This is a genomic window from Erwinia sp. TECH1 (genome assembly GCF_054057575.1).
The window spans coordinates 744,869-1,206,241 of sequence record NZ_JBSRZK010000001.1 but is presented as its reverse complement, the minus strand read 5'-3'; the positions used below and the strand labels follow the sequence as shown (position 1 = coordinate 1,206,241).

The following is a 461,373-nucleotide window of genomic DNA, read 5'->3' as shown; positions in this document are numbered from 1 at the left end:
ACGGCCGGCGTCGGCACCGCGCTGGGCGTGATTGCGCGCGGCTGGCAGGAAGGCCGGGTGGAAAAGGTCTGGGTAGATGAGACGCGTCCGCTATTACAGGGCGGCCGCCTGACGGCCTGGGAGCTGGGCGAACTGGGCGTGCCCTATCGGCTGATCTGCGACAGCATGGCGGCCAGCCTGATGGCGAAAAAACAGGTCGATGCCATCTGGGTTGGCGCGGATCGTATTGCCGCCAACGGCGACGTGGCGAACAAGATTGGCACCTACAGCCTGGCGGTGCTGGCGCACTACCATAATGTTCCGTTCTACGTGGCTGCACCGCACACCACGCTTGATGCGCACTGCCCGAATGGGGACGCCATCCCGATTGAACAGCGAGCCGCCAGCGAAGTCACGGGCGTGGCGGGCAGTTTCGGCCAGGTGCAATGGGCGCCGGAAGATGCGCAGGTCTATAATCCGGCCTTTGACGTCACGCCAGCGGCGCTGATAAGCGGCTGGGTGCTGGATACGGGCGTAGTCACGCCAGCCCAGGTTGAGGCAGGGGTTTTTCAGGCGGTGGATTGAGAGGCATAAACAAGAGCCTGTACGATGAAAAGTGGCTGGATTGCAAAATCTGTCGTTTCCAGGTTGTGCAACTCAAAGCGCTTTTATTAAAGCGAGGCTCTTTTCTTTTACGAACCTTGCCCTTAACACAAAGGGCTTTATTACCCAAATACAGCCCCAGCTTCACATACAGGAAAATAATACAACATTGAAGCCGTTAATCGCTCAGCGCTGAAGCTTTTCAACCTGTACCGTTAACTTTTAATTATCTGCGGCTTACTCCTCGCAGGAAAAAAACGGATTTTCGCCCCAATCTGAAGCGAGGAAAGGTATGTGCCTCCTTGAATAGCCAATAATAGTTATTTGTGTATCGCTTTTTTTTATATAGTGAATGCATTCATCGGAAGCCATGCCGTTTGGATTAAATCTTAAATCGACAGTCAGCCCTTTGAAGGTTTCTTCATACCACGTTGGGCCACAGTGATAGTGCCAATAATTTTGCTCTTCATAGCCATCTGAACCAGCGATTTTTTCATAATTATCGTTGACCCATGATGGTTTATTCTTTCCTTTCAGAGCGCGGCCTTCACCAATATCTATTGCAAACCTGGCGATTGTCCTTTGTTCGTCAGGAGTCAGATATATCCAGTCAGTTGAAAAAGGCTCATCTAAACTGCCAGGATTGAACTCATCGGAAAGAGTGGCCTGGATTTTCACAAGTCGTCCTTACTTGTTATCGATATAGTGACTACCGCTGCTTGCGATTAGCCGCAGACAGAAAATCCTCTACCGTCATGCCTGGTTTATAGCTGACGCTCTTGCCAGGCGTAGTTTTACCACGGTTAAGAATGGCCTTACCTATTTTATCCCAACACTGATGCGCTTCTTCCTCACGCGCCATACGCTTTAGTTCCTGAACATGCATACTATGCTCCACTCCACCAGATTGCTTTGCGATGGTGTTTTTTAACGACATCGCCAGTGTACGTCTTTTAACCACTTCCGGGCAAAGAGAAACTGTCAGCAATAATGCTAGGCGCCTTCCAAAACTTTAACGTTTTCCCGAGCCAGGTTAATCAGTCCAGATTACGAGCATTCGGGGGATGAGCTCAATTCGTACGGCCCTGAACCAGTTTTGTACCCGCTGTTACGGCAATGCCATCCCGTAATCTGTTAATCTCGCTGGCCCTTTGCTGCGTCCAATAAAAAAGCGGGCCCTGAACGCTCCGCTGCCTTAACTCAGACAACGCATTGTTCAGAACCCGCTCTTTCCGCGATCGGACAGCTATCAGGCGTAGCCGTAGCTCATCAGACGCTGATAGCGACGATCCAGCAGCTCTTCTTTGCTTAGCTCGTCCAGCTCGGCCAAATCGGCCAGCAGCTGTGCCTTCATCGAAGCGCCAATCGCCAGCGGATCGCGGTGCGCGCCGCCCAGCGGCTCCGGGATCACCGAATCGATCAGCTTCAGCTCTTTCAAACGCGGAGCGATAATGCCCATAGCTTCTGCGGCCAGCGGCGCTTTATCCGCGCTTTTCCACAGAATTGACGCACAGCCTTCCGGCGAAATCACCGAGTAGGTGCTGTACTGCAGCATATTCACTTTGTCGCCAACGCCAATCGCCAGCGCGCCGCCGGAGCCGCCCTCACCGATAACGGTACAGATAACCGGAACGGTCAGGCCAGACATCTCACGCAGGTTACGCGCGATAGCCTCAGACTGCCCGCGCTCTTCCGCGCCCACGCCCGGATAAGCGCCCGGCGTATCGATAAAGGTCACGATCGGCATATTAAAACGCTCGGCCATTTCCATCAGGCGCAGCGCCTTACGGTAACCTTCCGGCGCCGGCATGCCAAAGTTACGACGGATCTTCTCTTTGGTCTCACGGCCTTTCTGATGACCGATGATCATCACCGGACGGCCTTCCAGGCGAGCAATGCCGCCGACGATAGCTTTGTCGTCCGCGTAAGCGCGATCGCCAGCCAGCTCGTCGAAATCGGTAAAGACATTACGGACATAGTCCAGCGTATAAGGACGCAAAGGATGACGCGCCAGCTGCGCGATCTGCCATGCACCTAAATCGGAGAAGATTTTCCGGGTCAGCTCGACGCTTTTTTCGCGCAGACGCTGGATCTCTTCATCCAGGTTAATATCCAGTTTTTCATCCTGACGGCCAACCGACTTCAGCGAGTCAATTTTCGCTTCAAGTTCTGCGATTGGCTGTTCGAAATCCAGGTAATTAAGACTCATAATATTCCTGTTTTAGTCAAACTCCAGTTCCACCTGCTCCGACCCGATCAGCGATCGCAGGTCGTTTAATAAACGATCGCTGGGCGATACGCGCCACGCTGCGCCGAAGCGCAACCTCGCCCGCGCATCCTCTCTCTGATAGTAGAGATGAACCGGAATAGTCCCCGAACGATAAGGTTCCAGGGATTGGCGGAGACGGTTTAAAAGCTGGTCATCAATTTGCCTGTCCGTCAGCGAGATAGCAAGCCCGCGAGCATATTTTTCACGGGCTTCATCAATGTCCATCACATCGCGAGCGGTCATTTTAAGCCCGCCGCTGAAGTCATCGAAGCTGACCTGTCCGCTGACGATCAGGATACGGTCTTTTTCCAGCAAATGCTGGAACTTATCAAGTGCATCGGTGAATAACATCACTTCCAGACGACCGGATCGGTCGTCCAGCGTACAAATACCGATACGGTTTCCGCGTTTTGTTACCATTACGCGAGCCGCCACCACCAGACCGACGGCCATGGTCATTTTGCCACGTTCGGTCGGGTGCATGTCTTTCAGGCGCATTCCTCCCACGTAGCGCTCGATCTCTTTCAGATACTGATTAATCGGGTGCCCGGTTAAGTAAAGCCCTAAGGTTTCTCTTTCGCCATCCAGCCTGACCTGTTCTGGCCACGGCGTCACGTCGGCGTAGGATTTTTCAATCTGTTCCGGCTCATCGGCCAGCACGCCGAACATATCCGCCTGGCCAATGGCCTCGGCTTTGGCGTGTTGATCCGCCGCTTTCAGCGCATCGTTCAGCGCGCTCATCAGGGCCGCACGGTGTGGCCCAAGCCGGTCGAACGCGCCGGACATAATCAGCTTTTCCAGCACGCGCCGGTTAAGCTTTTTGGTATCGGTCCGCGCGCAAAGATCGAACAGTTCCCGGAAGTAGCCGTCTTTATTACGCGCTTCCAGAATCGCTTCGATCGGGCCTTCGCCCACGCCTTTGATTGCGCCGATACCATAAACGATTTCGCCATCATCATTCACGTGGAACGGATACAGCCCGGCGTTGATATCCGGCGGCAGGACTTTCAGCCCCATCCGCCAGCATTCGTCCACCAGGCCAACCACCTTCTCGGTGTTATCCATATCGGCCGTCATTACCGCCGCCATAAACTCGGCCGGATAGTGCGCCTTCAGCCACAGCGTCTGGTAGGAAACCAGCGCGTAAGCGGCGGAGTGCGACTTGTTAAAGCCGTAACCGGCGAACTTCTCCACCAGGTCGAAGATTTTTATCGCCAGCTCGCCGTCGATGCCGCGCGCTTTCGCGCCGTCTTCAAAGCCGCCGCGCTGTTTGGCCATTTCGACCGGGTTCTTTTTACCCATCGCACGACGCAGCATATCCGCGCCGCCGAGGCTGTAGCCCGCCAGCACCTGCGCAATCTGCATCACCTGTTCCTGATACAGGATAATGCCATAGGTCGGTTCCAGCACCGGCTTCAGCGACTCATGCTGCCACTGAATGTCAGGATAGGAAATCGCTTCGCGCCCGTGCTTACGGTCGATAAAGTTATCTACCATGCCCGACTGAAGGGGGCCAGGGCGGAACAGCGCCACCAGTGCGATCATATCTTCAAAGCAGTCCGGCTTCAGACGCTTGATCAGATCCTTCATGCCGCGCGATTCAAGCTGGAACACCGCCGTGGTTTCCGAGCGCTGTAGCATATCGAAACTTTTCTTGTCATCAAGCGGAATCGCCGCGATATCGACAGGCGGCTCGCCGTGCTTCTTGCGACGGGCGTTAATCATCGCCAGCGCCCAGTCGATAATGGTCAGCGTACGCAGCCCCAGGAAGTCAAACTTCACCAGACCGGCGTATTCCACGTCGTTCTTGTCGAACTGGGTAACCGGATGGTTGCCGTTTTCGTCGCAGTAGAGCGGCGCAAAGTCGGTGATTTGCGTAGGCGCAATCACCACGCCACCCGCATGTTTACCGGCGTTACGCGTGACGCCTTCCAGCTTGCGCGCCATATCGATCAGCGCTTTGACTTCCTCGTCCGCCTCGTAAATTTCCGGCAGCTGCGGCTCGGCCGCAAAAGCTTTTTCCAGCGTCATGCCCGGATCGGGCGGCACCAGTTTAGAGATACGATCGACGAAGCCGTAAGGATGCCCCAGCACGCGGCCCACGTCGCGGATCACCGCTTTCGCCGCCATCGTACCAAAGGTGATAATCTGCGAAACCGCCTTGCGGCCGTACATTTCGGCCACGTGCTCAATGACCAGATCGCGTTTTTCCATGCAGAAGTCGACGTCAAAGTCGGGCATGGAAACACGTTCCGGGTTAAGGAAGCGTTCGAACAGCAGGTCGAATTCCAGCGGATCGAGGTCGGTGATTTTCAGCGCATAGGCCACCAGCGAACCGGCGCCGGAACCACGGCCCGGCCCGACCGGCACGTTGTTATCCTTCGACCACTGGATAAACTCCATCACGATCAGGAAGTAGCCGGGGAAACCCATCTGGTTGATAACGTTCAGCTCGATTTCGAGGCGCTCGTCATATGCCGGCCTTTTTTGCGCGCGCACTTCCGGGTCCGGGAACAGAAACTCCAGCCGCTCTTCCAGCCCCTCTTTCGATTTCATCACCAGGAAATCTTCGGTGGACATATCGCCGGTCGGGAACTGCGGCAGGAAGTATTCGCCCAGGCGAATAGTCACGTTACAACGCTTAGCAATTTCCACGCTGTTCGCCAGCGCTTCCGGGATGTCCGAGAACAGCTCGCACATCTCATCAACGCTGCGCAAATATTGCTGAGGACTGTAGAGGCGTGGCCGTTTGGGATCGTCCAGCGTGAAGCCGTCGTGGATGGCTACGCGGATTTCATGCGCGTCAAAATCGTCCTCTTCCAGGAAGCAGACTTCATTGGTCGCCACAACCGGAATACCTTCGGCCGTGGCCAGCTCAACGGCGGCGTGCAGCCAGGACTCTTCGTCAGGCCGACCGGTGCGGATCAGCTCCAGATAGTAACGATTGGGGAAATATTGCTTGTAGAACGCCAGGCATTCGGCCACCTGCGTCTGGTTGCCGCGCAGCTGCATTTTGCCAACGTCGCCCCGACGACCGCCGGAAAGCAGGATCAGGCCTTCGTTCAGCTCAATCAGCCAGTCGCGATCGATGGTCGGGCCGGCCGCGCCATAGCCGCGCTGATAGGCGCGTGAAATCAGCAGGGTAAGATTCTGGTAGCCGGTATTGGTCGCGGCCAGCACGGTCAGCTGCGACAGCTCTTCGCCCATCGCCTCGCTGGCAACGTTAAAGTCCGCGCCGATAATCGGCTTCATGCCCTGACCGTGTGCCGTGCCATAAAACTTCACCAGCCCGCAAAGGTTGGTGAAGTCCGTAATGGCTATGGCGGGCATACCCATCGCCGCCGCTTTTTTCACCAGCGGGGCAGTCTTGGCTAATCCATCCACCATGGAGTAGTCGCTGTGTACGCGTAAATGAACAAAACGAGGTTCGGCCATCTTTAATCCTGCTGAAAACTTATTATCGGGCCGCAGCGAGCACTTCGGCATCCAGCAGCGCATTGCGCACCGGCGCGAAGCTGCGGCGATGATGTGGCGTAGCGCCGTGCAGCGCCAGCCGCTCCATATGCAGCGCCGTTGGGTAGCCCTTATGCTGGGCGAAGCCATACTGCGGGAACAGGAGATCCAGCTCGGCCATTTCTTTATCGCGCGTCACTTTGGCGATAATCGACGCGGCGCTGATTTCCGCCACCAGGCTGTCGCCTTTGACCACCGCCTGCGCGGGCATCGGCAGCGCCGGACAGCGGTTGCCGTCGATCAGCACGAAATCCGGCACGATCGCCAGGCCCGCCACGGCGCGCTGCATCGCCAGCATGGTGGCGTGCAGAATATTCAGCTGGTCGATTTCTTCCGGTTCCGCGCGGCCCAGGCTCCAGCTTAACGCCTTCTCTTTGATCTCATCGAACAGCGCCAGACGGCGTTTTTCCGACAGCTTCTTCGAGTCGGCCAGGCCAACGATCGGTTTTGCCGGGTCAAGGATAACCGCAGCGGTCACGACCGCGCCGACTAACGGGCCGCGGCCTACTTCATCCACGCCAGCAATCAGGCTGGCCTGGGGATAGATAAAACTCATTAACACAGCTCCAGTACGGCGGCGGCGGCCTGCTCGTCGGCATTCCAGCGAATTTGGTGATGCAGTTCGGTAAAGGTCGCCAGCAGGCGATCGCGGGTTTCGCCCTGCGCCAGCAGCGGTTCCAGCGCGGCCGCCAGCTGTGCCGGCTGGCACTCATCCTGCAACAGCTCTTTCACCAGCTCGCGGCCGGCTAACAGATTTGGCAGCGAGACGTAGTCGGTTTTCACCAGGCGCTTCGCCAGCCAGAAGGTAAAAGGCTTCATGCGGTAGCCTACCACCATCGGGCATTTCGCCAGCATACACTCCAGCGCGGCCGTGCCGGAAGCGAGCAGCGCCGCATCGCTGGCGATCATCGCCTGACGGCCTTTGCCATCCAGCAGATGCATTGGCAAATCGGGCGCGACTTCCGCTTTTATCTTTTCGAACTGCTCGCGACGCCGTGGATTCACTAGCGGCACCACGATTTCAAGATTGGGCCATTTGGCGCGCAGCAGCTCTGCAGTGCGCAAAAAATCGGCGCTGAGCATTTCTACTTCCGCATTGCGGCTGCCCGGCAGCAGCGCCAGGCAGGGCACCCCTTCCGCAATACCCAGCTCCAGCCGCGCGGCGCGCTTGTCCGGCTCGATCGGCATCGCATCGGCCATTGTATGACCAATAAAGCGACAGGGAACGTTATAGCGATCGTAAAAGGCTTTTTCAAACGGTAAAAACGCCAGCACCAGATCGGTCGAGCGACCAATTTTGAAGACGCGCTTCTGTCGCCACGCCCATACGGACGGACTAACGTAGTGGATGGTGCGGATCCCGCGCTGCTTCAGGCGCCCTTCCAGCGTAATGTTAAAGTCCGGCGCATCGATGCCGACAAAAACGTCTGGTTTAAGCTCGCTGAAGCGCTGCGTCAGATCGCGGCGGATCTTCAGCAGGCGCGGCAGGCGTTCCAGCACTTCCACGACGCCCATCACCGCCAGCTCTTCCATCTCGTACCAGGCTTCGCAGCCTTCAGCCTGCATCAGCGGCCCGGCTACGCCGACAAAGCGCGTATCCGGGTGCTTGCTCTTCAGGGCACGGATCAGACCGGCACCAAGAATATCGCCGGAGGTTTCTCCGGCGACGAGGGCTATCGTTAATGGCTGAGGCATGGCTTAACGGATCAAACCCCGGGTAGAACGGGCGAAGAAATCGAAGAACGGCTGCACTTCAGGATGCTCGCGAGCGATGTCGGCGATTTCCGGCTTCGCTTCGTCCAGCGTTTTACCGCTGCGGTAAAGTACCTTATAGGCGTTGCGGATCGCGTGCAGTGCTTCTTTACTGAAGCCGCGACGCTGCAGGCCTACCAGGTTGATGCCGAACGGCGTGGCGTGGTTGCCCTGCGCGATCACGAAAGGCGGAACGTCCTGGGCAACGCCGGAACAGCCGCCGACCATCACGTGCGCGCCGATGATGCAGAATTGATGAACGGCTGTCATCCCGCCAATAATGGCAAAGTCATCCACGGTGACGTGACCGCCAAGCGTAGCGTTATTAGCGAGAATGCAGCGATCGCCAATTACGCAGTCGTGCGCAACGTGCACGTTAACCATCAGCAGGTTATCGCTGCCGACTTTGGTCAGGCCGTCCGCCTGCGAGGTGCCGCGATGGATGGTGACGCTTTCGCGGATGCTGTTGCGATCGCCAACTTCCACGCGGGTCGGTTCGCCAGCATACTTCAGATCCTGGTTGACCTCGCCGATGGACGCAAACTGGTAAATCGTGTTGTCTTTACCAATCTTCGTATGCCCATTGACCACCACGTGCGATTTCAGCACGGTGCCTTCGCCAATCTCAACGTTAGCGCCGATAAAGCAAAACGGGCCAATATGCACGCGAGCGCCAATGACGGCGCCCTCTTCAATCACTGAACTGGGGTGGATAACAGCAGTTTCATCAATCACGAATTACGCCTCCCGGCTGCGCGCACACATCATGGTTGCTTCGCAGACAATTTTACCGTCAACGGTCGCCACGCCTTTAAAGCGGGTCAGACCACGGCGGGTTTTCTCGAAGGTGACTTCCATAATCATCTGATCGCCTGGTACGACCGGACGCTTGAAGCGAGCTTCATCGATGCCGGCAAAATAGTACAGCTCGCCCGGCTCAAGTTTGCCCACGCTTTTAAACGCCAGAATACCGGTCGCCTGCGCCATGGCTTCTAAAATCAGCACGCCTGGAAAAATCGGTTTACCAGGGAAATGGCCCTGGAAAAACGGTTCGTTGACCGATACGTTTTTTACCGCACGCAGAAACTTATGTTCCTCAAATTCCAATACGCGATCGACCAGCAGAAACGGATAGCGGTGCGGCAGCAGTTCAATAATCTCTTCAATTTTCAGAGTATGAGTTTCAGTAGTCAAAATACTCTTCCTGTCCTAAAAATTCTGATGGCATCAATAACACGGCCTGCAACGAGAGCATCGTCCGCAGGCCGCAAATCAGTTTCCGTGCACCAGCCTTCCATGCTTAGCATTCTTTTTATATTCCACAAGGTGCAGCGGAATAGTGAAGGCGGTTCAACAACCAGACGCTCATTCCGCGCTGACTTTACGCTCAACAGCTTTTAAGCGCTTGCTCATCTCATCGATGTTCATGACCAGCGCGGCGGTTTTACGCCAGTTTTTATTCGGTTGCAGCGGGATCCCGGACGAGTATACCCCAGGTTGGGTGATTGGTCGCATAACCATTCCCATCCCCGTGACCGTCACTTTGTCACAAATTTCCATGTGGCCGTTGATCACGCTGGCGCCGCCAATCATGCAGTAGCGGCCGATTTTCAGGCTGCCCGCCATGATTACGCCGCCTGCTACCGCGGTATTGTCGCCAATCACCACGTTGTGTGCAATCTGGCACTGGTTGTCAATGATAACACCATTCCCAATCTGAGTGTTATCCAACGCGCCGCGATCGATAGTGGTACAGGCGCCGATTTCAACGCGATCGCCAATAATGACCGTACCCAGCTGCGGGATTTTCACCCAGTTGCCGCGATCGTTCGCGTAACCAAAGCCGTCCGCGCCAATAACGGTGCCGGACTGGATCAGGCAATTTTCGCCGATCTGTACTTCGTGATAGACGGAAACGTTGGCCCACAGGCGCGTACCCGCGCCAATACGGGTGTTTTTACCGATAAAGCAGCCGGCGCCAATCACCACGTTATCGCCCAGCTCTACGCCGGATTCGATAACGGCGTTCGCGCCGACGGAAACATTTTTACCCAGCTTCGCCGTAGCGTCGATAACTGCGCCTGGCGCAATATTCGTCGCTGGCTGCGGCGTGGTGTCCAGAATCTGCGCCATACGCGCATAGGTCAGGTAGGGGTCTTTCACCACCAGAGCGGCGCTCTGGCAAAATTCTACGTCCGCCGCCTGCAGCACCACGGCGGAAGCCTTACAGGCTGCCAGCTGTTCGCGATAGCGGCTGTTGGCAAGAAAGGTGATTTGACCGGATTGGGCGGATTGCATAGAAGCAATGCCGGAGATGACGATATCGCCATCTCCGTGCAAATCTGCATCCAACTGCTGGGCTAAATCAGCCAGTCGAATTGAAGACATTGATTATTTAACCTGTTTCAGAACATCAGCAGTGATGTCTTTGGATGAGCTGGCGTAAGCCACGGCGTTGGCATCGACCACGACGTCGTAACCTTCGTCAGCCGCGACTTTTTTCACTGCATCCTGAATACGGCTCAGGATTTTGTTACGCTCTTCTGCCTGACGGCGACGGTTATCCTGCTCGAAAGCCTGGGCTTTGCTGGAGAAGGTTTCACGCTGCGCCATCACGTCTTTTTCCAGACGGCTGCGCTCGCTTGCTTTCATGGTAGAACCGTCACGCTGCAGACGCTGCATTTTGGTTTGCAGATCGCGTTCCATTCCCTGCAGTTCAGTCGCACGGCCTTTAAACTCATTTTCAAGCTGTTTCGCAACTGTCGCACGCGCCGGTAACTGTTGGAAAATGCTGGAAACGTTTACCACTGCAATCTTGTCAGCGGCCTGAGCGCCGGCGGAAACCGCCAGAGCGAGAGAGAGGCCTGCGGCACACAACAACTTTTTCACTATAAACTCCTTACCATCAACGTTTGTGTCCAGGACACATGTGTTGCGCGTTAAGGCAGCGCGAGGCTGCCAGTGAACGGCGCGATACTCGCGGTATGACACCGCGAGCGTTGAGAAAAGTCAGACAGCGCTTTTCTCAAAGTTTGCAAAGCGTAGCAGCTTACCAGGTTTTACCGATATTAAACTGGAACTGTTCGGCTTTATCACCATCATATTTCTTGAACGGCTGAGCGTATGAGAACACCAGCGGCCCCAGTGGTGACATCCACTGCAGCGCCAGACCGGCCGACATACGAATATTGCTCGGCTCGCTGTAGTCCGGAATGCCTGCCGCGCGCGTTTCTGCGGTGTTTTCCCATGCGGTATCCCACACGGTACCGGCATCGACGAACAGCGAGGTACGCACGGAATTCGCATATTTCTCGCTAAGGAACGGCGTTGGCGTGATCAGCTCGGCGCTGGCTGTTGCCATCGCATTACCGCCGACCGCATCGTTGGAATCACACAGCGTTCCCGTTGAGCAGGTGCTGGAGTTGTTATTGTAGTAAGCCGCCTTCGGACCAATGGTGTTGGAGCGGAAACCACGTACGGTGCTTGAGCCACCCGCATAGAAGTTTTCGTAGAACGGCAGTTCTTTGCCGCTCAGTCCATCACCATAGCCTACACGACCACGACCCAACAGCACCCAGGTACGATCCTGATTCAGCGGCAGATACTGCTGCGTATCCAGCGTCGCTTTATAGAAGGCGTTGTCCGAGCCTGGAATGGTGATTTTGCCATTCAGGTTGGTACGGTTACCCGAGGTTGGGAAGAAGCCGCGGTCCAGCGTGTTGTACGTCCAGCCGTAGTTGAACGTGAAGTCGTCTGCGGAATAGTCAGCGTCTTTGTTCAGATCCGGGTTCTGATCCACGGAGCGCAGATAACGGAACATGGCGATCTGCGGCTGCATGTTGGACAGGTCGTTATGGACATAGCCCAGACCCACGCGCAGCGTGTTGTTCTCGTTAACCGGGAAGCCCAGCGTGCCGTCCAGACCATAGCTTCTGTTGGTATAGTCAGACAGATCCGCGTCATCCGCTTTAAAGTCGTTATAGAAGACACGACCGCCCAGGCTGACGCCGTCGACCGTAAAGTACGGATCGGTCAGCGAGAATTCAGCATAGGTCTGATAATCGTTTTTGGTGCCGCTGATGCCGACGGTATTACCCGTGCCCAGCCAGTTTTCCTGCGTAACGCCGACCTGGAAGCTGACGCCGCTTTCCGTACCGTAACCCACACCGAAGTTAAAGGTACCGGTGTTGCGCTCTTTGACCTTGTAGACCACGTCTACCTGATCGGGTGCGCCAGGCACGCGCTGCGTATCGGTTTCCACCGTTTCAAAGTAGCCGGTACGATTCAGACGCTCTTTGCCCTGCTCGACCAGATCGCTACCCAGCCACGCGCCTTCCATCTGACGCATTTCGCGACGCAGTACGGAATCTTTCGAGGTATCGTTGCCTTCAAAACGCACTTTACGCACGTAGTAACGGTTGCCCGCATCCACGTTGACGTGCAGCTTCACGGTTTTATCCGCGTCGTTGATTTCCGGCTGCGTCATCACGCGCGGATAGGCATAGCCGTAGCGACCGAACATCTTCTTGATGTCGTCTTCCATTTTGGTGACTTTGGCACCGTTATAGAGTTCGCCCGGCTGAATTTTGGACAGGGATTCAACTTCCGCCGAGTGTCCTGCCATGCTGCCATTCACCACTACGCCGGAAAGCTTGTACTGATCGCCTTCGTTAATATTGATGGTGATATAAATGCCTTTTTTATCCGGCGTCAGGCTGACCTGGGTGGAGTCGATATTAAAGCGCGCATAGCCGCGATCCAGATAGAAGCTGCGCAGGGTTTCCAGGTCGCCCGCCAGTTTCTGCTTCTGATATTTACGGTCGCCGACCAGGTTCCACCACGGCACTTCATCACGCAGCTGGAAGCGCGAGATCAGCTCGTCCGAGCTGAAGGCTTTATTGCCGACCACGTTGATCTGCTGAATTTTCGCAGACACGCCTTCGGTAAAGACCAGCTTCAGATCGACACGGTTACGCGGCAGCGGCGTAACAACGGCCTTAACGCTGGCGCTGTATTTACCGACGCTGTAGTAGAAATCCTCCAGCCCTTTCTCGATAGTCGAGATAGTGGTGCGGTCCAGGGCTTCGCCCACGCGCACGCCGGACGCTTCCAGGTTCTGCTTGAGCATGTCATCCTTCACCGCTTTGTTACCGGAGAAGGTGATGCTGGCAATGGTCGGACGCTCTTTCACCTGAACGATCAGCGTATTGCCGTCGCGCAGAACCTGAACATCTTCGAAGTTCCCGGTCGCAAAAAGGGCGCGGATGGTATTACTGAGATCATCATCGGAGACGGTATCTCCTACGCGGACAGGCATACTGAGCAATGCCGCCCCGACGGCGACTCGCTGCAGGCCTTCGAAATGGATATCCTTCACCACGAAGCCGTCTGCCGCGTATACGGTGGCGCTGCTAAACAGCAGCGACGCTATGAGCAACTTTTTCATCGCCATCGTTGTTATGCATTCTTCCTAACTGGTTCTCGCATCAGGCAGGTTTGACCCTGTCAGAGACGCGAGAAATCATTGAATAGTGCAAGCCCCATTAACAGCACCAGCAAAACCGAGCCAATGCGATAACTGAAGTCCTGAACTCGCTCAGACACCGGCCCACCTTTGATCTTTTCGATCGCCAGAAACAGCAAATGTCCACCATCTAATACCGGCAAGGGGAACAGATTGATAATCCCGAGATTCACGCTGATTAGCGCAAGAAACATCAGGTAATAAATCAAGCCATATTCCGCCGACATCCCAGCACCCTGGGCGATAGAAATCGGCCCGCTGAGATTGTTCAACTTCACTTCGCCAACTATCAGCTTGCCCAGCATCGTCACCGTCAGCTTCATCAGCTGCCAGGTTTTGACGCTGGCCTCGCCAACGGCCGCAAACGGCCCATACTGGCGAACCGTTTTGTATTCGTCCGGCAGCGGAACGATGCGTGGGATCACGCCCGCAAACCCTTCCGCTTTGTTGCCCGGCTTAACATCCGGCGTCAGCGTCAGGGCCACTGATGCACCCTGTCGCTCAACTTCAACCGCCAGCGGCCTGCCGGGATTATCGCGAACCTCGGCGACAAACTGCTGCCACTGCGCCAACGGCTGACCCCCGACTTTAACGATCCTGTCGCCTGCTTGCAAACCTGCTCTGGCCGCAGCGGAGCCGGACTGGATTTCTGCCAGCACGGTTTCGACCTGCGGACCGCGAGGATGAATGCCCAGCGACGCGACCGGATCCTCTCTGTCAGGCGCGAAATGCCAGTTACGCAAATCAAGCCGGACATCCTGAACCTGGCTGGTGCCGAAAGGCGCCACGCTGAGCGTAGTCTGCTGGTCGCCAATTTTCGCTACCAGCGCCATCCGCACAGCTTCCCAGTCAGGCGTTTCGATACCGTCAACGGCCTTAAGTTCCATTCCAGGCGCAATTTGCGCCTCGGCAGCCTGCGAACCGCTCACTATTTCACCAACAACCGGCCGTACGCCAGGCACGCCGATGATAAAAACCAGCCAGTAAGCAAAGATGGCAAACAGGAAATTAGCCAGCGGGCCGGCGCTGATAATAGCGGCGCGCTGCGCGACGGTTTTATTATTAAAGGAGAGATGGCGAAGCTCCGGCGGCACGCTTTCGACGCGTTCGTCGAGCATTTTAACATAGCCGCCCAGCGGGATCAGCGCGATAACATACTCGGTGCCCTGGCTGTCGCGACGTCGCCACAGCGCCTTGCCAAAGCCGACAGAAAAGCGTTCGACTTTGACACCGCAGCGGCGCGCCACCCAGAAATGGCCAAATTCATGCACGGTGATCAGAATGCCCAGCGCAACGATAAAGGCCCCAAGGCTCCAGAGTATACTCAACATAACGTCCCTTATAGCGTGCCGAAAGCCAGCAACAGCAGGCAGGCGAATACCGGCACCGCCGCCGTCAGGCTATCGATACGATCCAGAATACCACCATGACCTGGAATAAGCTGTCCGCTGTCTTTAATGCCCGCTTCGCGCTTGAACATGCTCTCGGTCAAATCGCCCAATACGGAAGCCAGCGTGGCGACAATGGAGCAGGTCAGCAGCGTCACAGGCGATACGCTCAGCGGCGCCCACAGCCCGAACAGCCAGGCGATAATGCCCGTAGTGACCAGGCCGCCAAAAAACCCTTCCCAGGTTTTCCCCGGCGAAACTTTTGGCGCCAGCTTGTGTTTGCCGAACAGACGACCAAACATGTAGGCCCCGGAATCCGCGCCCCATACCAGAAACAGCACATAGAGCAGCCACCAGGCGCCGGCAAAATGGTCGCTGTCGTAATGATACTGGCGCAGCGCCACCATGCCCCAGAAGAAGGGCACAATGGTCAGAATACCAAACAACAGGCGTAAAGCACGAGACGAGCGCCACAGCGCGGCGGATACGGGATAGGTCAACACCAGCAGCAGCGCAACTATCCACCAGCCCAGCGCCGCCCAAAGCGAGCCCGCAATAAGGGGAAGATGCACAGGATGGTAAGCAGGCAGCGTAAACGTCATGAACGCCAGTAGCAGCCCGCACAGAACCGCGAGCCAGACGCGCTGGGAGCTGGAGGCCAGGCCAGCGAACTGACCCCACTCCCACGCCGCCAGCATACAGATAGCCAGCGTGACGATAGCAAAACCGGCAGGCGGCAGCAGAAACAGCGCCGCAATCACAATCGGGATAAGTATCAATGCGGTAATCAGGCGTGACTTCAGCAAGGATTACCCCCAGTGCGCTCAGGCGCCGCCGGGTGCTGCGCCGCCAAAGCGACGCTCTCGTTGTGCAAACGCATTCAGTGCACCTTCAAAAACTTGTTCATCAAAATCAGGCCAAAGAACATCGGTAAAAAAGAACTCCGCATAGGCAACCTGCCACAGCAAGAAATTACTGATTCGATGCTCTCCCCCTGTCCTTATTACCAGATCCACAGGTGCCAGATCGTTGAGACAAAGATGCTGTGCGAGGGTTTCTTCCTCGATCTGATCCGGACGAACCAGACCTTCCTGCACCTGTTCTGCAATTTTCCTGACGCTATGAATAATATCCCAACGTCCGCCATAATTCGCGGCAATGTTCAGGGTAAGTCCATTATTTTGCTGAGTCAGTTCCTCGGCGCGCCGGATACGCTCCTGCAAACGAGCGTTAAATCGGCCCGTATCGCCAATAATTCGCAGGCGTACGTTATGTTTATGGAGGCTTTTCACCTCGCTGTCCAGAGCCCAGACAAACAGCTCCATCAGCGCCATCACTTCCTGCGGAGGACGGTTCCAGTTTTCGCTGCTGAAGGCATACAGGGTCAGCGCATCCAGCTTATTGCTGACGGCAAAGCTTACCGCGCGGCGCACGGACTTTACGCCCGCCTTATGGCCGGTAATGCGCATTTTCCCCTGGTTTTTGGCCCAGCGGCCATTGCCATCCATAATGATGGCCACGTGGCGGGGATTTTCTCCCGACTGGTCATCGGTTTTTATTTGATTTTCGGACGACATAACGCGTAATTATTTCCTTTAATCAGAAATACGACGGTTTCTGAAATAGTTTGCCCGCTTGACGTAAAAAAGCCGTGTCGGCCACGGCAGCTGTCGCTGTATCGCTACGTCGCTTTAAGGACGGGCGCAGATTGTAACACCTCCACCCCTGCCCCACAAACGCACGCTGGTTAGCGTGCGGTTGGAAAACGCGACAAACAGGTTTTCGCCGTAGCGCGCGCGCGCCTGTCGATATCCAGTACCGCCTCCACGCTTTCCGGCTCGCGGCAGGAAAGCGTTTCCAGAACGCTCATATTCACTCGCGCAATATCGGTAAATCGGATTTGCGCATCCAGAAAAGCGGCAACGGCAATCTCATTAGCGGCGTTCAGCGCGGTAGTCGCGGCCTGCCCGGTTTTACAGGCGTCGATAGCCAGCTTGAGGCAGGGATAACGCGCGTAGTCCGGCTCGGCGAACGTCAGGGCGCTCATGCGGGCAAAATCCAACGGTTTTGCGCCGGACTGCACTCGCTGCGGCCAGGCCATTACGTGAGCGATAGGCGTACGCATATCCGGCGACCCCATTTGCGCCAGCACGCTGCCGTCACGGTAGCGCACCATGGAATGGATCACCGATTGCGGATGCAGCACCACTTCCATCTGCGCGTCGGTCGCGTTAAAAAGCCAGCGGGCTTCAATATATTCCAAACCTTTATTCATCATGGTGGCCGAATCAACGGAGATTTTTCGCCCCATTGTCCAGTTCGGATGCGCGCAGGCCTGATCCGGCGTCATCTGCGCCAGGTCCGCCAGCGGCGTTTCACGGAAAGGGCCACCCGACCCCGTAAGAATAATGCTGTCAATGCCATTATCTTGTAGAGAAGCGTATCCTAACTGGCGCTGGAGGGAAGCGGGCAAACTCTGAAAAATGGCATTATGCTCGCTATCGACCGGCAGCAGCTGCGCTTTAAATTCGCTTACCGCCTCCAGAAACAGCTGGCCGCAGGTGACCAGCGACTCTTTGTTGGCCAACAGCACGGCCTTACCGGCGCGTATGGCCGCCAGCGTCGGCAGCAGGCCTGCCGCGCCAACGATCGCCGCCATAACCTGATCCACGTCGTCCAGCGCGGCCAGATCGCAGGCAGCCTGTTCGCCGCTCAGCACCTCGGTCGCCACGTTCAGCTCTTTCAACCGCAGCCGTAAGGCGCTGGCGGACTTCTCGTCGGCCATGGCCGCATAAGCCGGCCGGAAAGCGAGACACTGTTCCGCCATCAGCCCGACGTTATGCCCGGCCACCAGCGCCTTAACGGCGAACAGATCGGGATTCGCTTTAATGACGGCCAGCGTGCTGGTACCGATTGAACCGGTGGAACCGAGAATGGTCAGTTGCTTCATGAAGGTGCTCTGTGTAGTGACCTGCGACGATAAGTCGCCAGCCAGGGGATTAAATGCAAAACGCCGTAAGACTACCCTCCGAAAAAGGCACCCTGTACGGCGTTAAGTCACGGCGCGGATCGACTCAGAAGTCCATCAGCTCCGCTTCTTTTTCTGCCAGCGCGGCATCGACTTTCTTGATGAACACGTCGGTCATTTTCTGGATATCATCCTGAGAACGACGCTCTTCATCTTCGCTGATTTCTTTATCTTTCAGCAGCGCTTTAACCTTATCGTTGGCATCGCGACGCACGTTACGTACGGAAACGCGACCCTGCTCGGCTTCGCCGCGCACGATTTTAATCAGGTCTTTTCGACGCTCTTCCGTCAGCGCCGGAAGCGGCACGCGAATGTCGCTGCCCGCTGAGCTTGGGTTCAGGCCCAGGTCAGAAGCCATGATCGCTTTTTCAACGGCCGCGCTGATCGAGCGGTCAAATACGTTGATTTTCAGCGTACGGGAATCCTCCACGGTTACGCTGGCCAGCTGACGCAGCGGCGTGGCGGAGCCGTAATAATCGACCATGATGCCGTCAAGAATGCTTGGCGACGCGCGGCCGGTGCGGATTTTGCTGATGTGGTTTTTAAATGCTTCCAGGCACTTGTCCATGCGCGTTTCAGCATCTTTTCTGATTTCGTTAATCACGTTGTAACCCTTGAATTCTGGTTAACCTGACAGGCTCAGAAGAGCCTGTTAGCTATCTGTTAGCGTGCGTAACGCACTACAAAGGCAGAATATACCTTATTTTATGTGCTAACGGACATTATTGCGTAATCAGGGTGCCTTCTTTTTCACCCATCACTACGCGGCGCAGCGCGCCCGGCTTGTTCATATTGAAGACGCGGATCGGCAGTTTATGGTCGCGGGCCAGCGTAAAGGCGGCCAGATCCATCACTTTCAATTCACGTTCCAACACTTCGGTGTAGCTCAGCTGATCGTACATCGTGGCGTCCGGATTTTTTACCGGATCGTCAGAGTAAACGCCGTCAACCTTGGTCGCTTTCAGCACGACGTCCGCTTCGATTTCGATACCGCGCAGGCAGGCCGCCGAATCCGTAGTAAAGAACGGGTTGCCGGTGCCGGCGGAGAAGATCACCACGCGGTTGTTGCGCAGCAGGCTGATCGCTTCTGCCCAGCTGTAGTTGTCACATACGCCGTTCAGCGGAATAGCCGACATCAGACGAGCATTAACGTAGGCGCGGTGCAGCGCGTCACGCATCGCCAGACCGTTCATTACGGTTGCCAGCATACCCATGTGGTCGCCCACAACGCGATTCATGCCGGCCTGTGCCAGGCCCGCACCGCGGAACAGGTTGCCGCCACCGATAACCACACCTACCTGAATACCCAGCTCAACCAGTTCCTTCACTTCCTGAGCCATACGATCCAGCACGCTGGCGTCGATACCGAAGCCTTCCGCGCCTTGCAGAGCTTCGCCGCTCAGTTTCAGCAGGATACGTTGATAAACAGGTTTTGCATTGGTCGCCATGGTTTTTTTCCTGGAAGCAGTATTGAGGAGTTAAATCTGCGCTATCATCCCGCGAGTAGTGAGAAAATGCTATTGGGATGAGACTGAAAATTGCCGGATACGGCAGATAAAAAAGAACCGCCGGATGGCGGTTCTGGTCAAACGATTAAGACTGCTTAGACATCGCCGCAACTTCTGCTGCGAAATCGGTTTCAGCTTTCTCAATGCCTTCGCCCACTTCAAAGCGGATGAAGTTAACCACGTCAGCGTTCTGCTCTTTCAGCAGCTGGCCAACGGTTTTAGACGGGTCGATCACGAAAGGCTGACCGGTCAGAGAAACTTCGCCGGTGAATTTCTTCATGCGGCCTTCAACCATTTTCTCTGCGATTTCTTTCGGCTTACCGGACTGCATCGCGATATCCAGCTGAACCTGGTATTCTTTCTCTACCACGTCTGCAGACACGTCTTCTGGCTTAACGAACTCTGGCTTGCTTGCCGCAACGTGCATGGCCAGCTGCTTAACCAGCTCTTCGTCAGCGTTGGTTGCAGAGATCAGTACGCCGATACGTGCGCCATGCAGGTAGCTGCCCAGCACGTCGCCTTCCAGGGTCGCGACGCGACGAATGTTGATGTTTTCGCCGATTTTAGCAACCAGCGCAACGCGCTCTTCTTCGAACTGCGCTTTCAGCACTTCAACATCGGTGATTTTGCCGGCAACAGCCGCATCCAGCACCTTGTCAGCGAACGCCTGGAAACCGCCGTCTTTAGCAACGAAGTCGGTCTGGCAGTTAACTTCCAGGATCACGCCGTAGTTGCCGTCGATTTTGGTTTTGATCACGCCGTCAGCAGCCACGTTGCCTGCTTTTTTCGCCGCTTTGATCGCGCCAGATTTACGCATGTTCTCGATCGCCAGCTCGATGTCGCCGCTAGCTTCGGTCAGCGCTTTTTTACAATCCATCATGCCAGCGCCAGTGCGCTCGCGCAGTTCTTTTACCAGAGCAGCAGTAATTTCAGCCATTCTCGAATCCTCGGTTAGCTCAGCACCTGCCCGGTTCGCCTGATGGCGCCACAACAGATGCCTGTTTCTCGGGAGAAATATTGCCCCGCCGATGGGTCACCAGCGGCAAAGCGAATTCAAAATAAAGGGGCCAATTAAGGCCCCTTACAGATTAACATCTGATTTTACCCTGACGGGTATAAGGGCTCTCTGTGGAGCAAACCTTATTACTCAGCTTCAGCGAAGCTTTCTTCTGCCTGCTGAGCCAGGTCCTGAGAGCGACCTTCACGTACGGTGGTAGCCACAGCGGTCAGGTACAGGCTTACAGCACGGATTGCATCGTCGTTGCCTGGGATGATGTAGTCAACGCCGTCTGGATCAGAGTTGGTATCAACGATAGCGAAAACCGGGATGCCCAGGTTGTTTGCTTCTTTGATAGCGATGTGTTCGTGGTCAGCATCGACAACGAACAGCGCGTCTGGCAGGCCGCCCATGTCTTTGATCCCGCCCAGGCTGTTTTCCAGCTTGGCCAGTTCACGAGCACGCATCAGCGCTTCTTTTTTGGTCAGTTTGTCAAAGGTGCCATCCTGAGACTGAGTTTCCAGATCTTTCAGACGCTTGATGGACTGACGAACGGTTTTCCAGTTGGTCAGCATACCGCCTAACCAGCGATGGTTTACGAAGAACTGGTCGCAGCTCAGCGCAGACTCTTTTACCGCTTCGCTTGCAGCGCGCTTGGTACCAACGATCAGAATCTTGCCTTTACGGGCAGCGATCTTGTTCAGTTCAGCCAGCGCTTCGTTGAACATTGGTACAGTTTTTTCAAGGTTGATGATGTGAACTTTGTTACGAGCGCCGAAAATGAATGGCTTCATTTTTGGGTTCCAGTAACGGGTCTGGTGACCGAAGTGTACACCAGCCTTGAGCATGTCGCGCATGGAAACAGTTGCCATGATTACCTCTGTAAATTGATTGGGGTTAAGCCTCCATGTATCCCATACGACCGACCTCTCGGGCCGCTTGCGCAGCGCTTTAAGGCACCCCGGCGTACGTGTCGATACATGTGTGTTATTTACACATAGTGAGAGTTATGCGTTTCTCTGCAATCTTGCCCACAGAGAATCGTCGGCGCGCTTTATACCATAAAGACGCAGGTGAAGCCAATGATTGTTCGCTTTACCTGCCGCGCCGTAAACGGGAATTGGCAGCGGCCAGGTGGGCTGCTAACATTGCTGCACTTCCTTTATTATTGTCGAAAATAGCGACAGCTGCGGACTAAATTAATGGCAATTACAATCAAAACCCCTGAAGAAATCGCGAAAATGCGCGTAGCCGGTCGCCTGGCGGCAGAAGTGCTGGAAATGATCGAAGAGCACGTCAAGCCCGGCGTCAGCACCGGCGAACTCGATCGCCTGTGCCATGACTATATCGTTAACACCCAGCAAGCCGTTTCGGCCAGCCTGGGCTATCACGGCTTCCCTAAATCCGTTTGCATCTCGGTCAACGAAGTGGTGTGCCACGGTATTCCAAGCGATGATAAAATCCTGAAGGATGGCGATATCGTCAATATCGACGTAACCGTCATTAAAGACGAATATCACGGCGATACCTCTAAAATGTATATCGTCGGCAAACCGACTATCCAGGGCGAACGCCTTTGCCGCGTAACTCAGGAGAGCCTCTATCTGGCGCTGCGTATGGTGAAGCCAGGGATTCGCCTGCGCACTATCGGTCGCGAAATCCAGAAATTTGTTGAAGCACAGGATTTTTCCGTAGTACGCGAATATTGCGGTCACGGCATCGGCAAAGGCTTTCATGAAGAACCGCAGGTGCTGCACTATGACGCGGACGACGGCGGCGTGGTGCTGCAGGCCGGTATGGCCTTTACCATCGAGCCGATGGTTAACGCAGGCGATTATCGCATTCGCAGCATGAAAGACGGCTGGACGGTGAAAACCAAAGACCGCAGTCTTTCCGCCCAGTATGAACACACCATCGTGGTGACGGAAACAGGCTGCGAGATTATGACGCTGCGTAAAGACGATACCATCCCGGCAATCCTGACCGCCGACGCGTAATCTTTGTCAAATAACCCGGCAGGCAGCTTTGCTGCCGGGTCAAAAGCATTGCTCTCTCACCCCGGATCTTTCTTTACCGCTCTCGCTGCCTGCCTTCCATCCAGCCTGACGGGCTTTCTATTCAGCCCAGGGTTTACGAACACTTTTTTTCATTGGACCTGATTAACCTTGTGGTTGTAAATTGCTCAAGGCATGAAAAGTGTAGGGGCATTACCCCGTAGCCTTTCTGCAGGAAGCAGCTAATTTACACAGGGAGATCAAGCAAATGGAAAAGCCATTCCTTTTAGCGCAAACAATTAATAACGAGTTGGGACGCCGTGCCGATTGTGGAGGCCTGTGCCTCTGCTCTGTGGCCGCACGCTGGCCAGAGGAGGAAACGAATCAAGGAGGCAGCTATGGGTTACGCGCTCAGGGATGCACTTTTGAATGACGCCGATCATAAACCCGGACTGCCTGCGCTGCGCTCTTCAGGCGGCGATAGAGGAGGAGGCATGACAGAGAATATCGAACCGCGAGTAAGGAAGCTTGAAAACGATGTCGCCGTAATCAGCCACAATCTGGCTGTGCTTACCGTACGCTCCGAGAGTTTCGCCACCCACGCCGATGTCGCGAATGTTCGCACTGAAATGGCGACAATGCGCGGCGAGCTTACAGAGCGAATGACATTTATGGGCGGCGAATTTAAAGGCGAATTCATTTCGTTACGAGGCGAGATGGCGCTTATGCGCGGCGAGCTCAAGGAGGAAATGGCCTCGTTAAGGGGCGAGCTGAAAGAGGATATAGCTTCCTTAAAAGGCGAGCTGAAAGAGGATATGGCTTCCTTAAAAGGCGAGCTGAAAGAGGATATGGCTTCCTTAAAAGGCGAGCTGAAAGGTGACATTGTCTCCCTGCGGGGCGAAATTCATGAGACGTTACAGAAAGCTATCAACAAGCAAACCGTTCTGTTGCTGACGATTATCCCCGCCACGCTTGCCGCTATTGCTACCGTCGCGGCCTGGTTTAAATAGCGCTCCGTTCGTTCTCTGACCGCCGACAGTGAGGCAGGCCACTCACCCATTTGGCCCTCCCTCTTTTTTTACCGCTCTGCCAGCCAGCACGGCGGTAAAAATTCCATCTGCTATCTGCCAGTTTCTTTTGATCTCGGGTGCCGGTAAACGCTATTGTCACTGCTTGTCTTTGTGCGGCAGAGAATGCGGGAGCGCTGGCGTGAACACGATAATTAGAGATTACGGGCAGGCATATTCTCCTGCTGAATGGACAGATGCGGAGCTGACGCGCGATACGCTGAAGCAGCACCTTGATGACTTCCAGCAGCGGCTGGGCCAGGCCTTTGACGCCGGAGAAGCCGTTGAGCAGCTTATCGCCGCCCGCACGCTGTTTATCGATCGTCTGCTGCGTCGCCTGTGGCGCTTTTACGGTTTCCCGGAGCAGGAGGATATCGCGCTGGTTGCCGTGGGCGGCTACGGGCGGGCCGAGCTGCATCCTCTATCCGATATTGATGTGTTGATTCTGAGCCGACGGCCGCTTTCCGAAGAGGATGCCCAGCGCACCAGCGAGCTGCTGACGCTGATGTGGGATTTGAAGCTGGAAGTGGGCCACAGCGTGAGAACGCTGGAAGAGTGCCTGTTGGAAGGCCTGTCAGATCTTACCGTCGCGACCAACCTGATTGAATCACGCCTGCTGGTCGGCGACGTCGCGCTGTTTCTCGAACTGCAGAAAAACGTTTTCAGCGAAGGATTCTGGCCTTCCGATCGCTTTTTCGCCGCCAAAATTGCCGAGCAGCAGGAGCGCCACCAGCGCTATCACGGTACCAGTTATAACCTGGAGCCGGATATCAAAAGCAGTCCCGGCGGCCTGCGCGATATCCATACGCTGCTGTGGGTGGCGCGCCGCCACTTTGGCGCCACGTCCCTGGATGAAATGGTCGGTTTTGGCTTTCTGACGCAGGCCGAGCGCAACGAGCTGAACGAGTGTCAGTCCCTGCTGTGGCGTATACGTTTCGCCCTGCATCTGACGCTCAGCCGCTACGATAACCGGCTGCTGTTCGATCGCCAGCTGAACGTGGCGCAGCGTCTGAACTATCAGGGCGAAGGCAACGAGCCGGTCGAGCGCATGATGAAAGATTTTTATCGCGTTACCGGCCGTATCGGCGAGCTGAACCAGATGCTGCTACAGCTGTTCGACGAGGCTATCCTGGCGCTGGGCGAGGATGAAAAACCGCGCGCCATTGACGATGAATTTCAGCTGCGCGGCACCTTAATCGATTTGATTGACGAAACGCTGTTCGCTCGCGACCCGGTTGCTATCATGCGCATGTTTTACACGATGGTGCGCACGCCGAATATTACCGGCATCTATTCCACCACGCTGCGCCAGCTGCGCTTTGCCCGTCGTCAGCTTCAGCAGCCGCTGTGCACGCTTCCCAAAGCGCGGGAGCTGTTTCTGTCCATCCTGCGACATCCGGGCGCGGTAAGCCGGGCGCTGGTACCTATGCATCGTCACAGCGTGCTGTGGGCCTATATGCCGCAGTGGGGCAATATTGTCGGCCAGATGCAGTTTGACCTGTTTCACGCCTATACCGTGGATGAGCATACTATTCGCGTCCTGCAAAAGCTGGAAAGCTTCGCCAATGAAGCGACTCGTCCACGCCATCCGCTCTGCGTAGAGATTTGGCCGCGTCTGCCGCAGCCGGAGCTGCTGCTGATGGCCGGACTGTTTCACGATATCGCCAAAGGCCGCGGCGGCGATCACTCCGTGCTGGGCGCGCAGGACGCGCTGGAATTTGCCGAGCTGCATGGGCTGAACTCGCGGGAAACGCAGCTGGTCGCCTGGCTGGTACGTCACCATCTGCTGATGTCGGTGACGGCGCAGCGGCGCGATATTCAGGATCCCACCGAGATCCAGCATTTCGCGGAGGTGATGCAGAACGAAAACCGGCTGCGCTATCTGGTTTGTCTGACCGTAGCGGATATCTGCGCCACCAACGAAACACTGTGGAATAGCTGGAAGCAGAGCCTGCTGCGCGAGCTGTTTTTCGCTACCGAGAAACAGCTGCGGCGCGGAATGGAACACAGCCCTGATCTGCGAGAACGCGTCCGCCATCACCGTTTGCAGGCGTTGGCGCTGCTGCGTATGGACAATCTGGATGAGCAGGCGCTGCGCGATATCTGGGCGCGTTGCAGAGCGGACTATTTCCTGCGCCACACGCCAAACCAGCTGGCCTGGCACGCTCGTCATTTGATGGAACACGATCTGTCGAAGCCGCTGGTGCTGCTCAGCCCTCAGGCGACACGCGGCGGCACGGAAATTTTTATCTGGAGCCCGGACCGTCCTTATCTGTTCGCCACCGTGGCGGGCGAGCTGGACAGACGCAACCTTAGCGTGCACGACGCGCAGATCTTTACCAGCCGCGACGGCATGGCGATGGATACCTTTATCGTGCTGGAGCCGGACGGCAGCCCGCTGGCACCGGATCGACACGAGGCCATCCGCCAGGCGCTGGATCAGGCTATCGGGCAAACCAGCTTCCAGCCAGCGAGAGTCCGCCGCCAGTCGGCCAGGCTAAAACATTTTAGCGTGGATACCGAAGTGAAATTCTTACCGAGCCATACCGACAGACGCACCTATATGGAACTGATCGCCCTGGATCAGCCGGGTCTGCTGGCGCGCGTTGGGGAGATCTTCGCCGATCTGAACGTATCGCTGCACGGCGCGCGCATCAGCACCATCGGCGAGCGCGTCGAGGATCTGTTTATCCTGGCCAACAGCGATCGCCGCGCGCTCAGCCGCGAATTACGCCACGAGTTGCGACAACGGTTGACAGAGGCCCTTAATCCAAACGATAAAGTGTGACCAGGATTTACTTTTACCCCGCTTTCGGGCGCGCGGCCGATTAGCTGCAGGCGCGTCCCGAAACATGATTTGACACAGGAAAGCTTAATTAATGCAACAGTTACAGAGTGTTATTGAGAGCGCCTTTGAGCGCCGCGCCGAGATTACCCCAGCCAATGCCGATACCGTTACGCGAGAAGCGGTTAACCAGGTTATCGCGCTGCTGGATAGCGGCGCGCTGCGCGTAGCTGAGAAGATCGACGGCCAGTGGGTGACGCATCAGTGGCTGAAAAAGGCCGTGCTGCTCTCTTTCCGCATCAATGACAATCAGGTGATTGATGGCGCAGAAAGCCGTTATTACGACAAAGTTCCGATGAAATTTGCCGATTACGACGACGCTCGCTTTAAGAAAGAAGGTTTCCGCGTGGTGCCGCCGGCTGCCGTTCGTCAGGGCGCTTTTATCGCACGCAATACCGTGCTGATGCCTTCTTATGTCAATATTGGCGCTTATGTTGATGAAGGCTCAATGGTGGACACCTGGGCGACCGTTGGCTCCTGTGCGCAGATTGGTAAAAACGTGCACCTGTCCGGCGGCGTCGGTATCGGCGGCGTGCTGGAACCGCTGCAGGCTAACCCGACCATCATCGAAGACAATTGCTTTATCGGCGCGCGCTCTGAAATCGTGGAAGGCGTGATCGTTGAAGAAGGCGCGGTGATTTCTATGGGCGTCTACATTGGCCAGAGCACCAAAATCTACGACCGCGAAACCGGCGAAGTGCACTACGGCCGCGTGCCTGCCGGCTCCGTAGTGGTTTCCGGCAACCTGCCTTCCAAAGACGGCAGCTACAGCCTGTACTGCGCGGTTATCGTGAAAAAAGTAGATGCGAAAACCCGCGGCAAAGTCGGCATCAACGAACTGCTGCGTACCATCGACTAATTCTCCTTCGGGCCGCGCTTTGCGGCCCGTCAGTTTTTCTTTACACGCCCGCCTTAAAAAGATGTTTTCCATAAAAAAATAAGTAATGCTATTGCGCAATAACCAGGCGATAATCCGCGCCAACAAGCGTACAGGTTACCCGCCCCTTTTCAGATTTTCACATATACTCAGCTGAGCACGGGACGAGCAGGCCTGGCAAAAACAGGGAGCAACGTGCCGCCGCAGCGCGGCCGGTAAAAACCGCACCTTGCACCACAGAGTATTTGTAAAGCGCAGCCGAATGACTATTCTCCCGCACAGGAAAAAATCTTATGTATGACAATCTGAAAGGTTTAGGTATCGCCAATCCCGACGACATCGATCGCTACAGCCTGCGTCAGGAAGCCAGCAACGACATTCTGAAAATCTACTTTCGCAAAGACAAGGGTGAGTTTTTCGCTAAAAGCGTGAAGTTTAAATATCCGCGCCAGCGCAAAACCGTGGTGGCCGATAACGTCAGCCAGGGATTCAAAGAGATCCAGGAGATCAGCCCTAACCTGCGTTACGTGATTGACGAGCTGGATCAGATCTGCCAGCGCGATCAGGTGGAAGTCGATCTGAAACGCAAAATCCTGGACGATCTGCGTCATCTGGAAGGCGTGGTAACCAACAAGATCGCCGAAATTGAGGCCGATCTGGAAAAACTGACGCGCAATAGCCGCTAAGCGCGCCGTTACTCCCTGCTCTGTTTCCGTTCTTCAATGCGTCAGGGCCTGGCGCATTGGTCACTCTTTTCTAAGCTTCTGCGGCCAACGCTTTAAGGCTCATCATCCAGCTGCAACGCTACGTAAAGCAGCAGCCTGTCGTCAAAACTACTCAGATTCAGCCCTGTCAGCTCGGAAATGCGGTTAAGCCGGTATTCCAGCGTATTACGATGAATATAAAGCGCTTTCGCGGTAGCTGAAGGCTGCACGTTGTGGCTGAACCAGGCGATTAGCGTTCTTCTCAGCAGGCCATTATTGTCCATGGCCTTCAGCTTTGCCAGCGGTCGGGACAGCTCTCCGGCCTGCCAGCCGCCGCGCAGGCTGTCCAGCAGCACGGGCAACACCAGATCCTGATAGAAATAGCTGCGTTCTTCCGGCATACGCTGTTTGCCTACCAGCATGGTAGTGCGCGCGGTGCGATAAGAGCGGGCGATGCTGCCCGGCCCGGTAAAAAAGTTGCCCAAGGCAATACGCATTCGCAGATGGCCGTTTTCTTTCATTCTGGACTGCAAAAGCGCCACCCGTTTACGGTGGTCTTCCGCGTCAAAGCGACCATGTGAGTTAAAAGCAGGTTTCAACACCACCATCTCGGTCAGCGACACGATGGCGATTAAATTATCCCGCTCTGGCGTGGTAAGCAGCGTTTGCAGCTGCTGCAGTTCCGACATGGCGCTGTCCACGCCAAGCTGGCCGCTGTCGACCTCGACCACTGCCACCACGCGCGGCTGGTTAAGATCGATGCGTAACCGCTGCGCCCATTCGTTCAGCGCCGGAGAAAGCGTGTCGCTGCGAATAAGATTCAGCACCAGCTCTTCGCGCAGACGGCTGTCCTGCGCCAGCATATGTAGCAGTCGCGCCTGTTCCAGCATCATTTCTGCCGTCATGCAAACCAGCTCGCCATAGTGCCGCAGCGATTCCGGCTCGCCGGTCAGGCCGATAACGCCGACGATCTCGCCATCGATACGCATAGGCAGATTGATGCCGGGCCGCACGCCGTGCAGATGTCTTGCTACCGCTTCATCAATATCCACGATCCGTGCCTGAGACAGCGCCAACAGCGCGCCTTCGTGCATTTCTCCAATACGTTCCCGGTCGCCGCTGCCGATGATCCGGCCACGTGCGTCCATCACGTTGACATTGCTGTCAATTATTTTCATGGTGCGGGCAACGATTTCCTGCGCAAGGCGGGCATCAAGATGATAGGTGGCCATCCGTCACTCCTGAAATGTCTCGTCGGGCCAGCATACCTGCAGGCTGGCGTCGCGACATCATGCAAATGCACCAGGCGTGATCCAGAGTGTAAAAATAAGCGGAAAGATGAAAAGGCGTTGTTAAGGGGGATGCTGGCCTTATGGGCCAGCATCCGGCAGGAAGTTACTGCATTAACAAATAGATAGAGGCGTCGCCGCGCAGAATGTTCAGCGCCAGCACGGAAGGTTTGCCGTCGAGGATTTTGCGCAGCTCGCCCAGGTTAGCAACCGCCTGCTGGTTAACGCCCAAAATCACGTCGTCTTTCTTCAGGCCAATACGCGCCGCGGCGGAGCCCGCCTTAACGTCATCGACCTTCACGCCCTTCATGCCTTTTGCATCGTAGTTGCTGAGATCGGCGCCCTCAATACCGACATAGATATTGCCGGAATCGACTTTCGCCTGCGAGCTTTGCTGCAGCTCAACGTTGACCGTCATCGGTTTGCCGTCGCGGATCAGCCCCAACGCCATTTTAGTGCCGACCGGCAGCGATCCGACCTGCGCGCGCAGCGCTGCAAAGCTGGAAATCTGCTTGCCGTTGATGGAAATCACCACGTCGCCCGCTTTTACGCCCGCCTTCGCCGCCGAAGAATTCGGCAGTACCTGGCTGACAAAGGCGCCGCGCTGCGCGTCCACCTTCATTGCTTTCGCCAGCTCGGAGTTCAGCTCGGTGCCCATGATCCCCAACTCGCCGCGTTTCACCTGACCATATTCCACCATTTGCGCCGTCAGGTTTTTCACCATATCGCTTGGGATGGCGAAGCCGATGCCGATATTGCCGCCGTCCGGTGCCAGAATGGCGGTGTTAATGCCGATCAGCTCGCCGTTGAGGTTCACCAGCGCGCCGCCGGAGTTGCCCCGGTTGATAGCCGCATCCGTCTGAATAAAGTTTTCATAGTTTTCCACGTTCAGGCCGCTGCGGCCCAGCGCGGAAACGATGCCGGAGGTAACCGTTTCGCCCAGCCCATAGGGGTTGCCAATCGCCACGGTGTAGTCGCCGACGCGAAGGTTATCGGAATCCGCAATCTTAATCGCCGTAAGGTTCTTCGCATCTTTAAGCTGGATCAGCGCAATATCGGAGCGCGGATCTTTGCCGATCACCTTAGCTTCGTATTTGCGGCCATCGCTCAGCTGCACCTGAATTTTCGTCGCGTTATCGACCACGTGATTATTGGTAACGACATAGCCTTTCTCTGCGTTGATGACTACGCCTGAACCCAGCGCGCGGAATTTCTCCTGTTGGGTATCGGCTCCGCCCTGCGGCCCGCCGCCCTGACACATTGGCGAGCCCTGGAAAGGCGAACCATCCTGACAGAAAGGCGAGTTGCCGCCGAAGAACTGCTGGAACTGCTGAGGTAAACGCGGCGTACGTACCGTTGTGCTTCCTTCAACGTTGATACTCACTACTGAAGGCATCACTTTTTCTAACATCGGCGCCAGGCTTGGCAGCTGCTGGCTGGAAGAGGAAGCCGTTTCTGCGGCCGTAGCGGTCAGCGGGCCCATGGCCATTCCCAGGCTCAGGGCCAGCGCGCTGGCTAAAAGTGTTTTTTTCATGCGTCTGATTCTCTTCTGTTCTGATAGGCGAAACGTGCAGCGGACGTGCTGGTAAGAGTCATTTTTTAACGCTAAGTTCATGTATAAGTTTCAGCGAAAAGTAAAAAAATATTCTCTGCCTTTACAAACCCGCCGGAAAAAACGCTTATTCCACTGCCATCAAACGACGATATTCGTCCCAGGCATAAAGATCGGTCATGCCGCTGACATAATCCTGCAGCAAACGCGCCCGATAATAACGCTCCCAGAGCAGACGTTCAAATCGCTGTTCGATCTTCAGGTTTTTCATATGCACCGAATAAGCCTTCCGGTGCTTGCCGGATAATTTATGAAACAGACGTGTTTCAATTGGGTAGTCCGGATGGAAATCCTCATTTATCAGCATGTTAAAATCCTGATAAGAAAGCTGTAATAATGGCTTATAAATATCCAGCAGGCCTTTTATAACCCGATAACCCTGCAGCTCCAGCTGTTCGACTTCCGGATGATTAAATACGTGCTTTCTGGCGACTTTTTTAAACAGATTCAGCAGCTGGTTTTCATCGCCGTCATCTTCAAGCAGCGAATGATTAAAACTTCCCTGCCAGATTGGCCCGATATTATCGACAAAGCGTTTAACGGCGTGCTCGACCAATGCGGACTGTACTTTAACGCGAAGCTTCATAAAAAAGGTATCGCTCCGGCTGCGATAACGCTCTTTACTTTGCGCCTCGGTGTAAGCAAAGCCGACAATCTTTACAAAGAGTTCGTCAGAAGTGACCTTTTTGTTTTTTCGCAGCAGCGTCCACTCATCTTCTAAAAACTGATAAAGCTGGTCGACGCTGAAAATCGCTTTTTCTACGGCGTCGTCCAGGTCGGCAATACAATAAGAGATATCGTCGGCGGCTTCCATAATATAGGTCAGCGGAAAACGATGATATTGCTGTGTGTTGGTTGCCCTGAGCAGATCGGCCACGTACTTCTCTTCGGAAAGATAATAGCCTGGCTTTTTCATCAGCGTACTAAACTGCGGCGGTTTTTCGCCCTGAAACCAGGCCGGCGCCGTGTATTTTAAAATGCAGGCAACCTGTACATAGGAAAGATTAAGCTGAAGCAGCGTATGCACCAGGCGAATAGCCTGCGCGTTGCCCTCAAAATGGCAAAGATCCTGACGAAGACGGGCATTCATGGCGAGAAATTTTTCATTCTGCTCGCTGTCATCAACCCCGGCCTCCTGCGGCTCGGTCAGCAGCCCGGGCAAATTCACGCGGAACCAGTCGTTGATCGCCGCCTCGCCAAAATGGCCGAACGGTGGATTACCGACGTCATGCAGCAGGCAGGCCATTTCCACCAGGCTTTCAAAGGCGCCGGTTAAATCGGCCAGGCCGTACTTTTCCAGCCCGCCAGGCTGCTTTCGCAATGCCTGAAGCACCTCTTTCACGATATAGCGGCCGGTCTGTTGCACCTCCAGCGAATGCGTCAGCCGCGAGCGCACGGCGGCGTTTCGCTCCAGAGGAAAGACCTGCGTTTTTTGCTGAAGTCGCCGAATAGCCGCCGAATTAATAATACGTCCGCGATCGCTTTCAAAATGGCGGGTAATATAATATTCGCCTTCGGGCTTTTCGCGGTTATTAAAGGGCCGCTCGAAACTGAATTTCGTCCTGAAATCTGTCGCTGTCATACTAGCCCGCCCTGATGAGTTAAACCTGCTAATCATGATAAACTATGCACTACATTGAACAACTTCCACAACAATAGCGAGCATTCCTATGAAAGCAGGCATTATTGGCGCGATGGAGCAGGAAGTAACCCTGCTGCGCGATAAAATTGAAAACCGTCAGACTATCGCGCTGGCCGGTTGCGAGATCTATACCGGCACGCTGAACGGCGTTGAGGTTGCCCTGCTGAAATCGGGTATCGGCAAAGTTTCTGCGGCGATGGGCACCACGCTGCTGCTGGAGCTGTGCAAACCGGATTTTGTGATCAATACCGGTTCCGCAGGCGGTTTGGCCTCCACGCTGAAGGTCGGCGATATCGTGGTATCCGACGAGGTGCGCTATCACGATGCCGACGTCACCGCTTTCGGCTACGAGCCAGGCCAGATGGCAGGCTGTCCGGCAGCCTTTACGGCCGATGATAAACTGATTGCCGCGGCGGAAAGCTGCATCGCTAAGCTTGGCCTGAACGCCGTACGCGGCCTGGTCGTGAGCGGCGATGCCTTTATTAACGGTGCCGAACCGCTGGCGCGCATTCGTACGACTTTCCCGCAGGCCGTAGGCGTAGAGATGGAAGCGACCGCTATCGCTCACGTTTGCCACCAGTTCGGCACGCCGTTCGTAGTGGTGCGAGCCATTTCCGACGTGGCCGACCAGGAGTCGCATCTGAGCTTTGACGAGTTCCTGACCGTTGCCGCTAAGCAGTCCTCACTGCTGGTGGAAACGCTGCTGACCCACCTTCGTGGCTAAGCTTTTCGCCCTGTTGCTGCTGCTCTGTTACGGAGCGGCAGCCGCCACGCCCCGCGTTATCACCCTTGCGCCAAACCTGACCGAACTGGCTTTTGCCGCAGGCATCACGCCTGTCGCCGTCAGCGCTTATTCCGACTATCCCCCCGCTGCCGCCGCTATCGAACAGGTGGCGAACTGGCAGGGAATTAACGTTGAACGCATCATCAACCTGAAACCGGACGTGGTGCTTGCCTGGCGCGAGGGAAATCCGCAGCGACAGGTCGATCAGCTGGCAGCCTTCGGCATTAAGGTGGTGTGGCTGGCGCCAGCCACGATTGGCGAGATGATTGCCGCCGTGCGCGATCTTAAAGCCTTCAGTCCACACCCGGAACAGGCTGACAGGCAGGCGGCGGCGCTACAGCAGCAGTGGGATGATCTGCAGAGGCGCTATCAGCACGCACGCAAAGTGTCGGTGTTTTTACAGTTTGGTCAGCGGCCGCTTTTCACCGCCTCGCGTAATACGCTGCAAAACGAAATCGTACAGCTGTGCGGCGGCGAAAACATCTTTGCCGACAGCCGCGTCGCCTGGCCTCAGGTCAGCCGCGAGCAGGTTTTAATGCGGCATCCGCAGGCCATCGTGACGGGAGGTGACGCCGCCGCCGTCAGCGCCTTCTGGCGGCCACAGCTCAACGCGCAGGTAATTGTAATAAATGATGACTGGCTCAGCCGGCCCGGCCCGCGCATTCTTCAGGCAGCACGGGCATTGTGCAGTCAGTTGCAGCCCTGAGACGGCAGACACTGTACTAAAGTCGGTTAAAGTTTCAACGAAGATGGTCGTTAACCTAATTACGAGGCGGCAAGGCTGTTATAAGCGCCGCCCGGCATTTCAGGGCTTTTGCCCTTTTACACCAGGAAACTACAGCAATGAAAGCCGTTTATATGGCCTTAGGCCTGATGATGGCAGGTCAGGCGGCTGCTGCTTCCATTACCGGCAGCATTGGCGTCAGGCTGACCATTTACTCCCAATGTCACATTGACGGGCAGAGTACTATCACAGCAAGAACACCTGCAGTGGACTGCGGCCAACAAAGAGCCGCACAGCCGAAAGTCACGCAGACGGCGATTTCGTCTAACCGCGAAACGCGCCAGACGTCGAAACTGGTCACTGTAGAATGGTAAGCGAAAACCCCGGCGGCAACGTCGGGGTTTTTTATTCAGATACTGAAAGAAGAACCGCAGCCGCAGGTGGTTTTGGCGTTCGGGTTAGTCACGATAAAACGCGAGCCTTCCAGCCCTTCGGTATAGTCCACCGAGCCGCCAACCAGATATTGCAGGCTCATAGGATCCACCACCAGCGCCACGCCCGATTTTTCAATCGTCATATCGCCATCGTTGACCTTATCGTCAAAGGTGAAGCCGTACTGGAAACCGCTGCAACCGCCGCCGGTAATATAGACACGCAGTTTCAGATCGGGATTCTCTTCATCTGAGATCAGGTTTTTAACTTTACTGGCCGCTGCTTCGGTAAACTGCAGGGGCAGAGCTACATCTTCACTCATTTCATACTCCATCAGGCACTCGGGCCGGTCAGAATTCGACCATTAATCGCACCATTATCTTACACACCAGTATAGCAATCAAGTATGCGCCTGTTTGTCGGTTGTGGTGTTAGCAGCCGCTGCTACCGCGTCATCGGCCTGCTGCTGTTTTTCCAGCGTGCGCGCCAGCAGCGAGGAGTAAAGCGGTTTGCCGCCGAGAAACTGCGCCAGTAAGGTTGCCCCAAGGCAGGTGATAATCATCGGCAGAATAAGCTGATAATTATCGGTCATTTCCAGTACCAGCACGATGCCGGTGAGCGGCGCCCTGACCGAAGCGGCGAACAGCGCGCCCATGCCCGCAATGGCAAAAGTACCGACTTCCAGCTGATAAGCAGGAAACAGCGAGGCGCTGGCCATGCCGAACGCGGTGCCCAGCAGCGTGCCCAGCGTCAGCATCGGCGCGAAAATACCGCCCGGCGCGCCGGAGCCAAAACAGAGCAGCGTTGTCGCCATGCGGGCGATAAAAATAAACAGCAGCGTGCCCACGGTATAATGACCGGCCGCCGCAATGGGGATCAGCTCAAAGCCGCCGCCTGCAGCCTCCGGCTCGATGACGCCCAGCACGCCGCAAACGCCCCCCAGCACGGCACCGATAATCAGAATTTTTTTCAGGTTGCCGCCGTGGAGGCGCTGAAACATATCCTGCGTTTTAAAAATCAGCGCGTTAAACGCTACGCCAACGATGCCGAAAATCATGCCCAGCAGCAGATAGAGCCAGAGCGTGTTGACCGGCGAGTTGGAAAGTTTACCGACGGCGATCACCGCGTGTTCGCCGTTGAAAATGCGGAACACGATGCTGGACATAATGACGCCGATAAACACGGCCTTGATAGAGATAACGCTGTAGCGAAACTGCAAACGCATCTCTTCGATGATAAACAGAATGCCCGCCAGCGGCGCGTTAAACGCGGCTGAAAGCCCGGCAGCCGCACCGGTAGCCAGCAAAGAGTGGCGGGCCTCGGCGCTTTTCAGGCGGAAAATATCCAGCACCATGCGGCCGATGTTGCCGCCCAGCTGCACCGTCGGCCCTTCGCGTCCCAGCACCATGCCCGCGCCCAGCGTTCCCATGCCGCCGATAAATTTAACGGGGATTACCCGCCACCAGCGCACCGGCCGCAGCTCTTCCAGCGCGCCTTCGATTTCCGGAATACCGGAGCCTGAGGCTTCCGGCGCAAAGCGGCGCACCAGATAGTACCCCACGACGGCCAGCAGTGCGGAAAGGATAAACGCCAGCGGAAACAGCAGGATCCAGTGTTGTTCAACGTCTGCCAGCATTGCCAACCGCCAGTGGCTGACCCCGTGCACCGCTTTTTCGAAGGCGACGCCTACCAGTCCGGCCAGCAGGCCGACAATGCCTGCCATAATTAACACCACGACCGGCGTTTTATCGCGTCTCAATAGAAGGCGGAGAAAGTCGCCGCGTCGGGCTGGCACCACGTGTAACTGGTCGGACGAAGAGGTTGTCTGCTGCATAGTCCATTCGTATCAGTTCAGGCGAAGCTGATATTTTACTCATCCCGTCGCGGCTGTCGCCAGGAAAAGCTGATCCTTTCGTGTCAAAAGCGCCAGCGGCCTTTCAACCCGACCGTCTGTTCCCTTAGAATGGCGGGGTTTTTCTTAATGCATCCTCAGGAGCGGAACCATGAGTAAGTCTGAAAATCTGTATGCTCAGGCACAGCAAGTTATTCCCGGCGGCGTCAACTCGCCGGTACGCGCCTTCACCGGCGTTGGCGGCGTACCGCTCTTTATTGAACGCGCTAACGGCGCTTATCTTTACGACGCCGACGGCAAAGCCTATATCGATTACGTCGGCTCCTGGGGACCGATGGTGTTGGGCCATAACCATCCTGCCATCCGTAACGCGGTTATCGAAGCCGTAGAGCGCGGCCTGAGCTTTGGCGCGCCAACCGAGATGGAAGTCAAAATGGCCGAGCTGGTGACCGAACTGGTACCGACAATGGACATGGTGCGGATGGTGAACTCCGGCACCGAAGCAACAATGAGCGCCATTCGCCTGGCTCGCGGTTTTACCCATCGCGACAAAATTATCAAATTTGAAGGCTGCTACCACGGCCACGCCGATCACCTGCTGGTGAAAGCCGGTTCAGGCGCGTTGACCCTCGGCCAGCCGAATTCACCGGGCGTTCCGGCCGATTTCGCCAAGCACACGCTGACCTGCACCTACAACGATCTGGATTCCGTGCGCGCCGCTTTTGAGCAGTATCCGCATGAAATCGCGTGCATCATCGTCGAGCCGGTCGCGGGCAATATGAACTGCATCCCGCCGCTGCCGGAATTTTTGCCAGGCCTGCGCGCGCTCTGCGACGAATTTGGCGCGCTGCTGATTATCGACGAAGTGATGACTGGCTTCCGCGTGGCGCTGGCTGGCGCGCAGGCGCATTACGGCGTGGTGCCGGATTTAACCTGCCTGGGCAAAATCATCGGCGGCGGAATGCCGGTCGGCGCGTTTGGCGGCCGTCGCGAAGTAATGGAAGCGCTGGCGCCGACGGGGCCGGTTTATCAGGCGGGCACCCTTTCCGGCAACCCGATTGCGATGGCAGCCGGTTTTGCCTGCCTGAGCGAGATCGCGAAGCCCGGCACGCACGCCACGCTGACCGACCTCACCACCCGCCTGGCGGAAGGCCTGCTGCAGGCGGCAGAAGAAACCAACATTCCGCTGGTGGTTAACCACGTTGGCGGCATGTTCGGGCTGTTCTTTACCGCAGCCGACCAGGTCACCAGCTATCAGGACGTGACCCAGTGCGACGTGGAGCGCTTTAAGAAGTTCTTCCACCTGATGCTGGAAGAAGGCGTTTACCTCGCCCCTTCCGCTTTTGAAGCGGGCTTTATGTCGCTGGCGCACAGCCAGGAAGATATTCAGCGCACGGTGGACGCCGCACGCCGCAGCTTCGCTAAGCTGGCGTAACGGTAGTCGGGCAGCGCACCAGGCGCTGCCCTTTCCTTCACACCTTCCGCAGCAGATAAACGAAGTAAGGCGCGCCGATAAAGGTCGCCAGCAGTCCCGCCGGCACCTGCGCCGGAAAGGCCACCATCCGTCCGCACCAGTCCGCTATCATCATCAGACCGCCGCCAAGCAGACTGGCGATAAGCAGCTGCGGCAGCGCCCGCCGGAAACCCAGCATCCTTGCGATATGCGGCGCCATCAGCCCGACAAAGCTCAGCGGCCCGATGGTCAGCGTGGCCGCCGCCGTCAGCGCCGCCGCCAGCAGCAGCAGCGCCATCCGCGAGGTTTTCAGCGCCACGCCCAGCGAGCGGGCCGTTTCGCCGCCTAACGGCAACAGCGTCAGCCAGCGACGGCACAGCGGCGTCAGCGCCAGCAGCACGGCCGCCACGATTATCGTCCTGATCGCCTGCTCGCCGCTCACGCTATAGGTCGAGCCGGAGATCCACGTCATCAGCCCGGCCATACGCGGATCGCCGCTGGCCATCAGCAGCAGCAGCAGGGTGGCAAAGGCGGTACTCAGCGCCATGCCCGCCAGCAGCATACGTTCGGGCGAAAAGCCGCCGCGACCGCCCACAAAGGTAATAATCAGCAGCGTGATTGCCGCGCCCAGGCTGCCCGCAGGCAGCAGCCAGCCGAAGGCGTCGCCGGGCACCAGAAACAGCATAATCACCACGCCAAAGGCGGCGCCGGAGCTGATGCCCAGCACTTCCGGGCTGGCCATCGGATTGCCGGTCAGGCGCTGCACCAGGCAGCCAGCCGCGCCCAGCATCATGCCCGTCGCCAGCGCCGCCACCAGTCTCGGCATTCGCCAGGGCAACAATTGCTGCCACAGTTCGCCGCTTGCCCACGTCCAGCCGTCAGCGCCGCGCCCGAAGCTGAGCGCCACCGCGCCCAGCGCCAACAGCAGCGCCACGCCGCCCAGACACCACAACAGCAGGCCGTGGCGCTCGACCGGCACGCGATCGCCCCGATCCAGCGCGGGCGGCGCGGAAGCGGTACGCAGGCGCGGCAGTAACCACAGCAGCAGCGGTGCGCCAATAATCGCGGTTGCCGTACCGGTCGAAATTTCCTGCCAGCGATCGGTCAGCCAGATCACGCTCTGATCGGCCAGCCACAGCAGCAACATGCCGATAAACGGCGCCAGCAGCATCCGGCTGAGCAGCCGTCTTGCACCCAGCATTTTTGCCAGCAGCGGCGCAAAAAGGCCGATAAAGCCGATCACGCCCGCCGCGTTTACCAGCTGCGCGCTGAGCACGATAGCCAGCGCCAGCACGCTTAAGCGGGCCAGCGACAGCCCCAGCCCCAGATTCTTCGCCACGCCGTCGTCCAGCCCCATCAGCGTCATCGGCCTGCGCAACAGCAGCGCCAGCACAAAGCCCGTCAGCAGCTTCGGCCACAGGAATTCGACGTTGCCCCAGTCCATCTGGTTCAGCGAGCCGGTTCCCCATAAAAAGATATTCTGCAGCCTGTCGTGATTAAACAGGCCGATAAGCTGATTGACCGCGCCACAATAGAGCGACATCACCAGGCCGGCCAGGATCAGCGTGACCGGAGAAAGCCGCTTCCCCCAGGCGATGCCAAACACAATCAGCCCGATGGCCAGCGCGCCGAGCATAGCGGCAAACTGCTGGCCAAATAGCGGCAGGCTCCAGAGCGCGGCAATGGTCAGGCCAAGCTGCGCGCCGGTGGCGACCCCAAGCGTGGTTGGCTCTGCTAATGGATTGCGCAGCACCTGCTGGAAGAGCAGGCCCACCAGCCCCAGCCCGGCGCCCACCAGCAGCGACAGCGCCAGCCTCGGCAGCAGGCTGTAGTGAAACACCATCTGGCTGACGCTTTCGGGACTGGCGGCTTTTATCGCGCTGAACCACAGCGACGGCGCAAGATGCTGGCTGAAGTTATAGCCGGTCAGGCCCAGCGCCAGCGCGAACAGCAGCGTTAATAAGAACACGGGAAAACGCGCGGAATTTTTCATAGCGGCTCCAGCGCCCGATCCAGCGACTGGCAAAAACGCATCGCAGAAAGCGTTGCGCCATAGAACCAGACCTGCGGCACGCGGCGAAAGCGCTGCTGCCGGACAAAATCCATCGCCTGCCAGAGCGGCGTCGCGCTGACCTGCTGCATTAAATTATCGTCGCCATGCGCAAAACAGATCGCCTCGACGTCTTTTAGCGTCGCCAGTCTTTCCAGCCCGATCACCGCGCTTCCCCAGAAATTGGTTTCGCCCTGCCAGGCGTTTTCCAGCCCCAGCTCGTTCATCACTTCCAGAAACAGGCTGCCCTTGCCGAAAACCAGCGCATGACGCGCATCCAGCAGCGACATCAGCAGCACCGGACGCCGCTTTCGACCGGCAACGCGCTTTCTGGCGGCGGCGATAAAGGCGTCGAACTGTGCCAGATGGCGCTGCGCCTGCGGCACGCGATCGAGACGGTCGGCCAGCTGCATCAGCGACTGCCGCGCCACGGTCAGCGGTTTGCCGCTGGCGTCGTTGAAGGCGAAGCCCATCGCGGGCGCGATTTTCTCAAATTTGTCGTTGGATGGCCCATAGCCGGAAGAGTAAAGAATGAGCGAAGGCCGCATCTGCATCATCAGCTCAAGATTGGGTTCGGTGCGCAGGCCCAGATCCACCGTTGAGGCAGGCAGCTTTGGCTCGCCGACCCAAAGCTGGTAGTTATACATTTCGGCTACGCCCATCGGCGCGACGCCAAGCGCCAGCAGCAGTTCCGTCGGCAGCCACTCCAGCGACACAATGCGCGCTGCGTCAATGCCCGACGCGGCACGGCTGCCGAAGGCGGGCAGCAAAGGCGCAAGCGCCATCGCCATCAGCAGGCGGCGGCGATAAAAATCCGGCATGGAAATTCCTTTAGTAAACAAAACTTACCGGCGTGCCGCCGTCCGGGTGCGGCAGAATGCCCATTGGGATACCGTAAATGGCCTGGAGCACCTCCGGCTGCATGATCGCGCCGGCATCGCCCTGCGCGATCATCCCGCCGTTGCGTAAGGCGACCAGGTGGTCACAGTAGCGGGCGGCCATATTGATATCGTGCAGCACGGCGATCACGGTCAGCCCCCGCTCATGGCTGAGCCGCTGGATAAGCGCCAGCACCTCGACCTGATGAGCGATATCCAGCGCGGAAGTCGGTTCATCCAGCAGCAGGCAGCGGCTGTTCTGCGCCACCAGCATCGCAATCCAGGCGCGCTGCCGCTCGCCGCCGGAGAGGCTGTCCACCAGACGCGAGGCGAAAGGTTTCAGGCCCACCAGCGCAATGGCTTCATCGACGCGATCGCGATCTTCGCTGCCGAAGCGGCCCAGCGCGCCGTGCCAGGGATAGCGCCCCATCGAGACCAGCTCCCGCACCGTCATGCCCTCGGCGGCGGGAAGCTGCTGCGGCAGATAGGCGACCTCACGGGCAAAGCGCTTAGCGGGCCACTGCGCCAGCGCTTTATCATTGAGCCGCACTTCGCCGCCGGTCGCGGCGTGATGGCGCCCCAACAGCTTTAACAGCGTGGATTTGCCGGAGCCATTATGCCCAATCAGCCCGCAGACTTTTCCGGCGGGAAAGGTCAGCGACAGCGGCTGGAGCAGGATGCGGCCCGGAACGGCAAATGAAGTTTGATGCAGCGAGAAGGTGCTGTCGGTCAGGTGCGGAGAATGCATAACAATTTTCTGCCTGACGGGCGCGGCGAATCGCGCCCGGTTTGGTTAGAAACGGAAAGTGGCGGTGCCGACGATCTGACGTTCGGCGCCCCAGTAGCAGGCGTAGTCGCGATAGCAGCTGGCGACATAATCCCGATCGAAGAGGTTGTTGACGTTGACGCCAATCGACGAGCCTGGCAGACCGAAACGCCCCAGATCGTACTTCACCACGGCATCGACGGTGGTGTACGCCGCCACGTTGAAGTTCTGATTAGTATCAGGGCCGGTGCTGTACAGGCCTTTGCTCTCACCGACATAGCGTACGCCGCTTCCCACGGTCAGGCCGGAAAGCGCCGTTTCGTGGAAGGTATAATCGGCCCACAGCGACGCCATATGTTTCGGCACCTGCACCGGCGTTCTGCCTTTCAGCTGCGTATCGTGCGTGTATTCCGCGTCGGTATAGGTGTAAGAGGCGATAACGTTAACGTTGGCATTGACCGCCGCCTTCGCTTCCAGCTCGACGCCGCGCGAACGGATTTCGCCGCTTTGCACGCTGAAATTGGCGAACTCAGAATCGGGATTCGCCGTCAGATTTTTCGTTTTAGTCAGCTGATAGAGCGCGCCTGTGATCACAATCGGGCGGTCTTTCGGCACGTATTTTACGCCAGCCTCGTACTGCTTAGCGCGTGACGGATCGAACGGCTGCCCTTCAGCGGAGGTTCCGGCAGTCGGAATAAAGGATTCGCTGTAGCTGAAATAAGGCGCCACGCCGTTATCAAACACGTAGTTCAGGCCGCCGCGCCAGGTAAAGGCCTGGTCGTGGTTTTTCGCCAGCGCATTAGCGTCGCGGTTAAACGCCGAGGTCATCGCGTAATCGTAGCGCGCGCCCAGCGTCATGACCCAGCGGTCCCACTCCATCTGATCCTGCGCGTACAGGCCGGTCTGCTCCTGCTTGTTCAGATAGTGATACGGGAAGGTGATCGTGGTGCTGTCGTTGCCGTACTGCGGATCCAGCGCGCTCAGCGGGGAAGCGGTACCGAATCCGGCGTTGATATCGTTGCGGGTACGTTGATAGTCGACGCCCAGCAGCAGCGTATGATCCAGCGCGCCCGTAGCGAATTTCGCCTGCGCCTGGCTATCGACGGCAAACTGGTTCAGCTCTTCTTCAGAACCGGCGTAAGCGCGGGTAATGGCACTGCTGGCGCTGTCGAAACCGTTGCCGTAAATGCTGCGATAGTCGGTGCGCAGATCGGCGTAGCGCAGGTTTTGCCGCACGGTCCAGGTATCGTTAAAGCTGTGCGAGAAGTTATAGCCCACCATTTTGGTGTTGCGGGAGATCTTGTTGCTCGCCTCGCCTTCGTCAAAATCGGTGCCCAACTTGTGCTGCCGGCCGTTGGCATCGACGATCGGCACCACGGTGCCCTGACGCGGCAGCCAGCCGTAGTAGCCCGTTTCCGGCTCGTTCTGGAAATAGGTTAACAGCGTGAAGTTGGTGTTGGCGTCGGGCTGCCAGCTGAAGGACGGCGCCACGGTATAGCGCTTCTCTTTCTGCATATCCTGCTGCGCGTCCTGACTGCGCGCCAGGCCGGTCAGGCGCCAGGAGTAAACGCCGCCGTCATCCAGCGCGCCGCCGAAATCAAAGCCGGTGGAAAACAGGTTATCCGACCCCATCTGAAACTGCACTTCGCGCAGCGTTTCCGTGGTCGGACGCTTGCTGACCAGCGCCACTACGCCGCCCGGGTTGCTCTTGCCGTAAAGCACGGATGCCGGCCCGCGCAGCAGCTCCGCGCGCTCCAGAAAATAAGGATCGATAGCGAATTCGGAGTAGTTATCGCCCTGGAGCTTCAGGCCGTCCAGATACTGATTGGTGTTGGTTTCGCTGAAGCCGCGGATGGACAGCGCGTCGATAACCTGCGAGCTGCCGCGGTTGCCGGTCATTACGCCGGGCGCATAGTTAAAGGCTTCCTTAACCGTGCTGACGTTGCGCATCTCGATTTCGTCGCTGGTCACCACCGAAACGGACTGCGGATTTTTTTCAATCGGCGTATCGGTTTTGGTACCGGTGGCGCTGCGTTTAGCGGCGATGGTCGGTGCCGGGCCCCAGGCGTTTTCGCTGGCGGCATCGGCGTTGGCGCTGATGGTAATAGTCTGTTCGCTGGCGGCGAAAGCAGAGGAGGAAAGCGCGACGGCAACAAGGCAGGCCAGTCGGCTTACCGGCAAAGCGGATGATTTCAAAGATGAAATAGCCATTTAGCGTTCTCTGATGAAAAGTAGAATGTAAACGAGAATTATTATTATAACGACAGGATAATAGGCGAATTACCGGCGCTTTCGCAAGAAAAAATCGGGCGCTTTTAGCGCGAATCCGGCGGAGTTCAGGCCAGCATAAAGCAGGGAAAATAAAGCCGTTGTCATGCAGTCGCGCTGAAAAGCCTCTTTTTGCCGGTTTAGTTTTTCTGCTGCCGCCGCCAAAAAGGCAAAAAAAAGCCGGCTCGTTAAGAACCGGCTTTACACCTGTTTTCAGTTATTTACCGAACATATCCTTGATCCAACCCGCCACGCCGTCCGCATCCTTCTGCTCGTTTTGCGGCTGTTGAGCAGGCTGCTGCTCCTGCTGCTGCATTTGCTGCTGTTGCATTTGCTGCTGCTGGATTTGCTGCTGCTGCTGCTGACAGAGTGCGTCGGCATCGGTGGTCCAGACCGGCAGCGTCCGCCAGCTGCTGCTGCCCGTGCCGCAGACAAAGTTACCGGCTGAATCCACGTTCATCGGCGCGATATCTTCCGGCGGCGTCGGCATCAGCGGCATCGGCGCCTGGTTGTCCAGATAGCGACGGTAGATCTGCATCGCGCCGCTGGCACCGTACAGTTTGGTGCTCTGGTTATTGTCGCGGCCAATCCAGGTGATCGCCACTTCTTTGCCGTCCACGCCCGCGAACCAGCTGTCGATCAGGTTGTTGGTGGTGCCGGTTTTCGCCGCCAGGTGCGCCTTCGGATAGCGCGAACCTAACGCACGGGCCGTACCCTCTTGCGCGACCTGCTGCATCGCGTAAAGCGTCAGGTAGGCGGCCTGAGCCGGAATGGTGCGCTCCGCCTGCGGGAAGCTCTGATAAAGCACGGTGCCGTCTTCGGCAATGACCGAACGCAGCGCGGAAAGCTGCGCGCGATCGCCGCCGCTGGCGATAGTCTGGAACGCCTGCGCCACTTCGACCGGCGTCAGGTTCAGCGCGCCCAGCAGCATGGCCGGCACCGGCTGGAGTTCAGCCTTCGGCACGCCGAGTTTGCTCCAGGTATCCACCACCTGCGGCAGGCCCAGCGTCATGCCCAGGTTCACCGTCGGCACGTTCATGGAGTGCGCCAGCGCATCTACCAGCATCACCTGACCGCTGAAGCGGCGGTCATCATTCTGCGGCTTCCAGACCTGACCGTTTGGTTGCTTCAGCGCGATCGGATTATCGGCAATCCAGGTATTCAGGCGATAGCTATCCGGCTGGCTCAGCGCGGTCAGATAGGTGGCTGGCTTAGCCAGAGAACCAATCGACCGGCGCGCCTGTAGCGCACGGTTATAGCCCGCAAACTGCGGATCGGCGCCGCCAACCATGGCGCGAACTTCGCCGCTGAAGCGATCGACGATCACCATCGCGGTTTCCAGATCCTTCAGGTTGCGCTGTTTACGCAGCGTCGGCATCCCTTCTTCCACAGCTTTTTCTGCCGCATCCTGCGAAACAGAATCCAGCGTGGTGAAAATTTTCACGCCGGAAAGATCTTTGATCTTATCGCCCAGCTTCGCCTGTAGCTCGTTGCGCACCATCTGCATAAACGCAGGCTGTGGCGTGATCACGCCGCCTTTCGGCTGTACGCCAAGCGGACGGGCGCTGAGCATGTCGTACAGCTCCTGGTCGATCACTTTCTGCTGCTGCAGCAGACGCAGCACCAGGTTGCGGCGCTCCAGCGCCAGCTTCGGATTGCGCCACGGGTTATAGAGCGACGCGCCCTTCACCATGCCCACCAGCAGCGCCTGCTGATCCAGGCTCAGCTCGTCCACCGGACGGCCAAAGTAGTAGAGGCTCGCCAGCGGGAAGCCGCGGATCTGATCGTTGCCCGCCTGGCCCAGATAAACCTCATTCAGGTAAAGCTCCAGAATGCGATCTTTGCTGTAGCGCGCGTCCATAATCAGCGCCATATAGGCTTCGTTAGCCTTGCGCCACAGCGAACGTTTGTTGGTCAGGAAGAGGTTTTTCACCAGCTGCTGGGTCAGCGTACTGCCGCCCTGCACCGCTTTTCCTGCCGTGATATTCGCCAGGAAGGCGCGGCCGATAGAGTACAGGCTGATGCCGTCGTGCTCGTAGAAATGGCGGTCTTCGGTAGCCACCAGCGTATCGACCAGCAGATCCGGGAAGCCCGCACGCGGCACAAACAGGCGCTGCTCGCCGTTTGGTGATTGCAGCATAGTGATCAAACGAGGGTCGAGACGGAAGAAGCCGAAGTCGCGGCCGCTGTCGAGGTTTTTGATCTCGGTCAGCGAGTCGTTGTCAAAGCTCAGCCGCGCGCGGATTTGCCCTTCCTTGCTGTCCGGGAAGTCAAACGGGCGGCGGATCATCTCAATGCTGTTGCCCTGCACGGTAAACTCGCCAGGCCGCGTCATGCGCGTCACCTCGCGGTACTGCGTGCCTTCGAGCAGCGCGATCATCTCTTTTTTATTGTAGGCCATGCCCGGCTCAAGATTGACCATGCGGCCATACACCGTGGCGGGCAGCTGCCAGACTTTGCCGTCGATACGGCTGCGGATCTGCGAATCCAGGTACACCCCGTAGACCGCCATCAGTACAATAAATACCAGCAGCAGCTTAATCATTAAGCTCAGCCAGCCTCTTTTACGCGGCGGCCGTCCTTTTCCTTTACGTGGCACGGGTACTTTCTCCTCGTTATTATGGTCATCATCCTGAAAATCAATATTATCGACTTCCCTGCGGCGACCCCGGCCCGCCTTTTTGCGCGGGGGGTTGGGCTGTTTACCTTTACGCCCAATAGGTTCGCGATCGTCTGACATTCGTTTCTTTTCTCCAGAGCCGCCGTCGGCGGGCCGACTATGCACTGACATCAACTACGGTGGAACGGGAACCTTCTGAAACCCGATCAGGAAGGTGCGGAATACTTTTTGGTGCGCCGCGTCGGCAGCGCGCTGGCCGGATCGTCGGGCCAGAGATGTTTGGGATAGCGCCCTTTCATCTCTTTTTGCACCTCACGCCAGGCTCCCTGCCAGAAGCCCGCCAGATCGCGCGTGATCTGCAGCGGCCTTTGCGCAGGCGAGAGCAGCTCCAGCACCAGCGGAATGCGCCCTTCGGCCACGCTGGGATTTTGCGCTTCGCCGAACATCTCCTGTAGCCGCACGGCCAGCGCGGGCGGCTTCTCTTCATCGTAGCGGATCGGCAGCCGGCTTCCGGTGGGCACAGTGTAATGAGTTGGCAGCACAGTATCCAGCTGCTGGCGCTGTGACCATGTGAGCAATTGTAATAGCGCGTTGACGCAGTCGATCTGTTTTAACCCTTTTGCATCGCGCACGCCGCTCATCATCGGCAGCAGCCACTTTTCCAGCGTGGCGAGCAGATCGGCCTCGCTGGCGGCGGGCCATGCCTGTTCCGGCAGCCACTGCGCGGCGCAGACCAGCCGCACACGCAGCTGCTCGGCGGCGGGCGTCCAGTTCAGCACCGACAGCCCTTTGCTGCGGATCCAGCGCAGCATCGCCGGGTGCAGCACCGCTTCGTCAGGCTTGCTCAGCGGCTGGGATTTCAGCACCAGCTCGCCAATCTGTTCGCGACGCCAGGCGGAAAGCGTGCCGCGCTCGTCGTGCCATTCAACCTCTACCCGCTGCCCGACAAGCTGCGGCCGCTCGGCGATCAGCGTTTCTATCGTCAGCGGCAGCGCCTGGAGAATGCGCGCGTCCGGCTGCGCGCTGCCCTGTAATAGCGCGGGCGCAAGCAGCCATTCATAGCGGATTAACGCCTCTTCGCGATCGAGCATCGCGCCCATGCCGTTAGCCAGCTGATAGCGCCCTTCCATGCCGCGACGGCGAGCGATACGATCGGGAAAAGCGCTCGCCAGCAGCGGCGCGGCCAACGCCGCATCGATCGCGCCGCCGGTCAGGCGCAGCCGCTGCTGCAGCTGTTTCGCTCGTTTCTGCCAGTGGGGCTGGGGACGATGCAGCGCGTCCCGCAGATCGACGCTGCCGCGCGGCGGCTCCTCCAGGATCGCCGCCAGCATCGCCGCCGTGGCGGCGCTGTCCGCATCGTTGCCCGCCTCGACCAGCATCGCGGCCAGGCGCGGCTCGCTGCCGAAAGCGGCCATGCGTCGACCTTTGGCCGTCAGCTGTCCGGCATCGGTGGTGGCACCAAGCTGCGACAGCAGCCGCTGCGCCTGGGCCAGGCTGGCGGCGGGCGGTTTATCCAGCCAGGTGAGCTGCGCTGCGTCGTGGCAGCCCCACTGCAGCAGATCCAGCCACAGCGAGCTTAAATCGCTTTGCAGTATTTCCGCGTCGCTGTGGGCCGCCGCCCGTTCCGCCTGCTCTTTAGGGATCAGATGCAGGCAGATCCCCGGCGCCAGACGACCCGCGCGTCCGGCGCGCTGGATCATCGAAGCCTGGCTGACGCGCTGCGTTTGCAGGCGAGTCAGGCCGGTGCGCGTATCGAACAGCGCCGTCCGCTCCAGCGCGCTGTCCACCACCAGCCGGATGCCTTCGATAGTCAGGCTGGTTTCCGCAATATTGGTCGCCAGCACCACTTTTCGGCGGCCGACAGGCGCAGGAAGGATAGCTTTACGCTGCTCCACCAGCGGCAGCGCGCCATATAAAGGACAAAGATCGACATCGCTGGCGACCAGTGGCGCCAGCTGCGTCTGCACCCGCTGGATTTCGCCCACGCCGGGCAGAAACAGCAGCAGCGAACCAGGCTCGTCGCGCAGCAGCTCGCTGACCTGCCGCGCCACCGCCTCTTCAAACCGCTGGCTGGTGGACAGGGTTGCGTAGCGCCGCTCAACGGGAAAAGAGCGGCCTTCGGAGCGGACAGATGGCGCATCCGGCAGCAGTGCCTGCAGGCGAGCGTTGTCCAGCGTGGCCGACATCAGCAGAATTTTCAGATCTTCACGCAGCCCCTGCTGCACGTCCAGCAGCAGCGCCAGCGCCAGATCGGCCTGCAGGCTGCGCTCGTGAAACTCATCCAGGATCACCAGCGAAACGCCTTCCAGCATCGGATCCTGCTGTAGCATCCGCGTCAGGATGCCTTCCGTAATCACCTCCAGCCGCGTGGACGGCCCGCTGCGGCTTTCCGCCCGCATCCGGTAGCCCACGGTCTGTCCTGGCGCTTCGCCAAGCTGCTCCGCCAGCCGCTGCGCCACGTTGCGCGCCGCCAGCCTGCGCGGCTCAAGCAGCAAAATACGCCCGCTGACCTGCTGCAAAAGCTGCAGCGGCAGCCATGTCGATTTTCCCGCGCCGGTCGGCGCCGCCAGCAGCACCTGCGGCGCATCCCGCAGGGCCGCCAACAGCTCGGGTAATACAGCGCTGACTGGTAATGAACTCACGTCTCTGCTCCTGGCCTTAAGTTGCCGGGCATTGTAGCATTCCTGCTTCTGGAATACCGGAGGGCACCATGAACGAGCAAAAAAGACTGTTTTTCGGTATCGCGCTACCGGCCAGCAGCAGTCAGGAGGTTATTGCGTGGCGCGCCGCCACCTTTGCCGAAGAGACCGGCCGTCCGATAGCGGCAGCTAACCTGCATCTTACGCTGGCCTTTTTAGGCGATGTCGGCGCGGAAAAGCAGCGTGCGCTCCAACAAATGGCCGGACGTATCAGGCAGTCGCCGTTTACCCTGACGCTGGACGACGCCGGTCACTGGCCGCGTTCCGGCGTGGTCTGGCTGGGGCCGAAGCAGGCGCCGCGCGGACTGCTGCAGCTGGCCGGACTGTTACGCTCGCAGGCCGCGCGCAGCGGCTGTTATCAAAGTCCTCTGCCCTTTCATCCGCATGTCACATTATTCCGCAATGCTCTCCAGCCGGTCGCGCTGCCGCCGCGTAATTTCAGCTGGCAGTTTCGCGTGGAGCGTTTTGCGCTCTTCGAGTCGCTGTTCAGCCAGGGCCGCACGCGCTATCGGGCGCTGGCAAGCTGGGAACTGCAACAGGAAAGTTTATGAATTTTACGCCGCCGCTGCGCCAGGCCACGCTGGTCAAACGTTATAAGCGCTTTCTGGCCGATGTCATTACGCCAGACGGCACCGAACTGACGCTGCATTGCGCCAATACCGGCGCAATGACCGGCTGTGCGACGCCAGGTGATACGGTGTGGTACTCCACGTCGGACAGCCTGACCAGAAAGTATCCGCACAGCTGGGAACTGACACAAACCCAGCAGGGACACTGGATCTGCGTAAATACGCTGCGCGCCAATATGCTGGTAAAAGAAGCGCTGCTGGCCGGGCAGATTCCGGAATTATCCGGTTATGCGGATTTACAAAGTGAAGTGAAATATGGCGCTGAAAAAAGCCGTATTGATTTCCTGTTAAAGGCAGAGGATCGCGTCAACTGCTATATTGAAGTCAAATCCGTGACGCTCTTACAACAGGGTAAGGGTTACTTTCCGGATGCGGTTACCGAGCGTGGCCAGAAGCATCTGCGCGAACTGGCGAAGATTGCGGAAAACGGCGAGCGCGCGGTGCTTTTATTTGCCGTTCTGCATTCGGGGATTGAGGACGTCACCCCGGCGCGTCACATTGATGCACGCTACGCAGAACTCATGGTTCAGGCGCGCGCAAGCGGGGTCGAGGTGCTTGCCTGTAAAGCGAGCCTCTCGCCTGAAGGTCTGGTCGTAGAGAGGAAACTGATTGTGAATGCGTAATTCAGACGCAATTAACTGTTATATGAAGGGTCTTATGTCGCGTCAGATACGCTTTTCCTCACAGCCTTGTCAAGGGATGTTCAGGAATAATTGCCAACCTTGATCGCTTCTGCTATTTATAGCGACCTGTTTTTATCCCCTCTGGGGATCGATAGTGCGTGTTATCCAGGAGAAACAACATGCAAGAAGGGCAAACCCGTAAAACCTCGTCCCTGAGTATTCTCGCCATCGCTGGTGTGGAACCCTATCAGGAGAAGCCGGGCGAAGAGTACATGAATGAAGCCCAGCTGGCGCATTTCAAGAAGATCCTTGAAGCCTGGCGTAACCAGCTTCGGGATGAAGTTGATCGCACCGTCACGCATATGCAAGATGAAGCCGCCAACTTCCCCGATCCGGTTGACCGGGCAGCACAGGAAGAAGAATTCAGTCTTGAACTGCGTAACCGTGACCGCGAGCGCAAACTGATCAAAAAGATCGAGAAGACGCTGAAGAAAGTAGAAGATGACGATTTCGGCTACTGCGATTCCTGCGGCGTTGAAATCGGTATCCGTCGCCTTGAAGCACGTCCTACCGCCGATCTTTGCATCGACTGTAAAACGCTGGCGGAAATCCGCGAAAAACAAATGGCCGGTTAATGGCTAATGGATTGTGCAGTGAGGCATCTGCTTCACTGCCTGTCTCTTCTCCGATGTCATCCTGTATCGGGCGCTTCGCCCCATCCCCTTCCGGTGAACTCCACTTCGGCTCGCTGATAGCCGCGCTTGGCAGCTATTTGCAGGCACGCGCGCAGCAGGGAAAATGGCTGGTGCGCATTGAGGATATCGATCCGCCTCGTGAAGTGCCCGGCGCGGCGCGGCGCATTCTTCAGCAGCTGGAGCAGTATGGCCTGCACTGGGATGGCGAGGTGCTCTGGCAGTCGCAGCGTCATGACGCCTATCGGGAAGCGCTGGCCTGGCTGAACCAGCAGGGCCACAGCTATTACTGTACCTGCACGCGCAGCCGCATTCGGCAAATCGGCGGCCTTTACGACGGCTACTGCCGCACGCGACAACGCGGCCCGGATAATGCGGCACTGCGTCTGCGCGTCGATCGCCCCGTGGCGCAGTTTACCGATACGCTGCGCGGCGAGGTGATGGCCGACGCCGCGCTGGCGCAGGAAGATTTTATTATTCACCGCCGCGACGGGCTGTTTGCCTATAATCTTGCGGTAGTGGTGGACGATCATTTTCAGGGCGTGACGGAAGTGGTCAGAGGCGCCGACCTGATCGAGCCGACGGTACGGCAGATAACGCTGTACCAGCGCTTTGGCTGGCCGGTGCCGGGCTACCTGCATTTGCCGCTGGCGGTCAACGCCGATGGCAACAAGCTTTCCAAGCAGAATCATGCGCCGTCGCTGCCGGCAGGCGATCCGCGGCCCGTGCTGGTGCAGGCGCTGCGTTTTTTAGGCCAGCCGGTCAGCGAAGGATGGCGCGACGAAATGCCGTCTGTTTTACTGGAAAAAGCGGTCGCCGCATGGGATCTGACCCGCGTGCCGCGCCAGAATATACTGTTGCAGAATGGTTAGTAGAAAGTGAATACGCGCGCCCGCTCTGGCCTGAAAACGAGAGCGAAGCGAGATGAGCATTCTCAAACGCGCCACACTGAGCTATGATTAGCCGCTGTTTTTTATCGCCCAGCTTTAACGTCACTATCGAGGTGTCCCATTTTTACCCGAGTTGCTAATTTTTGCCGAAAAGTTTTGAACCGCGAAGGCGAGGCGCCAGCCGAGGTGCAGGTTGCGCCTAAGATAACCGTGATCCCGCGTGACGGGCACGCTATCTCGCGTAAAGACATCAGTGAAAATGCCCTCAAGGTATTGTACCGACTGAATAAAGCGGGCTATGAGGCTTACCTTGTCGGTGGCGGCGTCCGCGATTTACTGCTGGGCAAAAAACCGAAAGATTTCGACGTGACTACCAACGCCACGCCGGAGCAGATGCGTAAGCTGTTCCGCAACTGCCGTCTGGTCGGCCGCCGTTTTCGCCTCGCTCACGTTATGTTCGGGCCGGAAATCATTGAGGTCGCCACCTTCCGTGGCCATCACGAAGCGGAACAGCCGGAGTCCGATCGCAACAGCTCGCAGCGCGGCCAGAACGGTATGCTGCTGCGCGACAACATTTTCGGCACCATTGAAGATGACGCCCAGCGCCGCGATCTGACTATCAACAGCCTGTATTACAGCGTGGCCGACTTCAGCGTACGCGACTATGTCGGCGGCCTGAACGACCTGCATCAGGGCATTATCCGCCTGATTGGCGATCCGGAAACGCGCTACCGTGAAGATCCCGTGCGAATGCTGCGCGTAATCCGCTTCGCCGCCAAACTGGATATGAGCATCGCCGCCGAAACGGCAGAGCCGATCCCTCGACTGGCAACGCTGCTGCACGATATCCCGCCCGCGCGCCTGTTTGAAGAGACGCTGAAGCTGTTGCAGGCCGGTTATGGCTACACGACCTATTTGCAGCTGCGTGAATATCAGCTGTTCCAGCCGCTCTTCCCGCTGATCACCCGCTACTTTACGGATCAGGGCGACAGCAATATGGAACGCATGGTGGTGCAGGTGCTGAAAAACACCGATAACCGCATTCATAACGATATGCGCGTTAACCCGGCGTTCCTGTTCTCGGCGATGTTCTGGTATCCGCAGCTGGAAGCGGCGCAGAAAATCGCGCAGGAAAGCGGCCTGGCCTACTATGACGCTTTCGCGCTGGCGATGAACGACGTGCTGGATGAAGCGTGCCGCTCGCTGGCTATTCCGAAACGCATTACCACGCTGGTGCGCGATATCTGGCAGCTGCAGCTGCGCCTTTCCCGCCGCCATGGCAAGCGCGCCTGGAAGCTGATGGAGCATCCTAAGTTCCGCGCCGCTTACGACCTGCTGGCGCTGCGCGCCGAAGTAGAGAATAACCAGGAGCTGCTGCGCCTCTCCGCCTGGTGGGGCGAGTTCCAGGTTGCCGCGCCGCCGCAGCAGAAAACGATGCTGAATACGCTTGGCGACGATCCGGTGCCGCGTCGCCGCACCCGCCGTCCGCGCAAGCGCGTGCCTGGCCCTCGTCGCGACGGTAACAGCAGCAACGTATGAGGGCGTATCTCGCCTTAGGCAGCAATCTGGCCGATCCTTTGCATCAGGTGCAGTCCGCGCTTGATGCACTGGCCGGGCTGCCGCAAACCACCCTGCTGGCCACCTCCCCCTTCTACCGCACGCCGCCCTACGGCCCGCCGGATCAGCCCGACTATCTTAATGCCGCCGTGCTGCTGGAAACGGCGCTGCCGCCGGAAACGTTGCTTGATCATACCCAGCGTATTGAGCAGGAACAGGGACGCGTACGTAAGGATGAACGCTGGGGCCCGCGCACGCTGGATCTGGACATCATGCTGTTCGGCGATCTGACGATTAACACGCCGCGTCTGACCGTACCGCACTACGATATGCACAACCGCGCGTTTATGCTGGTGCCGCTGCTCGCCATCGCGCCGGAACTGATTTTGCCGGACGGCACACCGCTTAAAAAGCTGGTCGCCACGCTGGACTGCCGGGCCATTAAGTCCTGGTAGCCAGGCTACCGCCCTTCCATTAAGATACGCCCACCAGAACACTTTCTCAGAGGTTGTGATGAAACCGACAACGGTCTCCACCCTTCGCCAATGGAAAAAAAGCGGCCGCAAATTCGCTTCTGTTACCGCTTATGACTACAGCTTCGCTCGCCTGTTTGCCGACGAAGGCATCCAGGTCATGCTGGTCGGCGATTCGCTTGGTATGGTCGTTCAGGGCCATGATTCCACGCTGCCCGTCACGCTGGCGGATATCGCCTATCATACCCGTGCGGTGCGCCGCGGCGCGCCTGCCGCGCTGCTGATGGCCGATCTGCCTTTTATGACCTTCGCCACGCCGGAACAGGCTTTTGCCAGCTCGGCGGAGCTGATGCGCGCGGGCGCGAACATGGTGAAAATCGAAGGCGGCGCCTGGCTGAGCGACACCGTGCGCCAGCTGGCCGAACGTGCCGTGCCGGTCTGTGGGCATCTGGGCTTAACGCCGCAGTCGGTCAATATTTTCGGCGGCTATAAAGTGCAGGGTCGCGATAGCGAGGCGGCGGAGACGCTGCTGGCCGACGCGCTGGCGCTGGAAGCGGCCGGCGCGCAAATGCTGGTGCTGGAGTGCGTGCCCGTCGCGCTGGCGCAGCGCGTAACCGAGGCGCTGGCTATTCCGGTGATCGGCATCGGCGCGGGCAACGTGACCGACGGTCAGATCCTGGTGATGCACGACGCCTTCGGCATCACCGGCGGGCATATTCCTAAATTCGTCAAAAATTTCCTGTTGGAAACAGGCGAGATGCGCGCTGCCGTCAGGCAGTATGTAGCGGAAGTCGAAGCGGGAACGTATCCTGCTGAAGAACACAGTTTTTACTGAGACGGGAGCGGCAAGTGCTGATTATTGAAACCTTACCCATGCTGCGGCGTGAGATCCGCCGCTGGCGGCAAGAAGGCAAGCGTATCGCGCTGGTGCCCACGATGGGCAATCTGCACGACGGCCATATGACGCTGGTCGACGAAGCCCGCGCGCGCGCCGATATTGTGGTTACCACTATTTTCGTTAACCCGATGCAGTTTGAGCGCGCTGACGACCTGGCGCGCTATCCGCGCACGCTCCAGGAAGACTGTGAAAAGCTGAACCGCCGCAAGGTGGATCTGGTTTTTGCGCCCGCGCCCGATGATATCTATCCAAAAGGGCTTGGCGAGCAGACATTTGTCGAGGTGCCGGGCCTCTCTTCGCTGCTGGAAGGCGCCAGCCGTCCGGGGCATTTTCGCGGCGTATCGACCATCGTCAGCAAACTGTTTAACCTCGTGCAGCCCGATTTGGCCTGCTTTGGCGAGAAGGATTTCCAGCAGCTGGCGCTGATCCGCAAGATGGTCGCGGACATGGGCTACGATATCGAGATTGTCGGCGTGCCGACGGTGCGCGCGAAAGACGGCCTGGCGCTCAGCTCGCGTAACGGTTATCTGACGCCCGACGAGCGAAAAATCGCGCCCGCGCTGAGCCGCGTCATGAACAGCATGGCGGAAAGGTTGTCCAATGGAGAGCGTCATGTCGATGTGATTATTGCCGATGCGGACGCCGCGCTGGCCATCCACGGCCTGCGCGCCGACGGACTGGCGATAGTCGATGCTGAAACGCTGCTGCCGCTAACGGTAGAAAGCAAAAGCGCGGTCATCTTGATGGCGGCCTGGCTGGGCAAGGCGCGTCTGATTGATAATCAGCAGGTCGATTTAACGGCATAGCGTGCCGATTATTGCTTATTCACCAGAGGTAAATGATGAACCGTACCATGCTGCAGGGCAAACTCCACCGCGTCAAAGTCACGCAGGCAGATCTGAACTATGAAGGCTCCTGCGCCATTGACCAGGACTTTCTGGATGCTTCCGGCATCCTGCAATATGAAGCGATCGATATCTATAACGTGACTAACGGTCAGCGCTTCTCTACCTATGCTATCGCGGCCGAACGCGGCTCGAAAATTATCTCCGTCAACGGCGCGGCCGCCCGCTGCGCTTGCGAAGGCGATATTCTGATCATTTGCTCTTACGTGACGATGTCGGATGCCGAAGCCCGCGAATGGCAGCCGAAAGTCGCCTACTTTGAAGGCGATAATGTAATGAAGCGTTTGGCGAAAGCGGTGCCGGTGCAGGTCGCTTAATCTACTGGCGGGGGATGACTCCCCCGCTCTTCTTACCGCCATCGTTCAGACCCCGCCCTTTCCTTTTACTCCCGTTTTCCGGCCCGGCCCTGCTTACTGTTACCCGGCGGCGGCATCTCTGCCTCCCCGGCTGCGGGGCTAGAGGAGGCTGGCGCAGCTGGAGACACCGCCGTTTACCTGGCAGGGTTTGACGCTTCCAGCCCCAGGCCCCCCCCTCAGGCTACGCCTGCTTACTTTTGCCCAACGGCTGCATCTCAATTTCTTCGCTCGCTGGCTGCGCGACGGGCCGGGATCCGCCAGGCGTGGCTGAAGGCGGCGTCGTCTGAGCGGCAGGCTTTGAGGTCGAAGCCTGTGGCGCCGTTTGCGCGGCAGGTCGGGTCGGTGCCGTAGTTTGTGACGTCGAGGCCTGGGGTGCCGCCGGAGCGACAGGTCGTGCCGGTGGCGGCGCAGTTTGTGGCGCGGTGGTCTGTCCTGACGCCTGCGCGGCAGGCCGTGACGAAGAAGCCTGAGGGGCTGACGACGGCATCGCCTGCGCGGCTGGCTGTGGCGGAGAAGCAAACTGCTTTTTGATTTGTTCGCCCGCCCACTGATGGGCATTGCTCATGGCGTCAGAAACGTTATTTTTCGCCGTTTTCAGACCGCTGCCAACCGCGTTGCCCGTTTTGACCGCTCCATCGGCTAATGAGATGGCGCCTTCCTTGACCGAGTTTTTGGTTTTCACCGCGGCATCGACGGTCATCTGTCCCACATCTCTTGCCCCTTGCTGTACCACCTCAATAGCCTTATCCCGCACTTCACCGGTTTTCTCCCCAATTACGCTGTTCACGACTTTATCCGCCAAAAAATCTACGGCTTCGTCATTGCGGGTTGGTGCCGGCCCGGCTAATGCGCCTGCGACGCCCTGAAAAGCATAGGCCAGCGCGGCACCGACAAGGTTAATCGCCTGATCTTTAGCAATTTCTGATGGCGAGGTCAGCTGGCCTGCGCCGAGGCGTCCAAGCGCGTCATCAATCGCGGCGGAGGGGGCAGAACTCACGGCTTCGCTCACGCCTTTATTACGCACAACATTGCGTAAGGCATTGTTTCCGGCCAGCGTCACGGCTAAGGCGCCAATTTCCGACACCATATTTCCTGAAGTAATATTCAGCGTTCCCTTAGCATAATTACGGGGCGTTAGTAAGCTAAGCAGCAGCGTTTTCAGCCTTTCCGCGCCTCCGGACGCCATCTGCTGCTTGACGCTGGTAGACTTCAACGCGGTGTATTGCGCTTTCCAGTCGGTGCGTCCCAGCAGGAATTCAGGGCCGTGGGAAGCGCTGAACTTGTTGGTGAGGACGCCGCCCGCCGCGCCTGCTGCCAGACTCAGCACATTGCTGGTATGCGACACCGCCTGAGGATTATTATGCGTCGCCGCGGCTACAGCGCCGACCACGGCATTACGGCCATTGAATCCCTGGCCGCCCAGCGGAGCCAGCTTCAGGCTTTCTCCCAGGCCCTGGCGCTTTTTCAGCACCTCCTGCATTTCCGGCTCCAGCTTTGCGGAATCGGCTGCCAGCCACAGCGTATCCTTTACCGTATCAGCAAATACCTTATCGCCTACGGATTTCATCACCATCGCCGTGGCCCCATCAATCGCCCCCGCCAGCGCTTCCGAACCCGGCGTGGAACCGGCCACGCCTGCGCCTAATTTGAGGGCGCCTGAGGCGTAGCCCGAGATGGCAAAAGGAAACGCTTTTACCGCGTTGCCTGCGGCCTCGCTGATGTAATCCATTTTCTGCGCTTTGGCCATATTTTCGGCAACGCTTTGAGGCGTCTCTCCCATATCATGAAGCTCAGCGGCACGATCCTGTACCAGCGTGTGCAATGCGGTACTGCCGGGAAAATAGTGATTGAGCTGGGTAACTATGTTGTTAATGGCCCGATCGCGCGCAGCGTCTGCCGGTGTGGTAACCGCCGTAGAAGGGCCTGCTCCCCCGGTGGCCCGGGCGCGAGCCTCCTGACTGGAGGTTGCCTGGCCTGAAGAGTGAGTGGCGGTAGTTAAGGTAGAAGGTAATGCATTTACGCCTGCCATAAGTTTGATCCAGAGTTGAGTCAAAGATAACAGGCTTGTGGCCTGCTGATTTATCGTGACAACACCGGCCATACTCACTACCAGTACAACGTGCTCGCGATAGGACTGAGTGGCAACAGGGAGGAAAAAGTTTGCAGCTAAATAAGGTTTTCTTATATTGAGTGATGGACGTCAAATAATGCGGGGATGGAGATCGTGCTATTTGCGGTTACGCTTTCTTCGTTCAGCAACCTTCTCCATGCAGAGAGAAGGCGGTTCAGCCTCCCTTCCCCTTGCGGGAAGAGAGGCTTTTAAGCATTTAGGTACGCAGCCCTCTTCCGCGCTGGATCAGCCACCAGACCAGAATGTAAAACACCGCGATAAAGCCTACCAGCACCGCCAGCGTAAACACCAGCGGCACGTCGGAGATGCCCAAAAAGCCGAAGCGGAAACCGCTGATCATATAGACGATCGGGTTCAGCTTCGACACCATCTGCCAGAACGGCGGCAGCAGCGTCAGCGAATAGAACACGCCGCCCAGGTAGGTTAACGGCGTCAGCACAAAGGTCGGGATCAGGCTGATATCATCAAAGGTTTTAGCGAAGACCGCGTTCAGCAGGCCCGCCAGCGAAAACAGGATCGCCGTCAGCAGCAGCGTTACCGCCACCATCAGCCAGGAGTGCACGTGAAACGGCACAAAGAACAGCGACACCGCGGTCACCAGGATCCCGACGCAGACGCCGCGCGCCACGCCGCCGCCGACATAGCCAGCGATAATGACGTGCGTCGGCACCGGCGCCACCAGCAGCTCTTCAATGTTGCGCTGGAATTTAGAGCTGAAAAAAGAGGACGCTACGTTGGCATAGGCATTGGTGATCACCGCCATCATAATCAGCCCCGGCACGATAAACTGCATATAGCTGAAGCCATGCATATCGCCAATGCGGGAGCCAATCAGGTTGCCGAAGATAATAAAATAGAGCGTCATGGTGATAACCGGCGGCACCAGCGTCTGGATCCAGATGCGGGCAAAACGGTTAATCTCTTTTCCCCAGAGACTTTTCAGGGCAACCCAGTACAGATGTGTCATGCTTTCTCTCCTTTGCGACCGTTTACCAGGTCTACAAACAGCTCCTCAAGGCGGTTAGCCTTGTTGCGCATACTTAATACCTTGACGCCCTGCTGGCTGAGCTGGCTGAAGACGCTGTTCAGCCCCTGCTCGCGCATGACTTCCACCTCCAGCGTTGAGGTATCCACCAGCCGGTACTGGAAGCCTTCCAGCGCCGGCAGTGGGCTTTTTGCCGCCAGATCGAAAATAAAGGTTTCCGATTTCAGCTTCGCCAGCAGCCCTTTCATGGTGGTGTTTTCCACCAGTCGGCCGTGCTGAATAATGCCGATATTGCGGCAAAGCATCTCGGCTTCTTCAAGATAGTGGGTGGTCAGGATGATGGTGGTGCCTTTGGCGTTCAGATCCTGCAAAAAGCTCCACATCGAGCGGCGCAGCTCAATATCCACGCCTGCGGTCGGCTCATCCAGGATCAGCAGCTTTGGCTCGTGCATCAGCGCGCGGGCGATCATCAAGCGGCGTTTCATGCCGCCGGAAAGCATCCGCGCCCGCTCGTTGCGCTTGTCCCACAGATCGAGCTGCTTTAAATATTTTTCCGCCCTTTGCAGCGCTTCTTTTTTCTCTACGCCGTAAAGGCCCGCCTGGCTGACCACGATTTGCAGCACGGTTTCAAACTGGTTGAAGTTAAACTCCTGCGGCACCAGGCCCAGCTGGCGCTTGGCGTTGACCACATCCTGCTGCAGGTCATAGCCAAACACCCGCACCTTGCCGGCAGTTTTATTCACCAGCGAGCTGATAATACCGATAGTGGTGGATTTGCCCGCGCCGTTGGGGCCAAGCAGCGCATAAAAGTCGCCCGCTTCCACGTTAAGATCGATTCCTTTCAAGGCCTGAACGCCACCCGCATAGGTTTTGGTCAGCTTTTCGAGTTCCAGTGCATAAGTCATAGGTAAAGGATTGCCCTGTTTTGTATGGTTTTCTTGTTTAGCGTTTTCAATCACAGTTTGATGGCCTATATTACTGCCACGCATATCAAGTTATGGCGCTATAAAAATGAAAGATATTGATACTCTCATTAGTAACAACCGCGAGTGGTCTCGCCTGCTGAAAGAAGAGAACCCGGCTTTTTTTGAACGCCTGTCGCTGGCGCAGAAGCCTCGTTTTCTCTGGATTGGCTGTTCCGACAGCCGTGTACCAGCCGAACGTCTGACCGGCCTGGAGCCGGGCGAACTGTTCGTTCATCGCAACGTAGCTAACCTGGTTATTCACACCGATCTGAACTGCCTTTCCGTTGTGCAGTACGCGGTGGAGGTTCTGCAGGTGGAGCACATCATTATCTGCGGCCACTACGGCTGCGGCGGCGTGCAGGCGGCGGTCGAGAACCCGGAACTGGGTCTGATCAACAACTGGCTGCTGCACATCCGCGATCTGTGGTACAAGCATAGTTCGTCATTGAAACAGCTGCCGACGCCGGAGCAGCGTTTTAACAAACTTTGTGAAATCAACGTGATCGAGCAGGTTTATAACCTGGGCCACTCAACCATCATGCAGTCGGCATGGAAACGCGGTCAGAATGTCAAAATTCACGGCTGGGTTTACGGTATTCAGGATGGCCACCTGCACGACCTGGAAGTCGGCGCTTCCAGCATGGACGTGCTTGAAGAGCGTCACCATAAAGGTATCGCTAACGCGCTGAAAGGCTTGCAAAACCCGAGCTGATCTCCGGCCAGATCATATATCAGGCCGGGAAATCCGGCCTTAGTCGATCGTGCGGTGAGCGTTACTCTTCCAGCATTACCACGTGGCCTACGTAAGGCAGATGGCGATAGCGCTGGGCGTAGTCGATGCCGTAGCCCACCACGAATTTATCAGGAATAGTGAAGCCCACGTATTCCACCGGCACTTCCACTTCCCGCCGTTCAGGCTTATCCAGCAGCGTACAAATTGCCAGCGACTTTGGCTCGCGCAGGCGCAGGATTTCCCGCACTTTGCTCAGCGTATTGCCGGAGTCGATAATGTCTTCCACGATCAGCACGTCCTTGCCACGGATATCTTCATCCAGATCCTTAAGGATTTTCACATCGCGCGTGGTGGACATACCGCTGCCGTAGCTGGAAGCCGTCATAAAATCGACCTCGTGCGATACCTCAATCCTGCGGCAGAGATCCGCCATAAACATAAAGGAACCGCGCAGCAGGCCGACCAGCACCATTTCGCTACCGCTGTCGCGGTAGTTTTCGGTGATCTGCTGGCCCAGTTCAGCGATGCGTTTGGCGATCTCTTGCTCGGAGATCATGACTTCTACAGTGTGTTTCATAAATTAGCTTATCTCACTGATTTTATTCAGTTAAACATCATGTAAAGCGTGTATGAAAAGTCGATATTGACACACCGATTGCTGTACGGAGTACCACACAATCCAATACAACGGCGATAGCATGAGAACCTCTTAAGGAGGGGGATTATATCAGGGATGGTTGCCGGATGAACTGAAAGCATGCGAACAAATCGCCGCTTTTGGCCGGCGGCAAAAGCTCAGGGGTTAGATTACCCCTTGTCTTGCATTGCCGATCTCCGAAAAAGGGGGCAATAACTTCCCTGAAGGCCGGTGATGAATGTTTTTAGCTGTGTCCGTTATCAGCGTATCTCAGTACCCGGCTGAAACATGATAAGAAATCAGCAGGGGAAGGAAGATTTTCCCCTGGGCACTACGCAATAAATAAAGCTTTAATTATGGTCAATTTTTATTACTTCCCCATTTTCTTCCAGTCGGTAGTCATCGCCATCATACACAACGAAAATAGTCCCCTTATTCTTGCTCTTATCTATTGAAAACACTCTGTTTTTATCAATGCAGTTCTTATCAGTTTGCATATCCTTAAAACATAACCTGTCATACTTGCCCTCTTCTTTATAGCCATCACCAAATAACCAAAAGCTAATGGTGTAATTTCCATATAATGCTGGTTTAGGGATGCCGTAACGGTTTTTTAGCTTATCTTTATTTTTAAGCCACCAGGCTATTTTACCCCGTTCGGTAAACGGAACATTTTTTACTATGACATCACTGAAGTTCCCGTCCTCGTGAACGGCAACTATTACCACAGGGCGAAAAAACAACCAAAAAACATAGACCAGTGACGCGCTACCAACCAGTAACAACGTACTCAATAATTTTTTATTAGTTTTCATCACGTCTCCCGGTAATTTCCACAGTGGTTTCCATATCGGTCATAAAGGGTTTAAAGCCAAACAGGTTGTATCGTTGAAGCAAAAACCAGATGCGAAAAAAACGGAACTGATTAAATTTTAACGCTGAAATATCTTCACTATCCAGGCCAAAATGATCCTGTATTTTGTAATTCACAAGCGCGCGGTACCGCTCATTTTCAATATGCAGTGATTTTATAGCGATATGTGTAGCCCATACATCATGTACTGTAATCCCCATTCCGTTAAAACTATCCTGCAACCGATCAAACTTAGGTAACTTCCCTCTAAGGATCGCTTTTGTTAACTCTTTTTTTTGCGCTAAAGGAAAGTAACCCTTTCCCCAGTCTATGTTTTTACCAACGACTTTAGTTAACAAAAGACGCGTATTGTTTTTAGAATTATCATTTAGAATATGCTTTTTTAACGCACTATCCAAAGATGTATCCTGAAAAGGCATGCCGTTGCCTTTCTGCATATGGGTTATCATTTTTTCAATCAGATGGCTGTAAGGTCCGTAAATGGAAAATGTCCGCGAAAGGTGTCGGAATTCATCAAAGAGGATTTTGGCACATTCTTGCCGGGAAATTTTCTCACCTTCGCTACGGGAGCCATAGAATCTCGATTGAGGTTGATTAAATGGGGTGATTTTGGTCAATGTGTAAGGATTGACTCTGGTGGATACATCGACCAGATGAAACGCTCTTTTCAGCTGAAATTCTGATAAATCGCCACAATGCATATCACTGGCGCTGTAATCTTCCATCTTTTTTTGTGTTTTGAAAATTGTACAGGGGAATTGTAATGCAGACATGGTATCGCTTCCTTGTGGGTTACTCCTGAAAATTTTCAGCTAGATGTAAATCTAGCGCCGCTCAAATCGCCTGTAAACGCCCGACATTTAAATGAAAAAAAATTAAGAATTTTGCCCGCTTGAGCGGAGTGTATCCGTTTCATACCTTTCCAGCCCGCAAAATCGGAAAAGCAAGATAGCCAAAGATCTGGGGAATATAGCGCTAATGGAAAGGTCAGCGGCATAGCCAACAGCGTTCCGTTAATTAAAACCAATGAATAGCTTTTCCATTGCTTAATGGACGCTGTCAAAAAAATTTTTTTTGTAAAACCTTTTGCTGGAAAAAATCCTGTCGTCGTTATATTTCATCCCGATCAATCCGTTCATCACGCCGCTTTTTTTGCTGCTTTTCCTTCAGCGAAGAATAACAGCAACTGAATTTCATGCTAACAGACATATAGCCTTCCGGAAGGCCTGAATATTTTCAGTAAAAGCTTAACGATAGTCCAATAAATTATTTAATAACGTTAAGGCGGTAAGGCTAAGATGCGATCGCTTATTTACCCTCGCTGGTCAGGAGAACCCATGGCGACGCAACACGCAAAAAAAACGCATCTCGGCAATCGTGAACTACAGCCTGAAACGCAAATGCTTAACTACGGTTACGATCCTGCGCTGTCCGAAGGCGCAGTGAAACCGCCCGTGTTCCTGACTTCGACCTTTATTTTTACCAGCGCCGAAGAAGGCCGTGACTTTTTCGATTACGTTTCCGGTCGTCGCGAGCCGCCGGAAGGCGAAGGCAACGGCCTGGTTTACTCACGCTTTAATCATCCCAACAGCGAAATCGTCGAGGATCGGCTGGCGATTTATGAGCGCACCGAAAGCGCGGCGCTGTTCTCTTCCGGCATGTCGGCTATTTCTACCGCCCTGCTGGCCTTTGTCGAGCCAGGCGACGCCATTCTGCATTCGCAGCCTTTATATGGCGGCACCGAAACCCTGCTGACCAAAACTTTTCGTCGGCTGGGCGTGGCGTCGGTCGGGTTTGCCGACGGCGTGGATGAGGCCTCCGTACGGGCAGCGGCAAAAGAGGCAATGAAACAGGGACGCGTATCAATGATCCTCATTGAATCGCCCGCTAACCCTACCAACAGCCTGGTGGATATCGCGCTGATTAAACGCGTGGCTGATGAAATAGCACAGCAGCAGCAGCATCGTCCGATTATTGCCTGTGATAACACGCTGCTCGGGCCGGTCTTTCAGCGTCCAACCGAACACGGCGCGGATCTGTCGCTGTATTCGCTGACTAAATATGTCGGCGGCCATTCCGATTTGATTGCCGGTGCGGTGATGGGCAGCAAGGCGCTGATTAAACAGATTAAAGCGCTGCGCAGCGCGATTGGTACCCAGCTCGATCCGCACTCCTGCTGGATGATCGGCCGCTCGCTGGAAACGCTGTCGCTGCGTATGGAGCGCGCCAACGACAATGCCGCCGCCGTCGCCGCGTTTCTGCAATCGCATCAAAAAATTGAAAAACTGCACTATCTGCCGTTTCTGGAAGCCGGTTCGCCAGCCGCAGAGGTTTATCAACAACAGTGTAGCGGCGCGGGATCGACGTTCTCGTTCGACGTGGTCGGCGGCCAGGCGGCTGCCTTTAAGCTGCTGAATGCGCTCCAGCTGTTTAAGCTGGCGGTAAGTCTTGGCGGCACCGAATCACTCGCCAGCCATCCTGCCAGCACCACGCATTCCGGCGTCCCGGCGGAGGTGCGCACGCGTATCGGCATCAATGAGGCTACCGTTCGCGTCTCTATCGGCATCGAAAACAAAGACGATCTGATTGAGGATCTACGCCTGGCGCTGGAAAAGGTGTGACCGTTTTCTTGTAGCAGGTTGTACGCGGCCCCGGCAAAACCGTCAGCCGGGGCCATATATCAGACTGGACTCAGCACTTATGTGCGGCTTTCAGCAATGCGTTGCACGAGGCAGAACCCGCTGCCGTTGGCAGAGAAGAGCCATCCGTCGGAGAGCAAATAGCATCGCTGCTGATGCCAGCCGTAGAGTAATAGCACTGGAAGACTTTGCCCTGAGTAGAGGCATGGAATCTGACCGAGTCTATATCGCTGGTACGTTGCGTGATGATGACTTTATCCGCCGTAGTGCCCAGCGCGAAAGCTGCTTTTTCTTTAATGCTTTCGTCGGTGCGTACCGCATTATCAACCATGCCACAGCCGCTGAGCAGCAGGCTTCCCGCCAATACCGCGCCTAATAATGCTTTCATTTTCATCTTTTTATCCTGGCTTTTTTTAAGAGCGGGGATTGTAACAGGAAATGTTTTTACGTCCAGACCGGGCACCACGCCGTCCGCTCCAATAAAATTTTCTGAAGGAATAACGGACAAATCGCGAGGCAACGACATCTTCCGGCTGGTTTTACCTGCGGTCAGGAGTCCAGGAAAACGCCTACACTTATTGATTCCGCTATGAACCGATCCTGCTGGAGGAGAATCCGTGAAGGTTATTCATCTTAACTGTGGCTGTATGTGTCCCGTTGGCGGCGCGCTTTATGACGGTTTCAGCAAAGGCATCCGGGCGCATCTTGCCTGCCATTGCCTGCTTATCGAAACGGAAAACAGCGGGCTGGTGCTGGTTGATACCGGATTCGGTACGGAAGATATGCGCGCGCCCGGCAGCCGCTTAGCCACTTTTTTCCGCGTGATGAACAATATTCAGCGCAAACCCTCTCTGACAGCGCTGTCGCAAATCCTGGCGCTGGGCTACCAGGCCTCGGACGTTCGCCATATCGTGCTGACCCATCTGGACTTTGACCATGCCGGTGGGCTGACCGATTTTCCGCAGGCGCAAATCCATCTGATGCAGCGGGAAATCGATACTTCCCGGCAGCGCGACAGCTGGCTGGCCCGTTCCCGTTATCGGCCTGGCCAGTGGAGCGGCGTTTCAGGCTGGACGGGTTATCACGCATCCGGTGAAAAGTGGTTTGGCTTTAATGCCGTCACCGGTTTAAAAGGCCTGCCGCCGGAAATATTGCTGATCCCTTTGCCTGGTCATACGCAAGGCCATGCGGGAATAGCGGTGCAGACCGATACCGGCTGGCTGCTGCACGGCGGCGATGCGTGGTTTTATCAGCGCGAGCTTGAGCATCCGCGCCACTGTACGCCGGGATTGCGGTTTTATCAGTGGTTTATGGCCGCCGATAACGACGTCAGACGCGTTAATCAGCAGCGCCTGCGCGAGCTGGCCCGCCATCACTCTGCGGAAATCAGTTTGTTTTGCAGCCATGATTTCCGCGAGCTGGAGCGGATGATCGCCGGAGGCTCGCCGCCTGACCAAAACCGATAAGCTTTCCGGGCTTTCCCCTGCAAGGGGCTACCTTATGCACTTTTCACCAGGCCACCGCTGATGGAAGCCGTTATTTTCCTGTAATCCCCATTTTTTTCATTCTGGAAAGCAAGGTAGTCCGTTTCAGCCCCAGACGAACCGCCGCACCGCGCGGCCCGGCGACGACGCCGTTGGTTTCTTTTAATACCTGAATAATGCGCTCGCGTTCATCTTCCCCGCTTAGCGGTGGGGCCGAGGCTTCCGCCGCCAGGCTGGGCACATCGGCGATCGGCAGCGGATAATTCAGCTCAGGAAGCTGTAAATCCAGCACGCTGCCGCGCGTCAGCAGCACCGCACGCTCAATCACGTTTTCCAGCTCACGCACGTTGCCCGGCCACGGCATACGGCTGAGCAACCTCAACGTTTCTGCCGGAATGCTGTCGATAGTCCGCTTCATACGGCGGGAAATTTTATAGGTCAGGAACTTCACCAGCTGCGGAATATCCTCCGGACGTTCGCGCAGCGGCGGGATCACAATGGGGAAGACGTTTAACCGATAATAGAGATCGCTACGGAAAGCCCTGTCGGCCACCATCTGGCTCAGATCGCGGTTAGTCGCCGCGATTATCCGCACGTTTACGGAAATTTGCTTGCTTCCGCCGACCCGTTCAAATTCCTGCTCCTGGAGGATCCGCAACAGCTTGGGCTGCAGTTCTAAAGGAATTTCACCCACCTCGTCCAGAAACAGCGTCCCCTGATCGGCCAGCTCAAAACGGCCCATACGCTGAGCCGTCGCGCCGGTGAACGCGCCTTTCTCATGGCCAAACAGCTCGCTTTCCATCAGGCCGGCGGGCATTGCCGCACAGTTCATCTTTACCATGCGTTTGTCACGCCGATCGCCCAGGTTATGTATCGCCCTGGCAATCAGCTCTTTGCCCGTGCCGGTTTCACCAAGGATCAATACAGAACAGTCACTTTTCGCCACAATTTCGACCTGTTTCAGCACTTTTGACATACTGGCGCTTCGCCCAACGATATCGCTGAAATCGGGATTGTGGCTGTTGATCTGCTCGGTCAGATAAAGATTTTCATGCTGTAGCTTCTCCTTCAGGCTCTTGATCTCCTGATAGGCCAGCGCGTTATCTACCGCGATGCCGATACGCTCGGCAATCTGCTGCAACACCCTCAGGTTGGCGGGCGTAAAGTTGTCGGGCTGCGTCTTGGCCAGTTTCAGCACGCCCAGCGTTTTGTCTTTAAAACGCAGCGGCAGAATACATAACGTTTTGACCTGATTAGGCCACAGCTGCTGAAACAGGGCGTTTTGTACCTTCTCCTGCCCTTTTGCGGGCGGCACGTTGATCAGCAGGCTTTCACCGCTTTTCATCACCTGCTCTTCCAGCGTGCCGACCAGCGTGATGCGGGACTGTTCACGCTCCGCGACGTGCGCCTCTATATAGTGAGTGGTGTAGACATTCGCCTGCTCGCTCGTTTTATCCACGTCGCACAGTACGATGCTGATGGCGTTGATATGAAAAAAGTGGTGGATCGTTTTGGCAATTTCACCGGTCAGTTCATCAAGATCCAGGCGGGAAATGACGGCGTTAGTAATATCGACCAAAAGACGAAAATCATCCCGTTCATGACGCAACAGCGACTGCTGTAGCTGGGCATTCTCATGCAGCTGGATCTGTTCAACCGCCACGGCAGCCAGCAGGCACAGCTCATTCAGCGCCTTTTTATCTTCAACAGTAAACGCCTGGCCGTTCTGACGCATAAATTCGCAGCCGCCCAGCACGCCGGACGGCCCTGTTAGCGGCACCAGGCAGTAGTCGGTAAACGGCGGATAAAGATCCAGCGCGGCCAGCTGCGGATAATGCCGATGCAGCGCTTCACCACGCCAGACCTGCGTGCTTGCCGTTTTACGCAGTGAATGCACCGGGCCGCTTGCCAGCAGCGTCTCATCCTCATACACAATCGGCTGATGCATCGCATCGGTGCCGTAAAAATGGACGCGGGCATTGTTGCCGAACAGCAGCAGCGTGACGGCTTCTGCCATATTCACGCGCTGTACCACCTGCGTCAGGGCTTGCAACAGCGAGCTCATGGTTTGCTGCCGCAGCAGGGTTCGCGTCAGCGTCAACAATCCTTCTTGTTTGGTGTTGCTTAGAGTGGCAGTTTGCATAGCTTTACCCTGGATAACCTCTGATAAGAAAGAGAATTGCGCAAAGAAAGTCAGATCCGATACGCTTTTATTAAGGTCAACAAATGCGCGGCAAAGGCTCTGCATGGGGTAACATCAGCTGGCGCGAAACCCCCAGCGCGCCGCGTAAGCAGACCTGCGGATTTGCCGTCATCTCGCCGATAGTGACCGCATCCGCGCCCAGTGGATGATTGCGCAACACGCTCAGCACCTGCTGCTCTGCCCGGGCGGAAACCGCCAGCACCAGCTTGCCTTCGTTAGCGAAATTCAGCGCCTCCAGCCCCAGCAGCTCACAAATCCCTCTTACCGCAGGCTTTACCGGCAGGGCATTTTCCTCTATTGAGACACCCAGCCCGCTGGCCCCGGCGAACTCATGCAGGACTGCATTGACGCCGCCGCGCGTGGCGTCGCGCAGCGCGTGCACGCCGGGCAGCAAACGCAGCGGCGCAATCAGGGGAGCTAACACCGCACAGTCGCTCTGCACGTCCAAATCCATTCCCAACTGCTCGCGCAGATTCAGAATAGTGGCGCCATGGTCGCCAAGCGTACCGCTCACCAGGATCTTGTCTCCTGGCTGAACGGTGCTGGCCGCCCATTTCACCGCCGTTGGGATCGCACCGATCCCTGCCGTGTTAATAAAGATCTTATCGGCTGCGCCACGCTGAACTACCTTGGTATCACCGGTAACGATAGCGATGCCAGCCTGCTGCGCGGTCTGCGCCATGGCACTGACGATGCTCTGCAAATCGTCAAGCGGCAGGCCCTCTTCCAGGATAAAACCACAGGAGAGGTAAGTGGGTATGGCGCCGCAGACCGCCAGATCGTTCGCTGTACCGCAGACCGCCAGCTTGCCGATATTGCCGCCAGGAAAGAAAATGGGATCGATAACATAGCTGTCGGTGGAAAAAGCCAGCCGGTCGCCCTGACGGGTAAAATCGGCCAGCGACAGCCGGGCGCCGTCTTCCCGCTCGTTAAGCCAGGGATTATCAAACGCCTGCAGAAACATCCGTTCAATCATCTGCTGCATGGCGCGGCCGCCGCTGCCGTGCGCCATCGTTACGGTTTGTGCCGTCATTCGGTTACCCTCGTAGCTGCCCCTGGCGGAACTTCCGCCGGGGTTTCCTGGTGCCGATACTGGTACCAGGCGGCGCAGGCGCCTTCGGAAGAAACCATCAGCGCACCAAAGGCGTTATGCGGCGTGCAGGCGGTACCGAACAGCGGGCACTGGTGCGGTTTACAACGTCCTGTGAGCACATCGCCACAGCGCGCCTGGGGATGATCGGCGACGGCGTATGTGCCCGGTGTAAAGCGCCGTTCGGCGTCAAAACCGGCATAGGCTTCGGTCAGCGAAATAGCGGATGCCTCAATCAGCCCCAGTCCGCGCCACTCGCTGCTGCCGGCAAGCTGAAAGACTTCCCGTATCGCCCGCTGCGCCAGCAGGTTCCCCTCTTCCGGCACCACGCGTCGATATTGGTTTTCTGTTTTACAGCCTGACTCGCACACCTGCTCCACCAGCATCAGGACGCTTTGCAGTATATCCAGCGGCTCAAACCCACTGACCACCAGCGGCTTGCCAAATTGCTGATGGATAAACCGGTATGGTGCGGTTCCGGTGATCATGGTGACGTGGCCGGGCGCCAGAAACGCGTCAATTCGTACATCTTCCTGCTGCAGCAGGCTGCGTAAGGTGGGCATCAGGCTGATATGCTGACAAAACACGCTGAAATTGCCGAGCCGCTGCCGCTTTGCCTGTTGCAGCGTAACGGCAGTAACCGGCATGGTGGTTTCAAAGCCCAGCGCAAAAAAGACCACCTGCCGCCGGGGATTTTCCCGCGCCAGCTTAAGCGCATCGAGCGGCGAGTAAACCACGCGGACGTCCGCGCCGCGCTCGCGGGCCTGTAACAGCGAGCCTTGCTTGCCCGGCACGCGCAGCGCATCGCCAAAGGTACAAAAAATGACGTCTGGCCGGGCGGCAATCTCACAGCAGGCATCGATTCTGCCCATAGGCAGCACGCAGACCGGACAGCCCGGCCCGTGGATAAACTCCAGCGGTGGCGGCAGCAGCTTATCCAGGCCGAATTTAAAAATGGCATGGGTATGCCCGCCGCACACCTCCATTATCCGCATCGGTTTTTCTGCGGTAAAAGGCAGCCGCGTCGCCTGCTGGTTAAGCCGTTCAAGCAGCTTCTTCGCCAGCGCCGGATCGCGAAACTCATCAACAAAACGCATATTTTACCTCTCACCCGCCAGGAACAGCGCCACGTCGGCTTCCAGCTCTTCCATGGCATGAAGGGCGGCCAGCGTCTCCTGCGCTTCCTGCTCGTTCAGCCGGGCCAGCGCAAAACCCACGTGGATCAGCACCCAGCTTCCGAGCAAGGCCTCGCGGTTATCGCCACAGACCAGGGCGATATTGACTTCGCGACGCAGGCCGCAGACCTCAGCCCAGGCATGATCGCTGTGCTGTTCATGCAGCGCGACAATCTGCCCCGGAATGCCTATGCACATTGCTGTTGCTCCAGCCATGCCAGCCAGCGCGCCATACCTTCTCCGGTGGTGGCCGACAGCTGAATGACGTCAATCTGTGGATTGACCAGCCGCGCGTTAGCGATACAGGCTTCAACGTCAAAATTCAGGTAAGGCAGCAGGTCGATTTTATTCAGGATCATCAGGCGCGACGCTGCGAACATATGGGGATATTTCAGCGGCTTGTCTTCCCCTTCCGTGACCGACAGTACCGCCACTTTGCAATGCTCCCCAAGATCGAAACTGGCCGGGCACACCAGATTGCCGACGTTTTCGATAAACAGCAGGCTGTGGTTTTCAGGAGCCAGCTGATGTACCGCCTGATGCACCATTTGCGCATCCAGGTGACAGCCTTTGCCGGTGTTGACCTGAATTGCCGGGACGCCGGTCGCGCGGATGCGCTCGGCATCGTTAGCGGTTTGCTGATCGCCCTCGATAACGGCGCACGCTTGCAGCGGCGCAAGGCGCAGCAGAGTGTTCGTCAGCAGGGTTGTTTTACCCGAACCGGGGCTGGAAACCAGATTCAGCGCCAGAATGGACGCGGCGGCAAAATGCTCGCGATTATGCGCGGCGATGTGGTTATTTTTTGCCAGGACTTCGGTTTCTATATCGACCAGACGGCGCGGCGCATAAGGCAGCCCATGGGCGCGCTCCTGATGGCTGTGAGCATGGCCGCCGTGGTGATGGCTATGGCCGCCGCCATCGTGAGAATGCAAGGCGTCGCCGCTCACGCCTTCAATATGAAGCTCGCCGCTGGCACAGCCGCAGGTACTGCACATAATTTTCTCCCCGGGCGCTGGCCCGCTATTCAATTTCGATACGTTTAATTTTCATGCCGTCATCCGCAATCACCCGCAGGCGACGTCCGCCACAGTCCGGGCAGAGCAGCACGCCCGCCATCAATAAGGTGATATCGCGCTGGCAGTCGTGACACCAGCTGACCGCCGCTGGCGTATCAAGATGCAGATCGCAGCCTTCCGCCAGCGTTTGCCGACAGGCCAGGTCGAAACAGAAGCGCAGCGCTTCGGGCTCGACACAGGAAAACGCGCCGACTTCCAACCATACGGAGGTAATGCGTCGGGCATGATGACGCAGGGCAAACTGCTGCATTATTTCTACGGCGTTTTGACACAAAGTAATTTCGTGCATTGCCTTTCTCCTCGGATGCTGAGGAGTAATTTGCAATATCAATGCCAGCTTTTTTCGACACGGCGTTTATGCCTTATCGATATGGCCAGAGCCGGAAAGAAACGCGTATTTAACTGACCGTCAGATATGACGAAATGACATGTCTTTGACATCGACAGCGCTAAATAATCGGGCAAAGAGATTACCGCCAATCGCCTTTAAATTGATGAACTACAAAGTGTTTTAGAATATTTTCATGACCTGGCACACTTTATGCCATTAGGTTCTCAGCAATCCTGTTTCGTTGGCGTAATAGCAATGTCGAAACGGTATCCTGTTCACCTTAACCCGTGGTAATGCTTATGAGCTCCCTTAGCGAACTGGCCGACCAGGCTGAGTATATCGCCAGTAAAAACAACCAGTTGAAAGCGCACTGGCGTACCTATCAGAACGCGCTGACGCAGGCCGTAGCCCTTTCCAGTCACAACATTAATCATGAATTCACCTGCAGCAACGAGCGCGGCATCCATTTTGTCTTATTTAACCATTTTATTATCAGCATCCATTTGCAGGCTGACTTTTACAGTCAGCAAATCGTCTACAGCCTTAATATGGCGCAGCCAGGCGAGCCGGAAGATTTTCAGGCCTTTTCCCGGGCGACATTAACCGAAGACGGCCGTATTGATAACGCTGTTGATATTCACGACAGGCAGGCCGTGCTTGATCACTACCTGAATAAAATAGCCGCTATTTATCAGTGTATTTATGACGCTATTCATAGCAGCACCCCAATCCATCCGCAGTTGGAAAAGTTAATTAAAGCCTTTTAACAGGCCAGCCATTATCCCCTGGAATAGATCTGATGGCCTGCACAGGGGCAGTAATGACGACATAAATGACGAAACTCTGTTTTCAACGTCAATTTCGTCACTTTTGACGAAATCCCAAGGAGATTTCATGAGCCGCCCGACCGCCATGAATCATTATGTGATAGCCGATGCCAGACGCTGTATCGGTTGTAATACCTGTGTAGCCAGCTGCTCACAGGAACATCAGCGTTATGGTCTGCAGTCCGCGCCGCGCCTGGAGGTAATGCGCAACCTTCAGGATTCCGCGCCGGTCATGTGTCGCCAGTGCGAGGATGCGCCCTGCGCCAAAGTTTGTCCGGTTAATGCTATTACCTTGCGGGATCGCGCTGTTCAGCTGAATGAGAATCTGTGCGTCAGCTGCAAGCTATGCGGCATCGCCTGCCCGTTTGGCGCCATCACTTTTTCCGGCAGCACGCCGGTAGCAACACCCCGTGACTGCAATACGCCGAAAGCCTTGCCCGCCCCGCTGCCGCCGCGTCCACTCAGCCCTTTCCTTGATTGCGTGCCGGGCGTGCGGGCGGTGGCCGTGAAATGTGATTTGTGCAGTTTCAGCGAGGATGGCCCCGCCTGCATCAGAACCTGTCCGACCCAGGCCATCAAGCTGGTTACCGTCGATTTGTCCCTGCACGCCAGTCAACGGAAGCGCCTGAATGCGGCCAGCTCGCTCCCTGTCGATCTGTTTATCTCTGGCAAGGAGAACCCATCATGACCTCCCTTTTTTCGCCCGCGCCGCTGTTGACGTTTGCGCTGCTGCTCCTGCTGCTGAGCGGCGGCATCGGCTGGCTGCTCGCCGGGGCTGCCCGTGTCAGCGCGGCTGTTTTTAGCAGCGGCGGCCTGGTGGCTTCTCTGGCGACGATAGCGGCAGCGATGCAAATCCTGCCCGGTGACGCGCTGACCGTCGCCCTGCCGCCGTTCTCTTTTCAGGCAGGCTTCAGCCCGCTGAACGCGCTGCTGCTGCTGGCTATTTGGCTACCCGCGCTATTTTGCAACCTGTACGCCTGGGTCTGGCTGCGCAGCGTCGGTCGGCCTGTTCGCGCGCGGGCTGGCCTGCTGTGCCATTTGCTGATGGCGACGCTGACGACAGCCGTGCTGGCCGTCAACGCGGTGCAACTGATCCTGTCGATGGAGCTGGCCGCGCTCTGCGCCGGACTGCTGATTGTGCAGAATGACGACGTGAAAAGCCGCCGCGCCGGCTTAAATCAGTTTTTGTCCGCGCGGCTTGGCACGCTCTGCCTGGCGCTGGCTTTTGGCCTGCTTTATCACGCCAGCGGCAGCCTGAACTTTGACGTGCTGCGGCACAGCGAGCTTTCTATGGGCGTCAGGTCGACGGCCTTTCTGCTGTCGCTGACCGGCTTCGGGCTTTACGCCGGGATTATTCCTCTGCATGGCTGGGTGCCGCAGTCGCACACCAGCGCCCCCGCTCATGCCGCCGCGCTGTTCTCTTCGGCATTAATGAAAGTCGGCATTTTAGGGGTAATCAAAGTCGGGCTGGATCTGCTGGGCGCACCGCCGCTGTGGTGGGGCGTGCTGGTCATCCTGCTGGCGATGCTGACCGCCTTTATCGGTGGGCTTTACGCGCTAATGGAACATGATATCCGCCGCCTGCTGGCTTACCACACGCTGGAAAATGTCGGGATCGTTCTGCTGGGCGTGGGCGGCGCGATGATTGGCGTCACGCTGCGTTTGCCGCTGCTGGCAGCGCTGGCGCTGCTGGCCGGTCTGTTCCATCTCTTTAACCACGGCCTGTTTAAAACCACGCTGTTTTTAGGCGCGGGCGAAATAGAGAGGCAGACCGGGACGAAAGATATTGAGCGGCTCGGCGGGCTGGCGCGTCTGATGCCGTGGACGGCGGGCGCAATGCTGATTGCGCTGATGGCGATGGCCGCTCTGCCGCCGCTAAACGGCTTTGCCAGCGAATGGCTGCTTTACCAGTCTTTTTTCCAGCTTGGCAGCAGCCCGTTCTGGCTGACTCGCCTGCTCGGCCCGCTGCTTGCCGTCGGGCTGGCGCTGACTGGCGCGCTGGCGCTGATGTGTATCGCCAAAGTTTTTGGCGTTGCCTTTCTGGGCAGCCCACGCGGCGGCACCGCCGGGGCCAGGCCTGCTCCTCTGGCGGTCACGCTCAGCGTGGTTATCCCGGCGCTGCTGTGCGTGGTGTCTGGCGTCGCGTCTCCCTGGATCGTTCCCCTGTTTTCCCTCGTTGCCGCCGACGTGCTGCATATGACCGCGCCTGTCGTTACGCAGCATGGCGCCGTCTTCTCGGCTACGTCGGCGGTTTCCGCTCCGATGGTGGCGATTTTACTGCTGGCGATGCCGCTGCTGCCCTGGCTTATTGCCGTTGCGCTGCGCGGCAGCCGCCTGCCGAACCGGCAACGCGGCGATGCCTGGGCCTGTGGCTACGGTCATTCCGCCGGGATGGTGGTGACCGCCACCGGTTTCGCTCAGCCGCTGCGCGTGATGTTTGCGCCGCTGTATCGTCTGCGCCAGCGTCTGCTGCCTGCCGCTCTGGCGACGGCCCTGCATCAGGGCAGGCTGGCTGCGCTGTGCCGCCGCCTGGCGTTTATTGAACTGGCCGTGCTGCTGGTCGCGGCGCTGGCCTGAGGAACTGACGATGACTTTTCCCTTTGTTCTTACCGGTTCGCTGTGGCCGCTGGCGCTTATCCAGGCGGCAGGGCTGCTGGCCATCGCGCCGCTGTTTACCGGCATCAGCCGCGTGCTGCGCGCCCGTATGCATAATCGCCAGGGGCCTGGCGTACTGCAGGAGTATCGCGATATCGCCAAACTGTTACAGCGGCAGAGCGTGGCGCCGGCGGCTTCTGGCCCGGCTTTTCGCACTATGCCCTGGCTCCTCACCGGCATCTTGCTGGTCATTGCCAGCGCGCTGCCCGTGGTAACGCTTGCTTCGCCAGCGGCTGGCGCAGGCGATCTCATCACCCTTATTTATCTGTTCGCCCTGGCGCGCTTTGTCTTTGTTATCGCCGGGTTGGATACCGGCAGCCCTTTTACCGGCATCGGAGCCAGCCGGGAAGCCGTGCTGGGCGTGTTGGTCGAACCCATCCTGCTGCTGGGCCTGTGGATAGCCGCGCTGGTGGCCGGTTCGACCGCGCTTAGCGCCATTAGCGCGCAGGTGCTGCACTGGCCGCTTTCGTCCTCGCTGACCCTGCTGCTGGCCGGGCTGGCCTGCGCCTTCGCCACCTATATCGAAATGGGCAAGCTGCCGTTCGATATGGCCGAAGCCGAGCAGGAGCTGCAGGAAGGCCCGTTGACCGAATATTCCGGCGCGACGCTGGGCGTGCTGAAACTCGGCCTCAGCCTGAAGCAGCTGGTGGTGCTTCAGCTGTTTCTCGGCCTGTTTCTCCCCTTTGGCCTGGCGGCGGAGCCAACGCCGTTCGGCCTGCTGATCGCCACCGCGCTCTGTCTGGCAAAACTGCTGGTTGCCGTGCTGCTGGTGGCGCTCATTGAAAACAGCGTGGCGCGTTTGCGCTTTTTAAACACTTCCCGCACCACCTGGGCGGGATTCGGCCTGGCGTTTCTGGCGCTGGTTTCCTGGCTGATAGCGGGCTGACATTTTTCTTGTCCCGCCACGGCGGGAAGAGGTTTGATAATGAGTGAAGTCACAACGGCATTAAATCAACATCCGGTCGGCCTGCACTATCTGGCGGCGCTGGAAAAACAGTTTCCTGCGGCGCTGCTCTACAGCGAATGGCAGACCGATACGCAGGCCACCGTCACCGTCAGGCTGAACGCGCTGCCGGAGGTCGTGGAGTGGCTCTACTATCAGCAGGGCGGCTGGCTTTCCGTGCTGTTTGGCAATGATGAGCGCACGCTGTGCGGCAACTACGCGCTGTATTATGTTCTGTCAATGGAGCAAGGCGTAAAGTGCTGGATCACCGTGCGCACCGAAGTGGATCCCGTCTCGCTGGAGTTCCCGTCGGTCACGCCGCGCGTCCCGGCGGCCGTCTGGGGCGAGCGCGAAGTGCGGGATATGTATGGCCTGCGCCCGGTCGGCCTGCCGGATGAACGCCGCCTGGTGCTGCCGGATGACTGGCCAGACGATTTGTATCCGCTGCGTAAAGACGCGATGGATTACCGCCAACGCCCGGCCCCAACGACCGATAACGAAACCTATCCCTTTATCTCTGAAACAAAGGAAGCGAGCACGATTGTGCCAATCGGCCCGCTTCACGTCACTTCTGACGAACCCGGACACTTTCGCCTTTTCGTCGACGGCGAAGACATTATTGACGCCGACTACCGGCTGTTTTACGTGCATCGCGGCATGGAAAAACTGGCCGAAACCCGCATGGGCTACAACGAAGTCACCTTTCTTTCCGATCGCGTCTGCGGCATCTGTGGCTTTACCCACAGCGTGGCGTATACCACCTCGGTTGAAAACGCGATGGGCATTGTGGTGCCGGCGCGCGCCCAGACTATCCGTTCCATTTTGCTGGAGGTTGAACGTCTGCACAGCCATCTGCTGAATCTGGGCCTGGCCTGCCACTTCGTCGGCTTCGATTCCGGCTTTATGCAGTTTTTCCGCGTGCGCGAGCAGTCGATGAAAATGGCGGAAATTCTGACCGGCGCCCGTAAAACCTACGGGATGAACCTGATTGGCGGCCTGCGTCGCGACATTCTGAAAGAGGACATGATCCAGACTATCGCGCTGTCAGCAGGGATGCGCGGCGAGCTGAACGACCTGGTGGATATTCTGCTCAGTACGCCGAATACCGAACAGCGCAGCGTCGGCGTCGGCCTGTTAGACCCGCAGATAGCGCGCGATTTCAGTAACGTCGGCCCGATGATACGCGGCAGCGGCCACCGCCGCGATATGCGGGCGGATCATCCCTATGCCGGCTATGCCAGCCTGCCGTTTACGCTTCACAGCGAAACCGGCAACGACGTCTATTCCCGCCTGAAGGTGCGCATCCACGAAGTGTTTAACTCGCTGAATATGATCGAGTTCGGCCTGCAAAATCTGCCGCAGGGGCCGCTGATGAGCGAAGGCTTTACCTATATTCCCCACCGTTTCGCGCTGGGCTTTGCCGAAGCGCCGCGCGGCGATGACGTGCACTGGAGCATGACCGGCGACAACCAGAAGCTGTTTCGCTGGCGCTGCCGCGCGGCGACCTACGCCAACTGGCCAACGCTGCGCTACATGCTGCGGGGCAATACCGTTTCGGACGCGCCGCTGATTATCGGCAGCCTTGACCCCTGCTATTCCTGCACCGACAGGATGACGGTGGTCGACGTACGTAAGAAAACCACCGTCGTCGTGCCTTACAAAGAGATCGAACGTTACGGCATTGAACGCAAAAACTCGCCGCTTTAGGGAGGGACAACATGTTAAAGCTGATTAAAAAAGTGCTGAAAACCGGTACCGCAACGGTGGCCTATCCGGCAAAACCGCTGGAGATGGCGGCCAACTTTCGCGGCAAACCTCAGTACAACGCGCAGCAGTGTATCGGCTGCGGTGCCTGCGCCAATGCCTGTCCGTCCAACGCGCTGACCATGACGCCGCCAGAAGAAGGCGAGGCGATCCGCTGGTCGCTGTTTTTGGGCCGCTGTATTTTCTGCGCGCGCTGCGAGGAAGTCTGCCCGACGGCCGCCATCAGGCTGTCGCAAGAATTTGAACTGGCGGTATGGCGTAAAGAGGATCTGTTTGAAACCGCTGATTTCCCGGTTTGCCGCTGCCGGGAATGCGGCCATCCCTATGCCGTGCAGAAAGAGATCGACTTCGCGCTTTCTCTGTTACAGGAAAGCGCAGCGCTGAGTGAACGGCAGATTGCTGAACGTCGCGAGCAGTATGAAACCTGTCCGTCCTGCAAGAAAAAGCATCAGCTGCCCGCATCCAGCCGGATAGATATTGGCCGCCATCTGACCCCCGAGGCACAGCTATGAGCCAGATCCTGCACGGGCCACGCGACGAAAACGGGTTGCCGGTGCCCGTTACGCTCGACGAGAGCATCGCCAGCCTGAAAAGCACGCTGTTGAACAACATTCGCCGTTCCGCCTACGTTTATCGGGTTGACTGCGGCGGCTGCAACGGCTGCGAAATAGAGATTTTTGCCGCTATTTCACCGCTGTTCGACGCCGAACGCTTTGGCATCAAGGTAGTTCCTTCCCCGCGTCATGCCGATATTCTGCTGTTTACCGGTGCCGTCACCCGCGCCATGCGCGTGCCTGCGCTGCGGGCCTGGGACGCGGCGCCAGACCCGAAAATCTGTATCTCTTATGGCGCCTGCGGCAACAGCGGCGGCATTTTTCACGACCTTTATTGCGTCTGGGGCGGCACGGACAAGATTGTGCCGGTGGATGTTTATATTCCCGGCTGCCCGCCCACGCCCGCCGCCACTATTTATGGTTTTGCCATGGCGCTTGGCCTGCTCGATCAAAAAATTAAAGGTCAGCAGCACCCTGAGGCGGCTGAACCGGCGGCGTTGCTGCACCCTACGCTGCCGCAGCCGCTGCGGGTATTGCTGGATCGCGAAGCGCGACGCATGGCCGGCTATCGCTATGGTCGCCAGATTGCCGATCGCTTTATGCAGGCGCTGGCCGCGCCCGGCGTGCAGTCCGTAGAACAGCGCGTGGCGGACTGGCTGGATGAGCAGGGCGATCTCCGCCTGGCGGAGATCGTGGGGCATTTACAGCAAATTTATCAGCAGGTTCTGCGCGGGGAGGTTCGCCTGTGAGCACCGAGGTTAACCAACAGCGTTACGCCCGGCATCAGCCGTCGGCCCGCGTCCTGCACGACAAAGTGGTGTTTTACGCTTTGGGCAGCAAATTCGTCGATGAAAAATGCGCGCAGCAGCGTAGCTCGAAGAAAGCCCAGGAGGTGGTTTACTACAGCCTGGCGATTGGTCACCACGTTGGCGTTATCGACTGTCTGCAACCGCAGCTCACCTGCCCGCTTCAAGGCTATCTGCAATGGATTGCCTGCCTGGCGGAAAACAGCGAAGCCCAGCGGAAAATGGCAGGCGTGCGCCGCTTTGGCGAAATCACTATCGACAGCAGTCACACCCATCTGCTGGCCCTGGCGCTGCGCGACGCCCGTGAGCGGATGAGTGCAGAGCAGCAAGCGTGGAGCGATCGCCTGATCGCCCTGCTCCAGCAAATTGAAAACGACCCCGCCATGTACCTGATGGTCAGGAGATACGATGCTTAATTCCTCTTCCCGCTACGCGCTGTTATGCGTGGGCAACAGCATGATGGGCGACGACGGCGCCGGGCCACGCCTGGCCGAACTTTGCGCCGCCGCCCCTTTGCCCGGCTGGACGGTGGTGGATGGCGGAGCCGCGCCGGAAAACGATATTGGCTACCTGCGCGAGCAGCGGCCCGATCGTTTGGTGATTGTGGACGCCACCGACATGGGGCTGGCTCCCGGCGAAATGCGCCTTATCGACGAAAGCGATATCGCCGAAATGTTCGTGATGACCACCCACACGCTGCCGCTCAGCTTTTTAATTCAGCAGCTACGGGAAGCTATTCCGCAGATTACCTTTGTCGGCATCCAGCCCGATGTGGTGGCTTTTTACTATCCCCTTAGCCCAGCGGTCGAGCGGGCGGTTGGCGAGCTTTATCAGCGGCTTCCTCTGCTGGAGACGGGCCTGGGCATCGCGCCTTTTCGCCCGAGGCCAACATGACATAAGTGTCGGGAAAATGACGATACGGCCGACAGACCACAGTCACTCCCCACGAACCCTTATTAACGCATTGAAAATAAATAAGAAAAAATAAACCCTCTGGCTGGAACGCTTTATGCATTACCTCCGCCATAAGGCCGGGATCCGTCGGCCGCTTATTTAATGGAATCAGGAGATTCAGATGAACCGGTTCATCATTGCCGATCCCCAAAAATGTATCGGCTGCCGTACCTGTGAAATCGCCTGCGTGATGGCTCACAGCTTGTCGCAGGATATCTCGCAGCTCAATACCACCACCTTCACGCCGCGTTTGCATGTGATCAAAAGCGTCAACCTCAGTACGCCGGTGCTGTGCCGCCAGTGTGAAGATGCCCCCTGCGCCAACGTCTGTCCGAACGGCGCAATCGTGCGCAGCGGCGACGCAATCCAGGTAATGCAGGAGCACTGCATTGGCTGCAAAACCTGCGTCGTCGCCTGCCCTTATGGCGCGATGGAGGTCGTGGTCAAACCCCTTTTTCGTCAGAACGCGGCGGCGATGACCGCCGTCGCAGATAAAGCCGAAGCGCATAAATGCGATCTGTGTCAGGGCCGTGCAGAAGGCCCAGCCTGTCAGGAAGTCTGTCCGACCAAGGCCTTGCTGACCGTTGACCGCGATCGGCTCAAGGAAATGAACGTAGAAAAACGCCGCCGTGCGGCGCTTGCCAGCACTTCCGGCCTGCTGTTTTAACCCCGGAAAGAGGAAAAATAAGATGAAAAAAGTCACCACCGTCTGTCCTTACTGTGGGGCCGGATGCAAGCTGAACCTGGTCGTGGAAAACAATAAAATTCTCCGTGCCGAAGCCGCCGATGGCGTAACCAATCAGGGTGAGCTGTGCCTGAAAGGCTACTATGGCTGGGATTTTCTCAACGACACTAAACTGCTGACGCCGCGCCTGACGCAGCCGATGATCCGCCGTCAGAAGGGCGGGAAATTCGAAGTAGTCAGCTGGGATGAAGCTATCCGCTATACCGCTAAGCGCCTGAAAGAAATCAAAGAGAAGCACGGCCCGCGCGCGATTATGCATACCGGCTCCTCTCGCGGTACCGGCAACGAAACCAACTATGTCATGCAGAAGTTTGCCCGCGCGGTGATCGGCACCAATAATGTCGACTGCTGCGCCCGCGTTTGTCATGGCCCGTCGGTGGCCGGTTTACAGGCCACGCTCGGCAACGGCGCCATGAGCAATTCCATCAACGATATTGAAAATTCCAAATGCCTGTTGGTGATCGGCTATAACTGTGCGGATTCCCACCCTATCGTGGCTCGCCGCGTAATAAAAGCCAAAGAAAAAGGCGCGCAGATCATTGTCTGCGATCCCCGCCGCATCGAAACCGCCCGTATCGCCGACCAGCATCTGCAAATCAAAAACGGCTGCAATATGGCGCTGGTTAACGCCTTTGCCTACGTGCTGATCGAAGAAGATCTCTACGATCGTGACTACGTGGCGAAATATACGGAAGGATTTGACGAGTACCGTCGCCAGCTGGCCGACTATTCGCCGGAAGCGGTTGCCGAACAGACCGGCGTGTCCGCTCAGCAAATCCGTCAGGCTATGCGCACCTTTGCTGCTGCGCCCTCCGCGACCATTATGTGGGGGATGGGCGTGACGCAGTTTGGTCAGGCTGTCGACGTGGTGAAAGGCCTCGCTGGCCTGGCGCTGCTGACCGGCAATCTGGGCCGGCCTGGCGTCGGCGTCGGCCCGGTGCGCGGGCAAAACAACGTGCAGGGCGCCTGCGATATGGGCGTGCTGCCGAATGAGTTCCCTGGCTATCAGTCGGTGACCGATCCGCAGGTCCGGGCAAAATTTGCCGCAGCCTGGGGTATTGACGTCGAGCGGATGGATGCGGAAATCGGCCATCGCATTACCGAGATCCCGCACCTGGCGCTGGAAGGGCAAGTCAAAGCCTACTACATCATGGGGGAAGATCCGCTACAGACCGAAGCCGATTTAAGCCTGGTGCGCAAGGGGTTTGAGGCGCTGGATTTTGTGGTGGTGCAGGATATCTTTATGACCAAAACCGCCGAGCAGGCTGACGTCATTTTACCCGCCACCTCCTGGGGCGAACACGGCGGCGTATTCTCCTGCGCCGATCGCGGCTTTCAGCGCTTTGAAAAAGCTATCGAACCCAAAGATAACGTTAAGCGTGACTGGGAAATTATCAGCCTGCTGGCAACGGAACTCGGCTATCCGATGCATTACAACGATAACCAGCAAATCTGGGATGAAATGCGCGAACTCTGTCCGCTGTTCTACGGCGCTACCTATGAAAAAATGGGCACGCTGGGACACGTGCAGTGGCCCTGCACCACGCTGGACAGCCCCGGTACGCCTTATCTCTATCAGGACAATCGTTTCACCACGCCAACCGGCAAAGGCCAGCTTTTTGCCGCGCCATGGCGCGCGCCGGCCGAGGTGCCGGACGCAGATTATCCGCTGGTGCTCTGTACCGTGCGCGAGGTCGGCCACTACTCCTGCCGCTCAATGACCGGCAACTGTTCCGCGCTGCAAACGCTGGCGGATGAGCCGGGTTTTGTGCAGATCAATCCGCAGGATGCGCAGGCGCTGGGCATACGCGATGGGCAACTGGTTTGGGTCGCCTCGCGCCGCGGTAAAGTGATTTCACGCGCTAATCACAACGAGCGTATTAACGTTGGCGCAGTCTATATGACCTATCAATGGTGGATTGGCGCCTGCAACGAACTGACTCAGGAGAACCTTGACCCCATTTCTAAAACGCCGGAAACCAAATACTGTGCGGTGAAGGTGGAGCGGATTGCCGATCAGTCGTGGGCGGAGAACTATGCGCGTCAAACCTACAGCGAGATGAAAGCGCGCCTGCGCAGCGCCGTGGACGATGCGATCCCGATTGCCGTAACCGCTTAAGTTCTGCGCCAACGCGGAACGGGAGCCAGGTGGATATGACATCCCGCATTCCTTCCGCAAGGGTTCAGGCTAATCCGATCCAGGACCGGGCAGCCCGGTCCTTCAGGAGCTGACTATGTCCGATTCAGGAGTGTCCGTGCGCGTCAGCGGCAAAGTGCAGGGCGTCGGCTTTCGGCCTTTTGTCTGGCAGTTAGCCAGGCGGCTACGGCTACGCGGCGAAGTCTGCAACGACAGCGCGGGCGTGGAAATACGCCTGCTTCAGTCTGCCGCCATTCCGCTCTTTATCGAACGGCTACGGCACGAGCCGCCGCCGCTGGCGCGTATCGACAGCCTCAGCGTCCAGCCTTATGCCTGGCCGTCTCCGCCGCAGGATTTTATCATTGCGGAAACCCGTCAGGGCCGGATGATGACCCAGGTTGCCCCCGATGCGGCAACCTGCCCCGACTGTCTGGAGGAGGTGCTGCACGCGGGCAACCGTCGTTCAGGCTATGCCTTTACTAACTGTACCCACTGCGGCCCGCGCTTTACGCTCATCCGCACCATGCCCTATGACCGCTCAGGCACCAGCATGGCGGCATTTCGCCTTTGTCCCGCCTGTCGCCGGGAGTATCAGGATCCGGCCGACCGCCGCTTTCATGCCCAGCCTGTCGCCTGCCCGCACTGTGGGCCGCAGCTCTTTGCCACCGGGCAGGATGGCACCACGCTGGCACGGGAAAGCGCCGCGATTGACTATGCCACAGCAGCGCTACTTGCGGGCAAAATTGTGGCGATCAAAGGGCTGGGCGGCTTTCATCTTGCCTGCGATGCTACCCAGCAGCAGGCCGTTATGCGTCTGCGCCAGCGCAAACGGCGACCGGCCAAACCGCTGGCGGTGATGCTGCCGGGCATCGGCTGGCTGGCGCGCTGCGGCAAGAGCGATCGGGCGCGACAGGCGCTGATGCTGTCTGCCGCCGCGCCCATTGTGCTCACGGAAAAAAACGCGACGTCGCCGCTGTGCGCAGCCGTTGCGCCGGGGCTGGATGAAACGGGGCTGATGCTGCCGTTTACGCCGCTGCACCATCTGCTGATGCAGGCCTGCCGGGTGCCGCTGGTGATGACTTCCGGCAACGGCGCCGACCGCGCGCCGGCGCTGACCAACGAAGAGGCGCTGAGCCAGCTTGCTGGCATTGCCGATATCTGGCTGCTGCACGACCGCGATATCATCCAGCGCGCCGATGACTCTCTGGTTCGTCTGGGGCCGCAGGGATTGGAAATACTGCGCCGCGCCCGAGGCTATGTGCCGGATGCCGTCACGCTTCCTCCCGGCCTGACGGCCCGCTCGCCGCTGCTGGCGATGGGCGGCGACCTGAAAAACACCTTCTGCCTGGTGCAGGGCGATCGGGCTATGCTCAGCACGCATTTCGGATCGCTGGCAAACAGCGATATTGCGTGCCAGCGGCAGCAGGCCGTTACCCATTTTCAGCAGCTGTATAACTGCACGCCTACAACGATCGTGCAGGATGCGCATCCTGCTTACGTCGGCAGCCAGCAGAGCGAACGGCCGGTGCTGGAGGTGCTTCATCATCATGCGCATATCGCCGCCTGCCTGGCGGAACATCGCCGGCCGCTGGCGCACGGCCCGGTCATCGGCCTGGCGCTGGACGGGCTGGGCTACGGCGAAAACGGCGCGCTCTGGGGCGGTGAATGCCTGCTGGCAGACTATCACCGCTGTCAGCATCTGGGAGGGTTGCCCGCCGTCGCGCTGCCGGGCGGCGACCGTGCCGCGCGGGAACCCTGGCGCAACCTGTTGGCGCACTGGCTGGCCTTTGTCCCGGACTGGCAGCAGCGGCCAGAGTCTAAGGCGCTGCTGGGCAAGCCCTGGCAGCCGCTTGCGCGCGCGGTGGCCGCTGGCGTTAACTCCCCTTTGGCTTCTTCCTGCGGCCGGTTGTTTGACGCGATAGCCGCCGTGCTCGGCTGCGCGCCTGCCGTGCTTAGTTGGGAAGGAGAAGCCGCCTGCCGCCTGGAGGTTCTGGCCAGGCAGGCAGCAGACATAGCGCATCCCGTTACGCTGCCGCTGCGCCATACGGCAACGGGCACGCGGCTGGACCTGGCGGTGTTCTGGCAGCAATGGCTGGACTGGCAGGCAGCCCCTGCGGCGCGCGCGTTTGCCTTCCATGACGCGCTGGCGCGGGGATTTGCCGCCCTCGCCCATTATCATGCCGGACAAACGGGTCTGGATACCGTCGCGGCTGGCGGCGGCGTCCTGCAATCGCGCCTGCTGCGCCAGCTTTTACAACGCTATTTATCGCCTCTTCATGTGCTGATGCCGCAGCATATTCCCGCTGGCGACGGCGGGCTGGCGCTGGGCCAGGCCGTTATTGCCTGCGCCCGCTTGCACAACGCGGCTCCTCATACTGTTACCAGGGATTGTTATGACTAACTCTGCTTTTTTTCGTACTCATCGCCGGGCTTTCTGGCTGTTAAGCGCCCTGCTGATGGCCAATCTGCTGGCCTGGGGCTGGGCGCTGGTGCTTTTCCGCCACCATGCCACGCTGATTGCGGCGGCCGTGCTTGCCTATGGTTACGGCCTGCGCCATGCGGTAGACGCTGACCACATCGCCGCCATTGATAACGTCACCCGTAAACTGATGCAGCAAAATCAGCGGCCTGTGGCGGTCGGCGCGTTTTTCTCTCTCGGCCATTCCAGTATCGTGGTGTTGGCGTGCGTGGCGATTGCCGCCGCCGCTCTGCTCTCCGGCAGCGAAATCAGCTGGTTGCATCACTATGGCAGCGTTATCGGCACGCTGGTTTCCGCGCTGTTTTTGTTGCTGATGGCGCTGCTGAATACGCTGATCCTGCGTGATGTTTATCACCGTTTTCAGCAGGCGAAACAGAGAAAAACTTTCAGCGATCGGCCTCCCCTGCCGGGCGGTGTAATGAGCAGGCTGTTTGGCCGCGCCTTTACCCTGGTTAATAAAAGCTGGCAGATGTATCTGGTGGGTTTTTTGTTCGGTCTGGGCTTTGATACGGCTACGGAGATCGGCCTGCTGGGCCTCTCTGCGGCAGGCGCTTCCAGCGGAATGTCGGTCTGGAGCATTCTGGTGTTCCCGGCGCTGTTCGCCAGCGGCATGGCGCTGGTGGATTCCCTGGACAATTTTATGATGGTGGGCGCCTATGGCTGGGCGTTTAAGCAGCCGGTACGCAAGCTCTACTACAACATGATGATTACGGCGACCAGCGTGCTGATTGCCTTGCTGATCGGCGGACTGGAAGCGCTGGGATTACTGGCGGATAAGCTCGATTTACACGGCGGGATATGGACTATCGTCAACAATCTGAACGGTAATATGGGCAGCGTTGGCTACCTCTGCGTGGCAATTTTCGTCGCTGCCTGGGGCTTCTCGGTGCTGAACTATCGCCGTAAAAATTATGATGCGCTAAATATTCCCCAGCCGTAAACGGGAGCGGCATTGCCGACAGCGGCCGAAAGGCTCGCGCGATCGGCAATGCTGTGAAAACAACGGCCTCCGCCTTACCGCTACACGCTGACCGTAAAGCCAGGCATCATGCCGGTATCTTCATGCTCCAGCAGATGACAGTGCGCCATACAGGCCCGGTCCCTGTCCGCAAGATTTTCTAAGCTGCCTGTACGGCAGTGAACGCCAATAAACGCCGATAACTCATCTTTCGGTATTTCTAAGCTGCCTGTACGGCAGTGAACTGTTTTCTGACATCCCGGAAGCGGTGACGGGTTTTCTAAGCTGCCTGTACGGCAGTGAACGGCGGGAATATAGATGCCCGCTTTTCGGTCACTTTCTAAGCTGCCTGTACGGCAGTGAACCTGAACGAACAGGATACCGTTTACGATGGCGTTTTCTAAGCTGCCTGTACGGCAGTGAACCCCTTTCCTGTTACCTTCCGGCAAACGCCGGATTTCTAAGCTGCCTGTACGGCAGTGAACCAGAAATGGCAACCCTAGCGCATGGGCTACGCTTTCTAAGCTGCCTGTACGGCAGTGAACTGTTGCCTCTTTAGCTTAACCTAATATTTTTTCAGCGAAATTGACCTTAGCCCTGTAAAAACCCTTTTTTCAGCCACGTGATTCAGTGCATTAAAAATCAATCACCTAAGCAAGCCACCAAAAAAAGGGTGCCGTCCGTCAGCCGCTACGCGCTGACCGTAAAGCCAAGCATCATGCCGGTATCTTCATGCTCCAGCAGATGACAGTGCGCCATATAGGCCCGCTCTTTGTCCGCCAGATGGTCAAAGCGCACCAGCACTTCGCTGCGCCAGCCTTCCACCCGAACCGTGTCTTTCCAGCCGCTGCGGTGCGGCGCGGGCGGCTTGCCGTTTTCAGAGATAATACGAAACTGCGTGCCGTGAATATGGAATGGATGCAGCATCTCGTCGCCCTCGCCGGAAATCGTCCACTTTTCCGTCACGCCCTGCTTTACATCGAAAGCGGGTTTGGTCATATCGAAAGCGACCCCGTTGATCTTATTGCCGTTATGAAAATCGTACTGCTCAGGCTGCTGATGCGCCATCGAGTGGTCTGCGCCGCCGTCCATAGCGTGGCCCTGCATTCCCGGCATTGCCGCGTGGTCTCCGCCCATGTCCTGCATTGATTCGCCGTCGTGCGCATCGCCGCTCATACCGGCCATCGCCGCGTGGCCGTATCTTTGCATCAATGCCACCATGCCGCGACGATCCAGCTCGGGATCCATCGACAGCTGTAGCCAGCGAGTTTTCAGGTCGGCCTGGGCGGGCAGCGGCGGCACGTCCACCAGCTTATCCGGCAGCGACCCGCTGGCCATCACCCGGAGTGGCTGAATGCTCAGCAGCGGCAGCGGCTGGTTGAACGGCGCCAGCGACATGCCCATCTGCCGCACCGGCAGCGTCTGCAAATCAAACGGCTTGCCGTCCAGCGTGTCGACCAGCACCTCAAAGCGCTCGCCCGGCATCATCGACAGCTCGGTCACTTTTACCGGCTCGCTCAGCAGGCCGCCGTCGCCGCCAATCACATAAAGCGGGCGCCGATCGCTGGCGGCAATATTCAGCGAGCGGGCGTTACAGCCGTTGAGCAGCCGCAGCCGCAGCCAGCCGCGCGGCACGGCGTGTTGCGGATAAATCGCGCCGTTGGTCAGCATCGTATTGCCAAACCAGCCTACGGCAGCGCTCATCACGTCCAGCTCGTAGTCAATTTTGCTGCCGTCCGCCGACAGTTTTTTATCCTGGAGGATCACCGGAATATCGTCGATGCCCCAGATTTTCGGCAACAGCAGTTTCTCCGTTGCGTCGTCTTTCAGGATAACCAGACCGGCCAGGCCCTGGGCGACCTGATAGCCGGAGCGGCCATGCTGATGAGGATGGAACCAGCAGGTCGCGCCGGGCTGATCGGGGGTAAAGCTGACGGAGCGCGTGGCGCCGGGGGCAATCTGCGCCTGCGGGCCGCCGTCTACGCCGCCAGGCAGCTCCAGCCCGTGCCAGTGAACCGTGGTGGCTTCCGGCAGCTGATTGCGCAGGTTGATGGTGACCGGCTTGCCGCGCTCCAGCTGGATCGCCGGGCCGAGCAGGCTGCCGTTATAGCCCCAGGTCGGCACCGCTTTATCCAGCCAGCGGGTGCTGCCCTGCTGCGCCGTTACGGTCATCTCGCCACGCGCATCCGGCGTTAATAAGGCCGGAATGGGCAGCGCGGGACGCGGCTGCGCGGCCATCAGCGATCGGCTCCACAGGGGTAGTGCGCTGGCCGCGCCCAGCGCGGTGCTCAGCTTTATAAAATCACGACGTTGCATCAGTCTTCCTCGACCCGGCTCTTATTTATTGCCTGCAGCATAAACCCTTCCCCCAAGGGAAGGTCAAGTTTCGCCGCGCCCTGCTGGAAAATTGCGTTTTACGGACATTTCTCTGCTGAAATTGACTGTCGGCCGACGGTAACTGTGCTAACGTCAGAGTATTGACACCCTTTGAGTACAGTTATGAAGAAAAGCATCAAGGCTCTGTTGTTACTGGGCCTGTTTGGCTTCTCATCGACAAGTTTTGCGCTGAGCGAGTCGGAAGCGGAAGATCTGGCGGATCTGACCGCTGTTTTTGTTTACCTGAAAAATGACTGCGGCTATCAGGATCTTCCGGATGGACAGATCCGTCGCGCGCTGGTCTTTTTCGCCCGGCAGAACCGCTGGGATCTGAGCAACTACAGCAGCTTTAATATGAAATCGCTGGGCGCGGACAGCTATCGCGATTTAAGCGGCATCGCCGTGCCCAACGACACCAAATGCAAATCACTGGCCCGCGATTCGCTCAGCCTGCTTGCCTACGTGAAGTAACCCCCGCCGTTTTCCGCCGCCAGTTTGACCGTGCAAGCACGGTCAGAGTTGGCTATCATATCGCGCCCATTTTTCGTGGCTGCTACAACCAGGAGAGCCGTACCATGGCCGAAAAAGAGATGTGGTATGAAACGCTTCATACCGGTTTTGGGCAGTATTTTGCTGTCGATAAAATTTTATACCGCGAACAAACCGGACATCAGGATCTGGTTATCTTTGAAAACGCCGAGCTGGGTCGGGTGATGGCGCTGGACGGCGTGGTGCAAACCACCGAGCGCGATGAATTTATCTATCACGAGATGATGACCCACGTGCCGCTGCTGGCGCACGGCGCGGCGAAGCGCGTGCTGATTATCGGCGGCGGCGACGGCGCGATGCTGCGTGAAGTCAGCCGTCATCAAAACATTGAACAGATTACGATGGTAGAAATCGACGCGGGCGTGGTGACGTTCTGCAAAGCGTATCTGCCTAATCATAATGCGGGCGCTTATGAAGATCCGCGCTTCAGGCTGGTGATCGACGACGGCGTTAACTTTGTGCGCCAGTGCAATGAAAAATTCGACGTTATTATTTCTGACTGTACCGATCCGATTGGACCGGGCGAAAGTCTGTTTACCTCGGAATTTTAATGAGGGATGCCGGCGCTGCCTCAATGAAAACGGCATTTTTGTGGCGCAGAATGGCGTCTGCTTCCTGCAGCAGGACGAAGCGGTCAACAGCCATCGCAAGCTGAGCCACTATTTCCGCGACGTCAGCTTTTACCAGGCGGCCGTACCGACCTATTACGGCGGCATCATGACCTTTGCCTGGGCAAGCGACAACCCGGCGCTGCGCCAGCTGGATACGGCCACGCTTGCGGCGCGTTACCAGCAGGCCGGCCTGACCTGTCGCTATTACAATCCGGCGATCCACACCGGCAGCTTTGCCCTGCCGCAATATCTGTTGAATGCGCTGGCTGACCAGCCGGGCATTTTAAGGGGGTGAACGAAATTGCAAAAGCTTAAACTACATGGCTTCAACAACCTGACGAAAAGCCTGAGTTTTTGTATCTACGATATCTGTTACGCGAATACCGATGCGGAGCGTGACGGCTACATTGCGTACATTGATGAGCAGTACAATGCCAACCGTCTGACGGAGATCCTTAGCGAAACCTGCTCGATTATCGGCGCTAACGTGCTGAATATTGCACGCCAGGACTATGAGCCACAGGGCGCCAGCGTCACCATTCTGGTGAGCGAAGAGCCGATCGATCCGAAAGATATCGATAAGTCGGAGCATCCTGGCCCGCTGCCGGGTTCGGTGGTCGCGCATCTGGATAAAAGCCATATCTGCGTGCATACCTACCCGGAAAGCCACCCGGAAGGCGGACTCTGCACCTTCCGCGCGGATATTGAGGTGTCGACCTGCGGCGTGATTTCGCCACTGAAAGCGCTGAACTATCTGATCCACCAGCTGGAGTCGGATATCGTCACCATCGACTATCGCGTGCGCGGCTTTACCCGCGACGTGAACGGCGTAAAGCACTTTATCGATCACGAGATCAACTCGATTCAGAATTTTATGTCGGAAGATATGAAGTCGATGTACGACATGATGGACGTCAACGTCTATCAGGAGAACATCTTCCATACCAAGATGCTGCTGAAAGAGTTTGATTTAAAACATTATCTTTTCAATACCCGCCCGGAAGATCTGACACCGCAGGAGCACAAGCGCATTACCGACCTGCTGTGGAAAGAGATGCGGGAAATTTACTACGGCCGCAATATTCCTTCTGTAGGCTTTAAAACGCTGTAAGAAGCTGGTCTCTACTACGGGCGGCCTGTAGGCGGCCCGTTTTGCTCAGGGTTTCGCCAGCGTCAGCGTAAACGGCTGCCCGCTCAGCGCCTTCACTTCCTGCTCGCCCAGCAGCTCGTCGGTAATGATATCGGTCAGGCTTTGCAGCGGCGTGGCGCAGAACAGCGACCAGGAACCATATTTGCTGCTGTCCGCTAACAGCACCCTGCGTCGCGCGTTGATCAGCAAATCCTCTTTCAGCCCCGCTTTTTCTTCGGTCGGCGTGGTAATGCCCTTCTCCAGGCTCCACGAGTTACAGCTGACAAACGCGACGTCCGGGTAGATATTCCGCAGCAGCCTGCGCCCGTGCTCGCCAATGCAGGACTGGCTGGAGTCGTCGATGCGCCCGCCGATAATCGTCACCTCAATCTGCCTGAACTCCGACAGAAACAGCGCGATATGCAGGTCGGCGGTGATCACCCGCAGCGGCAGATGCGTCAGCTGACGCGCCAGTTCCAGCATGGTGGTGCCGGCATCCAGCACCACCGCGTCGTTGGCTTTCACCAGGCTGGCCGCCGCCAGGGCGATAGCCTGTTTTTCCGTGAGATGACGCTGCATCTTTTCCAGCGTGGTGGGCTGAGCGGGAATAAAGCGGTTAAGGGTAACGCCGCCGTGCGTCCGGCTGATTACCCCTTCCCGATCCAGTTTGATCAGATCCCGTCGGATCGTAGCCGGCGACGCGGAAATCGCCGCCACCAGCTGATCGACAGTCACCAGATTATGGCTTTTCAGATAGTCCATGATCTGGTCCAGGCGACTTTGTCCCTTCATAGGTCCTTATGCAAGCTGCATCGCTAGCTGAATGGAAATCGCCATGCTCTCAGACTTCGCTTTACCTGTCCAGGCAATATCAAACGCCGTGCCGTGGTCGGCCGAGGTGCGGATAAACGGCAGGCCAGCGGTAATATTCACGCCGTCGTAAAAGCCCAGCAGCTTAAGCGGAATATGCCCCTGGTCGTGGTACATCGCCACCACGATGTCGTACTGGCCTTCATAACACTGCAAAAACACCGTATCCGGCGGGCACGGGCCGAAGGCGTTGACGCCCTGCGCTTTCATGGCTTCTATGGCCGGGCCGACGATGGCGATCTCTTCGTCGCCGAACAGCCCGTTTTCGCCCGCGTGCGGATTAACGCCCGCCACCGCGATGCGCGGCTTATCATAGCCGACGCGCCTGAGGAAGGTTTCCGCCATGCCGATTACCGTCTCCACCCGCTCGCGGTTGAGCGTATCCAGGAACTTACGCAGCGCGATATGCGTGGTGACGTGGATCACCTTCAGGCGATCGGTATAAAGCACCATCGCGTAGTTTTTGCTGTCGGTCAGCTTCGCCAGCAGCTCGGTATGGCCGGGATAGAGATGGCCCGCCGAATGCAGCGCCTCTTTGTTCAGCGGCGCGGTGGCGATAGCCTGCACTTCGCCCGCCAGCGCCAGTTCGGTTGCGCGTTTCACACAGCGGTAGGCCAAATCGCCTGCGGCTACCTGCACCACGCCGGGCTTTAACGCATCAGGATCGGCCAGCGGCTCGTCGATAACGTTAATAATGCCCGGCGCAAAGCGCGCTTCGGCCACGCTGTTAACTATCCGCAGCTCCGCCTGCGGCGTAATGCCCATCGTCATAATCCGCCGCAGCGTGCTGGCGCAGCCCACTACCACCGCAGGCGCGCCGGAAAGCTCGCCCTCCGCCAGGGATTTGATGATTATTTCCGGGCCAATACCCGCCGGATCGCCCATGGTAACCGCAATAATTTTACTCACTCGCCTTCTCCTCAATAAAACGAAAAACTTCTACCAGGGTGTTTTCATCACCAAAACCGCCAGCCTTGGTAAGCACCAGCAGGTTGTCGTTACCTTGCAGCAGATGGCCGTAAGGCACGCAGCCCGCCACCTGCCCTGAAATCTGAAAGCCCTGCGCGCCCAGCCCGCGCGCCACCGCTATCGCCACGTCGCCGCCGGAGAGATAAAGCGCTGAAGGCGTAACGTCGCGCAGCACGTCGGCGGTCAGTTCCGCCAGATAAGCGCAAATCTGTTCGCCAAGCTGCTGGCGGCTGAGATCGAGCCGTTCGCACAGCGAGGCGATAGCCTGACGCTGCTCCGCCTGCTGGCAGGTGCGGATCACGCAGTGTCGGCCCTGCTGTAGCGCCTCCGTCACCGCCTGTCGCCAGCGCTGTCCCGGCGCGCCGCCGCTAAAAAGCTGACTGATATCCACATCGATCAGCCGGATTGCCTTTTGCTGCATCAGCTGCGTTATCTGCCGCTGCGCGACTTCACTCATCGAGCCTATAACCGCCAGCCCGGCGTTTACCGGAGCGGGCGAGCCTGCCGTCCCGCCCGGCGCCAGCCTCGTCAGCCGCCTGCCCAGCGCGTCGCTCAGCCCGGCGGCACCCACCAGCAAAGGGCGCTCGTCCAGCTCGTCCGCCGCCTGCATGATGCGTTGCAGATCGGCGTCCGTTTGCGCATCCAGCACGATCAGCCGCTTGCCGTCAGCAATAGCCGCTTCGATCCGCTCTCGCAGATCCGCCTGCGCCGACAGCGGGATCAGGCCAACCGGCAGCGTGGTTTGCTCGCCAAGGCGCGCAGCTATGCTGGCACTGCTTACCGGCGTTTTAGGATCGCTGGCATATTCCGTTTCCGTCAGCAGGCGGCCATCGATATAGCAGCAGCCTTCTACGGTGGTACGGCCCAGCGCGGGCACCGCTGGCGCTATCAGCGCCACGCGTTTATCGCCTGCCAGCAAAGCCGCTTCGATTTCCGCGCCGGGATTGCCGCGCAGCGTCGAGTCGATTTTTTTAAACAGCCAGCCGTCGCGGGCCACATCCCTTCTGCCCGCTATTGCCGCAGCGGTACGCCGGGCGGCCTGTTCCGCGCTGGTCGCCCGGCTGTCGGTATTGACGACCCAGGCATCGGCCTGTTCCACGGTGGGCGTGGCCGCATCAAACAGCACATGAACCCGCGCGCCGACGTTGGCAAGCCCGACCCCGGCATCGTTCGCGCCGGTAAAGTCATCCGCAATCACCAGCACAGGCATCTTCCATTTTGTGCGCATCTTCATCACTCCCTAAGTTCGACAAGCCGGTTTTCATTGGGAGTGATTATATTCAATCACAATTGATTATATGTGAGCACGGTCAAATTAATCAAAATCAATTTGCCCTATAAATTCCTCCTGCCTGCCGCGAATGAGCAGGTTAATGACCAAATGTAATCAATTCACCCTCAGCCAGGACAGGACTTATGACCATTAACAGCACCGTGATTGCTGGTTACCAGGCGCTTAGCGACATCGGCTATCTGTTGCAAAACCATCGGCACGTGCTGCTGGTGACGGATAAAAACATTGTCGGCATTCCGGCGGTGCAAACGCTGATCCAACAGATTGGCAGCAGAGCGGCGCTGAGCATTGTGGACAGCGTGCCGCCAGAGCCGAGCCAGCATGACGTGGCGGCGATAGTGGCGTCGCTGCCGGGGAAAAAGGTGGATATGGTGGCTGGCGTCGGCGGCGGCAGCGTGCTGGACGTCGCCAAACTGCTTTCCGTGCTCTGCGTTGAGGACGCGCCTTCGCTGGAAGCGCTGCTGGCCGGTGAAAAACCGCTGCGCCGCACGGCCTCGCTGTTGATCCCAACGACCGCAGGCACGGGTTCCGAAGCCACGCCAAACGCGATCCTCGCTATCCCGGAGAAAGAAACCAAGGTCGGCATTATCTCGCCGGTGATGCTGCCGGATTACGTGGTGCTGGCGCCCGAGCTGACCACCAGTATGCCCGCGCATATCGCCTCTTCCACCGGCATCGATGCGCTTTGCCATCTGATTGAGTGCTTCACCGCCACCGTCGCCAATCCGGTCAGCGACAACTACGCGCTGATCGGCATGAAAAAGCTGTTCGCCAGCCTGGAAAAGACGATTGCGGAGCCGGATAACCTGGCGGCGCGTCTGGATATGCTCTGGGCATCGTATTACGGCGGCGCGGCCATCGCCCATGCCGGTACGCACCTGGTGCACGCCATGTCCTATCCGCTGGGCGGCAAATATCACCTGCCGCACGGCGTGGCGAACGCCATTTTGCTGGCACCGTGTATGCGTTTTGTCCGTCCTGCGGCGGTCAGCAAGTTCGCCCAGGCTTACGACCTGCTGCCGGACGCCGACGCCTCGCTGAGCGAAGAAGCGAAGTCCGTGGCGCTGGTTGACTATTTCGCCGCGCTGGTGAAGCGCCTGAAGCTGCCTGCCAGCCTGGACGAGCTGGGCATCAACGCTGAGCATCTGCCTTATCTGGTCGAGGCCGCGCTGGACGTGCAGCGCCTGATGAAAAACGTGCCGTGTGCGGTCAGCGCCGACGACGTCCGCGAGGTCTATCTGACCCTGTTTCCGACCCTGAATCACTAAACGAATAATGAGGCCATGATGAACACAATCACCGGCGTACTGACCGCCATCGTCACCCCTTTTACCGCTGACGGCGACTACTGCGAGCAGGCGATGCGCCAGCAGATCCAGCGCCAGCTTGCCGCTGGCAACGGTATTTTTTGCGGCGGCACCAACGGCGAGTTTTTTGTGCTTAACGAGCAGGAAAAGCTGGCGGTCACCGCCACCTGCGTGGAGGAAGTCGCGGGCAAAGCGCCGCTGGTGGCGCACGTGGGCGAAATCTCCACCCGCGAAACCATTCGCCTGGGCAAGCAGGTCGCCAGACTGGGCGTGGATGCCGTTTCGGTTATCACGCCTTACTTCGTGCCGCTAAAACAGGAGGAGCTGATCGCCCATTACGAGGCGGTCGCCGACGCGCTGGAGGTGCCGGTCTTTCTGTATAACATTCCGGCCCGCACCGGCAACACGCTCCAGCCGCAGACGGTGCGCAAACTGGCCGCGCATCCCAATATCGTTGGCATCAAAGACAGCGCGGGCAGTTATGAGAGCCTGAGCGGCTTTTTGCAGGCGGCGCAGGGCACGGAAAATTTCAGCGTGCTGAACGGCCCGGACTCGCTGATCCATCAGGGCTTTGTTGACGGCTGCGCCGCCTGCATCTCCGGGCTGGCCAACGTCGCGCCGAAAGAGATCAACGCCATCTGGGCGCGTTTTAACGACGGCGATATCGAGGGGTCGCGCCGCGCGCAGGAAAACGTGACCGGTCTGCGCACCGACCTTTACAGCGTCGCCTTCTCGCCAGCGGCGGTGAAAAAAGCCGTGGCGCTGATGGGCTATGACGTAGGCGAAAGCCGCTATGCCGTGCGCTTCAGCGCCGAAGAAGAGCAGCGTATTCGCCAGATTGTTAATCAGTACACCCGGTAACCCGACCGTGGCGACGCGGCAAAAATGACCGCGCCCCGCTTCGTCGACCCTTTATTTTGCGGCGCGCCCGCTCTTCGACCAGGACAAGCAAAATGAAAGTGATCTGTACCTCGCCCTCGTTTGCCAAATATGACGCGCAGCCCATCGCCACGCTGAAGGCGCAGGGCTTTGAGCTGATAACGCTGCCCGCCGACGCGTCGCTGGACGCGCTGATGCCGCATCTGGCCAAGACGGTGGCGATGATCGTGGCCTTTACCGAGGTCGACGACGCGCTGCTGGCGCTGGCGCCGCAGCTGAAAATTGTCTGCAAGCACGGCGTCGGCGTGGACAACATCGATCTCGATGCGGCTAAGGCGCGCGGCGTGACCGTTACCAACGTGCCGGACGCCAACAAGCATGCCGTGGCGGACTTCGCCTTTGCGCTGATCCTCAACGCTGCCCGTCAGGTGACGCAGGCGGTGACGGAAACGCGCGCCGGGAACTGGCCGCGTATTTTCGCCACCGACGTCTATGGCAAAACGCTGGGCATTGTCGGCCTGGGCAATATCGGCAAGCAGGTCGCGCTGCGCGCCAGCGGCTTTAATATGCGCGTGCTGGCTTTTGACTACTATCCCGACGAGAAATTTGCCGCCGAACATAATATCCGGTTCGTCTCTCTGGATGAGCTGACCGAACAAAGCGACTTTATTACGCTGCACACGCCGCTGACCGCAGAGACGCACAGCCTGTTTGATGCCACGCGCATCCGCAGCATGAAGCAGTCCGCTTTTTTAATTAACGTCTCACGCGGCGGCGTGGTGAACGAAAACGATCTGTACCACGCGCTGGCCGACAACCTGATTGCTGGTGCCGCCGCAGACGTATTCGATCACGAGCCGCTGGAGCGCCATCCGCTGTTTTCACTGCCTAATTTTATGCCCACCTCGCATATTGCTGGCTATACCGACGGCGCTATCAGCGCCATCGGCGAGCGCTGCGTTCAGCAAATTATTCAGTGCGTTAAACAACAGCAGCGGCCGGTAAATGCCCTGTAGTCAAACGCGGGACGCCGTTTCCGTCCCGACTTAAAAAGCCGACCGTCGAGTCGGCCACTAACCTCTGACCGAGCCAGGACGATGAAAACTGCAAACCCAACCCGTATCCGCTGGTGGATCGCTGGCCTGATGTGGCTGGCTATCGCCATTAACTATATTGACCGCACCGTGCTGTCGGCCGCCGCGCCGCACCTGATCGACGAGCTGAAGCTCAGCCCCGAACTGATGGGCTTTATTATGGCGGCGTTCTTCTGGTCCTATTCGCTGTTGCAGATCCCGGCGGGCTGGTTTGCCGACCGCTTCGGACAGAAAAAAGGGCTGGGGCTGGCCGTTGCCTGGTGGTCCATCGCTACCTCCATGATGGGGCTGGCGACCGGCTTTAAATCGCTACTGGCGCTGCGCCTGGCGTTAGGCGTCGGCGAAGCGGCCGCCTATCCCAGCAATGCGGGCATTACGGCGCGCTGGTTCCCGGATAAAGAGCGCGCCACCGTCTCTGGTCTGTTCGACAGCGCCTCTAAATTCGGCGGCGCCGTGGCGATGCCGCTGATCGTCTGGATGATCTATCTGTTCGACTGGCGCCTGACCTTTCTGATTATCGGCGCGGTCGGGCTGCTGTGGGTGATCGCCTGGTATTTTATCTATGCGGAGAACCCGGAAGAGCACAAAGCTATCAGCGCTCAGGAAATCAGCCTGATCCGCGACGGCCAGGCCCGTAAGCACGGCGATAAAAACGTTCGCCCGATGAAGTGGTACAAGCTGCTGCGCTACCGCAACATCTGGGCCATGTGCATCGGTTTTTTCACCATCAACTACACCTCCTATTTCTTTATCACCTGGCTGCCCACTTATCTGGTGAAAGAGAAAGGCATGGATTTTATCAAGATGGGGATGATCGCCGCCCTGCCGCTGCTGTGCGGCATGATTATCGAAGTGGCAGCAGGCTGGGCTTCCGATCGGCTGGTGCATAAGAAGGTGCTGTCTCTGACCGCCACCCGCAAGCTTTTCCTGACTGTCGGCCTGCTGATGGCGCTCTGCATCGGCTTTGCGCCCTTTACCGATTCCGTGTTTATGACCGTGTTTCTGCTCTGCGTGGCGAAGTCCGGCACCACGGTAGCCGCCTCGCAGGTTTGGGCGCTGCCCGGCGACGTCGCGCCGAAAAACAGCGTCTCTATCGTGGCCGGCTTGCAGAACACCGTTTCCAATATGGGCGGCGCTATCGGGCCAATTGTGACCGGCGCTATCGTCGCCGCGACCGGATCTTTTACCTGGGCGCTGGTGTTCTCCGCCGCGCTGGTGATGATTGGCATCATTAACTACCTGTTTTTGATGGGTAAAGTTGAACCAATTAACGAAGAAGAGCACGCCTCGTCGCCCCAGGCGGTAGCGAGTCGGACATAATTTTCAGCCCGTGCGGCAGTATGCAGGCCGTACGGGGATCTACCTCCAGCGCTTTCGGCGCTTAACCCTACAAAGGCGTGAAAAGAGCCGCAAGGCCGCCGCGTCTGCTCATAGTGAGGCATCACAATGAAAGCGTTTTCTACTGAAGGCACGTTGATTATTATCTGTATGGTGGTCGCCTATATTTTATTTACCACCTGGCTGACTTACCGCTTAAGAAGTAAAAGCTCCGGCGACTTTATGGAAGGGTCGCGCGCTATGCCCGCTTTTATCGTGGGTATTATGCTGATGTCAGAATATATCGGCGCCAAATCCACCATCGGCACGGCGCAGGCCGCCTTTGAGGATGGTTTTGCCGCTTCCTGGTCGGTCATCGGCGCGGCAATTGGCTTTCCCATTTTCGGGCTGCTGCTGGTCAAGCGTATCTATAATACCGGCAAGATTACTATTTCCGGCGCGATAGCGGAAAAGTACGGCAGCACCACCAAGAATATTATCTCTATTATTATGATTTATGCGCTGCTGCTGGTGAACGTAGGGAATTACGTCAGCGGCGCGGCGGCTATTTCCACCGTATTAAAAGTTAATCTGCCCGTTGCGGCCTTTATTACCGCTATCGTCAGCACCTTCTATTTCGCCTTTGGCGGCATGAAAGGTATGGCGTGGGTCACCATGCTGCACAGCGCGCTGAAATATGTCGGCATCCTGATTATTCTTGGCGTGGCGCTGAAAATGACCGGCGGCATCACGCCGATGGTCGAGAAAATGCCGTCTTTTTACTGGACGTGGGACGGCCACGTCGGCGCCAGCACCATCGTCGCCTGGCTGATTGGCACCATCGGTTCGATCTTCTGCACCCAGTTTGTGATTCAGGCGATCTCTTCCACTAAAAGCCCGGCGGCGGCCAGACGCGCCACCTGGGTCGCCTTTTTCTTCTGCCTGCCTATCGGTATCGCTATCGCCATGATCGGCGTGGCGGCGAAATATCTGCACCCTGAGATCAACAGCCTCTATGCGCTGCCGGTGTTTTTGCAGGATATGAGCCCGTGGCTGGCCGGTATCGTCACCACGTCGCTGGTCGCGTCGATCTTCGTCAGCGTCGGCACCGTGGCGCTGGCTATCGCGTCGCTGATTGTAAAAGATTTCTATGTGCCGTACCGCAACCCTACGCCGGAGCGCGAATTCAAAATGACCCGCTGGCTGTCGCTGGCAATCGGCTTTGCGCCGCTGGTCTTTGTGCTGTTCGTGCCGGAAGTGCTTAAGCTTTCATTCTTTACCCGCGCCATTCGCCTGTCGATTTCCGTGGTGGCGATCATCGCCTTCTATCTGCCGATGTTTAAAAGCGCGCGCGGCGCAAACTGGGGGCTGATTGGCGCCTGCGTGATGACCTCCGTCTGGTTTGTGCTGGGCGATCCTTTCGGCATCAACAACATGTATATCGCGCTGATTACGCCAGCGGTGATTATGGCTATCGACTATATGATCCCGAGCCGTCAGAGCGTGAAGAAAACCGACAACCGTATGCAAAAAAGTGGAGCCTGAGATGAGTGAAACCCTGACCGTAGAACGCAGCGGCCTTGTGCAGCCCGCGGATAACGCCTCGCGACTGCGCAGCGCCATGCTGCCCTCGCCCTGCCCGCAAAATCACGCGGCTAATCTGCTGCCTTTGCCGGATGGCGATCTGCTTTGCGTTTGGTTTGGCGGCACTCAAGAAGGCATTGCCGATATCTCCATCTGGTGCTCGCGGCTGGCGAAAAACAGCGAGCGCTGGAGCGAACCACAAAAACTTTCCGACGACAGCAGCCGTTCCGAGCAAAATCCGGTGCTGTTTTTAGCGCCCGACAACGTGCTGTGGCTGCTGTGGACGGCGCAGAAATCCGGCAATCAGGACACCGCCATCGTGCGTTTTCGTCAGTCGCAGGATTTCGGCAAAAGCTGGGGGCCGATCGCCACGCTGCTGGACAAGCCCGGCACCTTTATTCGTCAGCCGATTGTGGTGTTAGCCAACGGCAACTGGCTGCTGCCGGTGTTCTACTGCACCACGCGGTCCGGCGAAAAATGGGTCGGCAACGAGGATACCAGCGCGGTGAAAATCTCCGCTGACCACGGTAAAACCTGGCGCGACGTGGCGGTGCCGGAAAGCACCGGCTGCGTGCATATGAATATTACCCTGCTGAAAGATGGCTCGCTGCTGGCGCTGTTTCGCAGCCGCTGGGCGGATAATATTTACGCCAGCCGTTCCGTTGATAACGGCGAAAGCTGGTCGGCGCCGCAGCCGACGGAACTGCCGAATAATAATTCGTCAATCCAGGTCACGACGCTGACCAACGGCGATCTGGCGCTGGTATTTAACGCCATGAGCGCCGAGGGCGCCAGCGAGCGGCGTCTTTCCCTCTACGATGAAATTGAGGATGAGGAAGGCGATACGGCCGTTGCGCCCGTGACGCACGCCGGAAAAACGGCGTTCTGGGGGGCGCCGCGCGCGCCGATGACGCTGGCGATTTCAGCCGACGGCGGCCGCAGCTGGCCGTGGCAACGCAACCTGGATGAAGGCGACGGTTACTGCATGACCAATAACTCGCAGCAGAAGCTGAACCGCGAGTTCTCCTATCCCAGCATCAAACAGGGCATCAATGGCGAACTGCATATTGCCTACACCTATTTCCGCCAGGCGATTAAATACGTCTGCGTGGACGAGGCCTGGGCTAAGGAGGCCCCATGATTACCGGTAATCTGTCGACGCTGAAAATGGCAACGCTGCCGCCCGTGCTTGCCGCGCTGCTTGCCAGGCCGGAACATCATCTGGCGGCGCTACAGGCGCGGGATGACGGCCGCATCCAGCCGGAAGGGGAAAGCTGGTTCTGCACGCTGAGTCCGACGCGCACCGCACCGGCGGCAACGCGGCATACCGAATTTCACCGGCAGTATCTGGATATTCAGATCCTGCTGGCGGGCGAAGAGATCGTCCATTTTTCCTGTGCCGATGCCCGTCACCAGCAGGCGGAAGAGCGCAAGCCAGATCTGTTTATCGTTGATCGCCCCTGGCTGCCGCATTCGGTGCGTTTGCAGCCCGGCGATTTCGTGATTTTCTATCCTGGCGAAGCGCATCAGGCGCTTTGCGCGGTCGGCGAACCGGCAGCGGTACGCAAGGCGGTATTTAAGATCCCGCTGGCGATGCTGGAGGCGCGCGCATGAGCCGTCACGCGTTGATCACGGGCGTCAGCTCCGGCATTGGCGCCGCCACCGCCGATAAGCTGTTGGAAGAAGGCTGGCGCGTAACCGGGCTGAGCCGCACGCTGGTTAAGCGCGACAGCGACGCTTTCGTCTCGCTTTCGGTGGATCTGTTTGACACCGCCGCGCTGAAGCGGGCGCTGGTTAGCTTGCCGCCGGTCGATGCGGTTATTCACGCCGCTGGCATGATGAAGGCCGCGCCGCTGGGCGATCTGGATGAGGAGACAAGCGAAAAGCTCTGGCAACTGCATATTCGGGTAGCAGAGGTGCTGGCGAATCAGCTGGCGCCGCAGCTACCCACGGGCGGGCGCATTGTACTGATCGGCAGCCGCACTTCAACCGGCGCGGCGGGACGTAGCCAGTATGTCAGTACCAAATCGGCGATGAAAGGCATGGTAAGAAGCTGGGCGGCGGAGCTGGCGCCGCGCGGCATTACCGCCAATATTGTCGCGCCGGGCGCAACGGCGACGCCGATGTTAAGCCAGCCCGGACGGGAAAGTTCGCCGCCGAAAATGCCGCCGATCGGGCGTTATATCCAGCCGGAAGAGGTCGCCGCGCTGGTCGGCTATCTGCTCTCCCCCGCCGCCGATGCTATCACCGGCCAGGAGCTGGTGATCTGCGGCGGCGGATCGCTGTAGCCGAGGTTTTAAGGGCAAGCAGCTGCCACCAACGGCAGCTCCTTTGATCTCAGGAAATATGGCAACGGTCAGAAATGCTATAGTGCCTGCCTGTTTTTTATTCAGCATGGAAAGGAAAAAACATGGCGATCCTGAATATTCTGGATTTCGGTGCGGTACCTGATGGAACAACCTTATCAACCGGCGCGATACAAAGCGCCATCAACCAGGCGGCGGCGGGCGACCGCGTCCTTATCCCTGCCGGACGCTATCTTACCGGCTCGCTGTTTTTAAAAAGCGAGATGACGCTGGAACTGGCTGAAGGCACGGTTTTGCTCGGCAGCCAGCGCCTGGAGGATTACCCTAAAATCGCCACCCGCGTTGCCGGTATTGATATGCTCTGGCCGGCGGGGATCGTTAATATCAACCGGTGTCAGGCGGTGAAAATCACGGGCGCGGGCACGATTGACGGCCAGGGCGCGGTCTGGTGGCATAAATTCTGGGGCGAGGATGAAAACGGCGGCATGCTGGCGGAATACAGTCGGCAGGGCTTGCGCTGGGTAGTGGATTACGAATGCGAGCGCCCGCGCAACGTGGTGGTTTACCAGAGCGAAGCGGTAGAGCTGAACGGTTTTCATTCACGCGAATCCGGCTTCTGGAATATTCATCTTTGCTATTCGCATCGGGTCTTTTTACAGGATCTGCGGGTGAGTAACGCGACCGGTCCCAGTACCGACGGCATTGATATCGATTCGTGCGAGCATGTTCGCGTGGAACGATGCGTGGTTTCCTGCAATGACGATAATATCTGCGTCAAATCGGGACGCGGCGCGGAAGCGCAGCGACTGGCAAAAACGACGAGCGATATTGTTATTCGCGACTGTGAACTGCATAAAGGCTCCGGCATTACGCTGGGCAGCGAAACGTCCGGCGGGATCGAAAATGTGCTGATTGAACATAACCGCTTTTTTGGCACCGGCGTCGGTTTTCGCATCAAATCTGCGCGTAATCGCGGCGGCTGGATCAGGAATATTACCGTGCGCCATCTGCGGCTGGAAGACGTCAGCTATCCCTTTATGATGCAGCTTAACTGGTTTCCGCAGTACAGCTACGGCCAGCAGGTGGGTGAGGATAGCCCCCCGCACTGGCGCAAACTCAGCGAAGGCGTGGAAGGGACAGACGGCCTGACGCGGGTTGAAAATATCACTATTTCTCACGTTACCGGCCGCTTAACCGCGCCGCACCATTTCTCTCGCGCATTTTTTATCGAAGGCGCAGAGGAACGTCCGATCGAACGGCTGCACTTCAGCCATATTACCTTGCAGGCGCAGGAGTTCGGCAAAATCGCTGGCGTGAATAAGCTGAGCTTTGAACAGGTTAGCGTGGATGCCCCCGCCGTTACGCTGGAAAAAAACGACGCTTACGAACGGTAAGCCTGATGGGGATGCACATCATCCCCGCATCTTATCCGGCCTGCTGCAATAATCCTCGGGCGCACCGGATTTGCGTTGCGGCCGCAAAAACTTAACGGCAAAACGTGCGCCTGCCCTGCATCCCTCAGCCTGTCTATTGCTCGACCTTTTGGGCGGCAACGCTTTGCCGGACGTTGCGCCTGGCTATCCATGAGGTAAATAACGGGGTAAGGATGGCCGTGGTGATCACAGAAGCGGCAATCAGCGGCGTAGCGGCGGAAGCCACGTGCAGAAGAGAAGGATCGGCTTGCGCAATTGCCAACGGGGTGGCAACCGCGTTCCCCGCCGTACTGGAGGCCGCGGCGCCTGCTATTCCCGTTCCGCCAACGAGGCGATCGATACGAACGTTAAAAAAGCCGCCGAAAAAAGTAGTCAGCAGGCCCAACGCGACGCCAGCCAGGCCGCCTTCAATCAGCATCGCCAGATCGATCCCCGTGCCCAGCGCAAAAGCGAAGAAGGGGATCAGCAGCGGCCCGCCAGCGGTAAGAAACTGCCGCATATCGGCATCAAGATTCCCCAGCATCATGCCGACCAGTAGCGGCACGATCACGGCAACCAGCGCCATCAGCGGGACGGAAGCCATACCGGCCGCGCCCAACGCAATCAGCGTGAAAAAGGGGCCATCGCTTAACGTCATCAGCGGGATCGCGCCGATATCGCTTTCGCTGCCGAACTCCCCGACCAGCGCCGCATAGAGACCGCCGTTGGCATTGCTCATCGCGGCAATAATCGCTACGCTGCTCAGCCCCCAAACGCCTTCCGCCCCCATGAACTTATCGACAGCAAACCCAAGCGCCACCGCGACGAGCAGCTTAACCAGCGTAATGCTGCCGCCCTGAAGAATGGCGCGAGGTGCCGCGCCGAAACCGATGCCGGCCCCCATGCAGATTAAAAAAGCGCCAATAAGCGGCGCGGCGCCCTGTTTAAACAAGGCCGTGGTGAAGCCGCCGATTTCCAGCAGCTGTGGCGCGAAGGTATTGAGGGTGGTTCCGGCAACCAGCGGCACGACCATCATGCCGCCGGGAATTTTCTCAATCATCCTTTTCAGTTTCATCAGCATCCTGCCTCGTTTTAAGGTTATCCCCCCGTTTGATTCTAATGAATCAAAAGTGAATAAAAACGATCACGATCGCAGATAAAAGCATCCAGATTGATTAAAAAATGTCAAAGAAGACGGTTCAACACCCCTGAAGAAAACCGCGATAGGCGACAATCACCGCCAGAAAATCCTCGACGCCGCAGAAGCACAGGCTCTCTTCATCGTAGTAGCTCATGCCCTCTTCCATCTCGTCGCCTTCAATACTGAGCAGATTGGCGCGCACGATCACCTCTTCTTCATCCAGCCAGATCGTATATTCGCGGCCCACGCGCTGCCACTGGCGCTCGCTGCCTTTCACTTCGGCGACGGCGGCCTCTACCTCATCCAGCAGCGCTAAATTGTCCGCTGCCTCTTCATTAAACCAGTGGCCGATAGCTTCATGCCCCATCGACATGCGTACTTTTACCGTGCCGGTAACGTCGCGTAAAAATTCATATTCCATACTGCTTTCCTCTGACCTTACCGGGCTGCGGCCTCAATCTGCCGCCTGCGCCGGCCCGCTCCTGTGAACGGGTTAACCTTTCTATTATCGCAGCATAAGGGCCAAAGAAAAGGAAAGAGAGAAGAAATGAAACAACGATCTCGCAAAAACGGCAGACGTATGATCAACCGCTCGGGCGGCTCTGTCCGGGAACGTAAGATAAACTCGCTATAATGCATATACACTAAACTTCGGGCCGTTCGGCATACAGAAAAGGGCTAAAAACATTGGATTAATTAGCTTCAGTAAAGTAGATCGAGCTGCGAAGGTGGAGAAAGCACCACCAGCTTGCCTGAATTTTCTTTTCGGAAAACGATTTCATATCTGGCATGGCCTATTCCCATAACGTCATTATCCAGATCGGTATAGGCCACTCTGACGGCTTTGTTTTTAGCCCATGCGGGTAAAGCGGTTATCTGGTAGGTAAAATCAACGGTCACCGTGCCATCGTTATGATGATTGAGATCGGTTATCTTACTAACCTTAAAATTACCGTAGCAAAAGTCACCGGACTGGTTGAAAGCTTTTTGGCCGTATGTGGTCAGCCGCCAGTCTATTTTTCCGCCTGTAGTTTTTTTAGTAATCAGACCGGCCTCTTTTAACGCCTCCATTTTTGCATTTATCCAGCTATAGCCCTGCGTATTTGTAACGGCTGGCCAGGTTTTCTCGCCAAGACAAAGTGGCGGCTGGTTATCTAATGCCTGCTGTATCGCCGCTTTATAGTTATTATCATTCACGCCAGCGTTACTGGCATGACAAGATACAGTAAATAACGCTGCCGCCAGCATGATAATTGCTTTCATTTAAACTCATCCATATTAATATTTTTAAGCGCTTCGTCCACGTCGTTGAATTTTTCTTTGGTGATGTAGCTTCCCGCCAGGCTCCATTGAAACGCAGGGACGCCCGGATCGTTTTCCCCTTCCGTTATAACATAGCGATTTATCCTGACCAGGCCTGAGTTCAATACGTCGCTGCCATCATTATCAGTAGCGAATTTTTCAGCGCTAACTACAGAATATCCGTTGTGGTAAACGAGCAATCTGTAATCATATATTTTAACGCCAGAGGCGGAAAGCCTGATATCGGCCCATGTAAAACCGCTGGCCTGCGGGCAGGGAACGCTGTTGTAACCACCCTGCTTATTTTTTATAAAAACATTCATCGTCTGGCTGGGATGAGACGTGTTATTGTCATAATCCGCGATAAACAAAATATCTTTCAGACCATCGGCATTAATATCAATAACGTTCTGCCCGCTGTGTAAAGAAACGTATTCAGCCTGAGCGCTGGCGAATCCTGAAAAAAGCAGACCCATCAGTAAAAATTTATTTTTCACTGACGGCATTCCTGACCAGGCGAAAACCGATATCAGACATGACGAATTTTGCACTATGCGAGTCACAGCTTGCCAGGGAAGCAGAATGGGCAATATAGCTTCCTCCGCAAAAATAGTGCATGGCAACGCCTGCCGTCTCACTTTTGTCGTTTATCCATTCATAGACGTTACCGCTCATATCATAAATATCCGCATCATTTGGTTTTAACGAACTTACTTTGGCCGTGCCAAATTGCTGACTGTTAAACGGTGGATACCAGGCAACGCTGTCGGCTCTGTCACTGCCAGAAAAACGATTGCCATAGCGACCTTTGGCTACTGCTTTTTCTCCGCCTCGCGCGGCTACCTGCCATTCATTAATATCAGGTAAGCGATAACCGTCTGCGTGGCTGTCCTCATGCAGGTTGTCAGTCTCTTCAACATTATAGACAATAGCTCCTTTGTTCGTCAGATAGACGGGCTGCAAATGCTGTAACACGCTTAACGCATTGGCAAAGACAACGGCATCGCCCCATTCGATATTAGTTACCGGATGCTTTCCCTGTTCGTAATCAGGCTCGCGACAATCTTCATAAATAGCGCCATTGCAGCCGGGGTTAAACAAATAGTTATTATTCTGCCCCCACGCATAGATCTGTTGATAAAGCGCGTAGCTAACCTCGGTTTGCATGATGTAAAAGCTTTTTATTTTTGCATTGGCATGCTGTGCATAGTCGTGTTTGCCAAAAGCGTCGCCTACGTAATAATCACCGCCCTTTATTAAAACTTCAGAGATATCGGGTTGAGCAAAAACCTTATAAGAAAAGAAGCATAGAAAGATGATGAGATTTCTTGCCAGGATGTTCATTGAGCCTCGACATATCAGAAGATAGTTACAGGATGTTTTTAAAATCAGTATAGGGACATTCCCACAATAACCGAACTGGTCTTTAAAAGGAAGGTTATGCGCTTACCTGCCCTTCCTGAAAAATAATGAGACGCTGTATCATTTTTTTTGCGTAGTGATTTATCATGCGCTAATTTATAAACAGGCAATGCGTGGTTTGTCGGCATAAGTCAGCTTTAGTTTTCAGCCCACATCTATATTATCTTTTCTTGTTGGACTGCGCTTTTATCCGACGTTATTTTTCCTGAGCGTTTGCCGCTACACTATTTTCCTTTTTAAATGGACGGCAAGGTAGCGGCTTATCTGAAGGGGCACAGAAATGTCTCCTGGCGTTCACTTTTGCCATAGGAGGGTAAGAGTGGTGCTTAGGGATAAAAATGGCGGATGCGTATCATTCCCTGATTTTAAACTGCCTGTACGGCAGTGAACACTGAGCGCTTTAAAAGCTGCGTAACCGAAATTTTCTAAGCTGCCTGTGCGGCAGTGAACTGCGGCATCGCGCTGCACGACTGGCGCTACGTTTTCTAAGCTGCCTGTGCGGCAGTGAACCCCCAGCTCCATCAGTACCGCAATAACCTGGCTTTCTAAGCTGCCTGTACGGCAGTGAACCTGGCTACTTCCTCTTTTTCGCCCTCGTTTGATTTCTAAGCTGCCTGTACGGCAGTGAACGCTCATGATTTCAGCATCCAGGCCCTGCGGCATTTCTAAGCTGCCTGTGCGGCAGTGAACAACGACCTGTTTTTCAGCCGCGTTTCGCAATGTTTCTAAGCTGCCTGTACGGCAGTGAACACCATAGAAAATGTGCCAGGCGTGCTGCGTGTGTTTCTAAGCTGCCTGTACGGCAGTGAACCCCAGCGGCGCGAACACTTCCGGCGTGCTGCTTTTCTAAGCTGCCTGTGCGGCAGTGAACTCATGCGGCTGCCGCTCGTTAAAAAATGGCTTTTTCTAAGCTGCCTGTGCGGCAGTGAACTATTTAACTGAACACCCTGTTAGTTGCGCTCATTTCTAAGCTGCCTGTGCGGCAGTGAACATTGCTACTAACGACACGTTTTATGCTCGCCTTTTCTAAGCTGCCTGTACGGCAGTGAACACCACGGATGCGCCAGTGGCAACCGGTACGCATTTCTAAGCTGCCTGTGCGGCAGTGAACAGTAACGCTTTCAGTTTAACATCATGTATTGCAGGGAAAATTGACCTATCTCGGGTAAAAACCCTTTTTTTAGCCCTTCATTAAAACCACTTAAAATCAATAGATTAAATAACCACTCTAAAAAAGGGTTTCAAAGAACCTGCCTGATTCCTTCATACGATCCTCTGATTTACGCCCATAAAAAATCCGGGACTGAAAACAGCCCCGGACTTTTATTTACCGCGAAAGCGCTATTCGGCTCTGAATAACGCTTATTGAGGATTTAAACCGCAGTCTGGAAAATCACGCCGTCGGCTTTCTCCGTATACTGGCTCAGCTGATCGAAGTTCAGATAGCGATAAGTATCCACCGCCGTCTTATCAACCTGCGCCATAAACTGCTGATATTCGTCCGGCGTTGGCAGTTTGCCCAACAGCGAAGCGACCGCAGCCAGCTCTGCTGAAGCCAGATAAACGTTCGCGCCGGTGCCCAGGCGGTTCGGGAAGTTACGGGTTGAGGTGGAAACCACCGTCGCACCGTCCGCCACGCGTGCCTGGTTACCCATGCACAGTGAACAGCCAGGGATTTCGATACGCGCGCCGCTCTTGCCAAAGACGCTGTAGTAACCCTCTTCCGTCAGCTGCGCCGCATCCATCTTGGTTGGCGGAGCCACCCACAGGCGCGTTGGCAGCTGGCCTTTATGACTGTCCAGCAGCTTACCGGCGGCACGGAAGTGACCGATGTTGGTCATACAGGAACCGATAAAGACCTCGTCAATCTTCTCGCCCTGCACGTCCGACAGCAGGCGAGCATCATCCGGATCGTTTGGCGCGCACAGGATTGGCTCTTTGATTTCAGCCAGATCGATTTCGATAACCGCCGCGTATTCCGCATCCGCATCGCCTTCCAGCAGCTGCGGATCCGCCAGCCATTTTTCCATTCCCTGAATACGACGTTCCAGCGTGCGGCGATCGCCGTAGCCTTCCGCAATCATCCACTTCAGCAGCACGATATTGGAGTTGAGGTATTCAATAATAGGATCTTTGCCCAGCTTGATCGTACAGCCAGCCGCAGAACGCTCGGCGGACGCATCGGACAGCTCAAACGCCTGTTCGACTTTCAGATCCGGCAGGCCTTCGATTTCCAGGATGCGGCCGGAGAAGATGTTTTTCTTGCCCTTCTTCTCAACGGTCAGCAGGCCCTGCTTGATGGCATACAGCGGAATGGCGTGAACCAAATCGCGCAGCGTAATGCCCGGCTCCATTTTGCCCTTGAAGCGCACCAGCACGGACTCTGGCATATCCAGAGGCATCACGCCGGTTGCCGCCGCAAACGCCACCAGCCCGGAACCGGCCGGGAAAGAGATGCCGATTGGGAAACGGGTGTGCGAATCGCCGCCTGTTCCTACGGTATCCGGCAGCAGCATACGGTTCAGCCAGCTGTGGATAATGCCGTCGCCCGGACGCAGCGATACGCCGCCACGGTTCATAATAAAGTCCGGCAGCGTGTGGTGCGTAGAGACGTCAACCGGCTTAGGATAGGCTGCCGTGTGGCAGAAAGACTGCATCACCAGATCGGCAGAGAAGCCCAGGCAGGCCAGGTCTTTCAGCTCGTCACGGGTCATTGGGCCGGTGGTGTCCTGCGAACCCACGGAAGTCATTTTTGGTTCGCAGTATGCGCCCGGACGCACGCCTTCCGTACCACAGGCGCGGCCAACCATTTTCTGCGCCAGCGAGTAGCCGCGCGTGCTTGCCGCCACGTCTTTCGCCTGACGGAACACGTCGCTTTGCGGCAGGCCCAGCGCTTCACGAGCTTTAGTCGTCAGACCGCGACCGATGATCAGCGGGATACGACCACCCGCACGAACTTCATCGAGTAGAACGTCAGTTTTCAGCGCAAAGTTAGCTAACACTTCGCCCGTCTCGTGGTTACGGACTTCGCCTTTATAAGGATAGATGTCGATAACATCGCCCATATGCAGGTTTTGCACATCCACTTCAATTGGCAGCGCGCCAGCATCTTCCATCGTGTTGAAGAAGATTGGCGCAATGTTGTTACCCAGCACCACGCCGCCGCCTTTTTTGTTCGGCACGTAAGGGATGTCGTCGCCCATAAACCACAGCACCGAGTTGGTGGCGGATTTACGGGAAGAACCGGTGCCGACTACGTCGCCGACATAAGCCAGCGGGAAGCCTTTGGCCTGAAGCGCCTCGATCTGTTTGATCGGGCCAACGGCACCAGGCTGATCCGGCTCGATGCCTTCGCGGGCATTCTTCAACATCGCCAGCGCGTGCAGAGGGATATCCGGGCGTGACCAGGCATCAGGTGCAGGAGAAAGATCGTCGGTATTGGTTTCGCCGGTGACCTTAAACACGGTGACGGTGATTTTTTCCGCCAGCTCCGGACGGGAAAGATACCATTCGGCATCTGCCCAGGATTGCAGGATCTGTTTTGCGTGTGGGTTGCCGGCTTTGGCTTTTTCTTCTACGTCGTAGAAGCTGTCGAACATCAGCAGCGTGTGGGACAAGGCTTTAGCGGCAATCGGCGCCAGCTTTTCGTCATCCAGCGCGTCAATCAGCGGATGGATGTTGTAGCCGCCCTGCATGGTGCCCAGCAGTTCAATCGCTTTTTCAGGAGTAACCAGAGGAGAGGTCGCTTCGCCTTTGGCGACAGCAGCCAGGAATCCGGCTTTTACATAGGCCGCTTCGTCAACGCCCGGCGGAACTCGATTAATCAACAGATCGGACAGGAATTCTTCTTCACCCGCTGGCGGGTTTTTCAGCAGTTCAACCAGCGCGGCCATTTGGGAAGCATCTAATGGTTTAGGAACGATCCCTTCGGCAGCACGCTCGGCAACGTGCTTACGGTATTCTTCTAGCACGACGTTCTCCTCGCTCACAGTGTAATGACCGGGCGCCTTCAGGCTTATCGCAAATGCTTTGCGCTCTTTTCTGTAGGGTAAGGTGCCCGGTTTCGCGAGGGCCAGCATAGCAGGATTTTGATGCGGTGTTAATCTGTTTACAAAAAAGCAACATCATTAACAGAGTGGATCAGGCACGGATTACTCGACCGGAAAGGCCTTTTAAGCGGCTTGCGGGGACGGCAACTGCACCGTGTTGCCTGGTTATCCGCACTTTTTGTATTGCGAGCGTGGCGGTGGATTAACTAGCCGTTATAGGGATAGCAGGACGGGATATTAATTGGGACGGCCGAGCTGCCTATACGGCAGTGAATAATAAAGGGAACGCCTGCGGCCCCTTGAGCCTACATTTCTAAGCTGTCTGTGCGGCAGTGAACGATCCAAATCAGCGGCGCGTGGTCGAATGTATTTTCTAAGCTGCCTGTGCGGCAGTGAACGAGATTGAATTGAACATTTTGAAACCCTCGTTTTTCTAAGCTGCCTGTGCGGCAGTGAACCCACTGAGCGGGCCGGTATGGCCTTGTCTTGATTTCTAAGCTGCCTGTGCGGCAGTGAACCTGTTCGCACTCTCTCCAGATCGAATTCCAGCTTTCTAAGCTGCCTGTGCGGCAGTGAACAGCCTGGTTACTGAAATCCAGGCACTGCTATCTTTCTAAGCTGCCTGTGCGGCAGTGAACTTGGAGCATGCCAGGCTGCGTACAGAACTGTTTTTCTAAGCTGCCTGTGCGGCAGTGAACGGCTCTTTCTATTGCGGTGAAGATGCAATTAATTTCTAAGCTGCCTGTACGGCAGTGAACAATAATATCCGGCGGGGTTCCCCGCCGGTTAATTTCTAAGCTGCCTGTACGGCAGTGAACGTGCTGCTGATGCCGTTAGCGGCGTGGTAGACTTTCTAAGCTGCCTGTACGGCAGTGAACACAGGTTTTTCTCTGCTGCAATAGATCTGTCATTTCTAAGCTGCCTGTACGGCAGTGAACAAGTCCTTTTTCTGGCATAGCCGTCTCCTTGATTTCTAAGCTGCCTGTACGGCAGTGAACAGTTGGCGATACAACATAACGCACTTATGTTAAAAGAATTTTGACCAAAACCCGATAAAACCCCTCTTTTTCATCCATTACTTAATCTCCTTATAAAACAGTCCGTTGAAATACCCCTCAAAAAAAGGGTTTCAGCGCCCTGCTTTAAACTCATCCGCGGCCTGCTACCCACTTTCGTGGCAAAAAACGCAGTTATAATCGGATAACCCTGCACACTATAAGTCTTGCATTTTTCATCAAAGGAATGGCGCTGCGCTGTTTTATTGAGTATTTGCAGGCGTTTAATCAGAAAAATGACGCGGAAAGGAGATAAAAAAACGGCCCCTTTCGGAGCCGCTTCGAATGCTTTTAGCGCTTACTTCTTCTTCGCTTTCGCATTTGGCAGATCGGTGATGCTGCCTTCGAAGATTTCCGCCGCCAGGCCTACCGACTCGTGCAGCGTCGGGTGAGCATGGATAGTCAGCGCGATATCTTCGGCGTCGCAGCCCATTTCGATAGCCAGACCGATTTCGCCCAGCAGCTCGCCGCCGTTGGTGCCGACAACGGCCCCGCCGATCACGCGATGCGTCTCTTTATCGAAAATCAGCTTGGTCATGCCGTCTGCGCAATCGGAAGCGATAGCACGGCCTGATGCCGCCCACGGGAAGGTCGCCGTCTCGTAGCTGATGCCCTTCTCTTTCGCTTCTTTCTCGGTCAGGCCAACCCAGGCAACTTCCGGCTCGGTATAGGCGATAGATGGGATCACTTTTGGATCGAAGTAGTGCTTCTTGCCGGAGATCACTTCCGCCGCTACGTGGCCTTCGTGCACGCCTTTATGCGCCAGCATTGGCTGACCAACGATGTCGCCGATAGCGAAAATGTGCGGCACGTTGGTACGCATCTGCTTATCGACACGGATAAAGCCGCGATCGTCCACTTCCACGCCCGCTTTACCGGCATCCAGACCTTTACCGTTCGGCACGCGGCCAATCGCCACCAGCACCGCGTCGTAACGCTGTGGTTCAGCAGGCGCTTTTTTGCCTTCCATCGTGACGTAGATACCATCTTCTTTGGCTTCTACCGCGGTCACTTTGGTTTCCAGCATCAGGTTGAACTGCTTCTCGATGCGCCTGGTGAAGACTTTCACCACGTCTTTATCGGCCGCAGGGATCACCTGATCGAACATCTCAACCACGTCAATCTGAGAACCCAGCGCGTGATAAACGGTACCCATTTCCAGGCCGATGATGCCGCCGCCCATGACCAGCATACGCTCAGGCACTTCTTTCAGCTCCAGCGCGGCGGTGGAATCCCACACACGTGGATCTTCATGCGGAATAAACGGCAGCTGAATAGGACGAGAACCGGCAGCGATAATCGCGTTATCGAAGTTGATAGTGGTGCCGCCGTTTTCGCCGTCAACGAACATAGTGTTCGCGCCGGTGAACTTAGCTTCGCCGGTGACCACTTTCACTTTACGGCCTTTCGCCATACCGGCCAGACCGCCGGTCAGCTGATTAATGACCTTCTCTTTCCAGGTACGGATTTTGTTGATGTCGGTTTGCGGCTTGCCGAACACCACGCCGTGTTCTTCCAGCGCTTTGGCTTCTTCAATGACTTTCGCCACGTGCAGCAGCGCTTTGGAAGGAATACAGCCCACGTTCAGGCAAACGCCGCCCAGGGTACTGTAACGCTCAACAATCACGGTCTCCAGACCTAAATCAGCAGCGCGAAATGCCGCAGAGTAACCTGCCGGACCTGCCCCAAGTACCACGACCTGAGTTTTAATTTCTGTACTCATCATGACCTCTTAGTTAACTGGCGGATATCCATCCACCGGTTCGTATTCAGGGCAAGAGTTTACAGAATTGTTAACAGAGTGCAAACAACCTGCCCCAAACCATCACAACTTGTCGACTAAAACAGCGAGAGTCGGCTATAAGAAGGCCGGCATAAGCCGGCCAGAGTACTTTTACATCACCAGTCGGCGAATATCGGCTAACAGATTGCCGACGATGGTGATAAAGCGGGCACCGTCAGCCCCGTCGATAACGCGGTGGTCGAAGGAAAGAGAGATTGGCATCATCAGACGCGGCACAAACTCTTTACCGTTCCAGACCGGCTCCATCGCGGATTTAGAGACGCCCAGGATAGCTACTTCCGGCGCGTTGACGATCGGCGCAAAGTGCGTGGTGCCAAGACCGCCAAGGCTGGAGATAGTGAAGCAGCCGCCCTGCATGTCGCTGGCCGTCAGCTTGCCGTCGCGCGCTTTTTTCGAGGTTGCCATCAGCTCGCGGGAAAGCTCGGTGATGCCTTTTTTATTCACGTCCTTAAAGACCGGAACCACCAGGCCGTTAGGCGTATCGACCGCCACGCCGATGTTGATATATTTTTTCAACGTCAGCTTCTGCGCGTCTTCAGAAAGCGAGCTGTTAAAGCGCGGCATCTGCTCCAGCGCGGCGGCAACGGCTTTCATAATGAACACAACCGGCGTGTATTTCACGTCCAGCTTGCGCTTCTCGGCTTCGGCGTTCTGCTGTTTACGGAACGCTTCCAGATCGGTGATATCGGTTTTGTCGAAGTGCGTAACGTGCGGGATCATCACCCAGTTACGGCTCAGGTTCGCGCCAGAGATTTTCTGGATGCGGCCCAGCTCGACTTCTTCGATTTCGCCGAACTTGCTGAAGTCCACTTTCGGCCACGGCAGCATGCCTGGCAGACCACCGCCGCTGGCGGCAGCCGCTGGCGCGGTCTCGGCGCGTTTCACCGCGTCTTTCACGTACGCCTGCACGTCTTCTTTCAGAATACGGCCTTTACGTCCCGTACCTTTTACCTTCGCCAGGTTAACGCCGAACTCGCGCGCCAGACGACGGATAACCGGCGTGGCGTGGACGTAGGCGTCGTTCTCGGAGAAGTCGCCTTTTGCTTCCGCTTTCGCTGGAGCCGGTGCCGCAGCAGGCGCCGCTTTGGCTTCCTGCGGAGCCGGAGCCGCTTCCTGTTTCGCTGCCGGAGCAGGCGCCGCGCCTTCCACTTCAAAGATCATAATCAGCGAGCCGGTGCTGACTTTGTCACCGGTCGCGATTTTGATCTCTTTTACCGTGCCGGCAAACGGCGCAGGCACTTCCATCGAGGCCTTGTCGCCTTCGACGGTGATCAGTGACTGCTCGGCTTCGACTTTGTCGCCAACCTTAACCATCACCTCGGTGACTTCAACTTCGTCGCCGCCGATGTCCGGCACCTGCACTTCTTTCGCGCCGCTGGTCGCCGCAGGCGCCGCTGCCGCTTCTTCTTTCATTGCTGGCTTCGGCGCTTCGGCCGGTGCTGCGCCTTCCGCTTCGAAGATCATAATCAGCGAGCCGGTGCTGACTTTGTCGCCGGTCGCGATTTTGATCTCTTTTACCGTGCCGGCAAACGGCGCAGGCACTTCCATTGAGGCCTTGTCGCCTTCGACGGTAATCAGCGACTGCTCGGCTTCGACTTTATCGCCAACCTTGACCAGGATCTCGGTGACTTCAACTTCATCACCACCGATGTCCGGCACGTTGACCTCTTTGCTTTCCGCTTTGGCAGCCGGCGCCGCTTCTTTCTTCTCTTCTTTTGCTTCCGCTTTGGCTGGCGCTGGCGCAGCCGCGTCGGCAGATTCAAAGATCATAATCAGCGAGCCGGTTTCCACTTTGTCGCCGGTAGAAATTTTAATTTCTTTGACCACGCCCGCTTCTGGCGAAGGCACTTCCATTGAGGCTTTGTCGCCTTCAACGACGATCAACGACTGCTCTGCTTCCACTTTGTCGCCGACCTTGACCAGGATCTCGGTGACTTCCACTTCGTCGGAACCGATGTCCGGTACTTTAATTTCGATAGCCATTACTCTTTACCTCTTATGCCAGACGCGGGTTGACTTTATCGGCATCGATATTGAATTTGGTGATGGCTTCCGCCACCACTTTCTTATCGATCTCGCCGCGTTTAGCCAGTTCGCCCAGCGCTGCAACCACCACGTAAGACGCGTCCACTTCGAAGTGGTGACGCAGATTTTCGCGGCTGTCGGAACGACCGAAACCATCCGTGCCCAGCACGCGATAGTCGCTGGCTGGAATATAGGTACGGATCTGCTCGGCGAACAGTTTCATATAGTCGGTTGAAGCCACGGCCGGTGCGTCGTGCATGATCTGCGCAACGTAAGGCACGCGAGGCGCTTCAGTTGGGTGCAGCATGTTCCAGCGCTCGCAGTCCTGACCGTCACGAGCCAGTTCGGTGAAGGAGGTCACGCTGTAAACATCGGAGCCAACGCCGTAGTCTTTCGCCAGGATCTGTGCCGCTTCACGAACGTGACGCAGGATAGAGCCTGAACCCAACAGCTGGACTTTACCTTTGCTGCCTTCTACCGTTTCCAGCTTGTAGATACCTTTACGGATACCTTCTTCTGCGCCCTGCGGCATCGCCGGCATGTGGTAGTTTTCGTTCAGCGTGGTGATGTAGTAGTAGATGTTTTCCTGCGCTTCGCCGTACATACGCACCAGACCGTCATGCATGATAACGGCGACTTCGTAAGCGTAAGCCGGATCGTAAGAGATGCAGTTAGGGATAGTCAGCGACTGAATGTGGCTGTGACCATCTTCATGCTGCAAGCCTTCGCCATTCAGCGTGGTACGACCGGAGGTGCCGCCAACCAGGAAGCCGCGCGCCTGCTGGTCGCCCGCCGCCCAGCACAGATCGCCGATACGCTGGAAGCCAAACATCGAGTAGTAGATGTAGAACGGGATCATCGGCAGGTTGTTGGTGCTGTAGGACGTTGCCGCCGCCAGCCAGGATGCGCCTGCGCCCAGTTCGTTGATGCCTTCCTGCAGGATCTGACCTTTCTCATCTTCTTTGTAGTAGGCAACCTGCTCACGGTCCTGCGGCGTGTACTGCTGGCCGTTCGGGCTGTAGATGCCGATCTGACGGAACAGGCCTTCCATACCAAAGGTACGCGCTTCGTCGGCGATGATCGGCACCAGACGATCTTTGATCGACTTGTTCTTCAGCATCACGTTCAGGGCACGCACAAAGGCGATGGTGGTGGAAATCTCTTTGTTCTGCTCATCCAGCAGCTGACGGAAGTCTTCCAGCGCAGGCATCTCCAGCTTCTCGCTGAAGTTAGGCTGACGCGTCGGCAGATAGCCGCCCAGCTTCTCGCGCTGGCCATGCAGATATTTGTACTCTTCCGACTCTTTGTCGAAGGTGACGTACGGCAGGCTTTCGATTTTGTCATCTTCTACCGGCACGTTGAAACGATCGCGGATGTAGCGTACGCCATCCATGTTCATTTTCTTCACCTGGTGAGCGATGTTCTTGCCTTCTGCCGTGTCGCCCATACCATAGCCTTTAATGGTATGCGCCAGGATCACCACAGGTTTGCCTTTGGTGTCCTGCGCTTTTTTCAGCGCCGCGTAGATTTTCTTCGGATCGTGGCCGCCACGGTTCAGCGCCCAAATCTCGTCATCGGTCATATCTTTGACCAGCTCGGCGGTCTCCGGATATTTACCAAAGAAGTGCTCGCGCACGTAGGCGCCATCGCGGGATTTAAAGGTCTGATAGTCGCCGTCAACGGTTTCATTCATCAGCTGGATCAGCTTGCCGCTGGTATCTTTGCGCAGCAGCTCGTCCCAGCGTCCGCCCCAGATAACCTTGATCACTTCCCAGCCTGCGCCGCCAAAGATGCCGCTCAGCTCGTTGATGATTTTGCCGTTGCCGGTTACCGGGCCGTCCAGGCGCTGCAGGTTACAGTTGATGATGAACACCAGGTTGTCCAGCTTCTCGCGGGTGGCGATGGTGATCGCGCCTTTGGATTCCGGCTCGTCCATCTCGCCATCGCCCAGGAAGGCGTAAACGGTCTGCTGTGAGGTATCTTTCAGGCCACGGTGCTCAAGATACTTGAGGAATTTCGCCTGGTAGATCGCGCCGATTGGGCCAAGACCCATCGAAACGGTCGGGAACTGCCAGAAATCCGGCATCAGTTTTGGATGCGGATAAGAAGAGAGGCCTTTGCCGTGCACTTCCTGACGGAAGTTGTTCATCTGCTCTTCGGTCAGGCGGCCTTCCAGGAAAGCACGCGCGTAAACGCCCGGCGAAATGTGGCCCTGGAAGTACACCAGGTCGCCGCCGTCTTTTTCGCTGCGCGCGCGGAAGAAGTGGTTAAAGCACACTTCATAAATGGTCGCCGAGGACTGGAAGGAAGACATATGGCCGCCCAGCTCCAGATCTTTCTTCGATGCACGCAGAACGGTCATGATGGCGTTCCAGCGGATGGCGGAACGGATACGACGTTCCAGCGAGGTATTACCCGGATAGTCAGGTTCGTCCTCAACGGCGATAGAGTTAATGTAGCTGCCGGCCCCAGTGCCCGCCGCTACCTTTACGCCGCCTTTGCGTGCTTCGCTCAATACCTGATCGATCAGGAACTGCGCGCGCTCCACGCCCTCTTCACGGATGACCGATTCGATCGCCTGTAGCCAGTCGCGAGTTTCAATCGGATCCACGTCATTGTGTAAACGTTCTGACATGGGGGTATTCCTTATCTGTGTCTAATACGTTGAATTGTCTGGAGCCTGTCTCTCTGTCCTCTGGCTCAGTGCAAAACACAGAGAGACAGGCCCTTCGTGGTTGTCGCGTTATGATTACGCGTTAATCCTTACGCTGCTGTAATCGGCGCAGGGAGCGCTCTCTTCGGCTCTGTTCCCGGCTTCTGTCCAGCAATATTTCCTCGATAAACGCCAGATGGCGGTGTGAGGCCTCGCGTGCCTTTTCGGGTTCGCGCGCCACAATCGCCTCGAAAATACTGGCGCGGTGACCGCTCACTTTCGCCAGCATTTCGCGGCGCGAGTAGAGCAATTCAAAATTCTGTCGGACGTTCTGTTGCAGCATCGGCCCCATTGAGCGTAGCAAATGCAGCAGCACCACATTATGAGCCGCCTCTGTGACAGCTATCTGATACTGCATGACCGCGTTGGCTTCGGCATCAAGGTCGCCGCTCTCCTGCGCGGTCTGGATTTGCAGATGGCAATCCCGGATACGTGCCAGATCTTCTTCCGTTCCTCGTAGCGCCGCATAGTAGGCCGCTATCCCTTCCAGCGCGTGGCGCGTTTCCAGCAGATCGAACTGCGATTCAGGGTGATCGGCCAGCAGTTCCACCAGCGGATCGCTCAGGCTTTGCCAGAGGTTAGTCTTTACAAAAGTGCCACCGCCCTGACGGCGCAGCAGCAGGCCTTTTGCTTCCAGACGCTGGATAGCTTCACGCAAAGAGGGACGGGAGACGTCGAACTGTTTAGCCAGCTCGCGTTCAGGGAGGAGCTTTTCACCGGGACGCAGCGTCCCTTCCATAATCAAGGACTCAAGCTGCTGCTCGATAGCATCGGATAGCTTTGGTTGGCGGATTTTGCTGTAGGCCATCATCCCTTCTTCGTGCCGTTTGCCCGAGTAAATTGGTCATACCAATTGCAAAAAGGAGCCCGTAAAGTAACAAAGTATTCACCTGATGTCTATATGGCAACGGCGCAAAACCAGACGCATGTCTCGTTTTACGGGCGCGAATTAATGCCTTATAACAGGTTAAACGCGTCAGAAAGAATGTTAAAAAAATTAACTTTTCTGAAGGAGACCAGGCAGTTAATGGCGCCCGATTAACGGCGTCATAAGTAAAATCGATTCGTCTTCAGGCATCCTTTATGACAAAAACAAACGTTGCCGAAACCTGTTTTTTTTGCAGCCGTCCCGGCTTAAACAGAAAGCGAGTGCATTACCCGGCGCTTATCATTATTCTTATCGCGAAAGTAGAGGCAGCCCCGCTTTTGCGGGGTTTCTTATGTAAACATTTAAGTACACCTATCGTAATAAAATGATGACAAAGGCTCGCCCTTAGTACAATAACGAGACCAAGAGGATCACTATGGAACAACAGCAGGGCGATATGCTGAAGCGCGGCCTGAAAAACCGCCATATTCAGCTAATTGCATTAGGCGGCGCCGTCGGCACCGGCCTTTTTCTGGGGATCGCACAAACCATTAAAATGGCGGGCCCGTCCGTCTTACTGGGCTACGCCATCGGCGGCTTTATCGCCTTTTTAATTATGCGCCAGCTGGGCGAAATGATCGTGGAAGAGCCGGTTGCCGGTTCTTTCAGCCATTTTGCCTATAAATACTGGGGCAACTTTGCCGGTTTCGCTTCCGGCTGGAACTACTGGGTGCTCTATATCCTGGTCGCGATGGCGGAACTGACCGCCGTCGGGCAGTATATTCAGGTCTGGTGGCCCGCGTTTCCTTCCTGGGCCGCCGCCGCCATCTTCTTTGTGCTGATTAACGCTATCAACCTGACCAGCGTAAAAATCTTTGGCGAAATGGAGTTCTGGCTAGCGATTGTGAAAGTGGTCGCCGTGGTGGCGATGATTGTGTTCGGCTGCTGGCTGCTGTTCAGCGGTCATGGCGGCCCGGATGCGAAGATCAGCAATATCTGGGCGATCGGCGGCTTTTTCCCGCACGGCGTGGGCGGACTGGTGATGGCGATGGCGATCATTATGTTCTCTTTCGGCGGCCTGGAGCTGGTAGGCATCACGGCGGCCGAAGCGGATGACCCGCAAAAAAGCATTCCGCAGGCCACCAACCAGGTGATCTGGCGTATCCTGATCTTTTATGTCGGCTCGATTATCGTGCTGCTTTCGCTTTATCCCTGGACAAAAGTTACCGCCAACAGCAGCCCGTTTGTGATGATTTTCCACGACCTGGGCGAAAGCCTGGCGGCGAACGTGCTGAACCTGGTGTTTTTAACGGCGGCGCTCTCCGTTTATAACAGCTGCGTCTATTCCAACAGCCGGATGCTTTACGGCCTGGCCCGTCAGGGCAACGGCCCGAAGGCGCTGCTGAAGGTTGACCGTCGCGGCGTGCCTTACGTGGCGCTGGCGCTCTCAGCCGCTACCACGGCGATTTGCGTGCTGGTGAACTATCTGATGCCGGGCGAGGCGCTGGGCCTGTTTATGGCGCTGGTGGTCTCCGCGCTGGTGATCAACTGGGCGATGATCAGCTACGCCCATCTGAAGTTCCGCCAGGCGAAAGCGCGCGAAGGCGTGCAGACTCGCTTCAAGGCGCTGCTCTATCCCGCCGGCAACTGGATTTGCCTGCTGTTTATGATCGGCATTCTGGTCATTATGGCGATGACGCCGGGCATGGCGATTTCCGTATGGCTTATTCCGCCGTGGATTATCGTGCTGGCCATTGGCTACGCGGTAAAAAACCGGCTGCAAAAAGCCTGATGGCCCGGGGCGCTTCGGCGCCCTTTTTACTGCGCGCTAATCCTCCAGCCTGCCTTACCTTTTATGGCCCTCACCGCGCGAATTGCCAGCTTACTCACACTTTTCCGGTTACAGCCGTTTTGTCCATCTCTGCAACCTTTTGCGCCAGCGCAAGATACTATTAAGCCAGTGATAATCTCTGCTTCATCCTGTGGGAGAGATTATCCATGAAGAGCGCGGCGCTTTCGGTAAAAGAGAAGATTGGCTATGGCATGGGAGACGCGGGCTGCAATATGATCGGCGGCGCGATCATGCTTTTCCTTAACTATTTTTATACGGATGTCTTTGGCCTTGCGCCCGCGCTGGTCGGCGTCCTGCTGCTTTCCGTGCGCGTGCTGGATGCGATTACCGACCCCATTATGGGCGCGCTGGCCGACAGAACGCAGAGCCGCTGGGGACGTTTTCGCCCCTGGCTGCTATGGATTTCCCTGCCCTATGTGCTGTTCAGCGTGCTGATGTTTACCACGCCGGACTGGAGCTATGACAATAAGGTTATCTATGCGTTTGCCACCTACTTTCTGATGTCGTTAACCTATACCGCTATCAATATTCCTTACTGCTCGCTTGGCGGCGTGATTACCAACGATCCCGGCGAACGCGTCTCCTGCCAGTCTTACCGCTTTGTGATGGTCGGCATCGCCACGCTGATCCTGTCGCTCTCCCTGCTGCCGATGGCGGAATGGTTCGGCGGCGACGACAAAGCGCGCGGCTACCAGATGGCGATGAGCGTGCTGGCCTTTATCGGCCTCTGCATGTTCCTTTTTTGCTTCGCCACGGTGCGTGAACGCATTCATCCTGCCGTACCGAGCAACAGCGATCTGAAATCCGATTTACGGGACGTGTGGAAAAACGACCAGTGGGTGCGCATCCTGCTGCTGACCTTTTGTAACGTCTGTCCCGGCTTTATCCGCATGGCGGCTACCATGTACTACGTCACCTGGGTCATGGGGCAAACGACCCATTTCGCCACGCTGTTTATCAGCCTGGGCGTAATAGGCATGATGCTGGGCAGCACGTTGGCCAAAGTGTTGACCGATCGCTGGTGCAAACTGAAAGTCTTCTTCTGGACCAATATCGTGCTGGCGCTATTCTCCTGCGGCTTCTATTTCCTGGATCCGCACGCTACGGTACTGATTGTGGTGATGTACTTCCTGCTGAATATTCTGCATCAGATCCCTTCGCCGCTGCACTGGTCGCTGATGGCGGACGTGGACGATTACGGCGAGTGGAAAACCGGCAAGCGCATTACCGGCATCAGCTTTTCAGGCAATCTGTTTTTCCTCAAGGTTGGCCTGGCCGTAGCAGGCGCGATGGTTGGCTTCCTGCTCTCTTTTTACGGCTACGACGCGGGCGCGAAAGCCCAGTCGCCGCTGGCCGTCAACGGCATCACGCTGCTGTTTACCATTATTCCGGGCGTCGGTTATCTGATTACCGCTGGCGTGGTCAGGCTGCTGAAGGTTGACCGACCAACGATGCAAAAAATCCAGCTGGATTTGGAACAGCGTCGCCATAATTTCCGCGAACTTAACGATTATCATCACGGCAAAGCGCCGGTTAAACCAGAAGGAACAGGAGCATGAGCAGTCACTGGCCCGTCCCCCTTATTGCACAGCGCGCCGATCCCTTTATTCTGCGCCATCGGCAGCATTACTATTTTATCGCCTCCGTACCTGAATACGATCGGCTTGAGCTGCGCCGCGCCGCGACCTTAGCCGATCTGGCGGCAGCCGAAGCCGTCGTGGTCTGGAAAAAACACGCCAGCGGCGAAATGAGCGAGCTGATTTGGGCGCCTGAACTGCATCTTATTGATAACGTCTGGGTCATCTATTTTGCCGCCGCGCCGTCCAGAGAAATCAAAGATGGGCTGTTCCAGCACCGCATGTTCGCTATCGCCTGTCATGACGACGATCCGCTTACCGGCGCCTGGCATGAATGCGGTCAGGTCGTGACGCCCATCGACAGTTTTGCGCTGGACGCGACCCACTTCGTGCATCAGGACAGAAACTGGTATCTGTGGGCGCAAAAAGATCCGGCGATCCCCGGCAACTCCAATCTCTATCTGGCCGAACTGGAAACGCCCTGGTCGCTGAAAAGCGCGCCGGTGATGCTGAGTCGGCCTGAGTTCGACTGGGAATGCGTGGGCTTCAGCGTCAACGAAGGGCCTGCGGTTATTCGTCACGGCAACCGCCTGTTCGTCAGCTATTCGGCCAGCGCGACGGATGAAAACTACTGTATGGGCCTGCTGTGGATCGACGTTGCTGCCGATCCGATGAAAGCGGAAAACTGGCAAAAATCCCCTCAGCCGGTCTTTAAAACCAGTTGGGAAAACCGCCAGTTCGGGCCGGGGCATAACAGCTTTACGGTAACGGAAAAGGGTGAGGACGTACTGGTTTATCATGCGAGAGACTACACGGAAATCGAAGGCGATCCGCTTTACGATCCCAACCGGCACACCTGCATTAAAACCTTTACCTGGGATAGCGACGGCATGCCGGTCTTTGGCGAACCGCCGGCGGCCGTGGATTAACAAAGCCGTTAATTTGATGCCGGGCGGGCGAGTTTATTGGCGCTGCGATCGGCAACCTGACGACTATCCCGGTTATTTCCCCTTTGGTATCCAAAGCAACCGGCTATATTGGAAAACGGATCGGTAGCTGGATTGGCAGCAGCGTGGGTAGTTTTATCGAGGGAGGGTTTGGCACCAACGACAGCGCGGCTGCCTGAGCAATAACCTGACAGCCAATAATCCGGCCTGCGGGCCGGATTACTCCTGCTATACCAGCGCGCCGTAAATAGTCAGCAGCGCCACCACTACCACGATCACCAGCGACACTTTCTTGGCCAGCGCAACGGCAATTCGCGGCGTTTGCACCTTGTCCGTATGCAGATCGCGCGCCAGCGAAAACTGCGCCAGTCGGGTCAGCACCTGATATTGCGAGGTATGCCGGTCGCCCAATGAGGCAAACCAGGCCGGCAGCGCGCGTTCGCCATGTCCCAATAAGGCATAGGCAACTCCCGCCAGTCTTACCGGGATCCAGTCAACGCAGTGCAGAATAGCATCCACGCCGGATTGCGACCGTTCCAGTGGCGTATAACGACGCGCCAGCCAGCTCTGCCACGCGCGCAGAAAAGCATATCCCACCAGCAGAACCGGTCCCCATGGGCCGCCCACGACAAACCAGAACAGCGGTGCCAGATAAAAGCGGTAGTTAATCCACAGCAGCGCATTTTGCAGTTCGCAGAGATATTCGCGCTCGTTACACTCCATCGGCAGGCCGTGGATTAGCGTCAGCTCTTCTGCCATGGCGCTGTGCGCGTCCGTATCGTTATGGCTGGCCGCTTTCAGATAGGCATGATAATGCAGCCTTACCGACCCCGCACCGATGCACAACAGCCCAACGGCAATCCAGAACAGCAGCTGTAAAACGCCGAAAAAAAGGCCCTTCAGCGCCAGTAAACAGAGTGCGACCACCGCCATCGCCGCCAGCGTCATCGCCAGCGTGCGCAGCAGCGAAAAGCGCCGCTGACGACGGAACAACCGGGCCAGATGGTGATCCAACTGCCAGTGCTCGCCCATTTTAAACAAGCGTTCCCAACCCAGAACCAATAACAAACTAAAAAGCGTCATGCCTGTTACTCCTGCTGTACAGCGGAGGGATCGTGCTCCAGCCCGCTCCGAAATCTTTCCCAGTCAAACGCCGGTCCGGGATCGGTTTTTCTTTCCGGCGCGATATCACTATGCCCGGTAATATTTTCGACTATTTGCGGATAGTGCTTTGCCAGTAAACGGGTCACCGCCTGCAAAGCCTGGTATTGCGCATCGGTATAGGGCAGCACATCGGTGCCTTCCAGCTCAATGCCAACAGAAAAATCATTGCAGGCCTCCCGTCCCTGATAGCAGGAAACGCCCGCATGCCAGGCGCGTAAATCAAAAGGCACGTACTGGATGATTTCACCATCGCGACGGATCAGGCAATGCGCGGAAACCCGCAGATGCGCGATATCCGCAAAGTAAGGATGGGCCCCGGCATCCAGCTGGCCGGTAAATAGCGCATCGATCCACGGGCCGCCGAACTCGCCCGGCGGCAGGCTGATATTATGAATAACCAGAAGCGTGGGCGTTTCGTTTTGCGGGCGCTGATTAAAATGCGGCGACGGCACCCGCTTCACGCCGGTCAGCCAGCCTGACTGCAACTGCATGGCCTGCTCTCCTTTTCTATAGATAACATCAGAGTAACATGAATCCCTGACGCGGGAAGCCCCGCCGCCGCAGAAACAGCTCGGGGAAGTTTCGTCGCTTTTTGCCCTGTCAGGCGGCAAAAAATCGGCTGCCCTGGCGCAGTAACCGACTCGCCAGCCGCAGGTAAAAAAGCTAGCATGGTTCTCTCTTCAATCCGCCCTTTTGGAGTTTGACCATGACAACCCGTCGCTACGATGCGGACAGCCGCCGTGCCGCGCTGTTGGAACGTATTAAGGATGATATTCCTCCTGCCGTCGCCCTGGCGATGCGAGAAGACCTGGGCGGCGAGATCGACGCCAGCCGGGATATTACCGCCAGCCTGTTACCAGAAGATGCCCGCTCTCATGCCGTAGTGATTACCCGTGAACCGGGTATTTTCTGCGGGAAACGCTGGGTCGAAGAAGTTTTTATCCAGCTTGGTAATAAGACGCAGATGATTTGGCACGTGGAGGATGGTGACGCGATCGTCGCCAACCAGCCGCTGTTTGAAGTAACCGGCCCTTCCTCGCTGATACTGACAGCGGAACGCACCGCGCTGAATTTTGTCCAGACGTTATCCGGCGTGGCGACCGAGGTCAGCCGCTATGTGGCTATGCTTGAAGGCACCAAAACGCAGCTGCTGGATACGAGAAAAACGCTGCCGGGACTGCGCACCGCGCTGAAGTATGCCGTGCTGTGCGGCGGCGGCGCTAACCACCGACTGGGCCTTTCCGACGCTTTCCTGATCAAGGAAAACCATATTATCGCCACCGGTTCAGTACGCCAGGCCGTGGAAAAGGCGTTTTGGCTGCATCCGGACGTGCCGGTGGAAGTTGAGGTTGAATCGCTGGACGAGCTTAGTCAGGCGATCGAGGCCGGGGCGGATATCATCATGCTGGATAACTTCAGCGTTGAGCAGATGCGGGAAGCGGTGCGCCTGACCAACGGCCGCGCGCTGCTGGAGGTTTCCGGCAACGTCACCGACGAGACGTTACGGACTTTCGCCGAAACGGGCGTGGATTACATCTCGGTCGGCGCGCTAACCAAGCACGTGCGGGCGTTGGATCTCTCCATGCGCTTTCGCCCCGCTGCCGCCCATTAATTTTACCTGTCATTTTAACGCCGTCTCCGGATGGCGTTTTCGCTCCCATCACTGAATTTTGCGAGCCGTCTTCCCGCCTTTTTGTCTGCTGATGTAATAGCGAAAGAATTCCTGCTGCCCTTCTTCGGAAACGTTTTTTTGCCGCTGGTTTGTGCTTTTTTTCAGCGGTACGTTGCTGACTCCTTAAACACATGGAAGTCAACATCATGAAAAATCAGCAGGGATTTACCCTGGTCGAACTAATGATAGTTATCGCTATCATCGCCATTCTCAGCGCTATCGGCCTGCCGGCTTACCAGAACTATCTGCAAAAAGCCGCGCTGACCGATATGCTGCAAACGGCGATGCCTTTTAAAACCGCCGTGGAACTGTGCGCCATCGAGCACGGCGGCGCGGAAAGCTGTAGCGCAGGCAGCAACGGCGTGCCGTCCGGGAAAGGGTCGCGCTATGTTGCCACTGTGGCCGTGCAGGGCGGCGCGCTGACGCTGACGGGCCAGGAAAGCCTGAACGGCCTGACGGTAACGATGAAACCGCAGTGGGACGGTGCCGAAGGCCAAATCGGCTGGCAGCGCACCTGCGCTACCCAGCAAACGGGACTGAAAGAAGCCTGTGAAAATATCTTCCGCTTTGACGATGACAGCGAGGTGGCGGAATGACAGCGTCTTCCTCTCTGCAGGCCGTCGAGGCCCTTTGTCAACGTCATCACGCCGTGGTGCTTTCGCTTACGCCGCAGCGGCTGCACATCGCGATGGCGACGCCGCCCTCGGCCGATATGATGGCGGCGCTGCGTTTTACCGCTCAGGGCGCGATTGAGATTGAGTACTGGCCACCGGCGCGACTGGAACAGTATCGACAGGATCGTCCGGCCGCATCGGAACCTGCGGCGGCACATAGCGAAACCACCATCCAGCGTATCGACAATCTGTTGGCGCTGGCGATACAGCAGCGCGCGTCCGATATCCACATCGAACCTCAGGCCGACGCGTTACGCATCCGTTTTCGGGTGGATGGCGTGCTGCAAAACGTGCCGACTTCGCCAGCCGACAACGCCGCGGCGCTGCTGGCAAGGCTGAAAATAGTCGCTAACCTGGATATCGCCGAACGCCGGATCCCGCAGGATGGCCAGTTCACGCTGGCACTGTTGGGAAAACCCGCTTCCTTTCGCCTCTCGACGCTGCCCACGCGCTGCGGTGAAAAAGCGGTTATCCGACTGCTGCAAACTGACACCCAGTCCGTGTCGCTGGAGAATCTCGGCATGTCGCCAGCGGCGCTGCGCTGCTTTCGCGAGGCGCTGGCGAGGCCGCAGGGGCTGATTCTGGTTACCGGCCCTACCGGCAGCGGGAAAACCTTTACCCTTTACAGCGGGCTGAGCTCGCTTAACACGCCGGGCCGCAACCTGTGCAGCGTGGAAGATCCCGTGGAAATCCCGCTGCCGGGCGTTAATCAAACCCAGGTACATCCTAAAACCGGACTTGATTTCAACCGCGTGCTACGCGCTCTTCTGCGTCAGGATCCCGACGTAATTATGATTGGCGAAATCCGCGATGCGGAAACGGCGGAAATCGCCATCAAGGCGGCGCAGACCGGCCATCTGGTTCTGTCGACTTTGCATACCAACTCCACGGCGGAAACGCTGACCCGGCTAAGGCAAATCGGCATTCCCGGCTACCAGCTTGCCTCCGCGCTAAAGCTGGTTATCGCCCAGCGTCTGGTACGCCGTCTCTGCCCGCACTGTCGCGAACCCGCCGAAGCGCTGGCCCATTTCCCTCAGGATCTCTGGCCGGGTACGGTGCAAAACTGGCGCGCCGTCGGCTGCGAACGCTGCTATTCCGGCTTTTATGGCAGGCTGGCGCTGTTCGAGCTGCTTCCCGTTAATGTGCGGCTGCAAAATGCTATCGCGACCGACAGCGCTCAGGAGGCGCTGCTGAAAATTACCCGGCAGCAAAATATAAACTCGCTGTTTGTAGAAGGACTACATAGCGTGAATAAAGGCGAAACCACGCTGGCAGAGCTGAATCGAATTGTCGGTAATGACGATGACTGATCCGCTGTTAGTGGAATGGCAGGCCATGGACAAAGAAGGCGCTTTTCATCAGGGAGCCTGTTTTTGCCGTGGCCGCCAGGAAGCAACAGAACGGCTCATGGCGCTCGACCTGCTGCCGCTAAAGGTTAGCAAAGGACGCCGCTATCACGCCGGCGACTGGAAATGGCAGCACAAGATTACCTTTTTCCGCGAGCTGGCTACGCTTTTGCAGGCAGGCATGACGCTTTCTGCCAGCCTGCGGCTGACGGCTGAAGGCCATGCCGATCCCGGCTGGCAGGTTTTACTCACGCAGATAGAGCAAAGCGTGTCGGAAGGCATACCCTTTTCACAGGCGCTGGCCGACTGGCCTGTAGTTTTCCCACCGCTCTACCCTGCCCTGATCGCGGTTGGCGAACTGACCGGCAGAATGGACGAATGCTGTCTGCGGCTGGCCGGTCAGCAGGAAAGAGAACAACAGCTGCAAAAGAAAGTAATGAAAGCGCTGCGCTACCCGCTGTTTGTGGTCGCCGTCGCGCTGCTGGTCAGCATCGGAATGCTGGTGTTCGTTTTGCCGGAGTTTGTAGCTATCTATCATTCCTTTAACGCGCCGCTACCGGCCTTTACCGCAGCCATAATCGCCCTTTCAGAGGGGCTACAGCGTTATGGCATGCTTATTTTGCCGCTGGCCTTCGGCGGCCTCGCTTACTGGCGCTGGCAAAGCCGCCGCCTGCCCGTCTGGCAGCGTAACGAGCAGCGATGTCTGTTACAGCTGCCGCTTATCGGCAGGCTTTATCGCGGCGGCCAGCTCAGCCGTATCTTTCTGACCCTGACGCTGACGCAGCAGGCTGGTCTGACGCTGTTGCAGGGGCTGCAGGCGGTAGAGAAAACGCTCGATCATCTGCTGTGGCGGGAGGCGATAGTCGCCCTGCAGCAGCATATCGCCGCCGGTAACCCGCTGTATCGGGCGCTGGCACAGCACGAGCTTTTCACGCCGCTGTGCTACCAGCTGATAAAAGTGGGCGAAGAGGCTGGCGCGCTGGACAGCCTGCTGCTGCGGCTGGGGGAATGGCATGAGGCCAGCACGCATGAGCTGGCGGATAATCTGGCCGCCGCGCTGGAACCGTTAATGATGATCGTTACCGGCGTGCTGGTCGGCACGCTGGTAGTCGCGATGTACTTGCCCATCTTTAACCTGGGCGATGCTTTGGGATAGTGACGGTTTTGACCAGGCGATGTATTCACACAGAGGACGTATTAAGACAGACAACGCTTTGAGACAGGAGACGCCTTGAGACAGACAACGCTTTAAGGCAGGCAATGTTTTGAAGCAGGTAACATTTTGGGACAGGCGACGCTTTAAGGCAGGCAAAGTGATGCCGTTCTACCAGGCAGGGTGTGAAAGCGACAGCGTAAAAACCTGCCGCTCAGCGCAAGCGGCAGGCCAGTTGCCGACTTTAACGGTTGAACACCCGGTTTTCCTGCTCCGCCACGCGGATAAAGGTCGTGCGCTTGGTCAGCTCTTTCAGCCGCTCAGCGCCAACGTAGGTACAGGCAGAGCGCAGGCCGCCAAGAATGTCTCGCGCCGTGTTGTCTACCGGGCCGCGAACGGGAAGCTTAACGGTTTTGCCTTCTGCCGCCCGATAGCCCGCCACGCCGCCAACGTGCCGGTTCATCGCAGATTCAGAACTCATGCCGTAAAACAGCATAAACTGCTCGCCGTCCTCTTCCACCAGCGTGCCTTCGCATTCATCATGCGCGGCCAGCATCCCGCCGAGCATCACAAAATCGGCGCCGCCGCCGAAGGCTTTCGCCACGTCGCCCGGTACCGAACAGCCGCCGTCGCTGACAATTTGACCGCCCAGCCCATGCGCCGCATCCGCACATTCAATTACGGCGGAAAGCTGCGGATAGCCTACGCCAGTTTTCACCCTTGTAGTACAGACGGATCCGGGGCCGATGCCCACCTTCACGATATCGGCACCGGAAAGGATAAGCTCCTCCACCATTTCGCCCGTCACTACGTTACCCGCACAGATAGTTTTATCCGGGCAGGCCTCGCGAGCGCGCTGTAAAAACTCGACAAAGTGTTCGGAGTAGCCGTTAGCAACGTCAATACAAATGAAATTTAACGCGGGCGACAGCGCGAGGATCTGCTGCATTTTAACGAAATCGGCATCGGAAGTGCCGGTAGAAACCATCACGTATTGCAGTACGCTTTCAGGTACGCGATCGATAAAGGCCTGCCATTGTGCCACGCTATAATGCTTGTGAACGGCGGTAAGGACCTGGAATGAGGCCAGCGCTTCCGCCATGCTGAAGGTGCCGACGGTATCCATATTGGCGGCAATGATCGGCACGCCTGACCAGGCGACGCCGGAGTGTTTGAAGGTGAACTGACGGTTCAGGTCAACCTGTGAACGACTCTTCAACGTGGAACGCTTGGGGCGGATCAGGACATCTTTAAAACCTAGCTTAATATCTTCTTCAATACGCATAAATCACTTCCTGGTTGATGGCGCAATCTGATGATTGGGTGCTGCTGCCAGCTCCAGTAGCCTTATCATACGCGCTAAAAACGCACGGACAAGACTGCGAAAACAGGTTTATTTAGGCTACAATCCCATAAATTTATCTGTGATTCTCTTATGTGATCTGCACCCCACTTTTAGCGGCCGCGTCAATGCTGGCCTGAGCGGATGCGGCCACATCGGAGCCGTGAGAATCGGGACTATGAGCTATACTGTTGCGCTGACCGGCGGTATCGGCAGCGGGAAAACCACTATCGCTAACGCCTTCGCGGCCAGAGGCGTGGATATCGTTGACGCCGATATTATTGCCCGTCAGGTCGTGGAGCCCGGTCAACCCGCGCTGAAAGCGATACAAGAGCGGTTCGGTGCGGCGGTCATTCGCCCGGACGGCTCGTTAGATCGCGCCTCGCTGCGTCATCGGATTTTCAGTTCCGCGCAGGAAAAAGCCTGGTTGAACGCCCTTCTGCATCCGCTGATCCATAGTGAGACCCGTCGCCAGCTGGCGTTAACCCGCTCCGTCTGGTGCCTGTGGGTCGTTCCTTTGCTGGTTGAAAACAATCTGCAACAGCTGGCCGATCGGGTGCTGGTTGTGGATGTCGATCGCGAAACGCAGCTGGCGCGTACCATGAGCAGAGACCACATCAGCCGTGAACAGGCTGAACATATTTTGGCTGCGCAGGCCACGCGTGAAGCGCGACTTGCCGTAGCCGACGACATTATCGATAACGGCGGCACACCTGATGATGTGGCCGCCAAAGTTGCCCGGCTGGATCAGCGCTATCGCCAGCTTGCCGGAGCAACAGATCAGGATTAAAGCATGAGCACAACGGTTTTATTTGAGTACCCATTAAATGAAAAAATGCGGACCTGGCTGCGCATTGAATTTTTGATGAATCAGCTGGACAGCAGCCGCACCATCGTCGATTCAGTCAGCGCGCTAACTTTTTTCCGCAATGCGGCCGAGCTGCTGGATGTATTTGAACGCGGCGAACTGCGTACCGAAATTGTCAAAGAGCTGGATAAGCAGCAGCAGAAGCTGCGCTCCTGGGCGGAAGTGCCGGGCGTGGATATGGATCTGGTGCATAAGCTGCACGACAGTCTGAAAACGCGTTCGACTGCGCTGATGGCCGCTCCGCGTATGGGACAGATGATGCGTGAAGATCGGTTGATCGGACTGGTGCGTCAGCGCTTAAGTATTCCCGGCGGCTGCTGCAGTTTCGACCTGCCTACGCTGCATATCTGGCTGCATATAGAACAGGAGAAACGGGACAGTCAGGTTGCGCTGTGGATGAACTCGCTGGCGCCTATCCGCGACGCGCTGACGCTGATTTTGGACTTAATTCGCCAGTCGGGCGCTTTTCGCCATCAGACCAGCCTGAACGGATTTTATCAGGACAATGCGGAAGGCGCCGATCTGCTGCGCCTGCAGCTGATGCTGGAGGACTCGCTTTATCCGCAGGTTTCCGGCCATAAAAGCCGCTATGCTATCCGCTTTCTGCCGCTCGACAGCGAGCACGGCGAGGTGCCGGCGCGCCTCGATTTTCAACTTGCCTGCTGCTGAGGTAATGATCAATGAATGAAGTCATCACCGTAAACTGTCCAACCTGTGATAAAGAGGTTATCTGGGATGAGCTGAGCCCCTGGCGGCCCTTCTGCAGCAAGCGCTGCCAGCTGATCGATTTGGGCGAATGGGCTAACGAAGAGAAACGTATTCCCAGCGAGGGCGATCTTTCCGACAGCGATGAATGGAGCGAAGAACCGAAAGATCGCTACTGAAAGCCTACTACCAGGAAGATGACCGCTGGCTGAATATGGCCCTTTTCAGCCAGCAGCGAGGCAATATCGTCTACGTTGACCCGCTCTGAAGACGAACAATATCGCCTGTATCAGCCCCGGCCTGCAGATGAGAAATATCGCTCAAATTAGCCTGTGTCTGCAGGCAACGATATTGCCTGAATCAGCACGGCCTGCACACGAGAAATATCGCTCAAATTAGCCCGGTTTGCAGGCAACGATATCGTCTGAATTAGCACGGCCTGCGAGCGATATCGCCTGAATCCACCCAAGCCTACGGGCAACGATCGCGTCTAAATCAGTCCGGCCTGCAGGCGAGCGATCAGTTCTGCATTGGCGGGAGGAAATTCTTGCGCCACCAGCGCCTGCTGCGCGACCCAACGTTGCGGCTGCCCTTCACGTCCCCACGGTTCGCCCTGCCAGGCCTCTACCAGAAAGAAATGCAGCGTGACCTGTAGCTCGCTGTCCGTATGGCTGGCCATACCGCAGGCCGATGCGCTCAGCGGAGTGATGCCCGTTTCTTCCTGTAGCTCGCGCTTCAGCGCCTGTTCCGGCGTTTCGCCTGCTTCGATTTTCCCGCCGGGAAATTCCCATCGGTTAGCCATATGGGATTTAGCGGAGCGCTGGGTTAGAAATATTCTTTTCTGCCCGTCACGAATGATGCCTACTGCCACCTGCAAATGCTTCATAACTGTTCTCTGGATTGCCTGAAGTACGCCGCCACTATTCCAGCGTTGCGGCACAATCGCAAGCCCGATTGTAAACTGCGATCCGTTACGAAAATCAGCTATGTAACAGCATGAAAATGGCCGAAGGCCGGTACGGCAGTAAAAACAAAGCGTAGAATTTCGTTCCAGGGAAGCCCGTCTTAAGCAAAGCAGACAGGCACGGCGACGTCTGCCGACTCACGGATAAGAGGAGAGAAATATGCGCCGCATCTTTAGCCTTCAGGTAAACATGCTCATGCTGCCAGCGCTACTGGCAGTGACAACAATCGTTATAGCGCAGCTGCCTCTGAGGCTGTGGCTGCCGGCGCTGCTGCTAAGCTGGACGTTATTAGCACTGGCAGTCGTGGATTATCGCCTGTTTCTGCTGCCGGATATGCTGACGCTGCCGCTGCTCTGGCTTGGACTGCTTGCCAGCACGATCGGATTGCTGCCGGGCCTGACGCCGGAGCAGGCCGTTTATGGCGCAGCGGCGGGTTACAGCACGCTTTGGCTGCTCTCGCGCGGCTATTGGCTGCTGAGAAACAAAGAGGGGCTGGGGCTGGGCGATGCCAAATTACTGGCGGCGCTGGGCGCCTGGACGGGCCTGGAGCGGCTGCCCTGGATCGTGCTGCTGGCGACGCTTATCACCTCAGCCGCACTGTTTGCCGCGTGGCTGATGTTCAGGCATCCGCTTAATGCGCCTTTCCCTTTTGGGCCTGCGCTGGCCTTTGCAGGCTGGACGATATTTCTCTGGCTCTATGGATAACGGCCAGGAGGCCGGCCCTGACGTGGCAAAGACTATAACTGGCATAACACGGCCTCGCTTTGGCAAAGACTATAACTGACGCAAGGCGAGCTGGCTTTAGTAAAAATTATGTGGCTGTGGCTGTGGCTGTGGCTGTGGCTGTGGCTGTGGCTGTGGCTGTGGCTGTGGCTGTGGCTGTGGCTGTGGCTGTGGCTGTGGCTGTGGCTGTGGCTGTGGCTGTGGCTGTGGCTGTGGCTGTGGCTGTGGCTGTGGCTGTGGCTGTGGCTGTGGCTGTGGCTGTGGCTGTGGCTGTGCAAGAGCGTACTGGTTTGTCCTGTCTCTCCGCCATAAAAAAACCGGGGAATTCCCCGGTTTTTTAAAGCGTGGTCAGCAATACCCGTCAGGCCAGGCGGCCGTGACACTGCTTATATTTTTTTCCTGAGCCGCAAGGGCAAGGGTCGTTACGTCCGACTTTGCGCTCGCCGGTCTGCTCAGCCAGCGCCATTGCCGCTTCCGTTTCGGTATCCACATGGCTCAGCTGCTGCTGCTGCGCCAGACGCTCGGCTTCTTCACGACGCTGCTCTTCCATCGCTTCGACTTCTTCCGGCATCCGGACCTGCACCTTGCTCAGCGTGCTGATCACTTCATACTTCAGCGACTCCAGCATTGCGGCGAACATGGCGAAAGACTCGCGCTTGTACTCCTGCTTAGGATCCTTCTGCGCATAGCCACGCAGATGGATGCCCTGACGCAGATAGTCCATTGCAGCCAGATGCTCTTTCCACAGCGAATCCAGCGTTTGCAGCATCACGCCTTTTTCAAAGTTACGCATCATCTCAATGCCGACCACTTCTTCTTTACGCTGATACTGCTCTTTGGCCTGCGTCATAATACGTTCGCGCAGCGTCTCTTCATGCAGGTCAGGCTCTTTGTCCAGCCACTCTGCAATTGGCAGCTCCAGGTCGAAATCGTTTTTCAGACGTTCCTGCAGGCCTGGCACATCCCACATCTCTTCCAGCGACTGCGGTGGAATGTAGGTATCGATCGTGGTTTTAAACACGTCTTCACGGATGCTGGTGATAGTTTCCGATACGTCGGAAACGTCCAACAGCTCGTTACGCTGGGTGTAGATAGCGCGACGCTGATCGTTAGCCACGTCATCATATTCCAGCAGCTGCTTACGAATATCAAAGTTACGGCTTTCCACTTTGCGCTGTGCATTGGCAATAGCTTTGGTCACCCACGGATGCTCAATCGCTTCGCCCGGCTTCATGCCCAGTTTACGCATCATATTAGAGACGCGATCGGAGGCGAAAATACGCATCAGCGCATCTTCCATCGACAGATAGAAGCGTGAGGAGCCGTTATCGCCCTGACGACCGGAGCGGCCGCGCAGCTGGTTATCGATACGGCGTGATTCATGACGCTCGGTGCCGATGATATGCAGACCGCCGGAAGCCAGTACCGCATCGTGACGCACTTTCCAGGCGCTCTTGATCGCTTCGATCTGCTCAGGGGTTGGATCGGTCAGCGCGGCGATTTCCGCCTGCCAGCTGCCGCCCAGCACGATATCCGTACCGCGACCCGCCATGTTGGTTGCGATGGTAACCGCACCCGGCTGACCAGCCTGCGCCACGATATCCGCTTCACGGGCGTGGAACTTGGCGTTCAGCACCTCGTGTTTGATCCCGGCGCGAGTCAGCTCGGCTGACACCACTTCCGATTTCTCAATAGAGATCGTTCCCACCAGCACCGGCTGGCCGTTAGCGGTACGCTCGCGGATATCTTCAATGATCGCGTCGATCTTCTCTTTCTCGGTCATATAGACCAGATCCGGCAGATCTTTACGCACCATTGGGCGGTTGGTCGGCACGACAATCGTTTCCAGCTTGTAGATAGAGCTGAACTCAAAAGCCTCGGTATCTGCCGTACCGGTCATACCGGCCAGCTTGTCGTAAAGGCGGAAATAGTTCTGGAAGGTAATAGAAGCCAGCGTCTGGTTTTCGTTCTGGATCTCCACGCCTTCTTTCGCTTCTACCGCCTGATGCAGACCATCCGACCAGCGACGGCCCTGCATGGTACGACCAGTATGTTCATCGACGATAATCACTTCGCCGTCTTTCACGATATAGTCCACGTCGCGGGTAAAGAGCGCATGGGCGCGCAGCGCCGCCGTGACGTGGTGCATCATCATGATGTTGCCTGGCGAATAAAGCGACTCGCCCTCTTCCATGATGCCTTCGCTGACCAGCAGCTCTTCCACCTTCATCAGGCCGCGCTCGGTCAGATGCACCTGACGCCCTTTTTCATCCACGGAGAAGTCGCCTTCGCCCTGGAAGGTGTCGGAGTCTTCTTTGTCCTGACGGATCAGGTGAGGGATGATTTTGTTAACTTTGATATAGAGTTCGGAGCTGTCTTCCGCCGGGCCGGAGATAATCAGCGGCGTACGCGCTTCATCGATCAGGATGGAGTCGACCTCATCTACCAGCGCATAGTTGAGCTTGCGCTGTACGCGATCCTCAGGGCTGAACGCCATGTTATCGCGCAGATAGTCAAAGCCATATTCGTTGTTGGTGCCGTAGGTAATATCGGCAGCGTAGGCTTCACGTTTGGCCGGAGCAGGCATTCCCGGCAGGTTGATGCCGATGCTTAGTCCCAGGAACTCGAACAGCGCGCGGTTGTTTTCCGCATCACGCTGCGCCAGATAGTCGTTGACCGTGACGACGTGCACGCCTTTGCCGCTAAGGGCGTTCAGGTAAGCAGGCAGCGTAGCGGTCAGGGTTTTACCTTCACCGGTACGCATTTCCGCGATGCAGCGATCGTTCAGTACCATGCCGCCCAGCAGCTGCACGTCAAAGTGACGCATGTTAAAGACGCGCTTGCTGGCCTCACGTACGGTCGCAAAGGCTTCCGGGATCAGGTTTTCCAGCACTTCGCCTTTTTCCAGACGCGCGCGGAACTCGGCGGTCTTCGCCTTCAGCTCATCATCGGACAGCTTCTCAAAGTCCGGTTCCATCTTGTTGATCTGCTCAACCACTTTGCGCATACGGCGCAGCGTACGGTCGTTACTGCTACCAAAAACCTTGGTTAATAATTTGATTAACATAAACAATATTCTCTCAGCCACTGCTTCTACAGCGCATCACTAAACTTTTAATGGGGGAACTATAGTCGATTTATGCGAGAGAGACAGGCCCGGCGCGAATGCCCTGCACGCTGGCCAGCCACAGGCCGGTCTGATAGCGAGGCGCGTCGGTTGTTTGCTGCGGCGTGGTCTGGCGAACAATCGCGGGCGGTCTGGCTTCATGCGTGAGTAGCGCATTCAGCGTGTCCAGCAGCGCCAGCCGATGCACCTCAAGCGGCGTGGCCTGCTCAATAACGGCAGCGGGCGTCAGCGTAAAAGAGAGATGGCGAATAACGGTGCGGATGGCGTGTTGATGCCAGTAATCCACATTAAAGCTGGCGCGACGCGCGTTCAACAACGCAAGGCTGTCGAAGCGCACGCTATTATTGATATTCAGGCTTCTGGAAGCAGTTTCTGGTAAGGTATCACCTGAGGCGTGAGGCAGACCAAAGCTCGCCGCGACCATCCCCAACAGGAGATGCGGCCAGAAGTAACGTCTGCCAAATTGTCGCCAACAATTAAGAATACCCACTGTTTTCCGCCGGAGCCTGCTATGCGCGATAGTCGCCCGCAATCAATTGAAAGTTTTTTCGAAGCTGCCGAAGGCCAGAGTATGCTGCAATCCATTCAGCAACGCGCTATTGCGCTGAATAAGCTGAACCGTGCGTTGCAGGGTATTATCCCGGCTCAGCTGCATCCCTGGTGCCGCGTGGCGAATTTTCGCCAGGGCGTTCTGGTGCTTGAAACCGCTAATGCCAGCTGGATGATGCGCTTACGCTATGAACAATCCAGCCTGCTGTCAGCTTTACGAGCGCAAATATTACCATCATTGACGTCAATCGACATCAGGATAAATCCAACGATGGCGGCAAAAGCTCAGGAAAACGCGCAGGAAAACAGCGTTCGGCCAGCAAAAGAGAATAATCTGGGGCGTCAGCTTAGCGAAGAGAGTGCGGAAATTTTACGGGGAGTCGCGAGCCGTAGCCCGGAAAAACTAAAGAAAACATTAGAACGACTGGCCTTGCTGGCCGGAGAGAGTACCCGCTCAACCAGTCGTCATAAATAGTGCTTAAGCCAGCACCAGGTTTGGCGCACGGAAGGTCACCGGCAGCTCGGCTTCGTCTTCAAACGTTGCCCATTCCCAGGCTTCCTGCTTCGCCAGCACGGCCTGCAGCAGCTTGTTGTTCAGCGCGTGACCACCTTTGAACGCGGTAAACGCGCCAATGATGTTGTGTCCGCACATAAACAGGTCGCCGATCGCATCCAGCATTTTGTGACGCACGAACTCGTCCTCAAAACGCAGGCCGTCTTCGTTCAGCACGCGATAGTCGTCCACCACGATGGCGCAGTCGAAGCTGCCGCCCAGGCAAAGACCGCGAGACTGTAACGCCTCGATGTCGCGCATAAAGCCGAACGTACGGGCACGGCTGATTTGACGCGCAAAGGCTTCAGCGGAAAAATCCATGCTGTAGCGCTGTGAGCTGGCGTCGATAGCCGGGTGCTTAAAGTCGATGGTGAAATCGAGCTTAAAGCCGTTGTGCGGGACCAGTTCGGCCCATTTGTCGCCGTCTTCAACCCGGACAGGCTGTTTGATGCGCACAAATTTTTTCGCGCAGTTCAGCTCCTGAATACCCGCGTCCATCAGCAGATAAATAAAGGGCGCCGCGCTGCCATCCATAATAGGGATTTCAGGCGCGTTAACTTCCACCACGATATTATCAATGCCGAGGCCGGCAAGGGCCGCATTCAGGTGCTCGACCGTGGAAATACGCACGTCATGCTCGTTGACCAGACAGGTACAGAGCATGGTATCACGCACGGATTTGGCATCAGCCGGGAAATCAACCGGTGGATTCAAGTCAGTGCGACGATAGATGACCCCGGTGTTAGCCGGCGCAGGGCGTAGCGTCAGAGTGACTTTCTTGCCGGTATGCAAACCGACGCCAGTCGCCTGAACAATACGTTTTAATGTCCGTTGTTTGATCATCGCATTATCTCGCAAAATTACTCATCCGACCGCCAGTATAAATCACTGACGGGCGAACACTTTAACACAAAGAGCGGAGAACCCCAACCTTCAGGGAATTCTTAGTCCGCCTGCTTACGCAGGAAGGCCGGAATATCCAGATAGTCAGGCTCTTTGTTAGTTTGCGTGCCGGGCTCGTTGACCACCTTCGCCGCAGGCTTTTGTTCCTGAGGCAGCGGCGCCATACCGTGCTGCTGATAACGATGATCCATAACAGGCTGAGTCTGTGCCTGCTTGTTGGTCACCAGCGTGATTTCCGGACGTTTGTCCATGCCGATGCCGGTTGCGACCACGGTCACACGCAGCTCGTCGTTCATTTCCGGATCCAGCGAGGTCCCGATAACCACGGTCGCGTTGTCGGAAGCGAAGGCGCGGATAGTGTTACCCACGGTTTCAAATTCATCCAGACGCAGGTCGAAACCAGCCGTGATGTTGACCAGTACGCCGCGCGCGCCGGAAAGGTCGATATCTTCCAGCAGCGGGCTGGAGATCGCCATTTCGGCCGCTTCTTCCGCACGGTCTTCGCCGCACGCCACGCCGGAGCCCATCATCGCATAGCCCATTTCGGACATCACGGTGCGCACGTCGGCAAAGTCGACGTTCATCAGACCCGGACGGGTAATCAGTTCGGCAATGCCCTGCACCGCGCCTTTCAGCACGTCGTTAGCCGCGCCGAACGCGTCCAGCAGAGAAATACCGCGACCCAGCACTTTCAGCAGCTTGTCGTTTGGAATAGTAATCAGAGAATCGACATGCTTGGAGAGCTCGGCAATACCCTGCTCCGCGAAAGCCATACGCTTCTTGCCTTCAAAATTGAAAGGCTTGGTCACGACGGCCACGGTCAGGATACCTAAATCTTTGGCTACTTCGGCCACGACCGGCGCCGCGCCGGTACCGGTGCCGCCGCCCATACCTGCGGCGATAAACACCATGTCCGCGCCTTCCAGCGCCTGACGTAATGCTTCACGATCTTCTTCCGCTGAATTGCGTCCTACTTCCGGGTTTGCCCCGGCACCCAGACCCTTGGTAATCCCGTTACCGATTTGGATGGTCTGGCCTACTGCCGTTTTGCGCAACGCCTGAGCGTCGGTGTTAACGGCAAAGAATTCTACGCCTTCGATGCGCTCACGCACCATATGCTCTACGGCGTTACCGCCGCCGCCGCCGACGCCGATGACTTTAATCACCGCGTCATTGGTTAATTCCATAGGTTCAAACATAATTTCTCTCCGTTATGTGCCTGTCGCCTGGAGATCATAAAATAAGCCTAGCATGATCTCCTTTTCTCTAAATTAAAACTCTTTTTTCAGCCAGCTGTTGATTCGCTTGAACCAGTTGCCCACTGACGCTCTTTTTTCCACATCCGCCTCACCGTTAAGATGAGACTCTTTTCCGTAGTGCAGCAGCCCGACAGCCGTCGAGTAGTAAGGCTCCTGCGCATAATCTGTTAAGCCGGTGATATTCAGCGGCTGGCCGATGCGTACCTGCGTATGAAACACGCGCTGCGCGCAGGCCGCCAGGCCTTCAATCTGCGCTGCGCCGCCGGTCAGGACGATGCCTGCGGCCAGGTGATGCTTGACGCCCTGCTGACGCAGCTGCTCCTGCAGCTGTAAAATCTCGTCGTTGACCAGGTTCAGCAGCTCGGTATAGCGCGGCTCAATGACCTCTGCCAGCGTCTGGCGCTGCAGGCTGCGCGGCGGCCGACCGCCCACGCTCGGCACCTCGACGTTTTCGTCTTTGCCGACGATGGAGCCGAGCGCGCAGCCGTGACGCACTTTAATGGCTTCCGCATCGGTCGGCGGCGTGCCGAACGCATAGGCGATGTCGCTGGTGACCACGTTGCCCGCATACGGGATAACCTTGGTGTGGCGCAGCGCCCCGCCAGTATAGACCGCGATATCCATTGTGCCGCCGCCGACGTCCACAACGCAAACGCCCAGCTCGCGTTCATCTTCGGTCAGCACGGCGAAACTGGAGGCCAGACCGGCGAAAATCAGTTGGTCAACTTTCAGGCCGCATCGTTCAACCGCTTTAACGATGTTTTTCGCCATATCGTTATGGCAGGTGATCAAATGGACTTTCGCCTGCATACGCACGCCCGATAAGCCTACCGGATTTTTGATCCCTTCCTGATAATCGATCGCATATTCTTGCGGAATAACGTGCAAAATCCGGTGTTCGTCACGAACACGCACGGATTTCGCGGTGTGCACCACGTTTTCCACATCTTCCTGGGTCACTTCCTCTTCTGAAATAGGAACCATCCCTATTTCGTTCTGACAGCTGATGTGTTTTCCGGACAGCGCCAGATAAACCGACGAAATCTGGCAGTCCGCCATCAGTTCGGCCTGGTCAATTGCACGCTGTACGCACTTGACGACCGACTCCAGGTCGTTGACGCCGCCTTTATCCATGCCGCGAGAAGGACAGCTACCCACCCCGATGATATTGACCATACCATCGGGCAAAACTTCCCCTACCAAAGCGGCGACCTTCGCGGTGCCGATTTCCAGTCCAACTACCAGTTTTCTGTCCGTCGCCTTGATCATTGTTGTTTAACCTGTGCCTGATTCTGTTGCTTATTACCGTCAGTGGTCTGAATAAGTGGCGGTGCCCAGCCTACTGCCGCGCCAGAGTCGTATCGCAGGTCCACATAACCGATCCGCTTATTTTCCGCTTGCGCCTGCTGCTGGAGCGTCGGCCAGAGCTGAATGAAGCGTTTCAGCCGCTTCATATCCTCGTTGCGTCCCAGTTCCAGACGCGTATCGTCATCCAGCACCAGCTGCCATGAACGCCGCGCCGTCATTGACGCCGCCTTCAGCTTAAATTTTCCGGCGGCCAGCATAGCGTCCATCTGATGGTAGCCTGCCAGCACTTCGGATTCGCTGCCTTCCGGCCCGTAAAGCATCACCATCTTCTCTTTGCCGAGGTGATTAGCCGGCACGCTGAACGATTTTCCCGTTGCATCAACCAGATGCAGGTCATTCCAGCGGGCAACGGGCACATATTCAACCAGATGAATCTTTAATTCGTCCGGCCACTGCTTACGCACGCTGACCTGTTGGATCCAGGGCAGCCGTTCGATCTGCTGCTGGATAACATCCACGTCCTGCGACATAAAAGTGCCAGGCTCGCCCAGCGACAGGATAGCCTGACGAATATCGTCGTTGGTGGTGTAGTGCATTTGCCCCGTCACCACCAGCCTCGACAGCGGCAGCCGGGACGCGTCGTTCATCCAGCGTACCACTACGTAACCGCCTGCCGACATCACGCCAAGCACTATCAACAGGAAAAGAATGCCGGCCAGCCGCGAGCCGTTGCTGCGGCCGGTGCGCGCTTTTTCCTGCGCCTCGCGATTGCGAACATTCAGAGCAGCCTGGGACATATCAGTCCGCCAGTTCCAGAATGCGGGCTACCAGCTGCGAAAAGCTCATGCCGGCCTGCTTAGCGGCCATCGGCACCAGGCTGTGGCTGGTCATGCCGGGCGAGGTATTCACCTCCAGCAGGTAAAACTGGCCGTCGCCGCCCATCATCAGATCGACGCGTCCCCAGCCGCTACAGCCCAGCGCGCGCCACGCTTTAATCACGATCTCGCTCAGTTCCGCTTCCCGCTCGGCCGATAAACCGCTTGGACAGAAGTACTGCGTTTCGTCAGAAAAGTATTTTGCTTCATAGTCATAGAACTCCGAAGCCACCTGAATACGAATGGAAGGCAGAATATCGTCGCCGATCACCGCTACGGTGTATTCCGGGCCGCTCAGAAACGCCTCTACCAGCACGTCGTCGTCGTGACGGAAAGCCTCGGTCAGCGCAGCCTGAAGCGAGTCAGCGTCGTTAACGCGGCTGATGCCGACGCTGGAGCCTTCGCTGCTGGGCTTAACGAAAACCGGCAGGCCCAGCGCTGCGATACGGGCGCGGATCTCGTCGTTAAGCCCGGCGTCCATCTCTTTACGGGTAATCGCCACGTAAGGCGATACCGGCAGGCCGCACCCCTGCCACAGGCATTTGGTGCGCAGCTTGTCCATGGTAATGGCGGAAGCCATCACGCCGCTGCCGGTATAGGGAATAGCCAGAAACTCCAGCAGCCCCTGCAGGGTGCCGTCTTCGCCGCCGCGACCGTGCAGCGCGATAAAAGCTTTATCGAAGCCTTCTTCTTTCAGGCGCGTTACCGGAAAATCACGGATATCGACGGCATGCGCGTCGATGCCCGCCTCAAGCAGTCCGCTCACCACGGCGTTGCCCGACATCAGGGAAACGTCGCGTTCCGCAGAAGTGCCACCCAGCAATACCGCTACTTTCTCAGCCATGATGTTTACCTTCTTTCTGCGGTTGTAACTTATTTTCAGCAAGCGTGCGGGCAATACGGCCAACGTTGCCCGCGCCCTGCACCAGAATTAAATCGTTGCCGGACAGCTTCGGCGCCAGCATTTCCAGCACGGCGTCATGGTCCGACACCAGAATAGGATCGACTTTGCCGCGCCCACGGATGGTGCGGCACAGCGAGCGACTGTCGGCACCGGGGATCGGCGTTTCGCCAGCGGAGTAAACGTCCAGCATCAGCAGCACATCCACCTGAGACAGCACGTTCGCGAAATCGTCATAGAGATCGCGGGTGCGCGTATAGCGATGCGGCTGGAAGATCATCACCAGCTGCTTGTCCGGCCAGCCCGCACGGGCCGCTTTGATCGTGGCGTCAACTTCCGTGGGATGATGGCCATAATCGTCAACCAGCATCGCGGTGCCCTGCACGCCGTTCACTTCCTGTAGCGGATACTCGCCCAGGAAATCGAAGCGACGACCGGTGCCCTGGAAGCTTTCCAGCGCGCTCAGGATTTCTGCATCGTCAATGCCCTCTTCCGTCGCGACGGCTACCGCGGCGGCGGCGTTCAGCGCATTGTGGCGGCCAGGCGCGTTCAGCGTCACCTGCATCAGCGGCTTATCGTGGCGGGCCAGCGTGAAGTGGCCCTGCGCGCCGTGCTGCTCGTAGCTGGCGATACGCACGTCGGCATCTTCGCTAAAGCCGTAAGTGGTGATCTGGCGGCCTACGCGCGGGATCAGATCGCGGATCACCGCGTCATCCACGCAGAGCACCGCGCGGCCATAGAACGGCAGGTTGTGCAGGAAATTGATAAAGGTCTGCTTCAGGTTCTCAAAATCGCCCTGATAGGTATCCATGTGGTCAGCTTCGATATTAGTGACGATAGCCACCATCGGCTGAAGGTGCAGGAAGGACGCATCGCTTTCATCCGCTTCCGCAATCAGATAGCGGCTGCTGCCCAGACGCGCATGGGTGCCGGCCGCTTTGACCAGGCCACCGTTAACGAAGGTCGGATCCAGGCCGCCTTCCGCATAAATGCTGGATACCATGGCCGTGGTCGTGGTTTTTCCGTGCGTCCCGGCGACGGCGATGCCGTGACGGAAGCGCATCAGCTCGGCCAGCATTTCCGCCCGACGGATCACCGGAATGCGGGCTTCACGCGCCGCGATAAGTTCCGGGTTATCCTGCGACACCGCGGTGGATACCACCACCACGCTGGCATCGCTGACATTTTCAGGACGATGGTTAAAATAGATGGCCGCTCCCAGCGCGCTCAAATGCTGCGTGACCGCATTCGGCGCCAGATCGGAACCGCTGATTTCATAGCCTTCGTTGGCCAACACTTCGGCAATACCGCCCATGCCGGCACCACCGATGCCAACAAAGTGAATGTGCCGGACGCGACGCATCTCGGGCACGATAGAACGCAGTTTTGCCAGTTGTTGTGTATTCATCTCTTTCTGCCTGTCGGTACCTGCTGGCACCCTGTTCCGGGACAAGTCTCGTCCTGTGCTATAGCGCCGCTTTGCTGACTTCGGCTGCGACACGCTCGGTCGCATCCGGGATCGCCACGGCACGGGCCTTCGCCGCCATCGCCATCAGCGTTGGGCGATCCCATGCGGCCAGCGTCTGCGCCACGGTGTCAGCCGTAAACTGCGGCTGCTCGTAAATTTTTGCCGCGCCCGCTTTTTCCAGCGGCAGCGCGTTCCAGTACTGCTGACGATCTTTATGCTGAAACGGCACGAAGATCGCCGGTAAGCCTGCGGCGGCCACTTCGCTGACCGTCAGCGCGCCGGAGCGACAGACGATAACGTCCGCCCAGGCGTAGGCCGCTGCCATATCGTCAATAAATTCGGTGACTTTATGCTGCGTCTGTCCAACCTTACCGTAGGCGTCGTTGACTTCAGCCAGCGCGCCTTTGCCCGTCTGGTGCCACAGCGTAATGCTGTCGCCCAGCTTCGCGGCCACCTGAGGCAGCGTCTGGTTCAGCACGCGGGCGCCCTGGCTGCCGCCGATAACCAATACGCGAACCGGGCCGCTGCGATCGGCCATACGTTCAGCAGGCAACGGCAGAGCAAGCACGTCTGTCCGTACCGGGTTGCCGACCACATCCGCATCAGGGAACGCGCCGGGAAACGCCTGCATCACTTTTTTGGCGATTTTCGCCAGCCACTTATTGGTTAATCCGGCGATGCCGTTTTGTTCATGCAGCACCACCGGAATACCGCAGCTCCACGCCGCCAGGCCGCCCGGCCCGGAAACGTAGCCGCCCATGCCCAGCACCACGTCCGGCCTGTAGGCCTTCATGATTGCGCGGGCCTGACGTACGGCGTGGAAAATCCGCAGCGGCGCGGCCAGCTGCGCCTTCAGCCCTTTGCCGCGCAGGCCGCTGATGCGAATAAAATCGATGTCGATGCCGTGTTTCGGCACCAGATCGGCCTCCATACGGTCAGCCGTGCCGAGCCAGCGCACCTGCCAGCCCTGCGCCATCAGATGGTGCGCCACCGCCAGCCCCGGAAAAACGTGTCCTCCGGTGCCGCCGGCCATAACCATCAGTCGCTTCCCTTTCATCGACTACCTCGCGTAAACGCCTGGGCTTTTGCCAGACGCGTTTCATAATCTATGCGTAACAAAAATACGATGGCGGTTGACATAATTATCAGGCTGGAGCCGCCGTAACTGATCAGCGGCAGCGTCAGGCCTTTGGTCGGCAGCATACCTGCTGCGGCGCCAACGTTAACCAGCGCCTGGAAGCTGAACCAGACGCCGATAGAGCAGCCCAGAAAACCGGCGAAGCGCTGGTCAAGCTCCAGCGCGCGGCGCCCGATGGACATCGCGCGAAAAGCGACGAAGAATACCATTAACAGCGCTAAAACCACACCGATATAACCCAGCTCTTCACCGATAATCGAGAAGATAAAGTCGGTGTGCGCTTCCGGTAAATATTCCAGTTTCTGTACCGAGTTGCCCAGCCCCTGGCCCCAGAATTCGCCACGGCCAAACGCCATCAGCGACTGGGTCAGCTGGTAGCCGCTGCCGAAGGGATCTTCCCACGGGTTCCAGAAAGAGGTGACGCGCCGCATACGGTAAGGTTCGGCAATAATCAGCAGGCAAACCGCAAAAATACCGGAGCCGATGATCGCCAGAAACTGCCATAATTTTGCGCCAGCCAGGAACAGCATCGCCAGCGTGGTGACAAACAGCACCACCACGGTACCCAGATCGGGCTGCGCCAGCAGCAGGACCGCCAGCACCACCATCACGCCCATCGGCTTGCAGAAACCCCAGAAATTGTTGCGCACTTCCTCTACCTTGCGCACCAGGTAGCTGGCGAGATAGCAGAACAGCGAAAGCTTGGAGAGCTCCGCAGGCTGGATACGCAGCGGGCCGAGCGCAATCCAGCGCGAGGCGCCGTTTACCGAACTGCCCACCACCAGCACAATCAGCAGCATCACCACCGTGACCAGCAGCATAATGTTGCTGTAGCGCTGCCAGAAAGCCATCGGCACGCGCAGCGTGACCAGCCCGATGCCGAACGCCAGCACGATGTAAAAGGCATCGCGCTTGGCGAAGTAAAAAGGATCGTCCGATAAACGCTGGCCCACCGGCATGGAGGCCGACGTCACCATCACGAAGCCGATAATCGCCAGCCCTATCGTCAGCCAGAGCAGCGTGCGGTCGTAAAGCACCATGGTGCTGGCATCGCTCTCGCGCGAGCCCATCACCCACTCTTTCAGGCGTTCTGACAGCCAGCTGGCAACGCTTAAACCCGGAACACGCATCAGCCCAGCTCCTTTGCCAGTCGAGTGAACACGTCGCCGCGCTGCTCGAAGTTTTTAAACTGATCGAGGCTGGCGCAGGCCGGCGACAGCAGCACCATATCGCCAGACTGCGCTTTGGCGGCAATCTGCTGCATGGCTTCCTGCATCGTTGCGGTCTGCACTGCCCTTTCCGGGCGCAGCGCCGCCAGCGCGGCCGCATCCCGACCAAAGCAGTAAATTCTGATGTTATCGCCCTGTAAGTAGCGAGCCAGCGGAGTGAAGTCGGCGGATTTGCCGTCGCCGCCCAGCAGCAGCCAGAGCGTGCCCTGCACGGTCAGACCGTTCAGCGCCGCTTCGGTGCTGCCGACGTTGGTCGCTTTGGAGTCGTTGATCCAGCGAATGCCGTTACGCTCGTGCGCCAGCTGGAAGCGGTGCGCCAGGCCGGTAAAGGTAGTCAGCGCTTTCAGGCTGGAGGCGCGAGGCAAACCCACGGCATCGGCCAGCGCAAGGGCCGCCAGCGCGTTAGTGTAGTTATGCTGGCCGACCAGGGGCATCTCGCTGGTGTTCAGCACTTTTTCGCCCTTAACGCGCAGCCAGGTGCTGCCCTGCTGGCGCGTCAGATGATAGTCGCCGACGTCGACGCCAAAGCTGATGCAGCGTTTATCCGCGCCGCGTACCGGCATGGTCATCGCATCGTCCGCATTCACAATGCACGCGTCTGCCTGTTCGTAAACGCGCAGCTTGGCCGCCCGATACTGCTGCATCCCGAACGGATAGCGATCCATATGATCTTCCGTCACGTTCAGGATGGTCGCCGCCGCCGCTTTCAGGCTGTGGGTCGTTTCCAGCTGGAAGCTGGAGAGTTCCAGCACGTAGAGCCGGGCGGGCTGAGCAAGCAGCATCAGCGCCGGCAGGCCAATATTGCCGCCCACGCCGACCTGCCAGCCTGCGGCTGTAGCCATCTCGCCCACCAGCGTGGTCACGGTGCTTTTGCCGTTAGAGCCGGTGATCGCCACAATCGGCGCCTGCGCCTCGCGGCAAAACAGCTCGATGTCGCCTACGATCTCCACGCCCGCTTTCGCCGCCGCCGTCAGGGACGGATGCGACAGCGCCAGCCCGGGGCTGGCGACAATCAGATCGGCGCTTTGCAGCCAGTCGTCGTTCAACGAACCCAGCCAGCGTTCCACTTCTGCTGGCAGCTTTTCCAGGCCCGGCGGAACAAGTCGGGTATCCATGACGCGCGGCGTGACGCCACGCGCTAAAAAGAAGTCAACGCACGACTGCCCGGTCAATCCCAGACCGATAATGACGACTTTTTTACCCTGGTAATCAGTCATTATTACCGCACCTTCAGCGTCGCCAGGCCAATCAGCACCAGCATCAGTGAAATGATCCAGAAACGTACGATAACGCGCGGTTCCGGCCAGCCTTTAAGTTCGTAATGATGATGAATAGGCGCCATGCGGAAAATTCGCTGGCCGCGCAGCTTGAACGACCCCACCTGTAGGATCACCGACAGGGTTTCCACCACAAAGACGCCGCCCATAATCACCAGCAAAAACTCCTGACGCAGCAGCACGGCGATGGTGCCCAGCGCGCCGCCCAGCGCCAGCGATCCGACGTCGCCCATAAAGACCTGCGCCGGATAGGTGTTAAACCATAAAAAGCCCAGCCCGGCACCGACGATTGCCGTACAGACAATCACCAGTTCGCCAGCGTGGCGCAGATAGGGAATATGCAGGTAGTTAGCGAAGTTCATATTACCGGTGGCCCAGGCAACCAACGCAAAACCGGCGGCCACAAAAACGGTAGGCATGATTGCCAGGCCGTCCAGCCCGTCGGTCAGGTTCACCGCATTACCGGTGCCGACGATAACGAAGTAGGCGAGCACCACGTAAAACAGGCCAAGCTGCGGCATGATGTCCTTGAAGAACGGCACCACCAGCTGCGTCGCCGGCGTGCCTTTTCCTGTCGCATAGAGCGTAAAGGCGACGCCCAGCGAAATCACCGACATCCAGAAATATTTCCAGCGCGCGATCAGCCCTTTCGTGTCTTTACGCACCACCTTGCGGTAATCGTCCACAAACCCAATGATGCCAAAACCCACCAGCACCACCAGCACGCACCAGACGTAAGGGTTGGACGGATAGGCCCACATCAGCACCGAGACGGTAATGGAGAACAGGATCATAATGCCGCCCATGGTCGGCGTGCCGCGCTTGCTGAAGTGCGATTCCGGGCCGTCGTTACGCACGACCTGACCGAAGGACATTTCCTGCAGGCGGGCGATCATGCGCGGCCCCATCCACAGCGAGATAAACAGCGCGGTCAGCAGGCTGACGATGGCGCGAAACGTCAGATAGGAAAAGACGTTAAAGCCTGAATAAAAAGCGACCAGATGTTCGGCCAGCCAGACTAGCATGTTCTTTTCTCCTGTAAGCTCTGTACTACCTGCTCCATGGCGGCACTACGTGAACCTTTAACTAAAATGGTGATCGTCGGCTGTTCCGCCAGCAGCGTCCGCAGACGCGCCGTGACGGCAGCCTTATCGGTAAAATGTTCGCCCACGCCGCTGGCCTCGCCGATAGCGCGGCTTAATGTGCCCACGCTAAGCACCTTATCAATACCGGCGCGCCGCGCCGCTTCGCCCACTTCGCGATGGCACGCTTCGGCCTCCTCGCCCAGCTCCGCCATATCGCCGGTGACCATCACGCGATAGCCCGGCATATCCGCCAGCACCTGAGCCGCTGCGGTCATCGAGCCGACGTTGGCGTTATAGCTGTCGTCCAGCAGCAGCTGATTTTCCGCCAGCAGAACCGGGAAAAGGCGGCCCGGCACGGCTTCAAGCTGGCCTAAGCCAAGCTGTACCGCTTCCAGGGAAGCGCCGACGGAGATAGCCAGCGCGGCGGCGGCCAGCGCATTCGCGATATTGTGACGCCCCGGCAGCGGCAGCTGAACGGCTACGCTGCCTACAGGCGTTTTCATCACAAAATGGGTGCCAGAGCTGGTGATTTGCACATCGCTGGCGGCGAACTCGCTTTCGGCCTGCGGTTGGGAAGAGAAGTGCCAGACCGTTTTGCCCTTCAGCATCGGCTGCCAGTTAGCCTCGTCGTTGCTGTCGGCGTTCAGAATGGCGGTGCCGTTGTCCGGCAGCCCCTGAAAAATTTCGCCTTTGGCTTTGGCCACGCCTGCCAGCGAGCCGAACCCTTCCAGGTGCGCGGCCGCCAGGTTGTTGACCAGCGCCGTTTCCGGTCGCGCCAGGCTGGTGGTCCAGGCGATTTCGCCCTGATGGTTAGCGCCCAGCTCAATCACCGCGTACTGGTGCTGCGCGCTCAGACGCAGCAGCGTCAGCGGGACGCCGATATCGTTATTCAGATTGCCTGCGGTATACAGCGTTTCGCCGCACTGGCGCAGAATGGCGGCGGTCATCTCTTTGACCGAGGTTTTGCCGGAAGAGCCGGTCAGCGCCACGACGCGCGCCGTCGACTGCTGGCGAACCCAGCCGGCCAGCTGGCCCAGCGCTATGCGCGTATCACTGACCACCACCTGAGGAACCGCAACAGGTAAGTGCTTACTGACTAACAGAGCCGCCGAACCGGCCGCTATCGCGTCGCCGACCAGCTCGTGCGCGTCAAAACGCTCGCCCTTCAGCGCGATAAACAGACAGCCGGCGCTTATCTTGCGCGTATCGGTGGTCACTTCGCTAAAGGTAAGGTCGCTGCCGATTAGTTCACCGCCGGTGATCTCAGCCAGCTTTTGCAGAGAGAGTGCGATCATGCCATCACCCCCAGCAAACGCGCCACGGTTTCGCGGTCGGAATAGTCCAGCCGACGGTTGCCGACGATTTGATAATCTTCATGACCTTTACCGGCAACCAGCACGATATCTTCTTCTTTAGCCTGCATGATGGCGTTAGTGACCGCCTGTGCTCGTCCGGCTACCATGCGGGCGCGGCCCGGATCGAGCAGGCCGGTCAGAATGTCGGCCACGATAGCGGCAGGATCTTCGCTGCGCGGGTTATCGTCGGTGATCACCACCACGTCGGAGAACTGCTCGGCAATGGCGCCCATCAGCGGACGCTTGCCTTTGTCGCGATCGCCGCCGCAGCCGAAGACGCACCACAGCTTGCCTTTACAGTGCAGGCGAGCGGCCTCCAGCGCTTTTTCCAGCGCGTCCGGCGTGTGGGCATAATCCACCACTACCGTTGGCTTGGCGGGCGAGCTGAAGACTTCCATACGGCCGGTGACCGGCTGTAGTCGGTTGCCGGTCGCCACCAGCTCGTTGAGCGGATAACCCAGCGCCAACAGCGTTGCCAGCGCCACCAGCAGATTGCTGACGTTAAACGCGCCCATCAGACGGCTTTCCAGCTCGCCGCCGCCCCAGCTGGAGTCAAAACGGATGGCGGCGCCGTTGTCGTGATAGCGCACGTCCGTCGCCTTCAGCCAGCGGCCATGACAGCCCGGCTCCAGGTTATCTTCCAGCGTAACGGCAACGGCGTCCGGCAGGTTCGCCAGCCAGCGGCGTCCCGTCTCGTCATCGGCATTGATAATGGCCTGGCCGACCATGTGCTCGGAGAAAAGCAGCCATTTGGCGGACTCATAGCGCGTCATATCACCGTGGTAGTCCAGGTGATCGCGGCTGAGGTTGGTAAAGGCCGCAGCGGCAAAAGGCAGCGCCGCTACGCGATGCTGCACCAGACCGTGGGAGGAAACCTCCATCGCGGCCAGCGTCGCGCCCTGCTCCACCAGCGAAGCCAGCGTCTGCTGTACCTCAACCGCCGAGCCGGTCGTGTTTTCAACCGGCGCCAGATGCCCGTAAAGGCCGTTGCCGACGGTGCCCATCACCGCGCCGGTTTCGCCCAGCAGCTGCGCCCATTGCGCCAGCAGCTGAGTGGTGGTGGTTTTGCCATTGGTGCCGGTCACGCCAATCAGGCGCAGTTTTTCGCCCGGCTGCTGGTAAAAGCGCCCGGCCAGCGCGGAAAGCCGCTGGCTCAGCTGCGCCAGATAAATCACCGGCACGCCGTGCACGGTAGTGATGTCGCCATCTTCCGCTTCGCCTTCCGCTTCGGCGATAATCGCCGCCACGCCCTGCGCGATAGCCTGGGGAATAAAACGACGGCCGTCTGCCGTATGGCCTTTTACGGCGACAAAGAGATCGCCGGCAGCCGCTAAACGGCTGTCCAGGATCATTTCACGCAGCGGCAGCGCGGGCGCGCCAGGCACCCACGGCGCCAGTAAGTCGTGCAGATTACGATCTGTCACTTGATCCCTCACTTATTGTCTACCAGCTCGTTTTTTTCAACGACCGGTAGCGCATCAGGTTCGATATTCATGGTGCGCAATACACCGCCCATAATGGCGCCAAACACCGGAGCCGAAACCGCGCCGCCGTAATATTTACCGGCCTGGGGATCGTTGATCACCACCACCAGCGCAAAACGGGGACGGCTTGCCGGTGCAACGCCGGCGGTGTAGGCAATATATTTGTTAACGTAGCGCCCGTCCGGCCCGACTTTTTTCGCCGTACCGGTTTTAATGGCGATGCGGTAGCCTTTGATGGCCGCTTTTACGCCGCCGCCGCCGGGCAGCGCCACGCTCTCCATCATATGCATGACGGTGCGAACCACTTCTTCAGAAAATACGCGCTGTCCGCCCACGGGCGGATCGACTTTGGTAATCGACAGCGGGCGATAGAGACCATAGCTGCCGATTGTGGCGTAGACTCGCGCTAACTGTAACGGCGTTACCATCAGCCCGTAGCCGAAAGAGAAGGTGGCCCTCTCTATGTCAGACCACCGTTGTTTTTGGGGATATAAGCCACTACTTTCTCCGACCAGTCCCAGATTGGTCGCTTTACCCAGTCCAAAGTGCGAGTAGGTTTCTACCAGCGCTGAGGACGGCATCGCTAACGCCAGCCTGGAAACGCCGACGTTACTCGATTTTTGCAGAACGCCGGTCAGCGTCAGCTCGTTATAGCGGGCCACGTCTTTGATCTCATGGCCGTTAATGCGGTAAGGCACGGTGTTCAGCACGCTGTTTTCCCGCACCACGCCGCGCTGTAGCGCGGTCATGACCACCATCGGTTTGACGGTTGAACCCGGCTCGAAAATATCGGTGATGGCGCGGTTGCGCATTACGTCTTTGGTGACGCCGGTAAGGTTGTTCGGGTTATAGGCCGGGCTGTTGGCCATCGCCAGCACTTCGCCGGTGTTAACATCCACCAGCACGGCGGTGCCCGACTCCGCCTTGTTAAAGGCGACGGCGTTGTTCAGTTCGCGATAGACCAGCGCCTGCAGGCGTTCGTCAATGCTCAGCGCCAGGTTGTGCGCCGCCCGGCTGTCTACGGAAGAGACATCCTCAATCACGCGGCCATGGCGGTCTTTGCGCACGGTGCGCTCGCCCGGCTCGCCCGTCAGCCATTTATCAAAGCTCTTTTCGACGCCTTCAATGCCCTGACCATCAATGTTGGTAAAGCCGATCAGATGTGACGTGACCTGCCCTGCCGGATAGTAGCGACGCGACTCTTCCCGTAAAAAGATGCCGGGAAGCTTGAGTTTTTTAATGTAGTCGCCGATGGCCGGATTGACCTGGCGCGCCAGATAGACGAAGCGCCCTTTGGGATTGGCGTTAACGCGCGCCGCCAGCTGATCCAGCGGAATGGAAAGCGCATCGGAAAGCGCCTGCCAGCGGCTGTCCAGCGTGATGCCGCCTTTGGCGTGCAGCTCTTTCGGATCGGCCCAGATAGCGTTGACCGGCACGCTGACGGCCAGCGGCCGCCCGGCGCGATCGGTGATCATGCCACGAGAGGTCGGAACGGCCTGGACGCGCAGCGAGCGCATATCGCCTTCCCGCACCAGCTTATCCGGGTTGATCACCTGCAGATAAGCCATGCGCGCCAGCAGTCCGCCCAGCGCGAGTAAAATACAGCCGCACAACAACGCAAAACGCCAGCTGACAAAGCTGGCCTGATCTTCCTGACGTTTTGTCTTAAGCGTCTTAACTGCGGCTTTCATTTATGCCCTTATGGCTGTACCACAATATTTTCCTGCGAAGGATCGACATGCTGCATTTGCAGTTTTTCCATCGCCGTTCTTTCCACGCGGCTGTGATCGCCCAGCGCATTCTCTTCCAGAATCAGGTTGCGCCATTCGATATCCAGCGCGTCGCGTTCCAGCACCAGCTGCTCGCGCTGCGCGGTGAGCAGGCGGGTTTTATGCGCCGTGGTCACCACCAGCACCGCAGACACCAGCACGGCGACAGCCAGGATCAGCGGGATTTTGCCGTGGCGTAAAAGATCGCCTGCAATCACGCCGGGTAAACTGTGTCGCTCGTTGCCGATCATGCGTCTGTTCTCTCAGCAATACGTAATACGGAACTGCGCGCGCGCGGGTTTTCCGCCACTTCCGCTTCGCCCGGCATCATTTTGCCCAGCGCTTTAAGCTGACGGCCGCCGAGCTTGCTCAGCTGCGCTTCCGTCATCGGAATACCGGCCGGAACCTGCGGGCCACGGCTCTGTTCGCGCATAAAGCGTTTGACGATACGGTCTTCCAGCGAGTGGAAGCTGATCACCGACAGGCGGCCCTGCGGCGCCAGCGCGGAAAGCGCGCCTTTCAGCGCTTTTTCAATCTCTTCCAGCTCGCTGTTGACCCAAATACGGATAGCCTGGAAGCTGCGCGTCGCCGGATGCTTGAATTTATCTTTTACCGGCGTAGCGGCATAAATCACGTCCGCCAGCTCTTTGGTGCGGGTCATTGGCTGCTCGCGGTTGCGCTCGACGATGGCGCGCGCGATGCGTTTTGCGAAGCGCTCTTCGCCAAAGGTTTTCAGCACAAAGGCGATATCGCTCTCCTCTGCCTGAAGCAGCCACTGCGCAGCAGATAAGCCTTTGGTCGGATCCATGCGCATATCCAGCGGGCCGTCGCGCATAAAAGAGAAGCCGCGTTCGGCATCATCCAGCTGCGGCGAAGAGACGCCCAAATCCAGTAAAATGCCGTCGATGCGGCCGGTCAGCCCGCGCGCGTCAACATACTCCGCCAGCGCGGAGAAAGGCCCATGTATAATGGTAAAGCGCGGATCGGTAATGGCGGCGGCGGCGGCAATAGCCTGCGGGTCGCGGTCGATGGCGTACAGACGCCCCTGTTCGCCCAGCGCGGAGAGGATCAGTCGGGAATGCCCGCCTCGTCCAAAGGTGCCATCAATATAGATGCCGTCTGGTTTGATATTGAGGCCGTTGACCGCCTCGTCCAGCAGCACCGTGGTATGTTTAAAATTTTCCTGCATAGCTATAATGACAAGTCCTGCAAGCGCTCAGATAGCGGTTCCTGAGACGACTGCTCCGCGTCAATATCCTCCCTGACTTGTTGATACCAGGTCTGTTCATCCCACAGCTCAAACTTGTTAAACTGTCCAACCAGCATCACTTCTTTGGTCAGATTCGCGTGCTGACGGAGCGTACCCGCAATCAGCAAACGGCCTGCATTATCCATCTGGCATTCGCTGGCATGACCAAGCAACAAGCGCTGAATACGGCGCTCTACCGGGTTCATGCTCGATAAGCGAGCCAGCTTACGTTCAATAATTTCCCATTCAGGCAGGGTGTAAAGCAGCAGGCATGGCTGATGGAGGTCAATAGTACACACCATTTGCCCCTGAGATTCCCCGATCAGCGTTTCGCGGTAGCGCATGGGCACAGCCAGTCGCCCTTTGCCGTCGAGATTGACTAACGTTGCTCCACGGAACATGCCAGTCTTCCCCTTTGGTTACCCTTAAGTCCCACTTTACACCACAAATTCCCACCCGGAGGAGTGTACGGAGCGGAGGAAATCATTGTCAAGCGACAGCGCAGGCCCTGAAGAATTATTTCTTTTCCAGAAAAAACAGCAAAGAGTTAAAAAAGAAGCGCCTTTAGCGCGCTATCGAAAATTAAACTAATGAATAGTGACGGGAAATTGATGAGAAAGTCTGAGTTGTTCAAAAATATACCAGCCGTTACCCGTAAAATTCCGGCCGCCAACTTTAGCCGTTGACCGGTATTTTAAGGAATTTCCTAAGAAAATGGCCTGATAGTGCCGTTCTGCCTGATGCGGCAGCGAAGGCGTGTCGCTAACGTTTTAATAAGCGTGCATTTTCGGAAAGTTAAAATCATTTGAAACTTTATCTTTACTTTTATTTACGCTAACGACAAACCAAAAACGCACCGGTCTTATTTGGGCATCCGGCACCGCGCGAAAAGTTGCGAAACCAGAAAAATAAAAGGTGCCAATAAAAGACACCCTTTTAGCAACTGATTAACTTCCTTTACGGCTCAGGCGTCCACGCCGGTAAAGATTGCGACGGATACGCGTCAGGCCGGGTTTTGGCTTACGCGGCTCGTCCAGGCTGGCCAGCACCAGTTCCAGCACCCGCTCGGCCACGTCGCGATGACGCTGACCTACCGCCAGTACCGGACAATCCAGAAAATCCAGCAGTTCATGATCGCCGAAGGTGGCTATTGATAAATCGGTCGGCATCCGCCCTTCCCGCTTCAGCGCCACGTCCATCACGCCCTGCAGCAGACCAAAAGAGGTGGTAAACAGCGCATCGGGCATGGCGTGCGTTTCCAGCCAGGTTTCAAACAGCGCCGCCGCCGCCGTGCGCTCAAAGCTGTTGGCATAGATATAGTCGATATGGCGCTCGTCGCCCTGCCACGCCTGGCGAAAGCCCATTTCACGCAGGAAGCTGACGGACAGCTCCGGCAGCGCGCCGAGGTAAAGAATGGATTCAGCCGGCTGCTTGCGCAGTTCGGCCGCCAGCATCTCGGCATCATCCTGATCGGCGCCGACGACGCTGGTGAAGTGTTCGCGATCCAGCGCGCGATCCAGCGCTACGATCGGCAAAGGATCGTTAATCCAGCGCTGGTAAAAAGGGTGTTCCGGCGGCAGGGAGGTCGAAACGATAATCGCGTCTACCTTGCGCTGTAACAGGTGTTCCACGCAGCGCATTTCGTTATCCGGCTGATCTTCGGAGCAGGCGATCAGCAGCTGATAGCCGCGCTGACGGGCCTGGCGCTCCAGATAATTCGCGATCCGCGTATAGCTGGTATTCTCTAAATCGGGAATAACCAGGCCTATCGAGCGGGTACGCCCTGCCCTTAAGCCTGCGGCGACCGCATTAGGGTGATAATTATGCTCGCGAACCACCGCCATGACTTTTTCTACGGTCTTGTCGCTGACACGATACTGCCGGGCTTTTCCGTTTATAACGTAGCTGGCCGTCGTGCGCGATACACCAGCAAGACGCGCAATTTCATCCAGTTTCACAATAACTCCACGCTTCAGGCACCATGACGGCGCAGAAAAAATAGCCATGTCGCGGCTAAGGATAAGATAATCTTACATCTAACGGCTGCGCCAGCAACCTCTTTTAGCCCCAGTCGGGAGCTTTCTGGCAAAAATAAAAAAACCCGGCATTACGCCGGGTTAGAAGCTTTTCGCAATTATCACGCGGGGCAATCAGCGCATAATTCGCTCGCCGCGCGCAACGCCGACAACGCCTGAACGTGCAACCTCAACGATTTCCGCCACTTCACGAACGGTGCTTAAAAAAGCGTCCAGCTTGTCGCTGGTGCCCGCCAGCTGAACCGTATAAAGCGAAGGCGTCACGTCGACGATCTGCCCACGGAAGATTTCCGCGCTGCGCTTAACCTCTTCACGCCCGTAGCCGGTCGCCTGGATTTTCACCAGCATGATCTCGCGCTCGACAAATGCGCCCTGGCCCAGCTCCGTGACGCGCAGCACGTCCACCAGCTTGTGCAGCTGCTTTTCAATCTGCTCCAGCACCTTCTCGTCGCCCACGGTCTGAATAGTCATCCGCGACAGCGTCGGATCGTCAGTAGGCGCGACGGTCAGGCTTTCGATGTTGTAACCGCGCTGAGAAAAAAGCCCCACTACCCGCGATAATGCGCCGGATTCGTTTTCCAGCAGTACCGATAAAACACGACGCATAATTATGTCCTCTCCGTTTTGCTCAGCCACATTTCGTCCATTCCGCCGCCGCGGATCTGCATCGGGTAAACGTGCTCGCTGCCGTCAACGTTAACGTCCACAAACACCAGGCGGCCTTTACGCAGCTCTACCAGCGCCTGGCTCAGTTTTTCTTCCAGCTCATGCGGATGATTAATGCCGATGCCGACATGGCCGTAAGCCTCCGCCAGCCTGATAAAATCGGGCAGCGACTCCATATAGGATTGCGAATGCCGTCCCGAATAGATCATATCCTGCCACTGCTTCACCATGCCCAGATAGCGATTGTTAAGGCTCAGCACCAGCACCGGCAGATTATATTGCAGCGCGGTCGACAGCTCCTGAATATTCATCTGAATACTGCCGTCGCCCGTGACGCAAACCACGGTTTCCTCCGGCAGCGCCAGCTTGACGCCCAGCGCGGCAGGCAGGCCGAAACCCATCGTGCCCAGACCGCCCGAGTTGATCCAGCGGCGCGGCTTGTCAAAGGGGTAATAAAGCGCGGCGAACATCTGATGCTGCCCCACGTCGGAGGTCACGTAGGCGTCGCCGTTGGTCAGACGCCAGATCGTTTCGATTACCGCCTGCGGTTTGATTTTCTCGCTGCTGCGATCGAACGCCAGGCACTGACGCGCTCGCCACTGTTCGATGCTCTGCCACCAGTCGCGCAGGCTGTCGCAATCCTGCTCGCTGTGCTGTTTTAGCATCTCCAGCATCTGCTTCAGCACATCGCGGGCATCGCCGACGATCGGCACGTCTGCCGGCACGGTTTTGGAGATAGTCGCGGGATCGATATCAATATGCAGCACCGTCGCGTTCGGACAATACTTCATTAAATTATTGGTGGTGCGGTCATCGAAACGCACGCCAACGGCGAAAATAACGTCGGCATTGTGCATCGTCATATTCGCTTCATAGGTGCCGTGCATCCCCAACATGCCTAAACACTGGCGATGGGTGCCGGGGAAAGCGCCCAGGCCCATCAGCGAGCAGGTCACCGGCAAATTGAGTTGTTCGGCGAACTCGCGCAGCTCGTTGGCGCAGTCGGCATTGATTACGCCGCCGCCCGCATAGAGAACGGGTTTTTTCGCCGCCAGCAGGCTTTGCAGCGCGCGCTTGATTTGGCCCCGATGCCCCTGCGTCGTGGGATTGTAAGAGCGCATACTGACCGATTCCGGCCACTGATACGGCAGCTTGTTCGCCGGATTCATCATATCTTTTGGCAGGTCGATCACCACCGGGCCGGGACGCCCGCTGGCCGCCAGCCAGAAGGCTTTTTTCACGACGGTGGGGATATCTTCAACCTGCCTCACCATAAAGCTGTGTTTGACGATCGGCCGCGAAATACCGACCATGTCGCACTCCTGGAAGGCGTCATAGCCAATAAGGGAGGAAGGAACCTGCCCGGAGAGCACGACCATAGGAATAGAATCCATATAGGCGGTGGCAATGCCGGTAATAGCGTTGGTGGCGCCCGGCCCGGACGTGACCAGCACCACGCCGGTTTCGCCGGTAGCGCGTGCGTAGCCATCGGCCATATGTACAGCGCCCTGCTCATGGCGCACCAGCACGTGGTCAATGCCGCCCACGGTTTGCAATGCGTCATAGATATCCAGTACTGCCCCGCCGGGGTAGCCGAACACATGTTTTACGCCCTGATCGATTAACGATCGGACCACCATCTCGGCTCCTGACAACATCTCCATTTTTGCCTCCAGGCTTTAAGGTGCTGATTTACCGACGTGCTTAACGCGCTTATGCAGAAAATAACGCCTGCCTGCCGATAAGTTCAAAACCTGTGTTTATTCAACCGCTAAAAATATTTTCAGCGGCCAGGTACAGGGCGATGCCCGTTTTATTTTTGCTTTGAGTGAAGATTTACCATAACCGCAGAAAACCCGACAGGCAAACGTCCTGCACGTGACTGATGAATGAAAGCCCTCATTAAGGCACTACCTGTTTCGCTAACGCGTCGACGTTTACACTAACTATTCGCCAGGAAAAAAGCGGTTTATGCTGACTGCGCTTTATTTTCCAGTGTGATCGTTTCGTTATTAATGAGTGAACTTCTTTGAATAAAGTTTACCTGTTCAAACATCGCGGCGGATTTAGTTTTTTCTGCTGCTTCCCGATCTATCTGAAAAAGAATGCGCTAACTAACCGGGCATTGTTGGTGAAAGTTGTTTATAAGAAAAACCTATGTAATATCCTGATAAAAAAGGCTATTTTTGCTAAAAACCGCCAGCACTCCCTTTTGTTTTTCGATGGTTTTCTGCTGGGCGGCCTGCCGTACGCCTTTTTGTTCTGTCTGCCTTTGCTGAGCCAGAATAATTTCTCTGCGCTGATTTTACGTCGCTAATTATAACCTTGTGACTCGCCTTGACATCGCCCCCCGCTTTCAAGTATCAATAAAGGAACAGCAAATTTATGAGGCCTGACTCAATGATCCGTACCCTCCTCCTACCTGGTCTACTACTAAACGCATATTTATGCGCGGTAGACTTGTGGGCGGAATGAATCACTGATTCAGGCTTGCAAACTAAAAAACCCGCGCTACTGCGCGGGTTTTTTTATGCTCGTAGCATTAGCGATGCAAACATGAAAGGAATTATCTGATGAGCCAACAAGTTATTATTTTCGATACCACGCTGCGTGATGGTGAACAGGCATTGCAGGCCAGTCTGAGCGTGAAAGAGAAATTGCAGATAGCGCTGGCGCTGGAGCGTATGGGCGTTGACGTGATGGAGGTCGGTTTTCCGGTTTCTTCGCCAGGCGACTTCGAATCCGTGCAGACTATCGCTCGCCAGGTAAAAAACAGCCGTGTTTGCGCGCTGGCCCGCTGTGTGGAAAAAGATATCGATGCGGCTTACGAAGCGCTGCGCGTGGCCGAGGCCTACCGCATCCACACCTTTCTGGCGACGTCGCCCATGCATATCGCCACCAAGCTGCGCAGCACGCTGCCGGAAGTGATCGAGCGCGCCGTGCGCATGGTAAAACATGCGCGTAACTACACCGACGACGTCGAATTTTCCTGCGAAGACGGCGGTCGGACGCCAATCGACGATCTGTGCCGCGTCGTGGAAGCCGCCATCAACGCCGGCGCCACTACCATCAATATCCCTGACACCGTGGGCTACACCCTGCCGAGCGAGTACAGCAACATTTTCACCCAGCTGCGCAACCGCGTACCCAATATCGACAAAGCGATCCTGTCAGTGCATACCCATGACGATTTGGGCATGGCGGTCGGCAATTCTATCGCCGCCGTGCAGGCTGGCGCGCGCCAGATTGAGGGCACCATTAACGGTTTGGGCGAGCGTGCAGGCAACTGTGCGCTGGAAGAAGCCATCATGGCGATAAAAACCCGCAGCCAGCTGATGAACGTGCATACCCATATTCACCATCAGGAAATCTACCGCACCAGCCAGCTGGTCAGCCAGATCTGCAATATGCCAATCCCGGCCAATAAAGCCGTGGTGGGCAGCGGCGCTTTCGCCCACTCCTCCGGTATTCACCAGGACGGCGTGCTGAAAAACCGCGAAAACTACGAAATCATGACGCCGGAATCGATCGGCCTGCACCAAATCCAGCTGAACCTGACCTCTCGCTCCGGTCGTGCGGCCGTGAAACACCGCATGGAGGAGATGGGTTACAAAGAGCAGGATTACAATCTGGACAGCCTGTACGACGCCTTCCTGAAGCTGGCCGATAAAAAGGGCCAGGTGTTCGATTACGATCTGGAAGCGCTGGCCTTTATTAACAAGCAGAACGAAGAGCCGGAACATTTCCGCCTGGACTACTTCAGCGTGCAGTCCGGCTCCAGCGTGATGGCAACCGCTTCGGTCAAGCTGAACTGCGGAGAAGAATCTATCGCCGAAGCCGCGACGGGCAATGGGCCGGTGGATGCCGTTTACCAGGCGATCAACCGTATTACCGACTTTGATATCGAGCTGGTGAAATATCAGCTGACCGCCAAAGGCCATGGCAAAGACGCGCTGGGCCAGGTTGATATCGTGGTGAACTATAACGGCCGTAAATTCCACGGCGTGGGCCTGGCGACGGATATCGTGGAATCCTCCGCCAAAGCCATGATCAACGCCCTGAACAATATCTGGCGCGCGCGCCAGGTCGAGCAGGAACTGCAGCGCAAAGCCAACGAAAAGGAAGCCGTATAATGACAAGGACTTATCATATTGCCGTATTGCCGGGCGACGGCATCGGGCCGGAAGTCATGGCGCAGGCTGCGAAGGTGCTGGATGCGGTACGTCAGCGTTTCGATCTGCGCATCACCACCAGCGAGTATGACGTCGGCGGCATTGCCATCGACCGTCACGGCGAGCCGCTGCCGCCGGCCACCGTGGCGGGCTGCGAACAGGCGGATGCGATCCTGTTTGGCTCCGTCGGCGGCCCGAAATGGGAACACCTGCCGCCAGCGGAGCAGCCGGAGCGCGGTGCGCTGCTGCCGTTGCGTAAGCACTTCAGACTGTTCAGCAACCTGCGGCCGGCCAGCCTGCATCAGGGGCTGGAAGCGTTCTGCCCGCTACGCGCCGATATCGCCGCCAAAGGCTTCGATATTCTGGTGGTGCGCGAGCTGACCGGCGGCATCTATTTTGGCCAGCCGAAAGGCCGTGAAGGCAGCGGCCAGCACGAGCGCGCCTTTGATACCGAGGTTTATCACCGCTTCGAGATCGAACGCATCGCCCGCATCGCCTTTGAATCTGCCCGCAAGCGCCGTAAAAAAGTGACGTCGATTGATAAAGCAAACGTGCTGCAATCGTCCATTTTATGGCGGCAGATCGTAACGGAAGTGGCGCAGGATTACCCGGATGTCGAGCTGCATCATATGTATATTGATAACGCCACGATGCAGCTGATCAAAGAACCTTCACAGTTCGACGTTATGCTTTGCTCTAACCTGTTTGGCGATATTCTCTCCGACGAGTGTGCGATGATTACCGGCTCGATGGGGATGCTGCCTTCCGCCAGCCTTAACGAACAGGGTTTTGGCCTGTTTGAACCGGCAGGCGGCTCCGCGCCGGATATCGCCGGAAAAAATATTGCCAATCCTGTCGCTCAGATCCTGTCGCTGGCGCTGCTGCTGCGCTACAGCCTGCAAGCCGCCGACGCGGCCGATGCCATTGAGCAGGCCATCAGCCGCGCGCTGGCAGAAAATTACCGTACCGGCGACCTGGCTGGCGACGGCGATGCCGTCGGCACCGAGGAGATGGGTTCCGTTATCGCCCGATTTATCCGCGAAGCCTGATTATGAAAACATTATACGAGAAGCTGTTTGACGCCCATGTCGTGTATGAAGCGCCTGACGAGACGCCGCTGCTTTATATCGACAGGCACCTGGTGCATGAAGTGACCTCGGCGCAGGCTTTTGACGGTCTGCGCGCGCACGGCCGCCCGGTGCGTCAGCCGGGTAAAACTTTCGCCACGATGGATCACAACGTCTCTACGCAAACGCGGGATATCAACGCCAGCGGCGAGATGGCGCGCATTCAGATGTCGATGCTGATCAAAAACTGCGAAGAATTCGGCGTGCGGCTGTACGATCTGAAGCATCCTTTTCAGGGCATTGTGCACGTTATCGGGCCTGAACAGGGCATGTCGCTGCCCGGTATGACCATCGTCTGCGGCGATTCGCATACTTCTACCCACGGCGCTTTCGGCGCGCTGGCGTTTGGCATCGGCACGTCAGAAGTCGAACACGTGCTGGCAACGCAGACGCTGAAGCAGTCGCGCGCTAAAACCATGAAAATCGAAGTCGTGGGGCAGACGGCGCCGGGCATTACCGCCAAGGATATCGCGCTGGCGATCATCGGTAAAACCGGCAGCGGCGGCGGCAACGGGCACGTGGTGGAGTTCTGCGGCCCGGCCGTGGAGCAGCTCAGCATGGAAGGCCGCATGACGCTGTGCAATATGGCGATTGAGCTGGGCGCGAAAGCGGGCCTGGTCGCGCCGGATGAGACCACGTTTAATTATGTGAAGGGCCGCCAGTTTGCGCCCAAAGATGGGGCCTGGGAACAGGCAGTCGCCTACTGGCGCACGCTGAAATCCGATAGCGGTGCCCGCTTTGATAAAGTCGTGACGCTTAATGCCAGTGAGATCGCGCCGCAGGTCACCTGGGGCACCAATCCCGGCCAGGTGATCGCCGTCAACGACGTCATCCCCGATCCGGCCAGCTTCAGCGATCCCATTGAACGCGCCTCGGCGGAAAAAGCGCTGGCCTATATGGATCTCAAACCGGGCATCAGGCTGACTGACGTGCGGATTGATAAGGTATTTATCGGCTCCTGCACCAATTCCCGTATTGAGGATCTGCGCGCGGCGGCCTCCGTGGTCAAAGGGCATAAAATCGCCGCTGGCGTGCAGGCTTACGTCGTGCCCGGCTCCGGGCCGGTCAAAGCGCAGGCCGAAGCGGAAGGTCTGGATCAAATCTTTCTGGCTGCCGGTTTCGAATGGCGCCTGCCCGGCTGCTCGATGTGTCTGGCGATGAATAACGATCGCCTGAGTCCGGGCGAGCGCTGCGCCTCAACCAGCAACCGTAATTTCGAAGGCCGCCAGGGCCGTGGCGGACGTACGCATTTGCTCAGCCCGGCGATGGCCGCCGCTGCGGCGGTAGCCGGTCGCTTTGCCGATATCCGCGAGCTGGATAAGGAGTAACTATGGCGAAAAAATTTACGCAGCATACGGGCGTGGTGGTACCGATGGACGCCGCCAACGTCGACACCGACGCCATTATCCCGAAGCAGTTTTTACAGATGGTGACGCGCACCGGTTTTGGCCGCAACCTGTTTTACGACTGGCGCTACAAGGATGCGGAAGGTCAGATCCCTGACCCTGACTTTATCCTGAATAAACCGGCCTTTCGCGGCGCCAGCATTATGCTGACGAGGGAGAACTTCGGCTGTGGATCTTCGCGCGAACACGCGCCCTGGGCGCTGACCGACTACGGTATCCAGGCGATTATCGGCAGTGATTTCGCCGATATTTTTGCCAATAACGCGTTTAATAATCAGCTGCTGCTGGTGACGTTAAGCGAAGCCGAAATGGATGCGCTGTTTCAACGGGTCGCCGCCGAGCCGGGCGTCAGCTTTACCGTGGATTTGGACAGGCAGGAAGTGGTGGCAGGCGACAAGCGTTACGCTTTCAGCATCGATCCTTTCCGTCGTCACTGCCTGTTGAACGGGCTGGATAGCATTGGCCTGACGCTGCAGCACGAAGCCAGCATCAGCGAGTATGAACGGCGGCAGCCAGCGTTCTTGCGCTAGCTTCAGTCGGGTTAAAAGCGGCCCGAGCGGGCCGCTTCCCTCCACTCAAACATCCTTCACCTTAGCCGACATCGCCAAAGCCGCGACGGCGAGGATCAGCGCGCCCCAGTAAACCGAATAGTGGCCGAACGTTTCTGCCAGCGCGCCCTGCAACACGCCCGCCAGGATCACGCCGGTCGAAATGCTGTTGGTAAAAAGCGTGGTGGCCGCACCTGGTCTGCCGGGCATCAGATCCTGAAAATAGAGCATGCCAATCCCGGCGATGATGCCGATAAAAATAGCGTTGAAAATCTGTAGCGCCAGCAGCGCCGCACGCGAGTGAAACAGCACCAGCCCCAGATAAAACAGCACGCCCGCCGCCACGGCAAACAGCATCATGTTGCGCTTGCCGAAGCGCTTAACATAGTGCCCGGCCAGCAGCATCGCCGGGATCTCCAGACCCGCCGCCACGCCCATCAGCAGGCCCGCCAGCCTGTCCGGCAGGCCCAGCACGCTGCTGATATAAAGCGGCATATCAATGATATACATGGTGTTGCAGGTCCACATCAGCAGCGAGGCGATAAACAGCAGCCGCACGTCTCTGTTTTTCCACGCGCTGATTTGCGTGATAACCACCTCCGGCGACTGTTCCACTCGTGGTACGGAAGGCAGCGCAAACCAGATCAGCGCGATGCAGAGCACAAACAGCGCGGCGGCAACGGAAAACATGGTGGTAAAGCCGTAGTTCAACGCCAGCGCGAAAGAGAGCGGCGGGCCGATCACCCACGCCAGCGAAAGCTGGGCGCGCATTACCGAACTGAACATCACGACTTCACGCGCAGAGCTGTCCGCATACTCGCGCGCCAGCGCAAAAATTTGCGGCATGGCGACGCTGGCCAACGCTGACAGCAGCACGCCAAAAGTGATCAGCGTCAGATAATCGCGGTTAAAAGCGAACAGCAGCGCGTTGCCTGTCGCCATCAGACAGCAAAAGAGGATCAGCATACGTCGATCGCCACGGTTGTCCGATCGTTTCGCCAGCAGCAGGCTGACCGCAATACCGGCAATTGCGTTCACGGTATAAAACAGCCCCACCCAGAATGGCCGCTCGCCCACTTCGCGCGTCAGAAACAGGCTCAGCGTTGGCGCCTGTAGCGCCCCCGCGATACCCACCATAAAAGAGACAGCCATAAAAGCGAGGTAAACCGGGTTAATACGACGTTGACGCGTAAGCAACGATTTCATACCACATCCCTTGCAAATAAAGAGGCCCGCACGCGGGCGCAAACAGCAAGCATAGAAGAAAACGGGAAATGAAAAAAGCCAGCGGGCAAGACGCCTGCTGGCTGGTGAAAGCACACCTTACTCAGATATAAAGTCTTGAAAGCGCGCCATTCAAAAGAATGCCTCCCGCACTTTCATCGCTAACCAGTATTGCCTTAATATAGGGCAAGAAAAACAGGCGACTTTTCAGCAAGAGTTCCCCTTTTATGCAATCAACGCGTTTACAGCAGCAGTTTATCCGGCTCTGGCAGAGCTGCGAGGGCCAGCCGCAGGAAACCACGCTCGACCAGCTGGCGCTCCAGCTTAGCTGTTCGCGTCGCCATATGCGTAACCTGCTTGGCGCCATGCAGCAGGCGGGCTGGCTAACCTGGCAGGCAGAAGCCGGGCGCGGCAAGCGCTCGAAGCTGACGTTTCACTATACGGGCCTGGCGCTGCAGCAGCAGCGCGCGGAAGACCTGCTGGAGCAGGATCGCATCGATCAGCTGGTGCAGCTGGTCGGCGATAAAAATACCGTGCGGCAGATGCTGCTCTCTCATCTCGGCCGCAGCTTTCGCCAGGGAAAACATATCCTGCGGGTGCTCTATTATCGCTCGCTGCTGAACCTGAATCCCGCCACCGCGTTGCGTCGTTCGGAAACGCATCTGGCCCGGCAGATCTTCAGCGGCCTGACGCGCATAAATGAGGAAAACGGGGAAATCGAGCCGGATATCGCCCACCACTGGCAGTCGGTTTCTTCGCTGCACTGGCGCTTCTATTTACGCCCTGCGGTGCATTTCCATCACGGACGCGAGCTGGAGATGGCGGATGTGATCGCCACGCTGGAACGCGCGCGGACGCAGCCGCTTTTCGCCAATATCGTCCGTATTCACTCTTCCACGCCCTGGACGCTGGATATTCATCTGCACCAGCCCGACCGCTGGCTGCCGTGGCTGCTGGCGGGCGTCGGCGCGCTGATCGTGCCGAAAGAGTGGCCTTTTCTGCCCGATTTCAGCCGTCAGCCCGTCGGCACCGGGCCCTATGCCGTGGTGCGTAATCAGCAGAGCCAGCTTAAGATCGAAGCCTTCGACGCCTATTTCGGCTACCGCGCGCTGCTTGATGAGGTCAACATCTGGGTATTACCGGAAATCAGCGAGGAGCTGGTCTATTCCGGCGTCAGGCTGGAAGGCGGCAGCCTGGATGAAAAATCGGAAGAGAGCCGCCTTGAAGAAGGCTGCTATTTTCTGCTGTTCGACCAGCGTTCGCCGCTGGGACGGGACGAGCAGATCCGTCGCTGGGTCAGCGCCATCGCCAACCCGATAGCGTTGCTGAACCGTGCCGGAGCGGGCTATCAGCGCTACTGGTTTCCGGCCTACGGGCTGCTGCCGCGCTGGCATCATCGACGCGATCTGGACGCGCCGGAAAAGCCGACGGGCCTGACCTCGCTTACGCTGACCTGGTATGGCGATCATCTTGAGCATCAGGCTATTGCTAATTTGCTCCAGCCGCTGCTGGCTGCGCAAGGGGTGACGCTGGTTACGAAGCAGGTCGATTACGCCAGCTGGCATCAGGGCGAGGCGGAAAGCGACATCTGGCTGGGCAGCGCTAACTTTACGCTGCCGCTGGAGTTTTCGCTGTTTGCCCTGCTGTATGAGATCCCGCTGCTGCAACACTGCGTGCCGATTGACTGGCAGCAGGATGCGCAGCGCTGGCGCGAACAGCAGCTCCCGCTGGCCGACTGGAGCAGGCAGCTGACAGCCGACTGCTACTTTCATCCGCTTTTCCATCACTGGCTGCTGCTGGAAGGCGAACGCAGTATGCGCGGGGTGCGCATGAATACGCTGGGCTGGTTTGACTTCAAGTCCGCGTGGTTTGCACCGCCCGAATCATGATGCTTTCGCTACCCTGTAGAAATCATTAGAATAAGCCGTTCTCAACGGGGTGCGCGGCATTGGCCGACGCTGAGATAAACCCGTCGAACCTGACCCGGCTAATACCGGCGTAGGGATTTGAGAGTGCTTCACCTGCTCAGATCGCGCGTCGCCTGACCCTCAAGGAACTCCAGGTGCTAAAAAAAATCCTGCCTCTGCTGCTGCTCTGCTCGCTTTCCGCCGTTGCCGCCAAACCCGCGCTGACGGTTTATACCTATGACTCCTTCTCTTCCGAATGGGGACCCGGTCCGGCCATTAAAAAGGCTTTTGAGGCCGACTGCGGCTGCGAGCTGCGCTATGTCGCCCTGCCCGACGGCGTCGCGCTGCTGAACCGCCTGCGTATGGAAGGGAAAAACAGCCGCGCCGACGTGGTGCTGGGGCTGGATAACAACCTGCTGGACGCGGCGGAAAAAACCGGACTGTTTGCCGCCAGCGGCGTCGATACGCGCAGCGTCACCGTGCCGGGCGGCTGGTCAAACAGCACTTTCGTTCCCTACGACTACGGCTGGTTCGCCTTTGTCTATGACAAAACTAAACTGCAAAACCCGCCCAAAAGCCTGAAAGAGCTGGTCGAGGGCAGTCAGCCGCTGAAAATTATCTACGAAGATCCGCGCACCAGCACGCCGGGACTGGGCCTGCTGCTGTGGATGCAGAAAGTCTATGGCGATAACGCGCCCGCCGCCTGGCAGAAGCTGGCGCAGAAAACCGTGACCGTGACCAAAGGCTGGAGCGAGGCTTACGGCCTGTTTCTGAAGGGCGAAGCCGACATGGTGCTGAGCTACACCACCTCACCCGCTTATCATTTGATTGCCGAGAAAAAAACGCAGTATGCCGCTGCCGACTTTAGTGAAGGTCATTACCTCCAGGTGGAAGTCGCCGGGCAGCTTAAAACCAGTAAACAGCCGCAGCTGGCGCAGAAGTTTATGCAGTTTATACTGGCTCAGCCTTTCCAGCAGACCATTCCGCAGGGCAACTGGATGTATCCCGCCGTGGCGGGCAAGCTGCCGGCAGGCTTTGACACGCTGACCCTGCCGAAAACCACGCTGCAATATTCGTCGCAGGACGTCGCCAGCCATCGCAGCCAATGGATCAGCGAATGGCAACGCGCCGTCAGCCGCTAGCCAGCTATCAGCCTTCAGGCAGCCTCGTTCCTGGCTGCCTGGCCGCCACGCTGCTGGTCGCCGTGGCGCTGCTCGCCTTTATCGCGCTGGGGCGCAACGCGCCGGTCAGCGCCCGCGCGCTTTGGGAAGACAGCTATCTGTGGCACGTCCTCCGCTTTTCCTTCTGGCAGGCGTTTCTCTCCGCTTTGCTGGCGCTGACGCCCGCCGTGCCGCTGGCGCGGGCGTTGTATCGCCGCCGCTTTCCGGGCAGGCAACTCGTGCTGCGCCTTTGCGCGATGACGCTGGTGCTGCCGGTGCTGGTGGCGGTATTCGGTATCCTCAGCGTTTACGGGCGTACGGGATGGCTGGCGTCGCTGTGCGCCTGGCTGGGCGTGGACTATCACTTTACGCCTTATGGTTTGCAGGGCATTTTGTTGGCGCACGTCTTTTTTAACCTGCCGCTGGCCGCCAGGCTGCTACTGCAAACGCTGGAGCAAATCCCCACCGAACAGCGCCAGCTGGCCGCGCAGCTGGGCGTCACGGGCTGGCATCAGTTTCGCCTGGTTGAGTGGCCCTGGCTGCGGCGCCAGCTGCTGCCGGTCGGCTCGCTGATCTTTATGCTCTGCTTCGCCAGCTTCGCCACCGTGCTGGCGCTGGGCGGCGGCCCTAAGGCCACCACTATCGAGCTGGCGATTTTTCAGGCGCTGAATTTTGATTACGATCCCGGCCGCGCCGCCTTACTGGCGCTGCTGCAAATGATCTGCTGCCTGAGCCTGGTGTTGCTGAGCCAGCGGCTGAGTAAAGCGCTGCCGTCAGGCACCACTCATCTGCAAGGCTGGCGGGATAAGCAGGAAGCGCCGGGCGCGAAGCTGCTGGACGGCGTACTGCTGTTGCTGCTGCTGCTGCTGATCGCGCCGCCGCTGTTGGCCGTGACTGCCAGCGGCCTGAACAGCAACCTGTTTAGCGTCCTGCAACAGCCCGCGCTCTGGCAGGCGACCTTTACCTCGCTACGCATCGCCCTGGGCGCCGGCGTGCTCTGCGTGCTGCTGACCACGATGCTGCTGTGGAGCAGCCGCGAGCTGCGCCTGCGCCAGCAGCCTTTCGCGGGCCAGCTGATGGAGCTGAGCGGGATGCTGATCCTGGCGATGCCGGGGATCGTGCTGGCGACCGGTTTTTTCCTGTTGCTGAACGATACCCTCGGTCTGCCGCAGTCTGCGGACGGCATTGTTATCTTTACCAATGCGCTGATGGCCGTGCCCTACGCGATGAAAGTGCTGGAAAATCCTTTGCGCGATATCGCCGAGCGCTACAGCCGCCTTTGTCTGGCGCTGGATATTCGCGGGCTGAACCGTCTGCGGCTGATCGAGCTGCGCGCGTTAAAACGGCCGCTGGCGCAGGCGCTGGCGTTTGCCAGCGTGCTGTCGGTCGGCGATTTCGGCGTGGTGGCGCTGTTCGGCAATGAAGATTTCCGCACCCTGCCGTTCTGGCTTTACCAGCAGATGGGCGCCTATCGCAGCGAAGATGGCGCGGTGACCGCGCTGCTGCTGCTGCTGCTCTGCTTTCTTTTGTTTACCCTGATTGAAAAACTGCCGGGACGCCATGCTGACGTTGACTAACCTTACCTGGATCTACCAGCATCTGCCGATGCGCTTTTCCCTGTCGATGCAGGCCGGGGAGCGCCTGGCGATACTTGGCCCCAGCGGCGCAGGTAAAAGCACCCTGCTGAGCCTGGTAGCGGGTTTTCTTACCGCCGACAGTGGCGAACTGCGGCTGAACGGCGAAGATCATCGCGCTACGCCGCCGGCCAGGCGGCCGGTTTCCATGCTGTTTCAGGAAAATAACCTGTTTCCCCATCTTACCGTAGCGCAAAATATCGGGCTGGGGCTGCATCCGGGGCTGCGGCTGACGGCGGAACAGCAGCGAAGCTTGCAGACGATTGCGGAGAGGGTCGGTCTGGAAGACTATCTGCCCCGTCTGCCGGGCGAGCTTTCCGGCGGGCAGCGTCAGCGCGCCGCGCTGGCCCGTTGCCTGGTGCGCCAGCAGCCGATCCTGCTGCTGGACGAACCGTTCTCGGCGCTGGATCCGGCGCTGCGTAAAGAGATGCTGGCGTTGACGGATGAAGTTTGTCGGGAAAGAAAGATGACGCTGCTGATGGTGTCGCACAGTATTGAGGATTCGGCGCGCATCACGCCGCGCAGCGCCCTGGTGGTCGATGGCCGGATTTTCTGGGACGGCAGCACTTCCGCCTTGCTTAACGGTGAGGTCAAAGAGGCGGCCATATTAGGCATTAGCCTGCGGTAACGGCGGCGGCGCCTGGTTTACATACCGGGCCTCTCTGCCTTAAGCCGAGCCACGTCATAAGCATTCACTGGCATAACTACAGTCCACATTAAACTGGCACTGCTAACTAAGTCATCTTTCCTGCAACGGCACAGATATATTGATATCAACAGGGCCAGACGGCTTTATTTACTTATTAAATAATTTCCTTTTTATTGCCATATATTAACGTACAGGAATAATCACCTTATTCATCTGTTAATTCAACTCAGAAACAAACTATTATCCTGCCATAAATAAAATGAATGATGAATGTCATGTAAGTTACATAAAGATATGTTACTAATGCGATATAGCAAGCATGACCAGAAATCTATTTTATTAAAGGAAAACAGGCAATGATTGATGCGCAAAAAAAGACGATATTAATCACCGGTGGGTCTAAAGGGCTTGGCCTGTCCTATGCCAGAGCGCTGGCGAAAGATCATCGGGTTATTATTACCGGCAGAGATGCGCAAAGACTGGCCGAACTTGAAGAGGAGTTTGGCGGTGCCGTTCACTGCCTCCAGTGCGACGTTACCGATCGGGTCGCGGTTGCCGCCTGCTTTGCCAGCATAGCCGACAAGTTTGGTCATATTGATGTTGTGATCAACAACGCCGGCGTCTGGGGGCCGGTAGATAAATTTGCCGATATCGAACTGGACGACTGGTTTGAGGCCATCAATATTAACCTGCTTGGCCTTTCTTATTGCACGCATGAGGCGCTAAAGCCAATGCGTGTGAAAAAGCGTGGGATTATTATTAATATCGTCAGTAATGCCGGGGTTTACCGCTGGCCTTATTGTACCTCTTATTCCGTAACCAAAGCGGCCGTGATTAAATTAACCGAAAATCTTGCGGTTGAAATGAAGCGTGAAAATATCTCTCTTTACGCCTATCACCCCGGCCTGGTTCATTCCACCGGCATGGTAACGAATCTGATTGATACCATCACCGACAGCAACAGCGCTCGCGGAAAAGCCTTGCAGTGGGTATATGATGAAAAAGATGCCGGGAATACCGTTGATGAAACGCAAAGCCTGATCAATATTGAAAAACTGTGCAGCGGGAAATACAGGTCGTTAAGCGGACTTTATCTTACCGTCAGAGACGATCTCGATTTGCTGCTGGAAAGAAAAAGGGAAATCCGGGAAGGCGACCTGTTTATGTTAAGGGTCAACGGGCTGGCTGTTTAGGCCCGCCGTTTCTTCGTCTGAAAACCGCCTCGTATCTTCAGTCTGCAAAGTATTCACCTGGCCGCTTGCGTTTATGGCAAACGGCCGGGTTTTGTGTAAAACATCATGCCATCTTGTGCGTCATTCCCCGCTGTTTTATGTTTAATCCTCCCTGGCAATTAACCGGAGCAGCCTGATGGTCGAAAACCACACTGTCTGTACTATTTTTCAGGGGCGTGCCGGAGACCATAACGATCTTGCGATCCCAGCGGCCAAATCCCTTGGTAACGCGCTGGCATCCTGCCTCGGCCAGCGGCCGACTGTTATCGGTACGCCCAAACCGGCGCTGAGCGCAGGCTGGCGCGAAGAGCTGGACGCGGCCATGCCCGATTTGCACGCGGTACAACAACATTTTGCCGCCGTGTTTGCCTCCGGAGCCGTTTCCGTAGCGGCCACCAGCCGCTGTGCCGTGTCGCTGGCGACGCTGCCCGCGCTGGCGCAACATTATCCCGACGCTTGTCTGGTGTGGTTCGACGCGCACGCCGATCTCAATACGCCGGCTTCTTCCACCAGTGGATTTCTGGGCGGACTGGCTCTGGCCGGGCCGCTGGGCCTTTGGGACACCGGCCTGGGCAGCGGTATCAGGATGGAACAGGTCGTGCTGGTCGGCCAGCGCGATCTCGATCCTTTTGAAGTGAACCTGATCGAGCAGCACAATATTTCCTGCCTTCCGCCCGGTGAAGATTTGCCGGATCGCCTGCGTAAGGCCGTTGCTGGCCGTGCGGTTTATGTGCATCTGGATTGCGACGTGCTGGCCCCGGGCACGGTGCCGACAGATTATCAGTCAGAGGGAGGATTAACGCTGGCGGAACTGACGGCCTGCTGCAAAGTGCTCGCCTGTTCGTCTTTAATCGGTATAGAGATAGCGGAATTGCAGAACGCCTGGCAGCCGGAAGGGCCGCCAGTTTCGCCTGAAAAATTGGTAGCCGCGCTGATGCCGCTACTGCAATAGCCGCGGCCCGATGGGATCCTGCGGCATTGCGCCGCAGGAAAGCGATGATTATGCGAACTGTTTGAGAAGCAGCGCGGCTGTTGCCGCTGAGGAGCCAGGGTTCTGGCCGGTAATTAACAATCCATCCTGAACCACGTAAGAGCCCCAGTCGGCGCCCTTAGAGTAGATGCCGCCCTGCGCCACCAGCTCATCCTCTACCAGGAAAGGCACCACGTTGGTCAGGCCGACGCCTTCTTCTTCGCTGTTGGCGAAGCCCGTGACCTTTTTCCCTTCCACCAGCGGACGGCCCGCCGGCGTTTTCACATGGCGCAGCACGCCAGGCGCATGACAAACCAGCGCTACCGGTTTTTCTGCGGCGAGGAAAGATTCAATCAGGGCGATGGAATGCTTGTCCTCAGCCAGATCCCACAGCGGGCCGTGGCCGCCCGGATAAAACACCGTGTCGTAATCGGCCTGGGAAATCGTGTCCAGACGCACGGTAGCGGCAAGCTGCGCAACAGCGTCGGCGTCAGCCTCAAAGCGATGCGTCATCTCAGTCTGAAAATCCGGCTCGTTGCTTTTCGGATCCAGCGGCGGATTGCCGCCAGCCGGCGAAGCCAGAGTTACTTCGGCGCCCGCATCTTTAAAGGCATAATAAGGCGCGGCCAGCTCTTCCAGCCAGAAACCGGTTTTACGGCCGGTGTCGCCCAGTCGATCGTGTGAGGTCAGAACCATTAAAACTTTCATCGTGTCTCTCCGCATGGTGGCATTAATATATAGTAGACCAGTCGTCTAATCTCGGGGTAAAAAAACAGGCCAGCCTGCTGGCCCTGTCGATCGTAAACCTGTAATAAAACTATCCGCCTGGCTTAGCGGCGCTTTGGCCTGCCAGGCCACGCATTTGCCGGACCGCTGAAGCAAACGGCGCTTCAGCCTGCCAGGCCCAGCGTGTGCCGGGTTAACAGCATGGCTGAGGCAAACGGCCCTTTGTGGCGAACGATTTTCACCATCACGCTCGCGCCCAGCCAGAGCTGGTAAAGACTTTCCGCGACCCGGCCTGGCTCGTCGATAATCCGCAGTGACCCTTCCTTTGCGCCAGCCTCAATGGCTTCAGCCAGCCGCGCCACAATTTGCGAAGTGCCTTTTTCCAGCGCAAGTCGCATATTTTCCGACAGGTCGGCCACTTCCGCCCCCAGCTTTACCGCCAGGCATTTGCCCTGACAGTCCTGGAAGGACTGTGTATCCTGCCACTGCTGCCAGTAGTTCATCAGCCGCTGCGCCATATTGGCACCGGGCTGGCTCATCGTGTGGTCAAGCCCGGCCAGGTAGTCGGCAAAATAGCTTTCCAGCATGGCGACAGCAAAGGCATCCTTGGAGCCGAAATAGTGATAGAAGGAGCCTTTAGGCACGCCCGCTTCGGTCAGGATTTCGTTCAGCCCGACGGCCGAATAGCCTCTGCCCGCCATGATGCGCTGTCCGGTGGCGAGGATATGCTCGCGGACATCGTCTTTGTGTTTATGCGTCGCTGTGTTCATGAACTAACCTTACACCTGATTAGACCGGTCGTCTAGAATATCTTAGTTTTTTTTTGACAGCGCTTTTAACATGGTAAAATGCTCTGAAAGCGACTCTTTTGACGCGTTGCGTTCTCCGGAAAATGAGTCGGTTAATTTACGCGCCCGTGAGCACTCCCTAACGCTATCGGTTTCGGCACCGACGGCCTTGGATTGATCTGCGTACTTATGGGCACGCCATCGCCTTTGTCCGTGCGGAAAAATTTAGTAAACCACTAAGCAAAAGCGACATGGCGCAGGCTTGAACGGCAGAAAGTCGCGCGTTCTGTATTGCCTCATATATGATCCGTTTAATACTTCAGCACGGCGGCATTAGCCGGGCCTGGGATTGTATTCTACCGGAAGAAGAGTTTGGAATGTCGTCTGCTCCGCGTGGTGTCAGCCCTTTCGCGCATATAAGTTGTATTATCGCAGCCGTAAGCAACCTTCTTCCGTATTTTTGGGGACAAACCTCGCCATGCCTGTTAGTAGCAAATTGGAAAAGTGTGTTCACATGAGCGGGGAACACCAGAGCCAGACGGCACAGACAGAAATTAAGGCCGGTTTATCCCCGCTGGCGAGGGGAACACGCCCGGCTGGAGTTACCACGCAATTACGTGGACGGTTTATCCCCGCTCACGCGGGGAACACGAGTCGGTGCGCCGTCTGATTACCGGACAGGACGGTTTATCCCCGCTGGCGCGGGGAACACGCATGAACTGGGTATGGTCAGTTATTCCGGAATCTTACTCATTCGTTGCCGATGTGCTGGCACAGCGTGCGCAGGATGGCCAAACGTTCTTTGCCCTGAAACAGCCGCAGACATTGAAGCCTGAAAATGCTCCCAATTTTTCTGACTATATAGATATAGATAAAAAATCAGGATCACCTGTTAAGCCAGTAAGGGCGCGGCCTCAAACCGACGAGCAAACCTTGTCCTTGTGGTTCAGTATTTTTAATATGTATCATATTTAAACAAATCTGGATCACAGCCCCCAAAAGGAGAAAGGGAATTAACGCAACAATGCTGGCCAAGTCGATAATGTCGGGCGTTATATCGGTACCAATGGATTTTTATCTGGGGCTTGAACGCACCTTCCAGGATCTGAACCTTTCCGACGGTGGCCGCCGCATACAGTACCGCAACATGCAGGACGATATTCGCGTGGGGCGGGCTATCAGGAATGCTTTCAGGGACAGAAACGAAATAACCCAGATCGCAAAAATCATCATTGACGACTCGCTAAAAAATTTGCCAGAACCGGCGTTAAAGAAGGTGTACGACAAACTGATCGGCGGTGCCACCTCGATGACCAGCCGAACAACGACCCAGCTTGCGCTCTCTTCTTATCTGGGATCAAAAGTGGTCAGCGGCGTGATGCTGTCTTTTATTTCCCGGATTGCCTTGCGGGGACTGACGGGAACCATGACCGGCGGCATGGTGGCTCAGGGGGTGATCTCGCGGGCCTGTGAGTCGTCCAGGCGTTTACACATGCAAAACCCCCAGCTGTGGCAAAAATTGCGGGTTAAAGATTACGATATGCTCTATTTTTTCTTTGAAGAGCCGTTGCAAAACTACATCAAGATGGGCGAAACGCTGCGCAAAAATCCGACAGCCTCACAGGAATTTATTAATGCTATCGAAAATTATTAGGCTGGTTCGCAAGTTGATAGCCGAGATTTCTGGCGGTCTGGTGCTTATGGCCGTCGTTATAGGTATTTTTCTGGCCGCAACACTCAGCGAAGGGGCGATGCGCGTCATTAACCCCTTATTGGTTTTGATCGCTGGCCTTGTGGTTTATGGACTGACTTATCTGATCGCCGAAAAGGCAGACCGGCGATAATATGCCGCTATAGAATTTTACAGAAGGCCGGATAATTCCGACCTCTGTATGGGTTACTTGCTGCTAGTGACTGAAATATTAAGGAAGTTGTCCGCGTGGATGTTAATCGCTGGCGTATCTCCTCCGAAAGATTTCAGTACTGAAAGCAGGACAACAAAAGCAAAGAAAAATTTGTCCATTTTTCAGCCTCAATCGCTTGGGGCTGCGTAGCTCATTTGTAGCAGACGGATAACTCACTAACGACAAGAAATAACGCAATCTCTGTGGGGGGCGTTTTTTTAACAAAGATGCGTAGTAGGTAAATCTTACTGCCTGACTGATAAACCCACAACCCACGGGCTATATCGCCGCCCATCGTCCGGTTTATCCCCGTTCACGCGGGGAACACATCAAATCTAAAAGCGGCTGAATATACAGTTTCGATTTATCCCCGCTGGCGCGGGGAACACCCGGGGCTGTGATTGGCATTCAGGGCGCTAACCGGTCTATCCCCGCTGGCGCAGGGAGCACTTCACAAGGAGAAGTGCCATGAATAATCAGGTTCTATCCGCTGCGTCTGAAGGACGCGTGCTGTCATTCAGCGAAACGGTAAAAAGAAGGTCGTCAGCGGGCAGCGGCCCATAACCACTCGTTCTTCAACGCGCCACATGTCGCGCTGCTCTTTATGCCTTCCTTTTGTGAAGCTACTGCCTGGCATCTCATTTTGCTACCCGGCCGAAACCGCACCGGGCAACCGCATGAAGATGGATCGCGTTAATATCAGCGAATCCGTCACGTTTCACGGCGGATCTCGTGGCATGGTTGGCGAACTAGCCGATAAACACCTGCCACAGCAGATGGCGGAAGATGGGCATCATCGGATGGAACTGGATCGCCACGAAGCTGGCGACGCCCGCCGCCATCATCAGCGGCGCGAGCCAGCGCAGGCGGCTCTCCGGCAAATAGGCCGTCGCCCAGTCATGTTGTTTTTTGGCGCGCAGCCAGCGCCAGCCCAGCCAGCCGCCCAGCCACACCAGCAGCGCTACCGCCAGCAGCAGCCATTTAAACAGGCTGCTGCTGGCGTCCTTCGGCACGTCAATCGCCACGCCAGCCAGGATGCCTGGCAGCAGGTACAGAGGCGGCCACAGCACGCAGCCGATTAAATTAGGCGGGATAAACTTCTTTACCGGCAGCTCCAGCATCCCCGCCACCAGCGGGATCAGCGGCCGCGTCGGGCCGATAAAGCGGCCGATAATAATGGTGAACATGCTGTGCTGATGCAGCGCGTGTTCGGTTTTATCCATCAGCGGCTGATGCTTTTTAATAAATGACCAGCGGTGCAGCGGCCCTTTGAACTGCCAGCCGATAAAGTAGGAGATCCAGTCGCCCAGCAGGCAGCCGATAATCCCCACGCCCCAGGCCGGATAGAGACTGATTTGTCCGCTGCCGACCAGTGCGCCCAGCGAGGCCATCAGCACGGTGCCCGGCAGCAGCAGCCCAACCAGCGCCAGCGACTCGAAAAAGGCGACCAGGCCTACTGCCAGTAAAGACCAGGCAACTGATTGAGTTATAAGGTGTTCCAGCCAGGCTTCCATAGATTTCACATTCTGTTTATTGGAAAGCCGGATTGTCCTGGCCCGTCCGGGATCCGTCAAGCGCTGTTTTGTATGGGAATGCGGATATTTCTTCTTTTCAGGTAAAGAAGAAAAGCGCTTGCCGGTGAGCGGCGCTGGCGAAGTAAGAACTGTATAAATAAACATGCTATTATAGGCCCGCATGGCGGTGAACAGCCCCGTATTCCATTCCCAGCCGCTCAGGAGGTTCAGGTGAACGACGCGCGCGCAGGCTTTCTGCTGACCCGACACTGGCGGGATACGCCCAGCGGCACGGAGATCGTGCTGTGGCTGGCCACGGACGACGGCCCGCAGCGGATCGTGCTGCCGCCGCAGGAGTCGGTCGCCTTTATTCCGCAGCAGCAGCTGGCGCAGGCGGAAACCCTGCTGCGTGCCGAAAAAGATATCAGGCTGACGCCGCTGACGCTGAAGGACTTCCGCCAGCGTCCGGTCGCCGGGCTTTACTGCAAACAGTATCGGCAGCTGCAAAAGCTGGAGAAGCTGCTGCGCGAAAACGGCGTGATGGTTTATGAAGCGGATATCCGCCCGCCCGATCGTTTCCTGATGGAGCGTTTTATCACCGCGCCGGTGTGGTTCAGCGGCCAGCAGGTCGGCGGCAGCCTGACGCAGTCGCGGCTTAAACCTAACCCGGACTATCGCCCGCCGCTGAAGTGGGTGTCGCTGGACATTGAAACCACGCGCCACGGCGAGCTTTACTGCATCGGGCTGGAAGGCTGCGGCCAGCGCGTGGTTTATATGTTAGGGCCGGAAAACGGCGACGCCAGCCGCCTGGACTTCAGGCTGGAATATGTCGCCAGCCGTCCTGCGCTGCTGGAAAAACTCAACGCCTGGTTTGCCGAACACGATCCGGACGTGCTGATCGGCTGGAACGTGGTGCAGTTTGATCTCAGGATGCTGCAAAAACATGCCGACCGCTATGGCATCCCGCTGCGGCTGGGCCGCAACAGCGAAGCGCTGGAGTGGCGCGAGCACGGCTTCAAGCCGGGGATCTACTTTGCGCAGGCGACCGGGCGGCTGATTATCGACGGCATCGAGGCGCTGAAATCCGCCTTCTGGGATTTCCCCTCCTTTAGCCTGGAATCGGTCTCGCGCGAGCTGCTGGGCGAAGGCAAAGCCATTAATAATCCGTGGGACAGGATGCAGGAGATCGACCAGCGCTTTGCGGAAGACAAACCGGCGCTGGCGCACTACAACCTGAAAGACTGCGAGCTGGTCACGCGCATTTTCCAGCGTACCGAGATCATGCCTTTTCTGCTGGAGCGCGCCACCGTCAACGGCCTGCCTGCGGATCGGCATGGCGGCTCGGTCGCCTCGTTCAGCCATCTATATCTGCCGCGTATGCATCGCGCCGGCTACGTTGCGCCGAATATGGGCGAAGTCGCGCCGGAGGCGAGTCCGGGCGGCTACGTGATGGACTCGCGGCCAGGCCTTTATGACTCGGTGCTGGTGCTGGATTACAAAAGCCTTTATCCCTCGATTATCCGTACCTTTCTGATTGACCCGGTCGGGCTGGCCGAAGGCATGGCGCATCCCGACGACAGCGAGTCGGTCAGCGGCTTTCGCGGCGCGCGTTTCTCCCGCACCCTGCACTGCCTGCCGGAGATCGTCGGTCAGATCTGGCAGGGCCGCGAAACGGCCAAAAAGCACGGCAACAAGCCGCTGTCGCAGGCGCTGAAAATCATTATGAACGCGCTGTACGGCGTGCTGGGCACCAGCGCCTGCCGTTTTTTCGATCCGCGGCTGGCCTCCTCCATCACGCTGCGCGGCCATGAAATCATGCGCCAGACGCGGGAGCTGATAGAGGCGGAAGGCTATGACGTGATTTATGGCGATACCGACTCCACCTTCGTCTGGCTGAAAACGCCGCACGACGAGGCGTCGGCCGCCGCGATTGGCCGTCGGCTGGTGGAAAAAATCAACGCCTGGTGGCAGCAGCATCTGCAGGAAACGCTGGGGCTGACCAGCGCGCTGGAGCTGGAGTACGAAACCCACTTCAGTCGTTTTCTGATGCCGACCATTCGCGGCGCGGAACAGGGCAGCAAAAAACGCTACGCCGGTTTGATCCGCGAAGGCGACCAGGAGCGCATGGTGTTTAAAGGGCTGGAGACGGTGCGCACCGACTGGACGCCGCTGGCGAAAAATTTTCAGCAGGCGCTTTATCTGCGGATTTTCAAACGGCAGCCCTATCAGGATTACATCCGCGAAACCGTGCGGCAGCTGCTGGATGGCGAACTGGACGAGCAGCTGACCTACAGCAAAAAGCTGCGCCGCCCGCTGGAAGATTATCAGCGCAACGTGCCGCCGCACGTGCGCGCCGCGCGCCTTGCCGATGAGCAGAACCGCCAGCTGGGCCGCCCGTTGCAGTATCAAAAAGGCGGCCGGATCCGCTACGTTATCGCCACCTCAGGGCCGGAGCCGCTGGAGGCTCGCCTGACGCCGCTGGACTACGATCACTACCTTTCTCGCCAGCTGCAGCCCGTTGCGGAAGGCATTTTGCCTTTCGTGCAGGATGACTTTGCTACACTGGTAACAGGTCAGTTGGGGCTTTTTTGACAGGTGACGAACGCGCCACCTTCCAGTACCATAGCGCCCTTCCTGCAAAACGAAATGAATCTGCCGGGCTTTATTGCCGGGCAGCCGTGCTATTGCCTGAAATAACCTCTACGAGAATCGAGCCGAATATCTATGCCTTTTACACTTGGTCAACGCTGGATCAGCGATACGGAAAGCGAACTGGGATTAGGAACTATTGTTGCGGTAGATGCGCGCATGGTCACACTGCTTTTCCCCGCCACCGGCGAGAACCGTCTTTACGCTAAAAATGATTCGCCTATTACTCGTGTGATCTTCAACCCGGGCGACACCGTTACCAGTCACGAAGGCTGGCAGCTGGAGGTGGCGGAAGTCGTGACCGAAAACGGTCTGGTCAGCTATATCGGCACCCGGCTTGATACCGAAGAGTCCGGCGTGATGCTGCGTGAAGTCATGCTCGACAGCAAGCTGGTGTTCAGCAAGCCGCAGGACCGCCTGTTTGCCGGCCAGCTGGATCGTATGGATCGCTTCGCGCTGCGTTTTCGCGCGCGTAAATACCAGAGCGAACAGTATCGCCTGCCGGTCAGCGGCCTGCGCGGCATGCGCACCAGCCTGATCCCGCACCAGCTGCATATCGCGCACGACGTAGGCCGTCGCCACGCGCCGCGCGTGCTGCTGGCTGATGAAGTGGGCCTTGGCAAAACCATCGAAGCGGGCATGATTATTCATCAGCAGCTGCTGGCCGGTCGCGCCGAGCGCGTGCTGATCGTCGTGCCGGAAACGCTACAGCACCAGTGGCTGGTGGAAATGCTCCGCCGCTTTAACCTGCGCTTTGCCCTGTTTGACGACGATCGCTACGCGCAGGCGCGCCTGGACAGCGACAACGCTTTCGATACCGAACAGCTGGTAATCTGCTCGCTCGACTTTGTGCGCCGCAACAAGCAGCGTCTGGAGATGCTGGCGGAAGCCGAGTGGGATCTGCTGATCGTCGACGAGGCGCATCACCTGGCCTGGGAAGAGGGTCAGCCAAGCCGCGAATATCAGGTAATTGAGCAGCTGGCCGAGCAGATCCCCGGTGTGCTGCTGCTGACCGCGACGCCGGAACAGCTGGGCATGGAGAGTCACTTTGCCCGTCTGCGCCTGCTGGACCCGGATCGCTTCCACGACTTCGCCACTTTTGTTGAAGAACAGCAGCATTTTCAGCCGATTGCCGATGCGGTTTCCGGCCTGCTGGCCGATAAGGCGATTGATAACGACGCCCTGAATATGCTGAACGACCTGATGGGCGAGCAGGATATCGAGCCGCTGCTCCAGGTCGCCAACAGCGATCGCGAAGGCAAGCTGGAAGCGCGTCAGGAGCTGATCAGCATGTTGATGGATCGCCACGGCACCAGCCGCGTGCTGTTCCGCAACACCCGTAACGGCGTCAAAGGCTTTCCGAAACGCGAACTGCATCAGATCCGCCTGCCGCTGCCGACGCAGTATCAGACGGCGATCAAGGTGTCCGGCATCATGGGCGCGCGTAAGGCGGCCGATGAGCGCGCGCGCGACATGCTCTATCCGGAGCAGATTTATCAGGAATTTGAAGGCGACAGCGGCACCTGGTGGAACTTCGATCCGCGCGTCGAATGGCTGATGGGCTTTTTGACCAGCCATCGCGACAGCAAAGTGCTGGTTATCTGCGCCAAAGCCACCACCGCGCTCCAGCTGGAGCAGGTGCTGCGCGAGCGCGAAGGCATCCGCGCCGCCGTGTTCCATGAAGGGCTGTCGATTATTGAACGCGACCGCGCGGCGGCCTGGTTCGCCTCCGAAGAGGATGGCGCGCAGGTGCTGCTCTGCTCGGAAATCGGTTCCGAAGGCCGTAACTTCCAGTTCGCCAGCCAGATGGTGATGTTCGATCTGCCTGCCAACCCGGATCTGCTGGAGCAGCGTATTGGCCGTCTTGACCGTATCGGTCAGGCGCACGATATCCAGATCCACGTGCCTTATCTGGAAAAAACCGCCCAGTCGGTGCTGGTGCGCTGGTATCACGAGGGGCTGGACGCCTTTGAGCATACCTGCCCGACCGGCCGCGCTATTTACGATACGGTCAGCGACCAGCTGGTGAACTATCTGGCCTCGCCGGAAAACAGCGAGGGACTGGACGACTTTATCAGCGACTGCCGCGAGCAGCATAACGCGCTGAAAAGCAAGCTGGAACAGGGCCGCGACCGCCTGCTGGAGCTGAACTCCAACGGCGGTGAAAAAGCGCAGGCGCTGGCGGAAACCATCAGCGAGCAGGATAACCATATCGAGCTGGTTAACTTTGCGCTCAACCTGTTTGATATCGTCGGTATTAATCAGGAAGATCGCAGCGACAACCTGATCGTGCTGACGCCGGGCGATCACATGCTGGTGCCGGACTTCCCTGGCCTGCCGGAAGATGGCTGCACCATTACTTTCGATCGCAATCAGGCGCTGTCGCGCGAAGACGCACAGTACGTCACCTGGGAGCATCCGATCATTCGCAACGGCCTGGATCTGATCCTGTCCGGCGATACCGGCAGCTGCGCGCTCTCGCTGTTGAAAAACAAGGCGCTGCCTGTCGGCACGCTGCTGGTGGAGCTGATCTACGTGGTGGAAGCGCAGGCGCCGAAACAGCTTCAGCTGACGCGCTTCCTGCCGCCGACGCCGGTGCGGATGCTGGTTGATCGCAAGGGTACTAACCTGGCGGGTAAGGTCGAGTTCGAGAGCTTCAACCGTCAGCTGAACGCGGTCAATCGCCATACCGGCAGCAAGCTGGTTAACGCCGTACAGCAGGATGTGCACGAGATCCTGAAGCTGGCGGAAGGCCAGGCTGCCGAAGAAGCGCGCAAGCTGATCGAGATTGCCCGCACGGAAGCAAACGAGAACCTGAGCGCGGAGCTGTCGCGTTTGCAGGCGCTGAGCGCGGTTAATCCTAACATCCGTCAGGATGAGATCGACGCGCTGGAAAGCAATCGCGAGCAGGTGCTGGCGGCGCTTGATAGCGCGGGCTGGCGTCTTGACGCACTGCGCCTGATCGTTGTCACGCATCAGTAATTAGCACGGGGCGGCTGCGGTCGCCCCACACAGGCAAAAAGATGGAACCCTATAATCCTCCGCAAGATCCCTTAGCCGTTCTTTATCAGGACGAGCATATTATCGTGGTCAACAAACCGAGCGGTCTGCTGTCGGTGCCCGGTCGGCTGCCCGAGCATAAAGACAGCGTGATGACGCGTCTTCAGCGCGATTTTCCGCTGGCGGAATCCGTACATCGCCTGGATATGGCAACCAGCGGTATTATCCTGGTCGCACTGACCAAAGCGTCCGAGCGGGAGCTGAAACGCCAGTTCCGCGAGCGCGAGCCGAAAAAAACCTATCTGGCACGCGTCTGGGGTCATCCCGCGCAGGAAGAAGGGCTTATCGATTTGCCGCTGATCTGCGACTGGCCGCTGCGACCAAAGCAGAAAGTCTGCTTTGAAACCGGTAAACCGGCGCAGACCGAATATCAGGTGCTGGAGTATGCGGCGGATAACAGCGCACGCGTGCGGTTAAAGCCGATTACCGGCCGTTCTCATCAGCTTCGCGTGCATATGCTGGCGCTGGGGCATCCGATTCTGGGCGATAACTTTTACGCGCATGAAGAGGCCAGAGCGATGGCGCCGCGCCTGCTGCTGCACGCCGAGATGCTCACCATCACCCATCCCAAATACCAGACGCCGATGACTTTCCGTCAGCCGGCGGACTTCTGAGCAAAGGCCTCTGTCGCCAGAGGCCTTATTCAGCCGATGCAGTGGGACAGCGTTGTCGTGCTTAACCCATACCGCACGGCCATTTTCTCCAGCTCCGCCACCCGCGGCTTGCCGCGATCGGGGTGCATTTCCTCATAAAGACACCGCCTGTCCGTCAGCGCGTACTTGCGCAGGCCGAAATTGTGATAAGGCAGCAGATCGATGCCCTGAAAGCAGCGGCTGCCCTGCGTCATACTGGCGATGGCGCGCATCATCTTCTCCGCCTCTTTCCTGCTGTCGTTCACCTCAGGTATGACCGGAATGCGGATGCGCAGCGGGATCGTCTGCGCCAGCAGGCGCGTCAGGTTCTGCCAGATGCTGCGGTTGCTGACGCCGGTGTAGCGCTGGTGCAGGACGTCGTCGGCCAGCTTAACATCGTACAGGATCAGCTGGCTGGCTTCGCAGACCTGCCAGAGCGCGGGCCAGGCGGCGAAGCCGGAGGTTTCAACGGCGGTGTGGATCCCCTCCTGCCTGGCGCGGCGCAGTAAGGCACGGGAAAAATCAGGCTGCATGGCGGCCTCACCGCCGCTGAGCGTCATCCCGCCGCCTGAAGTACGGTAATAAAGCGCATCCGCCGCCACCGTGCGCATCACTTCGTCGACGCTAAGCGTTTTGCCCACTTTGCGCAGCGCCGCCGCCGGGCACTTCTGGTCATCCGGCCAGCTTTCATAGCCGACCGCCGCCATTTTAACGGCCGATCGGCCCGGACAGTGCTGCTCGCAAGGCGCTTTTGCACAGCGTTGCCGATCGAACAGGACTTCCGGCTGCGGCGCCAGGCTTTCCGGGTTGGCGCACCAGGCGCAGCGCATCTGGCACCCTTTCAGAAACACCACGGTGCGCACGCCGGGGCCGTCATGCAGAGAAAAGCGCTGAATATTGAATACGCTCCCGCTGGCGGCCTCAGAAAGACTGGAGTTGGGTACGGCTGATGATTTCATCCTGAACCTCGCGGCTGAGTTCAACGAAAAAGGCGCTGTAGCCCGCAACCCGGATCATCAGGTTGCGATACTGCCCGGGGTTTTCCTGCGCTTTTTTCAGCGTTTCGTTGTCCACATAGCTAAACTGCATCTGCGCGTTGCCCAGCAGGCTGGCGCTGCGCAGCAGGGTGATAATGCCCTGCTCGCCCTCTTCCGTATCCAGAATGCCGTGCAGCAGCTTAAAGTTATGCACCATGCCGATCTCCATCTCTTCGACATTGATCCGGCCAACGGAATTAATAATCGCCGTCGGGCCTGCATAGTCCGTCTGCTGGGAAGGGCTGATGCCGTCAGCGAGCGGCATACCGGCCAGTCGTCCGCTGGGCAGCGCGCCGGTGGTCAGGCCGAACGGCGTATTGTTAGAGATAGAGAGCGTCCCGTGGGTGAACGGCCCGTACAGCATCGAGTACCGGCGGTGCTCGCTTTCGATAAAGCGGATCAGATCGCGCGCGATCAGATCGACCTCTTCAATATCGTTGCCAAATTTGGCGACGTTCAGGCAGGCGTTGCGCAGCGTTTCGTGCCCGGAGAAATTATCACGCAGCGCCTGCGCCATCTGCGCTGGCGTCACCTGCTGCTGCTGATAAACCAGCTCGCGCATCACCATCATGGCGTTGGCGTAGTCCGCCATTCCCGTCCAGATCAGTCCTGGCCCGTTGTTAATTGCCGCGCCGCCGTGCATCACATCCTTGCCCTGCTCCAGACAGCCTTCGACCAGGCAGGAGATAAACGGCTTGGGCGCCAGCTCTTTATGCAGCTTTTGCATCATCAGCGTGGCTTCTGCGGCCTGCTTCACAATGTGGCACAGCTGCTGCCTGACTGCCTCCTCAAAGGCTTCCCAGCTTTTCAGCGTGGCGGCCTCGCCGGTCTGCGGCCCCATCTGGCTGCCGCTGGCGCTTCTGCCGTTATTTAGCGCCAGCTCAATGGCGCAGGTAAAGGTGGTATAGCCTACCGAGGTCCACTGATAGATGCGGCCAGAACGTTGCGGCTCTACGCAGCCCATCAGGCAGTAGTCGCGCGCATCGTCGTAATCGAAGCCTTTACGCAGCATCATTTTGATATGCGCGTCGTCAAAGTGACAGGCAGGGAAACCGATCCCGGCGCGGATCACCTCGACGATTTTGCGCATAAAAGGCTGCGGCGACTGGTTGTGGATCCGCACTGCCAGGCTTGGCTGATAAATTTTCAGCTTGCGCGAGCAGTCCATAATCAGCATGGAAAGCGGATTGGTGGCATCGCCGCCCTCGCGCTTCTGGCCGCCGACCACCAGATTGACAAAGGGCTGGTAGCCCGCGAAATACATGGCGGAACTGGCGCTGCAAATCCACATGCACTCGGACATTTTGATCATCCAGCAGCAAAGCAGCTCTTCCGCCTGTTCCTCCGTCAGCTCGCCGCTGGCAAGATCGGCCTCCAGCAGCGGCCACAGGTACTGATCGACACGGCCAAGCGAAATGCCGGTCTGGTTTTCTTCCAGAATAAACAGCGACTGCGCAAACCAGATGGCCTGTAGCGCTTCGTAAAAGGTGGCGGGCGGCTGTTCCGGCACGCGACGGCAAATAGCGGCCAGCTTTTCCAGCTCCGCTTTGCGCTGCGCGTCCGGCGTCTGCTCAGCCAGCGCCTGGGCGTAGTCGGCGTAGCGGTTGGCGTAATCCACCACGCCCTGACAGGTTTCCACGACCGCCTCATAGAAATAGCGCTTGTCCTGATCCTCGGGGCAGGTTGGCGAAAGCTTATCCAGCGCCGCCTGCGCTTCCCGCTGCACGCCGCCCATGCCTTTTTTCAGCAGGATGATGTCGTAGCCCGGACAGGTGTCGCCGCCGCCGTTTTGCGTTTTAATACTTAAATCACAAATTCCTTCAACGGTGCTCCATTCCCACAGCCCCGCGTGGCGCAGCCGGGTTTCCGCCACCTCATCCAGCGACCGCCCCTGCCAGAAAGGGAAAATCTCTTCACGCAGCTCGCGCTTTACCTCTTCGCTGATTTCATAGGGATCCTGCGCGCGCGTGGACATGGTATCTAGCTCGTCCGCCACCCAGCGCCAGGCGATTTCCGGCGACACTTCGCCACCGCGCGCCGCGCCTGCCGGATGACTGACAATCAGTTCATCTTCTGCAATCACCAGCGGCGCCGTGCGGCAGGCATGACGAAAGGCCATCGCGCGTAATAAAATAGCCGGCATCCCCGGATAGCGACGGTAAATTTCCGTGACCGCTCTGGCTCGCGCGGCCGAAATAAATGGCTTAGCCTGTAAATAACGCTCGCGCAGACGCTCAGCACGAGGTAAAAGCCGTGTGTTTATATCCTGCATTAAAATATCCCCATGGTAATACAGCCAATGCCGATAAGACCGATTCCCAGAACGGAATACTTATCGATCTTATTTCGATAAAAAATCACGCCAACCAGACTGATAATAACCACGCCCAGCCCGGCCCACAGGGCATAAGAAAGGCCAACGGAAAGCACAACAATCGCTTTTGATAATGCGTAAAAACAGGTGCCGTAAATTGCCATGACACCCAGGGTCAGTCCCCAGCGTTTAAAATTATCGGTTTTAGGCAGCAGGCTGGTTGCCAGCACCTCCAGCAGGATGGCGATAAAAAGCCATAACAATCCCATCAGCGTACTGTGCATAATTAGTTTTCCTCCACGGTATCGTTACCGCGATCGCTTTTGGCCAGCAGATTAATCACCAGCACCCCGGCTATGATCATTAACAGGCCGACAATCGCGCCGCCGCTCAGGGAAACCTGGAACAGGAAGCGGTTGATCAGCGAAGTGGCGACAATCCCCAGCCCGGCCCACAGGGCATAGGCCAGGCCCAGCGGAATTTTTTTAAGGGACAGCGATAAGAAATAATATGAGAAACCATAAGCGGCCAGCGCCGTAAATGCCGGTAGCAGCACGGACATGCCTTTAGACAGCGCCAGCATCGTGGTAGCCGTTATTTCAGACGCGATAGCAACACAGAGAAAAAGAAAATATTTATCTTTATTCATATCTCATTAAGCCATTTTAATATTGTCAGGATTTTATTTCTCTATCATAGCGGCCCGCTGATAAACCCAGCATAAACATTTGCCGTTCGCTCAGACAGAACCTGTCTGTATATCATTCTGATTATTTATATTAACAATATAGCGCGCAGACGGGCTGCGGCATGATTACAGCCAGGCGAGATTAACAAGAAAGGGGAATTAAAAGACAAGGAGTTAATAAAAAATCAGCGTGATGTTAAAAAGAATATTAATAATAAAGCTGGCATTAAAAAGGCCGACGAAAACGCTCGTCGGCCGCTAACAAATTATTTAAACCCTTTTTCGCGCTTGATCAGATCGTAAGCCGCCTGGATCTCCTGCGCTTTTTGCTTCGCCATCTCCATCATCTGCGGCGGTAGCCCTTTGGCCACCAGCTTATCGGGATGGTGTTCGCTCATCAGCTTGCGATAGGCGCGCTTGATGGTCGCCGCATCGTCGCTGCTTTTTACGCCCAGCACGCTACAGGCATCTTCCAGCGTTGGCCCGCGCTGCGCCTGCGCATAGCCTTGCGAACCGGCACCGTGCTGATAGCCCCCGCCGCCGAACTGCTGACCGCCCTGCATCATCCGTAAAAACTGATCGAATTGCGCATGCGAAATCCCCAGCTCTTCCGCGATGACATACAGCACCTGACGTTCGTTAGGATGGAGCGAGCCGTCGGCAAACGCGGCCTGGATCTGGATTTCCAGAAACATCCTAATTAGATCGAAGCGGCCAAAGCAGGCGCTGCGCAGCTCCCGCAGCTTGTCGCGCAGCGGGTAGTTGCCCTCTTTCCCCTGGCGAAAAGCCTGCTGCGCGGCCGTTCTCGCCTCGCCGTGCAGCTGCATACGATCCATCAACAATGACGCCATCTGGATGTCCGCATCGGTCACGCGGCCTTTTGACTTGGTCAGATGGCCCATAACCTGAAAGGTGGTGCTGAAAAAGAGCGCCTGACGGGTCTGCTGATTAGCAAAATAGCCCTGCCCCTGAACCGCTCGCGCTTTATCAACCAAATGCCCGAAGAGCAGGCCAATCGCCAGTCCCCAAAAGCCGGTGCCGCTTAACAAACCCAGCACAAGCCCGATTACTTTTCCCCAATAGCGCATATACTCCTCAATTCGCCATGCTGAAGGCTAAAAATTGCATTATCATACCCGTCATTTATCTCTGAGCCTAACGGCAACGCGGTCAAACAGCCTGGATAACACTAGCGCAACGCAGTTGAGTGCGTTAGTCTCTGACCGTTTGTCGGCATGATGCCAGCTATCACGGAATTTTCGATACCGCGTATGAAAAAACGACTACCTACTTTGCTGGCCACGCTTATCGGCTCAGCGCTCTACAGCCAGCAGGGTCTGGCAGATGACCTCGCCTCGCAGTGTATGCTGGGTGTACCGAGCTATAACCGGCCTCTGATTCAGGGTAAAAATACCAATGAACTGCCGGTTACTATCAACGCGGATCAAGCGAAAGGCAACTACCCTGACGACGCGGTGTTCAACGGCAACGTCGATATTCGCCAGGGCAACAGCCGTCTGCTTTCCGACGAGGTGCAGCTGCATCAGCGACAGCAGCCGGGCCAGACGACGCCGGTACGCACCGTTGACGCGCTGGGTAATGTGCAATACGACGACAATCAGGTCATCCTGAAAGGGCCGAAAGCCTGGTCGAATCTGAATACCAAAGACACCAACGTCTGGAACGGCACCTATCAAATGGTGGGCCGCCAGGGACGGGGTACCGGCGATCAGATGAAGCAGCGCGGTGAAAACCGCTATACCATCCTTGAAAACGGTACCTTCACCTCCTGTCTGCCCGGCGACAACAGCTGGAGCGTTGCAGGTACGCAGGTGATCCAGGATCGTGAAGAGCAGGTCGCGGAAATCTGGAACGCCCGCTTTAAGATCGGCGCGGTGCCGGTGCTGTACAGCCCTTATCTACAGCTACCGATTGGCGACCGCCGCCGTTCGGGCTTTTTGATCCCCAACGCGAAATTCGGCAGCTCCAACGGCTTTGAATTTATTCTGCCTTACTACTGGAACATTGCGCCGCAGGCTGATGCCACCATCACGCCGCACTATATGAGCAAGCGCGGCCTGCAGTGGCAGAACGAATTCCGCTACCTGACCAAGGCGGGCGCGGGCCTGGTTGAGTTTGATTATCTGCCGAGCGACGACCAGTACAATAAAGATGCCGCCACGCGCGGGATGACCGACGACAAAGATTCTAACCGCTGGCTCTTCTTCTGGCGGCACTCCGGCGTTTACGATCAAAACTGGCGTTTTAACGTTGATTACACCAAGGTCAGCGATCTTTACTACTTTACCGATCTGGATTCCACCTACGGCGACTCGACCGACGGCTACGTTACGCAGAAATTCAGCGTAGGCTACGCAGAGAAAAACTGGGATGCGACGCTGTCGACCAAGCAGTTCCAGATCTTCTCCACCCAGACCAATAACGACGTTTACCGCGCCGAGCCGCAGTTCGATTATAACTACTATCAGAACAACGTCGGCCCGTTCGATACGCATCTCTATGCGCAGGCGGTGAAGTTTACCAACGTTAACGATAATTACCCGGATGCGACGCGTTTGCACCTGGAACCGACTATCAACCTGCCGCTTTCCAACGGCTGGGGCAGCCTTAATACCGAAGCGAAACTGCTGGCGACGCACTATCAGCAGGATGACGTCGAGTATTACAACAACAACGTTGATACCAGCAAAGTCAACCAGCTGAAAAGCAGCGTAAACCGCGTTATGCCGCAGTTTAAGGTCGACGGCAAGATGGTATTTGACCGCGATATGGACTGGTCGGAAGGCTACACGCAGACGCTGGAACCGCGTATGCAGTACCTTTACCTTCCCTATCGCGATCAGAGCACCGTGCGCGCTTACGACTCAACGCTGCTGCAAAGCGACTATACCGGCCTGTTCCGCGACCGCACCTATAGCGGCCTGGATCGCATCGCTTCCGCTAATCAGCTGACCAGCGGCGTGACTACGCGAATATTTGATAACGATTTGGTTGAACGTTTTAACGCTTCCATTGGTCAAATCTACTCGTTTACCCCGGCCCGTACCGGACTGGAGAACGCAGACAGCGACGATCGCGGCAGCCTGGTCTGGGCTGGCGACACCTACTGGAAGATTAGCGATCGCTGGGGCGCGCGCGGCGGTGTGCAGTACGACACCCGCATCGATAACGTTTCCCAGGGCAACGCCGTTCTGGAATATCGTCGGGATGCCGATCGTCTGGTGCAGCTGAACTACCGCTACACCAGCCCCGAATATATTCAGCAGACGCTGAGCCAGATTAAGAACCCTGGCTACCAGCAGGGGATTTCGCAGGTAGGCGCCACGGCCAGCTGGCCAATCGCCGATGCCTGGTCGGTGGTCGGTGCCTGGTATTACGATACCAAGGCCAAACAGCCTGCCGATCAGCTGCTGGGCGTCCAGTACAGCTCTTGCTGCTACGCTATTCGTCTGGGTTATGAACGTAAAATCACCAATTGGGAAAACGACAGCAGCACGTACGACAACAAAATCTCGTTCAACATTGAGCTGCGCGGCCTGAGCTCATCCTATGGTCTGGGCACCGGGCAAATGCTGCGACAGGGCATCCTGCCTTATCAGCGCTCTTTCTGATGTTGTGATAATTAGTATGCCAACCCGCAGTGCGGATAGAAAAATGGAAAAAGTATGAAGAACTGGAGAATGCTGATCCTGGGGGCTGCGCTCACTGCCAGCACCGCGTTTGCAGCACCGCAAGTTGTTGATAAAGTAGCCGCCGTGGTCAATAACGGCGTTGTGTTAGAAAGCGATGTCGACGGCATGATGCGGTCGGTGAAAAGTCAGGCACAGCAGGCTGGTCAGCAGCTGCCGGATGATAAAACGCTGCGTCACCAGATTGTCGAACGCCTGGTGATGGACAATATTCTGCTGCAAATGGCGAAACAGGCGGGGATCCAGATCCAGGACGATCAGCTCGATCAGGCGATTGCCAATATCGCCGCTCAGAACAAGATGAGCGTGGATCAGCTGCGTAGCCGTCTGGCCTATGACGGTATGAACTACGCCACCTATCGCGAGCAGATCCGTAAAGAGATGACCATTGCCGAAGTCCGCAACAACGAAGTACGTCGTCGCGTGACTATTCTGCCGCAGGAAGTGGATTCGCTGGCGACGCAGGTTTCCTCGCAGAACAACGCGTCTACCGAGCTGAACCTCAGCCACATTCTGCTGCCGCTGCCGGAAAACCCGACGCAGCAGCAGGTGGACGAGCAGGAAGATCTGGCGAAACAGCTGGTCAGCCAGGCTAAAGGCGGCGCGGACTTCGGCAAGCTGGCGATCACCTACTCCGCCGATCCGCAGGCGCTGAAAGGCGGCAATATGGGCTGGGGCCGCATCCAGGAACTGCCTTCGCTGTTCGCGCAGTCGCTGGTTACGGCGAAGAAAGGCGATATCATCGGCCCAATCCGTTCCGGCGTAGGCTTCCATATCCTGAAAGTGAACGACGTTCGCGGCGACAAACAGAGCATCTCCGTAACGGAAGTGCACGCTCGTCATATTCTGCTCAAGCCGTCGCCGGTGATGACGGACGATCAGGCGCGCCAGAAGCTGACGCAGGTTGCGGCTGAAATCAACAGCGGCAAAACCACCTTCGCGCAGGCCGCTAAACAGCTTTCTCAGGATCCCGGCTCCGCCAACCAGGGCGGCGATCTTGGCTGGAGCTCGCCAGAGGTGTACGATCCCGCCTTCCGCGACGCGCTGCTGAAACTGAAAAAAGGCCAGATGAGCGCGCCGGTGCACTCCTCTTTCGGCTGGCACCTGATCCAGCTGATGGATACGCGCCAGGTTGATAAAACCGACGCGGCGCAGAAAGAGCGTGCTTACCGCCTGCTGTTTAACCGTAAATTTGCGGAAGAAGCGCAAACCTGGATGCAGGAGCAGCGCGCCTCTGCCTATGTGAAAATTCTGGATGCCAATGCTCAGTAATATGCGCGTGGCGATCACTCCCGGCGAACCCGCCGGGATTGGTCCCGATGTCACACTACAACTGGCCCAGCGCGACTGGCCAGTTGAACTGGTCGTCGTCGCCGATCCAGCTTTGCTGCGCGAGCGCGCGGCAAAGCTGGGCCTCCCTCTGACGCTGCGTGACTATCAGCCGGGCGTTGCTGCCCGGCCACAGGCTGCCGGCACCCTGACCGTGCTGCCCGTTAGCGCGCCGCAGCCGGTAAAAGCTGGCGAGCTTTGCGTCGCCAACGGCCACTACGTGCTGGATACGCTGGCCCGCGCCTGCGACGGCTGCCTTAACGGCGAATTTGCGGCGCTGGTTACCGGGCCGGTACACAAGGGCGTGATCAACGACGCCGGTATCCCGTTCAGCGGCCATACCGAGTTTTTCGCCGAGCGCGCAGGCTGTGCCCGCGTGGTGATGATGCTGGCGACGGAAGCGCTGCGGGTCGCGCTGGCGACCACGCATCTGCCGTTAAAAGACGTCTCCGCCGCCATTACCCGCGACAGCCTGCATGAAGTGATCAACATCCTGCATGCCGATCTGCAAAGCAAGTTCGGTCTGGCGCAGCCGCATATTTTTGTCTGCGGCCTGAATCCGCACGCGGGCGAAGGCGGCCATATGGGACGTGAAGAAATTGACGTTATCATTCCGGCGCTTGACGAGCTGCGGCGCAGCGGCATCCAGCTGACCGGCCCGCTGCCGGCGGACACGCTGTTTCAGCCTAAATATCTTCAACATGCCGACGCGGTTCTGGCGATGTATCATGACCAGGGCCTGCCGGTACTGAAATACCAGGGCTTCGGGCGAGCGGTGAATATCACGCTCGGCCTGCCCTTTATCCGCACCTCCGTTGACCACGGCACCGCTTTAGAGCTGGCCGGCCAGGGCAACGCGGATGCGGGCAGCTTTATTACGGCGCTTAACCTCGCCATTACCATGATTAAGAGCAGTAATGAATAATCGCGTCCATCAGGGCCACTTCGCCCGCAAACGTTTTGGCCAGAACTTCCTTAACGATCAGTATATTATTGACAGCATCGTTTCCGCCATCCACCCTCAGCCCGGCGAGGCGGTAGTCGAAATCGGCCCCGGTCTGGGCGCGTTAACCGAACCGGTTGGCGACAGGCTGGAAGCGATGACGGTGATCGAACTCGACCGCGATCTGGCGGCTCGTTTGCAGACCCATCCGTTTTTAGGGCCAAAGCTGACGATTTTCCAGCAGGATGCCATGACCTTTGATTTCGCGGCCTACGCCCGTGAAAAAGGCCAGTCTCTGCGCGTCTTCGGCAACCTGCCCTATAACATCTCTACCCCGTTGATGTTCCACCTTTTCAGCTATACTGATGCGATCCGCGACATGCACTTTATGTTGCAGAAAGAGGTGGTCAACCGACTGGTTGCCGGGCCGGGCAGCAAAGCCTATGGTCGTCTGACGGTAATGGCGCAATATTACTGCCAGGTGATCCCGGTGCTGGAAGTGCCGCCGGAATCCTTTACGCCTGCGCCGAAAGTGGATTCCGCCGTGGTTCGTCTGGTTCCACACGCCACGATTATGAATCCGGTGCAGGATCTTAAAGTCCTCAGCAGGATCACCACCGAAGCGTTCGGCAAACGCCGTAAAACGTTGCGCAACAGCCTTGGCCATCTGTTTACGCTGGAAGCGCTGCAGGAGATGAATATCGATCCGACGCTGCGCGCGGAAAACATCTCCGTAGCCCAGTACTGCCAGCTGGCGAACTGGCTGTCTGCGCATCCTCAACAGACGCCGCAGGAGAGTTAAACATGGATACGCCCCGAGTTTGTGTGCATGTACAAAGCGCTTATATTGCGTCGCAGTCCGCGCCGGAAGAGAACCGCTACGTTTTTGCCTACACCATTACCATTCGTAATTTGGGGCGTCACGCCGTTCAACTGCTGGGCCGCTACTGGCTGATTACCAACGGCAACGGCCGCGAAACGGAAGTTCAGGGCGAAGGCGTTATCGGCGAACAGCCGCACATCGCACCCGCTGGCGAATTCCAGTACACCAGCGGCGCGGTACTGGAAACCCCTATGGGCACCATGCAGGGACACTATGAAATGATCGACAGCGAAGGCGAAGCTTTCCGCGTGGCGATCCCGGTGTTCCGGCTGGCCATCCCCAGCCACATACACTAATTCTGATTGCGAGCCGGGCGCTGGTCCGGCGCTGAGGTTCGGATTGTTGATGAGCACTTACCTGATTGGCGATATTCACGGCTGCTACGATGAGCTTCGGTCACTGCTGGACCAGGTGGCTTTCGATCCTGCCCGGGACAGCCTGTGGCTGACGGGCGATCTGGTCGCGCGCGGCCCCGCTTCGCTGGAAGTCCTGCGCTACGTTCGTTCATTGGGCGATGCGGTAAAAGTGGTGCTGGGCAATCACGATCTGCATTTACTGGCCGTGTTTGCAGGTATCAGCCGCAACAAGCCAAAGGACAGGCTGACGCCGCTGCTGGAAGCGGAAGACGCCGACGATCTGATTAACTGGCTGCGCCGCCAGCCGCTGATCCAGGTCGATGAAGAGAAGAAGCTGGTGATGGCGCACGCGGGCATCACGCCGCAGTGGGATTTGGCTACGGCACAAAGCTGCGCCCGCGAGGTCGAGGCGGTGCTCTCCAGCGATACCTATCCGCTGTTTCTGGATGCGATGTATGGCGATATGCCCAACAACTGGACGCCGGAGCTGACCGGGCTGGCTCGTCTGCGCTTCAGCACCAATGCGCTAACCCGGATGCGCTTCTGCTTTCCTAACGGCCAGCTGGATATGATCTGCAAAGATACGCCCGATTCGGCGCCCGCGCCGTTAAAGCCGTGGTTTGCTATTCCGGGGCCGGTGTCGCGCGACTACACCATTGCGTTTGGTCACTGGGCTTCGCTGGAAGGAAAAGGCACGCCGGAAAATATCCTGGCGCTGGATACCGGCTGCTGCTGGGGCGGCACGCTGACGATGCTGCGCTGGGAAGATAAAACCTGGTTTACTCAGCCGTCAAAACGGTTGTCAAACGAACATGAGAACGCTATAGCGGCGCCGTCTGCTGACTCATAAGCGTCAATTGCTTTCGCGACAGGCTTTTTGCTATCCGATAAAGAGTGAGCGCCACGCCCTTAAAGGCGTGGCTTTACTCAGCCGATAAACGTATCCGTCCGCTTTCAGGCACCCAATACGCCGCCATCCTTGCGCGTAATCATTATCACGGAAGAGCGGGGACGCAGGCTATTGTCAGGAAAGTGCGAGTCTTTCTCTTCTCCCGGATGTTGCACATTCACAAACATCGTTTTGTAGTCCGGTGTAAAAGTGATCCCGGTCAGCTCACAGGATTTGGGCCCCACCATAAAGCGACGAATTTCTCCGCTCTGCGGATCGCCCACCAGCATCTGATTGTTCCCCTGCCCTTCATAGTCGCCTTTATTACTGTATTTACCATCCGTCAGGATCCACAGGCGTCCGCCTTCATCAAAGCCCAGACCATCAGGGCTATTAAAGGTGTTCTGCTCGGTGATGTTCGGCGTACCGCGATATATGCCCTGCGGATGCGCAATTGGATTACCGCACAGCACAAAAATATCCCAGTCAAACGCCTGGGCCGTAGCGTCCCCTTTCTCATCCCAGCGAATAATCTGCCCATAAATGTTATCCGGCCGAGGATTAGCCGCGTTGATCGGCATTCCCTCATCGCCTCGCTTGCTGTTATTGGTCAGGGTGCAGTAGGCGCGGCCATCATGGGGATTAACGGCAATCCACTCAGGGCGATCCATACGTGTGGCCTTCACCACATCCGCCGCGCCGCGCGTGTTAATCAAAATATCTGCCTGGGTGCGGAAACCGTTGTCGGCGGTCAGGCCGTGCTGCCCCTGAACCAGCGCCACCCAGTGCCCGGTTCCCTTCAGCGGCGTACCGTTTCTGTCGCCGTCAAAGATGGCAACATAGAGCGTTCCCTCATCCAACAGCCTGCTATTTGCCGCCGGATTAGCGCGATCGACCTTGCCTTTGGAAACATATTTGTAGATATACTCGCCGCGTTCATCATCCCCCATATACACCACCAGCTCGCCGCTTTTCGCTACCGTAACGGCCGCGTTTTCATGCTTAAATCGGCCCAGCGCGGTGCGCTTGACCGGCACGGAATCGGGGGCGAAGGGATCGATCTCGACAATCCAGCCGTGGCGATTAAATTCGTTAGGGTTTTTCGCCACATCAAAACGCGGATCGAAATCGGACCAGTTGCGCTCGGGATCGGCGGGGCTCAGCGTGTAGCGCTTTTGCGCCGCCGTCAGGCTGAAATTCGCCTTTTTAGTGCCGAAATAGGTATCGAAATTTTCTTCACAGGTGAGATAAGTACCCCAGGGCGTTTTGCCGTTAGCGCAGTTGCCAAAGGTGCCGAGCACGTTCATTCCTTGCGGATCGGCTGCGGTACGCAGCGCCGCATCGCCAGCGGCAGGGCCGGAAAAACGCATTGGCGTATTGGCAGTGATGCGGCGGTTATAGCGTGAAGGACGGACAACTTCCCAGCGGTTTCCCTGGCCACGACGGACTTCCATCACCGATACGCCGTGCCCCGCCTGCGATTTTTTTACATCTTCAGCATCGTGCGCCTTGCTGTCGCCGTGAGCATAGAGATATTGCTCATTAACATATTCATTGTTAACCGCAATTAAGCCGCGATCCCGGCTTCCCTCCATGGCAAAAAAGCTCATGCCATCATTGTTATCGCCAAACTGTTTTTCCTGATCGGCTGCGCTGTTTTTTCCTTCCGCGTCAAACGCCGGGGCGCCATCGACCAGCGGATCGCCCCATGAAATCAGCACATCAGCCTGATAACCGTCGGCAATGGCAATTTCATCCGCTGTGGAAGCCGGAATACCGTCAAAGCCCAGCAATTGACTGCCGCCCGACACGGGCTTCGCCAGCGCCAGAGAGGGAACAGAGAGACCGCCGCCAATAAAGCCTGCCAGACTCAATGCCCCGGTTCCTGCAAGGAATTTACGACGACCAGGATTGGGCGTGACGGCTTCGTTCGGTAACGGCGATTGATTATTCATAGCGCATTGCTTCCTTTACGGTTTGTAAAATGAAGCAATGCTAGAGATATTTTGTTACACTTAGGTTACAAAATGTTCGAAAGGAATGTAAAGTTACTTACTGTCGACGGTCCAGAATTTCAAAGCAGTAGCTGTGCGTGTTTTTCTCGTCAGCGTCGTGAAATTCGCTAAAGGTCGACTGCCACTCATCCGGCTCATAGTCCGGGAAAATCGTGTCGCCTTCGACTTCCGCATCAATATGCGTCAGATACAGGCGATCCGCGCGCGGCAGCAGCTGTTCATAGACGCGCCCGCCGCCAATCACCATGATCTCTGCCACGTCGCCCGCCGCTTTCAGCGCTTCCTCAATGGAAGTGACCCAGCGCACGCCTTCCGCATCGCCCTGCTGGCTGCTGATCACAATATTCAGCCTGTCCGGCAGCGGACGGCCGATCGACTCAAAGGTGCGGCGTCCCATAATGACCGGTTTGTTCAGGGTGTGCTTTTTAAACCAGGCCAAATCGGCTGGCAGATGCCACGGCATGGCATTTTCCATCCCGATAACGCGGTCGGTCGCCATGGCTGCAATCAGGCTTATCATCTGAGAATACTCACAAGGTGTAAAATTGGCGCCATCATACGGAAAGGCGAAAGTTTCGTCGATAGCAAAACCTGGCGAATTAAGTAAAGGTTTAGCGGCGCCGTGTTATTTATTAGCGCTTCAGGCTAAAATAGCCACGGCAAACCCTTTGGGGTTTCTCTCTTCTGCTGAATTCTGAGAACACCATGTTAGAAACCAGTTTACTTATCGTCACTATTGCGACGCTGGGCATGCTTTCGCCCGGCCCCGATTTTTTTCTGATTATCAAAAATGCCGCGCGCTATCCACGCCGCGCCGCGCTGATGACGGCGCTTGGCGTTAACTGCGCCGTGGCAACGCATATGACCTATTGCGTCGCCGGGCTGGCGGTGGTGATCACCACCACGCCGTGGCTGTTTATGCTGCTGAAGTATGCCGGGGCGGCTTATCTGATCTACGTCGGCATCCAGGCGCTGCTTTCACGCGGCGGCAGCAAGATGGACCTCAGCAACGTCGCGGCGGAAAGCACCTCGTTAAAGAAAGCCTTTATGCAGGGCTACCTTTGCAATCTGCTGAATCCTAAGGCCACGCTGTTTTTCCTGTCGATGTTTACGCAGGTGCTGAACGTGCATTCCAGCCTGGGCGAGAAGATTTGGTATGCAGGCATTATTATCACGCTCTCTTCCATCTGGTGGCCGACGCTGGTGGTGCTGATCCAAAGCCCGCCCGTACGCCGTGGCCTGGCCCGCGCGCAGAAGCTGATCGACAGGCTGCTGGGCACCGTGCTGATCGCTTTCGGTATCAAAGTCGCGCTCTCCTGATTAGCGGGGGATAAGCGAAGGCCCGGTTGGCATTGTTGGCAACCGGGCCTTTTTACTTTGCGGCTTTAGCGACTATACGGCAGCAGCAATACCTACTTCCCACGCGCGGACGGGGTAAAACCACAGGGTTATTCTGCGGTGGGTTATCTGTCGAGGTTTCCGGCCAGCGTCGTCTGACGTTTAAACTCGTCCTTCGCTTTTTGTAACTGTCGCATAAAGCTTTCATCGGCATGCAGACGAGCCACGACAGCCCCGCCGACGATGCGGGCGGCGTTAACATCGCTCTGCCAGTGATAGCCGCAAATCACCCGGCTCTGGCCCATTTCATAGCCGCGCTTGAGGATTTCATTCTGTCTGGCGGGATTTATTTCGGTCAGCACCAGCGCCGTAGCCCAGCCAATTGTTGTATGCCCGGAAGGATAAGCGCCGTTGGTAGACAGCTCCTGCTGCTGATCGGTGCGGCAGGTCGGTTCCTGATAAAAAGCAAAAGGACGAATGCGCATATAGCGAATTTTGGCGCTGCGGGTGGCCAAATCGCCGGCATCCTCACGCATTTTCATCACCAGCCGATAAAGCTCCGGCGTTTTACTCTTGCTGATTTCTCGTCCAAACGCGCCGTAAAAAGCCGCGGCCACGCCATCGCCTGCGACATGCGCATCTTGCCACGCCTGCTTGCCCCGGGGCGTATCGCGCAGGCTTTTGCCCAGCTCGTACTGCGCTTTGTCGTTAAGAAATTCGATGCTGTCCGTCGCGGGCGGCGGCGGCAACAGCGTCAGGCTGTCGGGGGATTGCGCCTCCTGCAGGAAATAAAAGTCAGGTTGCGTGGTAACGTCTTTCGCCGCAAAGGCCTGCGAAAAAAAGGCCATGCAGGCCAGAGCTATTAAGCGTTTTTTCATTGTTTCATCCCTGATGTTGAGTAAAAGCGCCGACGGTTCGGCAACGGGACAAGCCTATAGCATTTTTTGGCGCATCAATTTTAAAGGCGTCACAAAACGGGTTATTGGGGCGGGAACGCGGCGGAGATAAAAAAATCCCCGCCGTAGCGGGGATGGGCAGAGAAAACGCTTTAAGCCTGTTTGATCTGCGCGTGCATTTCCTGCACGGAGATCACCTGCTCAGTCGGATCGGCATTCAGCGACATAGCCGTCGCGAAACCGCCGTTCAGCGTGGTGTCATAGTGCACCTTATACTGCAACGCGCTGCGGCGGATCAGTTTGGAATCCTCAATCGCCTGGCGTCCGGCCGTGGTGTTAACAATGTAGGCATATTCCCCGTTCTTCAGGCGATCCTGAATATGCGGGCGGCCTTCGTGCACCTTGTTAACCAGACGCGGATTGATGCCCGCTTCGCCCAGCACTACCGCCGTGCCGTGGGTGGCGTCCAGCTCAAAGCCCAGCTTTTGCAGCTTAGCGGCCAGATCCACAATACGCTTTTTGTCGCCTTCGCGAACGGAGAGCAGCGCGCGGCCGCTTTTCTTCATATTGCTTTGCGCGCCCAGCATCGCTTTAGAGAAAGCTTCGGCAAAGGTGCGGCCAACGCCCATGACTTCGCCGGTGGAGCGCATTTCCGGGCCAAGGATAGGATCGACACCCTGGAATTTATTAAACGGCAGTACCACTTCCTTCACCGAATAATAAGGCGGGATCACCTCTTCCGTTACGCCCTGCTCTGCCAGCGTTTTGCCCGCCATCACGCGCGCGGCGACTTTCGCCAGCGGCACGCCGGTCGCTTTAGAGACAAACGGCACGGTACGCGCGGCGCGAGGGTTAACCTCAATCAGATAGACTTCGTTATCTTTTACCGCGAACTGCACGTTCATCAGCCCGCGCACGCAAAGCTCAAAGGCCAGTTTTTCGACCTGCTGACGCATTACGTTCTGGATCTCTTTGCTCAGCGTATAGGCCGGCAGTGAACAGGCCGAGTCGCCGGAGTGCACGCCAGCCTGCTCGATATGTTCCATGATGCCGCCTATCAGCACGCGCTCGCCGTCGCAGATGGCGTCAACGTCCACTTCAACCGCGTCGTCCAGGAAGCGATCCAGCAGCACCGGTGCATCGTTGGAAACGGAAACCGCCGTCTGGAAATAGCGCTTCAGGTCAATTTCGTCATAGACGATTTCCATTGCCCGGCCGCCCAGCACGTAAGAAGGACGCACCACCAGCGGATAGCCGATAGCCACTGCTTTTTCCACCGCCTGCTCCAGCGCCGTGACCGTTGCGTTGGCCGGCTGCTTCAGGCCCAGGCGGTCCACCGCCTGTTGAAAACGCTCGCGGTCTTCGGCACGGTCAATCGCATCCGGGCTGGTGCCGATAACCGGCACGCCTGCGGCTTCCAGCGCGCGCGCCAGCTTCAGCGGCGTCTGGCCGCCGTACTGCACGATCACGCCTTTTGGCTTTTCGATGCGCACGATTTCCAGCACGTCTTCCAGCGTGACCGGCTCAAAGTAGAGGCGGTCAGAGGTATCGTAATCGGTAGAGACGGTTTCCGGGTTGCAGTTAACCATAATGGTTTCATAGCCGTCTTCACGCAGCGCCAGCGCGGCGTGCACGCAGCAGTAGTCAAACTCAATGCCCTGACCGATACGGTTTGGCCCGCCGCCCAGCACCATGATCTTGTCGCGATCCTGGTTGGGATTGGCTTCGCACTCTTCTTCATAGGTGGAGTACATATAGGCGGTATCGGTAGAGAACTCCGCCGCACAGGTATCCACGCGCTTGTAAACCGGGTGCAGGTTGTACTGCTGACGCAGCTTGCGCACTTCTGATTCCGCCACGCCAGCCAGCACGGCCAGGCGCGCGTCGGCAAAGCCTTTACGCTTCAGGGTACGCAGGAAATCGGCGGTCAGGCCGTTGATGCCTTCGCGGGCAACCTGCTCTTCCAGCCGCACCAGCTCTTCGATCTGCACCAGGAACCAGCGGTCGATATTGGTCAGATTGAAGACGCCGTCCACGGACATGCCCGCGCGGAACGCATCGGCCACGTACCAGATACGGTCGCAGCCGGCATCTTTCAGCTCGCGGCGAATGGTGGTCAGCGCTTCCGCATCGTTCAGGTCAACTTTCGGGTCGAAACCGTGCGCGCCTACTTCCAGGCCGCGCAGCGCTTTCTGCATTGATTCCTGCAAGGTGCGGCCAATCGCCATCACTTCGCCCACGGACTTCATCTGCGTGGTCAGACGGTCATTGGTGCCCGCAAACTTTTCAAAGTTGAAGCGAGGGATTTTGGTGACGACATAGTCGATGGAAGGCTCAAACGAGGCTGGCGTGCGGCCGCCGGTGATATCGTTCATCAGCTCGTCCAGCGTATAGCCGACGGCCAGCTTGGCAGCGATTTTCGCAATCGGGAAGCCGGTCGCTTTGGAAGCCAGCGCCGAAGAGCGGGAAACGCGCGGGTTCATTTCGATAATGATCAGACGACCGTTTTCCGGGTTCACCGAGAACTGCACGTTGGAGCCGCCGGTTTCCACGCCGATTTCACGCAGTACCGCCATCGAGGCGTTACGCATGATCTGGTACTCTTTGTCGGTCAGCGTCTGCGCAGGCGCTACGGTGATGGAGTCACCGGTATGGATGCCCATCGCGTCAAAGTTTTCAATGGAGCAGACAATGATGCAGTTGTCGTTTTTGTCACGCACCACTTCCATTTCATACTCTTTCCAGCCGATCAGCGATTCATCAATCAGCAGCTCGTTGGTTGGCGACAGATCCAGGCCGCGCTCGCAAATCTCTTCAAATTCTTCGCGGTTGTAAGCGATACCGCCGCCGCTGCCGCCCATGGTAAAGGAGGGACGGATAATGCACGGGAAGCCAACGTCTTCAGCAACTTTCAGCGCTTCTTCCATATTATGGGCGATACCGGAACGTGCGGTTTCAAGGCCGATTTTCTTCATCGCCTTATCGAAACGCTGGCGGTCTTCCGCTTTATCAATTGCATCCGCCGTCGCGCCAATCATGGTGACGTTGAACTCTTCCAGCACGCCCTGACGCTCCAGCTCCAGCGCGCAGTTCAGCGCGGTCTGGCCGCCCATGGTCGGCAGCACGGCATCCGGACGCTCTTTCTCAATAATTTTGCGCACCACTTCCCAGTGAATCGGTTCGATGTAGGTGGCATCGGCCATTTCCGGGTCGGTCATGATGGTCGCCGGGTTGGAGTTCACCAGGATAACGCGGTAGCCCTCTTCGCGCAGCGCTTTACAGGCCTGCGCGCCAGAGTAGTCAAATTCACAGGCCTGGCCGATAACGATCGGACCCGCGCCCAGGATCAGGATACTTTTTATGTCGGTACGTTTTGGCATGCTTTCGCTCCTGATTATTTATTTGAACGGTAGGCTTCGATCAGTTCGATAAAGTGATCGAACAGCGGTGCGGCGTCGTGCGGGCCAGGGCTGGCTTCGGGATGGCCCTGGAAACTGAACGCCGGCTTATCCGTGCGGTGAATGCCCTGCACCGTGTGGTCAAACAGCGAGGTATGGGTAATACGCAGGTTCGCTGGCAGGTTGTTGTTGTCTACGGCAAAACCGTGGTTTTGCGCGGTGATCATCACGGTATTGTTGTCGTGATCTTTCACCGGATGGTTGCCGCCGTGGTGGCCCAGCTTCATCTTCACCGTTTTCACATCGCTGGCCAGCGCCAGCAGCTGATGGCCCAGGCAGATGCCGAATACCGGAATCTCCGTTTCCAGGAAAGTCTTAATCGCGGCGATAGCGTAGTCGCAGGGTTCCGGATCGCCAGGGCCGTTAGAGAGGAAGATCCCGTCCGGGTTCATCTTCATTACCTCTTCCGCAGGCGTTTGCGCCGGGACAACCGTCAGGCGACAGCCGCGATCCACCAGCATCCGCAGGATATTTCGCTTCACGCCGTAATCGTAGGCCACCACGTGGAAAGGCAGCTCCTCTTCTTTCTTCGGTGCAGGCAGGCCATCCAGCGTCCAGCTGCCCTGTAGCCACTTGTAGGTTTCTTGCGTAGTGACTTCCTTCGCCAGATCCATGCCCTTCAGGCCTGGAAAAGTTTTTGCTTTTTGCAGCGCCAGCTCGGCATCCGGCGCGTCGCCCGCGATAATGCAGCCGTTCTGCGCGCCTTTTTCACGCAGCAGACGGGTCAGCTTACGCGTGTCGATATCGGCAATGGCGACAATATTCAGACGCTTCAGGTAAGCGGAAAGCCCCTCTTCATTACGGAAGTTGCTGGCGATCAACGGCAGGTCGCGGATAACCAGGCCTTCAGCATGAACCTGGGCGGATTCTTCATCGGCGATATTGGTGCCGACATTGCCGATATGAGGATAAGTGAGAGTAACAATCTGGCGGGAATAGGAAGGATCAGTGAGGATTTCTTGATAACCGGTCATTGAAGTGTTGAAAACAACTTCACCCACTGCCGTTCCTGTTGCCCCGATGGCCCGACCGTGGAATTGGGTTCCGTCTTCCAGAACCAATAGCGCTGACTTAATCAAAACATCCTCCAGAGAATAAACAGTCACATTATTTGCATATTAATTCAGGATACACCTTTAAATCAATGCAAAACCTGCCTGCCTGCTCGATTTTTGGCAAATTGCGCGCATTCTAATGATCGCCCCGGCTGATGTCTACCCTGAAGCGGAGTTTTTCATTGTTTTTTGTGCCACTGGCGTAAAAAGATGATGATAGCCACCAAAAACAGCAACTATCGTGGTGATAAAAACGGTTTCCTGACGAAATGAATGGGAAAAATCCAGATAGCCTGAAAAATAGTGGACCAAATGGTCAAAATTAACAAATCAACCCTGTAAAAATGCAGAAAAACACCTAAAAACCACTTCTTATTAAAAATACCATCTAAATATTATTTATATGCATAAATAAAAAAAAGGGCAGCAAAACCACCCATTTAAAACAGCAACTTAAAAAAACATCCAGATTTGTACTTAACAATTCTTATCAATATTAAGCACATTTCTCATATCAAAAAGACCTTCTTTACTCGCAAAAACCCAGAATGCAGCACGAACAGCGCCTTTTGCAAAGGTCATACGGCTTGAAGCCTTGTGCGTTATCTCTATACGCTCGCCAATATCCGCAAACATCGCGGTATGCTCGCCGACGATATCGCCTGCCCGCACGGTAGCAAAACCAATGGTTTGTGGCTTACGTTCGCCGGTGTGCCCTTCCCGACTATAGACCGCATGCTCTTTAAGATCCCAGTCCATGGCGTCCGCTATCGCTTCGCCCATCGCCAGCGCGGTGCCGGAAGGCGCATCAACCTTATGGCGATGGTGCGCTTCGATAATTTCGATGTCCGCATAATCGCCCATCACCTGCGCGGCCTGCTCCAGCAGCTTCAGCACCAGATTGACGCCCACGCTGAAGTTGGCGGCAAAAACGATGGCTATCTCTTGCGCAGCCGCGCCGATCGCCGCCTTACCGGCCTCGTCAAAGCCGGTGGTGCCGATGACCATCGCTTTTTTGTGCTGACGACAAAACGCCAGATATTCCAGCGTGCCTTCGGGACGGGTAAAGTCGATCAGGACATCAAACTCATCGGCAACCAGCCGATCGCTGACCTTCACGCCCAGCGTGCCGGTTCCGGCCAGCTCGCCCGCATCAACCCCGACCAAAGAAGAGCCGTTACGCACCAGCGCGGCTCCCACGCAAACGCCTTCCGCTTCGTGAGCGGCCTGAATTAACTGACGCCCCATGCGTCCCGCTGCGCCAACAATAGCCAGACGAATCTGTGCCTCATTCATAATGTTTCCCTTAATTCTGTGCATACAAAACGAAGACAGGTTAACGACACCTTAAGCGCCGCGCCACTAAAAAACACAGGACAGCGCGCGCCTGGCAAAGCTTTCAGGCGGACGGAGAACCGGAAGTGCCGTGTAACAAACTGACGGAAGGCAAACTGGCCCGGACGCCGCGTTATAGCAGCGCCCGCAGGTTAAAATAACGGCATCATTTTATGGGCCATGAAAGATCGTGACTACAGGGGGGGTTCTGGTGTTGTTGTTGGTGCTGGTGTTGTTGGTGCTGGTGTTGGTGGTGTTTGTGCCCCTGAACACAGACAGTTCATCAATACCAGCCCGCCCAGCAAAAAGAAACCTACTTTGAATAGGTTGGCGGTTAACGCAAGGTTGGCCTGACTGAGATCGCATAAAAAGCTTCCGCCGCTGACGCGGGTGGCTTCTGTTCGGGTTATTTCTCTCATTTTAATTTCCTTTTAAAATTGAGCGGTGCCACACAGAAATAGCAGCGTGAGGCACGACTTATCACCTGAAAATAGTATATCCCCTTCTGACAGAGCAAAATCATACTACGTCTGATAAAACATTCCCGTCAAAATAAATATGCACCCTGCAGTAAAAAAAATAAAAAACAGGCAAGATTCATTAATAATCAGAAAATAACCAATCAAAAGAGGCTTAAACATGGTAATTTCACGTCACTACATGAAAAATCGAGAAAGGAAGTGTTTAAAGCGCCCCATCAGAACGAATACAACTTTCAGCCCCGCTTAACTGCAAACCCTGACTGCAAACCCTGACTGCAAACCCTGACCGCAAACCCTGACCGCAAACCCTGACCGCAAACCCTGACCGCAAACCCTGACTGCAAACCCTGACATTAAGCATTAAATTTTAAATATTAAAAATCAATATTTTAAGATGAAAACCAAAAATCTTTATTATCGATTTATCTACCATCCTTTCCCGGCTATTAATTAGCATTATAATATTTCAGTTATATATTTAAATATTTAAAAGACCTTCCAAAACCACTGCATTAATTATTTCCAGCAGAAGCACATAAGAAACGAAAAGAACTACTTTTAAAGCACCATTGAAAACAGGTGGCCCAGTTGCTAATGAGTAACTGTCTTATTTTATTGGCGCTCCGGTTACCTGATTGAGATAAACCCGGGCGGCCAGTCTGTCCGCCCGTTTTGTAAAACGGCCATTTTCATCATGGCTCAGAGATTTGCTTACGGCAGTCGCGGATAGGCATCGGCAATCCTGTCGCCGGTAAAATTCGCAATCCAGCCTTCCTGATTGTCGAAAATACGGATAGCGGTAAAGTGCGGTGACGATCCCATATCAAACCAGTGCGGCGTTCCCGCAGGCACGGAGATTAGATCGTTCTTTTCACACAGGATTTGATAAATATGCCCGTCCAGATGCAGGCAGAACAGCCCCGCCCCCTCCACGAAGAACCGCACTTCGTCCTCGCCATGCGTATGTTCGGAAAGAAACTTTTCCCGCAGCGTCTCTTTCTGCGGATTGTCCGCGCGCATACTGATTACATCCCAGCTCTGATAGCCTTTTTCCGCCACCAGCCGATCGATAGCGTGCTGATAAGCGTTTATAACCGTTTCCGGCTGCGGATCCACGCCTAAATCGCGATCCGCCTGCCAGCGCTCAAAACGCACGTTTTTGCCACTCAGTTTCTGACGGATCGCTTCTTCATCGGTACTTTGCCAGATCGGCGTTTTCGCTTCGCTGTCGGTAAAAATGGTCAGTGCGCTCATACAAACGACTCCAGAGTAAGGTGATCGAACCGGTTGACCTGAGGATGACGGCTGACGTCATCCGCTTCATCGCGAACTAGCTGCACGGTATGCCAGCCCGCTTCCCGGGCGGCGTCCAGCTCCTGACGAATATCGGATAAAAACAGCAGCTCGCCCGGTGCCAGCCCGATATCTGCAGCAATATTGCGGTAAGAGTCCGTTTCGCGCTTGGCCCCGACGTGCGTATCGAAATAGCCGCTGAACAACGAGGTAATATCACCCTCGTCGCTGTAGCCAAATAACAATTTCTGCGCAGCTACCGAGCCGGATGAATAAACATACAGCCCAATGCCAGCCTGGTGCCAGGCTTTCAGCGCGGGCAGCACGTCCGGATAGAGATGGCCGGTAAAGCTGCCGTTAAGATAGCCGTCGCGCCAGATCATGCCCTGTAACGCTTTCAGCGCGGTGGATTTGCGGTCTTCATCCATAAAACCGAACAGCACGGTGATTAAATCCTCTACCGTGGCCTGCGGCTGCGCGATTTCATCACGCAGATCGCTCAGCGCCTGCGCCACCTCTTCCCGATGCTGAAAAGCGGCAATAAAGGCCGCCAGATTTTCGCGCGCATACGGGAAGAGCACGTTGTGTACAAAGCGAATATCGCTGGTGGTGCCTTCAATATCGGTAACAATGGCGCGGATCATTGGGCCTCCAGAAGCCGACGTTGTAATTCACACTGGAAAAGGAACTCCAGCCCTTCAAGATGGCGACGCGCTTCGTTCACGTCTCTGCCCCAGCAGGTCAGGCCGTGGCCGCGCAGCAGGAAACCGTAGCGCAGCGGATGGCCTTCCGCGTACTGCTCAATACGTTTCGCCAGCGCCTCAATATCCTGATCGTTATCGAACAGCGCAATAGTCACCTCTTCCAGATGCGAGCTTTGTCCGGCCAGCGTTTTCTGCATTTCATAGCCTTGCAATACTAATGCGGCGCGTTTCTCAACTCTTGAGAGTACGGTCGCGTTCACCGTATGAACGTGCAGTACGGCACCCGCTTCGGGAAACAGACGATAGATTAGCGTATGCAGCCCCGTTTCTGCGGAAGGCCTGCGGCCGGAAGGCGCATGGTTAGTGGCGATGGCGACCTGAATAAAGTCCTCACGGGTTAGCGAACCTTTGTCTTTGCCGGATTCGCTCAGCAGGCAAAACTCGCTGTCCTGCCGCACCGACATATTGCCGCCGGTGGCGGGCGCCCAGCCTTTGGCACCGATCCAGTGGCAGGCCGCCACCAGCCGATCTAATTGCGATGTTGTCATAACCTTCCTTTTCAACCGCTAAGCACGGCATATTCTTATCGTTTAGACGTCTAAGCGTCTTGATTGCCAAATATTAGCACTGACGTTATAGTGGCAGCAACGGGCTAAAACATATCCATAGCGTTCCGCAAGGGTGACTAATCATGAGCCAGACGCCGATTAAGCCTGAGAGCAAACTCCCCGCTCTGGGCACCACTATTTTTTCGCAAATGAGCGCGCTGGCGCAGCAGCATAACGCCATTAATCTTTCTCAGGGCTTCCCGGATTTCGACGGCCCGGACTATCTGAAAGCGCGCCTGGCGCATCACGTCAGCGCTGGCGCCAACCAGTATGCGCCGATGACCGGCGTGCAGCCGCTGCGGCAGGCGATTGCGGCTAAAACGGCGGAGCTTTACGGGCATAAACCCGACGTCGACAGCGAAATCACGGTGACGGCAGGCGCGACCGAAGCGCTGTATGCCGCCATTACCGCGCTGGTGCGGCCGGGCGATGAGGTGATCTGTTTCGATCCCAGCTACGACAGCTATGCGCCAGCGGTGACGCTGGCTGGCGGCGTGATGAAGCGCATCGCTTTGCAGCCGCCAGCTTTTCGCGTCGACTGGCAGGAATTTACCGCGCTGCTGTCGCCTCGTACCCGTCTGGTTATCCTCAATACACCGCACAATCCTTCCGCTACCGTCTGGCAAAAAAGTGATTTTGCCTCGCTGTGGCAGGCGGTGAAAGCACAGGAAATCTATGTGCTGAGCGACGAGGTTTACGAGCATATCTGCTTTGCCAAAGAGGGCCACGCCAGCGTGCTCGCCCATCCGCAGCTGCGTGAGCGCGCTATTGCCGTTTCCTCGTTTGGCAAAACCTTTCATATGACCGGCTGGAAGGTCGGTTACTGCGTGGCGCCGCCAGCCCTAACGACGGAAGTGCGCAAGGTGCATCAGTATCTGACCTTTGCCGTCAACACCCCCGCGCAGCTGGCATTGGCTGATATGCTGAACGCCGAACCAGAGCACTACCGCGACCTGCCGGCGTTTTATCGTGCCCGCCGCGACCGTTTTGTGCAGGCGCTGGCGAAAAGCCGCCTGGAAATCCTGCCGTGCGAAGGCACCTACTTTCTGCTGGCCGACTACAGCGCCGTTTCCGATTTGGATGACGTCGCCTTCTGCCAGTGGCTGACAAAGGAAGCGGGCGTGGCGGCAATCCCGCTGTCGGTTTTCTGCGCCGGGCCTTTCCCTCATAAACTGATCCGCCTGTGCTTCGCCAAACAGGAAGCCACGCTGGATGCGGCAGCGGAGCGGCTATGTCAGCTTTAAACCTGAGCGTGCTACAGCAGCCGCTGGTCTGGATGGATGGCGAAGCCAATCTGCGTTTTTTTGACGAGCTGTTAGCCGGATTAACGGGCCGCGACCTGATTGTGCTGCCCGAGATGTTTACCACCGGCTTTGCGATGGAGGCGGCGAAAAGCTCGCTGCCGGAAGCGCGCGCGGTGGGCTGGCTACAGGAGAAAGCCCGCGCGGCTGATGCCATGATCGGCGGCAGCGTCGCCGTTCAGACGCCCGCGGGCGCGGTCAATCGCTTCCTGCTGGCGGAGCCGGACGGCACGGTACATCGCTATGACAAGCGTCATCTGTTCCGCATGGCTGGCGAGCACCAGCATTATCTGGCGGGCGAAAAGCGGGAAATCATAGCGTTCCGCGGCTGGCGCATTCTGCCGCAGATTTGCTATGACCTGCGTTTTCCGGTGTTTTCCCGCAGCCGCAACGATTACGATCTGGCGCTGTATGTCGCCAACTGGCCGGCAGCGCGTGCGGCGCACTGGCAGGCGTTGCTGCTGGCGCGGGCGATTGAAAATCAGGCTTACGTAGCCGGTTGCAATCGCACCGGCCATGATGCCAACGGCCATAGCTACAGCGGCGACAGCCGGATTATCAGCCCGCAGGGCGAAATCCTGGCGGCTGGCGAACCGCATCAGCCAGCGGTACTGAGCGCCGAGCTGTCGCTGGATTCGCTGCGCGAATATCGGGAGCGTTTTCCGGCCTGGCGCGATGCGGATGAGTTTAGTTTATAAGCCGTTGCTGCCCGGCATTGCATAGCCTGCTGGCTGAATGCTTCAGCCCGATCGGCTTTCCTGCACGCTTACCTTTGCTGTAACGCTGTTAAACACAATATTCAGCAGCACGGCTACGACACAGGCGGCGCTGATGCCGGAATGGAAAATCGTTCTGACCCAGTCAGGGAAGCGGTCGTAAAAGGTCGGCATCACGATGGGGATCATGCCAAACGCAATGGCCGTCGCCACCACCACCAGGTTCATATTCTCTTTGTAATCGACCTTTGCCAGCGTGCGGATACCGGATGCCGCGACGGTGCCGAACAATACCACGCCCGCGCCGCCCAGCACCGGAGCGGGAACGGCCGCGACTATCCGGCCCAGCACGGGCAGACAGCCAAGCAGCACCAGGATCGCGCCGCCCGCCGCCACTACATAGCGGCTTTTGATGCCGGTAATGGCGACCAGGCCAATGTTCTGAGCGAAGGCGCTCTGCGGAAAGGAGTTAAACAGCGGCGCGAGCGCGCTGGTCAGCATATCGGCCCGCAGCCCGCTGGCGATACGGCTGCCGTCAACCTCCGTACCGACAATGTCGCCGATAGCGATCAGCCCGGCAGTGGTTTCGGTAAGCAGCACCAGCACGATCAGCGTCATCGACAGGATGGCCGCCACGTCGAAAACCGGCAGCCCAAAGCTGAGGATGCCGGGCAGCGCCACCACGTCGCCATGCAGCACGCCCGAAAACTGCGCCTTACCGCCTGCCACGGCAAACAGCGTGCCCAACACCATAGCCGCCAGCACGGCCAGCCTTTTTATCGCGGCGTTGCCTACGCGATGAAACAGCAGCACCATCCCCAGCGTCAGCGCGGCCAGCCCGATATTGCCCGGCGAGCCCCATTCCGGCGCGTGTGGATTGCCGCCCATCGCCCAGCGCGCGGCGACCGGCATCAGCGACAGGCCGATCACCGTAATCACGGTGCCGGTCACCACCGGAGGAAAAAAGCGGATGATATGGGCAAACAAAGGAGCAATAAGCAGACCAATCAGCGAAGAGGCGATCACCGCGCCGAACACCACCGGCAGGCCGCCGCTGGTCACTAACGTCACCATCGTCGCCACGCCCGCGAAAGAGACGCCCTGCACCAGCGGCAGACGTGAGCCGAAACCGGGCACGCCCAGCGCCTGGAGCAGCGTGGCGCAGCCGCTGACAAATAGCGCCGCCGTCACCAGCATCCCCAGTTCGGCGGCGTGCAGCCCGGCGGCCGAGCCGATAATCAACGGCGGCGCGATAATGCCGCCGTACATCGTCAATACATGCTGCAATCCCCAGGCAAAAGATTTGCCTGTCGGGTAACGCGTATCTTCTGGCCTGGCGCTCATGTTTACCCCTCACTGCTGCACTCGCCGCAAAGGCGGTGCTGGTTATTAATCTCTCCCCAACATCATTCAGGCTGCGGCCCGAAGGATAAAAGGATCAGCTGCCGCGATAGGTAGACCACGACCACGGCGAAATCAGGAAAGGCAGGTGATAGTGGCTGCCCGCTTCCGGCAGCACGAAATCGATTTGGGCGCTGACGTAGAGCGCGTCGCGGCCGTCGGCGGCAAAATAGTCGCCGATCTCAGCAATTAAGCGGTAATGGCCCGGCGCCAGCGGCTCGGGCGTTAAGTCTGTGATGCGGCCATCCGCATCGGTATCGCCCTGCGCCACCGGCAGCCAGCCCTGACTGCTGTTCTGCTCCAGCGAAACGGCGACGCCAATCGCCGGTTTGCCCAGCGCGGTATCCAGAATATGCGTGGTGATGGTGCTCATTGAACTCTCCTGTGCAAATGTAGCTGGGTTAGCGAAACGTCTCTTTTAAACGCAGCAGAGTGATTTCCCGTAGCTGATCCAGCGCTTCCTGCTGCTCCTGTTGCGGGTCGTTGGCAAGGCGTCGATGCAGCTCGGCCAGCATCTCTCCGGCGCTTCGCCCTTTAGCGCGGATTAAAAACACCCGGCCAAAGCGCTGTTCGTAAGCGGCGTTTCCTACCCGTAGCGCCTCTTTCAGCGCGGCATCCGCCTCCTTAACGCTGCCCTGCTCGCCGCTGGAAAGCGCGGCCTCTTTGTCGCTGCCCTGCGCCTTTTCACCGATGCGTGGATGCGCGGAAAGCGCCTTGTCCAGCGCCTGACCGTCCCAGCCGCTCGCCAGCTGCTCGCCGGTTTGCAGCAGCTCGTCCAGCGACGCGAAAGGGCGTGCGGCCACCACGTCTTCCACCCAGCTTGCCAGCGCGACGCAGTGGGCAATCTGCTTTCTGGCCTCGGTGACCGGGGCCTGATTAAACTGTTCAGGCGACACGCTGACCTCCTGTGCTGTCCGCTGACAGCGCTATCTCGCTCACCGCTTTCGTCCAGGCGCGAACCGCCAGCGCCACGTCTTCCACCCTGACCGATTCCGCCGGATGGTGGCTGATGCCGCGATCGCAGCGGACAAACAACATGCCGACCGGCCAGCGCTCCGCCATGGCAATGGCGTCGTGACCCGCGCCGCTGGGCAGCGAAAGCGAGCGGCCCTGCACCGCCGTTACCGCCTGGCTCAGCGCCGCCTGAAGTTTTTCGTTACAGCGCGTCGCCGGGATCTGGTAATACTCTTCGGCGCTGAAGCTTAAGCCGCGCCGCAGCGCTATCGCTTCCGCCTGGGTCAGCAGCGCCGACAGCAGTTCCGCCAGCGCCCGATCTTCCGGCCCCCGCACGTCCAGGCTCAGCGCCACCTCGCCGGGGATCACGTTGACCGCGCCGGGCTGGCACTGCAGCGTCCCAACCGTTGCCACCAGCTGCGGGCCGTGCTTGGCAGCAGCCTGTTCGATAAACACCATCCATTCCGCTGCCGCCGCCAACGCATCTTTACGATGCGTCATCGGCACCGTGCCCGCATGGCCCGCCTCACCGACAAACCGGCAGTTCAGGCGGCGTGCGCCGTTGATCGCCGTGACCACGCCCAGCGCCAGGTCTTCCTGCTCCAGGCACGGCCCCTGCTCTATATGCAGCTCCAGATAGGCGACGATATCTTTTACCTCACGCGCCGCCTCGCCAATCGCCTGCGCATCCAGCCCGACGTCGGCCATCGCCTGCGCCACGGTGATGCTGTTGCCGTCGGGATGGCTGACCCAGCTTTCCGGCCAGCTTCCGGTCAGGCCGCGACTGCCCAGCAGCGTGATGCCGAAGCGCGTTCCCTCTTCGTCGCCAAAGCCGACGATTTCCACCGCCAGCGGCAGCCGCAGATTTTGCCGGTGCAGCGCCTGCACGGCTTCAATCGCGGTCAGCACGCCGAGCATCCCGTCGTAACGGCCCGCGTTGCGCACGGTATCCAGATGCGATCCCAGCAGCAGCGCAGGGGCATCGGGCTGCTGCCCTTCATAGCGTCCGCAGATATTGCCGACGCTGTCCTGCCAGACGCGCATTCCCGCCGCCGCCATCCATTCCCCTACCTGCCGGTTGGCCTGGAGGTGTTCAGGCGACAGATAGACGCGGGTGAGCGCGTCCGCCGTTTCGCTGATTTCCGCCAGGCGATCGCAGCGCGCCATCACCCTGGCCGCCGCCTGCTGCGCCTCTGCAAGATTGAGTGGCTCCATCAGCGGCTCCCGGCGGCGTAACGATCCCAGGCCGCCTGCATCGCCGCGCCCTGAGGCGTTTTATAACCCAGCCAGGTCAGCACCGATTCCAGCGCGCTCAGCGTCTGCATCACGCAGTCTTTACGGGCGTTATAGCCCATGGTGCCGATGCGCCAGACCTTGCCGTGCAGCGGGCCGAACGAGGTGCCGATTTCAATGCCGAAGTCCTCAAGCATCAGCTTGCGCACCTGGTCACCGTTAATGCCCTGCGGGATGACCACGCCCAGCACGTTGTTCATTTTGTGTTGCAGGTCGCCGAAGGTTTCCAGCCCCATGCCCTGAATGCCTTTCAGCAGCGCGTCGCCGTGCAGCTCGTGGCGGGCGATGCCGTTATCCAGGCCCTCCTGCATAATCAGCCGCGCGCATTCACGCGCGCCGAACAGCGCCGACGTCGCTTCGGTGTGGTGGTTCAGCCGCTCCGGCCCCCAGTAATCCATGATCATCCCCAGATCGAAATAGTTGGAGTAGATCATCTCGTCGTCGCCATCCTGATGCGCCGCCGTGCGGATCCCTTCCTCTACGCATTTGCGTTTGCGGATCGCGGCTTCCATTTCCGGACTTAGCGTGATCGGCGAGGTGCCGGACGGGCCGCCGAGGCATTTCTGCATTCCGGCGGAGACCGCGTCCAGACCCCAGGCGTCGGTTTCCAGCGCGTTGCCGGCCAGCGAGGCCGTGGCATCGGTATAGAACAGCACGCCATATTTTTTACAGATGCCGCCCAGATCGGCCAGCGGTTGCAGCATGGTGGTGGAGGTATCGCCCTGCACGGTCAGCAGAAGACGAGGGCGTACGGTTTTGATCGCGTCTTCGATGCGATCCGGCGTGAAGACTTCGCCCCACGGCACTTCGATGGTGTGCACTTCCGCGCGGCAGCGGCGGGCGATCTCGCACAGCAGATGGCCAAAGCGGCCAAAAACGGGCACCAGCACCTTATCGCCGGGGCGGATCGCCGACAGCAGAATAGCCTCGATGCCCGCGCGCGAGGTGCCGTCAACCAACAGCGTCCAGCGGTTCTGCGTGCGAAACACGCCACGATACAGTTCCATCACCTCGTTCATATAGTGCGTCATGGCCGGATCGTACTGCCCGAGCAACTGGCTGGACATGGCGCGCAATACGCGAGGATCGGCGTTAATTGGCCCAGGCCCCATCAACAGGCGCTGCGGCGGATTAATTTGTGGATAGCGGGTTACATCCATTTTGTTTCCTTCTCTTGCAGATCCGGTGCTCAGCTCAGGCCGCGCACCGATGAGATAAACTGTTTCAGCTCCGCCGTCTGCGGGCTGGCGAACACGCTTTTGCTGTCGCCCTGCTCCCAGACGCGGCCCTGATGCATAAACACCACGCGGTCGCCCACTTCCCGGGCAAAATTCATTTCGTGCGTGACTAAAATCAGCGTCATGCCTTCACGGGCCAGCTGCTCAAGCACCTTCAGCACTTCACCCACCAGCTCCGGATCGAGCGCCGAGGTGATTTCATCGCACAGTAAGACTTTGGGCGTCATCGCCAGCGCCCGCGCAATCGCCACGCGCTGCTGCTGGCCGCCGGAAAGGCTGGACGGGTAGTAATCCATGCGCTCACCGAGGCCGACCTTCTCCAGCATTTGCGCCGCCAGCGCCCGGCATTCCACCTCTTTCTTTTTCAGCACGCGCCTGGGCGCCAGCATGACGTTTTCCAGCGCCGTCATATGCGGAAACAGGTTGAAGTTCTGAAACACCATGCCGACGGAGCGGCTGATTTCCCGCGCCTGCGAATCGCGATCGGTAATGGTCATGCCGCCCAGCTTGATGCTACCTTCCTGATAGCCTTCCAGCCCGTTGATGCAGCGCAGTAGCGTGCTTTTCCCCGAGCCGCTGCGGCCGATAATCGAGATGACCTCGCCCATATCAATGTCCAGATCCACGCCTTTCAGCACGTGGTTGGCGCCGTAATATTTCTGTACCTGATTAATGGTGATGAGCGGCATTGAATTTTTTCTCCAGGTACTGGCTGTAGCGCGACAGCGGATAGCAGATCAGGAAGTAGCCCAGCGCCACCAGCCCGAAAACTTTAAAAGGTTGGTAGGTCACGTTATTCAGGATGGTGCCCGCTTTAGTCAGCTCGACAAAGCCGATAATCGACGCCAGCGCGGTGCCTTTGACCACCTGTACGGCAAAGCCCACGGTCGGCGCGATGCCGATACGCAGCGCCTGCGGCAGCACCACGCGATACAGCGTCTGGCCTTTGGCAAGCCCCAGGCAGCGCGACGCTTCCCACTGCCCTTTCGGCAACGCGTTAATGCTGCCCACCCAGATATCGATCAGAAAGGCGCTGGTATAGAGCGTCAGCGCCAGCGAGGCGGCCGTCCACGGCGAGACGTCGATGCCGAACAGCGCCACGCCGAAAAACGCCAGGAACAGCTGCATCAGCAGCGGCGTGCCCTGAAAAAGCTCGATACAGGCGCTGATAACCCGGTTAGGCCAGCGGCGGCGCGTCAGGCGCACCATCACCAGCGGCATCGCCACCAGCGTGCCGCCGAAGAACGCAGTCAGCGACAGCAGCAGCGTCCAGCGCGCCGCCAGCAGTAAATTGCGCAGAATGTCCCAGTCGGTAAATGTCGTCATCAGGCCGTTCCTCCCAGCCATTTACGTCCGGCCGCCAGCAGCAGCTGACGCATGGCGATCGACAGCGCCAGATAAATCAGCGTGGTGACCAGATAGACCTCAAAACTTAAAAAGGTGCGTGACTGGATCAGGTTGGCGGCAAAGGTCAGCTCTTCATACGAAACCTGCGAGACCACGGACGATCCCAGCATCACAATGATGCACTGGCTGACCAGCGCCGGATAAATGCGCTTTAAAGAAGGTGGCAGAACCACGCGCAGGAAAGTCTGCGACCGCGTCAGGCCCAGCACCCGGCCCGCTTCCCACTGGCCTTTCGGCGTGACCTGGATCCCGGCGCGGATAATTTCCGTGCTGTAGGCGCCCAGGTTGATCAGCATCGCCAGCAGCGCCGCTTCGCCAGCGGTCAGCTTCAGCCCCAGGTTCGGCAGGCCAAACACGATAAAGAACAGCTGCACCACAAACGGCGTGTTACGGATCAGCTCAACGTAGCAGCCCCACAGGCGGCTGAGCGCCGAAGGCCGTCCGCTACGCAGCGCCGCGCCCAGAATACCGAGCGCCACGCCGCCCGCCGTCGCCATCACGGTCAGCTGAATAGTGATCCAGAGTCCGGCCAGCAGCTGCGGCCAGTAAGGCAGCAGCGCCGGAAAGTCGAGTTGCTCCGTCATTGGCCGGCCCTTACGCGCTGAAGTCGGCCGGCAACGGCGCTTTCAGCCACTGCTGCGACAGCCCGTTCAGCGTTTTATCTTTGATCGCCTGTTCGATAAGGCCATCCACCTTCGCCTTCAGCGCCGGTTCGCCTTTGCGCATCCCGATAAAACAGGGCGAATCTTTCAGCATAAACTTAGCCACCGGCGCTTTGTCTGCGTTCTGGCGCGCAATCGCCGCCACCACCAGGTTGCCGGTCGCCACATACTGTACCTGGCCCGACAGGTAGGCCGACAGCGTGGTGTTATTATCCTCATAGCGTTTCAGCTGCGCGTCTTTGGGCGCAATATCGCTTAATGCCATATCCTCCACCGCGCCGCGAGTTACGCCAATCGACTTGCCGCTCAGCCCGGCTGCCGCTTTCAGTTCGGCCTCTTTCGGCCCGAAAACGCCCAGGAAGAAAGGCGCATAGGCGCGGCTGAAGGCGATAACTTTTTCCCGCTCGGGATTTTTACCCAGGCTGGAGATCACCAGATCCACTTTATCCGTCTGTAAATAAGGGACACGGTTGGCGCTGGTGACCGGCACCAGCTGTAACTTAAGTTTCATCTGGCTGGCCAGGTAGCGCGCCATATCGATATCGTAACCCTGCGGCTGTAGCTCGGTGCCGACCGAGCCAAACGGCGGAAAGTCCTGCGGCACGGCGACGCGAAGCACGCCGCGTTTCTCTATATCCTGCAACTGATCCGCTTGTGCGGCCTGGGTGAACAGCAATACTGCGCCCGCGATCGCCAGTAACGTTTTTTTCATTTTCTCTTCCCCGGTTAAGCCAATATGAAACGAAAGATTCCTGAAATAATCATTTGCAACTAATGTGCCAGCCACGGAAAAAGGGATCGCCAGCCGTGGAACAGCACGCAAACAAAGGAAAAAGCGGTTTCAAACCAGCCAGAAAGCAGGAGATAAGGCAGAAAAAGAAGCATGTCAGCAAGTTCAGAAAATGGTTTCCCGATGCCTGCGGCGCTGCCCTGAAATAAAGCAAAGCACCAAAATGGTGCCCTGTCAGCGTTGTTCCAGCTCGTCCAGCTGGCCGTACAGATTAGCGATATGATGGATGCGCTGACGACCTTTACTTAACAGCTCATGCAGCAGCGCATTGGTCAGCAGGTTGATGAGGCTGTTGGCGCAGGCATAGCTGTCGAAAGCGGACACGCTGTCCAGCGGCGCGCAAAGCTGCCATGTCGCCAGCGCCAGGATCGCCTGCGCCTGCGGCTCACAAATCACCAGCGTGGGCACGCCAGCCTGCTGAAGCTGTTGCAGCAGGGGCTTAATGATGCGCGGACGACGGCGAAAGGCAATCACCACCACTACATCGTCCGGCGTCATATCCGGCAGCTCTTCCGCCAGCGTCTGCCCCGGCTGCGGCACGACGGAGACCTCGCCGCGCGCCTGCAACAGCTGCTGCCGAAGGTGCAGCGCCACCGGCCAGGAGTTGCGCATACCGACAATAAAGATGCGCCTGCTGGCGGCCAGTCTTTGCACCACCTCGCCGAACTGCGCGGCGTCCAGCTGGCTTACCCACTGCGTCAGGTTTGCCATCTCTTGCTTGTAGTGGCGCGCCAGCAGCGTGTTGCCCTGCACCGCGTCGCGATTGTCGGTCAGCGGCATGCCGCTTTGGCGCAGCGTACGCAACTCGTCGCGCATATCGCGATATTTCTCATAGCCAAGACGTTTGAATAAGCGACTGACGGTCGCTTTAGAAACGCCGCTGAGCCGCGCCAGCTCTGCGCTGTTATAGCTAATCAAATCGTCAAAATGATCGAAGATGAAATCCGCCGCGCGCTGCTCCTGCGGAGAAAGCTGGGGATAGTGATTTCTCAGGCGCTCATCAAGCTGCTTCATGATATGAACCTTGTAACTTTTGTTTCAGAGAAGATAACGTATACAAATAACGTGCCGGGCGGAAAAGTTCACCTTCATCTTGCAAGCCGGACGCGTTTTTTCACTGCCCTGCCGTTCCGGCTGCAACAAACTGGAACAGCTCTTGCTTCCCTTTCTGCTCCGTCCCTGAAAATGAGAACGTGATGATACAAAGTAATCTCGCTCCGCTTGGCATGGCCGTAACGCCTCATCATCTCGCCAGTGAAAGCGCGCTGGCCATTCTGCGCGAAGGCGGCAACGCTATTGAGGCGATGGTCGCGGCGGCGGCCACGATCGCCGTGGTTTATCCCCATATGAACGGGCTGGGTGGCGACGGCTTCTGGCTGATTATGCCGCCGCAGGGCGATCCCATCGCCATCGACGCCAGCGGCGCGGCCGGATCGCTGGCCGATTTCGCTTTTTATGACGGCGCGGCGGCTATCCCCCATCGCGGGCCAAAATCGGCGCTGACGGTAGCCGGAACGGTCAGCGGCTGGTCAGAAGCGCTGACGATAGCCAACGAGCTTAGCGGTGCCGTGATGCCCGTTTCACGCCTGCTGGCCGATGCGATCCGCTATGCGGCGGACGGCATTCCCGTCACCCAATCGCAGTCGACCGCAACCGCCGGCAAATATCACGAGCTGGCGGCGCAGCCGGGCTTCGCGGCCGCTTTCCTGCCGGATGGCGAGGTGCCGCGCGCCGGCAGCCGCTTTACCCAACCGGCGCTGGCAAACACGCTGGGCATCCTGACGGAACAGGGGCTGGACAGCTTTTATCGCGGCTCGCTGGCTAATCGCCTGGCGGCAGAAATGTCGGCGCTTGGCATGCCGATTACGCTGGAAGATCTTAATAAGCATCGGGCGAAGCGCCGTAAGCCATTAAGCATCCGCCACGAGTACGGCGAGGTCTTTAATATGACGCCGCCGACCCAGGGCCTGGTGTCGCTGGCGATTTTGGGCATCACCAATCATCTGAATATGGCGGAAGCAGACGAGGTGCAGACCGTGCACCGCATCGTGGAGGCGACCAAGCTGGCTTTCGGCCTGCGCGACCGCTATCTCACCGATCCGCTGCATATGCGCGAAGAGATGCAGGCGCTGCTTGATTCCGACCAGCTCGAAACGCTGGCGGGGCAAATCAGCGACAGCCGCGCGGCCGGCTGGGGAACCGGCAAAGGGCCGGGCGATACCGTGTGGATGGGCGTGATGGACAGCAGCGGCCTTGCCGTCTCTTTTATTCAGAGCATCTATCACGAATTCGGCAGCGGCGTGGTGCTGCCCGGCACCGGCATCACCTGGCAAAATCGCGGCGCGGCGTTTAGCCTGGATCCCGAACACCTGCTGGCTTTAGCACCGGGCAAACAGCCTTTTCATACGCTTAATCCCGCCGCCGCACGGCTGAACGATGGCCGCACCATGGTCTACGGCTCGATGGGCGGCGACGGCCAGCCGCAGACTCAGGCCGCCATTTTTACCCGTCACGTGGTGCAGGGAATGCCGCTACAGCAGTGCGTCAGCGCGCCGCGCTGGCTGCTCGGCCGCACCTGGGGCCAGGCTTCCGATTCGCTGAAGCTGGAGGGCCGTTTTTCTGCCGCTACCTTTACCCGCCTGCGCGAGCTGGGGCATGAAGTCGAAGCGCTGGAGGATTTCAGCGAGGCGGTCGGCCACGCAGGCGCGATTGTCCGCCATACCAACGGCATGCTGGAAGGCGCCAGCGATCCCCGCAGCAACGGCAGCGCGGCCGGTTTTTAACAGGAGAACATCATGAACACCGAAATTGACTGGACGGCTTATCTGGCCCACATGGAGCAGGTGCTGGGCGTACCGATGGACGACCGTCGTCGCGCCGAGCTGCTGGTGCAGTTTTCACGTATTGCCGAGATGGCCGCGCCGCTGATGGCGTTCCCGCTGGATGAACGTCAAGAAATCGCAGGAGTATATAAAGCATGACGCTAAGCTCCCTTTCCATTGCCGAACTAAAAAGCGCGCTGCTTAAAGGCGAGCTGAGCGCCAGAGAAATCGCGCAGCAAACGCTGGACGGGATCGAGCGACTGGATCCGACGATCAATGCCTGGACGAGCGTAACGCGGGATCGCATGTTGAGCGAGGCCGATCGTCTCGATCGTCAGCGCAAAGAGGATCGTCCGTTACCCGCGCTGGCGGCCATTCCCTGCGCGGTAAAAAATCTTTTTGACGTTGCGGGCCATACCACGCTGGCGGGTGCCAGCCTGCTCAGCGATCGCCCGGCGGCCAAAAAAGACAGCTGGGCAGTGAGCAAGCTCAGCGAGGCGGGCGCGCTGCTGTCCGGCATGGTGAATATGGACGCCTATGCCTACGGTTTTACCACGGAAAACAGCCATTACGGCGCCACGCGTAACCCTCACGATAGCCAACGTATCGCCGGGGGATCCTCTGGCGGCTCGGCGGCGGCCGTCGCCGCTGGCCTGGTGCATTTTTCACTGGGCTCGGATACCAACGGCTCGATCCGCGTACCGGCTTCGCTGTGCGGCATTTTTGGCCTGAAGCCGACGTTTGGCCGCCTGTCGCGCAGTGGCAGCCAGCCCTTTGTCGCCAGCCTCGATCATATCGGGCCTTTCGCCCGCAGCACCGAAGATCTTGCGTTGGTTTACGATGCGTTACAGGGCCGCGATCCGCAGGATAGCTTTCAGGCGGAAAAAGCGATCCAGCCTGTTCATCGCCTGTTGGAGCAAGGCGCACAGGGCCTGCGGTGCGCCGTGCTGGGCGGCTATTTTCAGACCTGGTGTGATGACGATGCCCGCGCAGCCGTCGCGCAGGCCGCAAAAGCGCTTGATGCGCAGGAAGAGGTGCTGATGCCGGAGGCCGCGCTGGCCCGTACCGCCGCGTTTATCCTGACCGCTGCCGAAGGCGGCAACGCCTGGCTGCCCGCGTTGCGCACGCAGCCGGAGCGTTTTGAGCCGCTGTCGCGCGAGCGCCTGCTGGCCGGTGCGATGACGCCTTCCGCCTGGTACGTGCAGGCGCAGCGCTTCCGCCACTATTTTCGTGAGCGGGTGCTGCCCCTGTTCGGGCAGTTTGACGTGCTGATTGCGCCCGCCACGCCCACCAGCGCCACGCTGATTGGACAGGAAACGATGCATATCAACGGCAGCGATTTGCCCATCCGCGCCAGCATGGGCATGTTGACGCAGCCCATCTCCTTTCTGGGGCTGCCCGTGACGACCGTGCCGCTGCAAACGCCGGGCGGCATGCCGATCGGCCTACAGCTTATCGCCGCGCCGTTTAAAGAAGAAGCCTGCCTGCGCGTGGCATGGACGCTGGAGAAAATGGGCATCGCTAAAGCACCTGTAGCAGGAGGATTGACAGCATGACGGATAAAATTAATCGCCCTTCGGTGCTGGCAGAGGTTACCGACGCTTTTTATCGCTACGAGCAGGCGCTGACCGGCAACGATATCGACGTGCTCGACGAGCTGTTCTGGCATGACGAGCGCACCGTGCGGCTGGGCGCCGGGGAAAATTTGTACGGGATTGAGGCAATCCGCGCTTTCCGCGCCGCGCGTCCTGCACAGGGCCTGGCTCGTCAGCTGCGTAATACGGTAATCACCACGTTTGGCGATGATTACGCGGTATGCAGCACGGAGTTTACCCGTGAGGGAACGGAAAAGATTGGTCGTCAGCAGCAGACATGGGTGAAGCTGCCGCAAGGCTGGCGGATTGTCGCCGCGCAGGTCAGCCTGATAACGTGCGGCGAATAATGCCGTTTCACCAGGAGTGAATCCGCAGACCCGGCAGAAGTCCGATCGGCTATTTTTTAGCCTGAAAATGCTTTTACCAGGGCCAGGCTCTTTTCTGTCACCTGTTTGCGGGAGAGAGCCAGGCCTTAAGGTCGTTTAATCCGTAACCGGATAGCGCATTAAAAAATGGACCGCATCAGTTTATTTAAGCGCTTAATTATCAACCAGTATCTATCGGTTTACCGCCGTCCTTATCTCTGTTGAGCTGTTAATAATTTCTTTTTTACTGCTGGCGCTATGTATGATGAATTTTGTCCGTTATCAAAGGGAGAGAGCGTAATGCCTTACAGTCTAGGGGTGCTGGCCGGTATGGGGCCGCGCTCCACCGCGCCTTTTATCGATATGTTGGTGGATGAGTGCCAAAAGCAATACGGGGCCAGGTTCGATATCGACTATCCCAAAATGCATATTATTTCCTTGCCGACGCCTTTTTTCCCTGACCGGGCGGTTGAAGATGCCGCAATGTCAGCGGCACTGCGCGATGGCATTAGCGATCTGGTAAAAATCGGGGTCAATTTGATCGTGGTGCCCTGCAATGTAGCCCATTGCTACTTTGCTGAAATGCAGGAGGCCAGCGCTGGCATTCCTGTCCTGCATATTGCCGACTGCGCGCTTGAACGCCTTGCCGCAGCGGAGAACATCGCCGTGATTGCTACTGAGGCTACGCTTGATGCGGGTTTTTATCAGCAGCGTCTGCATCTGACAGGAAAGCGCTGTGTCTCTTCTGAGCCATTACGTGCGAGCACAACGCGTTTGATAGCGCTGATTAAACAAAACGGATTTACCGATCCTGAAGTGATAACGCAGTGGCGGGCGCTGATTTCTCTGGCGCAGGAAGCTGGCGCCCAGGCGCTGCTTATTGCCTGTACGGACATCAGCCCCTTACTTAAAAGCCATCCTCAGCAGTTGCTGCCGATTGTTGATACGGCAGCAAGCCTGGCTGAAGCTGCTATTCGTGGCTTTGCCAGCTCAAGGTCGACCCGCTAGCCAATTTTGCCTCTGCTGGCGATCCTGTCAGGATGGCACTTCATGCCTTCCTGACAGGTTTACTTACGCCTCCGGCGCCGGGTGCGTCTTTATCCAGTGGTCGGCAATCTGCTGGCGCGTGCAGATCCAGACCTTATCATGCTGCTGTACATGATCCAGAAAGCGCTGCAATGCGCGGAAGCGGCCAGGCCTGCCCAGCAAACGGCAGTGCATGCCGATGGAAAGCATTTTCGGCGCGGTTTCACCCTCTTCATACAGCACGTCAAAGCTGTCTTTCAGATAGGTGTAAAACTGCTCCGCCGTGTTAAAGCCCTGCGGCGTGGCGAAACGCATGTCGTTGGTTTCCAGCGTATAAGGTACGATCAGGTGCGGCTTGACCGTCCCGTCCTGACAGGTCACCTTTGTCCAGAACGGCAGATCGTCGCCGTAATAGTCGCTGTCGTAGGTAAAGCCGCCCTGCTCCACCACCAGCCTGCGCGTATTCGGGCTGTCGCGTCCCGTATACCAGCCGGTTGGCGCTTTGCCAAAAAGATCGGTCAGCGTATCCACCGCCTGCTGCATATGCTGCCGCTCGGTTTTTGCATCCATCCCCTGATAGTGGATCCAGCGCCAGCCGTGGCTGACCACGTCGTAATCGGCGTTTTTAATCGCCTCGACGATTTCCGGATGACGTGCCAGCGCCATCGCCACGCCAAAAACGCTTAGCGGCAGGCCGCGCTTCTGGAACTCGTTGTGGATGCGCCAGAAACCGGCGCGCGAGCCGTATTCATACAGCGATTCCATCGACATATGGCGCTCGGGATAGCTGGCCGCACCGATAATATCCGATAAAAACTGCTCGGAGCCGGTATCGCCATGCAGCACGCTGTTTTCCGCGCCCTCTTCATAGTTCAGAACAAACTGCACGGCGATACGTGCATTGTCCGGCCAGGCCGCATGGGGCGGCTTTCCGGCGTAGCCGATCAGATCGCGGGGATAGTTTTTATTGAAGCTGTACTCTTTCTTTTCATCAGCATCGGTCATGATCGTAGTCCTGTTCCAGAGCAAGATAACTTAGTTTAGGCGCTTAAACTGACCCGACAGGTTTTTTCGCAGCGGATAGTCCAGATCGCCATGCTTACTGGTCGACAGCCCCAGCGCCACCAGCGATTCCACCATTTTTACCGCCGCGCCCACGCCGTCAATAACCGGCATATTCAGCTCCTGCGTCAGTTCCCGCGCCAGCCGGGCCATGCCGCCGCAGCCCAGTACAATGGCGCCGCTGCCGTCCTCTTTTTTTGCGCGGATGCAGCGCTCACGCACTTTTTCCTGCGCCAGCCCTGTGCCATCCTCCAGCGCCAGTACCGGCAGATCGATAGCATGCAGCGCGGCGCAATGCGGTTCAAAGCCATACTGCTGTAAAAGATGACGCGCGATAATAACGGTGCGCGGCAGCGTGGTGACGATGGAAAAGCGCGTGGCAACCATCGTAGCCATATGCATAGCGGCTTCCGCAATGCCGATAACCGGCCCCGAAGCCAGTTCGCGCGCCGCCAGCAGCCCCGGATCGCCAAAGCAGGCGATAACGTGACCGCAGACGCCCTGCTCGCGTCCGGCTTTTATTTGCTCCAGCACGCCGATAGCGGCGACGGCCTCGTCAAAATGCCCTTCGATTGAGGGAACCCCTTCCGAGGGACAAACCGCCAGGATTTCCGTCGTCGGCGATGCTACGGCGCGCGCCGCTTCGCCAATGGTTTCGGTCATCGCCAGGCTGGTATTGGGATTGATAACCTGAATAAGCTGTTTAACGGTCATTCGCGCCTCCAAAACCGGTGAACAGGCTGGCGAAATCCGGCAGCGTTTCGCCACCGCGCTCGAAATGCAGGCTCGCTACTATATGCGCAAAATGTTGCCGCATTGCTTCAGTAAGCGGCACCAGCGCTTTTTGTCTGAGCAGGCCGATCAGCCTGTCGTGGTCGTCACAGCGGCAGCCCTGCTGCCACGGCGCGCCCCAGGCCGCAATCACCAGCGACGAACGCTGGGTCAGTCGGGTCACCATCTCGGTCAGCACCTGGTTACCGGAGATCGCCTGAAGCTGAATATGGAACGCGGCGGAAAGCCGGATCGCCGCCGGGCCGTCACGCTCGTCATGCGCCTGCTGTTCCTGCTGGATTAGGTTTTCCAGCGCGACCAGATGGGTAGACTGACAGTGCGCCAGCACGGTGGGAAGATTGGCGCATTCGATAAGTTCACGCGTACGGAAGATGTCCTGCGCTTCTTCTGTCGAAGGCGTGGCAACTTGTGCACCACGCTTGGGCGTTAACACCACCATCTGCACCGCAGCGAGGCGAGTCAGCACTTTACGGATGCCGGTTCGACTAACGCCGAAGACGTCGGCAAGCGCTTCTTCCGGCAGTTTGCTGCCCGGCGGCAGCTGACGCTCCACCATCGCCTTCATCAGCGCCTGAAAGATAGCTTCGTCTTTGTCATTCAGGTCGGTAGCCCTTTTCAGGCCGCTTTCACTTTTCATTTCCTGGTCCGCTCAGGTTTATCTTGCCTAAAATCGTACACACGATTGGCTTATTTTGTATACATGAATTCAACTTCTGGCCTGGATCCTGCAATACCTCTCTCAACCGTTTGCTATTTCGTTGAATTGTTGAGGAGCAGGTTTCATGCCAAAGAGTCTACATGTTACTCCGGCGTCCGCAGAGGAGGCGCACGCCAGCTACAGCCCGCGGCTGTGCAACGAGGATCTGGCCCCGACGCGCGAGCAGAACTGGAGCTGGTACAACATCTTTTCTTTCTGGATGTCGGACGTGCACAGCATGGGCGGTTATGTGGTGGCGGCCAGCTTTTTCACGCTGGGTCTGGCGAGCTGGCAGGTGCTGATTTGTCTGCTGGCGGGCATTTGCATCGTGCAGCTGTGCGCTAATCTGATCGCTAAGCCCAGCCAGATGACCGGCGTGCCTTATGCGGTCGTCTGCCGCCAGGCCTTTGGCGTATTCGGCGCCAATATTCCGGCGGTGATCCGGGGTCTGATCGCGTTCGCCTGGTACGGTATCCAGACCTGGCTGGCCGCTAACGCGCTGATGCTGGTAACGCTGAAGTTTTGGCCTTCACTGGCGCCGATGACGCAGGTTTCCTGGCTGGGCCTGTCGCAGCTTGGCTGGCTCTGCTTTGGTTTTATGTGGCTTGCTCAGGCGCTGGTGTTCTGGCACGGCATGAAGGCGATTAAGCGTTTTATCGATGTGGCCGGCCCGGCGGTCTATGTGGTGATGGTGCTGCTGGCGGTCTGGATTGTATACAGAACGGGTTTTGAAGGTATTTCCTTTACGCTCTCCACGAAACAGCTCAGCGGCAGCCAGCAGCTCTGGCAGATGGTGACCGCGACGGCGCTGGTCGTCTCTTATTTCTCCGGGCCGCTGCTTAATTTTGGCGACTTCGCGCGCTATGGCAAAAGCATGAAGGCGATCCGCCGCGGCAATCGCTGGGGGCTGCCGTTTAACTTTTTGCTTTTTTCCGTGGTGACGGTGGTGATTGTTTCCGGTACGCAGTCGCTGTTCGGCCATATGATTACCGACCCCATTGAAACGGTCAGCCGCGTGGGCAGCGATTTGGCGGTGGCCGTTGGCCTGCTGACGATGATCACCGCGACGATCGGCATCAACATCGTCGCTAACTTCGTTTCGCCCGCGTTCGATTTTTCTAACTGCTCGCCGCAGAAGATTAGCTTCCGCACCGGCGGCATGATTGCTGCCGTAGGATCGGTGCTGCTGACGCCGTGGAACCTGTTTCAGTCGCCCGAGCTTATCCACTATACGCTGGACGTGCTGGGCGCCTTTATCGGCCCGCTGTTTGGCATCCTGCTGTGCGATTTTTACCTGGTCAAACGCGGACAGATTTCAACGGACGATCTTTTTAATGCTACGCCGCAGGGAAAATACTGGTATCGCGGCGGCTTCAATCCTAAAGCGATTGCCGCGCTGCTGCCCTCAGTACTGATTGGGCTGGCGATTAGCTTTTCGCCTTCGCTGCACGAGGTGGCTAACTTCAGCTGGTTTATCGGCGTTGCTTTGGCGGCAGGCTGCTACCGCTGGATGGCGCGCGAAGAGTGCGTAAGCGCTGTGCCGCGTTACGCGAGCCGCGTAGCCGTGGAGAAAAGACGCGCTTAAATGATAAGGGCAGAAAGCCTGCTACCGGCAGGCTTCCGCTTAAAAAAACGTTCAGCTCTGCGCGCCTTCCTCTGATTTGATAGCTTCAATTTTTAGCGCTGCTTCAAGCCCGTAAGCGTAGCGGTTCGCCATTTTTGAAGTTAGTTTGTGCTGGTAAAAGAGTACAGATCGGCTCACAATCAAGCCTGGCCTGTACTCTGCGATGCCCCGTCAAAGGCTATATTCGGTGCGGGCAATAATATCGTCCTGCGCGTCGGGAGAAAGCGCGGTAAAGAAGGCGGAATATCCCGCTACGCGCACCACCAGATCGCGATAATTATCGGGCTGCGCCTTTGCGGCCAGCAGCGTTTCCCGCGAGACGATGTTGTACTGAATATGCCAGCCTTTGTGCGCTTCAAAGAAAGTGCGCAGCAGCAGCATCAGCTTTTGCCTGTCGCCCGGATTATCCAGCGCGGCGGGATTCAGCTTCTGGTTCAGCAAAACGCCGCCCAGAATCGATCCGGTAGGCAGCTTGCTGACTGAACCCATCACCGCCGTCGGCCCCAGGCGATCGGTGCCTGACGCCGGACTGGCCCCTTCCGCCAGCGGCGTTCGCGCTTTACGCCCGTCCGGCGTCGCCATCGTCTGCGCGCCAAAAGGCACGTTGGCAGAGATAGACGAGGTGCCCGCATAGTAACCGCCACCGATCGGGCCGCGGCCATGGCGTGGATTAACGTAGCTTTTCAGCTCCTCAATATAGGTTTGATAAGCGCGCGTCAGCAGCTCATCGACATAATCATCATCATTGCCGTATTTTGGCGCGCCGTTAACCAGACGCTGGCGCAGCTGCTCGCCATTCAGACCGTCAAAATCGGTGGCCAGCGCTTCGCTTAATGCCTGCTGCGCCACCACTCCTTGTTCAAACACCAGTTTTTTCACCGCCGCCAGGCTGTTGCCCAGATTGGCGATGCCCACCTGCAATCCCGATACCCAGTCATATTTTGCGCCGCCCTGCTTGATGCTTTTTGCCCGCTCAATACAGTCATCCACCAGCGCCGAACAGAGAATATCGTGCGCGTTCTCTTCCAGCACCGTATCCACCACGTACTCTATTTCTATCGATTTGCGGGTGTAATAGCGGATCTGCTCATCCCAGGCGCTCATAACCCGATCGAAACTGTCGAAATTGCCTGCGGAAAGCGCTTTGTCCTGCGGCAGAAACGTTTTGCCGCTGGTGGCGTCGCGTCCGCCTTCCAGCGACGCCAGCATCACGCGGGCGAAATTAATAAAGCTCATCCCGGTGCAGCGATAGCCCCACTTGCCGCCCACGGCCGTTTCGATGCAGCCGATAGCCGCATACTGATAAGCGTCGGCCGCTGAGACGCCCAGCCGGATAAATTGCGGAATGACGATTTCATCGTTGTTAAAGGCCGGCATCCCAAAGCCGCAGCGGATAACCTCCACGCAGGCATTCAGGAAATCGTCGCTCATTCCGGCATGGTAGCGCACGCTCAGGTTTGGCTGCGTCGAACGCAAACGGCCGCAGGATTCCAGAATCGCGTAAGAGAGCGGGTTGACGGCATCCACCGCCTTGTCCACCAGCAGATTCTGTCCGCCGATAGTGACGTTTTGATAGAGCGGACTGCCGGCCGAAGCTTTGGAGTGGGAGCCGGATCGGATCTTATTGACCTCCAGCAGCTTCAGCCAGCAGCTTTGCAGCAGCTCGATCGCCTGCTCGCGATCCGTATGCTGTTCCAGCTCCACGTCGCGGCGATACCAGGGATAAAGGTATTGATCCATGCGGCCAAAAGAGACCGAATGACCGTTAGACTCAATTTGCAGGATCAGCTGAATAAAATAGCAAAGCTGGAGCGCCTGCCAGAAGGTCTGTGGCGGCCGATGGGCGATCACGTCACAATTTTCCGCGATGGTCAGCAGTTCCGCACGGCGCGCGACGCTCTTCTCTGCCTGCGCCATTTCGCGGGCCAGAGTGGCGTAGCGCTTGATATGCTCAGTTACGGCCTGAAGAACGATATCGATGGCTTTCAAAAACTGCTCGCCATGCAGATCGTTCAGATGCGTCAGATCGATGCGGCTGCGGCGTTCCGCCACTTTCTCACGCAGGCCATCCAGCCCTTTCTCCAGCAGCAGCGGAAAGTTGACGGCCAGATGGGCGTCGCCGGAGGTCATATTCCCTTCCGCTTTGATGATGCCGGTTGCCAGCAGCGCCTTCTGCTCCCCGGTAAACATGCCGTAGCAGCGATCCTGCACCGTCTGGCCGCGCCACCATGGGCAGATTTCATGCAGTACCCGCTTGTCCTCTTCAGAAACAGAAAAGCCCGCGCCGGGACGATCCGCCAGATCGTCGATCTCTTTTTCGATCCATGTCACGGTATATTCCGGGAAAATGGGCGCGGCGCGCACCTTGCTGGCCTGGTTGCCTACAATCAGCTCATCATGCTTAATCCAGATAGTCCGTTCCGCCAGATGGTGTGCCAGCGCCAGCGCGCGGCGAACCGGTACGGGTTTATCCTGATGCTGCTGATAGATTTCGCTATAGTGCCGCGCGCGCTCGGTACAAATCGGGGGCTTGCTGATAGCGATCAGGGCTTCTTTATGCGTTTTGATACGGCTGCTTAAAACATCAAGGTTGAGTCTGGTCATCATTTTATCCTCTTAGCGTGGTTATCAGGCCTTTTTGCCGCGCGTACGACTGCGCAAAGGCAAGGATTTCCGGATTATCGAGCGGCCTGGCTGGCGCAAGGTAAGGCTGATTAAGCAAGGCATATTTGCTTTTACCCAGCGTGTGATAGGGAAGGAAATGGATCTCTTTGGCCCGTAATCGATCGGCGGTGAAATCCACTATGCTGCGGATCGACTGCCGATCGGCATTAAAACCCGGAACGAGCGGTACACGGATGACGATCTCCTTGCCCGTTTCCGCCAGCTTGCACAAATTAGCCAGCACCCGCTTCGCCGAACCGTTCGTCCATGCCTGAAAACGCGCTTCGTCGGTGTGTTTAAGGTCGGCCAGGAACAGGTCGATCCAGGGCAGCGAAGGCTGGATATAACGCCACGGCACATGCAGGCAGGTTTCCACGGCCGTATGGATCCCTTCCTGATGGCTGAGCCGTAAGAGCGTTTCGGTGAGGTTTGGCGTCATAAAAGGCTCGCCGCCGGAAAGCGTCACGCCGCCCGCGCTGCGCTGATAAAAAGGCTTATCCCGCCTGACTACGGCCATAATTTCCGCTGCGCTTTTCTCTTCGCCGCAGATCGTCAGCGCCTGGGTGGGGCAACAGTTTTCCAACGCGGAGAAATGGTTGGGACGCATCTTCTCCCGGAAAATGACGAGTTGTTGTTGTTGACGAACGATGGCGTCCGGCACGGCCAGCTGGCATAACTCGCAGCCCGACAGGCAGGCTCTTTTATCAAACAGGATTTCCCGCTCGTGCGAGCAGCTTTCCGGATTCTGGCACCAGCGACATTTCAACGAACAGCCTTTTAAAAACACCACGGTGCGGATACCAGGCCCGTCGTGTGTGGAATAGCGCTGAATATTGAAAATCATGAACCGCCTCCGTCATATTACGTACGAAGATTTAAATACTTTCAAATGAAAGTAACTTTGATCCCGGGCAATAAACAAGTTCACGCAGCGGGTAATATTTCGGAATTGCGATCGTCAACAGGCTTAAGGAGCTATATGGAACTCTATCTTGATACTGCGGATGTAGCGGCGGTAAAACGTTTAGCGAGGATACTGCCGCTGGCGGGCGTGACCACCAATCCGGCTATTGTCGCCGGCGGGAAAACGCCGTTATCCATTCTGTTACCTGAGTTGCAGGCGGCGCTGGGCGGCCAGGGCAAAATTTTTGCTCAGGTTATTGCCGCCCGGGCGGAAGAGATGGTGGAGGAAGCGTTACAGCTGCGCGCGATCCTTCCTGATGTGGTCGTAAAAATTCCGGCTACGACAGAAGGCCTGGCGGCAATCAGGCAGCTGAAAAAAGAGGCTATTCCAACGTTGGGCACCGCCGTTTATGGCGCAGCGCAGGGATTGTTCTCGGCGCTGGCTGGCGCGGAGTATGTCGCGCCTTACGTTAACCGTATTGACGCCCAGGGCGGAAATGGCATTCAGACAGTAGAAGCACTTCAACAGCTGCTTGCTCTGCATGCGCCGGGGGCTAAAGTGCTGGCGGCCAGCTTCAAAACGCCTCGCCAGGCGCTGGAGTGTATGCTGGCTGGCTGCGAAGCAATAACGTTGCCGCTGGATGTGGCCGAACAGATCCTCTCTGCGCCAGCGGTTACCGCCGCGGTCAATCAGTTTGAACAGCAGTGGATAAAGGCTTTTGGAACCGCGAGGCTGATTCAGGAAGAGAAAAGCGGAAAGGAATAAAAATCACGGGCTGTATGCCGAAATGACGAAAGCCCGATGCATTGCTGCATCGGGCTTTCCGGATACTTGGCGGAACGGACGGGGCTCGAACCCGCGACCCCCTGCGTGACAGGCAGGTATTCTAACCAACTGAACTACCGCTCCGCGCTTTGTTCCCCGTCGGGAACGGGGCGAATATTACGGTGCGGCCTGCATCCCGTCAATGCTTTTTCTTAAGCTTGCTGATCGACTGCCTGTTTTTTCGACTCTTACGACATTTCAACGTCTTCAGGCACGCCAGAGGCAGCTTCCGCCCTTCTTCATCACCAGATCGAGGCGGGATTCGTGTTCGGCAATCTCTTCGTCCGTCGCCGCTATCACGCACAGGCCAGAAGCCGGACGCGTGATGCGATAGATGGTTTCGTCGTTGCTCTGCTCCTGCCTGTCGCCCTCCATCGAAAACTTCAGCGACGTCTGCCCACCGGTCATGGTCAGGAAGACCTCGGCCAGAATTTCGGAGTCAAGCAGAGCGCCGTGCAGCGTTCGCTTACTGTTATCTATTTCATAACGCGAGCAGAGCGCATCCAGGCTGTTGCGCTTGCCGGGAAACAGCCTGCGCGCCATCGCCAGGCTATCGGTTATCTGGCAGAAGGTTTCGGTTTTGGGGATATTGCGGCCAAGCTTGCCGAATTCGTAGTCCATAAAGCCGATATCAAACGAGGCGTTATGGATCACCAGCTCGGCACCTTCTATATAGGCCAGGAAATCGTCGGCAATATCGGCGAAGGTCGGCTTATCCGCCAGAAATTCGTCGGCAATACCGTGTACGCCGAACGCTTCCGGATCGACCAGGCGATCGGGCTTGAGATAAACATGGAAGTTGTTGCCGGTGAGACGACGGTTTACCACCTCAACGGCGCCGATTTCAATAATGCGGTGCCCTTCATAGTGCACCCCGATCATATTCATACCGGTGGTTTCAGTATCGAGGACGATCTGACGCGTTGTATTTACTGTGCTCATAGGACCCGTTTTATGTCAGACTTGGCGTTTTTACACAGGGAGTCTACCAGAGATGCCTAAACAGGTAGAAATTTTCACCGATGGTTCTTGTCTTGGCAATCCTGGCCCGGGCGGATACGGCGCAATTTTACGTTACGGCCAGCACGAGAAAACGTTCAGCGCCGGCTATCAGCTGACCACCAATAATCGAATGGAGCTGATGGCGGCTATCGTCGCGCTGGAAGCGCTGACTAAACCCTGCGACGTCGTGCTGAGTACCGACAGCCAATACGTGCGTCAGGGCATTACCAGCTGGATCCATAACTGGAAAAAGCGCGGCTGGAAAACGGCGGACAAAAAGCCGGTTAAAAACGTCGATCTCTGGAAACGGCTGGATACGGCGCTGGGCCAGCATCAAATTACCTGGGAATGGGTAAAAGGCCATGCCGGCCATCCTGAAAACGAACGCTGCGACGAACTGGCGCGCGCGGCCGCCGGCAATCCATCCTTTGAAGACATCGGCTATCAGTCAGCATCCTGATGGCGTCGACGCATCCGGCTGGTTGCGCCAACGGCGGGTGCAAGCCTTCTTTGGGCCGCTGCCTTTTTGGCCGGATTCATCGTTAACGGGAAAGTCCGCTTGCGCGCGACGATAATGCTCAGGCAGCCCAGCGCCGGAAGATGCGTGCTGATGACCTTACCGCCCTGACGATTCCACGGCAGCACCTGAAAGCGCGAGCGCTGCACCACCTCGTAGTTTAACAGGCTGAGCCAGTCCATCAGCCTGGTCTGGGTAAACATCCGACTGTTCCACGGCACGCGTTGGCGCAGGCCGGGCACCAGTTTGCCCGTCCCCAGCACGCTGAACAGATTGAAGCCGCTGATAATCATCCAGCCGTCATCGATCAAAACGCGATCTACCTCGCGCAGAATACGGTGCGGATCGCTGCTCCAGGCCAGGCTGTGCGCCAGTAAACAGGCATCAACCGATTTTGATTCAAAAGGCAGGCTGCCGGCATCGGCCAGAACCTGCAAATTGTCGCCCTGTAAGCCAACGTTGACCTGATGCGAAATGGCGCAGCTTGCCGTGTCGATTTCCGCGCTCAGCGAGCCGATTTTCAGCAAATGAAAACCGTATAGCCTGTCCAGACAGGGTTGCAGATGCCGGGTCAGCGCGTCACGATAGTAGTCTCCCCAGGGGATGTCCGCCCAGGAATACGGCACGTGACGAATATGGCGTGTTTTAGCGGGCTTCATGCTTTACCATCTTCTTTCCATTGCGGCCAGTCAACGAGGCGATAATGAATCTTACCAGCATTCCGGCTTTTCAGGATAATTACATCTGGACATTAAATAACGATCGGGGCGACTGCCTGATTGTCGATCCGGGCGAAGCGGCACCGGTACTGACGGCCATGGAAAAAAACCAGTGGCGGCCAGCGGCGATCCTGCTGACGCATCATCATCACGATCACGTTGGCGGCGTGAAAGAACTGCTGCAACATTTTCCCGATCTGGTGGTGTACGGCCCGCAAGAGACACAAGATAAGGGAAGCAATCGGCTTGTCGCTGAGGGTGATAAGGTCGCTATTTTGGGCCTCGAATTTAGTGTGATTGCTACGCCGGGGCATACTTTAGGACATATCTCATACTATAGCGCACCTTACCTTTTCTGTGGTGATACGCTGTTTTCCGGCGGCTGTGGACGTCTGTTTGAAGGTACCCCTCAACAGATGTTCAATTCTTTTCAAAAGCTTAATCAGCTTCCGGGAGAAACGCTGGTGTGCTGCGCGCACGAATATACGTTATCGAATATGAAGTTTGCCTGCTCGCTGCTGCCACAGGATACGAAAATAGCGGGCTATTATCGCGAAATTAAGGAGTTACGTGCAAAAAACGCGGTTTCCTTGCCCGTAACGCTCGCTTTTGAGCGGCAAATAAATGTTTTTCTGCGTACGCAAGATGCTGATTTACAGAAAGTTATTGGCTTCGAAACACCCCCGCAACAAGAATGGCAAGTTTTTGCAACTCTACGCGAGAAGAAAGACCATTTTTGATTTTTCGGGTTGTGTTGAGCAGCCCGAGCACGTATAGTTGCTCGTCTTTTAAGCGAACAATGACACACACATGAAGGCTAAAGCGATATTACTACTCGCCTCGGTCCTGCTGGTGGGGTGCCAGGCGCCTAAGCACGACGCCCCCGAACAGCATGCACAGAGTTTGTCTTCAGCACAGAGCAGTCAGAACGCAGATCGGTTGTTATCGCCACGCTGGCAGGACGATGGGACCAGCCTGACGAAAGATCAGGATCTGTGGAATTTCATTAGCGATGAGCTGAAGATGAAGGTTCCGGAAAACCCCCGGATACGCGAACAAAAACAAAAGTATTTAAGAAACAAGAGCTATCTCCACGATGTAACGTTACGGGCTGAGCCGTATATGTACTGGATTGTCGAGCAGATTAAGCAACGTAAGATGCCGATGGAACTGGTACTATTACCCATAGTGGAGAGCGCTTTTGATCCTCATGCGACCTCTTCTGCCAATGCCGCAGGCATCTGGCAGATCGTGCCGCAGACGGGGCGTAATTATGGTCTTAAGCAGAACCAGTGGTATGACGGTCGTCGCGATATTGTCGCCTCTACCAAAGTCGCACTGGATATGATGCAGCGGCTGAACGGGATGTTCGGCGGTGACTGGCTGCTGACCGTGGCCGCGTACAACAGCGGCGAAGGCCGCGTGCTGAAAGCGATAAAAAGCAACAAGGCTCGCGGTAAGGCAACGGATTTCTGGTCGCTGTCGCTTCCGCATGAAACCACGGTTTATGTGCCGAAGATGCTGGCGTTAAGCGAGCTGTTGAAAAACAACAAGCGTTACGGCATCCGTCTTCCGGAACCTAACGAAACCCGTGCGCTGGCGCGTGTTGAAGTGGGTCAGCAGATTGAGCTGACGCAGGCGGCGGAAATGGCCGGCATGTCGCTGAACAAGCTGAAGAGCTTTAATACAGGCTACAAGCGCGGGATGACGGCGCCTAACGGCCCGCACTATATCATGGTGCCGAAGTCGCACGTGGCGCAGCTGCGCAACTCCCTGGCAACAGGCGATATCGCGGCGGTGCAGCCAACGGCGCTGGCCAGTACCAGCACCTCTTACAAGGTGCGTAATGGTGATACCCTGTCAGGCATTGCAAAACGCCTGAACGTGTCGGTGAAGACGCTACAGCAGGCTAATAACCTGCGCGGCGTGAACATCAAACCGGGGCAGACGCTCAGCCTGGGCGGCGGCGAAAGCGCAGCCAGACTGGCCGATAATGGCAACAGCATCACCTATAAGGTTCGTAAGGGTGATTCTCTGGCCAGCATCGCAAAACGTCACGGCGTGAACACGAAAGATCTGCTGCGCTGGAACAGCGGCGGTTCGGCGAATATTCAGCCCGGCGACAGGCTGACGCTATTTGTCACCAACAACGCCACGCCTGACAGCTAAAGCTCAGTTTAAAAACCAGTCTTCGGACTGGTTTTTTTATGCCCGACATTTCCCGCTCCCCTCTCCTGTGCTTTACTGCCCCTCTGTCCAACGATCCTGAGGCCGCCATGACGAATGATCTGGTTGCGCTGCTGAACCAGCATCGCCTGATTGAACTGAGCCACGTTTATGAAGAAGGCATGCCGGTCTGGCCCGGTGACGGGCGCTTTTTCATGAGCAGCGCAGAGACATTCGCCGCAGGCGACGGTAACTATAACTGTCAGCTGAGCTTCGGCGATCATTGCGGCACGCATATAGACGCGCCGGCACATTTTATACCGGGCGGAAAATGCATTGATAAGGTTGATATTTGCCAGCTGACCGGGCGTGGTCGCTGTCTGGATATGACCCATTTGCCGCAGAACAGCGCGATTACTCGTGCGACGATCGCGGACTGGGAAGGCAGATACGGCGAAATAGCGGCAAAGGATATCGTCCTGTTTCATACGGGCTACGATAAAAAGTGGCGTTGCCGTCCCGATCATACCGCGTTTATGAACGGCTGGCCGGGGCTGTCAGCCAGAGGCGCAGATTACCTGTTGGGAAAAGGCGTTACGGTTTTCGGTACCGATGCGATGTCGCTGGATGATGCAGGCAGCAAAGATTATCCGGCTCATCAGGCGATACTAAGTGCCGGAGGCCTGATCGTTGAAAGCCTGGCAAACCTTTACAGCCTGCCGACGGCTTTTACCTTTATCGCTCTGCCTTTGCGCATCAAAGGCGGCTCCGCCTCGCCCGTTCGCGCTGTGGCTCTGGTACAGGATTAAGGCTTAAACTCAACCAGTAAAGGGTTATGGTCGGAAGCACGCGTCACCAGTACGGAGGCCTCCGCTACGCCCATATCGCGGTAGAAAACGAAGTCCAGCGGCCTGCCAAAGGCTTTACGGCGATGGTCGTCGGTAAAGTTGACCTCGTGCAGCCCCATATTATGGGCAAAGGTATAAAGCGCATTGATCCGCTGGCGGCTCCAGGCATTAAAATCCCCGGCCATAATCACCGGCCCTTTATGGTGAATAATCTGTTCGCCTATAGGGCCAAGCTGCTTGCTGTATACGTCGATCCCCAGGCTAAAGTTGACCGCATGGATATTCACCACCATCAGCATCTTGCCGTCCGGTAGCGGATAGGCGGTGACAAGGGCTGATTTAGCCAGCCGCAGCAGCGGTTCACGTTCGCGCAGCGGATAACAGTAGACGGGATGCGCAGCGGCCAGCGTCATCACGCCGGAAGGATGCTGCGGCAGGACGAATGCCGGTACCTGATCCGCCGCCAGATAGTTACTGGTGGCAAAACGGATCAGCTCTGGGGTCGTCTGCGCTTCCTGTAGCAATACCAGCTGAGCGTCTTTACCGAAGTTTTGTAATACCGAAAGCCATTCGGCGCGCTGCTGTTTAAATATGTTCCATACCAGCACCCGTAGAGTAGCGTGCTCTGTCAGCGGCGCACCGGGCGGTAACGCTTTGCCCATATGCAGCATAGCGCCCGGCGGAAAAATACGTTCCGCTGGCTGCCCTGCTACATATCTCATGGCATAAGTTTTTTTCCGCACGTTAGCGTCTGACCTCTGCGTGTTGATCAATGATCCTGCATTCAGTTATAGGGACTTTATGGCCGGGTTTCAATCGGAGGCGCCTAATAAGTGCCAGCTGAAGGTAAGCAAATACAAACTTTTGGTTGTCCGCCGCCTTTAACTGTAGCCGATTTAACGCGCCGGCTCCGGTTATGTATCTGATAGCGTTCATAACAGGACAGAGATCCGACTGTTTACAGGCCAGACGAGCACCGGGCATTTTCAGACAACGCCACAGGGATGCTTTATTGCTGTCAACGCACTGACAGAGGCCAGTCAGCCTCACCCGTTGTCTGGCTTCCCCTGCTTCCTCATGCTTTAATTACCGCCTGCAGGCTCCAAAAAAAGCATTACGTTCAGGAAGCAGTCATGAAGGCAAACTCAGAGGAACTGGCGATTTTTGTCGCCGTGGTGGAAAGCGGCAGTTTCAGCAAGGCCGCCGAGCGGCTGAAAATGGCAAATTCTGCCGTTAGCCGTGCGGTAAAAAAGCTGGAAAACAAGCTCGAGGTAGAGCTACTGACACGCACCACCCGACAGATTAAATTAACCCAGGAAGGCGAAGCCTACTTCAAGCGCGTTCAGGCGATTCTTCAGGAGATGTCCGCAGCGGAAAACGAGCTGGCAGAACGAAAAAGGCTGCCAAAAGGGTCACTGCGTATTGATGCTGCTACGCCGGTGGTTCTGCATCTGTTAATGCCGATGATTAAACCTTTTCGGGAGCGCTTTCCTGAAGTCACCCTCTCTCTGGTTTCATCCGAAACTTTTATCAATCTGATTGAACGTAAGGTAGATATCGCTATCCGTGCCGGTAATCTTACTGATTCCAGCCTTCGCGCGCGCCTGCTGTTTAATAGTCGACGTAAAATAGTCGCCAGCCCTGGCTGGCTGCAACAGTTCGGCACGCCGCAAACCGTAGAGGATTTGGCACAGCACGACTGTCTGGGCTTTGTTGAACCCCTGAGCTTGAACCGTTGGCCCATTGGTAATGCAGACGGGCAGCTTTATGACATTACGCCCGCCAGTACCTCAAACAGCGGCGAGACGCTCAGGCAGCTGTGCCTGGCCGGTAACGGCATTGCCTGCCTGTCGGACTTTATGATCAATAAAGATTTAAACGATGGTTCGCTGATAGAGGTTATGGCCGACAGGCTTGTGCCGGTAGATATGCCATTTAACGCGGTTTACTATGGGGATCGCTCGGCTAACTCACGCGTTCGCTCTTTTATTGATTTTGTCAGCGAATGGCTCAGGCAACATCCGCTTTAAAGAAAAAAGATAGTCGAAGGCTGGCCTGTCCAGGAAGGGATAATGGCAGAACACAGGCAGGCCGGCTGACCAAAACTTATACGCAAAAAAAAGCCCTGAGCGTTAGCTCAGGGCCTTATATAAAGTGGCGGAACGGACGGGGCTCGAACCCGCGACCCCCTGCGTGACAGGCAGGTATTCTAACCAACTGAACTACCGCTCCACCGATTCTGTACTGAACTCAGAATGTTGCTTCCGATCTCAGGTGTTTCGCCCTTTCCACGTCACTGGAAGGTCTGAGCGCAAACGGTTTACTCACGTTTACTGCTCTTAATTGATGCCTGGCAGTTCCCTACTCTCGCATGGGGAGACCCCACACTACCATCGGCGCTACGGCGTTTCACTTCTGAGTTCGGCATGGGGTCAGGTGGGACCACCGCGCTAAAGCCGCCAGGCAAATTCTTTTACCGCACTCAAGCCATATTAGTGGTGCTGATACCCAGAGTCGAACTGGGGACCTCACCCTTACCAAGGGTGCGCTCTACCAACTGAGCCATATCAGCACGCTTATTACTTACAGTAAGCGGAATAGTCACGCTTAATGCTTAATTTGATGCCTGGCAGTTGATGAACCTTTGTTCACCCTACGGGCCGTTGCATCGCAACGTTCAAACTTCGCCTTACGGCTTGTTTGTCCTACTCTCTGAGAGTAGTGAACTGCCTCGTAATACCAGTTTACTGCTTAAATTGATGCCTGGCAGTTCCCTACTCTCGCATGGGGAGGCCCCACACTACCATCGGCGCTACGGCGTTTCACTTCTGAGTTCGGCATGGGGTCAGGTGGGACCACCGCGCTAAAGCCGCCAGGCAAATTCTGTTTCCCCCGCCGCCCTGAGGCCGCGCGGGTTTATCCGTGAACAGGCTGAAAATGTTGCGTCTCTCATAACGCTTACCAGAACGCTTCTGGTGTTGTAAGGTTAAGCCTCACGGGTCATTAGTACCGGTTAGCTCAACGCATCGCTGCGCTTACACACCCGGCCTATCAACGTCGTCGTCTTCAACGTCCCTTCAGGTGGCTTAAAGCCACAGGGAGAACTCATCTCGAGGCAAGTTTCGCGCTTAGATGCTTTCAGCGCTTATCTTTTCCGCACTTAGCTACCGGGCAGTGCCATTGGCATGACAACCCGAACACCAGCGGTGCGTTCACTCCGGTCCTCTCGTACTAGGAGCAACCCCTCTCAATTCTCCAGCGCCCACGGCAGATAGGGACCGAACTGTCTCACGACGTTCTAAACCCAGCTCGCGTACCACTTTAAACGGCGAACAGCCGTACCCTTGGGACCTACTTCAGCCCCAGGATGTGATGAGCCGACATCGAGGTGCCAAACACCGCCGTCGATATGAACTCTTGGGCGGTATCAGCCTGTTATCCCCGGAGTACCTTTTATCCGTTGAGCGATGGCCCTTCCATACAGAACCACCGGATCACTATGACCTGCTTTCGCACCTGCTCGAGCCGTCACTCTCGCAGTCAAGCCAGCTTATGCCATTGCACTAACCTCACGATGTCCGACCGTGATTAGCTGACCTTCGTGCTCCTCCGTTACTCTTTGGGAGGAGACCGCCCCAGTCAAACTACCCACCAGACACTGTCCGCAGCCCGGATTACGGGCCTACGTTAGAACACCAGCCATTAAAGGGTGGTATTTCAAGGACGGCTCCACGCGGACTGGCGTCCACGCTTCGAAGCCTCCCACCTATCCTGCACATCAAGGACCAGTGTTCAGTGTCAAGCTGTAGTAAAGGTTCACGGGGTCTTTCCGTCTTGCCGCGGGTACACTGCATCTTCACAGCGATTTCAATTTCACTGAGTCTCGGGTGGAGACAGCCTGGCCATCATTACGCCATTCGTGCAGGTCGGAACTTACCCGACAAGGAATTTCGCTACCTTAGGACCGTTATAGTTACGGCCGCCGTTTACCGGGGCTTCGATCAAGAGCTTCTCCTTGCGGATAACCCCATCAATTAACCTTCCGGCACCGGGCAGGCGTCACACCGTATACGTCCACTTTCGTGTTTGCACAGTGCTGTGTTTTTAATAAACAGTTGCAGCCAGCTGGTATCTTCGACTGGCCTCGGCTCGGGGAGCAAGTCCCTCCACCTACGCGCCAGCGTGCCTTCTCCCGAAGTTACGGCACCATTTTGCCTAGTTCCTTCACCCGAGTTCTCTCAAGCGCCTTGGTATTCTCTACCTGACCACCTGTGTCGGTTTGGGGTACGATTCCGTGTTACCTGGAGCTTAGAGGCTTTTCCTGGAAGCAGGGCATCTGTTGCTTCAGCACCGTAGTGCCTCGTCGTCACGCCTCAGCCTTGAAGTGTTCCGGATTTGCCTGGAACACAAGCCTACACGCTTAAACCGGGACAACCGTCGCCCGGCCAACATAGCCTTCTCCGTCCCCCCTTCGCAGTAACACCGAGTACAGGAATATTAACCTGTTTCCCATCGACTACGCCTTTCGGCCTCGCCTTAGGGGTCGACTCACCCTGCCCCGATTAACGTTGGACAGGAACCCTTGGTCTTCCGGCGAGCGGGCTTTTCACCCGCTTTATCGTTACTTATGTCAGCATTCGCACTTCTGATACCTCCAGCAGACCTCACAGTCCACCTTCGACGGCTTACAGAACGCTCCCCTACCCAACAACGCATTCGCGTCGCTGCCGCAGCTTCGGTGCATGGTTTAGCCCCGTTACATCTTCCGCGCAGGCCGACTCGACCAGTGAGCTATTACGCTTTCTTTAAATGATGGCTGCTTCTAAGCCAACATCCTGGCTGTCTGTGCCTTCCCACATCGTTTCCCACTTAACCATGACTTTGGGACCTTAGCTGGCGGTCTGGGTTGTTTCCCTCTTCACGACGGACGTTAGCACCCGCCGTGTGTCTCCCGTGATAACATTCTTCGGTATTCGCAGTTTGCATCGGGTTGGTAAGCCGGGATGGCCCCCTAGCCGAAACAGTGCTCTACCCCCGAAGATGAGTTCACGAGGCGCTACCTAAATAGCTTTCGGGGAGAACCAGCTATCTCCCGGTTTGATTGGCCTTTCACCCCCAGCCACAGGTCATCCGCTAATTTTTCAACATTAGTCGGTTCGGTCCTCCAGTTAGTGTTACCCAACCTTCAACCTGCCCATGGCTAGATCACCGGGTTTCGGGTCTATACCCTGCAACTTAACGCCCAGTTAAGACTCGGTTTCCCTGCGGCTCCCCTATACGGTTAACCTTGCTACAGAATATAAGTCGCTGACCCATTATACAAAAGGTACGCAGTCACCCCCATAAAGAAGGCTCCCACTGCTTGTACGTACACGGTTTCAGGTTCTGTTTCACTCCCCTCGCCGGGGTTCTTTTCGCCTTTCCCTCACGGTACTGGTTCACTATCGGTCAGTCAGGAGTATTTAGCCTTGGAGGATGGTCCCCCCATCTTCAGACAGGATATCACGTGTCCCGCCCTACTCTTCGAACCCACAATAAGCATGCCTTTGTGTACGGGAGTATCACCCTGTACCCTGCGACTTTCCAGACGCTTCCACTGACACACAAACTGATGATGGTTCCGGGCTGTTCCCCGTTCGCTCGCCGCTACTGGGGGAATCTCGGTTGATTTCTTTTCCTCTGGGTACTTAGATGTTTCAGTTCCCCAGGTTCGCCTTGCAGCACTATGTATTCATGCTGCAATGATGCACAAGTGCACCGGGTTTCCCCATTCGGGTATCGTCGGTTGTTGCGGTTCATATCACCTTACCGACGCTTATCGCAGATTAGCACGCCCTTCATCGCCTCTGACTGCCAGGGCATCCACCGTGTACGCTTAGTCACTTAACCTCACAACCCACAAGCGTCCCGAAAGACGGTTGTCAGCTGCAAGCATTTGAGAGACTCGAACATATCGTTGACTTCATTCTTATTACGGAGAATGAAAACGACATGTCGTTTCAATTTTCAGCTTGTTCCGGATTGTTAAAGAGCAAATATCTCAAACGTGACTCAGGCTTAAAGCCGGAATCAATTTTGAGATACGGTTGATAATGTCTTTCACTCATTATCAGATATGGCGTCCCCAAGGGGATTCGAACCCCTGTTACAGCCGTGAAAGGGCAGTGTCCTGGGCCTCTAGACGATGGGGACACAAAAATTGCTTAACCAGTCGCAGACTGGTTATTTTGTGTAAAGGTGAAGATTTGCTGGCAAATCTGTGCGACAAATTTACTTGTCACAGAACCCTACTCAAAAGACGCATTGCTCGTTACTTTTCTATCAGACAATCTGTGTGAGCACTACGCACGAAGGTATCTTCAGGTAAGGAGGTGATCCAACCGCAGGTTCCCCTACGGTTACCTTGTTACGACTTCACCCCAGTCATGAATCACAAAGTGGTAAGCGCCCTCCCGAAGGTTAAGCTACCTACTTCTTTTGCAACCCACTCCCATGGTGTGACGGGCGGTGTGTACAAGGCCCGGGAACGTATTCACCGTGGCATTCTGATCCACGATTACTAGCGATTCCGACTTCACGGAGTCGAGTTGCAGACTCCGATCCGGACTACGACGCACTTTATGAGGTCCGCTTGCTCTCGCGAGTTCGCTTCTCTTTGTATGCGCCATTGTAGCACGTGTGTAGCCCTGGCCGTAAGGGCCATGATGACTTGACGTCATCCCCACCTTCCTCCGGTTTATCACCGGCAGTCTCCTTTGAGTTCCCGACCGAATCGCTGGCAACAAAGGATAAGGGTTGCGCTCGTTGCGGGACTTAACCCAACATTTCACAACACGAGCTGACGACAGCCATGCAGCACCTGTCTCAGAGTTCCCGAAGGCACCAAAGCATCTCTGCTAAGTTCTCTGGATGTCAAGGCCAGGTAAGGTTCTTCGCGTTGCATCGAATTAAACCACATGCTCCACCGCTTGTGCGGGCCCCCGTCAATTCATTTGAGTTTTAACCTTGCGGCCGTACTCCCCAGGCGGTCGACTTAACGCGTTAGCTCCGGAAGCCACTCCTCAAGGGAACAGCCTCCAAGTCGACATCGTTTACGGCGTGGACTACCAGGGTATCTAATCCTGTTTGCTCCCCACGCTTTCGCACCTGAGCGTCAGTCTTTGTCCAGGGGGCCGCCTTCGCCACCGGTATTCCTCCAGATCTCTACGCATTTCACCGCTACACCTGGAATTCTACCCCCCTCTACAAGACTCTAGCCTGCCAGTTTCAAATGCAGTTCCCAGGTTAAGCCCGGGGATTTCACATCTGACTTGACAGACCGCCTGCGTGCGCTTTACGCCCAGTAATTCCGATTAACGCTTGCACCCTCCGTATTACCGCGGCTGCTGGCACGGAGTTAGCCGGTGCTTCTTCTGCGGGTAACGTCAATCGACGCGGTTATTAACCGCATCGCCTTCCTCCCCGCTGAAAGTACTTTACAACCCGAAGGCCTTCTTCATACACGCGGCATGGCTGCATCAGGCTTGCGCCCATTGTGCAATATTCCCCACTGCTGCCTCCCGTAGGAGTCTGGACCGTGTCTCAGTTCCAGTGTGGCTGGTCATCCTCTCAGACCAGCTAGGGATCGTCGCCTAGGTGAGCCGTTACCCCACCTACTAGCTAATCCCATCTGGGCACATCCGATGGCGTGAGGCCCGAAGGTCCCCCACTTTGGTCCGAAGACGTTATGCGGTATTAGCTACCGTTTCCAGTAGTTATCCCCCTCCATCGGGCAGTTTCCCAGACATTACTCACCCGTCCGCCACTCGTCACCCAAGAAGCAAGCTTCTCTGTGCTACCGTTCGACTTGCATGTGTTAGGCCTGCCGCCAGCGTTCAATCTGAGCCATGATCAAACTCTTCAATTAAAAGTTCGATTTGCTGCAACAAGTGCAGCGATGCTCAAGTGTAAAACGTCATAATGAATTTCATTATGTGTTCACTCTTAAGACTTGATATTTTTTTGCGTCCGGAGACGCTGATATCAATCCTGCGAGTGCCCACACAGATTGTCTGATAAATTGTTAAAGAGCGTTGCGGCCAGTGCTTTCGCTTCCTGCCGCGAGGTGGCGTATATTACGCTTTCCTCCTTCAGAGTCAACCTCTTTTTCAGAAGTTTTTCTCCGGCGATTCAGCTTCCTGAACCTCCTGAGCCGCTGGCCTGTAAGCCGTTGTGCCGTCTCAGTGGTTGCGCATTATAGGGAGGCGCCGCGGAAAGGCAAGCGTAAAAATGAACTTTTTTATCGTTCGCTCTATTTTTGCTCGCAACGCTGCTTTTTAGCGCTTTTTGATGCGCGAAGGCAGGTCAGCAAGGCTATCTATCACCCAATCTGCTGCATTTTCGCCCTCTTCCGTTACCGGCTTGCCGCTGCGCACTAATACCTTTGTGCCTACACCTGCCGCTTTACCTGCCAGCAGGTCATCAATTTTGTCGCCTACTATATAAGAAGCCGCCATATCGATATTCAGCTCTTTTTGGGCAGAGAGCAGCATGCCCGGCTGCGGCTTACGGCAGTCGCATTCCTGACGATACTCTTCCACTACGCCTTCCGGATGGTGAGGACAATAATAGATGCCGTCCAGGTCGACTTCGCGATCGGCCAGCGACCAGTCCATCCACTCCGTTAACTGCATAAAGGTATCTTCCGTAAAGAGGCCGCGAGCGATACCAGATTGGTTGGTGACCACCACCAGCGCGAAACCCATTTTTTTCAGTTCCTGCATCGCTTCGATAACACCGTCGATAAACTGAAAGTTGTCGATCTCATGGACATAGCCGCGATCGATATTCATGGTACCGTCACGGTCGAGAAATATTGCGGGGACTTTGTTCGTCACGTGGAAACTCCTGCTACTAATGTTAAGACAGAGTATCGCACGTTTGTATCCGCAGAGAGAATGCCCCTTAAGCGCGCATTGATTGATTCAGACGTCTGGATGCCTTACCATCCACTCGCAGCTCTCTGCAGGAAAGTGCAGACGAATATTTGCCACGGCCCACTCTATTACGATAATAAAATGATAAAACTTCAAAATATCAGCAAAGTGTTCCGACAGGGCACCCGCACTATTACCGCGCTGACGGATGTCAGCCTGGAAGTGCCCGCCGGACAAATTTATGGCGTAATCGGCTCGTCCGGCGCCGGGAAAAGCACGCTTATCCGCTGCGTGAATCTGCTTGAGCGTCCTACCTCAGGCACCGTGTTAGTGGATAGCCAGGATTTAACCGCCTTTTCAGAAAGCCAGCTGACCCAGGCGCGCCGCCAAATCGGTATGATCTTCCAGCACTTTAACCTGCTGAACTCCCGTACCGTTGCGGGCAATGTCGCGCTGCCGCTGGAGCTGGGCAAGCTTTCCCGCAGCGAGATCGACTCGCGGGTTAACGAGCTGCTGGAACTGGTTGGTCTGGCGGATAAAAAGGACGCCTGGCCTGCCAATCTTTCCGGCGGACAAAAGCAGCGCGTCGCTATCGCCCGCGCGCTGGCCACCAATCCTAAAGTGCTGCTGTGCGACGAAGCCACCAGCGCCCTCGATCCGGCGACGACCAGAGCGATTCTGGAGCTGCTGAAAGATATCAACCGTCGCCTGGGGATCACTATCCTGCTAATCACCCATGAAATGGACGTGGTGAAACGCATCTGCGATCGCGTCGCCGTGATCAGCAACGGCAAGCTGATTGAACAGGACACGGTCAGCGAAGTCTTTTCTCATCCCAAGACGCCGCTGGCACAGCAGTTTATTCAGTCCACGCTGCATCTGGATATTCCGGAGGATTATGCCGCGCGGCTGTCGGCAACGGCGAAACCGGAAAGCGTCCCTTTATTACGTCTGGAATTTACCGGCAAGTCCGTAGATGCTCCGCTGCTGTCGGAAGCAGCCCGCCGTTTTAACGTTAACAACAATATTATCAGCGCGCAGATGGATTACGCGGGCGGCGTTAAGTTCGGCATTATGCTGACGGAAATGCACGGCGCAGCGGCTGATACGCAGACAGCAATCGCTTTTCTGCAGGAACACCATGTAAAGGTAGAGGTATTAGGTTATGTCTGAGGCAATGATTCTGCTGCTCTGCCGTGGCGTATGGGAAACGCTGGTCATGACTTTTGTTTCCGGTTTCTTTGGCTTCGTGCTCGGCCTGCCGCTTGGCGTGCTGCTGTACGTAACGCGTCCGGGCCAGATTATCGAAAACCGCGGGCTGTATCGCTTTTTATCCGCGCTGGTGAATATTTTCCGCGCCATTCCTTTTATTATCCTGCTGGTCTGGATGATCCCGTTTACCCGCATGATCGTCGGCACCTCGATTGGCTTACAGGCGGCTATCGTACCGTTAACCGTCGGCGCCGCGCCTTTTATCGCGCGCATGGTAGAGAACACGCTGCTGGAGCTGCCGCATGGCCTGATTGAGGCCTCGCGGGCGATGGGCGCGACGCCGTTGCAGATCGTGAAAAAAGTGCTGCTGCCGGAAGCCCTTCCCGGCCTGATTAATGCGGCGACCATTACGCTTATTACCCTGGTCGGCTATTCGGCCATGGGCGGCGCCGTCGGCGCGGGCGGTCTGGGACAAATCGGTATTCAGTATGGTTATATCGGCTACAACGCCACCGTGATGAATACCGTATTGGTGCTGTTAGTGGTTCTGGTTTATTTGATTCAGTTCTGTGGCGACCGCATTGTTCGTGCTGTCACCCACAAGTAAATAACGCTTCTTACAGATTAAGGAAAGGATATGTTTAATTTTAAAACGATTGCCGCTGTGGGTGCGCTGATTGGTTCGCTGGCGCTGGTCGGGTGCGATCAGAAAGAGAAGGATCCTAACCATATTAAGGTCGGCGTGATTGTAGGTTCCGAGCAGCAGGTTGCCGAAGTCGCCAAAAAGGTCGCCAAAGATAAATATGGTCTGGATGTAGAGCTGGTCACCTTTAATGATTATGTCCTGCCGAACGAAGCGTTGAGCAAGGGCGATATCGACGTTAATGCTTTCCAGCACAAGCCTTATCTGGATCAGCAGATCAAAGATCGCAACTATAAGCTGGTGCCTGTTGGCAGCACCTTCGTTTATCCAATTGCGGGCTACTCGAAAAAGATCAAGTCGCTGGACGAGCTGCAGAATGGCGCGCAGGTTGCCATTCCGAACGATCCCACTAATCTTGGCCGCTCACTGCTGCTGCTGCAGAAAGTAGGTCTGATTAAGCTGAAAGACGGCATCGGCCTGCTGCCGACCGTGCTGGACGTGGTAGAAAACCCGAAAAACATTAAGCTGGTTGAGCTGGAAGCGCCGCAGCTGCCACGTTCACTGGACGATCAGCAAATTGCGCTGGCGGTGATCAACACTACCTATGCCAGCCAGATCAACCTGACGCCGGCCAAAGACGGCATCTTCGTTGAGGATAAAGATTCTCCTTACGTGAACCTGATCGTAGCGCGTGAAGATAACAAAGATGCTGAAAACGTGAAGAAATTCGTTGAAGCCTATCAGTCCGACGAAGTCAGCGAAGCGGCTAATAAGATTTTCAACGGCGGCGCGGTGAAAGGCTGGTAATTTCCTTTCAGTACCACACTATTCTGGCGGTCACCTGGCCGTCACCTCAGCAAAGCGGGCAATAGCCCGCTTTGTTCATTTATGCGCGCTTGTTATTTGCCGCCGGGCTTGCTTCAATAACGCCTCTTTTACCGACAATGAGGATGTTCCCATGCGTGTTGTACCGCTCTGTTTGTTAGCCCTTTCGCTGACAGGGTGTTCATTGCTGCATAAGCCTTATAAGCCCGTAGAGCCTTTTAAGCAGCCTGCACAAACTGAGCCAGTCAGGAGCAAACCCGCGCCGCGTCCCGCACCGGTAAAACTTTACAGCGACGCCAGCGATCTGGTCAGCAAGCCTTTCCGCGATCTGGGCGAAGTCTATGGCGAAGATTGCCAGAGCAGCAGACAAAGCTCGCCGCCGGCTATCGCCACCGCCCGTAAAAGAATGCAGATCCGCGCCTCCGCGATGAAAGCCAATGCGGTGCTGCTGCACAAGTGTGAAATCGTCACCAATTCCCAGGGCTGCTACCGCCAGGCGGTGTGCCAGGGTTCGGCCCTGAAAGTCAGCGGCCAATGAGTTTTACCTTCCAGCCAATTGGCACTATCCATTCGCCGTGGAAAGAGAAGTTCGCGGTTCCGCGTCAGCCAGGCCTGATCCAGGACGGCGGCGGCGAGCTGCGGCTGCTGTCGCCCTATAATCAGCCGGAAGCGGTGCGCGGGCTGGAAGCGTTCAGCCATCTGTGGCTGCTGTTTGTGTTTCACCAGACGATGGCAGGCGGCTGGCGACCCACCGTTCGCCCTCCCCGGCTGGGCGGCAATGCGCGCATGGGCGTCTTCGCCACCCGATCCACCTTTCGTCCCAACCCGATCGGCATGTCGCTGGTAGAGCTGAAGGGCATCCGGACAGGAAAAGGCGAAGTTGTGCTGGAACTGGGCAGTCTGGATCTGGTTGACGGCACGCCGATAGTGGATATCAAGCCCTACCTGCCTTTCGCCGAGTCGATCCCTGCCGCGCGCGCGGGCTTCGCGCAGGAAGCGCCGGAAGCCGCCATGCCGGTAGCGTTTTCGCCGCAGGCTGTCCAGCAGATTGCGCAGCACGGCGCGCGCTATCCGCATCTGCAACGTTTTATCGCCGAAGTGCTGGCCCAGGATCCGCGTCCGGCCTACCGCAAAGGCGAAGAGCCGGAACGGGAATACGCCGCCTGGCTGCTGGATTTCAACGTGCGCTGGCGCGTCGACGCCTCCGGCACGCTGGTGACCGCCGTAGAGCGTCGTTAATTTATCTTCTGTCTCTTTTGAGTCTCTGACCACGCTGGTACACTAGCCGCCAGCAATTATTTAGCCTGGCTTAATGTAGCTTTCTGCTTAACTGGAATCGTAACTCATGCGTACTACTCAATATCTGCTCTCCACCCAGAAGGAGACGCCTGCCGACGCTGAAGTGATCAGCCACCAGCTGATGCTGCGCGCCGGAATGATCCGCAAACTGGCTTCCGGGCTGTATACCTGGCTGCCAACCGGCCTGCGCGTTCTGAAAAAAGTCGAAAACATCGTGCGTGAAGAGATGAACAACGCCGGTGCTATCGAAATCTCTATGCCGGTCGTGCAGCCCGCCGATCTGTGGCAGGAAAGCGGACGCTGGGAGCAGTACGGACCGGAGCTGCTGCGCCTGGTCGATCGCGGCGACCGCCCTTTTGTACTTGGCCCGACGCACGAGGAAGTGATCACCGATCTGATCCGCAACGAGCTGAGCTCTTATAAGCAGCTACCGCTGAATCTTTTCCAGATCCAGACCAAGTTCCGCGATGAGGTACGCCCTCGCTTTGGCGTAATGCGCTCGCGCGAGTTCATCATGAAAGATGCCTATTCGTTCCATACTTCGCAGGAATCGCTGCAGGCGACCTACGATGATATGTATCGCGCTTACAGCCAGAGCTTTGCGCGCATGGGCCTGGATTTCCGCGCCGTGCAGGCCGATACCGGCTCCATCGGCGGCAGCGCCTCGCATGAGTTCCAGGTGCTGGCCGAGAGCGGCGAAGACGATATCGTGTTCTCTACCGGCTCCGACTACGCGGCGAATATCGAACTGGCCGAGGCCGTTGCGCCAGCCGGCAGCCGTGCAGACGCCACCCAGCCAATGGTGGAAATCGACACGCCGAACGCGAAAACCATCGCGGCGCTGGTTGAACAGCATAAGCTGCCGATTGAGAAGACCGTGAAGACGCTGCTGGTACAGGCAACCAAAGAGAGCGGCCATTCGCTGGTTGCGCTGATTGTGCGCGGCGACCATGAGCTTAACGAAATCAAAGCCGAAAAAATTGATATCGTCGCCGCGCCGCTGACCTTTGCAAGCGAAGAGGATATTCGCGCGGCAACGGGCGCAGGCCCTGGCTCCCTTGGCCCGGTCGGCCTGACGCTGCCAATCGTGGTTGACCGCACCGTCGCGATGATGAGCGATTTCTGCGCCGGCGCGAACCAGGACGGCAAGCACCTGACCGGCATCAACTGGCAGCGCGATCTGCCGCTGCCGCGCGTGGCCGATCTGCGCAACGTGGTGGAAGGCGACGCCAGCCCGGATGGAAAAGGCACGCTGCTGATCAAGCGCGGCATCGAAGTCGGTCATATCTTCCAGCTCGGCACCAAGTATTCCGAAGCGATGAAAGCGTCCGTGCAGGGCGAAGACGGCCGCAATCAGGTGCTGACCATGGGCTGTTACGGCATCGGCATCACGCGTATCGTGGCTGCCGCTATCGAGCAGAACCATGACGAGCGCGGCATTATCTGGCCTGCGGCGCTGGCGCCGTTCCAGGTGGCTATTCTGCCGATGAATATGCACAAATCCTTCCGCGTGAAGGAGCTGGCGGAAGAGCTGTACGCTCAGCTGCGCGCTAAAGGCATCGACGTGATCCTTGACGATCGCAAAGAGCGTCCTGGCGTGATGTTTGCCGATATGGAACTGATTGGCGTGCCGCACACCGTCGTCATCGGCGACCGTAATCTCGACAGCGAGGAAGTGGAGTACAAATCCCGCCGCGCGGGCGAGAAGCAGATGATTAAAACAGGCGAAATCCTGGATTTCCTGCTGGCCGAAATCAACAAGTAGTCGTCAGGCGGCGGGCGTTCTGTCCGCCGCTTCAGCTGCCCGTTTCTACCGGCGCCAGCCGATAGTTCAGCGTGGTCGATAGCGCTTCGCCGCTCGCGTCCGTCATCTCCAGCCCGCTGTCGCGCGGCCGAAAATAGCGCTTCTCTCCCTGATCCGATACCAGCACCAGTTTTTCCGCCGTGCGCGACCAGTGGCCCTGCTGCTGATTTTCAACGTGTTCGTCGGTCAGATAGCGCTCCTGCAAACGGTAGCGCCCGCCCTGCTCTAAAGAGAGCGTGACCTGGATGCCTTCACAGTCGGCGCAGGGAATAACGCCGCGATAGTTCTGCACCTGTGCCTCGCGCGGCTGCACCGTTGCCGCCGCATCGTAGTTCTGACAGCCCATCAGCGGGCCAAAGAACAGCGATATCACCAGAACAATCAGAACCTTTTTCACTTTCCCTCCTCTGTCATACGATCAGTCAGGCACGCGTCGCATTTTGCCGCGCAGCGATTTGGTGGTGGCTTTGCGCGCCTTGCCCTCCAGCCGCCGCTTTTTAGACGCCAGCGTGGGCCGCGTGGCCCGCCTTGTTTTTTCGACTACCGTCAGCTCCTGGATCAGGTTTTCCAGCCTTTTCAGCGCCGCTTCACGATTCATCTCCTGGCTGCGATACTCCTGCGCCTTGATAATCACTATCCCTTCCGGCGTAATCAGATGGTGACTGGCCGACAGCAGCCGCTCTTTATAAAACTCCGGCAGGCTGGAGGCGCGAATATCAAACCGTAAATGGATCGCCGTAGAGCTTTTATTCACGTTCTGACCGCCGTTCCCCTGCGCTCGGATAGCGGTTAATTCCAGCTCGCTATCGGGAATGGTCGCGTGGCGTGACAGGACGATCATGCCGGTTTACCGTCGAGCAGCCAGTCGGTAAAGCGCAGTTCCAGATGCTGCTGCTCGTCGGAAAGCCAGATGGTGCCGTCCTGAATGGTCGCCTGGAGCGTCATGGAGCGTGAGGCAAGCTGCGTCAGCGCCTTCAGCTGCTCATCATCCAGGAAACGCACGGTCAGGTTCGCCTGCTGAAGCTTATTCTGGTTTTGCAGCCACCAAATCTGCGCGGCGCGGGCGTTATAAGTATACAAGTATACGCGGGCTGCGCGATTGCACGCTTTTTTTAACCGCCGCTCGTCCGGCAGCCCCAGCTCTATCCAGACCTCAATGCCGTTGTGATCGTTCATCAGCCAGATTTCCGGCTCGTCTTCCGCGCTCAGGCCGCGCGTAAAGGTCAGCCTTTCATGCGCGTTAACCAGCCATGCCAGCAGACGCAGCATCAGCCTTTCTTCCGTTTCGGAAGGATGTCGGGCCAGCGTCAGCACGCTGTCCAGAAACACGTTTTTGTCCATATCGGCCACGTTGACGGTGGCTTTATAAATTGTCGCTTTAAGTGCCATGGTATTCCTTATAGTCGTTGTCGGGCATTGTAACCCGTGCGGGCAGCAAATCACGCTCCGCCTGGCTGATTTCCCGTGAAATCCTGTGTTATAGTCGTCAGGTCGCCAAAGAAAATTCTTGAGGTGCATGTGCAAAAGTATTGTGAATTAGTTCGTCGTAAATATGCTGAAATCGGCAGCGGCGATCTGGGATACGTGCCGGACGCGATAGCTTGCGTTTTAAAAGCACTGAATGAGGTAGCCGCAAATCCTGAGCTACACTCTTCAATCAGGGAACAGGCAGCTTTTGCTGCTGCTAACTTATTGGTGAGCGATTATGTTGACGAATGAATACCAACCGATCAACTGCGATGATTACGACAATCTGGAACTTGCCTGCCAGAAACAGCTGACGCTGGCGCTGGCGCTGAAGGACGGCGAGCAGTTGAAGGCAAAGGCCATAGATATGCTGTTGCGCAAGAAGGTGGAATACCTGGTCGTCGATCTCTCAGGCGAGATCCGCGAGCTGCGTCTGGATCATATCGCCAGTTTCAGCCACCCTGAACTGGGTACCGTCGTGGTCAGCGAGTCTGACTAACCCCCAATCGGGCGGAAGCTATTCCGCCCTCCGTCGTCAGGGCTTCAGGCCCGCATAGTAAGCCGCCAGATCCGCCATATCCTCATCGCTCAGTCCCGCTACGAAAGCTTTCATCACCTCTGCCTGGCCGCCGCTGCGCTCGCCTTTTTGATAGGCGTGGAGCGAGTGATCGAGATAGTCTGCATTCTGGCCCGCCAGATTGGGATACAGCGACACGGCGGCTTTGCCTGCGGCGCCGTGACAGCCCTGACAGCTGGCGGCTTTTTGCTGGCCGCTCTGCGCGTTGCCCGCCAGCGCGGGGAAACTGATCGCCAGCAGCAGCGCCGACGCGATTACTTTTTTCATTGCTCATCCTGTTGCCAGCTGATTTGCCAGCCGGGTTGCTCTTTCGGATCGCCTTCACGGGTAACAAAGACGCCCACGGCGGCAATCAGCTGATTGCCATAAAACAGCAGCGGCGTGCGCTCGCGCAGCCACGGGGCCACACCAAGCTCCTGCCAGATTTTTTTTATCGGCCGACTGCCCGCGCGTCCGACAATATGTATTTTCCCCTGCGCCTGGAAGCGCACGCTGACCGCCTCGTCAGCCTGCGGCACCCGCACTTTTGTGCCTGTGTCACCGCGTACCAGCCTGCCCATTTTAGCCGGCAGCGCCAGCGATAAAGACGTCAAAGGCCAGGCAAGCACCTCATCACGGACAGATACGGCGACCGGTAGCCAGTACAGGCGGCCGCGAAAGCGCCGGATTTCAACATTGCCCAACAGCAGGCGCGGCTCCGCATCTTCACGGCTACAGGCCACTTCCTGCCAGATACGCGCCAGCGCATCCCGCGAAGGCATCAGCCCCTGATGCTGCGCTATCCAGCGTCGCAGCAGCGCGGCGCGTCGGCTGTCGCTCATCGCGGCCAGCGGCGCTATCGCCAGCGCGCCCTTTTCATCCATTAGCGAACGGAGCGATTCAGCCAGCAGCTCATCCAGCAGCTGTTCCTGCTCGCCGCACAGGGCCGCGCTGCGCGCCGCCGCGCGGGCAAAATGAGGCCAGCGCGCGCTCAGTTCGGGCAGAATAACCTGACGCAGGAAATTACGGTCGTAGCGCGTATCCTGATTGCTGTCGTCCTCAACCCAGCTCAGCTGATGTTCTGCCGCCCACTGCTCCAGCTGCGCTCGCGTCTGCGTCAACAGCGGCCGCAGGTGCAGATGTGAATCAAGTCTGACGCTGACGGGCATAGCGGCCAGCCCGGCCGGCCCGCTGCCTCTTTTCAGCGCCAGCAGCAGCGTTTCGCACTGATCGTCCAGATGCTGCGCGGTCAACAGACATTCGCCGGGCTGAAGGTGCTGACGAAACGCCTGATAGCGCGCCTCGCGGGCAGCCGCCTCTATGCCTTTTTCCCGCCCGTCGACCTGCACATACACCACTTCCAGCGCCACCTGCCAGCGCGCGCACTGCTGCCGACAGTGCGTCGCCCAGCTTTCCGCCAGCGGATTAAGGCCGTGATGAATATGAATGGCGCGTAAAGTGAGGGCGTGCTGCTGACGCAGGCAGACCAGCTGGTGCAGCAGCACGCTGGAATCCAGGCCGCCGCTGAAGGCCACCAGCAGCTGCCGTTGTCCGGCAAGATGGTGTTGAAGATCGGACAGTGACATGCAAATCCCTGAAGCAAAAAGGCCCGGCCGACAGCGGCCAGGCGCTATTTTACGCCTGATACAGCTCCAGCGGCAAACCGTCCGGATCTTTAAAGAAGGTATAGCGCTTGTCGGTCAGCGGATCGACGCGGATCGCCTCGCAGCTGACGCCCTTCTCTTCAAGATGCTGCTTTGCCGCCTCGATATCCTCCACGCTGAACGCCAGATGGCGCAGGCCGCAGGCTTCCGGGCCGTCCGGCCGCGCAGGCGGAAAAGGAAACGAAAACAGTTCAATAGCGTACTCGCCGTTCAGCGCCAGATCGCCTTTCCAGGAATCCCGCGCTTCCCGATACACTTCACCCATCAGCGTAAAACCCAGCACGTCGCAATAGAAAGCCTTACTGGTTTCATAATGGCTGGCGATAATAGCGATATGGTGCACTTTCCTGATAAACATGTCTTTCTCCTGAATAAAAGCTTCCGGCTACCTTACGCAGACCGGAAGCACAGGACAATGGCACAATTCCGGAACTACGCTTTCAGCACGCGAACCAGATACTGCCCTTCGTCGGTCAGGGTGGCGCCATGAATATCGGTTTCGAAACCGGGATAGTGACGACCGATGGTGCAGAGCATCAGCAGGAAGTCGAGCACCGCGCGGCTCTCTTCGGTGATCATCTCGCCCGGCATCACCACCGGCACGCCCGGCGGATAAGGCAGGATCATATTGGCCGATACTCGCCCGACTAATTTGCTGAGGTCTACCGTTTCCACATTGCCTTTCACCTGCTGCTGGAACATCTGGTGCGGCGTCAGCTTCATTTCCGGCAGCTTATCGAAGGCCTGAAGCATCAGCCTTGGCAAATCGTGATCGCGGATCAGATTATGAATGCCCTGGGCCAGCGTCTGAATGCGCATATTGCGATAAAACTCCGGCGCCTGCGCATAAAGATCCGGCAGCATGTTTCTGACCCGCAGATTAAGGTCGTAAGCGCGCTTGAACTCGGTCAGGCCGCGCAGCACGCTCATCGCCTTGGTTTTATCAATGCCGATGCTGAACAGGAACAGCAGATTGTAAGGCCCGGTTTTTTCCACCACCACGCCGCGCTCGTCGAGGTATTTCGCCACCAGCGCCGCCGGGATCCCTTCATCCGCCATCACGCCCTGCTCGCTCATGCCCGGCGTCAGGATCGTTACCTTAATAGGATCGAGGTACATATGATCGGCATCGGCATCGTTAAAGCCGTGCCAGTCTTCCTCGCCCGGCTGGATCGGCCAGCACTGCGGCTCGTCGACGCCTTCCGGCTGCCAGATATCGAAGAACCAGCCTTCGGATTCTTCTCGCAGCCGCTGAACTTCGCGCCGGAAATGCAGCGCGCGCTCTACGGAGCGATTAATCAGCCGCTTGCCCGGATTGCCGCGCAGCATCGCCGCCGCCGTTTCTATCGACGCCACGATGGGATAGTTCGGCGAGGTGGTGGTGTGCATCATATAGGCTTCATTAAAGGTTTGTTCGTCGTACTCCCCTTTAATATGGATCAGCGAGGCCTGCGAAAAAGCGGCCAGCAGCTTATGGGTGGACTGGGTTTCGTAGATGATCTTACCCGGCGTGCGGTCGCCGCTCATGCCGCTCAGCCCGTTATAGATAGGATGGAAATTGGTGTACGGCACCCAGGCGGAATCAAAGTGGATCGACGGCACGTCCAGCGTCTCTTTGATGTAGCGGGTGCTGTAGAGCAGCCCGTCATAGGTGGAATTAGTGATAACCGCGTGCACCGGCCAGCTGGCGCGTTCGGTCTGCTCCACCTTTTGCGCTATGCTCTCGCGGGTAAACTCCCGCTTAGGGATGCCGCCAAGAATGCCCAGCGCGTTGCGCGTTGGCTTCAGCCAGATGGGTACGATATCGCTCATCATCAGCAGGTGCGTTAAGGATTTATGGCAGTTGCGATCGATCAACACCGTGCTGCCCGACGGTGCGGCGTACATGCCGACGATTTTGTTGGAGGTCGAGGTGCCGTTGGTCACCATATAGCTTTGCTCGGCGCCGAAGGTGCGGGCGACATACTCTTCCGCCTCCAGATGCGGGCCGGTGTGGTCAAGCAGCGAGCCCAGCTCCGTGACCGAAATCGACACGTCCGCTTTTAACGCGTTGCCGCCGAAGAAATCGTAAAACAAACTGCCGACCGGGCTTTTCTGAAACGCGGTGCCCGCCATATGGCCCGGCGTGCAGAAGGTATATTTCCCTTCTTTCACATAGGTGAACAGGGCCTTCGTCAGCGGTGGTGTAATGGTATCGATATATTCATTGGTGTACTGGCGGATACGCTGCCCGATATCTTCCGCCGCGCCCAGACCATATTCAAAAAACCAGATGGCCATGCGCATCTGATTAACGCTGACGTCCATCGTCGAGTGCGTATTAATAAACGCGTACAGCGGCAGATATTCATTCAGCTGATTTATTTCGCTGCACAGATCGAAGCCGTGCTCGTCCCAGTCGAAAATTACGCCGCAGATACGCGGATTGTGTTCAATCAGCTTGAGCAGATCGCCAGCGTCTTTAGGATAAATAGTTTGAAAACCCTGGGCGGCCAGCGCGCCATCCAGTTCGCGGATGGGTTCATCCTTATAGAACGCGTGGTGCGGTCCCATAATCGCGATAATATTCAATGCGGACTCCTTACAATAACGGCAAGGGGTAAGCATAGCGAAGTTGAACAGCGGAGGCAGAAAAATCGCCTCCGCCGGGGTTAGCTCCTGTCGCGCACCTCTTCGGAAGGCGCATTGGCCCGTACGGACTTAATGCCGTTCAGCGCGCCCTGCTTGCTGGCGTACATCTCGCTGGTGGCGATAATTTCATGATTGTTGGCGACCAGCACAAAATACCAGGGCTGATCCGTCTGCTTGTCTGATTTTCTTACTTCGTAGTGACCCATATTTCCCTCCTGTTTTTACTGTTCCTGACGCTATAACAAACAGCTTCGCTCACGGAATCAAGCCAAAACATTAGAAAAGTTGATCTGTTTAACTTTTTATTACGCAGAGAAAGTCGGAGAAACTGAATAAGAGGCGTGATGAGGCAAAATAAAAAAAGCCCGAAGCGAAAACGGTATTAATGTTTCCCTTCGGGCTGTAGCGAACGGTCAGGCGTTAGTCGACCTGCTTAACGTCCACGCGCAGTTCTTTCGGCACTTCAAACACGATATTCTCTTCACGGCCGATCAGCTCGATGGCCGCTTCGCCGCCCAGCTCGCGCAGACGCTGGATAACCTGCTGCACCAGAATATCCGGTGCGGAAGCGCCCGCCGTGACGCCCACGCAGCCGACGTCCTTGATCCAGGCTTCCTGGATATCGTCCGCCGAATCGATCAGCCGCGCCAGTTTGCCCGCGCGCTGGGCCAGCTCGGCCAGACGGTTGGAGTTGGAAGAGTTGCGTGAACCGACCACCAGCACCACGTCCGCATCCTTCGCCAGCGTGCGTACCGCTTCCTGACGGTTAGTGGTGGCGTAGCAGATATCATCTTTACGCGGCCCGACGATCTTCGGGAAGCGATCGCGCAGCGCGTCGATTACTTCGGAAGTGTCATCCACGGAAAGCGTGGTCTGGGTCATAAAGCAAAGGTTATCTTCGTTTTTGACCTGGAGCTTGTATACGTCCGCAGGCGACTCCACCAGATACATGCCGCCAGCCGGATTGCTGTACTGACCCATGGTGCCTTCCACTTCCGGGTGCCCGGCATGACCAATCAGGATCGCTTCCGTGCCCTTACGGCTGGCGCGCGCCACTTCCATATGCACCTTGGTCACCAGCGGACAGGTGGCGTCAAACAGCATGGTCAGGTTGCGCGCTTTGGCTTCCGCCCGCACCGCCTGAGAAACGCCGTGCGCGGAGAAGATCAGGATCGAGTCGTCCGGCACTTCGCTGATTTCTTCAATGAAGATAGCGCCGCGCTCGCGCAGGCTGTTAACCACGTAACGGTTGTGCACCACTTCATGCCGCACGTAGATAGGCGCGCCATACATCTCCAGCGCGCGCTCTACGATGCTGATGGCGCGATCGACGCCGGCACAAAAGCCACGTGGATTAGCCAGCAGGATTTGCATGGTTCGCCTCCAGTACCGGATCAATTTCCAGCACTTCTACATCAAAGTGAATCGTTTGTCCGGCCAGCGGATGGTTGAAGTCCACGGTAATCGAATCCCCGGAGATTTCGCGGATTACGCCCGGCATTTCGTTGCCGTCCATGCCGCTGAACAGCATGATGGCGCCGACTTCCGGTTCGCCCGCTTCCGTAAAGTCACGGCGCGAAAAATACTGGATCAGATCCGGGCTGGCCTGGCCGAAAGCGGCATCCGGGCCGAGCGAAAACGCTTTTTTGTCGCCGGGCTTCAGGCCCAGCAACTGCTCTTCCAGCTCGCCGGAAAGGCTGCCGTCGCCCAGGCTGAACAGCGCGGGCTTGCCGTTATCCCGCGTTGATTCCGCCGTGGAGCCGTCGGCGAGTTTTAAGGTGAAATGCACCAGCACCGCGCTGTTACGCTGTACAGAATCAGTCATGCCCTGCCCTTTTGGCTTTGCCGGCGGGCGTTAAAAAGCCCTCCAGCACGATCAGCGCGGCACCGATACAGATGCCGCAGTCTGCGATATTAAACGTGGCAAAATGCCAGTCGCCCACGTAGAAGTCGATAAAATCGACCACAAAGCCGTGGTAAGCGCGATCGAACAGATTGCCCAACGCGCCGCCAATAATCAGCGCGTAAGCGATATTGTTCAGCTTCTTGCTGGCTTCGGTGCGGTACATCATCACCAGCAGCGCGACGGCAATCGCCACCGCAATCGCGGCGAAGAACCAACGCTGCCAGCCGCCTTTATCCGCCAGGAAGCTGAACGCCGCACCGTAGTTGTGCGCGTAGAAAAAGTTAAAGAACGGCATCACCGACATCGACTCGTGCAGCATCAGCGTATTCATAATCCACTGCTTGCTGCCGAAGTCGACGGCGATCACCACCAGCACCAGCCACAGCCAGCGCAGTCCGGTCGAAAAAATCGGCCTGTTCATCAGGCGAACTTACGCTGTTCGCCAGCGCCGCTGACGTTGGTGACGCAGCGGCCACAGATTTGCGCTTCCCGATCGATATCGGTCGCGTAGTGCCAGCAGCGCGGGCACTTCTCGCCTTCCGCTTTATGCAGCGCGATCTTCAGGCCTTTTACCAGCTCGCTTTGCTGAGCTTCGGACGTGGCCAGCGCATAATCCGCGACCTGGGTGCCGGAAGTCAGCAGTACGAAGCGCAGCTCGTCGCCCAGGCTGGTCAGCTTCTGCGCCAGGTCGGCGTCGGCATACAGCGTGACGGTCGCTTCCAGCGAGCCGCCCACGCGCTTGTCGGCGCGCGCCTGCTCAATGACCTTGTTAACTTCGCCGCGCACTTTCAGCAGTTCCGCCCAGAAACCATCGTTCATCGACTCGCTTTCCGCCAGACCAAACAGCCCGTCGTACCACTCTTCGGTAAAGACATACTTCTCACGTTTGCCCGGCAGCTCGTTCCAGATTTCATCCGCGGTAAACGACATGATCGGCGCCATCCAGCGCACCAGCGCTTCCGCGATGTAGTAGAGCGCGGTCTGGCAGCTGCGACGCGCCAGGCCGTCGGCTTTGGCGGTGTACTGACGGTCTTTGATGATATCCAGGTAGAAGGAGCCCATCTCAACCGAGCAGAACTGCATCAGACGCTGCACCACTTCGTGGAAGTCGTAGCTGTCGTAAGAGGCGACAATCGCATCCTGCGCGGCTTTCGCGCGGCCTACGGCCCAGCGATCCAGCACCACCATCTCTTCCGGGCTGACCATATCCGTTTCCGGGTTGAAGCCGTTCAGGTTAGCCAGCAGGAAGCGCGCGGTGTTACGGATACGACGATAAGCATCCGCAGAGCGCTTCAGGATTTCGTCCGATACTGCCATTTCGCCGGAGTAGTCGGTAGAAGCCACCCACAGGCGCAGAATATCGCCGCCCAGCTTGTTCATTACGTCCTGCGGCGACACGGTGTTGCCGATCGACTTGGACATCTTGCGGCCCTGACCGTCCACGGTAAAACCGTGCGTCAGCACCTGGCGATAAGGCGCCTTGCCTTTCATCGCCGTGGAAATCATCAGCGAGGACATAAACCAGCCGCGATGCTGATCCGAGCCTTCCAGATACATATCCGGCGTGTGGCCTTCAAATTCCGGACGCGCATCCACCACCGAATAGCTGGTGGAGCCGGAATCGAACCATACGTCCAGCGTATCCGGCACCTTGACGTAGTTTTCCGCGTCGTCGCCCATCAGCTCCTTCGCGTCCAGATCCCACCAGGCCTGGATGCCGTCCTGCTCGACGCGCTGCGCCACTTTTTCCATCAGCGCCAGCGTATCCGGATGCAGCTGCTCGGTCTCTTTATGCACGAACAGCGCCATCGGCACGCCCCAGGTGCGCTGGCGTGAAATACACCAGTCGGGACGGTTGGCAACCATAGATTCGATCCGCGCCTGGCCCCAGTCCGGGATCCACTGCACGCCTTTGATCTCTTTCAGCGACTGCTCGCGCAGGCCTTTCTGATCCATGCTGATAAACCACTGCGGCGTGGCGCGGAAAATGATGGGCGTTTTGTGACGCCAGCAGTGCGGATAGCTGTGCAGCAGTTTTTCCACGTGCAGCAGCGCGCCTTTTTCACGCAGCAGCTCAACGATCATATCGTTGGCTTTAAAGACGTTTACGCCATCCAGCGTCGGGTAAGTGCCCGGCAGGTAGCGTCCATCCGGGCCGACCGGGTTGGCCGCTTCGATACCGTATTTCTGTCCGATAACGTAGTCGTCCGGGCCGTGGCCTGGTGCCGTATGCACCGCACCGGTACCCGCTTCCAGCGTTACGTGCTCGCCCAGCACCACCGGAGAAGTGATGTCGAGGAAAGGATGACGGAAAGGCTGCAGCTCCAGCGCCGCGCCTTTGGCTTCGCCCAGCACCTGCCAGTCGCTGACGCCGGCACGTTTCATCACGCTTGCCACCAGATCTTTCGCCAGGATCAGCGCGCGCCCTTCGATCTGCACCAGCTGGTAGTCAAATTCAGGGTGCAGAGAGATAGCGCGGTTAGCCGGCATGGTCCACGGCGTGGTGGTCCAGATAACCAGCGAGATCGGGCCTTCTACGCTGTCAGCGCCGAATTTAGCACGCACGGCGTCGGCATCTACCGCGTTGAACATCACGTCGATAGAAGGCGAGGTTTTGTCGTAGTACTCCACTTCTGCTTCCGCCAGCGCGGAGCGGCAGTCCAGGCACCAGTGCACCGGCTTGGCGCCTTTATGCAGGTGGCCGTTGCCGATGATTTTGCCCAGCGCGCGAATGATATTGGCTTCGGTCTGGAAATTCATCGTCAGGTAAGGACGATCCCAGTCGCCCAGCACGCCAAGACGGATAAAGTCTTTTTTCTGGCCTTCAACCTGCTCTGCCGCATAGTTACGGCACGCCTCGCGGAATTCAGCCGCCGTGACCTTCTCGCCCGGCTTGCCGATCATCTGCTCGACCTTGTGTTCGATAGGCAGACCGTGGCAGTCCCAGCCCGGCACATAAGGCGAATCGAAGCCCGCCAGGCCTTTGGACTTAACGATAATGTCTTTCAGAATCTTGTTGACGGAGTGACCAATATGAATGCTGCCGTTCGCGTAGGGAGGGCCGTCATGCAGGATAAAGGTTTTTTTCCCTTTTTTGGCTTCGCGGATGATGCCGTACAGATTGTCAGCATACCAACGTTGCAGCATTCCCGGTTCGCGTTTGGCCAGATCGCCACGCATCGGGAACCCCGTTTCCGGCAAATTCAGGGTAGATTTATAGTCACTCATCAGATTCTCGATTCCGTATTCCGCTTCTGTTTAAACCGGTGCGCTCAGCCCAAAAAAAGTTCGGGCCGCCACCACGTCTTTAGCAATTTGCTCTTTGAGCGCGTCAAGCGAGGAAAAACGCTGCTCGTTTCGTATTTTTTCGCACAGCACCACTTCTATATGGCGCCCGTACAGGTCAATTGCAACGTCCAGCAGATGCACTTCCAGCTGCTGACGTATGCCCGCTACCGTGGGGCGCGTGCCGATATTGGCGACGCCGGGCAGCGGCTTGTCGCCCAGGCCGCGGACCTCGACGGCATACACGCCTTTTACCGGCGAAACATAGCGTCTTAACGGCAGGTTAGCGGTGGGAAAGCCGATGGTGCGGCCCAGCGCGTCGCCGTGCACTACGCGGCCGGAGATGCTGAAAGGGTGCCCCAGAAGCGTGGCCGCCAGCGGCAGATTGTCTTCCGCCAGCGCCTGGCGCACCGCCGTGCTGCTGATGCGCTTGCCGTCGTCGCAAAAAGTCTGGGTGCTGATAACGTCAAAACCGTAGTCGGCGCCCGCTTTCTGTAATAACAGGAAATCCCCTTCGCGACCAGCGCCAAAGCGGAAATCGTCGCCGACCGCCAGCAACCGTACACCCAGCTTATCGACCAGCAGATCGGCGACAAAACTGTGTGCCGACAGCGCGGCAAAGCGTCGGTCGAAACGCAGGCAAAGCACCGCGTCCACGCCCGCCTCGTCCAGGTAGCGAAGTTTTTCGCGCAGTCGCGTCAGCCGCGCAGGCGCTTTATCGGCCGCAAACAGCTCCAGCGGCTGCGGCTCGAACAGCATCACCACCACCGGTAAATTACGTTTACGCCCTTCTTCGCGCAGCCGGGACAGCAGCGCCTGATGGCCGCGATGTACGCCATCGAAATTGCCAATGGTGAGAACGCAGCCGCGATGCTGCTCCCGGAGGTTATGTATGCCGCGGATAAACTTCATGGCTGGCTCAGGTTCGTGGAAATCGGCGGATTATATACCAACTACCACCAGGAAGGTTAACCCGCGAATGCGCCTTTACCGCGTTAATGCGGGCTTTTTCTGTCGCGGCTGACGGGCGATACCATTTTTCTTGTGAATAAGCTGTATTCATCGCCATGAAGCTGGTAGAATCTTGCGCCATCGAAACGTAACCAGGTGTCGTTGTTTCAGCGGCGCTTATTTGCACAAATCCATTGACAACCACGGGCTAAAGAGGCATATTCCTCGGCCTTTGAATTGTCCTCATAGAACTATTTGGGAGTTGGACCTTGGCTAATATCAAATCAGCTAAGAAACGCGCCGTAACGTCTGAGAAGCGTCGTAAGCACAACGCTAGCCGTCGTTCAATGTTGCGTACTTTTATCAAGAAGGTATACGCGGCTATCGCTACTGGCGATAAAGCAGCTGCGCAGACTGCATTTAATGAAATGCAGCCTATTGTGGACCGTCAGGCAGCTAAAGGCCTGATCCACAAAAACAAAGCGGCACGTCATAAAGCAAACCTGACTGCTCAGATCAACAAACTGGCTTAATCGCCCGTCTGTTAATCAGCTTTGATAAAGAAACCTGCTCAGGCAGGTTTTTTTATGCCCGGCGTTTGGCTCCGGGCTTTTTTATGTCCGCCATTCGGCCCCGGCCTGAGTTTGCCGCCTCCTGAACGCCGGCCTTAGCCGCAAGAGACAACGGCAAGCGGTGAGCCTGCCGTCGTCCTCAATCAGCGCAGCTTGATACGCAGCAGCGTATAGCCTACCAGCGCAGAAACAATCGAGCCGGTAAGAATACCCAGCTTCGCCAGCGTCACCATCTCCTCATGCTGCGCATCGAAAGCCAGCGAGGCGATAAATATCGACATGGTAAAGCCAATCCCGCACAGCACGCCGATGGCGCAAATATCCTGCATACGCGTGTTTTCCGGCAGCGCCGCGATGCGCAGCCTGACGGCCAGCCAGCAGATTAGCGTGATACCTAACGGTTTGCCGATAAACAACCCTAAAATAATGCCCAGCGGCACGGCGGAGAACAAACCGTCCAGCGAGACGCCGCTCAGCGAAACGCCGGCATTGGCGAAGGCAAACAGCGGCAGGATCAGCCAGCTGACCCAGGGCGCAAGCCCGTGAGCCAGGTGGATAGCCGGAGAATGGCCGTTCTGTTTCTCCAGCGGCACAAAGAAGCCGACAATCACGCCGGCCAGCGTGGCGTGCACGCCCGACTTCAGCACCGCTACCCACAGCACCATGCCAACCAGCATATAAATAGCGATATTACGCACGCCCAGCCGGTTCAGTAACGCCAGCACCACGATAGCCCCGGCGGCCACGCCAAGCGAAGCCAGCGACAGATCCTGCGTATAAAAGAAGGCGATGATCAGGATAGCGCCCAGGTCATCAATCACCGCCAGCGCCATAAGAAACATTTTCAACGCTGGCGGCACGCGGCTGCCCAGCAGCGCCAGAATACCCAAAGCAAAAGCGATATCCGTGGCGGTAGGAATAGCCCAGCCGTGAACGGCCAGCGGATCGTTATGATTGAGCAGGGCAAAAATCGCGCCGGGCGCGATCATGCCGCCAATAGCCGCAATCAGCGGGAACATGGCCCGTTCACGCGTGGCCAGCGAGCCGGAAACCAGCTCGTGTTTGACTTCCAGCCCAATCATCAAAAAGAACAGCGCCATCAACGCATCGTTGATCCACAGCAGCAGATTTTTGCTGATATCCAGCGAGCCAAAACGGAATTCCACCGGCATGGCAAGAAGAGACTGGTAGGCTTGTTGGGTGCCGGCCGAATTGGCCAGATACATGGCGATAGCGGCAGCGATAATCAATACCACGCCGCCGGTTGCTTCATTATTGAGTAATCGCTTAATCGCGGATTTCATTGCAATCTTTCCTGATAAACAAATCGTGCGGCCTGACAGCATACGCGTTTCTGACGGCAGGAAAAACGGTTTGCGGTGGTTTATCGGGCAAAAAGGCTGCCGGAGAAATTATTTACGAGGCGCGCCGCATCGCGCTGTTAACGCCCTTAACCGGATAAAACGGGCATGACATGATGTCGGCATTATTTTTCTGATTCAGGATCGATGATGAAAACCCTTTCGCCTGTACCGCATGATGGACTATTTAAAACTTTTCTGACTAATACCGACACCGCGCGGGATTTTCTGTCGTTCGATCTGCCGCCGGAGCTGCTTGAAATCTGCGATATCACCACCTTGCAGCTGGAGTCGGGCAGCTTTATTGAAGAGAATTTGCGGACTTATTTCGCCGACGTGCTCTATTCATTGCGGACCAGTAACGGCACGGGCTATATCTATACGCTAATAGAGCACCAGAGCAGTTCGGATAAGCATATGGCCTTCCGCCTGATGCGCTACGCGATAGCGGCTATGCAGCGACATATAGAGGCGGGACACACGGCGCTGCCTTTGGTCGTCCCGCTGCTGTTTTGTCATGGTCGCGCCACGCCCTGGCCCTATACCACAGACTGGACGGCGCTGTTCGCTGAGCCGGAGCTGGCCCGACGGCTCTATACCCGAAGCTTTCCGCTGATTGACGTCGGCGCGATGGATGATGCGGATATCATGAAACACCGCCGGATGGCGATGCTGGAGCTGCTGCTGAAGCACGCCAGAACGCGCGACCTGGCGGAGCTGACGGAACAGTTGGTGACCCTGTTGCTTGCAGGTTATACTACGAACGAGCAGTTAGTAACCTCAATGAACTGGATGATGCAAATCGGCACGGCGGGTAATCCGGAAAAGCTGCTGCAGGAGCTGACCAGCCATTTATCGTCACAGGAGGACGTGTTGATGACTATTGCAGAATACCTTGAACAAAAAGGATTAACTAAAGGGCTTCAAAAAGGGCGAACCGAAGGCGAGCGCGAGGCCACGCTAAAAATTGCCCGCGCCTTGCTACAGAATGGCATTGCCCCCGACACGGTATCGAAAACAACCGGCCTGTCGGAGCAGGAACTCACCAGCCTCAGCCAGGCCAACCCAACGGCGTAGCCCTGGCGCTGACCCCTTTGCGCTTGCCATAAAAAACGGGCGGTTTAAGCCGCCCGTCTGGTTCTGCACGCTATAAAGGCTAGCGGGTCAGATCGTCAAAGAACTTCTTCACGCCGTCGAAAAAGCTTTTCGAACGCGGACTGTTCTTCTCGCCGCCCACGCCGCCAAAGCTCTCTTCCAGCTCGCGCAGCAGGCTTTTCTGCTTCTCGCTCAGGCTGACCGGCGTTTCCACGACCACACGGCACAGCAGGTCGCCCTGCGCGCCGCCGCGTACGGATTTAACGCCTTTGCCGCGCATACGGAACAGTTTACCGGTCTGCGTTTCCGCAGGCACTTTCAGCTTAACGCGCCCGTCCAGCGTCGGCACTTCGATTTCGCCGCCCAGCGCCGCCATTGCAAAGTTGATCGGCACTTCGCAGTACAGGTTATTCTCTTCACGTTCAAAGATAGGATGCTTGCGCACCTGCACCTGAACGTAAAGATCGCCCGCTGGTGCGCCGTGCTCGCCCGCTTCGCCTTCGCCTGAAAGACGGATGCGGTCACCGGTATCCACGCCTGCCGGGATTTTTACCGACAGCGTTTTAGAACGCTCTACGCGGCCATGTCCATGACAGGCGTTGCAGGGATCTTTGATAACGGAACCGCGACCGTGACAGGTCGGACACGCCTGCTGCACGGTGAAAAAGCCCTGACGCATCTGGACCTGACCCTGACCGTGACAGGTCGGACAGGTTTGCGGCTGCGTGCCCGCTTTGGCGCCGCTGCCGTGGCAGACGTCGCACTCTTCCAGCGTAGGGATGCGGATCTCTTTGGACACGCCGCGGACGGCTTCTTCAAGCGTCAGCTCCATGTTGTAGCGCAAATCGGCGCCGCGCGCAGCACGCTGCTGACGGCGTCCTCCGCCGAAGATATCGCCGAACACGTCGCCAAAGATATCGCTGAAGTCTGCGCCGCCGCCGCCAAAACCGCCGCCGCCGCCACCCATGCCGCCCTGTTCAAAGGCTGCGTGACCGTACTGGTCATAAGCCGCACGCTTCTGCGCGTCGGTCAGAATTTCGTAGGCTTCTTTGACTTCTTTAAATTTTGCTTCTGATTCTTTGTCGCCCGGATTGCGATCGGGGTGATGCTTCATCGCCAGGCGTTTATAGGCCTTTTTGATTTCGCGCTCGTCCGCCGATCGCGAAACGCCCAAAATCTCGTAGTAGTCTTGCTTCGCCATTATGGTGATCCTGCCCTAAATATGCGTGAACGGGCGTGGAGAACACTCCGACGCCCGTAGGTTTCACTGGGGGCCTTGCGGCCCGCCGTGCCCGCTCAAGGGCGATTATTTTTTGTCTTTAACTTCTTCGAACTCGGCGTCGACCACGTCGTCGTCTTTCTTCGCGGAAGCGTCGGCTGCATCAGCTGCGCCGCCAGCGGCCTGCTGCTGCTGAGCGAACTCCATCAGCTTGCTGGAGACTTCCATCAGCGCCTGCATTTTCGCTTCGATTTCCGCTTTGTCTTCGCCTTTCAGCGCGGTGTTCAGATCGGTCAGCGCGGCTTCGATTGGCGCTTTGTCGTCCGCAGGCAGTTTGTCGCCCGCTTCGTCCAGCTGCTTACGGGTGCTGTGCGACAGATGATCGGCCTGGTTGCGAACCTGTACCAGCTCTTCAAACTTACGGTCTGCTTCGGCGTTAGCCTCGGCGTCGCGCACCATTTTTTCGATTTCATCGTCGTTCAGACCAGAAGAAGCCTTGATGGTGATCTTCTGCTCTTTACCGCTGTTTTTGTCTTTCGCAGAGACATGTAGAATACCGTCGGCGTCGATATCGAAGGTCACTTCGATCTGCGGCATACCGCGTGGCGCTGCCTGAATGCCGTCCAGGTTAAACTGGCCCAGCGATTTGTTGTCCGCCGCGCGCTTACGCTCACCCTGCACCACGTGAATGGTTACCGCAGACTGGTTGTCTTCCGCCGTTGAGAACACCTGGCTGTGCTTGGTCGGGATAGTGGTGTTCTTGGCAATCAGCGCGGTCATCACGCCGCCCATGGTTTCGATACCCAGGGACAGAGGAGTAACATCCAGCAGCAGCACGTCTTTCACGTCGCCTGCCAGTACGCCGCCCTGCACCGCTGCGCCTACCGCTACCGCTTCGTCCGGGTTCACGTCTTTACGCGGCTCTTTGCCGAAGAACTCGGCCACTTTCGCCTGCACCATTGGCATACGAGTCTGACCGCCGACCAGGATAACGTCGTTGATGTCGGAAACAGACAGGCCAGCATCCTGCAGAGCCACTTTCAGCGGCTCGATAGAACGGCTCACCAGATCTTCTACCAGCGATTCCAGCTTCGCACGGGTCACTTTGATGTTCAGGTGTTTAGGACCTGTTGCATCAGCAGTGATGTACGGCAGGTTAACGTCGGTCTGCTGTGCGGAAGAAAGCTCGATTTTCGCTTTTTCTGCCGCTTCTTTCAGACGCTGCATCGCCAGCGGATCGTTGTGCAGATCGATGCCCTGATCTTTCTTAAATTCTGCTACCAGATAGTTGATCATACGGCTGTCGAAGTCTTCGCCGCCCAGGTGGGTGTCACCGTTGGTCGCCAGCACTTCGAAAGTTTTTTCGCCGTCAACTTCATCGATTTCGATAATAGAGATATCGAACGTACCGCCGCCCAGGTCATATACCGCGATAGTACGGTTGCCCTGGCCTTTGTCCATACCGTAAGCCAGCGCGGCTGCGGTTGGTTCGTTGATGATACGTTTTACGTCCAGACCTGCGATACGGCCGGCATCTTTGGTCGCCTGACGCTGCGCATCGTTAAAGTAGGCTGGTACGGTGATAACCGCTTCGGTTACCGGCTCGCCCAGGTAATCTTCCGCCGTTTTCTTCATTTTTTTCAGCACTTCAGCAGAAACCTGCGGCGGTGCCATTTTCTGGCCTTTTACGTCCAGCCATGCGTCGCCGTTGTCGGCGCCAACGATCTGGTAAGGCATGATTTTAATATCACGCTGCACTTCTTCGTCCTGGAAGCGACGGCCAATCAGGCGCTTGATCGCAAACAGGGTGTTCTGTGGGTTAGTCACGGCCTGGCGTTTAGCAGGCTGACCAACCAGCGTTTCACCATCCTGGGTGTAAGCGATGATGGATGGCGTAGTGCGATCGCCTTCCGCATTCTCCAGTACACGCGCTTTGCCGCCATCCATGATCGCGACACAAGAGTTTGTTGTACCTAAGTCAATACCAATAATCTTGCCCATCTAAACGTCTCCCACTTAAATTCATTTCAAATCAGGTTATGCACACTTAATGCGGGCGGTTTTGGCCGTTTCAACTCCCGGCTTCACGCTTTTTTTCGCTACATAACCCTGGATGCCAAATAAGATGGGGCCTGCGCGCCCGGCATCAAGGGGCGAGTTAAAAAAAATTTCGTTTTTATCCTTATGGCAGATCAATGTCGCCCCGCCGATGGCTCTTTATGATGCCGCGCGCTTTGCAGGAAAGCGGCGGTCAGCCGCCCTGCCCGCGCCTCTTCTTAATTTCTGTTATAGCTGAGGACTTATGCATAACAACAAACTGGCCAATCCTGGGCCGCTGGGCCTGATGGGGTTTGGGATGACCACCATACTGCTGAACCTGCACAACGCAGGATTTTTCCCGTTAACGTCCGTGGTGCTCAGCATGGGCATTTTTTTTGGCGGCCTCGCGCAGATCCTGGCTGGCCTGCTGGAATATAAAAAAGGCAACACTTTCGGCCTGACGGCGTTTACCGCCTATGGCTGCTTCTGGCTAAGTCTGGTCGGCATGCTGCTGCTGCCGTCGCTGGGGCTGGCTGCGCCGACGGATGCGGTTTTCCTTGGCGTCTGGCTGGCGCTGTGGGGCATTTTCACCCTGTTTATGTTCTTCGGCACGTTGCAGGCCAACCGCGCCTTGCAGTTTGTTTTTGCCAGCCTGACGCTGCTGTTCGCATTGCTAGCGACAGGCAATATCAGCGGCAGCGAGCGCATTCTGACGCTGGCCGGTTTCGAAGGCATTATTTGCGGCGCGAGCGCGATCTATCTGGCGATGGCGGAAGTGATTAACGAACAGCTGGCGCGCAAGGCGCTGCCAATTGGCGAGGTAACGCGGGCATAAAAAAAGCCCCGTGTGGATAATCACGGGGCCTGTCTTTTAGCGAACGCTGACCTGATTTAATAACGGTTGCCTGTCGCTACGCAGCAGCCAGCCGCCCAGCACAAAGCCCATCGCCGCCAGGCTCAGCACGTACCAGAGCGGCGCCATGGGTGTCAGCTTCATGATAAAAGTGACGCAAATGGGCGTCAGCCCACCAAAAATGGCGTAGGCGACGTTATAGGAAAACGAAATGCCGGTGAAACGCACGTCCGCCGGAAACGCTTTCACCATAATAAAAGGCGTGATGCCCACTACCCCTACGCACAGGCCAGCCAGCGCATAGGCGGCATAAAGATACTGTGGCGCAGCCGCGGCCACGTAAAAAAAGCAGGCGCTGCCGCCCGCCAGCAGCAGGCTGCCGACCATCAACGTCTTACCCGCGCCGAAACGATCTGCCGCCGCGCCCGCCACCACGCAGCCGATAAGCAGCATAACGGTCGCCAGGCTGTTGGCCTGTAAAGTTTGCGCCGCCGGTAGCCCATAGGTTTTTTGCAGCAGCGCGGGTGCCATCAAAATGACCACCACGATACAGGCGGAAAGCAGCCAGGTCAGCAGCATGGAAACGATCACGCTCCGACGATGCGCCCTGACGATGGTTTTCAGCGGCAGCTCCTGCGCCAGCGCCTTGCGTGCCTGCATTTCCGTAAAGACCGGCGTTTCATGCAGCCAGCGGCGCAGATAAAGCGCGATCAGGCCAAAAATCCCGCCCAGAAAAAAAGGAATGCGCCAGCCGAATGTCGCGATGCTTTGGGCCGACAGCGTGGTGGCGATCAGCGTGGCAACCAGCGATCCCAATAAAATACCCGCCGTCAGTCCGGCGGTCAGCGTGCCGCAGGCGAAACCGATCCGTTTTTCCGGCACGTGCTCCGCCACAAAAACCCAGGCACCGGGCACTTCGCCGCCGATGGCCGCGCCCTGTAACAGGCGCAACAGCAGCAGCAGTACGGGTGCCGCCACGCCCAGCGACGCATAGTCAGGCAGCAGCCCCATCGCCAGCGTCGGCAGGGCCATCAGCAGGATGCTCAGGCTGAACATTTTCTTCCTTCCCCTGCTGTCACCAAAATGCGCCATGATAATGCCGCCAAGCGGCCGCGCCAGATAGCCTGCGGCAAAGATGCCGAAGGTCTGCATCTGTCTTAGCCAGTCGGGGATATCAGCCGGAAAGAAGCGTTCGCCTATGACCGCCGCGAAAAAAACGAAGATGATAAAATCATAGAACTCCAGCGCGCCGCCCAGGGCGGCCAGAGAGAGGGTTTTGTAATCCTGCCGGTTCAATCGGCGAGTGCTGTTATTGTGCATAATCGTCGCGCAGCCAGAAGTGAGGGAATAAGAGCGTGTAAAGCCAGCATGACTATACCGTTCATTTTCCGCTACACCAGCAGCGCTGAACTTTATGCCTGAATCCGGAAATTTTTAGCTGTTTGTTTCGCGTCTGGCGCTTTTAGGACGAAATGCTGCTACTACCGCCTCATGCGTTTCCACATAAGGGCCATCCAGCAGCTGGATGCAGTAGGGCACGCTGGCGAAAATACCGTGCACTTTCGCTTTGCCGTCCGCGTCCTTTAAGCCTTCCAGCGTCTCTTTGATCGATTTTGGCTGCCCCGGCAGATTAATCACCAGTGACTGCTTGCGGATCACGCCAACCTGGCGCGAAAGGATAGCGGTCGGCACAAAATTCAGGCTGATCTGACGCATCTGTTCGCCAAAGCCCGGCATTTCGCGATCCGCGATAGCCAGCGTGGCGTCCGGCGTCACGTCGCGTCTGGCCGGCCCGGTTCCGCCGGTAGTCAACACCAGATGGCAAAACAGCTCGTCCACCAGCTCGCAAATGGCGTGCTCAATCATCGGCTGCTCGTCGGGCACCAGCCGTTTCTCAACGGTAAAAGGCGTCGCCAGCGCCGTAGAAAGCCAGGCTTCCAGCGCCGGTAAGCCTTCGTCCTGATAGATGCCGTTAGCCGCGCGATCGGAAACGGAGATCAATCCTATGCGTAAAGTATTCATTGTGTCGTCACTGTGAGGCCGGCCGCGGGAGGGCGCGGTTTTATAAGGGGAACAGGGGAAGGATAAACATTGCCACGCTTGATGTACAGGACGCGGCCGGCGAACCGACCGCGTGAGGGAATTACAGCAGTTCGGCGAGCATCTTATCCAGCTTGGCCTGGTCAAGCGCGAAGTTGCGAATGCCCTGCGCCAGCTTATCAACCGCCATTGGATCCTGGTTGTGCTCCCACAGGAATTCCGCTTCGGTCATTTTAGCGGGACGCGCTTTGACTTCGCCGGTGTAGGAGAGCTTACGCTCCAGCGTGCCTTCGCTTTCCGCCAGCTCTTTCAGCAGCGCCGGGGAGATGGTCAGACGGTCGCAGCCGGCCAGCTCAACGATCTCGCCTACGTTGCGGAAGCTTGCGCCCATAACCACGGTTTCGTAACCGTGCTGCTTGTAGTACTGGTAGATTTCAGACACGGAAACCACGCCCGGATCTTCATGCGGCGCGTACTCTTTCTTGTCGGTATTGGCTTTGTACCAGTCCAGAATACGGCCAACGAAAGGAGAGATCAGGTAGACGCCCGCTTCGGCGCAGGCGCGGGCCTGAGCGAAGGAGAACAGCAGCGTCAGGTTACAGTTGATGCCTTCTTTTTCCAGCTGCTCGGCGGCGCGAATGCCCTGCCAGGTGGAGGCCAGCTTGATCAGGATGCGGTCGTTGCTGATACCGGCATCGTTATAGAGCTTGATCAGCGCGCGCGCTTTATTGATGCTGCCTTCGGTGTCGTAAGAGAGACGCGCATCGACTTCCGTAGAGATACGACCCGGCACCAGCTTCAGGATCTCCAGACCAATTTTGACGTTCAGCATATCTGCCGCGTACTGGATCTGCTCTTCTTTGTTGCTGGTCTGCTCGCGCGCCCACGTTACGGCTTCATCGATCAGCTTACGGTATTCCGGGATCTGTGAGGCATTCAGGATCAGTGAAGGGTTAGTGGTAGCGTCTTGCGGTTGATACAGCTTCATCGCTGCGATGTCGCCGGTATCGGCAACAACGGTGGTGAGCTGGCGCAGGGAAGTCAGTTTGTCCGTCATGGTTGTCATTCTCTCAGAAGAGTTATCGGGTTCTTGAAACTGTCTGCCACGGATAATATCACGCGAGACCGACCATGCAAGGTAAGCTTGCGGCCAGGCCACTGAGTGCTAAATCGCGCCCTTTATTTAGCTAATTTGTCCGGGCCGATAGCAGTGATTTGTCGTGCCACGGCGCTTTTTTGCTACACTGCCTGCGCTTTTTTTTGCCCTCCGATGGCGTATTACATAAGGATTCTGTCATGTTGATGGTGATCTCCCCGGCCAAGACGCTGGATTTCGCAAGCCCGCTGGCGACCGCCCGCTTTACGCAGCCCGCGCTGCTGAATGATGCCAAAAAGCTGATTGACGTGGCGCGCGACTTGACGCCCGCGCAGATCGGCTCACTGATGAGCATCAGCGACAAGCTGGCCGATTTAAACGCCGGTCGTTTTCAGGCATGGCAAACGCCTTTTACGCCGGATAACGCGCGCCAGGCCATTCTGGCTTTTAAGGGCGACGTTTACGCCGGACTTCAGGCGGAGACCTTCAGCGAAGACGACTTCACCTTTGCCCAACAGCATCTGCGCATGCTTTCCGGGCTTTACGGCCTGCTGCGGCCGCTGGATCTGATGCAGCCTTACCGTCTGGAGATGGGCACTAAGCTGACCAACCCTGCCGGCAAAGATCTTTATGCCTTTTGGGGCGACAGGCTGACCGAAGCGCTGAACGCGGCGCTGGCGGAACAGGGCGACGACGTGCTGATTAACCTGGCTTCCGATGAGTATTTTAAAGCGGTGAAGCCAGCGAAGCTGCAAGGCCGCATCGTCAAGCCGGTGTTCCTGGACGAGAAGAACGGCAAGTTTAAGGTTATCAGCTTCTACGCCAAAAAGGCCCGTGGCCTGATGAGCCGTTATATTATCGAGTGCCGCCTGACGCAGCCGGAACAGCTGAAAGCGTTCGACGTTGACGGCTACTTTTTCGTGGCTGACGAAAGCAGCGAGCGCGAGCTGGTGTTTAAACGTCACGAAATCGTCTGATCCCGCTTTCGCGGGCGAGCCGCCTTTTCAGATCCAGCCATAGCGTTTTGTTATGGTGCCGAACCGCGCCGCCGATCGCTCTACTCAAGGTTTATCTGCATCAGCCTTGAGGTAATTATGGATCGGCAAGCGCTTCTTAAAACCGTCACTGACAGGGCCTGGCACGCCACGCATCCTCCCACCGTAAACGCCGCCGCGCCCACGCTGCAAAATCCGCTGCCCGTTGGCTCGCATGCCTGGCTGCAAGCGGCAGCGGCGCAGTTTGGCGTAGACGAAAAGGCGCAGCAGCAATTTGCCACAACCGGCCTGCTCCGCCTGGACGCGCTGCATGTAGTTATGATTTGCCAAAGCGAAGATCCCGTCCCGCTGTGGCTCGTCGTTGGCTATTTGCGCACGCCCCAGGCAATCCATTCTGAAACCTGGCAGCAGCTGTTGCTGCGCGCTAACGGCGTGGCGATGGCGATGAACGGCATCAGCCTCTCGCTGGATGAACAGGGTACGACGCTGCTGACCAGACGCCTGGCTTTTGACGCCGTTGATGATGCGCTGGCGCTGGCGGCCATCCTTAACGATATCGACGCCCTTGCCGCCAGCCTGATCGATTTACTGCTGTCTCTCGGCCAGCCCGAGGCAACGCAGCAAGCAGACAAAGCGCCAGCGCTGCCCGGCTGGGTCATGGGCTGGCAGCAGCAGACAGCTTTAAAAATCGATGCGCTGGCGGCACAGGCGCTGGCCGCCCGGTGGCACTACCCGCTGGTGCAGCAGGCTGTCGCCGCGTTAGAACTGCCCGCAACGCAATACCAGCTCAACGGCTGCCTCTGTTCGCTACGCTTTCCCGAGCGTGAGATAGCCATTACCGCCGACGGTGACGGCCGCCACCTTTTCCTTTCCACGCCGCTTGAGCTGAAGACGGATGACGCCCTTCGGCTGCTGGTCGCCAACGGGGATTTACAGCCGCTGACGTACTGCTCGCTGGGGCTTTATCAGGAAGAGGTCAGCCTGCTCTGCCGCTGGGATTCCCTGGGGCTGGACGGCCTTGATTTAGCCGAATGGCTGGCAAATCTGATGACCCTGACCATGGCTTTCAGTAGCGATACACAGAGAGGCGACTTATGACTGATTCAATCCAGCGCGCGCCCGCCCTACAGCAGATGACCGTGCAGAACAGCCGGGGCGATATTGAAAGCGGCCCGCTGCCCACGGGGCCAGCGCGCGCGGCCAGGGCGAGCCACGCGGCAGGCCAGTTTTTTTCCGGCCTGGCGGAGGGCGCCAGAAAAGGGTTACAGACGACCTCGGGCGGCCTGCAAACCGTTGGCAACGCGGCATGGGGCGGCTTAAAAACCGGCGGCAGCTACGCCGCCGACAAAATGACGGTAGCGGGCAAAGCGGGCTGGCAGGGCACGAAGTATGTTGGTAATCAAAGCTGGAAAGGCGCAAAAATTGCCGGAAAAGCGGGCTGGAACGAAACCAAACACTCCGCCGTCACCTTGGGGAAATTCGCCTCTGCGCCGCTGCAAAACAAAGCCTGGGGCGCGCTGGGCGGCCATGCGCTACAGCAGATGGTGACCTGCGGGCTGCCGACGCTGATGCGCGAAGAGGCATTTATCGAGGCCTATAACATGATGCTGCCGCATCTGGCCGAGAAGCATCCGGCCGCCGCCGTGGGGCTTCAGGTCGCGGTGTCGCTGGCAAACATCGCCGCGCATCACCATATCAGGGAGCCGCGTCTGGCACGCGATCCGCAAAACAATGCCGTTGCCGTGCGCGGTCAGTTTGGCCTGAGTCCGGGCCAGGCAGACGTGATCCAGCGCGATAAGCCGCAGGAATGGCAAAATATGACGGACAAACACCAGCAGGACTCACAGCGCGTAACCGGGCAGCAGGTCGCCGCCGAACTGATGAATATAGGCATGTCGGCGGCTGGCGTGCTGACCGGCAACCCTGGCTTAACCACCCGCGTGCTCAGCACCCAGCTGCGCAACGTGCTTTACGCGGCCTCGCGCGAATCTTTGCAGGCGACCGGCAGCATGGTGGCCTCGCGCGACGGCAAACCAAGCCACGGCGTCAGCGATGGCGATATGCGCACCAACGGTGCCTGGTACACGCTGAATACGCTGGCGATGGGCATGTTGCAGGACGGTCTGATCCAGAAAGCGCTGCCGCAGGGCTATACCGTTTCCGGCCCTGAAATTCGCGATGCGGCCGGGCAGCGGCTCAGCGGGAAAGAGCTGCACGCGATGGCGGCGCTGGTTTCCGGCATCCGGGCCGCCTGCAACACCGTGATTGAGACGGGCGACGCCTTTCTGGGCAAGCATTATGACGCCAAACGCGCGGGCGACTCGCAGAAGTTCTCCCCTTCCCTGCCGATGAAAGATTATGGCCGCCTGCTGGATCACTCCATTGCCCGCCTGAGCTGGAATAACTTCGCCAATGCCAGCACCCTGGCCGCGCAGCAGGTGCTGAATGCGGCGACCAAAGGCTCGCTGTCGCCGCAGCTCTCCAGCCTGCTGAACAACGGCGGCACCGCAGCCGCGTTTGGCCTGACCTACAAGATGGTGAACCAGATCTATCAGGCGCACAGTAAAGTGCGCGCCGCCGTAGCAGCTGCCACCAGCGGGCCGGTGAATATCACCGCCGCCGGACAGCCGAATCCGGCAGCGGATAGCCGTAGCCAGCAGGCGATAGCCGCGCCGCCTTCCGGGCAGCAAACGGCCGCTATTCAGCCTTCAGGGTCACCACAATCAACCGGAAACTCAGGAGAGCCCTCCACCAGCGGGACGGCATAACAGGCAGGAAAAGACCCTTACGGGTAAGGGCCAATGTTTGATGACAGACTTAAAAGCCTGCGACTCTACACTGTCGTTTTTGATAGCGACACAACCGCTTCACAGCGGCAGAGGCTGAGCGGATAAGCGGACCGTTTTCGCGCATGGACGCGCGAAACGAGCCTACATGGACGTATTCACGGCGTGTCCGTGTTCCGATCTGCCTCCGCTGCTTTCCACCGGCCCCAATGCGACTTGATGACAGAGGATGAGTGTGTCAACAATCTCAGGCCCTTATGAATAAGGGCCGCAGGCGTTATTTGTAAAGCAGGAAGTCGCGCAGCTCGGCGAAATCGGCGGCCATCTTGTGCGACAGCAGCGGCAGATCGGCGCGATCCGCCAGCTCCTGCGGCAGCGGCAGCGTCTGGCCCAGGATTTCTTCCACGCTCTCCTTGAACTTGGCCGGATGCGCCGTCCCCAGGAACAGCCCGAACTCGCCTTCCTGTAGCTGATCGCGCAGCAGTCGGTAAGCGATAGCGGCGTGCGGCTCGGAGATATAGCCCAGATCCGCCAGCTCGCGCATAGTAGCGCGGGTGGTTTCATCATCTACCGCGCCAAAGCCCAGGTCGGTCAGGCGCCAGGTTTTGCGGCGGAACAACTCCTCAACGCGCGGCCAGTTGTTCGGCTGGCTGACGTCCATGGCGTTCGACAACGTGGAAACGGTAGCGGCAGGCAGCCACTCGCCGCCTTTCAGGAAGCGCGGCACGGTGTCGTTGGCATTGGTGGCGGCAATAAAACGCTTCACCGGCAGGCCCAGTGATTTCGCCAGCAGGCCCGCCGTCAGATCGCCGAAGTTACCGCTCGGCACCGACACCACCAGCTGATTGCGTTTTTCCTGCGCCAGCTGCGCCACCGCTTCAAAGTAGTAGCAAATCTGCGCCAGCAGGCGGCTGATATTGATCGAGTTCGCCGAGTTCAGGCCGATGGCCTTCTTCAGCAGCTCGTCGTCGAAGGCCTGCTTGACTAGCGACTGACAGGTATCGAAATCGCCGTCGATAGCGATCGTCTGGATATTGCCTCCCAGCGTACAGAACAGCTTCTCCTGCAACGGGCTAATTTTGCCCTGCGGATAGAGGATCACCACGCGCACGTTGTCCATGCCGTAAAACGCATGGGCTACGGCCGCACCGGTATCGCCAGAAGTGGCGGTCAGGATGGTGATCTTCTCGTCCGCGCCGCTGACGTAAGAGAGCATCTGCGCCATAAAGCGGCCACCGAAGTCTTTAAAAGCCAGCGTCGGGCCGTGAAACAGCTCCAGCGCAGAAATATCGTCGGTGACTCTCGCTACCGGCGCGGGGAACGCAAACGCGTTTTTCACGCGCTCGTGCAGATGATGCGCGTCGATTTCGTCGCCGATAAAAGCAGAGAGAATTTTGCTGCTGCGGCTGACGAAATCCATCTCCAGCATGGCGTCGATATCGGTCAGCTCAAACTCCGGCAGCTCCAGCGGGAAAAACAGCCCCTGCTGGCTGCCCAGACCCTGTTTAACCGCCTGTGAAAAGCTGACCTGCTCGTTGTGATCTTTCAGATTATAAAGTTTCATGCGTTATCCCAGTTTACGTGCGCCAGCCGTGTCTAAGCGGCAAATATGGACGAAGCCTTCCTCGTTTTGCAGGTAGTGCTGGCGAAGCCAGTCTGCCATGCGCTGCGCCGTGTCGGCCTGATTACAGACGGCGAACAGCGTCGGCCCGGAGCCGGAAATGCCGCAGGCCAGCGCGCCGATATCCTGGGCGGCCTGGCGGGCATTGGCGAAGCCCGGTAACAGTTTAGTGCGGTAGGGTTCGGCGATCACGTCGCGCATCAGCTTCGCCGCCAGTTCCGGCTGCTGAGTGTGGCAGGCGTGAATAAAGCCGCCCAGATAGCGGCCGTGTTTGATGATATCTTCTTTGCGATATTGCGCAGGCAGGATCGCCCGCGCCTCGGCGGTGGAAACCTTGATGCCGGGATAGGCCATCACCCACAGCCAGTCATCAAAGCATGGCACCGGCTGGCTGATCGCGCCGTTCTCTTCCAGCATCAGCTGCAGGCCGCCCAGGAAACAGGGTGCCACGTTATCAAAGTGGACGCTGCCGGAAACCCGGCCTTCCAGCTCGCCCATCAGCGTCAGCAGCTGGTTGTCGTCAAGCGGCCTGCCGCAATGTTCGTTCATCGCCATCAGTCCGGCCACCACCGAACAGGCGCTAGATCCCAGACCGGAGCCGATCGGCATATTTTTTTCCAGCGTCATCGCTACCGGTACGCGTTTGCCTGTCGCCTCGCAAAAGCGATCCCAGCACTGCCAGACGATATTTTCCTGCGGATCGGCAGGCAGCTTGCTGACGAAGCGTCCCTCGTTGCGCAGGCTGAACTCGCTGGCCGCCTCCACCGTTACGCAGTCGCCCAGCAGCGTTCCGTCGACGGGCGAAACCGCCGCGCCCAGCACGTCGAAGCCGACGCTGACGTTGCCAATTGAGGCTGGCGCATAGATCTTAACCATGTTTAAACTCCCAACTTCCATGACAAGGTGCGTAACAGATCGGCAAACACGCCCGCGGCGGTCACGTCGTTACCGGCACCGTAACCGCGCAGCACCAGCGGTATAGGCTGGTAATAGCGGCTGTAAAAAGCTAAAGCATTTTCGCCGTTTTTGACTTTATACAGCGGATCGTTGCCGTCAACGGCGTCGATCTTCACGTGGCAGCGGCCGCCCTCTTCAATCACGCCGACAAAGCGCAACACTTTGTCCTCATCGGCCGCGCGGCGTACGCGGGCGGTAAAAGCGTCGTCCAGCTCCGGCAGCCGCTGCATAAAGGTTTCCACGTCCAGCGCGTTAAACGCCTCCGGCAGCACGGCTTCGATTTCGATATCGCTCAGCTCCAGCTGATAGCCCGCTTCACGCGCCAGAATCAGTAACTTGCGCGCCACGTCCATCCCGGAGAGATCGTCGCGCGGATCCGGCTCGGTAAAGCCCATTTCGCGCGCCGTACGGGTCGCTTCCGACAGCGACACGCCCTCGTCCAGCTTGCCGAAGATATAAGAGAGCGATCCGGACAGAATGCCGGAGAAACGCAGCAGCTCATCACCGGCGTTAAGCAGGTTTTGCAGATTTTCAATCACCGGCAGGCCCGCACCCACATTGGTATCGTACAGGAACTTGCGGCGCGATTTAGCCGCCGCCGCGCGCATCTGCTGATAGTACTGCCAGGACGAGGTATTGGCCTTTTTGTTAGGCGTGACCACGTGAAAACCATCGGCCAGAAAATCCGCATACTGATCGGCTACGGCCTGGCTGGAGGTACAGTCGACAATCACCGGGTTAAGCAAATGATACTCTTTCACCAGACGGTTCAGGCGCGCCAGGTTAAAAGGCTCTTTGGCTTCCTGGAGCGCGGCCTGCCAGTTGTCCAGCGGAATGCCGTGCACGTTGGTCAGCAGCGCTTTGGAGTTGGCGATGCCGCAGACGCGCAGATCGATATGCTTGTTCTTCAGCCACGCCTGCTGGCGGGAAAGCTGTTCGATCAGCGCTGCGCCCACGCCGCCGATGCCGATCACGAACACTTCGATCACCTGGTCGGTGGCGAACAGCATCTGATGCACCACGCGCACGCCGGTCGTAGCGTCGTCGTTATGCACCACCACGGAAATAGAGCGCTCTGAAGAGCCCTGCGCAATGGCCACGATATTGATATTGGCCCGCGCCAGCGCCGAGAAGAACTTCGCGGAGATACCGCGCAGCGTACGCATTCCGTCGCCCACCACCGAAATCACGGCCAGATTTTCCATCACGTCCAGCGGCTCCAGCAGTCCGTCTTTCAGCTCCAGGAAGAACTCGTCTTCCAGCACGCGACGGGCGCGCAGCTGATCGCTTTGCGGCACGCAGAAGCTGATGCTGTATTCGGAAGAAGACTGGGTGATCAGCACCACGGAAATGCCGCTGCGGGACATGGCGGCGAACACGCGCGCGGCCATGCCGATCATCCCTTTCATGCCGGGCCCGGAGACGTTAAACATCGCCATGTTATTCAGGTTGGTGATGCCTTTTACCGGGTTATCGTCGCTGGCGCTGTCGCCGCCGATCAGCGTGCCGGGCGCCTGCGGGTTGGCGGTATTTTTAATCAGGCAGGGAATTTGAAACTGGGCGATCGGCGTGATGGTGCGCGGATGCAGCACTTTAGCGCCGAAGTAGGAAAGCTCCATCGCCTCCTGATAGGACATGGTTTTCAGCAGGCGGGCGTCCGGCACCTGACGCGGATCGCAGGTGTAAACGCCATCGACATCGGTCCAGATTTCACAGCAGTCGGCGCGCAGACAGGCAGCCAGCACGGCGGCGGAGTAGTCGGAGCCGTTACGGCCCAGCACCACCAGCTCGCCCTTTTCGTTTCCGGCAGTAAAGCCCGCCATCAGGATCATATTTTCGGCAGGGATCTGCGCGGCGGCGATACGGCGAGTGGATTCAGGAATATCCACGGTGGACTCAAGATAGTGGCCAACCGCCAGCAGCTTTTCAACAGGATCGATCACGCTGACGCCGTAGCCGCGCGCCTGGAGCAGCCCTTCCATAATGGCGATCGACAGCTTCTCGCCGCGACAGATAATGGCGGCATTGACGCTGTCCGGGCACTGGCCGAGCAGGCCGATACCGTGCAGCACCTGCTTCAGCTGAGCGAACTCCGCATCCACCACGGCTTTCAGACGGGCGTAGGGAAATTTCGGCTCCGCTTCCGCCAGCCCTTGCAGCAAAACGTCAAAAATCTTTTCGGCATCGAGCAGGTTTACCTGCGCATCCTGCCCGCTGATGGTTTTTTCAATCATCGCCACCAGATGGTTGGTGATTTTGGCCGGCGCGGACAATACGGTAGCGACCTGTCCCTGCTTAGCATTGCTCTCCAGAATATCCGCCACGCGCAAAAATCTTTCCGCGTTGGCGACTGAGGTTCCACCGAATTTCAGCACTCGCATAATCATCTCCTGAATTTTTGCCGAAAAAAAAGCCCGCACTGTTTAAGGTGCGGGCTTTTTTTATTTTTTCCTGTATGCGTCAGCCCGCACCGTTACCTGTGGTAATGGTGGTGGTGGTAATAATGATTGTTGTCATCAGGCTGTAAGTACGCATTTTAGATTTTACTGTCTGTCTTGAATTTGTCCGCTTTCAGAAGTAAAGCAAAGCCCTGGCTAAGTCAATTTTTTTATCCGCAGGCGCAAATCGGCTGACAAAACGCCCGCCAGGGATTTGGCCTGAAAACAGATCTTAACCAAGGCGAAAGCCGCTTACCCTTAGCATGTCTTGCTATGTATAAAGCGTTAACCAGTTTTTTTATCTATAAGATTTTTTTCTATGTCGTGCAGCAGCCGGTGCAGCATAGCGGTGTCGCGCTGTTGCAGCGTGCCCAGACGCTGATCCAGCCAGTCGACCAGTTTGCGATCGTCGCTGACCTCAAGCCGCTCAACCAGCTGGCTGAGCCGCTGGCGCAGCGCCTTCAGCTGCTGACCGTCAGCCGTGACGGCCGGCACGGCGGCGACCTGACGCAGCGCCGACAGCTGATAGCAGTACACCATCACCGCCTGCCCAAGATTCAGCGAAGGATAGTCCGCCGCCATCGGAATGCCGGTCAGCAAATCCACCTGGTCTAACTCCTCATTCGTCAGGCCGGTATCCTCACGCCCAAACACCAGCGCCGCGCTGCCGATCCACTGCTGCTTTTCCGCCAGCTGGCTTTCTACCTGCTGCGGCGTGGCGTAATAGCGGAATTTTGCCCGGCTTCGCGCGGTGGTAGCGATGCTGAAGTCGATATCCGCCAGCGCGGCAGCCAGCGAAGGCCAGTGCGTAGCCTGTTCCAGGATCTCGCCTGCGCCATGCGCGACCCGTCGTGCGCCCGCTTCCAGATGCGCCTGACTGTTTACGATCCGTAATTCATCAAATCCCATGGTTTTCATGGCGCGGGCCGCCGCCCCCACATTTTCAGGTCGGGCAGGTGAAACAAGTATCAGGGGAAAACGCATAAGGGCCTTCTTAAGTTCAGTGTGGACATATCCTGAGGGTCCCGTGGCATAAGATGGACGGGAAACCTCTGCTATCATTTTAACAAATCAACAACATACTAACGACCTGTCTGACCAGCTATAATTATAAACTACGGCTTTTTTCCGCTGATTTTAGCGATAAAAACATTTATCTGACGATAATCTCATGTAGTTCAGGCAATTAAGAATTGTTAAATTTTATCTATACTCTTTGCAAAGAAAGCCGTTTATTTTTTCATCTTTGCGCGGCGCTTATCCAGCTAAATCGCCCTTTGGCGGGGCGTTTTTCAACAGCACCTCAACGTGCTACAATTGGATTGATATAAGTCAATTAAGCTTTATTTATTGGCTGTTGGTCGTGGCTTGTGCTGTTATGTTGCTGTTAATGAGGTTAGGATATACGCCATTTTTGACCTTGCCGAGACAGGGAATATACTTTTTTATCTGGTATTTTCCGGTCCATGAATGGCTTGTGAACATATTCCGTACAGCCCGCGTTACGCGTCAATCGGCGCCCGCGTATTACCCATACGGTAACTGCTGTATGCCCATATCGTTTTTTGGCAATTTTAGGTAGCGAACACATGCAGACCCCGCACATACTTATCGTTGAAGACGAATTAGTTACTCGCAATACTCTCAAAAGTATTTTTGAGGCCGAAGGCTACATGGTTTATGAAGCTACGGACGGTGCAGAAATGCATCAGGTTTTGACAGAGAACGACGTCAACCTGGTCATCATGGATATAAACCTTCCCGGCAAAAACGGCCTGCTGCTGGCGCGCGAACTGCGTGAACAGGCCAACGTGGCGCTGATGTTCCTGACCGGCAGGGACAACGAAGTCGATAAGATCCTCGGCCTTGAGATCGGGGCGGATGACTATATCACCAAGCCTTTCAACCCGCGTGAGCTAACTATCCGCGCCCGTAATCTGCTGTCGCGCACCATGAATCTGGCGCCGCACAGCGAGGAGCGCAAGCTGGTTGAAAGCTATCGCTTTAACGGCTGGGAGCTGGATATCAACAGCCGCTCGCTGATTGGCCCGCAGGGCGAACAGTACAAGCTGCCGCGTAGCGAATTCCGCGCGATGCTGCACTTCTGCGAGAATCCGGGCAAAATCCAGACCCGCGCCGATCTGCTGAAAAAAATGACCGGCCGCGAGCTGAAGCCGCACGATCGCACCGTGGACGTCACCATCCGCCGCATTCGTAAACATTTTGAGTCCACGCCGGACACGCCGGAAATTATCGCCACTATTCATGGTGAAGGTTACCGTTTCTGCGGCGACCTGCAGGAGTAAGCCGGTGCTGCGTTGAGGGGTCGTTTTTCGCGGCCCCCTCTCGCTTGCCTTAGCGGCTCCAGGGCATGATGGGAACGGCGCTTAACGCATTTTTAGGCGAGCCTTCCACCACCTTGTCGGAATAGCTAAGGTAAATAAGCGCGTTACGTTTGCGGTCGTAAAAGCGGACTACCTGTAGCTTTTTGAACACCAGCGAGGTGCGCTTACGAAACACCACTTCACCTTCTGCTTTCCCTTGGGCAATCTTGTCGCTGAGCGTTATCGGCCCAACCTGCTGGCAGGAAATAGCGGCATCCGACGTATCTTCCGCCAGACCTAACCCGCCTTTGATCCCGCCGGTTTTTGCCCGGCTGAGGTAGCAGGTCACGTTTTGTACATCGGGATCGTCAAAGGCTTCGACCATAATCTTATGATCGGGCCCAAACACTTTAAAGGTGGTATCGACCGAGCCGACCACTTCGGCGCGCACCGCAAGAGGGGTGAGCATTATTGCCGTGACCATTAACATTTTTTTCATTGTCATAACGTTACCATTGCATAGAAAATAGATGACATTGTAAGTTACCTCGCTTAGCGCTTTTACGCTGGCGGACCTGGCGTGCCCCGGTATAGCATACCGGACTAACAAAACGAAAGTTCACTCTCAGCAATCCCAGAACTGCTGCTGCACCAATATTAACCAGGATGAGGACGTTTTATGGATCAAGCCGGTATCATTCGCGACTTGCTAGTCTGGCTTGAAGGCCACCTTGACCAGCCGCTGTCTCTGGATCACGTCGCAGCCAGAGCAGGCTATTCAAAATGGCATTTGCAAAGGATGTTTAAAGAAGTTACCGGTCATGCTATCGGCGCCTATATTCGTGCACGTCGGCTGTCAAAAGCCGCGGTCGCGCTGCGCCTGACCAGCCGCCCTATTCTGGATATTGCCCTGCAGTATCGCTTCGACTCGCAGCAGACCTTTACGCGCGCGTTTAAAAAACAGTTTAACCAGACGCCGGCCTGGTATCGTCGCGCCTCCGACTGGCACTCCTTCGGCCTGCGTCCGCCGATCCGGCTGGATGACTTTCAGCTGCCCGAAGCCACTTACGTCACCCTGCCGGAAACGGTGCTGGTGGGACAAACGCAAAGCTATACCTGCACGCTGGAGCAGATTTCCAGCTATCGCGATGAGATGCGCCTGCATTTCTGGCGGCAGTTCCTGACGGAAACGGACACCATCCCGCCCGTGCTGTACGGCCTGCACCAGTCGCGGCCCAGCGTGGAAAAAGATGACGAGCAGGAAATTCTCTACACCACCGCCGTGCCGTCCGATAAGCTTTTCCATCCCGTCCCGGCAACGCAAACGGTGCTGCTGGAAGGCGGCGAGTACGTGCAGTTTACCTACGAAGGGCCGAGAACCAGCCTGCAGGAGTTTATCCTGCTGCTTTACGGTACCTGTATGCCGACGCTACAGCTGACGCGCCGCCACGGGCAGGATATTGAGCGTTTCCACACGCACGGCGGCAAAAGGCAGCCGGAACCGCCACAAGATATCCGCTGCGAATATCTGATCCCGATCCGCCGCCAGGCTGAGGAGTAAGCCGGTTCAGCCCGGCTTCGCGTCTTCGTTAGCGTTGCAGCTCGTCCAGCGCGGGCGCATCCAGATGCGACACGTCTCCCGCCGTTTCCACTACCCAACCGGACGCCAGCCAGGCGCTCTTTTGGTAATCGACGCGGGAAATGGAGCAGTTGCGCAGCCGTAGCCGACGCTCGGCCCACGCAGGCAGCCCCAGCAGCGTACTCACCAGCACGCCCAGCGCCATACCGTGGCTGACCAGCAGCGGACGGCTGCCGGCGGGCAGGTTCAGACAGGCGTTCAGCGCCTCGTGCATTCGCGCGGCCAGCTCCGTCATCGACTCGCCGTTCGGGATACGACCGTTTTCGGTGCCGTTGATCAGCGTGGCGCGCCAGCTCTCTTCTTCCGGCGTCAGCGAATCCAGCGGGCGCTTTTCCAGCACGCCCATATTCAGCTCGCGCAGACGCGGCTCCAGCGTCACTTCACAGCCGCAGGCGTCCGCGATGATTTCAGCCGTGCGTTTGGTGCGGCCCAGGTCGCTGGCGATGACGTGAGTAATGCCCAGATGTTTCATCCGTTCACCCACCTGCTGCGCCTGCTGCTCTCCTTTAGCCGTCAGCGCGCTGTCCGACTGTCCCTGAATGCGTCTCGCTGCATTCCAAAGCGTTTCTCCGTGGCGAACAAGATAGACCTGTAACATTGCTGTTTTCCGTTATACTGCGGCAAATTTGCGTAAGGGGTTCAAACAATTATGTACCATGTTGTCGCTGCAACCATTAATCCGGCAAAAATTAAGGCAATTTCTCAGGCTTTCAGCGATATTTTCGGTGAGGGATCCTGCCATATGGAGGGCGTCGAGGTCGACAGCGGCGTGGCCCTGCAGCCCCTTACCGATGCAGAAACGAGAACTGGCGCACGCCAGCGCGTGCAAAATGCCCGTCAGCTGCGTCCGCAGGCGGATTTTTGGGTGGCGATTGAAGCCGGTATTGAAGGCGAAAGCGCGTTTGCCTGGATGGTGATTGAAAACCGTCAGCAGCGCGGCGAGTCACGCTCCGCCAGCTTTACGCTGCCGCCGGTGGTGCTGAAAGGCATTGCGGCCGGACGCGAACTGGGCGAAGTGATGGCGAGCCTGACCGGCATTGAAAACATCAAGCATAAGGGCGGCGCGATCGGCGCCTTTACCGCCGGGCAGCTCAGCCGCACCAGCGTCTATCATCAGGCGCTGATCCTGGCGCTCTGCCCTTTCCATAACGCGGTATACCAGCAAAGCGCCGACGGATCAGATCTTATCTGAACCGTTCAGCAGCTGCGCCTCCAGCCAGGTTTTCAGGGCAGGCGGCGCGCTTTTCAGGCTGTTCGAGCCACGGGTGATAGTAGCGATGCCGACGCCCAGATCGTTTTTCAGCTCGCGCTGGCTCATCTCGCCGCGCATCAGCTCTTCGATAATACGCAGGCGCGTGCCCAGCGCCTCGCGTTCGTCCGGCGTCATCATCAGCTGAAGTAGCGGTAGGTGCAATCCGTTGTCAAAAGCGTGCTGGAGCAGCACAACAAAGCGCTGCCACTCTTCGTTGTGCGGTTCCATCGTTACGGGAATGGAAGGTTCAGTCATAGGTGGCCCATACTCTTTAACTAGTACAGCAGTCTAGCACAGGCCGGGCGGGATCAATAGCGTCGCTGCCACTCGCCGTCAGAGAGAATATTGTCCGACTGCCGCATAAAGTGACGATAGTAGGCATCGTAAGCCAGCACGTTTTTTACATAGTTACGCGTTTCCGAAAAAGGAATGGTTTCGATAAAAGCGACCGCGTCCAGGCGGCCAGCGCTGTTCCCCAGCCACGTTCTGACCCGTGACGGCCCGGCGTTATAGGCCGCCGAAGAAAAAATGCGGTTCTGGCCGAACTGTTGATAGACCGATTCCAGATACTGGGTGCCGATCTGGATATTGGTTTCCGCATCCAGCAGCTGGCTGCTGTTGCTGTAGCCCGGCAGGCTATAGACCTTCACCGTATGCTGCGCGGTCGCGGGCATGACCTGCATCAGCCCGGATGCGCCAACCGGCGAGCGGGCTTTCGGATTCCAGGCGCTCTCCTGGCGGGCAATCGCCATCGCGTAGCTGACAGGGATCGCTTTGCCTTCCGTATAGCGCTTAAACTGTTCCTGATAGGCCAGCGGGAAGCGCTCCTTCAGGCTGTTCCACAGTTTGCCGGAAATGGTCGCCTGCACGCTGAGCACCCACCAGTTCTGCTCGTAGGCGTAGCGCGCCAGCTGCTGCTGCTGGCTGCGGCTTTTGCTGCCGACCAGGTAGCTCCATTCGGTTCGCGCCAGGTTATCCATATTCCAGTACATCAGTTCACGCACGCGGGCGATTTCCGGCCCCTGAGTCAGGCTGCGCTCTACCGACGGCGCCTCGTCAATCTGTAGGGGATAGGCAACGCCAAGACGCTGGGCGGCGACCATCGGATAGAAGCCGCGCTCCTGCATCAGGCCGCGCAGAATTTTATCGGCTTCCTCTTTGCGGCCCTGCTCCAGCAGCAGATCGGCCTGCCAGTACTGCCATTCATCTTTCTGCTTGGTTTCTACCGGCAGTCGGGCGATCCAGGTGTTCAGCCCGCGACGATCGTTGTTGCCCAGCGACATCCTGACGCGGCGCTCGATTAGCGCATCGGAATCGCTGCGCATCACCACGTCATCGCGCCAGCGCGCCTGTTCCGTCGTCACGTCGCTGCCCATTAATCGCCACGCGACCGCCTCTTTCAGGCTCTGCTCTTCCTGCTCGCTCATCTTTTGCACCCGCACCAGCGTCGGGATCATCGCGCGGGCGTTTTCGGCATCTTCACGCGCCACGCGCGCGAAAGCGATGGCGGTGGCCTGGCGGGTAAAATCGGTCGGGCCGGCGATACGGGCGAAGGCCTCCACGTTTTGCGGATTGTTTTGCAAATCTTTCACCGCGCTGGCGATGGTCTGATAATCCTCAGGAAGCTGATCCGCCAGGAAATTCACCAGGTTACTGTTGCCGGCCACCATAGCCAGACGAATACGCTCCAGCGTGGTAATCGGCGTCTGTTCACCTGCCGCCTGCCAGGCGCTGAACAGCCTGTCGCAGCCCGGCGGCAGCGAGGTGCCGCGTAGCCAGATCGTTTTAGCGCCTTTCCAGGCCACCTGCTGCTCGCCAGTGGCCCATTTGGCGTAGTACCAGTTGCAGCGTGCGGCAACAGGTTTAGGTTCGGTCGGGCTGAACACCAGCAGGCCGCGCCAGTCTTCGCGTCGCGCCAGCTCGTTGATAAAGCTTGAGGAAAGCGCGCGAACCGGCGGCAGCGTCGGGTTTTTTTTAATAAAATCGTTGATAACGAAGCTGCTCTGCTGATCGAGGCTTTGCGCCAGCTCGCGATATTCAAGATAGGGATAAAGCGGGTAATCGCGCAGCGTGGGCATCAGCTGCGCAACCTGATCCATCTGTTTATTGTCCCAGGCCTGCTTGATTTGCAGGTAGCGCGTGCGCTGCGCATCCAGCGAATCCGCGTGCGCCGTGCCTGTTACTATCGCCAGGCAAACGCCTGCCGCCCAAAACCGCCACTTGTCCGCCATGACTTTTCCCACGTTAACGCCTCTCTTTGTCCTGTGCTTACCATTAAAGCTCTTAACATGCTAACCAGGCCTGGCGACTCCCGCTATGCCGCATCGGCAAATTTACTTAACCTGACTTCTTTAAACGCCGGGTCAACAGGGCTTCGTCAGGCTATTTTGGCTGGCTAAAGGTTAATTGCGATCAACAATCCTTGCCCTGCTTTCCTTCAGCATAGCCTTCCTTGCTCGCCTCAACGCTACCCGCCTTTAGCCTGACTGGCGGAGAACAGCCATCTGACTCACTGATGTTATGACGTTGGTAGCGGGTTCTGTTATCCACTCCCCGCAAGGATTACCTGTGATGCAAAAATTAAAATCGCCGCCTGCCTGGTATCGTTATGATGCGGCTGGCGTAATAAAAAGAATGCAGAGTCATGAATCGGGGCTTTCCGCAGAAGAGGCGCAGAAACGTCTGGTCGGCCTCGGCCCCAATACGCTGCCGCCGCGCAGGCGTCGGTGCCCGCTGATGCGCCTGCTGACCGCGCCAATCTGCGTTCTGCTGTTGGCTTCGGTGTTAACCGCCGTTACCGAACATTGGCTGGATACCGGCGTCATCCTTGTCGTTATTCTGCTTAACCTGCTGGCTAACTGGCTACAGCAAAACGCCACGCAAAGCTCGCCAGATCTTGCAGACGGCTTTCCCGATCGCGCAAGCGTCAGGCGCGAGGGTAATATTCTGCAGGTGGATACCCGCAGCCTGGTGCCGGGCGACATCATTATGCTGGGCGCGGGCGATAAAGTCCCTGCCGATCTTCGCCTGATCGAGGCGCAAAATCTGCGGGTGGATGAAAACATGTTAACGGGAGAAGCAACCGTCGTTGCCAAACAAACGGCCGCGACCGAAGGCGAACGGCCTGCGGAAGTCCGCAGCAATATGCTTTTTTGCGGCTCCACGCTGGTTTCAGGCTGCGCCACCGGTATTGCGGTAGCCACCGGAGCAAAAACGCAGCTGGGTCGCATCGAGGCGGCCCTGTGCTCTGTCAGACCGCGCCGGACGCCGCAGCTAAGATCGTTCGACAGGCTCGGCAACGGCTTCTGGCTGCTGATGGTCACGCTGATCGCTTTTCTGTTCTTCTATGCGCTGCTGCGGCACAGCCTGCCGATGCAGGGACTGATGCAGACGCTGGCCGGTCTGGCGGTTGCCGCCGTGCCGGCAGGGCTGCCGATGATTATCGTGCTGGCGCTGGCGTTGAGCATATGGCGCCTGAGGAAAATGAATATTGCCGTCCGCCATCTCTCCACGGCGGAAACACTGGGCGCGCTGAGCGTCGTCTGCTGCGATAAAACCCACTCGCTGACGATGAACGAAATGACGGTCAGGGCGCTGATCCTGCACGAAGAAACGATCCGCGTAGAGGGCAACGGCTACCAGCCGACAGGCCGCTTTTTACAGGACAAAGACTGTAGCATCATAGCGCCAGCCGTACACGCCCGGCTCCGCGACCTGCTAAGAAATATGGATCTGTGCAGCGACAGCACGCTGCTAAAAGATGAGGGAAAAAACTGGCGCATCACCGGCGAGCCGACGCAGGCCGCGCTTAAGGTGGCGGCTGCCAAAGCGCACCTGCCTGAACGGGCGGCGCTGCTGCTGGATAAGCTGCCGTTTGATGAGCTCAGAAAGTATCAGGCAACGCGCTATCTGGTTGACGGCGAAAGCTATATTCTGGCGCTCGGCGAGCCGGAAGCGCTGCTGCGGATATGCGACTTCCAGCAGACCGGACAGGGTCTGGAAGCGCTGGATGTTGCCTGGTGGCAGCAGCAAATAGCGCACCACGCTGCAGAAGGCCTGCACCTTATTGCCAGCGCCTGCCGTCCGGCCGATAAAAACCAGGCCGCGCTTTGCCACGACGATTTGCAAAACGGCCTGATTTTCTGCGGCATAGCGGCCATGATAGATCCGCCGCGTCCTGAAGCAGCCAGAGCGATTGTCGACTGCCAGCGTGCCGGGATCCGGGTAAAAATGCTGGCCGACGACCCTGTGGCAACGGCGCTGGCCATTGGTCGAATGACAGGCATTGGCGGCAGCCATAGCGAGTTGACCGGCCGCCAGCTGGAGCGAATGAGCGATATTGAGCTGGCCCGGGTGGTGGATCGCTATGACATCTTTGTGGGCATGACGCCCGCGCACAGGCAACGGCTGGTCGCCGCGCTGCAAAGCCAGGGCGAAGTGGTCGGCATCACCGGCAACGGCGCTCAGGATATCCCCGCGCTCAAACAGGCCGATGTCGGAATAGCGACACAGGCTGCAAACGGCAGCGCGACAAAAGCGATCGCCGATCTCGTGCTGCCCGATAATCATTTCGCCGCGCTTATCAGCGCCGTACAGGAAGGCCAGCGCCTTCGTGACGGCCTGAAAAAAGCGGGACGCTTTATGCTGCCAATCTGCCTGGCGCAGACGCTGCTGTTTATCGCCGCCCTGCTGGCAGGAAAATTTATTCCGATCGCGCCTCTTCAGGTTTTATGGATAAATGTCGCGGCGTCGGTCACGCTTGCCGTTAGCCTTATCAGCGGAAAAACAGCGTCCACGCCTGTCTGTTCCCGGCCGCGGAAAGCGAGCCATTCGGCGCAAGGCTGCCGGTTCTGGCACCTCGGCTTTACAGGCGTAACCATTATGCTGAGCGCTTTCGTAACCGAGCTGTGGCTGCAATCACGCGGCTACGAACCAAAATTTATTCACGCCGTGCTGCTGCAAACGCTGATCGTGGCGCAATGGGTCTGGCTGCTGAACTGCCGCGAACCGGCGCGATCTTCGCTCAATACCGGCCTGCTGAAAGATTATGGTTTCTGGCTGGCGAGCGCTCTGCTCGCGCTGTTGCAGCTGGCTCTGTTCGGCCTGCCGGTGATGCAAAGCCTGTTTGCCACCGTGCCGCTGCCGCAGGAAATCCGGCTGCTTACGCTGGCCGTCGGCGCGCTGCTGTTTGCCGTATTCGAGCTGGAAAAAATGCTGACGCGGCGCCGACAGCAGTCCGCCATCAAACAGTGGCATCCGGCAGAATAATAGCGCACGGCCTGGGCGCCGCTCGCTGCGGCCCCTGGTGCTGTACGTTCCCGCACGGCCGGCTTCCTTATCGCCCCTTTTTTGTTCATTCGCTGCCCAAATAACGTGCACCCTCGCCTGATTATTTATTTAAATAGTTAATAATCAGCAAGTTATCCGTATGGCACGGCTTTTGCTCTGTTTATTCCATCTTGTATACCAGATGGAATTCAACCTATGGCTTTCACCGGTTTTACCCTGAATGACTGGCGGCGTTACCATCAGCAGCAGCCGCAGGAGCTGTTCGCTACCCTTTCCTCTTTGCTGGCGGAGCTGAGCCTGGAAGATAACGCCTGGCTTTATCTTGCCACCCCTTCTCAGCTGCGGGCGCAGACGGAACCGCTGCTGGCGGCCTGGCAGAAGGATCCGCAGTCGCTGCCGCTGTTCGGCGTGCCCTTTGCGGTGAAAGACAATATCGACGTGGCGGGCTGGCCGACCACCGCCGCCTGCCCTGCTTTCGCTCACGAAGCCGCAACCGATGCCGTTGCGGTCGCCAGGCTGAAGGCGGCGGGCGCCGTGGTCATCGGCAAAACCAATCTCGATCAGTTCGCTACCGGCCTGGTAGGCACGCGGTCGCCCTATGGCGCGGTGAAAAACAGCTTTAATGCGGATTACGTCAGCGGCGGCTCCAGTTCCGGTTCGGCTTCCGTGACGGCTCGTGGCCTGGTCTGCTTTGCGCTGGGCACCGATACCGCTGGCTCAGGGCGCGTCCCGGCCGGCTTTAACAATATCGTCGGCCTGAAGCCGACCAAAGGCTGGCTGTCGGCCACCGGCGTGCTGCCAGCCTGCCGCCTGAACGATACGCTTTCCGTGTTTGCGCTGACGGTGGAAGATGCTTTCCAGGTCGCGACCTGTGCGGGCGGCTATGACGCCAGCGACGCCTATTCACGCGACAATCCGGCGCTGGCGCCCGCCGCCCTGCCTGCCGCGCCGCGCCTGGCTGTTCCTTCTCATCCCACCTTTTTTGACGATGCACAGGCCGAAGCCGCCTGGGAAAAAGCGCTGGCCGCGCTGCAGGCGTGCGGCGCCACGCTGCATCCTGTCGATTTTGCGCCGTTTCACCAGCTGGCCGAACAGCTTTACTCGGGGCCCTGGGTAGCCGAACGTACCGCGGCCGTCGGCGAGATACTGCACCATCCGGAACAGATGGATGCGACCGTGTACGGCATTATCGCCAGCGGCCAGCACTACAGCGCGGTTGACGCTTATCAGGCGGAATACCTGCGCGCGGAGCTGAGCCGTCAGATCCAGCAGACGCTTGCCCAGTTTGACGCGCTGGTGGTGCCAACGTCGCCGACCATCCACACGCTGGAAGAGATGCGGCAGGAGCCGGTGCGCTATAACTCGCAGTTTGGCACCTATACCAACTTTACTAACCTGGCCGATCTCTCGGCGCTCGCCCTGCCAGGGCCATTCCGTGAGGACGGGCTGCCCGCCGGGATCACGCTGATTGCGCCCGCGTGGCACGATCGCGCGCTGGCGACCTTTGGACAGCGCTGGCAGCAGAGCCTGGCGCTCGACCTGGGCGCGACCGGAAAAGCCTGCGCCGCGCCGTCCGCTTTGCCCGCTTCGCCACACCACGTTCGTGTCGCGGTCGTTGGCGCGCACCTGACTGGAATGCCGTTGAATCATCAGTTAACCCGCCGCAATGCGGTGCTGGTGGAAGAAACCCGCACCGCCGACGCCTATCGCCTTTATGCGTTGGCCAACACCCAGCCGCCCAAGCCGGGGCTGGCGAAAGCGACCGGCGGCAAAGCCATTACCGTCGAGCTGTGGGACATTCCGTTGGCGCGCTTTGGCGAATTCGTAGCGGAAATCCCTGCGCCGCTCGGCATCGGCACGCTGACGCTGGAGGATGGTCGTCAGGTAAAAGGCTTTATTTGCGAACCGGCGGCGCTGGCCGACGCCCGGGACATCACCGAGTTTGGCGGCTGGCGCAACTGGCTGGCGCGCAAGGAGGCTTCCCATGTTTAATACCGTTCTTGTCGCCAACCGGGGCGAAATCGCCTGCCGCGCCCTGCGCACGCTGAAAAAGCTGGGCATTACCGGCGTGGCGGTCTATTCCGACGCGGATAAAAACGCGCAGCATGTCAAAGAGGCGGATATCGCCATCGCGCTGGGCGGCGAAAAAGCCGCCGACAGCTATCTGCGTATCGACAGGATCCTGGCAGCGGCGCAGCAGAGCGGCGCCCAGGCGATCTGGCCCGGCTACGGTTTTCTTTCCGAAAGCCTGCCGTTTGCGGCGGCCTGTGAAGCTGCGAACATCGTTTTCGTCGGCCCCACGGCGCAGCAAATCGGCGAATTCGGCCTCAAGCACCGCGCCCGCGAGCTGGCCGCCGAGGCTGGCGTGCCGATGACGCCGGGCACGCCGCTGCTGAACTCGCTGGCGGAAGCCTTAACCGCCGCGGACGCCATCGGCTATCCGGTGATGCTGAAAAGTACTGCGGGCGGCGGCGGCATCGGCTTAACCCGCTGCGGCGACGCACAGGCGCTACGCGACGCCTGGGAAAGCGTCCGCCGCCTGGGCGAGCAGTTCTTCAGCGATGCGGGCGTCTTTCTGGAACGCTGCATCGATCGTGCGCGCCACGTGGAAGTACAGATTTTTGGCGACGGCAAAGGCAAAGTCGTCGCCCTGGGCGAACGCGACTGCTCGCTACAGCGCCGTAATCAGAAAGTGGTGGAAGAGACGCCCGCGCCCAATCTGCCGGAAGCAACGCGTCGCGCCCTGTTGGAATCAGCTGTCCGGCTGGGCGAGCGCGTCAACTATCGCAGCGCGGGCACGGTGGAATATATCTACGACGCGCAGCGCGACGAATTCTTCTTTCTGGAAGTGAATACCCGTTTACAGGTCGAACATCCGGTCACTGAATGCGTAACCGGGCTGGATCTGGTCGAGTGCATGTTGCAGGTGGCGGCGGGCGTGGAGCCGGACTGGGCGCGTATGGCGCAGGCGCCGCAGGGCGCGGCGATTGAAGTGCGGCTCTATGCCGAAGATCCGGTGAAAAACTTTCAGCCCAGTCCGGGCGTGCTGACGGACGTCTGCTTTCCGGAAGGGGTGCGCGTGGACAGCGGCGTGACGACGGGTTCAGAAGTTTCCGCCTTTTACGATCCGATGATTGCCAAGCTGATCGTTCACGCGGAAAACCGCGAGGCGGCGCTGGCAAAAATGCGCGAGGCGCTGAATGAAACGCGGCTGCACGGCATCGCCACCAATCTCGACTATCTGCGTCAGGTTATCGCCACCGACGAGTTCCGCAGCGGCCAGGTGTGGACGCGCCAGCTGGACAGCTTTACGCCTGTGGCCCACGTCATTGAAGTGATCCAACCCGGCACCTGGAGCAGCATTCAGGATTACCCTGGCCGTCCCGGCTACTGGGACATCGGCGTGCCGCCGTCCGGCCCGATGGACGACTTCGCTTTTCGGCTGGCGAACCGCATCGTTGGCAACGCAGAAGAAGCGGCGGGCCTGGAGTTTACCCTGCAAGGCCCGACGCTGCGCTTCCACACCGACGCCGTGATCGCCTTAACCGGCGCGGATTGCCCGGCGACGCTGGACGACGCGCCGGTTGGCTACTGGCAGCCGGTGACGGTCAAAGCCGGACAGACGCTGACGCTGGGCCGCGCGCAGACGGGCTGCCGCACCTACCTGTCGGTACGCAACGGTTTTGACGTGCCGGACTATCTCGGCAGCCGTTCGACCTTTGCCCTTGGCCAGTTTGGCGGCCATGCCGGACGCACGCTGCGCGTGGCTGATATGCTGCCCGTTTCGCAGCCGCAGCTTGCCGCCTGTACCACGCCAGCGCCGGTCGGCGAGCCGCAGGCCGTTGACGCCGCGCTGATCCCCACCTACGGCGACGAATGGCGCATCGGCGTGCTCTATGGCCCGCACGGCGCGCCGGACTTTTTTACCCAGCGCTCTATCGATGAATTTTTCGCGCAGTCGTGGCAGGTTCACTACAACTCCAACCGGCTTGGCGTGCGGCTGGCCGGGCCAAAACCGGACTGGGCGCGCCCCAACGGCGGCGAAGCGGGCCTGCATCCCTCTAACGTACACGACTGCGAATACGCTATCGGCGCGGTGAATTTTACCGGCGACTTTCCGGTGATCCTGACGCGCGACGGGCCAAGCCTCGGCGGCTTCGTCTGTCCTGTGACCATCGCCAAAGCGGAGTTGTGGAAAGTCGGCCAGGTCAAGCCGGGCGACCGCATCCGTTTTCATCCGATTGGTTTTGACGAGGCGCTGGCGCTGGAGAAAGCGCAGGAAGCGCGGATTAACACGCTGCATAACATAACCACGCCCGCCTTTGCCGTGCCGTCGCTGGCGGAAACCGCGCACGGTTCGGGCACTATCCTGGCCGCGCTTGAAGCCACAGCCAGCACGCCAGCCGCCGTTTATCGGCAGGCGGGCGATAACTATATCCTGCTGGAGTATGGCGACAACGTGCTGGATCTGGCTCTACGGCTGCGCGTTCATCTGCTGATGATTGCCCTGCGCGAAACCGGCCAGCCGGGCATGGAGGAGCTGTCGCCGGGCGTGCGCTCGCTGCAAATCCGCTACGACAGCCGCATCCTCAGCCAGAAACAGCTGCTGGCGCTGCTGCTGCGCGTGGAAAAGGAGCTGGGCGACGTCAGCCAGCTGCGGGTGCCTTCCCGCATCGTGCATCTGCCGATGGCCTTTGAGGACAGCGCCACGCTGGGCGCCGTCGAGCGCTACAAAGAAACGGTGCGCGCCAGCGCGCCGTGGCTGCCGAACAACGTTGATTTTATTCAACGCATCAACGGGCTACCGACGCGCGAGGCGGTGCGCCAGACGCTGTTCGACGCCAGCTACCTGATCCTGGGGCTGGGCGATGTCTATCTGGGCGCGCCCTGCGCCGTGCCGGTGGATCCGCGTCATCGCCTGCTCAGCTCCAAATATAACCCGGCCCGCACTTTTACCGCCGAAGGCACCGTCGGCATCGGCGGCATGTATATGTGCATCTACGGCATGGATTCCCCCGGCGGCTATCAGCTGGTGGGCCGTACGCTGCCGATCTGGAACAAATTCCTGAAAAACGACCAGTTTGCGGCGAATGAACCCTGGCTGCTGCGCTTCTTCGACCAGGTGCGTTTCTATCCGGTCAGCGAGACGGAGCTGGACAGGCTGCGGGAAGACTTCCGCGAAGGCCGGGGCCGCATCGCCATCGAAGAAACCTTCTTTGATTTTGCCGAACATACGCGCTTTTTACAGGAAAACGCCGCCGATATCGCCGATTTCCGCCAGCGCCAGGCCAGCGCCTTCGAAACCGAGGTCGCGCTGTGGGCGCAGGAAGAGGAAGGCGCGCCGCTGACCAGCGAGGAGACGCTGCTGCCGCAGGAAGAGGAGGATGGCCTGCTGGTCAGTGCCGATCTCAACGGCAATATCTGGAAAGTGCTGGTGCAGCCGGGCGACGAAGTGGTGGTCGGCCAGCCGCTGATCGTGGTGGAGGCGATGAAGATGGAGCTGACCGTCAACGCGCCGCAGGCGGGCCGCGTCAGGCGTATCGGCTGCCAGCCGGGTCGGCCGGTCAGGCCGGGTGACGCGCTGCTGTGGCTGGAATAAGGCGCGGCGCGATGCAGACACCAAAGCCTCGTCCCCTGCCGCTGGCGGACAAAATCTATCAGACGCTGAAAAACGATATTTTCGATTTCCGCCTGATGCCCGGCGATCGCTTCAGCGAAAACGAGATCGCCGGACGGATGGCGGTGAGCCGCACGCCGGTGCGCCAGGCGCTGTTTCGGCTGGCGCGCGAAGGCTATGTCGAGGTCGAATTCCGCAGCGGCTGGCAGGTATGCGAGTTCGACTTCACCCGTTTTGAGGAGCTGTACGATCTGCGCATCGTGCTGGAGTGCGAAGCCGTTAAGCGCCTGTGCGCGATGCCGCTGGCGCAGACCGGCGAGCGGCTGGCCGCGCTGCGGCGCTTCTGGCTGGAGGCGCCGCAGCTGGCCGACGGTAAAGCGGTGTCGCTGCATGACGAAGCGTTTCATATGGCGATAGTGGCGGCGGCGGGCAACGGCGAAATGGCCGCTATCCATGCCGAGCTGACCGAGAAAATCCGCATTATCCGCCGCCTCGATTTTACCCGTGAGGACAGGATTGCCGCGACTTATCAGGAACACGCCCAGATTTTGCTGGCGGTACTTCAGCAGCAAAGCGAAGCGGCCCGGCGCATCCTGACGGCGCATATTGCCGTCAGCAAGGCCGAGGTCAGAAAAATAACGCTGCATCGGTTGCAGCAGGCCAGAACTTTACCCGATCCACTTAACTCTTGAGGTTCACCGGATGAAAAGACGTTCGTTATTAAAGGCTTTTGTGCTTTCGGCTTCGGTCATCGCGATGGGCGCGGCATGGAGCGCGCAGGCGGCGGAGACGATCAAAGTCGGCATCCTCTCGTCGCTGTCCGGCACCATGGCGATTTCCGAAACGCCGCTGAAGGACGTGGCGCTGATGACCATTGACGAGATCAATGCCAAAGGCGGCGTGCTGGGTAAAAAGCTCCAGCCGGTGGTGGTCGATCCGGCGTCCAACTGGCCGCTGTTTGCCGAAAAAGCACGCCAGCTGCTGTCGCAGGACAAAGCCGCCGTGGTCTTCGGCTGCTGGACCTCCGTTTCCCGCAAGTCGGTGCTGCCGGTATTTGAAGAGCTGAACGGCCTGCTGTTTTATCCGGTGCAGTACGAGGGCGAAGAGATGTCGCCGAACGTCTTCTACACCGGCGCGGCGCCGAACCAGCAGGCGATCCCGGCGGTGGAGTATCTGATGAGCGAAGACGGCGGCGGCACGAAACGCTTTTTCCTGCTCGGCACCGACTATGTCTATCCCCGCACCACCAATAAAATCCTGCGCGCTTTCCTGCACGTCAAGGGCGTGAAGGACAGCGATATAGAGGAGGTCTATACGCCGTTTGGCTACAGCGATTACCAGACCATCGTCGCCAACATTAAAAAGTTCTCTGCGGGCGGAAAAACGGCGGTGATCTCCACCATCAACGGCGACTCTAACGTGCCTTTCTATAAAGAGCTGGCGAATCAGGGCATTAAAGCCACCGACGTGCCGGTAGTGGCGTTCTCGGTTGGCGAAGAGGAGCTGCGCGGCATTGATACCAAACCGCTGGTCGGCAACCTGGCCGCCTGGAACTACTTCCAGTCGGTGGACAATCCGGTCAATAAAAAGTTTGTCGCGGACTATCGCGCTTACGCCAAAGCGCACAATCTGCCGAACGCCGCGACCGCCGTCACCAACGATCCGATGGAGGCCACCTACGTAGGTATTCATATGTGGGCGCAGGCGGTCGAGAAAGCGGGAACCACCGATGTGGACAAGGTGCGGGAAGCGATGGCGAATCAAACCTTTAACGCGCCGGACGGCTTTACGCTGACCATGGATGCCACCAACCACCATCTGCACAAGCCGGTGATGATTGGCGAGATTGAAGAGAACGGCCAGTTCAACGTGGTGTGGCAGACCGACAAGCCGGTGCGCGCGCAGCCGTGGAGCCCTTATCTTCCCGGCAACGATAAAAAGTCCGATCGGCCGGTAAAAACAGCGCAGTAACCTCGTGGCCGGGATGGCAGCCGCCGCCCGGTCATCTTTTTTTCACTGAATGGGCATCGCGATGATTCTACGTCAACTGCTAACGCTCTTTATTACGCTGTGCCTGCTGCCCGCCGCCTTTGCCGGGCCGGCCGCGGATTTCGCCGCCGCCAGCCGTCCGGGCCAGGTCGCGCTGCTTCAGCAGTGGGCAGCCCAGCCGGACGCCTCGCGTCTTGCGCTGCTGACCGCGCTGCATCAGGAAAACGTGGTGCTGGACGCCAGCAAACGGCCGTTCAGCCTCGTTGACGGCAGGCTGACGCCGCTTGATGGCGATGCGCCGCCCGAGGGCAGCACCAAAAAACTCTTTATGAACAACCGGCTGCGCGTGCTGGTCGCCACCACGCTGGCCGCCCATCAGCTGGTCAGCGACAGCGCCGCCACGCGCCTGGCCGCCGCGCGCGAGCTGCAAAACGAAGCGCAGGCCGATCAGCTGCCGCTGCTGACCGGGCGCCTGGCCGCAGAACAGGACGACGACGTACGCGCCGTGCTGGCTCAGGCCGTGGCCGGATTACAGCTTGCCGACGCCGATCCTCAGATACGCCTGAAGGCCGTAAAGCTGCTGGGCGAAACCAGCGACCCGCAAACCCAGGCCGCGCTGACGCGCCTGGCGCAAAACGAGCCGAATGCGCAGGTGCGCGCCGCCGCTGCCGACAGCCTGAAGCAGATCCAACAACGTCTGCGGCTGGGCGAGCTGCTCGGCCAGGCATTCTCCGGCCTGTCGCTGGGATCGGTGCTGCTGCTGGCGGCGCTGGGCCTGGCGATCACCTATGGCCTGCTGGGCGTTATCAATATGGCCCACGGCGAAATGCTGATGCTGGGCGCCTACGCCACCTGGCTGGTGCAGACGCTGTTTCAGCGCTACGCCCCGGAGTGGCTCGCTTTCTATCCGCTGCTGGCGCTGCCAGTGGCCTTTTTCGTCACCGCCGCCATCGGCATGGCGCTGGAGCGCACCATCGTGCGCCATCTTTATGGCCGTCCGCTGGAGACGCTGCTGGCGACCTGGGGCATCAGCCTGATGCTGATCCAGCTGGTGCGCGTGCTGTTCGGCACGCAAAACCTGGAGGTCGCTAACCCGCCGTGGCTGTCCGGCGGCTGGCAGGCTTTGCCGGGGCTGGTGCTGCCTTACAACCGTATCGCGGTGATTTTGTTTGTGATGTTTGTGCTGATCCTGACCTGGCTGTTGCTGAACAAAACCCGTCTTGGGCTGAACGTGCGGGCGGTGACGCAGAACCGCGCCATGGCCGACTGCTGCGGCGTACCGACCGGACGCGTGGATATGCTGGCGTTCGGGCTGGGTTCCGGCATTGCGGGGCTGGGCGGCGTGGCGCTGTCGCAGCTGGGCAACGTCGGGCCGGAGCTGGGCCAGAGCTACATTATCGACTCTTTCCTGGTGGTGGTGACCGGTGGCGTCGGCCAGCTGGCGGGCACGGTGCTGGCCGCGTTCGGTTTAGGCATCCTCAACAAAATCCTGGAGCCGCAAATTGGCGCGGTGCTGGGGAAAATCCTGCTGCTGGCGCTGATCGTGCTGTTTATCCAGAAGCGGCCGCAGGGCCTGTTCGCCATCAAAGGAAGGGTGACTGACTGATGACGCAACCTATTACGCTGACTCTGACGCGAAAAGCGCCGCGCCTGAGCGTCGTCGCCGGTCTGCTGGTGACGGCGGCGCTGCTGATCCTGCCTTTTCTCGCGCTGCTGCCGGCGGACAATCCGCTGGCAATCTCTACCTGGACGCTGACGCTGATCGGCAAAATTCTTTGCTATGCGATCGTCGCCGTGGCGCTGGATCTGGTCTGGGGCTATGCCGGACTGCTGTCGCTCGGCCACGGGCTGTTCTTTGCGCTCGGCGGCTATGCGATGGGCATGTACCTGATGCGCCAGGCCTCGGGCGACAGCCTGCCCGCCTTTATGACCTTTCTCTCCTGGCAGAAAATGCCGTGGTTCTGGGCGGGCACGCAGCACTTTGCCTGGGCGCTCTGCCTGATCGTGCTGGTGCCGGGCCTGCTGGCGCTGATCTTCGGCTGGTTTACCTTTCGCTCGAAAATCAAAGGCGTCTACTTTTCGATTATGACCCAGGCGCTGACCTGGGCCGGGATGCTGCTGTTTTTCCGCAACGAAACCGGCTTTGGCGGCAACAACGGCTTTACCGGCTTCACTACCCTGCTCGGCTTTCCGGTCACGGCGACCGGTACCCGCATCGCCCTGTTTATCGTTACGGTGCTGCTGCTGCTGGCCACGCTCGCTATCGGCTTTGCGCTGGCGCGCAGCAAATTTGGCCGCGTGCTGACGGCGGTGCGCGATGCGGAAAACCGCCTGATATTTTGCGGCTACCATCCGCAGGGCTTTAAGCTGTTTGTCTGGACGCTTTCCGCCGTGCTGTGCGGGCTGGCAGGCGCGCTCTACGTGCCGCAGGTCGGCATTATCAATCCGGGTGAAATGTCGCCGACCAACTCTATCGAGGCGGCTATCTGGGTGGCGCTCGGCGGCCGGGGCACGCTGATCGGCCCGCTGCTCGGCGCGGGCATCGTCAACGGCGCTAAGAGCTGGTTTACCGTCGCCTTTCCCGAATACTGGCTCTTTTTTCTGGGGCTGATGTTTATCCTGGTCACGCTGTTTCTGCCGCACGGCGTGATTGGCCTGCTTCGCCGGAGGAAGCATGACTGAACCGCTTTTTACCCAGCCGCACCCTGCGGATCGCTATCGCGGACAAACCGACCCGGTCTTACAGCTGGAAAATATTACGGTGGCTTTCGACGGCTTTAAGGCGCTGACCGACCTGTCGCTACAGATTGGCGTGGGCGAGCTGCGCTGCATTATTGGCCCGAACGGCGCCGGAAAAACCACCCTGATGGACGTGATCACCGGCAAAACGCGCCCTACCAGCGGGCGAGTATTTTACGATCAGACCACCGACCTGACGACGCTGTCGCCGGTAGAGATTGCGCGGCAGGGCATTGGCCGTAAATTCCAGAAGCCCACGGTGTTTGCGGCGCTTTCCGTATTTGAAAATCTGGAAATCGCGCTCAAAGGCGACAAATCGGTGTGGGCCTGCCTGCGCGGCAAACTCAACGGCGAGCAGCAGGATCGTATTGACGATGTCCTGAAGCTGCTGCGGCTGGGCGCGGAGCGCGGGCGTCCGGCGGGCCTGCTCTCGCATGGGCAAAAGCAGTTTCTGGAGATTGGCATGCTGCTGGTGCAGGATCCGCATCTGCTGCTGCTGGACGAGCCCGCGGCGGGCATGACCGATGCGGAAACGGAGTACACCGCCGGGCTGTTTAAGGATCTGGCTGGCCGCCATTCGCTGATGGTGGTGGAGCACGATATGGGCTTTGTGGAAGCAATAGCCGACCGCGTAACGGTGCTGCATCAGGGTCAGGTGCTGGCGGAAGGCTCGCTGCGCGAGGTGCAGGCGAATGAGCAGGTTATCGACGTTTATCTGGGGCGCTGAGATGCTGAAAGTCACCGATCTGAATCAATATTATGGCGGCAGCCATATTTTACGCGGCCTCTCTTTTGAGGTCCGTCCGGGCGAAATCACCTGCCTGCTGGGGCGCAACGGCGTGGGGAAAACCACGCTGCTGAAGTGCCTGATGGGCCTGCTGCCAGCTAAGTCAGGCGTCATCAGCTGGCAAGAACAGCGCATCAACGGCCGCAGGCCGCATCAGCGCGTGCAGGCCGGGATGGCCTATGTGCCGCAGGGACGGGAAATTTTCCCGCGCCTGACGGTGGAAGAGAACCTGCTGATGGGGCTGTCGCGCTTTTCCGGCTCGCGGGCAAAACAGGTGCCGGAAGAGATTTATCAGCTTTTCCCGGTGCTGCGGGAAATGCGGCTGCGGCGCGGCGGCGATCTTTCCGGCGGGCAGCAGCAGCAGCTGGCCATTGGCCGTGCGCTGGCCGCCAGTCCGCAGCTGCTGATCCTGGACGAGCCGACGGAAGGCATCCAGCCTTCGGTTATTAAGGAGATTGGCGCAGTGATCCGCCAGCTGGCGCAGCGCGGCGATATGGCTATCCTGCTGGTGGAGCAGTTTTACGATTTTGCCGCCGAGCTTGCCGACAGCTATCTGGTGATGTCGCGCGGCGAAATTGTGCGGCGCGGCCGGGGTGAAACCATGGAAGCGGACGGCGTACGCGGGCTGGTGGCTATTTAATGGCGACGCCTGCGCTGAAAAAGGCCGCAGGCGTTGTTTATTTCCCGACAGGACTTAATATTTATCGATTAATATATTGCCATCTCAATTATATTTCTCGGAGTTTTCGCACAATTAACTTTAAACATTATTCGCAGCGATAAATATACACCCATCCCTAAAATACATTGCCATCCCAATAACCACATGCCTGTTCAATCCTGTAAAACCTTTTTTAAATAGCGCTGTACCACCGTCTCTAAAAAAGACCAATATCTCTATTTTTCCTTATTTAACTGTTTATCAAACAATAATTATTTTTATCCCATAAAAAATTAACGGCATATTAATTAAGGTTAATTTACTCATAACGTTTCCTCCAATTTTTCATATCTTCTTTTCGTAAACTTTATATACTTAACCACCTTGTTACTGATTTATTTTTTCCAATTATCCCTCATCGGAGGTATTTGCGTGGCTACTTTTCCTTTGACTACCGTACAGCAAGCCGTCTGGCTCGATCAGCTTCTTACCCCAGAAGCACCCTGCTATAACGTGGGCGCGCTGTGGCACATCGATACAACATTTACCGCAGATCTATTGCATGACGCTATCAGGAAAGTTATGGCGCAGCATGAGGCGTTAAATATCATTCTTGAAGAAGATGAACACGGCATTAATCAGACGACCGTCCATAAAAAAGAACCCGTCCTTGAATACCACGATGTCAGTCAGGCGTCTCTGTCGTTAAATGAAGCCAAAGCATTTATTCGCCGCCAGTTTATTAAACCTTTTAAATTACATGGCGAACTGCTCTGGCGCAGCATGACGGTTAAAGTTAATGATGTCACTACGCTCTGGCTGTTCAGCACGCATCATATCATTGCCGACGGCACCTCAGTTTCGCTGTTAAGTAAAATGATTATGGCCGGTTATAAATCATTACAGGCGCAGGCGCCCTGTGCGCCCGTTCTCTCTGCGGGCTATAGCGATTTTATTATCCGCGACCAGCAATATCTCTGCTCCGAGCGCTATCAGCACGATCGGGCATATTGGATTAACCATTTTGCCGAAGCGCCCGCTTCATTGCTGGAGCGCCGTCAGGGCTTTCAGGAAAATAAAGCCTGGCCCAGCGCGCACGCGGTGCGGCGTATTACGGCGGCACGCTATCAACAGCTGAAAAACTTTGCAGAGCAGCACGGCGGCTCTGCTATGCATTTTTTTAGCGCGCTCCTCGCCTGCTGGTTCGCTCGTCAGTGGCAGACCGATTCGCTTACCCTGGGCATGCCGGTGCATAACCGCAGCGGCGCACGCTATAAGCAAACGCCCGGCATGTTTTCATCGATGATCCCGGCCAGGCTGGCTATCGACGTTAGCCAGCCTTTTGCCCCCTTGATTAAACAGGTCGCTGACGAACTGCGCCGAAGCTACCGTCACCAGCGTTTTCCCATCGCCGAGCTGAATCGCCATCTGCGTCTCAGCCAGCAGGGCCGCCGCCAGCTGTTTGACCTGAGCTTTTCGCTGGAAACGTTTCCGACCGACATCGAGCTGAACGGCCTGCCGCTCAAGGTCGAGGCGATGCGCCATCACCATGAACAAATACCGCTGGCCGTGTATTTACGGCACTACCATCCCGGCGACGACCCGCTGCTTGAGTGCAACGTCAATCTGGCCTGGTTTAGTGAAGAAGAAGCGCAGCGTATCGCCGATCGCCTGCTGCAAATGATGACGGCAATCCTGGACGGCCCTCAGGATCTGCCCGTGGCGCAGCTGCCTTTGCTGCTGCCCGACGAGCAGAAAAATATTTTTCATCGCTGGAACGCTACGGAGCAAGCCTGGTCTTTTCCCGAAGGTATCCACCGCTATTTTGAACAGCAGGCCGCCGACCGTCCCGACGCCATCGCGCTCTGTGGCTACAGCCAGCAAACCAGCTATCAATCGCTCAACCGCCAGGCTAATCAGCTGGCCTGGCATTTACGCAGGCAGGGCGTTAAGGCGGACGACCGCGTGGCGCTTTGCGTTGAGCGCAGTCGCGAGATGGTGGTAGCGCTGCTGGCGATACTGAAAGCCGGCGGTGCCTATGTGCCGCTTGACCCCGATTACCCGCAGGAGCGCCTGGAACATATGCTTGAAGACTGCGGCGCCGTCGCGCTGCTGGTTGACGATGCCGGGGAGAAAGCCCTGCGGGGGTTGGGATCGGTTCCCCGCCTGCATCTGCTGAACGATAAAATGCACTGGCGGGAAGCGCCAACCGGCAACCTTTCCGCTGCCTGCGACCATCCACAGCGCTCGCTGGCCTATGTTATTTATACTTCAGGCTCGACCGGTAAGCCGAAAGGCGTAATGAATGAACACCTGGCCGTTATGAACAGGCTGAAATGGATGCAGCAGGCTTATCAGCTTCGGCCGGAAGAGACGGTGTTACAAAAAACACCGTTCAGTTTTGACGTCTCGGTCTGGGAGTTTTTCTGGCCGCTGATGACAGGCGCGCGGCTGGCGCTGGCGAAACCTGGCGGTCATCGCGAGCCGGATTACCTCAGCGAGGTTATTCAGCAGTACCAGGTTACCACGCTGCATTTTGTTCCTTCCATGCTGCAACTTTTTTTACGCCACGGCGACATGGTCCAGTGCGGCAGCCTTAAACGCATCGTTTGCAGCGGTGAGGCGTTGCCGCTGGCTACCGTGCAACGCTGCCACCAGCAGCTGCCCCAGGCGGCTTTGCACAATCTTTACGGCCCGACGGAAGCCGCCGTGGATGTTTCTGCCTGGCACTGCTCGCCTGCGGATCCGCGTCCGCTAATCCCTATCGGCAAACCCATTGCCAATACTCGCCTCTATATTCTTGACGCGCAGCTGCAACCCGTTCCGCCTGGCGTCAGCGGCGAGCTGCATATTGGCGGCATTCAGGTCGCAAGAGGCTATCTCAACCGTCCTGAACTGAGCAGGGAACGGTTTATCGCCGATCCTTTCAGCGCCTGCGGTGAAGGCCGGCTGTACAAAACCGGCGACCTGGCCCGCTGGCTGGACGACGGCAGCATCGACTATCTGGGGCGCAATGATTTTCAGGTAAAAATTCACGGTTTGCGTATCGAACTGGGCGAAATTGAGCAGCAGCTTGGCCACTGCGCTGGCGTAGAAGGTGCGCTGGTGCAGGCCTGCGATGACGATCGGGGCGATAAGCGGCTGGTCGCCTGGGTAGTGGCTAAACCGGAAGCCCGGCTTGAGCAGCGGCTTCGCGAACAGCTGAAGGAAACGCTGCCCGATTATATGATCCCGTTCGCTATTGTGCGGCTGGATGCCTTCCCGCTCTCGCCCAACGGCAAGCTGGATCGTAAAACGCTGCCGCAGCCCGTTTTACAGGCACGGGAAGAGAAAACCTTTCTGCCGCCGATCGATAACGAGGAGCGTCTGCTGGCCGCGTGCTGGAGCGATCTTCTGGGCGTTTCCCGGATCGGCCGCGACGATGATTTTTTCGAGCTTGGCGGTCATTCAATTCATGCCATCCAGCTGATGATGAAGTTGAAAAACCAGGGGATCGCAATAGAGATGAAGACGCTGCTCTCGCACGCTACGCTGCGTCAACAGGCCAACGCTATTCGCAGCGGTTACCATGCCGAAACCCCGGCCGCCTCGCCGCCACCGCTGCAAAAACTGCTTCAGCATATGAACAGGTCGCAGACAGAGTTTCGTCTGCTTCAGCCTTTGAATGTTCATACGGCCAGCCGAGAAATGTGGATGGTGCATCCCGCCATTGTCGGCTGCGAGATCTATCAGGATCTGGCGCTAAGCCTGGAAGGCAAAATGAACGTCATCGGGATTAATAACTATAACCTTTTTAATCAGCCTGCCGTGTCTGCCCTGCCCGCGCTGGCTGCTTACTATTTGCAGCATATGCTACAGCGCGGCCTGCCGCAGGATCGGCCGGTTTATCTGCTCGGCTGGTCGTTGGGCGGCATTATTGCGCTGGAAATCGCCGCGCAGCTGGAACGCGCCGGTTATCGGCATATCCACGTTTTTGTGCTGGACAGCCTTTACCAGACGGCCGTTCAGCAGCGCGTTACCCCAGGCATGCTGGGATCGCTGCTGGCGGCTATTGGCTTAGAAGGCGAAGCGGCCCGGCGCGTTATTCGCATTGAAGACACGGAGTTAAAGCTAAACGATCAGCCGCTGAGTTCAGCGCTTCGCCATACCAGGGTGACGCTGTTCAAGGCCACAAAATTTGTGAACCTGATTAATATCGATCGAAACGACGGGCGCGAAATACTGGCGATGACCGATAATGGATTAGGTCAAATTTGTCAGCATCTTAAAATCGTGCCGCTGGCAGCGGATCATCACTCTATTATCTCTTGCCATCAGGACATTATCGCGGCGCTAACCGACAACCACGCGACGAAAAGCTCTACCGCATAACCGCTGCTTTCAGAGCCGTAAACACTGGCGTTTGCGGCGCTTTACCGATGCGGGTAAGATAATCCCTCTGCCTGCATCTTTCCCTGCAACTTATTAAAATCAGAGCGATTTATACGGAAAAGCAGCGCCCGTCCCCGAACAGGAACAACCGTTTATGGAAAGCCGTAGCAGCGAGCGAGTAAAAAAACTGGCCCAGGCGCTGAAGCGTACCGACAAGATCCATCTGAAAGAAGCGGCGCTGCTGCTGGGCGTTTCCGAAATGACCATTCGACGCGATCTTGGCGAGCAGCCCTCTTCCGTGGTGCTGCTTGGCGGCTATATCGTCAGCGATCCTAAAGCTACCCAGCGCCACTACTTCGTTTCCGATCAGCAGGCGCACAACGTGGAAAAGAAGCGGCGGCTGGGCCAGCTGGCGGCCAGGCTAATTCAGCCCGGCGAAACGGTGTTTTTTGACTGCGGCACCACCATGCCGTGGATTATCGACGCCATTGATAACGAGCTGGAGTTTATCGCCATCTGCTGCGCGGTGAACACCTTCCTGGCGCTGAAAGAAAAACCCCGCTGTAAGGTGATCCTCAACGGCGGCGAGTTTCACTCCGACAACGCCATTTTCACGCCGCTGGGCCAGGGCTCGGTTATCGATAATCTTTGTCCCGGCAAAGCCTTTATCTCTGCGGCGGGCATCGATGCGCATCAGGGCGTGACCTGCTTCAACCTCAATGAACTGCCGATGAAGCATCAGGCCCTACAGCGCGCCAGCCAGAATATCCTGGTGGCGGACAGCAGCAAATTCGGCAAGGTGCTGCCTGCGCGCATCGGCGAGCTCTCGCTGTTCGATACCCTAATCAGCGATAAAGCGGCGCCGGAAGCGCTGGCCCGGCGGCTGGAACAGGCGGGCGTGACGCAGTACTCAGGATAATCTGCCGCCTGCGTCTGTGATTGCCGGGTGAAACCAGCTAAACTTCGCTATCTGAGTGGGCAGCGACTGCCCCGATTATTACACAGACACCAAGAGGCTCATCCTACGTGGCTCAATTCGTCTATAGCATGCATCGCGTCGGCAAAGTGGTTCCGCCGAAGCGTCATATCCTGAAAAATATTTCCCTGAGCTTTTTCCCCGGCGCAAAAATCGGCGTCCTGGGCTTAAACGGCGCGGGTAAATCTACGCTGCTGCGCATTATGGCCGGCATTGATAAAGATATCGAAGGGGAAGCTCGCCCGCAGCCCGGCATCAAGATCGGCTATCTGCCGCAGGAGCCGCAGCTCAACCTGGAGCATACCGTTCGTGAATCGGTAGAAGAGGCACTGGCCGACGTCGTGGGCGCGCTGAAGCGTCTGGACGAAGTTTACGCGCTGTACGCGGAAGAAGACGCGGACTTCGATAAGCTGGCCGCCGAGCAGGGTCGTCTGGAAGAGATTATCCAGGCGCACGACGGCCACAATCTGAATACCCAGCTGGAACGCGCCGCCGACGCGCTGCGCCTGCCGGACTGGGATGCGAAAGTCGCTAATCTTTCCGGTGGTGAGCGTCGCCGCGTCGCGCTGTGCCGTCTGCTGCTGGAAAAGCCGGACATGCTGCTGCTGGACGAACCGACCAACCACCTGGATGCCGAATCCGTGGCCTGGCTGGAGCGCTTCCTGCATGACTTCGAAGGCACCGTGGTGGCGATTACCCACGACCGTTACTTCCTGGACAACGTCGCGGGCTGGATCCTGGAGCTGGACCGTGGCGAAGGTATTCCGTGGGAAGGCAACTACTCCTCCTGGCTGGAGCAGAAAGATGCCCGCCTGGCGCAGGAAGCCTCCAGCGAAGCGGCCCGCCGTAAATCGATCGAGAAAGAGCTGGAGTGGGTGCGTGCCGGTACCAAAGGCCGTCAGTCTAAAGGCAAAGCGCGTTTGGCCCGCTTTGAAGAGCTGAACAGCACCGACTATCAGAAGCGTAACGAAACCAACGAACTCTTTATTCCACCTGGCGCGCGCCTGGGCGATAAAGTGCTGGAAGTCAGCAACCTGCGCAAATCCTATGGCGACCGCCTGCTGATTGACGACCTGTCATTCTCCGTGCCGAAAGGCGCCATTGTCGGCATCATCGGCCCGAACGGCGCGGGTAAATCAACGCTGTTCCGCATGATGTCCGGTCAGGAACAGCCGGATTCCGGCAGCATCGTGCTGGGCGATACCGTCAAGCTGGCCTCGGTCGATCAGTTCCGCGACAGCATGGATAACTCGAAAACCGTCTGGGAAGAAGTATCCGGCGGCCAGGACATCATGCGCATCGGCAATACCGAAATGCCAAGCCGCGCCTATGTCGGCCGCTTTAACTTTAAGGGCGTCGATCAGGGCAAACGCGTAGGCGAACTGTCCGGCGGCGAGCGCGGTCGTCTTCACCTGGCCAAGCTGTTGCAGGTCGGCGGCAATATGCTGCTGCTCGATGAGCCAACCAACGACCTGGACATCGAAACCCTGCGCGCGCTGGAAAACGCCCTGCTGGAGTTCCCTGGCTGCGCAATGGTTATCTCGCATGACCGCTGGTTCCTGGACCGTATTGCCACTCACATCCTGGACTATCAGGATGAAGGCAAGATCGAGTTCTTTGAGGGTAACTTTACCGAATACGAAGAGTACAAGAAGCGTACGCTGGGTGCGGAAGCACTGGAGCCGAAACGCATCAAGTACAAGCGTATGGCGAAGTAATCTCGCTACGCCGTGCCCGGCTGTCTGCCGGCACGGCGTGTCACCTTTTTCTGCCGTTGAAATCCCCGTAGTTCGCCTGAACGCACCACGCTCTGACGATAAAATTCCCGTAGTTCGCCTGAGCGCGCCAGGTCCTGACGATAAAATCCCCGCAGTTCGCCTGAGCACACCGAGCCCTAACGATAAAACTCCCGGAAAATCTCCGACTCCAGCGCGAAATCGACAAAGCGCACCAGCGCGGGCGAGTTCAGCTTACGGCTGGGATAAACCAGCCACAGCTCGCTGCCCAACGCTTTCCAGTCCTGGAGCACCTCTACCAGCTTTCCTTCAGCCAGCATGTCTTTAGCCAGCATTTCCGGCAGCAGCGTAATACCCGCATCGGCCAGGGCGCATTCTCGCGCGTACAGCAGATTATTGGCGGTATGCACCGGCGGCAGCTGCCAGCGATAATACTCATCCTCTTTTCTTAACGGCCACTCGTTCCATACCTGATGGGCAATGCAGCGGTGATCCGCCAGCTGCTGAGGATGGGTAAGCGCTTCGTAGCGCGCCAGATAGGCAGGTGAAGCGACCAGTAAGCGCCTGGTGTAGCCAACCCGCCTGCCGATGAGCGAAGAATCCTGCGGCTGGCCGGTACGTAGCGCAATGTCATAGCCTTCCTGCACGATATCGTGCATCCGATCCGATACTGACACCTCCAGCATGACATCCGGCCAGGCCTGCTGAAAAGCGGCGTTAAACCGCGCCAGCAGCGTAGCTCCGATCCCGGCCGGCGACGTGATACGTAAGCGTCCGCTTGGATTGTCCCGCAGGCGATCGATGGTCATGCTGGCCCTTTCGCTGGCCTGTAGCATCTCGCGGCAGTGCACCAGATAACGCTCGCCAGCAAAAGTCAGATTAAGCTGGCGGGTCGTACGGTTAATCAGGCGCAATCCCAGCGCCTGTTCAAGTTGACTGATACGTTGGCTGACGCTGGATTTCGGCAACCCTGCGCGCTTTGCTGCCCCGGTAAAACTGCCGCACTCGGCTACCATTGCAAAGAGAGCCATATCCTGCAGCTGTTTAAACATTATTGTTCACCTGAAACGAACGCTGAGTTAGTGATTGTGCGACTTATCATTAGTCTGCTTAGCTTCTACACTCAATAGCATAAATCAAAGGAGAGGTGTTATGACAATCAGAGCTATTGCCGTTAATCCAGAAAAACCGGATCAATTTATTGAAATACAAACAGATAAGCGTGGCCCTGAGGGTTACGACCTGCTGGTCGAAGTGAAAGCCGCCTCGGTGAATCCGGTGGATACCAAAGTCCATAAGGGCGCGCAGAAAAACGGCCTTAAGGAGCCGCGCATTCTGGGCTGGGACGCCAGCGGCGTGGTGCTGGAAGTCGGCAGCAAGGTCAGCAATTTTAAAGTCGGCGACGAAGTCTATTATGCGGGCGATCTCACCCGTCCGGGCAGCAACGCCACGCAGCAGCTGATCGATTCCCGCATCGTCGGCCACAAGCCCACCTCGCTAAACTGGGCCGAAGCCGCCGCGATCCCGCTGACCGCCCTGACCGCCTGGGAAGGTCTCTTTGACCGCCTGCTGATTGATAAGGCTGAAGAAGGCAAAACGCTGCTGATTGTTGGCGGCGCAGGCGGCGTAGGCTCGCTGGCTATTCCTTTCGCTAAGCTGCACAGCAAGGTCACCATCATCGCCACCGCCTCCCGTCCTGACTCGGCGCAGTGGTGTAAAGATCGCGGCGCGGATCTGGTTATCGATTATAAAGATATGCCTGCGGAACTGGAAAAACATGGCCTGAAGCAGGTCGACTACATTTTCTGCCTGAACGATACCGACGGCCACTGGGAGACGCTGGCACAGCTGATCGCGCCGCAGGGGCAAATCTGTACCATCGTGGAAAACGAAAAGCCGCTCAATATGGATCAGCTGAAGCTGAAAAGCGCCGCGCTGCACTGGGAGTTTATGTATACCCGCAGCATGTATAACACGCCGGATATCGCTCGCCAGGGTGAAATTCTGGACGCCACGGCGAAACTGCTGGACGACGGAAAAAGTCACCACGTCGCTGAGCAAAACGTTGCAGGGACTGAGCGTGGAAACGCTGACGGAAGCGCACCGTCTGGTGCTGGAAGGCCATATGCGCGGTAAAGTGGTGATGGTTTATTAATCGAACTCCTGAGACGGCTCGCAATCCTTCGAGGGTAGAAACGGTATAATTGCGCCGGCGCTTGAGGCTTTTTGCCTCATGTCGTTGGCAGCGATGCTGATGGAGAGTGTGGCAGAAAGAAGAAAGCCCCGAAGGTCATTTTTCAATTAACCAACGAGGCGTTCTGCATGACCAACAGCATCAGAATAGCTTCTTGCCCGCCGCAAGGCAAGGAGAAGGCAGCCATGAAAATACCGCATAACACGCTTATTCTGTGCATATTAATAGTGTGTCTCACGCTGTTACTATTCACCGGCCTGGTAAGGAAATCGCTCTGCGAGATCCGCTACAGGGACGGTAACAGGGAGGTGGCGGCGCTCATGGCTTACGAATCCGGCAAGTAGCTACCTGAAGGCGGGGGAAACCCTGCCTTTTTGGAGATGATGAAAGCTGGCGTGCCGCAAGCGCCTTTTACAGGGCCGTCGGGTAACGCTGGCGGCCCTTTCCGATCTTTTTATCCGCCGCTTCTGTGAGCTGTCCCGCAGCCGCTTAGCCAGATGCCAAAATTTCCCTCGCCTTGCCCCGCCATCCTTGTGCGGCTGTACGATGCCGCCGCCTGGACGCTTTTTTATACTGAAACGGCAACAGGCAGCCGGCGCTCATAAATCTGATTACAAGCCGCTGTCTCCCTCCCTACCCGATGAGGTTTATGGCATGAAAATCAGTCACATTGAGGCGTTCCGCCTCGCTATTCCTTTTGAAAGCGATCGCAGTACGCCAGAGGAGCAGACAACGGCCTGGAACGCCGCTTCGCCTGCGTTAAAGAAAATGGAAACGCTGCTGGTGCGCATTACCACGGACGATGGCCGCCAGGGCTGGGGTGAAGGCTTCGGCCATTTATGCAATCCGGTGACGCTTCAGGCGCTGGAATCGCTGGTCATCCCGCTTTTTCTGGGAAAAACGGCGCCCGCAAGCCGCGAGGCGCTGACGGCGCTGGTTAGCGAGGCGGAGCAGGCGCTGCACGCTTTTGGCCGCAGCGGGCCGGTACGCTATGCGCTGTCGGCTATCGATATCGCGCTATGGGATCTGCTGGGTCAACATCTTGGCCAACCTTTATGGCAGCTGCTGGGCGCGACGCGCAGCGAGATCGGCCTCTACGCCAGCCTGGTCAGCTACAACAACCAGCCGGAAGAGGTCGCTCGTCAGGTACGGCGCGCCTGGCAGGCGGGCTTTCGCACGATGAAACTGCATGAAACTGATTACGCCGCCATTGCCGCCGCCAGAGCCGCGCTGCCGCAGGAAGCGACCCTGATGGTGGACGTAAACTGCCCGTGGACGGTAGCGGAAGCCACCGCCCGCGCTCGCCAGTTGGCGGAATTAAAGCTGGGCTGGCTGGAAGAACCGATCTGGCCGCCGGATGATATTGCAGGCCTGGCGGCGGTACGCCGCGCGGGCACGCCGATAGCCGCCGGGGAAAATGTTTGCGGTGACTGGGGATTTGAGCCGTTTTACTCTGCGGCGGCGGTGGACGTGCTGCAGCCCAGCGTGGCAAAAGTAGGCGGCATCACGGCCATGCTGCGCGTGATAGCCCAGGCGGCCGGGCACGGCATTAAAGTGGTGCCGCACTGTTTCTACTACGGCGCAGGTTTGCTGGCGACGGCGCACCTGGTGGCCGCCTTGCCGCAGGATATCCTGCTGGAAGTGCCCTGGATCCGCTTCATGCCGCAGCTCTATCCGCAGCTCGATTTTTCCCCGACGCTTGCCCTCTCCACTACGCCAGGCCTGGGTTTCTCGCCCGATCTGGCCGTGCTGAAAGCTCATACCATCAGCCATATCACCTTAAGCGCGGAGGCCAGTCATGTTTAAAAACTATCGCAGCGTTGTGGCGCTGCTGCTGTTTTTCGCGGGCGTGCTCAACTATCTGGATCGCGCCGCGCTGTCGGTGATGGCGCCGCTGGTGAAAAAGGATTTGCAGATTGACGACGCGCAGATGGGCATCCTGTTCAGCTGCTTTTTTATCGGCTACTGCCTGTTCTGCTTTTTGGGCGGCTGGGGCGCCGATCGCTACGGCCCGCGCAAGGTATTTGGCTGGGCGGCGGCCGTCTGGTCGCTGTTCTGCGGCGCGACGGCGCTGGCGGGCAGCTTTACGCACCTGCTGATCGTCCGCGTGCTGTTTGGCATCGGCGAAGGGCCGATGGGCACCACCACCAATAAATCGATCTCCAACTGGTTCCCGCGCAAGGAAGTCGGCCGCGCCGTCGGCTTCACCAATGCCGGTCAGCCGCTGGGCGCCGCTATCGCCGCGCCCGTGGTAGGATTGGTCGGGCTGCACTTCGGCTGGCGCGTTTCTTTTATCGTGATTGCCGCGCTGGGCTTTGTCTGGCTGGCTTTCTGGCTGTGGCTGTTTCGCGACAGGCCGGAACACCATCCGCGCGTCAGCGAGCCGGAAAGACAGATGATCGCCGCTCAGCGCCCCGCCACTCGCGTTACTCCGACGGGCCAGGCTAAGACGCCGCTCTGGCACTACGTGCTGTCGCTGCCGGTACTGGGCGTCGCGGCGGCCTTCTTTTGCTTTAACTACATCCAGTTTTTCTTTCTGTCATGGCTGCCCAGCTACCTGACCGACTTTCAGCATCTGGATATTAAAAGCATGAGCCTGATCGGCATTCTGCCGTGGCTGGGCGCGACCATCGGCTTTATCGGCGGCGGCATGATTTCCGATGCGCTGTTCCGCCGTACCGGCAATTTTTTGCTGTCGCGCAAGCTGGTGATCTTCTCTGGGCTGGCGGTAGCCGCCGTCTGCGTGATGCTGACGGCCTGGGCCAGCAGCGTCACGCTGGCGGTCTCGCTGATTACGCTGGCCAGCGTGTTCGCCTATATGACGCCGCAGGCGTGCTGGTCGCTGCTGCAGGATATCGTGCCCGCCGAGCGCATCGGCACCGCCGGCGGATTTGTGCATCTGCTGGCGAACCTGGCGGGCATCCTGTCGCCGGGCATCACCGGGTTTCTGATCCAGTATGGCGGCGGCTATTCGTCGGCCTTTTTACTGGCCAGCGTACTGGCGCTGACCGGAATGGCGCTGCTGGGTATCTTTGTACGTGAGCGCAGCGTCAACGCGCTGCGGGCGCTGGCTTAGCCTGCAAAAAGGGAGCGTCCTTTGCTCCCTTCAGATTGATGACAAACTTAAAAGCTTGCGGGTACACCGCCGTTTTTTTACAGCAACACAATCGCTTCACGGCGGCAGAGGCTGAGCGGATAAGCGGACCGTTTTCGCGCATGGACGCGCGAAACGAGCCTCCATAGACGTGCGCGTCCGTGTTCCGAGCTGCCTCTGCTGCTTTCCACCGACCCGCACGCGACTTGCTGACAGTAGTAAAAGCTGCTGGTGGCCAGCTGGGGAAATATCTGGTCGTGCTGCCAAAGCTGGCATTCGAGGAGTACTGCCGTTCCGCTGCTACAATATGCGCCTGTCAGCACTGCGCCGGGCGTGGCTACCGCGTGGAACGGCGGCAGGTTATCGTGTATCCTGGCTATATCAGCCCATTCGACGACAAAGAAAAGATCCCGGCGCGGTATGAACTGCAGGATGTTCGGGAAAACTGCAGCGTCTACAAGGGAAAGGGCAAGCTAACGGCGCGCTGCCGCTGTAATGGAACCGGCAGGGTGCGGGATTTAGTAGAGTCAGCACGGCATGGGGTGCCGGTAGATCGGGAAGGCGAGCGGTGCGGCGGACGGGGCTATAAGCGCATGCCAGCCAGCAGAGCATACCGGGCTATTTCTATGCTGCTACCGGAATTACAGGAGCGCACATGGAATCGGAACTGGAAGCCGTTTTTTGAGGCGCTGGTGGCGAAATGCGAGACCGAAGAAAACCATGCTGACGCGCTATTCAGAAAGGTAACTTGTTGACATGAACAAATAGCCCGATTAATCGGATCTACCGGGCTTTGTACTGATTACTACTTAACATCGGCAGCATTTACTGCTTTCCATTCTTCATAAGTCGCCTCCAGGATCCACAGACAGGTTGCTCCCTTGTCCGTCTCAAGCAGGGCCAGGCGGGTCCGCTGATAAAAAGCCTCTATCTCAGCTTCTTGTTTATTAATGGGACCCATACAGACGATATCAGTCCCAACAAAATGAGGCCAGTCCCGTGAGTCAAGCCCGGACAGAGTCTTTAGCGCGCCTTCGGTATTACTCGACAACGCCCCCGCCAGCGCACCCGCCAGCGCCTGCGACTGCTCAACGTCTGCCACTTTGGCGAATTCGGGAGCCTTATCGAGCCAGAACCGATCGCCCGACGCGATTCCCTTCAACGCTTCGTGCCAGTTGATAGCGCCAGCCATTGTGTGGGTCGCGATACCTGATAATAAAAGTAGCAGAATTAGCCGCCTCATCGGACAACCTCCAGCGTCCCGCCGGTGCTGATTATCCTCCATCGAGTCGCCGGTGACATAATAATACAGCCCTCAGACGCGAAGCCCGCAGGCTTATTTACACGCTCGCCATGTATACGGAACGCCGAACGGCCAAACGTCTCCCCGGACGTCTGCTCCAGAATAATGGTTGCCGGCCCTTTAGAGCGGGAGTGGCCTGCGATACGATACGTTCCCCGGGGGAGCGGCCCCATCCCTTTTACATGCTGACGATCCGGGTTGTTCTTATTGGTCAGGCTACCAGAATACCCTGTTTCGACCAGCTCATTGCCATAGTACAGCCTGCCGGTGCTTAGCTCATATTTCCATGTCATAAGTCCTGTTTCTTATGCTGTCGCACGTTGGTTCCAGCTGTCTGAATGGATGATATTCCCATCCACATAACGCCAGGTGATTTTTTCGTACATCAGCTCAACAATATCGAGATGATTACGCTGTTCACCGTACTCAGATTTCACATCATACATGACAGGCCCGATGCCGATCACGGTCACTTCTTCCATCAGCGTACTGAAGTATTCGACTTCCTGACCGGCATCGTTGATGTGATAAAACTTCATCTCGGCCGATTTAAGTTTTTGACCTGTAGACACAACTTTGTACAAATAGGGGCTGGAAACGTCGATCTCTTTGCTGAAAATATATTGAGCGTGCTCACGGGCTGCTGTTGCTTTGCCCGTAGCGTTATCGCCAGGAAGGGCAATACAATGACTCAGACCGAGGATTTCGATACTCCCCTCGCGCCCGTAAACGTCGACAGAGCCTTTGATATCTGCCCCGCCATCGTCTTTAAGGCAGAGGTATGCTGGTCCATATTAATATCCTTACTTATTTAGCATTTCCTGTAACGTAAACTGTTATAAGCTTTCTTTTAACGGGAACAGTAAACAGCTATAGGTTACAATCCTCAATACAGCCCGAACAAAACCTTCACATCGTATAATTAAGATCAAGTTTGATTTGATTTTGTCCGAAATTGGCTTAATATCTATCCAAATTGGGATTTCTGTGCATACGCCACTTACGAATTATGAACCTCGCTCCGGCGGGTTTTTTTGCTTTTAGCCCTGCGGCAGACGTACCGGGATTCTATCGCTTTGAGGCTTTAGACCACTTTTAACATTGCTCTTTTAATTTGTGATGGCGCTCAACTTTTTTTGTTTATTATTTGATTGCGATTCCAAAAAATCTATTAATTTTATTTAATTTCAATCTTAAACTGTCTGTATATATTGTTTTTATTGTAGTTTCGGGTAAACAATTACATAAATTGACGAAATCCTGACAAAATAGTAAACCTATTTATGCCTTATCAAGAAGCAAATAGTGGGGTATACATTAGGTTGATAATAAAAGGGATTTATTATGACTATTCGAGAAATCAGCTTTTCAGAATGTACGCGCGTGTCTGGTGCAAATGGTAACAGTAACTACGAGGCGGGCGGCCCCAGCAGAGGTGGCTCCAGGTCTAACAGGAGTTCTAACTCGAATTACGGCGGAATAATGGTACACTCAATCCCTGATACGTATGAAAACTGCATCGGGTGGAATATGTTGGGAGGCGCGATAGCAGGTAGTCCAGGTTGGATTGGGGGCGTAATAGCCGGCGCTATCGGCGGCACTATTGCTGGAATTGGTACATGTGATAAAACAGGCAATGGAGGTGGTGGTGGACAAGCGAGTAACTCTTCATGTAATGACAATTCTTGCTCCTGGTGAGAAAGTTAATAGCAAATTGGAAAAGTAAGTTATGTGGCCCAGTTACACTTCTACTAAAGCAAAAATAATAATTTCTTTTCTTTATCCATTTGTTGTCTTTATACCGCTAGCTTATTCTAATGTAAGGATTGGAGAGGGGGCGTCATCTTTTTCTAATGCGGTTGTACTACTATTGGTTTTAATAGGTGGTAGGTCGCTTCTGTTAGGTGTGTATAAGTTTTTTACTTGGTATAAATCTTCAGAAGGTAATGATTAGACCATTATAATTTTTTTAGATTTAAATCAGATTGGCTCCAGTTATTTTTAGGCTCACTTCGGTGGGCCTTTTTTATTTTAAGGGTTTTATATGGCAGAACCGTTAAGCACCGGTGCAACCGCCGGATCAGTTGCTGGCTGGGGAATCATTACATCCGCGAAGATGAGTTTGTCAGCAACCTCAAAGGGAGCGTGCTTCGCTCCCTTTATTTTATTCGCTCAGCCGCCGGTTGAACGCGCGCCCAGCATCTCCTGTACCAGCTCCACGCAGCGCAGAAAGCGCTCGTCGTAGCTATCCTGCTCGACGTGCACAAAATCGATATTGTTCGCCTCCAGCATGGAAACCAGCAGCGCCTGGAACTCTTTGCGATCCACCGAGCTGCCGAGGCTACGCAGCCCGTCCGCTACCCAGGGGACGTTGTTCTCGACCAGGATCACCAAATCAAAGCGGTACTCATCAATCAGCGCCTGCACAAAAGGATGCTCGCGCCCCTCATACTTCTTACAGAAGGCCTGGGTCGTCACAAAGTCGGTATCGATAAAGGCGACCTTGTTCGCATATTTCACCGCAAAATCGATGTACTGTGCCTGGCCCAGCGCGATCTTATCGTAGTCAGAATATTGCAGCGCCATCTCGTCGCCGCCCAGGTGCGAGAACACGTAGTCGCGGCCAAATTCCCAGGCGCTGGTAGTGTTAAAAATATTTGCCAGCTTGTTAACCAGCGTCGATTTACCGCTCGACTCGCCGCCCAGGATAGCCACCGTGCGCACAAAGAACGGTTTTACTTCCGTCGGAATATATTCCCAGTAGCGGAAAGGATCCTGGCGGATCTGCGCGCCGCTGATGTTCATAAAGGATCGTTTAGGATCGATCAGCACCGCCTCAATGCCCAAATGCTGCTGATACTGCGGCGCATCCGGCTCTTCGCTGGTATAAACCCGATTGGGGACAATACCGTGGTTTTCCATAAAGTCATTGATGCCCCGGCTCCAGACGTCCCAGCCGTGCGGATAAGGCTCCATGCCCTCTTCGTTAAACGAATGGATACGGATATTTTTCTGGTACTTAAAAGTTTGCAGCAGCCAGCGCAGGCGATCGCTGACGGTCGGCTGCTGCGACATGGCGCTGGCCTCGAACAGCTCGCGGTCGCGCGACTCGTCGTAGCCCATAATGATATGCAGCTCGTCAACCTGACTACAGGCGCGCTGGATCAGATAGATGTGGCCGGTATGCAGCGGATAGAATTTGCCGAACACCACGCCGATGGTTTTTTCACGGCGCGGAAACTCCAGGCCAAGATAGCGGTGCAGCGCCTCCAGCTTTTGCGCGCTGGGGCTTTTGATCTTGGCGTTGAGCAGCTGGCTGAGGTAGCCCTTGGTCATGCCGCTGGCTTCCGCCACCTGCTGCAACGTACACCCCTGCTGGCGAATAGCCGTTTTCAGATAATCAAATGACGACACCGGGTGCCTCCTGCATAACGGGCGTACGTTCCGCCGCTTTGAAGTGCGGAGCGCGCAACACGCTCCGCTTTTAAGTTAAAGCTCGTCGAGGATCGCCAGCGCGTCGGCCAGCTTTTTCACGCCGTACACCTTCATGTTCTCCGGCGTTTTCTTCGGCACGTTGGCAATGGGCACAATGGCGCGACGGAAGCCGTGCTTGGCCGCTTCGGAAATACGCTCCTGGCCGCTCGGCACCGGACGGATTTCTCCGGCCAGCCCGACCTCGCCAAACACCACCAGATCCTGCGGCAAAGGGCGATCGCGCAGGCTGGAGACCATCGACAGCATTAACGCTAAGTCGGCGCTGGTTTCCGTGACCTTCACGCCGCCGACCACGTTGACGAAAACGTCCTGATCGGCCATTTGCAGACCGCCGTGACGATGTAGCACCGCCAGCAGGATCGCCAGACGGTTCTGCTCCAGGCCGACCGCCACGCGGCGTGGATTCCCCAGCATCGAGTGATCCACCAGCGCCTGGATCTCAACCAGCAGCGGCCGCGTGCCTTCCCACAGCACCATTACCGAACTGCCGGAGGTGACCTCGTCGCCGCGGCTGAGGAAGATGGCGGAAGGATTGCTGACTTCCCGCAGCCCCTGTTCGGTCATGGCGAACACGCCCAGCTCGTTCACCGCGCCGAAGCGGTTTTTATGGCTGCGCAGGGTGCGAAAACGCGAATCCGCATCGCCATCCAGCAGCACCGAGCAGTCGATGCAGTGTTCCAGAACCTTTGGCCCCGCCAGCGAGCCGTCTTTCGTAACGTGGCCGACCATCACGATCGCCACGCCGCGTGTTTTCGCAAAGCGGGTCAGGTAGGCGGCGGTTTCCCTGACCTGCGCCACGCTGCCGGGCGAGGACTGGATATCCGCCATATGCATCACCTGAATGGAGTCGATCACCATCAGCTTCGGCTCTTCCTGCTCGGCGATCTGGCAGATCTGCTCAATGCTGGTTTCCGAAAGCATATTCAGATTGGCGGTCGGCAAACCCAGCCGGTGCGCGCGCATCGCCACCTGCTGCAGCGACTCCTCGCCGGTGACGTAGAGCGTTTTCATGTTCTCGGAAAGCTTGCAGAGCGTTTGCAGCAGCAGCGTACTTTTCCCCGCGCCGGGGCTGCCGCCGATCAGGATGGCGCTGCCCGGCACCACGCCGCCGCCCAGCACGCGGTCGAACTCCTTAAAGCCGGTGCTGAAGCGCGGCAGCGCCTCCAGGCTGATTTCCGACAGTTTTTGCACGCGGCTTGGGCCGGCGCTGCCCGCATAGCCGGTCAGACGTTCGTTACGCGCCACCGTTGGCGACGCCGCCAGGCGCACCTCGGTGATGGTGTTCCAGGCCTGGCAGGCGCTGCATTGCCCCTGCCAGCGTGGATAATCTGCGCCGCATTCATTACAAACAAAGGCGCGCTTTACCGCTTTGGCCAAATCTACCCCTTAGCGTTCTTCATGGATCAGGCTGCCGGTCAGGATGCAGAGCACGCCTAACAGGTCAGCATGACGGATGGTAACTTCTGTTTTTTCGTTAACTTTCGGCTTGGCGTGATAGGCGATGCCCAGCGCGGACGCCTGGATCATCAGCAGATCGTTGGCGCCGTCGCCAATTGCCACGGTTTGTTCCGGCGCGATCTCAAAGCGCTTCGCCAGCTTTCGCAGCGTCTCGGCTTTGTATTTCGCATCGACGATATCGCCCAGCACTTCGCCGGTCAGCTTGCCGTCGCGGATTTCCAGCTGGTTCGCCACAATCGCGGAAAGGCGCAGCTTATCGCGCAGGTATTCCGCAAAATAGGTAAAGCCGCCGGAAGCGATCGCCACCTGCCAGCCCAGCGCCTGGAGCTTGTGCACCAGCGAACTGAGACCCGGCATCAGCGGCATTTCCGCCCTGACCTGTGCCAGAATATTGGCGTCGGCGCCTTTAAGTGTAGCCACGCGCTGGCGCAGGCTGGCGGTAAAATCGAGTTCGCCGCGCATCGCGCGTTCGGTCACTTCCGCCACCAGCTCGCCGCTGCCCGCCAGTTTGGCGATCTCGTCGATACATTCAATCTGGATAGCGGTGGAATCCATATCCATTACCAGCAGACCCGGCGTTTTCAGGTGCGGAATACGGCCCAGCGGCGCCACGTCCAGCCCGGCTTCGTGCGCCAGTTTGGCCGCGCGCGGCGTCAGCGAGCCCGCCAGCCGGATAACCTGATAGTCCTCCACCGCCCAGGCGCTGACGATAACCATCGCCGCCCCCAGCCTGTGCTGTAGCGCCGTCAGGCGATCTTTATTCAGGCCGCGCCCATACAGAAGCCAGCCGGTGCGGCCAGCGCGATAATCCAGCGGCATCACTTCATCGCCGCTGAGGGAAAGAGGTAAACCCGGCCAGAGAGAGACATCCGAAGGCAGGTCGCACCAGGTCAGACTATTTGGCATTACAGCTCCTGTAGGGGACAGTTTAATCACGCAAGAGGCTACCCTGTCTCGCCCGCTTCTGGCAACATAAATGCGGTTCCGTTTCCGGACAATAGGTGAAGGGCAAAAATGGCAAAAGCCAAACTAACATTTCGGCTGCACCGCACGGTAATCGTCCTGATCTGCCTGGCGCTGCTGGTCGTGCTGATGCAGGGCGCATCATGGTTCAGCATGGGCCATCAGATGGCCCGCTCGGAGCAGGTGGAGGAGCTGGCGCGCACGCTGACTCGCCAGGTCGCCTTTAGCCTGTCGCCGCTGATGGAAAACAGCGATGACAACCATCAGAAGATTATCGATGTTCTCGCACAGCTGACCAAAGAGAGCCGCATTCTGGACGCATCAGTCTATGACGACAGCGGCACGCTGCTGGCGCGCAGCGGCGAAACCATTAACGTGCGCGACCGGCTGGCGCTGGACGGACAACGGGCCGGCAGCTACTTCAACCATCAGCTGGTGGAGCCGCTGGCCAGCGCTGACGGGCCGCGCGGTTTTCTGCGCGTCACGCTGGATACCCACGTGCTGGTGACGGATTCGCGGCAGGTCGATAACACCACCAATATCCTGCGCCTGATGATGCTGCTGGCGCTGGCTATCGGCATTATCCTTACCCGTACGCTGCTGCGGGATCGCCGCACGCGCTGGCAGCAGTCGCCCTTTCTGCTTACCGCTAACCGTCCGGTAAAAGAAGATAACGGCGACGACGCGCCTGCGGATAAAAGCTAGCGGTCGCTTTTTTCCGGGCGGCCTTCACCTCTTACGCCATTCGCTCAATCTGCGGCGGCAGCGCGTTCAGCGTCTGCTGCATAGCCGCCGCAATCCGGCAAAACTCATTACTCCATTCAGCGCCTGCGGCAATCATCTGCCAGTAGCGCTGCGCCATTGCTAATGCCCGAAACCACACCTCGCGCGGCACGGCGGGATCGAGGGCAATCTGCGGCGGCATCAAGCGGGCCGTGCAGCAAAAGTGACGTTATTGCAGACATAATGACCCACCATGAATAGATTCATGAATAGATACTTATCACTTAATTGTCTGAGGATAAAGGACAATAGCAAAAAACGAGCGGGAAAGATGAATAGATACTTTTACGGGAAAACCGGTCGATTCTCCGACCGGTTTTAGCCAACGGCCGCTGAGGGCAGCGGCCACTTAAATCAGGCTTTGTCGCCCAGCAGAACGGATTCCAGCGCGATCTCAACCATGTCGTTAAACGTGGTCTGACGCTCGGCCGCCGAGGTCTGCTCATGGGTGCGGATATGGTCGGAAACGGTACAGATAGCCAGCGCTTTCGCGCCGAACTCCGCCGCCACGCCATAGATGCCCGCTGCTTCCATTTCCACGCCCAGGATGCCGTACTTTTCCATCACGTCGAACATCTGCGGATCCGGCGTATAGAACAGATCGGCGGAGAAGATGTTGCCGACGCGTGCTTCCACGCCCAGGTTTTTCGCCGCGTCTACCGCGTCGCGCACCATATCGAAATCGGCGATGGCCGCGAAATCGTGATCCTTAAAGCGCATGCGGTTCACTTTGGAATCGGTGCTGGCACCCATACCGATCACGATATCGCGCAGCTTCACGTCTTCACGAACCGCGCCGCAGGAGCCTACGCGAATAATCTTCTTCACGCCGAATTCGGTGATCAGCTCTTTGGCGTAGATTGAGCAGGAAGGAATGCCCATGCCGTGGCCCATCACGGAGATTTTGCGGCCCTTGTAAGTGCCGGTATAGCCCAGCATCCCACGCACGTTATTGACTTCCACGGCATCCTGCAAAAAGGTTTCAGCAATGTGCTTTGCGCGCAGCGGATCGCCCGGCATCAGCACCACGTCAGCGAAATCACCCATTTCTGCGTTAATATGAGGGGTAGCCATCTTTTATCCTTATTTACTTTTTGCCGGCTTGCACCGGCGTGTTACGTTGCGCTGATTACAGCATGCTTTTGCCATATTCCATCGCGGACAGGCCAAAATACGTTGCGACAGTCTGACCGATATCCGCAAAAGTGTCACGGTATCCCAGCGAGCCGGGCTTAACGTTCGGGCCGTAAATCAAAATTGGGATGTGCTCGCGGGTATGTTCCGTGCCCTGCCAGGTTGGATCGCAGCCGTGGTCGGCGGTGAGGATCAGAATATCGCCCTCTTGTACCAGCGCCATCAGCTCTGGCAGACGACGGTCAAACAGCTCCAGGCCGCCCGCGTAGCCAGCCACGTCGCGACGGTGGCCCCAGGTGGAGTCGAAATCCACAAAGTTGGTAAAGACGATGCTGTTGTCCGGCGCCGTTTTCATCTCCTGCACGGTCGCGTCAAACAGCGCGTCCAGCCCGGTCGCCTTCACTTTTTTGGTGATGCCGACGTGCGCATAGATATCGGCGATTTTGCCCACGGAGACCACTTCGCCGCCTTTTTCCTCCACCAGCTTTTTCAGGATGGTGGGCGAAGGCGGTTCAACGGCCAGATCGTGACGGTTGCCGGTACGTTCGAAGTGCCCCGCTTTGTCGCCCACAAACGGACGTGCGATCACGCGGCCAATGTTATAGCCGCCTTCGGTCAGCGCTTCGCGGGCGATTTCACAGAGATCGTACAGGCGCTGTAAGCCAAAGGTTTCTTCATGACAGGCGATCTGGAACACCGAGTCGGCAGAGGTATAGAAAATCGGCTTGCCGGTTTTCATATGCTCTTCGCCCAGCTGGTCAAGGATCACCGTGCCGGAAGAGTGGCAGTTGCCCAGATAGCCAGGCAGGTCCGCTTTTTCTACCAGCTCGTCCAGCAGCGCCTGCGGGAAGCTGTTCTCTTTTTCCGTGAAGTAGCCCCAGTCAAACAGCACCGGCACGCCGGCGATTTCCCAGTGGCCGGAAGGCGTATCTTTGCCCGACGACAGCTCGCTGGCATAGGCGTAGGCGCCGATAATTTCAGCGTCTTTATCCAGCCCCAATGGGAACTTACCGGTAGAGGCCTCCGCCGCTTTGCCTAAGCCCAGCGCGGTAAGATTGGGCAGATGCAGCGGCCCTTTGCGGCCGATATCCGCTTCGCCTTTAAAGCAGGCTTCGGCAATATGCCCCAGCGTATCGGAACCTTCATCGCCAAACTTATGAGCGTCTTTGCTTGACCCAATGCCGAAAGAGTCGAGCACCATAATAAATGCACGTTTCATCGTGGTCTCCTGCGTTGTTAACGCGATGAGCTAAATTTTATCGATCGGAACAGTATGCCGTTTATTGCGTCACTCTGCGATAAATAACTGGCGTCGGCTGCGGTGATTTTTCTGCCAGGGTTATCGCCTGTTTCACTGCGGCGGCGGCCTCCTGCCAGCTCGCTTCGCTGGCGGCGTGGATCACCGCCAGCGGCCGCTGGCCGTCCACGCTGTCGCCCAGCTGCGCCATCTCGCTCAGCCCTACGCTGTAGTCGATACTGTCGCTGGCGCGACGACGACCGCCGCCCATCGCCACTACGGCCAGCCCCAGCGCGCGGGTATCCATTGCGCTGACGATGCCGGGCCGGTCGGCATACACCGCTTTGCTGAGCATCGGCGCGGGCAGGTAGCTGTCCAGCCTGTCGATAAAGTCGGTTGGGCCTTTTTGCGCGGCCACCATGCGCGCAAACACTTCCGCCGCGCGGCCGTTATCCAGCACCGCCTGAAGCTTGCGCATGGCTTCATCGCGATCGGCCGCCAGCCCGCCTGACAGCAGCATTTCGGCGCTGAGCGCCATCGTCACTTCCAGCAGGCGCGGATTGCGGTATTCGCCGGTCAGGAAGCGCACGGCCTCGCGCACTTCCAGCGCGTTGCCCGCGCTGGAGGCCAGTACCTGATTCATATCGGTCAGCAGCGCGGTAGTTTTGCAGCCTGCACCGTTGGCCACGCCGACAATCGCCTGTGCCAGGCTTTCAGACTGCTCAAAAGTCGGCATAAAAGCGCCTGAACCGACTTTAACGTCCATCACCAGCGCATCCAGCCCTTCGGCGAGCTTTTTCGCCAGGATCGAGGCGGTGATCAGCGGAATGGAATCAACGGTCGCCGTGATATCGCGCGTGGCGTAGAAGCGCTTGTCGGCCGGCGCCAGCGAGTTGGTCTGGCCGATAATCGCCACGCCAACCTCTTTGATAATATTACGGAAGGTGTGATCTTCCGGGAAGATATCGAAGCCGGGGATCGCTTCCAGCTTATCCAGCGTGCCGCCGGTGTGACCAAGGCCGCGCCCGGAGATCATCGGCACATAGCCGCCGCAGGCCGCCACCATCGGGCCAAGCATCAGCGAGGTGACATCGCCCACGCCGCCGGTAGAGTGCTTATCCACTACCGGCCCGTTCAGCCCCAGACTCTGCCAGTTCAGCACCGAGCCGGAATCGCGCATTGCCATCGTCAGCGCCACGCGCTCCGGCAGCGTCATATCATGGAACCAGATGGTCATCGCCAGCGCGGCAATTTGTCCTTCCGATACCGCATTATCGCGTACACCGTTAATAAAGAAGCGAATTTCTTCCTCGCTCAGCGCCTGACCATCTCTTTTTTTACGAATAATTTCCTGTGGCAGAAACACGTTACCCCCTGGTGAGGTTTGATGGCCCGGCCGTCGCGTCCGGGCTGGGTTGACGGGCGCCCGCTTATTTCGGCAGGCGGGCTGACCCGTTTATGAAAGTGGATTAGTAAGCGGAATCGCTTTTTGCGCCAGCGTGACCGGCCGCGTTCAGCAGGCTGGCCAGCAGGCTGGAGGCGCCGAAGCGGAAATGCCGCGCGTCGGCCCACTCTTCGCCCAGGATATCGTCCGCCAGCTTCAGGTAGATAGCCGCGTCTTCAGCGGTTTTCACGCCGCCCGCCGGCTTAAAGCCAACCTGGTGCTTCACGCCTTTTTCGGCGATAACCCGTAGCATGATTTCCGCCACTTCCGGCGTGGCGTTAACCGCGACTTTGCCGGTAGAGGTTTTAATAAAGTCTGCACCGGCATCGATAGCGATTTCAGACGCTTTACGGATCAGCTCTTCTGTTTTCAGCTCGCCGGTTTCGATAATGACCTTCAGCAGCACGCCCGCGTCGGCGCAGGCTTCTTTGCAGGCGTAAACTATGTCGTAGCCGACCTCTTCGTTACCGGCAATCAGCGCGCGGTAAGGGAAAACCACGTCCACTTCATCAGCGCCGTAGGCGATAGCGGCATGCGTTTCCGCCAGTGCGATTTCGATGTCGTCGTTGCCGTGCGGGAAGTTAGTCACGGTAGCGATACGAATATCCGGCGTGCCCTGCTCGCGCAGCGTTTTACGCGCAATCGGAATAAAACGGGGATAGATGCAGATGGCCGCCGTCTCGCCAACAGGCGTTTTGGCCTGATGACACAGCGCAACCACTTTGGCGTCCGTATCGTCGTCGTTCAGGGTGGTCAAATCCATCAGCTTCAGCGCGCGAACGGCGGCGGTGGTTAAATCAGTCATGGTTTTCTCCGAAAAGGCGGTTGGCGTGGGCGCAGCACAGGGACAATGTTAGGATAGTAACATTCGTTCCGGGCTTCGTCTGTGATAGCTTTCACATTGAGGCCGCTGCTGTTGCCGTAATTGTAGCGCAAACCGGACAGAAATCACACCAGACTGCCGGAATACAGGGTACAGGCCCGCCGATCGGACATCACAAAATGTTATGATAGTAACATTGAGAAACGACGTTATTCACTGGCGGAGAATAACATCAGGCATATTTCTTCAGACGATAATTATGGATGCCCTGCCTGATAAACCTCTCTGCCAGCAGCATGGGATCCACGAATTATGAAATAACTACGTCACAGGTTATGACGCTGCGCGCCGCCCGCATCAATGTTAGCATTAATGGTGCTGCTATTTATGGCACTTTCAATAAATAAGGCCGCTAATCAAAGCGACCTTGAGCGATATGGGCTGATTCATTCAGGTATTTCAATAATTACTTTCCCTACCGGATTTATTTAATCTGTTAAGAAGAAAAACAAAGATATCATCTAAAAGCCGAACGCTGCCCAAAGAAGTTATTATTATCACTGCCCAGCGAGAAAAGCTTTGCGGTAGCGGGCACCAGGCGGACACAATGCCCATCCCACTTAATATGGCTGATGCAAATTGAAACCCCACGATAATAACAATTATATGCCCAATTTTTATTAAGGATTCTTTCTTTACCAGGTACATTGCCCCGGGGAAATGCTCCCCCCTCCGTTTGAGTTTCGGTTAGGTTCCCTCACACATGATTTATAGCTGTTAGCAACATGCCGCCTGTCATACCCGCCGGGCCTTCTTTAACTCCCCCAATTATACCCATTCCTGTGTCTACCAGGCAGTCAACATTAACATCTTTGTAAATATCTACGCCAGCTCCCCGCTGTATAGTTGATTGCCGTGAATTTTTTTTACCTGCACCACCAGCCTCATAATTGCTATGTTCATTACCCCCTGAAATAGCCCTCAAAGTTCAGCACTAATTTCTCGAATAGCCATAATAAAATCCTTTTAACTTCAACCTGAAATATAATTAGTTTCCTTTCACGTCTTAACAAGGCAAAGAAAGTTTTACACCTGATTCAGGAAACCGTCAAGCAGCGAAATTTTCGTCAAAAATAAAGACTAAAGACATTATCAAACAAAGGATTGGGGATTAATTTTGCACGATATCAGGTGGGATATGGAATACACGATCGGCAATAACTGAATTAATATGATGGCAATCACAATTATTGTGCCGTGAAAGGGTGGCCTGACGTATCACAGCGATAGCAGCCCGGTCTGCCGGGAAAGGTTTCGAAACCGTACATTAGCCAGGATGGACGGTTAATGACCTACTGTATATACCAGCGTCAGATCCGAAACAGTCGGCGGGTATTTTCGCGAAGCGTGTCGGCAATCTCCTGCGGCGATTCATCGCGGATCTCGCACAGGCTCTGCCAGACGTGCTTGATTCTTTCGGGACGGTTTGGCTGGCCCTGAAAACCCTGCACCGGCATATCGGGCGAATCGGTTTCTAACAGCAGCGAGGTCAGCGGCAAACGTGCAATAGCATTGCGGGTTTTGCTGGCCCGCTCGTAGGTGATAGTGCCGCCGACGCCAATGGCAAAGCCTTCGCGGATAAAGGCTAACGCCTGCTGCTCGCTACCGGCAAAGCCGTGCACCACGCCGCGCGCGGGCAAGTCGAGCTTGCGCAGCTGCATCGCCAGCTTGTCGTGCGTGCGCCTTGAATGCAGGATCACCGGTAAATCATAGCGCCTTGCCAACCGCAGCTGCGCCTCCAGCACCGCCTGCTGCTTGTCGAACTGCGGGTTTTCAATATAAAGATCCAGCCCGATCTCGCCGATCGCTATCAGCTTCGACGACCCCTGCCGTAGATAATCTTCCAGCTGTTGCAGATGCGCTTCCTGATGGCCGGCAATCGCCATCGGATGCGTACCCAGCGCCGCGTATAAAGGCGCATACTTTTCCGCCAACGCCAGCACCCCGGCAAAACGATCCGCCGAAACGCCCACCGCAATGATCTTTTCCACCCCGGCTTCCGCCGCCAGCCGCAGGCTTTCCGCCTCGTTGCCGCAGAAGGGCGGAAAATCAAAGTGACAGTGCGTATCGACAAAAGTCATGCCAGCGATCCTTCAGGAAAATCATCATCATTGCTCGCCGGTGGTACGATCGCCGGTTCATTGGCGGGCGGCACGTCCGGCACCACTGGCGCAGTAGCCTGTGCTTCACCCTGCAACCACTGCCCTATTGTAGCCAAAAAATAACGGCCGCAGCGACGGCCCAGATGATAGTCCTGATTGAGCGAGGCGATGCGGCTGCCCAGCGCCATGCTTGCCAGCGCGCGCGGCGGGAAAATTTCAATGATATTCAGATCGCCAGGCGGCTCGTTAATGAACTGCTGGGTCTGGCGGTAGCTCTCTTCATGCAGATGCATGATATTAACCAGCGGCTGTAGCGCGCCTTTGTCCAGCCAGCGCTCGACGCGCTTCAGCCACTGCGGCGTATAGGTCATCTGCGACGGCACGGTTCGGATGACGACTATGGTGTCGGCACCGCGCCGCGCCGCTTCGCGCACCGGCACCGCATCGCTGATTCCGCCGTCCAGGTAGCTGATGCCTTCCAGATCGACGCCGGGTCGGTACATGCCGGGAATGGCGCTGGAGGCTTTGATGATGTTCAGCCAGTTCGCTGCGGTGGGGGCAAAGTAGCCGGGCGAATAGTCGTCGCTGCGGCAGGCGCACATGTAAAACTCGCGCCCCCGGGAAAACGCCTCTTCGCCCGCCGTCATCGCCAGCGGAAACTCTTTGGCGGTAATATCCACCAGCCAGTCCAGATCGATCAGATGGCCGCCGCGCACAAAGCGCAGCGGATCGAAGAAAAGTTTGCTGGTGGTATAGCGCGTGATCACCCGCCGGGCATAGCCAGGCTGACCGCAGATAAATGCAGAGAGGTTCTGCGCGCCTGCGGAAGTACCAATCATCAGGTCAAAAGGATTAAAACCAACCCGCTGAAACTCGTCCAGTACGCCTGCGGTAAAAATCCCGCGCTGTCCGCCGCCTTCACAGACCAGAGCGAGCTTGCCCGGATGAAAAGGTGCCAGCGCCAGCGGCGTAATATTGCCGAGCGTAATCGGAATGCGTCTGCCCACCTTTCTCCCTCCCTCTGATAGCTAATGCGGTGAGGATACGCTCACGTAGTGGCGGCGGTTTGGCGCTTATTGCTATGAGTGTTAATGCGGGGAGTGAAAAGCGTGACGAAGTGTAGCGAGAAATGAACGCGGGGCAAAAAGGTAATGAAATGCAGCGTGAAATGAACGCAGGTAAAAAGTGACGAAATGCAGCGTGACATGAACGTGGAAAAAAATGCAGCGTGACATGAACGTGGGAAAAAAATGCAGCGAGAAGTAAATGGGGAAAAGAGAGGAAGTGCAGACGGGCGAGACGTTTCTTCCCACGGCAGCGCTGACGCTGCCGTGGAGAGCGTTAAAGCTATAACTTCTTGCGGCCGGTAAACAGGCTGATCAGGAAGATAATGATACCGACAACGAAGACAATTTTCGCTGCCCATGCTGCCGTACCTGCCAGACCACCGAAACCTAATGCAGCGGCGATCAGTGCGATAACCAGAAAGATAATACCCCAACGAAACATAAGCTTCTCCTTACCCTATATTAAAATCGAACATCATCTGTTATTGATTTCTGCCTGACGACGGCGCCGTCACGGGCTGGCCGTAATAGCCAGCCCGCGCCGGTATTACGATTTCACCGCCAGATCGTTTTTCACGCTCTTGACGCCTTCAATCGCTTTGGCAATGCCTTCAGCACGATCTGACTGTGCCTGGGTTTTTACCGAACCGGAAAGCTGAACCACACCGTTGGTGGTTTCAACTTTCACGTTGCGGGACGGTACGATGTCATCCGCTAACAGTTTAGCTTTAATTTCGCTGGTTGTTGCTGCATCACCGGCATAGCCGCTGACGCTGCTTTTTGCGCTGTCTTTAACGTGTAGTTTATCGCTGACGGATTTTACGCCCTCAATTTTTTTCGCTTCGGAAACGGCCAGTTCAGCCTGATCCTGAGAAGCGACAAAACCACTCAGCGTCACGACGCCTTCATGAGTTTTGACTGAGATATCCGTACTTTTAATAGCGTCGTTATCAACCAGGGCAGCTTTCACCTTGGCGGTCACGCCGCTGTCATCCATGTATCCACCGACTTTTTTCATAGAGCTATCGATTTTAGAACCCGCGCTGTCGGTCGTGGACTGTACTTTTGGCGTAGTGGTGTCTTCTGCCATCGCAGCGCCACTAACCAGTGCAGAACCTACCAGAGCAGCCATCAGAGTTTTAGCAATCTTAGTCTTGTTCATCGATCTCTTCCTTCTTAGGTTGATGCACCCACAACTGTGAGCTTTCAGTCACAAACGGCGTGACTGCAGTAGTCAGGCTTTGTAGCAACCGCGCCACATATTTTGCGTCCTGTTGAAATAAATATAGACGCTGATCTGAATTCTGCTGCCCTTTGTGGTTGATATGGCGGATAAATGGGCAAAAGCGGATCTTTTTAAGATGAGTCTGTAAGGTGGGATCTGAACAACAGCGGGCAAAAAAAAGCGGCGCCGAAGCGCCGCCTGTCAGGGTAACCGTATGTAGGCTGCCTGTTAGTGTTCGCGCGTTTTGCGGAACACCACGTCAGGATAGCGTTCCTGGGTAATATTCAGGTTGACCATGGTCGGCGCGATATAAGTCAGGTTATCGCCGCCGTCCAGCGCCAGGTTTACCTCGTTTTTACGCTGGAACTCGTCGAACTTCTTCGCATCGCTGCATTCCACCCAGCGGGCGGTAGAGACGTTGACCGACTCATAGATCGCTTCGACGTTGTATTCGCTTTTCAGTCGCGCCACCACCACGTCAAACTGCAGCACGCCGACCGCGCCTACAATCAGATCGTTATTGTGCACGGGACGGAACACCTGTACCGCGCCCTCTTCCGACAGCTGCACCAGCCCTTTCAGCAGCTGCTTTTGCTTGAGCGGGTCGCGCAGGCGAATACGACGGAACAGTTCCGGCGCGAAGTTCGGAATACCGGTGAACTTCATGTTCTCGCCCTGGGTAAAGGTATCGCCGATCTGAATGGTGCCGTGGTTATGCAGGCCGATGATATCGCCCGGATACGCCTCTTCAACATGCGAGCGATCGCCCGCCATAAAGGTGAGCGCGTCGGCAATCACCACGTCTTTGCCCAGACGAACCTGACGCAGCTTCATGCCCTTTTCATACTTGCCGGAAACCACGCGCAGGAAGGCCACGCGGTCACGGTGTTTCGGATCCATATTCGCCTGGATCTTAAACACGAAGCCGGTGAATTTCTCGTCTGCGGCGGTAACGGTACGGGTATCGGTGGCGCGCGGCATAGGCGACGGCGCCCACTCCACCAGGCCATCCAGCATATGATCCACGCCGAAGTTGCCCAGCGCGGTACCAAAGAACACCGGCGTCAGCTGGCCGTTCAGGAACGCTTCTTTCTCAAACTCGTGCGACGCGCCCTGGACCAGCTCCAGCTCTTCGCGCAGCTGTGCCGCCAGCTCTTCGCCAATGGCGGCGTCCAGCTCCGGGTTATCCAGCCCTTTCACCACACGGACTTCCTGAATGGTGTGGCCTTTACCGGACTGATAAAGATAGGTTTCGTTTTTATAGAGGTGATAAACGCCCTTGAACAGCTTGCCGCAGCCGATTGGCCAGGTGATCGGCGCGCAGGCAATCTTCAGCTCGCTTTCCACCTCGTCCAGCACTTCCATCGGATCGCGGATATCACGGTCCAGCTTGTTCATAAAGGTCAGGATCGGCGTATCGCGCAGGCGGGTGACTTCCATCAGCTTGCGGGTACGATCCTCAACGCCTTTAGCGGCATCGATAACCATCAGGCAGCAGTCGACCGCCGTCAGCGTGCGGTAGGTATCTTCCGAGAAGTCTTCGTGTCCCGGCGTATCCAGCAGGTTGACCAGGCTGTCGCGATAGGGAAACTGCATCACGGAGGTGGTGATCGAAATACCACGCTGCTTTTCCATCTCCATCCAGTCGGATTTCGCGTGCTGGCTGGAGCCGCGTCCCTTTACCGTGCCGGCGGTCTGGATCGCCTGTCCGAACAGCAGCACCTTTTCGGTGATGGTGGTTTTACCGGCATCCGGGTGCGAGATAATGGCAAAAGTGCGGCGACGAGCCACCTCTTGCATAAAAGGTGCATTTGACATGAAAAAACTCTGTTTGGTGCTGTGCCGCCGCTGCGCGGTTTGCTCAGGAAGACACAGGCGATTAATCATCAATGGCCGGCATTTTCGCCGATTCGGACGCTATACACAATCCACAACGGCGAATGCCTGGCGTAAATGGAAGAAAGGCCGCAAAGCGCGGCGTAAAAGTGCGCCCGTCAGCGGAAGCCAGCGGCGCTAAAGGACGAAGTCTCTTTTTACGTCTAGCGGCGATGGCGGCTTACCAGACAATTTTCTCACTCTCCTGATCGGTCCGTACCTTTTATTCTTTTTCAGAGTACGATGTTAACTCGTGCTGGTTAGCACAAGGCAAGCAGGCCTTTTCCCTTGCCGCCTCTACCGCCCTACGGCATTCACAACCTGTCAGATGGTCGTTCACCAGGCCCAGCGCCTGCATTAGCGAATAGGCGGTTACCGGCCCGACCCATGTCCAGCCGCGCTTTTTTAACGCTTTTGACATCTTTGTCGCTTCCGGCGACGTTTTGGTTTGCTGCCAGTACGCCAGATCGATAATTTCCGGTCGGGCATCAGGCCCGGGCGCAAACTGCCAGAACCACTCCGCCAACGATCCCGCCTCGTTAAGCAGCTCAATAGCCCGCTGCGCGTTGTTAATAGTGGAAAGAATTTTCGCCCGATTGCGCACAATGCTTTTATCCGCCATCAGCCGGGCGACGTCGTCTTTCGTGAACGTCGCCACCTGATGAAAATCGAAGTCGGCAAAGGCCCGACGAAAATTTTCCCGTTTGTTATAGATGAGCTGCCACGACATCCCCGAGTGAAAGCCTTCAAGGCAGACTTTTTCAAAAAGACGACGATCGTCCACAACCGGCCTGCCCCATTCATTATCGTGATAGTCCGGCATTGACGGTTGCCAGTAACAGCACACGCGACCATCCTCGGACAGCGTCAGCCCCGCCTGTTTTAATGCGGCTTTGTCGTGCTTCATTCTCTCTCCTTACGGAAGTATCTGAATTACCGTAGCGATCGCTCTTTCCAGATAAACGTCTGCGCGGTAGCGGTGCTATATCTGACATCAGCTGTAACAACCGCTTTTGGTGCAGTGCGGCAATCGACGCTATTTTTAGACCATTAACAGCGAGAAGTCAGTCCCGCTACGCCATCCAACCGTGAAAAGGGAAAATTTTATGAGCAGCAACGATTATCAGCCGGCTAAAGTCTGGTCGGAGAACAAAAATGCAGGCGGCACCTGGGGCAGCATTAACCGCCCGACCGCCGGTTCGCGCCACGAAGCTATTCTGCCAATCGGCAAACACCCTTTGCAGCTCTATTCTATGGGTACGCCTAACGGCCAGAAGGTTACTATCCTGCTGGAAGAGCTGCTGGCGCTGAACGTTAACGATGCCGAATACGATGCGCATCTGATCCGCATTGGCGACAGCGATCAGTTCTCTTCCGGCTTTGTAGAAGTGAACCCGAACTCTAAAATCCCGGCGCTGCTGGATGTCTCTACCACGCCACCGACCCGCGTGTTTGAATCCGGCGCCATCCTGCTTTATCTGGCAGAGAAATATGGCCACTTTTTACCAAAAGATCCGGCAGGCCGTACCGAAACGCTGAACTGGCTGTTCTGGCTACAGGGCTCTGCACCTTACCTGGGCGGTGGCTTTGGTCATTTTTATAACTACGCGCCGGTAAAAATCGAATACGCCATCGACCGCTTTACCATGGAAGCCAAACGTCAGCTCGATCTGCTGGATCGCCAGCTGGCGGAGAACCGCTATATTGCGGGTGAAAATTACACCATCGCTGATATCGCCATCTGGCCATGGTATGGCGCGCTGGTTCGGGGCGATCTGTACAACGCAGCCGAGTTCCTGGATGTAGGATCGTATAAGAACCTGCAACGCTGGGCCGATGAAATTGCACAGCGCCCTGCCGTTCAGCGTGGCCGCATCGTCAACCGCACCTGGGGCGAGCCAGCCGAACAGCTGCACGAGCGCCACGATGCCTCTGATTTTGAATTGCGTACCGAAGACAAGCTGGCGAAGTAACAGGCCAGGCCCGTAGCGCGCAGATTATTACAGCGCTACGGGTCGCTTTGCAGCCAATGACCAGTCAGCGCGTTATTTTAATATGCAAGCATCTTTTCGTGGCTATAATTTAGCAGTTGGCAACCTGAAAAATATTTTTACTAATTTATCTTATCAGGAACGCTACGCTATAAGGTATACGGCGCAAATACACTTAAATATTAACCTGCTACAAATAATAAAAAAATACAAGAAATAATAAGGATAAACCATCTATAACGGAGCAGTCACTTAGCAATCAGCCCTGTAATTACCCCTTAACCACCCTTTAATTACCCTTCAATTACCCTTTAATTACCCTTTAATTACCCTTTAATTACACCTTTAATTACCCTTTAATTACCCTTTAATTACCCTTTAATTACCCCTTAAATCCCCCGGCTTTATTCAATTATTAAAATTCGGCAATCCTAATGACACTGCACGGGTTTTATCAGGGGCTTAATATAGGGCCGGCGCTGCTGAGACGCTATCAGCAAATCATATCCAGCCTGCATCGCTAACCACATAACGGGGCTGGTTCCCAACGCGACCTCCAGCCGCAGCGCCATATCGGCGTTAATACCTGACCGCCCGCTTAGCAGGCTGGAAAGCGTCTCGCAGGTGATATCCAGCGCGGCGGCGGCTTCAGAAACCGTTATCTCGCCCAGATATTCCCGCAGGATAATCCCCGGATGAACGGCTGTGATTACTTTCATATTGTTCCCTCAATGCTTGCTATTCCTGAGGGCTATATTACTGTCGCTGCATTAAATAAAAATAGTTGATGCTCTTTCTTGCGAGACGGCTCGCAAATTAAATAAGCAGGCGCCGATAGATGGTGGCTGCGCCTGAACAGTAGAAGCGGGAGATTGCTCGGGTCAGGCGGCAGGCGCTGTTGGCTCAGATGAGCTAATTCGCAAGCCCATAATTGTTGGCAGCCGCCATTGTGCGTTGTATCGTAAATATATTTTTCTGCACACTTATAATGACATCTTTAATATGAACAAATGTCTGTTTATAATGCTTATGCATTAGTACAAGCTGAATGTCATGAGTTATACCGTCACCTTCACGAACACTACAACCCTTCCACCTAAACGGATCTACAAATGTTATAGGATCCGTCACATAGGCATAAGTATTAATCCCGCCAGCCAAACCTATTGGGTCGGGCTGGGTAAATCGTCCGCTGACCGGGTCATAATATCGGAAAAGACTGTAGTACAGCCCGCTTTCACGATCCAGGTACTGTCCCTGGAATCTGAGGTTCTGCTGTACCGCCTGGAAGCCGGTCAAGAGCGGCGCTGGAGAACATTATGAGTAATCGGCTGGCAGAGGAGGAATTTGCGCCAGATCGGAGGCAGTCTGAAAGTAGTGGGAGACCGTTTGATGTCGATCCTCCAACAGCCACGAGTTCTTGGTTAATAACACTCAAGTCATTAATTTTATCGACATTGATATAGAAAACCCTATGGCCATGCCTTAGTTCAGCTATTGAGCAGTTAATATAATATTCATTGTCTTTTGCGCTTTAGCGATATGCCACAATTAAAAATATGGCATATCTGAATTTTCCTTAATAATCACTTTATGTCAATTGGATTAAATATAACAAAAATATTTTTATCTTTATTTAAGTTACAAGGTAAACATCCGTGCCTTAAGATTTTGTAAATTTCCTCCAACATAGATCCTTCCTGCTCTCCATAAATATATCGCTGAGTAGCCACCATATTCAACATATAAATAGCCTCATCACTTACATCATTCAAAAAATTATCATAGGTTTCATTTCCAGCAAGCCCATTTTTTTTTCTGAGCAAATATGCTTTCCTTTTTCTTATATTTTCTTTGATTGTATCTTTTTTCAATAACTTTGATGCTTCTAATATATCTTTCTGTGCTGGTTTGTAATTTTTATCAAGAACAATATCCGATATTAAATCAGAAAAAAAGTCGCCCCAGTAGACATAAGGATCAGGCAACTCTTGCTCAAAGAGCATTTTCTTAGCCTCTTCAGGATCACTAATTAAATCAAATTGACTCAGCGGCTCTCTCGTTCCTGCTAAAAATTTTGCATCATTGATAAATAAAATTGGTTCCATATAAAAATCTTTCTGATTCATCATATTATCACCCTAATATATCTGTCCACAAACTATATACTCGCTGCCTGCCAATCTGCGTTATATCTCGGCCAAAGATGTCAGCATTATACATATCCTTGGATCTTATTGGAACACCACTCATCATTCCGCGACTGGCTTTGTTCTGGATTATGGTGACTTGCCTGGATACCTCATCAACTGATTGATTTAAATCAACCCTATCCAATGCATCCCTAACTGCATCAGTATAACCATGATGGTTACCTTGATGTCTTGACATTGCACTTGTTACATCATCAGCCTTCCGCAAGAATATTCCATTGGATGCACTATCAATATAATAATTAATTTTTTGGAGTGCCTGATGGTTGGCTAATTCCTTTGGTATAATATGATGTGCCTGATATCCTTTCCATTTTCTTGAACGCGATAGCCCCATAGATTCCATCATATTTTTGCCTAGGGTAGTGGAGCATCCGTTTAAACCCAGCGGATCAACCCAAACCAGCGGATCGCCCACATACCCATAAGTATTAATCCCACCCGCCAGTCCTATCGGGTCAACCTGGGTAAACCGCCCACCCACCGGATCGTAATAGCGGAATAAATTGTAATGAAGGCCCGTCTCCCTGTCCAGGTACTGCCCCTGAAACCGGAGGTTCTGCTGTACCGCCTGGAAGCCGGTGACGCTTTCGCGCTCCGTTTCGCCCCAGGTGGAGAAACGGCCGCGCCATACCACCTCGCCGTGTTCGTCGGTCATCCGTTCCGGCAGGCCGTTCAGTTCGGTGTGATACCAGAAAATGTCCGACTGTTCGCCGATGCTGTCTACGCGCGCCAGCGGTTCCCAGCTGTTTTCGCCGTAGATGTACTGCGTGTTGCGCGCAGGCTGAAGGCTGCTGCTTTCGCCCACCATCCGCATGCCGCTCCACAGAAATGAAATAACTTCCTTTTCCCTTCCGTGGCGATGCAGAATTTTTTGCGTACGGCGACCCAGCGCGTCGTAGCGATATTCCGCACGACTGAACTCCCTGTGCCCGTCGAAACGTACTTCGCTGACGCGGTGCTCGTCGTCATAGCTGAAGTGCTGCTCCACGGCATCGGCAGACGATTTCCGCCACGTCATGCGACCAAAGCCGTCGTAGCGCCAGCGCGCACCCTTCAGCCTGAGCAGCAGGTTGCGCCAGACGGTTTCGCCCGGGCTGTCGGTCTGGTTTCCGGCAGCGTCCCAGCTGAAATGCTCTTCCTTATAGGTGCGGACTTCACGCGTGACCTGCCCCGTAGCATCATAGCCAAAGCGCTGCTGCTGGTTTGCCCACTCGTTCTGCCGCGTTGCGCTGTCCGACACCAGCTGCTGCATCACCTGATCCAGACGATCCCAGCGATAGCGGCGCTCCAGCACCACGCCTGAACGATCGATAAAGCCGCTGCGGCGCATCACGATCCGCCCGACAGGATCGTAGCGCGTCTCCTGATGCAGCGCGCCCTGGGTGCGATCGATCTCACGATGCAGCTTATCGCGCTGATAGCCCGCGATTTCGCTCTGCTTACCGTGCATTTTCAGGTTCATCTGCAGCAGATGACCGGTGCCGTAGCGCAGGCAGTTCAGCTCGCGCCCGTCCGGCAGCGTGCTGCCGGTCAGGTTGCCCAGCGCGTCATACTGATGCGTGAACAGCCCGCCGCTGTTCTCTTCGCTGAGCAGGTTGCCCAGCGCGTCGCTGGTTAAGGTCAGTACTTCGGCTTCTGCCTCACGGCCTTCAGCTCGTGCCTTCTCCCATTCCGTCAGCGCTATCTTTCTGACTTCCACGCAGTCCGGGCCGTAGTGATATTCGGTACGGTGCTGCTGCGTAGTTTTCACCGTCAGGCGACTGACTTCATCATATTCAAACTGCGTGCGGTGAGGCGGCAGGTTTTCGCCTTCAACAGACAACGGATGCTGTACGACTTCCGTAACCTGGCCCAGCTCATCATAACCATAGCTTTTGCGACGCCCCGCGTAGTCAATCTGCGCCAGCAGGCGCTGGCTGTTGTCATACTCGAACTGCCAGCGATCGCCGTTTGGATTGATTAACGCCGTCATCCGTCCAAAGCGATCGTACTGATAGCGGGTAATATGCCCTGCTGGATCGGTCTGGCTGACGATCTGCCCGCACACGTTACGGGCCACGTGCCGCTCTGAAAAGCTGTCGACGTTCTCGCCAACCAGCATGCCGGCGCGATCGTATTCATATTCCGTTTCACGTCCGTCAGGACGCGTCAGGCACTGCAGACGACCCGCAGCGCTCCAGCGATAACGCGTAGTGTTGCCTTCCGCGTCCGTGCTGCTCAGCAACCTTCCCGCATCATCATACAGACGATAACTTTGGTTGCCGGAGCAGTCCTCGTCGCGCCGGAGCTGCCCGCGCTCGTTCCACCAGAAGCGATGCATGTTGTCCAGCGCGTCGGTGCGCGTGATTAAATCGCCCTGCTCGTTCCAGGTAAAACGGCTGGTACCGCCGAGCGGATCGGTTACCGCAATAACATCTCCGGCGTCGTTGTACTCGTATTGCCACACGGCACCGTCGGGCTGCACCTCTTTTAACGGAAACGCATAGGATGGATGCCAGAGGGTCGTAGTGGTCTGACCCAGCGGATCGCGCACCATCGACAGATTGGCGCGTTCATCGTAGTCATAGGTCCAGACCCGATCGCCCGGCGCAAGGGTAGCCATCAGCAGGTCGCCCTGCTCCGCCCAGCGGTATCGCCAGTGCGCGCCATAGCTGTCGATATAGTCGGTAATACGACAAAGCTCGTCCCAGCGATGCTGCGTGGTGCCGCCGGAAAAACAGGTCACGTTTGCGCTGCGATCTTCTTCGTCTGCATCAATCAGCCAGCGCTCCAGGCAATGCTGATGTTCGTCCAGCACCTGATACTCATATACGCGCCAGTAACGTGGATCGCGGGCTGGCTGCCACTGGTAGGCCACGGTCAGGCCGGTGGCGTAACTGTGCGAGGCCATCAGATCGCTGGCGCGATCCCAGCTGAAGCGGCGGGTTTCAACCCCATCAGCATCCTGCACCGCAATCAGCTGTCCCTGCGGGTTATAGCGATAATTCACCAGAGGACATAATTCCCCGGCGACCACCTGATGCAGCGCCGTCAGTCGGCCATATTGCGGTTCATAGCTCAGCCGCACGTCCAGCGCTTCGTTATCGCCAGCAATGGCGGTCAGCTGTCCGGCTTCGTTCCAGCTAAAATGCTGGCAGTTTTCATGACGGTCATAAATGCGGCCGATTCGCCATTCACCTTCGCGCTGCGGATCCGGCTCGTAAAGATGAAACTCGCCCTGCGCGGTCTGCATGACGATAACGCCCTGCAGCGAGCAGAACAGCGTAAAGCCCTCTTCATCAAAACGCACCACGTCGCCTGGCGCAATCTCGCCCAGTCCCAGCTCCTGACCCGTTATGTCGCGCCAGGCAAACTGGAAAGTCCCATCCGGATGACGAAAGCGGAGCAGACGCGTTTCAAACGGCAGCATCCAGCCCGTGCCCAGCAGACCGGTCGTCAGGTTGCGGCTGTGATAGATGCGTTGCCAGTAAAGCGGGATACGATCCTCCAGCACAAAATCCAGATCGTCCTGACCGGCAAGGATCTTGGCCCCGGTAGCATAGTTAACCGGGTGAAAACTCTGCATCGCCACGGAGGAGATGGCGCCTGCGGCAACCGTTCCTCCGGCTTCAGAAACGATCGTACAGGTGATTTGCCGCAGCGCGCGCCGGGCGGCGATGCGGGTAAAAAGCTGTTCCAGCAGTTTTGCCCCTTCTTTACCGATACCGCCGCTCAGCAGGCCGCCGATAAAATAGGCCAGCATGTTTTTGCCGCTGCGAATATCGCGCACCACCACGCTGTCCCCGCCGATACGCACGCGCGGGTTATCGCTGACCTGAACAGTAGCTTCACAGGTGCTGCGATGCCCGTTGCGCACTGCAGGATGGCCGTTGATCATCACCTTTTTCGAGCCTTCCGCCAGAAAATTGGCATTCTCGGCCAGATGCCCTTTGGTACAGGCGACGGTATCTTTATTGGCTGGCGTGGCATAAGGACTGGCACTGGCAACGGTCGGCTGAATCAAATCATCCCAAAGATTGCTAAACCAGTTGCCTACCGATTCAGCGTTAAGATGGCTGACCTTATCCAGCGCGGCGCTCACGGCATCGCCCGGATGACGGATAGTGGAAGCGATCCCGCCCGCCACGGCCATGGCAATATCTTTCAGCCCCGGCGCTTCTTCGCTGCCGACAGACGGCGAAGCCAGCCAGGCACGGCTTACGGTTCCTGCCGCGCGTGCAGCCGGTTTGCCCATGATCTTAACGTTATCAGAACCGCTGGTTATAACCGCATCCGGCGGCCCGCGCATGCCCAGCGTATCCAGCAGGCCGTCAACGGCGTCGCTGGCTTTGTTGCCCAATTTTTCAGGATAGCCGGATGCCATCGCACCCAGCATGGCTGCCGCGCCAACCGCGACGCCGGCTACCGGGTTGACGGCAAACAGCAGGCCAGCGCCGGCTAAAATGCCGGTATAGATAGCTCCTTCAACTAATCCGCTGACAAGATCCGCCAGTGCGGAGCTGTGCACTAAAGGATCGTCTAAACGGGCTGCGATCGAATCGGACATCACTCAAGCCTCCGATCCTGCGGCAGGAATAAATCCTTTTTTAATATCTTGCCAGACGGCCAGGGAAGCCGCATCGAAAGATCCTGCCCGGCTAAAGGTCAACGTCATCAGATGCGTAGCGGTTCTGACGACCAGCAGCTTTTGCACGACCGCCACGCCCTGGTTTTCAAAACGCATCGCCACTTCCTGCGCAGGCAGGCCGCCGAAAAGCGCCTCCTGCACTTTTTCAGCCGCGAATTTTTTCATATCGCGTTTCACTTTTTCCAACTGCTGTTGCAGATAGCGCGCTTCTTCGCCTTCCTGCACATCCCACGCTCGGGTCACGACCAGCGTGGCGCGTGCTTTGGGCAGTTTCAGTAAGGTGATGCTTTGTTCCTGGACCGCTTCAGGTAACGTCAGCGTGCCTTCGGATAAAATGTAATTCATGAATTGCTTCCTTTTTTATCGAAGGCCTGAAGAACCTCATAGCCGATAGTCATCGGTGTTGGATCGGGCGTGATGCCCGGCGTTGGCGTGCTGATATTCAGATCCAGCGTGCCGCCGGTATTGATTTGTCCGTTGCCGGTGGCGTTGATTTGGAACTGAATGCATTGCAACGAAATGGTGCCGTTGGGATCGAGCGTCAGCACGCTCTCGCCCGAAACAAAGCTGATGCCTTGTCCGGCGGCAATTTGCAAGCCATCCTGCGCCCAAAGCTCGTAATCTCCTCCCACCAGTTCATTACGTGATTTCTGTGTTTTCTGCACGTAAGCGCCGCTTACCGTGCTGGTAAAATCTTTATTAACGGATACCGTCTGATTACCGCCTACCGTGTGGGTTTCATCGTTTTTGATATTGGTATCCATATTCTTCTGCGCCTGGATCCACACCTGTTCCTCGCCCGCCTTATCTTCAAAGCGCAGCGCGTTGGCGTTGTCCGGCGTGCCGTCCTTCGAGCGGCTTAAAAAGCCCATCTGCGTTGCCGCGCCGGGCAGCGCCCACGGCGGCATGCTCGCCTCGTTGTACACGCGGCCCGTCACGATCGGCCTGTCCGGATCGCCGTTGATAAAGTCGATCACCACCTCGTCGTTGACGCGCGGGATCTGCACGCCGCCGAATCCCTGGCCCGCCCAGGCGCTCGACACGCGCACCCAGCACGAGCTGGTGTCGTCCCCCTTCGCCAGACGGTCCCAGTGGAACTTCACCTTGATGCGCCCGTACTTGTCCGTCCAGATGGATTCGCCCTTCGGCCCCACCACCTTCGCCGTCTGCGGCCCGTGCGTGCGCGGCCACGGCGTTTCCGGCGCCGCACGGTACGTCACCGCCGACGGGATAACCCCGATGGCGATATTGTGCTTCGTGCCGCCCTCGCCCCCGCTGGCGTAGCGGTTCTCCTCGAAGTCGTAGTACGCGCTTACCGTCAGGTACTCGCCGTTGTCGCTGAAGAACGGCGCGTTCAGCAGCGTGAAGGTGTTCCCCGGCGCCAGCCCCAGCGCCGTGCCCACCGCGCTTATCTGCTGGTGCTCCACCTGCCACACCTCCTGGCGGATTTTCGCGTAGTGCTCCCCGTGGTCGTGGTCCACGAAGTGCCCCGGCCAGTCGTACACGTCTATCTGCCCCGGCGCCGGCGACGCCGGGTTCTGCCGCGCCTGCAGCATCCACGCGTTCGGCTTGCGGAAGTCGTAGTCGTCGATGCTGTAGATGCCCGGCGTCACGCTGTCCTCCATCTCCCACACGCTGATGCCCTCCGCGGAGGTGCTGCCGCCCGACGGCGTCGCGTGGTACGGAATAACCCCGTAGCCCGGGAAAGGCTGGTGCTGCCGCGCGCTGTCCGCCAGCACCAGCGTGTGCCTGTCCGCCTCGTGGCGGAAGAAGTAGTAAATCCCCTCCAGTTCCATCAGCCGGCTGATAAAGTCAAAGCTGCTCTCCTGGTACTGCACGCAGTACTCCCACACCCGGTAGCTGCCCGTCAGCCTGTCCTCCACCGTCACGCCGTACTCGTCCAGCAGCGTTTTGATTATCTGCACCACCGTCTGCCCCTGGAAGATGCGCAGGTTGCGGTCGCGCTTCATCGGCCACAGGTCCGGCTCCATGCTCAGGCGGTACACCGCGTAGCGCGTGCCGTTCAGCTCCTGGCTGTAGACCCCGGCGCGGGTGATTTTGCCGTTCAGGTAGCGCGTGCCCATGCCCTGCGTGGGGATACAGACGGTAACCGGCTGGCCCAGCAGCGTTTTGCGGTCGAGGCGCGCGTCGGGGCTCAGCAGCTCCACGGTGAACTCAAAGGCGTCGGCGAGCTTCTCCCGGCCGCTGAGCTTCCAGAACAGCAGGCCCTCGACCGGCAGGATGACGGTGATACGATCAAACATAGTAATTTCCCGGACTGGCAGGCCCGGCGGGACGCCGGGCGGATAAGATTTAGTAGGGTCAGACGGAGTGTGTTTTTAAGTGCAGGGTTGTCGTATTGGTACCTAAAAACCAGACATCAACTTAATGAGCCGAGATCTGCATGGTAGAGAAAATAATTTCCAGGCATCGCTTATTTTCTTCAAAATGATAGTCTTTTACGTCACGATGCCTGCCAACTAATTCTATATATGCCCATACGTTATTTTTATTGAAAACGTATGCCTGATAAAAAGCGCGCATATGGTCATCTCTGCTGGTGATCTCGCCCGTGCACGTAAATAAATCAATATTCAGACTGCTGTTAAAATCATTTTGGATGGGCTCCAGCTCGTTTGCTACCAGTTTTATTCCATTATCCTGTTGATGAAAACGCTCGGCACATTTATCAAAAATTTCTTCTGCCGAGTGAACCACAGTGTCAGGATAAAAGTATAAATTTATCGCACCATAATTAATATTTTCGATAGTATGCTCTATGAGCATTCTGTTTTCTGAAATAACTTTAGCTTTCCAGGATAACGGTACTTTAAACGAACTTCCTGCTCCCAGATTAACGGTAGTTAATAATTCAGCCAGCGCCAGATTGCTACGATTTAAGAGATCCCAGTTAACCACGACAAAAAATATATCATCAGCCAGCGCAGCATAATCTCGTGAAGCGCAGGAAGCTTTCAAAAGGAAGTAATTCCCGCCGCCTTCCGCAGGATTGTAATCTTTTTGTATGGTATAGCGCGAGATGACTTCATCACCAGAGGCATGAACTTTGACTGTTAATACATCTGCAAACTTGCCGCTACCGTTGGGATTATTAATTATACGCTGGTGCAGGATCTTTTCACCCATAATGGACAGCTTTTTGAACAGCCAGTCAGATGCGTTCATTTCCCACTCGCATCGCTCATAAGCTGCCCAAACCTCAAGGTAGGGCGTAGTGTCGGATGTAATGTAACGACCAATATTCACCAACCCTACTTCCGGGAAGTCCACCGGTTTGATTTCAGCAGGTTTCAGGCTTTGCGGTAAGGCTACCCAATAGTGCAGCATCTTCTCACTGGAAGAGGTGTAAAGACATTTCCAGTAACGCTGCTGCATTTCCTCTTTAGTAAAAGGAGAGGCAAGCGGAAAACTGTAGTTGATGCTGTTATGCATGAATCTTTCCTTTTATTGCTGCGCTAACCAAATGCCATACAACGCAAGTATGCTACCAAAGGATACCAGACACTTCGTTAAAACAATAAGGGCAGGGGAAGTTTTCTTTGAAATGGATAACAACGATGGGTAATATCGTGGATTATATTTTTTATGAAAGCCAAATATATTACTGAAAATCGTACACAGTCCAACAACCCCCAACTTTCCACCAAGAAAAAAAAGACATGAAGTGAAGAACTTTAGCAACCATAATTTCACTATAGCAACCGATGAGAAATGCCACACGGAGAGCAAACCTTTTAATAAAAGCGTAACTAAAATGGTAAGAAAAAATACGGCGATAAATTTTAAAAAAAACATCCACCATTCTTTTTTACTGAAAGTATTATTACCGCTCCAGATGTAAGCTACAGTTGATATTGAAAAAAACAAAAAACAAAGCCATTCCATCTTGATATACCCTTATAAAATAAATTAACCGCCAATAATCACTGTAGCACAGCCAGTCATAATATCCCCATCACTATTTTTAACTTTAGAAATCTCATCAGTTTCATTGTCATCGAACATGCCCCATAAAAGATCAATAAAAGGCTTGCCAGCTATCTTTATGTCAGCATCGGCTTCTACACCAAGTACTACAGCCGACAATTTACCTGAAATTTTCAAGTTAAAAGAATAATCAGTCTTGTCGGCATAAAGTGCCAAACCTGCTGAAGCACCAATTGCCGCAGCACTTCCCCCAACCTTACCTTCTAATACGACAATATTATATAAATTCATGTTCCCTTTTGCCTCGGCCTTTACCGCTGCGGCTTCCGCACCCACTTCTCCCGAAAAACCATAACGTCCTTTATCACCCGTATAAAATTCGCTGACGGCCTTGGCCTCGGCAGTGCCTAATGTGACATCCCCCGTAGCACCTAAATATAGCGTTCCCTGATTTCCTAACGCGCCTGTTGCACCATACTGTGCGCCAGTCGCTGTCGCGCCCGTATTAAACCCTGATAAATCAGTCGAATATCCGTAATCCGTGCTATTGACGTTTACCACGCCTATTTTATTTCTCAACTCTCCTTTCAGAACATCCGTGCTCTGCATATTGCCAAGCGTTAAATCTTCTAATGCCACGCCCATTGAAGCCGTGTCATAGTGTCCATCTTCCGTTTTATCTTCTTCGTTATTCCAGATGCTTAATATACGACCATCATAATGATCGCCATGTATTTTACCGTCTTCACCGGCCTTTTTAGCCAGCGAGCCGCCCCAGTATTGTGGAGCCGCAGGTTTAGGTTTTGCAGGAGCTGATGCGCCGCCAGCGTTACACTGGGTTTTATCGCCCTGGCGGGCGAGCGATACGCCGTTAACCAGCACGCTGCCGGAACCACCGACAATAATGCCGCTGCCGTGCTGCGTACAGGAAAACGAATCACCTTTACGGGCAGCAGGAAATCCTCCAATGATAACGTCAGGACTCCCGCACTGAATTGGGCCATCGTGAGCGGCTTTATCGATGGATGCTCTGGCCGCAGGCATACCCATACTTATTTTTCCTCAGCCATTAACTGTTAATTTTAACCATCGCGCCTTTGATATCAGCCACGTTCGTTCCGGTAATACTTACCGTGTCATTCGCTTTCATCTCGGTATTTTTACCGTCGCCTACCGTGGTCAGTTCGTTGCCTTTAAACAGCGCCTGTAATTCGCTTTCGGCGTGAAGATCCCCTGATTTTACCTGAATTTCAATGGCGTCGGGCGAAATCAATATATAGTTGTCTTTCACCTTTAATTTAATGCTGGTATTGGCCTCAAGCAGCGCATTACCCTCTTTGTCCATGGTCAGCACAGTTTCATCCTTGCCGACATTAACGACGTGTTTTTCACCCGTTTCCGTCAGATGATTGCGCTTTATCGTGACTTTTTCGTCACGGCCAATCGTTTTCAGACGATCGACGCCCACGTGGTGCGTTTCACAGCTCTCGACTTCCGTATCCATGTTTTTTTCCGCATGGATCCAAATCTGTTCGTGACCGGCTTTGTCCTCAAAGCGCAGCGCGTTGGCGGTATCTTTATGTCCATCCTTACTACGGCTGTAAAATCCCATCTGGGTTGCGGCCGCCGGTAATCCCCATGGTGGCATGTTCCCTTCGTTATAGACGCGGCCCGTTACCATTGGTCGATCGGGATCGCCGTTGATGAAGTCGATCACCACTTCATCACCTACGCGAGGTATCTGGATACTTCCATACCCCTGGCCCGCCCAGGCGCTCGACACGCGCACCCAGCACGAGCTGGTGTCGTCCCCCTTCGCCAGACGGTCCCAGTGGAACTTCACCTTGATGCGCCCGTACTTGTCCGTCCAGATGGATTCGCCCTTCGGCCCCACCACCTTCGCCGTCTGCGGCCCGTGCGTGCGCGGCCACGGCGTTTCCGGCGCCGCACGGTACGTCACCGCCGACGGGATAACCCCGATGGCGATATTGTGCTTCGTGCCGCCCTCGCCCCCGCTGGCGTAGCGGTTCTCCTCGAAGTCGTAGTACGCGCTCACCGTCAGGTACTCGCCGTTGTCGCTGAAGAACGGCGCGTTCAGCAGCGTGAAGGTGTTCCCCGGCGCCAGCCCCAGCGCCGTGCCCACCGCGCTTATCTGCTGGTGCTCCACCTGCCACACCTCCTGGCGGATTTTCGCGTAGTGCTCCCCGTGGTCGTGGTCCACGAAGTGCCCCGGCCAGTCGTACACGTCTATCCGCCCCGGCGCCGGCGACGCCGGGTTCTGCCGCGCCTGCAGCATCCACGCGTTCGGCTTGCGGAAGTCGTAGTCGTCTATGCTGTAGATGCCCGGCGTCACGCTGTCCTCCATCTCCCACACGCTGATGCCCTCGGCGGAGGTGCTGCCGCCCGACGGCGTCGCGTGGTACGGAATAACCCCGTAGCCCGGAAAAGGCTGGTGCTGCCGCGCGCTGTCCGCCAGCACCAGCGTGTGCCTGTCCGCCTCGTGGCGGAAGAAGTAGTAAATCCCCTCCAGCTCCATCAGCCGGCTGATAAAGTCGAAGCTGCTCTCCTGGTACTGCACGCAGTACTCCCACACCCGGTAGCTGCCCGTCAGCCTGTCCTCCACCGTCACGCCGTACTCGTCCAGCAGCGTTTTGATTATCTGCACCACCGTCTGCCCCTGGAAGATGCGCAGGTTGCGGTCGCGCTTCATCGGCCACAGGTCCGGCTCCATGCTCAGGCGGTACACCGCGTAGCGCGTGCCGTTCAGCTCCTGGCTGTAGACCCCGGCGCGGGTGATTTTGCCGTTCAGGTAGCGCGTGCCCATGCCCTGCGTGGGGATACAGACGGTAACCGGCTGGCCCAGCAGCGTTTTGCGGTCGAGGCGCGCGTCGGGGCTCAGCAGCTCTACGGTGAACTCAAAGGCGTCGGCGAGCTTCTCCCGGCCGCTGAGCTTCCAGAACAGCAGGCCCTCGACCGGCAGGATGACGGTGATACGATCAAACATAGTGATTTCCCGGACTGGCAGGCCCGGCGGGACGCCGGGCGGATAAGGAATGGACAGGAACTGAGCGGCGCGCGCGGCCTCAGCTTTGCGGGTTCAGCAGCCACACGCCTTCGCGATCGACGGTAATGCGCTGATCGCGGGTCTGGCCGCTGTTGCTGATGCTGAAGCGGTAATCGCCCGGCGGCAGCTGCAGCATAGCGAAGCCGTTCGGCGACGGCACCAGCGCCTGCGGATTGCCGTTCATCGCTACTTTATCGCCCGGCAGCAGCTTGATATAGACCTGGGCGACAGGCTCCGGCGGTGGCGCAGGTTCGGCGGCCTTCGCCGTTTCCGCTGGCGGCTGAGAGGCCGTTGGCGTTACTGCTGGCGCAGAAGTCACCTCAGGCGCAGAAGTTGCCGCTGGCGCATTCGTGGCGGCCGTCTGCGGCGCATCGTCGCTGCCGCCGCCCGCCATCAGCGCGCCCACGCCAATCCCCACCAGCACGCCTGCGGCAATCAGGCCAGGCACCATAAAGCGCTTCAGCCCGGCGGCTTTTGGCGCAGCCTGCTCTTCTTCTACCGGCACCAGCATGGTGCCAGGCCCGCTGACCTTCACCTCAACGATTTCACTGATATCGCTGGCGGAAAGCGCCATCAGCGCCGCCAGCTCGTCTATGGTCTGCGGCCGATCTTCCGGTTGCAGCGCCAGCGCGCGGTCAATCGCGTGCAGCAGCGGCAGCGAGTAGCCGGCGGGCTTCTGCTGCACCAGCGGCTTATAGTTATCCTCGATGCTGCGCACCACGCTGACCGGCGGCGGCGAGCCAACAATCAGCGTATGCAGCACCGCGCCCAGCGCATAGATATCGGTCCAGGTGCCCTGCTCGCTCTCGTTGTCGTCGCTGTACTGCTCAATCGGCGCAAAGCCCGGCTTGAGCATGGTTTCGGTTTCATCAGAAAGGTTGCCGATAGCCTTGCGGGCGGAACCGAAGTCCAGCAGCACCGGCACGCCGTTTTCCTGGATCTGGATATTATCCAGCGAGATATCGCGATGCAGATAGCCTTCGCGGTGGATAGTATTGATAGCGCCGAACAGCGGCGGCAGCAGGCAGCGGATCCAGGCTTCGCTAATCATCTCCGGGCGGCGGCTGTGCAGCTGCGACAGCGTGGTGCCGGTATAGAACGCCGTGCCCATATAGGCGGTATCGTTCTGCACCCAAAAGCGCAGCACGTGCAGCAAATTCGGATGATTAAAGCGGGCCAGCAGGCGCGCCTCCTGAATAAAGCTGTTCAGCCCGGCGTGAAACGTTTTGCTGAAGCGCTCGCTGCGCAGTACCAACGTCAGATCGTCGCTGCGCACCGCCAGCGAGGCGGGCATAAACTCTTTGATGGCGATGGTGCGTTCAAGCTGATGATCCCAGGCGCGATAGACGATACCGAAGCCGCCGCCGCCGATGACCTCTTTAATTTCAAACTCGTTAAAGCGGTAGCCCACCGGCAGAGCGCCAGGAATGGCTCGCGGAATATCTTGTTCTGACATATTGGACAACTCTCTTAATTGCGGCTTACGCCTCAAACTGACACTGGAACTCGCCGTCGTGCAGGGTTACCCGCAGGCGCTGGTACTGCTCTTCACGCCGGTGTGCGTCCAGCAGCAGCTGGCTCATCTGCGGCAGCAGCGTGTTGGTAAGGATGGCATCGACCATACGGCCGCCGGATTCTACCTCGGTGCAGCGCTGAACGATGCGTGCAATCACGCTGTCATCCACCTCGGAGACGATGCCGTGGTTCTGCGCCAGACGCTGCTGGATGCGCTTTAGCTGTAGCCGCACAATGCTGGCGAGCATGTCGTCGCTCAGCGGATAATAAGGCACCACCAGCAGACGGCCCAGCAAAGCCGGCGGGAAAACCTCCAGCAGCGGCCCGCGCAGCGCGCCCGCCAGCGCGTCCGGTTCCGGCATCAGTTCCGGATCGGCGCACATGGCGCTGATAAGCTGCGTGCCGACGTTGGAAGTCAGAATAATCAGCGTGTTGCGGAAGTCGATATGACGCCCTTCGCCATCTTCCATCCAGCCTTTATCAAAGACCTGGAAGAAAATTTCATGCACGTCGGGATGCGCCTTCTCGATTTCGTCCAGCAGCACCACGCTGTAAGGACGACGGCGCACGGCCTCGGTCAGCACGCCGCCTTCGCCATAGCCGACATAGCCCGGCGGCGCGCCTTTCAGCGTAGAAACGGTGTGCGCTTCCTGAAACTCGCTCATATTGATGGTGATAATGTTCTGCTCGCCGCCGTAGAGCGTTTCGGCCAGCGCCAGCGCGGTTTCGGTTTTGCCGACGCCGGACGGGCCGCAGAGCATAAAGACGCCGACCGGCTTATTCGGGTCGTCCAGCCGCGCGCGGGAGGTGCGCACGCGTTTGGCGATCAGATCCAGGCCGTGGCGCTGACCAATTACGCGCTCGTTCAGCGTGTCGGCCAGCTTCAGCACCGCGTCGATTTCGTTTTTCATCATGCGGCCCAGCGGGATACCGGTCCAGTCGGCAACTACAGCGGCGACCACGTTGGCATCGACGGCGGCAAACAGCAGCGGCGCTTCGCCCTGTAGCGTTTTCAGCTGCTGCTGCTGCTCTGCGAGCAGCTGCTGAAGGGCGGCAACATCTTCCGCATCATCCTTATGCAGCCGCTCGCGCAGCGCGATAATGGCGTCCACCAGCCCGCGTTCGCTCTGCCAGCGTGCCGTCAGTTCATCGCGCTGGCGGCCTAGCGCAGCCAGCTGCTCGCTGATTTTTGCCGCCCGGGACGCATCGCCAATCGCCACTTTCGCCTCGCGCTCCGCTATCTCTTTTTCAATCGAAAGCGCGTGGATGCGGTGCAGGCAGTCTTCCAGCTGCGGCGGCTGCGCGCTCTGGCTGACGGCGACGCGGGCGCAGGCGGTATCCAGCAGCGCCACGGCTTTGTCGGGCAGCTGGCGTGCCGGAATATAGCGATGCGAAAGCTTAACCGCCGCCGCCACGGCCTCATCCAGCAGCAGGACGCGATGGTGCTTCTCCAGCGTGGTGACGGTGCTGCGCAGCATCAGCAGCGCTTTCTCTTCGTCCGGCTCCTGCACCTGCACGGTCTGGAAACGCCGGGTCAGCGCCGGATCTTTCTCGATATATTTTTTGTATTCCGCCCAGGTGGTCGCGCCGATAGTGCGCAGCTGGCCGCGAGCCAGCGCGGGTTTTAACAGGTTGGCGGCATCGCCCGTGCCCTGCTGGCCGCCCGCGCCGATCAGCGTGTGGATCTCGTCGATAAACAGGATGATCGGCGTCGGGCTGGACTGCACTTCATTGATCAGCGCCTGAAGCCGCGCCTCAAATTCGCCTTTCATGCCCGCGCCGGCCTGCAACATACCGATGTCCAGCAGCCACAGCTGCACGTTGCGTAGCGGCTCCGGCACGTCGTCTGCCGCCATGCGCAGCGCCAGGCCTTCCACCACCGCCGTTTTGCCGACGCCCGCTTCGCCGGTCAGCAGCGGGTTGTTCTGGCGGCGACGCATCAGGATATCCACCATCTGGCGGATCTCTTCATCGCGTCCGGCGATCGGATCGATCTTGCCTTCGCGCGCGCGCGCCGTCAGATCCTGCGCGTACTGTGCCAGCGTGCTTTTTTGCTGCGGCACGGCCCCCTCCTGAACGGGCGCGGCGGTGATGCTGCTCTCCTTGCTGTTGGCGAACACGCTGTCGAACTGCTCCAGCAGCGTATCGGCGCTGATACGGCCAAACTGCGGCGAAATACTTTTCAGCACGTTGGCCAGATTGAACGTTTTCAGCAGGCCAATCAGCAGATGGCCGCCACGGATCTGCTGCACGCCGAACTTCAGCGAGCCGTACACCCAGGCGCGCTCAACCGCGCTGTCGATATGTTCGGACAGATCCGACACCGCGCTGGCGCCGCGAGGCAGACGATCCAGCGCCCCGACGATATCGCGCGTCAGCGCCTCTTCATCCAGTGAAAAATAGCGGATCGCCTGTTGCAGATCGCCTTCCTGCTGCTGCATCAGCTGATGCAGCCAGTGCACCAGCTCCACATAGGGATTGCCGCGCAGCTTGCAGAAGGCGGTGGCGCTTTCCAGCGAGGTAAATAACAGCGTGTCCAGTTTGCCGAACAGTACGGCGCGGCTGATTTCTGACATGGTTGTTCTCGGTAAGTAGATGACGGTTAAAACAGAGAGCCGTAAAGAACAAGCCCGATAAGCGAGCGGCCCGGTTCGGCAAGGCGGCCGGAAAAAGTGACTTTCTCTGTCAAGGTCGTGCGGGTTTTAACAAAACGTTATCTGGCAGCGACCTGCTCCGCCGGTTCCGGGCTGAAGGTCAGATCGCGTAGCGGCTCGCCGCTTTTTAAATGGCCGAGCCAGCTGTTAAAGCCGAGCCGGGTTGCGTCGCCGGGCCGGATCCCTTTGGCCTCTTCCGCCGCCAGGATCAGCTTCAGCTCCCAGATATATTCAATGCCCAGGTATTGCCGTACCCAGTCGCGCAGCGCAAGAGTCCAGGCCTCGCCCGGCAGAAAGCGGTTATAGGTTTCCAGCGGCATCGGCCCCAGCTCGATGCGGAACTTATGCTGCACGTCACGCACCGCCACGCCCAGAAACATCGATTCGCCCAGCTTCGGCGCATGTCGGCCCGCGCCCAGCTTCGCCCGCTCGCGGCTGTCGATCGGCAGCCAGTGCGGCACGTTTCCCACCAGCCTGACCGGCACCTTAAAATAGTGGCTGAGGATCTTTTGCAGGCCTTCGACGTCGCGCGCGTGGCGGGTTAAATGCCCGGCCGCCGCAAAGCGCGCGTGATCGCTCAGGCTGCCTTTTGCCAGCTGGCCCGGCTGGCCCATGCCGATCAGGCTCGCCAGATAACGATCGAAGCGCTGATTGTCTTCCCGATCCAGCGATACCGTTGGCTGCGCGTCGGCCCAGGCGCGGTAAAACAGCAGCGTCAGCCGATGGTGAAACAGGTCGGCAAAGGCCGACATACTGCGATCCTGATGATGAATAATGCGCTCGCGGGCGTACTCCGTCAGGTGCGTCGGCAGCGGGCCGTTCGGGCCAAACAGGCCGAAGCTTAAAATTGAGATGTCGTGCAGCGAGCTGTTGTCGCGCGGGCCGGCCTTTGACAGCGTGGCGGGCGCGAAGGCCAGCGACGGCTCCTGACCGATGCGCAACGGCTCATGGCGCGGCAGCGGCGCGCGGCCCAGCGGATAGCGCTCGCCGCCCTGTGCGTCCAGCCTGCGCAGCAGCTGAAACAGGTCGTAGCGCCACGGTGCCTGCGTCACGCCCGACCAGAACGCCTCCGGCAGCCGCTGCGTTTTGCGAATGCGCAACACGTTCATATCAGCGCCCTTTTGCCCATGCGCGCGGGCCAGTAGCCGACCTCGCCGCGCTGCTGGCTGGTCAGCGTCAGCTCGGTAAAGCTGTTGATGGCGACCAGCCTGGCGAAGACCTGCTCCAGCACGCTGCCCAGCAGCCACGGGCTGGCGCCGGAAAACGCCTGCTCGTCGACGCTCAGCTCAATGCCGATGCCGCGCGCGAACACGATCGGGCCGGGTTCCGGCACCCGACGGCTGACCGGTTTGAGCCGACAGTGGCGAATGCCTTCAATCTGCCGGGCCACCGGCGCTTCCGCCAGATTGGCATACAGCCCCAGCAGCTGGCGCAGCGCCGTGGCGCCCTGGCCGTCGTCGCTGTCCATCAGGCTTAAATAATTCAGCTGCAAATGGCTGATCAGCCGCCAGGTCGCCATGCCTTCCGCCAGCGCCGGACGCGGCGGCGTTGGGCCTTTGCGCAGCGTCAGCTGGCTGACCGGCACAGAGTCCGCCATCATAAAGTTGCCCTGATCCTGCGCCAGCAGCATCAGCGGCAGATCGCGACTGGTGCACAAAACTTCTGCCGTCAGATGGGTCAGATCGTCGCGCCACGGCGACTGGCGCTCATCCACCAGCGAAAGAAAGACTTCGGATCCGATATAGCCGGTGCGCGTACCGTAACGCTGCGCGCGCTCGGACAGCGTGCGCTGCTCGCGGCGCAGCGAAAAATAAGCGCCGTAGTCGCCTTCGTCACGGCTGAAGGTGCTCCAGAAAGGCCGGAACACCTGCTCGCCCTGCTGCCTGTCGCCCGTGGCGTACAGCTTCTGCACCGAGTAAATCTCGTAGTCGAGCGGGCGAATGTTATCGACCACCAGATGATATTCATGCACGCCTTCGCTGATTTTCTGCCGCTCCGCCGTTTTCGGGAACAGGTTGATAACCGGCGTACAGTGCAGCGCCAGATGGCTTTTGTCGATCGTCCGCTCCAGCGCCGCGTCAGCCTTGTCCAGCAGCAGGACGATCTCAAAGGCTTTTACCTCTGGCCCACAGCGTGAAGGCAGCTCGCCCAGGCCGCTGATGCTGACAAACTGGAAGCGCGCAGGGAAAGCGAAATATTCCTGAAGCAGCCTGTAACCGTCAAAGTTGCGCAGATCTTCCGGCAGCAGCGCCTGGTTAGCCGCAAAGCCCTCCTGCTTCAGCGCGTCGTCGCCCAGCACGACCCGCTGCGGCTGCGGCTCCACCGTCTGGCAAAAGCTGCCGACCGTGTGCTGCATCATCAGCTCCAGCAGCTGCTGCGCCTGAATGTCCGGGCCGCTGAGAAAAAACATCAGATCTTTCAGGGTCAGATGGCTCAGCGCCACTTCGCTAAAACACTCCAGGCGGATACGCAGCGCGCTGACCGCACCGCGCTGGCTCAGCCCCATGCTGCCAAGCGGGATATCCGCCGGCACGCCGCCCAGTTCCACGTGAGCGATGCGCAGCGGTTGCAGCATCACGTCGTGCGCCGTGGCGTAGCTACAGGTGACGCCGCTTTTTTTCAGCATCTGGCTGTCCATCATGGTGCCGCGCGGCACCAGGAAACCGCCGCTGATATCCCCTTTTTTACCGTCGGGATGCAGTTCAGCAATCGCCATTGAAGGCACGGGCGAAAGATAGTTGGGCGCGATCATCTCCAGCATCCGCTGCGAAAAGCGCGGGAACTCGGCGTCCATTTTCAGCTGCACGCGCGAGGTCAGAAAGGCGAAGCCCTCCATCAACCGCTCGACATAGGGATCGGCCACGTCAATGCCGCTCATGCCCAGCCGTCCGGCGACTTTGGGATAGCGTTCGGCGAACTCCGCCCCCATTTCGCGCAGGTACGCCAGTTCACGGTTGTAATAATCGAGCAGTTTGCTGTCCATAATTACCCTACGTCTTTCAGTTCAAAATGGCCGTTTTCTAAATCCAGATCGGTGCGGAACAGAAACTCCAGCGGATAAGGCACGCACCAGAGCCGCCCTTTGATTTCAATCGACAGCATGTTGTGCAGGCTGAGCGAGCTGGTGTCTGATATGCAGCGCACCTGAAGCCCCGCCGGCAGAATGCGCGGCTCAAAGTACAAAATAGAGTTGGTGATTTTGCGCTGGATGTCGGCCAGTTCGATATCGGACATACGCTGTCCGGCCAGCGGCGCAACGCCAAAGTTATAAGCGGAGCGCTGCACGTGCGGAAACGGCGAAAGATCCTGCTGCGCTTCGTTGTTGATGCTGTTGAACAGCCACTGCAAATCACGCAGAACGTTGCGCTTCAGCGTGGCGTGCGAAATCACGCGGCTGCCGGGGGCTTCCTGCGGCTTATCCGGCGCGTTGTCGGTCAGCCTGTCCAGCAGCGACGGCTGCATTTTATCGCGCGCCGTCATCGTCTCCCTGCCGCGCTGGCGAAAACCGCCGTGCAGCAAATCGCGACCGTCACTCATCGTCGGCTTCCGCTGCAAAGACAATATGCGCCAGGCTCAGCAGCGGAAAATCCTGCTCTTCGCTCAGCCAGGTTTTCTGACCGTGGCCGATAAACTGCTGGTCGTCCAGCGGCGTCCACTCGGTGACGGCGGCCAGCCGCAGGTTGTCTTCGGCCGTATCGGCAAACGGATAGCGCACCGGCAGCTGGCAAACCTGTTCGCTGCCGTCGATTAGCGTGACGGCCGTGTGCCGCCAGACCAGATCGGTGACGCTCGCCGGCGGCTGAAAACGCATTTCGCGCACGGCGGCGAACGGCAGCCAGGTGTAATGGCCGTTAACGATCAGCTCACAAATCGGGCCGAGACGCCCGTCGCCGTCGATCAGCCATGCCACGGTCTGCGTCTGCTCGTCCTGCATGGTGACACGGGCCGGGTTGGCCTGCGCCGCCGCAAAAGCCGCCGCGCGTAACTCATCGGCCTCTTCGGCATGCTCTTTACGCAGCGCCTTCAGTAACGCTTCCGCCCAGGCGAACGCCTCGCCGGGCATTCTCGGCATCGCCAGGCCTTCAAAGACCGCCGCTCGCTGGATTTCTGCCGTAATGGCCTGCTCCAGCAGCGTAACCGTGGGCTTTGCCTGCGGCTTTAAAGCCAGCCAGGATTTCAGCTGGGTTTTGGCGCGCGGCCAGTGGCCCGCCAGACAGAGCAGCTGTACGAAGGCGGCGCGCAGGTCGGCATCCGCCGGGCGGCTTTTGATATCGCTTTCGACACGCGCCAGGGTTTCCAACAGCGTGGCGCCGGACATCAGTTGAGTCAGAGATTTCATAGCTTTCCTCGGGCACAGAGTCAGTTAAGCGTCCGGTAAGCACCGGCGGCCGGATCTTTCAGCTGCGGATGGATTTCATCCACCAGCTTGACGATCACCGCGCCGTCGGCCAGATAGGGCGACCAGACCTTACGGACTTCGTCCAGGCGCGCCTTCAGGATACTTGCATCGCTGGCTTCCTGCTGGCTTATCGCCACCACCACGGTGCCGTCAGCCTGCCAGCCGTTCAGCGCGGGCGCGTAAGGCACGATCATCCAGCTCTGCGGCGAACGCTCGTCGCTCAGCACCATACGCTCGTTGTTGACGGTGGTGATCTGCGTATCGCGACCAATCGCTTTGCCGTTCAGCCCGGAAACCGGGAAACCCTGCACGAAGCTGACCTGACGGCTTTTGGCGCCGCCTTTGCCCAGCTGCGTTAGCTGGCTGTCGCCGCTGAGCCAGCCGTCGCTGCCGCAGGTCACGCCGCCTTTCGCAGGCACAAACAGCGCGCTGGCCTGGCTGGCATTATTCCACCAGGTGCGGAAGTGGCAGCCGTCCAGCAGACTGAACTGGATCCACGGCGTGGTATCCGCCGGCGGCGATAGATCTTCTGCCTTAACCGGCGCGGCGGCTGGCGCGGTTTCTGTCGGTGCGGCCTGAACCGGCACGGTGGGTGTTGCCGCCTGTACCGGCGTGGCCGCTGGCGTTTGTGCCTCCATTTTGCTTTGCCAGCCCTGCGCTTTAGCGGCGCTGCCGTGCGCCAGCGCTTTGCCGTTGCTGTCGGTCAGCTGCCATTGAAACGTGGCTATTTTCGCGCAGCTGTGCGACATCAGGCCCGCGACCTGCGGCAGCAGCTCGTTTACCTTCGCCGGATCTTTATCACCGTTGGCCACGATGCGCAGCGCAACATCGCGCTTGCACCAGCTGGCAGGCTTCTGATCTTTAACGTTATCGAGCCAGACATCCATTTGCAGCGATTTAGCGGTGACGACGCGGTAATCCTGTGCCCAGGCACCGGATGCAATCAGCAGGGTGACACCCGTTAGCCAATATTTCATGTGGGTTAAAGCCTTATTTTAATCACGAAGAGGGAAAAACTGCGCTGCGGCTTCCAGCGAATGCAGCAGCGTGGTGTCCTGCGGATCGCCGACCCAGACGGCGACGGCGCTGTAATTGTCCTGGCTGGCGGCGGCCTGCCGCTCGTTTTTGCGGATAACCTGCTGCATCAGCGTCAGCCATTCGTCCGGCGTATTCACCATATGCAGCGACTCCTGCATGTTTTCCTGCGAAAGCCCGTGCCAGAACCCGTCGGTGCAAAGCAGGAAGGCGTCGCCGTCTTCGATCTCGACCACGTCGCTGTAGCTGGCGTCGCGCTCCTCATCGCCCATGCCGAGCGCAAAATAGAGCAGATTGCCGTTGATGCCTTCGGTCTGGTGACCGGCGTCCTTCATCTGCTGCACCAGGCTGTGATCGGTGGTGACGTGATAAAGGTAGCCGCGTCGGAACAGATAAAGGCGGCTGTCGCCCGCGTGCGCCCAGTAGGCCAGGTCGAAATCGCGATCGATAAACAAGCTCACCAGGGTGGTGCCCATGCGCTTATGGTCGCCGATCGCCTGCTGCTGGCGAATTGCGTGGTTGGCGTCGTTAACGTAGCGGCGAATACTTTGTGCGTCCAGGTGTCGCTCGCCGTTAAAGCGCTGGAGAATGGTATCGCGCGCCAGCGCCGCCGCGACGTCGCCGCCGGGCAGCCCCGCCACCCCGTCGCAGACCACGAAGCAGGCCGAGCGTTCGCCGATGCGCTCGCCGGTCTGATCCTGGTTGCTTTCGCGAGCGCCCTGGTGCGACATAGAGGCAATGGTGATATTCATCATTCTTCCGATCTGATTTGAGAATCTTTGTACTGGTTCACTTCCATGTCGTAGGCGTGCAGGAAGGCTTCGCCAAACAGCGTATGGAAGTCATCCTCAATTTCGCCCGCCGTTTCACCGTAGCGTTTGGCGAAGTGCTCCCACAGCGCGGCTTTACGGCTGTTGGGCAGCGACAGGCGAGAGATGGCGCCCTCTTCGCGCGCTTCTTCTTCCAGCTGCTGCGGGTTAAAGGATTGCAGCATCGAAGCGATAATCGCGCGGATCCCGGCGATCATGCCCAGCTGATGCGCCTGTAAATCGACCAGCGCATCGCGCACCGACTGCTTAGGCGGCATAAAACCCGGCATCCGGCTGCCGAACATCTGCATCAGCACCGATTTACCGGAAGGCAGCAGCTTAAACGGGTTGTTGGCCTCGTCGAGGATCACCGTCATTTCCGCTTTTACGCCGCGCTTGAGGATCGAGCGGGAGGAGAGCAGCGCCACCGTTCCCTGCGAGAACATGCTGAGCATTTGGCCCAGCTCCTGCATCGCGTCGCGGTCAAAGCGCGGCGTCGGCTGTAGATCGTTCAGCCCCATGCCGCCGATCAGCGCCTCCAGCAGCTCGCCGTCCAGCCGCTGACCGTCGCCGGAAGCGCTGTGCTGTTGCGAAGCCGTATTGGCGACCGGATCGATGCGCAGACGGCCTTTTGGCGGCGGCGTAGTGCTGCGCGCAACGGCCTGCGGCGTCGGCAGCGTGATGCCGCCGTACTCCTGCTGCGGCGGCCGCGCGGCGGCGGTGGGCTCGCTGAAATCGGCGTCGCTCGCCGGGTTTTCAGCAAAATGCGGAGGCTGGCCGCGATCCGTATCGCTTTGCGGCAGTTCAGCAAACAGCGGCGACTTGCTGAGATCGTCAGCGGCCTGCGGGTTTGTATCAAACAACGGTGACTTGCTGAGATCGTCAGCGGCCTGCGGGTTTTCGCCAAACAGCGGTGACTTGCTGAGATCGTCAGCCGTCTGCGGGTTTGTATCAAACAGCGGCGACTTGCTGAGATCGTCAGCGGCCTGCGGGTTTGTATCAAACAGCGGCGACTTGCTGAGATCGTCAGCGGCCTGCGGGTTTGTATCAAACAGCGGTGACTTGCTGAGATCGTTAGCCGTCTGCGGATTGCTTGTTGGCCTGCTGGTCGTCTGCGGCTGGCTGTCCAGCGCCTTTGGTGCCGGCGGCACAAACGCAGTCTGTGGCCGCTTCTGCTGCGGTTCATCCACCGGCGTCAGCGGGACGGCGTTGCCCATCATCAGCCCCAGAGGATCGTCGCCGTCGGCGGGTGTGCTGTTGCCGCTACCGAACAGCGCCATCGGATCCAGCTGCTGCTTTTTGTCCTGCTGCGGCTGCGTCAACGTGCCCGGCGTGCTGTCGTCAAAAATGCTTTGCCGATCGAACAGCGACTCGCTGCTGAACAGAGAGTCAGACGTGCGATCCCGACGATCCAGCTGCGGCGCTGGCTTATCGGCAAACTGCGCCAGCGGATCGACCGGGTTACGATCCTGCGCTTTTTCCGTCAGAGGATCCGATCCGGCTGGCGCGGGCCTGCTGCGGCTGGACAGGTTGTCGCTGATAGAAAACTCCTGCGCCAGGCTGTCCCAAATTTCACTGGGAATGGCGGCAGGCGCGCTTTCCTGCGGCGGTGCGGCCGGTCGGGCAACCGGCGCGGGTCTTGCCACGGGCTGCGCCGCCACGTTGAGTTCGCTGACCTGTAAACGGTACTCATCAATGCTAAGGATGTCGCCATCCTGCAAATCCACCTGCCGACCCCGCTCCAGCGGAATATCGTTCAGGTGCACCAGCGTCACGTTGCCGCGATTGGTAATGCGGCATTCGCCGTCGGCCGTGATATGCACAATGGCCTGCAGGCGGGAAATGGTGCGGTCATCGTCCGGCAGCACCAGGTTGTTGTCGGCGCCACGGCCGATAGTGCCGCCCGGCGGCAGAAAGTCGCAGCTGCTCTGCGGCGGCTGCTGGCCAGCTTTGGTCGCTATTATCGTAAATCGCATCACGTTTTCCTGCGTTGGATTTCGGCGTTCGGGCCGCGCCGGTAGGCCCGGCGGGCGTTGAAACTGATTGCTGCCCGGCATTGATTGCGCTATCCCGACAGCTTTAAACAGGGCGACGGCTTCGTCAGCGCATCGTGCCTTCGACGCTGTCTGTCACCTGGTCGCCCTTGCTGATATTCATTGTCCAGCGTTCAAAGTCATTGGTGATAAAGGTGTATGTGTAATCAGCGTTTTCAAAAGCGTATCCGCGAAAATCGCAAACGTCCGGGCAGTGCACATTAACGGTTTTGCCCTGCAGCAATATGCCTTTCCCATTGAGCTTGCTTCTGGAGTCCAGCGTGACGTCATTGCAGTCAACATTGCCTTCTTCGCACCAGGCCGTAATACGGGCCAGATATTTTTTGCTGTCAAAGGTGGCCGTATTGGCAGGATGCGCCGCATAAAAGCGACGAATTTTCGGCACGCTGTCTATTGACGCATTATTCACTCTTTGCGACAGCGCATTATCGACCAGCAGCGAGCGGGACTGGGGATCGTACGCCAGCACCACCGCAACCAGCGAGGTTTCTACCAGCGTGGTGGCGGTATAAATCACAGCGATTTTTACCTCACGGTCGCCAGGCGAGGAAATCACGCCCACGCCTTTCACGTCTTCGCACGCTTCGCCGTCAAAACGATTGAAGCCAATGGTCGGCACCAGGTTTGTCAGGCTTTCACCATCGCGCGACCAGCCAATAAAGCAGGCGTTCATATCGGCCCGCAGCAGACCTTTGCCCGGCACCATCACGCCCAGTAAATGGCCGCTATCTCGTACGGCAAAGGTCTGCTGGCCGAAAGGCTCTGCGCCAGCGATATCCAGCGACAGGGCTTTTTGCGCCAGTTCAGGCGCAAACGTATCCGCATCTGCCGTGACCAGATGCGGGCTGGCGACGGCGATGTTGGTTAATAAGGCAAGAGAGAGTAAAAGGCGTTTCATGCTGAGTTCCGGTAAAAAATTAAGGCATTTATAATGAAAGTCAGGTATTCAATAATATTTTCTGAGTACGCCGATACGATCGAACATGCTCTGATAAAGGCACCGGCTATCTGTATTACAGTCAGCACGTTTTTTTATCCAAATCTGCTGAGAGTGCATAACTTCATTGAGTTCATGCTTATTTTTAGCCTGTTTTAGTTGCCATAGTGCAGCACGATAGGCCTTATTAACACTCTTATCCCATGTGGCTAAATCAAACGAGATGCATATTGCCTTTTCATCATCTTGCTGTACCTTACGACAATTAAAAGAAGGCGAAGGTCTTTCGTCGATGATCCTTTTTAAAGTCAGGATACTGCTCATATTGCCGGAGACTAGCAGAGTATTTTTATCAGCTACCACCAGCCAAGGCTTAATATTGGCACCTTCGCTAGCAAAATTACCCTTTTTGCAGTGAAGCATCAGAGGCGTAACATGCTGGCTGCCTGAAAAAGCTAAATCGTAATCTTTAGCTATAGGTTTAACCGGCTCCGACTGACGTTCGCCTTCGGTTAGCGCAACCAGCTTGTCCAGACTTACGTCTGGCGCGCTATCGATCTCTGGAGAGCTACAGTCTGCCAGATAGCTCATTGGCGAACTGATTTCAGCCTGGCTTATTATCACACGTCGGCCAATAAGATAAGGATCGTTCGGAACAATATTATCGCTGCTGGTGATCCAAGTATCTGTGCCGACCTGAGCGACCTGCCAATTGCCCATAAGCACTGTCGGCAGTGGAGCAGCCAGGGATCGTCCAATCTTGAATGCTGTAATAAGAAGCAACAGTAAGCGACGCACTCTATTTCCTTTTTTTGCAGAAAGAATTAGTCAGCCTTGCTCGCCTGCAAGAGCGTGAAATCGCCCTCTGCCGGATCGTCTTTATCGCTGATCATCTGCCTGGTTTTCTGATCGACATAAACGCTGAATAATCTGTGCTGCGTCTCGGGATCGCCCGGACAATCGCCGCCGTGCTTTTCCACTACGTCGATCAGATCCAGACCAGGTTCAGCGTCTGCCGTTAGCAGATAGTTAACGCAGTTGGCGTCCGTCACCAGCTTGTTTTTCTCAACGGTGTTTTCAACCTGTATAACTGCTGACTCCGCTGTGCTGGTGGCCGTGGCGTAAAAACTTATCCCTGGAAAGAGAACAAAAAGAGTTAGTTTTAAGATTTTCATTATTTTTAATATTCTATCCTGCTGCTTCTGGTGGTAGTCTGTCAGACAGCATGTTTTGCCTTAAAAACGATAGTCTTATAACCTGAAAGCTGAGAATGAAATTCATACTCACTATAATAGATATCAACTTTTTCAGGTATTCAGAACGTTAATTATTAAACCTTGCAATAAATGCATGATTTGAAATGCTGGCGGGCGTTTATAGCGCCAACTAAACACCCATTTTGCTGGTAATAAAAACACAAACCAGGAAAGAAATTGTTATTAAAATTTGAACCTTAAATATATTATAAAATGAACTAATCCAGCGCAGATCATTATCAGCGTTTTTAACAAGATACGTTCTGGCCTGGTAATCAAGATAGCGCCCATCCTTAACCTTAACGCGCTTTCCCTTTAATAACATATTTAAAATAGAAACTTTAAATCCAACCCCCCAAAACCCTAAAGAATCATAAAAAGCATAATCCTCATTAGTGAGGTGACCTTTATTTATCAACAGCTGGAATGAACTTTCTAATTTATTTGAATTTCTCTTATAAAAAAAATAAAGATAAAAAATAGAACTAACGAGAAAGATAAAAAGCGTAACTTCCATGTATATTAGGAAATAAAGCCAGTCCATTTTATTCCCCTTTATAAAGAAGGTAGTTAATGCCATCACCCATAGTGCCACCTGCTTTATCACCAATATAGCCACCGGCCATACCACCAGCGTTCGCCGCTACAATACCGCAAACCAGCCCGCCAACACCCGCTGTAGCAGCGCCTGTCGCAAGACAAGCTGGTGCCGCTGCAACTGTAGTGCCACAGCCATCAGCGATTCCGCCTACCGTACTTACCGAAAATTTACTGTAGTTTTTTACGCTTGACCTTCCATTTTTTCGATTAGTCAGACAGGCAATCTTTTCAAAGAGGAGATTGCAATACCATTAAGATTATTTACTCTCTTTGATATTCCAGCCAGCGCCTTTACCGCCGAAAGCTGCCTGCCTGCGGTAACGTCATTATCTACACCAGCGTATTGATGGGGAATGGTTGTAGCGGGATCAATACGACAAATTAATCATAAGGTATTTCTTTGAGTTCTTTGCTTCTTTGCTCATCTAGCTTTGCAATGCAATTATTAGTAAATACCGCATAAGGATTACTATTTTCTGCGGCGACATGTGCAAACATTTTACACTGATTGTCACGATATTTTAGCCAGCCACGCTGAGCTTCCAGAAACACAGGAAGATAATTTTTCTTTACTTCTGGCTCGTCAGAAAAAGTTGCCTCAATACGTTTTTTTGCGTCTGAATATTCTTTGTTTAAGCTCTTTTCAGCTACGGCGCGGTTATTTTCAGCACAGGTAAAAACTTCAGGATCGCTGCTCTTTTTTGAGCAGTCGTCCATCGCAAGGGCAGAACCACTCAATGCCAGCAAGCCAATCGCTGCAACAGCTAACGCTTTCTTTTTCATATCATTTCCTAATTATCTATTTTTTCTCAGGTAGTTAGCCCTTTGACGGCCACCCTCATAACTTTGCACCTGAGCGTTGGTTTCAATAAAATTAATCAACGTGTCGTAGTCATTGGACATGCAGGCTTTCATTGTCCTTTCAAAACCCAAACCCTGATAGACAAAATCCACTGCAATTTCTCTGATTGGGTTTTTTAACGCTTCCCAACTGGTTCGTTCAGGAAAATTAGCGGTTTTGCTCAGGTAAACAGCTTTTGCCCTGGACACATAATTTGGATATATCAACTCAAACAAGCGAGCCTGCGCTTCTCGTGAAATGATGCCACATTCGTTCCGATGGTTGTTAACGAAGCGTTCAGCCGTTACGCCAGTTAACTTTCTTCCCTGCGACATTAGCTCTGCCTGATCGGCGGGTACGCCCGCCCGGGTCAAATCAAGGAAAATCGTCTCTTGAGTACGACCGCCCATATCGTAGCCCCGGCCAATAGTTACACCAGAAACGCCTTTAGGCCAATGCAGATGACGGCTGAAGTAGCTACTATGGGGATTATCATTTCCTTCAGCGTTAAATGTCACCTGGCCAGCACTGACGGTCAAACGACCAGAATTCAAATGTCGGTTTTCCTGCGGATCCCCGGATGGTGACCCTTGTGAATTTCCGGCTAACAATTTCCTGAAAGTTCTGCCGTTTGCATCGACTACGCCATCAGGGTGTTTAAGAAACTTTGCCTGATAGCTTTTGATTGCATCAAGCGTTTTTGGCCCAAACACACCATCGGCCCGCAGGTTATTAAATCCATTTTTTTGCAATAGCTGTTGGATCAGTTTTACATCATTGGGGTTATTTTTTGCCCCCTGACCAACAGAAAAAGAGATACCCATCAAAATCTCCTTATTTAATTTTGATATTATCAAGGCACCCTATGAGGTAATTGAATGATATCAAGTGATAAAAGCAATTTCCCCGCAAGGAAATTGCTTCAATAGCATTAAGCTTCTTTATTTTCTTTGATATTCCAGCCAGCGCTGCTTTCTGCGCCTTTACCGCCGGAAGAACTCTGCTCCCAGTACTGCTGCTTCACTTTGGAAGCCTGGAAGGAGTAGCTCATGCCTACGGTGTCGCCGTTATCAGCACCAACGTACTGCACGTTAGTCACCAGCACGTCTTCCAGCGTAATGCGGGTGTATTCAACCTGAGTGCCGCCAGCTTTGCATACGGACAGCTCAACTTTGGCGATGTGCTTGCCGCTTGCACAGTTCTTCAGCAGCGCGGTGGTGGACTTGTCGATCAGCGCTTCAACGTGCAGGTCGTTAAAGTTAACTTTACCGGCACCGCCGCCGCCGCCAACAGACATATTGCCCGGCTGAGAGGCGCCCCAGGAGAAAGAAGTGATATCGGTCCAGCCTTTGTGGTTAGAGTCTTTCGACTCGCCGGTTACACCGTCTACCTTCATAAACATATCAATAGCCATTATTTTCTACTCTTTTTTGATGGACAATTTTGCTTTTGACAAAGCAGCGACAGACAAAAAGGCATGCTTTTTGTCTTTTTTCCGACGATCTTGCAGCCGACCGTACAGAAATCTTTTAACCCGTCGCCAGGACGTAAATTTATTTTTTCCGGGAAGAGGAAATCACAGCGGAATAAATTAAATTTACAGATAGCATTGGCAGATATAAATTAGAGACTTATCACATGGCGCTTCACTTAAAAGGTCAGCGTTAAATAATGAAAAAAACTTTTTTGTCATTACTCAGCGTTATTTTTTTAGCGCTGTCCATCTATGCTCTGTTCACGCTTGCCAGCGGCATCTGGCTGGTAGCCCGCTATGAAAATTTTGATATAAACGCCTCAGGCTTTCTTTCGGGTGAACTGCTGTTCACCGCGCTCTGCCTGGGCTTCTGTTTTTTGATAAGGAAAGCGGCCAAAAAAGCACGTTGACCGCTTTAGCTTGAATTAATCAGCTTATAAAGGGAGCCGCCTTACCTTCCGCCAGGAGCCAGCGGTAAGCTCTCCCTTCAGCCTTTAAGCATCATCGCTTTTCAGCGAAGGCAGCTTAGAGACCAGACGCAGCGACACGGTCAGGCCTTCCAGCTGGTAGTGCGGACGCAGGAAGAATTTTGCGGCGTAATAGCCCGGATTATCTTCCAGCTCTTCCACCAGCACCTCGGCGGAAGCCAGCGGCTTGCGGGATTTGGTTTCCTGCGAGGAGTTGGCCGGATCGCCATCCACGTAGTTCATCACCCAGTCGTTCAGCCAGCGCTCCATCTCTTCACGCTCGCGGAAGGAACCGATCTTGTCGCGCACGATGCACTTCAGATAATGCGCAAAGCGGCAGCAGGCGAACAGGTACGGCAGGCGCGCGGCCAGACGTGCGTTGGCGGTGGCGTCCGGATCGTGATACTCGGTCGGCTTCTGCAACGACTGCGCGCCGATAAAGGCGGCGAAATCGGAGTTTTTGCGGTGTACCAGCGGCATAAAGCCATTTTTCGCCAGCTCGGCCTCGCGACGGTCGCTGATGGCGATTTCGGTCGGGCACTTCATGTCCACGCCGCCGTCGTCGCTCGGGAAAGTGTGGCAAGGCAGATTTTCCACCGCGCCGCCGGATTCCACGCCACGGATCGCCGTACACCAGCCAAACTCTTTGAAAGAGCGGTTGATGTTGGCCGCCATTGCGTAAGCGGCGTTCGCCCAGGTGTAGTTGCCGTGGTTCGCGCCCTCGGTTTCTTCCTCAAAGTCGAAGCTGTCGACCGGGTTGCTGCGGATGCCGTAAGGCAGACGCGACAGGAAGCGCGGCATCACCAGGCCCAGGTAGCGCGCATCTTCCGATTCACGCAGGCTGCGCCAGGCAGCATACTCGCTGTTCTGGAAGATTTTGGTCAGGTCGCGCGGGTTCGCCAGCTCCTGCCAGGACTCCATCTGCATCACTTCCGGCGCGGTGCCGGTGATAAACGGACAGTGCGAAGCCGCGCCGATACGCGCCATCTCGCCCAGCAGCTCCACGTCCTGCGGGCTGTGATCGAAGTAGTAGTCGCCTACCAGGCAGCCGAACGGCTCGCCGCCGAACTGACCATACTCTTCTTCGTAGATTTTCTTGAAGATCGGGCTTTGATCCCAGCCAACGCCTTTGTAGCGCTTCAGCGTGCGGCCCAGCTCTTTCTTCGAGATGCTCATAAAGCGGATTTTCAGCATCTCGTCGGTTTCGGTGTTATTCACCAGATGGCTCAGGCCGCGCCAGGCGCCTTCCAGCTGCTGGAAATCTTCGTGATGAATAATCTGGTTGACCTGCTTAGACAGCTTCTCGTCAATCTCGGCAATCAGCGCCTGAATGGTACGGTAAGCGTCGTCAGAAGCGGTAACGGTGTTTTCCAGCGCCTGCTGCGCCAGGGTTTTCACCGCGCTTTCCACCGCCGTGCGCGCAGAGTCGGTTTTCGGGCGGAACTCTTTGTTCAGCAGCGAGCTGAATTCATCCTGGCTCCAGGCCTGCTGGCCCTGCTGCTCAAGCTGGGAAGGATTGGTCATTACTGCTCTCCTTCTTTAGCCGCGTCATCCTGCTTTGGCAGGTGGCTGAGAGATTGCAGCAGCGTCGGATCCTTGAGGATTTTGGCAATCAGCTCTTCCGCGCCGTTTTTGCCGTCCATATAGGTCAGCAGGTTGGAAAGCTGGGTACGCGCATCCAGCAGCTTGTTCAGCGGCTCGACGTTGCGTGCCACCGCGTCCGGCGAAAAATCTTCCATGCTGTTGAAGGTCAGATCGATGTTCAGATTGCCTTCGCCGGTCAGCGTGTTTTGCGCCTGGAAAGCCACGCGCGGCTTCAGCGCCTTCATGCGCTCGTCAAAGTTATCGACGTCGATATCCATAAATTTGCGTTCGTCGACCGACGGCAGGTTATCGACCGGCTTGCCGACCAGATCGGCCATCACGCCCATCACAAAAGGCAGTTCGATTTTGCGTTCTGCGCCGTAGATCTCCACGTCATACTCGATCTGTACGCGCGGCGCGCGGTTACGGGCGATAAATTTCTGCCCGCTGGATTTACTAGCCATAATGTTCTCCATTGGTATGCGCGATTAGTCAGGACGCCTCAGTCGTGACGCCCGAAAATGTTTTCCAGCTGATGCACGCCGTCCGGCGCCAGGTCGCGGATAATGCTCATAAAGTCCATCTCGATCATGCGCTGTACGCGGTCGATCATCAGCGGCGCCGGATGGCTGGGTTCGTGCTGCACAAAATACTGTTTCACCTTTTCCAGCATCAGCTGCGCATCGGCGCGCGATGCGGGCTGCACGCTGCGCCAGTCGGTCTGCGTCGTCCTGGCCAGCTGCTGCGTCGGGGCGCTTTCCGCCTCTTCGCTGGCGGCCTGCGGGAGCAGAGCGCTGACGTCGGTCATTTCGCAGGCCTGCGCGACGGTATTGACCGTTTTCAACAGCTGCGCCATTTCCGGCACGCCGCTTTCGCCCAGGTGCTCCATCAGCGTTTCACGAATAGTTTGTAACCGCTCACTTATGCTGCGAATAGCGACAATGCCCGGTTGTTCGCTCCGGGCCAGCTCGTCCAGCAGCCTTGCACGGCCGCCGGGAAACTCGTCGCACTCGCTTTTGCTGCCGTCCAGCAGCGCACAGGCGTCGCGCAGAGAAAGCTGATCGGCGGCGTTGCGCAGCAGCATCGACTGGCGCAAAGCCGTAGTAAGCGCTGACTTATCACCTAAAGCCGCCAGCGCGTTGATGCGGTAAAAGGGATCGTAGTCGCCGTCTTCGGTCAGTACCGGCCACAGCGGCTCCCAGTAGAGCAGCAGCGACTGCTTGATCAGCTGTAAGCCGTCGGCGTAGCCGCTTAAGCCTCGCAGCTGGGTCCAGGCCTGGGTCAGCGCCAGCATCACGCGCAGATCTTTGCTGCGCGTCAGCAGGCTGCCCGCCAGCTTCGCCACCTTGTTCCAGTCCGCCGGTTCAGCGGGAATGATGGTGTCGCCAAACTGCTGCTCGGCTTTGCCCGCGCTGGCCTGCTCCATCGCCATATAGTCGGCGTCATATTCCAGGTTTTCCCCGCACGGCCGATCGCTGCTGATGGGGGCTAGTAGCTCGTCAAGATTCATGGCAGTTCCTTACTCGAACATCGGCGGATAAAGACCGTGGCGGCCAGGCTTTGCGCCAGCGGCCGGATCGAACAGCATCGAAAACAGCTGGCCGGTGAAGTTGCCGCTGTGCACGTGGGTATAAAGCGGCTTGCCGTCGGCCTGATTCGTCCACCAGAAGCTGGTGTAGTGCTGCGGATCGAAACAGTCGGAAGCGCGTCGCCAGCTCAGCGTCGCCCGCTGTTCCTGATAGCCGATAGCGTCAAGAATGGCCGACTGCTGCGGCTGCGGCAGGTTCAGCGCCAGCAGCGTGCCGTCGAGCTGTGCCGACGACCAACCTTCACGTACGGCGTTCAGCAGGATGCGGCCCAGCTGCTGATACCAGTCACCCGCCAGCGCCAGCTGCGCCTGCGTCCAGCTCTGCGGCGAAAAGGTTATCAGCGCGCAAAGCGGATAAAGCCGGCCAACGCTGTCGCGCGAGGGCACCAGGCAGCCCATCTGGATCTGCTGGCTGCCCAGCATCGGCGGCACCACAAAGTTCCAGACCGGCGCGTCGGCAAACTGCCGTTCGCCCTCGGTGTTTTCCTGGCGATGCAGCAGCCCGACCTGAAACCAGTGCGACCACTGCGCCAGCAGCGCGTCCGGGAAACGACGCTTTAAAAAATCGCCGCCGCTCGGCAGCTTTCCATACCAGCAGAGTGCGGGCGTCTGACTCATGTTGTTCTCCCGGCTCATGGGCAGGCGAAACCGGGCAGCTGGAACGGGTTACGAATGCTGTTCGGCGTAAATTCCAGCGTCACGTGGTGGCCGCTGACGTTAAAAGAGGCCTGACGGCTAAGGCTGCTACCGCCTGCGGAGAGCTGCGCGCGGTCGAAGAACCGGTTCAGCGCCCAGGCGCCGTTGGTGACCAGCGTTGCCGTGGTGCCGTTGGCGAGGCCAAGCTGCATGCGCACCTGGCTGGTGCCGCCGGGGCCAGGCCAGCTCATCAGCTGTACCGCCTGCGGGCCGTGGCTGTATTGCAGCAGCTGCCCGTCCACATCCAGCGTCATGGTCAGAATATCGTTATCCATCTGGCCGGTGCGCACCGTCACGCGGTAAGAAGGCGTGGTCGCGCCGTTGGCGAAAAAGGCGTCGCGAATGCTCTGCGCCTGCTGAAAAGGCCGCAGCACGCTTTCGCCGCCCGGCAGCGTTTTGCCGTCAATGCCGGGCATAAAGCGCCAGCTGGCCTGGGTGGTATCAACCTTGTTTGCCAGGTTGTCGCGGAAAAAGCTGTCCATCAGCCCGCTGCCCGGCGCGAACATGCGCGCCAGATCGTCCGGCGTCACTTCCGCCCGTGCCGAATGCGACAGCGGATAGCGTCCGGCAATCGCCTGGCGACAGAAGCTGCCGACCTCAACGTTGATACGCTTGCGGATATTGTCTAAATCGCGGCGCTGCGTATCGCTGCTGGCGCCCACCGCCATGCTGGTAAACATGGTCTGCAACGAGCCGGGTAACCGCCCTGCGCTGGCCTGCAAACGGCTGATGGCTTCGCCGGTCGGCGGCGGCATTCCGCTGTTGGCCGCGTCCTGCACGGCGGTGAGGTAACGATAGAGATCGTCAATCTGATGCAGGAAATCGTCAAAGGCGATGGTTTTACCACCCTTCTCCAGCGGCTGCGCCAGCTCGGTAACAGGAGCAAAGTGAGCGGTTACTGACTGCTCCGGCGTCTGCTGCTGCTGGCTGGCTGCCGTGGCCGCCTGACGCGCGTGGAACAGCGCATCCAGCGTGCTGCTGGCGCTCTCCTTGCTCGCCTCTTCCTTGCCTGCTTCCGGCGCGGCCTTATCCAGTACCAGATAGTGACTGAGATTAATCACCAGCTTGCGCAGCGGCGAGTTATTGCCGGAAAGCAGACGTGCCGCGTTAATGCGCTGCGACAGATCCGCGCTGTTGTTCAGCTGGATATCCTGCAACAGCCCGTCCCACTGGCGCATATAGTCGCTCATATAGCGCTGGCGCACGGCGTAATCGATCTGCTGCTGCGTTTCGCTCTGCACCGTCTCGCTCAGCACCCAGCGATCGTCGTCGTGCAGCGATTTGGTGACGGCAGCGATATTTTTATCAAAGCTGTTCCAGTAGCCCTCTGGCGTAAACAGGCCCGGAATGCCTTCGCTAATCGCCTTGCCGCTTTTGCGGGAAAAGACCAGCTCGCTCTGCGGGCCGCCCATCAGCGCCAGGGAAACCGGCTTGAGGCTGTCGTCCCGCTCCAGCAGACGCTTCAGTCGACCGTAGACGCGCTGCGACAGCGGCATCTGATTGATGAGCGCCTGCTCGCGCTTTACCAGGGCGTCATCCTTTGCGTAAGGCGACGCCTGGATCTGCGTCTCCAGCAGCTGCGCCAGATGCCAGTCGAGCTGTTTGATCTGCGCCTGGGTGATGTTCTGCGGCTGGCTGCGCGCGATATTCAGCATTACCCAGGCATGCAGGAACTTGCCGTCGTAGTGCTTCGGCTGATAGAGCATCTGGTAAGCCTTCAGCGCTTCATAGCTGTAGTCCGCGTCGCTGCCGTTATCCGCGCGCAGCCAGCTGGTGATAAGCTGCGCCACCTGCGGCATCACCAGCTGCTTCAGCGCTTTCTGGTAAAGCGCCTGGGTAGCGTCGCTGACCTCTTCGCCACGGTACAGCCCCATGCGGCGCGTAATCGGCGGATCGTTAAGGTCAAAATCGGCGCTGTCCGGCAGATGCAGCACGCCGTTCAGGTAAGGCAGCAGCGACCAGAGATCGGCCGTCTGCAAATTCTGGCCCAGCGCGTTGATTTCCGGCACCTTCGCCTGCACTTCCGCCAGCCAGGCCTTGTTGTTGCGGTAGCTTGTGCTCCACAGCAGCGTGGCGACGATCAGCGCACCCAGCAGCAGCACGTAGCCAGACCAGAGCACCGCGCGGTTACGCAGCTCCCACCAGCGGTTGCTGCCCGCCAGGCCCGCTTCCTGAAAGATCACGTTCTGCAGCAGATCCTTTAAGAAGAAGCTCTGACCTTTGTTGCCGGGAATAGGCGCGGCCTTATCCACCCTATCCCAGGCGCCGCTGTTGCCGCTGTCGGACTCTGGCAGCTGAAGCGTGCGGCTCAGCTCGCCCATTACCCGATCAAACGGCAGGCCTTCCTGGGTGCCGCTGGCGAAGTAGATGCCGCGCGGCGAAAACTGCGTTTCGAAGTTGGAACGGCTGAATACCGTCTCCAGATAGTCGTTAAGCAGCGGACGCAGCGCCGCGAACTCCTGCGGGAACAGATAGCTTTCCGCACGGGTTTGGGCATCGCTTTCCTGGATCAGCGTATCCGGCAGGCCCGCGTCCAGCCGCTGTTGCAGCAGCGCGTATTCCTGCGTGAAAGCGCCGGGCAGATCGAAATCGGCCTGTTTCGCACGCTCCCACGGAAAGGTGAAGCCCCAGACCTGATCGCGCTGCGCCTTATCGAACTTGCTGAAATAGGCGTTAAAGCCTTTCAGCAGATCGGTTTTGGTTACCAGCACGTAAACCGGAAAGCGAATGCCCAGCTGTTCGTGCAGCTCCATCAAGCGCTGGCGCAGCGACAGCGCCTGCTGACGCGAGGCTTCCGCAGACTGGGTCATCAGATCAGAGACGCTGACGGTGACGATCACGCCGTTGACCGGCTGGCGCCCGCGATACTTGCGCAGCAGATCGATAAATTTGCTCCACTCGCTGGCGTCCTGCTGCCGCTCGCTCTCCTGCGTGGTGTAGCGGCCCGCCGTATCCAGCAGCACCGCCTCGTTGGTAAACCACCAGTCGCAGTTGCGCGTGCCGCCGATACCGCGCAGCGCGGCTTTGCCGAAGCGGTCGGCCAGCGGAAATTGCAGGCCGGAATTCGCCAGCGCGGTGGTTTTCCCCGCGCCGGGCGCGCCGATAATCACATACCACGGCAGCTGGTAAAGATACTGACGGCTGAAGCGCTGCGTCCAGCGACGGTTGCCCGCGCGGCTGAAATGCGCTTTTTTCAACAGCTCGGCGGCTTCGGTAAAGCGCTCCGCCAGCACGCGATCTTCGCTGGTCAAACGCTTGACGTTCGGATCGTCCTCCTCCGTGGCCGGATTCAAACTGCCCATCAGCTTGCGGTTCAGCCAGGCGTTGTAAAGACGCGGCACCACGTTGCTCAGGCCCCAGGCGATATAAAGCAGCGCGATACTGATCTGGCGATTGACTTCCGGCTCCAGCGGCCGCGAGTCGACGATAGAGAAAACCGGCCCGATCACCCAGATAATGAATGACAGCGCGGTAATGCCGAGAAAGCCCCACATCAGCCGGTTGGTCATAATGGCAAACAGAATATTCATCATCCGTTAATTTCCTTGCTGCGACGTCAGTTCCGCGCGGGTGTTGTCAGGGGAAACCAGCAGCGTGATATCCACACGGCGATTGCGCGCCCGGTTGGCAGCGGTGGTGTTCGGTACCAGCGGATTGGTTTCACCGCGCCCTTCCGCCTTCACGCGCGCGGGCTGGCTCAGCGTCTGCTGTAGCCGTTCCTGCACCGATTTCGCTCTTGCCAGCGACAGCTCGTAATTAGAGGCGAAGCGGGCGCTGCGGATTGGCACGTTGTCGCTGTAGCCAATCACCAGAATGCGGCCGCTGACGTTGTTCATCGCCTGAGCAATGCGATCCAGCACCTCTTCATAGCGGCCGCGCACGGTTGTGGAGCCGGAGGTAAACAGGCCGTCGCCTTTCAGCGTCACCACGCTTTGATCCGCTTCGTCTTTCACCGACACCAGCCCCTCGTCGATTTCCGGCTTCAGGAAGGCTTTCAGGTTCAGCGCGGCGGGCGCGGGCGGCGCGGGATTGTGAATGGTTACTTCCGGCAGCGAGGTCTGATAGACCGAGGCCAGCACCGGACTGGTCGCATCGCTCAGCCGCCAGTTCAGCAGAATGTAGAGCAGACAGGCCAGCAGGCCCACCAGCGCGGCGCAGGCCCACAGCGGCACAACCGGACGCCACAGCCTGCGCGTGACCGGATGATCTTCCGGATGTGGCGACAGCGGCGGCGGATAGCCGCCACGCACCGAACGGATCATTTGCAGCAGGCGGCTTTTGATCGTCTCCAGCTGCGAACGGCCGTTATCCAGCACGCGATAGCGCCCTTCAAATCCCAGCTGCAGGCAGTAGTTAATCAGCTCCAGCAGCGCAATCTGTTCGCGCGGATTCTGCGACAGCTTGGCCAGCAGCTGGAAAAACTTCTCGCCGCCCCAGGTTTCATTATGAAAGGTCACCAGCAGGCCCTGCCCCGGCCAGGCGGCGCTGCCCCACGGCGTCAGCGCCGCCGCTTCGTCGATAGCGGTGCACAGGCAGTAGCGCGCGCCAATAATCACCTCGTAAGGCAGCCCGGCGCGCTGGCAGTGCATTTCAAACTGGCGGATTTCATCGATCAGACGCTGGCGCAGACCGCCAGGATCGGCGTGCGTCACCGAGTGGCGGATCTGCGGGATTGCATTCAGTAGGGGATTTGCCGCCGCAACCAGCGGGTTAACGCTGCTCGCGCCCGAAAAAATGTCGCCCTGTGCGGCGGCCTGTCGTTGCTGCATGTCTCTTGCTCCTGACGTCAGGCGGAATGACTACGAATGGCCCAGAATTCCATGGCGAGGCCGGGAAAATCACCGGCCAGATGAAGCGCGAAGGTGCCGGACTTTTCCATTTCCTGCCAAAGCTCGCTGCCCTTATCCAGTTCGAAATAGCTGTAGCCGGCGTGCCACGGGATCTGCGGCGGCGCGACCGACATCGGGCGCAGGATCATGCCCGGCAGCTGTAGCTGCACCAGATCGCGGATTTTTGTCACCGGCGCGACTTTCATCTGCGCGGGGAAGTGGGTCAGCAGCGTATCGGCGGGCACGCTGGCGCGCACCGCCAGCACAAAGCCGAACTCGCGCACCATCGAGCTGGTTGGCACCGTCGCCACGTTCAGGCCGTGCGAGCGTTCGGTCAACGGCAGCTGCACGGCATTTTCTTCCAGCACCTGCGACAGCCCCTGACGCAGCATCAGCATCAGCCTGCCAAAGCAGCGAGCCAAATCGTCATGGTCGTAAACCGGCAGCGAAGCGTCCGGGAAACGCTGCGGCGTGTAGGTCGCCAGCTCGCAGGCAAACGCCAGCCAGCTGGCGAACAGCGTTTCCGGGTGCAGCAGCGGCAGGTTTTTCAGGTGGCTGACGTGGCCCAGATGGTGGTTAACCAGCGCCAGCAGCATAAAGTCGACCATATCCGCAGTATTGAAACGCCCCGGCTGCTGGAGCCGCTGGCCGATCTGCTGGCTGCGCTGCTGCAACAGGCCCGGCATATCGTTGAGGTAGTCGCCAAGCTGCGGGCTGGCGCCGCAGTTCAGCATCGGTGGTATATAGCCGCTTTCCAGCCGCACCTGATTGCTGCGCTTCTCCAACACTTTTATCACGGCCATCGCCGTCCATTCGGCGCTCAGCTCGCTTTCCAGCATCAGGCGCAGGCGCAGCTTGCCAAACTGCACGGCGGCCGGGCTGACCGACAGCGCGTTGCAGTCGTCCACCTCTTGCTCAAACGTGATATAGCGCGCCAGCGAGTCGGCGGTTTCGCTGAAAATTACCTCGTCGCGGCCGTTGCGACGCGCGGGCAGCGCCAGCAGCACTTTTTCGCTGCCCTGACCGTCCGGTATCGCCAGCGGCGGCGGGCCGTTTTTGCCGTCACGAAACGAGAAGAAGGTGCCGTCGGGCAGCAGGCCGCTGGCCGAACTGAGGGCGACTTTGCCCTGGCGCAGCAGCGCCTCGTCAATTTCGTAGTCGAGAAAGCCCCACATATAGGGCCGCTGCGCCTGGCCCCACTGATTCAGCAGGCTTTGCTGATAGCTTTCCGCCTGCTGAAAATGATGCGGGCGCAGGAACATGCCTTCGGTCCAGACCACTTTTTCTGCTTTGTTCATAAGGCTTCCGTTTTCAGGCTGGCGTCAGTGACTGACGGCAAGGAGTCCGCTGTCGTTAGCGATGAGGGTGGCCTGCAGCAGGCTGTCCGTCTGCTGCCAGATCGTGCTGGCGTCCGCGCCGGACGGCAACGGCAGCGCAAGGCGCCACTTTTTGCCGTCGAGCGACTGGTATTCTGCAAGCACGCCTATATAGCGAGCCTCGACCGGCAACGGCCCGCTCAGGGTGTCGGCGCTTTTTCCGGGCATCAGGAAGAGTTGTTCGCTGTTCAGCAACGCGCCGCCCAGCAGGGCGCCCGTTTTGTTTTGCAGCGAATAAAAATCGGCGGACAGGAAATCGGCGTCGGACCGCAGCAGCAATACGCGCACCTTAAGCGGCGCGCCGTGATTAATCTGCGAAGGGTGCCTGAACGCCAGGCTGTAGTGAGAAGGTACGCTGTGCGAAGTGCAGCCTGTCAGCACGCTGAATGCCATCAGGAAAAGCGCCTGAAAGCTCAGGCGCAAAACGTTTCTGTTCATGATTATTAGCTACTGGATTATTAGCTACCGGATTAGTCGATTACCCAGGTTCCGCTGTTGCTGTTCTGGCAGGCTTTGCTGTCGCCATCCACCGCAACGCAGGTCTTTTTCGTCGGCGCGCGAACGCGTTTGCGGCGGGCATCGGCTTTTACGGTTTTATCGTAAAGGTCGCTTTTCACCACGGCGCGCAGCGGCACGTAACCAATCAGCTGCTCTTCTCCGCTTTCGGCGATGGCGAACCAGTTGTTCTCCACCGAGCCAAGCACGGTATAGGGCTTGCCGTTTTCCAGATGGCTGACCAGCTTGCCGCCGAAGTCAGGACGCGTCATCACCGAAGCGGCGTAAAGCGCCCGATACTCCTCGTTCACCGGGGTGAAGGAGAGCGGCGGCTGCACCGCATGACGATAGGTCAGCTTCACGCCGTCAACGGTGCTGGAAACGATCGTATCGTCGGTCATTGGCGGCGGCGGCGCCTTACATCCCGCCACAGTCAGAACAAAAAGCAGGCTTAGTGCAATTCGAATTTTCACCCGGGTCCTCATGATTTCTGTTTAAAAAGGCGTGCGCGAAAGCGCGACGGGAAGCGGCCCGGACAGGCCTGAAGCAAAAGTCTGCTATTGGCTGGCCGCACCACGTGGAAAAACAGCCCCCGCCGCGCCCGATTAGTACAATGGTTAACACAACCGAAGCGTTTCTGTTTACCCGCCAGCGGGAGAACAACGTCTGGTTAGCGGATTAATTATTAAGCAAGCCGACGATTAAAACAGGTGCTGGCCGTGTTATAGCACCATTTAAAGCTGGACATTCAGCAATTTTTTACGGCCTGCCGCGCTCAATCCGGCTGGAAGTTAACCGTTCAGATAACCGTTTTTTCAGATTTTCTTTATTGATTATCCGCAGCAATTATGCGGACAAAAAAGGCAATAACGTCAGATAAATGAATGGATTAGTCCATTATTCTGCGCCACCATAGCTACCGCACGGGCCAGTGCTGAAGCAGGCTGCCCGTATAAAACCCAGGGATTAATACCCCCTTTTTTCGGCAAGTTTACAGAGTCTTTCCAATTATTCAACGTTACGCCCCGCCCCGGCAAAGCTTTAGCCTTGCTAATGTAAAAAAAATAAACAAAATTTGACCGTTCTGGCGCACATTTTCCCGAAAGCGCCCCTCTTTGATGATGTTTTCTTCATCTTCCAATTGCATTTAGCTACTAAAAAACAGGATTTAAATAACCAAATATTATATAGACACAGTCCGCACTGGCACTGAACTTTAATACAGGGGAGGAAGGTAATTTCGGGGAGAAAATAAAAAAGATAAAGTATCGGATGAGACGATTATTTCCGTCCCACCCAGTTACTTACGCTGACTAAAGAAAAATTGAGAGGTTTTTACTGCGCACAGGGCAAACTTAAGCAATCAGAATCTCTTCGAGTTCCTGTAGCGTGGCGACCTGCCAGGTGGGCGCTATGCCGTCGGGCAAAGGGCGGTTATCGGCGTTCAGCCAGCAGGTCGCCAGCCCGGCGCGCATTCCGCCCAGAATGTCGGAATCGGGGTTGTCGCCTACCATCATCACCCGCTCGCGCGAAGGATTGCCCATCTTTTCCAGCGCGTGATTGAAGATAGCCGGATGCGGCTTGGCGTGGCCGACCTGTTCGGAGATCACCAGCAGGTCGAAATAGTCCAGAAATCCGGTGCGCTCCAGGCGGGTTTGTTGCAGGGCGGTAAAGCCGTTGGTGATGATGCCCATCTTTACTTTACCCTTCAGGCGGTTGAGCAAATTCACCGCGCCGGTCAGCGGCAGGCAAAGCTCGGCCATCGCGCTCAGAAAACCGTTGTTGAGATCGAGCGGCGTGACGTTCAGCCTGTCGGCCCAGCCCTGGAAACGCTGGTGCTGTAGCTGAAGCGCGGTAATAGCGCCGTTCTGATACTCCACCCACAGCGGCTTGTTAACCGACTGGTATTGCTGATAATCATCCGGTGAGAACACCACGTCATACTGCTGAAACAGACGCTGCAATCCGGCGTACGCATCAAAGTGAAACAGCGTGTCGTCAGCGTCAAACAATATCCAGTCCCACTCTTTAAGCATTGGTTACCCTTAGATAGTTAGCGCCATGATAATGGCATCTTCTTTCCCCTCGGCGGTGGGGTAATAGTTGCGGCGTACCGATACCTCATTGAAATCGAGCTGCTGATAAAGCGCGATGGCAGCCCGATTCGAGGCGCGAACTTCCAGCCACAGCGTCAGCACGCCGCGCTGTTCCAGTTCGCCGATCAGATGTTGCAGCAGCGTCCGGCCAAGGCCGCGACGCTGGAAAGCCGGATCGACCGCGAGGTTGAACAGCGTGGCCTCATCCAGCACGATTTGCGTAATAGCGAAGGCCGCCATTTCCGTGCCGACATCCAGCCGGTAATTCAGATAGCGTTCGCCCTGGTTGCTGGCAAAGGTTTTTTCACTCCAGGGAAAAGCGTGGCTGCGCTGCTCAATGGCGAAAGCGCGGTCAAGATCTTGCGGCGTCAGTAAAGAAATCGGATTCATAGTGGGTGATCTGCTGCCAGAGCGCGCGTTTGGCGTCGGCATTATGGTAAAGCTCCGCCAGTACGGGCGAAGCGAGTTGAGCGCCGTCGATCGCGACCGGCTCGGCCAGGCCCAGGCACCAGCTGGGGCAGCGCGTGTCGTCAGGCAGCATAGCCAGCTGCTCCGGCGTCAGCGCCATCACCTCATGCTCGCGCATCAGCAGCGCGGCCAGCACGTCGCGGATCAGCGGTTCGGTTAACGGCGGCGGCGTTTCCGCCACGATGATCAGCCGGGTCTGTTCCGGCAGCGAAATAGAGACTTCGCCGTGCAGGGCGCGCGGACGCCGCAGCGTATACTGCGTAATACCCATCTGCTGTAATAACCAGTCACGTCTGGAAGACATCATTTTTCCCGTCTGGTCGCCCAATTGCGACGCTATGCTAGCAAACCCATCGAATCTGCGCCAACAAACCACTATAATCGCCGCTCTGATTTGTAAGGAGCCACCGATGTCCGCATTTACCCCGGCCAGTGAAGTGATACTGCGCCACAGTGATGAATTTACTCAACGCCGCGTGCTGTTTGCTGGCGATCTGCAGGATGACCTGCCCGCCCAACTGGATACCGCGCTGAGCCGGGTACATACCCAGCAATATCATCACTGGCAGATCCTCAGCCGCATGATGGGTGAAAATGCCTTTTATGGTCTGGTGGCGACGCCGGAAATGGTCGCCGACTGCGACACGCTGGTCTACTTCTGGCCAAAAAACAAGCCGGAAGCGCTGTTCCAGCTGGAAAACCTGCTCGCTTTACTGCCGGTCGGCAGCGAGCTGTTTATCGTCGGCGAAAACCGCAGCGGCGTGCGCAGCGCCACGGATATCGTGGAAGGCTGGGCCACCCTGAACAAGATCGACAGCGCGCGCCGCTGCGGACTTTATCACGGGCGGCTGGATGCGCAGCCAGAATTTGACGCTAAGGCGTACTGGAACGATTACGAGCTGGGCGATCTGACCATCAAAACGCTGCCGGGCGTGTTCAGCCGCGACGGCCTGGATGCGGGCAGCAACCTGCTGCTGTCCACGCTGACGCCGCATATGAAAGGCAAAGTGCTGGATATCGGCTGCGGCGCGGGCGTGCTTTCCGCTATGCTGGCGCGCTTCTCGCCGAAGGTTCGCCTGACGCTGACCGACGTTAATGCCGCAGCGGTAGAAGCGAGTAAAGCCACGCTGGCCGCCAACGAGCTGGAAGGCGAGGTCTTTGCCAGCAACGTCTATTCCGACGTGCAGGGGCGTTTCGATCTGATTATTTCCAATCCACCGTTCCATGACGGCATGCAGACCAGCCTGGATGCGGCGCAGACGCTGATCCGTGGTGCGGCTAAGCATCTGAATATGGGCGGGGAGCTGCGTATTGTCGCTAACGCCTTCCTGCCTTATGCGCCGGTGCTGGATGAAACCTTCGGCAGCCACGAAGTGCTGGCGCAGACGGGCCGCTTTAAAGTCTATCGCGCCGTCTGGTCACGCGCGGCCAAAGCGAAGCGCTAATCCACTCCGTCCCGCACCTTTTTCGGTGCGGGACGCGGCCCTTTCTCCTTTTTGCGCGCTGCCTGCCATCTTCCTCTCTGCCAGATGCCGCTTTTTGCTCGCTCCCTGCCGTCTTCCTCTCTGCCAGATGCCGCTTTTTGCGCACTGGTTGCAATGCTCACCAGCCAGATACCGCTTTTTGCGCACTGATTGCGCTGCCCGCCGCAACCCGATGACGCTTTTTGCAGCGATCGCCGCAGCCGCGTTAAATAACTGTTGACGTGTCGGGGAAAATCTCTAGAATGCGCCTCCGTGGTTGCAATATAACGTTGTTATGTTGACGGTACGCGAAGGTGGCGGAATTGGTAGACGCGCTAGCTTCAGGTGTTAGTGTCCTTACGGACGTGAGGGTTCAAGTCCCTCTCTTCGCACCAAAAACCACGTTATTCATATTACGCAGCATCTGCGCGAAGGTGGCGGAATTGGTAGACGCGCTAGCTTCAGGTGTTAGTGTTCTTACGGACGTGAGGGTTCAAGTCCCTCTCTTCGCACCAATGCGGTGATATGAGTAAAAAGTTCAACACGATGCGAAGGTGGCGGAATTGGTAGACGCGCTAGCTTCAGGTGTTAGTGTTCTTACGGACGTGAGGGTTCAAGTCCCTCTCTTCGCACCACGTTGAACGCTCTTTTCTGCGCTTTTATCCTCTCGCATTACCCCTTTTCTGTTTTTACCTTCTCTGCTTTCAATATCTGTTTTTGCTTCTGATGCCGATACCTGCTTTGCCGTTATGCTTCCGTACGCGCTGACTATGCGGTAATTTGCCGTCTATAACATCGCCATGCTGCTGCACGGCTTGATCTTCCAGGGGATCGCCAGGTCACTGCATGGGATTTGTCGTCTACGGCATCGCCAGACTGCGGCATAACGCTTTATCGTTCACGAGATCGCCTCGCCGCTGCATAACGCTTTGCCGCAGCGGATTGCTATGCTCCCGCCGCTATGGTTCCCCGTCGTGCTGGCTAGCCGCGTCGGCAGGCGTATGACTGATTCCGCTGCTGGCTTTATCGCAGGCCGCTATTTTATCAGCGCGCCGAAATTAACCGAGATCGCTATCATCCCGCCCGCCAGCGCCAGGCAAGAAGGCAGCAGCAGATAGTGGCGCAGCCGTTTGTGATAAAGCATGACTACCGTCGCCAGTAGCGCGGCCACCATTACCAGCCGCCACTGGTTGAAAGAGAGATTCAGTAACGTAATCAGCGGCATAATCGCGCAAGGAAGCAGCGCTCCCCAGGCACTTTCCAGTTTGTTTCCTGCCATCCAGCCTGTTCCCCCTGTGCCGCAAGCGGCTTTTACGGCGGTCTGCATCGCTTTGCTCGCGCCACTAATGATAATGATTCCCAATAGCATATAAGAACTCCTATCATTTTGCAGCAAGATTTCTTGACGTGTCTTTACGCCCGATGATGACACCAGAGTTATTAAGTGTTAAATTGTCGGCGCCTTACTATTATTAAATCCATATAATAACAACAGCAGACTCTTCCCGGCATGGTCCTTTTTTCAGGCCAGGCCGTGCGCTATTCAGGCAGTCATGAGTAGAAAAGAATGAAATTACAAAGCTATAATGAATTGCTTCACAGCAAATATCGGTTTTCGCTGATGCTATTTCTCTTTTTAAACACAGCAGCGTCTTTATTTTATATTTACAGCAGAAAAGAAAAAACCGGCGCGCCCACGCTGATTATTGCTTTGCTCAGCGGGCTGTTATTGTTATGGACATTTTTGCGTCCCAGAGGGAAATTTCCGCTATTAAATATCGCGGCGGTAACCACCGGTCTGCTCTGGGCCTGGCAAATTGTCCTGACATTTGAATTAATTTTCTATTTTGATAACAGTTTTTTGCTGCTCAGCCTGTTCTGCGCCTTTTTTATCGCAGCCATTGCGTTGAACGATAATCTGCTGGCATTTTGTCTGCATACCGCGCCGCCTTCGGTGGCGGTGGTCGTGCTGGATCGCGGCCAGAATACGGCGATTATCGCCTTCACTATCCTGCTGCCGCTGGTGGGCTTTACGCTGAACCATATCCTGCAAAGACGGCGGGATCGCTTTACCCGACGCCTGGTCAGCCAGCTCTACGAAGAGAAAGAAGCCTGGAGCGATCTGAGCATGCTCGACCCGTTAACCGGCCTGTATAACCGGCGGGGCTTGATGAACCGGCTGAAAAATATATTTGATAATCATGCAGGTAACCATTTTGTTCTGCTGCTGGATATCGATCATTTTAAAGCCTACAACGATAACTATGGGCACGCGATGGGCGACCAGGCGCTGGCACGCGTCTCAATCGCCATCCGCGACGCCGTGCGTTCCCGCGATATCGTGGCGCGCTACGGCGGCGAGGAGTTCCTGGTGCTGCTGACCAACGTTAACGACGCCATCGCGATGAAGCTGTCGGAGCGTATTCGTCAGTACGTGCACGAGCTGGAGATCCCGCATCTGTTTAACGAGCGCGTCGCCACACACGTTACCCTCAGCGCGGGCTTTGCCCCAATAATCGATGAGGATTTTGACAGCGCGGTCGCCAATGCCGATCGCGCGCTCTATCTGGCGAAAAATCGGGGACGGAATACTATTCTTTCCTGGGAAGCGCTTAGTCAACACGATCTGAACAAACCTGCTAACACGCTTTAATGCTTTCACCGGCCTGAACAATTCGGGTCGGTGAAATAAATTTGCCTTAATATCCCCTCCCTGCACCAGTCTTATTTGATTTATATTCACTAAAAAGAGCCAACCTGCCGGAAACGTTTTTTTTCAGAATTCCTTTATGCGTCTTTAAGGTAAATTCCGCTACGAGTTTTTATTATTCATATACTGAGTAATTATTTTCTGTATCCGGCCAGTCTAAAATCAAATTAATGGCCGGACAAAACTTGCGGAATCGTTACCGCACGATTTTTTCCCGCCTGCGACATTAATACAAATTACTTTATTCAGAAAATACCGTGCTTTTCGGCGTCCGGGCGGCGGAAAAAATGGCGCTTGTTTGTCCGCCAGGCCTCAGATACAATCAAGAACGATTATCATTTGTTTTCCCACTTAGATTGATGCCGGGTAACCCATGAGCACACTTCGTCGTCAGGCCCCAGATTCAGCGGTTTCTCCGCTTATCTTTCTCCAGAGCCATCGCCCGCTGGCCGGCTCGCTACGTGCGCTGTTCAGCGAGCATCGCGCTTACTTTCTGGAGACAATCAGGCTGAACGAAGCGGCGCCTGCCGGCTGTTTGACGTTGGAGCAGTGGTCGCAGCCGGAGGCGTTCGCCCGGCTCAACGCGCGCTACGGCGATTTTATTTATCGCGCTCACGGCGACCAGGAAAGGGAAAACAAACCGCTGCAATCGCTCTGGGCGCAGTGGTATCTGGGTCTGCTCCTGCCGCCGCTGATGATGGCGCTGCTGCTGGAAAACCGCGCGCTGGACTGCTCGCCGGAACATATTCACGTTGAGTTTCATGAAACCGGCCGCCCCGCCGCCTTCTGGATCGACGTGCAGGAAGATGACGAGGCGCGCTACCTCAGCCCGCGTCGCCGGATGGATCGCCTGATCCAGCGCTGCCTGATCCCGATCGTAAACGGAATTGAACGGCACGGCGATATCAACGGCAAGCTGATCTGGAGCAATACCGGCTTCGCGGTGCACTGGTTCCTGGGCGAGCTGGCGCCGTTGCTGGGCGAGAGCCTGCGCGCCGAGCTGGAGCACGCATTTTTCTTCTCGCGCTCGCTCGCCGATGGCGCCGACAATCCTTTTTACCGCACTATGCTGCCGCGAGACGGCGAGATGCAGCGCCGCACCTGCTGCCAGCGCTATCGTCTGCCTGACGTAGAGCGCTGCGGCAACTGCACGCTCAAGCCCGTCTGACCGCCCTTCCCGCCCCGAAAGGTCTCAATTTTTTCCTGCCCGTTTACAGCCGGGCCGCTCTGTGGCAGCTTTATCGCCCTGAACGTTAAGGAGCTGGAGCATGAGCCTGGAGTCTGTACGGCAGTTCTTTGCCGAGCGCGCGCCCGATATCGGCATTATTGAGCTGGCGGAGAGTACCGCCACGGTGGCGCAGGCGGCGCGTGCCCACTACGTCAAGCCGGGGCAGATAGCCAAAACGCTGTCGCTGAAGGTAAAAGACAGGGTGATATTGATCGTGACCTGTGGTGATTTAAGACTGGATAACCGCAAGCTGAAAGCGGTGCTGGGCGCGAAGGCGCGGATGCTCAGCACCGATGAGGTGGTGAGCTGGACGGGCCATCCCGTCGGCGGCGTCTGCCCTTTCGGCCTGGAAACGCCGCTGCAGGTGCTGTGCGATGTGTCGCTGCGGCAGTATGACGAAGTGCTGCCCGCGGCAGGCTCCATCTACAGCGCGGTGCGTATTTCTCCCCAGCTGCTGGCGGAGCTGACCGACGCCACCTGGGTAGACGTCTGCCAGCCGCCGGGCTGAAGCCGTTTTAGTTTTCCTGGCGGGTGATGACTTTGCCCTGCGTTTCCCTGCCAAAGGCGACGATAACCGCAATCAATACCGCCACCGTTCCGGCCACTATCGCCATCGCCAGGCCGTAATTATTGCCGTGCGCTTCGGCAATGCCGGACTGGAGCGTGGCATTGACCGACGCTATCAGATTCCCCAGCTGGTAAACGAAGCCCGGCAGTATCGCTCGCGTATTGGCCGGCACCAGTTCAGTCAGCCAGGTCGGCACCACGCCCCACGCGCCCTGTACCATAAACTGCATCAGAAACGCGCCCAGCCCGATGGTGAACGATCCGCTGGAAAAAGCCCACAGCGGCAACACCGGCAGCGCCAGCAGCGCGGCGATAATGATCGCCTTCTTGCGGCCGATTTTCTCCGACAGCGAGCCGAAAAAGACGCCGCCCATCATCGCGGCAATATTGTAGGCAATGGCGATCAGGCTGACGGTATGCGGGTCGAAGCCGTGCTGCACCTTCAGGAAGGTTGGATAGAGATCCTGCGTGCCGTGGCTGAAAAAGTTAAAGCAGGCCATCAGCCCGACCAGATAGAGGCACAGCTTCCAGTGCTTACGCACCACCGGCAGCAGCGCCACGCTCTCTTTCTGCGCTCTGGCGGCCAGCCAGACCGGCGATTCCGGCACCTTAAACCAGATAAACGGCAGCAGCAGCACCGGCATCGCGCCAATCAGGAACATGCCGCGCCAGCCGACAGACGCATAGCAAAGCCCAAAAATAATCGAGGCCAGCAGATAGCCTGCCGGATAGCCCGCCTGAAAAATGCCGGACATCAGCCCTCGGGAGCGATCGGGAATGGTTTCCATCGCCAGCGACGAGGCTACGCCCCAGACGCCGCCCATCGCAATGCCGTAAATCACGCGCAAAATCAGGAAGGTGGTAAGCGTAGGCGACCAGGCGGAGAGCAGCTCAAACAGCGAGAAAAGCAGGATATTGCTCATCAGGATCGGGCGGCGGCCATAGGTTTCTGCCAGACGGCCAAACAGCAGCGCGCCGATCGGCCGCACCGCCAGCGTCAGCATGATCGCCAGCGACACTTCCGCCACCCCAACGTGAAAATTCGCCGCGATATCGCTCAGCACGAAAACCAGAATAAAAAAGTCAAACGCATCCAGCATCCAGCTGGCAAAACTGGCGAAGGCCACGTTGCGCTGGGTAGAAGTCCAGTCAAGCATATGAAGTTCCTGTCTTGCAGACGGCAAAATCCGCCAGGGAAGGCGGCGCAAATGTTAACTATTTGTTTATAGCATGTAAGAAGTTGCTAAAGGCCGAAGCAGTTGTCAGCCTTTAATTCAGGTTGTAAGCAACCTTTTCACAACAGAGGTGAGTGAATTTGCTACACTGGCCACCGTTTATTCGCTGGCGCCGTTGCCGTTGAGGATATGCCAAACCTTTCGCTGATTAAAATGCGGCGTAGTTGCCTTGCCGCCTGGCTTGGCCTGCTTGCCGTCATGCTGCTGTTTATCGCGCCGGTGATTTCTAAATCGCTGGTGGCGTCGCCTGCGTGGCACAGCATGATGATGCCGGGCATGGCGATGGATGAGGCGATGATGGCCGATGCCGCCATGATCGGCCACGCCGGGATGGCACACGACGACGCGTCCGCGATGCCTGGCGAGAGCGCCACAGTAGCGGAAGATAACGGTCGCGCCAAAGGCGGACCTCCCCTTTCTGTAATGGACGACAGCGCCTGCGGTTACTGCGTGTTGCTGGCCCATCTGCCGCTCGATCTTACCCGGCTGCCGCCGCTCTGGTCGTCGCTGCAGGCTGCCAGACTGCCCGCGCTGCCGCTGTTCAGGCCCGTTGTCGCCCGCTTCGTTCCCCACTTTTTCCATCCCCGCGCGCCGCCGCGCCGCTAAGCCGTCCCGCTAAAAAAGCGTCGCTTTTGCGACAGTCACCTGCTTATGCCTGGATTCAGGCGGATGGAATTCCTATGTCAGAAAAAAGCCTGGCGCAGCCTTTGCGCGCCGCCACCACTCACGGCGCGCTGCTGCCGCTGCTGCGTCGCCTGCATTTTTATATCGGGCTGTTTATCGCGCCTTTTATTTTTATCGCCGCCCTGACCGGCACGATCTATGTGCTGACGCCGCAGCTGGAAAATGCGCTCTATAGCCACCAGCTGTTTACCGATAACGCGGAACCGGCCAGGCCACTCGCCGACCAGGTGCGCGTGGCGCAGGATTTTGTCGGTGCCGATCTGCCGATCGCCGCCGTGCGTCCCGCGCCTGCGCCGGGCGAGACCACGCGCGTGATGTTCACCACACCGACTTCCGGCCCTTCTGAAAGCACGGCCGTTTTTGTCGATCCCGCCACGCTGGAGATCCGCGGCATGCTGCCGGTTTACGGCACCAGCGGCGTGCTGCCGCTGCGCACCTGGCTGGACTATCTGCATCGAAATCTGCTGCTGGGCGACCTCGGCAGAAACTACAGCGAGCTGGCCGCCAGCTGGCTGTGGGTCGCAGCGCTTGGCGGCGTGCTGCTGTGGGCTGCCGGTCGACCAAAGCAGCACGCCAAAGGACGCGGTCAGCCGATCCTGCGTCAGCGCTACTGGCACAGCACGCTGGGCGTGATCCTGCTGCTCGGTCTGCTGTTCTTCTCCGCCACCGGCCTGACCTGGTCGCGCTGGGCGGGCGATAATATTTCCGCTCTGCGCGCCCATTTCGGCTGGATGACGCCTGCCGTCAATACCTCGCTGCTGCCCGATAAACCCAGCCCGATGGACGAACACGCCGGACACCATATGACCTCATCCGCGCATCACGACATGCCGGGCATGGCCATGCCGAAAGCGGCCGCCGTGGCGATGACGCCAGCGCAGTTTGACGGCGTAGTACAGGCCGCGCGCGCTGCCGGGATCCGGGCAGAGAAAATAGAAATCCGGCCGACCACGAAAGCCGACAAGGCCTGGATCGTCAGCGAGATCGACCGCCGCTGGCCGACGAAGGTGGACAGCGTAGCTGTGGATCCGGCCAGCTTTCGCGTGATGGACAAAGTAACCTTTGCGCAGTTCGGCCTGCTGGCAAAACTGACCCGCTGGGGCGTGGATGCACATATGGGCGTACTGTTTGGCCTGCCGAACCAGCTGATCCTGGCAGCGTTTGGGCTGGGACTCTGCATAATGATTGTGCTCGGCTATCGTCTGTGGTGGCTGCGGCGCCCTGCCGCTGCCCGGGGCTGCCATCCGGCGGAAACGCTGATCTATCACTGGCGGCGACTCGGCCTGAGCGCGCGTTTTTTGCTGCTGGTCTGCATCGCGACGCTGGCGGTCAGCCTGCCGGTGATGGGCGTCAGCCTGCTGCTGCTGCTGCTGATTGACGCGCTACGCTGGCAGCGGGCAAAAAGCTAGCGCGCCGTTTGCGTCAGGCACACCTGCACTTGCACACAGTGCAGTTGTGCAATAAAGTATTGGCCAGGCGTCACACGGAGGTGGCAAAAATGCTGAGAAATATCGACAGTTTTCGGGACAAATGGTTGGAGGATTTTTTCCTGTATAACAAGTCGCACCGTCTTATCCCGGCTGATATTCAGTCAGCCCTGGCGCGCAAACTGGATATGATTAATGCGGCCGTCACCTGTAAAGACTTACGATCGCCGCCGGGCAACAGATATGAAGAATTGAGGCCGCCGCTAAAAGGCTACTCTTCGCTGCGGGTTAACGAACGGTACAGACTTATATTTAAGTGGCTCGATGGCAAAGCGGTCGATCTGTATCTGGATCCACATCGTTATAAAACATACCGTTAGCGCAACGTTGATTTGGAGAAACTAATGAAACAGGCTACACGCAAACCCACCAGCGTCGGAGATATTTTGCTGTACGAGTACCTGGAGCCTTTAGATCTGAAAATCAATGATTTAGCAGAGATGCTCAACGTACATCGCAATTCAGTCAGCGCGCTGGTGAATAACAACCGTAAGCTGACGCCCGATATGGCGTTCAGGCTTGCCGCCGTCTTTGATACCAGTATCGCGTTCTGGTTAAACATTCAGAACAGCCTTGATATCTGGGAGATAGAGAACGATGCCCGCACCCAGGAAGAACTGAGCCGCGTGGTTTCCGTGGCCGACTTCCTGGCGCACAGAGGGGCGGCCTGAACGCCCCTACCCTGCCAACGCCTGCTCCAGCATTGCCAGCAGCCTGGCGTTATCCACCGTTTGCAGCACGTGCGCCAGCCCGCCGGTCAGCTCGCCCACGGCCGTATCGACCCGTAGCGGCAGACGATAGCGCCAGGATTTTCCACGCGTCATGCCCGGCCGCAGCTCTACATCGACATAATAATCCGCCGCCGTGGCGACGCGCTGATCGATCAGCCATGCCATCACCAGCGCATCATGGATCCAGCAGCCCGGCAGCCTGCGGGTTTGCATGGAATAGTCGAGCCAGGGCCGCAGCGTTTCACCAACGAATCTCGCCAGCGGCGTATCAGGCGCGGTTATCCGTTGTAGATCGGCATGGGTCAGCATCGTGCGGGTAGTGACGTCCATCGGCACCAGCGTAATACAGGCGCCGCAGGTCAGCACCCGTCGCGCCGCTTCAGGATCCAGACCAAAATTGGTGTCTTTGATAAAGTCGTCCAGCGCAAACACGCCGCCCATAATGGCGATTTCCTGCACGGCTTCCGCCATTTGCGGATAGCGCTCCAGCGCCAGCGCGACGTTGGTCAGCGGCCCAATCGCCACCAGCGTGATTTTGCCGGGATTAGCGCAAATCAGCCGTCCCATCGCATCGGCGGCCTCTTCGTCCGGCGCCTGATAAGCGCGGGGCGGAAGAACATCCTGCCAAAAGTGCGCCAGCTGCGTATGCCAGACGCGGTTATCCAGCGCCTCGCGCCAGGGTTGCGGCGGCTCCGCTAACGCCCTGTCGGCGCCTTTATAGACCGGCACGTCCAGCTCAAGCCTGGCTAACAGCGCCTTTGCCACGTTAAAACCCGTCTGGCTCGGCGTATTGCCCGCCACGATAGTGATCATCTCCAGCGAGATGCCGGGCGAGCCGATCGCCAAAGCCAGCGCCAGGCCATCGTCCACGTTCGCGCCGACCACGCCGTTGCCCGGATCGCAGTCGATTATTACTCTTTTCATTAGTTCTGCACCGCAGCGGAAACAGGGCCACAGCCGCAGGATTCTCCAATCTGCAGCTGGTGTGAAAACTCGCTTAGCTGCACCTCGCTTTGCGGCGCGGCCAGCATCGCCAGCGCTTTTTTCGCCATCGCATCCACCGGCTGGCGTACCGTCGTCAGGGAAGGCACATGAAAAGCCGACTGCTCCGTCCCGTTAAAACAGACCAGCGCCATATCCTGCGGCACGCGGAGTCGCTGCTCTGCCAGCGCCCGCACGCAGCCGATAGCCTGTAGCTCGTTAGAGGCAAACAGCGCACGGGGAAGCGCGCCGCCGCGCAGCATTTTCTTTGTTGCCAGGTAGCCGCCCTCGCGCGTGTAGGCTGCCGGGAAAATCCACTCGGGCCGTGCCGGGATGCCGAAATCCGCCAGCGCCTGTCGCCAGCCTGCCAGACGATCCTGCGCGTTATACATCTCCGGCGGGCCGCTGATTATGCCAACCTGCTGGTAGCCGTGGCTGAGCAAATGCGTGGTGACCTGATGTGCCGCCTCGCGCTCGTCCACGCGGAGAATATTGACGTTCAGCGCCGGATCGACGCGATCGAGCATCACCAGCGGCGTACCGCTGGCCTGGATAATATCGATATAGGGATGACGATCGACGCTGTTGTAAAACAGGCCGTCAACCTGCTGGCTGAGCAGATTGTTGATCAGCTCCAGCTCGCGCTGGCGGCTGTTGCCCGCGTCGCCCAGCAGCATCACCATGCCGTTGCTCAACGCTTCCTGTTGCAGGGCGTGCGCGAAAGAGGCGATAAACGCGTTGCCGATATCCGGCACCACCAGCCCGTAGGTTTTGGTCGTGCCCAGCGCCAGCGCTCTGGCCAGGCTGTTAGGGCGATAGCCGGTTTTCCGCACCGCCTCCAGCACGCGCAGCCGGGTCGCTTCCGCCACCGGCCTCGGCCCGTTATTGATCACATAGCTGACCACCGCGACGGAGGTACCGGCTTCTCTGGCTACATCGGCACGCGTCGCCCTCTCAGAACTTTGTCTCGCCAACGTGGCACCTCTTTTTCCTGACGGACGGCGCAACCCGCCCGCGTTATATCAGATGGCATCTTCCGGCGCGTTAAGATCGCGACCCCGGGTTTCCGGCGCCACAAAGGTGGTCAGAAATCCGATAGCCGCCATCACGGCAAAATAGCTGGCGATCGCCCACCAGTGGCCGGTCCAGGATAGCAGCGCCGCCGCAACCAGCGGTGCCGTGCCGCCGGAGAGGATAGACCCCAGCTCTTTGGCGGTCGCCATTTTAGTGTAGCGGTGTTTTACGCCAAACAGCTCTACGCCCCAGGCCGCCTGCACGCCGTAAATCCCCAGCGAGGCTAATCCCATGCCCGTGACGATCACCGCCATCACGACAGCCGGTTCGCGGGAGTCCAGCAGCATAAAAGCCGGAAAAGCGTAAAGGATCAGCAGCAGGCAAAACCAGCGGTAGACGATACGGCGACCAAACCGGTCAGAGAGCCAGCCCGCAAAAGGAATAATCAGGAATCCCAGCAGCGAGGCGATAAATACCGCCGAGGTCGCCACCGATTTATCCACCGCCAGCACCTTCACCACGTAGCCGATCATAAAGCCCTGCGCCAGATAGGAGGGGCCGTTTTCGCCGATGCGCAGGCCCAGCATCACCAGAAACGAGCGGCTGCGCTGCCAGAAACTGCGGTCAGCGGCGGGCTGATACATCACCAGCTTGCCTTCGCGCGCCGCCTGCATCTCTGCGTTTTTACGCTCGAATACCGGCGTTTCTTTCAGGTGACGACGGATCCACAGCGCCAGCAGCGCAATCAGCGAGCTGCACAGAAAGGGAATGCGCCAGCCCCACGCCTGCAGCTGCGCCTGATCCATCTGCACCACGGCCAGCCAGACCAGCGAAGCGATCAGCGTACCGCTGTTCGATCCCAGCGCGATAATCGAGGAGACCAGACCACGCTTTTTGGCTGGCGCATATTCTCCCAGCATCACCGTGCCGCCGGAGAGTTCCGCCCCGGCGCCAAACCCCTGGGTAAAGCGTAAAATCACCAGGCAGACCGGCGCCCAGAAGCCGATAGTGGCATAGCCGGGAATAAGACCAATAAGGGTGGTAGAGAGGCCCATCAGGATGATGGTGGTGACCATCACTATCTTGCGGCCTTTGCGATCGCCCAGCCAGCCAAAAAAGAGCGCGCCGATGGGACGGGCAATAAAGCCGACTGACCAGGTGGCAAAGCTCGACAGCAGCGCCATGGTGGGCGTAGCGTTGGGGAAGAATACGTCGCCGAAAATGATGCCGGCCGCCAGGCCGTAAAGCGCGAAGTCCGCATATTCCATCGCGGTGCCGAGCCAGCAGGAGAAGGTCGCCCGCCAGAAATCCTTACGCCCTTCCGGCGTGGTCAGACGCGCATCCGCTGCGGAAACAGCGTCCTGCCGGGTGCTTTGTGTCAACATGAAAAATTCCCTGATATGAGGAGGTCTGTATCGCCTTCCCTGGCTACCTGCTACGTGGGCGATCCGCCAGTGAGGACGTGCTTTTGCTGAGCCATGATTAAAGGTCAGTAACGGGTTCCCTGGTGTTGGACTTCGTTTTGTTTACTTTGCGTCCGCTGATTTAAGGTATCAGTCGTTTAAAACGTAAAGTAAATTTGACCTTCACTGGACAAACAAGCCTCGTCACCGTGAATTTTCAACGCGCCACCATTGTATCTACGCGCGTAGATAAATCAAGCCACCTGACGAAACAAATTAGCCTTTCTTCACATTCATCAAAAAAACAGATGATATAATTTGTTTTAAATCATAAAGTTAATTTACGTTAAAATTTACGCATGCGGCTTTTTGCCAAAAAACCATGCAAAGCGTTTACTTAAGTACAATTATTGCGCTTTTTCGCGCTGGTATCAGCGGCTGCACTCTATCGCTGGCAGATTGCAGTCGGATGACAGGTTAACGATCGGCAGGCCCGGGTTTCTCAGCGCGCTGCCTTTCTTAACGTTACCTTTGAGGAAACCGATGACTATTATCCTGATGCGCCATGGTAAACCCGATCATCCTCAGGGCGGTCGTCTGCCCGCGCTGGCTATGGCAGCGTGGTGCGAGGCGTACGATATGTCGCAGGTAGAGGATATGCCGCCGGACAGATGCCGCCAGGTTGCCGCCACGGCGGACTATATTGTAGCCAGCCCGCTGCCCCGCGCACGCTCCTCGCTGGAGAAGCTGGGGCTGGAAGCGGCTGACGTCGATCCGTTGTTCAGCGAGGTTTCCCTGCCCGTGATGCGGCTGGGCTATCCCCATCTTCCTCCGGGCTTCTGGCTGTTGGCATTGCGCCTGATGTGGCTGGGTGGCTATGCCGGAACGGTGGAGTCTTATCAGCAGGCGGAACAGCGCGCGCAGCAGGCAGCCGCAAAGCTGATTGCGCTGTCGGCACGCGGCAACGTGCTGCTGGCCGGGCACGGCATTATGAATAAACTGATCGCCCGACAGCTGCGTAAACAGGGCTGGCTGGCCGAGAAGCATGCCAGCAGCCGCCACTGGAGCACCGCCATTTACCATCCGCCTTTTATTCCGGCGGACGCGTAGTTTCAGAGGATTGGGCAAGCTTTAAAGAGCCACGGCTATTTTTCCTGCGCGGCAACCCGCTTACGCTGATGACTGCTGACGGAGATGCCGTTCAGCCGTTCTCTTATTGGAGGTTTCCGTGTCTGAACTGAAAAATAAAATCGTTGCTATTACTGGTGCCAGCAGCGGTATTGGCGAAGCAACCGCTCGCTTGCTGGCTGCCAGAGGCGCTCGCGTCATGCTGGGCGCCCGACGTGTGGATCGCCTGTCAGCGCTGGTCGAGGAGATCCGCGAGGCAGGCGGCGAAGCGCATTCAATGGCGCTGGACGTTACCCGCCCGGAACAAGTTGAAGCTTTTGTCGCTGCGGCGCAGCAGCATTTTGGCGGGCTGGACGTCATGATTAATAACGCTGGCGTGATGCCGCTTTCGCCCCTGTCGGCGCGCAAGGTGGATGAGTGGAATCAGATGATCGACGTGAATATCCGTGGCGTCCTGCACGGCATCGCCGCGGCCCAACCGATAATGGAACAGCAGCAGCACGGCCATATTATCAATATTTCTTCCATTGGCGGTTTGAGCGTTTCCCCTACCGCTGCGGTTTATTGCGCGACGAAATTCGCCGTACGGGCGATCTCCGACGGGCTGCGGCAGGAAACGGATAAATTACGGGTGACGGTTGTTTCCCCTGGCGTGGTGACGTCTGAACTGGCGGAGACGATCAGTGACGCATCCGCTCGTGAGGCGATGAAAGCGTTTCGGCGCGTGGCGCTTGATGCCGACGCTGTCGCCCGTGCTATCGCCTGGGTTATTGCTCAGCCTGATGAAGTGGATGTCAGCGAGCTGGTGATCCGCCCTACCGCCAGTCCTTACTGATATGACCCGGCCAGGCTGCAAGCCGGCTCCAGCCGTAATATTTCCTGCATATACTGCGCCTCCTGCTGCGGGCTTCGGCCAAAAAAGCGCTTAAACTCCCGGCTGAACTGCGACGGGCTTTCATAGCCCGTCTCTGCCGAAGCCGCGACGGCAGAAAATCCCTGTCGCACCATCAACAGCCTGGCCTGATGCAGACGCAAAGACTTGAGATACTGCATTGGCGAACTTTGCGTGACGGCCTTAAATCGCGCATGGAAATTCGCGCTGCTCATTCCCACCTCCCGCGCCAGGTCGGCTACTTCCATATGCTGCTGATAGCGGGTTTGCATTATCTGTAACGCGCGCGCGATTTGCGCAAAGTATCCCTGATTTGTTAATGCGGCCCGCAGCGCAGCGCCCTGCTCGCTGACCAGTACGCGATAGTAAATTTCACGCAGCAGCCCTGGCGCAAGAACCTGAGTCTCCTGCGGCGACTGCAACGCTTCAAGCAGGCGTAACACGCTGTCTCCCAGACGCTCATCAAGCGGCGTGGACAGCATACTTACCGGCTCCACCTCCGCCGCAAACGGCAGTTGCAGCGTAACCAGCAAATCCGCGAGCACCTGTAAATCCAGGCGCAGCGCCACGGCCAGCATCGGTTCTTCCTTTGAGGCCTCTGTCTGGCTGATAAAAGGCAACGGCACGGCCACCACCAGAAACTGCTGAGCATCGTAGATATAAACGTTGTCGCCCAGGAAACCCCGCTTGCGTCCCTGGCAGACGATAACGATGGAAGGCTCATACAGCACCGGCGTTCTCTCCAGCGGCACATCAGAACGCAGCAGCCGCACTTCTTCCAAAGCCGATTGGGTGTAACCATTGCCTGGCGCCAGCCGGGTTATTAAGGCCGCCATTTTTAGCCGACGGCGTTCAGATGAGGAAAGATTATCGGCCACGGTCAGTCTCTGTAAGGGATGAACATAACGGCCGGCGCTTTTGTTGACGGCTTGCCGGACAGGATAAAGAACAGATTAGCCAGGTTGCTGAACCAAAAACAACCCGATTCAGAGAAGAGAATGGAATAGCCAGGCGCAGGATGCTGGTGGCAGGTGGCAGGTGGCAGGTGGCAGGTGGCTGGTGGCTGGTGGCAGGATAATAGTTTGTTATTCAATCATTTCTACATTTAACCTGATGCCTAAAAAACAGACAAACAGTGGTGGATAGCTGGATTGCATCCGCAAGTTACTTTATAATCCCGCGCCACAGGCCCCTTAGCTCAGTGGTTAGAGCAGGCGACTCATAATCGCTTGGTCGCTGGTTCAAGTCCAGCAGGGGCCACCAGATTTAATGATGAAAATCATGCAGTTAAGCCACTTCGCAAGGAGTGGCTTTTTTGTTTGTGGTAGTCAGTGTCGCAAAAGTGTCGCATGACTTTTTTCCCTCCTGAATTCAGCTACAAAAAAACCCGCTTTCGCGGGCCTGTCAGTGAAGCAATGATGGCTGTCTATCGTTGTGCGTAAAAATCGGCACCTTGTTAGTCTGGCCTGGCGAGACGATCATCCCCGCTATGCTTTCGTGCGTCTTGAAAGTGCAGCTGCAGTTAATGTTCTGGCACTGGTGATAACGTTCTTTTGTCTCGCGTGAGATATAGCGGCTGCTTTTGGCATGGGCAGCGGTTTGGCAAAGCGGGCAATGCATCATGGTAGCGTTCTCCTTGTGTACACTGCCTTAATAACTCAAACCTACAAAAATAACAATAAAATTCACTTAAAGTGAGTTTTAATTTTCTGATTCAGTTTCATACTCAACATTCGACAGCAACACCTCAAACTCCAGCGCCGTCGTGTAGCCGCTACCGCTGAGGCTGTGCGTTACCTTGCTGATTAGCCACGGCTGCGCGTCGATCACTGCCTTAAACCCGCTGACCTTTACCGGCGTTTCCGGGAAGAGATCTGCACGGCCCATTGCCAGCGTCAGCGAGAACTCGGCGACGCCGCGCTGCAGCTTGTCCCATTTCGCCTTTGCGGCCCGCATCGCGGCGGCTTTAGTGGCGTAAACCGTGGTCAGCGCAAACACGTTATCTTCCGTGCCGGCCAGATAGTCGCCTTCCTTTGCCTCCGGCGTTTTGGCTGCGGCCTTTTTCTTTTTAATCGCCGGATGCTCCAGCGCGCGCAGGTGCTTCTCTTTCGGCTTGCGCTTTACCTTTACCTTTTTCGGCTTCGGGTCTTTGGTATGCAGCCAGCTTGCCGACACGCCGGTATACGCGCCCCGGTCGGCAATACTGAAGCTGTGCCGGTCGCCGTCCTGCCGGGTGATGTTCAGTTGCGGAATGGGCTTACCGCTGGCCGTTACGCCGCTGCCCGGTCGCAGAAACAGCAGCTTTCCGGCTTTTACCGCCGCCACCGCGCCGTACAACGTGGCAAGCCGCGTCAGGAATGCCGCATCGGTTTCCTGCGTCTGGTCAATATGGCTCACCGCCTGCGCGGCGAAGCCGTCAGCCAGCACGGGACTTAGCTTGTTACGCTCCGCTATCTGCTTCACGACTTCGCCCAGGGTGGTATCGTGATACGATACTTCGCGCCGGGAATTCAGCGAGCCACGAAAGTCCGCGCTGCGCGCCCGGATTGTCATGGTGTCCGGCGCGCCGTGGTGTTCCACCTCGTCCACCGTAAACTCGCCTTTGCCGATCAGCGCCTGCCCCTTCCAGCCGAGAAACAGCTTAATCACCGCGCCGCGCACTGGCATCGCCAGCAGCCCGTCGGCGTCGTCCAGCTCAAGGTCGAGCTGGTCAGCCTCAAAGCCTCGGTTATCGGTCAGCGTCAGCGAGATAAGCCGGTCGCGGAGATTGGCCGTCACGTCTTTAGAGTTAACCGACAGCATAAAGTCCGGGGCCATCTGCGCGCCCGCCGGTATTACCATGCTGCTGATGCTCATGACAGCAGCCCGCCCACGGTTGCGCTCGCGCTGGCAGCGACGGTTTTCGCCTGGCTGATTACCGATGTGATCTGGCCCGGCAGGCCGCCCGCGCCGCTTATCAGCCCGTCAGCCTGCTTTTTCAGGTCGCCATACATTGAGGTTAATGACTCGTCAACGCGCTTCAGGCTCAGCGTAAAGGTGATTTTCAGCGCGCTGCCGTTGCTTAAAAACTCGCTGTGCGAGGCGGAAAAGTTCTCCGTCACATACATGCCGTAAATGGTGCCGTTACCGCCAATCAGCGGCCACGCCCGGCCCTCGTCGGCCAGCAGCTTAAAGCTCAGCAAAGAGACAGCGCCGCCGGTGACTTCCGGGCGCAGCTCGCCGGTCAGGGTGATTTTTTCATCGCCCACACCAAGGAACTGCGCCGACGCCCGCTGCCCGACGCGGCTGTTAGTGGGCCAGCGGTAGTCGATATTCTGCTGCATATCCGAATAGGGCAGCGTCTGGCGCATAAACGGCAGCAGCCCGTAAATCATCATCATGTTATTCCCATCCCATTTTGCTGCGCTGCTGCGCCTGGCGGTTGCGTTGCTCGCGGGCCTGATGCTGCGCCATCAGCGCCAGCGCGTCGTCTTTGGTCATGCCCGGATGCATGTGAACATCGTACTGATAGGTGTTCTGGCTCTGGTCGCTGTAGCCGCCCGCCGCCGGTGACGTTACCGGATTGTAAGGCGGGGCAGTGTCGGCCAGGCTCCACGGCAGGCCGTTCGGCGCGACCGGGTCGTGCTTATCCTTCGGACTTACCGGCTCGTTTTCCGGCACTTTGTCTTTAAGGTCGTCTGATTTGGAGTCGATAAGGTGCAGTTTTTCCAGCATCCAGCTTATGCCGCTTGTAAGCTGGTCGAGCGCCTTACCGGGTATCTTCAGCCCTTCCGCCAGCGCATTACCGAATTTTTTGCCCATATCCCCGGCGCTTTTCAGCTCCGCCTGCGTGGACTTCACCGGCTCCAGCAGCTTTTTAAACCAGTTCCATGCGCCCTTAATTTTTTCCATCAGCCAGTCAAAGACGGGCTTCAGCGGCGCAAAGGCGTCGCTTATTGGCCCCGCTGCGGCCTTAAAGCCCTCGGCCACGCCGCCTATAAATGCCTTGATAGGCTGCCAGTATTTACGGATAAGCAGCGCCCCGGCCACGATGGCGGCGACCACAAGCACGACCGGCAGCGTGATAGCGCCAAGCGCGGTCGTAATGGCACCGCCCACCACGCTGAACACGGTGCCAAGCAGTCCCACGCCCGCGATAACGGCGTTTACTCCAGCCATGACCGGCCAGGCAATCAGGCCGATAGCGCCCAGCGCACCCACAAAAATCAGGCCCGCCGTCGCGGCTTTCGCAATACCTCCGGCCAGCACCGGGTTTTTCTGGATCCAGCCGTCCACGTTCAGCAAAAATTTCGTGGTTTGTTTGGTTAGCGAGCGCAGCGTTTTATCCAGGTCGTCAAAGAGATCGGTGCCGATAGCCTCTTTCGCCGACTGCAGCTCTTTAAGATCGCCGCCGAGGTTGTCCTGCTGCACGTTAACCAGTTTTGCCGTGCTGCCGTCCGATCCCTGAAAGGTTTTTGTCAGCTCGTCAAGCTGGCCACTGGCGGCGGACTTCATCAGCGTGACCGCCGAAGATGCGGCTTCCTCACCGAAAATGGTCTTCAAGTATTCCGCCTGCTGCGCCGTGCCGAGCTTGTTCTTTTCAAAGGATTTTTGCATCTCCTTCAGGATGGTGAAGAACGGCCGCATATTGCCTTTGCTGTCGGCGGTCTTGACGCCCAACTCTTTGATTGCCTTGCCCGCCCCGCCCGTCGGTGCCTGCACGCGCAGCAGCATGGCGCGCACGCCCGTCCCGGCCATGCTGCCGGTCGTGCCTTCCTTTGCCAGCGCGCCGATCATCGCCGTGGTCTGCTCCACACTGACGCCCGCATTTTTGGCAACCGGCGCGATGTAGGTCAACGCATCATTCAGCCCGTCAAAATCCGCCGCCGTTTTGTTGAGCGTGTTGGAGATGACGTCGCCCAGGTGCGCGACCTGGCTGTTAGCCAGACCGAAGGCGTTTTTCGTGCTCATCAGGAGCTTTGCGCTTTCCTCCATCGTGCGGTTGTTCGCCAGCGACATATTCAGCGTTACCGGCGTGGCCGCCTTGATATCGTCAACGCTTGCGCCCGACTTGGCGATCACGATCTGCGCCTGTGCGGCGTCGTTGGCCGAGGCCGCCGTGTTGTCGCCGATGCTGCGCGCCTGGGTGCGCAGCGACTGAAAGTCAGCGGAGTTTTTATCAAGGCCGAGCGTCGCCTGCAGCGTGGAGTTGGCCAGCGCAAAGTCGTAGCCCGGACGCAGAACGGAAGAGGCCGCGACCGCGCCAACCGTGGCGGCACCGACACCGGCCGCGCCGACGTTGCGCATTTTCGCCGACAGCTCCTGGCCCTTGCGGTAGCGCTCGCCGGTCTGGTTCAGCCGCTCCTGCTGCTGACTCAGACGCTGCAGCTCCATTTTCTGACGGCTCAGGGTGACGGTCGCCTGTGCGGCGGCGGTTTTCAGCCGCTGCTGCTCGCTGCTGAGGCTTTTGGTGGAGATCCCGGCGGCGTTCAGCGCCTCGCGCTGCTGCTGCACCGACAGGCGCAGGCCGTTGGTTTTGGTCTGCAGCTCGCCAGCCACCTGCCGTGCTTTCTCCAGCGCGCGGGCCTGCGCCGTGGTGGGCTTTTCAGTATTTTTAAAGGCCACGGCCAGCGCGGCCGCCTCGGCTTTGGCATCCTTCAGGCTCTGCTGCGTGACCGCAAGCTGACCGCTCGCCTTGCGAAAGCCGTCAATCTTCGCCGCCTGTGCGTCCAGTTCCTTGAGGCTGCTCTGCGTCTCGCGGATACCGCCCGCCAGCTTTTTCGTCTGGTTCTGAATGGCTTTAAACGGGCGCGTCGCCTGGTCTACCGCCTTCAGTAGCACCTGCAACTTGAGGTTATTCATCGGTCTTTACTCCGCTGCGAACGACAGCCTTGTGCCGCCAGTCGATAAGCTCGGCAAGCGGCATGCCGTACATTTCAGACGGCGGCCAGTGAAACACTGTGGCTATGTCCGCCATCAGCTCGTTAACGGTCAGCGCTTTGGGCCAGCTTACTCGTCCGACTTCGGCGACAAAAAACCGATCACCTTACCGGCCAGCGCAATCAGGTCAGCCGGATCGAGGTTCAGGCATTCCGCCTTTGTCAGCGTCGGCAGCGTGATGCGCGGCAGCACAGTAATCAGCGCGTCCACGTCCGAGCCTGCAAGGTCGGCCAGGCGGGTGCCGCGCAGCGCGCCGGAGTTGGGTTTAATCACTTCAATAGTGCTGATTGCCTGCTCGCCGCGCATAACCGGGGTTTCCAGGGTGACGGTGTTTTCTTTGTTTTCCATGATTGTTCTCTTTTTTAAGTCGGGATAAGGCCAGCGCCGGGCGCTGGCTCAGTAATTAAACGAGGCCGATATTTTTGCGGCGCTGCTCCAGTCGGTCGGTGCCGTTGACCTTTTCCACCATGTTGATGGTGTCGATTTCAATCAGCTCTTTGCCGTTAAAGGTCATCTTGTAATAAGTGCATTTGGTGGTGATCTTGGTTTCGGTATCCTCGCCCTGTTTGGCCTCGCCAAAATCAAACGCCTGATGCTTGCCGCGCACCTCAATCTCCACCGCAATTTCCTCGCCGGTGTCGTCGCGCTGGTAAGAGCCGGTAAAGCGCAGCGGCACGGACGTTGCTCCCCACTGCGTCAGCACCAGTTCATCGATACCGCCGATGCTCCATTCCATATCAAGCGCGTCGTCGTCCAGGCCCATATCAATATGCGCCGCGCCGCTCATGCCGCCGCCCCGGAACGGGTCAAGCTTGCGGCTCAGCTTCGGCAGCGTGACGCTGGTCACGACGCCCTGATAGCTGTTTGAGTCGTTAAAGAGGTTCATCCCCTTGAGTTTTCTTGGCAGTGCCATTTTTCAATCCTCAGCTGTTAACGGACGCGGCGAAGTTCGCCAGATACGAATCGGTGATGCGCTGGCGCAGGGTTAAATCTTCCAGTGGCGGCACCGGCGTGTAGTCGTAGTCAATCGACAGCTTGCCCGCCTTCAGTGTGTCCTTGTCGTTGGCCGCCTCGTCATACCAGCACGATGCGCCCAGCAGATAACCGGCGTTGACCAGCTCGCGGAATTTGGCATTGATGCCCGCGATAATCTCGCGCACCAGTACCGGCGTCAGCGGCTTGTCGTTGGCCCACATATGGGCGTCGGCCATCGTGTCGGCCAGTACCTGCGCGGTGCGGGTGTAGTTCTCAAACGCGAACAGCGGATCGTCGCTGCAGGTGCGGTTGCCCCAGAAGCGAAAGCCGTCCTTGCGGATAAGCGTGGTCACGCAGGCTTCGTTAAGCAGGTCGGCGTCGGTGCCGGTCTGCTGCAAGTCCCAGAAGACGCCCGCCGAAATACCGGTGACGCCGTTCACGCCGACATTGGAAAGCGTCTTGTGCCAGCCGGTGTCTTTGTCGATTTTGGCGCGCAGGCCCAGCGCGCGCGCCGTGGCGTACGCGGTTTCGGACGCGTTGGCCGAGGTGTTCCAGGCAATGAAATCCGGCCAGATAACCATAATTTCACGCTGGCTGAAGTTCTCGCGGTACTTCATGGCGTCAGAGACGGTTTTGCAGTTCCACGCCGAGACGTAGCAGAAGGCGCGCAGCTGTTGCGCAATGCTGGCAAGCGCGGTCGCTACTTCTAAAGAGTCGAGGCCCGGCACGCCGAGAATGCGCGGCTTGACGTCGAGCTGGGTCTGCGCGCTTAACAGCGCCTTCATGCCGGTATACTGGCCGTTTTCGTCGGTGGTGCCGATGATATTGGAGATGGTTTCCGCGTCGGTCGCGCCTTCGGCCACGCGCACCACGACGGTAACGGGCTTCGACTGGTCGGCAATCGCCTGCAGGGACGCGGCCAGCGTGCCTTTCTTACCGGCTTTGGCAATACCGGCCTGCACGTTGGTTAACAGTACCGGCGTGTTCAGCGGAAACGCGGTCGCGTCGGCGTCGTCGGCAGTACAGACCAGCCCGACAATCGCCGTGGAGACGGTGGAAATGGTGCGCGTGCCGTCGTTGATTTCGACGACGCGGACACCGTGATGATAATCAGACATCTGATGCACTCCGTGTAATGGGTGTGCTCAGATTGCCCGTTCAGGCGGGGCGGTGCATTCGATTGGGGTTTGGTGAAGTGTGAGCGGGCAGTTAATAGTAAATGATCGCTTTATTTTCTTGTGGCACTATAAACTGCCATCACTAAAGAGAGGGAACGAGGATGATTTCAGCAACGTCAGAAAGACAGGAACCAGGACGGTATTACACCTTTGAGTCAAGATTACCTCAGGGAGAATTTTTTGAGATTCGCCCCAATAATTTACCCCGTAATGCAAAGCCGATTACGGACGAAGCAAGCGGTATGTGTATCGGATATACGGTGGCTCAGGCACCTGGGCTATGGAGAATTTATGACATACAGGGATATTTTGTACGCCTGGAAGAAGCTCCGCTTGAATCACCACTAATTGATCCAATAGATATTGCACTGGTTGCATTTGGCGTTTTCCGCATTCTCCGGACAGGTCGTGTTTTATTTGAATCAGGTACACGCGCGGCGATTTCAGCAAAAATTAGCCAGGGTACAGTATCCCTGTTACGTGGCAGGCTAAAAATTGGACTGCACGCTCGTAACCTTAAAATGACTGAGACTGCGGCAAAGCATATGTATGAACCGGGCCGGTATGTGCCTTTGCAGATTCAGGAGAGAGCCATCCGCTATGGCACTCGCATGGCCGATCCTCGCAAGGGAAAAGGCATGTTCAGATACGAAACAGAAATGTTTAAACTACGTCTTGATAAAGCTACCGGAGAGTATATATACAAAAAATACAGGCTTGAAATTATCGTTCGGGAATCAGACTGGACAATTTTTCATTTTATGTATTTTTAACAAGCTGACAGGAACGCTTATATGTTTGACTTCAGAAAAGATAATTTCACTTTCACAGTTTCTCCCTTTGAACGCGTAGCTGACAAGGAGGCAGATCCAATTGAACATTTATGGGACTGGATCCAATGTTGGATTGAGTTCTCAGTAGATGGTTTAAAATCGCAATTTCAGACTGAGTTCACTGTCGGAGAACTAAAAATATTACGCGATAGTTTCGCTACACATTACGAAGCATTAATCGCGCAAAGTAATATAAATACTTTCGAATTTCGTAGCGAACGCCATCAATTAGATATGGTACTCAGGAAATTGAATGATACTGATGGTGTAATTATTGAGTATATTCTTCGACCAGAGGCACATGCTGACAGCGTTCAGGTTAAAGGGGAGTTCAGTATCAACGAGAGCTATTTCCCTGAGATACTAAAACGGTTGGATGAAATGATTGCGTGGCAGAATTAAACATCCCGGCATCAGGTATGTTTATCAGAACATCCCCGCCGGGCGGGGATCGTAATCAGGCTGGCTTTTCCGGCCAGACAATATCCGGCGCGGCGGTATCAACGGCCTGTACGGCCTGCACATACTTCATCCATGTGGTAAGCGATGCCTTATCCGCATCGGTGATAATGTCAAGCCTGAGCTGCGTCTGCCATGCCTGCGTCGTGGTGTTGGCCTCGCTGATGCGCGCTGCCTTTTCAGCCTCTGCTGCCTGTACCGCTGCCGCCTGCTGTGCATTCGTATCCGTTACCCATTTTTCACCATCCCACTTATCAAACGCGGTTGCCGGTGCCTGCGTGGTGGTGCCTGCCGGGTAATCGCCCGGCACAGTGATTGCTGTCGCCGCACCGTCTGCAGTTGACCAGACGGTTTCGCCACGATGATCGGCCACTGTCTGCCAGCCGCCGTCCCGGTAAACAGCCACAAAGCCGGTTTCTGCAGACGGCGGCGCGCTACCGCAGGCGCAGGCTGGGACGCCCACACCCTGCGGTAAATATTCATCCGTCGCGCCGGTAAACTCGCCGATCAGGCTGTCAAAGTTGTAAACCGTCAGCGTGCCGGACACTTTCGCCAGGCCGTTTTTATCCAGTGTAATCTTTGCCATTATGCGGCCCTCACGATGTAGTTAAATGCGATGTTGCGCGGACGAAATTCATTTGCCGTCGGCACCTGTCTTGATGCGTCCATGTTTGAAGTCTTACCGGCATAGCCCGTGCCACTGGCCGCCAGTGCAGTATCGGGGGGCAGGTTAACATCATAGAAAACGCCTGATGAAACGCCGCGATAAGCCATGTAATTCGAACCCATAACCGAACCTGTCAGGTTCCTCATTGCATCACCCTGCGCAGACAATAAGGCGCGCCCGGCGTCTACGCCGCGCCCGTCGTCCCAGCCGCGAATAAACTCGCCGCGTAAGTCCGGCAGCTTCAGCGACGGATAGACCTTCGCCAGCAGCGGATAGGTCGTGGCGCTGAACGATGCGCCATTGCACTTCAGCCAGCCGTCCGGCGCGGTTGCTGCCGGGTAAGGCAGCGGCACGCCAACCGGCACCGCCGAACCGTCGCCAAGTCCCAGCGCGGCCAGCGCTTTCGCAACCAGTCCCGCGTCCTTAATTTCCGCCAGCGCGTTTGCGGTCTGCAGATACTGATTGTGCGGATTGGCGGCGGCAACGTGTGCAGACAGCGCCTTGTCGGCGTATGCCTTTACCTCGATCGCCGCGTTATCCACGTACTGCCGCGTTGCCAGCACCACGGACGGGTCGATTTTCAGCGTGACCGCGCTTGTGCTGTTGACGATTAGAATCATGCGCACGGTCTGCGTGCGGCCGCTGCCCTCGGCGAGCTGCGGCTTGTAGGTCTCCGCGCAGTTGGCAACCGCAATCAGCACGCCGTCGGCGTCAAACAGCCCGATTTCCCGGATCCAGAAACCGCCCTCGCTTTCGGGGATAATCTGCTCGGCAATAATCTGGCTGCTGTTGGCCGCGTCAACCGTCAGCGCGTTCAGCGAGGCCCGGCGCTTTTCGCCGACAAGCTTTGTCTGCGCCGCATCAGGGGTTGGCAGCGTGCCGCCACCGTCGCCCACGGCCATTTCGGTGATCTGTACTTTTGTTCCCAGCGCGGCGGCATTGGCAAGCTTTGCCGCGCCCTGGCTGGTCAGCAGGGCAAAATATTTAGTCGTCATGCGCTCACTTCCGTCAGGTCAATAAGATGCACCGCCGCGCCGGAATAACCCGGCCCGCCGACGCTGATAAGTTCAGGGGTATAGGGGTAAACGGTCAGCTCGTCGCCGCTGTAGCAGGCGGCGGCAACCGGCAGCGCGCCGCTGGCGTCAAGGTTAATCGACAGCCCGATAAGGTGGCGGCTGCACGGCTTCGCGTCGGCAATCAGGCGCTCCAGCTCGTTATACATTTCCTCGGTAATACCGGTATCCAGCACGCCGACGTCGAGGCGAAACGTGCCCGGCTCGCCGCCGGTCTTCCACCATTCAACGATGCGGATAAGATATCCGAGCGGCTCCACCACGCGCCGGATCGAGCCGAGCGTACCTTTGTGCTTGTGCACGTACTGCGAGGCCGACACCACGGCGCGCTTTGTGGACTCGCTCCAGGCAGTGTCCCAGCGGTCAACCGACCACGCCCAAGCAAGGTAAGGCAGCAGCTCTACCGGGCATGTTTGCGGGTTCCACAGCTGGCGCAGCGGTGCCGGAATGCTTTCAATCGTGGCGCAGGCTTCGGCGGCGGCCACCTCCAGTGCCGACGAGCCGGACGGCAGCAGGCGATCACTCATCCGAACCCCCGACCGTAATGCCGTAGCCGGTGCAGTAGGCGGCCTGCGTTTTATCCAGCACCACGTCGGCTACGGGCTGCGCCAGCTCCACGCGTTGCACGCCTTCAACGTGAAGCGCGGCGTATAAAGCCGATTTGCGGATATCCCGGCCAAGCCGCGCTTGCGCGCTGACAAAGGCGGCAAGCTTTGCCTCGGCGGCGGCGCGTATGGGTTCGGCTTCCGGCCCCGGATAGAGGTAGAGCACCGCCTCAACGGCGTAATCCACAATCGCCGCCGACTGCACCGTTACCCTGTCGGCCACCGGGCGCACGTCCTCGTCGTTCAGCGCCTTATCCACCACGGCCAGCAGGTCGGCAGCGGCCTTGCCGTTGCCCTCGCGCGACAGCACGGTGACGGTCACGCAGGCGGGCGACGGGCTTATCGCAGACGCATCCGCCACGCGGCCGTCGGCGCTTTTGGCGTGATACTCATACGCGCCGGACGGCCCGGCCACGCTCAGCCCTTCAAAGGCGGCGGCAATCCGCACGCGATAATCATCGTCGCTTTCCATCACAGCGGCGGTCGGCGGGGTTGTGGTGTCGTCGGCAGCCGTCAGCGTCAGGCGGGTAACGCCGTTGTTTGCGCCGAGCTGGTCTAAATCATCCGCCAGGGCATAGGCCACCATCACGGCCTTTGCCGCCTCGTTGACGCGCTGGCGCAGGATAACCTCGCGGTACGCGTTTTCCTGCAGCAGCTTCACCACCGGCTCGGATTCCAGCGCCAGCGTGCGGGCGATGGTGTCCTGCTGCTCCGCCGGGTACAGCGATACCAGCGTGGCTTTGCGCTCATTGAGTAACGTTTCATAGTCCAGCGCTTCCACCACGTCGGGCGCGGGTAGCTGGCTCAGGTCGATAGTTGCCATATCAGCTCACGGGTATGGTTAGGGAAAAATCCTGCGCGGTGTCGGTGCGGCTGCCGGTGATTTCCACCACCATGCCACCGTCGAACGCGGATTCATAAGAGATGCCGGTCAGCTTTATCCGTGGTTCCCACTGCAAAATCGCCATGTAACAGGCCGACATAATCTGCAGGCGTAACGCCTCGTTTTGTGGCTGGTCAATCAGCGCGGATAAAAGCGATCCGTAGCTGCGGCGCATCACGCGGGAACCAACCGGCGTTAACAAAATGTCGCGCACGGACTGGCGAATGTGGTCAAGGTCGGTCAGCACCTCGCCGGTGTCGCGGCTCATGCCGGAATATTTCACGGTCATGACTGCGGCCCTCCGGACGTGTCGCCGCCGGACTTCACGCCGCCGTGTTTGTGTGCGTCAATGACCACGCCGTTAGAGCTGAAGCTGCCGCCGCTGTGCTTCACGTCGCCTTTCATCGTGCCGCCCTGGGTCACTTCCAGCGTGGCGGTTTTCAGCAGCGCCGAGCATTCCACCTCGGGCGAGTCCAGCATGATTTTGACGGCGGCCTGAATGGTTGCGGTCTGGATGCCGGTGGCCTTCAGTGCGCCGTTTTCCGGCTCGTACTCAATCACCGCGCCATCGGGAAACGACCAGTGCAGCGCGTCAGCCGAGGCCGACGGTGCCGGGTTATCGTCAGAGAACACGCCCGGCAGCACAAAGCCGGTATCCAGCTCGCCGCCCAGGCACAAAACAAGCACCTGCTCGCCGACCGACGGCGCATTCCATGAACGGGTGCGACCGGCACGGGCGGCCAGCCAGTGCAGCCAGCTGGTTGTATTGTTGCCGGTATCCACGCGGCACAGCCCGTCGTCAAGGTTGACGGCGGACACGGTGCCGATGCGGATCAGGTTGCGCAAGAGGCGCAGGATTTCGGGGGTTTGTGAGTTCATGAATTAAGAGTGCCTTCATCCAACGACACTCTCAAACTTTAGAGGTTTAGTCAGTTACCACAGGACATTCAATATTAGATACGGCTAAACCATAGTTCAGGACGCCTTATTTCTTTGTTAATTATAAAAAAATTCAGATCAAGCATATCCTCATGAATACTTTTAAAGATTTTTTCTTTATCACCCTCTTTAAGGGCTTGGGAATCTTTTATTTTTCTATTGAAAAATTCGGGGAGAGCCTCATAGTCTTTTCTGAAAAGATCCAACTCTTTATTAAAATAATGAAGATCGCTCTGAATTTCGCCATGAAGAAAATGAATCTCATCCAATTCATCATGTGTATAATTATCACTGCATCTTCTCATGTCATTATACTTACCATCTAGCTCTGTAAAGACTGACTTGAATTCATTAGCTATTATTGAAGCTATAGGCCTTGATATTTCAGCAGCAGTTACTGAATACCATGATTGCTTAACCCCCTCAATCTTTTCTTCCGGAACGCCCATACCCTTAAGCTCTGTACTAATATCTATAACATAGTCATAAAGCATCTTTCTCGGAATCTTCCTAGAGTACAAGCCTGTCTGCGATGCGGTTGTTAAAGCTATCTCGCTTACGGGTAATGAAATACCTTTTAACCTTGCAAGTATTTCTTCTGCTTCATTTAAAGTTTTGCGTAATTTCGCCTCAAGAAATGGTAGCTTAATCATCTCAACGTCAAAGTGGCTTAGCAAGATTAGTACCAATCCTGTTCCAACGACCCCTCCCCCTCCAGCAACTTCGCCAAACATTAATTTAATGACTCCAAGTACAACACAGAAAAATCCAAAATAGAACATTAACGATGTTTGGATATTTTTTTTAAAATCCTTCATGGATGCCTCATACAGCGATAAAAATCTAAGATAAATATTTTATCACCGTTCCTTCTATCAACTGCAAATCCTTTTGAGACATTCCCATTAGTGGCCTGGCCTCATACTGTACCTCTTTACCCCCACGGGCTGGCCGGTCGCGCAGCCCGTAGTGATGCACGCGGGCCATGCGCTGCACGTTTCCGGTAAACTCCACCACGGCATCGTCGGCGGTGCCTTTTGCCTTCATGTATTTGGCCGTGCGCAGCTTTGCGAACATCTCACGCTTTATCCGGCCTTTCTTTTTGCGCGCCGGTGTTTTGCGCGGCTTAAACGGTGTGCCGTCGGGTGCCTGCTGCCGTTTGATATTCTGCTGCTGACCGGTACGCAGGCGCTTTGCGATGGTGCGGGCCATTTCCTTACGTGCCGCCGGTGACAGATTGCCGATCAGCGCGTTTAGCCTGGCGTCGAACGCTTCCAGCCCGTTCATAGCTGCAACCCGCTGACCAGCTCGCCGCCTGCATAAAGCTGCGTTGGACGGATGGCATTATCCGGTAACGGGTTTTCGCCCGCGTGGGTGACGTGCAGCGCGCCGTCTTCCTGCTTCACGATCACACGTTCGGTCAGTTGCAGGTCAATGCTGATATCGCAGAGCGTGTCGCTCAACACGTCAACCTTAAAGGTGAAGCCGGTGCGGCGCTTCTCTTCGGTTGCCATAATGTCGGGCTGGTTCTCGCGCAGCCAGACCAGCAGCGGCACCATAACCAGATCGATATCGTCGCCGTAATCAGTTATCACCAGATTAAGCTGATACTGGTATTCAAACGACAGCGAGCTGGCGAGCGTGGAGGCGATGCGCCCGCCGTCGATAAAAATATTCAGCCCGTCAGGGTTTCTTTGCAGCAGCGGCACGCTGTCGGTCAGCGCCCGGCGTAACTGTTTCGGTTTCAACATCGTGCTGCTCCTGGCATTCTTTAATAATTTCAACCTGCAGCCCGCACGACGCAAGCGCAGCCTCTAACTGGCGGTTATCCGCCGCTAAATCGCCCTGGGTCTGCAGGCTGTTGCCCGGCAGCGGGCAGCTTGCCACGCGTGGACAACCAGTCCAGATAATCGCGGGCGCTGCTGAATGCGGGCCGCGACTGCAGCCGGATAACGTCAGCAGGCAGAGCAGCAGCAGACCAGCTACGTAATGTCGGATTGGCATCGGTTTCTCTCTGTATGGTCATTTCACGGTTAAGGGCAGCCGTCCCGGCGCGGCCCTGCAGCAGGCGCAGCGCGGCCTCGCGTTTCTGGCCCGCTTTTGCCTCGTCGTTCAGGCGGGTGATCGCCTTGTCGCGGCTTTCGATCCCGGCGGACAGCGTGCCGATAATGCGCTGCGCGTCGGTAAGGTGGCCGTTTGCCGCATTCAGCCGCCAGCCGGTCAGGCCCAGCGCAACGAACGCCACGGCCAGCAGAGCCGCTAACAAACGGATCATGCCGCCCCCTTTAAGCACCAGGTTTTTTCCCGCTGGCGGCGATTTTCCAGCCCGGCATTTCTGACGCCGTTCACGTAGACCCAGCGGTCGAGCTGGCCGCACGCCTGCAGCCACTGCTGGCGCTTCAGATAACCGGCGAGCGTTGACCCACAGGCCGCGCCGGTGCCGACGTTAAACGAAAAGCTCACCAGCGCATCGTATACCGGGGCGGGCATCTCAACCGGCACGCAGACGGCAAGCTGGCGCTCCACGCGCATCACGTCGTATACCAGATTAACGGCGGCCTGCCTTTCGCTAGCGTGGCTTTGCGGCGTCACGCCTGCGGTGTGGCCGATGCCGTTCGTCCAGACTCCGGCGCTACACTGATAAGGCGAGGTGCGGCAACCTTCGGCATCGGCAATCAGCTGCAATCCGCCTTCAGATATTTTCAGCGTTTTGAACTGCGGCAGTAGCGCAGCGATTGCCAGCACGGCAATGACGGCGCAGTGTTTAGCGACCTTCATGTTTCCCCCCCTGCCGCTGCAGCTCATACGTTTTGCGGCGGTAGTGCCAGTTGATAAAAAACGTCGCCACGTTAATCAGCAGCGTCACCACGGCCACGCCGGAACCGACCATAAAGGCGATATCCTGCGGCGTGTGGCGACCAAACCACATCAGCACCAGGCCGATCAGGTAGTTAACCAGCGAATTGATTTTCTCCATTTTCTTCAGTCCCACAGGTTGACGGTTTCATCCGCTGACGATTCGGGCAGGTCGGGCAGCGTGACCTCGCAGCCGTGCATCAGCACCGGCCCGCTTTCGGCAAGGCCCGGATTGGCGGCATAGACCAGCTCAACGGCCTGCGCCGTGCGCCCGTAGTACCGCCAGCAAATCTGGTCTACGGTGTCGCCCTGCTGCGCGTAAATAATCACAGAAGGCTCACGATGCAGCCGGAACGTCCGGCGATGCGGCTGATACTGAAACGCGCGTCGCGCCAGTACTCGTCCGCGCTCGCTTCTACTTCCGCGCCTTTTTTGCCGCTGGCGTCATAGCCGCGATAGCGCTCCACGATGGCGGCCCCGGTCAGGGCGCTGACGGCGGCGAAGTAGTGCGCGGCCTTTTCGCTCTCGCCGTCGAACGTTTCCGCCGGAACGTCGGAAAGCCGGTTAAAGCCCGCCGCCATTTGTTCGGCGCGCCAGTCGTACAGCTCGGCGTTCACTTCTGAAACCGCCGTTTTTACCGCAAGGCGCAGGCGCTGCGCGGTCACGGTGCCCTCATAGCGCAGCGTGTTGCGCAGGTGCTGCAGGTTCACGTCAGGCCAGAAAAAGGTGTTCTTTACCGGCGGCTCGGCATCGTCTGCCGGTCGCGGGGCGGGTATCACAATCGTGTTCATAGTCGGCCTTAAAATAGGTGGGCGGTGGAGAACGGCGCAGACGCTGAAAGCGCATTACCGTCCTGCCGCCCGGCGCGGGGCGCGTTCGGTCAGCGGCGGGCGATGGCCTGTTTCTTTAGCTCAGTCGCCAGCCGCTCAATGTCTTTTTTGACGCCGCAGCCGTCGTGCAGCTGCAGCGCCCGTGTAAGGTGTTCCATTGCATCCAAAGCCCTGCCCGCATCGCGTAAAACGTACCCGGTGATTTTGTGCAGCTTGGCGCGCACCTGATCGGGCATGTCCTCGGATTTCGTCAGCTCAAGCGTCGCCAGCAGCGGCCCGGTATCAACCGGCGCTTTCAGCGTCCAGCCGCGGGTCGCCGCTTCGGCCACCTCTTCGGCCAGCAGGTAGGCGGTCGCGTCGCGCTTAAAGCCCGACGGCGGCACTAACCCGTGCTGAAGCGCGTAGCGCGCAATTTCCAGCGCGCCCGGCACGTCGCCCGCGTCCAGCCGCCAGATCATGACGGTCATCAGTACGGCGTCTTGCGCGCCGGTGCCTTTCGCCAGCACGCCCGCCACCCAGGGCAAATACTCTGGCAGCATGTCGCGCTTGAGTTCTGCCTTTCGCTCTTTCGAGCGCACTTTCTTCAGGCGGCGCTTGTCGTCGTTGAGCTTCAGCAGCATCAGCTCGTAGCCGTTGGCGTGGCGCAGCGGGTTGCTGGCCCGCTGCGAGGCCGCTTCCGCCTGCTGGCGCATAAGGTGACGTCGGGCAGGGCTTAACATGCGTTATGCCTCCGGCGTTGCCGCTGCTGCAGGCGCGTCGGACAGGGTGATTTTTTCAATCAGGCAGCCCGCCGCGTAATCTTCCACCACGTAGTCCTCGTTGATGGACTCGTAGTTTTCGATGCGGTCGCGCTTCGCCACCTCGTCAATCAGGCGACGGTGCGTGCCTTCCTGAAAATAAATCGACAGGTTGTCCAGGCGCGTGATCAGCATCGCGTCCGCCGGGAAGTACGGCACGCGCACGGCGGGCAGGTTGCCGATACGTTTCTGGCTCACAATCAGATCGCCCGCCAGCGCCTCGGTGTTGGCCTGCGCCTGGTTAACCAGCGGGAAATACTTGTCGGCCAGCAACTGACGACCGCAGACAACAACCAGCTCCGGGTCTTCCTGATACCACGGCTCGATCAGGGTATTGGTTGCATCCATCACCACGGCGTCAAGGTTGGCGTAGGTGCGGCCTTTACCGATCAGCACGCCGTCGGTCACGGTGCCGTCTTCCGCCGTGGTTTTGTTCATCACGCGCTCCGGCGCGTCGTTGCGGTACTTCTGCAGCCAGCCCACGGCCACGTCCTGCAGCATCGGGTATTTAGCGCGGTTGGAGGTTTTGGCGCGCGACACGCCGTTAAAGCCGATCATGATGCGGTCGAGGCTCTGGCGCTTGATGATGGCGTCACGCAGGCGGGCCTGAAAATCCTCATAGCGCGCCCACAGGTCGAGCGTGTTGTAGCGGATATGAAAGTCGTAGTTAACCTGCACGCACTCGTAGCCGGTGTTGTCCAGCGCGGAAAAGTCGGCTGTTTCGCGCTCGTCGCCGCCCGCCGTGTCGGTGGTGCTGGCAATCGAGCCGGACACGCCGATCCCGATTTTCTCGCCCTTCATTTCGGACACCGGCACGATGTTAATGCGCGTTAAAAAGTCTGACGACTCCTGCACGCGGTTCATCAGCGTCTGCGTCACCGCTGGCTCAACGGTGAATTTCTTGTTCATGTCGCCGGTTTCGACGCCGTTCAGCTCGGCCAGGCGGGACATAAAGGCGTTAAATTTAAAGCGGGTGTTCTGGCGCATTTTGCGCTCCTGTATTCAGTTAAAAGTGTTTATCAGCGGCCGGTAATCAGCAGTCGGTCTGTACGCCGGATTTAACATCGCCACCGGTCGAGGCCGGGCGACGGGCAAAGCCGCCGTCTGTTTTGGCAAGCTGTGCCTGCAGCGCGGTAAACGCGGTGCGGTCTTCCCCGGCCTGCATCTCCAGCGCGTCGAGCCGTTCGGTTAACGCGACTTCCAGCGCCGACAGGTTTTGCGCCTGTGCCTCGCCGTTCTGCTGCACCTGCTCGGCAACGGCGGTTACCGCCGCGCTCACGTCGGCAAACTGCAAATCGGCGCTTTTCTTCTTCGCGGAGAACATCGCGGTAATACGCTCAAGCAGCGACGGTGCCGGGTCAGCCTCTTCGGTAAATTCAATCAGCGTTTCTTCAGCGGCGGTAAACAGGTTGTCCTTGTGCTGCTTACGGGACGTCAGCGGGTTCGCGGCGGCGCTGGCGCTGAAGCTCAGGATTTCGGTGCCGAGACTTGCCGGGTCGTCAGTCACGGCCAGGCCAATCAGGTACGCCTCGCCGGTGTCGGCAAACTTCGGATTCACCTCAATGGAGGTGTAAATTTTCTGGCGGGCTTTGGTCAGCTCAACCAGCTCCGGCGTCGGGCTGATTCCGCCGTACAGCGCCAGCTTGCCTTTCAGCGGGCCTTCGGTGATTTCTTCTGCGCTCAGGGCGGTAACGTCGCCATAGCGGCGGAACGGGCTGTCAGGGGTGTAGCCCTTAATGTGCTCCATGTTGATGCGCGCGCCGTACATCGCCGGGTCATAGTTCGCCGCCATCTGTGAAATCCATTCGCGGGAAATCTCGCGTCCGTCGGTGGTTGCGCCTTCCACTGCGATACGAAAACGCTTTGCTTTAATTGCCATTAACAGGCTCCGGTTGTTGGTTCAGGTCGGGGCCAGTTTCACCGCCACGGGCCATCCGCTCAACGAAAGCCAGCCCGCTCAGCGACCAGCAAACAGGCACAGCGGGCGCGCCTTTTTGCGTCCCGGTAGCCTTGTCGGCATGAACATACAAACCACCATCAGCGATCCACGCCGTCAGGCTGCGCTGCTTTACTGGCAGGGATATTCCGTGCGCCAGATTGCGGAGACGCTCGGCCAGAAAACACCGACCGTGCAGAGCTGGAAGCTGCGCGACGCGTGGGAAGATATCGCGCCCATCGGTCGCGTCGAGGCCAGTATGGAGGCGCGGTTAATTCAGCTCATCATGAAAGAGGTGAAAGGCAACGGGGATTACAAGGAGATAGACGCGCTGGGTCGCCAGATAGAACGGCTGGCCCGCGTCGAGCGCTACCGCAGTTCGGGCAACGAGGCTGACTTAAATCCCAACGTGCGTAACCGCAACAAGGGCGAGCGTCAGCCGGTGATTAAAAACGTTTTCAGCGACGAGCAGACCGACAAACTAACCGGCCTGTTTATGGATAACTGCTTTGAATACCAGCTCAACTGGCATAAGGCCGGGCTGGCGCACCGCATCCGCAATATTCTCAAATCTCGCCAGATTGGCGCGACGTTTTACTTTGCCCGCGAGGCGCTGATTGATGCGCTGACCACCGGGCGCAACCAGATATTTTTATCCGCCAGCAAGGCGCAGGCGCACGTTTTCAAAAACTACATTATCGACTTTGCCCGGCAGGTTGACGTTGACCTGAAGGGCGACCCGATTGTGCTGCCGAACGGTGCGCGCCTGATTTTTCTGGGCACCAACGTGCGCACCGCGCAGAGCTACACCGGCAACCTCTATCTGGATGAATATTTCTGGATCCCGAAGTTTCAGGAGCTGCGCAAGGTCGCCAGCGGCATGTCGCTGCACAAGAAGTGGCGCACCACGTACTTTTCCACGCCGTCGAGTCTGTCGCACAGCGCCTATCCGTTCTGGTCGGGCGAGCTGTTTAACAAAGGCAGGCGCAGCAAAGACGACCGCATCGAGCTGGATTTGTCGCACTCGCATCTCGCGAAAGGTTCGCTGTGTGGCGACGGGCAGTGGCGGCAGATTGTCACCGTTGAGGACGCGCTGACCGGCGGCTGTAACCTGTTCGACCTGGACCAGCTCTCGCTTGAATACAGCCCGTCGGAATATCAGAACCTGCTGATGTGTGAGTTTGTCGACGACGAGGCCAGCGTGTTCCCGTTTGCCGAGCTGCAGACCTGCATGATCGACAGTCTGGAAGAATGGACGGACTTTAACCCCTACGCGCTGCGCCCGTTTGATTACCGCCCGGTGTGGATTGGCTACGACCCGTCGCACACCGGCGACAGCGCGGGCTGCGCCGTGATTGCGCCGCCGCTGGTTGCGGGCGGCAAGTTCCGCGTGCTGGAGCATCACCAGTGGCGCGGGATGGACTTTGCCGCGCAGGCGAAATCCATTGAGGACTTAACCAAAAAATACACTGTGGAGTATATCGGCGTGGACGCCACCGGCATCGGCCAGGGCGTTTTTCAGCTTGTCCGCCAGTTCTACCCGGCGGCCCGCGAGATCCGTTACTCGCCGGAAGTCAAAACCGGGATGGTGCTGAAGGCCAAAGACACCATCGGCAGCGGTCGCCTGGAGTACGACGCCGGAAGCACCGATATCACGCAGTCCTTTATGGCTATCCGTAAAACCATGACCGCCAGCGGCAACCGCTCAACCTACGAGGCGAGCCGCAGCGAGGACGCCAGCCACGCGGACGTCGCTTGGGCAATCATGCACGCGCTGTTAAACGAACCGCTGACCGCCGCCAGCGGCGGCGCTAACCCTTCAATTCTGGAATTTTACTGATGAACAAACGCAGCCGTAAGGCATTTAAGGCAGCACCAGCGGCGCAGGCCGCCCCACAGCAGGTCGAGGCGTTTACCTTCGGCGAGCCAACGCCGGTGATGGATAAGCGGGATATTCTGGATTACGCGGAATGCATCGGAAACGGGCGTTGGTACGAGCCGCCGGTAAGCTTTCACGGGCTGGCAAAAAGCCTGCGCTCGGCGGTGCATCACAGCTCGCCCATCTACGTTAAGCGCAACATTCTGGCCTCAACGTTCATCCCGCATCCGATGATGAGTCAGCAGGAGTTCAGCAAATTTGCGCTGGATTATCTGGTGTTCGGGAATGCCTTTGCCGAACTACGACGCAACAGCCTCGGCGAGCCGTTCAGGCTGGAAACCACCCCGGCGAAGTTTACGCGCAAGGGCGTGAAGGACGGCGAATACTGGTTTGTGAACGACTGGAAAGAGCCGCACCAGTTTGCAGCCGGCAGCGTGTTTCACCTGATTGAGCCAGACATTAACCAGGAGCTTTACGGCCTGCCTGAATACCTCAGCGCCCTTAACTCCGCCTGGCTCAACGAGGCGGCCACGCTGTTTCGCCGCAAGTATTACCAGAACGGCGCGCACGCGGGCTACATCCTGTATATGACCGACGCGGCGCAGAGTTCCAGCGACGTAGATCGGATGCGTCAGGCTATGCGCGACACAAAAGGCCTGGGCAACTTCCGCAACCTGTTTATGTACGCACCCAACGGCAAGCCGGACGGCATTAAAATCCTGCCGCTCAGCGAGGTGGCAACGAAAGATGATTTCTTTAATATCAAGAAGGCCAGCCGCGACGACCTGTTAAGCGCGCACCGCGTGCCGCCGCAGATGATGGGGATTATCCCGGATAACTCCGGCGGGTTCGGGGATGCGGTGAAGGCGTCTCAGGTATTTGTTCGTAATGAACTGACGCCGTTGCAGGAGCGGATGAAGGAATTGAATTATTGGCTAAAAGATGAAGTTATTAAATTCTCAAATTATACTTTAGACTAAATTAAAGCCTGCATGGCAGGCTTGTTTTCATTTTGCCAACAATAGTTTACTATCTTCATCCATTTTTAAAATTACGTTACCAGCCAATGAGGGAGGGTACTTTCCCTTGCCAGTGGATAATATAACCTGATAATCCAAATCATTGGGGTTTTCAAGCATATTTAAACAATCAAGCATCCTCTTAAGATTTTCGTTATCTATACCTATATTTTCCGGCGTATCAACTAACAGAATACGAGGGAAAGGAATATCGTCAAGTAAAGATAGTTGCAAAAGCGTGAGATAATAAAGGAATCTTTTATGTACGGCAGCGCTTGCCTCTTTATAACTACCGTCATTAATCCGAGGCATATAATCATCGCTACTTATTTCAGCAACCCGGCATTCAGGTAATGATGCCTTCATAAAAAGGTTGTAATATTTATTAAACTCACTAACTTTTTCCATTAGTTCTTTTTCTGAATGTGCTTCTAACCTATCAACTTCATTTCTAGCAAGATCCATACTATTTTTTGCGGAATCTTTTGAACTTTGATAAGCCTGAAGATTCTCTTCAAGGATAAGGGCCTGTTTAAAGTTGTTGATTTTTTCTTTATTTTTCAGTAGGGCATCCTCAATGTCATCAAGCTCGTCAAAATCAGTTATATACTCAATTTCATTTAAAGCTTTCGATAACAATCCTTTATTTTCCACACTCTGTTTTTTCAAAGCATTATAACTATCATTAAGTTGGTTATATTCGACGTTAGCAGCATCCAAAGCTATCTTCATCGTTTCCAATGATTTAACTTTGCTTTTAAGAAGCGTGTAATATTCACCAGGATCATAAAAATATCTTCTATAATCACTTTCGTCAATATCGTGTCCGCATACACATTTATCACTCGGTCGATCAACGTTTTTTAAGCAATAAGGACAAGTATCAGGCGTAAACATCTCTAACTGTTTATGCGTATGAATTATTTTCTGCAGTCTAAAAGCATCTTCTCGAGTTTGATTTGTAACGCGGTTTATCGAATCAATATCTTTAAGCTTTAATTCTATTTTCTTCTCTATCTCAAGAAGCTCTAATTCGGCAGCGCTGAACTTTTCTTTAAGCCTTTGAGTATATATAAGGCCTGTGCTGCTAGCTATTTTTGATGAAAGTTTTTGCGAACGAAATGATATTAACTTTTCATTTCGCAATTCTAATTCTTCAATTTCTTTGGATAGATGATAATCGTTAATCACCTCTGTAATTCCGAGTTGCCTATACATATCAGTAATGATATTTTTATATTCAGATAGAACTGCGCTGGTTTTCTCGTATTCAGATTGTTTTCGCTTTAAATCACCATGAGCTTTGTATAATTTTGATAAAGTCTTACCCATCATTACTTCAAAAATAGCTTTTCTTAAAAAGACAGAATCACTAACAAAATTCTGGGCATCAGCTGGTTTATAAATCCCATTAACATCAGTACCTTGATTATGATAAACAAGCCGCAGCAAATTATTAAAGCCAATCTTATAATTCTTACCTGAATGAAATATCTCTATGCTTGGTATATTTAACCTTTCAAGAATCCAATCTGAAAAAATATAATCGTCAGATTTATTCCTGTTGATGGCAAGGCAGAGAAAATCGACCAGTTCGTCAGTATTACTTTCAAACGGTTCGTCAGCGATAATTGTAATTAAATTCTCGCTTATTTTCCTGATTAACTTGTATTTCTTAGCGTTTAACAACACCTCAAGCTCAACAAAATTAGATTTATCATTGACTATTTCATTATGAATAGATTCTTCGTTAATTGTGAAGTGTGGTACTTTACCACCAAGGGCATAATAGATGAGGTCAAGGAATGTAGATTTCCCACATCCATTAGGAGCTTCAATTATATTTATTTTATGCTTCTCTAATTCTGGAGAGCTAAAATAATAACGCTTTCCTTCATAGTGCATCTTTAGAATTTTTAATTGGCCCATACTTTCAATCCATATTCAGTGAAAAGCTTATTTATTAACCCATCAAGCCCTAAAGCATTAATGTTTTTGAAATGCGTCTTAAAAATAGCGGCGCTTTGAATTTCTTTATCAAACACCTTTGTGTCGAAAAATAGATTTAATTTTTCTTTGTCTTTTATTTCTATATTATAACAGTTTACTTTATCCGTATCTAATAGCGAAACGAAACCTTTTCTTTCAAGGTTACGAACAATTTTATATACTTCTCTTTGATGAAGAGATGCCTTTACATAAACATCAAATAAAAACTCTTTATCAAAAGGTTTCAATGTATGCCTATTAAAGTTTTCAATAAGTAAATTCACAGCAACAGGACTGGATATGACCTGCATTAAATATGTCATTTTTCTATGATCTTTAAATATTAGCTTTTTGCTTGAAAATTCCTTTAAACATATCAAAGCTAGATATGTCAGGTAGTAGAAGTCCTCACCAGAGATGAAGCTTATTCTTTTCAGTTTTTCATCATTTTTCTGTTCGTTCATAATTTATTCTTCATCAAATGCTAAATAACAATCATCGATGAGTGTCAAGATCATACCTTTAATGGTTATTTTATCATCAATACTCATTCTGAAAGTTTTCTTTAATTGTTGCATATTATTATAGCATATATCAACCATGCTATCTAAATGCCCCATCAAATCATCAATTAAATAATCTTCTAATTGAAGACTAGCTTCTATATATTCACTGCACCATAGATAAAGATTGCATCTCAGTGATGTATATTCCTGTCCAAATAAGCTTTCGTTTCTTCTTGCTTTTGTTGCGGTAACGCTTAAAACTTGCAGCCTTTTTGATTTTATATTTTGGCAAACGTCTTTGAACTTATCACTTAAATTTCTTTGATCGCTAACATCAAGATCACCGAATATTTCCCACGCCGGGTCAATTGGTTTCAAATCATTTTGATTTGAAGCAACTTTAAGAAATACAACCTCTACCATTTCACGGCTTACAAACCGTCCAAACTTGTTTTCATCTTGCTGTCTTCTATCAAATAAGCTCTCTAGCGAAGAAAGAATTATGCCCTCTAAACCATAATGACGATGATCATAAAACTGACAATCTTTTATACATTCCATAACTTCATTATCAAAAGAATCGCTATCCGAAGGTTTAATAATGAAACTAATGCTCACTAAAAATAAGTAAAAATCCTCGTCCGTCCATTGTGAAACTACTTTATAATGCCCACCATATGAAATGACTTTGGTTTTATCACTTCCTGAATAAATAGAATATTGTTTTTTATACTCATCTATAAATAAGTATTTAGCAATTGAAATTTCATAATCATCAAAATCTATACCATTAACTAATTTTTTTAATAACTGAAATTTAGTGGTTTTATTTTTGCTTAATGGAATAGCATCTGAAATATTTTGCAATATGGAATTTTCTATTTGCTCATCAGCTGTTTCTGCATGGCAAAAAACTGAGAAATCAATAGTTTTGGAATCGTTGAAATGATTAATGTATTGGTCAGCAAAGGCAACGAGCGTGTTTTTGATGGCTTCTGAATTAAAGCTTAATGCGCTAGAGTATTTTTTATTTTCTTCGACTGCAATCCTTGACGATTCATCATCAGTAACCAATGTGCTGGAATCTTCAATGAATTCAGTAGCACAGTAGCAGGCTTTCCTTCCTCTTTCTTTTATTAAGTTCAGTAGTCTTTGGACAGCCCTAACTCTCTGAAAAAGTAATCCGCTACCAGAGGTCTTAGCTGCTTCTCGGTTAATTGTCTGTGAAGTCATAAAATGTAATAAAACATTAAATAAAGTAATGATTTCGCATCGTATCACAGTTTTCATTTAGTTCAACTCGCTTTGAATGAATCTAGCATAGCTGCGCGCAATGCTATCCCCGCCACGCCTGCCCGCTTTGTACATCGCTTTTAATGCAGTTGCATGACCCAGCCGGATCCGCGCCAGCTCTGGCCTTCAAAGGGATCCTTAGAAGAGATCAAAGCATGCAAAACCATGCACCTGATGCATGCATGGCTGCTTACCCGTTTGCTGACAGTCACCCGAAACTATTTTTGACAAGGCACGGTCGAAAATGCGACCGAAAAATTTCCATCTGAAAGCGTGTTATTGGCTGCTATCTCGGCGATCAGATTGAGCGCAATCTCCCTGTCCCGCTCTTTACACATACCTTCTGTTGTCAGCCTGGCTATCAGTTCTACACGTTCAAGCGTTACACGCTCTTGTAACTCGTTATCCACATTCCCTCCCCTATTCACTGTGTTTTTATACAGTATCATAACCTTAAATCGTTACGTGAGAAAAATCTTATGCCAAAGCAACATTTTTATGTCGCTGATTAAAATAGCTTTTTGTTCTATAGATGTGATTTGGCATTTTTATCCGCCAAGCGGTTGAATCTGCTTAACAGGCTTTCAGCATCAATACGCTTTTTCGGCCTGAAAAGCTCACCACCGGCAGAGCTGCGGAACCACTGCCCGTCAATCTTGGTCTGTCTACCGCTAATAAGACGCACGGCGACCGCCCGGCTGATGGTTTCGCGAGTGATATCGCGTATCTGGCCGATCACGTTGTCGCACGCAGCCTCTGTTTTGTCAGAGCGGCGTAGCCGGGTATGCCTCTTTTCCGGTATATCAGCCCTTACCCTGGCTAATAGCCTCCGCCGTTCCTTGCGGGTCAATGTTGAAAGCTCACGATCACCAATACTTTCCGTCAGTTTCGAATCTTCGGATCTCAAACCTCCCGTACAGTTATTGACAGAACTCCGAGAGGACGCGGACGCGTCCTGAAAATCAACGGCCAGGTCAACGGCGCGCTTTGGCACAATCTTCCACTGTGCAAGGCGGGTTAAAATCGGCGTGTCTTCGCCAACTGAAGTCGCGTAAACACCTTTAATACGCACGGTTTCCTCGCCGTATTCGTTGCAGTCTTCGCTTGCCTGATACCAGGTGCGCACGGCCAGCTCGTCACGCTTCACGAACGGGCCGCCCTGGGCGTTGACATATTCCGCCCAGTCGCCCGCGTCTGCAGCATCGTGCGCGGCGGCAAACTCAACGCTTAAGCCCTGCGCCGTTTCACTGTCGGCCATGCGGCGCAGCTCACGATAAACCGTTACCGGCGCACCACCGACAAACTGGAACTGACGGATGTGCCAGCGAGCCGCCCAGGCAGACACGGCGGGCGCGGTTTCCTTCAGCTCTTTGCCGCTTTCGTCGTCCAGCTCGCCATCGAGCGCGTAGCCATCGATGTTTTTGGAGATGTACTTAGCCACATAGCCGGTCGCGCTGCCTTTCTCCGGATCGATAGCCTCAGCATGAAAGCGGGCCTTTCTGGCTTTGTCCGTAGTCAGTTCGTAGCTGTCCTGCTGATACGCGTAATCGCGGATCACCTGCCGCACGCGCTGCACGTCTTCCGGGCGCATGAACATCAGCATATGCCAGTGTGGCGTACCGTCGTGATGCGGCTCGGCCACGCGAATGCCGAAAATGCGGATCTCTTCCCTGTGCAGTTTGGCGCGGACTTTCTGCCAGACGTTGCAAAGATAGCGCTGCGTTTCCGCCGGACTGGCACCACTCCATTTGCGGTTGCGATAGCCGGTCTTGATTGTGGCGTGATAGCGGGCGGGCGCGGTCAGAGTATAGAAATCGCCGACAAAGCCCATATCGTTGCAGATATTTTCAAAGCCACGGATGCGGGTCATCAGCTCGCAGCGACGAATCGCCGGGTTCGCCACGCTGCCATCGTATTTTTCAATCAGGCTGATGCGGTTGCCTTCCTCGTCTTCCAGCTCCATACCCTTGAGGAATTCACGCGTGCGACGCTTTTGCTCGCGCCACTCGTTTACAGTCATGGTGCTGGCGTAAGGGGTATGTCTTTTACTGACGTTTGCGAGCGCGATCTGCAGGTGTTCACGCCATGACGAAGCCACGCGGCGCAGTCGTCCTTTCCACCATTTTTCGGTCTGCATACGCATGATCGCGGGCGTCACGTCTTCCGGGCAGAAAATGCGAGAGGTAACCTTTTCCCACAGCGGCGGGGTCTGATTCAGCTCACGGGTGATGGCCGCTGCCGTCATATAAACGCGATGGGTATATTTGTAATCCGATTCATCCTCAGACTGGCCGTGCGCCTGCACCATTTCCGCCAGGATAAAGCTGGCGATATCACCGGCCAGCAGATCCACGTCGGCACGGGCCAGATCCGGCAGGCGATTAAAACGGTTCATCAACTCCCACAGCGTACCGGCTGCACTGGCCGCCCCAGTTTTATCAGAGGCGTTGCCGGTAAGCAGCATAAAGGTGCCGGCGCTCATTTCACCGAGGCGATACTGCGAGCTAACGCTTTCAACGCGTGGCAATGTGCGCTCGACGAACGTTTTCGTTAAGTACGCATTGGCACGGGCTGTGCCGTGAGTTTTTTCCAGCTCACCGGTGCGGCGCTTGACGTCGAGCTGTACGAGCGTCGGCTGCTTCTCCAGTAAATCCTGCGCATGCGACAAAGCCGCAATCATTCGACTGCGGCTGTGCTCCTCTTCATAGGTGCGATAAGGGCTGGCAATTGCTTCCCGTGGAGCATTCCACGGGTAAGCGTATTCTTGAATCATTGCGCGCTGCTCTGACGGTGTCTGCTTTGCAGCTCGTCCATTTCCTGACAGGCCACGCAGCGGGTAACGCCCTGAACGGCACGGCGGCGCGCTTCAGGGATAGGCGCATCGCAGTCTTCGCAAAAAGAGGCACTGACAGTTACCGGGCGATAAATTACCTGGGCGATATTACGCGCCAGCATTTCTTCAGTGCGAAGCTGCACCAGATCCATTGAGTCGGCCATCAGTGCAGCTCCTGCGATTCACTGGTGTAACGCTCGGCCTCACGGCGGATAAGTTCGGCGGCTTCGGCACCGTTCAGTTCCTGCTGATGAATATGTACGGCCAGCTCAACCAGGCGATCGGAAACGGCCCTCGCACGGTCTTTACGCTCTTCAATGCGGGCCTTATTCAGCAGCGCGGTCAGCGCCTCTGTTTCGCTGTCAAAATTACGGGTTTCGATATTTCTCATTTCTCTTTTTCCTGAATGCGGGCAAAGGGATGCCCGACGGGTTGACGTCATTTATTTAAAAAGGATGATTAATTAGGCAGAGTCATTCTCTTTGGAAATAAGCTCACAACTGCACGAAAATGGTTCATCGCACGGATAAGCGCGCTTCTTTCATCAGTGGTCAGCTCACTGAAATCAAGCTCATGCCGCTCAGTCCGAATATTCGCCAGATAGAAAATAGCGCTTAATGCCCGCTTGTTTTCCTGATAGTTCCGGTCAGTGGTATCGCGCATTTCATCAAAAAAGCGGGTGATATCTTTTCCGCAATCGTTGCCCCAAAATTTAGATCGCAGCTCGGCAACGTGATTCAGTCCGGCCACTCTCGCGCCCGTTTTTATTTCAGCCAGTGCTGCTTCAGCTTCGATAGCCATGATTTACCTCTTTTACTTACTGCCATATTTCCGGCGGATTGCTGCTTGCTTAATGTCGGATGCCAGCGCTGGCCTTCTTTAGTCATAATCCAGCCATGACCGTATGCGGGCAGCGGGCTTCGGCGCTTTAATAACGCAGCCATTGAAATCGTCATAATTAACTCAGTCCGATGGAGGCACCGAGGCCGCTAATTGCATCAACGGTGTTAGCCAGGGCGGGATTTGAATGCACGCGGGCGTGAACGCTTAACCCAATCAAAGACAGGCAGCGGATGCCAGCGTTGATGTTTTCCATAAAAGCGCTTTTACAGGAAGGCGTCATTTTCTGGCCTGACACGGCAGCAGCGGCCACCTTCCCTATTTCCGACGTCGCCTGCAAAACGTAATGCGTCATACGTTCGGCTTTTGCTTCATTGACCGGCACCGCTGGCATGCATTTCATTTGTGCCAGCAGACCGTCGATTAGCGTTGCGTCCTCGGTAATATCGGTAATCGCTGCTATCTCCATCGCTGTAAGCTGATGCACCTGCTCCGGATTCAGCTTGTTACGCAATGTCTGGTGATTCATCCCCAACCTGTCGGCCAGCTCACGAATGTTATGGCGGCTGGCAAAAGCCTGACAGGCGTTATCAAAGTGCGGTTGTATGGAAACCTGATAATCAAACATGATTCGCTTCATCCTAGCTGATACGATCTTTTCACGCCTGAAGTGAGACGTTGCATTCACTTAGCGCCTGAATAGTCAGCGCCGCCATGTTCACTTCGACTAAAGCCTTTTTCTGTTTTCCTTTAGCCTTGATAGGAAGTTTTCCGTATTCAATCAGGTTCTTAGCTGTCTCTTTGTTGGTGCCTGTCCTGCGGCAGTACTCATCCAGCGGCAGATAAGGTTCGGGTATCACAATTGTAATGTTGGGACGCATGAGGCAAACTCCGTTGGTTAATCCGATAGGTCAATATCGGGCAATAAGCGTTAATACTTCTTTAAACCTACAAAGCGAAGTTTAAACTCACTTCGTGAAAACTTGCAAGGTCAAACTTTCGTGAACCTACAAATTAACTTCACTCAGGGCGGAGCTGCGGTACTGGATCGGGTTATCGAAGCGTACGGTTTTAGTACAAAACTTGCTTTGGCTGACCACCTTGGGATCGCAAGTAGTAGTCTCGCCAATCGTTATAAGCGTGACTTTTTCCCTGCTGATGTTGTGGTGAGATGTATGGCGGAAACAGGTGCGACGCTGGAATGGCTGGTTACGGGTCAGGGGCTTAAGCACAGCGACGGAGAGCTGGATGTTTTAAATTTACCGCGTCATAAAATTGTTGATGGGCAGCTTTTCGATGACGGCAGTTTTATGATTGATAAAAACGCATTCTTGCCAGGAAAGGCCTTACCAAAAGATCCTGTCTGCGTGGTAGAAGGCTCAACGCAGTACATTATCGATAAAGATTTTGGTGAAATTTACGATAACAGTTGGTTGATTGAGATTGAAGGCAAAACCAGCGTAAGAGTACTTACACGTATTCCTGTTAAAAAAGTGCGCGTATCCGGTGTTGGCGCAGGAGCATCTTTCGACTGCTCGCTTGATGAAATCAATATAATCGGCCGCGTTGCTTTAACGATAAATTAGCTAAAGGATTGATTATGATAGACTACACAAAAGCAACTGAAGCACAATTAAAAGAAGAATTTAAAAGGCTTGCACAGGTTGTAGGCGATATTCCTTTCGGGACAAAAAAAGAATTTTTCCACTTACCGAAAATCCTGAATGCATCGGAGCAGCCTTTAGCCATTGCCAGCGGAATGATGGATGGTAATACCTGGCTAATAACCCTGACCAATCAGCGCATCATATTCCTGGATAAAGGGATGCTATTCGGCGTGAAGCAGGTTGATGTGAACCTCAGAAACGTTGTCAGTGTCGGGGGCAAAACTGGTGTACTTCTCGGTGAGATTTTTATCAGCACAAGCGGGCAAAATTACACCATTAAAAACGTGCAAAAAGGTACGGTAGTCCCTTTCACTAACCTTATCAAAGTTACGCGCAATGCGATGGACGAAAAGCCGCGAGCACCAGAAAGCGGCGCGCCTACAGATATCGTATCCCAACTCGAACGGCTTGCTACGCTGAAAGAGAAAGGTATCTTGAGTGATGAGGAATTTCAGCAGCAGAAACAAAGGATTTTAAACAGCTAATTATGCCAGTCAGAAAGCTCCCCACTGGTCAGTGGATCGCTGATTTCTACACTATTGACCGAAGCAGCGGAAAAGAAGGTAAGCGCGTCCGCAAGAAGTTTGCGACCAAAGGCGAAGCCCTGGCGTTTGAAAGCTATACGCTTGAGAAAATAGAAGCGGCTCCTTGGTTGGGTGAAGCGAAAGAAACACGCCGCTTAACTGACCTGGTAGAACTTTGGTTCAGCCGTCACGGTATTACGCTCAAGGATGGCGAAAAGCGTAAGGCCGCTATGACATGGGCGTGTGAATGTATGGGCTTTCCGCTTGCAGCAGAATTCAATGCACAGCTTTTCACTTCCTATCGAGCTAAACGGCTTGAAGGTCATTTCGCTCGCACTAAGCGAATAAGTAAGGTCGCGCCGCGCACTTTGAATCTGGAACTGGCTTATTTTCTTGCCGTATTTAATGAACTTAAAAGGTTAGGCGAATGGACGTTACCAAATCCTCTCGAGAACGTCCGCCATTTCCGTATCGACGAAAGCGAAATGGCTTACCTGACCGCAGAGCAAATCGCACTGTTGTTAAACTCATGCGAAGCCAGTTCAGCTAAAGACCTGCTGATGATCGTTAAGCTATGCCTCGCAACCGGCGCGCGATGGAGTGAAGCGGAAGGTCTGAAACGTTCGCAGGTTTCAGGACAGCGTATTACCTTTGTCAAAACCAAAGGGAAAAAGAATCGCACAATTCCCATTTCCCCAGCTTTGGCCAAAGAATTGCCTAAGAAGAACGGCGCGCTTTTTACACCTTGCTATTACGCGTTCCGTTCAGCGTTGGATCGAGCCGGAATCGAGCTGCCTGATGGTCAAATGACGCACGTGCTGCGTCATACCTTCGCCAGTCACTTTATGATGAATGGCGGTAACATTTTGGTACTGCAGCGGATACTTGGCCATACCGATATCAAAATGACGATGCGTTATGCGCATTTTGCGCCCGATCACTTTGAAGATGCCGTTAAGCTCAATCCTTTGGAAATGTGTCGCAAAAGTGTCGCTGAAGATTAGGTTTATTGCCCTATATTGCCTTATATTAACTTCATAACTTATTGATTTTAAGGTAAGTAATTGTTTTTATATAGCGTCTGATAGTTCTCATAATCGCTTGGTCGCTGGTTCAAGTCCAGCAGGGGCCACCAGATTTAATGATGAAAATCATGCAGTTAAGCCACCCTTTATGGGTGGCTTTTTTGTTTGTGTTTTTTGAGTGGCGATGAAATGGCGATGTATTTTTCATTCCTCTGAAATTAGCGACAAAAAATCCCGCTTTCACGAGCCCTTCATCAGAGCAATCATGCTTTGTCTGTCATTGTACTAAAAAATCGACACCTTTCCGTCTGGCCGGGCAAACGCTCTCCCCGTCACGCCTGTCCGTTTTGTAAATCAATTTTTCATACAGCCATATCGAGCCATTAAAACGGTGCTAATACAGGTCGGCAATATCAAAAATGAGAGGAAGTAATGCATGTATAATAATGCACTCAATGCATGCATAACTTTGATGAAGGTGATTATCGGTAATGCATGCTTCACTTGCTCTCAGGGCGTGACCATGATCGATAGATTTTGCTCACAGCGGAGACAGTGAGAAAAGCCAAGACGACGGAAAAAAGGCCCAGGAAAATTATTAGCGAGAGTAAGGGGTTCATCGCTCCCCCTAAGCTCGTAAAATCACTCATCCTCGCGAGCTGCTCAGGCGTTAATACACGAAGAATGACCTCCGGTATAATTAAAAATAAAATAATAACAGTCGAGACATAAATCAGCAATTTTTTTGTTTTTCCCATCTTCTTTCTTGCTCTTGTTGGTGAATATGATCAAAAATTGGGCGAATAACACAACAAGGATCTAAGGTAGATCACAAACCTATTTGCAATTGAAGATGCAGGCCAATAAGAAATTAGCTATTGCATTAACAAACTCTCTAAATGACCTCAATGATGATTATATGTCTACTATCGAAAAGATAAAGCTGGGTGAGCTGCGTATTATTAATTATGGATCTTGCCTTGTTCCAAATTAATATTATCGTAGTTCATGCCGCGATACATTCAGAGAAGATAAACGGTTAGTCTTTTCTTTAAGTGAGATATATAGAAGAAACAATATAGCTCTGGATATGGTTGAAATTTACTTCCGCAAAACATTAGCAAGACCTGGAGATGAAAAAAGCTATAAACTTGCATCTCATATCCAAAATTTGTTAGGTAAAGCAGCAGAGCATGCATCAACCAAAGCCAGCAAATTGGTTCTGTCCTTCACAATTGCTAACCTGGTACTTAATAGTGCCGAATTCAAAGAAAATCATATAAGAATTGTTAATTCTTTTTCAACGTGGTTTGTGAATGCCGCGACACTTTATGCAAAAGCGCAAGTAGCTGCATCAGCCGCAAACAGGCTAAAGTTCCAGAACCCTTCATATTATCAAGCGCTATGTAAAGAAAACATTGAAATGCTTTATTTTCTTATTGAATCCCAAACATCTGAAATAATCTATTAGGTAAACTCTGAAGATAACAATGAAGAAAAAATTGCAGATGCGCTGTATGAGATTTTACGCAAATGAAGCGCGCATTATTATGGCTACTTCAGTAATTTTTTATTTGGTACCTGCCGCAATCATTGTGGCAGGCGTGTATGTTTTTATACGTTTCATCCCTGGCTATGCCGCACCTCTTATTTTATTATAGGTAATTATCGTTTCTTTGGTATATGTCAGGTATAATAAATGGTATTAATAATACCCAGCCCCCTAAAAGTTAGCTTGTAAGGGCAGTTATTAAAATTATTATAAGATGCTGTATTATGCGCTCATAGAAAATATCATCATGTTTAATAAGGCGTATAACACCATTCCTGAAAAGTAGATCCTCAGCCTTTTGATGCTGGCAAACATCGTTATATTCATCGGTGAAACAAGATGTGTAATACAGCAGACGGGTAGCTCCTTTTTTCAACTCTCAGCTTGATTAGCAACCGGCTGCCCGACCGCAGAAACAGCCTAGTAAAGCTGAGCACTGCCACCATGAAAACGCCGCCCCGGAAAGATGAATAATTTTGTTGTGGGGAACAGCCCTGTAAAAAACTCACACCCCGAAAGACTCCACTAATCGCTGGCCCTACTCCACCATTACAAGCATCTCAAATACGGGTTTCCCCGCTGCTAAAGCGCCTCAGAAACCTTCTCATAACGTCGGAACAAAAATTTGTTAGCGCACCTTCTGCAAGAACTTTCGACTGTAAAGAAACGTAGTTAAATGTAAATAAACCAATTTTTATATAAACGTTATTTATGCATTTGCCGCACGTTAATCATATGTTAAATATATATCCACCTTCAAATCAGCATTTTATCTTAGTTGAATCAGAGCTATTTCTATTGAAAGGTTGGCAGTTCAAATAATGAAGAATGGACTAATTTTAACAAAAGCGGGCAGGATACGTGATGCACTGCCGATGAGTACCGTGGAATTTACCACCGGGTTAAAAAGAGAGTGTTTTGTATTATGGTCTTTGCCGCAATTCAGGGCAGACGAGCTTACCAAAACGCCTCTTTTTCCATCAGATGCAGATCTTGTTGAAAGTAAAAATTCAGATTTACACGGGGCTTTATTATCGGCGCATTTCGAGGCTGGCCTGTGGCCCGTAGTCTATCAGGGTGAGAATAACGGCCATTTAATCCGCCACGTCTGTCCGATGATGAAAGCAGAAGATAAAATCAGTTCTCAGGGAGGAAAGTATGATTTTTATCCGCACGTCGATAATCCCGATCTGCCGATTACCGGAGAAACGCCGTTTTCAACCTTAGGTAATTGTCCCGATACGCTGACGCTTCTTTGTTTACGAAGAGAAGATAATGTCAGGACCAGTTTACTGAAGCTGGATTCAGTCATCGCCCTTCTGTCTGAAGAAACAAAATTTATTCTGACGCAGCCGTTTTTTAAAGTCGACAGGCCGGCAAGCTTTGAAGGAAATGCTTCTGTAGAAGGCGTCCCTGTTCTTGTAGCAGAGAGCGGCGTATGGTACTCGCGCTTCGACTGGCACAATACCAGCGGCATGAATCCTGAAGCAGAAAACGCGCTGAAAATTATGCGTGAACTCACTCTGGACCGAAGCCTGTGGTTTGATGCGCCGCTCAATCCCGGCGATGCCATTACTTTTTTAAACCAGAGAACCATGCATACCCGAAATGCATTTCAGCCACGTTTTGACGGCACGGACAGATGGCTGCTGCGGGTCTTTGGTTTACTCAATCGTCCGCTTAACAGTCAGCTGCTTGACGCTGCAAACTGCCTTCATCACTTACGCACTATTTAACGGAAAGAAGTATGCCTGAATTATTTAATTCCTCATTTTTTATTGAGGGAAGCCTCATTGCCCACTATTTTTTTATTGGCTTAATTCTGCTGGTCGCAGCCTCTTTTGTCGCTGGTTATATTGATGCCATTGCCGGTGGAGCGGGTCTGATTCTTATTCCTGCCTTTATTTTAACCGGGCTTCCTCCGCAGCTCGCGCTCGGTCAGGAAAAATTAGTCAGTACCATAGGCACCATTGCAGCAATAAAAAACTTTATTAAAAACAAGTCAGTAATATGGAGTGTCGTACCAGCCGGTCTGATATCTGCGCTCGTTGGCGCCTATGTTGGTGCCCGGGTAATACTTTTATTACCTGCTGAGGCGCTATCTCTGGTTATCGTTGCGTTGCTGCCTGTCGGCTTACTGGCCGCCACCATCAAAGGCAGGGTAAAAACCACGGCGCAATCTGCAGGTAATGCCTCGTTTCTGGCCGTGTTCCTGGTTTGCTTTACCGTGGGTTTTTATGATGGTTTCTTCGGGCCGGGCACGGGGAGCCTGTTTATTATTGCGTTGACGGTAATTAATAAGTTTGGGCTTTTACAGGCCTCTGCTACCAGTAAAATATTCAATTTCTCTTCAAATATCGGCGCGTTTGTGGCTTTCGCCATTGCCGGAAAAATGGCTTATCTTATCGGCATTCCAATGATCGTTGCCAGTCTGCTGGGCAATCATATTGGCAGCCTGCACGCGATACGCACTAACGGTGAAATAATAAGAAAAGTTCTTTTTGTTTCCGTTGGCGTGATGATGATTACTTTACTGGTTAAATATTTTACGGGTTTTTAATGATGAAAAATTGTGCTGAAAATATCACTTACCGTTTGGCAACCCACGATGATATCGCCGGAGTTAAACAGCTGCTGGAGCGGCATCACGTTAAGAATCTGAATAGCGACCAGCGTGAGAACGGCTTTGTTACTACCGATATGACCGAGCAGCAGCTACAGGATTTAAGCGATAGAGAGAACGGCGTGACCATTGCTTACGATGAAAAAGAGAAAAAAGTCGTTGGCCTGTTATTAGGGGCATCATGGTTTTTTTTAAAACCCTGGCCGATGTTCGATTATATGGCGAGCATTCTTAAAGATTATTCGTTCAATGGCGAGGCGCTTTCCGCCGATACTTCCTATCAGTACGGGCCTGTTTGTATTGATGTTGCCTACAGAAGCCAGGGAATTGGCGAGAAATTGCTGGCCCATCAGCGTAAGGTTTTTGCCTCTCGTTATAAGCACACCGTGACTTTTGTTAATGTGCTTAATCCTCGCTCTTACGCTTTCCACCACAGGAATAATTTCGAAGACTTAGGCTTCTTCGAATTCAACAGCAATAAATATTATATGCTGGCCATTAACACCGCAGAGTAAAAAGCTTTTCAACCCGGCCCTGGCGACGTCAGGGCTTTAGTCTGAAAGTGAATTGTCCGTACGGCCACAGAAGCAAAAGAAAGTGACAAATTTATTAATAAACCTTATAAATTGTTTTGTGCCGATGGTTTGGTTTTTAGCATGGGGTATTAAATGAAGTTAAATGAACTTCTTGCGTTCGTAACGGTTGTGGAGACAGGAAATATTACTCAGGCCGCCGAGCGTCTGAATCGCGTGCAGTCGAGCATTTCACACCGAATCAGAAGCCTTGAAGATAATCTGGATGTCACCCTGCTCGACCGGAAAAGCGATGGCTGTTCGCTGACGGCGCAAGGCCAGATACTCTACGACTATGCAGTTAAAATACTGAACCTCGCGGATGACTGTAAAAGCAACATCTTCCACTCCAGAAGCAGCCAGGTGAACATGCGTATTGGCATAATCGAATGCCTGCCCGCGTGGGTGATCAGTTCAATGATCGACTCAGGTTACGATCTGGGCTGGAACATCGATGTGTCGATTGGCAATACTATCAGCCTGCTCAACGCTTTCGATCAGAATGAATATGATGCAGTAATCATTGGTGCCGGTTTCTCTAATGCGCAGCATACGCGGTCGACTTTGCTATCCAGCGAGCTGGTCATCATTACAGAAAAGGATTTTCCGACCATCACGGATATCTCCACGCTGGATGACGAAGTTTTTATGCTTAGCAGCAAAAAGTGTGCAACCTCGACCCGCAACTATACCACTTTGTTCAAAGAAGGCCGTATCACCCCAAGACGAATTGTCGAGTGCGGCTCTTATCCCGTGCTGTTTTCAAGCGTTGCTGCGGGTAAAGGCGTCTCTCTGGTATTGCGCTGTTCAATCAGCAGCGAGGTACAGAACAAAATTAAAATCCATGAGCTCTCCGGCCAGTTTAACGACTTCAGAATCGAGCTCGTTTACCGTGCCGATTGCGCTAACCTGGACAGCACGAAATTCAGAAGCGTGATGACATCCGTTTTTCAGGATCCCCGTCTGCACAATCCCGGTCATTAAGACCTAGCCTTTCCGCCAAAGCGCATACGGACTTCCTGCTGAGCCAGCAGGAAGTCCGTAATCTGCTACATGCTCTCAACCTGAATAACCGAGCTGTTTGTTGATCCCGTTGCCTTAAGTTATGAAGGCTTACGCACAATGACCAGCGCCTTGGTTCGGCACTTTTCCAGAATCAATTTCATCACTGGCACTTCAAAATACTTGTACATAAATGACGCCAGCGAAACGGAGAGCACCAGCGCAACGGCGATCAGCGCGATACCTTCCGGCAGGCTGAATTTTCTTCCCGCCGTAAGGTTTAAAAAATAGAACAGTACTAAAAAGTGAACCATATAGAACGCATAGGATATTTCTCCCAGCCATACCGAGGTCTGATTATTCAGCACGGTCTTTCTGGTTTTCAAATCATCGCCAGCCATAGAGATAATCAACAGGCAAACAGGAATGATGAATACCACGCTCATGCTGAACTGGTAGGGAATATACATTGAGCCGACGTAAGTCGCCGCCAGAATGGCAAGCGAGGCCGTTTTACTCAGCACCAGTGCCCGACCGTTAATCAACAACCTGGCGGCAAACATACCGGCGAGAAACTCAAATATACGCGCCGGGGGAAAAATATATGACACCCAAAAATGCTGCTGCGAAATCGGAAATGCGCCCATCATGTGGTTCGGCTCAACCCAGAGATAAATGCCGGTCTGCACCAGCAGGGAGGCAGCAGTAACGGCGATTAATCCGGGCAGGTCAAATTTTGCCGGTATCGCTTTCATGACCCTGAAGAGGAAAGGAAAGGAGAGGTAAAACATCGCTTCGATGCACAGTGACCAGCTGGGGCGGTTGCCCACAAAGAAATAATGTACATCATCAAACCAGGTATTCAGCAGCAGCAGGTTCACGGACCACAGCTTATATTGATAAAGGCTGGTCGCGCCAATAATAAACGCCATCACCCAGGTGAGGCAGTGGGTAGGATAGATCTTGGCAAAACGACGCAGATAGAAATCGCCAGGCGTATCGTTATTTTTCGCTGACCATACCATGATAAAGCCGCTGAGTATGAAGAAGTAGGAAACGCCGAGCCAGCCCGCTTTCCCTACCATCACCGTAAAGATGTGCTGGATGTTGGCATCAGCAAACGGCGCCAGATCGCTTGGCAACGATGAATGAAATAAAAAAACTAAAAAGGCGGCCCAGAATCTGCTCCCTGTTAATGAGGGAAGTTTAGGCAGCCTGGGAAGTTCTCCTGGGCCCAGCGATTGACCGTCATTAAAATGATTCACCTCGCCGCAAGCGGCATTAACACCTGTTTCTCTATTAAGCGCAGAATTCATTATATTCCCTATAAGGATAGTATTGAGATACCAAAATATATTCTGAAAGATAGCGATATGCAGAAAAAAGCAGCGATGACAAAGCAGCCTGAATAAATACTGCCTTGCCATTCGATAAAACAATTATTTTCAGAGCATGAAGCTCATTACGTTTTTTTATTTTTTAATATTGACGACTCCGTATCCTGAATTGCCCTTTTCAATATGGCCAAAGCCGTATTCTCCGAAATGCATGCCGCCAATAAGAACGCGATCGGAGCTGACCATATCGAGCACGCGAGAACGAGTTTCTGCCGCCATCTGAGCGTCGTAATCAAAGGCGATCGTCACTTCCGGTTTCTGCAATTGAATGTGCGGAAAATGTACAATATCGCCCCAAATCAGCAGGCTCTCCTGACTGCCTTCAATTCTGTAGCCCGTATGGCCCGGCGTGTGGCCTTTCAGCGGCATGGCAAAAATACCGGGCAGTACCTCACCTTTATCGAACGGGCGAAAATTCTGCTGATACTTTTCAAATATGCTGCGCGCCAGCAGGAAATTCCCCTTAACCCGATCGGCGACCGCCGCAAAATTTTTGTCATCCTCCAGATAGCGATATTCCTCATTATTGATCACCAGTTCGGCATTGCTGAAGACCGCTTCACCTTCCGCATTGAGCAGGCCACCGATATGATCGGGATGCGCATGTGTCAGCAGCACCGCGTCGATATTTCCCGGCTCCAGCCCCATTTTTGCCAGGTTAGCCACCAGCCCGCCTCCCCAGCCCTTAATGCCGCCGGCTCCGCTATCGATAAGAATATTTTTGCCCTGGCGGCGCACCAGGAAAGTATTGATATGCACATCGTTAAGCCCGTTTACCCGTGCGCCATTCTGAATGTTTTCGCACTCTGCTGCGTTGACGTTAGCCAGCATGCCAAAGTCAACCTGCAGATAGCCGTCGCTCACCGCAGTAATCGACATATCACCGAGTTCGAGGGTGGGAAATAGTGTACTCATAGCCTGTTCCTTAGTTTTTTACACAGATGTTATTTTCGTCATAAGAGAAACAGCGGATCCTCGCAACGACCCCCATTTTCTCCCTAATTAATTCATCAACCTGATGCAAAAATTCTTCCAGTACCGGCGCGGTACGAAATGTTTCCTGCCTTAGCTTTGCTTCAAAGTATACCGGCGTACCAAAACCTATTTCGGCCGTAAGGTAACTAATATGAATATTGTTTTCTTTTGCCTTTAATACCTTCATAGCAATATGAGTTAACGAGGCTGAAAATTCCGCAAAGGCATCGTGGTTAATGCGATGGGCCGCGGATGTATAAAGGGTAATACTGGGCATTTTACCTCGCTCCTGCGAATGGATATTTACGCTGCTTTCAGTGGGATTAATCTCATGCTTTTTATAACGTCAGGATTGACCACCGTACCGAGTTCAGAACATCCACGGCGAAGCCCATCGATCAGTTCCATTCCGCGCGTCACTTTGCCAAAAGCGGTGTAATTTTGATCCATAAAGCGCGAGCGGGCGGATGTGATAAAAAACTGATGGCTGGCACTGTGCGGATGTCTGGATCGGGCCATGCCGAGAGTGCCGCGTTCAAACGGCAGGCTGTTAAATTCTGCCGCCAGTTTCGGTAGCCTTAAATAATCCAGGCCAGTCTCTTTTACCGGATCTCCCGTTTGTGCCATAAAGCCTTCAATAACTCGCGCGAACGGCATGCCGTCATAGAATCTGGCCTGCACCAGAGTTTTAATGCGATCCACGTGATTAGGAGCCAGCTCGGGAAACAGGCTTATGGTTACCGTTCCACTGTGCAGCTTCATTTCAATGAGATCATGACGGTTATTTGCCCGGTTAATCATGCCGGGCAATATCAGCGCCCCGGCACACAGGCCCAGGCTACCGCCAATGAACTTCCGACGATTCATAGTGTTACTCCAGTTGCGCGGCCGGATCTTGCCGGGCATAGTTTGCTCAGCCCGAACCTGCCTCAGGATGGCTTATCGGCACCAATAAACGAGAGAATTTCATTCGTAAGGGCATCAGGCTGCTCAAAATTGGGCAGGTGTGCCGCCCCAGGTATGGTGTGCAGCTCTGCGTGCCATTTTTCAGCCAGGCGTCGCGCATAATCTGGCGGCGTGAGCAGATCGTCCGCACCTCTCACCACTACCGCCCTGACGCGTGGAAAAGTCATATTGGTCAGATCGGTATCGGCGATGGCATAAGAACAGCCGGCGAAGGCTTCAACCGTGGTGCGGCGCAGCATCTGCTTCATGCCGTCTGCGTAGGGCGAGTCGATAAACTTCGGCGTGACCCATTTACCCAAAATACCCGTTTCAAGATGTTCAACACCGTGGTGAAAAACATCTTCCGCTCTGGCTCGCCAAAGTGAAGGCGGAGCGGCATTGACCAGCGAGGTATCGACAATCACCAGTCCCTGTACACGCTCAGGTATCTTGAATCCGATCCACTGCGCGATGGTTCCACCAATTGACACTCCCGCAACCGAAAACTCAGTGATGTGCAGATGGTCCAGCGCGGCGATGACATCGTCGGCCAAATCGGCCATGGAGAATGGCAGCGCGTCGATTGCGCTTAAACCGTGGCCTCGAATATCCAGCCGCACCACGCGATAGCGTTCGGTTAAACGCGGCATTTGCAAATCCCACAGGTGCAAATCCGTGCCCAGCGAATGAAGAAGTACCAACGTTTTCGCATTTTCTGGCCCCTGCACGTCTACATGCTGAGTTATTTTAAGCGGCCGAATAAACATTCAATACTCCCCATTTTTATTTTTTCTTTCTCTTCGGTTCCATCGCTTGCACTATTTGAATTTGCAATATTTACTTATGGAATCCGTGAATTTTTTTGAGCTGCAGGACTATGCTGCCGCTCTTATTAATAGGGTAATCCGGCCGTTTGCCCTAATGGATAATTTCGATACCGCTATCGAAATTATTGAGTCGCCCCGAAAATTCGCACCGACGCTGATGTTAAACAGCACCAAACGGATAGCTTCTCCTGCCAGGATAATATAAGTAATCAAAAAATATTCAGCCCGATCTCCCGATTTTTTTCGTAATGCTGCCCATCTCATTAGCCATCTTCCATTTTCAGAATATCGCCAGAATATTCATATTTTCGATGAAGATCTCGATTTTATTCGCTGGCGTTTACCTGACGTGAAAAATAACATCTGGCGAACAAGACCCGGCGATAACTCACAGGTTAATGCTTTATTTTAATTCTCTGCATATAGCCGTAGCGGATCGCCGTTGCTGATTTCCTTTAAATCTGTTTTAGCGTATGGGATAAATTATGGCGCAGGCCGAATTTGATAAAATAATGGTTGAACTGGTTGATTATGCCTATGAGCAGTCAACCTTTGATGATGAGACTTTGCGCCTGGCGCGTTTCTGTCTGCTGGATTCCGTCGGCTGCGCGATTGCCGCCTCCAGCGATGACGACTGCTTAAAACTGATGCGCAGCGCACAGTTCAGTAAGAGCAGCGAGGGTGTTCCGGTGATGGGGACCGCCCTGAAGCTGGGACCGATTGAGGCTGCCTTTCAAATCGGGTCGATGATCCGCTGGCTTGAGTATAACGATACCTGGCTGGCGCAGGAGTGGGGACATCCCTCCGATAACCTGGGCGCAATCCTGGCCGCCGCAGCATGGCATAGCCTGACAGACGGTAGCCAGCAGGAACCCGATATGGCAGCCGTATTAAATACGCTGATTCGCGCCTACGAGATCCATGGCGTGCTCTGCCTGTCTAACTGCTTTAACGCGCTGGGCATCGATCATGTTGTGCTGGTCAAGCTGGCCTCGGCGATCGCCTCAGCTCAGCTGCTTGGCCTGTCAAAAGCGCAGGCGCTAAGCGCCCTTTCCAACGCCATTATCGATGGCCATTCTCTCAGAACCTACCGGCATGCGCCCAATGCAGGCACGCGTAAATCCTGGGCGGCGGGTGACGCGACAGCACGCGGGCTTCAGCTGGCGCTGTTCGCTCAGACCGGCGAAATGGGCTATCCCTCCGCGCTTACCGCCAGCCGTTGGGGATTTGATGATGCGGTTTTACGCGGAAAGCCCTTTAATTTGTCACGCGGCCTCTCCGACTTTGTTATCAAAAATATCCTGTTCAAGGTTCCCAATCCTGCGGAATACCATGCGCAGACCGCAGTGGAGGCGGCGATTAACCTGCGCGAGCGGATAGTCGCCGCCGGATTCTCGCCCGAAAGCATTGAATATGTCCGCGTGGAAACGACGCGACCGGCCATGCAGATTATTGATAAGTCAGGGCCGCTTAAAAACGCCGCCGATCGCGATCACTGCCTTCAGTACATGATTGCGGTTGGGCTGCAGACCGGAAATCTCACCGTACAGGATTTTCACGAACCGCTCGCCGCCGATCCGCAGCTGGATGCACTACGCATGAAAATTACCTGCACCGAGCGGCCTGCTTTTACCGAGAGCTACTACGACCCGGAAAAACGCGCCATTCCCAATGCGCTTTACCTGAAGTGTCGCGGCATGACGGAAGAGATCGCTGAAACCATCCACTATCCGCGCGGCCATGTACGTCGTCGTGGAGAGTGTTTCGATGCGCTGCTGGCCAAATTCCATCTGAATCTTTCAGACAGCCCGCTGCGCAACCGTGCGTCGGTTCTGGCCGACACCCTGATTTCTGAATCAAAGCTGGATGCGATGCCCGTTACCGACTTCCTGAAGATGTTCTCATGGCTATAGATCCCATAAAAACAACATCCGTTAATTTATTTCGAGGTGATGAAGTGAAAAAAGCAATACTGGTTGGCTGCGGCGCGGAGATCGGCGCAAACCTGCTGATTCAAAACGATCCGGCAAAAGATGGCTTCGCTATTCAAACCGTGGTGACCAATCCGCCGTCTTTAGATAAGCATTATCCGGACCTGCGCCCGATTGACGGCATCATTGCCCGCCTGGCGATGGCGCAACCCGGCATGCAATCGCGTATTGAGATTATTAGCGACAATACGCTCAACATCGAAGGTCGCGAAGTTCACTTCTTCTTTGGCAATTTAGCCGAAGAGCTTCCGCCGCAAAGCGGCCGCTTCGACATCGGTTTTATCGCCACCAGCAAGCTGGATATGGACAGAAACAGCCCGGTTGCCCGTAATATGCTGGAGCTCGCCGACGTGGTGCTGGGCGTTGCAGAGGCAAACGAGCTGCCGAGCATTTATGGCTGCCTGGAGGATCTGACCAGCGATGAGATCGGCACCATTCAGCGCCGGGTGGTTGATTCCGGGATGTACTGCCTCGGCTCCTGCCAGACGAACGGCATGCATGCCTCGCTACGTGTCGTGACCGAGGCGCTGAAAGCCGTTCATTGCAATGCCTCGCATATTATTTCGGTAGAAACCGATATTGTGCATCCCGATACGCCTAACGGCGTGCTCGGCACGCGATCTTTTGAAGGGCGCATGCAGGACGCACGCGACAATCTGCGTCCCAGCTTCTCGCAAATCGCCATGAGTCAGGAGAAAGTTATGCCCTGGGCGCCGCTGGTGAATACCGTTTCACTACGCGCGCCCGTCCACGCGCCTGGCTATCAGATTAACCGTTTTATCGTCCGGGACAGCGGCGCGTTAAGTCTCGATCTTATCAAGACGGCGATCGAGCGCGTGAGTGAAACGCATCCGCACGTCGTCAGAGCATCCCAGACGCCTTTGGGCAGCCGTGCCTATGCCTGGGAGCGCCGCTGCTCCACCATCCTTTCCGACAAGAATCACCTACTTATCCTGCGTCCGGCCTGGCTGGCAGAGCAGAATTTAAGTGAGATTATCGTTCAGTCATTTGTAAACAATACGGTTGGCTATAGCGCAGTCGTTCGCTCCGTCGCGCGCAGCGTCGCGCTTGGCCTGCCCGTCGCCACTTTCCAGGGGATTGAAAAATGACACGCTCCCACACGGTCGATCTGTTGAGTTCAGGCCTTGTCGTTAAGACGGCCAGCTCCGCCACGTTTAACGGCAAACTAAAAGCTGAAGTCGATCAGATACGCGCGCTGCACGATATTTACCCGGATTTGATGGTTCCGGTATTGCACGACGGGCTGGCCGCCGGACGGCAGTTCTATATTCTGGAAAAGATCGACGCCCTTCCGCTGTCGAAAATCGTGTTTGACGACGGGCGCCCGCTGGCTGAACGCAGAACAATTGTTATCAACGCGCTGGAAAACGTTCAGCGAGCCATCGGCATGGAGCTGGATAATCAGCTGGCGACGTTCGACGATATGCCGGCCAGGCTACGGGAAGAGTGGGAAGGCGCGCGTTTCGCCCATGACCTGTTCGATAAGCCGATTCTGCTTAACGGGGCGAGGTGCAACCGAACCGCCCGCGAGATCGTCGAAAAGTCGCTGGAGCTGGCGCGAACGGAAAAATTCAGATCGGTGGAAAAAGCCCACTTCAATTTTCACTTTGGCAACGTGCTTTACAACGAGGAACAGGCGCAGACCCGCTTTATCGATCCCGATTTTTCAGTGCGGGGACTCGATCCGCTTTTCGGTTTCTCCCGATTTGCCTTTTCTTTTTGGCACGAACTTGCCGCCGAAGTGAAGGATGCGGTGAAAGTGGTGCCGATGGCTGACGCGTTGATGTTCGTGCTGGCGAAGCCCGACTACGGCAACATTCTCGGTGCCATCCCGGAGCTGGGAGGCATTGCCGGGCTGCTGCCGCTGATGGGCGAAAGCATGCGGAATCGGTTCTACGTGCTCACCACCTACTGCTTCCTGAGAAGTATCCGCATCAACGGCAGTAAAACGCTCTGGAAAGCCCCACGCTCCCCTATGGTAGCCAGCCCGGAAGAAGTGCTGATGCTGGGCCTGGTGGCTTACCTCGAAGGGGCGAATGTTGAAACTGAAAGTCTCTGTGCATAATTTTCACCCACTACAGGATGTTAAGGCATGTCGTTGGTAAGCAGCAGTACCCTGGAACAGGGATTTGAGGCCCCGAGACGCTATCTGGCGGCAGCGGCTATTTTAATCGGTGTGATCATGGCGGCGCTCGACAGCTCCATCGTTAATATCTCGCTGCCCTCAATCGCCGCAGCCTTACAGGTGGATTCAGCCTCTGTTATCTGGGTTACCAACGGCTATCAGGTTGCCAGCGCGGCGGCGATGTTGATTTGCGCCTCGCTGGGTTCGAGGATTGGGGAGCGGCGCTTCTACACGGCGGGAATGATTCTGTTTACGCTGGCGTCGCTGGGCTGCAGCCTCTCCCCAACCTTTGGCGTTCTGGTGGCGATGCGGGTGCTCCAGGGAATCAGCTACGCCGTTATGATTAGCGTCGGGCTGGGACTTTATCGGGTTATCTTTCCGCCGCACATGCTGGGCACCATACTGGGGCTGAACGCGCTGGCGTTTGCGGTGGGAACGGCGATTGGCCCTGCGCTGGGCGGGCTGATCATCTCTTATCTCTCGTGGCCCTGGCTGTTCTATATCAATCTTCCGCTGGGGGCGCTTGCCATCGTGTTTTCGTTTGTCTCTCTGGGCGTGGATGCGGAGAAGGAAAAAGGCTTCGACTGGGGAGGCGCGATAACGTCGGCCGCTGCATTAGGCCTGATGGTTGTCGCAGTCGATCAGATCGGCCGCTGGGATAGCCGCACGCTCGTGCTGTGCGGCGTCGCATCGGCAGTGCTGATCGCCATTTTTGTTAACGCGCAGAGGCGTTCAAAACATCCGCTGCTGCCTTTTGATATCTTCCATTCCCGGCAATACACCTTTGCGGTGCTCTCTTCCGTCTCCATGTTTGTGGCGCAGGGGATGGCGCTGGTCGGGCTGCCGTTTGTTCTGCAGCACGCCTTCCACTATTCCGTGCTGGAGGCCGCGTTTATCTTTACGCCATGGCCGATTGCCGTAGCCGTCTGCGCCCCGCTTGCAGGCAGACTTTCTAACCGTTTAAATCCGGCGCAAATTTCTACCGTCGGCGTGGTGATTTTCTGCCTGGGCCTGGGGTCGCTGGCGCTGCTGCCGGAAGCCGCCACGGTCAATGATTTCCTGTGGCGGGTGGCGGTTTGCGGGATCGGCTATGGGCTGTTCCTGCCGCCGAATAACAAAGAGATGTTTTCCAATGTCGCCGCGAACCGTACGGTAACCGCCTCTGGCGTTTTATCAACGGCGAGAACCGCCGGCCAGTCGATCGGCGCGGCGCTGGTGGCGATGGTCATTGCCCTGCTTAACGGATTGAGCGACCCGGCCGGAATGCGGTTCGCCGTCTGGGTATTTGGACTGGCCTGCCTGATATCGGCGCTGTCGGCACTTTCCAGCATGCTGCGCCTGCAGCGATAGCGATTGAGCCACTTCGCAGGAGGTGGCTTTTTTATCTCCTTTTCTTGCTTCAGCGGGAGATTAAAATAGCTTATCGATCCTTCACTTAGAGGGCTTCACATCTCGTAAAAATAAGATTAATCTTAACTGTTCGTTTTTTTTAAGGTTTTTCAGCATGAAAAAATTTCTGGGATTCGCGTTATTTTTTGCCGCCTGCGCGGCTAATGCCGCTTTTGTTCATCCAATGGATTTCGACGGTTCAGAAGCGCAAAAAAAAGGAGTGATTGAATATATTCAGGCCAAAGTTAAGAAGGATTACTGCGAAGGCAGCATCGATATGTGCCAGCCGACCACGCTTCGCATGATGGAAAAGCAGAATCTTAACGCCTTCAAACATCTCACCGCGGCGAAAGATCGAACCATTCTTAACAAGGTCATCAGCGATTACTGCAAGGGCTCAATTGATATGTGCAGTTATGTGACGCTGGATATGATGTATAAGCAGAATCTCAAAGCCAGCAAGGAATCGCTTTCCTGGTAAGCGACAAGATAACTATTATCACGTAATACTTATTTTTGGACGCAATGCCATGACCTCTTCCCGCGCCTCACTCCCCTCATCCTGCTGTATCGCAGGCGCGGGCCCTGCCGGGCTGATGCTCGGTTATCTGCTGGCCCGCAACAGCATTCCCGTCACCGTGCTGGAAAAGCATGCCGATTTTCTGCGCGATTTTCGCGGCGATACTATTCATCCCTCTACGCTGGAAATTATCTGGCGGCTGGGCTTTCTGGAGGAATTTCTGGCGCTGCCGCATCAGAAAGCGGAAAGGCTCTCCGGCGAGATCGACGGTCAGGAAGCCACCATGGCGGATTTCACCCGTCTTCCTACCCAATGCAAATACATCGCCTTTATGCCGCAATGGGATTTCCTGAACTTTATCAACGCGAAGGCCGCAGAACTGCCGGGCTTTACGCTTATTCATAATGCGCAGGTTGATGGGCTGATCGAAGCACAGGGTAAAGTGTGCGGTGTTAAAGCCACCATTGACGGTGAGCAGCAGGAAATTCGTAGCGAGCTGGTGATTGGCTGCGACGGCCGTAACTCGGCAGTGCGTAAACATGCTGACCTGGCCGTACAAAATTTTGGGGCGCCGTGCGATGTGCTGTGGTTGAAAATTGCCAAACTGCCCGACGATCCTGAATAGTCCGTGGGACATCGCGGGCCGAAGAAGCATTTTATTATGATCGATCGCGGCGATTACTGGCAGTGCGGCTACTCCATTCCCAAAGCGAGCCTGGAGGCGCTGCAGCAGGCCGGTTTGCCTTCATTTCTGGAAACGCTGGCGGAGGCATCGCCTTTTACCCTCGCGCGGCTGCGACAGGAAGTAACGGACTGGAATCGGGTAAAGCTGCTGGAGATCCGTATCGATCGCCTGCAGCAGTGAGCAAAGCCGGGACTGCTCTGCATTGGCGATGCGGCCCATGCGATGTCGCCGATTGGCGGCGTTGGCGTCAACCTGGCGATTCAGGATGCCGTTGCCGCTGCCAATCTGCTCTCTGCACCATTAAAGGCCGGTTCGCTTACGCTCAAAGATCTGCAAAAGGTGCAGCGTCGCCGGATTTTCGCCACATGGGCAACGCAGTCGCTGCAAATCATGATAAGCAAGGCAGGGCAGAAACCGCGCCGCAAACCGCCCGGTAACATGGAGAAGTGGCTGCGCAAGCGGAAGTTTTTGCCTTTCCTGTTTGGCCGCCTGATTGGCATCGGCTTTTATCGCGAGCTGCCGAAAGAGCCGCAATAAAAAACGAGATTGTTGACAAAGTCTGGTCAGGTCAGCGGCAAGATCGAGTCTGTGCAGGGAACACGGTCAGATCGGAAAGACGCAAAAAACGTCGTCCCTGACAGCTCGACCCACGCCGTCCATGGCGCGGGACGCTTTCCTCCTCTGCTTGTGTTCCCTGCACCTTGAGTCTATGGGGTGCTGCCAGATTCACCCTGTTCCAGGTTTGTCAGTACGCTAAACGGCCCTTTCGGGCCGTTTAGCGTACTGAGCAAAAAGCGGGCTCAGGCGCCGGAAGGTCGCTGCTGCCGCTATTACGCTACGGCCCTCTTTGCAGCCTTAGAAAGCAGAACAATTAATTGCCATGCTGATCATCCGCTGATGAAACGCTACAAAACTGCTCTTATTTCTAATTAAGTGAAGTAAGGGTTAGCCTGTTAATAATAAAAACACACGCCTTTTCTCATAGCGCTAAAACCTGCCGGACTATGCTAAACCGGCCGCCTGTATCGGCCTGCCGCAGCGCAGCTTTGCCAGCACCAATATGAAACATTAGTGCTGTCCGGCCCGATGTAGTTTGATCTTCTTCCTGACCAATGATAACAATTATCATTTATTGAGTTAGCCGGACGGTCCTGAATGAATACCTCTACCCCTTCTTCCTGCTGCATCGTCGGCGCCGGCCCGGCCGGGCTGATGCTGGGTTATCTGCTGGCGCGCAACGGCATTCCTGTGACGGTACTGGAAAAATACGGGGATTTTTTACGGGATTTTCGTGGCGACACTATCCATCCCTCTACGCTGGAAATTATCTGGCGGTTGGGCTTTCTGGATGAGTTTCTGGCGCTGCCGCACCAAAAAGCAGAAAAGCTCTACGGCGAGATCGATGGCCAGCCGGCTACGATGGCGGACTTCACTCGTCTGCCTACCCGCTGTAAATATATCGCTTTTATGCCGCAGTGGGATTTTCTGAACTTCCTGCACGCTAAAGCCTTACAGCTGCCCAGTTTTCAGCTGATCCAGAACGCGAAGGTTGACGCATTAATTGAAGAGCAGGGTCAGATCAAAGGCGTTAAGGCGACAGTGGAAGGCGAAGCGCGCGAATTCCTCAGCGCTCTGGTTATTGGCTGCGATGGCCGCCATTCCGTTATTCGGGCGCTCGCTGGCCTGGAAGTGCAGCGTTTCGGTTCGCCACGGGATGTTCTGTGGATGAAGGTGGCTAAACAAGCCGACGATCCTGAATGGTCGCCGGGCCATCGTGGGCCTAAGAACCATTTTATAATGATCGATCGCGGCGACTACTGGCAGTGCGGCTATTCGATTACCCAGGGCAGCTTTACTGCTTTGCAGGAAACCGGACTTTCCGCTTTTCTGCAGCAGGTTGCCAGCGCTTCGCCATTTTCCCTTGAGCGACTCCAGCTGGAAATTGCCGACTGGGATCGGGTTAAGCTGCTGGAGATCCGCATCGACCGTTTGCAGCAGTGGGCCAAACCTGGCCTGCTGTGTATTGGGGATGCCGCGCACGCCATGTCACCCATCGGCGGCGTGGGGGTCAACCTGGCGATCCAGGATGCCGTAGCGACCGCTAATCTTCTGTCAGGGCCTTTGAGAAAGGGTTCGCTGACTTTGAAAGACCTGGAGAAAGTCCAGCGGCGGCGCGCTTTCGCTACCTGGGCTACGCAGTCGCTGCAAATTATGATTAGCAAAGCGGGGAAAAAGCCTCGACGCAAGCCGCCCGGTCGTATGGAGCTTTGGCTGCGTCGTCGCCCTTTCCTGCCATTTTTATTCGGCAGGCTGATAGGGATGGGATTTTATCGTGAGCTGCCTGAAGAAGCGCAGAAATGAAAGCGGCCCCGCAGGGCCGCATTTAATCAGCTGGCCGGCGGTGTTTTGCCTTCCTCAATAAACTCTGGGTCCAGCTCTTCGCTGTTGCCTTCGTGATCGCGTCCGGAAAGCAGGTTCCAGCAGGCAATAAACATTGCGGCAATCAGCGGGCCAATGACAAAACCGTTGATGCCGTAGATTTCCATTCCGCCTAACGTAGAAATGAGGATCAGATAATCCGGCATCTTAGTGTCTTTGCCTACCAGCAACGGCCGCAGGAAGTTATCCACCAGGCCTACAATCACCACAAAGAAAGCGACCAGGAAAATGCCTTTCCAAATTAATCCGGTAGAGAAAAAGAAGATGGCGGCGGGCACCCAGACAATAGCCGAACCTACGGCCGGCACCAGCGACAGGAAAGCAATCAGCGCGCCCCACAGCAGGCTGGCATCAATGCCGGTCACGTAGAAGGCAAAGCCGCCAAGCGCGCCCTGCACCACCGCTACCACGACCGTGCCTTTTACCGTAGCGCGGGCCACCGCAGCGAACTTCGCCAGCAGATGGTGTTTTGCATAGCGTGAAAGCGGCAGCGATTTCAGAATAATGTTGACCAGCCAGGAGCCGTCTTTCAGCAGGAAGAACAGCAGGTAAAGCATGATACCGAAGCCTAACGCAAAGCTCAGGCTGCTTTTCCCGATCAGGAACACGCTGCCGGCCAGATACTGGCTGCCCCGCAACGCAACCTGAGAAAGCTTCTGCTGAATGCCGCCCACGGTATTCAGCTGATGATCGGCCAGGTAATTTTGCGCCCATTGCGGAAGATGGTGCACCGTATTCGTCATCATTGTCGGTAGCGGCGTGCTGTTAGCCTGAATTTTGCTGTAAACGATGTTGAACTCAACCGCCAGCGACGAGAGGATCAGCGCCAGCGGCGTAATAACGATCAGACAGATAATCGCCACGGTCACCAGGGAGGCGGCGCCGTTTCTTTCTCCCATCCACTGGCGGATTTTGTTTTTCATCGGATGGAAAATGACCGCCAGGATCGCTGCCCACAACACAGCAGAATAATAAGGTTGCAGCACCTCGAAAAAAGCGACGGTCACGATAAGCAGGATTAAGAGGAAAAATCCTTTGGTCAGGCCGGGAAATCTCATTTTATGCTCTCTGAAGCAAGAATTTGCTAACGCAGCATAGAGGGCTGTGCTGGTTTTGCAATACCAGCACAAAGATGAGGCCGTATGCCCGGCCCTTTTATCCACGCTTTTTTCCGCATATGGCTTTAGTGCCGTAAAAAAACTCTCTTTGCAGCAGTGGTATAACGAGATGCTGATGGCAATCAGGCAACCTGACACACATCCCTCTCCTGAGCTTCCTTCTCCGTTGCTTTCCAGCGGGTAAAAGGCTACCTTCATGTTGTCTGACATAAGGGTTGGCCTCACTTTGATAATATCGGGTGGGGCCTTTCTCTTTCTGTCCTTTGCTATGCCCGGGACCGAAAGATCCAGAGCACCCGCCGCGCAGTTTACCCCTTTCCCTTTGTTATCCCACCGGCAAAGCGCAGAGTTGCGTGACAGCTCGGCAATTCCTGCAACGGCGTCAACGGATCGCATTCCCGATCGTGGGGTCGATCAAAAAATACCGTACTGACCGTTAAAACAGAGCCGCCACAAATATAATCCGCAAGTCCATTTATCAATATTTATGGCCCTAAAAAAAAGAGTAACGTACAAAAAGAAGGGTGCTCGTGGATCATGCCGCAACAGGCGGCGGGACTAAGCCCGCCGCCGGGTCGCCTTACCTTCCGGATTCGTAAGCCAGGCTGGCGACAACCTCCGTTCCTCCCTGTCTGATATGCAGTTCACACAGTGAGCCGCGCGTTATCCATGTAAATATCAGTACCGTTACACAGAAGATGAGCAGGCTCAAAAAGAGTAACTTTGCTGCCTTCATTGGCTTCCTTCTCCGTTGCTTTTCAGCGGGTAAAAGGCTACCTTTATGTTGTTGGACATAAGGGTTGGCCTCACTTTGATAACTTCGGGTGGGGCCTTTCTCTTTCTGTCCCTTGCCATGCCCGGGACCGAAAGATCCAGAGCACCCGCCGCGCAGTTTACCCCTTTTCCCTTGTTATCCCACCGGCAAAACGCAGAGTTGCGTGACGGCTCGGCAATTCCTGCAACGGCGTCCGGGGAGCCAACACTCAGCTGTGGGGTCAATCAAATAACAGCGATCCGAACGTTATAAAAGGTCCGATATAAAATGTAAAATTTTAGTTTTTAATAATATGCACTTGGTACGAAAAGAAGGATGAAAGTACCTGAAGGTTAAAAGCTTCAGCGATGATGGCGAAACGGCTGAGTTCAGCCTCCACCGAATCTACCGAATCTACCGATTCCGTTAACTCTAACGACCGCACCAAAGCCATCAATTCCAACGACTCCACCAAGTCCAGCGACCATACCAAATCTATCAAGTCCACCAAGTCCACCAAGTCCACCAAGTCCCACGACTACACCAATTCCAGCAACGCCACCCATTCCAACGACTACACCAGGTCCACCCACTCCCGTTTTATCCAATTAGCCGGGCATACATCACAATTTTATCTGCACCGCTTTCGGAAACAGGGCGCCGCCGCTACAGTGGAACTCATCCGACCACTTTGACGATCGCAACTATGAGCCGCTCACTTTTTTCGCCTTTGGATTTAGGGTTCACCCAGTTAAAAAACCGTGTGCTGATGGGATCGATGCATACCGGGCTGGAGGAGCATCCCGACGGCCCGCGCCGCCTGGCCGCTTTTTATGCGGAACGCGCGGCCGCAGGCGTGGCGCTGATTGTTACCGGCGGGATTTCTCCCTCGGCGGAAGGCGTGGTCACGGCTGGCGCTTCCGTCCTCAACCATCCTGACCAGCTTGCGCACCACCGCGTAGTCACCGAAGCCGTGCATCAGGCCGGCGGCAAGATTGCGCTGCAGATTTTACATGCTGGTCGTTACAGCTATCAGCCAGGCCTGGTTGCGCCGTCCGCATTACAGGCGCCCATCAATCCCTTTAAGCCAGCCGTGCTGAGTCATGAGAGCATCCTGACGCTTATCGCTGATTTTGCGCGCTGCGCCGCACTGGCGAAACAGGCAGGCTACGACGGCGTGGAAATCATGGGTTCAGAAGGCTACCTGATTAACCAATTTCTGGCTGCCAGAACCAATCAGCGCGACGACGAATGGGGCGGCGACGAGCAGCGGCGCATGCGGTTCGCGCTGGAAATCGTGCGGGCGGTTCGTCAGGCGGTCGGCGAGGCGTTTATCATTATCTATCGCCTGTCGATGCTCGACCTGGTGGAACAGGGCAACACGCTGCCGCAGACGGTGCGGCTGGCACAAGCCATAGAAAAAGCGGGCGCGACGCTGATTAATACCGGCATAGGCTGGCACGAGGCGCGCATTCCCACTATTGCCACCTCCGTTCCGCGCGGCGCTTTCGGCTGGGTGACAAAGCAGCTGAAACAGCACCTGACCGTGCCGCTGATTACCACTAACCGCATCAATCATCCGGACGTGGCGCAGGCTTTGCTGGATGAAGGCTGCGCCGATATGGTGTCGATGGCGCGTCCTTTCCTGGCCGATGCGGCCTTTGTACGTAAGGCGCAGGAAGGCCGCAGCGATGAAATCAATACCTGCATCGGCTGCAACCAGGCGTGCCTGGATCAGATATTTGCAGGCAAGCTGACCTCCTGCCTCGTTAATCCGCGTGCCTGCCACGAAACCGAAATGGCGATCGCGCCCGCGGCAAAGCCGCAAAACCTGGCCGTAGTCGGCGCCGGGCCGGCCGGACTGGCTTTTGCGGTAAATGCTGCCGCACGAGGACATC

At 56.7% G+C, this 461,373-nt stretch carries 414 protein-coding genes, 8 tRNA genes, 4 rRNA genes, 7 pseudogenes, 3 CRISPR repeat arrays, 1 riboswitch and 1 other annotated feature (2 of these 438 only partly in view); of the genes and pseudogenes, 170 read left to right on the top strand and 263 right to left on the bottom strand.

Annotation, left to right across the window (positions count from 1 at the left end):
* Positions 1-564, top strand: the 3' portion of a protein-coding gene (gene mtnA / locus ACVWZ0_RS05510) for an S-methyl-5-thioribose-1-phosphate isomerase (RefSeq protein ID WP_253455178.1). 462 nt of this gene lie to the left of the window's left edge; the window shows 564 of its 1,026 coding nt (coding positions 463-1,026); its start codon lies beyond the left edge, outside the window; the stop codon is at positions 562-564.
* A 255-nt stretch (positions 565-819) separates the two neighbouring features.
* Here the strand turns inward: mtnA and ACVWZ0_RS05505 are convergent, their stop codons facing one another.
* The 19 genes from ACVWZ0_RS05505 to rpsB form a co-directional block, all read right to left on the bottom strand.
* Positions 820-1,260 carry a hypothetical protein gene (locus ACVWZ0_RS05505; RefSeq protein ID WP_253455179.1) on the bottom strand — a complete coding sequence of 147 codons (441 nt, stop codon included), beginning with the start codon at positions 1,258-1,260 and terminating at the stop codon, positions 820-822.
* Positions 1,261-1,291: 31 nt separating this feature from the next.
* Positions 1,292-1,468: a hypothetical protein gene (locus ACVWZ0_RS05500; RefSeq protein WP_253455180.1), complete on the bottom strand. Its 177-nt coding sequence runs from the start codon at positions 1,466-1,468 to the stop codon at positions 1,292-1,294.
* Positions 1,469-1,831: 363 nt separating this feature from the next.
* Positions 1,832-2,791: an acetyl-CoA carboxylase carboxyl transferase subunit alpha gene (gene accA, locus ACVWZ0_RS05495; RefSeq protein WP_125289105.1), complete on the bottom strand. Its 960-nt coding sequence runs from the start codon at positions 2,789-2,791 to the stop codon at positions 1,832-1,834.
* 12 nt (positions 2,792-2,803) lie between these two features.
* Positions 2,804-6,286 (bottom strand): DNA polymerase III subunit alpha, encoded by a 3,483-nt coding sequence (gene dnaE / locus ACVWZ0_RS05490; protein WP_253455181.1) that lies wholly within the window; start codon positions 6,284-6,286, stop codon positions 2,804-2,806.
* A gap of 22 nt (positions 6,287-6,308) precedes the next feature.
* Positions 6,309-6,920, bottom strand: coding sequence for a ribonuclease HII (rnhB, locus tag ACVWZ0_RS05485; protein WP_253455182.1), 612 nt, complete (start codon positions 6,918-6,920; stop codon positions 6,309-6,311).
* A complete protein-coding gene (lpxB, locus tag ACVWZ0_RS05480; protein ID WP_253455183.1) occupies positions 6,920-8,059 on the bottom strand; it encodes a lipid-A-disaccharide synthase in 1,140 nt (379 codons plus the stop codon). The genes rnhB and lpxB overlap by 1 nt, the downstream gene beginning before the upstream one ends.
* A 3-nt stretch (positions 8,060-8,062) precedes the next feature.
* Positions 8,063-8,851: an acyl-ACP--UDP-N-acetylglucosamine O-acyltransferase gene (gene lpxA / locus ACVWZ0_RS05475; protein WP_253455184.1), complete on the bottom strand. Its 789-nt coding sequence runs from the start codon at positions 8,849-8,851 to the stop codon at positions 8,063-8,065.
* 3 nt (positions 8,852-8,854) lie between these two features.
* Positions 8,855-9,310 carry a 3-hydroxyacyl-ACP dehydratase FabZ gene (gene fabZ, locus ACVWZ0_RS05470; RefSeq protein WP_024965665.1) on the bottom strand — a complete coding sequence of 152 codons (456 nt, stop codon included), beginning with the start codon at positions 9,308-9,310 and terminating at the stop codon, positions 8,855-8,857.
* Positions 9,311-9,481: 171 nt separating this feature from the next.
* Entirely contained in the window at positions 9,482-10,504 is a 1,023-nt protein-coding gene (gene lpxD / locus ACVWZ0_RS05465; protein ID WP_253455185.1) for a UDP-3-O-(3-hydroxymyristoyl)glucosamine N-acyltransferase, read from the bottom strand.
* A gap of 3 nt (positions 10,505-10,507) precedes the next feature.
* Positions 10,508-11,005, bottom strand: coding sequence for a molecular chaperone Skp (gene skp, locus ACVWZ0_RS05460; protein ID WP_125289099.1), 498 nt, complete (start codon positions 11,003-11,005; stop codon positions 10,508-10,510).
* 160 nt (positions 11,006-11,165) lie between these two features.
* Positions 11,166-13,568, bottom strand: coding sequence for an outer membrane protein assembly factor BamA (bamA, locus tag ACVWZ0_RS05455; RefSeq protein ID WP_253455186.1), 2,403 nt, complete (start codon positions 13,566-13,568; stop codon positions 11,166-11,168).
* A gap of 53 nt (positions 13,569-13,621) precedes the next feature.
* Positions 13,622-14,971: a sigma E protease regulator RseP gene (rseP, locus tag ACVWZ0_RS05450; RefSeq protein ID WP_253455187.1), complete on the bottom strand. Its 1,350-nt coding sequence runs from the start codon at positions 14,969-14,971 to the stop codon at positions 13,622-13,624.
* Between the two features lie 8 nt (positions 14,972-14,979).
* On the bottom strand, positions 14,980-15,834 hold the full coding sequence (gene cdsA / locus ACVWZ0_RS05445; RefSeq protein WP_253455188.1) for a phosphatidate cytidylyltransferase: 855 nt from the start codon (positions 15,832-15,834) through the stop codon (positions 14,980-14,982).
* Positions 15,835-15,852: 18 nt separating this feature from the next.
* A complete protein-coding gene (gene ispU, locus ACVWZ0_RS05440; RefSeq protein WP_253455189.1) occupies positions 15,853-16,605 on the bottom strand; it encodes a (2E,6E)-farnesyl-diphosphate-specific ditrans,polycis-undecaprenyl-diphosphate synthase in 753 nt (250 codons plus the stop codon).
* 170 nt (positions 16,606-16,775) lie between these two features.
* Positions 16,776-17,978, bottom strand: a complete 1,203-nt coding sequence (gene ispC, locus ACVWZ0_RS05435; RefSeq protein WP_253455190.1) for a 1-deoxy-D-xylulose-5-phosphate reductoisomerase — start codon at positions 17,976-17,978, stop codon at positions 16,776-16,778.
* A 124-nt stretch (positions 17,979-18,102) separates the two neighbouring features.
* Complete coding sequence (frr, locus tag ACVWZ0_RS05430; RefSeq protein WP_125289093.1) at positions 18,103-18,660, bottom strand: ribosome recycling factor; 558 nt, start codon at positions 18,658-18,660, stop codon at positions 18,103-18,105.
* A 118-nt stretch (positions 18,661-18,778) separates the two neighbouring features.
* Positions 18,779-19,504, bottom strand: coding sequence for a UMP kinase (gene pyrH / locus ACVWZ0_RS05425; protein ID WP_253455191.1), 726 nt, complete (start codon positions 19,502-19,504; stop codon positions 18,779-18,781).
* Positions 19,505-19,649: 145 nt separating this feature from the next.
* Entirely contained in the window at positions 19,650-20,501 is an 852-nt protein-coding gene (gene tsf, locus ACVWZ0_RS05420; RefSeq protein ID WP_253455192.1) for a translation elongation factor Ts, read from the bottom strand.
* 206 nt (positions 20,502-20,707) lie between these two features.
* Complete coding sequence (rpsB, locus tag ACVWZ0_RS05415; protein ID WP_253455193.1) at positions 20,708-21,433, bottom strand: 30S ribosomal protein S2; 726 nt, start codon at positions 21,431-21,433, stop codon at positions 20,708-20,710.
* A 330-nt stretch (positions 21,434-21,763) separates the two neighbouring features.
* On the opposite strand from rpsB, the gene map reads away from it, so the two are divergent.
* The 5 genes from map (at position 21,764) to ACVWZ0_RS05390 (ending at position 28,030) form a co-directional block, all read left to right on the top strand.
* The gene (gene map, locus ACVWZ0_RS05410; protein WP_253455194.1) at positions 21,764-22,558 is read left to right on the top strand and encodes a type I methionyl aminopeptidase; all 795 of its coding nucleotides are present in this window, start codon (positions 21,764-21,766) and stop codon (positions 22,556-22,558) included.
* A 395-nt stretch (positions 22,559-22,953) separates the two neighbouring features.
* Complete coding sequence (locus ACVWZ0_RS05405) at positions 22,954-23,565, top strand: CCDC90 family protein (protein ID WP_253455195.1); 612 nt, start codon at positions 22,954-22,956, stop codon at positions 23,563-23,565.
* A gap of 199 nt (positions 23,566-23,764) precedes the next feature.
* Positions 23,765-26,410 (top strand): bifunctional uridylyltransferase/uridylyl-removing protein GlnD, encoded by a 2,646-nt coding sequence (gene glnD / locus ACVWZ0_RS05400; RefSeq protein WP_253455196.1) that lies wholly within the window; start codon positions 23,765-23,767, stop codon positions 26,408-26,410.
* Between the two features lie 91 nt (positions 26,411-26,501).
* Positions 26,502-27,326, top strand: a complete 825-nt coding sequence (gene dapD / locus ACVWZ0_RS05395; RefSeq protein ID WP_125289086.1) for a 2,3,4,5-tetrahydropyridine-2,6-dicarboxylate N-succinyltransferase — start codon at positions 26,502-26,504, stop codon at positions 27,324-27,326.
* Between the two features lie 311 nt (positions 27,327-27,637).
* Positions 27,638-28,030 carry a DUF3461 family protein gene (locus tag ACVWZ0_RS05390; protein WP_253455197.1) on the top strand — a complete coding sequence of 131 codons (393 nt, stop codon included), beginning with the start codon at positions 27,638-27,640 and terminating at the stop codon, positions 28,028-28,030.
* A gap of 92 nt (positions 28,031-28,122) precedes the next feature.
* Here the strand turns inward: ACVWZ0_RS05390 and ACVWZ0_RS05385 are convergent, their stop codons facing one another.
* The 3 genes from ACVWZ0_RS05385 to dgt form a co-directional block, all read right to left on the bottom strand.
* Entirely contained in the window at positions 28,123-29,280 is a 1,158-nt protein-coding gene (locus ACVWZ0_RS05385) for a CdaR family transcriptional regulator (RefSeq protein ID WP_125289084.1), read from the bottom strand.
* A gap of 163 nt (positions 29,281-29,443) precedes the next feature.
* Positions 29,444-30,871, bottom strand: coding sequence for a serine endoprotease DegP (gene degP, locus ACVWZ0_RS05380; RefSeq protein ID WP_253455198.1), 1,428 nt, complete (start codon positions 30,869-30,871; stop codon positions 29,444-29,446).
* A gap of 145 nt (positions 30,872-31,016) precedes the next feature.
* Entirely contained in the window at positions 31,017-32,531 is a 1,515-nt protein-coding gene (dgt, locus tag ACVWZ0_RS05375) for a dGTPase (protein ID WP_125289082.1), read from the bottom strand.
* An 88-nt stretch (positions 32,532-32,619) separates the two neighbouring features.
* On the opposite strand from dgt, the gene mtnN reads away from it, so the two are divergent.
* The 3 genes from mtnN (at position 32,620) to ACVWZ0_RS05360 (ending at position 34,473) form a co-directional block, all read left to right on the top strand.
* Positions 32,620-33,315 (top strand): 5'-methylthioadenosine/S-adenosylhomocysteine nucleosidase, encoded by a 696-nt coding sequence (gene mtnN / locus ACVWZ0_RS05370; protein WP_253455199.1) that lies wholly within the window; start codon positions 32,620-32,622, stop codon positions 33,313-33,315.
* The gene (btuF, locus tag ACVWZ0_RS05365) at positions 33,308-34,081 is read left to right on the top strand and encodes a vitamin B12 ABC transporter substrate-binding protein BtuF (protein ID WP_253455200.1); all 774 of its coding nucleotides are present in this window, start codon (positions 33,308-33,310) and stop codon (positions 34,079-34,081) included. Before mtnN ends, btuF begins: the two co-directional genes overlap by 8 nt.
* Positions 34,082-34,218: 137 nt before the next feature.
* Positions 34,219-34,473, top strand: coding sequence for a hypothetical protein (locus ACVWZ0_RS05360; protein ID WP_253455201.1), 255 nt, complete (start codon positions 34,219-34,221; stop codon positions 34,471-34,473).
* Positions 34,474-34,508: 35 nt separating this feature from the next.
* On the opposite strand, the gene erpA is transcribed toward ACVWZ0_RS05360, so the two are convergent.
* Together erpA and clcA are read right to left on the bottom strand one after the other, a co-directional pair.
* Positions 34,509-34,853, bottom strand: a complete 345-nt coding sequence (gene erpA, locus ACVWZ0_RS05355) for an iron-sulfur cluster insertion protein ErpA (protein WP_125289078.1) — start codon at positions 34,851-34,853, stop codon at positions 34,509-34,511.
* 78 nt (positions 34,854-34,931) lie between these two features.
* On the bottom strand, positions 34,932-36,365 hold the full coding sequence (gene clcA / locus ACVWZ0_RS05350; protein WP_253455202.1) for a H(+)/Cl(-) exchange transporter ClcA: 1,434 nt from the start codon (positions 36,363-36,365) through the stop codon (positions 34,932-34,934).
* Positions 36,366-36,534: 169 nt separating this feature from the next.
* On the opposite strand from clcA, the gene hemL reads away from it, so the two are divergent.
* On the top strand, positions 36,535-37,818 hold the full coding sequence (gene hemL / locus ACVWZ0_RS05345; RefSeq protein ID WP_253455203.1) for a glutamate-1-semialdehyde 2,1-aminomutase: 1,284 nt from the start codon (positions 36,535-36,537) through the stop codon (positions 37,816-37,818).
* A 37-nt stretch (positions 37,819-37,855) separates the two neighbouring features.
* Here the strand turns inward: hemL and fhuB are convergent, their stop codons facing one another.
* From fhuB to hrpB, 6 genes are all read right to left on the bottom strand, one after another.
* The gene (fhuB, locus tag ACVWZ0_RS05340; RefSeq protein ID WP_253455204.1) at positions 37,856-39,829 is read right to left on the bottom strand and encodes a Fe(3+)-hydroxamate ABC transporter permease FhuB; all 1,974 of its coding nucleotides are present in this window, start codon (positions 39,827-39,829) and stop codon (positions 37,856-37,858) included.
* Positions 39,826-40,707: a Fe(3+)-hydroxamate ABC transporter substrate-binding protein FhuD gene (fhuD, locus tag ACVWZ0_RS05335; protein ID WP_253455205.1), complete on the bottom strand. Its 882-nt coding sequence runs from the start codon at positions 40,705-40,707 to the stop codon at positions 39,826-39,828. The genes fhuB and fhuD overlap by 4 nt, the downstream gene beginning before the upstream one ends.
* A gap of 10 nt (positions 40,708-40,717) precedes the next feature.
* Complete coding sequence (gene fhuC, locus ACVWZ0_RS05330) at positions 40,718-41,512, bottom strand: Fe3+-hydroxamate ABC transporter ATP-binding protein FhuC (RefSeq protein WP_253455206.1); 795 nt, start codon at positions 41,510-41,512, stop codon at positions 40,718-40,720.
* 45 nt (positions 41,513-41,557) lie between these two features.
* Positions 41,558-43,741 (bottom strand): ferrichrome porin FhuA, encoded by a 2,184-nt coding sequence (gene fhuA / locus ACVWZ0_RS05325; RefSeq protein WP_253455207.1) that lies wholly within the window; start codon positions 43,739-43,741, stop codon positions 41,558-41,560.
* 274 nt (positions 43,742-44,015) lie between these two features.
* Positions 44,016-46,538 (bottom strand): bifunctional glycosyl transferase/transpeptidase, encoded by a 2,523-nt coding sequence (gene mrcB / locus ACVWZ0_RS05320; RefSeq protein ID WP_253455208.1) that lies wholly within the window; start codon positions 46,536-46,538, stop codon positions 44,016-44,018.
* A gap of 86 nt (positions 46,539-46,624) precedes the next feature.
* Positions 46,625-49,060: an ATP-dependent helicase HrpB gene (gene hrpB, locus ACVWZ0_RS05315; RefSeq protein WP_253455209.1), complete on the bottom strand. Its 2,436-nt coding sequence runs from the start codon at positions 49,058-49,060 to the stop codon at positions 46,625-46,627.
* A 68-nt stretch (positions 49,061-49,128) separates the two neighbouring features.
* Here hrpB and thpR point away from each other — a divergent pair, with 68 nt between their 5' ends.
* From thpR to panD, 9 genes are all read left to right on the top strand, one after another.
* Positions 49,129-49,668, top strand: coding sequence for an RNA 2',3'-cyclic phosphodiesterase (gene thpR / locus ACVWZ0_RS05310; protein WP_253455210.1), 540 nt, complete (start codon positions 49,129-49,131; stop codon positions 49,666-49,668).
* On the top strand, positions 49,665-50,369 hold the full coding sequence (gene sfsA / locus ACVWZ0_RS05305; protein WP_253455211.1) for a DNA/RNA nuclease SfsA: 705 nt from the start codon (positions 49,665-49,667) through the stop codon (positions 50,367-50,369). Before thpR ends, sfsA begins: the two co-directional genes overlap by 4 nt.
* A gap of 179 nt (positions 50,370-50,548) precedes the next feature.
* Positions 50,549-51,004, top strand: a complete 456-nt coding sequence (dksA, locus tag ACVWZ0_RS05300) for an RNA polymerase-binding protein DksA (protein ID WP_125289067.1) — start codon at positions 50,549-50,551, stop codon at positions 51,002-51,004.
* Between the two features lie 53 nt (positions 51,005-51,057).
* Complete coding sequence (gluQRS, locus tag ACVWZ0_RS05295) at positions 51,058-51,933, top strand: tRNA glutamyl-Q(34) synthetase GluQRS (RefSeq protein WP_253461105.1); 876 nt, start codon at positions 51,058-51,060, stop codon at positions 51,931-51,933.
* Positions 51,934-52,071: 138 nt separating this feature from the next.
* Positions 52,072-53,490, top strand: a complete 1,419-nt coding sequence (pcnB, locus tag ACVWZ0_RS05290; protein ID WP_253461107.1) for a polynucleotide adenylyltransferase PcnB — start codon at positions 52,072-52,074, stop codon at positions 53,488-53,490.
* Positions 53,487-53,963, top strand: a complete 477-nt coding sequence (gene folK, locus ACVWZ0_RS05285) for a 2-amino-4-hydroxy-6-hydroxymethyldihydropteridine diphosphokinase (protein WP_253455212.1) — start codon at positions 53,487-53,489, stop codon at positions 53,961-53,963. Before pcnB ends, folK begins: the two co-directional genes overlap by 4 nt.
* 58 nt (positions 53,964-54,021) lie before the next feature.
* On the top strand, positions 54,022-54,816 hold the full coding sequence (gene panB, locus ACVWZ0_RS05280) for a 3-methyl-2-oxobutanoate hydroxymethyltransferase (protein ID WP_253455213.1): 795 nt from the start codon (positions 54,022-54,024) through the stop codon (positions 54,814-54,816).
* Positions 54,817-54,830: 14 nt separating this feature from the next.
* Positions 54,831-55,685, top strand: coding sequence for a pantoate--beta-alanine ligase (gene panC, locus ACVWZ0_RS05275; RefSeq protein ID WP_253455214.1), 855 nt, complete (start codon positions 54,831-54,833; stop codon positions 55,683-55,685).
* Between the two features lie 35 nt (positions 55,686-55,720).
* The gene (gene panD / locus ACVWZ0_RS05270; RefSeq protein WP_253461109.1) at positions 55,721-56,101 is read left to right on the top strand and encodes an aspartate 1-decarboxylase; all 381 of its coding nucleotides are present in this window, start codon (positions 55,721-55,723) and stop codon (positions 56,099-56,101) included.
* Positions 56,102-56,321: 220 nt separating this feature from the next.
* Here panD and ACVWZ0_RS05265 read toward each other — a convergent pair whose 3' ends face one another.
* From ACVWZ0_RS05265 to ACVWZ0_RS05255, 3 genes are all read right to left on the bottom strand, one after another.
* Positions 56,322-58,169, bottom strand: coding sequence for a hypothetical protein (locus tag ACVWZ0_RS05265; protein ID WP_253455215.1), 1,848 nt, complete (start codon positions 58,167-58,169; stop codon positions 56,322-56,324).
* 298 nt (positions 58,170-58,467) lie between these two features.
* Positions 58,468-59,238, bottom strand: coding sequence for an ABC transporter permease (locus tag ACVWZ0_RS05260; protein WP_125289061.1), 771 nt, complete (start codon positions 59,236-59,238; stop codon positions 58,468-58,470).
* Positions 59,235-60,161 carry an ABC transporter ATP-binding protein gene (locus ACVWZ0_RS05255; protein WP_253455216.1) on the bottom strand — a complete coding sequence of 309 codons (927 nt, stop codon included), beginning with the start codon at positions 60,159-60,161 and terminating at the stop codon, positions 59,235-59,237. The genes ACVWZ0_RS05260 and ACVWZ0_RS05255 overlap by 4 nt, the downstream gene beginning before the upstream one ends.
* Positions 60,162-60,267: 106 nt before the next feature.
* Here ACVWZ0_RS05255 and can point away from each other — a divergent pair, with 106 nt between their 5' ends.
* Complete coding sequence (gene can, locus ACVWZ0_RS05250) at positions 60,268-60,933, top strand: carbonate dehydratase (RefSeq protein WP_253455217.1); 666 nt, start codon at positions 60,268-60,270, stop codon at positions 60,931-60,933.
* Positions 60,934-60,994: 61 nt separating this feature from the next.
* On the opposite strand, the gene hpt is transcribed toward can, so the two are convergent.
* The 3 genes from hpt to ACVWZ0_RS05235 form a co-directional block, all read right to left on the bottom strand.
* A complete protein-coding gene (gene hpt / locus ACVWZ0_RS05245) occupies positions 60,995-61,531 on the bottom strand; it encodes a hypoxanthine phosphoribosyltransferase (RefSeq protein ID WP_125289058.1) in 537 nt (178 codons plus the stop codon).
* A gap of 410 nt (positions 61,532-61,941) precedes the next feature.
* Complete coding sequence (locus tag ACVWZ0_RS05240; RefSeq protein WP_253455218.1) at positions 61,942-62,406, bottom strand: DUF943 family protein; 465 nt, start codon at positions 62,404-62,406, stop codon at positions 61,942-61,944.
* Positions 62,396-63,238 carry a YPO3983 family protein gene (locus tag ACVWZ0_RS05235; protein ID WP_369895482.1) on the bottom strand — a complete coding sequence of 281 codons (843 nt, stop codon included), beginning with the start codon at positions 63,236-63,238 and terminating at the stop codon, positions 62,396-62,398. The genes ACVWZ0_RS05240 and ACVWZ0_RS05235 overlap by 11 nt, the downstream gene beginning before the upstream one ends.
* Before the next feature lie 564 nt (positions 63,239-63,802).
* Between ACVWZ0_RS05235 and ACVWZ0_RS05230 the strand changes: the two genes are divergently transcribed.
* Complete coding sequence (locus ACVWZ0_RS05230; RefSeq protein WP_253455219.1) at positions 63,803-65,086, top strand: cystathionine gamma-synthase family protein; 1,284 nt, start codon at positions 63,803-63,805, stop codon at positions 65,084-65,086.
* Between the two features lie 70 nt (positions 65,087-65,156).
* On the opposite strand, the gene ACVWZ0_RS05225 is transcribed toward ACVWZ0_RS05230, so the two are convergent.
* Positions 65,157-65,498: a hypothetical protein gene (locus tag ACVWZ0_RS05225; protein WP_253455220.1), complete on the bottom strand. Its 342-nt coding sequence runs from the start codon at positions 65,496-65,498 to the stop codon at positions 65,157-65,159.
* Between the two features lie 223 nt (positions 65,499-65,721).
* Between ACVWZ0_RS05225 and ACVWZ0_RS05220 the strand changes: the two genes are divergently transcribed.
* Positions 65,722-66,570, top strand: coding sequence for an MBL fold metallo-hydrolase (locus tag ACVWZ0_RS05220; RefSeq protein ID WP_253455221.1), 849 nt, complete (start codon positions 65,722-65,724; stop codon positions 66,568-66,570).
* 70 nt (positions 66,571-66,640) lie between these two features.
* Here the strand turns inward: ACVWZ0_RS05220 and flhA are convergent, their stop codons facing one another.
* From flhA to hypA, 6 genes are all read right to left on the bottom strand, one after another.
* On the bottom strand, positions 66,641-68,731 hold the full coding sequence (gene flhA / locus ACVWZ0_RS05215; RefSeq protein ID WP_253455222.1) for a formate hydrogenlyase transcriptional activator FlhA: 2,091 nt from the start codon (positions 68,729-68,731) through the stop codon (positions 66,641-66,643).
* Positions 68,732-68,807: 76 nt separating this feature from the next.
* Positions 68,808-69,824 carry a hydrogenase expression/formation protein HypE gene (gene hypE / locus ACVWZ0_RS05210; RefSeq protein ID WP_253455223.1) on the bottom strand — a complete coding sequence of 339 codons (1,017 nt, stop codon included), beginning with the start codon at positions 69,822-69,824 and terminating at the stop codon, positions 68,808-68,810.
* The gene (hypD, locus tag ACVWZ0_RS05205; protein ID WP_253455224.1) at positions 69,821-70,978 is read right to left on the bottom strand and encodes a hydrogenase formation protein HypD; all 1,158 of its coding nucleotides are present in this window, start codon (positions 70,976-70,978) and stop codon (positions 69,821-69,823) included. The genes hypE and hypD overlap by 4 nt, the downstream gene beginning before the upstream one ends.
* A 3-nt stretch (positions 70,979-70,981) precedes the next feature.
* Positions 70,982-71,254 (bottom strand): HypC/HybG/HupF family hydrogenase formation chaperone, encoded by a 273-nt coding sequence (gene hypC, locus ACVWZ0_RS05200; RefSeq protein ID WP_253455225.1) that lies wholly within the window; start codon positions 71,252-71,254, stop codon positions 70,982-70,984.
* The gene (gene hypB / locus ACVWZ0_RS05195) at positions 71,245-72,051 is read right to left on the bottom strand and encodes a hydrogenase nickel incorporation protein HypB (RefSeq protein ID WP_253455226.1); all 807 of its coding nucleotides are present in this window, start codon (positions 72,049-72,051) and stop codon (positions 71,245-71,247) included. The genes hypC and hypB overlap by 10 nt, the downstream gene beginning before the upstream one ends.
* A 25-nt stretch (positions 72,052-72,076) precedes the next feature.
* Positions 72,077-72,421: a hydrogenase maturation nickel metallochaperone HypA gene (gene hypA / locus ACVWZ0_RS05190; protein ID WP_253455227.1), complete on the bottom strand. Its 345-nt coding sequence runs from the start codon at positions 72,419-72,421 to the stop codon at positions 72,077-72,079.
* Between the two features lie 341 nt (positions 72,422-72,762).
* On the opposite strand from hypA, the gene ACVWZ0_RS05185 reads away from it, so the two are divergent.
* The 13 genes from ACVWZ0_RS05185 (at position 72,763) to ACVWZ0_RS05125 (ending at position 87,267) form a co-directional block, all read left to right on the top strand.
* A complete protein-coding gene (locus ACVWZ0_RS05185; protein WP_253455228.1) occupies positions 72,763-73,230 on the top strand; it encodes a formate hydrogenlyase regulator HycA in 468 nt (155 codons plus the stop codon).
* A gap of 145 nt (positions 73,231-73,375) precedes the next feature.
* Entirely contained in the window at positions 73,376-73,978 is a 603-nt protein-coding gene (locus ACVWZ0_RS05180) for a 4Fe-4S dicluster domain-containing protein (RefSeq protein WP_253461111.1), read from the top strand.
* On the top strand, positions 73,975-75,867 hold the full coding sequence (locus ACVWZ0_RS05175; protein WP_253455229.1) for a proton-conducting transporter transmembrane domain-containing protein: 1,893 nt from the start codon (positions 73,975-73,977) through the stop codon (positions 75,865-75,867). The genes ACVWZ0_RS05180 and ACVWZ0_RS05175 overlap by 4 nt, the downstream gene beginning before the upstream one ends.
* A 10-nt stretch (positions 75,868-75,877) precedes the next feature.
* The gene (locus ACVWZ0_RS05170) at positions 75,878-76,831 is read left to right on the top strand and encodes a respiratory chain complex I subunit 1 family protein (protein ID WP_253455230.1); all 954 of its coding nucleotides are present in this window, start codon (positions 75,878-75,880) and stop codon (positions 76,829-76,831) included.
* 39 nt (positions 76,832-76,870) lie between these two features.
* Complete coding sequence (locus ACVWZ0_RS05165) at positions 76,871-78,595, top strand: hydrogenase large subunit (RefSeq protein ID WP_253455231.1); 1,725 nt, start codon at positions 76,871-76,873, stop codon at positions 78,593-78,595.
* Between the two features lie 11 nt (positions 78,596-78,606).
* Positions 78,607-79,164, top strand: coding sequence for a formate hydrogenlyase complex iron-sulfur subunit (locus tag ACVWZ0_RS05160; RefSeq protein ID WP_253455232.1), 558 nt, complete (start codon positions 78,607-78,609; stop codon positions 79,162-79,164).
* Complete coding sequence (locus ACVWZ0_RS05155) at positions 79,161-79,955, top strand: NADH-quinone oxidoreductase subunit B family protein (protein ID WP_253455233.1); 795 nt, start codon at positions 79,161-79,163, stop codon at positions 79,953-79,955. The genes ACVWZ0_RS05160 and ACVWZ0_RS05155 overlap by 4 nt, the downstream gene beginning before the upstream one ends.
* A 53-nt stretch (positions 79,956-80,008) precedes the next feature.
* Positions 80,009-80,428: a formate hydrogenlyase maturation HycH family protein gene (locus ACVWZ0_RS05150; RefSeq protein ID WP_253461112.1), complete on the top strand. Its 420-nt coding sequence runs from the start codon at positions 80,009-80,011 to the stop codon at positions 80,426-80,428.
* Positions 80,421-80,906, top strand: coding sequence for a hydrogenase maturation peptidase HycI (hycI, locus tag ACVWZ0_RS05145; RefSeq protein ID WP_253455234.1), 486 nt, complete (start codon positions 80,421-80,423; stop codon positions 80,904-80,906). Before ACVWZ0_RS05150 ends, hycI begins: the two co-directional genes overlap by 8 nt.
* A 181-nt stretch (positions 80,907-81,087) precedes the next feature.
* On the top strand, positions 81,088-81,633 hold the full coding sequence (hydN, locus tag ACVWZ0_RS05140; protein WP_253455235.1) for an electron transport protein HydN: 546 nt from the start codon (positions 81,088-81,090) through the stop codon (positions 81,631-81,633).
* Positions 81,634-81,655: 22 nt separating this feature from the next.
* On the top strand, positions 81,656-83,830 hold the full coding sequence (gene fdhF / locus ACVWZ0_RS05135; RefSeq protein ID WP_253455236.1) for a formate dehydrogenase subunit alpha: 2,175 nt from the start codon (positions 81,656-81,658) through the stop codon (positions 83,828-83,830).
* A 115-nt stretch (positions 83,831-83,945) separates the two neighbouring features.
* Entirely contained in the window at positions 83,946-86,249 is a 2,304-nt protein-coding gene (gene hypF / locus ACVWZ0_RS05130; protein WP_253455237.1) for a carbamoyltransferase HypF, read from the top strand.
* Positions 86,236-87,267, top strand: a complete 1,032-nt coding sequence (locus ACVWZ0_RS05125; protein ID WP_370734589.1) for a HoxN/HupN/NixA family nickel/cobalt transporter — start codon at positions 86,236-86,238, stop codon at positions 87,265-87,267. Before hypF ends, ACVWZ0_RS05125 begins: the two co-directional genes overlap by 14 nt.
* 175 nt (positions 87,268-87,442) lie before the next feature.
* Positions 87,443-87,830: a CRISPR direct-repeat array (repeat unit 28 nt; unit sequence TTTCTAAGCTGCCTGTACGGCAGTGAAC).
* A gap of 145 nt (positions 87,831-87,975) precedes the next feature.
* On the opposite strand, the gene cueO is transcribed toward ACVWZ0_RS05125, so the two are convergent.
* The gene (gene cueO / locus ACVWZ0_RS05120) at positions 87,976-89,601 is read right to left on the bottom strand and encodes a multicopper oxidase CueO (protein ID WP_253455239.1); all 1,626 of its coding nucleotides are present in this window, start codon (positions 89,599-89,601) and stop codon (positions 87,976-87,978) included.
* Positions 89,602-89,784: 183 nt separating this feature from the next.
* On the opposite strand from cueO, the gene ACVWZ0_RS05115 reads away from it, so the two are divergent.
* From ACVWZ0_RS05115 to speD, 3 genes and pseudogenes are all read left to right on the top strand, one after another.
* On the top strand, positions 89,785-90,132 hold the full coding sequence (locus tag ACVWZ0_RS05115) for a YacC family pilotin-like protein (protein ID WP_125289041.1): 348 nt from the start codon (positions 89,785-89,787) through the stop codon (positions 90,130-90,132).
* 104 nt (positions 90,133-90,236) lie between these two features.
* Positions 90,237-91,116, top strand: a pseudogene (speE, locus tag ACVWZ0_RS05110) (polyamine aminopropyltransferase).
* A gap of 6 nt (positions 91,117-91,122) precedes the next feature.
* Entirely contained in the window at positions 91,123-91,932 is an 810-nt protein-coding gene (gene speD / locus ACVWZ0_RS05105) for an adenosylmethionine decarboxylase (protein WP_125289039.1), read from the top strand.
* Positions 91,933-91,977: 45 nt separating this feature from the next.
* Here speD and ACVWZ0_RS05100 read toward each other — a convergent pair whose 3' ends face one another.
* From ACVWZ0_RS05100 to dtnK, 3 genes are read right to left on the bottom strand one after another with little or no spacing between them, the layout of a single operon-like run.
* A complete protein-coding gene (locus tag ACVWZ0_RS05100; RefSeq protein WP_125289038.1) occupies positions 91,978-92,742 on the bottom strand; it encodes a DeoR/GlpR family DNA-binding transcription regulator in 765 nt (254 codons plus the stop codon).
* A gap of 6 nt (positions 92,743-92,748) precedes the next feature.
* Positions 92,749-93,729 carry a D-threonate 4-phosphate dehydrogenase gene (locus ACVWZ0_RS05095; protein WP_253455240.1) on the bottom strand — a complete coding sequence of 327 codons (981 nt, stop codon included), beginning with the start codon at positions 93,727-93,729 and terminating at the stop codon, positions 92,749-92,751.
* Complete coding sequence (gene dtnK / locus ACVWZ0_RS05090) at positions 93,722-95,017, bottom strand: D-threonate kinase (protein ID WP_253455241.1); 1,296 nt, start codon at positions 95,015-95,017, stop codon at positions 93,722-93,724. The genes ACVWZ0_RS05095 and dtnK overlap by 8 nt, the downstream gene beginning before the upstream one ends.
* Positions 95,018-95,205: 188 nt before the next feature.
* Between dtnK and ACVWZ0_RS05085 the strand changes: the two genes are divergently transcribed.
* The 9 genes from ACVWZ0_RS05085 to ACVWZ0_RS05045 all read left to right on the top strand — a co-directional run bounded on the left by ACVWZ0_RS05085 (position 95,206) and on the right by ACVWZ0_RS05045 (position 104,964).
* The gene (locus ACVWZ0_RS05085) at positions 95,206-96,351 is read left to right on the top strand and encodes an iron-containing alcohol dehydrogenase (protein WP_253455242.1); all 1,146 of its coding nucleotides are present in this window, start codon (positions 95,206-95,208) and stop codon (positions 96,349-96,351) included.
* A gap of 15 nt (positions 96,352-96,366) precedes the next feature.
* On the top strand, positions 96,367-97,251 hold the full coding sequence (locus ACVWZ0_RS05080) for a dihydrodipicolinate synthase family protein (protein ID WP_253455243.1): 885 nt from the start codon (positions 96,367-96,369) through the stop codon (positions 97,249-97,251).
* A 92-nt stretch (positions 97,252-97,343) separates the two neighbouring features.
* Positions 97,344-98,285, top strand: a complete 942-nt coding sequence (locus ACVWZ0_RS05075; RefSeq protein ID WP_253455244.1) for a phosphoglycerate dehydrogenase — start codon at positions 97,344-97,346, stop codon at positions 98,283-98,285.
* A gap of 81 nt (positions 98,286-98,366) precedes the next feature.
* On the top strand, positions 98,367-99,683 hold the full coding sequence (locus ACVWZ0_RS05070) for an MFS transporter (RefSeq protein ID WP_253455245.1): 1,317 nt from the start codon (positions 98,367-98,369) through the stop codon (positions 99,681-99,683).
* Between the two features lie 126 nt (positions 99,684-99,809).
* On the top strand, positions 99,810-101,225 hold the full coding sequence (locus ACVWZ0_RS05065) for a sodium:solute symporter family protein (RefSeq protein WP_253455246.1): 1,416 nt from the start codon (positions 99,810-99,812) through the stop codon (positions 101,223-101,225).
* A gap of 1 nt (position 101,226) precedes the next feature.
* On the top strand, positions 101,227-102,405 hold the full coding sequence (locus tag ACVWZ0_RS05060) for a sialidase family protein (protein WP_253455247.1): 1,179 nt from the start codon (positions 101,227-101,229) through the stop codon (positions 102,403-102,405).
* Positions 102,402-102,878, top strand: coding sequence for a YhcH/YjgK/YiaL family protein (locus ACVWZ0_RS05055; RefSeq protein WP_253455248.1), 477 nt, complete (start codon positions 102,402-102,404; stop codon positions 102,876-102,878). The genes ACVWZ0_RS05060 and ACVWZ0_RS05055 overlap by 4 nt, the downstream gene beginning before the upstream one ends.
* Positions 102,875-103,552, top strand: coding sequence for an SDR family NAD(P)-dependent oxidoreductase (locus ACVWZ0_RS05050; protein WP_253455249.1), 678 nt, complete (start codon positions 102,875-102,877; stop codon positions 103,550-103,552). The genes ACVWZ0_RS05055 and ACVWZ0_RS05050 overlap by 4 nt, the downstream gene beginning before the upstream one ends.
* 122 nt (positions 103,553-103,674) lie before the next feature.
* Complete coding sequence (locus tag ACVWZ0_RS05045; RefSeq protein ID WP_253455250.1) at positions 103,675-104,964, top strand: glycoside hydrolase family 28 protein; 1,290 nt, start codon at positions 103,675-103,677, stop codon at positions 104,962-104,964.
* Positions 104,965-105,097: 133 nt separating this feature from the next.
* Here ACVWZ0_RS05045 and ACVWZ0_RS05040 read toward each other — a convergent pair whose 3' ends face one another.
* The 10 genes from ACVWZ0_RS05040 to pdhR form a co-directional block, all read right to left on the bottom strand.
* On the bottom strand, positions 105,098-106,057 hold the full coding sequence (locus ACVWZ0_RS05040; protein WP_253455251.1) for a 2-keto-3-deoxygluconate permease: 960 nt from the start codon (positions 106,055-106,057) through the stop codon (positions 105,098-105,100).
* 124 nt (positions 106,058-106,181) lie between these two features.
* Positions 106,182-106,544, bottom strand: coding sequence for a protein YacL (gene yacL / locus ACVWZ0_RS05035; RefSeq protein ID WP_253455252.1), 363 nt, complete (start codon positions 106,542-106,544; stop codon positions 106,182-106,184).
* A 281-nt stretch (positions 106,545-106,825) separates the two neighbouring features.
* A complete protein-coding gene (locus ACVWZ0_RS05030) occupies positions 106,826-107,386 on the bottom strand; it encodes a CpmK protein (protein WP_253455253.1) in 561 nt (186 codons plus the stop codon).
* Positions 107,383-107,922: a carbapenem self-resistance protein CarG family protein gene (locus ACVWZ0_RS05025; protein ID WP_253455254.1), complete on the bottom strand. Its 540-nt coding sequence runs from the start codon at positions 107,920-107,922 to the stop codon at positions 107,383-107,385. Before ACVWZ0_RS05025 ends, ACVWZ0_RS05030 begins: the two co-directional genes overlap by 4 nt.
* A complete protein-coding gene (locus ACVWZ0_RS05020) occupies positions 107,912-108,769 on the bottom strand; it encodes an SUMF1/EgtB/PvdO family nonheme iron enzyme (RefSeq protein WP_253455255.1) in 858 nt (285 codons plus the stop codon). The genes ACVWZ0_RS05025 and ACVWZ0_RS05020 overlap by 11 nt, the downstream gene beginning before the upstream one ends.
* Before the next feature lie 440 nt (positions 108,770-109,209).
* Positions 109,210-109,958: direct repeats of the CRISPR family, unit length 28 nt; unit sequence TTTCTAAGCTGCCTGTACGGCAGTGAAC.
* A 262-nt stretch (positions 109,959-110,220) separates the two neighbouring features.
* Positions 110,221-112,818, bottom strand: coding sequence for a bifunctional aconitate hydratase 2/2-methylisocitrate dehydratase (gene acnB, locus ACVWZ0_RS05015; protein ID WP_253455256.1), 2,598 nt, complete (start codon positions 112,816-112,818; stop codon positions 110,221-110,223).
* Positions 112,819-113,206: 388 nt separating this feature from the next.
* A CRISPR array of direct repeats spans positions 113,207-113,894; the repeat unit is 28 nt; unit sequence TTTCTAAGCTGCCTGTACGGCAGTGAAC.
* 355 nt (positions 113,895-114,249) lie between these two features.
* Positions 114,250-115,674 (bottom strand): dihydrolipoyl dehydrogenase, encoded by a 1,425-nt coding sequence (gene lpdA / locus ACVWZ0_RS05010; RefSeq protein WP_125289022.1) that lies wholly within the window; start codon positions 115,672-115,674, stop codon positions 114,250-114,252.
* Between the two features lie 171 nt (positions 115,675-115,845).
* Positions 115,846-117,738 carry a pyruvate dehydrogenase complex dihydrolipoyllysine-residue acetyltransferase gene (gene aceF / locus ACVWZ0_RS05005; RefSeq protein ID WP_253455257.1) on the bottom strand — a complete coding sequence of 631 codons (1,893 nt, stop codon included), beginning with the start codon at positions 117,736-117,738 and terminating at the stop codon, positions 115,846-115,848.
* 13 nt (positions 117,739-117,751) lie between these two features.
* Entirely contained in the window at positions 117,752-120,415 is a 2,664-nt protein-coding gene (gene aceE / locus ACVWZ0_RS05000; protein WP_253455258.1) for a pyruvate dehydrogenase (acetyl-transferring), homodimeric type, read from the bottom strand.
* Between the two features lie 121 nt (positions 120,416-120,536).
* Positions 120,537-121,301 (bottom strand): pyruvate dehydrogenase complex transcriptional repressor PdhR, encoded by a 765-nt coding sequence (pdhR, locus tag ACVWZ0_RS04995; RefSeq protein WP_253455259.1) that lies wholly within the window; start codon positions 121,299-121,301, stop codon positions 120,537-120,539.
* Positions 121,302-121,797: 496 nt separating this feature from the next.
* Between pdhR and ACVWZ0_RS04990 the strand changes: the two genes are divergently transcribed.
* The 3 genes from ACVWZ0_RS04990 to ACVWZ0_RS04980 all read left to right on the top strand — a co-directional run bounded on the left by ACVWZ0_RS04990 (position 121,798) and on the right by ACVWZ0_RS04980 (position 125,719).
* A complete protein-coding gene (locus ACVWZ0_RS04990; RefSeq protein WP_253455260.1) occupies positions 121,798-123,153 on the top strand; it encodes an amino acid permease in 1,356 nt (451 codons plus the stop codon).
* A gap of 206 nt (positions 123,154-123,359) precedes the next feature.
* A complete protein-coding gene (locus ACVWZ0_RS04985; RefSeq protein WP_253455261.1) occupies positions 123,360-124,772 on the top strand; it encodes a glycoside-pentoside-hexuronide (GPH):cation symporter in 1,413 nt (470 codons plus the stop codon).
* Entirely contained in the window at positions 124,769-125,719 is a 951-nt protein-coding gene (locus tag ACVWZ0_RS04980; RefSeq protein WP_253455262.1) for a glycoside hydrolase family 43 protein, read from the top strand. Before ACVWZ0_RS04985 ends, ACVWZ0_RS04980 begins: the two co-directional genes overlap by 4 nt.
* Before the next feature lie 246 nt (positions 125,720-125,965).
* Here the strand turns inward: ACVWZ0_RS04980 and ampE are convergent, their stop codons facing one another.
* Both ampE and ampD read right to left on the bottom strand, forming a co-directional pair.
* Positions 125,966-126,820, bottom strand: coding sequence for a beta-lactamase regulator AmpE (ampE, locus tag ACVWZ0_RS04975; protein WP_253455263.1), 855 nt, complete (start codon positions 126,818-126,820; stop codon positions 125,966-125,968).
* A 5-nt stretch (positions 126,821-126,825) separates the two neighbouring features.
* Positions 126,826-127,392: a 1,6-anhydro-N-acetylmuramyl-L-alanine amidase AmpD gene (gene ampD, locus ACVWZ0_RS04970; RefSeq protein WP_253455264.1), complete on the bottom strand. Its 567-nt coding sequence runs from the start codon at positions 127,390-127,392 to the stop codon at positions 126,826-126,828.
* 215 nt (positions 127,393-127,607) lie between these two features.
* On the opposite strand from ampD, the gene nadC reads away from it, so the two are divergent.
* The 4 genes from nadC to hofC all read left to right on the top strand — a co-directional run bounded on the left by nadC (position 127,608) and on the right by hofC (position 131,749).
* Positions 127,608-128,513, top strand: coding sequence for a carboxylating nicotinate-nucleotide diphosphorylase (gene nadC, locus ACVWZ0_RS04965; protein WP_253455265.1), 906 nt, complete (start codon positions 127,608-127,610; stop codon positions 128,511-128,513).
* A 206-nt stretch (positions 128,514-128,719) separates the two neighbouring features.
* Entirely contained in the window at positions 128,720-129,169 is a 450-nt protein-coding gene (gene ppdD / locus ACVWZ0_RS04960; protein ID WP_253455266.1) for a prepilin peptidase-dependent pilin, read from the top strand.
* A complete protein-coding gene (gspE, locus tag ACVWZ0_RS04955; protein WP_253455267.1) occupies positions 129,166-130,557 on the top strand; it encodes a type II secretion system protein GspE in 1,392 nt (463 codons plus the stop codon). The genes ppdD and gspE overlap by 4 nt, the downstream gene beginning before the upstream one ends.
* Positions 130,550-131,749: a protein transport protein HofC gene (gene hofC / locus ACVWZ0_RS04950; RefSeq protein WP_253461114.1), complete on the top strand. Its 1,200-nt coding sequence runs from the start codon at positions 130,550-130,552 to the stop codon at positions 131,747-131,749. Before gspE ends, hofC begins: the two co-directional genes overlap by 8 nt.
* Positions 131,750-131,990: 241 nt before the next feature.
* Here hofC and ACVWZ0_RS04945 read toward each other — a convergent pair whose 3' ends face one another.
* A complete protein-coding gene (locus ACVWZ0_RS04945; RefSeq protein WP_253455268.1) occupies positions 131,991-133,031 on the bottom strand; it encodes a GMP reductase in 1,041 nt (346 codons plus the stop codon).
* A 235-nt stretch (positions 133,032-133,266) separates the two neighbouring features.
* Between ACVWZ0_RS04945 and coaE the strand changes: the two genes are divergently transcribed.
* The 3 genes from coaE to yacG are packed head-to-tail and all read left to right on the top strand — an operon-like array spanning position 133,267 to position 134,840.
* A complete protein-coding gene (gene coaE / locus ACVWZ0_RS04940; RefSeq protein ID WP_253455269.1) occupies positions 133,267-133,878 on the top strand; it encodes a dephospho-CoA kinase in 612 nt (203 codons plus the stop codon).
* Between the two features lie 3 nt (positions 133,879-133,881).
* The gene (gene zapD, locus ACVWZ0_RS04935) at positions 133,882-134,625 is read left to right on the top strand and encodes a cell division protein ZapD (RefSeq protein ID WP_125289008.1); all 744 of its coding nucleotides are present in this window, start codon (positions 133,882-133,884) and stop codon (positions 134,623-134,625) included.
* 11 nt (positions 134,626-134,636) lie between these two features.
* Positions 134,637-134,840 (top strand): DNA gyrase inhibitor YacG, encoded by a 204-nt coding sequence (gene yacG, locus ACVWZ0_RS04930; protein ID WP_253455270.1) that lies wholly within the window; start codon positions 134,637-134,639, stop codon positions 134,838-134,840.
* A gap of 311 nt (positions 134,841-135,151) precedes the next feature.
* On the opposite strand, the gene mutT is transcribed toward yacG, so the two are convergent.
* A complete protein-coding gene (gene mutT / locus ACVWZ0_RS04925; RefSeq protein ID WP_253455271.1) occupies positions 135,152-135,547 on the bottom strand; it encodes an 8-oxo-dGTP diphosphatase MutT in 396 nt (131 codons plus the stop codon).
* A 238-nt stretch (positions 135,548-135,785) separates the two neighbouring features.
* On the opposite strand from mutT, the gene ACVWZ0_RS04920 reads away from it, so the two are divergent.
* Together ACVWZ0_RS04920 and ACVWZ0_RS04915 are read left to right on the top strand one after the other, a co-directional pair.
* Positions 135,786-136,331 (top strand): prepilin peptidase, encoded by a 546-nt coding sequence (locus tag ACVWZ0_RS04920; RefSeq protein ID WP_253455272.1) that lies wholly within the window; start codon positions 135,786-135,788, stop codon positions 136,329-136,331.
* 108 nt (positions 136,332-136,439) lie between these two features.
* Positions 136,440-136,661, top strand: coding sequence for a hypothetical protein (locus tag ACVWZ0_RS04915; RefSeq protein ID WP_253455273.1), 222 nt, complete (start codon positions 136,440-136,442; stop codon positions 136,659-136,661).
* A gap of 49 nt (positions 136,662-136,710) precedes the next feature.
* Here the strand turns inward: ACVWZ0_RS04915 and secA are convergent, their stop codons facing one another.
* Together secA and secM are read right to left on the bottom strand one after the other, a co-directional pair.
* A complete protein-coding gene (gene secA, locus ACVWZ0_RS04910; RefSeq protein ID WP_253455274.1) occupies positions 136,711-139,416 on the bottom strand; it encodes a preprotein translocase subunit SecA in 2,706 nt (901 codons plus the stop codon).
* A 70-nt stretch (positions 139,417-139,486) separates the two neighbouring features.
* Positions 139,487-139,966, bottom strand: coding sequence for a secA translation cis-regulator SecM (gene secM / locus ACVWZ0_RS04905; protein WP_253455275.1), 480 nt, complete (start codon positions 139,964-139,966; stop codon positions 139,487-139,489).
* A 21-nt stretch (positions 139,967-139,987) separates the two neighbouring features.
* On the opposite strand from secM, the gene ACVWZ0_RS04900 reads away from it, so the two are divergent.
* The gene (locus ACVWZ0_RS04900; protein WP_125289002.1) at positions 139,988-140,500 is read left to right on the top strand and encodes a DUF721 domain-containing protein; all 513 of its coding nucleotides are present in this window, start codon (positions 139,988-139,990) and stop codon (positions 140,498-140,500) included.
* A gap of 3 nt (positions 140,501-140,503) precedes the next feature.
* Here the strand turns inward: ACVWZ0_RS04900 and lpxC are convergent, their stop codons facing one another.
* From lpxC to ilvI, 19 genes and pseudogenes are all read right to left on the bottom strand, one after another.
* Entirely contained in the window at positions 140,504-141,421 is a 918-nt protein-coding gene (lpxC, locus tag ACVWZ0_RS04895) for a UDP-3-O-acyl-N-acetylglucosamine deacetylase (protein WP_125289001.1), read from the bottom strand.
* 101 nt (positions 141,422-141,522) lie between these two features.
* Positions 141,523-142,680 carry a cell division protein FtsZ gene (gene ftsZ / locus ACVWZ0_RS04890; RefSeq protein ID WP_125289000.1) on the bottom strand — a complete coding sequence of 386 codons (1,158 nt, stop codon included), beginning with the start codon at positions 142,678-142,680 and terminating at the stop codon, positions 141,523-141,525.
* Positions 142,681-142,752: 72 nt separating this feature from the next.
* Positions 142,753-144,009: a cell division protein FtsA gene (ftsA, locus tag ACVWZ0_RS04885; protein ID WP_125288999.1), complete on the bottom strand. Its 1,257-nt coding sequence runs from the start codon at positions 144,007-144,009 to the stop codon at positions 142,753-142,755.
* On the bottom strand, positions 144,006-144,845 hold the full coding sequence (gene ftsQ / locus ACVWZ0_RS04880) for a cell division protein FtsQ (protein ID WP_253455276.1): 840 nt from the start codon (positions 144,843-144,845) through the stop codon (positions 144,006-144,008). The genes ftsA and ftsQ overlap by 4 nt, the downstream gene beginning before the upstream one ends.
* 1 nt (position 144,846) lies before the next feature.
* Entirely contained in the window at positions 144,847-145,767 is a 921-nt protein-coding gene (locus tag ACVWZ0_RS04875) for a D-alanine--D-alanine ligase (RefSeq protein ID WP_253455277.1), read from the bottom strand.
* Entirely contained in the window at positions 145,760-147,232 is a 1,473-nt protein-coding gene (murC, locus tag ACVWZ0_RS04870; protein ID WP_253455278.1) for a UDP-N-acetylmuramate--L-alanine ligase, read from the bottom strand. The genes ACVWZ0_RS04875 and murC overlap by 8 nt, the downstream gene beginning before the upstream one ends.
* Before the next feature lie 58 nt (positions 147,233-147,290).
* Complete coding sequence (gene murG / locus ACVWZ0_RS04865; protein WP_253455279.1) at positions 147,291-148,349, bottom strand: undecaprenyldiphospho-muramoylpentapeptide beta-N-acetylglucosaminyltransferase; 1,059 nt, start codon at positions 148,347-148,349, stop codon at positions 147,291-147,293.
* Positions 148,346-149,560 carry a cell division protein FtsW gene (gene ftsW / locus ACVWZ0_RS04860; RefSeq protein ID WP_253455280.1) on the bottom strand — a complete coding sequence of 405 codons (1,215 nt, stop codon included), beginning with the start codon at positions 149,558-149,560 and terminating at the stop codon, positions 148,346-148,348. Before ftsW ends, murG begins: the two co-directional genes overlap by 4 nt.
* A complete protein-coding gene (gene murD, locus ACVWZ0_RS04855) occupies positions 149,560-150,876 on the bottom strand; it encodes a UDP-N-acetylmuramoyl-L-alanine--D-glutamate ligase (protein ID WP_253455281.1) in 1,317 nt (438 codons plus the stop codon). The genes ftsW and murD overlap by 1 nt, the downstream gene beginning before the upstream one ends.
* Positions 150,877-150,878: 2 nt before the next feature.
* The gene (gene mraY, locus ACVWZ0_RS04850) at positions 150,879-151,961 is read right to left on the bottom strand and encodes a phospho-N-acetylmuramoyl-pentapeptide-transferase (protein WP_253455282.1); all 1,083 of its coding nucleotides are present in this window, start codon (positions 151,959-151,961) and stop codon (positions 150,879-150,881) included.
* Complete coding sequence (gene murF / locus ACVWZ0_RS04845; RefSeq protein WP_253455283.1) at positions 151,955-153,316, bottom strand: UDP-N-acetylmuramoyl-tripeptide--D-alanyl-D-alanine ligase; 1,362 nt, start codon at positions 153,314-153,316, stop codon at positions 151,955-151,957. The genes mraY and murF overlap by 7 nt, the downstream gene beginning before the upstream one ends.
* The gene (gene murE, locus ACVWZ0_RS04840) at positions 153,313-154,800 is read right to left on the bottom strand and encodes a UDP-N-acetylmuramoyl-L-alanyl-D-glutamate--2,6-diaminopimelate ligase (protein WP_253455284.1); all 1,488 of its coding nucleotides are present in this window, start codon (positions 154,798-154,800) and stop codon (positions 153,313-153,315) included. Before murE ends, murF begins: the two co-directional genes overlap by 4 nt.
* A pseudogene (locus ACVWZ0_RS04835) lies at positions 154,787-156,551 on the bottom strand (peptidoglycan glycosyltransferase FtsI). Before ACVWZ0_RS04835 ends, murE begins: the two are co-directional and overlap by 14 nt.
* 8 nt (positions 156,552-156,559) lie before the next feature.
* The gene (gene ftsL / locus ACVWZ0_RS04830; RefSeq protein WP_253455285.1) at positions 156,560-156,880 is read right to left on the bottom strand and encodes a cell division protein FtsL; all 321 of its coding nucleotides are present in this window, start codon (positions 156,878-156,880) and stop codon (positions 156,560-156,562) included.
* Positions 156,877-157,818, bottom strand: coding sequence for a 16S rRNA (cytosine(1402)-N(4))-methyltransferase RsmH (rsmH, locus tag ACVWZ0_RS04825; protein ID WP_253455286.1), 942 nt, complete (start codon positions 157,816-157,818; stop codon positions 156,877-156,879). Before rsmH ends, ftsL begins: the two co-directional genes overlap by 4 nt.
* A gap of 2 nt (positions 157,819-157,820) precedes the next feature.
* The gene (gene mraZ, locus ACVWZ0_RS04820) at positions 157,821-158,279 is read right to left on the bottom strand and encodes a division/cell wall cluster transcriptional repressor MraZ (protein WP_125288986.1); all 459 of its coding nucleotides are present in this window, start codon (positions 158,277-158,279) and stop codon (positions 157,821-157,823) included.
* A 546-nt stretch (positions 158,280-158,825) separates the two neighbouring features.
* A complete protein-coding gene (gene cra, locus ACVWZ0_RS04815) occupies positions 158,826-159,836 on the bottom strand; it encodes a catabolite repressor/activator (protein WP_253455287.1) in 1,011 nt (336 codons plus the stop codon).
* A 192-nt stretch (positions 159,837-160,028) separates the two neighbouring features.
* Positions 160,029-160,520 carry an acetolactate synthase small subunit gene (ilvN, locus tag ACVWZ0_RS04810; protein WP_125288984.1) on the bottom strand — a complete coding sequence of 164 codons (492 nt, stop codon included), beginning with the start codon at positions 160,518-160,520 and terminating at the stop codon, positions 160,029-160,031.
* 2 nt (positions 160,521-160,522) lie between these two features.
* Positions 160,523-162,244: an acetolactate synthase 3 large subunit gene (gene ilvI / locus ACVWZ0_RS04805; RefSeq protein ID WP_253455288.1), complete on the bottom strand. Its 1,722-nt coding sequence runs from the start codon at positions 162,242-162,244 to the stop codon at positions 160,523-160,525.
* A 365-nt stretch (positions 162,245-162,609) separates the two neighbouring features.
* Between ilvI and ACVWZ0_RS04800 the strand changes: the two genes are divergently transcribed.
* The 5 genes from ACVWZ0_RS04800 (at position 162,610) to leuD (ending at position 167,815) form a co-directional block, all read left to right on the top strand.
* Positions 162,610-162,897: a hypothetical protein gene (locus tag ACVWZ0_RS04800; protein ID WP_253455289.1), complete on the top strand. Its 288-nt coding sequence runs from the start codon at positions 162,610-162,612 to the stop codon at positions 162,895-162,897.
* A gap of 256 nt (positions 162,898-163,153) precedes the next feature.
* Positions 163,154-164,713, top strand: a complete 1,560-nt coding sequence (gene leuA / locus ACVWZ0_RS04795) for a 2-isopropylmalate synthase (RefSeq protein WP_253455290.1) — start codon at positions 163,154-163,156, stop codon at positions 164,711-164,713.
* A complete protein-coding gene (gene leuB, locus ACVWZ0_RS04790) occupies positions 164,713-165,801 on the top strand; it encodes a 3-isopropylmalate dehydrogenase (RefSeq protein WP_253455291.1) in 1,089 nt (362 codons plus the stop codon). Before leuA ends, leuB begins: the two co-directional genes overlap by 1 nt.
* Positions 165,802-165,803: 2 nt before the next feature.
* Positions 165,804-167,207 (top strand): 3-isopropylmalate dehydratase large subunit, encoded by a 1,404-nt coding sequence (gene leuC / locus ACVWZ0_RS04785; RefSeq protein ID WP_253455292.1) that lies wholly within the window; start codon positions 165,804-165,806, stop codon positions 167,205-167,207.
* Positions 167,208-167,209: 2 nt separating this feature from the next.
* Positions 167,210-167,815 carry a 3-isopropylmalate dehydratase small subunit gene (gene leuD / locus ACVWZ0_RS04780; protein WP_253455293.1) on the top strand — a complete coding sequence of 202 codons (606 nt, stop codon included), beginning with the start codon at positions 167,210-167,212 and terminating at the stop codon, positions 167,813-167,815.
* A 45-nt stretch (positions 167,816-167,860) separates the two neighbouring features.
* Here the strand turns inward: leuD and ACVWZ0_RS04775 are convergent, their stop codons facing one another.
* A complete protein-coding gene (locus tag ACVWZ0_RS04775) occupies positions 167,861-169,039 on the bottom strand; it encodes a sugar efflux transporter (protein ID WP_253455294.1) in 1,179 nt (392 codons plus the stop codon).
* A 245-nt stretch (positions 169,040-169,284) separates the two neighbouring features.
* Here ACVWZ0_RS04775 and sgrR point away from each other — a divergent pair, with 245 nt between their 5' ends.
* From sgrR to ACVWZ0_RS04745, 6 genes are all read left to right on the top strand, one after another.
* Positions 169,285-170,946, top strand: coding sequence for an HTH-type transcriptional regulator SgrR (gene sgrR / locus ACVWZ0_RS04770; RefSeq protein WP_253455295.1), 1,662 nt, complete (start codon positions 169,285-169,287; stop codon positions 170,944-170,946).
* Positions 170,947-170,981: 35 nt separating this feature from the next.
* A riboswitch (TPP riboswitch) is annotated at positions 170,982-171,080 on the top strand.
* A gap of 39 nt (positions 171,081-171,119) precedes the next feature.
* Entirely contained in the window at positions 171,120-172,106 is a 987-nt protein-coding gene (thiB, locus tag ACVWZ0_RS04765; RefSeq protein ID WP_253455296.1) for a thiamine ABC transporter substrate binding subunit, read from the top strand.
* Positions 172,082-173,701, top strand: a complete 1,620-nt coding sequence (gene thiP, locus ACVWZ0_RS04760; protein ID WP_253455297.1) for a thiamine/thiamine pyrophosphate ABC transporter permease ThiP — start codon at positions 172,082-172,084, stop codon at positions 173,699-173,701. The genes thiB and thiP overlap by 25 nt, the downstream gene beginning before the upstream one ends.
* Complete coding sequence (gene thiQ / locus ACVWZ0_RS04755; protein WP_253455298.1) at positions 173,685-174,386, top strand: thiamine ABC transporter ATP-binding protein ThiQ; 702 nt, start codon at positions 173,685-173,687, stop codon at positions 174,384-174,386. The genes thiP and thiQ overlap by 17 nt, the downstream gene beginning before the upstream one ends.
* A 377-nt stretch (positions 174,387-174,763) precedes the next feature.
* Positions 174,764-175,600 carry an SDR family oxidoreductase gene (locus ACVWZ0_RS04750; protein WP_253455299.1) on the top strand — a complete coding sequence of 279 codons (837 nt, stop codon included), beginning with the start codon at positions 174,764-174,766 and terminating at the stop codon, positions 175,598-175,600.
* Between the two features lie 175 nt (positions 175,601-175,775).
* The gene (locus tag ACVWZ0_RS04745) at positions 175,776-176,591 is read left to right on the top strand and encodes an arginase family protein (RefSeq protein WP_253455300.1); all 816 of its coding nucleotides are present in this window, start codon (positions 175,776-175,778) and stop codon (positions 176,589-176,591) included.
* 48 nt (positions 176,592-176,639) lie between these two features.
* On the opposite strand, the gene ACVWZ0_RS04740 is transcribed toward ACVWZ0_RS04745, so the two are convergent.
* Positions 176,640-177,317, bottom strand: coding sequence for a type 1 glutamine amidotransferase domain-containing protein (locus ACVWZ0_RS04740; protein WP_253455301.1), 678 nt, complete (start codon positions 177,315-177,317; stop codon positions 176,640-176,642).
* A 182-nt stretch (positions 177,318-177,499) separates the two neighbouring features.
* Positions 177,500-178,105 carry a TetR/AcrR family transcriptional regulator gene (locus ACVWZ0_RS04735; protein WP_253455302.1) on the bottom strand — a complete coding sequence of 202 codons (606 nt, stop codon included), beginning with the start codon at positions 178,103-178,105 and terminating at the stop codon, positions 177,500-177,502.
* A 732-nt stretch (positions 178,106-178,837) separates the two neighbouring features.
* On the opposite strand from ACVWZ0_RS04735, the gene ACVWZ0_RS04730 reads away from it, so the two are divergent.
* The 3 genes from ACVWZ0_RS04730 to ACVWZ0_RS04720 are packed head-to-tail and all read left to right on the top strand — an operon-like array spanning position 178,838 to position 179,967.
* Entirely contained in the window at positions 178,838-179,098 is a 261-nt protein-coding gene (locus tag ACVWZ0_RS04730) for a hypothetical protein (RefSeq protein ID WP_253455303.1), read from the top strand.
* A 49-nt stretch (positions 179,099-179,147) separates the two neighbouring features.
* Complete coding sequence (locus ACVWZ0_RS04725) at positions 179,148-179,777, top strand: hypothetical protein (RefSeq protein ID WP_253455304.1); 630 nt, start codon at positions 179,148-179,150, stop codon at positions 179,775-179,777.
* Positions 179,758-179,967 (top strand): hypothetical protein, encoded by a 210-nt coding sequence (locus tag ACVWZ0_RS04720; RefSeq protein WP_253455305.1) that lies wholly within the window; start codon positions 179,758-179,760, stop codon positions 179,965-179,967. The genes ACVWZ0_RS04725 and ACVWZ0_RS04720 overlap by 20 nt, the downstream gene beginning before the upstream one ends.
* A gap of 211 nt (positions 179,968-180,178) precedes the next feature.
* On the opposite strand, the pseudogene ACVWZ0_RS04715 reads toward ACVWZ0_RS04720, so the two are convergent.
* Both ACVWZ0_RS04715 and ACVWZ0_RS04710 read right to left on the bottom strand, forming a co-directional pair.
* Positions 180,179-180,328, bottom strand: a pseudogene (locus ACVWZ0_RS04715) (type II toxin-antitoxin system RelE/ParE family toxin); the annotation flags it as partial.
* Between the two features lie 448 nt (positions 180,329-180,776).
* Entirely contained in the window at positions 180,777-181,541 is a 765-nt protein-coding gene (locus ACVWZ0_RS04710) for a DedA family protein (protein ID WP_253455306.1), read from the bottom strand.
* 231 nt (positions 181,542-181,772) lie between these two features.
* Between ACVWZ0_RS04710 and polB the strand changes: the two genes are divergently transcribed.
* The 3 genes from polB (at position 181,773) to rluA (ending at position 187,864) form a co-directional block, all read left to right on the top strand.
* On the top strand, positions 181,773-184,133 hold the full coding sequence (polB, locus tag ACVWZ0_RS04705; RefSeq protein ID WP_253455307.1) for a DNA polymerase II: 2,361 nt from the start codon (positions 181,773-181,775) through the stop codon (positions 184,131-184,133).
* A 132-nt stretch (positions 184,134-184,265) separates the two neighbouring features.
* Positions 184,266-187,172 (top strand): RNA polymerase-associated protein RapA, encoded by a 2,907-nt coding sequence (gene rapA / locus ACVWZ0_RS04700; protein WP_253455308.1) that lies wholly within the window; start codon positions 184,266-184,268, stop codon positions 187,170-187,172.
* A 41-nt stretch (positions 187,173-187,213) separates the two neighbouring features.
* Positions 187,214-187,864 carry a bifunctional tRNA pseudouridine(32) synthase/23S rRNA pseudouridine(746) synthase RluA gene (rluA, locus tag ACVWZ0_RS04695; protein ID WP_253455309.1) on the top strand — a complete coding sequence of 217 codons (651 nt, stop codon included), beginning with the start codon at positions 187,214-187,216 and terminating at the stop codon, positions 187,862-187,864.
* Between the two features lie 29 nt (positions 187,865-187,893).
* On the opposite strand, the gene ACVWZ0_RS04690 is transcribed toward rluA, so the two are convergent.
* The 5 genes from ACVWZ0_RS04690 to djlA all read right to left on the bottom strand — a co-directional run bounded on the left by ACVWZ0_RS04690 (position 187,894) and on the right by djlA (position 193,009).
* Positions 187,894-188,841: a glycyl-radical enzyme activating protein gene (locus ACVWZ0_RS04690; RefSeq protein WP_253455310.1), complete on the bottom strand. Its 948-nt coding sequence runs from the start codon at positions 188,839-188,841 to the stop codon at positions 187,894-187,896.
* Positions 188,804-191,191 (bottom strand): choline trimethylamine-lyase, encoded by a 2,388-nt coding sequence (gene cutC / locus ACVWZ0_RS04685; protein ID WP_301289607.1) that lies wholly within the window; start codon positions 191,189-191,191, stop codon positions 188,804-188,806. Before cutC ends, ACVWZ0_RS04690 begins: the two co-directional genes overlap by 38 nt.
* Entirely contained in the window at positions 191,191-191,517 is a 327-nt protein-coding gene (locus tag ACVWZ0_RS04680) for a DMT family transporter (RefSeq protein WP_253455311.1), read from the bottom strand. The genes cutC and ACVWZ0_RS04680 overlap by 1 nt, the downstream gene beginning before the upstream one ends.
* Positions 191,518-191,519: 2 nt before the next feature.
* Positions 191,520-191,882, bottom strand: a complete 363-nt coding sequence (locus ACVWZ0_RS04675) for a DMT family transporter (protein ID WP_253455312.1) — start codon at positions 191,880-191,882, stop codon at positions 191,520-191,522.
* Positions 191,883-192,187: 305 nt separating this feature from the next.
* Entirely contained in the window at positions 192,188-193,009 is an 822-nt protein-coding gene (gene djlA, locus ACVWZ0_RS04670; RefSeq protein WP_253455313.1) for a co-chaperone DjlA, read from the bottom strand.
* 147 nt (positions 193,010-193,156) lie between these two features.
* On the opposite strand from djlA, the gene lptD reads away from it, so the two are divergent.
* The 6 genes from lptD to apaH are packed head-to-tail and all read left to right on the top strand — an operon-like array spanning position 193,157 to position 199,992.
* Complete coding sequence (gene lptD, locus ACVWZ0_RS04665; protein ID WP_253455314.1) at positions 193,157-195,553, top strand: LPS assembly protein LptD; 2,397 nt, start codon at positions 193,157-193,159, stop codon at positions 195,551-195,553.
* A gap of 54 nt (positions 195,554-195,607) precedes the next feature.
* Positions 195,608-196,903 carry a peptidylprolyl isomerase SurA gene (gene surA, locus ACVWZ0_RS04660; RefSeq protein WP_253455315.1) on the top strand — a complete coding sequence of 432 codons (1,296 nt, stop codon included), beginning with the start codon at positions 195,608-195,610 and terminating at the stop codon, positions 196,901-196,903.
* Positions 196,893-197,885: a 4-hydroxythreonine-4-phosphate dehydrogenase PdxA gene (gene pdxA / locus ACVWZ0_RS04655; RefSeq protein WP_253455316.1), complete on the top strand. Its 993-nt coding sequence runs from the start codon at positions 196,893-196,895 to the stop codon at positions 197,883-197,885. The genes surA and pdxA overlap by 11 nt, the downstream gene beginning before the upstream one ends.
* Positions 197,878-198,705 carry a 16S rRNA (adenine(1518)-N(6)/adenine(1519)-N(6))-dimethyltransferase RsmA gene (gene rsmA / locus ACVWZ0_RS04650; protein ID WP_253455317.1) on the top strand — a complete coding sequence of 276 codons (828 nt, stop codon included), beginning with the start codon at positions 197,878-197,880 and terminating at the stop codon, positions 198,703-198,705. Before pdxA ends, rsmA begins: the two co-directional genes overlap by 8 nt.
* Before the next feature lie 2 nt (positions 198,706-198,707).
* Positions 198,708-199,082 (top strand): Co2+/Mg2+ efflux protein ApaG, encoded by a 375-nt coding sequence (gene apaG / locus ACVWZ0_RS04645; RefSeq protein WP_125288956.1) that lies wholly within the window; start codon positions 198,708-198,710, stop codon positions 199,080-199,082.
* A 49-nt stretch (positions 199,083-199,131) separates the two neighbouring features.
* Positions 199,132-199,992, top strand: a complete 861-nt coding sequence (gene apaH, locus ACVWZ0_RS04640) for a bis(5'-nucleosyl)-tetraphosphatase (symmetrical) ApaH (protein ID WP_253455318.1) — start codon at positions 199,132-199,134, stop codon at positions 199,990-199,992.
* A gap of 104 nt (positions 199,993-200,096) precedes the next feature.
* Here the strand turns inward: apaH and ACVWZ0_RS04635 are convergent, their stop codons facing one another.
* Positions 200,097-201,986 (bottom strand): PhoX family protein, encoded by a 1,890-nt coding sequence (locus tag ACVWZ0_RS04635; protein WP_253455319.1) that lies wholly within the window; start codon positions 201,984-201,986, stop codon positions 200,097-200,099.
* A gap of 97 nt (positions 201,987-202,083) precedes the next feature.
* Positions 202,084-202,566 carry a type 3 dihydrofolate reductase gene (gene folA / locus ACVWZ0_RS04630; protein WP_253455320.1) on the bottom strand — a complete coding sequence of 161 codons (483 nt, stop codon included), beginning with the start codon at positions 202,564-202,566 and terminating at the stop codon, positions 202,084-202,086.
* Positions 202,567-202,751: 185 nt separating this feature from the next.
* Here folA and ACVWZ0_RS04625 point away from each other — a divergent pair, with 185 nt between their 5' ends.
* The gene (locus ACVWZ0_RS04625) at positions 202,752-203,366 is read left to right on the top strand and encodes a LysE family transporter (protein ID WP_253455321.1); all 615 of its coding nucleotides are present in this window, start codon (positions 202,752-202,754) and stop codon (positions 203,364-203,366) included.
* Positions 203,367-203,509: 143 nt separating this feature from the next.
* Here ACVWZ0_RS04625 and ACVWZ0_RS04620 read toward each other — a convergent pair whose 3' ends face one another.
* The 8 genes from ACVWZ0_RS04620 to ACVWZ0_RS04585 form a co-directional block, all read right to left on the bottom strand.
* Complete coding sequence (locus ACVWZ0_RS04620) at positions 203,510-204,262, bottom strand: acid phosphatase (RefSeq protein ID WP_253455322.1); 753 nt, start codon at positions 204,260-204,262, stop codon at positions 203,510-203,512.
* A gap of 170 nt (positions 204,263-204,432) precedes the next feature.
* Positions 204,433-207,660, bottom strand: a complete 3,228-nt coding sequence (carB, locus tag ACVWZ0_RS04615) for a carbamoyl-phosphate synthase large subunit (protein ID WP_253455323.1) — start codon at positions 207,658-207,660, stop codon at positions 204,433-204,435.
* Between the two features lie 14 nt (positions 207,661-207,674).
* Positions 207,675-208,817, bottom strand: coding sequence for a glutamine-hydrolyzing carbamoyl-phosphate synthase small subunit (carA, locus tag ACVWZ0_RS04610; RefSeq protein ID WP_253455324.1), 1,143 nt, complete (start codon positions 208,815-208,817; stop codon positions 207,675-207,677).
* Between the two features lie 453 nt (positions 208,818-209,270).
* On the bottom strand, positions 209,271-210,089 hold the full coding sequence (dapB, locus tag ACVWZ0_RS04605) for a 4-hydroxy-tetrahydrodipicolinate reductase (RefSeq protein ID WP_253455325.1): 819 nt from the start codon (positions 210,087-210,089) through the stop codon (positions 209,271-209,273).
* 233 nt (positions 210,090-210,322) lie between these two features.
* Positions 210,323-210,547 carry a hypothetical protein gene (locus ACVWZ0_RS04600; protein WP_253455326.1) on the bottom strand — a complete coding sequence of 75 codons (225 nt, stop codon included), beginning with the start codon at positions 210,545-210,547 and terminating at the stop codon, positions 210,323-210,325.
* A 774-nt stretch (positions 210,548-211,321) separates the two neighbouring features.
* A complete protein-coding gene (locus tag ACVWZ0_RS04595) occupies positions 211,322-211,864 on the bottom strand; it encodes a 1,2-dihydroxy-3-keto-5-methylthiopentene dioxygenase (RefSeq protein ID WP_253455327.1) in 543 nt (180 codons plus the stop codon).
* Positions 211,861-212,547 (bottom strand): acireductone synthase, encoded by a 687-nt coding sequence (gene mtnC / locus ACVWZ0_RS04590; protein WP_253455328.1) that lies wholly within the window; start codon positions 212,545-212,547, stop codon positions 211,861-211,863. Before mtnC ends, ACVWZ0_RS04595 begins: the two co-directional genes overlap by 4 nt.
* Positions 212,544-213,155 carry a methylthioribulose 1-phosphate dehydratase gene (locus ACVWZ0_RS04585; RefSeq protein ID WP_253455329.1) on the bottom strand — a complete coding sequence of 204 codons (612 nt, stop codon included), beginning with the start codon at positions 213,153-213,155 and terminating at the stop codon, positions 212,544-212,546. The genes mtnC and ACVWZ0_RS04585 overlap by 4 nt, the downstream gene beginning before the upstream one ends.
* 143 nt (positions 213,156-213,298) lie before the next feature.
* On the opposite strand from ACVWZ0_RS04585, the gene ACVWZ0_RS04580 reads away from it, so the two are divergent.
* Positions 213,299-214,459, top strand: a complete 1,161-nt coding sequence (locus ACVWZ0_RS04580) for a pyridoxal phosphate-dependent aminotransferase (RefSeq protein ID WP_253455330.1) — start codon at positions 213,299-213,301, stop codon at positions 214,457-214,459.
* Positions 214,447-215,214 (top strand): amidohydrolase, encoded by a 768-nt coding sequence (locus ACVWZ0_RS04575; protein ID WP_253455331.1) that lies wholly within the window; start codon positions 214,447-214,449, stop codon positions 215,212-215,214. Before ACVWZ0_RS04580 ends, ACVWZ0_RS04575 begins: the two co-directional genes overlap by 13 nt.
* Positions 215,215-215,256: 42 nt before the next feature.
* Here the strand turns inward: ACVWZ0_RS04575 and ACVWZ0_RS04570 are convergent, their stop codons facing one another.
* The 10 genes from ACVWZ0_RS04570 to hpxU all read right to left on the bottom strand — a co-directional run bounded on the left by ACVWZ0_RS04570 (position 215,257) and on the right by hpxU (position 223,991).
* Positions 215,257-216,576, bottom strand: a complete 1,320-nt coding sequence (locus ACVWZ0_RS04570; protein WP_253455332.1) for a nucleobase:cation symporter-2 family protein — start codon at positions 216,574-216,576, stop codon at positions 215,257-215,259.
* Positions 216,577-216,670: 94 nt separating this feature from the next.
* Positions 216,671-217,006, bottom strand: a complete 336-nt coding sequence (uraH, locus tag ACVWZ0_RS04565; protein ID WP_253455333.1) for a hydroxyisourate hydrolase — start codon at positions 217,004-217,006, stop codon at positions 216,671-216,673.
* Positions 217,007-217,034: 28 nt separating this feature from the next.
* The gene (gene uraD, locus ACVWZ0_RS04560) at positions 217,035-217,529 is read right to left on the bottom strand and encodes a 2-oxo-4-hydroxy-4-carboxy-5-ureidoimidazoline decarboxylase (protein WP_253455334.1); all 495 of its coding nucleotides are present in this window, start codon (positions 217,527-217,529) and stop codon (positions 217,035-217,037) included.
* Positions 217,519-218,802 carry an allantoate amidohydrolase gene (gene hpxK / locus ACVWZ0_RS04555; protein ID WP_253455335.1) on the bottom strand — a complete coding sequence of 428 codons (1,284 nt, stop codon included), beginning with the start codon at positions 218,800-218,802 and terminating at the stop codon, positions 217,519-217,521. Before hpxK ends, uraD begins: the two co-directional genes overlap by 11 nt.
* Positions 218,802-220,040, bottom strand: coding sequence for a pyridoxal-phosphate-dependent aminotransferase family protein (locus ACVWZ0_RS04550; RefSeq protein WP_253455336.1), 1,239 nt, complete (start codon positions 220,038-220,040; stop codon positions 218,802-218,804). Before ACVWZ0_RS04550 ends, hpxK begins: the two co-directional genes overlap by 1 nt.
* A gap of 29 nt (positions 220,041-220,069) precedes the next feature.
* Positions 220,070-220,807: an amino acid ABC transporter ATP-binding protein gene (locus tag ACVWZ0_RS04545; RefSeq protein ID WP_253455337.1), complete on the bottom strand. Its 738-nt coding sequence runs from the start codon at positions 220,805-220,807 to the stop codon at positions 220,070-220,072.
* The gene (locus ACVWZ0_RS04540; RefSeq protein WP_253455338.1) at positions 220,788-221,444 is read right to left on the bottom strand and encodes an amino acid ABC transporter permease; all 657 of its coding nucleotides are present in this window, start codon (positions 221,442-221,444) and stop codon (positions 220,788-220,790) included. The genes ACVWZ0_RS04545 and ACVWZ0_RS04540 overlap by 20 nt, the downstream gene beginning before the upstream one ends.
* On the bottom strand, positions 221,444-222,109 hold the full coding sequence (locus ACVWZ0_RS04535) for an amino acid ABC transporter permease (protein WP_253455339.1): 666 nt from the start codon (positions 222,107-222,109) through the stop codon (positions 221,444-221,446). Before ACVWZ0_RS04535 ends, ACVWZ0_RS04540 begins: the two co-directional genes overlap by 1 nt.
* A gap of 10 nt (positions 222,110-222,119) precedes the next feature.
* The gene (locus ACVWZ0_RS04530; protein ID WP_253455340.1) at positions 222,120-222,899 is read right to left on the bottom strand and encodes a transporter substrate-binding domain-containing protein; all 780 of its coding nucleotides are present in this window, start codon (positions 222,897-222,899) and stop codon (positions 222,120-222,122) included.
* A gap of 252 nt (positions 222,900-223,151) precedes the next feature.
* Positions 223,152-223,991, bottom strand: coding sequence for a MurR/RpiR family transcriptional regulator HpxU (gene hpxU / locus ACVWZ0_RS04525; protein WP_253455341.1), 840 nt, complete (start codon positions 223,989-223,991; stop codon positions 223,152-223,154).
* Positions 223,992-224,173: 182 nt separating this feature from the next.
* On the opposite strand from hpxU, the gene ACVWZ0_RS04520 reads away from it, so the two are divergent.
* From ACVWZ0_RS04520 to ACVWZ0_RS04500, 5 genes are all read left to right on the top strand, one after another.
* Entirely contained in the window at positions 224,174-225,760 is a 1,587-nt protein-coding gene (locus ACVWZ0_RS04520) for a gamma-glutamyltransferase family protein (RefSeq protein WP_253455342.1), read from the top strand.
* 12 nt (positions 225,761-225,772) lie between these two features.
* Positions 225,773-225,958, top strand: a complete 186-nt coding sequence (hpxX, locus tag ACVWZ0_RS04515; protein ID WP_253455343.1) for an oxalurate catabolism protein HpxX — start codon at positions 225,773-225,775, stop codon at positions 225,956-225,958.
* Positions 225,955-227,355 carry an AtzE family amidohydrolase gene (locus ACVWZ0_RS04510; RefSeq protein ID WP_253455344.1) on the top strand — a complete coding sequence of 467 codons (1,401 nt, stop codon included), beginning with the start codon at positions 225,955-225,957 and terminating at the stop codon, positions 227,353-227,355. Before hpxX ends, ACVWZ0_RS04510 begins: the two co-directional genes overlap by 4 nt.
* A complete protein-coding gene (hpxZ, locus tag ACVWZ0_RS04505; RefSeq protein WP_253455345.1) occupies positions 227,352-227,741 on the top strand; it encodes an oxalurate catabolism protein HpxZ in 390 nt (129 codons plus the stop codon). Before ACVWZ0_RS04510 ends, hpxZ begins: the two co-directional genes overlap by 4 nt.
* 318 nt (positions 227,742-228,059) lie before the next feature.
* Complete coding sequence (locus ACVWZ0_RS04500) at positions 228,060-228,767, top strand: aspartate/glutamate racemase family protein (RefSeq protein ID WP_253455346.1); 708 nt, start codon at positions 228,060-228,062, stop codon at positions 228,765-228,767.
* 63 nt (positions 228,768-228,830) lie between these two features.
* Here the strand turns inward: ACVWZ0_RS04500 and puuE are convergent, their stop codons facing one another.
* Genes puuE through ACVWZ0_RS04485 form a run of 3 tightly spaced genes read right to left on the bottom strand, consistent with a single transcriptional unit; the run spans position 228,831 to position 231,276 of the window.
* Positions 228,831-229,790 carry an allantoinase PuuE gene (gene puuE / locus ACVWZ0_RS04495; protein ID WP_253455347.1) on the bottom strand — a complete coding sequence of 320 codons (960 nt, stop codon included), beginning with the start codon at positions 229,788-229,790 and terminating at the stop codon, positions 228,831-228,833.
* Between the two features lie 30 nt (positions 229,791-229,820).
* Complete coding sequence (gene hpxA / locus ACVWZ0_RS04490; RefSeq protein WP_253455348.1) at positions 229,821-230,561, bottom strand: allantoin racemase; 741 nt, start codon at positions 230,559-230,561, stop codon at positions 229,821-229,823.
* Entirely contained in the window at positions 230,551-231,276 is a 726-nt protein-coding gene (locus ACVWZ0_RS04485; protein WP_253455349.1) for a GntR family transcriptional regulator, read from the bottom strand. The genes hpxA and ACVWZ0_RS04485 overlap by 11 nt, the downstream gene beginning before the upstream one ends.
* A gap of 145 nt (positions 231,277-231,421) precedes the next feature.
* Between ACVWZ0_RS04485 and ACVWZ0_RS04480 the strand changes: the two genes are divergently transcribed.
* Positions 231,422-232,921: an NCS1 family nucleobase:cation symporter-1 gene (locus ACVWZ0_RS04480; protein WP_253455350.1), complete on the top strand. Its 1,500-nt coding sequence runs from the start codon at positions 231,422-231,424 to the stop codon at positions 232,919-232,921.
* 210 nt (positions 232,922-233,131) lie between these two features.
* On the opposite strand, the gene ACVWZ0_RS04475 is transcribed toward ACVWZ0_RS04480, so the two are convergent.
* Both ACVWZ0_RS04475 and ACVWZ0_RS04470 read right to left on the bottom strand, forming a co-directional pair.
* On the bottom strand, positions 233,132-235,564 hold the full coding sequence (locus tag ACVWZ0_RS04475) for a formate C-acetyltransferase/glycerol dehydratase family glycyl radical enzyme (protein ID WP_253455351.1): 2,433 nt from the start codon (positions 235,562-235,564) through the stop codon (positions 233,132-233,134).
* Positions 235,565-235,568: 4 nt separating this feature from the next.
* Positions 235,569-236,468: a glycyl-radical enzyme activating protein gene (locus ACVWZ0_RS04470; protein ID WP_253455352.1), complete on the bottom strand. Its 900-nt coding sequence runs from the start codon at positions 236,466-236,468 to the stop codon at positions 235,569-235,571.
* A gap of 135 nt (positions 236,469-236,603) precedes the next feature.
* Between ACVWZ0_RS04470 and fsa the strand changes: the two genes are divergently transcribed.
* Entirely contained in the window at positions 236,604-237,293 is a 690-nt protein-coding gene (fsa, locus tag ACVWZ0_RS04465; protein ID WP_253455353.1) for a fructose-6-phosphate aldolase, read from the top strand.
* A gap of 67 nt (positions 237,294-237,360) precedes the next feature.
* Here fsa and ACVWZ0_RS04460 read toward each other — a convergent pair.
* Positions 237,361-237,437, bottom strand: a tRNA-Asp gene (locus tag ACVWZ0_RS04460).
* Between the two features lie 123 nt (positions 237,438-237,560).
* Positions 237,561-238,295, bottom strand: coding sequence for a DNA polymerase III subunit epsilon (gene dnaQ, locus ACVWZ0_RS04455; protein WP_125288912.1), 735 nt, complete (start codon positions 238,293-238,295; stop codon positions 237,561-237,563).
* A 52-nt stretch (positions 238,296-238,347) separates the two neighbouring features.
* Here dnaQ and rnhA point away from each other — a divergent pair, with 52 nt between their 5' ends.
* A complete protein-coding gene (rnhA, locus tag ACVWZ0_RS04450) occupies positions 238,348-238,815 on the top strand; it encodes a ribonuclease HI (protein ID WP_253455354.1) in 468 nt (155 codons plus the stop codon).
* On the opposite strand, the gene ACVWZ0_RS04445 is transcribed toward rnhA, so the two are convergent.
* Positions 238,800-239,531, bottom strand: a complete 732-nt coding sequence (locus tag ACVWZ0_RS04445) for a class I SAM-dependent methyltransferase (RefSeq protein WP_253455355.1) — start codon at positions 239,529-239,531, stop codon at positions 238,800-238,802. The two genes, rnhA and ACVWZ0_RS04445, sit on opposite strands and share 16 nt — an antisense overlap.
* A 44-nt stretch (positions 239,532-239,575) precedes the next feature.
* Between ACVWZ0_RS04445 and gloB the strand changes: the two genes are divergently transcribed.
* From gloB to ACVWZ0_RS04430, 3 genes are all read left to right on the top strand, one after another.
* A complete protein-coding gene (gene gloB / locus ACVWZ0_RS04440; protein ID WP_253455356.1) occupies positions 239,576-240,331 on the top strand; it encodes a hydroxyacylglutathione hydrolase in 756 nt (251 codons plus the stop codon).
* Between the two features lie 70 nt (positions 240,332-240,401).
* A complete protein-coding gene (gene mltD, locus ACVWZ0_RS04435; RefSeq protein WP_125288908.1) occupies positions 240,402-241,760 on the top strand; it encodes a murein transglycosylase D in 1,359 nt (452 codons plus the stop codon).
* Between the two features lie 107 nt (positions 241,761-241,867).
* Positions 241,868-242,566 (top strand): cyclase family protein, encoded by a 699-nt coding sequence (locus ACVWZ0_RS04430; RefSeq protein WP_253455357.1) that lies wholly within the window; start codon positions 241,868-241,870, stop codon positions 242,564-242,566.
* On the opposite strand, the gene ACVWZ0_RS04425 is transcribed toward ACVWZ0_RS04430, so the two are convergent.
* Positions 242,563-243,348, bottom strand: a complete 786-nt coding sequence (locus tag ACVWZ0_RS04425) for an endonuclease/exonuclease/phosphatase family protein (RefSeq protein WP_253455358.1) — start codon at positions 243,346-243,348, stop codon at positions 242,563-242,565. The two genes, ACVWZ0_RS04430 and ACVWZ0_RS04425, sit on opposite strands and share 4 nt — an antisense overlap.
* A gap of 390 nt (positions 243,349-243,738) precedes the next feature.
* On the opposite strand from ACVWZ0_RS04425, the gene yafC reads away from it, so the two are divergent.
* On the top strand, positions 243,739-244,635 hold the full coding sequence (gene yafC / locus ACVWZ0_RS04420) for a DNA-binding transcriptional regulator YafC (RefSeq protein ID WP_253455359.1): 897 nt from the start codon (positions 243,739-243,741) through the stop codon (positions 244,633-244,635).
* A 125-nt stretch (positions 244,636-244,760) separates the two neighbouring features.
* On the opposite strand, the gene ACVWZ0_RS04415 is transcribed toward yafC, so the two are convergent.
* The 8 genes from ACVWZ0_RS04415 to gmhB form a co-directional block, all read right to left on the bottom strand.
* Positions 244,761-244,837 (bottom strand) — tRNA-Asp (locus tag ACVWZ0_RS04415).
* Positions 244,838-244,953: 116 nt separating this feature from the next.
* Positions 244,954-245,069 (bottom strand): 5S ribosomal RNA (gene rrf, locus ACVWZ0_RS04410).
* Positions 245,070-245,101: 32 nt separating this feature from the next.
* Positions 245,102-245,177: transfer RNA gene (locus tag ACVWZ0_RS04405), tRNA-Thr, on the bottom strand.
* A gap of 189 nt (positions 245,178-245,366) precedes the next feature.
* Positions 245,367-245,482, bottom strand: a 5S ribosomal RNA gene (gene rrf, locus ACVWZ0_RS04400).
* A gap of 105 nt (positions 245,483-245,587) precedes the next feature.
* Positions 245,588-248,494 (bottom strand): 23S ribosomal RNA (locus ACVWZ0_RS04395).
* Positions 248,495-248,721: 227 nt separating this feature from the next.
* Positions 248,722-248,797, bottom strand: a tRNA-Glu gene (locus ACVWZ0_RS04390).
* A 172-nt stretch (positions 248,798-248,969) separates the two neighbouring features.
* Positions 248,970-250,511: ribosomal RNA gene (locus tag ACVWZ0_RS04385) — 16S ribosomal RNA — on the bottom strand.
* Together the 16S, 23S and 5S rRNA genes with 3 tRNA genes alongside form the textbook arrangement of a ribosomal RNA operon.
* Positions 250,512-250,920: 409 nt before the next feature.
* Positions 250,921-251,481 (bottom strand): D-glycero-beta-D-manno-heptose 1,7-bisphosphate 7-phosphatase, encoded by a 561-nt coding sequence (gene gmhB / locus ACVWZ0_RS04380; protein WP_253455360.1) that lies wholly within the window; start codon positions 251,479-251,481, stop codon positions 250,921-250,923.
* A 180-nt stretch (positions 251,482-251,661) separates the two neighbouring features.
* Here gmhB and metN point away from each other — a divergent pair, with 180 nt between their 5' ends.
* From metN to proS, 6 genes are all read left to right on the top strand, one after another.
* Positions 251,662-252,693, top strand: coding sequence for a methionine ABC transporter ATP-binding protein MetN (gene metN, locus ACVWZ0_RS04375; protein ID WP_253455361.1), 1,032 nt, complete (start codon positions 251,662-251,664; stop codon positions 252,691-252,693).
* The gene (locus ACVWZ0_RS04370; protein ID WP_253455362.1) at positions 252,686-253,339 is read left to right on the top strand and encodes a methionine ABC transporter permease MetI; all 654 of its coding nucleotides are present in this window, start codon (positions 252,686-252,688) and stop codon (positions 253,337-253,339) included. The genes metN and ACVWZ0_RS04370 overlap by 8 nt, the downstream gene beginning before the upstream one ends.
* Positions 253,340-253,369: 30 nt before the next feature.
* On the top strand, positions 253,370-254,182 hold the full coding sequence (locus ACVWZ0_RS04365) for a MetQ/NlpA family lipoprotein (protein WP_253455363.1): 813 nt from the start codon (positions 253,370-253,372) through the stop codon (positions 254,180-254,182).
* 151 nt (positions 254,183-254,333) lie between these two features.
* The gene (gene rcsF, locus ACVWZ0_RS04360; RefSeq protein WP_253455364.1) at positions 254,334-254,738 is read left to right on the top strand and encodes an Rcs stress response system protein RcsF; all 405 of its coding nucleotides are present in this window, start codon (positions 254,334-254,336) and stop codon (positions 254,736-254,738) included.
* A complete protein-coding gene (tsaA, locus tag ACVWZ0_RS04355; RefSeq protein WP_253455365.1) occupies positions 254,735-255,439 on the top strand; it encodes a tRNA (N6-threonylcarbamoyladenosine(37)-N6)-methyltransferase TrmO in 705 nt (234 codons plus the stop codon). Before rcsF ends, tsaA begins: the two co-directional genes overlap by 4 nt.
* 106 nt (positions 255,440-255,545) lie before the next feature.
* Positions 255,546-257,264, top strand: coding sequence for a proline--tRNA ligase (proS, locus tag ACVWZ0_RS04350; RefSeq protein ID WP_253455366.1), 1,719 nt, complete (start codon positions 255,546-255,548; stop codon positions 257,262-257,264).
* A gap of 31 nt (positions 257,265-257,295) precedes the next feature.
* Here proS and ACVWZ0_RS04345 read toward each other — a convergent pair whose 3' ends face one another.
* From ACVWZ0_RS04345 to ACVWZ0_RS04335, 3 genes are read right to left on the bottom strand one after another with little or no spacing between them, the layout of a single operon-like run.
* Positions 257,296-257,700, bottom strand: coding sequence for a copper resistance protein NlpE N-terminal domain-containing protein (locus ACVWZ0_RS04345; RefSeq protein WP_253455367.1), 405 nt, complete (start codon positions 257,698-257,700; stop codon positions 257,296-257,298).
* A 21-nt stretch (positions 257,701-257,721) separates the two neighbouring features.
* Positions 257,722-258,144, bottom strand: coding sequence for an alternative ribosome rescue aminoacyl-tRNA hydrolase ArfB (gene arfB, locus ACVWZ0_RS04340; RefSeq protein WP_253455368.1), 423 nt, complete (start codon positions 258,142-258,144; stop codon positions 257,722-257,724).
* Entirely contained in the window at positions 258,141-258,692 is a 552-nt protein-coding gene (locus ACVWZ0_RS04335) for a YaeQ family protein (RefSeq protein ID WP_253455369.1), read from the bottom strand. The genes arfB and ACVWZ0_RS04335 overlap by 4 nt, the downstream gene beginning before the upstream one ends.
* Before the next feature lie 129 nt (positions 258,693-258,821).
* Here ACVWZ0_RS04335 and ACVWZ0_RS04330 point away from each other — a divergent pair, with 129 nt between their 5' ends.
* Both ACVWZ0_RS04330 and rof read left to right on the top strand, forming a co-directional pair.
* Positions 258,822-259,022 carry a YaeP family protein gene (locus ACVWZ0_RS04330; protein WP_125290532.1) on the top strand — a complete coding sequence of 67 codons (201 nt, stop codon included), beginning with the start codon at positions 258,822-258,824 and terminating at the stop codon, positions 259,020-259,022.
* Positions 259,009-259,269 (top strand): Rho-binding antiterminator, encoded by a 261-nt coding sequence (rof, locus tag ACVWZ0_RS04325; protein WP_301289610.1) that lies wholly within the window; start codon positions 259,009-259,011, stop codon positions 259,267-259,269. The genes ACVWZ0_RS04330 and rof overlap by 14 nt, the downstream gene beginning before the upstream one ends.
* Positions 259,270-259,305: 36 nt before the next feature.
* Here the strand turns inward: rof and ACVWZ0_RS04320 are convergent, their stop codons facing one another.
* The 10 genes from ACVWZ0_RS04320 to ribF form a co-directional block, all read right to left on the bottom strand.
* A complete protein-coding gene (locus ACVWZ0_RS04320; protein WP_253455370.1) occupies positions 259,306-259,614 on the bottom strand; it encodes a c-type cytochrome in 309 nt (102 codons plus the stop codon).
* The gene (tilS, locus tag ACVWZ0_RS04315; protein ID WP_253455371.1) at positions 259,611-260,912 is read right to left on the bottom strand and encodes a tRNA lysidine(34) synthetase TilS; all 1,302 of its coding nucleotides are present in this window, start codon (positions 260,910-260,912) and stop codon (positions 259,611-259,613) included. Before tilS ends, ACVWZ0_RS04320 begins: the two co-directional genes overlap by 4 nt.
* Before the next feature lie 49 nt (positions 260,913-260,961).
* Positions 260,962-261,348, bottom strand: a complete 387-nt coding sequence (locus ACVWZ0_RS04310; RefSeq protein ID WP_125290528.1) for a VOC family protein — start codon at positions 261,346-261,348, stop codon at positions 260,962-260,964.
* A 74-nt stretch (positions 261,349-261,422) separates the two neighbouring features.
* On the bottom strand, positions 261,423-263,561 hold the full coding sequence (locus ACVWZ0_RS04305) for a lysine decarboxylase LdcC (protein ID WP_253455372.1): 2,139 nt from the start codon (positions 263,559-263,561) through the stop codon (positions 261,423-261,425).
* Between the two features lie 80 nt (positions 263,562-263,641).
* Positions 263,642-263,827 carry a YegP family protein gene (locus tag ACVWZ0_RS04300; protein ID WP_125290526.1) on the bottom strand — a complete coding sequence of 62 codons (186 nt, stop codon included), beginning with the start codon at positions 263,825-263,827 and terminating at the stop codon, positions 263,642-263,644.
* A 214-nt stretch (positions 263,828-264,041) separates the two neighbouring features.
* A complete protein-coding gene (ispH, locus tag ACVWZ0_RS04295; RefSeq protein ID WP_253455373.1) occupies positions 264,042-264,995 on the bottom strand; it encodes a 4-hydroxy-3-methylbut-2-enyl diphosphate reductase in 954 nt (317 codons plus the stop codon).
* On the bottom strand, positions 264,976-265,446 hold the full coding sequence (gene fkpB, locus ACVWZ0_RS04290; protein ID WP_253455374.1) for an FKBP-type peptidyl-prolyl cis-trans isomerase: 471 nt from the start codon (positions 265,444-265,446) through the stop codon (positions 264,976-264,978). Before fkpB ends, ispH begins: the two co-directional genes overlap by 20 nt.
* Complete coding sequence (gene lspA, locus ACVWZ0_RS04285; RefSeq protein ID WP_253455375.1) at positions 265,439-265,948, bottom strand: signal peptidase II; 510 nt, start codon at positions 265,946-265,948, stop codon at positions 265,439-265,441. Before lspA ends, fkpB begins: the two co-directional genes overlap by 8 nt.
* Positions 265,948-268,755 (bottom strand): isoleucine--tRNA ligase, encoded by a 2,808-nt coding sequence (gene ileS, locus ACVWZ0_RS04280; RefSeq protein ID WP_253455376.1) that lies wholly within the window; start codon positions 268,753-268,755, stop codon positions 265,948-265,950. The genes lspA and ileS overlap by 1 nt, the downstream gene beginning before the upstream one ends.
* A gap of 30 nt (positions 268,756-268,785) precedes the next feature.
* Positions 268,786-269,724 carry a bifunctional riboflavin kinase/FAD synthetase gene (ribF, locus tag ACVWZ0_RS04275; RefSeq protein ID WP_253455377.1) on the bottom strand — a complete coding sequence of 313 codons (939 nt, stop codon included), beginning with the start codon at positions 269,722-269,724 and terminating at the stop codon, positions 268,786-268,788.
* Positions 269,725-270,032: 308 nt separating this feature from the next.
* On the opposite strand from ribF, the gene rpsT reads away from it, so the two are divergent.
* Complete coding sequence (gene rpsT, locus ACVWZ0_RS04270; RefSeq protein WP_125290520.1) at positions 270,033-270,296, top strand: 30S ribosomal protein S20; 264 nt, start codon at positions 270,033-270,035, stop codon at positions 270,294-270,296.
* A gap of 182 nt (positions 270,297-270,478) precedes the next feature.
* On the opposite strand, the gene nhaA is transcribed toward rpsT, so the two are convergent.
* Positions 270,479-271,639 (bottom strand): Na+/H+ antiporter NhaA, encoded by a 1,161-nt coding sequence (gene nhaA / locus ACVWZ0_RS04265; protein ID WP_253455378.1) that lies wholly within the window; start codon positions 271,637-271,639, stop codon positions 270,479-270,481.
* A gap of 204 nt (positions 271,640-271,843) precedes the next feature.
* Between nhaA and ACVWZ0_RS04260 the strand changes: the two genes are divergently transcribed.
* A complete protein-coding gene (locus tag ACVWZ0_RS04260; RefSeq protein WP_253455379.1) occupies positions 271,844-272,773 on the top strand; it encodes an Rpn family recombination-promoting nuclease/putative transposase in 930 nt (309 codons plus the stop codon).
* A gap of 79 nt (positions 272,774-272,852) precedes the next feature.
* On the opposite strand, the gene dnaJ is transcribed toward ACVWZ0_RS04260, so the two are convergent.
* Positions 272,853-273,992 (bottom strand): molecular chaperone DnaJ, encoded by a 1,140-nt coding sequence (dnaJ, locus tag ACVWZ0_RS04255; RefSeq protein ID WP_125290517.1) that lies wholly within the window; start codon positions 273,990-273,992, stop codon positions 272,853-272,855.
* 105 nt (positions 273,993-274,097) lie between these two features.
* The gene (dnaK, locus tag ACVWZ0_RS04250; RefSeq protein WP_253455380.1) at positions 274,098-276,011 is read right to left on the bottom strand and encodes a molecular chaperone DnaK; all 1,914 of its coding nucleotides are present in this window, start codon (positions 276,009-276,011) and stop codon (positions 274,098-274,100) included.
* Positions 276,012-276,312: 301 nt separating this feature from the next.
* Between dnaK and satP the strand changes: the two genes are divergently transcribed.
* Positions 276,313-276,885, top strand: coding sequence for an acetate uptake transporter (gene satP / locus ACVWZ0_RS04245; RefSeq protein ID WP_253455381.1), 573 nt, complete (start codon positions 276,313-276,315; stop codon positions 276,883-276,885).
* 36 nt (positions 276,886-276,921) lie between these two features.
* On the opposite strand, the gene ACVWZ0_RS04240 is transcribed toward satP, so the two are convergent.
* The 3 genes from ACVWZ0_RS04240 to tal form a co-directional block, all read right to left on the bottom strand.
* A complete protein-coding gene (locus tag ACVWZ0_RS04240; RefSeq protein ID WP_253455382.1) occupies positions 276,922-278,223 on the bottom strand; it encodes an MFS transporter in 1,302 nt (433 codons plus the stop codon).
* A 114-nt stretch (positions 278,224-278,337) separates the two neighbouring features.
* Entirely contained in the window at positions 278,338-278,925 is a 588-nt protein-coding gene (gene mog / locus ACVWZ0_RS04235) for a molybdopterin adenylyltransferase (RefSeq protein WP_125290515.1), read from the bottom strand.
* A 121-nt stretch (positions 278,926-279,046) separates the two neighbouring features.
* Positions 279,047-280,000, bottom strand: a complete 954-nt coding sequence (tal, locus tag ACVWZ0_RS04230) for a transaldolase (RefSeq protein ID WP_253455383.1) — start codon at positions 279,998-280,000, stop codon at positions 279,047-279,049.
* Between the two features lie 239 nt (positions 280,001-280,239).
* Between tal and yaaA the strand changes: the two genes are divergently transcribed.
* The 3 genes from yaaA (at position 280,240) to ACVWZ0_RS04215 (ending at position 283,802) form a co-directional block, all read left to right on the top strand.
* Positions 280,240-281,016 carry a peroxide stress protein YaaA gene (gene yaaA, locus ACVWZ0_RS04225; RefSeq protein ID WP_253455384.1) on the top strand — a complete coding sequence of 259 codons (777 nt, stop codon included), beginning with the start codon at positions 280,240-280,242 and terminating at the stop codon, positions 281,014-281,016.
* 117 nt (positions 281,017-281,133) lie between these two features.
* Positions 281,134-282,132: a type III secretion system chaperone gene (locus ACVWZ0_RS04220; RefSeq protein ID WP_253455385.1), complete on the top strand. Its 999-nt coding sequence runs from the start codon at positions 281,134-281,136 to the stop codon at positions 282,130-282,132.
* Entirely contained in the window at positions 282,129-283,802 is a 1,674-nt protein-coding gene (locus ACVWZ0_RS04215) for a hypothetical protein (protein ID WP_253455386.1), read from the top strand. The genes ACVWZ0_RS04220 and ACVWZ0_RS04215 overlap by 4 nt, the downstream gene beginning before the upstream one ends.
* 295 nt (positions 283,803-284,097) lie before the next feature.
* Here the strand turns inward: ACVWZ0_RS04215 and thrC are convergent, their stop codons facing one another.
* From thrC to ACVWZ0_RS04190, 5 genes are all read right to left on the bottom strand, one after another.
* Positions 284,098-285,384: a threonine synthase gene (thrC, locus tag ACVWZ0_RS04210; RefSeq protein WP_253455388.1), complete on the bottom strand. Its 1,287-nt coding sequence runs from the start codon at positions 285,382-285,384 to the stop codon at positions 284,098-284,100.
* A gap of 3 nt (positions 285,385-285,387) precedes the next feature.
* Positions 285,388-286,317 (bottom strand): homoserine kinase, encoded by a 930-nt coding sequence (gene thrB, locus ACVWZ0_RS04205; RefSeq protein WP_253455389.1) that lies wholly within the window; start codon positions 286,315-286,317, stop codon positions 285,388-285,390.
* A 2-nt stretch (positions 286,318-286,319) separates the two neighbouring features.
* The gene (gene thrA, locus ACVWZ0_RS04200; RefSeq protein WP_253455391.1) at positions 286,320-288,779 is read right to left on the bottom strand and encodes a bifunctional aspartate kinase/homoserine dehydrogenase I; all 2,460 of its coding nucleotides are present in this window, start codon (positions 288,777-288,779) and stop codon (positions 286,320-286,322) included.
* A gap of 22 nt (positions 288,780-288,801) precedes the next feature.
* Positions 288,802-288,926 (bottom strand) — a sequence feature (Thr leader region).
* The gene (gene thrL, locus ACVWZ0_RS04195) at positions 288,859-288,933 is read right to left on the bottom strand and encodes a thr operon leader peptide (protein ID WP_301252455.1); all 75 of its coding nucleotides are present in this window, start codon (positions 288,931-288,933) and stop codon (positions 288,859-288,861) included. It overlaps the preceding feature by 68 nt.
* A gap of 188 nt (positions 288,934-289,121) precedes the next feature.
* Positions 289,122-289,820: a tRNA/rRNA methyltransferase gene (locus tag ACVWZ0_RS04190; protein WP_253455393.1), complete on the bottom strand. Its 699-nt coding sequence runs from the start codon at positions 289,818-289,820 to the stop codon at positions 289,122-289,124.
* A 605-nt stretch (positions 289,821-290,425) separates the two neighbouring features.
* On the opposite strand from ACVWZ0_RS04190, the gene arcA reads away from it, so the two are divergent.
* The gene (gene arcA / locus ACVWZ0_RS04185; protein ID WP_125290506.1) at positions 290,426-291,142 is read left to right on the top strand and encodes a two-component system response regulator ArcA; all 717 of its coding nucleotides are present in this window, start codon (positions 290,426-290,428) and stop codon (positions 291,140-291,142) included.
* Between the two features lie 49 nt (positions 291,143-291,191).
* Here arcA and creA read toward each other — a convergent pair whose 3' ends face one another.
* Positions 291,192-291,665 carry a protein CreA gene (creA, locus tag ACVWZ0_RS04180; protein ID WP_253455395.1) on the bottom strand — a complete coding sequence of 158 codons (474 nt, stop codon included), beginning with the start codon at positions 291,663-291,665 and terminating at the stop codon, positions 291,192-291,194.
* A 174-nt stretch (positions 291,666-291,839) separates the two neighbouring features.
* On the opposite strand from creA, the gene robA reads away from it, so the two are divergent.
* Positions 291,840-292,721 (top strand): MDR efflux pump AcrAB transcriptional activator RobA, encoded by an 882-nt coding sequence (gene robA / locus ACVWZ0_RS04175; RefSeq protein ID WP_253455397.1) that lies wholly within the window; start codon positions 291,840-291,842, stop codon positions 292,719-292,721.
* A 28-nt stretch (positions 292,722-292,749) separates the two neighbouring features.
* Here robA and gpmB read toward each other — a convergent pair whose 3' ends face one another.
* Positions 292,750-293,397 (bottom strand): 2,3-diphosphoglycerate-dependent phosphoglycerate mutase GpmB, encoded by a 648-nt coding sequence (gene gpmB, locus ACVWZ0_RS04170; protein ID WP_253455399.1) that lies wholly within the window; start codon positions 293,395-293,397, stop codon positions 292,750-292,752.
* A 51-nt stretch (positions 293,398-293,448) separates the two neighbouring features.
* Between gpmB and yjjX the strand changes: the two genes are divergently transcribed.
* The gene (gene yjjX, locus ACVWZ0_RS04165; protein WP_253455401.1) at positions 293,449-293,991 is read left to right on the top strand and encodes an inosine/xanthosine triphosphatase; all 543 of its coding nucleotides are present in this window, start codon (positions 293,449-293,451) and stop codon (positions 293,989-293,991) included.
* On the opposite strand, the gene trpR is transcribed toward yjjX, so the two are convergent.
* Together trpR and sltY are read right to left on the bottom strand one after the other, a co-directional pair.
* The gene (gene trpR / locus ACVWZ0_RS04160) at positions 293,977-294,306 is read right to left on the bottom strand and encodes a trp operon repressor (RefSeq protein WP_125290501.1); all 330 of its coding nucleotides are present in this window, start codon (positions 294,304-294,306) and stop codon (positions 293,977-293,979) included. The genes yjjX and trpR overlap by 15 nt on opposite strands.
* Positions 294,307-294,359: 53 nt before the next feature.
* Positions 294,360-296,282, bottom strand: a complete 1,923-nt coding sequence (sltY, locus tag ACVWZ0_RS04155) for a murein transglycosylase (protein ID WP_253461123.1) — start codon at positions 296,280-296,282, stop codon at positions 294,360-294,362.
* A 340-nt stretch (positions 296,283-296,622) separates the two neighbouring features.
* On the opposite strand from sltY, the gene ACVWZ0_RS04150 reads away from it, so the two are divergent.
* From ACVWZ0_RS04150 to ettA, 12 genes are all read left to right on the top strand, one after another.
* A complete protein-coding gene (locus ACVWZ0_RS04150; protein ID WP_253455403.1) occupies positions 296,623-299,319 on the top strand; it encodes a P-type ATPase in 2,697 nt (898 codons plus the stop codon).
* Positions 299,320-299,535: 216 nt separating this feature from the next.
* On the top strand, positions 299,536-301,332 hold the full coding sequence (atzF, locus tag ACVWZ0_RS04145) for an allophanate hydrolase (protein WP_253455405.1): 1,797 nt from the start codon (positions 299,536-299,538) through the stop codon (positions 301,330-301,332).
* Positions 301,325-304,939: an urea carboxylase gene (gene uca, locus ACVWZ0_RS04140; protein WP_253455407.1), complete on the top strand. Its 3,615-nt coding sequence runs from the start codon at positions 301,325-301,327 to the stop codon at positions 304,937-304,939. The genes atzF and uca overlap by 8 nt, the downstream gene beginning before the upstream one ends.
* 11 nt (positions 304,940-304,950) lie before the next feature.
* Positions 304,951-305,649: a GntR family transcriptional regulator gene (locus ACVWZ0_RS04135; RefSeq protein ID WP_253455409.1), complete on the top strand. Its 699-nt coding sequence runs from the start codon at positions 304,951-304,953 to the stop codon at positions 305,647-305,649.
* Positions 305,650-305,659: 10 nt separating this feature from the next.
* Positions 305,660-306,928, top strand: a complete 1,269-nt coding sequence (urtA, locus tag ACVWZ0_RS04130) for an urea ABC transporter substrate-binding protein (protein ID WP_253455411.1) — start codon at positions 305,660-305,662, stop codon at positions 306,926-306,928.
* Between the two features lie 61 nt (positions 306,929-306,989).
* Positions 306,990-308,552: an urea ABC transporter permease subunit UrtB gene (gene urtB / locus ACVWZ0_RS04125; RefSeq protein ID WP_253455413.1), complete on the top strand. Its 1,563-nt coding sequence runs from the start codon at positions 306,990-306,992 to the stop codon at positions 308,550-308,552.
* Positions 308,552-309,628 carry an urea ABC transporter permease subunit UrtC gene (gene urtC, locus ACVWZ0_RS04120; protein ID WP_253455415.1) on the top strand — a complete coding sequence of 359 codons (1,077 nt, stop codon included), beginning with the start codon at positions 308,552-308,554 and terminating at the stop codon, positions 309,626-309,628. Before urtB ends, urtC begins: the two co-directional genes overlap by 1 nt.
* The gene (urtD, locus tag ACVWZ0_RS04115; RefSeq protein ID WP_253455417.1) at positions 309,621-310,412 is read left to right on the top strand and encodes an urea ABC transporter ATP-binding protein UrtD; all 792 of its coding nucleotides are present in this window, start codon (positions 309,621-309,623) and stop codon (positions 310,410-310,412) included. Before urtC ends, urtD begins: the two co-directional genes overlap by 8 nt.
* Position 310,413: 1 nt before the next feature.
* Positions 310,414-311,112 (top strand): urea ABC transporter ATP-binding subunit UrtE, encoded by a 699-nt coding sequence (urtE, locus tag ACVWZ0_RS04110; RefSeq protein ID WP_253461124.1) that lies wholly within the window; start codon positions 310,414-310,416, stop codon positions 311,110-311,112.
* A 453-nt stretch (positions 311,113-311,565) separates the two neighbouring features.
* The gene (locus ACVWZ0_RS04105) at positions 311,566-315,504 is read left to right on the top strand and encodes a non-ribosomal peptide synthetase (protein WP_253455419.1); all 3,939 of its coding nucleotides are present in this window, start codon (positions 311,566-311,568) and stop codon (positions 315,502-315,504) included.
* A 154-nt stretch (positions 315,505-315,658) separates the two neighbouring features.
* Positions 315,659-316,423: a DNA-binding transcriptional repressor DeoR gene (deoR, locus tag ACVWZ0_RS04100; RefSeq protein WP_253455421.1), complete on the top strand. Its 765-nt coding sequence runs from the start codon at positions 315,659-315,661 to the stop codon at positions 316,421-316,423.
* Between the two features lie 107 nt (positions 316,424-316,530).
* Positions 316,531-318,198: an energy-dependent translational throttle protein EttA gene (gene ettA, locus ACVWZ0_RS04095; RefSeq protein ID WP_125290490.1), complete on the top strand. Its 1,668-nt coding sequence runs from the start codon at positions 316,531-316,533 to the stop codon at positions 318,196-318,198.
* Positions 318,199-318,374: 176 nt separating this feature from the next.
* Here ettA and ACVWZ0_RS04090 read toward each other — a convergent pair whose 3' ends face one another.
* Complete coding sequence (locus ACVWZ0_RS04090) at positions 318,375-319,271, bottom strand: LysR family transcriptional regulator (RefSeq protein WP_253461126.1); 897 nt, start codon at positions 319,269-319,271, stop codon at positions 318,375-318,377.
* 97 nt (positions 319,272-319,368) lie between these two features.
* Between ACVWZ0_RS04090 and ACVWZ0_RS04085 the strand changes: the two are divergent.
* From ACVWZ0_RS04085 to ACVWZ0_RS04065, 5 genes and pseudogenes are all read left to right on the top strand, one after another.
* Positions 319,369-320,371, top strand: a pseudogene (locus ACVWZ0_RS04085) (zinc-binding alcohol dehydrogenase family protein).
* A gap of 224 nt (positions 320,372-320,595) precedes the next feature.
* Entirely contained in the window at positions 320,596-320,754 is a 159-nt protein-coding gene (locus tag ACVWZ0_RS04080; RefSeq protein WP_253461128.1) for a type I toxin-antitoxin system Hok family toxin, read from the top strand.
* 310 nt (positions 320,755-321,064) lie between these two features.
* Complete coding sequence (locus tag ACVWZ0_RS04075) at positions 321,065-322,216, top strand: mandelate racemase/muconate lactonizing enzyme family protein (RefSeq protein WP_253455425.1); 1,152 nt, start codon at positions 321,065-321,067, stop codon at positions 322,214-322,216.
* Positions 322,209-323,486 (top strand): MFS transporter, encoded by a 1,278-nt coding sequence (locus ACVWZ0_RS04070; RefSeq protein WP_253455427.1) that lies wholly within the window; start codon positions 322,209-322,211, stop codon positions 323,484-323,486. The genes ACVWZ0_RS04075 and ACVWZ0_RS04070 overlap by 8 nt, the downstream gene beginning before the upstream one ends.
* Positions 323,487-323,710: 224 nt before the next feature.
* Complete coding sequence (locus ACVWZ0_RS04065; protein ID WP_253455429.1) at positions 323,711-324,259, top strand: antitermination protein; 549 nt, start codon at positions 323,711-323,713, stop codon at positions 324,257-324,259.
* Between the two features lie 50 nt (positions 324,260-324,309).
* Here the strand turns inward: ACVWZ0_RS04065 and ACVWZ0_RS04060 are convergent, their stop codons facing one another.
* The 6 genes and pseudogenes from ACVWZ0_RS04060 to serB form a co-directional block, all read right to left on the bottom strand.
* Positions 324,310-324,747, bottom strand: a complete 438-nt coding sequence (locus ACVWZ0_RS04060; RefSeq protein WP_253455431.1) for a hypothetical protein — start codon at positions 324,745-324,747, stop codon at positions 324,310-324,312.
* Complete coding sequence (locus tag ACVWZ0_RS04055) at positions 324,744-325,100, bottom strand: tlde1 domain-containing protein (RefSeq protein ID WP_253455433.1); 357 nt, start codon at positions 325,098-325,100, stop codon at positions 324,744-324,746. The genes ACVWZ0_RS04060 and ACVWZ0_RS04055 overlap by 4 nt, the downstream gene beginning before the upstream one ends.
* Positions 325,101-325,112: 12 nt before the next feature.
* A pseudogene (tssD, locus tag ACVWZ0_RS04050) lies at positions 325,113-325,595 on the bottom strand (type VI secretion system tube protein TssD); the annotation flags it as partial.
* A gap of 1,384 nt (positions 325,596-326,979) precedes the next feature.
* Positions 326,980-328,221 carry a multifunctional transcriptional regulator/nicotinamide-nucleotide adenylyltransferase/ribosylnicotinamide kinase NadR gene (nadR, locus tag ACVWZ0_RS04045; RefSeq protein WP_125290485.1) on the bottom strand — a complete coding sequence of 414 codons (1,242 nt, stop codon included), beginning with the start codon at positions 328,219-328,221 and terminating at the stop codon, positions 326,980-326,982.
* A 75-nt stretch (positions 328,222-328,296) separates the two neighbouring features.
* Positions 328,297-329,679: a DNA repair protein RadA gene (gene radA / locus ACVWZ0_RS04040; RefSeq protein WP_253455435.1), complete on the bottom strand. Its 1,383-nt coding sequence runs from the start codon at positions 329,677-329,679 to the stop codon at positions 328,297-328,299.
* Between the two features lie 9 nt (positions 329,680-329,688).
* Positions 329,689-330,666 (bottom strand): phosphoserine phosphatase, encoded by a 978-nt coding sequence (serB, locus tag ACVWZ0_RS04035; protein WP_125290483.1) that lies wholly within the window; start codon positions 330,664-330,666, stop codon positions 329,689-329,691.
* A 108-nt stretch (positions 330,667-330,774) separates the two neighbouring features.
* On the opposite strand from serB, the gene ACVWZ0_RS04030 reads away from it, so the two are divergent.
* Positions 330,775-331,428 carry a YtjB family periplasmic protein gene (locus ACVWZ0_RS04030; protein ID WP_253455437.1) on the top strand — a complete coding sequence of 218 codons (654 nt, stop codon included), beginning with the start codon at positions 330,775-330,777 and terminating at the stop codon, positions 331,426-331,428.
* A gap of 31 nt (positions 331,429-331,459) precedes the next feature.
* Here ACVWZ0_RS04030 and ACVWZ0_RS04025 read toward each other — a convergent pair whose 3' ends face one another.
* The 11 genes from ACVWZ0_RS04025 to ACVWZ0_RS03975 all read right to left on the bottom strand — a co-directional run bounded on the left by ACVWZ0_RS04025 (position 331,460) and on the right by ACVWZ0_RS03975 (position 343,380).
* The gene (locus ACVWZ0_RS04025; RefSeq protein ID WP_253455439.1) at positions 331,460-331,648 is read right to left on the bottom strand and encodes a hypothetical protein; all 189 of its coding nucleotides are present in this window, start codon (positions 331,646-331,648) and stop codon (positions 331,460-331,462) included.
* Between the two features lie 212 nt (positions 331,649-331,860).
* Complete coding sequence (gene deoD, locus ACVWZ0_RS04020) at positions 331,861-332,580, bottom strand: purine-nucleoside phosphorylase (RefSeq protein WP_125290481.1); 720 nt, start codon at positions 332,578-332,580, stop codon at positions 331,861-331,863.
* A gap of 55 nt (positions 332,581-332,635) precedes the next feature.
* Positions 332,636-333,859, bottom strand: a complete 1,224-nt coding sequence (gene deoB, locus ACVWZ0_RS04015) for a phosphopentomutase (protein WP_253455441.1) — start codon at positions 333,857-333,859, stop codon at positions 332,636-332,638.
* A 61-nt stretch (positions 333,860-333,920) separates the two neighbouring features.
* Positions 333,921-335,243 carry a thymidine phosphorylase gene (gene deoA / locus ACVWZ0_RS04010; protein WP_253455443.1) on the bottom strand — a complete coding sequence of 441 codons (1,323 nt, stop codon included), beginning with the start codon at positions 335,241-335,243 and terminating at the stop codon, positions 333,921-333,923.
* 103 nt (positions 335,244-335,346) lie between these two features.
* Entirely contained in the window at positions 335,347-336,126 is a 780-nt protein-coding gene (gene deoC, locus ACVWZ0_RS04005; RefSeq protein WP_253455445.1) for a deoxyribose-phosphate aldolase, read from the bottom strand.
* Positions 336,127-337,514: 1,388 nt separating this feature from the next.
* Positions 337,515-338,285: a TatD family hydrolase gene (locus ACVWZ0_RS04000; protein WP_253455447.1), complete on the bottom strand. Its 771-nt coding sequence runs from the start codon at positions 338,283-338,285 to the stop codon at positions 337,515-337,517.
* Positions 338,282-339,313 (bottom strand): patatin-like phospholipase family protein, encoded by a 1,032-nt coding sequence (locus ACVWZ0_RS03995; protein WP_253455449.1) that lies wholly within the window; start codon positions 339,311-339,313, stop codon positions 338,282-338,284. Before ACVWZ0_RS03995 ends, ACVWZ0_RS04000 begins: the two co-directional genes overlap by 4 nt.
* A 340-nt stretch (positions 339,314-339,653) precedes the next feature.
* Entirely contained in the window at positions 339,654-339,815 is a 162-nt protein-coding gene (locus ACVWZ0_RS03990; RefSeq protein ID WP_071995405.1) for a DUF1328 domain-containing protein, read from the bottom strand.
* Between the two features lie 105 nt (positions 339,816-339,920).
* Positions 339,921-340,535, bottom strand: a complete 615-nt coding sequence (gene osmY, locus ACVWZ0_RS03985) for a molecular chaperone OsmY (RefSeq protein ID WP_125290474.1) — start codon at positions 340,533-340,535, stop codon at positions 339,921-339,923.
* Between the two features lie 291 nt (positions 340,536-340,826).
* Positions 340,827-342,416, bottom strand: coding sequence for a peptide chain release factor 3 (gene prfC, locus ACVWZ0_RS03980; RefSeq protein WP_253455451.1), 1,590 nt, complete (start codon positions 342,414-342,416; stop codon positions 340,827-340,829).
* Between the two features lie 280 nt (positions 342,417-342,696).
* A complete protein-coding gene (locus ACVWZ0_RS03975; protein ID WP_253455454.1) occupies positions 342,697-343,380 on the bottom strand; it encodes a DNA-3-methyladenine glycosylase I in 684 nt (227 codons plus the stop codon).
* A 199-nt stretch (positions 343,381-343,579) separates the two neighbouring features.
* On the opposite strand from ACVWZ0_RS03975, the gene yghU reads away from it, so the two are divergent.
* Positions 343,580-344,446 (top strand): glutathione-dependent disulfide-bond oxidoreductase, encoded by an 867-nt coding sequence (yghU, locus tag ACVWZ0_RS03970; RefSeq protein WP_253455456.1) that lies wholly within the window; start codon positions 343,580-343,582, stop codon positions 344,444-344,446.
* Between the two features lie 449 nt (positions 344,447-344,895).
* On the opposite strand, the gene ACVWZ0_RS03965 is transcribed toward yghU, so the two are convergent.
* From ACVWZ0_RS03965 to ACVWZ0_RS03840, 26 genes are all read right to left on the bottom strand, one after another.
* Positions 344,896-345,183, bottom strand: a complete 288-nt coding sequence (locus ACVWZ0_RS03965; protein ID WP_253455458.1) for a HigA family addiction module antitoxin — start codon at positions 345,181-345,183, stop codon at positions 344,896-344,898.
* A 193-nt stretch (positions 345,184-345,376) separates the two neighbouring features.
* A complete protein-coding gene (locus tag ACVWZ0_RS03960) occupies positions 345,377-345,763 on the bottom strand; it encodes an RHS repeat-associated core domain-containing protein (RefSeq protein WP_253455460.1) in 387 nt (128 codons plus the stop codon).
* Between the two features lie 287 nt (positions 345,764-346,050).
* The gene (locus tag ACVWZ0_RS03955; protein WP_253455462.1) at positions 346,051-346,596 is read right to left on the bottom strand and encodes a hypothetical protein; all 546 of its coding nucleotides are present in this window, start codon (positions 346,594-346,596) and stop codon (positions 346,051-346,053) included.
* A gap of 4 nt (positions 346,597-346,600) precedes the next feature.
* Positions 346,601-351,226, bottom strand: a complete 4,626-nt coding sequence (locus ACVWZ0_RS03950; protein WP_253455464.1) for an RHS repeat-associated core domain-containing protein — start codon at positions 351,224-351,226, stop codon at positions 346,601-346,603.
* A 3-nt stretch (positions 351,227-351,229) separates the two neighbouring features.
* A complete protein-coding gene (locus tag ACVWZ0_RS03945) occupies positions 351,230-351,652 on the bottom strand; it encodes a DcrB-related protein (protein WP_253455467.1) in 423 nt (140 codons plus the stop codon).
* Positions 351,649-353,571 (bottom strand): type VI secretion system Vgr family protein, encoded by a 1,923-nt coding sequence (locus tag ACVWZ0_RS03940; RefSeq protein ID WP_253455469.1) that lies wholly within the window; start codon positions 353,569-353,571, stop codon positions 351,649-351,651. The genes ACVWZ0_RS03945 and ACVWZ0_RS03940 overlap by 4 nt, the downstream gene beginning before the upstream one ends.
* Positions 353,572-353,692: 121 nt before the next feature.
* Entirely contained in the window at positions 353,693-354,760 is a 1,068-nt protein-coding gene (locus tag ACVWZ0_RS03935; RefSeq protein WP_253455471.1) for a hypothetical protein, read from the bottom strand.
* Positions 354,761-354,772: 12 nt separating this feature from the next.
* Complete coding sequence (locus tag ACVWZ0_RS03930) at positions 354,773-355,213, bottom strand: hypothetical protein (protein WP_253455473.1); 441 nt, start codon at positions 355,211-355,213, stop codon at positions 354,773-354,775.
* A 24-nt stretch (positions 355,214-355,237) separates the two neighbouring features.
* Positions 355,238-356,305, bottom strand: coding sequence for a PAAR domain-containing protein (locus ACVWZ0_RS03925; protein WP_253455475.1), 1,068 nt, complete (start codon positions 356,303-356,305; stop codon positions 355,238-355,240).
* Positions 356,306-356,324: 19 nt separating this feature from the next.
* Positions 356,325-358,259, bottom strand: coding sequence for a type VI secretion system Vgr family protein (locus tag ACVWZ0_RS03920; RefSeq protein WP_253455477.1), 1,935 nt, complete (start codon positions 358,257-358,259; stop codon positions 356,325-356,327).
* A 79-nt stretch (positions 358,260-358,338) separates the two neighbouring features.
* A complete protein-coding gene (locus ACVWZ0_RS03915) occupies positions 358,339-359,775 on the bottom strand; it encodes a serine/threonine protein kinase (protein WP_253455479.1) in 1,437 nt (478 codons plus the stop codon).
* A gap of 25 nt (positions 359,776-359,800) precedes the next feature.
* Complete coding sequence (gene tssH, locus ACVWZ0_RS03910) at positions 359,801-362,410, bottom strand: type VI secretion system ATPase TssH (RefSeq protein WP_253455481.1); 2,610 nt, start codon at positions 362,408-362,410, stop codon at positions 359,801-359,803.
* 137 nt (positions 362,411-362,547) lie between these two features.
* A complete protein-coding gene (gene tssG, locus ACVWZ0_RS03905) occupies positions 362,548-363,597 on the bottom strand; it encodes a type VI secretion system baseplate subunit TssG (RefSeq protein ID WP_253455483.1) in 1,050 nt (349 codons plus the stop codon).
* A complete protein-coding gene (gene tssF / locus ACVWZ0_RS03900; RefSeq protein WP_253455486.1) occupies positions 363,594-365,471 on the bottom strand; it encodes a type VI secretion system baseplate subunit TssF in 1,878 nt (625 codons plus the stop codon). Before tssF ends, tssG begins: the two co-directional genes overlap by 4 nt.
* 2 nt (positions 365,472-365,473) lie before the next feature.
* Entirely contained in the window at positions 365,474-366,025 is a 552-nt protein-coding gene (gene tssE, locus ACVWZ0_RS03895; protein ID WP_125290453.1) for a type VI secretion system baseplate subunit TssE, read from the bottom strand.
* A complete protein-coding gene (locus tag ACVWZ0_RS03890) occupies positions 366,018-366,827 on the bottom strand; it encodes a type VI secretion system accessory protein TagJ (protein WP_253455488.1) in 810 nt (269 codons plus the stop codon). Before ACVWZ0_RS03890 ends, tssE begins: the two co-directional genes overlap by 8 nt.
* Before the next feature lie 20 nt (positions 366,828-366,847).
* Positions 366,848-367,864 (bottom strand): hypothetical protein, encoded by a 1,017-nt coding sequence (locus ACVWZ0_RS03885; RefSeq protein ID WP_253455490.1) that lies wholly within the window; start codon positions 367,862-367,864, stop codon positions 366,848-366,850.
* 18 nt (positions 367,865-367,882) lie between these two features.
* On the bottom strand, positions 367,883-368,674 hold the full coding sequence (locus tag ACVWZ0_RS03880) for a PP2C family protein-serine/threonine phosphatase (RefSeq protein WP_253455491.1): 792 nt from the start codon (positions 368,672-368,674) through the stop codon (positions 367,883-367,885).
* Entirely contained in the window at positions 368,674-370,707 is a 2,034-nt protein-coding gene (tagH, locus tag ACVWZ0_RS03875; RefSeq protein WP_253455493.1) for a type VI secretion system-associated FHA domain protein TagH, read from the bottom strand. The genes ACVWZ0_RS03880 and tagH overlap by 1 nt, the downstream gene beginning before the upstream one ends.
* Before the next feature lie 124 nt (positions 370,708-370,831).
* Positions 370,832-371,683, bottom strand: a complete 852-nt coding sequence (locus ACVWZ0_RS03870) for a hypothetical protein (protein WP_253455495.1) — start codon at positions 371,681-371,683, stop codon at positions 370,832-370,834.
* A 48-nt stretch (positions 371,684-371,731) separates the two neighbouring features.
* The gene (locus tag ACVWZ0_RS03865) at positions 371,732-372,520 is read right to left on the bottom strand and encodes a lysozyme inhibitor LprI family protein (protein ID WP_253455497.1); all 789 of its coding nucleotides are present in this window, start codon (positions 372,518-372,520) and stop codon (positions 371,732-371,734) included.
* A gap of 26 nt (positions 372,521-372,546) precedes the next feature.
* Positions 372,547-372,774 carry a hypothetical protein gene (locus ACVWZ0_RS03860; RefSeq protein WP_456783659.1) on the bottom strand — a complete coding sequence of 76 codons (228 nt, stop codon included), beginning with the start codon at positions 372,772-372,774 and terminating at the stop codon, positions 372,547-372,549.
* 334 nt (positions 372,775-373,108) lie between these two features.
* Entirely contained in the window at positions 373,109-373,522 is a 414-nt protein-coding gene (locus ACVWZ0_RS03855; protein WP_253455501.1) for a hypothetical protein, read from the bottom strand.
* A 437-nt stretch (positions 373,523-373,959) separates the two neighbouring features.
* On the bottom strand, positions 373,960-374,361 hold the full coding sequence (locus ACVWZ0_RS03850) for a lysozyme inhibitor LprI family protein (RefSeq protein ID WP_253455502.1): 402 nt from the start codon (positions 374,359-374,361) through the stop codon (positions 373,960-373,962).
* Positions 374,362-374,373: 12 nt separating this feature from the next.
* Positions 374,374-375,243: a peptidoglycan-binding protein gene (locus ACVWZ0_RS03845; RefSeq protein WP_253455504.1), complete on the bottom strand. Its 870-nt coding sequence runs from the start codon at positions 375,241-375,243 to the stop codon at positions 374,374-374,376.
* A 107-nt stretch (positions 375,244-375,350) separates the two neighbouring features.
* The gene (locus ACVWZ0_RS03840; protein WP_253455505.1) at positions 375,351-375,833 is read right to left on the bottom strand and encodes an Hcp family type VI secretion system effector; all 483 of its coding nucleotides are present in this window, start codon (positions 375,831-375,833) and stop codon (positions 375,351-375,353) included.
* A 257-nt stretch (positions 375,834-376,090) separates the two neighbouring features.
* On the opposite strand from ACVWZ0_RS03840, the gene ACVWZ0_RS03835 reads away from it, so the two are divergent.
* A complete protein-coding gene (locus ACVWZ0_RS03835) occupies positions 376,091-376,303 on the top strand; it encodes a hypothetical protein (RefSeq protein ID WP_253455506.1) in 213 nt (70 codons plus the stop codon).
* Positions 376,304-376,387: 84 nt separating this feature from the next.
* Here the strand turns inward: ACVWZ0_RS03835 and tssC are convergent, their stop codons facing one another.
* The 12 genes from tssC to ACVWZ0_RS03775 all read right to left on the bottom strand — a co-directional run bounded on the left by tssC (position 376,388) and on the right by ACVWZ0_RS03775 (position 389,796).
* The gene (gene tssC / locus ACVWZ0_RS03830; protein WP_253455508.1) at positions 376,388-377,884 is read right to left on the bottom strand and encodes a type VI secretion system contractile sheath large subunit; all 1,497 of its coding nucleotides are present in this window, start codon (positions 377,882-377,884) and stop codon (positions 376,388-376,390) included.
* Positions 377,884-378,420: a type VI secretion system contractile sheath small subunit gene (tssB, locus tag ACVWZ0_RS03825; protein ID WP_253455511.1), complete on the bottom strand. Its 537-nt coding sequence runs from the start codon at positions 378,418-378,420 to the stop codon at positions 377,884-377,886. The genes tssC and tssB overlap by 1 nt, the downstream gene beginning before the upstream one ends.
* Positions 378,421-378,446: 26 nt before the next feature.
* Positions 378,447-379,454 (bottom strand): type VI secretion system protein TssA, encoded by a 1,008-nt coding sequence (gene tssA / locus ACVWZ0_RS03820; RefSeq protein WP_253455513.1) that lies wholly within the window; start codon positions 379,452-379,454, stop codon positions 378,447-378,449.
* Between the two features lie 9 nt (positions 379,455-379,463).
* Positions 379,464-380,150 carry a type VI secretion system-associated protein TagF gene (gene tagF / locus ACVWZ0_RS03815; RefSeq protein ID WP_253455515.1) on the bottom strand — a complete coding sequence of 229 codons (687 nt, stop codon included), beginning with the start codon at positions 380,148-380,150 and terminating at the stop codon, positions 379,464-379,466.
* 14 nt (positions 380,151-380,164) lie between these two features.
* A complete protein-coding gene (gene tssM / locus ACVWZ0_RS03810; RefSeq protein ID WP_253455517.1) occupies positions 380,165-383,761 on the bottom strand; it encodes a type VI secretion system membrane subunit TssM in 3,597 nt (1,198 codons plus the stop codon).
* A gap of 3 nt (positions 383,762-383,764) precedes the next feature.
* Positions 383,765-384,997: a DotU family type VI secretion system protein gene (locus ACVWZ0_RS03805; protein ID WP_253455519.1), complete on the bottom strand. Its 1,233-nt coding sequence runs from the start codon at positions 384,995-384,997 to the stop codon at positions 383,765-383,767.
* A 17-nt stretch (positions 384,998-385,014) separates the two neighbouring features.
* Positions 385,015-386,355: a type VI secretion system baseplate subunit TssK gene (gene tssK / locus ACVWZ0_RS03800; RefSeq protein ID WP_253455521.1), complete on the bottom strand. Its 1,341-nt coding sequence runs from the start codon at positions 386,353-386,355 to the stop codon at positions 385,015-385,017.
* A 24-nt stretch (positions 386,356-386,379) separates the two neighbouring features.
* On the bottom strand, positions 386,380-386,871 hold the full coding sequence (gene tssJ / locus ACVWZ0_RS03795) for a type VI secretion system lipoprotein TssJ (protein WP_253455523.1): 492 nt from the start codon (positions 386,869-386,871) through the stop codon (positions 386,380-386,382).
* A gap of 32 nt (positions 386,872-386,903) precedes the next feature.
* Positions 386,904-387,401, bottom strand: a complete 498-nt coding sequence (locus tag ACVWZ0_RS03790; RefSeq protein WP_253455525.1) for an SH3 domain-containing protein — start codon at positions 387,399-387,401, stop codon at positions 386,904-386,906.
* Positions 387,402-388,283: 882 nt separating this feature from the next.
* Positions 388,284-388,964, bottom strand: coding sequence for a pyrimidine 5'-nucleotidase (gene yjjG, locus ACVWZ0_RS03785; protein WP_253455527.1), 681 nt, complete (start codon positions 388,962-388,964; stop codon positions 388,284-388,286).
* 9 nt (positions 388,965-388,973) lie between these two features.
* Positions 388,974-389,414: a ribosomal protein S18-alanine N-acetyltransferase gene (gene rimI, locus ACVWZ0_RS03780; RefSeq protein WP_253455529.1), complete on the bottom strand. Its 441-nt coding sequence runs from the start codon at positions 389,412-389,414 to the stop codon at positions 388,974-388,976.
* Positions 389,377-389,796 carry a DNA polymerase III subunit psi gene (locus tag ACVWZ0_RS03775; RefSeq protein WP_253455530.1) on the bottom strand — a complete coding sequence of 140 codons (420 nt, stop codon included), beginning with the start codon at positions 389,794-389,796 and terminating at the stop codon, positions 389,377-389,379. Before ACVWZ0_RS03775 ends, rimI begins: the two co-directional genes overlap by 38 nt.
* Positions 389,797-389,902: 106 nt before the next feature.
* On the opposite strand from ACVWZ0_RS03775, the gene rsmC reads away from it, so the two are divergent.
* The 4 genes from rsmC (at position 389,903) to ACVWZ0_RS03755 (ending at position 391,590) form a co-directional block, all read left to right on the top strand.
* Positions 389,903-390,937, top strand: coding sequence for a 16S rRNA (guanine(1207)-N(2))-methyltransferase RsmC (gene rsmC, locus ACVWZ0_RS03770; RefSeq protein WP_253455532.1), 1,035 nt, complete (start codon positions 389,903-389,905; stop codon positions 390,935-390,937).
* Positions 390,938-391,263: 326 nt separating this feature from the next.
* Positions 391,264-391,350: transfer RNA gene (locus tag ACVWZ0_RS03765), tRNA-Leu, on the top strand.
* 33 nt (positions 391,351-391,383) lie between these two features.
* Positions 391,384-391,470 (top strand) — tRNA-Leu (locus ACVWZ0_RS03760).
* A gap of 33 nt (positions 391,471-391,503) precedes the next feature.
* Positions 391,504-391,590: transfer RNA gene (locus ACVWZ0_RS03755), tRNA-Leu, on the top strand.
* Positions 391,591-391,991: 401 nt separating this feature from the next.
* Here the strand turns inward: ACVWZ0_RS03755 and ACVWZ0_RS03750 are convergent.
* A complete protein-coding gene (locus ACVWZ0_RS03750) occupies positions 391,992-392,282 on the bottom strand; it encodes a DUF1435 domain-containing protein (RefSeq protein ID WP_253461132.1) in 291 nt (96 codons plus the stop codon).
* A gap of 240 nt (positions 392,283-392,522) precedes the next feature.
* Between ACVWZ0_RS03750 and ACVWZ0_RS03745 the strand changes: the two genes are divergently transcribed.
* The 3 genes from ACVWZ0_RS03745 (at position 392,523) to ACVWZ0_RS03735 (ending at position 395,401) form a co-directional block, all read left to right on the top strand.
* Entirely contained in the window at positions 392,523-393,608 is a 1,086-nt protein-coding gene (locus ACVWZ0_RS03745; RefSeq protein ID WP_253455534.1) for a GGDEF domain-containing protein, read from the top strand.
* 430 nt (positions 393,609-394,038) lie between these two features.
* Positions 394,039-394,833, top strand: a complete 795-nt coding sequence (fhuF, locus tag ACVWZ0_RS03740; protein ID WP_253455536.1) for a siderophore-iron reductase FhuF — start codon at positions 394,039-394,041, stop codon at positions 394,831-394,833.
* Between the two features lie 100 nt (positions 394,834-394,933).
* Complete coding sequence (locus ACVWZ0_RS03735) at positions 394,934-395,401, top strand: YbaK/EbsC family protein (protein ID WP_253455539.1); 468 nt, start codon at positions 394,934-394,936, stop codon at positions 395,399-395,401.
* Between the two features lie 7 nt (positions 395,402-395,408).
* Here ACVWZ0_RS03735 and ACVWZ0_RS03730 read toward each other — a convergent pair whose 3' ends face one another.
* Complete coding sequence (locus ACVWZ0_RS03730) at positions 395,409-396,617, bottom strand: MFS transporter (RefSeq protein WP_253455542.1); 1,209 nt, start codon at positions 396,615-396,617, stop codon at positions 395,409-395,411.
* Between the two features lie 207 nt (positions 396,618-396,824).
* On the opposite strand from ACVWZ0_RS03730, the gene ACVWZ0_RS03725 reads away from it, so the two are divergent.
* From ACVWZ0_RS03725 to ACVWZ0_RS03710, 4 genes are all read left to right on the top strand, one after another.
* Positions 396,825-397,301 (top strand): DUF2946 domain-containing protein, encoded by a 477-nt coding sequence (locus ACVWZ0_RS03725; protein ID WP_253455544.1) that lies wholly within the window; start codon positions 396,825-396,827, stop codon positions 397,299-397,301.
* A 74-nt stretch (positions 397,302-397,375) separates the two neighbouring features.
* Positions 397,376-398,788 carry a PepSY-associated TM helix domain-containing protein gene (locus ACVWZ0_RS03720; RefSeq protein WP_253455547.1) on the top strand — a complete coding sequence of 471 codons (1,413 nt, stop codon included), beginning with the start codon at positions 397,376-397,378 and terminating at the stop codon, positions 398,786-398,788.
* An 89-nt stretch (positions 398,789-398,877) separates the two neighbouring features.
* Entirely contained in the window at positions 398,878-399,186 is a 309-nt protein-coding gene (locus ACVWZ0_RS03715; protein ID WP_253455550.1) for a type II toxin-antitoxin system RelE/ParE family toxin, read from the top strand.
* Between the two features lie 24 nt (positions 399,187-399,210).
* On the top strand, positions 399,211-399,537 hold the full coding sequence (locus tag ACVWZ0_RS03710; RefSeq protein WP_253455553.1) for a HigA family addiction module antitoxin: 327 nt from the start codon (positions 399,211-399,213) through the stop codon (positions 399,535-399,537).
* Between the two features lie 6 nt (positions 399,538-399,543).
* Here the strand turns inward: ACVWZ0_RS03710 and ACVWZ0_RS03705 are convergent, their stop codons facing one another.
* The 3 genes from ACVWZ0_RS03705 to ACVWZ0_RS03695 are packed head-to-tail and all read right to left on the bottom strand — an operon-like array spanning position 399,544 to position 402,977.
* Positions 399,544-400,521 carry a nucleoside hydrolase gene (locus tag ACVWZ0_RS03705; RefSeq protein ID WP_253455556.1) on the bottom strand — a complete coding sequence of 326 codons (978 nt, stop codon included), beginning with the start codon at positions 400,519-400,521 and terminating at the stop codon, positions 399,544-399,546.
* On the bottom strand, positions 400,521-401,552 hold the full coding sequence (locus ACVWZ0_RS03700) for a LacI family DNA-binding transcriptional regulator (protein WP_253455559.1): 1,032 nt from the start codon (positions 401,550-401,552) through the stop codon (positions 400,521-400,523). The genes ACVWZ0_RS03705 and ACVWZ0_RS03700 overlap by 1 nt, the downstream gene beginning before the upstream one ends.
* 48 nt (positions 401,553-401,600) lie before the next feature.
* Positions 401,601-402,977: an MFS transporter gene (locus ACVWZ0_RS03695; protein WP_253455562.1), complete on the bottom strand. Its 1,377-nt coding sequence runs from the start codon at positions 402,975-402,977 to the stop codon at positions 401,601-401,603.
* Positions 402,978-403,538: 561 nt separating this feature from the next.
* Between ACVWZ0_RS03695 and ACVWZ0_RS03690 the strand changes: the two genes are divergently transcribed.
* Positions 403,539-404,105, top strand: coding sequence for a histidine phosphatase family protein (locus ACVWZ0_RS03690; RefSeq protein ID WP_253455565.1), 567 nt, complete (start codon positions 403,539-403,541; stop codon positions 404,103-404,105).
* Between the two features lie 118 nt (positions 404,106-404,223).
* Positions 404,224-404,958: an SDR family oxidoreductase gene (locus ACVWZ0_RS03685; RefSeq protein ID WP_253455569.1), complete on the top strand. Its 735-nt coding sequence runs from the start codon at positions 404,224-404,226 to the stop codon at positions 404,956-404,958.
* Here the strand turns inward: ACVWZ0_RS03685 and ACVWZ0_RS03680 are convergent.
* The gene (locus ACVWZ0_RS03680; RefSeq protein WP_253461134.1) at positions 404,952-405,851 is read right to left on the bottom strand and encodes an AraC family transcriptional regulator; all 900 of its coding nucleotides are present in this window, start codon (positions 405,849-405,851) and stop codon (positions 404,952-404,954) included. The two genes, ACVWZ0_RS03685 and ACVWZ0_RS03680, sit on opposite strands and share 7 nt — an antisense overlap.
* A gap of 351 nt (positions 405,852-406,202) precedes the next feature.
* Here ACVWZ0_RS03680 and ACVWZ0_RS03675 point away from each other — a divergent pair.
* Positions 406,203-406,278 (top strand) — tRNA-Ile (locus ACVWZ0_RS03675).
* 141 nt (positions 406,279-406,419) lie between these two features.
* Here the strand turns inward: ACVWZ0_RS03675 and ACVWZ0_RS03670 are convergent.
* From ACVWZ0_RS03670 to ACVWZ0_RS03635, 8 genes are all read right to left on the bottom strand, one after another.
* Complete coding sequence (locus ACVWZ0_RS03670) at positions 406,420-406,638, bottom strand: ogr/Delta-like zinc finger family protein (protein ID WP_124234400.1); 219 nt, start codon at positions 406,636-406,638, stop codon at positions 406,420-406,422.
* 78 nt (positions 406,639-406,716) lie between these two features.
* Positions 406,717-407,871, bottom strand: a complete 1,155-nt coding sequence (locus tag ACVWZ0_RS03665) for a phage late control D family protein (RefSeq protein ID WP_253455572.1) — start codon at positions 407,869-407,871, stop codon at positions 406,717-406,719.
* Entirely contained in the window at positions 407,868-408,395 is a 528-nt protein-coding gene (locus ACVWZ0_RS03660) for a phage tail protein (RefSeq protein ID WP_253455575.1), read from the bottom strand. Before ACVWZ0_RS03660 ends, ACVWZ0_RS03665 begins: the two co-directional genes overlap by 4 nt.
* 1 nt (position 408,396) lies before the next feature.
* Positions 408,397-410,856 (bottom strand): phage tail tape measure protein, encoded by a 2,460-nt coding sequence (locus tag ACVWZ0_RS03655; RefSeq protein WP_253455578.1) that lies wholly within the window; start codon positions 410,854-410,856, stop codon positions 408,397-408,399.
* Positions 410,849-410,971, bottom strand: a complete 123-nt coding sequence (locus ACVWZ0_RS03650; protein ID WP_367399462.1) for a GpE family phage tail protein — start codon at positions 410,969-410,971, stop codon at positions 410,849-410,851. Before ACVWZ0_RS03650 ends, ACVWZ0_RS03655 begins: the two co-directional genes overlap by 8 nt.
* 32 nt (positions 410,972-411,003) lie before the next feature.
* A complete protein-coding gene (locus ACVWZ0_RS03645) occupies positions 411,004-411,282 on the bottom strand; it encodes a phage tail assembly protein (protein ID WP_253455581.1) in 279 nt (92 codons plus the stop codon).
* Between the two features lie 55 nt (positions 411,283-411,337).
* Positions 411,338-411,847: a phage major tail tube protein gene (locus tag ACVWZ0_RS03640; RefSeq protein WP_253455584.1), complete on the bottom strand. Its 510-nt coding sequence runs from the start codon at positions 411,845-411,847 to the stop codon at positions 411,338-411,340.
* Positions 411,848-411,857: 10 nt separating this feature from the next.
* The gene (locus ACVWZ0_RS03635; protein ID WP_253455585.1) at positions 411,858-413,027 is read right to left on the bottom strand and encodes a phage tail sheath protein; all 1,170 of its coding nucleotides are present in this window, start codon (positions 413,025-413,027) and stop codon (positions 411,858-411,860) included.
* A 161-nt stretch (positions 413,028-413,188) separates the two neighbouring features.
* Between ACVWZ0_RS03635 and ACVWZ0_RS03630 the strand changes: the two genes are divergently transcribed.
* On the top strand, positions 413,189-413,860 hold the full coding sequence (locus tag ACVWZ0_RS03630) for a hypothetical protein (protein ID WP_253455587.1): 672 nt from the start codon (positions 413,189-413,191) through the stop codon (positions 413,858-413,860).
* A gap of 21 nt (positions 413,861-413,881) precedes the next feature.
* The gene (locus tag ACVWZ0_RS03625; protein WP_253455589.1) at positions 413,882-414,322 is read left to right on the top strand and encodes a WapI family immunity protein; all 441 of its coding nucleotides are present in this window, start codon (positions 413,882-413,884) and stop codon (positions 414,320-414,322) included.
* 55 nt (positions 414,323-414,377) lie between these two features.
* On the opposite strand, the gene ACVWZ0_RS03620 is transcribed toward ACVWZ0_RS03625, so the two are convergent.
* The 18 genes and pseudogenes from ACVWZ0_RS03620 to ACVWZ0_RS03535 form a co-directional block, all read right to left on the bottom strand.
* The gene (locus tag ACVWZ0_RS03620; RefSeq protein WP_253455591.1) at positions 414,378-414,965 is read right to left on the bottom strand and encodes a tail fiber assembly protein; all 588 of its coding nucleotides are present in this window, start codon (positions 414,963-414,965) and stop codon (positions 414,378-414,380) included.
* Positions 414,965-416,041, bottom strand: a complete 1,077-nt coding sequence (locus ACVWZ0_RS03615) for a phage tail protein (protein ID WP_253455592.1) — start codon at positions 416,039-416,041, stop codon at positions 414,965-414,967. Before ACVWZ0_RS03615 ends, ACVWZ0_RS03620 begins: the two co-directional genes overlap by 1 nt.
* Entirely contained in the window at positions 416,038-416,646 is a 609-nt protein-coding gene (locus ACVWZ0_RS03610; RefSeq protein ID WP_253455594.1) for a phage tail protein I, read from the bottom strand. The genes ACVWZ0_RS03615 and ACVWZ0_RS03610 overlap by 4 nt, the downstream gene beginning before the upstream one ends.
* A complete protein-coding gene (locus ACVWZ0_RS03605) occupies positions 416,639-417,547 on the bottom strand; it encodes a baseplate J/gp47 family protein (protein ID WP_253455595.1) in 909 nt (302 codons plus the stop codon). The genes ACVWZ0_RS03610 and ACVWZ0_RS03605 overlap by 8 nt, the downstream gene beginning before the upstream one ends.
* 1 nt (position 417,548) lies before the next feature.
* The gene (locus ACVWZ0_RS03600; RefSeq protein ID WP_253455597.1) at positions 417,549-417,896 is read right to left on the bottom strand and encodes a GPW/gp25 family protein; all 348 of its coding nucleotides are present in this window, start codon (positions 417,894-417,896) and stop codon (positions 417,549-417,551) included.
* Entirely contained in the window at positions 417,893-418,486 is a 594-nt protein-coding gene (locus ACVWZ0_RS03595) for a phage baseplate assembly protein V (protein WP_253455599.1), read from the bottom strand. Before ACVWZ0_RS03595 ends, ACVWZ0_RS03600 begins: the two co-directional genes overlap by 4 nt.
* A 74-nt stretch (positions 418,487-418,560) precedes the next feature.
* Positions 418,561-419,364: a hypothetical protein gene (locus tag ACVWZ0_RS03590; protein ID WP_253455601.1), complete on the bottom strand. Its 804-nt coding sequence runs from the start codon at positions 419,362-419,364 to the stop codon at positions 418,561-418,563.
* 25 nt (positions 419,365-419,389) lie between these two features.
* Positions 419,390-419,833, bottom strand: coding sequence for a phage virion morphogenesis protein (locus ACVWZ0_RS03585; protein WP_253455603.1), 444 nt, complete (start codon positions 419,831-419,833; stop codon positions 419,390-419,392).
* Entirely contained in the window at positions 419,830-420,297 is a 468-nt protein-coding gene (locus ACVWZ0_RS03580; RefSeq protein ID WP_253455606.1) for a phage tail protein, read from the bottom strand. Before ACVWZ0_RS03580 ends, ACVWZ0_RS03585 begins: the two co-directional genes overlap by 4 nt.
* Positions 420,230-420,550: an Rz1-like lysis system protein LysC gene (gene lysC, locus ACVWZ0_RS03575; RefSeq protein ID WP_253455609.1), complete on the bottom strand. Its 321-nt coding sequence runs from the start codon at positions 420,548-420,550 to the stop codon at positions 420,230-420,232. The genes ACVWZ0_RS03580 and lysC overlap by 68 nt, the downstream gene beginning before the upstream one ends.
* Positions 420,471-420,821, bottom strand: a pseudogene (locus ACVWZ0_RS03570) (Rz-like lysis system protein LysB); the annotation flags it as partial. The pseudogene ACVWZ0_RS03570 and the gene lysC, both read right to left, overlap by 80 nt.
* The gene (locus ACVWZ0_RS03565; protein WP_253455613.1) at positions 420,818-421,324 is read right to left on the bottom strand and encodes a lysozyme; all 507 of its coding nucleotides are present in this window, start codon (positions 421,322-421,324) and stop codon (positions 420,818-420,820) included. The pseudogene ACVWZ0_RS03570 and the gene ACVWZ0_RS03565, both read right to left, overlap by 4 nt.
* Entirely contained in the window at positions 421,311-421,523 is a 213-nt protein-coding gene (locus tag ACVWZ0_RS03560) for an HP1 family phage holin (RefSeq protein ID WP_253455617.1), read from the bottom strand. The genes ACVWZ0_RS03565 and ACVWZ0_RS03560 overlap by 14 nt, the downstream gene beginning before the upstream one ends.
* 5 nt (positions 421,524-421,528) lie before the next feature.
* Positions 421,529-421,732, bottom strand: a complete 204-nt coding sequence (locus ACVWZ0_RS03555; protein WP_253455621.1) for a tail protein X — start codon at positions 421,730-421,732, stop codon at positions 421,529-421,531.
* A complete protein-coding gene (locus ACVWZ0_RS03550; RefSeq protein WP_253455625.1) occupies positions 421,729-422,193 on the bottom strand; it encodes a head completion/stabilization protein in 465 nt (154 codons plus the stop codon). The genes ACVWZ0_RS03555 and ACVWZ0_RS03550 overlap by 4 nt, the downstream gene beginning before the upstream one ends.
* Positions 422,194-422,282: 89 nt before the next feature.
* Positions 422,283-422,951 carry a phage terminase small subunit gene (locus ACVWZ0_RS03545; RefSeq protein ID WP_253455628.1) on the bottom strand — a complete coding sequence of 223 codons (669 nt, stop codon included), beginning with the start codon at positions 422,949-422,951 and terminating at the stop codon, positions 422,283-422,285.
* Positions 422,952-422,954: 3 nt separating this feature from the next.
* Positions 422,955-424,016: a phage major capsid protein, P2 family gene (locus ACVWZ0_RS03540; protein ID WP_253455631.1), complete on the bottom strand. Its 1,062-nt coding sequence runs from the start codon at positions 424,014-424,016 to the stop codon at positions 422,955-422,957.
* 46 nt (positions 424,017-424,062) lie between these two features.
* Entirely contained in the window at positions 424,063-424,908 is an 846-nt protein-coding gene (locus ACVWZ0_RS03535; protein ID WP_253455634.1) for a GPO family capsid scaffolding protein, read from the bottom strand.
* Positions 424,909-425,047: 139 nt separating this feature from the next.
* On the opposite strand from ACVWZ0_RS03535, the gene ACVWZ0_RS03530 reads away from it, so the two are divergent.
* Together ACVWZ0_RS03530 and ACVWZ0_RS03525 are read left to right on the top strand one after the other, a co-directional pair.
* On the top strand, positions 425,048-426,805 hold the full coding sequence (locus ACVWZ0_RS03530; RefSeq protein ID WP_253455637.1) for a terminase ATPase subunit family protein: 1,758 nt from the start codon (positions 425,048-425,050) through the stop codon (positions 426,803-426,805).
* Positions 426,805-427,824 (top strand): phage portal protein, encoded by a 1,020-nt coding sequence (locus ACVWZ0_RS03525; protein ID WP_253455640.1) that lies wholly within the window; start codon positions 426,805-426,807, stop codon positions 427,822-427,824. The genes ACVWZ0_RS03530 and ACVWZ0_RS03525 overlap by 1 nt, the downstream gene beginning before the upstream one ends.
* 27 nt (positions 427,825-427,851) lie before the next feature.
* Here ACVWZ0_RS03525 and ACVWZ0_RS03520 read toward each other — a convergent pair whose 3' ends face one another.
* From ACVWZ0_RS03520 to ACVWZ0_RS03470, 11 genes are all read right to left on the bottom strand, one after another.
* The gene (locus ACVWZ0_RS03520; protein WP_253455643.1) at positions 427,852-429,792 is read right to left on the bottom strand and encodes an AAA family ATPase; all 1,941 of its coding nucleotides are present in this window, start codon (positions 429,790-429,792) and stop codon (positions 427,852-427,854) included.
* The gene (locus ACVWZ0_RS03515; protein WP_253455646.1) at positions 429,780-430,316 is read right to left on the bottom strand and encodes a hypothetical protein; all 537 of its coding nucleotides are present in this window, start codon (positions 430,314-430,316) and stop codon (positions 429,780-429,782) included. Before ACVWZ0_RS03515 ends, ACVWZ0_RS03520 begins: the two co-directional genes overlap by 13 nt.
* 3 nt (positions 430,317-430,319) lie before the next feature.
* Entirely contained in the window at positions 430,320-431,648 is a 1,329-nt protein-coding gene (locus tag ACVWZ0_RS03510) for a hypothetical protein (protein WP_253455648.1), read from the bottom strand.
* Between the two features lie 221 nt (positions 431,649-431,869).
* Positions 431,870-432,061 carry a hypothetical protein gene (locus ACVWZ0_RS03505; protein WP_253455651.1) on the bottom strand — a complete coding sequence of 64 codons (192 nt, stop codon included), beginning with the start codon at positions 432,059-432,061 and terminating at the stop codon, positions 431,870-431,872.
* A gap of 116 nt (positions 432,062-432,177) precedes the next feature.
* Positions 432,178-434,424, bottom strand: coding sequence for a replication endonuclease (locus ACVWZ0_RS03500; RefSeq protein WP_253455654.1), 2,247 nt, complete (start codon positions 434,422-434,424; stop codon positions 432,178-432,180).
* Positions 434,421-434,648, bottom strand: coding sequence for a TraR/DksA family transcriptional regulator (locus tag ACVWZ0_RS03495; protein ID WP_253455657.1), 228 nt, complete (start codon positions 434,646-434,648; stop codon positions 434,421-434,423). The genes ACVWZ0_RS03500 and ACVWZ0_RS03495 overlap by 4 nt, the downstream gene beginning before the upstream one ends.
* On the bottom strand, positions 434,648-434,875 hold the full coding sequence (locus ACVWZ0_RS03490; protein WP_253455660.1) for a DUF2732 family protein: 228 nt from the start codon (positions 434,873-434,875) through the stop codon (positions 434,648-434,650). Before ACVWZ0_RS03490 ends, ACVWZ0_RS03495 begins: the two co-directional genes overlap by 1 nt.
* Before the next feature lie 68 nt (positions 434,876-434,943).
* Positions 434,944-435,285 (bottom strand): DUF5347 domain-containing protein, encoded by a 342-nt coding sequence (locus ACVWZ0_RS03485; protein WP_253455662.1) that lies wholly within the window; start codon positions 435,283-435,285, stop codon positions 434,944-434,946.
* Positions 435,249-435,440, bottom strand: coding sequence for a phage filamentation protein Fil family protein (locus tag ACVWZ0_RS03480; protein ID WP_253455665.1), 192 nt, complete (start codon positions 435,438-435,440; stop codon positions 435,249-435,251). The genes ACVWZ0_RS03485 and ACVWZ0_RS03480 overlap by 37 nt, the downstream gene beginning before the upstream one ends.
* Positions 435,441-435,442: 2 nt before the next feature.
* Entirely contained in the window at positions 435,443-435,952 is a 510-nt protein-coding gene (locus ACVWZ0_RS03475) for a phage regulatory CII family protein (protein WP_253455668.1), read from the bottom strand.
* 31 nt (positions 435,953-435,983) lie between these two features.
* The gene (locus ACVWZ0_RS03470) at positions 435,984-436,205 is read right to left on the bottom strand and encodes a regulator (RefSeq protein ID WP_253455671.1); all 222 of its coding nucleotides are present in this window, start codon (positions 436,203-436,205) and stop codon (positions 435,984-435,986) included.
* Positions 436,206-436,325: 120 nt separating this feature from the next.
* Between ACVWZ0_RS03470 and ACVWZ0_RS03465 the strand changes: the two genes are divergently transcribed.
* From ACVWZ0_RS03465 to ACVWZ0_RS03425, 9 genes are all read left to right on the top strand, one after another.
* Positions 436,326-436,910 carry a phage repressor protein CI gene (locus ACVWZ0_RS03465; RefSeq protein WP_253455674.1) on the top strand — a complete coding sequence of 195 codons (585 nt, stop codon included), beginning with the start codon at positions 436,326-436,328 and terminating at the stop codon, positions 436,908-436,910.
* Positions 436,911-436,924: 14 nt separating this feature from the next.
* Positions 436,925-437,476, top strand: coding sequence for a PH domain-containing protein (locus ACVWZ0_RS03460; RefSeq protein WP_253455678.1), 552 nt, complete (start codon positions 436,925-436,927; stop codon positions 437,474-437,476).
* Between the two features lie 2 nt (positions 437,477-437,478).
* Positions 437,479-438,519, top strand: a complete 1,041-nt coding sequence (locus tag ACVWZ0_RS03455) for a phage integrase (protein WP_253455681.1) — start codon at positions 437,479-437,481, stop codon at positions 438,517-438,519.
* 1,111 nt (positions 438,520-439,630) lie between these two features.
* A complete protein-coding gene (locus ACVWZ0_RS03450; RefSeq protein ID WP_253455684.1) occupies positions 439,631-440,011 on the top strand; it encodes a hypothetical protein in 381 nt (126 codons plus the stop codon).
* Between the two features lie 19 nt (positions 440,012-440,030).
* Positions 440,031-440,201: a hypothetical protein gene (locus ACVWZ0_RS03445; RefSeq protein ID WP_253455687.1), complete on the top strand. Its 171-nt coding sequence runs from the start codon at positions 440,031-440,033 to the stop codon at positions 440,199-440,201.
* 712 nt (positions 440,202-440,913) lie between these two features.
* On the top strand, positions 440,914-441,828 hold the full coding sequence (locus tag ACVWZ0_RS03440; protein WP_253455690.1) for a TauD/TfdA family dioxygenase: 915 nt from the start codon (positions 440,914-440,916) through the stop codon (positions 441,826-441,828).
* A gap of 11 nt (positions 441,829-441,839) precedes the next feature.
* Entirely contained in the window at positions 441,840-442,652 is an 813-nt protein-coding gene (locus ACVWZ0_RS03435; protein ID WP_253455693.1) for a sulfite exporter TauE/SafE family protein, read from the top strand.
* Positions 442,652-443,230 carry a GNAT family N-acetyltransferase gene (locus ACVWZ0_RS03430; RefSeq protein ID WP_253455696.1) on the top strand — a complete coding sequence of 193 codons (579 nt, stop codon included), beginning with the start codon at positions 442,652-442,654 and terminating at the stop codon, positions 443,228-443,230. The genes ACVWZ0_RS03435 and ACVWZ0_RS03430 overlap by 1 nt, the downstream gene beginning before the upstream one ends.
* Before the next feature lie 153 nt (positions 443,231-443,383).
* Positions 443,384-444,271, top strand: coding sequence for a LysR family transcriptional regulator (locus ACVWZ0_RS03425; RefSeq protein WP_253455699.1), 888 nt, complete (start codon positions 443,384-443,386; stop codon positions 444,269-444,271).
* 119 nt (positions 444,272-444,390) lie between these two features.
* Here the strand turns inward: ACVWZ0_RS03425 and ACVWZ0_RS03420 are convergent, their stop codons facing one another.
* The 5 genes from ACVWZ0_RS03420 to ACVWZ0_RS03400 form a co-directional block, all read right to left on the bottom strand.
* A complete protein-coding gene (locus tag ACVWZ0_RS03420; RefSeq protein WP_253455702.1) occupies positions 444,391-445,605 on the bottom strand; it encodes an acyltransferase family protein in 1,215 nt (404 codons plus the stop codon).
* 156 nt (positions 445,606-445,761) lie between these two features.
* Positions 445,762-446,601, bottom strand: coding sequence for an MBL fold metallo-hydrolase (locus tag ACVWZ0_RS03415; protein ID WP_253455704.1), 840 nt, complete (start codon positions 446,599-446,601; stop codon positions 445,762-445,764).
* A 10-nt stretch (positions 446,602-446,611) separates the two neighbouring features.
* A complete protein-coding gene (locus ACVWZ0_RS03410; RefSeq protein WP_253455707.1) occupies positions 446,612-446,938 on the bottom strand; it encodes a hypothetical protein in 327 nt (108 codons plus the stop codon).
* Between the two features lie 26 nt (positions 446,939-446,964).
* A complete protein-coding gene (locus ACVWZ0_RS03405; RefSeq protein ID WP_253455710.1) occupies positions 446,965-447,528 on the bottom strand; it encodes a peptidylprolyl isomerase in 564 nt (187 codons plus the stop codon).
* A gap of 62 nt (positions 447,529-447,590) precedes the next feature.
* Positions 447,591-448,373, bottom strand: a complete 783-nt coding sequence (locus ACVWZ0_RS03400; protein ID WP_253455713.1) for an alpha/beta fold hydrolase — start codon at positions 448,371-448,373, stop codon at positions 447,591-447,593.
* A 545-nt stretch (positions 448,374-448,918) separates the two neighbouring features.
* On the opposite strand from ACVWZ0_RS03400, the gene ACVWZ0_RS03395 reads away from it, so the two are divergent.
* The 7 genes and pseudogenes from ACVWZ0_RS03395 to ACVWZ0_RS03365 all read left to right on the top strand — a co-directional run bounded on the left by ACVWZ0_RS03395 (position 448,919) and on the right by ACVWZ0_RS03365 (position 457,525).
* On the top strand, positions 448,919-450,346 hold the full coding sequence (locus ACVWZ0_RS03395; RefSeq protein ID WP_253455715.1) for a bifunctional 2-methylcitrate dehydratase/aconitate hydratase: 1,428 nt from the start codon (positions 448,919-448,921) through the stop codon (positions 450,344-450,346).
* 44 nt (positions 450,347-450,390) lie between these two features.
* Complete coding sequence (locus ACVWZ0_RS03390; RefSeq protein WP_253455718.1) at positions 450,391-451,533, top strand: hypothetical protein; 1,143 nt, start codon at positions 450,391-450,393, stop codon at positions 451,531-451,533.
* Positions 451,530-452,510, top strand: a complete 981-nt coding sequence (locus tag ACVWZ0_RS03385) for an aminoglycoside phosphotransferase family protein (protein ID WP_253455721.1) — start codon at positions 451,530-451,532, stop codon at positions 452,508-452,510. Before ACVWZ0_RS03390 ends, ACVWZ0_RS03385 begins: the two co-directional genes overlap by 4 nt.
* A gap of 27 nt (positions 452,511-452,537) precedes the next feature.
* Positions 452,538-453,920 carry a DHA2 family efflux MFS transporter permease subunit gene (locus tag ACVWZ0_RS03380; protein ID WP_253455724.1) on the top strand — a complete coding sequence of 461 codons (1,383 nt, stop codon included), beginning with the start codon at positions 452,538-452,540 and terminating at the stop codon, positions 453,918-453,920.
* Positions 453,921-454,074: 154 nt separating this feature from the next.
* Positions 454,075-454,440: a hypothetical protein gene (locus tag ACVWZ0_RS03375; RefSeq protein ID WP_253455727.1), complete on the top strand. Its 366-nt coding sequence runs from the start codon at positions 454,075-454,077 to the stop codon at positions 454,438-454,440.
* A 49-nt stretch (positions 454,441-454,489) separates the two neighbouring features.
* Positions 454,490-455,701 (top strand): annotated as a pseudogene (locus ACVWZ0_RS03370) (FAD-dependent oxidoreductase).
* Between the two features lie 618 nt (positions 455,702-456,319).
* Positions 456,320-457,525: an FAD-dependent oxidoreductase gene (locus tag ACVWZ0_RS03365; RefSeq protein ID WP_253455729.1), complete on the top strand. Its 1,206-nt coding sequence runs from the start codon at positions 456,320-456,322 to the stop codon at positions 457,523-457,525.
* A 26-nt stretch (positions 457,526-457,551) separates the two neighbouring features.
* Here ACVWZ0_RS03365 and ACVWZ0_RS03360 read toward each other — a convergent pair whose 3' ends face one another.
* Positions 457,552-458,661 carry an AI-2E family transporter gene (locus tag ACVWZ0_RS03360; protein ID WP_253455732.1) on the bottom strand — a complete coding sequence of 370 codons (1,110 nt, stop codon included), beginning with the start codon at positions 458,659-458,661 and terminating at the stop codon, positions 457,552-457,554.
* Positions 458,662-459,301: 640 nt separating this feature from the next.
* Positions 459,302-459,457 carry a Hok/Gef family protein gene (locus tag ACVWZ0_RS03355; protein WP_253455735.1) on the bottom strand — a complete coding sequence of 52 codons (156 nt, stop codon included), beginning with the start codon at positions 459,455-459,457 and terminating at the stop codon, positions 459,302-459,304.
* 724 nt (positions 459,458-460,181) lie between these two features.
* On the opposite strand from ACVWZ0_RS03355, the gene ACVWZ0_RS03350 reads away from it, so the two are divergent.
* Positions 460,182-461,373, top strand: partial view of an NADPH-dependent 2,4-dienoyl-CoA reductase gene (locus ACVWZ0_RS03350; protein ID WP_253455737.1) — the 5' portion only. The gene runs 812 nt beyond the window's last position; 1,192 of the gene's 2,004 nt are visible here — the first part of the coding sequence; the start codon lies at positions 460,182-460,184; its stop codon lies beyond the right edge, outside the window.

Coding starts and splice junctions, on each gene's coding strand:
- ACVWZ0_RS05500 (WP_253455180.1), bottom strand. CDS start 1,468: ATGCATGTTCAGGAACTAAAGCGTATGGCGCGTGAGGAAGAAGCGCAT.
- accA (WP_125289105.1), bottom strand. CDS start 2,791: ATGAGTCTTAATTACCTGGATTTCGAACAGCCAATCGCAGAACTTGAA.
- dnaE (WP_253455181.1), bottom strand. CDS start 6,286: ATGGCCGAACCTCGTTTTGTTCATTTACGCGTACACAGCGACTACTCC.
- rnhB (WP_253455182.1), bottom strand. CDS start 6,920: ATGAGTTTTATCTATCCCCAGGCCAGCCTGATTGCTGGCGTGGATGAA.
- lpxB (WP_253455183.1), bottom strand. CDS start 8,059: ATGCCTCAGCCATTAACGATAGCCCTCGTCGCCGGAGAAACCTCCGGC.
- lpxD (WP_253455185.1), bottom strand. CDS start 10,504: ATGTCTTCAATTCGACTGGCTGATTTAGCCCAGCAGTTGGATGCAGAT.
- bamA (WP_253455186.1), bottom strand. CDS start 13,568: ATGGCGATGAAAAAGTTGCTCATAGCGTCGCTGCTGTTTAGCAGCGCC.
- rseP (WP_253455187.1), bottom strand. CDS start 14,971: ATGTTGAGTATACTCTGGAGCCTTGGGGCCTTTATCGTTGCGCTGGGC.
- ispU (WP_253455189.1), bottom strand. CDS start 16,605: ATGTCGTCCGAAAATCAAATAAAAACCGATGACCAGTCGGGAGAAAAT.
- ispC (WP_253455190.1), bottom strand. CDS start 17,978: ATGAAGCAACTGACCATTCTCGGTTCCACCGGTTCAATCGGTACCAGC.
- pyrH (WP_253455191.1), bottom strand. CDS start 19,504: ATGGCGACCAATGCAAAACCTGTTTATCAACGTATCCTGCTGAAACTG.
- tsf (WP_253455192.1), bottom strand. CDS start 20,501: ATGGCTGAAATTACTGCTGCTCTGGTAAAAGAACTGCGCGAGCGCACT.
- rpsB (WP_253455193.1), bottom strand. CDS start 21,433: ATGGCAACTGTTTCCATGCGCGACATGCTCAAGGCTGGTGTACACTTC.
- map (WP_253455194.1), top strand. CDS start 21,764: ATGGCAATTACAATCAAAACCCCTGAAGAAATCGCGAAAATGCGCGTA.
- ACVWZ0_RS05405 (WP_253455195.1), top strand. CDS start 22,954: ATGGGTTACGCGCTCAGGGATGCACTTTTGAATGACGCCGATCATAAA.
- dapD (WP_125289086.1), top strand. CDS start 26,502: ATGCAACAGTTACAGAGTGTTATTGAGAGCGCCTTTGAGCGCCGCGCC.
- ACVWZ0_RS05390 (WP_253455197.1), top strand. CDS start 27,638: ATGTATGACAATCTGAAAGGTTTAGGTATCGCCAATCCCGACGACATC.
- ACVWZ0_RS05385 (WP_125289084.1), bottom strand. CDS start 29,280: ATGGCCACCTATCATCTTGATGCCCGCCTTGCGCAGGAAATCGTTGCC.
- degP (WP_253455198.1), bottom strand. CDS start 30,871: ATGAAAAAAACACTTTTAGCCAGCGCGCTGGCCCTGAGCCTGGGAATG.
- dgt (WP_125289082.1), bottom strand. CDS start 32,531: ATGACAGCGACAGATTTCAGGACGAAATTCAGTTTCGAGCGGCCCTTT.
- mtnN (WP_253455199.1), top strand. CDS start 32,620: ATGAAAGCAGGCATTATTGGCGCGATGGAGCAGGAAGTAACCCTGCTG.
- ACVWZ0_RS05360 (WP_253455201.1), top strand. CDS start 34,219: ATGAAAGCCGTTTATATGGCCTTAGGCCTGATGATGGCAGGTCAGGCG.
- erpA (WP_125289078.1), bottom strand. CDS start 34,853: ATGAGTGAAGATGTAGCTCTGCCCCTGCAGTTTACCGAAGCAGCGGCC.
- clcA (WP_253455202.1), bottom strand. CDS start 36,365: ATGCAGCAGACAACCTCTTCGTCCGACCAGTTACACGTGGTGCCAGCC.
- hemL (WP_253455203.1), top strand. CDS start 36,535: ATGAGTAAGTCTGAAAATCTGTATGCTCAGGCACAGCAAGTTATTCCC.
- fhuB (WP_253455204.1), bottom strand. CDS start 39,829: ATGAAAAATTCCGCGCGTTTTCCCGTGTTCTTATTAACGCTGCTGTTC.
- fhuD (WP_253455205.1), bottom strand. CDS start 40,707: ATGCCGGATTTTTATCGCCGCCGCCTGCTGATGGCGATGGCGCTTGCG.
- fhuC (WP_253455206.1), bottom strand. CDS start 41,512: ATGCATTCTCCGCACCTGACCGACAGCACCTTCTCGCTGCATCAAACT.
- fhuA (WP_253455207.1), bottom strand. CDS start 43,741: ATGGCTATTTCATCTTTGAAATCATCCGCTTTGCCGGTAAGCCGACTG.
- mrcB (WP_253455208.1), bottom strand. CDS start 46,538: ATGTCAGACGATCGCGAACCTATTGGGCGTAAAGGTAAACAGCCCAAC.
- thpR (WP_253455210.1), top strand. CDS start 49,129: ATGAACGAGCAAAAAAGACTGTTTTTCGGTATCGCGCTACCGGCCAGC.
- sfsA (WP_253455211.1), top strand. CDS start 49,665: ATGAATTTTACGCCGCCGCTGCGCCAGGCCACGCTGGTCAAACGTTAT.
- dksA (WP_125289067.1), top strand. CDS start 50,549: ATGCAAGAAGGGCAAACCCGTAAAACCTCGTCCCTGAGTATTCTCGCC.
- gluQRS (WP_253461105.1), top strand. CDS start 51,058: ATGTCATCCTGTATCGGGCGCTTCGCCCCATCCCCTTCCGGTGAACTC.
- folK (WP_253455212.1), top strand. CDS start 53,487: ATGAGGGCGTATCTCGCCTTAGGCAGCAATCTGGCCGATCCTTTGCAT.
- panB (WP_253455213.1), top strand. CDS start 54,022: ATGAAACCGACAACGGTCTCCACCCTTCGCCAATGGAAAAAAAGCGGC.
- panD (WP_253461109.1), top strand. CDS start 55,721: ATGAACCGTACCATGCTGCAGGGCAAACTCCACCGCGTCAAAGTCACG.
- ACVWZ0_RS05265 (WP_253455215.1), bottom strand. CDS start 58,169: ATGGCAGGCGTAAATGCATTACCTTCTACCTTAACTACCGCCACTCAC.
- ACVWZ0_RS05260 (WP_125289061.1), bottom strand. CDS start 59,238: ATGACACATCTGTACTGGGTTGCCCTGAAAAGTCTCTGGGGAAAAGAG.
- ACVWZ0_RS05255 (WP_253455216.1), bottom strand. CDS start 60,161: ATGACTTATGCACTGGAACTCGAAAAGCTGACCAAAACCTATGCGGGT.
- can (WP_253455217.1), top strand. CDS start 60,268: ATGAAAGATATTGATACTCTCATTAGTAACAACCGCGAGTGGTCTCGC.
- hpt (WP_125289058.1), bottom strand. CDS start 61,531: ATGAAACACACTGTAGAAGTCATGATCTCCGAGCAAGAGATCGCCAAA.
- ACVWZ0_RS05240 (WP_253455218.1), bottom strand. CDS start 62,406: ATGAAAACTAATAAAAAATTATTGAGTACGTTGTTACTGGTTGGTAGC.
- ACVWZ0_RS05235 (WP_369895482.1), bottom strand. CDS start 63,238: ATGTCTGCATTACAATTCCCCTGTACAATTTTCAAAACACAAAAAAAG.
- ACVWZ0_RS05230 (WP_253455219.1), top strand. CDS start 63,803: ATGGCGACGCAACACGCAAAAAAAACGCATCTCGGCAATCGTGAACTA.
- ACVWZ0_RS05225 (WP_253455220.1), bottom strand. CDS start 65,498: ATGAAAATGAAAGCATTATTAGGCGCGGTATTGGCGGGAAGCCTGCTG.
- flhA (WP_253455222.1), bottom strand. CDS start 68,731: ATGCAAACTGCCACTCTAAGCAACACCAAACAAGAAGGATTGTTGACG.
- hypE (WP_253455223.1), bottom strand. CDS start 69,824: ATGACGGCACAAACCGTAACGATGGCGCACGGCAGCGGCGGCCGCGCC.
- hypD (WP_253455224.1), bottom strand. CDS start 70,978: ATGCGTTTTGTTGATGAGTTTCGCGATCCGGCGCTGGCGAAGAAGCTG.
- hypC (WP_253455225.1), bottom strand. CDS start 71,254: ATGTGCATAGGCATTCCGGGGCAGATTGTCGCGCTGCATGAACAGCAC.
- hypB (WP_253455226.1), bottom strand. CDS start 72,051: ATGTGCAGTACCTGCGGCTGTGCCAGCGGCGAGCTTCATATTGAAGGC.
- hypA (WP_253455227.1), bottom strand. CDS start 72,421: ATGCACGAAATTACTTTGTGTCAAAACGCCGTAGAAATAATGCAGCAG.
- ACVWZ0_RS05185 (WP_253455228.1), top strand. CDS start 72,763: ATGAGCTCCCTTAGCGAACTGGCCGACCAGGCTGAGTATATCGCCAGT.
- ACVWZ0_RS05180 (WP_253461111.1), top strand. CDS start 73,376: ATGAATCATTATGTGATAGCCGATGCCAGACGCTGTATCGGTTGTAAT.
- ACVWZ0_RS05175 (WP_253455229.1), top strand. CDS start 73,975: ATGACCTCCCTTTTTTCGCCCGCGCCGCTGTTGACGTTTGCGCTGCTG.
- ACVWZ0_RS05170 (WP_253455230.1), top strand. CDS start 75,878: ATGACTTTTCCCTTTGTTCTTACCGGTTCGCTGTGGCCGCTGGCGCTT.
- ACVWZ0_RS05165 (WP_253455231.1), top strand. CDS start 76,871: ATGAGTGAAGTCACAACGGCATTAAATCAACATCCGGTCGGCCTGCAC.
- ACVWZ0_RS05160 (WP_253455232.1), top strand. CDS start 78,607: ATGTTAAAGCTGATTAAAAAAGTGCTGAAAACCGGTACCGCAACGGTG.
- ACVWZ0_RS05155 (WP_253455233.1), top strand. CDS start 79,161: ATGAGCCAGATCCTGCACGGGCCACGCGACGAAAACGGGTTGCCGGTG.
- hycI (WP_253455234.1), top strand. CDS start 80,421: ATGCTTAATTCCTCTTCCCGCTACGCGCTGTTATGCGTGGGCAACAGC.
- hydN (WP_253455235.1), top strand. CDS start 81,088: ATGAACCGGTTCATCATTGCCGATCCCCAAAAATGTATCGGCTGCCGT.
- fdhF (WP_253455236.1), top strand. CDS start 81,656: ATGAAAAAAGTCACCACCGTCTGTCCTTACTGTGGGGCCGGATGCAAG.
- hypF (WP_253455237.1), top strand. CDS start 83,946: ATGTCCGATTCAGGAGTGTCCGTGCGCGTCAGCGGCAAAGTGCAGGGC.
- cueO (WP_253455239.1), bottom strand. CDS start 89,601: ATGCAACGTCGTGATTTTATAAAGCTGAGCACCGCGCTGGGCGCGGCC.
- ACVWZ0_RS05115 (WP_125289041.1), top strand. CDS start 89,785: ATGAAGAAAAGCATCAAGGCTCTGTTGTTACTGGGCCTGTTTGGCTTC.
- ACVWZ0_RS05100 (WP_125289038.1), bottom strand. CDS start 92,742: ATGAAGGGACAAAGTCGCCTGGACCAGATCATGGACTATCTGAAAAGC.
- dtnK (WP_253455241.1), bottom strand. CDS start 95,017: ATGCGCACAAAATGGAAGATGCCTGTGCTGGTGATTGCGGATGACTTT.
- ACVWZ0_RS05085 (WP_253455242.1), top strand. CDS start 95,206: ATGACCATTAACAGCACCGTGATTGCTGGTTACCAGGCGCTTAGCGAC.
- ACVWZ0_RS05080 (WP_253455243.1), top strand. CDS start 96,367: ATGATGAACACAATCACCGGCGTACTGACCGCCATCGTCACCCCTTTT.
- ACVWZ0_RS05075 (WP_253455244.1), top strand. CDS start 97,344: ATGAAAGTGATCTGTACCTCGCCCTCGTTTGCCAAATATGACGCGCAG.
- ACVWZ0_RS05070 (WP_253455245.1), top strand. CDS start 98,367: ATGAAAACTGCAAACCCAACCCGTATCCGCTGGTGGATCGCTGGCCTG.
- ACVWZ0_RS05065 (WP_253455246.1), top strand. CDS start 99,810: ATGAAAGCGTTTTCTACTGAAGGCACGTTGATTATTATCTGTATGGTG.
- ACVWZ0_RS05060 (WP_253455247.1), top strand. CDS start 101,227: ATGAGTGAAACCCTGACCGTAGAACGCAGCGGCCTTGTGCAGCCCGCG.
- ACVWZ0_RS05055 (WP_253455248.1), top strand. CDS start 102,402: ATGATTACCGGTAATCTGTCGACGCTGAAAATGGCAACGCTGCCGCCC.
- ACVWZ0_RS05050 (WP_253455249.1), top strand. CDS start 102,875: ATGAGCCGTCACGCGTTGATCACGGGCGTCAGCTCCGGCATTGGCGCC.
- ACVWZ0_RS05045 (WP_253455250.1), top strand. CDS start 103,675: ATGGCGATCCTGAATATTCTGGATTTCGGTGCGGTACCTGATGGAACA.
- ACVWZ0_RS05040 (WP_253455251.1), bottom strand. CDS start 106,057: ATGAAACTGAAAAGGATGATTGAGAAAATTCCCGGCGGCATGATGGTC.
- yacL (WP_253455252.1), bottom strand. CDS start 106,544: ATGGAATATGAATTTTTACGCGACGTTACCGGCACGGTAAAAGTACGC.
- ACVWZ0_RS05030 (WP_253455253.1), bottom strand. CDS start 107,386: ATGAAAGCAATTATCATGCTGGCGGCAGCGTTATTTACTGTATCTTGT.
- ACVWZ0_RS05020 (WP_253455255.1), bottom strand. CDS start 108,769: ATGAACATCCTGGCAAGAAATCTCATCATCTTTCTATGCTTCTTTTCT.
- lpdA (WP_125289022.1), bottom strand. CDS start 115,674: ATGAGTACAGAAATTAAAACTCAGGTCGTGGTACTTGGGGCAGGTCCG.
- aceF (WP_253455257.1), bottom strand. CDS start 117,738: ATGGCTATCGAAATTAAAGTACCGGACATCGGTTCCGACGAAGTGGAA.
- aceE (WP_253455258.1), bottom strand. CDS start 120,415: ATGTCAGAACGTTTACACAATGACGTGGATCCGATTGAAACTCGCGAC.
- pdhR (WP_253455259.1), bottom strand. CDS start 121,301: ATGGCCTACAGCAAAATCCGCCAACCAAAGCTATCCGATGCTATCGAG.
- ACVWZ0_RS04990 (WP_253455260.1), top strand. CDS start 121,798: ATGGAACAACAGCAGGGCGATATGCTGAAGCGCGGCCTGAAAAACCGC.
- ACVWZ0_RS04985 (WP_253455261.1), top strand. CDS start 123,360: ATGAAGAGCGCGGCGCTTTCGGTAAAAGAGAAGATTGGCTATGGCATG.
- ACVWZ0_RS04980 (WP_253455262.1), top strand. CDS start 124,769: ATGAGCAGTCACTGGCCCGTCCCCCTTATTGCACAGCGCGCCGATCCC.
- ampE (WP_253455263.1), bottom strand. CDS start 126,820: ATGACGCTTTTTAGTTTGTTATTGGTTCTGGGTTGGGAACGCTTGTTT.
- ampD (WP_253455264.1), bottom strand. CDS start 127,392: ATGCAGTTGCAGTCAGGCTGGCTGACCGGCGTGAAGCGGGTGCCGTCG.
- nadC (WP_253455265.1), top strand. CDS start 127,608: ATGACAACCCGTCGCTACGATGCGGACAGCCGCCGTGCCGCGCTGTTG.
- ppdD (WP_253455266.1), top strand. CDS start 128,720: ATGAAAAATCAGCAGGGATTTACCCTGGTCGAACTAATGATAGTTATC.
- gspE (WP_253455267.1), top strand. CDS start 129,166: ATGACAGCGTCTTCCTCTCTGCAGGCCGTCGAGGCCCTTTGTCAACGT.
- hofC (WP_253461114.1), top strand. CDS start 130,550: ATGACTGATCCGCTGTTAGTGGAATGGCAGGCCATGGACAAAGAAGGC.
- ACVWZ0_RS04945 (WP_253455268.1), bottom strand. CDS start 133,031: ATGCGTATTGAAGAAGATATTAAGCTAGGTTTTAAAGATGTCCTGATC.
- coaE (WP_253455269.1), top strand. CDS start 133,267: ATGAGCTATACTGTTGCGCTGACCGGCGGTATCGGCAGCGGGAAAACC.
- zapD (WP_125289008.1), top strand. CDS start 133,882: ATGAGCACAACGGTTTTATTTGAGTACCCATTAAATGAAAAAATGCGG.
- yacG (WP_253455270.1), top strand. CDS start 134,637: ATGAATGAAGTCATCACCGTAAACTGTCCAACCTGTGATAAAGAGGTT.
- mutT (WP_253455271.1), bottom strand. CDS start 135,547: ATGAAGCATTTGCAGGTGGCAGTAGGCATCATTCGTGACGGGCAGAAA.
- ACVWZ0_RS04920 (WP_253455272.1), top strand. CDS start 135,786: ATGCGCCGCATCTTTAGCCTTCAGGTAAACATGCTCATGCTGCCAGCG.
- ACVWZ0_RS04915 (WP_253455273.1), top strand. CDS start 136,440: ATGTGGCTGTGGCTGTGGCTGTGGCTGTGGCTGTGGCTGTGGCTGTGG.
- secA (WP_253455274.1), bottom strand. CDS start 139,416: ATGTTAATCAAATTATTAACCAAGGTTTTTGGTAGCAGTAACGACCGT.
- ACVWZ0_RS04900 (WP_125289002.1), top strand. CDS start 139,988: ATGCGCGATAGTCGCCCGCAATCAATTGAAAGTTTTTTCGAAGCTGCC.
- lpxC (WP_125289001.1), bottom strand. CDS start 141,421: ATGATCAAACAACGGACATTAAAACGTATTGTTCAGGCGACTGGCGTC.
- ftsZ (WP_125289000.1), bottom strand. CDS start 142,680: ATGTTTGAACCTATGGAATTAACCAATGACGCGGTGATTAAAGTCATC.
- ftsA (WP_125288999.1), bottom strand. CDS start 144,009: ATGATCAAGGCGACGGACAGAAAACTGGTAGTTGGACTGGAAATCGGC.
- ftsQ (WP_253455276.1), bottom strand. CDS start 144,845: ATGTCCCAGGCTGCTCTGAATGTTCGCAATCGCGAGGCGCAGGAAAAA.
- ACVWZ0_RS04875 (WP_253455277.1), bottom strand. CDS start 145,767: ATGGCTGAGAAAGTAGCGGTATTGCTGGGTGGCACTTCTGCGGAACGC.
- murC (WP_253455278.1), bottom strand. CDS start 147,232: ATGAATACACAACAACTGGCAAAACTGCGTTCTATCGTGCCCGAGATG.
- murG (WP_253455279.1), bottom strand. CDS start 148,349: ATGAAAGGGAAGCGACTGATGGTTATGGCCGGCGGCACCGGAGGACAC.
- ftsW (WP_253455280.1), bottom strand. CDS start 149,560: ATGCGTGTTCCGGGTTTAAGCGTTGCCAGCTGGCTGTCAGAACGCCTG.
- murD (WP_253455281.1), bottom strand. CDS start 150,876: ATGACTGATTACCAGGGTAAAAAAGTCGTCATTATCGGTCTGGGATTG.
- mraY (WP_253455282.1), bottom strand. CDS start 151,961: ATGCTAGTCTGGCTGGCCGAACATCTGGTCGCTTTTTATTCAGGCTTT.
- murF (WP_253455283.1), bottom strand. CDS start 153,316: ATGATCGCACTCTCTCTGCAAAAGCTGGCTGAGATCACCGGCGGTGAA.
- ftsL (WP_253455285.1), bottom strand. CDS start 156,880: ATGATCGGCAACGAGCGACACAGTTTACCCGGCGTGATTGCAGGCGAT.
- rsmH (WP_253455286.1), bottom strand. CDS start 157,818: ATGCAGGAAAATTTTAAACATACCACGGTGCTGCTGGACGAGGCGGTC.
- mraZ (WP_125288986.1), bottom strand. CDS start 158,279: ATGTTCCGTGGAGCAACGTTAGTCAATCTCGACGGCAAAGGGCGACTG.
- ilvN (WP_125288984.1), bottom strand. CDS start 160,520: ATGCGTCGTGTTTTATCGGTACTGCTGGAAAACGAATCCGGCGCATTA.
- ilvI (WP_253455288.1), bottom strand. CDS start 162,244: ATGGAGATGTTGTCAGGAGCCGAGATGGTGGTCCGATCGTTAATCGAT.
- leuA (WP_253455290.1), top strand. CDS start 163,154: ATGAGCCAACAAGTTATTATTTTCGATACCACGCTGCGTGATGGTGAA.
- leuB (WP_253455291.1), top strand. CDS start 164,713: ATGACAAGGACTTATCATATTGCCGTATTGCCGGGCGACGGCATCGGG.
- leuC (WP_253455292.1), top strand. CDS start 165,804: ATGAAAACATTATACGAGAAGCTGTTTGACGCCCATGTCGTGTATGAA.
- leuD (WP_253455293.1), top strand. CDS start 167,210: ATGGCGAAAAAATTTACGCAGCATACGGGCGTGGTGGTACCGATGGAC.
- ACVWZ0_RS04775 (WP_253455294.1), bottom strand. CDS start 169,039: ATGAAATCGTTGCTTACGCGTCAACGTCGTATTAACCCGGTTTACCTC.
- sgrR (WP_253455295.1), top strand. CDS start 169,285: ATGCAATCAACGCGTTTACAGCAGCAGTTTATCCGGCTCTGGCAGAGC.
- thiP (WP_253455297.1), top strand. CDS start 172,082: ATGGCAACGCGCCGTCAGCCGCTAGCCAGCTATCAGCCTTCAGGCAGC.
- thiQ (WP_253455298.1), top strand. CDS start 173,685: ATGCTGACGTTGACTAACCTTACCTGGATCTACCAGCATCTGCCGATG.
- ACVWZ0_RS04750 (WP_253455299.1), top strand. CDS start 174,764: ATGATTGATGCGCAAAAAAAGACGATATTAATCACCGGTGGGTCTAAA.
- ACVWZ0_RS04745 (WP_253455300.1), top strand. CDS start 175,776: ATGGTCGAAAACCACACTGTCTGTACTATTTTTCAGGGGCGTGCCGGA.
- ACVWZ0_RS04740 (WP_253455301.1), bottom strand. CDS start 177,317: ATGAAAGTTTTAATGGTTCTGACCTCACACGATCGACTGGGCGACACC.
- ACVWZ0_RS04735 (WP_253455302.1), bottom strand. CDS start 178,105: ATGAACACAGCGACGCATAAACACAAAGACGATGTCCGCGAGCATATC.
- ACVWZ0_RS04730 (WP_253455303.1), top strand. CDS start 178,838: ATGAACTGGGTATGGTCAGTTATTCCGGAATCTTACTCATTCGTTGCC.
- ACVWZ0_RS04725 (WP_253455304.1), top strand. CDS start 179,148: ATGCTGGCCAAGTCGATAATGTCGGGCGTTATATCGGTACCAATGGAT.
- ACVWZ0_RS04720 (WP_253455305.1), top strand. CDS start 179,758: ATGCTATCGAAAATTATTAGGCTGGTTCGCAAGTTGATAGCCGAGATT.
- ACVWZ0_RS04710 (WP_253455306.1), bottom strand. CDS start 181,541: ATGGAAGCCTGGCTGGAACACCTTATAACTCAATCAGTTGCCTGGTCT.
- rapA (WP_253455308.1), top strand. CDS start 184,266: ATGCCTTTTACACTTGGTCAACGCTGGATCAGCGATACGGAAAGCGAA.
- rluA (WP_253455309.1), top strand. CDS start 187,214: ATGGAACCCTATAATCCTCCGCAAGATCCCTTAGCCGTTCTTTATCAG.
- ACVWZ0_RS04690 (WP_253455310.1), bottom strand. CDS start 188,841: ATGAAATCATCAGCCGTACCCAACTCCAGTCTTTCTGAGGCCGCCAGC.
- cutC (WP_301289607.1), bottom strand. CDS start 191,191: ATGCAGGATATAAACACACGGCTTTTACCTCGTGCTGAGCGTCTGCGC.
- ACVWZ0_RS04680 (WP_253455311.1), bottom strand. CDS start 191,517: ATGCACAGTACGCTGATGGGATTGTTATGGCTTTTTATCGCCATCCTG.
- ACVWZ0_RS04675 (WP_253455312.1), bottom strand. CDS start 191,882: ATGAATAAAGATAAATATTTTCTTTTTCTCTGTGTTGCTATCGCGTCT.
- djlA (WP_253455313.1), bottom strand. CDS start 193,009: ATGCGCTATTGGGGAAAAGTAATCGGGCTTGTGCTGGGTTTGTTAAGC.
- lptD (WP_253455314.1), top strand. CDS start 193,157: ATGATGCCAGCTATCACGGAATTTTCGATACCGCGTATGAAAAAACGA.
- surA (WP_253455315.1), top strand. CDS start 195,608: ATGAAGAACTGGAGAATGCTGATCCTGGGGGCTGCGCTCACTGCCAGC.
- pdxA (WP_253455316.1), top strand. CDS start 196,893: ATGCTCAGTAATATGCGCGTGGCGATCACTCCCGGCGAACCCGCCGGG.
- rsmA (WP_253455317.1), top strand. CDS start 197,878: ATGAATAATCGCGTCCATCAGGGCCACTTCGCCCGCAAACGTTTTGGC.
- apaG (WP_125288956.1), top strand. CDS start 198,708: ATGGATACGCCCCGAGTTTGTGTGCATGTACAAAGCGCTTATATTGCG.
- apaH (WP_253455318.1), top strand. CDS start 199,132: ATGAGCACTTACCTGATTGGCGATATTCACGGCTGCTACGATGAGCTT.
- ACVWZ0_RS04635 (WP_253455319.1), bottom strand. CDS start 201,986: ATGAATAATCAATCGCCGTTACCGAACGAAGCCGTCACGCCCAATCCT.
- folA (WP_253455320.1), bottom strand. CDS start 202,566: ATGATAAGCCTGATTGCAGCCATGGCGACCGACCGCGTTATCGGGATG.
- ACVWZ0_RS04625 (WP_253455321.1), top strand. CDS start 202,752: ATGTTAGAAACCAGTTTACTTATCGTCACTATTGCGACGCTGGGCATG.
- ACVWZ0_RS04620 (WP_253455322.1), bottom strand. CDS start 204,262: ATGAAAAAACGCTTAATAGCTCTGGCCTGCATGGCCTTTTTTTCGCAG.
- carB (WP_253455323.1), bottom strand. CDS start 207,660: ATGCCAAAACGTACCGACATAAAAAGTATCCTGATCCTGGGCGCGGGT.
- dapB (WP_253455325.1), bottom strand. CDS start 210,089: ATGAATGAGGCACAGATTCGTCTGGCTATTGTTGGCGCAGCGGGACGC.
- ACVWZ0_RS04600 (WP_253455326.1), bottom strand. CDS start 210,547: ATGAGAGAAATAACCCGAACAGAAGCCACCCGCGTCAGCGGCGGAAGC.
- ACVWZ0_RS04595 (WP_253455327.1), bottom strand. CDS start 211,864: ATGAGCGCACTGACCATTTTTACCGACAGCGAAGCGAAAACGCCGATC.
- mtnC (WP_253455328.1), bottom strand. CDS start 212,547: ATGATCCGCGCCATTGTTACCGATATTGAAGGCACCACCAGCGATATT.
- ACVWZ0_RS04585 (WP_253455329.1), bottom strand. CDS start 213,155: ATGACAACATCGCAATTAGATCGGCTGGTGGCGGCCTGCCACTGGATC.
- ACVWZ0_RS04580 (WP_253455330.1), top strand. CDS start 213,299: ATGAGCCAGACGCCGATTAAGCCTGAGAGCAAACTCCCCGCTCTGGGC.
- ACVWZ0_RS04575 (WP_253455331.1), top strand. CDS start 214,447: ATGTCAGCTTTAAACCTGAGCGTGCTACAGCAGCCGCTGGTCTGGATG.
- ACVWZ0_RS04570 (WP_253455332.1), bottom strand. CDS start 216,576: ATGAGCGCCAGGCCAGAAGATACGCGTTACCCGACAGGCAAATCTTTT.
- uraH (WP_253455333.1), bottom strand. CDS start 217,006: ATGAGCACCATCACCACGCATATTCTGGATACCGCGCTGGGCAAACCG.
- hpxK (WP_253455335.1), bottom strand. CDS start 218,802: ATGGAGCCACTCAATCTTGCAGAGGCGCAGCAGGCGGCGGCCAGGGTG.
- ACVWZ0_RS04550 (WP_253455336.1), bottom strand. CDS start 220,040: ATGGATGTAACCCGCTATCCACAAATTAATCCGCCGCAGCGCCTGTTG.
- ACVWZ0_RS04545 (WP_253455337.1), bottom strand. CDS start 220,807: ATGCCGCTCATCACCATTAATCAGGTACAGAAATATTACGGCGCCAAC.
- ACVWZ0_RS04540 (WP_253455338.1), bottom strand. CDS start 221,444: ATGACGACATTTACCGACTGGGACATTCTGCGCAATTTACTGCTGGCG.
- ACVWZ0_RS04535 (WP_253455339.1), bottom strand. CDS start 222,109: ATGACGGAGCAACTCGACTTTCCGGCGCTGCTGCCTTACTGGCCGCAG.
- ACVWZ0_RS04530 (WP_253455340.1), bottom strand. CDS start 222,899: ATGAAAAAAACGTTACTGGCGATCGCGGGCGCAGTATTGCTGTTCACC.
- hpxU (WP_253455341.1), bottom strand. CDS start 223,991: ATGAAGCAGCTTGATGAGCGCCTGAGAAATCACTATCCCCAGCTTTCT.
- ACVWZ0_RS04520 (WP_253455342.1), top strand. CDS start 224,174: ATGATACAAAGTAATCTCGCTCCGCTTGGCATGGCCGTAACGCCTCAT.
- hpxX (WP_253455343.1), top strand. CDS start 225,773: ATGAACACCGAAATTGACTGGACGGCTTATCTGGCCCACATGGAGCAG.
- ACVWZ0_RS04510 (WP_253455344.1), top strand. CDS start 225,955: ATGACGCTAAGCTCCCTTTCCATTGCCGAACTAAAAAGCGCGCTGCTT.
- hpxZ (WP_253455345.1), top strand. CDS start 227,352: ATGACGGATAAAATTAATCGCCCTTCGGTGCTGGCAGAGGTTACCGAC.
- ACVWZ0_RS04500 (WP_253455346.1), top strand. CDS start 228,060: ATGCCTTACAGTCTAGGGGTGCTGGCCGGTATGGGGCCGCGCTCCACC.
- puuE (WP_253455347.1), bottom strand. CDS start 229,790: ATGACCGATGCTGATGAAAAGAAAGAGTACAGCTTCAATAAAAACTAT.
- hpxA (WP_253455348.1), bottom strand. CDS start 230,561: ATGACCGTTAAACAGCTTATTCAGGTTATCAATCCCAATACCAGCCTG.
- ACVWZ0_RS04485 (WP_253455349.1), bottom strand. CDS start 231,276: ATGAAAAGTGAAAGCGGCCTGAAAAGGGCTACCGACCTGAATGACAAA.
- ACVWZ0_RS04480 (WP_253455350.1), top strand. CDS start 231,422: ATGCCAAAGAGTCTACATGTTACTCCGGCGTCCGCAGAGGAGGCGCAC.
- ACVWZ0_RS04475 (WP_253455351.1), bottom strand. CDS start 235,564: ATGACCAGACTCAACCTTGATGTTTTAAGCAGCCGTATCAAAACGCAT.
- ACVWZ0_RS04470 (WP_253455352.1), bottom strand. CDS start 236,468: ATGATTTTCAATATTCAGCGCTATTCCACACACGACGGGCCTGGTATC.
- fsa (WP_253455353.1), top strand. CDS start 236,604: ATGGAACTCTATCTTGATACTGCGGATGTAGCGGCGGTAAAACGTTTA.
- dnaQ (WP_125288912.1), bottom strand. CDS start 238,295: ATGAGCACAGTAAATACAACGCGTCAGATCGTCCTCGATACTGAAACC.
- rnhA (WP_253455354.1), top strand. CDS start 238,348: ATGCCTAAACAGGTAGAAATTTTCACCGATGGTTCTTGTCTTGGCAAT.
- ACVWZ0_RS04445 (WP_253455355.1), bottom strand. CDS start 239,531: ATGAAGCCCGCTAAAACACGCCATATTCGTCACGTGCCGTATTCCTGG.
- gloB (WP_253455356.1), top strand. CDS start 239,576: ATGAATCTTACCAGCATTCCGGCTTTTCAGGATAATTACATCTGGACA.
- mltD (WP_125288908.1), top strand. CDS start 240,402: ATGAAGGCTAAAGCGATATTACTACTCGCCTCGGTCCTGCTGGTGGGG.
- ACVWZ0_RS04430 (WP_253455357.1), top strand. CDS start 241,868: ATGACGAATGATCTGGTTGCGCTGCTGAACCAGCATCGCCTGATTGAA.
- yafC (WP_253455359.1), top strand. CDS start 243,739: ATGAAGGCAAACTCAGAGGAACTGGCGATTTTTGTCGCCGTGGTGGAA.
- metN (WP_253455361.1), top strand. CDS start 251,662: ATGATAAAACTTCAAAATATCAGCAAAGTGTTCCGACAGGGCACCCGC.
- ACVWZ0_RS04370 (WP_253455362.1), top strand. CDS start 252,686: ATGTCTGAGGCAATGATTCTGCTGCTCTGCCGTGGCGTATGGGAAACG.
- ACVWZ0_RS04365 (WP_253455363.1), top strand. CDS start 253,370: ATGTTTAATTTTAAAACGATTGCCGCTGTGGGTGCGCTGATTGGTTCG.
- rcsF (WP_253455364.1), top strand. CDS start 254,334: ATGCGTGTTGTACCGCTCTGTTTGTTAGCCCTTTCGCTGACAGGGTGT.
- tsaA (WP_253455365.1), top strand. CDS start 254,735: ATGAGTTTTACCTTCCAGCCAATTGGCACTATCCATTCGCCGTGGAAA.
- proS (WP_253455366.1), top strand. CDS start 255,546: ATGCGTACTACTCAATATCTGCTCTCCACCCAGAAGGAGACGCCTGCC.
- arfB (WP_253455368.1), bottom strand. CDS start 258,144: ATGATCGTCCTGTCACGCCACGCGACCATTCCCGATAGCGAGCTGGAA.
- ACVWZ0_RS04335 (WP_253455369.1), bottom strand. CDS start 258,692: ATGGCACTTAAAGCGACAATTTATAAAGCCACCGTCAACGTGGCCGAT.
- rof (WP_301289610.1), top strand. CDS start 259,009: ATGTTGACGAATGAATACCAACCGATCAACTGCGATGATTACGACAAT.
- ACVWZ0_RS04320 (WP_253455370.1), bottom strand. CDS start 259,614: ATGAAAAAAGTAATCGCGTCGGCGCTGCTGCTGGCGATCAGTTTCCCC.
- tilS (WP_253455371.1), bottom strand. CDS start 260,912: ATGTCACTGTCCGATCTTCAACACCATCTTGCCGGACAACGGCAGCTG.
- ACVWZ0_RS04310 (WP_125290528.1), bottom strand. CDS start 261,348: ATGTTTATCAGGAAAGTGCACCATATCGCTATTATCGCCAGCCATTAT.
- ACVWZ0_RS04300 (WP_125290526.1), bottom strand. CDS start 263,827: ATGGGTCACTACGAAGTAAGAAAATCAGACAAGCAGACGGATCAGCCC.
- ispH (WP_253455373.1), bottom strand. CDS start 264,995: ATGCAAATCCTGCTGGCTAATCCACGTGGCTTTTGTGCCGGCGTCGAT.
- fkpB (WP_253455374.1), bottom strand. CDS start 265,446: ATGACTGATTCTGTACAGCGTAACAGCGCGGTGCTGGTGCATTTCACC.
- lspA (WP_253455375.1), bottom strand. CDS start 265,948: ATGAACAGGCCGATTTTTTCGACCGGACTGCGCTGGCTGTGGCTGGTG.
- ileS (WP_253455376.1), bottom strand. CDS start 268,755: ATGAGTGACTATAAATCTACCCTGAATTTGCCGGAAACGGGGTTCCCG.
- ribF (WP_253455377.1), bottom strand. CDS start 269,724: ATGAAGTTTATCCGCGGCATACATAACCTCCGGGAGCAGCATCGCGGC.
- nhaA (WP_253455378.1), bottom strand. CDS start 271,639: ATGAAATCCGCGATTAAGCGATTACTCAATAATGAAGCAACCGGCGGC.
- ACVWZ0_RS04260 (WP_253455379.1), top strand. CDS start 271,844: ATGATGAAAACCCTTTCGCCTGTACCGCATGATGGACTATTTAAAACT.
- dnaJ (WP_125290517.1), bottom strand. CDS start 273,992: ATGGCGAAGCAAGACTACTACGAGATTTTGGGCGTTTCGCGATCGGCG.
- dnaK (WP_253455380.1), bottom strand. CDS start 276,011: ATGGGCAAGATTATTGGTATTGACTTAGGTACAACAAACTCTTGTGTC.
- satP (WP_253455381.1), top strand. CDS start 276,313: ATGCATAACAACAAACTGGCCAATCCTGGGCCGCTGGGCCTGATGGGG.
- ACVWZ0_RS04240 (WP_253455382.1), bottom strand. CDS start 278,223: ATGCACAATAACAGCACTCGCCGATTGAACCGGCAGGATTACAAAACC.
- mog (WP_125290515.1), bottom strand. CDS start 278,925: ATGAATACTTTACGCATAGGATTGATCTCCGTTTCCGATCGCGCGGCT.
- tal (WP_253455383.1), bottom strand. CDS start 280,000: ATGACGGACAAACTGACTTCCCTGCGCCAGCTCACCACCGTTGTTGCC.
- yaaA (WP_253455384.1), top strand. CDS start 280,240: ATGTTGATGGTGATCTCCCCGGCCAAGACGCTGGATTTCGCAAGCCCG.
- ACVWZ0_RS04220 (WP_253455385.1), top strand. CDS start 281,134: ATGGATCGGCAAGCGCTTCTTAAAACCGTCACTGACAGGGCCTGGCAC.
- ACVWZ0_RS04215 (WP_253455386.1), top strand. CDS start 282,129: ATGACTGATTCAATCCAGCGCGCGCCCGCCCTACAGCAGATGACCGTG.
- thrC (WP_253455388.1), bottom strand. CDS start 285,384: ATGAAACTTTATAATCTGAAAGATCACAACGAGCAGGTCAGCTTTTCA.
- thrB (WP_253455389.1), bottom strand. CDS start 286,317: ATGGTTAAGATCTATGCGCCAGCCTCAATTGGCAACGTCAGCGTCGGC.
- thrA (WP_253455391.1), bottom strand. CDS start 288,779: ATGCGAGTGCTGAAATTCGGTGGAACCTCAGTCGCCAACGCGGAAAGA.
- ACVWZ0_RS04190 (WP_253455393.1), bottom strand. CDS start 289,820: ATGCGTTTTCCCCTGATACTTGTTTCACCTGCCCGACCTGAAAATGTG.
- arcA (WP_125290506.1), top strand. CDS start 290,426: ATGCAGACCCCGCACATACTTATCGTTGAAGACGAATTAGTTACTCGC.
- creA (WP_253455395.1), bottom strand. CDS start 291,665: ATGACAATGAAAAAAATGTTAATGGTCACGGCAATAATGCTCACCCCT.
- robA (WP_253455397.1), top strand. CDS start 291,840: ATGGATCAAGCCGGTATCATTCGCGACTTGCTAGTCTGGCTTGAAGGC.
- gpmB (WP_253455399.1), bottom strand. CDS start 293,397: ATGTTACAGGTCTATCTTGTTCGCCACGGAGAAACGCTTTGGAATGCA.
- yjjX (WP_253455401.1), top strand. CDS start 293,449: ATGTACCATGTTGTCGCTGCAACCATTAATCCGGCAAAAATTAAGGCA.
- trpR (WP_125290501.1), bottom strand. CDS start 294,306: ATGACTGAACCTTCCATTCCCGTAACGATGGAACCGCACAACGAAGAG.
- sltY (WP_253461123.1), bottom strand. CDS start 296,282: ATGGCGGACAAGTGGCGGTTTTGGGCGGCAGGCGTTTGCCTGGCGATA.
- ACVWZ0_RS04150 (WP_253455403.1), top strand. CDS start 296,623: ATGCAAAAATTAAAATCGCCGCCTGCCTGGTATCGTTATGATGCGGCT.
- atzF (WP_253455405.1), top strand. CDS start 299,536: ATGGCTTTCACCGGTTTTACCCTGAATGACTGGCGGCGTTACCATCAG.
- uca (WP_253455407.1), top strand. CDS start 301,325: ATGTTTAATACCGTTCTTGTCGCCAACCGGGGCGAAATCGCCTGCCGC.
- ACVWZ0_RS04135 (WP_253455409.1), top strand. CDS start 304,951: ATGCAGACACCAAAGCCTCGTCCCCTGCCGCTGGCGGACAAAATCTAT.
- urtA (WP_253455411.1), top strand. CDS start 305,660: ATGAAAAGACGTTCGTTATTAAAGGCTTTTGTGCTTTCGGCTTCGGTC.
- urtB (WP_253455413.1), top strand. CDS start 306,990: ATGATTCTACGTCAACTGCTAACGCTCTTTATTACGCTGTGCCTGCTG.
- urtC (WP_253455415.1), top strand. CDS start 308,552: ATGACGCAACCTATTACGCTGACTCTGACGCGAAAAGCGCCGCGCCTG.
- urtD (WP_253455417.1), top strand. CDS start 309,621: ATGACTGAACCGCTTTTTACCCAGCCGCACCCTGCGGATCGCTATCGC.
- urtE (WP_253461124.1), top strand. CDS start 310,414: ATGCTGAAAGTCACCGATCTGAATCAATATTATGGCGGCAGCCATATT.
- deoR (WP_253455421.1), top strand. CDS start 315,659: ATGGAAAGCCGTAGCAGCGAGCGAGTAAAAAAACTGGCCCAGGCGCTG.
- ACVWZ0_RS04080 (WP_253461128.1), top strand. CDS start 320,596: ATGAAAATACCGCATAACACGCTTATTCTGTGCATATTAATAGTGTGT.
- ACVWZ0_RS04075 (WP_253455425.1), top strand. CDS start 321,065: ATGAAAATCAGTCACATTGAGGCGTTCCGCCTCGCTATTCCTTTTGAA.
- ACVWZ0_RS04070 (WP_253455427.1), top strand. CDS start 322,209: ATGTTTAAAAACTATCGCAGCGTTGTGGCGCTGCTGCTGTTTTTCGCG.
- ACVWZ0_RS04060 (WP_253455431.1), bottom strand. CDS start 324,747: ATGAGGCGGCTAATTCTGCTACTTTTATTATCAGGTATCGCGACCCAC.
- ACVWZ0_RS04055 (WP_253455433.1), bottom strand. CDS start 325,100: ATGACATGGAAATATGAGCTAAGCACCGGCAGGCTGTACTATGGCAAT.
- serB (WP_125290483.1), bottom strand. CDS start 330,666: ATGCCAAATAGTCTGACCTGGTGCGACCTGCCTTCGGATGTCTCTCTC.
- ACVWZ0_RS04030 (WP_253455437.1), top strand. CDS start 330,775: ATGGCAAAAGCCAAACTAACATTTCGGCTGCACCGCACGGTAATCGTC.
- ACVWZ0_RS04025 (WP_253455439.1), bottom strand. CDS start 331,648: ATGCCGCCGCAGATTGCCCTCGATCCCGCCGTGCCGCGCGAGGTGTGG.
- deoD (WP_125290481.1), bottom strand. CDS start 332,580: ATGGCTACCCCTCATATTAACGCAGAAATGGGTGATTTCGCTGACGTG.
- deoB (WP_253455441.1), bottom strand. CDS start 333,859: ATGAAACGTGCATTTATTATGGTGCTCGACTCTTTCGGCATTGGGTCA.
- deoC (WP_253455445.1), bottom strand. CDS start 336,126: ATGACTGATTTAACCACCGCCGCCGTTCGCGCGCTGAAGCTGATGGAT.
- ACVWZ0_RS04000 (WP_253455447.1), bottom strand. CDS start 338,285: ATGACTTTTGTCGATACGCACTGTCACTTTGATTTTCCGCCCTTCTGC.
- ACVWZ0_RS03990 (WP_071995405.1), bottom strand. CDS start 339,815: ATGTTTCGTTGGGGTATTATCTTTCTGGTTATCGCACTGATCGCCGCT.
- osmY (WP_125290474.1), bottom strand. CDS start 340,535: ATGAACAAGACTAAGATTGCTAAAACTCTGATGGCTGCTCTGGTAGGT.
- prfC (WP_253455451.1), bottom strand. CDS start 342,416: ATGTCAAATGCACCTTTTATGCAAGAGGTGGCTCGTCGCCGCACTTTT.
- ACVWZ0_RS03975 (WP_253455454.1), bottom strand. CDS start 343,380: ATGAAGCACGACAAAGCCGCATTAAAACAGGCGGGGCTGACGCTGTCC.
- yghU (WP_253455456.1), top strand. CDS start 343,580: ATGAGCAGCAACGATTATCAGCCGGCTAAAGTCTGGTCGGAGAACAAA.
- ACVWZ0_RS03965 (WP_253455458.1), bottom strand. CDS start 345,183: ATGAAAGTAATCACAGCCGTTCATCCGGGGATTATCCTGCGGGAATAT.
- ACVWZ0_RS03955 (WP_253455462.1), bottom strand. CDS start 346,596: ATGATGAATCAGAAAGATTTTTATATGGAACCAATTTTATTTATCAAT.
- ACVWZ0_RS03950 (WP_253455464.1), bottom strand. CDS start 351,226: ATGTCCGATTCGATCGCAGCCCGTTTAGACGATCCTTTAGTGCACAGC.
- ACVWZ0_RS03945 (WP_253455467.1), bottom strand. CDS start 351,652: ATGAATTACATTTTATCCGAAGGCACGCTGACGTTACCTGAAGCGGTC.
- ACVWZ0_RS03940 (WP_253455469.1), bottom strand. CDS start 353,571: ATGTTTGATCGTATCACCGTCATCCTGCCGGTCGAGGGCCTGCTGTTC.
- ACVWZ0_RS03935 (WP_253455471.1), bottom strand. CDS start 354,760: ATGCATAACAGCATCAACTACAGTTTTCCGCTTGCCTCTCCTTTTACT.
- ACVWZ0_RS03930 (WP_253455473.1), bottom strand. CDS start 355,213: ATGGAATGGCTTTGTTTTTTGTTTTTTTCAATATCAACTGTAGCTTAC.
- ACVWZ0_RS03925 (WP_253455475.1), bottom strand. CDS start 356,305: ATGGGTATGCCTGCGGCCAGAGCATCCATCGATAAAGCCGCTCACGAT.
- ACVWZ0_RS03920 (WP_253455477.1), bottom strand. CDS start 358,259: ATGTTTGATCGTATCACCGTCATCCTGCCGGTCGAGGGCCTGCTGTTC.
- ACVWZ0_RS03915 (WP_253455479.1), bottom strand. CDS start 359,775: ATGTCAGAACAAGATATTCCGCGAGCCATTCCTGGCGCTCTGCCGGTG.
- tssH (WP_253455481.1), bottom strand. CDS start 362,410: ATGTCAGAAATCAGCCGCGCCGTACTGTTCGGCAAACTGGACACGCTG.
- tssG (WP_253455483.1), bottom strand. CDS start 363,597: ATGAACGTGTTGCGCATTCGCAAAACGCAGCGGCTGCCGGAGGCGTTC.
- tssF (WP_253455486.1), bottom strand. CDS start 365,471: ATGGACAGCAAACTGCTCGATTATTACAACCGTGAACTGGCGTACCTG.
- tssE (WP_125290453.1), bottom strand. CDS start 366,025: ATGAGTGACGGTCGCGATTTGCTGCACGGCGGTTTTCGCCAGCGCGGC.
- ACVWZ0_RS03890 (WP_253455488.1), bottom strand. CDS start 366,827: ATGAAATCTCTGACTCAACTGATGTCCGGCGCCACGCTGTTGGAAACC.
- ACVWZ0_RS03885 (WP_253455490.1), bottom strand. CDS start 367,864: ATGAAATATTGGCTAACGGGTGTCACCCTGCTGATTGCATCCGGTGCC.
- ACVWZ0_RS03880 (WP_253455491.1), bottom strand. CDS start 368,674: ATGAATATCACCATTGCCTCTATGTCGCACCAGGGCGCTCGCGAAAGC.
- tagH (WP_253455493.1), bottom strand. CDS start 370,707: ATGCGATTTACGATAATAGCGACCAAAGCTGGCCAGCAGCCGCCGCAG.
- ACVWZ0_RS03870 (WP_253455495.1), bottom strand. CDS start 371,683: ATGAAACGCCTTTTACTCTCTCTTGCCTTATTAACCAACATCGCCGTC.
- ACVWZ0_RS03855 (WP_253455501.1), bottom strand. CDS start 373,522: ATGGACTGGCTTTATTTCCTAATATACATGGAAGTTACGCTTTTTATC.
- ACVWZ0_RS03850 (WP_253455502.1), bottom strand. CDS start 374,361: ATGAAAAAGAAAGCGTTAGCTGTTGCAGCGATTGGCTTGCTGGCATTG.
- ACVWZ0_RS03845 (WP_253455504.1), bottom strand. CDS start 375,243: ATGGGTATCTCTTTTTCTGTTGGTCAGGGGGCAAAAAATAACCCCAAT.
- ACVWZ0_RS03840 (WP_253455505.1), bottom strand. CDS start 375,833: ATGGCTATTGATATGTTTATGAAGGTAGACGGTGTAACCGGCGAGTCG.
- ACVWZ0_RS03835 (WP_253455506.1), top strand. CDS start 376,091: ATGAAAAAAACTTTTTTGTCATTACTCAGCGTTATTTTTTTAGCGCTG.
- tssC (WP_253455508.1), bottom strand. CDS start 377,884: ATGACCAATCCTTCCCAGCTTGAGCAGCAGGGCCAGCAGGCCTGGAGC.
- tssB (WP_253455511.1), bottom strand. CDS start 378,420: ATGGAGAACATTATGGCTAGTAAATCCAGCGGGCAGAAATTTATCGCC.
- tssA (WP_253455513.1), bottom strand. CDS start 379,454: ATGAATCTTGACGAGCTACTAGCCCCCATCAGCAGCGATCGGCCGTGC.
- tagF (WP_253455515.1), bottom strand. CDS start 380,150: ATGAGTCAGACGCCCGCACTCTGCTGGTATGGAAAGCTGCCGAGCGGC.
- tssM (WP_253455517.1), bottom strand. CDS start 383,761: ATGATGAATATTCTGTTTGCCATTATGACCAACCGGCTGATGTGGGGC.
- ACVWZ0_RS03805 (WP_253455519.1), bottom strand. CDS start 384,997: ATGCAGCAACGACAGGCCGCCGCACAGGGCGACATTTTTTCGGGCGCG.
- tssK (WP_253455521.1), bottom strand. CDS start 386,355: ATGAACAAAGCAGAAAAAGTGGTCTGGACCGAAGGCATGTTCCTGCGC.
- tssJ (WP_253455523.1), bottom strand. CDS start 386,871: ATGAACAGAAACGTTTTGCGCCTGAGCTTTCAGGCGCTTTTCCTGATG.
- yjjG (WP_253455527.1), bottom strand. CDS start 388,964: ATGCTTAAAGAGTGGGACTGGATATTGTTTGACGCTGACGACACGCTG.
- rimI (WP_253455529.1), bottom strand. CDS start 389,414: ATGAATCCGATTTCTTTACTGACGCCGCAAGATCTTGACCGCGCTTTC.
- ACVWZ0_RS03775 (WP_253455530.1), bottom strand. CDS start 389,796: ATGTCTTCCAGACGTGACTGGTTATTACAGCAGATGGGTATTACGCAG.
- rsmC (WP_253455532.1), top strand. CDS start 389,903: ATGTCCGCATTTACCCCGGCCAGTGAAGTGATACTGCGCCACAGTGAT.
- ACVWZ0_RS03750 (WP_253461132.1), bottom strand. CDS start 392,282: ATGCAGACCGCCGTAAAAGCCGCTTGCGGCACAGGGGGAACAGGCTGG.
- ACVWZ0_RS03745 (WP_253455534.1), top strand. CDS start 392,523: ATGAAATTACAAAGCTATAATGAATTGCTTCACAGCAAATATCGGTTT.
- fhuF (WP_253455536.1), top strand. CDS start 394,039: ATGAGCACACTTCGTCGTCAGGCCCCAGATTCAGCGGTTTCTCCGCTT.
- ACVWZ0_RS03735 (WP_253455539.1), top strand. CDS start 394,934: ATGAGCCTGGAGTCTGTACGGCAGTTCTTTGCCGAGCGCGCGCCCGAT.
- ACVWZ0_RS03730 (WP_253455542.1), bottom strand. CDS start 396,617: ATGCTTGACTGGACTTCTACCCAGCGCAACGTGGCCTTCGCCAGTTTT.
- ACVWZ0_RS03725 (WP_253455544.1), top strand. CDS start 396,825: ATGCCAAACCTTTCGCTGATTAAAATGCGGCGTAGTTGCCTTGCCGCC.
- ACVWZ0_RS03720 (WP_253455547.1), top strand. CDS start 397,376: ATGTCAGAAAAAAGCCTGGCGCAGCCTTTGCGCGCCGCCACCACTCAC.
- ACVWZ0_RS03715 (WP_253455550.1), top strand. CDS start 398,878: ATGCTGAGAAATATCGACAGTTTTCGGGACAAATGGTTGGAGGATTTT.
- ACVWZ0_RS03710 (WP_253455553.1), top strand. CDS start 399,211: ATGAAACAGGCTACACGCAAACCCACCAGCGTCGGAGATATTTTGCTG.
- ACVWZ0_RS03705 (WP_253455556.1), bottom strand. CDS start 400,521: ATGAAAAGAGTAATAATCGACTGCGATCCGGGCAACGGCGTGGTCGGC.
- ACVWZ0_RS03695 (WP_253455562.1), bottom strand. CDS start 402,977: ATGTTGACACAAAGCACCCGGCAGGACGCTGTTTCCGCAGCGGATGCG.
- ACVWZ0_RS03690 (WP_253455565.1), top strand. CDS start 403,539: ATGACTATTATCCTGATGCGCCATGGTAAACCCGATCATCCTCAGGGC.
- ACVWZ0_RS03680 (WP_253461134.1), bottom strand. CDS start 405,851: ATGGCGGCCTTAATAACCCGGCTGGCGCCAGGCAATGGTTACACCCAA.
- ACVWZ0_RS03670 (WP_124234400.1), bottom strand. CDS start 406,638: ATGATGCATTGCCCGCTTTGCCAAACCGCTGCCCATGCCAAAAGCAGC.
- ACVWZ0_RS03665 (WP_253455572.1), bottom strand. CDS start 407,871: ATGAGCATCAGCAGCATGGTAATACCGGCGGGCGCGCAGATGGCCCCG.
- ACVWZ0_RS03660 (WP_253455575.1), bottom strand. CDS start 408,395: ATGATGATGATTTACGGGCTGCTGCCGTTTATGCGCCAGACGCTGCCC.
- ACVWZ0_RS03655 (WP_253455578.1), bottom strand. CDS start 410,856: ATGAATAACCTCAAGTTGCAGGTGCTACTGAAGGCGGTAGACCAGGCG.
- ACVWZ0_RS03650 (WP_367399462.1), bottom strand. CDS start 410,971: ATGGCGGACATAGCCACAGTGTTTCACTGGCCGCCGTCTGAAATGTAC.
- ACVWZ0_RS03645 (WP_253455581.1), bottom strand. CDS start 411,282: ATGGAAAACAAAGAAAACACCGTCACCCTGGAAACCCCGGTTATGCGC.
- ACVWZ0_RS03640 (WP_253455584.1), bottom strand. CDS start 411,847: ATGGCACTGCCAAGAAAACTCAAGGGGATGAACCTCTTTAACGACTCA.
- ACVWZ0_RS03635 (WP_253455585.1), bottom strand. CDS start 413,027: ATGTCTGATTATCATCACGGTGTCCGCGTCGTCGAAATCAACGACGGC.
- ACVWZ0_RS03630 (WP_253455587.1), top strand. CDS start 413,189: ATGATTTCAGCAACGTCAGAAAGACAGGAACCAGGACGGTATTACACC.
- ACVWZ0_RS03625 (WP_253455589.1), top strand. CDS start 413,882: ATGTTTGACTTCAGAAAAGATAATTTCACTTTCACAGTTTCTCCCTTT.
- ACVWZ0_RS03620 (WP_253455591.1), bottom strand. CDS start 414,965: ATGGCAAAGATTACACTGGATAAAAACGGCCTGGCGAAAGTGTCCGGC.
- ACVWZ0_RS03615 (WP_253455592.1), bottom strand. CDS start 416,041: ATGACGACTAAATATTTTGCCCTGCTGACCAGCCAGGGCGCGGCAAAG.
- ACVWZ0_RS03610 (WP_253455594.1), bottom strand. CDS start 416,646: ATGAGTGATCGCCTGCTGCCGTCCGGCTCGTCGGCACTGGAGGTGGCC.
- ACVWZ0_RS03605 (WP_253455595.1), bottom strand. CDS start 417,547: ATGGCAACTATCGACCTGAGCCAGCTACCCGCGCCCGACGTGGTGGAA.
- ACVWZ0_RS03600 (WP_253455597.1), bottom strand. CDS start 417,896: ATGACCGTGAAATATTCCGGCATGAGCCGCGACACCGGCGAGGTGCTG.
- ACVWZ0_RS03595 (WP_253455599.1), bottom strand. CDS start 418,486: ATGAACTCACAAACCCCCGAAATCCTGCGCCTCTTGCGCAACCTGATC.
- ACVWZ0_RS03590 (WP_253455601.1), bottom strand. CDS start 419,364: ATGAAGGATTTTAAAAAAAATATCCAAACATCGTTAATGTTCTATTTT.
- ACVWZ0_RS03585 (WP_253455603.1), bottom strand. CDS start 419,833: ATGAACGGGCTGGAAGCGTTCGACGCCAGGCTAAACGCGCTGATCGGC.
- ACVWZ0_RS03580 (WP_253455606.1), bottom strand. CDS start 420,297: ATGTTGAAACCGAAACAGTTACGCCGGGCGCTGACCGACAGCGTGCCG.
- lysC (WP_253455609.1), bottom strand. CDS start 420,550: ATGCCAATCCGACATTACGTAGCTGGTCTGCTGCTGCTCTGCCTGCTG.
- ACVWZ0_RS03565 (WP_253455613.1), bottom strand. CDS start 421,324: ATGAAGGTCGCTAAACACTGCGCCGTCATTGCCGTGCTGGCAATCGCT.
- ACVWZ0_RS03560 (WP_253455617.1), bottom strand. CDS start 421,523: ATGGAGAAAATCAATTCGCTGGTTAACTACCTGATCGGCCTGGTGCTG.
- ACVWZ0_RS03550 (WP_253455625.1), bottom strand. CDS start 422,193: ATGAACACGATTGTGATACCCGCCCCGCGACCGGCAGACGATGCCGAG.
- ACVWZ0_RS03545 (WP_253455628.1), bottom strand. CDS start 422,951: ATGTTAAGCCCTGCCCGACGTCACCTTATGCGCCAGCAGGCGGAAGCG.
- ACVWZ0_RS03540 (WP_253455631.1), bottom strand. CDS start 424,016: ATGCGCCAGAACACCCGCTTTAAATTTAACGCCTTTATGTCCCGCCTG.
- ACVWZ0_RS03535 (WP_253455634.1), bottom strand. CDS start 424,908: ATGGCAATTAAAGCAAAGCGTTTTCGTATCGCAGTGGAAGGCGCAACC.
- ACVWZ0_RS03530 (WP_253455637.1), top strand. CDS start 425,048: ATGAACATACAAACCACCATCAGCGATCCACGCCGTCAGGCTGCGCTG.
- ACVWZ0_RS03525 (WP_253455640.1), top strand. CDS start 426,805: ATGAACAAACGCAGCCGTAAGGCATTTAAGGCAGCACCAGCGGCGCAG.
- ACVWZ0_RS03520 (WP_253455643.1), bottom strand. CDS start 429,792: ATGGGCCAATTAAAAATTCTAAAGATGCACTATGAAGGAAAGCGTTAT.
- ACVWZ0_RS03515 (WP_253455646.1), bottom strand. CDS start 430,316: ATGAACGAACAGAAAAATGATGAAAAACTGAAAAGAATAAGCTTCATC.
- ACVWZ0_RS03510 (WP_253455648.1), bottom strand. CDS start 431,648: ATGAAAACTGTGATACGATGCGAAATCATTACTTTATTTAATGTTTTA.
- ACVWZ0_RS03500 (WP_253455654.1), bottom strand. CDS start 434,424: ATGATTCAAGAATACGCTTACCCGTGGAATGCTCCACGGGAAGCAATT.
- ACVWZ0_RS03495 (WP_253455657.1), bottom strand. CDS start 434,648: ATGGCCGACTCAATGGATCTGGTGCAGCTTCGCACTGAAGAAATGCTG.
- ACVWZ0_RS03490 (WP_253455660.1), bottom strand. CDS start 434,875: ATGAGAAATATCGAAACCCGTAATTTTGACAGCGAAACAGAGGCGCTG.
- ACVWZ0_RS03485 (WP_253455662.1), bottom strand. CDS start 435,285: ATGGCTATCGAAGCTGAAGCAGCACTGGCTGAAATAAAAACGGGCGCG.
- ACVWZ0_RS03480 (WP_253455665.1), bottom strand. CDS start 435,440: ATGACGATTTCAATGGCTGCGTTATTAAAGCGCCGAAGCCCGCTGCCC.
- ACVWZ0_RS03475 (WP_253455668.1), bottom strand. CDS start 435,952: ATGTTTGATTATCAGGTTTCCATACAACCGCACTTTGATAACGCCTGT.
- ACVWZ0_RS03470 (WP_253455671.1), bottom strand. CDS start 436,205: ATGCGTCCCAACATTACAATTGTGATACCCGAACCTTATCTGCCGCTG.
- ACVWZ0_RS03460 (WP_253455678.1), top strand. CDS start 436,925: ATGATAGACTACACAAAAGCAACTGAAGCACAATTAAAAGAAGAATTT.
- ACVWZ0_RS03455 (WP_253455681.1), top strand. CDS start 437,479: ATGCCAGTCAGAAAGCTCCCCACTGGTCAGTGGATCGCTGATTTCTAC.
- ACVWZ0_RS03450 (WP_253455684.1), top strand. CDS start 439,631: ATGGTTGAAATTTACTTCCGCAAAACATTAGCAAGACCTGGAGATGAA.
- ACVWZ0_RS03445 (WP_253455687.1), top strand. CDS start 440,031: ATGAAGAAAAAATTGCAGATGCGCTGTATGAGATTTTACGCAAATGAA.
- ACVWZ0_RS03440 (WP_253455690.1), top strand. CDS start 440,914: ATGAAGAATGGACTAATTTTAACAAAAGCGGGCAGGATACGTGATGCA.
- ACVWZ0_RS03435 (WP_253455693.1), top strand. CDS start 441,840: ATGCCTGAATTATTTAATTCCTCATTTTTTATTGAGGGAAGCCTCATT.
- ACVWZ0_RS03430 (WP_253455696.1), top strand. CDS start 442,652: ATGATGAAAAATTGTGCTGAAAATATCACTTACCGTTTGGCAACCCAC.
- ACVWZ0_RS03425 (WP_253455699.1), top strand. CDS start 443,384: ATGAAGTTAAATGAACTTCTTGCGTTCGTAACGGTTGTGGAGACAGGA.
- ACVWZ0_RS03420 (WP_253455702.1), bottom strand. CDS start 445,605: ATGAATTCTGCGCTTAATAGAGAAACAGGTGTTAATGCCGCTTGCGGC.
- ACVWZ0_RS03415 (WP_253455704.1), bottom strand. CDS start 446,601: ATGAGTACACTATTTCCCACCCTCGAACTCGGTGATATGTCGATTACT.
- ACVWZ0_RS03410 (WP_253455707.1), bottom strand. CDS start 446,938: ATGCCCAGTATTACCCTTTATACATCCGCGGCCCATCGCATTAACCAC.
- ACVWZ0_RS03405 (WP_253455710.1), bottom strand. CDS start 447,528: ATGAATCGTCGGAAGTTCATTGGCGGTAGCCTGGGCCTGTGTGCCGGG.
- ACVWZ0_RS03400 (WP_253455713.1), bottom strand. CDS start 448,373: ATGTTTATTCGGCCGCTTAAAATAACTCAGCATGTAGACGTGCAGGGG.
- ACVWZ0_RS03395 (WP_253455715.1), top strand. CDS start 448,919: ATGGCGCAGGCCGAATTTGATAAAATAATGGTTGAACTGGTTGATTAT.
- ACVWZ0_RS03385 (WP_253455721.1), top strand. CDS start 451,530: ATGACACGCTCCCACACGGTCGATCTGTTGAGTTCAGGCCTTGTCGTT.
- ACVWZ0_RS03380 (WP_253455724.1), top strand. CDS start 452,538: ATGTCGTTGGTAAGCAGCAGTACCCTGGAACAGGGATTTGAGGCCCCG.
- ACVWZ0_RS03375 (WP_253455727.1), top strand. CDS start 454,075: ATGAAAAAATTTCTGGGATTCGCGTTATTTTTTGCCGCCTGCGCGGCT.
- ACVWZ0_RS03365 (WP_253455729.1), top strand. CDS start 456,320: ATGAATACCTCTACCCCTTCTTCCTGCTGCATCGTCGGCGCCGGCCCG.
- ACVWZ0_RS03360 (WP_253455732.1), bottom strand. CDS start 458,661: ATGAGATTTCCCGGCCTGACCAAAGGATTTTTCCTCTTAATCCTGCTT.
- ACVWZ0_RS03355 (WP_253455735.1), bottom strand. CDS start 459,457: ATGAAGGCAGCAAAGTTACTCTTTTTGAGCCTGCTCATCTTCTGTGTA.